Here is a 450,181-nt window from a genome sequence, read left to right on the forward strand (position 1 = left end):
TGAGAGACACCCAAGTAGCACGGGGCCCGAGAAATCCCGTGTGAATCTGGCGGGACCACCCGCTAAGCCTAAATATTCCCTGGTGACCGATAGCGGATAGTACCGTGAGGGAATGGTGAAAAGTACCCCGGGAGGGGAGTGAAATAGTACCTGAAACCGTGTGCCTACAAGCCGTGGGAGCGTCGGATGGAAGCTTGCTTTCATCTCGTGACTGCGTGCCTTTTGAAGAATGAGCCTGCGAGTTTGCGGTGTGTTGCGAGGTTAACCCGTGTGGGGAAGCCGTAGCGAAAGCGAGTCCGAATAGGGCGTTTCAGTAGCACGCTCAAGACCCGAAGCGGAGTGATCTAGCCATGGGCAGGTTGAAGCGGAGGTAAGACTTCGTGGAGGACCGAACCCACCAGGGTTGAAAACCTGGGGGATGACCTGTGGTTAGGGGTGAAAGGCCAATCAAACTCCGTGATAGCTGGTTCTCCCCGAAATGCATTTAGGTGCAGCGTCGTGTGTTTCTTGCCGGAGGTAGAGCACTGGATAGGCGATGGGCCCTACCGGGTTACTGACCTTAGCCAAACTCCGAATGCCGGTAAGTGAGAGCGCGGCAGTGAGACTGTGGGGGATAAGCTCCATGGTCGAGAGGGAAACAGCCCAGAGCATCGACTAAGGCCCCTAAGCGTACGCTAAGTGGGAAAGGATGTGGAGTCGCAGAGACAACCAGGAGGTTGGCTTAGAAGCAGCCACCCTTGAAAGAGTGCGTAATAGCTCACTGGTCTAGTGATTCCGCGCCGACAATGTAGCGGGGCTCAAGCGTACCGCCGAAGTCGTGTCATTCACATAATAGCCCCAACGGGTGTGTGGATGGGTAGGGGAGCGTCGTCTGCCGGGTGAAGCAGCACCGGAAGGTAGTTGTGGACGGTTGACGAGTGAGAATGCAGGCATGAGTAGCGATTCACACGTGAGAAACGTGTGCGCCGATTGACTAAGGGTTCCTGGGTCAAGCTGATCTGCCCAGGGTAAGTCGGGACCTAAGGCGAGGCCGACAGGCGTAGTCGATGGATAACCGGTTGATATTCCGGTACCCGCTGTGAAGCGTCAAACATCGAGCATCGTGATGCTAAGGCCGTGAAGCCGCCCCGGAGCCTTCGGGCAAAGGGGAGTGGTGGAGCCGCTGAACCAAGCGGTTAGTAGGTGAGTGATGGGGTGACGCAGGAAGGTAGTCCATCCCGGGCGGTGGTTGTCCCGGGGTAAGGGTGTAGGCCGTGATCCAGGTAAATCCGGATCACTTGAGGCTGAGACCTGATGCCGAGCCGATTGTGGTGAAGTGGATGATCCTATGCTGTCGAGAAAAGCCTCTAGCGAGTTTCATGGCGGCCCGTACCCTAAACCGACTCAGGTGGTCAGGTAGAGAATACCGAGGCGTTCGGGTGAACTATGGTTAAGGAACTCGGCAAAATGCCCCCGTAACTTCGGGAGAAGGGGGGCCACACCTGGTGATGGACTTTTCGTCCTGAGCTGGGGGTGGCCGCAGAGACCAGCGAGAAGCGACTGTTTACTAAAAACACAGGTCCGTGCGAAGCCGTAAGGCGATGTATACGGACTGACGCCTGCCCGGTGCTGGAACGTTAAGGGGACCGGTTAGCTCAGATTCGTCTGGGCGAAGCTGAGAACTTAAGCGCCAGTAAACGGCGGTGGTAACTATAACCATCCTAAGGTAGCGAAATTCCTTGTCGGGTAAGTTCCGACCTGCACGAATGGCGTAACGACTTCTCGACTGTCTCAACCATAGGCCCGGTGAAATTGCACTACGAGTAAAGATGCTCGTTTCGCGCAGCAGGACGGAAAGACCCCGGGACCTTTACTACAGTTTGATATTGGTGTTCGGTTCGGCTTGTGTAGGATAGCTGGGAGACTGTGAACTCTGGACGCCAGTTCAGGGGGAGTCGTCGTTGAAATACCAGTCTGGTCGTGCTGGATGTCTAACCTGGGTCCGTGATCCGGATCAGGGACAGTGTCTGATGGGTAGTTTAACTGGGGCGGTTGCCTCCTAAAGAGTAACGGAGGCGCCCAAAGGTTCCCTCAGCCTGGTTGGCAATCAGGTGTTGAGTGTAAGTGCACAAGGGAGCTTGACTGTGAGACCGACGGGTCGAGCAGGGACGAAAGTCGGGACTAGTGATCCGGCGGTGGCTTGTGGAAGCGCCGTCGCTCAACGGATAAAAGGTACCCCGGGGATAACAGGCTGATCTTCCCCAAGAGTCCATATCGACGGGATGGTTTGGCACCTCGATGTCGGCTCGTCGCATCCTGGGGCTGGAGTCGGTCCCAAGGGTTGGGCTGTTCGCCCATTAAAGCGGTACGCGAGCTGGGTTTAGAACGTCGTGAGACAGTTCGGTCCCTATCCGCTGTGCGCGTAGGAATATTGAGAAGGGCTGTCCCTAGTACGAGAGGACCGGGACGGACGAACCTCTGGTGTGCCAGTTGTTCTGCCAAGGGCATGGCTGGTTGGCTACGTTCGGGAGGGATAACCGCTGAAAGCATCTAAGCGGGAAGCCTGCTTCGAGATGAGTATTCCCACCTCCTTGAGAGGGTAAGGCTCCCAGTAGACGACTGGGTTGATAGGCCGGATATGGAAGCACGGTAACGTGTGGAGTTGACCGGTACTAATAGGCCGAGGGCTTGTCCTCAGTTGCTCGCGTCCACTGTGTTGGTTCTGAAACCACGAACGGCCCCACGTTTTGCGTGGTGCGGCATTGTTCGACAGTTTCATAGTGTTTCGGTGGTTATAGCGTAGGGGAAACGCCCGGTTACATTCCGAACCCGGAAGCTAAGCCTTACAGCGCCGATGGTACTGCAGGGGGGACCCTGTGGGAGAGTAGGACGCCGCCGAACAATTTTTGGGAAAACCCCGCATCTTCGGATGCGGGGTTTTCTGCGTTTAGGCTCGAGCCATGCGCCACGACCTCGTGATCTTCGACAATGACGGTGTGCTCGTCGACAGCGAGCCCATCTCCAACCGGTTGCTCGCGGCCTACCTGACAGAGCTGGGGCACCCCACCTCCTACGAGGAGTCCATCCGGGACTACATGGGATCCGCGATGCACCGGATTCATGAACTGGTCCTGGAACGGACCGGGCAACGGCTGCCGGAAAACTTCGACGATGTCTTCCACGCACGGGTCTTCACCGCGTTCGAACAGGAACTGGTGGCCGTCGCAGGGGCCTCCCAGGTGCTGGAGAAGCTCACCGCGGACGGGATGCCGTACTGCGTGGCATCCTCCGGGAGCCATGAGCGGATCCGTGTGGCGCACCGGGCGACCGGACTCGACCGGTGGTTCGACGAGAAGCGGATCTTCAGCTCGCAGGACGTCGGACGGGGTAAGCCGGCCCCCGATCTCTTCCTGTACGCGGCCGAGCGGATGGGTGTCGCGCCGGAACGGTGCGTCGTCGTCGAGGACAGTCCACTGGGCGTCCAGGCGGCCCTCGCGGCAGGCATGGACGTCTACGGCTACACCGCGATGACGACGGCGGAGAAGCTGGCCGGGGCAGCCCGGTGCTTCTCCGACCTGGGGGAGCTGCCCGACCTGCTGCTGTGAGCCCGGCCACCGGAGCCCGCAGAAGCTGAACCGAATTCATCTTTGGCTGGATCTACCCACGAGTAAGCCGGGGCCCTACGCTCGCCGCCATGACTGATGTGCTGCGGCGCGGCCGGGCCTCGTTGACTGCCGGTTTCCTGGCGCAGGGCGTCGCGTTCGCCCTGCTCGTGACGAGGATCCCGGCCATCCAGGACCGGTACGGGGTTTCCGACGCGCTGCTGCCCGCCTTCCTGGCCGCCGTGCCGGTCCTCGCCGGGGTCGGGAGCGTGACCACGGAGCGGCTGGTGAAGCGCGTGCGGCCGAGTCGGCTGCTGCGCTGGTCCCAGCCCGTGGTGCTGCTTTCGCTGCTCGGCGTCGGTGCCGGGGACCGGATGCTGGAGCTGGGGGTGTCGCTCGCGGCGTTCGGGCTGGCCGTAGGGGTGCTGGACGCCTCGATGAACATGCTCGGGGTGAGCCTTCAGCGGTCGTACGGGCGCAGCATCATGCTCGGCTTCCACGCGGCGTACAGCCTGGGCGGGATCGTCGGGGCCTCGCTGGCGTGGGCGGGGGCGCACTGGCATCTGGCGTTGTGGGTGTCGTACCTGCCGGTGGTGCTGGTGCTGTTGCCGGCTGTACTGGTGGGGAGCCGGTGGTATGCCGACGACCGGGGCGCGGCCCCGGGGGCGGAGGAGAAGGGCGGGGAGAGCCAGGCGGTCGTCTTCAAGTGGCTGCTGCCGCTGTGTCTGGTGATGACGGTCGCGTACATCGGGGACTCGACGGTCTCCAACTGGAGTGCCAAGTATCTGCAGGACGTGCTGGGGGGCTCGGAGCAGATGGCGACCGTGCCGTACAACGTGTACATGGTCACCACGCTGCTGGGGCGGGCGATCGGGGACCTCGGGGTGCGGCGGTTCGGGGCGGTCGCGGTGGTGCGGGGCGGTGCGCTGGTCGCTGCGGGTGGGTTCGCCGTGGTGGCGGGGGCGCCCGGGGCCTGGGTCGGGATGCTGGGGTTCACCCTGTTGGGGCTCGGGTTGTGCGTGCTCGTGCCACAGACGTTCGCGGCGGCCGGGAGGCTGTTCCCGGGGGCCTCCGACGCGGCCGTGGCACGGCTGAACGTCTTCAACTACGTGGGATTCCTGATCGGTTCGCCGTTGGTCGGGGCGCTCGGGGATCTGTGGAGCTACCGCGGGGCGATGCTGATGCCGATGGTGTTGGTGCTGGTGACGCTGGTGTACGCCCGGTCGTTCGCGCCTCAACCGGACCGATACGGTGGCGGGCATGAGCGGCCGTGCACAGCTGATGTGGGACGAGGCAGTAACGGGCTATGACTTCGGTCCGGGGCATCCGATGGACCCCGTCCGGCTCGCCCTGACCCGGAGACTGGTCGGCGCCTTCGGGCTGGACCGTGAGGTGGATGTGGTCGCCGCGAAGGCGGCCGGGGAGTCGACGCTGCGGCTCGTCCACCGGCAGGACTACATCGGTGCGGTGAAGGCCGCGTCGGCGGATCCGGCGGCGGCGGACCAGTCGTACGGCCTGGGGACGATGGACGATCCGGCGTTCGCGGGGATGCACGAGGTGTCGTCGCTGATCGCAGGGCAGTCGGTGGGGGCTGCGGAGGCGGTGTGGCGGGGTGAGGCGCTGCACGCGGTGAACTTCGCGGGCGGGCTGCACCACGCGATGCCGGGCGGGGCGTCCGGGTTCTGCATCTACAACGACGCGTCGCTGGCGATCGCGCGGCTGCTGGAGCTGGGGGCGGAGCGGGTGGCGTACGTCGATGTCGACGTGCACCACGGGGACGGGGTGCAGGCGGCGTTCTGGGAGGACCCGCGGGTGCTGACGATCTCGCTGCACGAGCATCCCCGGACGTTGTTCCCGCAGACCGGGTGGCCGGAGGAGACCGGGGCGGACTCCGCGGAGGGTTCGGCGGTGAACGTGGCGCTGCCGGCCGGGACCGGGGACGCGGGGTGGCTGCGGGCGTTCCACGCGATCGTGCCGGAGCTGATCGCCGACTTCCGGCCGCAGGTGCTGGTGACGCAGCACGGGGCCGACACGCACTTCGAGGACCCGCTGGCGCACCTGGCGGTGTCGCTGGACGCGCAGCGGGCGGTGCAGGTGGCCTGTCACGACCTGGCGCACGAGTACGCCGACGGGCGGTGGGTGGCGCTGGGCGGGGGCGGCTACGCGGTCGTGGACGTCGTGCCGCGGTCCTGGACGCATCTGGTCGCGATCGCGGCGGGCCGGGCCGTCGAGCCCGAGGCGATGATCCCTGACGGCTGGCGGCAGGAAGTGTTCGCGAAGACGCGGCAGTTGGCGCCGGCGCGGATGACGGACGGGCGTTGGCCCGTCTCCTGGTCCGGCTGGGAAGGGGGCTACGACCCGGCGGACCGGCTGGACCAGGCGGTGCTGGCGGCCCGGCGGGCGGTGTTCCCGCTGCGGGGCCTGCTGGCGTGAGGGGCTGACGCCGGGCGGGGACGTCGGGGTCACGCGTGCGGTCGGGCCGGCGCGAAGGCGGACACGGCCGCACGTCTGCCGCCGACGCCTCCGGGCGGCCGTGGGTCTGCTGCGAGTGGCGCTCCGGGGCGGTGTCAGGTCTGCTGCGAGTGGCGGCCCAGGGGGTCTTACGTCTGCCGCGGGTGGCGCTCCAGGGTGGCCCCGTACGTCTGCCGCCGGCGCCGCTTGCGGGCCATGGGCCGTGCGTGCGGTGTTCGCCGGTTTTCGGGACAGGCCGTGTTCCGGTCACGCACGATCTGACTGTGCTGACCACCGAAGCCCTGCGTGCGCATCTGGTGGGCGCGCGGCTCGCCGGGACCGTGGCCACCTCCCGGGAGCAGAGCCTGCGCCGTTACCGGCTCTTCGCCGCCCGGGACCCGCGGGTGCTGCTCGGGATCGATCCCGAAGGTGCCTGGAGGGAACGGGAGTTGGTCGAGCTGATGGCGGACCGGTGTGGTGTTTCGGCCGATTCCCGGCGGGTTTCCGGCCATGATGTGATCGACCCGGAGCGGACCCTGGCGGCGCTGGACGCCTTCGCGGAACGTCTCGCCGGGGCCGTCCGGCGGGGTGCTCCCGTGCTTCTCGGCACGGGGCACCCGCACCGGCTGCTCGGTTTCTACGGCGCTCTGGCAGACGCCCTGTCGGCGGCGGGATGTGCTGTCCTCACTCCCGCGCAGGGTCGCCGTGTCGACATAACGACCCGGTTCGGCCTACGTACGTACAACCTCGACTACGTACGAGGAGTCGCGCTGGTGCGGACCCCCGGTCCCGAACGCCCCGGTTGTGAGCCCGGCGCACATACGCACTCACCTCTCCCGGTTCGTACCGCGCTTGCCGCTTGCGCGGAGGCCGGCGGGCCTCTGCCCGAGCTGGTGATCGGGGATCACGGGTGGGTCTGCGGTGCAGGTCAGCTGGGGTTCGAGGCCATCGGGCCGGCGGATACGGACGACCCGGCGCTGTTCGTGGGGGAGGCCGAGGGGTCCGTGTCGGTCGTCGTTCCACTTGATGACGGCGTGCGGTCCGATTACTACCTGCCGCTGACCCGCTACGTACTCAATCGGGCGTGTCTGTCACAGTAGGCCGCCGATGGGTGCACCTCTTCCCCACTCGCATCACTGGCACCTACATTGGGGAGTGAGCACGCAGCGACGAAGAGTCACCGGAAGGGGAAGCCGGTGGCCGTCGAGTGCGGAAGGTTCAGGTGTGTCATGGCTGCAGCTGGCGAGAGGCCTCTGAACGAGGTTCAGTTCCTTACCGTGGCGGAAGTCGCCTCGGTGATGCGAGTGTCGAAGATGACCGTGTACCGGCTGGTGCACAGCGGTCATCTGCCCGCGATCCGTGTGGGGCGGTCATTCCGCGTCCCGGAGCAAGCGGTTCACGAGTACCTCCGCGAGAGTTACGTGGGGGTGGAAACCGCCTGACGGCAGGGTCGGGGCGATCCCAACAGGGCACTTCGGGATCCCTCCGGCCTCCTCGATTACGACCTCAGCGCTCGGACGGGTAGGCTGGCCCCTTGTAGGTCGTATGGGCCCATGGCGCCCAAACACCGAGTGATGAGAAGTGAGCGAGGGTAGTCGTGGGCTCTGTTATCAAGAAGCGGCGCAAGCGGATGGCGAAGAAGAAGCACCGCAAGCTGCTCAAGCGCACGCGCGTTCAGCGTCGCAACAAGAAGTAAGTTCGCGACGCGCGAGCCGCGAAAGCGTTGCTGTGGCCCCCCACCCACCGGTGGGGGGCCACACGCATATCCGCCCCCGGGGATCCGCTGCTGCGGCCCCGCGCTCCTGCGTCCGGCTGCTTCGGTCACTTCGCGCATCGGGCGGTCATCACAGCGCAACAACAACCCGCTAAGTTGGCCCCACGGGGGAACGCGGCCGGGAGCAAGAGGTTCTGGAAGGAAGGCGCTGATCTTGGGCAAGGTCGTGCTCGTGACCGGAGTGGCCCGCCAGCTGGGGGGCCGGTTCGTCCGGCGGATCCAGCGGGACCCCGACGTGGACCGGGTCGTCGCCGTGGACGCGGTGCCGCCCGAGCACCATCTGGGCGGTGCGGACTTCGTCCAGGCCGACATCCGGCAGCCCGGGATCGCGCGGGTGCTCGCCGAGACGGGCGCCGACACGATCGTCCACCTGGACGTGACGGGCACCCCGCTGGGCAGCGGCAACCGGGCCTCCCTGAAGGAGACCAACGTCATCGGCACCATGCAGCTGCTCGGTGCCTGCCAGAAGTCCCCGTCCGTGCAGCGGCTGGTGGTGAAGTCCAGCACGAACGTCTACGGCTCCGCGCCCCGCGACCCCGCCGTGTTCACGGAGACCACTCCGCCCAAGTCCCTGCCCAGCGGCGGCTTCGCGAAGGACACCGTCGAGGTCGAGGGCTATGTCCGGGGGTTCGCGCGCCGCCGGCCCGATGTGGCCGTGTGCGTGCTGCGGTTCGCCAACATCCTGGGCCCGACCGCGGACACCCCGCTCGCCTCGTACTTCGCGCTGCCGGTCCTGCCGACCGTGTTCGGCTACGACCCCAGGCTCCAGTTCGTGCACGAGGACGACGTGATCGAGGTGCTGCGGATCGGCTCGCACGAACCCCGGCGGGGCACCCTCAACAGCGGCACCTTCAACATCGCCGGCGACGGTGTGCTGCTGCTCTCCCAGTGCTCCCGGCGCCTCGGCCGCCCCACCGTGCCCCTGCTGCTCCCGGCCGTCACCTGGGCGGGTTCGCTGGTGCGTACGCTGGGGATGACGGACTTCTCGCCCGAGCAGATCCGGCTGCTCACGCACGGCCGGGTGGTGGCCACGGGCCAGATGCGCGAGACGCTGGGATTCCAGCCCAAGTACACGACCGCGGAGACGTTCGCGGACTTCGCCCGCAGCCAGGGCCCCGGACTCCTTCCGCCGGAGGCCCTCGCGGGGGTCGTCGACCGGATCGCCGGCCTGCCCCTCGCGGGCGGCGGACACTCCCCGACGCAGAGCGCCAACTGAGGAGCGCATCAACGATGGCGGACGCCAAGGTCATTCCGTTCGACGACGACCGGTCCCGGGGGAGCGCGGCGCAGCGTCCCCAGCGGCGCCGGGGCGCCGGGAACCGCCGCCCGGGCGCGGAGTCCGTGCCGGTGCGTGAGGTGCAGCCCCTGCCCACCAGGGCCGCTCCGCAGGATGATGTGCCTGTGACTTCTGAGGAACAGCCGCCGGAGCCTTCCGGGGACGGTAGGGGTGGGCTGGAACGGCGGATCGCGGGCGGCCTGGCGTTCCTGCGCCGCCGCCTCACGGGGGACTACGAGGTCGACGACTTCGGCTACGACGAGGAACTCACCGACCAGGTCCTGATGTCGCTGCTGCGCCCGCTGTACGACACGTACTTCCGGGTCGAGGTGAAGGGCATCGAGAACATCCCGTCCGAGGGCGGTGCCCTGATCGTCGCCAACCACTCCGGCACCCTGCCGATGGACGGCCTGATGATGCAGGTCGCCGTGCACGACAACCACCCCGCGGGCCGGCATCTGCGGCTCCTCGCCGCGGACCTGGTGTTCATGCTGCCGGTGGTCAACGAGCTGGCCCGGAAGCTGGGTCACACCCTGGCCTGTGCAGAGGACGCGTCCCGGCTGCTGGAGCAGGGCGAACTGGTCGGGGTGATGCCGGAGGGCTTCAAGGGCCTCGGCAAGCCCTTCGCGGACCGCTACAAGCTACAGCGCTTCGGCCGCGGCGGCTTCGTCTCGACGGCGCTGCGCGCGGGGACGCCGATCGTGCCCTGCTCGATCGTCGGGGCGGAGGAGATCTACCCGATGATCGGCAACGCCAAGACGGTCGCGCGGCTGCTGGGCTTCCCGTACTTCCCGATCACGCCGACGTTCCCCTGGCTCGGGCCGCTCGGGGCGATTCCGCTGCCGACCAAGTGGACGATCCAGTTCGGCGAGCCGATCCCCACGGACGGCTATCCGCCGGAGGCGGCGGAGGACCCGATGCTGATGTTCAACCTGACCGACCAGGTCAGGGAGCAGATCCAGCACACGCTGTACAAACTGCTGGTGCAGCGGCGGTCGGTGTTCTTCTGATCCGTTCCGCTCCGCGTACGGTTCGGGGCGCCCCTTGCAGAAGGGGCGCCCCGAAGCCGTCTTCTAGTCCGCGTGCTCGCTGTCGATGCCCAGGCCGGGGAGCAGGCCGGGCAGGAGAGGCGGGAGCGTCACATCCGGCTCGGGGACGGGTGTGTTGTCCTCCTCGGACGGGGAGGTGCTGGCCTCGCTGTCCTTCGGCGGGTCGAGCAGGCCGCCGGTGCTGCCGCCGAGCAGGCCGTCGCTGTCGCTGCCGGAGCCGGCCGAGCGGCTGGGGCTGCCGCTGTCGGTGCTGCCCTGGTCGCTGTGCCTGTCGGCGCTCTCGCTGGGGCGGGTCGAGCGGCCCGTGCCCGTTGAACCGCTGGGCGCGGACTCGGAGGCACCCTGCCGCTTGCCGTTGCCGCCGTTCGTGGCCGGAGGCTCGGGGAGCAGGGAACGCAGCGGGGCGACGTCCTCCTCTATGGCGTCGAAGACGGACGACACCTCGCGACTGACGTCCCCGAGCTGGACGGGCAGTCGTTCGCGCAGTTCGCCCCAGGCCTCGCGGTGGGAGTGGGAGAACGCGGACAGGGCCTGGATGGGGCCGAGTGAGTCCGGGTCGTGCTCGTACGCCTCGCTCAGCAGCCGGTGGCCCTCCGAGGCGTCGTGCCGCATTCCGGACAGGGCGCGGCGGATCTCGCCCAGGGACTCGTGGTCCAGAGGGCCGCTGCGGCCGCGCTCCATGAGCCGGCGGGCTTCGCTGAGCCGGGTGGAGGCGTGGTCGAGATAGACCCGGCCGCGCTCGTCCGCCCCGTCGGTGAAGCCGAGTTTGACGTCCTCGATGCCGCGCTTGAGGCCGTAGAGCGAGTCGCCGGGCAGGGCGTCCGAGCTGGCGGCGGAGACTCCACCGAGGGCGCCCGCGGCCACCCCGACACTGAGCCCGCCCGCGGTGAGGCCCTTGGCGAGCCGGGAACGCGGCCGGAACTTCGCGCGGTGTGCTCCGCGGGCCCGGGAGCGCTGCCCGGGGACCGCGCCGTCCATCGCCCCGCCGCCGGCGGTGCCCTCCTGCAGCATGGCCTCGAAGGCCGCCACCAGCTGGGCCCGCTGGACGACCTTGACCTCCGGGTCGAGCTCCGGCTTGGGCAACGCGCCGAGGCCCGAGGCGAGCGCCAGATGGCGGACCTGTTCGCTCGATTCCGCGGCGGCCGGGGCCGGGGCCGATCCTTCGGGCTGCTCGGCCGCCGTGCCCTGCCTGGACTGCTCGTCCAGGGCCTGGGCGAAGGCGTTCGCCCGCCGGTGCGCCGATACGTTCGCGATCACTGGCGGCACCTCCTCTCGTCATGACGGTCGACTCCCCAGGGGGTCCTGAGGGTTGCACACCCTGACCACGACCACACGATCGAGTGACCGGAGCCGACCAGGGGGTGACCACAGGGAGCCTGCATCCCGCACAACGAGCGGCGCGGCACTTGGGTTACGGACGTCGGCTGATCGGATGCCGAAGTCAACCGACTTTCACGGAAAGTGAGTTGGATGTCGCCGAGCGTGCCCGGCCGGTCAGCGGGCGTCTTCCGGCAGGAGCCGGGCGAGGGTGCGGACGGCCCGGTACTGAAGCGTCTTGATGGCGCCCTCGTTCTTGCCCATCACCCGGGCGGTCTCGGCGACCGAGAGGCCCTGGAGGAAGCGGAGCGTCACGCACTCCTGCTGCTGGGGGTTGAGCCGTCGTACGGCGTCGAGCAGGGCGGCGTTGGAAAGGGACTCCAGGACGGAGTCCTCGGGGGAGCGCTCGACCTCGTTGGCGTCGAGCATCTCGCCGGTGGTGACCTCGAGGCGGAAGCGGCTGGACTTGAAGTGGTCCGCGACGAGGTTGCGGGCGATGGTGACGAGCCAGGCGCCGAAGTCGCGGCCCTGCCAGGTGAAGGTGCCGATCCTTCTGAGCGCCCGCAGAAAGGTCTCACTCGTGAGGTCCTCGGCGGTCGCCTTTCCCCCGACCCGGTAGTAGATGTACCGGTAGACGGTGTCGCTGTACTGGTCGTAGAGGCGGCCGAAGGCGTCGGACTCGCCGGCCTGGGCACGCTCCACGAGGTCCATCATCCGGGCGCTGTCGCTGTCCGCGGCAGGCCGGCGTGCCGCGGCCGCGCCGGAGGGGCGCCCTCGTCTGCCGACCGCGGCGCTGCCGTCGGCCAGTGCGTAGCAAGGGCCTACGGGCGCGGTGGCGGCGAATGCGGGGACGGCGTACGCGGTGGGGACGAAGCCGCGCAACAGGTCGTGGACCCTTGCGCGCAGCGTAGCCAGGCCCGAGGCGTCAACCCCGACGTGTGGGTACACGGGACTCCCAGAGGCAGAGCTTCCATCACGTGCAGTACGGAACCTTTCACTCGTCGTAGCGACGGAGAGGTACCGGTTTGCGTCTGAGGAGAATAACGCTTCGTGTAGGGCCTGCTACACCGAGTTGCTCAAATCATCGATTACGTCGCTTCCGTAACCGATTGACGCCGGATCAAGTGCCGCAGCGTGAACGGATGTTGATCGGAAACCTTCGGATTGCAGCTGAGTCCAGGGCGTGTTGTGGCCGTGTGCAGCCAAGAGGACTGGACACGAGGTTGTGGGGGTACGCCAGTTGGATTTACGGCGATTGTCAGGCCGTAAACATCGGTGTCCCTGATTGATCGGACGGTCAGCGGCGGCGGCGGTGCAGGGCGATGGCGGCCGCCGTGCCGCCCGCGACCGCGCCGACGCCCGCCGCGGCCGGGATGCCGACCTTGGCCGCCTTGCGGCCGGTGCGGTAGTCGCGCAGGCGCCACTCCAGCTCCCGGGCGTGCTTGCGCAGCTTGCTGTCCGGGTTGATGGCGTAGGGGTGGCCGACCAGCGAGAGCATCGGGATGTCGTTGTGCGAGTCGCTGTAGGCGGCGCAGCGGCCGAGGTCCAGGCCCTCGGCGGCGGCCAGGGCGCGCACGGCCTCGGCCTTCGCCGGGCCGTGCAGTGGTTCGCCGACGAGTTTGCCGGTGTAGACGCCGTCGACGGATTCGGCGACCGTGCCGAGGGCGCCGGTCAGGCCGAGGCGGCGGGCGATGACCGTGGCGATCTCGACGGGGGCGGCCGTCACCAGCCACACCTTCTGGCCGGCGTCCAGGTGGGCCTGGGCGAGGGCGCGGGTGCCGGGCCAGATGCGCTCGGCCATGTACTCGTCGTAGATCTCCTCGCCGATCGACTGCAGTTCGGCGACGCGGTGACCCTGGACGATCGACAGGGCCGAGTCGCGGGCCTCCTGCATGTGCTCGGGGTCCTCGACGCCGGCGAGGCGGAACCACGCCTGCTGCCAGGCGAACTTCGCCAGCTCGCGCGTCTCGAAGAACTTCCGCTTGTACAGGCCTCGTCCGAAGTGGAAGATGGCCGCGCCCTGCATGACCGTGTTGTCCAGGTCGAAGAAGGCGGCGGCCCGGTCGTCGCCGTGTACCGGGAACTGCGGTTCCTCGGTCGTGCCGGCGACTTCCTGGGTGGACTTGCGGGCTGCCTCCGCCGAGGCCTCGCCTGCCAAAACGCTCCGCGCCGTGGCGGAGCGCCTACGGGGTGTGAGCCATCCGAGAGCGGCCATGGCGTGAGCATAGCCAGTTTGTTCGGGGGTTCCGGAGCCGAGAGGTTGGGGGCGTGTGAACTCTCGGCAAGCATGTCGTCAAAAGACACCCTGCGGGACTCGGGCGGCCGGCGCCTCGGCCGGGGACTTCCGGGCGGGTTCCGCTTGTCCGCGGGCGCGCGACAATGGCCGACATGAGTCCCCTCTTTCGCCGCAGACCCTCCGGTGACCGGCTCGTCACGCTGATCCGCAAGCCCGGCTGTCATCTGTGTGATGACGCACAGGTCGTTGTGGAGAAGGTGTGCGGTGATCTCGGAGTCCCCTGGGAGCAGAAGGACATCACCGAGGATCGGGAACTGCACGACCAGTACTGGGAGCAGATCCCGGTCGTACTGGTGGACGGCAGGCAGCACACGTTCTGGCGCGTGAACGAGGACCGCCTGCGCAAGGCGCTGACCGACTGATCCCGCCCGGTGAGCGACTGACCGACCAGTCCAAAGAGCCCACCGGGTCGCTTAGGATCGATGGTGGCTTGGTCTCGGGGGCGGGATTCACTGAGGAGAGTGTGCGGTTTTGCCCCCAGAAGACAAGGAACGGTGGCGCTTCGGCGCCGGTTCCCTGCGTGTGCGCCGGGGGCGCGTGACCCCGGTCACGTTGGCCGGGCAAATCGGACACCATCTTTGTGCACGCGTTCACAAAGACATAGCCTGCATTCGACGGGGCGGTCATGTAGGGACGTATGACCGCCTACAGCCCCGCTCTACCCGCAGGAGCACCGTGGCAACTGGCCGAACTCACCGACCGGCGACCCGCAGCCGAGGCATTCCCGAGGCCACCGTCGCCCGGCTTCCGCTGTACCTCCGCGCTCTGACCGCGCTGTCGGAGCGCTCCGTCCCCACGGTCTCCTCCGAGGAGCTCGCGGCCGCGGCGGGGGTCAACTCCGCGAAGCTGCGCAAGGACTTCTCCTACCTCGGCTCCTACGGGACCAGGGGCGTCGGCTACGACGTCGAGTATCTCGTGTACCAGATCTCCCGCGAACTGGGGCTCACCCAGGACTGGCCGGTTGTGATCGTCGGTATCGGTAACCTCGGCGCCGCCCTCGCCAACTACGGCGGGTTCGCCTCCCGCGGCTTCCGGGTCGCCGCGCTGATCGACGCCGACCCGGCCATGGCCGGCAAGCCCGTCGCCGGGATCCCCGTGCAGCACTCCGACGACCTGGAGAAGATCATCCAGGACAACGGCGTGTCGATCGGTGTCATCGCCACCCCCGCCGGTGCCGCCCAGGCGGTCTGCGACCGGCTCGTGGCCGCCGGTGTCACCTCCATCCTGAACTTCGCGCCGACCGTGCTGTCCGTCCCGGACGGCGTCGACGTGCGCAAGGTCGACCTCTCCATCGAGCTGCAGATCCTCGCCTTCCACGAGCAGCGCAAGGCCGGGGAGGAGGCCGCCTCCTCCGACGGCGGCGTCCCGGCCGCCGCCGCCCGCAGCGACTCCGCCGACCAGGGGCCCGACGGGGACATGCCCGCCGTGATGCCGGCATGAGCCTCCTCGTCGTCGGACTCAGCCACCGCAGCGCCCCGGTCAGCGTCCTGGAGCGGGCCGCGCTGAACGCGGACGCGCAGGTCAAGCTGCTCCAGGACACGGTCGCTGCCGAACCGGCCTCCGAGGCCGCGGTGCTCGCCACCTGCAACCGCATCGAGCTCTACGCCGACGTGGACAAGTTCCACGCCGGTGTCGCCGAGCTGTCCACGCTGCTCGCCCAGCACAGCGGGGTCGGCCTGGAGGAGCTCACCCCCTATCTCTACGTGCACTACGAGGACCGGGCCGTCCACCACCTGTTCTCGGTGGCCTGCGGCCTGGACTCGATGGTCGTCGGCGAGGGGCAGATCCTCGGCCAGATCAAGGACTCCCTGGCCCGGGCGCAGGAGCTGCACTCCGCAGGCCGCCTCCTGAACGACCTGTTCCAGCAGGCCCTGCGGGTGGGCAAGCGCGCGCACTCCGAGACCGGCATCGACCGCGCCGGCCAGTCCCTGGTCACCTTCGGCCTGGAGCAGCTGGCCCGCGGCGGGGACGTACAGCAGTGGGCCCGGGGCAAGAAGGCCCTGGTCATCGGGGCCGGGTCGATGTCCTCCCTGGCCGCGGCCACGCTCGCGCGGGCCGGGGTCGCCGAGGTCGTCGTCGCCAACCGCACCTTCGACCGGGCCGAGCGCCTCGCGCAGATCCTCATGGAGGGCGACGACACGGACGTGGCGGCCCGCGCGGTACCGATGGAGTCGGTGCCGGCCGAGCTGACACGTGCCGACGTCACCGTCTCCTGCACCGGCGCGACGGGCCTGGTCCTGACGGCCGAGTCGGTCGCCGAGGCGATCGAGGGCCGTACGCCCGCGCCGGTCGCCGGGCCCGGCGAGGACGGACCGGGGGCGCCGGGCGGCGAGTCCGGCTCCGCGACCGGTTCCGTGACCGGTTCCGGCGCGCAGCGCGGCGGTGCGTCGGGCACCGGCCTCGGCAGCGAGGACGGCTGCCCCCTTGATCTGTCCGCGGTGCAGGGCACCGCCGGGTTCTCCGTGCTGGGCGAGGCCGCCGTGGCCGGGATGGCCGCCGCCGACCTGGAGCAGCACGCGGCGTGGGTGGACAACGGCACGGTGGGCGGCGACCGGCGTGCGGCGGGCGCTTCGGCCCGGCCCGGACAGACCGGCACGCTCGACCCGGCCGCGGACACCGACGCCATCACCGCGCTCGCCGCGACCGTGGCCACCGTCGGCCGGATCCCCGAGCGGCGCCGGCCCGAGCCGGTCGAGGAGCCGCAGCGGCCCGAGCCCGTGCTCTTCCTGCTCGACCTGGCGATGCCGCGTGACATCGACGCGGCCGTGCACCGGCTGGGCGGGGTGCGCCTGGTGGACATCGAATCGCTGGCGGAGGCCTCCGCGGGCGCTCCGATGGCTGCCGATGTGGACCAGGTCCGGCGTATCGTCTCCGACGAGGTCGCGGCCTTCGGGGCGGCACTGCGGGCCGCGCACATCACGCCGACCGTGGTCGCCCTGCGCACCATGGCCGCCGACGTCGTGGCCGGCGAGATCGCCCGGCTGGACGGGCGGCTGCCCGGACTCGACGACAAACACCGAGCGGAGATCACCCAGACCGTGCGGCGCGTGGTCGACAAGCTGCTCCACGCGCCGACCGTGCGGGTCAAGCAACTCGCGGCCGAACCCGGCGGCGCCGGCTACGCGGACGCGCTGCGGACCCTGTTCGACCTCGACCCCGAGACGGTGGCCGCCGTCTCCCGGGCCGAGGAAAGCACCACCCAGAGAGACCGAGGGCCGGCATGAACGACAAGGCGCTGAGGCTCGGCACCAGGCGGAGCAGGCTCGCCATGGCCCAGTCCGGGCAGGTGGCGGAAGCCGTGAGCCGGGTGACCGGGCGGCCCGTCGAGCTCGTTGAGATCACCACGTACGGCGACGTGTCGCGTGAGGCACTCGCCCAGATCGGCGGCACCGGCGTGTTCGTGACCGCCCTGCGCGACGCGCTGCTCAAGGGCGAGGTCGACTTCGCGGTGCACTCGCTGAAGGACCTGCCGACCACCCAGCCCGACGAGCTGGTCGTGGCCGCCGTTCCGGTACGTGAGGACCCGCGGGACGTGATCGTCGCCCGGGACGGCCTGAAGTTCACGGACCTGCCCTCCGGGGCCCGCATCGGCACGGGTTCGCCGCGCCGTATGGCACAGCTCAACGCGTACGCCCGCAGCCACGGCCTGGACATAGCGACGGTCCCGATCCGAGGCAACGTCGACACCCGCATCGGGTTCGTGCGCAGCGGGGAGCTCGACGCCGTCGTGCTGGCCGCCGCCGGACTGAACCGGATCGGCCGCGGAGACGAGGCGACCGACTTCCTGTCGGTCGACACGGTTTTGCCCGCCCCCGGCCAGGGGGCCCTGGCGATCGAGTGCACCGCAGGCAATGCGGACCTCGCCGCCGAGCTCGCCGAACTCGACGACCCGTTCACACGGATCGCCGTGACGGCCGAGCGATCACTGCTCGCCGCCCTGGAGGCCGGTTGCAGCGCCCCCGTGGGCGCGCTGGCCGACCTTCCCCCGCTCTCGGCACCGCTCGAGCGAGGGGACCGCCAGGCCGACATGCAGATTGTCAAGGAAATGCGCCTGCGCGCGGTCGTCGGGACCACCGACGGCACGCGCATGGTGCAGCTGTCCACCACCGGTCCCGTGCCCGAGAAGCACGACGGGGCAACGGCGCTCGGTCGCGAACTCGCGGCCGAGATGCTCGCCCAGGGCGCGGCCGGTCTGATGGGGGAGCGAGCACATTGAGCCCCACCACCCTTTCCGCCGGTCCTGAACACGGGCACGTCACCTTCCTGGGTGCCGGACCCGGAGATCCGGGACTGCTGACTCTGCGCGCCGTGGAGGCGCTGGCGAACGCGGACGTCCTCGTCGCCGAGCACGAGGTGCTCGACGTCGTACGTCAGCACGCCAGGCAGGGCGTGTCCGAAGTGCACACGGATCCGGATCCTTCCCAGGACCCGGCGCCGGGCACAGGAACGCCCCAGCTGACGGTAGTTGACGGCACGTCAACCACCGCCGCAGTCCCCGCGGTGCGGGATGCCGCACATCTTGTCATGGAGGCCGCGCGGGGCGGCAGGCGGGTCGTGCGTGCGGTGTCCGGGGACCCGGGCCTCGACACGTACGCCGCCGAGGAGATGCTGGCGTGCGCCGCCGCCGGGGTGCCCTTCGAGGTCGTCCCCGGCATCGCGAGCGCCGTCGGTGTGCCGGCCTACGCCGGTGTGCCGCTGCGGGACGCGCAGGGCGCGGACGTGCGGTTCGTCGACGCGCGGACGGCTTCGGACCGGTGCTGGACGGAGGTCGGGGCGTCGGACGGCACGGTCGTCGTCTCCACGACGCTGGACTCCGTCGCGGCGGCGGCCGGCGAGCTCGTCTCCGCCGGGCGCAAGCCGGACACCCCGATGACGGTCACCGTCGCCGGCACGACCACCCGGCAGCGCACCTGGACCGCCACGCTCGGCACGATCGCGCAGACGCTGAAGCAGGCCAAGGTGCTGCCCTCGCCCGACGGCGGCCGGCCGGTCATAGCCGTGGTCGGGGATCGTTCCGCCGCCGCCCAGCGCGACCAGCTCGCGTGGTTCGAGTCCAAGCCGCTGTTCGGCTGGAAGGTGCTCGTGCCGCGGACCAAGGAGCAGGCGGCGTCGCTCTCCGACCAGCTGCGGTCGTACGGAGCCGTGCCGCACGAGGTGCCGACGATCGCCGTCGAGCCGCCGCGCACGCCCCAGCAGATGGAGCGCGCGGTGAAGGGGCTGGTCACGGGCCGCTACGAGTGGATCGCCTTCACCTCGGTGAACGCGGTCAAGGCCGTGCGGGAGAAGTTCGAGGAGTACGGCCTCGACGCGCGTGCCTTCGCGGGCATCAAGGTCGCGGCCGTCGGCGAGCAGACGGCGAAGGCGCTGATCGCGTTCGGCGTGAAGCCCGACCTGGTGCCGAGCGGTGAGCAGTCGGCCGCCGGACTGCTGGAGGACTGGCCGCCCTACGACCCGGTCTTCGACCCGATCGACAGAGTGTTCCTGCCGCGTGCCGACATCGCCACGGAGACGCTGGTCGCCGGGCTGATCGAGCTCGGCTGGGAGGTCGACGACGTCACGGCCTACCGGACCGTGCGGGCCTCGCCGCCGCCGGCGGAGACCCGTGAGGCGATCAAGGGCGGTGGCTTCGACGCCGTTCTCTTCACCTCGTCGTCCACCGTGCGCAACCTGGTCGGCATCGCCGGCAAGCCGCACAACGTCACGGTGATCGCGTGTATCGGCCCGGCCACGGCGAAGACCGCCGAGGAACACGGGCTGCGGGTGGACGTCATGGCTCCCGAGCCGTCCGTCCACAAGCTGGCGGAGGCCCTGGCCGACTTCGGCGCGAAGCGCCGCGCGGCGGCCGTGGAGGCCGGGGACCCGGTGACGCGGCCGAGCGAGCGGCGGCCGGGGGCCCGGCGCCGGCGCTCGACGACCTGAGCGATCCTCACTGGCTGCGGCTACGCGGGCGTCACCGCGTGGCCGTAGCGCAGGAGGTTGTCCGGGTCGTACGTGGCCTTGTCGTGGCACAGGCGGGCGTAGACCTCCGGGGTCCAGGCGCGGGCGCGGTCCTGTTCGTCGCCCGGCGTGCCGTGGATGTTGACCATGGTGCGGCCCGTTCCGTAGGGGGCCATGGCCGTGTAGAGACGGCGTGTGGCCTGTTCGACGGCCTCGGCCACGGGCGGGGCGGGCATGATGCCGACCGACTCCATGAAGTAGCGGGCGTCGCGGGAGCAGACGGCGTCCTCGACGGCGGAGGGACGGGCCAGCGCGCCGCCCATGTGCCGCAGCGAGGCGACGAGCAGTGGGTGATCGGCGCCGGCTCCGGGGCCGACCTGCTCCAGGAACGTGTCGACGGCGTCGGGGGAGAGGTCGCGCAGCAGCATGCAGCACTCGCGTGCCGGCAGCGGGTCCTGGGGTTCCATGTGGATGCGGTCCAGGTCCGCGTAGTCCATTTCCCCGACCAGGTCCACGGCCACGGGGGCGGCCGCCCTCAAGGGTGCGATCAGGGCCTCGCCCTCGGCCGGGTCGCCCGGCCACGCGATCGCCACCCGGGCCCAGAAGCCGCCGCGCAGAGGCTCGGGGATCTGGGGGATCGGTGGCAGGCGCAGCACCGAGAACATGCTGCACATCTCGTCCGGGACCGTGCGGGTCCAGTCCGTCCAGGTCCGCAGCATGGTCTCCGTGTGCTGGGCATGACAGTGGATGCCGCCGCCGTAGAGCCGGGGGACGGGCAGCAGTTCGGTGACGAGCGAGGTGACGATTCCGACGTTGCCCTTGCCGCCGCGCAGCGCCCAGAACAGTTCCGGTTCGTGCTGGGGGTCCGACTCGCGCAGGTGGCCGTCCGGGGTGACGACCTGGAGGGAGCGGACCAGGTCGGCGGCGTAGCCGTAGGCCCGGCCGAGGACCGGGAGTCCGCCGCCGAGGGTGTAGCCGACGACGCCCGCGTCCGTGGAGGTGCCGCACAGGCCCGCCAGGCCGTGAGGGGCGGCCGCGGCCATGACGTGGCTCCACTTGGCGCCGGCGGCGATGGTGGCGGTGCGGGTGGTGGGGTCGACGTGGACGTCCGTCATGCGGGACGTGTTGATCAGCAGGCCGTGCTCGATCGGGTAGTTGGCGCCGTGGCCGGTGGCCTGGACGGCGACCGGGGTGCGGGTGGCGTGTGCCCAGCGCATGGCGGTGACGATGTCGTCGGGGCCGGTGGCGCCTATGGCGACGTCCGGGGTGTGGAGGGAGGCCAGGTTGAAGCCGGTGACCTCGTCGGGGTAGGCGCGTTCGCCGGGCCGCACTACCGGGCCGTGGATCTCTGAGAGGGCGAAGAGGTCGGGGGTGTGGTGGGGGGCGGTCATCGCGTCCTCCGTGGGGGCGGGTACGGAGGGACGGCGGCGGTGGGCGTGGGCCGGCCGGCCGTCGGGGTTCTTGTCCTTGCTGTTTCAGGATGGACCTGGGGGTTTGGGGGCGCATGCGGGGGCTGTGGGCTTCGGAGGTGCTCGGCGTTCGTGCGGCGGGGGGTTTCGCAGCCCGGCTTGGCGGGGTGCCGCTGCGCCCACCCGTGCCGCCCCAGCGGCACGTATGCCCGCAGCTGAGACGGGAAGGGCGGGCGGCGCGTATGCCCGCAGCCGGGTGGGGGCGTGTGCCCGCAGCGGGGGTGGGTGCGTGTGCTGCGGCGGGGGTAGGGGCCGACAAGGCGTCGGTATCGGGGGGTTTGGGGCGGGCGTAGCGTAGGGGCATGACGACGTACGGATCATTCCCCGGTTCTCGGCCGCGGCGGTTGCGGAGCAACGCCGTGATGCGTCGGATGGTCGCCGAGACCCGGCTGCACCCCGCCGATCTCATTCTTCCGGCCTTCGTGCGAGAGGGCGTCAGCGAGCCTGTGCCGATCTCCGCCATGCCGGGAGTCGTGCAGCACACCCGGGACAGTCTGAAGAAGGCCGCCGCCGAGGCGGTCGCGGCGGGGATCTCCGGGATCATGCTGTTCGGCGTGCCGGAGGAGTCGAAGAAGGACGCGCTCGGCACGCCGGGGACCGACCCGGACGGGATCCTCCAGGTCGCCCTGCGGGACGTGCGGGCGGAGGTCGGCGACGATCTGCTCGTCATGTCCGACCTGTGCCTCGACGAGACCACCGACCACGGGCACTGCGGCGTCCTTGACGAGCAGGGCCGGGTCGACAACGACGCGACCCTGGAACGCTACGCCGAGATGGCCCAGGTGCAGGCCGACGCCGGCGCCCATGTCGTCGGGCCCAGCGGGATGATGGACGGGCAGGTCGGGGTCATCCGCGACGCGCTCGACCAGATCGGGCGGGAGGACGTCGCCATCCTCGCGTACACCGTGAAGTACGCCTCCGCGTTCTACGGCCCGTTCCGGGAGGCCGTCGGCTCGTCCCTGAAGGGGGACCGGAAGACGTACCAGCAGGATCCCGCGAATGTGGGTGACGCGATGCGGGAGCTCGCCCTCGATCTCGAGGAGGGCGCCGACATGGTGATGGTCAAGCCCGCCGGGCCCTACCTGGACATCATCGCCCGGGTCGCGGACACCGTGGACGTGCCCGTCGCCGCCTACCAGATCTCCGGCGAGTACTCGATGATCGAGGCCGCCGCCGAGAAGGGCTGGATCGACCGGGACCGGGCGATCATGGAGTCCCTGACCGGCATCCGCCGGGCCGGTGCGCGCAACATCCTCACCTACTGGGCCACCGAAGTGGCCCAGAAGCTCAAGGACCGCCAGGGCGGGGCTCAGTAGGACAGCGCGTCGTCCATGTCGCGCAGCCAGTAGGTGACCTTCAGGGTGCTGTCGTAGTACACGCCCTTGGCCGGCAGGGCCGGGATCGCCGAAGGGCCGCCGTCGCTGTTGGGTGTGCGGCCCTGGAAGCCGACCGTCAGCTTGTGGCCGGTGGTGCCCCACTCGCCGCTGCCGTCGGCCGCCGACAGCGAGACGCCCGCGTAGCCGGACTCGCCGGGGGCCAGGGTCGTCACCGCCTGCGGCTGGGAGTCCTCGATGGCCTGCGGGACCCACTGCATCTCGTCGAAGCGCAGCACCGGGTAGTAGGTCAGGTCGCACATCTTCGAGCCGGTGTTCTTCACCGTGATCAGCATGTGGTTGAGGGGGCGGGGGACCGGCCGGGCGGTGACGGTGGTGTTGGAGCCGTTGCAGGAGACGCGGGTCGCGGTGGCGCCCTTCGCTCCCTTCCCGCCCTGTGCGGCCTTCGAGGCCTGCCGGCTCTTCGTCGCCTGCGTCGCCTGCCGGTCCTTCGCGTTCTTGGTGTCCTTCGCGTCCTTCGCGTCCTTCGTGCCCGCCGGGGCATGAGCGGCCCGCGTGGCCTGCTCGGCCGTGACGGTCGCCGAGGCCGGCTCGGGGGCGGCGCCCTCGTCCTTGGTGCCTGTGCCGTCCTGGCACGCCGTCAGGGCGAGGGCGGCCAGGAGGGCGACGGGGAGGGCGTGGTACGTGCGCATGTCTGCGTTTCCTTTCGGACAAAGGCGGTGGGCAAGCAGGCCCGGGTGGGCCGCCCCGCCGGTGCTCCCGGGGGGCGGCGTGCTTGGATGACCAGAGCTTGCGCGGTGATCCGTCCCGGCTGCCAGACCTGGCGGACGATCAGGGACGTTGGAACGCCGGCACACGCTCTGACCAGGGAGAACGACCATTCCCTGGAACGGGGGAACGGGACACGGGGCATGGAGGAACGGTGTCGGAGGGGACGGCCACGGCGGAATTCGCCGCGATGCTGGGGGAGTTGAAGGAGCGCTCCGGGCTGAGCTACGGGGTGCTCGCCAAGCGGCTCCACATGAGCACGTCGACGCTGCACCGGTACTGCAACGGCGATGCCGTGCCGACCGATTACGCGCCGGTGGAGCGGCTCGCCAGGCTGTGCAAGGCCGCGCCGGAGGAGCTCGTGGAGCTGCACCGGCGGTGGGTCCTGGCGGATGCCGGGCGGGCGCGCAAGGGGAGCGGTGCCACGGGAAGCGGTGCTGCGGGGAGCGGTGCCACGGGCAGTGGCGGCAAGGGGAACAGCGGTGAGGGGAGCCGTGGTACGGGCGGTGGCGCTTCAGAGGCGGCCTCTGCCGCGGCCGACACCCCGGCAGCGGACGCGGTCGAGGCCGGGGACGCCGGCACCCCCGCGCCTGAGACCCCCGTACGCCGACGCCCCCGCCGTGCCCTCCTCGTCGGTGTCGCCGTAGCCGTGGCCCTCGGTGGGGTCGGTCTCGCCGTGGCCGTCCCCCTGGACGGTTCGGACGACGAGGGGCGGCGCGCGACGGCGGTGGCCACCGGCGGTGGTGGCGCGCCGGAAGGGAACGGCCCGGCGGCCTCCGTCCGGCCGTCCGCCGGTTCGTCCTCCACGGACGGCGACGACAAGGACAAGGACCGGGACAAGGGCAACAGCAGCGGCAAGGACGAGGGGAAGAAGAAGCCGGGTGCCTCGGCGCCTGCCCTTTCGGACTCCGCGGCCGGCGGTTCCGACCGTCCCGGCCGTGGCACCGCACCCGCCGCTCCTCTCACCGTGACGGCGGAACCGCACGCCTGGGAGAGCCCCTGCTCGCAGCGCTACCTGGTGAACCTGCCGCCGGGGCAGGTCCGCCCGCCGCCGGCCGAGCCGGACGCGCCCGGCTGGGTGGCGGCCATGGGGGCCGTACCGTCGGGGGAGCAGTTGCTGAAGCTGACGGTTCAGGGGAAGGGCGAGGAGACCGTGGTCGTCAAGGACCTGACGGTCCGGATGGCCGGCAAGCGGGCGCCGCTCGCCTGGAACGACTACGCCATGGGGTACCCGGGCGTCGGCTGCGGCGGCGGTGTGCCGACCCGGTTCTTCACGGTCGCCCTGGACGCCACGCGCCCCGGGGTCGTGCCCGAGGCGGGACACGCGGACTTCCCCTTCAAGGTGAGCGAGTCCGACCCGGAGGTGTACTACGTCCGGGCCGACGCCTCCGCGTACGACGTCAGCTGGTATCTGGAGCTGAGTTGGTCCAGCGGCGGCCGGACCGGCACGCTGACCGTGGACGACCACGGCCGGCCGTTCCGTACGAGCGGCAACAACGGGCGTCCGGCGTACGAGTTCCCGCTGGGAGGCGAGAAGTGGGTCGAGGAGGGGACCACGGAGTAGTCGCGCGGGGCGGGCTCGGTGGAACTCGTGGACCAGCTCGATCCTTCCGACGATGTGGGCGTTGAACTCGTCGAGTTCCTCGGCCGGGACCCACAGTTCCAGGATGGTGCGGCCGCCGGCCTGCTGGACCGGGTGCGGGACGGGAAGCGGTGTCGACCTCGAAGCGCGTGACGTAGCCGGCGCCGTCGTGCTTGACGTTCCAGTCCCGGGCGATCTTGATGGCGTAGTCCTCGTTGCGGACCGGGTGGAAGATCGGCTGCTCGGGGAGACGGGGTGGCCGGGCGCGCCAAGGGTCGTCGTGGCTCGGCTTGCGTTCGGCACGGGCACCATCAAATCAGTTGGGACGTTCAGTTATTGATTGTCCGTTAGGTTGTTGACCGTCGCAGTGGTTGTTGGTTGAACTACACACTCTTCAGGGAGACGTCCATGCCCGGTGACGCCCTCAGCCAGGATCCCGCTGAGCTGCAGAGGAGGATCGACAGCAGCAAGGCACATCCGGCACGGGTCTACGACGTCTTCCTCGGCGGCAAGGACCACTACCCCGCCGACCGGGACGCGGCCGCCGCCGCGCTGGCCGCCAACCCGCGCGGGTACCTCGACGTACGGCACAACCGCGACTTCCTCCGGCGTGCCGTGACCACGCTCGTGGAGCAGGACGGCATGCGGCAGTTCCTCGACATCGGCACCGGGCTTCCGACGGCCGAGAACGTGCACCAGATCGCGCAGCGCGTCACACCCGAGTCGCGGGTCGTGTACGTCGACAACGACCCCGTGGTGCTCGCGCACGCCCGCGCCCTGCTGACCAGCGGCCCCGAGGGACGCACGGACTACATCGACGCCGATCTGCGGGATCCGGACCGCATCCTCGAACAGGCCGCCAAAACACTGGACTTCGACCGGCCGGTCGCGCTCTGCCTGGTCGCGGTCCTGCACTTCGTCGCCGATGAGGAGGCCTATCCGCTGGTGAGCGGACTGCTCGGCGAACTGCCCGCCGGCAGCCGGCTGGTGCTGAGCCACCTCACCGAGGACCTCAACCCCGAGAACATCCGCGCGGTCCAACGGACCTACACCGAACGCGGCTTCACCTTCGTGCTGCGCTCACGGGCCGACGTCGAGCGGTTCTTCACGGACAGCCGGCTGGAGATCGCCGGTCCCGGAGTGGTCCCCGCGCACCGCTGGCGGCCCGACCGCGCCGCGCCCGTCCCCGAGCAGCCGGAGGAGTCCTTCCTCGCCTCGCTCGAGGAGATCGACCAGGTGCGCTACCGCGACATCAACGACGTCACGGACGCGGACATCAACGTGTACGCGGCGATCGGCGCCAAGGCGTGAGCCACATCCCCGCCGGGTGAATGCGGGGCGTCCGGATCCCGGAAACCTCCTTGTAGACGGCACGTACTTCCCTAGGCTGCGGGGCAGCAGGCGTCACCGCAGCCGAAGGAGCCGTGTCATGACCGTCGCCGAGCCCCTGCCCACCCTCACTCCCGTGCCGCCCCTGGCCGCGCGGGCGCAGGCCGTCGGCGGCTCTCCTGTACGCGACATCCTCGCCGTCACCGCCCGCCCCGAGGTGATCAACTTCGCGGGCGGGCTCCCGGCACCGGAGCTGTTCGACGCAAAGGGCATCGCCGCCGCCTACGAGGCCGTGCTCGCCGAGGCGCCCGCGCGCGCCCTGCAGTACTCCACCACCGAGGGCGAACCCGCGCTGCGGGACGCGCTCGCCGCCCGCACCACCGCGCGCGGCCTGCCGGCCGGCCCCGACGACCTGCTCGTCACCACCGGCTCCCAGCAGGCCCTTTCGCTCCTGGCCACCGCGCTCCTCGAACCCGGGGACACCGTCCTCGTCGAGAACCCCTGCTATCTGGCGGCCCTCCAGGCGTTCGGCTTCGCCGGGGCCCGGATCGTGGCCGTGCCCGGCGACGAACACGGCCTCGACCCCGGCGCCCTGGAGGAACTCGTCGTGCGCGAGCGGCCCAAGCTGCTCTACACCGTGCCCACCTTCCAGAACCCCACCGGCCGGACCCTGCCCGCAGCGCGGCGCGCCGCCGTGGCCGCCGTCGCCGCCCGGCGCGGACTGTGGATCGTCGAGGACGACCCCTACGGCGAACTGCGCTACGACGGTGAGCGCGTGCCATGGATCGCCGCCCACCCGGGCGCCGAGGACCGGACCGTGCTGCTCGGCAGCTTCTCCAAGGTCATGGCGCCCGGGCTGCGGCTGGGCTGGCTGCGGGCGCCCGGGGAGCTGCGGCGCGCCTGTGCCGTCGCCAAGCAGGCCGCCGACCTGCACACCCCGACCGTCAACCAGCTCGCCGCGGCCCGCTACCTCGCGGACAACGACCTGGACGCCCATGTCGCCCGCGTCGCCGGCGTGTACCGCGAACGCCGCGACGCGATGCTCTCCGGACTCGCCGAGGCGCTGCCCGACGGGTCGGTCTGGAACCGGCCCGAGGGCGGCATGTTCCTCTGGGCGCGTCTGCCGGAGCCGTACGACACGACGGCCCTGCTGCCCCAGGTGGTCCGGCAGGACGTCGCCTACGTCCCCGGCGCGCCCTTCTACGCCGGCCGGCCCGACCGGACGACCCTGCGGCTGTGCTTCGTGACGCAGACGCCGGACGAGATCGGCGAGGGCCTGCGCCGACTGGGCAAGGGGCTCGACCTCACCGGGAGCGCCACGCCGGCAGGTTGAGGCCGCCGACGACCCTGGCGGACAGCATGCCGTAGCGGACAGCAACCGGCCCACTTGCTCCCTGCCGTGGGGACATGGCGCAGCGCTGACGCCGGAGGGCGGCACCCCCTGGGGGAGTGCCGCCCTCCGGCTGCCGTCCGGGACAGGGTTCAGAGCCGCTCGGGCGTCCGGATGCCCAGCAGGTTCATGCCCTGGTGGAGCGTGCGCGCCGTGACGTCGCAGAGGAACAGGCGGTTCTCGACCTGCTCCGGCGTCTCGGCCTTGAGGACCGGGCACTTGTCGTAGAACGTCGTGTACAGCGACGCCAGCTGGTACAGGTACGCCGCCAGCTTGTGCGGGGCGTACTCCGTCGCCGCCTCCGACACCGTCGCCGCGAAGGAGTCCGCGTGCAGGCCCAGCGCGCGCTCCGCCTCGTGCAGCTCCAGCTCGGGGTGCGCGGCCGGGCGGGAGTCGCCGGCCTTGCGCAGGATCGACTGGATACGGGCGTAGGCGTACTGGAGGTAGACGGAGGTGTCGCCGTTGAGCGAGACCATCTGGTCCAGATCGAACTTGTAGTCGCGGTTGGCCGACGTCGACAGGTCCGCGTACTTCACCGCGCCGACGCCCACCTGGGTGCCGCGCTCGGCGATCTCCTCCTCGGAGAGGTCCTGGGCCTTCTCACGGACGACCGCCGAGGCACGGTCGATCGCCTCGTCGAGGAGGTCGACCAGGCGGACCGTCTCGCCCTCACGGGTCTTGAACGGCTTGCCGTCCTTGCCGAGGACCGTGCCGAACGCCAGCTGGTAGGCGCTCACGTCGTCGTTCAGCCAGCCCGCCTTCCGGGCCGTCTCGAAGACCATCTTGAAGTGCAGGGACTGGCGGGCGTCCACGACGTAGATGAGGCTGTCCGCCTTCAGGTTGAAGACGCGGTCGCGGATGGCCGAGAGGTCGGTCGCCGCGTAGCCGTAGCCGCCGTCCGACTTCTGCACGATCAGCGGGACCGGGTTGCCGTCCGGGCCCTTGATGTCGTCGAAGAACACGCAGAGGGCGCCCTCGGAGCGGACCGCGACGCCCGACTCCTCCAGCAGACGGCAGGTCTCGGCGAGCATGTCGTTGTAGCCCGACTCGCCGACGATGTCCGCGTCGCGGATCTCCATGTCCAGCTTCTCGAAGACGGAGAAGAAGTAGATCTTCGACTCATCGACGAACTTCTGCCACATGGCCAGGGTCTGCGGCTCGCCCGCCTGGAGGTCCACCACCCGGCGCCGGGCGCGGGTCTTGAACTCCTCGTCGGAGTCGAAGACCTTGCGGGCGGCCTTGTAGAGGCGGTCGAGGTTCGACATCGCCTCCTCGCCGGAGACCTCGTCGGCCTTGTGGTCCAGCTCGTGCGGGTGCTCCTCCAGGTACTGGATGAGCATGCCGAACTGGGTGCCCCAGTCGCCGATGTGGTGACGCCGGACCACGTTCTCGCCGGTGAACTCCAGCATCCGCGTCACCGCGTCGCCGATCACCGCGGAGCGCAGGTGACCGACGTGCATCTCCTTGGCCACGTTCGGCTGGGCGTAGTCGATGACCGTGGTGCCCGGCTGCGGGGCCGGCGGCACGCCGAGACGGCCGGTGTCGTCCGCGTAGCGCGCGGCGAGGTTGCCGGTGATCGCGCGGTCGGTGACCGTGATGTTGAGGAAGCCGGGGCCGGAGACCTCGACGTCCGCGATCAGCTCACCCGACTCGACCCCGGAGACGACCTGCGTGGCCAGCTCGCGCGGGTTGGCCTTCTCCTTCTTGGCGAGGGCCAGGATCCCGTTGGCCTGGAAGTCGGCCCGGTCGCTTCGTCGCAGCAGCGGGTCCGCGGAGCCGGCCTGCGGCAGAGCTGCCGACAGGGCCGCCGCGAGGCGCTGGTGGACGGAGTCGCTGAGGGACGTGACCGAGGCCATGGGCGAGGGTGCCGTTCTCCTAGGGGAAATCGATGGACCCGGCCAGTATCCCATGGGGGTAAAGCCGTTTTTCCGGGCGCGAGGCGGTCTGGGACAATGGTGCGGTCAGCCGTGCGACCGTACCGGCTGCCCGATGCAGAAAGAAGGACGTGCCGATCGTGGCTCAGAGCACCGAGACCACCGACTGGGTCTCCCGTTTCGCGGATGAGGTCATCGAGGAGTCGGAGCGCCGGGCCCCGGGCAAACCCGTCGTCGTCGCGTCCGGGCTCTCGCCGTCCGGCCCCATCCACCTCGGGAACCTGCGCGAGGTCATGACCCCGCACCTCGTCGCCGACGAGATCCGCCGCCGGGGCCACCGGGTGCGCCACCTGATCTCCTGGGACGACTACGACCGGTACCGCAAGGTGCCCAAGGGCATCGCCGGGGTCGACGAGGAGAGCTACCAGGAGCACATTGGCAAGCCGCTGACGTCCGTCCCGGCGCCGAAGGGCTCCTCGCACCCGAACTGGGCCGAGCACTTCAAGGCCGCGATGATCGAGTCGCTGGCCGAGCTGGGCGTGGAGTTCGACGGCATCAGCCAGACCGAGCAGTACACCTCCGGGGTGTACCGCGAGCAGATCCTGCACGCCGTCAAGCACCGCGGCGACATCGACGCGATCCTCGACCAGTACCGCACGAAGAAGGCCCCGGCCAAGAAGCAGGGGCAGAAGCCGGTCGACGAGGCCGAGCTGGAGGCCGCCGAGGGCTCCGGCGCGGCCGGTGAGGACGACGGCAGCTCCACCGCCGCCGGGTACTTCCCGTACAAGCCGTACTGCGGCAACTGCGAGAAGGACCTCACCACCGTCACCTCCTACGACGACGACTCCACCGAGCTGACGTACGCCTGCACCGCGTGCGGCTTCTCGGAGACGGTCCGGCTGGAGGAGTTCAACCGCGGCAAGCTGGTCTGGAAGGTCGACTGGCCGATGCGCTGGGCGTACGAGGGGGTCGTGTTCGAGCCCTCCGGTGTCGACCACTCCTCGCCCGGGTCGTCGTTCCAGGTCGGCGGGCAGATCGTCGGCATCTTCGGCGGGAAGCAGCCGATCGGCCCGATGTACGCCTTCGTCGGGATCTCCGGCATGGCCAAGATGTCGTCCTCCAAGGGCGGCGTGCCCACCCCGGCCGACGCGCTGCAGATCATGGAGCCGCAGCTGCTGCGCTGGCTGTACGCGCGCCGCAGGCCCAACCAGTCCTTCAAGGTCGCCTTCGACCAGGAGATCCAGCGGCTCTACGACGAGTGGGACCGGCTGGACGCCAAGGTCGCCGACGGCAGCGCCCTGCCGGCCGACGTGGCCGCGCACGCGCGTGCCGTGGGGACGGCCGCGGGTGAGCTGCCCCGGACGTCCAGGCCGCTGCCGTACCGGACGCTGGCGTCCGTCGCGGACATCACCGCCGGGCACGAGGACCAGGCGCTGCGCATCCTCAGCGAGCTCGACCCCGAGCAGCCGCTGGCCTCGCTCGACGAGGCGCGCCCGCGTTACGACAAGGCCGAGGCCTGGATCAACACGCACGTCCCCGCCGACCAGCGGACCATCGTGCGGGACGAGCCGGACGCGGAGCTGCTGAAGTCGCTCGACGAGCAGGGCCGCGAGTCGCTGCGGCTGCTGCTGGACGGGCTGGCCGACCACTGGTCGCTCGACGGACTGACGCACCTGGTGTACGGCGTGCCGAAGGTGCAGGCCGGGTTCTCCGCCGACGCCACGCCGAAGGAGCTGCCGCCGGAGATCAAGACCGCCCAGCGGTCCTTCTTCGCGCTGCTCTACCACCTGCTGGTGGGCCGCGACACCGGCCCACGCCTGCCCACGCTGCTGCTGGCGGTGGGGCAGGACCGGGTGCGGGCTCTGCTCGCGGTGTAGCGGATCCGTCGCCGTGACGACGCAAGAGGGGCCCTCGGTGAGGGCCCCTCTTCCGTCTGCGCGTGGGTGCGCCGGTGCGGATCAGGCGATGTGCTCGTCCGTCAACTCCGCGTTGAGACGGTTGGAGAAGCGATTCACCATGCGCTTGGACTCGGCCTCGTCCAGCGTGACCCCGTATGTCGCCTCGACGTCGGCGATGAACCCGCGTGGGGTGGGCGCTCCGTTCCCGCTCTTGATCGACTCACGGAAGATCTGGTAGTACGCCTCCTCGTCCGGCTCCGGCGTCGAGGGTGTGCCGCCGCCCTCCCCCAGCTCACGGGTGCGGTTGGGGCCCACCGGGATCGGGAAGCTGCCGGTGTCCTCCGGGGAGAAGCCCTCCTGCGGCCGGTCGGGATACTGCCCGGCCTGCGGGGGCTCGGCGATCCACTGGGCGTACTGGTCGGGGTCGTAGGCCGGGTCGTAACCGCCCTGGTACTCGACCTCGCGCGGGATGTTGAACCAGGGGCTCTCGTCCGCTTCGGGGTCGGGTTCGGGGTCGGGCTGCTGTGCGTAGGGGATGCCGTCGAACTCCGGACGCTGCCCGCCGCGGGGCGCCGCCGCGCGTGCCTGTGCCGCCGCCGTGGCGCGGCTGTCCGCAGCGAGGGCGGCGTCCGCCGTGAGCGCCTTCGGTTCCGCCGCGAGCGTCTTCGGCTCCGCCGCGTCCAGGGCCTGCTGCGGGACCGGGGGCAGCAGGGCCGGCTCGATGCCCGCCGCGGCCAGGCCCGCGGGGGCCGTTTCCGCCAGCGGCACGCCGTACTTCGCCAGCCGCAGCGGCATCAGCGACTCCACCGGCGCCTTCCGGCGCCAGGCCCGCCCGAAGCGGGAGCGCAGCCGGGCCTGGTAGACCAGCCGTTCCTGCTCCAGCTTGATCACCTGGTCGTAGGAGCGCAGCTCCCACAGCTTCATGCGGCGCCACAGGAGGAACGTGGGGACGGGCGACAGCAGCCAGCGCGTCAGGCGCACGCCCTCCATGTGCTTGTCGGCCGTGATGTCGGCGATCCGGCCGATCGCGTGCCGGGCCGCCTCGACCGCCACCACGAACAGCACCGGGATCACCGCGTGCATGCCCACGCCGAGCGGATCCGGCCACGCGGCCGCGCCGTTGAAGGCGATCGTGGCCGCCGTCAGCAGCCAGGCCGTCTGGCGCAGCAGCGGGAACGGGATCCTGATCCAGGTGAGGAGCAGATCCAGGGCCAGCAGGACGCAGATCCCTGCGTCGATGCCGATCGGGAAGACGTAGGAGAAGTTCCCGAAGCCCTTCTTGATGGCCAACTCGCGGACCGCCGCGTACGAACCGGCGAAGCCGATACCGGCGATGATCACGGCGCCGGCCACGACCACGCCGATGAGAACGCGGTGCATCCGAGTCAGCTGCAGTGGCGCGGCCACCCGTACTCCCCTCCCCTTGCGTGTTGTTGCGCGCAACAGGGTGGCACATGTGTACGGGGAACGGGTGGCCGGATCCCGTCGGGACTTCTCAGGGGCTGCTCAGGGGCTTCCCGGGAGCTTCTCGGAGACTTCTCAGCTCTTCGCCGCGGGCTTCTTCGACGGCGAGGCCGAGGAGTCCTTCGACGGCTCGTCGGACGCCTCCTTGGAAGCCGACTTCGAGGGCGACTTCGACGGCTGGGACGGGGCGCCGTCCGCCGTGCCGCCGCCCTTGCTGTTCGCGGCCGACACCGCCTCCACTGCCTCCTTGGCGGCCTTCTTCACGTCCTTCAGCAGGTCGCCGCCCTTCGGCGTCTTGTCACCGGCCAGGCCCGCGCCGTTGTAGTCGAGCGTGACCACGACGTTCTCGACGCGCGCCACGACCGTCTGCTGCTTGAAGGTGCCTTCCTTCTTCTTCAGGTCGTAGTGGACGGCCGTCGCCTGGTCGCCCGTACCGGCCACCGGCTCCGTCTTGACGCTCTTCGCGCCCTCGACGGTCTGCGCTTCCTGGACCTGCTTCTCGAAGTACTCCTGGGCCAGCTTGTCGGCCGGGCCGCGGGTGACGTCCGACTCGAAGCGCAGCATCGACACGTTCAGCCAGCGGAACTGCGAGCCCTTCACGCCGTTGTTGTCGAGGCTGTTCCAGGAGCAGCTGGCGCGCGTCGAGATGTCGTCCGACTTGCCCTCCTTGCCGGACTTGCTCTTCGGTACGAGGTCCGTCAGCGTCTTCTTCGGAAGCGCCTTGCACGCCTCCGGAAGCTTGCCGTACGCCGCCGCCTTCACGGTCGGTGACGGACTCGCCGACCCCGACGCCGCGGCCTCGGCGGCCTTGTCCGTGCTGTCGCCGGAGCCGGAGTCCGAGGAGCAGCCGGCGGCGACCAGCATCACGGGGACGGCGGCCGCGCAGACAAGGACGCGGCTCAGGCGCTTCGCTCGCTGGTCTCGCTCTTCTCGCTGTGCTCGTCGCTGCATGGTTCCTTCACTCATGACGCTCTTGGTTCCCTGCGGTCGGAACGGGTCCGAGTGGTCACCGTACGCGGTGAGGCAGCGGTGTGTTCTTCCTTCGCCCGCTTTGCGCGGAGCCGTGAAGGGGCCGTGAAGGGGCCTCAGTCGCCCAGTGACTCGGCCAGTTGGGAGGCCAGTTTCTGCGCCCTGTCCTGCATTTCCTTGCTGTCCGGCACGACTCCGACGGTCGCCGGCTGCTCCGCGTACTCGATGGTCACGATGACGTTGGACGTGCGGAACGCCACAGTCACCGTCCGTTGCTCGGCCGTCGAACCGGAACGGTTCAGCCCGTCGTCCAGGAACGCCTCGTCGCCGAGGTCCTCCAGTACCCGGGGCTGCAACTCGGTCGGGGTCGCGGAGGGGGACGCCGAGGGCGAGGAGGAGCCGGACGGGGCCGGGGAGCCGCTCGACGGGGCGGCCGAACCGCTCGCCGTGGCGCTGCCGGAGGGCGCCGTCTGCGTGGCGGTCGGCTCGGGCAGGTGGGCGGCGGCCTCCCGCTCCGCGAAGAGCTGCTCGGCCTGGCTGTCGTCGCTGACGGCGTTGTCGTAGGAGACGACCCGCTCGAAGTCGATCACCAGGTGGTCGGTGGCCGCCGGGGAGTCCACCTTCCAGCGGCAGCCGACCTTCCGGTCGGTGTCGAAGGTGGTCGTCGGCTCGCCCTGGTAGGCCTTCTCGCGCTGCTCCTCGTCCCTGATCTGCCGGATGCCCGGGAGTAGTTCGTCGAGGGTGCTGTCGCCGACCTCGACGCAGGGGTCGGGCAGGGTGCGGTAGCGGCCGGGTTCGGCGGCGGGTGAGGCCGTGCCGGTGTCGCCGGAGTTGGAGTCGTCCGTCGGACCGCCGTCGGCCGAGCCGCCGGTGCAGCCGGCCAGGACCGCCGCGAGGAGCACGGCGATACCGGGCACGCACGCCTTTCGTTGCACGTGGTGGCTCCTCTCGACACGGATATTGGCTTGCCGCCGTACAGCGGGCGATGGACACAATGTGTATCGCACGCACTGCCGTGGACGCCGGTCCGATTTCCTTTTCGTCGACCTTGGCTCCGGTATTTGCTGTTGAAGACTTCTGTTCGGTTACGGGGGATTGAGGACGCTATGTCGTATGTAGAGATACCGGGTGCGAAGGTACCGATCCGGATGTGGACCGACCCGGCGTCGGTCGAGGGCTCGGCGCTCCAGCAGCTCCAGAACGTCGCCACGCTGCCGTGGATCAAGGGCCTGGCCGTGATGCCCGACGTGCACTACGGCAAGGGCGCGACGGTCGGTTCGGTCATCGCCATGCAGGGTGCGGTGTGCCCGGCGGCGGTGGGTGTCGACATCGGCTGTGGGATGTCGGCGGTGAAGACGTCCCTGACGGCGAACGACCTGCCCGGCGACCTGTCCCGGCTGCGGTCGAGGATCGAGCAGGTGATTCCGGTGGGGCGGGGGATGCATGACGACCCGGTGGACCCGGGGCGGTTCCACGGGCTGGCCACCGCGGGGTGGGACGACTTCTGGTCGCGGTTCGGCGGGGTGGCGGAAGCGGTCAAGTTCCGTCAGGAACGTGCCACCAAGCAGATGGGAACGCTCGGCGGAGGCAATCACTTTGTCGAGGTGTGCACGGATACGACCGGATCTGTCTGGCTGATGCTGCACTCCGGTTCCCGGAACATCGGCAAGGAACTCGCCGAGCACCACATCGGCGTGGCCCAGAAGCTCCCGCACAACCAGGGGCTGGTCGACCGCGACCTCGCGGTGTTCGTCGCGGACACCCCGCAGATGGCGGCGTACCGCAACGACCTGTTCTGGGCGCAGGAGTACGCCAAGTACAACCGCTCGATCATGATGGCGCTCCTGAAGGACGTGGTCCGCAAGGAGTTCAAGAAGGCCAGGCCCACCTTCGAGCCGGAGATCAGCGCGCACCACAACTACGTGGCCGAGGAGCGTTACGACGGGATGGACCTGCTCGTGACCCGCAAGGGCGCGATCCGGGCCGGCTCCGGCGAGTACGGGATCATCCCGGGCTCCATGGGCACGGGTTCGTACATCGTGAAGGGTCTCGGCAACGCCAAGTCCTTCAACTCGGCCTCGCACGGCGCGGGCCGGCGCATGAGCCGCAACGCGGCCAAGCGCCGGTTCACCACGGCGGACCTGGAGCAGCAGACCCAGGGCGTGGAGTGCCGCAAGGACTCCGGCGTCGTCGACGAGATCCCCGGCGCCTACAAGCCGATCGAGCAGGTCATCGACCAGCAGCGCGACCTGGTGGAGGTCGTGGCGCGGATCAAGCAGGTCGTCTGCGTGAAGGGCTGACCGGACGGCTCTGCGCCGCTCGGTGCACCGGACGGCTCTGCGCCGCTCGGTGCACCGGACGGCTCTGCGCCGCTCGGTGCACCGGACGGCTCTGCGCCTCCCGGCGCCCCTTCCGGCTCTAGGGCTCCCGGTGCACCTTCGTGTTCGACGCCTGGGCTCGGGGGCGCAGGACCAGGAGGTCGACGTTGACGTGGGCGGGGCGGGTGATCGCCCACGTGATCGTTTCGGCGACGTCGTCGGCCGTGAGAGGGTCGGCGACGCCCTGGTAGACCTTGGCCGCCTTCTCCTCGTCGCCGCCGAAGCGGGTCAGGGCGAACTCGTCGGTCTTGACCATGCCGGGGGCGATCTCGATCACGCGGACCGGCTGTCCGACGATCTCCAGGCGCAGGGTCTCGGCGAGGACGTGGGCGCCGTGCTTGGCGGCGACGTAGCCTCCGCCGCCCTCATATGTGCCGTGCCCGGCCGTGGAGGAGACGACCACGACCGTGCCGTCGCCGCTCGCGATCAGCTTGGGCAGCAGGGCCTGGGTGAGGTTGAGGGTGCCGAGGACGTTCGTCTCGTACATCCGGCGCCAGTCCTCCGGGTCGCCGGTGGCGACCGGGTCGGCGCCGAGCGCGCCGCCCGCGTTGTTGACCAGCACGCCGATGGTCTTGAAGGCCGTGGCGAACTCGTCGACGGCCGCGCGGTCCGTGACGTCGAGGGCGTACGCCGTGGCCTGGTGGCCCGCCTTGGTGATCTCCTCGGCCAGGGCCTCTATGCGGTCCTTGCGGCGCGCGGTGAGGACGACGCGGTAGCCCGCCGCGGCGAGTTGCCGGGCCGTGGCGGCGCCGATTCCGCTGCTCGCACCCGTGACGACGGCGATGCGGGAGGCTGCGGGCGGTGCGGCGGTGGCCATGGGAGCTCCTCGGGTGGGTGGCTGGCCGGCGTCTGCGCCGGGCTTGCGGCCAGGATAGAAGGGGGCCTCGGTGGGAGAATGAGGCTGGGTGATTCCCTGTTTCTCCGGGAGGTGGATCATGGGTGAGGCACGTGAGGTCATGGACCGGCTCACCGACGCGGTCACCGGGCACGCCGATCTCAAGGTCGTCGCCGATCTGTACGCCGAGGACGCGGTCGCCTTCACTCCCGACGAGGGCGAGCTGCGCGGGCGCGACGCCATCGTCGACTACTGGCGGACCATGACGGAGGCGGTTCCCGAGGCGACGTTCCAGCCGCTGCACTCCTACGAGGCCGGTGACACGGCCATCGACGAGGGCGTCTACCACGGGCGGAACACCGGGCCGCTGGAGCTGCCCAACGGGGAGACACTGCCGCCGACGCAGAAGGAGATCCGGATCCGCGGGGTGGACATCGCCACCGTCAAGGGCGGGCGGATCGTCGACTACCGGCTGTACTTCGACGAGATGGACTTCCTGGGGCAGCTGGGCCTGCTGCCGCCCGACGAGCCGTTCTGAACGCGCCCGGGGCGGGGGTCAGTGCCCTCGCGGGGCGTACATGATGACGGCCATGCCCGCGAGGCAGACCAGCGCGCCCGTCACGTCCCAGCGGTCCGGGCGGTAGCCGTCGGCGACCACGCCCCACAGGATCGAACCGGCGACGAAGATCCCGCCGTACGCGGCGAGGACACGGCCGAAGTGGGCGTCGGGCTGGAACGTGGCGACGAAGCCGTAGGCGCCGAGGGCGAGGACGCCGCCGGCCGCCCAGAGCCAGCCCTTGTTCTCGCGCATGCCCTGCCAGACGAGCCAGGCGCCGCCGATCTCCAGCAGCGCGGCGAGCACGAAGAGGGCGGCGGAGCGGAGCACGGACATGGCGGCCAGCTTCGCATGCCCGGCCTGCTCCCGTGACGTCGGCGTCAGGCGTCGGCGGCCTCGGCGTCGTAGCGTTCGCGGGCCTCGGCGACCTCGTCGAAGTGGTTCTCCGCCCAGTCCTTCACGGCGGTCAGGAGCCGGGCGAGGTTGTGGCCCAGGGGGGTGAGTTCGTAGTCGACGCGGACCGGGACGGACGGGGTGACGGTGCGGCTGAGGAGGCCGTCGCGTTCCAGTGTGCGCAGGGTCTGGGTGAGCATTTTGGGGCTGACCCCGGCGATCTTGCGACCGAGGTCGCTGTAGCGCAGGGGGCCCTGGGTGAGGGCGGCCACGACCAGGCTGACCCACTTGTCGCTGATGCGGTCCAGGAGCTGGTTGGTGGGGCAGCTCTTGAGGAACGCGTCGTACTCGACGCGGGCCTGTTCGCGCCGCTGGGCCGCCGTCATGGTCGGCATGGCTCACCTCCGGGGTACATACGCACTCGCAGGTAACTACTTACCGATGGATAGTAACTCTTCCTAGTGTTGCTCGCATGGCCGGGAGGACGTCCCGGACGACGGCAATCCAAGGAGCGTCGCTGTGCGTGCTGTAGTGGTCAATTCGTTCGGTGGGCCGGAGGTCGTGGAGGTCGTGGAGACCGCTGTGCCCGAGCCGGGTGAGCGTGAGGTGCGGATCAAGGTGTCGGCCGCATCGCTGAATCCCGTGGACGCGGGGGTGCGGGCCGGTGTGTTCGGGGGTGCGGGCAAGCGGATCGGGCTGGGCTGGGACGTCGCGGGGACGGTGGACGCGGTGGGGCCGGCCGGTTCGTGGAGCGTCGGGGACGAGGTGGTGGCGCTCCACTACGGCATGGTCAAGCCGTTGGGCACCCACGCCGAGTACGTCGTCGTGGACACGGATGCCGTGGCCCCGGCCCCCGCCTCGGTGGACGCGGTGCACGGGGCGACCCTGCCGCTGAACGCGCTGACCGCCGTGCAGGCCCTGGACCTGCTGGAACTGACGCCGGAGCGGTCGCTGCTGGTGACGGGTGCTGCCGGGGCGGTCGGCGGATACGCCGTCCGGCTCGCCGCGCACCGGGGGATACCGGTGGCCGGTCTGGCGCGGGAGGGGGACGAGGCGTTCGTAAGGTCCCTGGGGGCCGGGCGTTTCGTCAGCGGCGACGTGGCGGGCCTCGATTTCGACGCGGTGCTGGACGCCGCCGTGCTCGGTGAGCCGGCCCTGGCGGCGGTGCGTGACGGGGGCCGGTACATCGGTGTCATCCCGCAGGCGGAACCCACCTCGGTCCGCGGGGTGCGGACGGGCGCGGTCGAGGTGAGCGCGGACGGGGCGCAGCTGGCGGAGCTGGTGCGGCTGGTGGACAAGGGGGTGCTGACGACCCGGGTGGCCGAGACGTTCGCCCTGGAGGATGCCGCCAAGGCGCATGCCCGGCTCGACGGGGGCGGCGTGCGGGGGCGGCTGGTGCTGGTGCCCTAGCCGGGTGCGGGCACCTCCCGTACCGCGGCAGGCGACGTCTGCCCGTGAAGGGGCGGCGTCTGCCCGTGAAGGGGCGGCGTCCGGTGCGGTGAGAGGGCGTGCCGGGCGTCGCGGGTGCGGTGAGAGGGTTGGCCGGGCGTCGCGGGTGCGGTGAGAGGGTGGGCCGGGCGTCGCGGCGGGGCGAACGCTGCCTGCCGCGGTATCAGGGCCCGGCGCGTCCGGCCCGGGCCGCCGTCGCGTATGCCGTGGGCGGCACCCCCACCGTCGCTGTGAAGTCCCGTACCAGGTGGGCCTGGTCGGCGTAGCCGAGGTCGGCGGCGAGGGCGGCCCAGTCGATGTCGTCGCGGGTGCCGGCCTGTTCCAGGGCCTCGTGGATGCGGTAGCGGAGGATGACCCACTTGGGACTCACCCCCACCCACGTGGCGAACAGCCGTTGCAGGGCCCGCACCGACAGGCCCCGGTCGCGGGCGAGGTCGCCGACGCGGCGCACGCCGCGATCCGTACGGACGCGCCGGACGAGGTCGATCGCGAGGTCGGCCTGCGGGTCGGGGACGCAGGGCAGGGAGAGCAGAAAGGCGTCCAGGGCGGCCACCCGGTCCCGGTCGCCGGCCGCGGTGACGACCGAGCGGGCGGTGTCGCCGGTGATCAGCGGGAACACCTCCCGGGCGGGCAGCGCGCGGCCCGTCCACCGGGAGACGGGGTCTTCGGGGGCGTACGGCCGGAAGCCGCCGGGGCGGAACTTCGCCCCGCAGACGCGGCCCCGCCCGGTCAGCTTCCTGGTGTAGAGGCCGAGGGCGACGCCGGTGACCTCGGCGTACGGCGGCCCCTCGTCCTCGTCCCACTGGAAGGTGAGGTTGACGCAGGGGTGCGGGACGACGTGGGAGGCGTAGGGCGCGGGCAGGTCCCAGTCGATCAGCCAGTACCACTCGACGTACCGGCGCAGCGGCGCGGCGGGCTCGTGACGGCGGAACCGCACGCGGTCCAGCAGCCCGGACGGGTCGACGATCCCGCGGGTGTCGTGGCGGGGTGCCTCCATGGCCGGATCGTACGTCGCGTTTCTTCAAGATGGGCGGCTCGGGCCCCGCCTACGGTCGGGGTATGGACACGAATGCGGTGAGGACGTACGGCATCGGTGAGCTGCTGGCCCTGGCGAGGGAGCGGGCGGTGCCGGTGGTGCGGGGGATCCCGGACGCGGCGCTCGACGCTCCGACGCCCTGCGCCGAGTACGACGTGCGGGCCCTCGTCGGTCATCTCTTCCAGGTGGTCGTGCAGTTCCAGCGGCTGGCCGCGAAGGAGGCGTCGGCCTTCGGCGAGGCGGCCGACATGGTCGCCGAGAGCCCCGACTGGCGGGAACGACTGGTGCGGGAGACGGACCGGCTCGTGGCGGCCTGGTCCGCGCCCGGTGCCGAGGAGGGCACCACCGGCGCCATGGACATGCCCGCGCGGCTAGTCGGCTCGATGGCGCTGCTGGATCTGACGGTGCACGTGTGGGACCTGGCGAGGGCGACGGGCCAGGATTTCCCGGCCGCCGACGAGGCGGTCGTGGCCGAGCTGGCCGGTGCGGTCGAGGAGCTCGGGCCGATGGCGCGCAGGACGGGCGTGTTCGGGGAACCCGTGCCGGAGGGCGAGGGCGCGTCGGCCTTCGAGCGGCTGCTCGCCAGGACCGGCCGGGCCCCCTCCTGGGAATAGGCGCACGTGGGCCGCGGTTCTCCGGGTATGGTTGAATAGTAAACAACCTGGAGGGTGAGCGACCATGCAGTTCGGGATCTTCAGCGTCGGCGACGTCACGCCCGACCCCACCACCGGCCGGACGCCCACGGAACGCGAGCGCATCAAGGCCATGGTGGCCATCGCGCTGAAGGCCGAGGAGGTGGGCCTCGACGTGTTCGCGACCGGTGAGCACCACAACCCGCCGTTCGTGCCCTCGTCCCCCACCACGATGCTCGGCTACGTCGCGGCCCGCACCGAGCGGCTGATCCTCTCCACGGCCACCACCCTGATCACCACCAACGACCCGGTGAAGATCGCCGAGGACTTCGCGATGCTCCAGCACCTGGCCGACGGCCGGGTCGACCTGATGCTGGGCCGCGGGAACACCGGCCCGGTCTACCCCTGGTTCGGGCAGGACATCCGGCAGGGCATCAACCTCGCCGTCGAGAACTACGCCCTGCTCCACCGCCTGTGGCGCGAGGACGTCGTCGACTGGGAGGGGAAGTTCCGCACGCCCCTCCAGGGCTTCACGGCCACGCCCCGCCCGCTGGACGGCGTACCGCCGTTCGTCTGGCACGGCTCGATCCGCTCCCCGGAGATCGCCGAGCAGGCCGCGTTCTACGGTGACGGCTTCTTCCACAACAACATCTTCTGGCCGGCCGACCACACCAAGCGCATGGTCGAGCTGTACCGCGAGCGGTACGCGCACTACGGGCACGGCACTCCCGAGCAGGCGATCGTCGGACTCGGCGGGCACGTGTTCATGCGGAAGAACGCCCAGGACGCGGTGCGCGAGTTCCGCCCCTACTTCGACGTCGCCCCGGTGTACGGGCACGGCCCGTCGCTGGAGGACTTCACGGAGCGGACGCCGCTGACCGTGGGCTCCCCGCAGCAGGTCATCGAGAAGACCCTGGCCTTCCGCGACTACGCGGGGGACTACCAGCGCCAGCTGTTCCTGATCGACCACGCCGGGCTGCCGCTCAAGACCGTGCTGGAGCAGATCGACCTGCTCGGCGAGGAGGTCGTGCCGGTCCTGCGCAAGGAGTTCGCCGTGGACCGCCCGGCGGACGTCCCGGACGCCCCGACACACACGGCCCGGCTCGCCCGGTCCCGAGGGTGAGGGGACGGCAGGGCCCGGCCGCGAGGCTGCCCGGCCCGGTGAGAGCCGAGTAAGAAGGACGCCCCGGCGCAGCGCATACGGTCCCCGGCGCCGGGCGGCTTGGCACACTGGACGCGTGCCCCACACCGTGCTGCTCGCCGAAGACGACCGAGCCATCCGCAACGCCCTGGAGCGTGCCCTGACCCTGGAGGGCTACCAGGTCATGGCGGTCGCCGACGGAATCGAGGCGCTGGCGCAGGCCCACCGCAACCGTCCGGACGTGCTCCTGCTGGACGTGATGATGCCCGGCATCGACGGGCTCCAGGTGTGCCGGGTGCTGCGCGCCGAGGGGGACCGGACGCCGGTGCTGATGCTGACGGCCCTGGTGGAGACCGCCGACCGGATCGCCGGGCTGGACGCGGGCGCCGACGACTACGTGGTCAAGCCCTTCGACGTGGAGGAGGTCTTCGCCCGGCTGCGCGCCCTGCTGCGCCGCACCAGCCCGGTGGGCACCGGCGGAGCCCCCGCGGCCGAGGCGCCCAGGCCGCTTCCGGAGCGGTTCCTCGAGGCCGCCGGCCTGCGCATGGACCCGCAGGCCCGCAGGGCCTGGCGGGGCGCGCGCGAGTTGGAACTGACCCGCACCGAGTTCGAGCTGCTGGAGCTGCTGGTCCGCAACGCGGGCATCGTCCTCGACCACTCGACGATCTACGACCGCATCTGGGGCTACGACTTCGGGCCCGGCTCGAAGAACCTCGCCGTCTACGTCGGCTACCTGCGCCGCAAGCTCGACGAGCCGGACGCGCCACAGCTGATCCACACGGTGCGCGGCGTGGGTTACGTGCTGCGGGAGGACTGAGTGGGCCGTCTGCGCCTGCCGGCCGGGCGGCGGCCGAAGCTCGTGTCGCTGCGCACCACCTTCGCGGTGTCCTTCGCGGCGGTGACGGCGGCCGTCACGGTCCTCGTCGGCATCCTGTCGTACAGCGCCGCCGCCCGGCTGGTGCGGGTGGACCAGCAGACGGTGTTCGACGAGGTCGTGCAGGACCTGCGCGACGAGGTGCGGCAGAACCACATGACGCCCGGCGACTTCTCGTCCGCCGCGCCGGGCCACGACCTGGTGCGGCCCGCCCGTACGGACGTGCAGGTGCTCGGCCCGGACGGGCACGTCGTCGACGCGGGCAGTCCCGGACTGCCCGTCACCGGCACCGACGTGCGGATCGCCGCCGCGGCCGGCTCCGGGCAGGTGGCCGAGCACAAGGACGTCGACGTGGGCAGCGACGTGTACCGAGTCGCCACCGTCTCCCTCGGCGGCGGCCGGGGCGCGGTGCAGGTCGCGCAGGAGTTCAGCGACGTCGAGGACCTGCTGCGGGCGCTCCAGCAGCGGACGCTGCTGCTGATGGCCGCCGTGGTGGTGGCCGCCGGGCTGTTCGGCTGGTGGCTGGCCCGGCGGATCACGCGCCGCCTGGTCGTGCTGACCGACGCCGCCGAGGACGTCGCCCGCACCCGCCGGCTGGGCATCCAGGTGCCGGTGGCCGGCCACGACGAGGTGGGCCGCCTCGGCCGGGCCTTCGACCGCATGCTGGGCCGGCTCGCGCAGTCCGAGGAGGACCAGCGCCGCCTGGTCCAGGACGCGGGCCACGAACTGCGCACGCCGCTGACCTCGCTGCGCACCAACATCTCCCTGCTGCGCCGGATCGACGAACTCCCGCCGCAGGCCCGCGAGGAACTGGTCGCCGACCTCGGCCAGGAGGCCCGGGAGCTGACCGACCTGGTCAACGAACTGGTGGACCTCGCGGCCGGGCAGTCCGACACCGAGCCGCCGCAGCGGGTGGACGTCGCCGACATCGCCGAGGAGGTGGCGGGTGCGGCCCGGCGCCGCAGCGGCCGGCAGATCCTGCTGCGCACGAGCGGCGACACCACGACCGACGGACGGCCCGGGATGCTGACCCGGGCGCTGTCCAACCTCGTCGAGAACGCCGTCAAGTTCGACCGGGGCGGCAGGGCCCCCGTCGAGATCGTCGTCTCGGGGCCCGCCCGGCCCGGCCGGATCCGCATCGAGGTCCTCGACCGCGGCCCGGGCATCGACGACCGCGACCTCACCCGGGTCTTCGACCGCTTCTACCGGGCCGCCGACGCCCGTTCCCTGCCGGGTTCCGGCCTCGGCCTGTCCATCGTCCGCGAGGTGGCCCTCGCCCACGGGGGAACACCGTTCGCGTTCCGGCGGGAAGGCGGCGGGACGGTCACCGGCTTCACGGTGGGCGGCGGGATCGACTGACCCGCCGGGATCGCCCGACCCGGCGGGTGTTGCGCGGGGCCCGGGCAAGCGGCTCGCGGCGGCTGGGGCGGCCGACCTCGCCGCACGCGACCGGCCGGCTCGGGAGCGCACGGGCGGTGGTGCGCTGGCGGCGGTGTGCGCCGTCAGACCGCCAGCCACACCGCCTGGTCCGGCCCCAGCCGCCCGTTCCTCAGCGGACCGGAGGCCAGCAGCAGCGCGGAGTGCGCCGGCAGTTCGTACGGCTCGGCCGAGAGGTTCACCACGCCGACGAAGCCGGGCTCCCGGCGGAAGGCCAGGACCCCCTCAGGGGCGTCCAGCCATTCCATCGAACCGTCGCCGAGGGCCGGATGCTCGCGCCGGATGCGCAGCGCCGCCCGGTAGAGCTCCAGCATCGAGTCCGCGTCCCCCGACTGGGTTGCCACGCCGTACCGGCCCCAGTCGGCCGGCTGCGGCAGCCAGGGCTCGCCCGTCGCACCCTCGGGACTGAAACCGAACGCCGTGCCGCCCTCGGTCCACGGGATCGGGACACGGCAGCCGTCGCGGCCGCGGTCGGTGTGCCCGGAGCGCTCCCAGGTGGGGTCCTGGAGAACGGATTCCGGCAGGTCCTCGACCTCCGGAAGACCGAGCTCCTCGCCCTGGTAGACGTAGGCGCCGCCGGGCAGGGCGAGCATCAGCAGGGCGGCGGCGCGGGCGCGCCGGGTGCCGAGGTCCAGGTCCAGGGGGCCGTCGGGGCGGTAACTCTCGTTGGCCACCCAACGCCTGGCCGTCCGGCGGCCGTAGCGGCTCGGGTGGCGCACGACGTCGTGGTTGGACAGGACCCAGGTGGCCGGGGCGCCCACCGCCCCGAGCATGCCGAGGGAGCCGTCGATGACCGACCGCAGGTCCTTCGCGTCCCAGCTCGACATCAGGAAGTCGAAGTTGAAGGCCGTGTGCAGGCCGTCCCGGCGGACATACGCCGCCAGCCGCTCGGGGGTGTCCGCCCATGCCTCGGCGACGAAGGAGCGGTCGCCGGGGAACTCGTCGGCGACCTTGCGCCAGGACCGGTAGATCTCGTGCACCTCGTCCCGGTCCCAGTGCGGGTGGTCGACGTGCTGCCGGGGCAGCCCGTCGTCCGGGTCCCGGCGGGGCGGCAGGTCGGGCAGCTCCGGGTGCTTGACCAGCCCGTGGGCGACGTCGATGCGGAAACCGTCGACGCCCCGGCTGAACCAGAACCGCAGGATCGACTCGAACTCCTCCCGCACCTCGGGGTGTTGCCAGTTCAGGTCGGGCTGCTCGGGCGCGAACAGGTGCAGGTACCACTCCCCGTCGGGCAACCGGGTCCAGGCCGGGCCGCCGAAGCAGGACACCCAGTCGTTGGGTGGTTCGCAGCCGTCCGGTCCGCGCCCGGCGCGGAAGACGTAGCGCTCGCGTTCGGCGCTGCCGGGGCCGGCCGCCAGCGCCGCCCGGAACCAGGCGTGCCGGTCGGAGGTGTGGTTGGGCACGATGTCGGGGATCACGCGGATCCCCAGCGCGTGCGCCTCCTCGATGAGCCGCTCGGCGTCGGCCACGGTGCCGAAGACCGGGTCGATCTCCCGGAAGTCGGCGACGTCGTAGCCGTGGTCGGCCATGGGCGACTTGTACCAGGGGTTGATCCAGATGGCGTCCACGCCCAGCGACTTCAGATACGGCAGGCGGGAGCGGATGCCGGCGATGTCGCCGACGCCGTCGCCGTTCCCGTCGGCGAAGCTGCGGATGTAGACCTGGTAGATGACGGCGCTGCGCCACCAGGGTGCGGTGGGGGACACATGGCTCCTTCTGAAGCGGGCGGGACTGTGAGGGGGCGGGACTGTGAGGGCGGGCCTTTGAGCGGGCGGGCGGGGCGGGGGCGGCCGGCTACTTGGCCGCGCCGGCGGTGAGCCCGGCGACGATCCGGCGCTGGAAGAGCAGCACCATGACCACCAGCGGGACGGTGACCAGGACACCGGCGGCCATCTGGCTGCCGAACGGGGTCTCGTACGTCGTCGCGCCGGTGAACTTGGAGATGGCGACCGTTGCGGTCTGCATGCCCGGCTTGTTGGTCATCGACAGGGCGATGAGGAACTCGTTCCAGGCCGCGATGAACGTGATGATCGCGGTGGTGAAGATGCCCGGCGCAGCCAGCGGCACGATGACCTTGCGGAAGGCCTGGCCGCGGGTGCAGCCGTCGACCATCGCGGCGTGCTCCAGCTCGTCCGGCATCTGCCGGAAGAACGTGGTCAGGTTCCACACCGCCAGCGGCAGCGCGAAGGACATGCTCGGCACGATCATCGACTGGTAGGTGTTGATCCAGCCGATGTCCGTGAACAGCTTCAGCAGCGGCACCACGATCGACACCACCGGGAACATCGAGGTGGCGATGATCAGGGTCAGGATCAGCCGCTTGAAGCGGAACTCCAGCCGGGCCATCGCATACGCCGTGAAGGTGGCCAGCACCAGCGCCAGGACGGTCGTGATCCCGGCGACGACGAGGCTGTTGAGCAGGGCGCGCCCGAAGCCCTGGGCCGGGTCGAACACGGCCCGGTAGTTCTCGAAGGACAGCGGGGACGGGACGAGCGAGGTGTCGAAGATGTCGCTCGTGCGGCGCAGGCTGGAGACCAGCATCCAGTAGAAGGGGGCCAGGCAATAGGCCACGACCGCGACGACACCCGCGTACACGAGCCCGCCCCGCCACTTCGCCATGAGGGTCGTCATGCCGTCACCTCTGTACGGCGGCGCCTCCTGCCGCGCCCGCCGCCGACGAGGTCGGCACCGAGCAGCCGCACGAAGGCGAGCGCGATCAGGAAGACGTAGAGGAAGAGGATCACCGCGTACGCCGAGGCCGGTCCGAAGCGGACGTTGGACGCCTCGTTCTGCGCGAGCATGGACAGCGTCTCCACCGAGTGCTTCTGCGCGCCGACGAGCAGGTAGGGCAGGTCGAACATCCGCAGCGCGTCCATGCAGCGGAACAGCACCGCCACCAGCAGGGCCGGCTTCACCAGCGGCAGGGTGATGTGCCAGAACCGGCGCACCGCGCGGGCCCCGTCCATCCGGGCCGCCTCGTAGACCTCCTTGGGGATCACCTGGAGCCCGGCCAGCACCAGCAGCCCGATGAACGGCGCCGTCTTCCACACCTCCGCGACGATGACCGCGACCTTGGCGTGCACGCCCTCGGTGGTCCACAGGATCTGCTGTCCGAGCAGCGCGTTGGCGACACCGTCACTGTTGAAGATCCAGCGCCACAGCAGCCCGGAGATGGCCGTCGGCACGGCCCAGGGCACCAGGATCCCGGCGCGCACCAGGCCCCGGCCCTTGAACGCCTTGTGCATGATCAGCGCCATGCCCACGCCGATCACCGTCTCCAGGCCGACGGTGACCACGGTGAAGAAGGTGGTGTTCCAGAAGGCGTTCCAGAACCGCGCCCCGGCCTCCCCGAAGATCTCGGCGTAGTTCCCGAGACCGACGAACGGCTCGGTGTCGCTGATGAACCCGGTCGCCGGGTCCAGGCCCTTCGCCCCGTACAGCGACTCCTTGAGCGCCATCAGGGTCGGGTAGAGCACGACGACCGCCAGCACCAGCAGCGTGGGGGAGACGAGCAGCGCGGCCAGCCGCCCCGTCCCGGAACTCGCCCGCCCTCGCCGCACCGGCGGCCGGACCCCCGTGGGGGCCTCGGTCCGCGCCGCCGCCTCGGTCATGACCCCGGCCCTCACCGCGCCGTGGTCTTCCGCAGGGTCTTCTGCAGGTCGCGCAGCGCCTGCGCGCTGCTCTTGTCCCCGTTCAGGGCGGCGTACGCCTCCTGCTGGACCGCCGCGGTGACATCGCCGTACGGCACCACCCGGGGACGGGGGACGGCCCGGACGATGGACTCCTTGAGCACCGGCAGGTACGGGTACTGCGCGGTGAGCTCCCGGTCGTCGTAGAGCGCGGCGTACGGCGGGGCGAGGGAGGCGTCCTCCAGCAGGGTCCGGGTGTTCTTCTCGTTCGTCATGAACTCGATGAAGTCCAGGGCCGTCGCCTTGTTCTTCGCCGTCGTGGACACGGCCATGTTGTGACCGCCGAGGCTGGAGGAGCCGGGCCCGTTCAGGCCGGGCAGGGGCGCGACCCCGAGCCTGCCCTTGATGCCGCTCTTCTGGGCCAGTGAGTACACGTACGGCCAGTTGCGCAGGAAGAGCACCTTGCCGGACTGGAAGGCCTGCCGGCCGTCCTCCTCCTGGTAGGTGATGGCCTTCTTCGGGATCGTCCCGTCCTTGAAGGAACGGGCCAGGAAGTCGAGGCCCTTGCGGGCCTCGGGGGTGTCGACGTCAGGCTTGCCGCGCCCGTCGGTGACGGTGCCGCCCGCGGAGTTCACCGCCTCGGCGAAGTTCACCGTCAGGCCCTCGTACTTCTGGAACTGCCCGGCGTAGCAGGACATGTCCTTGGCCTCGGGGAGTTTCCTCACCTCGGCGCACGCGGCGGTCATCTCGTCCCAGGTCCTGGGGGGAGCGGTGACGCCGGCCTTCTTCAGCAGGTCGGTGCGGTAGTAGAGCATGCCGCCGTCCGAACTGGCCGGCACCGCGTACAGCCCGCCCTGGTACCGGGCTGTCTCCACCACCGGCTTCAGCATCTTCCCGAGCGGGAACCGCTTGTCGGGCAGCCGGTCGATCCATCGGTGGGCGGCGAACTCCGAGGTCCACACGACGTCGAGGGACAGCACCGTGTAGGCGTCGGACTTCGTCTCCGCGTTCTGGATCATCTGCTGCCGCTGGGCGTCCGCGTCGGTCGGCAGCTGGATGAAGGTGACCTTCTCCTTCGGGTGCGCCGCGTTCCAGCGGTCGAGCATCGGCTGGACGGTACCCGTGGTGTCCTTGCCCGCCACGTACGAGATGGGGCCGCGCCCCTCGAACGCCGGGGGCCCGGCCTGCCCGGAGCCGCCGTCGGAGGAGCCGCAGGCGCTGAGGAGGAGCCCGGCGGCGGCGATCACGGCCGCCCTGCTGGTGGTTCTGGTCGTCACTGTCTCTCCTGGTCGTACGGAACCGGTTCAGGTGCTGGTGAGACTGCGTTGTCACGAGAAATGGTGAGGAAATTCGCAGGTCAGAAGGATGAGAGCGGATTGCCGGAGAAAGTTCCGGGGCTGTCGGGACAACGCTTGCAAGCTAGGGGTGTGCCCGGGTGAAGTCAATGCGTTACCTGTGGGTAATGGGCTGACCGGTCGCGGTGTCCGCGCATGAAAGCGCTGTCACGAATTGGGGTGACGGAGGGCATCCCTGTGCTAACGTCCGGCGCATGCCTCCAGCCCAGCAACGGCACCCCACGATGGCCGACGTCGCCGAGCGGGCCGGGGTCTCCACCTCCACCGTCTCCCGCACGCTGCGCGGACTGTCCACGGTCTCGCCGGAGGTGCGCGCCCGCGTCGAGAAGGCGGCACGCGAACTCAACTTCGCGGTGTCACGGCAGGCGGCGAGCCTCGTCACGGGCAGGACCGGCACAGTCGCGGTGATGGTCCCCACGCTCAACTCGTGGTTCATGGGATCCGCCCTGTCCAGCCTCGCTCCGCTGCTGCGGGCGGCGGGCCTGCAGCTGAACGTCTACGAGATCCCGGACCTGACCGAGCGCACGGCGTTCTTCGAGCACCTCCCGGCGCGCCGCAACGCCGACGCGCTCCTGGTGTTCTCCTTCGACCTCACCGACGAGGAGACAGCCCGGCTGGACGACCTCGGCATGCCGGTGATCTACGTCAGCCAGCACGTCGAGGGGCGCCCGAGCGTCTACGTCGACGACGTCGCCGGAGCGCTGCACGGCACCCGGCACCTGCTCAACCTCGGTCACCGGCGCATCGCCTTCGTCCCGACCGAGGGGGCGAGCGGCTTCACCTTCAGCTCCAACGAACGCCTGCTGGGCTACCAGCGGGCGCTCGCCGAGGCGGGGGTGCCGCTCGACGACGACCTGGTGGTGTCCACGCGGGTCGGCAGCAAGCGTGCGGCCGCCGAGTCCCTCGGCGCGCTGCTCAGCCTGCGCGAGCCGCCCACCGCCGTCTTCGCCGAGCAGGACGAGGTCGCGGTCGCCCTCATCTGGAACCTCCGCAAGACGCAGATCGCGGTCCCCGAGCGCGTCTCGGTCCTGGGCTTCGACGACCAGCCGCTGGCGGACTGGTTCGACCTGTCGACGGTGGCGCAGTCCCCGTCGCAGATGGGCCGGCTGGCCGGGGAGCTGGCCCTCAAGCTCATCGACGACTCGGACGGCGACCATGAACGCCACATCGTCCTGCCGACCCACGTGATCCCCCGGGGCACGACGGCCCCGGTGGCGGCGAGGACGCCCGCGCCCGCTCCCGCGTCCCGACCGGCGGATCAGTCCCGGATGCCGGAGGGACCGGCGGGACCAGAGGGATCGGCGAGCTCGGCGGGGTCGGCGAGCTCGGTTGGATCGGCGGGGTCGGCGGGGTCGGCGAGCTCGGCGAGCGAGTAGAAACCGATCGGGGAGTTCGGCTCGAACCCGATCCGGGGGTACACGGGCGCGCCGGCGGCGGTCGCGTGCAGGGTCGCCCGGGTCAGCCCGGTCGCGCGGCCCCCTTCGTACAGGGCCTTGCGGGTCACGGCTTCCCCGTAACCCCGCCGCTCCCACGCCGGATCGGTGGCGACGAGCACGACGAACAGCCGCCCGTCCGCCTCCACGGTGGCGGCGCAGGTCACGGGGACCCCGTCGCGCAGCCCCAGGTAGGCGAACACCCCGCTCTTCCACCATGCGGACCCGGCGAGCCCGTCCCGCCCGTCCTCCAGCGGGAAACCGTAGGCGCGCGCGTTGATGTCCGCGTACGCCCGCAGCAGTTCGTCGCTGTCGACGCGCACGAAGGTCAGCTCAGGATGGGCGGGTTCGGCAAGGGGCAGGAGATCCCCCGCCATGCCGGTGCCGGGGAAGACGTACCGCAGGCCCGCCTGCTCGGCGGCCGCTCCGAGCGCGGCACGCGCCCCGTCGTCGAGCAGGGCCTCGAAGACCCACAGGAAGCCGGGGCGGGTCTTCGAACGCATCACCTCGGCGGCTTCGTGCAGCCGCTGCTTCAGCACCCCGGCATCGGCGCCGACCTCCGTCAGGGTGACGCAGTTCCAGAAGGCGAACCGGGAGTCGGCCCACCGCACGGCGATGCCGGGCAGGTCCCGCACGTCGGCTCGGGGGTTCCGGTCGAGCACCATGGCCCGCCAGACCGTTGCGAGCTGTTCCATCGACTCGGTCGCGTCCGCGAGTTCACGCACGGGGTCCCCCTCAGGTCACCGACTGCTGCCGCACCGGTCCTGCCCACCCGAGGTCCGGCTCATCCCTTGCCCGGGCCGGACTGCGAAGGAGCCCGGCATAAAAAGCCCGTAAAGGCTGCCGGAACCCGGCAATGAACTGACCCCTCCCCTCGTGTCAGGATCCCGTCAAGTCGGAGTTCAGCGGCAGGCGGGAGGGGGACGGCGCGCATGGTCTGGTTTCTGGGACTGGGCATCACGGGGGTCGCGTTGCTCGCCCTGTCGCTGGCCTTCGACGGGGTGCTGGAGGGCGTGCTCGACGGCGCCCTGGGCAGCGCCCTGGACGGTTGGCTGTCGCTGCCGGTCGCCGCCGGGTTCCTGGCGACGACCGGATTCGGCGGCGCCATCGCCACCGGTGTGGCGGGTGCCGGTCCCGCCTTCGCCACGATGGCGGGGGCCGTGTGCGGGCTCGGCACGGCCTGGCTGACGTACCGCTTCAGCCGCGCCCTGATGCGCGATCAGACGGCTTCCACACCGACCCGTGACGACCTGGTGGGCACGTCGGGCAACGTGGTCACGGCCATCCCGGCGGACGGCTACGGCGAGGTGCTGCTCCGGCTCGCGGGGCAGACGGCGAAGTTCGCCGCCCGCAGTGCGGGGCCGGTGGCCCGGGGCGCCGAGGTGTGGGTGGAGGCGGTGCCCTCCGCCACGTCCGTCGTGGTCCGCCCGGTGAACCGCTGACCTTCCTTCCTCTCGTTCCTTCTCTTTTCCTCCTTCTCTTCTCTCCCTTTCTCTCCTTCTCTCTTTCGTGTGTGATTCGGGGGCACTGTCATGAGTCCTGTCGTCTTCGCGATCGTAGGGGTCGTCGTACTCCTCGTGCTGCTGGCACTGGTCGTGGTCACCCGCTACAAGGTGGCGGGTCCGAGTGAGGCGTTCATCGTCACCGGCCGGCGGGGCAAGAAGGCCACCGACCCGGAGACCGGGCGGGTCTTCACCGACAACAGCGGACAGAAGGTCGTGGTCGGTGGCGGTGTGTTCGTCGTGCCGTTCGTGCAGCAGAAGTTCACCCTCGACCTGTCCTCCCGGCACATCCCGGTCGCGGTGCGCGGCGCCGTCACGCTGCGCGGCGTGAAGGCCAATCTGGACGGTGTCGCGATCGTCAAGGTCGGCGGCACCGAGGACTCCATCCGGGCCGCCGCGCAGCGGTTCCTGATGCAGCAGGACGGCATCGTCGGCTTCACCCAGGAAGTGCTGTCCGGTGCGCTGCGGGCCATCGTCGGGCGGATGTCGGTGGAGGACGTCATCCGTGACCGGGCGGCGTTCGCCGGGCAGGTCGCGGAGGAGGCCGAGTCCAGCCTGTCCGGGCAGGGGCTGGTGCTGGACGCGTTCCAGATCCAGGACATCACCACCGAGGGCTCCTACCTGGAGGACCTCGGCCGGCCCGAGGCCGCTCGCGCACGGCAGGAGGCCGACATCGCCGAAGCCGTCGCCCGGCGGGCCGCCGAGCAGGCACGTCTGAAGGCCGAGGAGGAGATCGCGATCGCGCAGCGGACCTTCGCCCTCAAGCAGGCCGAGATCAAGGCGGAGACCGACGAGGCAGCGGCCCGCGCGGCGGCTGCCGGACCGCTCGCCGAGGCGGCCCGGCAGCAGGAGATCCTCACCCAGCAGGAGAAGGTCGCCGAGCGGCAGGCCGCGCTGACCGACCGTCAGCTCGACACCCAGGTCCGCAAGCCCGCCGACGCCCAGCGCTACGCCGCCGAACAGGAGGCCGAGGCCAAGCGCGTGGCGCGGGTCAAGCAGGCCGAAGCGGACAAGGCGGCCGGCATCGCGGCCGCGCAGGCGGAGGCCGAGCGTGCCCGGCTGACCGGTGAGGGCGAGAAGCAGCGTCGCTCCGCGCTGGCCGAGGCGGAGGCCGTCGAGGGTCTGAAGCAGGGCGAGGCCGAGCGTGCCCGGCGTGCGGCGATCGCCGAGGCGGTCCGGCTGGAAGGCGAGGCCGAGGCGTCGGCGATCGGTGCCAAGGGCGCGGCGGAGGCCGAGGCGATGCGCAAGAAGGCGGACGCGTTCGGGCAGTACGGGGACGCGGCCGTCCTGCAGATGCTCGTCGAGGTGCTGCCGCAGGTCGTGGCCAAGGCGTCCGAGCCGCTCAGCGCGGTGGACAAGATGACGGTCATCTCCACCGACGGCGCCGGCCGCATTCCCCGGGCCGTCGCGGACAACGTCGCCCAGGGGCTGGAACTTCTCGGCTCCACGACGGGCGTCGACCTCGCCGAGCTGCTGAAGGGCGTCACGCAGCGCACCTCGGCGACGGGCGGGCAGGCGGCGTCGGTCAACGGGAAGGTGGAGATCACCGGCTGACGGGCGGTGACCCGCACGGGCCCGGCCACCGTTCGTCCGGTGGGCGGGCCCCATTACCGTCCCCCTCCCGAACCGTCCCCTTGCTCTTCCTGTTCCTTGTGTTCAGATCTCCCGGGCGGGCCAGTCCAGCAATCGCGCCCCGATGACGGCGGTCTGCAGGGTGTAGCGGTGCACGGGATCGGCCGGGTTGGCGCCGGTCAGCTGGTGGATGCGTTCCAGCCGGTATGTCAGGGCGCGTACGCTCAGCGCAAGCCGGCGGGCGGCCTCGGCCGCCGTACAGCCCGAATCGAAGTACACCCGCAGCGTTTCCAGGAGCGGCTCGGCGCCGCCGCGGGCACGTCGCAGCGGTCCGAGCGCGCTGAGCACGAGGTCGGCCATGGCCTGCCGGTCGCGGGCGAGGACCGGGTAGACCAGCAGGTCGGCGGCGCGCACCACCGGATCGTCCAGGCCCAGCCGACCGGCGAGTTCGAGGGTGTTGAGCGCCTCCTCGTAGGAGTGCACCACACCGCCGGCGCCGGGCCGGGGGCGGCCGATGGCCACGCGGCCGTCCTCCGTGGCCGCGTGCGCCTGCTCGGCGAAGTAGGTGAGCACGTCGTCCTGGTCGCCGGGGGCGATGCAGACCAACTGCTCGTTCTTGGTGGTGAGCAGGATGCGCCGGTGACCGAATCGCGCTGTCAGCGCGGTCTCTATCCGGCGGGTGACCGGTGCGACGTCGTCGTACGCCTCGGGCCCCTCGGCGACCGCGACGGCATGGGCGCCGGACAGCACAAGGCCGAAGCGTTCGGCGCGTTCGGCGAGGCGGCCCAGGTCGCTGCGGCCGTAGAGGAGGTCGTCGATGAACTCCCGGCGCGCGGCCTCCTCTTCGCGCACGGCCTGGCGCTGCGCCCGCTCGTAACCCTCGGCGAAGGCGTCGACCGCCTGCTCCACCGCGGCCAGGACGTGGTCGGCGGAGCCCTGGCCGGACCAGGCGGCCCGGGTGGCTGTGAGGTGCTCCCGGACGAGGCTGCGCAGGCTGTGTCCGCGCTCCGCGGCCTGCTCACCCAGGGCGCGGCGGGCGTCGAGCTCGTCCCGCGTCAGCCGTCGGCCGGTCGCGGAGACCTCGGCCAGGATCTCCGCGTACCGGTCCAGGAACCCCGTCGCCGCGCCCGGCTCGCTCACCCCGCCTGCCCCCTGTCCCAGCCGTCCCAGCTCCCGATGCCGCCGACGGTCTTGCGACGGCCAGCGGCAGGCAGACCCTAATGAACTCTGCCGGGAACCGGCAATGCGGGTACGGCCCGCTCGGCCGGGTTCCGGTGAGCGGCGTCAGGTCCGGGTGGCGCGCGTGTAGGAGACGAAGGCCGCGCCGCTGTCGAGCACGGTGTGGCCGGTGAGCTCCCAGCCGCGCGGATCGAAGGCGGCCTTGTCGGAGAAGACCGGGATCCCGGCGCCGATGGTCAACGGGGCCACCTTGAGGACGAGCTGGTCGATCTCGCCGTACAGGGCACCGGCCAGTTCCGCGCCGCCCAGCAGCCAGATGTCCTTGCCGTCCTCCTGCTTCAACTGCCGCACCTTCTCCACTGGGTCGCCGGAGACCAGTTCGACGGCCGGAGCCGGGGCCTCGGTGAGGGTCCGGGAGAAGACCAGGTGACGCAGGTGGGGGTAGGCGTCGTCAATGCCGGCCTTGAGGCCGATCTCGTAGCTGCGCCGGCCCTCCAGGACGGTGTCGAAGTGCGTGCCCTCCGCCGTGACGGACAGCGCCTCCCGGGCCTGCACGGGCAGGGTCTCCGGGTACTCCGCCACCAGGTACTCGATGTAGTCCGCCGGGATCGGCCAGAAGCCGGCCGGTCCGGTGGGGTCGGCACCGTCCGGGCCCGCGATGAAACCGTCCAGCGTGGTGGCGATGTAGTACACGAGCTTGCGCATGCGGTGCTCCCTCTGAGTCTGTGCGATCGGCCGAACATCAGAGTGGATCAAGCTTGGACCGGGCGTGGGTCAACCCGGCCCGATGTGATCCATTCGACGGCACACGACAAGGGCGGGGTCGGAAAACCCCGCCCGGTACCGCGGAGACCCCGGATCAGGGCCACACAAGGCAGTACGGCTGGTGCCCCGCCTCATGCAGTCGGTGCGAGAAGTCCTGCCACTCGTGCAGCAGCTGGTAGACGTTGAACGCGTCCCGGGGGCCGCCGCGGTCGGGGACCGTCGACCAGATGAAGGCCGCCGCGCCCACCGCCTCCTCGCCGATGCCGCGCAGGGGGTCGACGACCGTCATGGGCAGCTTGACCACCGCGTAGTCGGGGTGCAGGACGACGAGCTCCAGGGGCGGGACCTTGTGCAGGGGGACGCCCTCGATGCCCGTGAGCACCATCGCCGCCATCGTCTCCGGCTTGATCTTCGTGAACATGCCGTTCATGCCGAGTTCGTCGCCGCCGAGTTCCTCGGGGCGCATCGAGATCGGGACGCGGGCCGCAGTCGCGCCGTCCGGCGCGCCGAAGTACTTGTACGTCACCCCCACCCGACCACCATTCCCGCTGCTCCCGGCCCGAAGATCGTCCACCTGACGTTCAGTACGTCCCGCGGCCCGCTCCGGTTCACTCGGTGCACCCTGTGTCCGACGCGGTTCCTGAGCGTCCTCCGCCTCGCGCCGGTGCCGTCCCCGCCGGGCACGTCGAGGACCCAGGTCATCAGTCCCCTCGCCCAGTCCGCCACCGCGATGCATATCTCCACCCGACTGCTTTTTCTAGGACGCGTCGCCCCCGCCGCGCAACCCGATCATCGTGTCAGTGACCTCCCCCACGGCCGCCCGCCGAAACGTGCGCTGAAACAACTGCCCGCGGGATGTCCGCAGCCTCCGACCACCCCGGGCCGTGCGAGCTGTGTGTATCAGGGTCCAGTCTCGCAGACGACGGCGACTCCGGGGCCGGTTGTCCCGTGCCCCGCCCGCCCACGCCCCTGGCCTACCCTGAACAGGTCACTGGCACCCGGAGCCCGACAGCGTCGGAGAAGGTCGGAGAAGTCGCAGGTCATGAGTGAACTGGCATATCCGTATGAAGCACCGGCCTCGCAGGCTCTGTTCGACCGCGCGGCGGCCGTCACACCCGGCGGCGTGAACTCGCCGGTGCGGGCCTTCCGAGCCGTCGGCGGCACACCGCGGTTCATGGTGTCCGGCACCGGCCCTTATCTGACCGACGCGGACGGCAGGGAGTACGTCGACCTCGTGTGTTCCTGGGGGCCCATGATCCTCGGGCACTCCCACCCCGAGGTGATCGCCGCCGTGCAGGACGCCGTCTCCCGCGGTACGTCCTTCGGCACGCCCGGTGAGGGCGAGGTCGCGCTCGCCGAGGAGATGGTGGCCCGCGTCGCGCCGCTGGAGCAGGTGCGGCTCGTCTCCAGCGGGACCGAGGCGACCATGTCCGCGATCCGGCTCGCGCGGGGCTTCACGCAGCGCACCAAGGTGATCAAGTTCGCCGGGTGCTACCACGGGCACGTCGACTCGCTGCTCGCCGCGGCCGGCAGCGGTGTCGCCACCTTCGCGCTGCCCGACACCCCGGGCGTCACCGGCGCCCAGGCCGGCGACACCATCGTCCTGCCGTACAACGACCTCGACGCCGTGCGCGAGGCCTTCCGGGCGCACCCCGGCGAGATCGCCTGCGTGATCACCGAGGCCTCCCCGGGCAACATGGGCGTCGTACCGCCCGCCGAGGGCTTCAACCAGGGGCTGAAGGACATCTGCTCCGACAACGGCGCCCTCTACGTCTCCGACGAGGTCATGACCGGCTTCCGGACCAGCCGCGCCGGGTGGTTCGGGGTCGACGGCGTCGTCCCCGACCTGATGACCTTCGGCAAGGTCATGGGCGGCGGCTTCCCCGCGGCGGCCTTCGGCGGGCGCGCGGACGTGATGGCCCACCTGGCCCCGGCCGGGCCCGTCTACCAGGCCGGCACCCTCTCCGGTAACCCCGTCGCCACCGCGGCCGGGCTCGCCCAGCTGCGGCTGCTCGACGACGCCGCGTACGCCAAGGTCGACGCCGTGTCGAAGGAGATCCAGGGCCTGGTCACCGAGGCGCTCACCAAGGAGGGCGTCGCGCACCGGCTGCAGACCGCCTCCAACATGTTCTCCGTGTTCTTCACCGACCGGCCCGTGCGCAACTACGAGGACGCGAGGACGCAGGAGTCGTTCCGCTTCACCGCGTTCTTCCACTCGCTGCTCGCGAACGGCGTCTACCTGCCGCCGTCCTCCTTCGAGTCCTGGTTCGTGTCCACCGCGCACGACGAGCGGGCCGTGCAGAAGATCGCCGACGCCCTTCCGGCGGCGGCCCGGGCGGCTGCGGAGGCCACGGCATGAGCGACCAGCGGAGCGACAGCGCCGAGGACATCACCGTCGTGCACCTCATGCGGCACGGCGAGGTCGCCAACCCGGACGGCATCCTCTACGGCCGTCTCCCCGGCTACCACCTGTCCGACCTGGGGCGCCGCATGGCGGACCGGGTCGCCGAGCACCTGTCCGGCCGCGATGTGACGCACGTCGTCGCCTCGCCGCTGGAGCGGGCCCAGGAGACGGCGGAGCCGATCGCCAAGGCGCACGGGCTGGACCTGGCGACCGACGAGCGGTTGATCGAGGCCGACAACATCTTCCAGGGCAAGACGTTCGGCGTCGGCGACGGTGCGCTGCGCAAGCCGAACAACTGGAAGCACCTGGTCAACCCGTTCCGGCCGTCGTGGGGCGAGCCGTACGTGGACCAGGTCGTCCGCATGATGAGCGCGCTGAGCGCGGCGAAGGACCAGGCCCGCGGGCACGAGGCGGTCGTGGTCAGCCATCAGCTGCCCATCTGGATCGTCCGGTCCTACGTCGAGCGCCGCCGCCTGTGGCACGACCCGCGCAAGCGCCAGTGCACGCTCGCCTCCCTGACGACCTTCACGTACCAGGGCGACCGCATCGTCTCCGTCGGCTACACCGAGCCGGCCCGCGACCTCGTCCCGGCCCACCTCCTCGCCGGCGCGAAGCCGGCGAAGGGCCAGGCGAAGGCCTTCGGGGCGTAGACACCCGGGGCGTGGACACCCGGGCGTGGACGTCCGGTGCACGGACGTCCGGAGTGTGGACGTCCAGAGTGTGGACGTCCAGGGCGTGGACCTCGGAGCGCGGGGCGTCGGATCGTGGGGCGTCGGATCGTGGGCCTCGGGGGTGCGGCCCACGATCCCCCTGGGCGGCGTTCCACACACGCCGAGCCTCATGCGTTCACCCCCTTCTGATCACTTACGACTACTTCGTTACGGAATCTGCGCATTTCAGCGGAACCTCCCCGTTCGTCACGGCCTCTGACTGGGTGACCAGCACGACGTGACGAATCGGGGATGCCATGCGCGCTCTCTCCCGCAGGGGAATGCTCGGACTCGGCGCGGGAGCCGCCGCCGCCGTCTCGCTCGCCGGATGCGGCGGACTCACGGGCTCCGACGACTCCGGTCACGCCGGCGGTTCCGGCGGCGACTCCGTCCAGGGCGGATCGAAGCCGAAGCCCGCCGCCCGCCCCATCGGCGACGGATCGACCAGTCACACCGGCAAGCAGCCCCATCAGCCGGACAGGCCCCAGCCGCTGGAGCCGGGTCAGACCCCGCCCCAGTTCGTGGTGTTCTCCTGGGACGGTGCCGGCGAGGTCGGCAACGGCCTCTTCCCGCGCTTCCTGGACCTCGCCAAGGAGCACGGCGCGAGCATGACCTTCTTCCTGTCCGGGCTGTACCTGCTGCCCGAGTCGAAGAAGCGTCTCTACAACCCCCCGAACAACCCGCGTGGCGCCTCCGACATCGGCTACCTCACCGACGACCACGTCAAAGCGACCCTGAAGAACGTCCGCCGTGCCTGGCTGGAGGGTCACGAGATCGGCACGCACTTCAACGGGCACTTCTGCGGCGAGTCCCACGGCTCGGTCAGGAACTGGACGCCCGCGCAGTGGCGCAGCGAGATCGACCAGGCGAAGTCGTTCGTCAAGGAGTGGCGCACCAACACCGGCTGGACCGACCTGCCGTCGCTGCCGTTCGACTACGACAAGGAACTCGTCGGCGGCCGCACGCCCTGCCTGCTCGGCCAGGGCAACCTGCTGCCCACCGCCCGCGAGCTGGGCTGGCGCTACGACGCCTCCTCACCCGGCGGCCTCCAGGTCTGGCCCCGCAAGCGCCAGGGCATATGGGACCTGCCCCTGCAGCAGATACCTTTCCCCGGCCGCGGCTTCGAGGTCCTGTCGATGGACTACAACATGCTGGCCAACCAGTCCCTCAATTCCACGAAGGCCCCGGCCCACAACTACCCGGGCTGGCGGCGACAGTCGGCCCAGGCGTACATTCAGGGATTCAAGCGGGCATACGAGACAAACCGGGCACCTCTCTTCATCGGTAACCACTTCGAGCAGTGGAACGGCGGCATCTACATGGACGCCGTCGAGGAGGCCTTCAAGCACATGGCGCGCGAGAAGGAGAAGGGTGCGGATGTGCGCCTCGTCTCCTTCCGGCAGTTCACCGACTGGCTGGACGTGCAGAAGCCCGAGGTGCTCGACAAGCTCCGCACGCTCGGCGTCGGACAACAGCCGGCCGGTGGCTGGCGGGAGTTCACCGCCAAGGCCGCCACGCCGGGCGCCGGCCCCTCGGGGAACGCCGCCTGAAATGCGGTTTTCCACCCGCAAGGGGGGTGGGCGAGACCCCCAGAACGGGCATGCGAAACTTTTCACATGAGTGCCGACAGCGCCCCCCAGCGTTCGAACCGCACGACCCGTGCCGCCGAGCGCACCCGCCGTGTCCGACGTAGCGCCATCCTGACCGCCGGTCTCGCCGTGACCGCGCTGCTCGTCACCGCGTGCGGCTCCGGCGGCACCTCCGGCGGGGGCGGCAACACCAACTTCGTCACCGGCACCGACGGCGTCGCCACGGTCGCGCAGGGCAAGCGCACCCCGGCCCCCGACCTGTCCGGCAAGACCATCGCCGGCAAGACCCTCGACGTCGCCGACTACAAGGGCAAGGTCGTCGTCCTCAACGTGTGGGGTTCCTGGTGCAACCCCTGCCGCGCCGAGGCCAAGTACTTCGCGAAGGTCTCCAAGGCCTACGCGGACAAGGGCGTGCAGTTCGTCGGCATCAACACCCGCGACACCTCCACCGGCGCGGCCCTCGCCTTCGAGAAGGACTGGGGCATCACCTACCCCAGCCTCTACGACCCGACGGGCAAGCTGCTGCTGCGCTTCAAGAAGGGCACGCTCAACCCGCAGGCGATCCCCTCCACGCTGATCCTCGACCGGGACGGCAAGATCGCGGCCCGTTCGCTGTCCGCGCTCAGCGAGGAACGGCTGCTGAAGATGCTCAAGCCGGTCGTCGCGGAGAAGTGAGCGGAGTAGTGACGTGAGCGCAGTCACCACGCTCGCCGCGGTCGCGGACCCCAACGGCACGGTGCTCAAGGGCGCCCTGCTGGCGGCCCTGCCGATCGCGCTGCTGGGCGGACTCGTCTCCTTCTTCTCGCCGTGCGTCCTGCCACTGGTGCCCGGCTACCTGTCCTATGTAACGGGGGTCGCCGGCACCGACCTCGCCGAGGCACGGCGCGGCCGGATGGTCGCGGGCGCCTCCCTGTTCGTGCTCGGCTTCACCGCTGTGTTCGTCTCCTCGGGGGCGCTCTTCGGCTACTTCGGCGCCACGCTCCAAGAGCACAAGGACGTCCTGTCCAAGGTGCTCGGCGTCCTCATGATCCTCATGGGCGTCTTCTTCATGGGCCTTATGCCCTGGTTCACCCAGCGAGAGTTCCGCCTCCACCGGAAGCCGGTGGCCGGACTGGCCGGCGCACCCCTGCTCGGCGCCCTGTTCGGCATCGGCTGGACACCCTGCATCGGCCCCACCCTCGCCTCCGTGCTCGCCCTCTCCTCCGACCAGGGCAGCGCCGGACGCGGTGCCGTCCTGACCATCGCGTACTGTCTGGGCCTGGGCGTGCCGTTCGTGCTCGCCGCGGTCGCCTTCCGCAAGGCCCTCGGAGCCTTCGGCTGGATCAAGCGCCACTACGTCTGGGTGATGCGGATCGGCGGCACCATGATGATCGTGACCGGACTGCTGCTGCTGACCGGCGCGTGGGACCGCATCGTGCAGGAGATGCAGGTCTGGTCCGACGGCTTCACTGTGGGGATCTGATCGATGAGCAAGACCACCGCCTCCGACCCGGCCCCCTCCGCCGCCGAGGACCAGGAGCTGGGTGACGCCGGCTCCCAGCTGTCCACCGCCCCCAGGGAGGAGGCGCCCAACCTGCCCGCCCTGGGCGTCATCGGCTGGGCCCGCTGGTTCTGGCGGCAGCTGACCTCCATGCGGGTCGCCCTGCTGCTGCTCCTGCTGCTCTCCCTCGGCGCGATTCCCGGGTCCCTGATCCCGCAGTCCGGCAGCGACGAGACGAAGGTCGCCGACTTCCGCAAGGCCCACCCGACCCTCGGGGACGTCTACGACAAGATCGGCATGTTCCACGTCTACAGCTCGGTGTGGTTCTCCGCGATCTACATCCTGCTGTTCGTCTCGCTCATCGGCTGCATCGTGCCCCGCACCTGGCAGTTCGTGGGCCAGCTGCGCGGCCTGCCGCCCGGCGCGCCCCGGCGGCTGACCCGGCTGCCCGCCCACACCACCTGGCGCACCACGGCCGAACCCGAGCAGGTCCACCAGGCCGCTCTCACGCTGCTGAAGAAGCGGCGCTTCCGCGCTCACCTCACCGGGGACGCCGTCGCCGCCGAGAAGGGCTATCTGCGCGAGGTCGGCAATCTCGTCTTCCACATCGCCCTCATCGTGATGCTGGTCGCCTTCGCCTGGGGCCAGCTGTACAAGTCCGAGGGCAACAAGCTGGTCGTGGAGGGTGACGGCTTCTCCAACACCCTCACCCAGTACGACGACTTCAAGTCCGGCAACCTCTTCACCTCCGACGACCTGGTGCCGTTCAGCTTCAACCTGAAGAAGTTCACCGGCACCTACGAGCGCACCGGCCCCAACAAGGGCACCCCGCGCGTCTACAAGGCCGACATCACGTACAGCGCGGGCGCCTACGGCAAGGACGAGACCGACACCGTCGAGGTGAACCACCCGCTGGAGATCGGCGACTCCAAGGTCTACCTGGTCAGCCACGGCTACGCGCCCGTCATCACCGTCCGCGACGCCAAGGGCAAGGTCGTCTTCGACGACGCCGTCCCGCTGCTGCCGCTGGACGCCAACGTCACCTCCTCCGGTGTCGTCAAGGTCCTCGACGGCTACCGCAACGCCAAGGGCGTGAAGGAGCAGCTCGGCTTCAACGCGTTCTTCGTGCCGACCTTCGGCGGCCACGCCAGCGGCACGATGCTGTCGCAGTTCCCGGCGCTGGACAATCCGCTGCTCGCGCTGTCCGCCTACCACGGCGACCTCGGGGCCGACTCGGGCATCCCGCAGAGCGTCTACCAGATGGACCGCAGCAACATGAAGGAGTTCAAGAACTCCCAGGGCAAGCTGTTCAAGAAGCTGCTGAAGCCCGGCGAGACCATGAAGCTCCCGAACGGCGCCGGTTCGGTCACCTTCGGCAAGGACATCAAGGAGTGGGCCGGCTTCCAGGTCGTCCAGCAGCCCGGCAGCGGCTGGGCTCTCGCCGGTTCCTTCGCCGCGATCGGCGGCCTCGCCGCCTCCCTGTTCATCCAGCGCCGCCGCGTCTGGGTGCGCGCGGTCAAGGGCGCCGACGGCGTCACCGTCGTGGAGATGGCCGGCCTCGGCCGCAGCGAGTCCGCCAAGGTCCCCGAGGAACTGGGGCACCTCGCCGGCGACCTCTACGAGCGGGCACCGGGCGCTCCCGATCCCGACACCCCCGCAGATTCCCCCGACCCCGATCAGGAGCCGGGTACCGAACCCCCCGTACCTGCCGAAGGGGCTGAGAAGCAGTGACTCTCGCCGCCGCCACGAACGAAAACCTCGCGCAGATCAGCAATGTGCTGATCTACTCCGCGATGGCCGTCTACACCCTGGCCTTCTTCGCGTACATCGCCGAATGGCTCTTCGGCAGCCGCAGCAAGGTCGCCCGGACCGCTGCCGCGCTCACCGCCACGTCGGGCGCCACGTCGGACGCCAAGAAGGCGGCCCCGGCCGTCACCGCGAACCAGGCCGGCGGCACCGCCGTGCTGGAGCGGCCGAAGGTCACCGTGCGGGCCGCGGCCGGCCGGCGCGACGTGCCGGACGGGCCCGGGGCGCACGGCGGGGACGAGCAGGGTGACCTGTACGGCCGGATCGCCATCTCCCTCACCGTGCTCGCCTTCCTGGTCGAGTTCGGCGGTGTCCTCACCCGCGCCCTGTCGGTGGAGCGCGCGCCGTGGGGCAACATGTACGAGTTCAACATCACCTTCTCCACGGTCGCGGTCGGCGTGTACCTCGGGCTGCTGGCGCTGAAGAAGAACGTGCGCTGGCTCGGCCTGTTCCTGATCACCACGGTCCTGCTCGACCTGGGCCTGGCGGTCACGGTCCTCTACACGGCCAGCGACCAGCTGGTCCCGGCGCTGCACTCGTACTGGCTGTACATCCACGTCTCGACTGCGATCTTCTGCGGCGCGGTCTTCTACGTGGGGGCGATGGCCACGGTCCTGTACCTGTTCAAGGACTCCTACGAGAGCAAGCTCGCGAGCGGCGGCACGCCCGGCACCTTCGCGACCTCCGTCCTGGAGCGGCTGCCCTCCTCCGCGTCCCTCGACAAGTTCTCCTACCGCGTCAACGCGGCCGTCTTCCCGCTGTGGACGTTCACGATCATCGCGGGCGCCATCTGGGCGGGCGACGCCTGGGGCCGCTACTGGGGCTGGGACCCCAAGGAGACCTGGTCGTTCATCACCTGGGTCGCCTACGCCGGCTACCTGCACGCCCGCGCGACGGCCGGCTGGAAGGGCCGCAAGGCCGCCTACCTGGCCCTCATCGCCTTCGGCTGCTGGCTGTTCAACTACTACGGCGTGAACATCTTCGTCTCCGGCAAGCACTCCTACGCGGGCGTGTAACGCGCCTGCCGCCTCCCGGCCGGCGGGCGTCAGCCCTGCCGGGCGACGCTCGTGATCACCTCACGCAGCCGGGACGCGTACCGGGACAGGTTCCGGTGCGCGATCTCGGTGTCCGGATAGCGGCAGGCGAACCACAGGCCCTCATGGAGTCTGTTGACCCAGACGCACACCCGGTCGCCGTACGAGACCCTGACCAGTCCGTAGACCTTCTGCCCGGCCCACTGCTCGGAGCCGGGGACGTCGCGGGCGTCGAGGTAGGACACCAGGGAGTACAGGTCGGGAGACGTGGGGCGGAAGTCCGTTCCGATCAGCCGGAGAACCCGCTCGAGGGGGGTGCGGGCCAGCCGCCGGTTGGCGCGCAGCTCGGCGTGTGCCTTCTCCAGGGCTGTCTGGAAGTCACGGACCTCCGCCAGCGGGATCTCGACCGGTGCCCCGCCGACGTACCAGCCCACGGAGTCCGACCACCGGGACGTCACCCGGGTGTGGAACGGCACGACGGTGCGGAAGACGGGCTCCCCTTCGGTCTCGTTGAGGACGAGCGCAGTGGCCGCCAGCACGCCGACCAGACTGCCGCCGTAGGGTCGGCAGTGCGCCTCGAACGCCTCCGCGACGTCGGCGTCCACCAGCGGCTCGCACAGCGCCTTCTGCCGGGGCAGCCCGCCGCCGGTGTCCAGGCCCAGGTCGACGGGGAAGTTCGGCAGTTCCCCGCCGCAGTTCTTGATGAACTCCCGCCAGCGGACCACGATGTCATGGCTCTCGTCGAGCTTGTCCGCGTCCGCCCGCTCGGCCTGGCAGAAGTCGACGTAGCTGGCGACCTGTTCCTGCTCCCGGTAGCGGCCCGCCGCGACCGCCGCATAGAGCTCATTCAGGGCGGCGGGGATGTTCTCGAGCGAGTAGGCGTCGACGTTGCTGTGGTCGAAGGCCATGTACACGCTGGTGCTGTCGTCCCGGAGGACCGCCGCGTAGATGAAGTTGGGCCACCGGAGTGCGTCCGCCACGGTGTCGAACCGCTGGAGAAGATGCTCGGCCAGGGCCGTCTCGTCCGTGAAGTCGCCGATCTGCTCCCGGTGCAGGCGCACGTCCTCGCTGCCGAGAGTGAACCGGGCGATCTCGTCGCCGGGCGGCCCGGACCAGTCGAAGCCGCTGCGCAGCGTCTCGTGCCGCAGGGTCCACGCGTGCAGCGCTTTCTGGAGGACGTCCAGGTCCGCGCGGCAGGGGAGATCGAAGCACACGCCGATCCAGGTCGGTACGAACAACCCGTCCTCACGCACGGACCGGGAGATCCTGATGTGCGACTCCTGGATGTAGGCCGGGGGCCTGGAGTCGTTCGGGAGGCCCTGCGCGGCCGCGGCCGCCGCCGGATCGAGCGTCCATTCCACGAGTCGTCCCGGCCGTACCTCACAGTTCCGGATGTCCGTCATGCGCACGAGGTGTCTCCGTTCGCGGAGGGCGTGTCCTTATCAGGGTGTGCCGTGGGGGCGAAGGCCCCACACCGGATTCCTCGAAAGGTCAGTCGAACGGACGCCGTCCCCGGCGGTGAGTGCCGTGAGCCGTTCGGGTCATCCGTCCCGGTCGCCGATGTCCTCGCGCCACAGCTCCGGGTGCTCCATGACGAAACCGCGCATCAGCTCGATGCTCTCGGGGTCGTCCAGCAGGACGATCTCCACGCCGTGCCGCGCCAGCCAGTCGTGCCCTCCGTGGAAGGTGGTCGCCTCGCCGATCACCACCCGGGAGATGCCGAACTGGCGGACCAGTCCGCAGCAGTACCAGCACGGCGACAGGGTGGTCACCATCGTCGTACCCCGGTACGACCGCTGTCGTCCCGCTGCGCGGAAGGCCGCTGTCTCCGCGTGCATCGTGGGGTCGTCGTCCTGGACACGGCGGTTGTGGCCGCGGCCGAGGAGGGTGCCGTCGGGGCCGTACAGTGCGGCGCCGATGGGGATACCGCCCTCGGCGAGGCCGGTGCGGGCTTCTTCGACGGCGGTGGCGAGCCACGCGTGGGCCTGTGCCTGGTCCATGCCTCATCCATGACCTGCCCGAGCCGCTGTGCAACCTGGCGGGCCGCCGGGACGGCCGCGATACGGAGGAACGTCCCGACGGCTCCCGATCATGGAGCTGACCGGGACGTGACCTGTTCGAGCACGGCGTAGTCGGCGAAACTGCGGCGGTAGCGCAGGTGCCGCGTCTCCTGGGTGTGCCGGCGCTGCCACTCCTCCACGTCGCCGGGTGCCCCGCACGGGCCCGAGCCCGCCCCGCACTCCTCCTCCTCACCGGACACGCAGTACGCCTCGTACTCGGGCAGGGCCGACGCGTCCTGCACGATCGTGTACGGCACGTACCGGAAGATCCTGCGGCCGGGTGACTCCCCACCGTGCTCCGCGCGTTGGTGCTGGCGCAGCAGCACGTTCGCGTCCGTCACCGCACTGCCGTCGAACGCGGCGCGTGCGCGGTCCCGCCGCAGCGCCAGGTCCTCGCAGGTCGCGCATCCGGGCACCGGGGAGGGCGGCCGGGTCGGATCCGCCGACAGGCCTTCCCTGGAACGGTCGTTGAGCGCGCGCACGCCCGCGCTGAGCCGCTCCTCCGGTGTCGCCTCACGGATCCTCGCGGGATCCGCCTGCCACTCCCGGCCGCCGCCGACCGGGCGCAGCATCACATACGGGCCGGTCCTGTCCTGGTACTCGCCGACCTTGCGCGTCTGCGGGTCGTAGACGAGCGTTCCCGGTTCCATTCCGCACACCTCCGTCACTCTGGGTGTGCAGAGCGTTGCGCACGGGAACAGTCCGGTTCAATGCCTGGTGTGTGACACCGGTGCACTGTCACGGAGGGGGAGTGGTGAGCCGAAGGAACGGCGGGGCGAGTACGGCGGCGGTCTTCGGGGAGGTCCTGCGGCACTTCCGCGAGGCCGCGCTGCTCACGCAGGAGGGTCTGGCCAGACAGATCCCGTGCGACCGCTCGCACGTGGCACGGGTCGAGGGCGGCACGAGGGTTCCACAGGACACGTTCGCCAAGACCTGTGACGAACTGTTGGGCACGGGTGGGGTGTTGCAGCGGCTGTGGGCCAGGATCGACTGGTATCCGCAGGTGGAGCATCCGGATTGGTTCCGCCGCCGGGCAGAGATGGACGAGGTGGCCGTCTCCCTGCGGGAGTACCAGGAGCGCTTGATTCCCGGCTTGTTGCAGACGGGTGACTACGTCCGTGCGTTGTTCTCGCGTGTTGCAAGCGGGGACGAGGTGGAGGAGCGGTCCCGTGCCCGACTGAGTAGGCAGCGACGGTTCCTGGCCGAGGGCGGCCCGCTGTACATCGCTGTCCTGGACGAGAGTTGTCTGCGTAACGTGGTCGGTAGCGCGGCGATCATGCGAGATCAGTGCGCGCACCTACTCAGCGTCGGGCAGCGCCCCAATATCCGTATCCAGGTCGCTCCGGCGAGCTTCTCGAACCTCTTGCGGCCCAACGTTTCCATGTCCCTGATCGAGCTGCCGGACGGGCACCGGTGGGTGTACTCGGAGTCGCTGGATCGTGGCCATTTCACGGACGATCCGACCGTCTACACAGGTCATAGCCACACCTATGATGTGCTCAGGGCAGACGCTCTGTCAGTCCGCGAGTCCGTCGCCTTGATCAGCGACGCGATGGAAGGGTACGAGCAGCATGAAGAGGCACGAACTCTGCGCGGCGATCTGGATCAAGAGCAGCTACAGCGGCGAAAACGGCGGCAACTGCATAGAAATAGCCCCCGGCTACCCCGAAACCGTCCCCGTCCGCGACAGCAAGAACCCTGACGGGCCGGTCCTGGTCGTGAGCCGGACCGCCTGGGCTGCGTTCATCGGCTCCGTGCGCTGACCTGCTGTCGCACACCACAGTACGCAAGACGCTGTACCACTGAGGGGCACCCGAGTCAGGGCAGCGCAGCGCTGCGGCTTCTCAGGGCTCGTCCCGCCTCGGGTCGTCGTCCTTGTTCTTGTCCTCGTCGAGCGACTTCAGGAAGTCGGGGTTGTCGTCGGGGGCGACCCACTGCCGGGAGCGGCCGCCGCGGGCCCCGGACCAGCCGTCGGCGGCGAGGCTGCGCTTCTTGCCGGCGATCAGCCAGGAGATCGACCCGACGAGGGGAAACAGCAGGACGAGGATCGCCCACAGCGGCTTGGGCATGTGGCGGATCTCGTCGTCCTTCGTGCTGATGCAGTCGATGAACGCGTACACGCTGAGCGCCAGCGGGACGAGGAACATCAGTACCCGGAGCATGCGGCCTCTCAGCGAAAGCGGGTGGGTGGTTCCAGGCCAGGGTAGCGGCTCGGGGATACTGGACCCCATGGCTTACGACGATCTTCGCTCCCTGCTCAGGGCGCTGGAGCGCGAGGGTGACCTCAAGCGCATCAAGGCCGAGGTCGACCCGTATCTGGAGGTCGGGGAGATCGTCGACCGGGTGCAGAAGTCCGGCGGCCCCGCCCTGCTCTTCGAGAACGTGCGCGGCTCGGCGATGCCGCTCGCGATGAACGTGTTCGGCACGGACCGGCGGTTGCTGAAGGCTCTGGGCCTGAAGTCGTACGCCGAGATCACCGAGCGGATCGGCGGGCTGCTGAAGCCCGAGCTGCCGCACGGCTTCGTCGGCGTCCGGGAGGCCTTCGGCAAGCTCGGCGCGATGACGCACGTACCGCCGAAGAAGGTGAAGGACGGCCCCGTCCAGGAGGTCGTGCTGACCGGGGACGACGTAGACCTCGACCAGCTGCCCGCCCTCTTCACGTGGCCGAAGGACGGCGGGTCGTTCTTCAACCTGGGGCTGACCCACACCAAGGACCCGGAGAGCGGCGTCCGCAACCTCGGGCTGTACCGGCTCCAGCGGCACGACAAGCGCACCATCGGCATGCACTGGCAGATCCACAAGGACAGCCGCAACCACTACCAGGTGGCGGCCCGGCGCGGGGAGCGGCTGCCCGTCGCCATCGCCTTCGGGTGCCCGCCCGCCGTGACCTACGCCTCCACCGCTCCGCTGCCCGGGGACATCGACGAGTACCTGTTCGCCGGGTTCCTCGCGGGCAAGCGCATCGAGATGGTCGACTGCAAGACCGTGCCGCTCCAGGTGCCCGCGCAGGCCGAAGTGGTGATCGAGGGGTGGCTGGAGCCGGGCGAGATGCTGCCCGAGGGGCCGTTCGGCGACCACACGGGCTTCTACACGCCGCAGGAGCCGTTCCCGGCGCTGACCATCGACTGCATCACGATGCGCAAGCGCCCGCTGCTCCAGTCGATCGTGGTGGGCAGGCCGCCGACGGAGGACGGGCCGCTGGGCCGGGCGACGGAACGCTTCTTCCTGCCGCTGCTGAAGATCATCGTGCCGGACATCGTGGACTACCACCTGCCGGAGGCGGGCGGCTTCCACAACTGCGCGATCGTCTCGATCGACAAGAAGTACCCGAAGCACGCGCAGAAGGTCATGCACGCGATCTGGGGCGCGCACATGATGTCGCTGACGAAGCTGATCGTGGTCGTCGACTCCGACTGCGACGTGCACGACCTGCACGAGGTCGCCTGGCGGGCGCTGGGCAACACCGACTACGCCCGGGACCTGAGCATCGTCGAGGGCCCCGTCGACCATCTGGACCACGCCTCCTACCAGCAGTTCTGGGGCGGCAAGGCCGGTATCGACGCGACGAAGAAGTGGCCCGAGGAGGGCTACACGCGCGACGGCGGCTGGCCGGACATGGTGGAGTCCGACCCGGAGACGGCGGCGAAGGTGGACCGCCGCTGGAAGGAGTACGGCCTGTGACCAGCGCCTCCGCCGCCATCCCCCAGCCGGGCCGCACCAAGGCGTTCCTGCGGCTGGTGATGATCGAGCACTCGGTCTTCGCGCTGCCCTTCGCCTACATCGCCGCGCTCACGGCCATGTACCAGCGGGACCAGAACATCCACTGGGGCCGGCTGCTGCTGGTCACCGTCTGCATGGTGGGGCTGCGCACCTTCGCGATGGCCGTCAACCGGATCATTGACCGGGAGATCGACGCGCGGAACCCGCGCACGGCGCAGCGCGAGCTGGTGACCGGTGCGATGTCGGTGAAGCACGCCTGGACGGGCGCGCTGATCGCGCTGGCCGTCTTCCTCGGCGCCGCCGCCCTGCTGAATCCCCTGTGCCTGGCGCTGGCCCCCGTCGCGGTGATCCCGATGGTGGTCTACCCGTACGGCAAGCGGTTCACGAACTTCCCACAGGCCATCCTCGGCCTCGCCCAGGCGATGGGCCCGGTCGGCGGCTGGCTGGCGATCTCGGGGGAGTGGTCCTGGGACGCCGTGATCCTCGGCCTCGCCGTGGGCATCTGGATCGGCGGCTTCGACCTGATCTACGCCTGCCAGGACGTGGAGACCGACCGCGAGATCGGTGTCATGTCCGTCCCGGCCCGCTTCGGCATCCCCGCGGCGATCTGGGGCGCGCGGGTCTGTCACACCCTCACGACGGCCCTGTTCGTCTGGTACGCCCTCGCCACCGGCGCCGGAGCCTTCTTCTGGCTGGGCCTGCTGATCGTCGCCGCCGCGTTCCTCTACGAGCACTCGATCGTCCGCCCCCATGACCTGTCCCGTGTGAACCGTGCCTTCTTCAGCGTCAACGGCTTCATCGGCATCGCCCTGTTCGTGTGCGCGCTGCTCGACCTGCTGGTGCGGGGTCTGACCGTCTGATCACGGGGTGGTGAGCGCGCGGCTCGCCTCCGGGCGGCGGCGGAAGAGGAACGCCGCCGCCACTCCCGACAGCAGGCCTATCAGGTGGCCCTGCCAGCTGACGCCCGTCTGCGTCGGGGCCAGGCCCGTGAGGATCGAGCCGCCCCAGACCGCGGCGATCAGCACGCCCGCCAGGACCCCGAAGGCGCGGCGCTCGACGACGCCGCTGACCAGCAGGAAACCGAAGAGGCCGAAGATCACGCCCGAGGCGCCCGCCGTGTTGGTGCCGGACGGGGCGATGAGCCAGACGCCCAGGCCGTCCACGACGATGATCAGCGCGGCCACCAGCAGGAAGCGCCGCAGACCCGACAGCGCGGCCAGGAAGCCCAGGACCAGCAGCGGCACGGTGTTCGCGGCCAGGTGGGCGAAGCCGAAGTGGGTGAAGGACGAGGGAACGACGTCGACCAGCTCGGACGGGTCGCGCGGGGTGACACCGAAGCCGTCCAGCGCGTGGCCCGTGGCCACGTCGACCACTTCCAGCAGCCACAGCAGCGCCACCCAGGCCAGCATCAGCTTGCCCGCGGCCAGCGCACGATCGCCCTGTGACCACCCCGCTCGCGGATCCGACATGGCGACCCCCAGTGCTCGCTCGTCCCCTCGGTGCAACGGCCCGCACCCCTGGACCGGTTCCCACTCTGTGACGCCCGATAGGCTCGGAGTCGTGAACCCAGTCAAGCCAGGCGAGACGCCACGAACGCCTTGGATCGTAGGGGTGTCCGGCGCCTCCGGCACCCCGTATGCCGCTGCCGTGCTGCGGGCGCTGCTGGATGCCGGTGAAAGCGTCGATCTCGTGGTGTCCCGCGCCTCCCGGCTCACCCTGCTGGACGAGACCGGAATCTCCTTCCGGGACGCCCACTGGCAGGCCGACCTGCGCGAATGGCTCTCCCGGGGCGCCGACGGCAAGCCGGGCACCTACTCCGTCGACATCGACGCCGTACGGCACTGGAGCGCCGGCGACCTGGCCGCCGGGCCCTCTTCGGGGTCGTACCCCACCAAGGGCATGCTCATCGTGCCCGCCTCGACGGCGAGCGTGGCCGGGGTCGCGCTCGGGCTGTCGAAGGACCTGCTGCAACGGGCGGCGAGCGTGACCCTCAAGGAGGGACGCAAGCTGATCGTGGCCGTGCGGGAGACCCCGCTGAACGGCCAGACCCTGCGCCACCTGGTCACCCTCGACGACGCGGGCGCGACGGTCGTGCCCGCCTCACCCGCCTTCTACGCGGGCGCGACGCACATCCAGGACCTGGTGGACTTCGTCGCCGGCCGCGTCCTCGACGCGGCCGGCGTGCCGCACCGGCTCTACCGCCGTTGGCAAGGTGAACTCGGCGGCGGTGCGCACCGCGACGGCTGAGCAGTACCCGAACCTCATCGGACTCAACGACAACTTCAGCGGAAGGCTTCGATCGCAATGGACGCGGTGGACAGGCAGCTCATCCAGGCCCTGAGGGAGAACGGCCGGGCCTCCTACGCGGAGCTGGGACGCCTCGTCGGACTGTCGGGACCCAGTGTCACCGACCGCATCAACCGGCTGGAGGCCGCCGGCGTCATCACCGGCTACCGGGCCACCGTCGACGCCGCCTCGCTCGGCCTGGGCGTGACCGCCCTGATCGGCATCTCACTCTCCGACGCCACCGACCACGAGGACGTGGCGCAGCGGCTGAAGGATCTCTCGGAGATCGAGGACTGCTGGTTCATCGCGGGCGACGACTCGTACATGCTCAAGGTGCGGGCGGCGGACGTCGACGGTCTGGAGAAGATGATCCGGCGGCTCAGCGGGATCGAGGGCGTCTCCCGGACACGTACGACGATCGTGCTCTCCACGAAGTGGGAGAACCGGGTCGGGGAGCTGCCCGAAGAGGAGTAGACCCGTAGTCGTACGGTTGGGACGTCGTCGTAGAAAGGTGTGGGCATGGATCTCGGGCTCAAGCGCGAGCTGGAGGAGAAGGTCAGGGCGGGTGAGCGCCTGACCCGTGAGGACGGCATCGCGCTGTACGAGTCGGACGACCTGGCCTGGCTCGGCGGCCTCGCGCACGAGGTGCGCACCCGCAAGAACGGCGACGTCGTGCACTTCAACGTCAATCGTCATCTCAACATGACGAACGTGTGCACGGCCTCCTGCGCGTACTGCTCCTTCCAGCGCAAGCCGGGGGAGAAGGACGCGTACACGATGCGGATCGAGGAGGCCGTGAAGCTCGCGAAGGCGATGGAGTCGGAGAACCTCACCGAGCTGCACATCGTCAACGGGCTGCACCCGAACCTGCCGTGGCGGTACTACCCGCGGTCGCTGCGCGAGCTGAAGGCGGCGCTGCCGGACGTCTCCCTGAAGGCCTTCACGGCGACGGAGATCCACCACTTCGAGACCATCTCGGGGATGAGCGCCTCGGAGATCCTCGACGAGCTGATCGACGCCGGCCTGGAGTCCCTCACCGGCGGTGGCGCCGAGATCTTCGACTGGGAGGTCCGGCAGCACATCGTGGACCACCGCACCCACTGGGAGGACTGGTCCCGGATCCACCGGCTCGCGCACGAGAAGGGTCTGAAGACCCCGTGCACGATGCTGTACGGGCACATCGAGGAGCCGCGTCACCGGGTGGACCACGTGCTGCGGTTGCGCGAGCTGCAGGACGAGACCGGCGGCTTCCAGGTCTTCATCCCGCTGCGGTACCAGCACGACTTCGTCGACATGCAGGACGGCAAGGTACGCAATCGCCTTCAGGCGCGGACGCAGATGGCGACGGGGGCCGAGGCGCTGAAGACCTTCGCCGTGTCGCGGCTGCTGTTCGACAACGTGCCGCACGTGAAGGTCTTCTGGGTCATGCACGGGGTGCAGACCGCGCAGCTGGCGCTGCAGCACGGTGCGGACGACATGGACGGGTCGGTCGTCGAGTACAAGATCACTCATGACGCGGACAACTACGGGACGCCGAACAAGCTGACGCGTGAGGATCTGCTGGATCTCATTCGTGATGCCGGGTTCCGGCCCGTGGAGCGGAACACGCGGTACGAGATCATTCGGGAGTACGCGGGGCCCGACCCCGAGCGGCGTGAGACGCCGCAGGCCATGCGGGTGTGATTGCGGCCTTCGGGGCGTGGGGGTTCTTCGCGCAGTTCCCCGCGCCCCTGGGGTGGGTACCCGGAGGGCATGGTTGCCATCGAGGCGCCCGAGGACGCCTACACCGCTGAACCGTTCGTTCCCGGGCGCGGCGGTCTTCCCGCCCTGCGGCGGGCCGCTGCCGAGTGCCGGGGGTGTCCGCTGCACCGGGACGCCACGCAGACCGTGTTCGGCGCGGGCGACGCGGATGCCCGGGTCATGCTCGTGGGGGAGCAGCCCGGGGATCAGGAGGACCGGCGGGGGAAGCCGTTCGTGGGGCCCGCCGGGCAGTTGCTGGACCGGGCCCTCGAGGAAGCCGGCATCGATCCCGCCGAGGCCTATGTCACCAACGCCGTGAAGCACTTCAAGTTCACGCAGTCCGAGCCCCGGAAACGGCGTATCCACAAGGCTCCCAGCCTGCGGGAGATGACCGCGTGCGGGCCCTGGCTGGCCGCCGAGCTCGCGGTCGTGGAGCCGGAGCTGATCGTCGTCCTGGGGGCGACCGCCGGGAAGGCGCTGCTCGGGTCCTCCTTCCGGGTCACCCGGGTGCGGGGGACGGTGCTGGAGGAGGAGATCCACGGGCGGCCGGAGCGGCTGGTGCCCACCGTGCACCCGTCGTCGGTGCTGCGGTCCGACGACCGGGAGGCGGCGTACCGGGGGCTGGTGTCGGATCTGAAGGTGGCGTCCGACGCCCTGTCGTAATAGCTACGATTGGTGCATGCCCCTTACCCTCACGCTCGAACCCGCCGTCACCCCCGCGCTGCGTGACGGTCTTCTCGATCTGTGGACCGATGTCTCCAACGCCGGGGGAGCCGTCGGATACGTGCCGCCGGTGACGCGCGAGGAGATTCGTCCCGCGCTCGTGCAGCACTTCGCGGCGATGGCGGACGGGCGGGTCAAGCTCCTCGTCGGGCACGACGAGGAGGGGCGGGTCGCGGCGACCGCGTTCCTGACCTTCAACACGCATCACCTCATGACGCACTGGCTGTGGCTGTACACGGTGATGGTGCACCCGAGGCACCAGGGCAAGGGCTGGGGACGGGACCTGCTGCACGCCGCCGCGGAGACGGCCCGGGCGATGGACGGGATCGAGGCGATCCGGCTGACCTGCCGGGGCGGCCTCGGTCTCGAGCGGTTCTACGCCTCCTGCGGCTACAAGGAGGTCGGGCGGATCCCCGGGGCGATCCGGGTGGCGCCCGGGGAGGACCGCGACGACGTGGTCATGCTGCTGTCCCTGGCCTGACCCCCCTGCAGGACCGGCCGCTCCGCGTGCTTCACTGGACGGTGCCCCTTTGGGTGTGTTCCGGCCGTTCGAAACGGAAGAGTGGATTGAGATGCTCCGCTACACGCTGATGCGCCTCGGAATCTTCGTGGGCTGCCTCGTGGTCGTCTGGGGCGCCGTCTACTCCGGCATCGCCCCGCGCGGGCTCGGCAACAGCAACGGGCTGTGGATCGTGGCCCTCGCCCTGCTCATCTCCGCACCGATCAGCCTGGTCGTGCTGCGCAAGGAGCGGGACCGGGCGTCCGTGCAGGTCGCGCAGCGCGTCGACCGGATGAAGGCGAACATGGAGGCCAGCCGCAGCCAGGAGGACGCCGCCGACGACACGGCCCGCACCCAGGGGCAGACCTCGTAGGGCTCCCTCCCCGGGCCCCGGCGGGGCCCGCGCGTGCTTGCAGCGCCCCGTTTCCGTACATGCTCGGAAACGGGGCGCTTTGTGTTGTATGGGTGTGTGTGCGTCGTCACCTGTCAAAGTCAGGCTTTGGGGTCCTCAAAGCTCTGGTGTTAAGGTCGTGGTATGAAGTCAGCAGTCGCGCCCCATTCGCCGCTGAGCGCTCCGCTCGTGGCGCGGCTGCACGTGGATCTCTGTCGGTGCGCGTCCGCTTTCTGTCGTTCCTGACGTAACGCAACCCCCCGTCGTCTCCCACGTCAGTCCCCCTACGCGTCCCCCCAACGGAGTCAGTCCGTGTCCTCACACACGAAGTCCTTCAAGGTGCCCTTCTGGGCCCAGATACTCGCCGGTCTCGTCCTGGGTGTGCTGCTCGGCTGGCTCGCCCGCAACCAGGACCTGGCCTGGCTGACCACGACACTGGAGAAGGTCGGCGACACCTTCATCGGGCTGCTGAAGCTCGCGGTCGCCCCGCTCGTCTTCTTCGCGATCCTCGTCTCGATCACCAACCTGCGGAAGGTCAACAACGCGGCCCGGCTGGCGTCGCGCACCCTCCTCTGGTTCATGATCACCTCACTGATCGCGGTCAGCATCGGCCTGGTCATCGGCCTGCTGACCAAACCCGGCTCCGGTACCGGCCTCACGCCCAAGGACGGCGGGAAGCCCGAGGAGACCGGCTCCTGGATCGACTTCCTCACGGGCATCGTCCCGACCGACGTCATCACGCCGTTCACCGAGCTGAACGTGCTGCAGATCGTCTTCATGGCCGCCGTCGCCGGTATCGCCGCGCTCCAGCTCGGTGAGAAGGCCCAGCCGATCCTCACCCTGAGCGAGTCCGTCCTCAGCCTGCTCCAGAAGGCGCTGTGGTGGGTCATCCGGCTCGCCCCGATCGGCACGATCGGCCTCATCGGCTACGCCATCGCCACCTACGGCTGGGACCTGATCGGCAAGTACGCGACGTTCACCGCCGACATCTACATCGGCTGCCTCATCGTGCTGTTCGGCGTCTACCCGACGCTGCTCGCCCTCGTCGCCAAGGTCAACCCGGTCCAGTTCTTCAAGGGCGCCTGGCCCGCGATCCAGCTGGCCTTCGTCTCCCGCTCCTCGGTCGGCACCATGCCGCTGACGCAGAAGGTCACCGAGCGGCTCGGCGTGCCGAAGGAGTACGCCTCCTTCGCCGTGCCGTTCGGCGCGACCACCAAGATGGACGGCTGCGCCGCGATCTACCCGGCCATCGCCGCGATCTTCGTCGCCCAGATCTTCGACATCCAGCTGGGCGTCGGCGACTACCTGCTGATCGCGTTCGTCTCGGTGGTCGGCTCCGCCGCCACCGCCGGTCTCACCGGTGCGACGGTCATGCTGACCCTCACCCTGTCCACCCTCGGCCTGCCGATGGAGGGCGTCGGTCTGCTCCTCGCGATCGACCCGATCCTGGACATGATCCGCACCGCGACCAACGTCGCCGGGCAGGCGCTGATCCCGGTCCTGGTCTCCGCCCGGGAGAACCTGCTCGACCGCGACGCGTACGCCACGGCCGACGGCTCCTCCCTGGACGAGCCGCTCGACGCGCCGCGCGACCGGACCGAACCGGTCACCGCGACCGCCTGACGGCGGCACGGGTCGCGCGGCTGCCCGACGTCAGTACGGCCGCACGTCCACGGGCCCCCTGAGCGGTCCTTGCCCGGATTACCGGGAGAGGGCCGTCCAGGGGGCCCGTACGCTAGCGCCATGGGTGCCGTGAAGACCAAGCGGATGCCGCGCGCGGTCCGTGAGCAGCAGATGCTGGACGCCGCCGTGCGGACCTTCGGGCAACGGGGCTACATGGCCGCGTCGATGGACGAGATCGCCGAACTCGCCGGCGTGTCCAAGCCGTTGGTCTACCTGTACCTCAACTCCAAGGAAGACCTCTTCACCGCCTGCATCCGCCGCGAGGCCAAGGCCCTCGTCGACGCGGTGCGGGCCGGGGTCCGCCGCGACCTGCCCGCCGACCGGCAGCTCTGGGAAGGGCTCGGCGCGTTCTTCGCCCACACCGGCGAGAACCCGGACGCGTGGTCGGTCCTGCACCTCCAGGCCCGTACGCACGGCGAACCGTTCGCCGCCGAGGTCACCGCGATGCGCGAGGAGATCGTCGCGTTCGTGACCCAGCTGATCCTCGCCGGTGCCCGCGAAGCCCTCCCCCAGGCTCTCGGCTGCGCTCGAGCAGGGAGGTCCCCCCGTGACCCCGACGTGCCCGAGCGCGAGGTCGCCGGGCTCGCCGAGGCCCTGGTCGGCGCCGCCGAGTCGCTCGCCGCGTGGGCCAACGCCACGCCGGGCGTCACCGCCCGCCAGGCCGCCGCCACGCTGATGAACTTCGCCTGGGCGGGACTCGGCGACCTCGTGGCGGGGCGGCCCTGGACGCCCCCGGAGGAGGAGCCGGGCCCTCACGTCGGGTAGACCTCCCCCGTCACATGGATCCGGTCCTGCGGGCCGCGCAGCTCGAACCGGCCGTCCTGCGCCGCGTACGTCACCGTCCCCGGCAGCAGGACCGGTGCCCGGAACTCCGCGCGCAGATGGCAGTGCTGGGGGGTGCCGTGCGCGGCGAGGCAGCGGGCCACGGTCCACATGCCGTGCGCGATGGCCCCGGGGAAGCCGAACAGCCGGGCCGTGAGCGGGTGCAGATGGATCGGGTTGCGGTCCCCGGAGGCGGCCCCGTAGCGGCGCCCGACGTCCCCGGCGAGCCGCCACTCGCAGACCGGGGGCGGCGGCTTGTGCGCCTCCGGCTCCCGGGGCGCCGAGCCCGGCCGGTCCGTGCGGTGCCGGGCCAAGTACGTGCTCGTCGACTCCCAGACGGCCGCGCCGCCGCGGCGCACCTCGGTGACGACCGTGGCCTGCGTGCCGCGCCGGTGCGGGACCAGCCCCTCGACGTGCACGGAGAGTTCGTACCTGCCGCCGGGCGGCATCCGCTCGTGCCGGGTGACGGTGAACGACGTGTGGACGAGGCCGAGCAGCGGCAGCGGGAAGCCCCGGCCGCTCATCAGCCGTATGGCCAGGGGGAATCCGAGCACGTGCGGATACGTCACCGGCAGCGCGTCCTCCCCGACGGGGAACCCGCAGACCCGCTCGTACGCCGCCAGCCGCGCGAGGTCGACGCGCACACCGGGCAGGACGAGCCGGGTGCGGGGGAACTGCGCGTCGGGTCGGGGGCGTTTGAAGGGGGACAGCAGGGCACCGCGGGCGAGGAGCGGCGCGAGGGAGGGCGGCCGGGTGAGGGTGAGAGCGGTGGGGCCGGTCATCACGCCCCCAGCAGGCTCTGGCCGCAGACGCGGACGACCTGGCCGTTGACCGCGCCCGAGGCCGGGTGCGCCAGCCAGGCGGTGGTCTCGGCGACGTCGGCCGGGAGGCCGCCCTGCGCGAGGGAGTTCATCCGACGGCCCGCCTCCCGGATGAACAGCGGGACGGCCGCCGTCATCTTCGTCTCGATGAAGCCGGGCGCGACCGCGTTGACCGTCACGCCGTGCTCGTCGAGCGCGCGCGGTGCCAGCGAGCGGACCATACCGATGACACCGGCCTTGCTCGCGCCGTAGTTGGTCTGGCCGGCGTTCCCGGCGATCCCCGCGATCGAGGCGGTGGCGACGATGCGGCCGCCGCGCTTCAGCGTCCCGTCCTTCAGCAGGGCGTCGGTGGTGCGCAGCACGCTTGCCAGGTTCACGTCGAGGACGGAGGCCCAGCGTTCGGCGGGCATGTTCACCAGGCGCCGGTCACGGGTGATGCCCGCGTTGTGGATCAGCACGTCCAGCCCGTCGGGCAGGGCCTCGGCGATCCGGGCGCCCGCGTCGGCGGCCGTCATGTCGAGCAGCAGCGCGGTGCCGCCGAGCCGGTCGGCGACGCGCCGGGCGTCCTGCCCGGCCTGCGGCACGTCGAGCACCACGACGTGCGTGCCGTCCCGCGCCAGGGTCTCGGCGACCGCTTCGCCGATGCCCCGGGCGGCGCCGGTGACCAGGGCGGTGCGGCCGGCCAGGGGGCGCTGCGGGTCGTGAGCGGCCGTCTCCCCCGGGGCGGCCGCCACCTCGACGACCTGCCCGCTCACATAGGCCGACCCGGGCGACAGCAGGAAGCGCAGCGTGGACTCCGCGGCGGCGGCGTCCGTGAGCCGGACCAGGTTCACCGTCCTGCCCCGGCCGATCTCCTTGCCGAGGGAACGCGTGAAGCCCTCCAGGGCCTGCTGGGCCGCGGCCTGGTGGTGGTCGGCGGGGTCGAGCGGTGCGCCGAGCACGACCACGCGGCCGCTCGCCGCGACGGACCGCAGGGCGGGGTGCAGGGTGGCGTGCACCTCCGCCAGGGCCTCGACGTCCCGCACCCCGGTCGCGTCCAGGACGACGGCGGCCGTGCGGCCGGAGCCGACGGGGCCTGGCCCGGTCCGGGCCAGGACCGGTGCGAGATCGAGGGCGGACCGGCCGGCGGTGAGGTGCAGCAGACCGCCGTCCAGGCCGGGCCGCTCGGGGGACCAGCGGGTCAGCGCCGCGGGCTGCGGCAGTCCCAGCCGGTGGGTGAGGAAGCGGCCCGGCGCGGTGGCGGTGAAGCGCAGATAGCGGTCGGCCATGGACGACTCCCGGTTTCCGAGGACGGTTCGCTGACGCCCCACTCCTGCTTACTCTGGAGTAAGGTTACCGGTGGTAAGGCTACGTCACGGGCGAGGAGCAGGTCGAGATGGGCCGGTCGAGATGAGCAGGTCGAGTCGAGCAGGTCGAGTCGAGCAGGTCGAGTCGAGCAGGTCGAGTCGAGCGGGTCGAGTCGAGCAGGTCGAGTCGAGTGGGTCGAGATGAGCTGGTCGAGATGAGTCCCCGGCAGCTTTCCCCGGTGGTGCGGCGCGTGGCGGTCATCGGCGGAGCGCGCATCCCCTTCGCCCGTTCCGACGGCCCCTACGCCACCGCCTCCAACCAGCAGATGCTCACCGCCGCCCTCGACGGCCTCGTCGAGCGCTACGGGCTCCAGGGGCCGGGCGCCGTCGGTGAGTTCGTCGCCGGGGCCGTGCTCAAGCACGCCCGCGACTTCAACCTCGCCCGCGAGACCGTCCTAAGCTCGCACCTCCACCCGAGCACCCCCGCCTACGACATCCAGCAGGCCTGCGGCACCGGCCTCCAGGCCGTCGTCGCCGCCGCCAACAAGATCGCCCTCGGCCAGACCGAGTCGGCCGTCGCGGGCGGCGCCGACACCGCCAGCGACGCGCCCCTCGGCGTCAACGACCGCCTGCGCCGCATCCTGCTGGAGGTCCGCCGGGCGAAGTCGCCCGGCGCCCGGCTGAAGGCCCTGGCGAAGGTGCGCCCGGGCCACCTCGTCCCCGACATCCCGCGCAACGCCGAGCCGCGCACCGGCCTGTCCATGGGAGAACACGCGGCCGTCACCGCCCGCGCCCGGGGCATCGCCCGCGAGGCGCAGGACGAACTCGCGGCCACCAGTCACCAGCGGCTGGCGGCGGCGTACGAACGCGGCTTCTTCCAGGACCTGGTGGTGCCCTTCCGCGGCCTGGCCCGCGACCAGAACCTGCGCCCCGGCTCGACGGTGGAAAAACTCGCCTCCCTGAAGCCGGTGTTCGGGCTCGACCACCCCGACCCCACCATGACCGCGGGGAATTCCACCCCGCTGACCGACGGCGCCGCGACCGTGCTGCTGGCGAGCGAGGAGTGGGCCCGCGCGCGCGGGCTGGAGCCGCTGGCGTACCTCACCGCGTACGAGACGGCGGCCGTCGACTTCGTCGGCGGTGACGTGGCCGGCGGCGAGGACGGACTGCTCATGGCGCCCGCGTACGCGGTCCCGCGCATGCTGGAGCGGGCCGGGCTCGCCCTGGACGACTTCGACCTCGTCGAGATCCACGAGGCGTTCGCCTCCCAGGTGCTGGCGACGCTCGCCGCCTGGGAGGAGCGGGGTCTCGGCACCGTGGACCGCGCCCGGCTGAACATCGCCGGCTCGTCCCTCGCCACCGGCCACCCCTTCGCCGCCACCGGCGCCCGCATCGTCGCCACCCTGGCCAAGCTCCTCGCCGAAAGGGACGCCCCCGCCCGCGGGCTGATCTCCGTCTGCGCGGCGGGCGGACAGGGGGTGACGGCCGTCCTGGAGCGCGCCTGAGGCCACCGGCACGCAGTACCTGACAGCCGCTCACGTAATCCCCGAGATTGCACAGGCCTGGCTCCGGACCATCCCCGAACCCGCACAAAGCCGCCACGTCAGCGCCGTACGATCCCGTTCCTACCGTCAGTAACCCCTTGCGGACGTCTCAGGGGGGATCGAGCCGGTTGAGCGCCTCGGCGTGCGAGGCACGTACGTCATGCAGCAAGCAGTCCTTCGCTGCACGCCCCAGGAGCCGCCCGTGTCCACTGCGTATCCCTCCTCCGCCTACGGCGACGCGTACGGGGGACCGAGGCTCGTCGAACCCGAAGTGCGGCGGATGGACGGGGCGGTACGGGAGGCCTCCGTACCGCCGCTGGCACCGCCGTGGGCCCACGGGTCGCTCGCCGACCTGCCGTTCGACAACGCGAGCGCGCACCCGGACTCCGTGGCACTCAGCCGCAAGGACGCCGAGGGCGACTGGGGCGACGTCACGGCGGCGCACTTCGCCGACCAGGTGCGGGCCGTGGCGAAGGGCCTGATCGCCGAGGGCCTCGTGCCGGGCGACCGGATCGCCGTGATGGCCCGCACCATCTACGAGTGGACCGTCCTGGACTTCGCCGCCTGGGCGGCCGGACTCGTCACCGTCCCCGTCTACCCCACCTCCTCCGTCTTCCAGGCCCGCTGGATCCTCCAGGACTCCGGCGCGGTCGCCCTGGTCACCGAGACCGCCTCGCAGGCCGCCGCCCTCGGCCCCGAGCGGGAACGCCTGCCCGACCTCAAGCACATGTGGGTCGTCGAGAAGGGCCACGTGGACCGGCTCGCGGAAGCCGGGGCACACCTGCCCGACCAGGAGGTCGAGGTACGGCGCGGCATGCTCGGCCCCGACACCCTCGCCACCCTCGTCTACACCTCGGGCACCACCGGCCGCCCCAAGGGCTGCGCCCTCACCCACGGCAACTTCTTCGCCGAGGTCGACAACGCCATCGAGCTGCTCTACCCCGTCTTCCGGGCCAGGACCAGTGAAGAGGCCTCGGTCCTGCTGTTCCTGCCGATGTCCCACGTCTTCGGCCGCATGGTGGCCATCGCCTGCATCCGGGCCCGCGTACGGCTCGGCCACGCCCCGAACCTCAAGGCCGACCACCTCCTCCCGGACCTCGCCGGCTTCCGGCCGACCTGCCTGCTGGCCATCCCGTACATGCTGGAGAAGGTCTTCAACTCGGCCCGCGCCAAAGCCGAGGCCGCCGGCCGGGCCTCGTCCTTCGACCGGGCGGTGGCGGTCGCGCAGCGCTACGGGGAGGCCCTGGCGGCGCAGCAGACCGGCACCGGCCCCGGCCCCACCCGCGCCCTGAAGACCGCCCGGGCCTTCTACGACCCCCTGGTCTACCGACGCATCCGCAACGCCATGGGCGGCAGGGTCCGCTACGCCATCTGCGGCGGCTCCCCGCTCGGCCACCGCCTCGCCGCCTTCTACGCCGGCGCCGGCATCGAGATCTTCGAGGGCTACGGCCTGACGGAGACCACCGGCGCGACCACCGTCACCCCGCCCCTGAAACCCCGGCTGGGCACCGTCGGCTGGCCACTGCCCGGCACCCGTGTCCGCATCGCCGCCGACGGGGAGATCCTGCTCGGCGGCGACCACGTGCTGCGCGGCTACTGGGACCCGCAGGCCGGCGGTGTCGTCCCCGCAGCCCCCGACGGCTGGCTCGCCACCGGCGACCTCGGCGAACTGGACGACGAGGGCTACCTGACGATCACCGGCCGCAAGAAGGAACTGCTCATCACCGCCGGCGGCAAGTCCGTCGCCCCCGCCCCGCTGGAGAACTGGCTGCGCTCGCACCCGCTGATCTCCCAGTGCCTCGTCCTGGGCGACGGCCGTCCCTTCGTCTCGGCACTGATCACCCTCGACCCGGACGGCATCACCCACTGGCGCCAGATGAACGGCAAACACCCCGTGCCCGCCACGCTCCTCGTCGACGACGAGGAACTGCGCGCCGTCCTGCAACGCGCGGTCGACGAGGCCAACAAGATGGTCTCCCGCCCGGAGTCCATCCGCCGCTTCGCCGTCCTCCCCGAGGACTTCACGGAGGAGGCCGGCCATCTGACCCCGTCGATGAAGCTCCGCCGGGAGGCCGTGCTGCGCGCGTTCGCCACGGAAGTAGAGGCTCTGTACGTCCGGTGATTCACCTTTGCGATGTCTTCACACGTGGTTCTTGACGACGCACGGCGTCTGCCCGTTGGCTTTCGACCATCTCGTCACGATGCTCCCCCATCGGAAGGCACACCAGTGATACCGCGTAACACCCGCCAGGCCGCCGTGCGGCGCATCTCCATCGCCCTGGCGGTCTCCGTATCGGCCCTGTCCCTCGCCGCCTGTGGCGACGGCGGGAGTGACGACGCCGCCGCCAAGAAGGGCAACGACATCACGGTGGGCCTGCTGCTGCCCGACCGGGAAACGGCACGCTTCGAGAAGTTCGACTACCCGCTGATCAAGAAGGAGGTCGCCGACCTCACGGCGGACAAGGGCACGGTCCGCTACGCCAACGCCGAGTCCAGCGTGACCAGACAGAGCGAGCAGTTCCAGAAGATGATCGCCGACAAGGTGGACGTCATCCTCGTCGACGCCCTGAACTCCAAGGCCGTCGCCAAGGACGTGCAGAAGGCGAAGGACGCGAACATCCCGGTCATCGCCTACGACCGGCTCGCCGAGGGCCCCATCGACGCCTACGTGTCGCACGACAACGAACTCGTCGGCCAGGTCCAGGGCCGCGCCATCATGGGGGAACTCGGCGACAAGGCCCAGAAGAGCAAGGTCGTCATGATGAACGGCGACCCCGGGGACCCCAACACCGCCCGTTTCAAGGACGGCGCTCTCAGCGAACTGCAGGGCCAGGTCGACATCGTCGCGCAGTACGACACCAAGGAGTGGAAGCCCGCGATCGCCAAGGCCAACATGAAGAAGGCGATCCAGAAGACCGGGCTGAACAACATCGCCGCCGTCTACTCGGCAAACGACGGCATGGCGGGCGCCGTCATCGAGGCACTGCAGGAGGCAGGAGCCTCCAAGATGCCGCCGGTCACCGGCCAGGACGCCAACCTCGACGCGGTGCAGCGGGTCGTGTCCGGCGAGCAGTACATGACCGTGTACAAGTCCTTCCTGCTGGAGGCGACCAACGCCGCGAAGATCGCCGTCGCCAAGGTCCAGGGCCGGGCGATCGAGTTCGCCGCGCTGACCCGGGAGACCGTCGACAGCCCGACGCAGAAGAACATCCCGGCGATGCTGGTCCCGGTGGTCGCTCTCACCAAGGACAACATCAAGGAGACGGTCATCACCGACGGCGTGTACACCGTCAAGGACATCTGCACCTCCGCGTACAAGGCGGACTGCGCGGCCATCGGCCTGGAGTAGCGGACACGGCGGTGCGGGTCGCGCGGGCGCCACGGCGCGGTGGCGGATCACGGGGTGCTGCGACAGGCCGGCTGGTTCTCGTCGCGCGGTGGGGGCCGCACGGGTCTTGACTTCGCAAGGGCCGCGCGCGACATTCCCCACCCCTTTCGCGTTCTCGCCGGGCTGGAGCGGCCATGACCACACGCACGGACACCCCGGGCACCGCCGGATCCCCGTCCCGAAGACGACTGCTGGCCGGTGCCGCCGGCGCCGGCCTCGCGGTCGCCACGGGAGTCCACCAGGGCGCCCGGGCGGCCGACTTACCCCCGCTCGGCACGTACGACGTCGTCGTCATCGGCTCCGGCGCCGCCGGCATGACCGCGGCGCTGACGGCGGCCCGCCAGGGACTGAGCTGCGTCGTCGTGGAGAAGGCCCCGACCTTCGGCGGCTCGGCCGCCCGCTCGGGCGCCGGGATCTGGATCCCCGACAACTCGGTGCTCCGCGCCGCCGGGGTCCCGGACACCCCCGAAAAGGCCGCCGCCTACCTCGCCGCGGTCGTCGGCCCGGACGTGCCCGCCGACCGGCAGCGGGCCTTCCTGACCCACGGGCCGCCGATGATCTCCTTCGTCATGGCCAACAGCCCGCTGCGGTTCCGCTGGATGGAGGGTTACAGCGACTACTACCCCGAACTGCCCGGCGGCCTGCCGGGAGGCCGCTCCATCGAACCGGACCAGCTCGACGGCAACCTCCTGGGCGCCGAACTGGCGCACCTCAACCCGCCGTACATGGACGTGCCCGCCGGCATGGTCGTCTTCAGCGCCGACTACAAATGGATCGCCCTGGCCGCCGTGAACGCACGGGGCGCGGCCGTCGCCGCCCAGTGCCTCGCTCGCGGCGTGAAGGCGGCGACGCTCGGCCAGAAGCCCCTGACGATGGGCCAGGCACTGGCGGCGGGCCTGCGCGCCGGCCTGCGCTCGGCGGGGGTACCGGTCTGGCTGAACACGCCCCTGACGGACCTGCACCCCGAGAACGGCACGGTGACCGGCGCGGTCGTCACCCGCGACGGCGCCCCGGGCCTGGTCCGTGCCCGCCGGGGCGTGATCGTCGGCTCGGGCGGCTTCGAGCACAACGCGGCGATGCGGCAGCGCTTCCAGCGGCAGCCCATCGGCACGGAGTGGACCGTCGGCGCGAAGGAGAACACCGGCGACGGCATCCGGGCGGGCGAGCGGCTGGGCGCGGCGCTCGACCTGATGGACGACGCCTGGTGGGGCCCGGCGATCCCCGTCCCCGGACAGCCGTACTTCTGCCTCGCCGAACGCACCTTGCCCGGCGGGCTGCTGGTGAACGGCTCCGGCAGGCGCTTCGTCAACGAGGCCGCCCCCTACAGCGACGTCGTGCACACCATGTACGACGTCCACGACACCGACCCGGCCATCCCGTGCTGGCTCGTCGTCGACCAGAACTACCGCAACCGGTACCTCTTCAAGGACGTCCTGCCGACCCTGCCCTTCCCCGACTCCTGGTACGCCTCGGGGGCCGCGCACAAGGAGTGGACCCTGGACGCGCTCGCGGCCTCGATCGGCGTGCCCGCGGCGGCCCTGCGCACCAGCGTGAACCGCTTCAACGCCCAGGCGCGCCAAGGCGTGGACCCCGACTTCCACCGGGGCGACAGCGCCTACGACCACTACTACACGGACCCGTCCGTCCACCCCAACTCCTGCCTGGCACCCCTCTGGCTCCCCCCGTACCACGCGTTCCGCATCGTCCCCGGCGACCTCGGCACCAAGGGCGGCCTGCGCACGGACGCCCGGGCGCGGGTGCTGCGGGAGGACGGCTCGGTGATCCCGGGCCTGTACGCGGCGGGGAACGCCAGCGCGGCCGTGATGGGCCACAGCTACGCGGGCGCGGGGTCGACGATCGGCCCGGCGATGACGTTCGGGTACATCGCGGCGAGGGATGTGGCGGGGGTGCTGTAGCGCTTCTTGTGTGCTGGATGGGGGAGGTGGGGGAGGGGGGCGGCTCCGGGGCTGTGTGTGAGCCGGCCGTGGAGCGGAGTGGCGGGGGAGGGGTGGCAGGGGCGGAGGGGGTGGAGGTGTGGGAAGGGGTGATCGAGGGCTGGGTGTGAGCCGGTCCCGGTGCGCCTGGGGGCATCCGGGCCGGTCACGGGGCCGCCCGGGGCGTCGCGCGTGGGGCTGCGGCGAGGCGCCGGGCGGCTTGCCCCCGGTCGTTCTCCTCGGGAGACACCCCGCGCCGCTTCACTCCGCAGGCGCACCACCGCGGTTTACTCCGCAGGCCCACCACCGCGGGTCACTCCGCAGGCCCACTGCCCACCTACCTCGCCGCCCTACTCCGCAGGCGTACCCCGCTTGTCCTACGCGGCCCGTCCTACCCCGCCGGTTTGCGGGCGACGAGGCTCGCCTGTGCGACCGGCTCGCCCCGTTCCTCGTCCGGCTCCCGCACCGTCGTGGCGCGCAGGGAGAACCCGGCGGCACGCAGCAGTCCGGCCACCTGCTCCGGCCGGCGCCGCAGGAAGGTCAGGGGGACGGCGTGGCCGAAGGCCTCCTCGTAGCGGCGGGGCTCGTCACCGCACTGGAAACCGAGGAGCAGATGGCCGCCGGGCCGCAGCACGCGGTGGAAACCGGCGAAGAGGGCGGGCAGATGCTCCTCGGGCGTGTGGATGATCGAGTACCAGGACACGACACCGTCGAGCGAGCCGTCCGGCAGGTCCAGCTCCAGCATCGAGCCCCGCACGAACCGCAGCCCCGGATGCTCGCGCCGGGCGATCGCCAGCATCGACTCCGACAGATCGAGGCCGAACACCGACAACCCCCGGGACGCGAGGTACGCCGTGACCCGCCCCGGCCCGCAGCCCAGGTCGGCGACCTCGCCGCCCTCACCCACGAGCTCCGTGAAGCCGTGCAGCACGCCCCGGTCCAGGGGCGGCCCCGGGCGCAGATCACCGAACCGGACGGCGTACTCCTCGGCGACGGTGTCGTAGAAGGTGCGGGTCTCGGTCACGAAGTCGGGGGTCTCGGTCACGGAGTCGGGGGTCTCGGTCATGGCCGGAGACCCTAGCGCGGTGCTTCCCCCGGGGCGGCTCCTCCCGGCGCCGACCGAGACCGTGGAAGACGGTCATGCCGAGTACGGGTGTCCTACGGCCGGAATTCGCCGAGAATTCATCATGCGGAAGGGCCCGGAAAGGGCAGGAGCCCCGTCGCCTTTCGGCGCGGGGCTCCTTGGGTACTACAAATCAGACCGGCGTGACGTTCTCAGCCTGCGGGCCCTTCGGACCCTGCGTGACGTCGAAAGACACCTGCTGGTTCTCCTCGAGCGAGCGGAAGCCGCTCGCGTTGATCGCGGAGTAGTGGACGAAGACGTCGGGGCCGCCGCCCTCCTGGGCGATGAAACCAAAGCCCTTTTCGGCGTTGAACCACTTCACGGTTCCGGTAGCCATAAGCCCTCCTTGGGCTCAAAAAGGGTTGCCCTGCTCCAGAACCAGCAAGTGTGAAGATGAATTCTGCACAAGTGCATATGTCTGAGAATGACGAGAGCCCGCGGTCACATGCTCCGCAGGCTCTGTACTGCAAGGGAAACCAAACTGCAACTTGCGATGAGCCTAGCACGCAGGCCGTGGAATGCAATAGGGGTCAAGATCACGTCACCCGAATGTTTGAACATCCCTCGGCCGACTGGCGGTGCGGGCCTCCATCGGCGGCCACGCCCCGGTCCCGGGGGTGCGCGCAGGCCGATCCCGGGGGTGCGCGCCGATTCGTACGCCATGAGGGCTAGCCTCACGATGTGGACAATCCTCGCACCCGGCCGCGCGTCGGCCACATCCAGTTCCTGAACTGCCTGCCCCTGTACTGGGGGCTCGCGAGAACGGGCACGCTCCTCGACTTCGAGCTCTCCAAGGACACCCCCGAGAAGCTCAGCGAGAAGCTGGTGCAGGGCGAACTCGACATCGGTCCGATCACTCTCGTCGAGTTCCTCAAGCACGCGGACGACCTGGTCGCCTTCCCCGACATCGCCGTCGGCTGCGACGGTCCGGTGATGTCGTGCGTGATCGTCTCGCAGGTCCCCCTCGACCAGCTGGACCGCGCCCGCGTCGCCCTCGGCTCGACCTCCCGCACCTCCGTGCGCCTCGCCCAGCTGCTCCTCGCCGAGCGCTACGGCGTCCAGCCGGACTACTACACCTGCCCGCCCGACCTGAGCCTGATGATGCGGGAGGCCGACGCCGCCGTCCTCATCGGTGACGCGGCGCTGCGCGCCAACATGCTCGACGGGCCGCGCTTCGGCCTGGACGTGCACGACCTCGGCACGCTCTGGAAGGAGTGGACGGGCCTGCCGTTCGTCTTCGCGGTCTGGGCGGCCCGTCGCGACTACCTGGAGCGCGAGCCGGTCATCACCCGCCGGGTGCACGAGGCCTTCCTCGACTCTCGCAACCTCTCCCTGGAGGAGGTGGCCAAGGTCGCCGAGCAGGCCGCCCGCTGGGAAGCCTTCGACGAGGGGACCCTGGCCCGTTACTTCACGACCCTCGACTTCCGCTTCGGCGGCCCGCAGCTGGCGGCGGTCGCCGAGTTCGCGCGGCGGGTCGGCCCGACGACCGGCTTCCCGGCGGACGTGAAGGTGAACCTGCTCCAGCCGTGAGCCGGGCGGCGCCCTCGCACTACTCGGGCGGGCGTTGCCCCGCACTACTCGGGCGGGCGGTGCCCCGCACTACTCGGGCGGGCGGTGCCCCGCACTACTCGGGCGGGCGTGCCCCGCACTACTCGGGCGGGCGGTGCCCCGCACTACTCTGCTGGGAGCGCAGGTGTACCGGGACCGGAGCCGTCCCCGCCTGCCCACGGGGGAGGGGTGACGCCCATGCGGCCGCTCGACGTCGACGAACCCACCGTCGTGGGGCCCTACCGGCTGCTCGGCCGGCTGGGCTCCGGCGGCATGGGCCGGGTCTATCTGGGCCGCAGTGCCGGCGGCCGCACGGTCGCCGTGAAGATCGTGCATCCGCACTTCGCGCTGGACGAGGAGTTCCGGGCGCGTTTCCGGCGTGAGGTCGAGGCCGCGCGCCGGGTGGGCGGTGCCTGGACGGCGCCCGTCCTCGACGCCGACCCGGGGGCGCGGGTGCCGTGGGTGGCGACGGCGTACGCGGCCGGCCCGTCCCTGTCCTCGGCCGTCGCCGACGGCGGCCCCCTGCCGGCCCACACGGTCCGGGCCCTCGGGGCGGGACTCGCCGAGGCGCTGGCCGCGGTGCACGAGCTGGGGCTGGTGCACCGGGACGTGAAGCCGTCGAACGTCCTGCTGACCCTCGACGGCCCCCTGCTGATCGACTTCGGGATCGCCCGGGCCACCGACGGCACGGCGTCCCTCACCTCCACCGGCGTGTCCATCGGCTCACCCGGCTACATGTCACCCGAGCAGATCCTGGGCAAGGGCGTCACGGGTGCGGCCGACGTTTTCTCGCTGGGCGCGGTCCTCGCGTACGCGGCGACCGGAGAGCCGCCCTTCCCCGGCGACTCCTCCGCCGCCCTGCTCTACAAGGTCGTCCACGAGGAACCGGAACTCGGATTGCTCGACGGCGAGTTGCGGAGCCTGACCGCGGCCTGCCTCGCGAAGGACCCGGGCGCCCGCCCCGCCCCCGCGGAACTGGCCCGCCGCCTGGCCCCCGAGGGCGCGGCCCGGCTGGTGACGGGCGGGTGGCTGCCCGGGGCGCTGGTGGAGCAGGTGAGCCGCAGCGCGGTGCAGCTGCTGAACCTGGAGGCGACGGGGGCGGGGGCCGGGGCCGGCCTTTCCGGGCCGGTCGAATTCAGCAGCCCGTCGGTGACGGCCCCGGAAACGACCGGAGGTGAGGGGCTGGGCGTCTTCGGACCACCACCGGTGATGTCCCCGTCCGTGCCAGGGGCGCAGCCCCCTGCCCCCGCCGCCGTACCCGAACCCCGGGACGGCGGCGACCACCCGCAGGACACCGCCCCGGCCTCCGGGCGTCACCCCGGTCGGGTCACCGTCTCCGTCGCGGCGACGTCCACGCCGGACGGCGAGGGCGGGGGGCGGGTACGCAGGCTGAGCTGCTCCGTGGCACTGGCGGTCGCGGGGGCGATGGCGGCCGTGACGATCGGATCGGTGTTCGTGTTCGACCTGCTGCCGGGCCGGGGCGGCGGCCAGGACGACGCGGACTCGAGCAGCGGCTCCGACTCGCCCCCGGCGGCGACCGCGAGCTCGGCCCCCGCCGCGGGTGCGGTGCCCGCCGCGTACCTCGGCATCTGGGAGGGCCAGGGCATCGCCCTCGACGGCAGGCTCCCCCTCGGCACGTTCCGCATCACGGTCGAACGGGCCGCTGTCGGACAGGAGTTGGGCAAGCTCCGCCAGACCGACCCGATCGGCGGCGTCTGCGTGGACGTACTCACCCTGAAGCAGGTGACGAAGCAGGAACTCATCGCGACGTCGGTCGGCGCGAGGACCAACCACAGCGGCTGCAACCCCGCGAAGACGACGGTCCACCTCAAGCCGCTGGGCGACGACCTGCAGTACCGGTCGGAGAGCGAGGAGTCGGGACGGCCTCGGGCTCGGATGTCGAAGGTGGGGTAGCCGGGGCGGCCCGGCGGCTCAGCTTGACCAGCAGGGTGATCAGCAGTGCGGCCGAGGCAAGTGTGGCGACAAGGCCGACGACCCACAGCCACGGGTAGTGCACGTGTACCCAGCAGGGGCCGCCCTCGCTGAAGCAGTCACCGTCCCAGTTACGGCGCCGCTTGGGCCGTACGGCCGTCTCGATCACCCCGACGACCAGGTACCCCGCCGTCAGCCCCGGCAGTGAAGCGGCCGCCCAAGCCAGCGAACGCGCCTTGCTCTTCTTCCAGTTCATCCTGGTCAGCGGCGCCACCCAGGCCAGGAAGACCAGCGGCACCAGGAAGCCGACCGTGCCCGCGAAGGCATACACACCGCCGGGCCATACGGGAGCGAAGTCGCCCCAGAGCCCGTGGCCCCAGTACATGTCGAAGAGGACCAGCGGCATGAGGAGGAGGACGAAGCCAGGGAGCACCATCCAGCCGAACAGGCGCTCACCGGCACTGAGCTTCACCCGGTGAAGAGCAGACGGACGCGAACGCCCCGGTCTGTGCTCGTACTGCAAGGCAGGCCCGACCGCCTTCCTCCGCTTCGGCTTCGCCGAACTTCCGCTCATGGCCCCTACCCTCACGCTGTTTCAGGCGCTCACTACTGTGTCTGCGATAGCGAACACCATCAGACACGATTGACACGCCACATCAGGGCGTAGTGCCGGAAAGGTCCACCATGGAGACCCTGCAGCCTGACGATCCAGTGGAGTTGGGCACCTATCGGTTTCTACGAAGACTTGGGGCCGGCGGCATGGGCCGTGTCTACCTTGCCCGTTCGCCCGGTGGTCGCACCGTGGCAGTGAAGGTCGTACGTCCGGACCTCGCCGCGGACGACGATTTCCGCGACCGCTTCCGGCATGAAGTCGAGATAGCCAAGGCGGTCTCCGGCCGCTTCACCGCCCCGGTCGTGGACGCCGACCCGGACGCGCCCCTGCCCTGGCTGGCGACGTCGTACGTGCTCGGCCCGGACCTGACGGACGTGGTGGCCGCTCACGGCGCGCTGCCGGAGCACACCGTCCGGGCGCTGGCCGCCGGTCTCGCCGCCGCCCTTCAGGAGGTGCACGCGGCAGGGCTGATCCACCGTGACATGAAGCCGTCGAACGTCCTGCTGGCGGCGGACGGTCCGCGCGTCATCGACTTCGGCATCGCGCGGGCAGTGGACGGAAACCGTATGACACAGACGGGAGTCGTGGTCGGCTCTCCCGGCTACATGTCACCGGAGCAGGCGCTGGACGAGAACATCGGTACGGCAAGTGATGTCTTCTCGTTGGGCGCCGTACTCGCGTTCGCCGCGACCGGCCGGGGCACCTTCGGCCATGGAACCGTCTCGCATGCCTCGTTGCTGTATCAGGTCGTGCACGGTGAACCCGACGTCGAGGGCGTACCGCAGCAACTCCTGGGCCTGATCCGCGCATGCCTCGCGAAGGACCCGGCGCAACGGCCGGCACCGGCCGACATCGTGGCGGCGCTCGCCCCCCAAGGGGTCGAGGGCGTCCTCAGCGACTGGCTGCCGTCGGCCGTGGCCTCGACGATCGCCACGCATGCGGCCGGCATCCTGGACCTGGAGGCACCGCAGCAGCCGCAGCCCACGGCCGTCGCGTCCTTCGGGCCCGCACCGGCGATGACGGCTGGGCCACCGCAGCCACCGGGCACACCAACCCCGGGCTACGGGTATCCGCAGGCTCCGGGATACGGCGGTGCTCCCGCGGCTGCCGCCCAGGGAACACCGGTCCCCAGCTTCACCAGTCCGCCGGGTGGCCTTCCCGCCCCCGTATACGGGACGCCCCCGCCGGGCCACGGTGCCCAAGGACACCCCGGCGTCTCGGGGCCGGCCTCCACCATTGCCACCACTTCCACCCCCCACTCCCGCCGCCGTGTCCTCGGTCTCGCGCTCGGCGGTGCCGCCGTGGCACTGGCGGGCGGTGGCGCCGCCTGGTGGCTCGGCCGGAACGACGACTCCACGGATGGGGCGACCGGTACGAACGGCGCCGGCTCCGCCCGGCCCGTCGAGGAGAACTTCACCACCCCGCCGGCGGGAGTCGCCCCCCAACCCCTGTGGCACGAGACAGCGGCGGAAGACAGCACCACCACCGACGTACCGCTCCTCATCCATGACGGCCTGCTCCTGATCAGCGGCGACCCTCTGGTGGCATACGACGTGAAGACCGGTGACGCCCGCTGGTCGAAGCCCGACGTCTGCGCTCCCGGTTCTCCGCTTCTGTTCCATGACGGCAAGGTGTTCCTCACCGACAGCGGCGTCGAGGGAGTCCTCGTCGCGCGTGACGTGAAGACCGGCGACGAGGTGTGGCGCAGCCGTCTCGGCAAGAAACTCGGCATCGAGAGCACCATCGCCATCGACGACAAGAACGTGTACGTCACGGCAACCGACTACGCACAAGCCCGGAGCGCCACCGACTACCGCACCGCCATCGCCGCGATCAGCCACAGCACCGGGAAGAAGGTGTGGGTGCAGCACCGCGACTGGGGCACGAGGGACTACGACGTCCAAGGCGCCGTCTCCGGCAAGTACCTCGTCTACGCGGACTCCAACCACAATCTCACCGTGCGTGACACCGCGACCGGCGACCAGTTGTGGACGCAGAAGATCGGCGACGACTGGGCCTGGCAGCCCACGGTCGCGAACGGCTTCGTATTCCTGCCCGGCGAGAAGCTGACAGCGGTCGACGCGGAGACCGGCCGCACCCGCTGGACTCTCTCCCCAGAGGGCCGCCGCGGCTTCAACAACCCGGCTTTCATCGACGGTGTGCTCTATGTCAGTGACTACGACCGCGGCATCTGGGCCGTAGACGTGAAGACGCACCGGCGGATCTGGCTCTGCGAGGACCAGAACCGTGGCGGGCCGGGGACGTTCGTGAGGGTCGGCACGACGCTGTACTGCGCCGCCGGGCCCCTGTCCGGGGGCGTCATCGCTCTCGAGGCCAAGACCGGCACGGTGCGCTGGACCTGGACGGACGACAAGGACTCCGGCGCCCCCTGGCAGATCGCCCCGGCAGGAAACCGACTGTTGGTGACGAACGGACCCGAGATCTACGCGATGCCGGCGGTGTGAGGCCGGGGCGCCGGGGCGCGAATCCGGGGACTGCCATAGTCTCCGTTAGCTGAAGTTAACGAACGTGGCCACAGGGGCCGACGGGGAGGACGACCATCATGCGGGTGCTGGTCACGGTCGTACGCGAAGGCGGTGAGCCGGAGGACGTCGTCGTCAACACCGACGACACAGCCACGGCAGGAGACGTAGCGGAGGTGTTGGCGCAGGCCGCCGGACAAGGCGTCGACCCGCGGGGTGCCGGGCCGGGGAACGTCGTGGCCATGCCTGGGACCTCACTGGCTTCGCTGCCCGGGTACGGAACAGCGGTGGCCGGGGCACCGGTGCTGTGGGCAGACGGTGAGCTGTGCGATCCCGCGGCACCGGCACCCGGGGTCCTGCGGGACGGCATGCGCATCTCCGTCGACCCCTCGATAGGCCCGCTGCTGCGCAAGGGCGAGCCGGTCGGGCAGTACGAACTCCGTGTGGCGGGCGGTCCCGGCTCGGGGCGCGTGGTCCGGTTGGGCGTCGGCGCGGCAACTGCCGGATCGGCACCGACCTGTTCGCTCCCCCTGCCTGACGCCTCACTGCCGGCGGTCGCCCTCCGCCTGACCATCGACCTCAAGGGCAACGTCACTCTCACCCCGGAGCAGGCCGCCGCCGGTGTCCGGCTGAACGACGACGCGGTGACGGCCGGGACTCCCTGGCCGCTTGGCGGTGTCGTAGGGGTGGGCGACTCGCTGCTGGTCCTCGACAAGGTGGCCGAGCCGGACGCACATCTGTCCCTGATGAGCGAAGGCGGTCTCGCCTACAACCGCCCCCCTCGTCTGTCCCCGCTGCGGCCTCGGCGGCGGCTGGCCGTGCCGGTACCGCCCAGCAAGAGCGAGCGGGCTCGTTTCCAGTTCATCATGGCGTTCATGCCCATGCTGTTCGGGCTGGCCATGTACTTCTTCACCAAGCAGATCTACATGCTGCTGTTCTGCCTGATGAGCCCGCTCATGATGCTGGGCCAGTGGATCAGTGAGAACCGCGAGGGGAAGAAGAAGCACAAGACGTCCCTCAAGCAGTACAAGAAGGACCTCGCGGCCTACGAGTCCGAACTCGTCACCCTCAGCAAGGAAGAACAGCGCGCCCGCCGCGAGGACAACCCCGACCCGGCAGAGGTCCTGCTCTTCGCGACCGGACCCCGCCGCCGCCTCTGGGAGCGCCGGCTCACCGACCCGGACGCGATGCAACTGCGCATCGGGCTCGGCGCACTGCCCTCCGACGTGGAACTCGTCTTCGCGCGTGGCGGCTCGGCCCACGACGAGGAGCCACCGGAGCCCCCGGTCCTTCCCGACGTCCCCGTCACCCTGCCCTTCGCCCGGCTCGGCGTGGTCGGCATCGCGGGCGACCGCGCCCGTGCCCTCGCCACCGCGCGCTGGCTCAGCGTGCAGGCCGCCGTGCTGCACAGCCCCCGCGACCTGTCACTGGTCTCCCTGGCCGCCACGCCTGCTGCCGGCGCCGAATGGCACTGGGCGCACTGGCTGCCGCACACCAACCCCGACGAGGGACAGGACTGCGTCGCCCTGGTCGGTTTCGACTCGGAGGGCATCAGCCGCAGGGTCAACGAACTGCTCAACGAACTGGCTCGACGCAAGGCGGCCCGCGAGCAGCACAACATGACGGGCCAGCTGTATCCGGACGCCAACGTCCTCCTGATCCTGGACGGAGCACGGCTGCTGCGCAGGGTACCGGGCGTCCCCCAACTCCTCACCGAGGGGCCGCAGTACGGCATCTTCGCCCTGTGCATCGACGAGGACGAGCGGCTGCTCCCCGAGGAATGCAAGGCCGTCGTGGCCTGGTCACCGGACGCGGCCCACCACGTCCGGGTGCGCGGCTACGGCCTCGAGGCGGTCGGCGATGTCCTGGCCGACCAGGTGCCGTACGAATGGTGCGAACTCCTGGCCCGCAGCCTCGCCCCCGTCCGCGATGTCAGTCGCGACGACGCCGATTCCGCGCTGCCCACCTCGGCCCGGTTGCTGAACCTGCTGAATATGCCCAACCCGGCGGGCACCGACGTGGAACGCATCTGGCAGGCGGGTGGCTCGACCACGGCCGCACCCATCGGACTCGCCGCCGACGGCGCGTTCGTCCTGGACATCCGCCGTGACGGTCCGCACGCGCTGGTCGCCGGTACAACGGGTGCCGGCAAATCGGAGCTGCTGCAGACGATCATCGCCTCCCTTGCGGTGGCTAACCGCCCCGATGCCCTGAACTACGTTCTCATCGACTACAAGGGAGGCAGTGCGTTCATGGACTGCGCTCGCCTGCCGCACACCGTCGGCATGGTCAGCGACCTCGACGCCCACCTGACCGAGCGGGCCCTCGCCTCTCTCGCGGCCGAGCTGCACCGCCGGGAACGGATCCTCTTCGACGCCGCCGCCAAGGACATCGAGGACTACAACGACACCCGCAAGCTCCGCCCTGAACTGGAGCCAATGCCGCGGCTGGTGCTGGTGATCGACGAGTTCGCGTCCCTGGTCGCCGAGCTGCCCGACTTCATCGCGGGACTGGTCGACATCGCACGCCGGGGCCGTTCGCTCGGCGTGCACCTGATTCTCGCGACCCAGCGCCCGGCGGGTGTGGTGAGCGCGGACATCCGCGCCAACACCAACCTCCGCATCGCCCTGCGTGTGACGGACGCCGCCGAGTCGATGGACGTCATCGACGCTCCGGACTCGGGCGCGATCGCCAAGTCCACGCCAGGTCGTATGTATGTCCGCTCGGGTGCTCAGTCCCTGGTCGGCGTGCAGTCGGCCCGCATCGGTGGCCGCCGCCCCGCCACGGGCCAGACGGGCCCGAAGGCCACGCTGATCCCGTTGCCCTGGAACGCCTACGCCCGCCCGCTGCCCAAGCGGGACGAGGCCGAGGACGACGGCACGATGGTCACGGACCTGGCCGTGCTGGTGGACGCGGTACGCGAAGGAGCGGAGCGGATGGGCTTCGGTGAGCAGCGCAGCCCGTGGCTGCCGCCGCTGGCGGAATCCGTCACGCTCGACGAACTGTCTGCCTACGGCGTTGCACCGGCTGCCCCGGCCGACGACGTGGCTCCGATCCCGTACGGTCTGGTCGACCTGCCGGCGAAGCAGAGCCGCGTGCCCGTGTCCCTGGACCTTGTGCACGGCGAGCACACCCTGCTGCTCGGCGGCGCCCGCTCCGGTCGCTCGACGGCTCTTCGTACCCTCGCCGGCTCCCTGGCCCGCAACACTTCCCCCCTCGACGTGCACGTCTACGGCATCGACTGCGGCTCCAACGCCCTACTGCCGCTGGTGCGTCTGCCTCACGTGGGCGCTGTCGTGACCCGCGACGAGCCGGACCGGGCCCGCCGCCTGATCCAGCGCTTGCAGGTGGAGGTCGCCCGTCGACAGCAGTTGCTGGCCATGGAGGGTGCGTCGAGCGCGGCGGAACAGCGCGCTGGCGCTGGTCCCGAAGATCGCCTGCCCTGGATGGTGCTGTTGCTGGACAGCTGGGAAGGCTTCGCGTCGACCTTCGAGAACTACAATTACGGTCAGCTGCTGGAAGCGGCCCAGAGACTCTTCCGCGAGGGTTCGGCAGCGGGTCTGAAGGTCGTCATGACGGCCGACCGCAGCGGCCTCAGCGGTCACGTCTCCTCGGCCTTCTCCGACCGTCTCGTCATGCGCTTCGCCGACCCGAACGACTACTCCACCGCGGGTCTGCAGGCCCGCGAGATCCCGAAGAACATGCCGCCGGGACGCGCCCTGCGCATCACGGACACAGGCGTGGACGAGACCCAGATCGGGCTGTTGGCGCAGGACCCTGCCGGCCAGGCCCAGGTGCGTGCGCTCCGAGAGATCGCGGAAGAGGCGCGCACCCGCTACGGCCGCGTCCCGGCAGGCCGCCGTCCTCTGCGGGTCGATGCCCTTCCGTCGCGCATCACGGCGTCGGAGGCAATGGCTCTGGACCCGGACTTCGTCCCGCCGTCGCCTCTGTGGGCATTGCTCGCAGTGGGCGGCGACGAACTGCATCCCATCGGTATCGACCTGGAGGAGAACGGCCCCGGCTTCGTCATCGCGGGCCCGCCGAAGTCCGGCCGTTCCACGGCACTGCTGTGCGCTGCCGAGTCGCTTCTGCGAGCAGGTACGCCTCTGGTGGTCGTCACACCTCGCCGGTCTCCACTGCGGGACCTCGAGGGGCGCGAAGGGGTGCTCGGCGTACTCAATGCGGAGAGCTCCAGTGACGACTTGGAGGAACTGCAGGACCAACTCGACCAACGGCCGTACGTCGTTGTGGTCGACGACGCAGAACTCCTCTACGACACGTCGCTGGACGAGCCGCTGGAAGGTGTCATCCGTCAGGGAGCCGACGGTGGCGTGGGCCTGCTCGCCGCCGGCACGACGGACTCGCTGTCCAGCCAGTACAGAGGCTTCGCAGTCGAGGCCCGCAAGTCGCGCAACGGCATGCTCCTGACACCGCAAAGCTCCTCGGACGGCGAACTGTTTGGCCTCCGACTGCCTGCGAACAGCGGCGGCGGGGCAGCGGGCAGTGGGTTGTTCGTGGCCGGGGGGGCGTTTGTGCCTGTGCAGGCTGTGATGAACGGCTGACCGCGAATCAGTGACGAAACTGCGAGGCCTCGCTTTCCGGCGAGGCCCCGCAGTGCTGGTGCCGCCGTTCAGGGCTTGGTGAGACGGACGGATTTGGAGCCGTGCGCCTTCGCTGAACCGGCAGCGGAGACGTCCGAGGGCCATTTTCGTAGAATCCAACGGCGACGGAACACCAGTGCCACTGTTCCCAACAGGAAGAAAGCGGCGATAGCCGCTGTGCCGTACGCCGGCAGGTTCGGCGGCGGGTCCTTCACCCAACCCTGAGTGAGGATGCGGGAGGGATCCTCGGGGTCGTATGTGACGATCATGGAAGCGCCGGTTTGTGTCTCGGGAAACATTCCGGCGTAATCCCAGAGCTCGACCTCGGTGCCCGCCTGGGGGCTGCTCACGAGACGGACCTTCACGTACTTCGGCTTTGAGTCGACACCTACGACCGTAGCAGCGGCGCTCACCCCGCGAGAACGCAGTTCCTGTACCAGGAAATGCGATGGAAGCACCAAGCTGAGGACCATTCCGACGCACAGCAGGAACAGGCCGAACGTGCAGAGTATCAACCGGAGTCGGGGGAGTGGAGGCCGCGGCTTCCACGCCTTTGCCCTGGCGACGTCCTGACGTGCTCTTCTGACGTGAGGCGGAAGCTGATACTGCCCCGCAGGGCGCTTCTTCCTATTCTTAGTCATGCTCTTGCAATCCTATGAGAACCATCCGCTCACGGTGTTCTTTACATTTGATGCGGAGTCGGGCTTCATCGGCACGCTCGGAACCCGCTTATACGGTGAGCATTCATCAGCCGGAAGCCGGAGAAGATGTCGCAGAACGAGGCGCGTATGTATAACAAGGATGCCTGAGCCCAGATGCGTGATCCATTGTCACAGGGTTGAGGCTGCACGCTCATCCGTCCTCGGACGGCGTTCCTTGACGTGACGCATCGTCTGCAGGAGCGCGTCTGTCCTGCTGAAATGCCGCCGGGGGCACTCCGTCTGTGGCTCGGTGGCCTCGAAGGAATGCCCCGGCAGGCTGCGTCCGCGCGATACGGATCAGGTGGCGCGCTCGATGTTGTCGGCGCTGGTGTTGGCCGACTTGCTGGCGTCGTTCAGCGTGTCGACCCACTTGTCGAACGTCGGCTTGATGTCGTGCCAGTCATTCCGGAAGCGGTCGGCCTTGGGGCCCTTCCAGTAGCCAGAGCTGTGGCTCGTGGCCGACTCCAGTGCCTTGATGAGGCCCTGGAGGTCCGTGGCCTTCTTACCGAAGAGCTTGGACAGTTCCCGAAGCTGAGTGAGATCTGCACCGCGATCCATGGCGTTCCTCCCCGTGTCACGTGAGTAAACGGACGATCCGTTTGCAACATGGGACGCTACCGCACCAGGCGTAGTTGCAGTCCAGGGCCTCCAGAGTTGGGGTTCTCGTGTGAACGTGTGGTGTTCACCCTGGTGAGGCGAGCTTGATGGCTATACGTGGAGTGCCGATGCGCTGGGATGCCGTGGGCAGCAGGAGAAGCCGCTTTGGCAAATCGTGACATTCAGGAAATCGGCCGCGAATCAGCCGACTGAGGCCGTGTGCGCAGGGTGGCGCGCACCACTCGTCGTTACCCGACGTGTCGTACACCTGTTGCAGGGGCCGCTAGCCCAGTCGTTCTCCACGGCCGGAGGTGCCTGGCGGAGGAAATTTGAAGAGTGTGAAAATTTGTATAAATTTTCCCGATAAGCCAGTTCGCCCCTGAACCGGTTGATTTCAGGAGGGGGCGTGAGTCATGCCGTGCGCCCGGGCAAAGCCACGCACAGGCCAATGCCGACAGGGCCCCTGATCCACTTGTCCCGACAGGGATCCGCTTGTGTCTGTCCAGGGTGTCTTTGCTACCTTGTCCCGACGTAGCTACGTGTCCTGGAAAGGTGCTCGCGACGCATGGATAGCGTGAAGGTATTCCGACGCGGTGCCCAGGGGGCGCATGATAGCAGGGGGCGCAGATGCTCCGCGTGACGTCAATAATGAACAATGCCAACAGGGGGTTTTTGCGTGACGTTCAGGGGAATGTCCAAGGATAATGCGCGCAAACTGGCTGCCGCGCTGGACGTCGCTGATGGCGCGCTCTCCATTCAGGGCCCCCTGGTGTCCGGCATTCTTGCTAAATGGGAAGGCGACCAGGGAAACCTCAAGCGCTTTCGGCAGGATGCATCATGGGCTCGCGATCAAGCCAAAGATGTGCGTCGTCGGCTCGGAATCCTGGACGCAGACCCGAGCGCCGAACTCATGTTCATGGGGCTCACGGGAGTGCTCAAGACCTGGCAGGAATACCAGGAGCACAAGGGTGAGGTCGGCGAATATGTGGACGAGTTCAAGGAAATAAAGAAAAATGTAACGATGCCCCTGCGACTGACGAAGATCGCCTCGGGTATCGAAGCTTCCCTCCAGCTGTACCAGCGCTGGTCCCAGGGCCAGAACGTGGCCGGGGCTAAGGCGGTCCTTGAACTGAACAAGTACTTCGGCATCACCGGTGATCGGCTGAAGCTGAAGAACATCGAGTACATGCGCGAGCTCCTGAAGCTCCAGAAGATCGAGGGTCTTTACCAGCAGCCCTGGAAGTGGCAACAGGGTCTTCGCAGCTTCCTCACCACCAAACTGAAGATTCCCCTGCCGGCCAAGCTGCTGAATCAGGCCCCCGGACTCAGCATCCTTGACCGCGTCGGGTTGCCGCTGGCGATTGTTCATGGTGTCAAAGAGATGGTCGCGCCTGACCACAACGGCGTTCTGGGCGGGTTCGACCGCGGCATGGGATTTGTGGAGGCGGCCGGCGCAGGGGCGGTTCTGGGCGGATCGGCCGCGGCGACAGCCCTCGGCGCCAGCGCGACCGTCGCGGCGGCAGTCCCTGTGGTCGGCTGGGTGGCTCTCGGTGTGGCCGGTGCCTACTTCCTCGGCACTTGGGCCTGGGACAACAGAGAAGCGATCGCTGATACGACCAAAAAGGCCTGGAATGCGACGACCAAGTGGGCGGGGGACGTGGCGGACAAGGGCCAGGAGATCGTCGACGGCGCCAAGAGTGCGGTGACAAATCTAGTCCCCAATACTATCAAGAAGTACAAGTTCTGGTAGGAGATGGCTCCGGTGGAATCGAAGGACTTGTTCGGTGTGCCGCGGGACCGGCGCCCGGACCAAGGCGGTGCTTTGGCCCCAGAGCCAGCATCCATGGGGCGTCGCTATGGGGCCGCGGCCATCGACGGAACGTTCGCGATTATCTGCGCGGCCATTTCCGGGATGCAGTATGTACTGAGCCTCCCGGCGTCGGATGCGCCTTCGCTCACCAGCGGGAGTCTGTGGCTGCGAGTTTTCGTCGCCGGAATCAGCGTCTCGTTTCTGAATCAAGTGCTACTGGTCCTGCTGTTCCGTTGCAGCATAGGCAAGCTGTTTGTCGGCGCGCGTGTGGTCCGGTTGGTGGACGGCGGCAGGCCACGCCTTTGGCAGCTGCTCGGCCGATGGATCGGGGGCATTGCGTACGGCTTCACGATCCTGCCCCTCGGGTTCTTCCTCGGTGGTAGCGAAGCGCCCCCGCTCGATTTCGCGGGCGTGCGCATTGTGAAGACCGCGGGCATGCGGTCGTCCGGCCAAGCCTGACGGTTTCACCTTACGTCGTTCGTCTCGCGCGGATTTTCTAGTTTTAAAGCCCTCGGGCACTTCTGAATCAACCGCAGAACCTCAAAAGATGCAAGGACTCGGTATGGCAAACCCCGAACTCGACATCGAGTTGGAAAAGTTCCGCGAACTCGTCGGCAAGGCACTCGCAGAAGGGGGAACTCAGCCGCTCATCAAACTGACTGACGAGGAACTTGCTGTGCTGGACCCCAGTAGCCTCGAGGAAGTCGTGGCTCCGGCGCCGCATTTGGCTACGCTTTCCGAAGAGCAGCGTGAGTGGGTTCTGGGAACAGCGCTTCGCTCTCTGGTTTCCCGGGGCGCGGTGGAGGTCGCGAACATCTCCGAACTCGACGCCGTCCTGCGGTCCGAGGGAACCCACTCGAAACTCACTGCAGATGTGGAGATGCGGGTTACGCCGGAGGTCAGCATGGCGCTGACTCTGCGGCGCACGGCTGCACGGGCACTCGCCGTCGAGCAGCAGACGTCCAACGGCAGCGTGACCGCCTTCGTTTTCGTGCATTCCTCTGAGCTCTTGCTGATCGAGCAAGTAACCGGCGGTGGGATGCACATCTTCACGCTCGCCAGTAAGGCGCGCGATGCCGCCCGGATGGTCCAGGCGCTCGTAGACCCCTTCGGTACGGCTGACCGGGATGGAAAGGTGCTGCAGCTCGACCCGTCGGCCCTGACGGCCGAGACGGTGGACCAGAAGCTGGCCTCCGTGATCGATGGAGCTCTGGTGGTGAGCCAGTTGATCGTACTCGCCGATGAACCCGGACCGCTTCTGACGACGTACGCAACAGACCGTGAGGTGTGGGCGGTCAACGTTGACTCACCGCAGGCGCCGACCGGCATCACGGCACAGGCGGTCAGCGAGCGTACCCTTGAGGCGTTCATCATCAAGTTGATCAGGCAGCCGGCCGCACCTGAGAAGTCGTCCACGGGGTGGGGAAAATGAGCGATCGCGTCGAGGAGTGCAGGAAAGATCTCAGCAACTTGAAGAGATTCGCGAATGAGATCGACAAGACCCTGGACGCGGTGGACGCGGCGTCCGGCACCGAGGCCTGGCAAGGTCCTGCTGCCGACAAGTTCCGTTCGGAATGGCGCGGCCGCAGAAAAGCGATTCACGATGCTCTGGACGCGGCACGGGGACAGTACAACAAGATCTTGCAACGCGTGCAGGACGAAGAGCACAAGAAGAAGACTGGTGCCGCGCAGTAGGTTGAGGGATCGAATCTGTCCTGCCCGCTACGGCCTTCATGAGGTTCCCGATGACTGATGCGAACTCACTTGTCTACGAGGCTCACTTCGTCCGAACGCCGTTCCAGTTGCTCGGCGGCTCGAAGTGGAAGAAGCTGGTCGCGTTCCGGGTCGACCGCGAAGGAGTGCTCCTCGGGGGTGCTCCTGCACGTTACGAGGCCCAACTTGCCCACGTCCCGTGGAATGACATCACGTCCATTGTGGTGTGGCATCAGCGCACGGCAGGGAACGGGATCAACTACGTCGGAGTGCAACGCAGGCCCGGAGCGCCTGCTCTTCCCGGGATGAACAGCGGCGTCAGCCGGGAGAGGGCCGAGAAGCTGGCCCCCCACGTGGATTACGAACTGTTTCTGGCAAGCCGGCCCATCAACCTATGGCGCTTGGATCCAGAACGGCTCCAAGTCTCGGTGGATGCGTTTGCGCCTCATGTACCCGTACTTGTGTATTCTCAGCCACACCTCCCATGAATCCGCACGCCTGCCGTCGGCGGTGGATCCGGACGGCTCTGGCTAAGGCGTCCAGAAGGGCCCATTCCGCACTGGGAATCGTCCACTGTCTGTTCGCCGCGCTACTGCTGCATAGGAACACGGACGCCGAGCGCGGCCCGTTTGCGCTGTGCACCGGCAGGTCGTTCCTCCTCGGTAACGGCGAACTCCCAGGCGTTCGTCCACGGGACGAGGGTGACGGAGGGTTCGTCGACGTGTCTGTTCTTGCCCAACACAGTGTGGCTCTCCGTGGCACTTCGGGGCGGGGTCGGGCCACTGCCGCGAGCTACGCGCAGCGGCTAATCGCTCGTCCGGGTGAGGCGTACCGCCTGCTCCGTAAGCCCCGACACCTTGAACAGCACTCCCGCAAATTCGACGGTGTCGCCGATCCTCACGTCTTTGTAGACGGCCACCGGAACCCCGGCACAGTTCGCGCCGAAGCCAACCGTCCCCGCCGCGGTGTCGACGTACGAAACGGTGAGGGACGGACCGGTGGCCAGTTGCTTCACGCCGCCGTTGTCGAGGAGGGCCAAGGGCTGCCCCTTGGCCGGGAAGCTCTTCGACGTGGCGGCCAGGACGGCGCGGTTGGTGGTGAAGCACAAGGTGTTGTCGGCGGCGCCGCCCGCGAACTCCATGGACTCGGGAGCGGCGGCGAGAGCGGCCTTGTCCTTGGCGTCCTTCGGTTCCAGGACGACACGGTAGGAACAGACCTGCCGCACGGTGTAGGCATGGCCCGAGACGGTCAACCGGAATCCCGGCTTCACGGTCCACTGCTGCTGTCCCGCCCCGTAACCGGCCCCGTCGCGCAGTGTCGCAGTACGCGACCTTCCGTCAGCGGTCGCGGCCGAGTACTGCACGCCTCCACCGTCAGGCAGCCGGAAGCCGCCTCCGCGCAGGACGTGCACACCGTCCGCCGGGGCTTCACCGATGCATTGCGGGCCCTTGTCCTTCGCCGCCGCCTGCGTGGTCGTGGGTGCGGTCGTCGGGGTGTCACCGCCGCCGGACGACGTTCCGCAGGCGGTCAATGCCCACAAGGCCAGGGTGGCACCCGCGATGCCGTACCTACTTGCCGGGCTGAACACCGGTGTCCTCCTTGCAACCGTCGATCACGTGCTCCAGCACGATGCGGGTTCGGTAATCGACATCCACCACCCGCCATCTGTCCCCGGTGATGTCCAGAACGTCACCCGGGGTCAACCCGTCGAACTCCCCGACGGGTCGGCCTTCGCAGCCGATCCGGATACGTCCGTGCACCGACGGTTCGGCGAAGACGGACGCCAGGACCTGATAGGTCCGGCCATCGTCTTCGACGGAGTACGGAATCTGGTGACGAAGTGCCCAGCGACCGTTGAATGCGAAGGGGTACTTCACCTTCTGGCCTTCGGACACACTGCTCACCCCCCGAGCGTCATGGGGCATCGAAGGCCTCCGCTCCGCCGAAGTACTTGTTGAACTGCTCTTGCGACACGGTGATCGGCGGATAGCCGGAGACGCCCCAGGGGTTTCCGAGGATGACCTTGCCATCGTCGGTGAATCCCCGGACGTAGTATGCGTGGTTGCTGTGGTAAGTGTTGCCCCATTCGGCCGGGTGGTTCTTGTCCAGTTCCTCGTCGGCCGGGGTGGACACGGTGACGCCCTTCCCGGAGTCGTAGGACTCCTTCAGCGACACCAGGCTCTTGTCCTCGTGTTCGCCGATGCCAAGGAAGCCGCCGGTGGTGAGGTCCTCGCCTTCCTTGCCGGTCAGATACGGAGCTGACTTCTTGGGGTCGTCCCCTTCGATACCGCCGTACCCACGCTCGTCGTCACCGTCGTCGGAGTAGACCGTCGCGAAGGCCTTCTCGTAGTACGCCGGCCAGCTCTCCCCGTTGCCGTACGTACCGATGGGGTCGCCGTTCTGGTCGGACGGCAGGTCGGCCGTCATCGTCACCCAGTGGTAGTTGCCCTCCTTGTCCCAGACGCGGACGCTCACCGTGCCGTTCGGGTTCTGCTTGACGCCCTCCTGCACGAAGGCGGGGTCCTTCTGCGCCAGGCCTGCCAGCGATGCGACGTACCAGCAGTCGCCGAACTGGCGCTGGTTGACGTCATCGGCGGACACTCCGTCTTGGAACAAGGGGTCCGAAGGCGGTGCCCAGTGAATGCCGTTGTTGGTCTGGCCGTTCTGGCTGTTGCCGCCCGCCTCGTACGCGTCGGTGTTGGTGAACGTGGGCTGCACGCCCGGGAAGGCCGCCGTGAACTTGCCTACGCTCTCCGGACTCACCTTGGACAGCATCAGGCTCAGCGTGTCCCGTCGCTTGTCCTCGGGCAGGCCGTTGACGTCGAACGGATTCCAGACGGAGTCGCCGGTGTCGGTGAGCAGCTGGTTGTAGAAGGCCAGGTCCCCGGGCGAGGCCTTCGTTACGAAGGAGTCCAGTTCGCGGCGGTCAGACCGTCGAGCTCGCCGGAGATCTGCTCCAGGTCGTCGCGGTTGCCGTTGGTACCGAAGTCCTTGCCCTTCAGCTCGTGAAGACGGCGCAGGGCATCGTCGATCTTCTTCGCGTCGGGCGCCTTCTCGTCGAGGAAGAGACTGCTGTCGCTCACGGGGTATCCCCGCTGCTCCAGCTCCCGCAGTCCCTCGATCTGCCTGATGCGGCGCTTCATCGACGACTGCATGTCGTCGAGTTCGCCGCCGAGGGAGCCAGGCAGACGCGGGCGACGGAAGAACGACGGCACCGGGATCACATCGCCGACGAGATCCTGGAGGTCGGGGTTGCGGGAGGCGTTCTGCCCCGACGGCAGGTTCTGCTGGGCGGTGGTGAGCACGGCGGCCAGCTGTGAATGGAGCTTTCCGGAGTTCTGAGCGAGGGTGTCCAGGTGGCCGGCGAGAGTCGTCAGCTTGGCGGCGTCGAAGCCTCTGAAGCCCATCAGCCGCCACCCGTTCCGGCCCGGGCCTTGTCCTTCTCCCCAGCCTGGCGCATCAGTTCGTTGGCCTGGCTCTCCCAGCGGGTGGCGTCCGCCAGCAGTGCGGTGCCCATGCTGTTCAGCGTGCGTTGCCGTTGCTGCAGCTTGGCCGTGCATTCATCGGCGAAGGGCCCCTGCCAGAAGGCGCCCTCATCGCCGCCGGTTCGGAAGGCGGCGGCGCGCGGGGTGGCCTTCTTCACCGCGTCGTCGAGGTACGGTCCCAGCCTGCGGGCCAGCGCCCTGGCGTCCCGCGCCGCATCCTGGAGCCGTTCGGCCCGCTTCTTCAACTCGGCTGCATCATCGCCCGGTGTGGGCCCCACGGTTGTTTCCTCCCCGTTTACCGCCGGTGTCTGCCGCCTCGCGTACTGATCCGCGGCATCGCTGGGGAAGCATACGGGGGGCGTGTTCGACCATGCGAAGGAGTGTGAAATCTCCCCGGACCATCACATGGCCGCCACAACCCGTGCGCCAGTGGCCACGTGAGCGTACCTCCTTGATTTCGACGACATCCGATATGTCCTATGGCTTGTCGATGGTCGCCGGGTGACTCGTCCCAGGCGCCGTGATTGCCGGTCCACAACAGCGAATTTGATTGTGCTGCTCCGATCAGCCAGGGTTCGGGAGACAGAGGGAAAGGGGCAGGCGTATGGGTGGACTCACATTTGAGCTGCAGCGGGCGACGCCCACACGAGGTGTCCGTGGTGACGTTCACCTCTGGGTAGGCGAAGTGAACGGCCTCGGCCGTATCGAGCTCGCATTCCCGACAGAGCACAGCGACTATCCGTCGGAGTTCTGCGAGGTGGCGGTGAGTGGTGAGGCATTTCCGCTGGTCACTTACCTCGGGCTGCGGTACCTGCGGCGGCCGCTCCTGGCGAGAGGTGAACTGCGGGTGGATTGGGACCCCGCGGATCTCTCCCGAAACGTGTGGTGGCCCGGAAAGAAGTCTCGGGCTCTTCGCATCGGGGTCAAGGGGCGGACGTACACGTATGCCGAGCGGGGTGGCAAGCGGAGCCATGAGCTGGTCCGCCCGGGGGTCGGCGTACGCATCACGCGTTCGAGTTGGAGGAACCCCAGCACCCTGTCCGGGACGTGGAGGGGTGAGGCGGATGCCCTCGACATCGGCATCGCGCTCGTCCTCGAGGGTGTGTACACACGGAACCTGTCGTTGCCCGGCGCGTTGGTGTCGCTGCCTGGGCGCTTCCTCAACCGCTTCAACGACCTCTGACCCGTTCGGCTGATGTCGGCCGTGGCACATCCGCGCCGAGCGGCGCGTGGGGAAGGAACCATGCAGCAGCACACATACACGCTTTCGGCAGGGTCGAGGTGGTCTACCCAGCGAACCGACGCGGCGACCGCCACGTCACTGAGGTCCGGGGTGACACGGTGGCCCTCACCTCGTTCATGGGTTGGGCCTACGGACGAAAGCCTTCGCTCTACATAGCCGAACTCAGTGTTGGTGAGACCAGAGTGCGGCTCAAGCGCAACCGCTGGGCACAGACCCGAGCCGGGAGGGCGCTGCGGATGCAGGTCGCCGGGCGGGAGTACCGCTTCCTCGCGACCAGCGCACGGCACCGCGACCGGGCCCTGGTCCGAAACGGTGTGGAGATCCGGATCCGCCGCCACGGCAGCGGTTCGCGGAAGAAGGCCGCCTTCATCGTCCTGGGCTCGGCGGATGTCACCGACCTGGCCCTGGCCGCCATGCTGTACGGCCTCAACACCCGCAACCTCAACAGAGGCGGGGCCGTTCGTGCCTTCTTCGGCAGGTCGCTGCAGTGGCTGGACGTATTCCAGTGACCCCCGTGACTCCCTGAGCGATCACGGGCAACGTTTTCCGCTGACTAGAGCGACACACCAGCCCTCGTATGACAGCGCACGAGGTCGGTTCCGGCTTTGCGCGAACCACTTGGCCGTCCCTTGTCAGCGCGACGGGAGGAAGCACCCTCGGAACTGGCGGAGGCAAACGAACTGCGCTGGGTCGGCCTGACCGACCAGGCCGGAAACCTCAACTTCGCACTGAGCCCGCTGGTCAGCACCCTTCGAGATCCCGCCATCGTCCTTTACGTGGAGGCGCTCGGCGAGCACGGCACGCTCCACCACGGCGTGACGGGCTGCCTGCCGCTCGTCCTACAGCGAAGAGGCTGCTCCAGCAGGTCGTTGGGGCGTGGCCGTGGTTCCACACCCCTTTGCTTCCCGTCCGCTCCGTCACCTGTTGACGGCTTGGATCTCCTGGACGGTTACGTTCTGCTCACTTCCGAAGGTCCCATTGGGCAGGTCCCCGCCGGCGCCGCCCGTCCCAGTCCAGGACACCTCCCACGTGATGGTTGCTCGCAGCTTGAACGAGCCGTCACCGGAAGAACGCAGGTACCTGATTCCGCACGGCGGCGTCTGGTCGGCCTTGCCCTTTGCGTATGGTTCGCCGATCGAACCGTCGTCGTTGAAGGTGCACTCCCCTGAGGAGGGGTAGATCTCAGCATCCGACGTTCCTGGCTCCAGCTTGAGCGCGATAGGCCTGGCGGTGGTTGTAGCCTGGAGGTTTACACCGCCGACGTCGAGGGAGGCGGTGACTGAGACGTTCTGGAACTTGGCCCGGTCGAGCCAGGCCCAAGTGGGAAGGTTGACCTTGGTGGTGTTCTCCGGGGCGAGGGTTACCTCGGTGTCGGGCACTTTGATCCGGCTGTAGGCGAGATCGGCGAGAATCTTCGGGGTCACGGCGTTCTCCACCTTAGGTGTCTCGCCGTTCTCCACCCAGAATGTCTTTGTGTCACAGGCAAAGGCGGCCGGGTCTCCCGATTCCTCTCGGCTCTTGTCTCGAACAGCGTCCCACCACAGGCCCTTGCCTGTTTCGGACTTGTTGAAGTCCTTGTATGGTTCCCCGTTGATGTAATAGTCTTTGGACAAGGCGTATGCCTCTCCCACACCACTAGCATGCGGGATGTTCCATTCCCTCTGAAATTCTTTGGAGAATTCGGCGGGAGTCCACTTGGGCTCGTACCAGCAAGCCGGTGGAGTCCAGTCGCCGACGGGCGTGAACTGTCCGGATTCCTTCGCTCCCGAGCCACCGGTAGATCCACGGAAGACGATGCGCGACTCGAGAGTCTGACCGCTGTCCGTCTCGTTGCTCCCCGAGACGTCGAACTGAGATCCGCCGGGATCCTTGGCGAAGGCCGAGCTGGACATCAGAAGTGTGCAGGCGGTTACGAGCGTACCCACTGCGGCAGCGGAACTGACCTTGGTCACTGAACGCATCCCTTGCTCCCGCGCACGGACGTCCCACCGGTCGTCTGCCACACTCCCTGCGTGGTCCTCTCCAGGCGGGTGTTGTACAGCACGTAGGAGTCGTCCGAGGCTGGGGACCTGTCGACCTTTCCTGACTTTCGGTCCTTGTTGTATGCCTTGGTCTCATCGGCGCAGAAGGACACTCCCGCCGACGTGTCGTTGAACAACTCGATCTTGGGGTTGTAGTACCGGGTGGTGCCCGTGTACGTCAGTCCGGCGTCCACCCACTTCTGCACCCACTTCACGGACGTCGTGAGGGCCTCGCCCTGGTAGTAGAAGGTGAGACCAGGGGTGTCCGTCTTGCCCTGGAGGATGGCGTCGTTGATCGCGGTCTGTGCTCGTGCGGCGTCCGCGAGCACCGCATCCTTCGTAGCGTTGCCCGTCTCCCAGCCCTCGAAGGCGTCTTCCACGCCGCTGGTCAGCTTGATGTCGGGCCGCTCGGCGGAGTCCGACGCGCTTGGGCTCGAAGTCGCTTCCTGGGATCCGGTGTCGGACCCCGCGATCTTGTCGTTGTCCTTTGAGCCGGCATCACTGCTTCCGCACGCGGTGAGCAGTAGGGCTGTGGACGCAGTGAGCGCGACAGCAACGGGCAAAGGGCGGCGCTTCACAGTGGCTCCCCGTGAGAGACAGAGGTTCAGTTGCACACTGACGGTACCGGTGAGGTATCCGGTTCACCACCGTGAACTTGCTTGAGAGTGTGGGCAATTCGGCGCATGCCGGACCCTAGCGCGCTGGTCGTGTCCAGATGGTCCCCAGCGGGACGGTGTTGGATAACGCTGTGTCCGGGCGTCCGGCGCCGTGGCGTGAAGGACTTCGATTCTCTTGCGTCGCGGTCTTAAGGCCACCGCAACCGATGTCCCTACCGATCAGAGGAGTCGCCCAGTCGTCGGAGCGAGCCCGTCGCGACTGATCGTCTGGGTGTGGCGTGGCGCGGGCTTGCTGCCCTCTTATGGGGCCCTGAACGCGTTTGCTCGTCCGCGCCGGCGAAGCCGAAACGAAACGTTTGCTGTGTAGGGTGCGCTCGGATGAGGGGGAGGCATGGGAGCCGACGGCGACAACCCAAAGGTGGACAACCCGGACCGCGAGCGGCTGCAGAAGCTCAAGCGAGAGCTTGAGAAGGAGCGGGGCGAACTCGTGAGCTCCTTGAAGAAGGCGGCTGCGGACATCGGAAAGGGCGGCCGGGACTCGGTGAGGTCGTGGGTCGGCAAGAACGCCGACAAGTGGCACGACGACGTGGCCGGCCACCGCAAGACGGTACGAACGCGCATCGACAAGGTACTTGAGGACGTTCAGCGCGAGATCGACCGTATGCCGGAGAAGGTCACCCAAGAGGAAGCCAACTCGATGAACCGCAGCAGACACATGTACTGACGCGGCCTGAGAGCAGCACTGGATCCGATGCGAGTGGAACGGGGAACGGCATGCGCCCGGACGACGGGGGAAGCAGCGGAGGCGTCTTCTCAGGGATCGACCCGGAGAAGCTCAAGGGCACGATCGACTCGGTACGACGTGACCAGGAGACCCTGCGGGACCGGGCCTCCTACTACAAGACCCAGCTCGCCTACTGGGGTGTGGGTGTCCAGGAGCTTGCAGACATCCTGAAGGTGGCGTCCTGGGCCCAGGCTGAACTCCCCATGTTGAAGCGGCGTTACCACTTGGCCCTCAACATGGACAACGGCCCATACCCCGGTTTCGCGGGCATGGTCCAGATCAACGAAGCGCAGGTGAGCAGGGCCGCCAACGCCGCGGCGGCCAAGGCCGCCAAACGTGCCACGGAGCTGGCGAAGAAGGACCCCGAGGACCTCAGTGCCGAGGAGCTCGACGAGTTGGACGCCCTCTTCGCCGAGAACTACGACGAATATCCCTTTGCCGAAAAGGTCGTCGGAGCTCTCGGAGCGAGGAAGACGCTGCAGCTCTGGGAAAAGATGAGCAACCTCGACAGGCCTTCCGGGTACGGTGAAACGTCGGACTTCGAGCGGGCCGATGAGCTCGACGAGATGCAGAAGCACCTGAGTCTCACCGTGGCCGCAGCCACCAACTCCGACTCGCCGGAGATGAGGAAGTGGAAGAAGGACATGGTCGAGATCGGTGACGATCCGATCTCTGATCCGGGTCCGTCCCCGCACGGGGGCTCCGGCGGTCCTGAGGGTTTCATCGTGATGAGTAACCTCATGCGCTACGGCGACTATGACGACAAGTTCCTTGAGGACTATGGAACCGCGCTCGTGAAGGAAGACAAGCGGGTCATGGAGGGTGCCGATGGACTCTACGGATCCGGCTGGGGTACCACGAGCACGGTCAACCACCTGGGCAACGATGAGGGTAACGATCCTCTCACCGGTTACATGAAAGCACTTGCCAACAGCCCTGGAGCGGCGACCAAGTTCTTCACCGCCAAGCAGAAGGGAGACGACGGCAAGGCCGAGACCAACTTCAAGTACCTCTTCGAAGAGCGCAAGTGGCCGGACGACAGCATGGAAGGCAAGGAGAGCGTGACCGGTCGGAACTCGATGGGGCACGCGCTGGAAGCGGCAACCACCGGGCATCGGCCCGGTGAAGCGGCTACGGCCGAGGACGTGAAGCACTCGAAGGAGCAGGCGGGTCTGTTCAGTGCGCTTGTGAAGTCGGTGTCTGGGGACCAGGACCGGCTGCGGCAACACGGGTACATGTCGGACAGTTTTGCGAATATCTCGGCCGAGTATATGCCGGACTTGCATCGGTCGCTCGATTATGACATCGCCAACGGAGACGGGCTCTTTCCAACGCCGGGAGTCACCGCACGGATGGACAAATATGATGCCGCACGGTTCTTGAATGCGGTAGCCCGCAACCCGGAAGGGTACGACAGGCTCAACGTCTCCCAGCACGTGTATGCTGCCGCGCTTATGGAGGCGCAGGCGAAGAACCCCGATGCCTACCCGCTGAACACCAACGACACGATCAACAAGATCGCTTACGAGACGGGCCTCTTCCAGGGCGTCATCGGTGAGGGGCAGCATTTTCAGGCTGACAAGGATGATGCGGATTCTGCTGCACGAAGTGAGGCGTGGAAGGGACACGCGAGTACCTGGGGAGGGTCTCTCGTCGGCAGCGCGACGACCATTGCGACCTCATCCTTCACCGGCCCCGGGGGCGTTGTCGTAGGTGGCCTGGTCGGAACGGCCGCGGGAGAGGTCTTCAAGGGGTTCCTCGATGGCTTCGGAGACGACGGCGAGAAACAGAAGGAGCAGGTCTACCAAAACGTTCAGCGCATGGATCAGATCGAACACTCGGCCATCCTGACCACGCAGCGGTCCGCCAAGGCCGCCACTGGGTCCGAGGTAGCCGAATCCATGGCCGGCGACCAGGCGGGCAAGGGGTTCCGCGATGCCCACGACCTGGTCGATCAGAGCAAAGCTAACCAATAGCCTGCTAGCCATTCGAGAGTATGGGTGACCGACCTTGACGGAATCGAGCGAACGAAAATCTCGCCGGAAGCCCTTCATCTACGCCGCGGTGGCCGTGGCCGCGGCCACCGGTCTCCTCGTCGCCCATCTGGGAGGAGTGTTCGAGGCCGAGCGCGGGACTATCACGGCTGACGACGTGTGCCGCAACCTTCCCGACAGGCAGGCGGCTGCCGACATTCTCAGCTCTAAGTTGCCACGGGCTGCCCGCTACGACTTCGCAACGAGATCGACACCGACACCAGACTGGGACTATATAAGCAATTGCAGCGGAACGGGTGATGGCAAGAACGTCCTCAACCTGCACGCCAAGGCAGGTGTCGCCATGCCTTGGCGGCAGTGGGTCAACCATAACCTGCCACCGACTTCCGGAAAACGCACCTACTTCAACTCTGGAATTAAGGGCGTCTCGACAGTGGATCTGGCTGCCATCTACATCCCTTGCTACCGCACTGAAAGGAAGACCAGGGAGCCGCACAACCTGACTGTTTTCGCTCAGGCCCCGGAAGGCCTTATGGGCTCGGAAAAGGAAGTGCGGCAGACGCTCATCGGTCTGGCCACGGCTGTCGGTCGCTACGCCCACGAGGAAGCGAAGTGCGACCTCCCGTCCAAACTGCCGAATTCATAGCCGTGTCGGATGTCGAATGTTCGGCGCCCTTCGTCGTCCGGTCGCACGTGCGTGCCGTTCGGGAGGGCGCTGCCTGCGCCGCCGTAGCTGGTCCAGTCGAATCCCAAGTGATGGTGGCCCGGAGTATGTACGTGCCGTCGCCGGAGGAGCGGAAGTACCTGATTCCGCATGGCGGGTCTTGGCGGCTTTACCCTAGGCGTAGGTTCGGCCGAAGGTGTTGTCGGCCTTGATGACGCACTCGCCCGAGGCCGAGTAGGCTACAGCGTCCTTGGTGCCCCGGCTCCAGCCTGAGGGACACCGGCCTGGTGGTGGTCAGATGTTCAGCCGGAGTCGTTGAGGGCCGCCGTCGCCTGTATCTCGTCGAGGGCGGCCTGGTCGATCCGGGCCCAGGTCGCCAGGTTCACCTTGGTGTAGGGCAGCTGCTACTGGTAGGCGAGAGTGGCGAGTATCCGGCGAGATGGCCTCCTCGTACTCGGGTGGCGGCGCGTCGCCGTTCTCTGCCCTCCGGGTGCTCGTTGTGCCCATCATTTGCCCTCGTCCTTCTAATCGAGGGTGTAGTTCTTGCACTTTCCGCCCTTTGAGGTGTCGGCGGTCATGCCAATAGTCGCTAGGAGAGCGCTCAGCGTGGTTATGCCACAGGTCAGGCTGCGCACGTCTTGTCCCCTCGCTTCGACAGCACCTCAGTGGTCTGCCAGACCCCCTTGCTGTTCTTCTTGAGCTGCGTGCTGTACGTGACGTACGGGCTCTCGTCGGACGGTGTCCTGTCCACCGTCCCGGTCTTGCGGTTCTTGTTGAAGGCTTTGCTCTCGTCGGCGCAGTAGACGACCGCAGCGGTGTCGCTGTCCGCGACCTCGACCTTCGGGTTGTAGTACCGGGTAACGCCGGTCCACGTGAGGTCCTCGTCCAGCCAGGCCAGGACCCACTTCTGCGCGCTCACGAGTGCCTTGCCCTTGCGGTAGTACGCGAGGGTCGACGAGTTCGTATCGCCGCGGAGGATCGCATCGTCCACCGCGTTGACCGTCTGCGTCACGTCGGACAGTACGGCGTCCTTGGTCGGGTCACCCGTCTTCCAACTCTCGAACTTGTTCTCCACGCCGTCGGGAAACGTGATCTTGGGCCTGTCGGCAGGACCGGATGCGCTGGCGCTGGGTGAAGCCGATGCCGCCGCCTTGCCCGCGTCGGCGCCTTCGATGTCGTCCTTGCTCTTCGCGCTGTCGTCCCCGCTGCCGCAGGCCGTCAATAGGAGTGCTGTCGTTGCTGCGAGTGCGGTAGCAACGGGCAATGGGCGGCGCTTCATAGTGACTCCGCGTGAGACAGAAGAACAGTCCAAAGCACTGACGGTATCGGGGAGGTTCCTGGTCTCACCAGTGCGAATCTCCGTGAGAACTGGGGCAATCCGGAGTGTATGGGGCTGGTCGGAGTGTGGTACGCCGCAGCCTGCCTACTGGCATTTGGCTGCCTTCGTCTCGACGAATACCTTGGACGCCTGCCAGAGGCCCTCGCTGGTCGGGAACTTGACCATGACGATCTTGAAGTAATCGAAGTCCTCGATGCTGGGCTTGGTCTTGAGGACCTTCTCGGTCTTGATTTCCCTGCCGAAGAACTTGCCCGAGTCCGCGCAGAACCCCACCTCCACGGACTTGCCGTTCGGAGCGGAGCGCGTTGTGGCGTCGTAGTGACGCAGGGTTCCGGTGGCGGTCCAACCACCCTTGATCCACTCGTTGATCTGCACCTGCGCATAGTGGAGCCCATCGCCGGTGGAGTAGGCCGTCACGGCCGCGTCCTTGGTGGTGCGCTTGGCGACGCCGCGGTAGATGGCCCGGAGAAAGTTCGCGGCATCATCCATCGCCGCCGCCTCGTTCTTGTCCTTCGGCTTGTCCCAGTCGAAGACCAGGTCCATGTCGCTGGGCAGGGACAGGTCCACGCCGTCCGGCTTGTCCCCTGCCGGTGCTCCTGACGCGGACGCCGACTCCTTCGGCTTCTGTGCCGCCTGGCCGGCGCCCGCGATCTTGTCGTTGTCGCCGGACTTTTCGTCCCCGCTACCGCAGGCCGTCAACATCAGTGCTGCCGTCGCCGTCAACGCGGCAGCAACGGGCAATGAGCGGCGCTTCACAGTGACTCCCCGTGAGAGACAGAAGTTCAGTTTGCGCACTGACGGTACCGGTGAGGTTTCCGGTTTCACCAGTGCGAACTTCCGCGAGAACATGGGCAATGCCGGATGTATGGGTCTCTCGGAAGGTCGCTGGTGTCCTGATCGTGCCCGTGCGCGGATCGGCGCCGAGCGGCGCAGTTGTCGGGCGACTCGGCGTCGGCGGCTCCTAGTCGCTCATGCGGACCAGAGCCCGTCCAGCCTCCGAAGCTCCCCGTTCCGCCCCTGGAACCGGACCTCCGAAACTACACTCGCGCCCCATGCGTAACTCCCGTACCAGCAGCGCGAATACGACGCCCATCTCGGCCGGTTGGTCCGATCGAAGCGCGCTGGGGAGACGCCCTGCGGACGGCGTGGAGCCCGGGGGCGGTGACGTCCCCTGATCCGCCCCCGAGCAGAAACCCGAGGCCGGCGCCCCACAGGCAGCCCCTCCCACCCCACCAAGCGCCATCCCGCCGAACTCCGCCCCACCGCACCCGACTCCACGGAATCCCGGCGCACCAAACCCCACCCCACCAAACCCCGCCGCACCAAACCCCGCCACAAGCAAGCCCGTGCCCCCCGAGCCCACTGGCTCCTGCTCGCCCTCACGCTGCCCCTTCTCTTCGCCCTGCTGCTCTTCGAAGGCTGGACCGAGCACGAGGTCGATGCCGCGAAGACGCGGTCGGCCTGTACGGCACCTGCGCCGGACGCCGTCGTGCGGGGTGGGCCCGTGATCGGGATCAACCGGGGCGGGATCCAGAGCGGATCGATGCCCGCCCGGACCGTCGCGCTCACCTTCGACGGCGGGCCCGACCCCGTCTGGACACCCCGCATCCTCGACCTGCTGCGCAGGAACAACGCGCGGGCGACCTTCTTCGTGCACGGCGCCCAGGCCGCCCGGCACCCGGAGCTGATGCGGCGGATCCGGGACGAAGGGCATGAGATCGGGTCCAACACCTACACCGGAGCCGTCCTCGGGGAGTCCTCCGCCCCCCGTTTCCGGGCCGAACTGGAGCTGACCCAGAGCGCTCTCGTGGGGACCACCGGCCGGCGGACGAATCTGCTGCGGATGCCCCGGACCACCTCACCCGACACCCTGTGCGGCCGTGAGTGGCAGGCCGCTCGGCGGGCCGCCGGGTACGGCTACGTGCTGGTCGCCGCCGACAAGGGAACCCGCAGTCCCGCCCGGGGTATCGTCCGGCAGCTCAGTCAGACGGAGAGCGCGTACCAAGAGGCGCGCAGGCTGCTGAGGAACCAGGGTGTCGACCGGTTCACGACCGTGTCCGACGGGCTCGGGCTCGTCCCGTACGCCTCTCCCTCCCTCCCCGAGCGGTGGCTGGGGCGGGCGCTGATCGGGATCACCGGCCTCGGACAGGTCTTCTCCACCGTCATGATCTGGATCCTCGGTGTCGCCGGCGGGCTCGGCGTGCTGCGGCTGTTGCTGCTCGCCCTGTTCGCGCGGGCGCACGTGCGGCGCCTCGAACGGTTCCGGACCGGCGCGCCCTGGATGCGGGACACGTCCGGACCCGTGACCGTACTGGTCCCGGCGTACAACGAGGAGGCCGGGATCGGGCCGACCCTGCGGTCGCTGCTCGACTCCACTCATGAGCGGCTCCAGATCGTCGTCATCGACGACGGGTCCACCGACCGGACCGCCGACATCGCGGAGCACACCGGTGACGCACGGGTGGAGGTCGTACGGCAGGCCAACGCCGGCAAGGCCGCCGCCCTCAACAACGGTCTCGCACACGCCCGTCACGACATCGTCGTGATGGTCGATGCGGACACCGTCTTCGAGCCCGACGCCGTAGAGCGGATCGTCCAGCCGCTCGCGCACCCCGCCGTCGGCGCCGTCAGCGGGAACACCAAGGTCGGCAACCGGCGCAGTCTGCTCGGCAGATGGCAGCACCTGGAGTACGTCTTCGGCTTCAACCTCGACCGGCGCATGTTCGAGGTGCTGGAGTGCATGCCGACCGTGCCGGGCGCCATCGGGGCGTTCCGCCGGGACGCCGTGATCGGCGTCGGCGGGGTCAGCGAGGACACCCTCGCCGAGGACACCGACCTGACGATGGCCCTGTGGCGGGCGGGCTGGCGGGTGCTGTACGAGGAGTCTGCCGTCGCCTGGACCGAAGTACCCACCGGTTTGCAGCAGTTGTGGCGACAGCGGTACCGCTGGTGCTACGGCACGCTGCAGGCCATGTGGAAGCATCGCGGTGCCGTGCTCGGCACCGGGCCGGCCGGGCGGTTCGGGCGGCGCGGACTCACGTATCTCGCGCTCTTCCAGGTCGCGTTGCCGCTGCTCGCGCCCGTCATCGACGTCTACGCCCTCTACGGCGTGCTGTTCCGCGACCCCTGGGAGTCGGCCGCTGTCTGGTTCGCCTTCCTCGGCGTGCAGATCGTCTGCTCCGGTTATGCCCTGAGACTCGACGGCGAGCCGGTGCGGGCGCTGTGGTCGATGCCTTTCCAGATCGTCGTCTACCGGCAGTTGATGTATCTGGTCGTCATCCAGTCACTGGTCGCGCTGCTGCTCGGCAGCCCGCTGCGGTGGCAGCGGATGAAGCGGTCCGGGAGCGCGGCTGAACAGATAGGCGGGCCCGTCGCGTATAGGAGTGTGCCGATGCGCTGACCCGAGAGCCCCCACAGCACCTTCGAGGCGTCGATGAGCGACTGGACCGACCGGGCGGAAGAGTTCCCGCCGCAGTGGAGCCCCCGCCCGGAGCCACCCGGGCCCTCCTTCGCGCCGCCGCCCTCGACCCGCACGGCCCCGCTGCCCGGTATGCCCTCGCCCGCCGCACCCGGCCGCTATGACAGTGGCCCGCCCACCCGCGGCGGCCGGGGCAGCAGGAACCGGCGCCGGCTCAGCGGGCGCCGCCGGTTCCTGCGGACGACGGCGATGTTGGCGTCCGCCCTGCTGCTCGCCGGCGCCGGCACGTACGTCTGGGCGGACACCCGACTCAACAAGGAGGTCGACCTCGGCGCGCTGGGCGGCCGGGTGCCGCCCGGAGAGGGCACCACCTACCTGGTCGTCGGCTCGGACAGCCGCGAGGGGCTGTCGGAGCAGGACCGCAAGGATCTCAACACCGGCTCGGCCGAGGGCCGCCGCACCGACTCGGTGATCCTGCTGCACACCGGCGCGAGCGGCACCACGATGCTCAGTCTGCCGCGCGACTCCTGGGTGACCCTTCCGTCCTACGTCGATCCCGACACCGGCAGGAGCTACCGGGCCGCACCGAACAAGCTGAACGCCGCGTTCTCCCTGGGCGGCCCGGACCTGCTGGTGCGGACCGTGGAACGCAACACCGGTGTGCGCGTCGACCACTACGCGGAGATCGGCTTCGCCGGTTTCGTGGGGGTGGTGGACGCCGTCGGCGGTGTCGACCTGTGCCTGGGCCGGCCCGTGCGGGACAAGGACTCCGGAGCGGACCTCCCCGCCGGCTGCCAGACCCTCGACGGCGCCGAGGCGCTCGCCTTCGTACGGCAGCGCAAACAGGAGGCCCGCGGTGATCTGGGCCGGACCCGCAACCAGCAGAGGTTCCTCGCCGCCCTCGCCCGCAAGGCGGCCACCCCGTCCACGCTCGCCGACCCGTCGAAGTCCTTCCCGACCCTGGAGGCCGGGCTCGACACGCTCATCGTCGACGAGGGTACGGAACTGCCCGACCTCATGGGCCTGTTCGAGGCGCTGCGCAAGGCCACGGGCGGCGGGGGACGGCAGCTCAACGTGCCGGTGGCCGACCCGGATCTGCGTACGCCCAAGGGCAGTGCGGTGAAGTGGGACGACCGGCGGGCCCGTGCCCTGTTCACGGCCCTGCGACAGGACCGGCCGGTCGGCTGATCAACCGGCCTGCGGAGAAGCGGAGCCCAGGTCCGCCCTGCGACAGGATCGGCCGCCCCGCCGGTCAACCGGCCTTGGCCAGTCGGTCATCGGTCAACCGGCCACCAGCCAACCGGTCATCCGTCAACCGGCCATCGGGCGACGGGAGTCCAGGCCGTCCAGGCCCTCCAGAGGTGACATCAGCGAGCCGTAGCCCGTCGCCGCCCACACGCTCCGGTCTGCGGGGAGCTCGAAGTAGGCAACGGTGCGGCCGTCCCGGGCCGTGTCGGTGAGCACCTCCGGGGCGCGGTGGTCCCGCAGCGCGTCCGCGCAGTCCTGGCACACCGCCACGTCGAGCCGGTCCCGCCGGCCGATCCGGCGCCAGCCGGTGCGGAGGGCGGCGCGGCCGTGCAGGGGGTTGAAGAAGCAGAGCGGCAGGCCCCGGGAGCCGGTGAGGGCGTCGCGGCCCTCCTGCGCCAGCGCCAGGGCGCCCACCAGGTCCGGCAGGCCCCGGGCCCCGTCGAGGACCTTCCCGGCGGCGGCGTAAGCGTCGAGGGCACGCTGGAGTCCGGGTGTCGTGGCCACGTCGGCGGCCTGCGTGGACTCGCCCAGTTCCAGTACCTCCGCCTCCGCCCGGCGCCGCACCCGTGCCTCGTCGGCCGCGCGGGCCGACGCGAACACCAGTTGCGGGACGACCGGGGAGGACGCTCGCGAACGGAGCAGGGCGGCGCGGGCCGCGAGCACGGTCAGCGCCAGGGCCGGTACGGCGATCAGCAGCCACCAGCCGGTCACCGCGGAGCCGGATCCGCCGACTGCGGAACCGGTTCCGGACCGCGCGGGAGGGGCCGACCCGTCCGCGGCCGCGTCCAGATCCCTCGTCGCCTCCTCGTACCGTTGCCTGCCCTTGCCCTCCGCCACCAGGTCCACGGCCTTCGCGGTCAGGTCCGCCAGCCCCGCGTCGCGCGTCTCGGCCAGGAAGCCGGCCGCGGCCACGGCGTCCCGGGCCTGATGGGCGTCGGAGGGCCACTCGTAGCCCTCCAACGAGTGGGAGAAGTCGCCGTCCGTCGTGATGACGATGAGTTCGCGCCGGTCCGGGAACCGGTCGCGGACGATCCCCGCCAGCACCCCGGAGTCGCCGTCGAAGGCGTCGCCCTTGGTGAGGGGCGTGAGGACGACCTTGATGGGCAGACCCGTGCGGCGGATCCGGTCCGCCAGCTGCCGCTGCCGGGACGGCGGCACGGCATCGGCGTAGGCCTCGTCGACGTGCACGGGGGAGGTGCGCAGCGCGTTCGCGATGCGCTGACCGGCGCTCGGGCGGTCGTCACCGTCCCCGTCGGCCGCGTGGGCGGTGTCCGTGCCGAGCGCCGCGAGCAGCAGCGCCGCGAGGACGGTGATCAGGCGCTTGACGTCAGTGGACACCCGCGGTCTCCCTCACCTTGTCGACGAGCCGTGCGATTCCGTGGGGTACGGCGGTCAGCGGACCGTCGGTCGCGTCGTAATAGGGCAGGCTGCCGTCGCCCGAGGCCGGGGCGGGCAGCCTCAGCAGACGGTCCGGGATGCCGCTCGGGTGGGCGATGGCGGTGGTGCGGCAGGCCCCGCAGACCGGGAGCAGACGGCGGGCGGCACCCTCCGCCGAGACACGGACGTGGTGGCGGCCGACGGCGGGCCCGTGCAGGGGGTTCACGCCGCAGCACCGGTCCGTCGTGCCGCCGGAGAGCGCGGCGCGGCCCGCTCGCGCCAGCACGATGACGGCGACCAGGGTCGCCGGGTCGGTACCGGCCTGCCGGGCGCGGTCGAGGTCGCCGTCGAGGAGGAGCATCGCCGCGTCGAGGTGGTCCCAGGCGGGGCCGTGCTCGTCCCGGCTGCGGAACTCGGCGGTCAGTGCGGTGAGTTCGGCGCGCGCGGTACGCCGGAGGTAGGACGCCGACGGCTCCGTCGGGGCCGTGTGGGACAGGCGGTCCGTCGGCTCCGGCGCGGGGGATCGCCACCGCAGCAGGCTGCCGGCACCCCACGTCAGCCCGGCCACCGCACCGGACAGCAGGAGTGCCGCGAAGGCGCCCACGAACAGGCCGGGCCAGAAGTCGGTGGCGAACAGGGGCGGCAGGTCGTTCTCGTGGGCCGCGCTCGGGGCGGCGGGCGGGGTGTAGGCGCTCTGCGGACGGGCCGTGCGCGGAGTCCTGTCGAGGTGGGTCATCAGCGCGTCGAGGCGCTCGCCGAGGAGGTGGTCGTCGGCCTCGTCCGCCTTGCTGTCCCCGAAGGTGAGGGAGTCCGGCAGCCCGAAGGACAGCCGGCCGGAGTCCAGGCGCAGCCCGTGGTTGACGACGTCGATGGTGCCGTCGTCCGGGTCGGCGACGACGTACACCCCGTCCTGGCGCAGCTTGGCGTGCACCGCCGCGACGAACAGCTCGGCGTCGCCGGCCGACTCGCTCTCCGGGGTCTGCGGCACGAGCAGGACGTATACCGGGCCGCCGCCGTCGGAGCGCCGGAAGTCGCGGATCCGCTCGTGCAGCCGGTCCCGCTGCCGGGTGTCGAGGACCCGCGGGCTCTCCGGGTCGGCGTAGACGGGGTCCTGCTTCAGCCCGGCCGCGACCCGCTCCACCCGGGCGGACAGGTCGGCGGGCGTCGGCGGCGGTGCCGCGCTCGACGTGGTCTGGTCGAAGACGACCGGAGCGGTCAGGGCGATCGCCGCGGCGGAGAGGACTGCCGCGCCGGGCACGACCCACCGGGGGACGCGCCGCCGGGCCCCGGAACGCCGACGGCGGCGCCGCACGTACCCGGCCGTCAGCACGATCAGCAGCGGTACGCCGGTCAGCAGGCTCCCCGTGAGGAACGACTGGTTCTTGCGGTCCGACGGGCCGATGTACATCTCGGCCGGTTCGCCGCCGTCCCGGAACCTCGCGCGCGCCGTCTCCGCCCGCGCCGTGGCCTTCGGCGCGCCCTGGGCGATGACCTCGACGAAACACGCGAAGCTGCGCAACGGGCCTGCGTCATAGGGAAGTTCGTAGAGGGCGACGGTCGTGGCCGCCTCGGCGGGCACGCGCACGCCCCAGGCCGTGGCCTGCGCGACGTCCGTTCCCTCGATCAGGACGTACAGCCCGTCGCGCCCGAGCCGGTCGTGCACCGCGCCGAGCAGCTGTCTGCCGTCCGAGCTGCTCAGCATGGGCAGGACCAGGACGTAGGTCGGGACGCCGGTCTTCTTCGCGAGCCGGGCGAAGTCGGGCGCGGTGGAGAGCGGGACCTCGCGGGGGAGTTGGTCGCTGACGTAGACCGGGTTCTCGCGGAGGCGGTCGGCGAGGTACGAGCTCTGGGTGGGGGTGTCCACGGCGCCGGCGGGGGTGGCGGTTGCGAAGAGGGACGCCAGCGAACAGAGGGCGAGGAGCAGCCCGAGCGCACGGGTGCGGTTCATGCGGCGGGCCCATGTCCGCGCTGTCCGGGTGCTGTTGGTCGTGACTGCCCTCACCGGTGAGCCCCCCGCGGTCCGATCGCTGTCCGCGCCGCACTCTACTCGGGGCTTCGCGAGTGCTACAGGTCGCCGGGTTGCGGCTCGGCCGGTTGTCGGGAGGGGACCGCCGGGGTGCCGTGGGTCGTCCGGGGCGGCCCTGTCACGCCAGGCGGCGAAGGCGTCCCCCGAGGGCCTGCCTTTACTCACAAGAGTGTCGATAACGGAACAGTCCCACCTCCGACTTCGTGAGTGAATCGTGCAGGCCTGATGGCCGGCAGGTAACGAACGAGGGCGTCGGCAAAGGGCGTTGGGGTCCTGGGCGATTCGCTCGCGCACAGGTGGCGGCGACATCTGGGGCTGGTCCCGGGCGGGTTGGGAGGGGGCGACGTTGCAGATGGATAACAGGCCGCGCCCTGCGGCCCATGGGGCCGGACGCGCCTTGAGGGGCTTATGTGCGGCTGATACGGTGCGATGGCTTGACACTCACCCCCAGTGCTGGCTATTCGCCCAGGTCGGGCGGGTAAGTCCGGCCCGTCCCGCACTTCTCCGTGCGGGCCGTCGCGGGTGAAGTGTCCGAATTTGAAAGCAGATGACAGACATCTTCTTGGGTGTACGGGGAGCGGTTGCGTGAAGATCCAAGAGCGTACGGGGGCGGGCGCAGGTCGTTCTGCCGCTCCGGCTCAGCCGTCGGTCGGCGACCGGCTTCCCACCCCGCCTCGCGAGCGCAAACCGGCACTGGCCGCGCTCGCGGTGCTGCTCATCCTGGTGGGCGCGCTGGGGGCGACGATGCTCGTGCTCCAGGCCGGGGACCGCATCGAGGTCGTCAAGGTCACGCAGGAGATCCCCGCGGGCGGCTCGGTCAGCAAGTCGAATACGACCTCCGTCATGGTGGCCAAGGACGAGAGCATCCACTACGTCGAGTACGGCCAGCTCGAGCAGCTCAAGAAGCTGAAGGCCGTCAACCCCATCCCCGCCGGGGTCGTCGCTGTCGGCGAGATGTTCGGCGACGCCGCGGGTGTCGCTGCGGGCAAGGCCACCGTGGGTCTGTCCCTCAAGGCCGGCCAGTACCCGACCGGCATCAAGCAGGGCGACACCGTCGCGGCCTACCGTGTCAGCTCCGCCTCCGGTTCGGGCAACGGCAACAGCAACTCCTCGTCGTCCTCGGCGGCCGACAGCTCCGTCATCGTCGACAGCGCCCGCGTCAGCTACGTCCCGGGCCCGAAGGACAGCAGCGACGAACTCGTCGGCAGCACCAACCTCGCGGTCACCCTGACCGTCGACAGCGACAAGGCCGCCGCCCTGGCGCAGGCCGCCTCCAATGGCGAGGTCGCTCTCGTCCAGGTCCCCGGTAACTCCGGCAACTAGAAGGCGGCACCCAACCCATGGCGCTCATCGCTCTCGCCGCCGACAAGGGTTCCCCCGGCGTCACCACCGCGGCCGTCGCCCTCGCGGCGGTCTGGCCGCGGCGTGTCCTGCTCGCCGAGGCGGACCCGGCGGGCGGTGACCTCGTCTACCGCAGTGCCGCCGCGCACGGCGGTCCGCTCAACCCCAACACCGGCATGCTGTCCATCGCGGCCACCGCGCGCCGTGGCCTCGTGCCCGACCAGCTCTGGGACCACGTACAGCCGCTGAGCGGAGGCCTGGAAGTCCTCGTGGGCCTCGGAGTCGCCGAGCAGGCCGCCGGGCTCGCGGGGCTGTGGCCGACCCTCGGGCACGCCTTCGCCTCCCTCGCCGACTCCCCGAACGCCGCCGCCGACGTCATCGCCGACTGCGGACGCGTCAGCGGGGACACCCCGGCCGTCGAGCTGTTCCCGCACGCCTCGCTGGTGCTGCTGCTCTCCCGCACCGAGCCGGAGGCCCTCGCCCGCGTCCGTGACCGCGCCGCCGCCCTGGCCAACAAGCTGCACGGCGGGCCGCGCGGCGCCGCGAGCCTCGCCAACCCGGTGATCGGTGTCGTCCTGATCGCCGACACCGGCACGGCCGGCAAGCTCGCCTCGCAGGTCAACGACATGCTGGTGCACGCCCAGACCGGCGCCCGCGTGGTCGGCACCATCGCCGACGACCCGGCCGGCGCAGACCAGTTGGCCGGCCGCAGGCGCGGACGTCTCGACAAGTCACTGCTGATCCGCTCGGCCCGCAAGGTCGCCGCCGACCTCTACCAGCAGTACGGCGCCGCCTGGGCCGCCTCCGCGCAGGCCAACCAGGCACCGCAGGCCCACCAGGCCCCGGGCCGGATGCAGGGCCACGCGGGGGCCGGAGCATGACCGCTGTCGACCACCAGTTGGTCAAGCGGTTCCGTCAGGACGCCGGCGACCGCATCGCCGAGCAGCGCCGGCAGGACCAGGTCGCGGGCGTCACCCCGATGTCCACGGAGGACGAACGGCAGTACGCCCGTGCCGTCATAGCCCAGATCCTGGAGGAGTACGCCCGCGCCGAGATCAACGCGGGCCGTACACCGCTGGACGCCGAGACCGAGGAGCAGTACGCGGCAGCCGTGCACGCCGCGCTGTTCGGCGTCGGCAGGCTCCAGCCGCTGCTGGACAACCCCGAGGTCGAGAACATCGACATCAACGGCTGCGACCAGGTGTTCATCGGGTACGCCGACGGCCGTGAGGTGCAGGGCGACCCCGTCGCCGAGACCGACGAGGAGCTCATCGAGCTCATCCAGGTGCTCGGCGCGTACTCCGGTCTGTCCTCGCGGCCCTTCGACTCGGCCAACCCGCAGCTCGACCTGCGCCTGCCCGACGGCTCGCGTCTGTCGGCCGTCATGGACGTCACGCGGCGCCCTGCCCTGTCCATCCGCCGCGCGCGCATGGGCAAGGTGTTCATCTCCGACCTCGTCGGCAACGGCACCCTGTCGCCCGAGGTCGCCCACTTCATGGCCTGCGCGGTCCGCGCCCGTAAGAACATCATGATCGCCGGGGCCACCAACGCCGGCAAGACCACGCTCCTGCGCGCCCTCGCCAACGAGATCCCGCCGCACGAGCGCCTCATCACCGTCGAACGGGCCCTGGAGCTCGGCCTCGACACCTTCCCCGACCTGCACCCCAACGTCGTCGCCTTCGAGGAGCGCTTGCCCAACTCCGAGGGCCAGGGCACCATTTCGATGGCGGAACTGGTACGGCGCTCGCTGCGTATGAACCCCTCCCGCGTCATCGTCGGTGAGGTCCTCGGCGACGAGATCGTCACCATGCTCAACGCCATGTCGCAGGGCAACGACGGCTCGCTGTCCACGATCCACGCCAACAGCTCGCACGAGGTCTTCAACCGTATTTCCACCTACGCGCTGCAGGCCACGGAACGGCTGCCCATCGAGGCCAGCCAGATGCTGATCGCGGGCGCGGTCAACTTCGTCGTCTTCATCCAGCGGCGCAACAACTACGGCAGCGGCGGCCGTCTCCAGCGCATGGTCACCTCCGTGCGCGAGGTCAACGGCGTCGACGGACGCGTGTTGTCCAGCGAGGTGTTCGCGGAGGCCCCCGACGGCCGGATCGTGCCGCACGCACCCATAGCCTGCCTGGAGGAACTGATGGCACACGGCTACCGGCCGACCGGGACCTGGGGGTGAGCCGGGAATGACCACGAACCTCGCGGCGCTCGGCTCGCTCGGCTCCATGGGCGGCCTGTTCTCCACCACCGTCCTGTACTCGATAGGAAGCGGCGTCGCCGTCGGCGGCGGCCTCGCCCTCCTGCTCATCGCCCTCCGCGGGCTGCCCGCCAAGCCCGACCACGAGAAGCAGAAGGCCGCCGAGCGGGCGAGCGAACTGATCCGCTTCGCCGGGCAGCGCGGCTCGCTCGCCGCCATCGTCGGCCTGGTCGTCCTCGTCCTCACCCGCTGGGCGGTCGCGGGCATCGCCGCCGGAGTCCTCGTCTTCTTCTGGGACCGCCTGTTCGGCGGGGCCGGTGAGGAACGGGCCGCCATGCGCCGCGTGGAGGCCCTGGCCTCCTGGACGGAGTCGCTGCGCGACACCATCGCCGGTGCCGTCGGCCTGGAGCAGGCCATCCCGGCCTCCGCCCGCGCCGCGGCACCCGTCCTGCGGCCCCACCTCGACGCCCTCGTCGACCGGCTGCGCGCCCGCACCCCGCTGCCCGAGGCGCTCCAGCAGCTCGCCGACGAGATCGACGACGCCTCCGCCGACATCATCGTCGCGGCCCTCATCCTCAACGCCCGCCTGCGCGGCCCGGGTCTGCGCCAAGTCCTCGGCGCCCTGGCCAAGTCGGCCCGCGAGGAGGTCGACATGCGCCAGCGGGTCATGGCCCAGCGCGCCTCGACCCGCAGGTCCGTGCAGATCGTCGTCGCGGTCTCCATCGCCTTCGTCCTCGGTCTGTCGATCTTCAACCGCGACTTCGTGGCGCCCTACGGAACGGCCGTCGGCCAGCTCGTCCTGGCCTGTGTCTGCGGCCTGTTCGCGCTGGGCTTCTGGTGGCTGCGCAAGCTGTCCACCATCGAGACGCCCGAGCGCTTCCTCGTCCGTGACGAGGCCTCCGTCCAGTTCGTCCGCCCGAGGACGCCGTCGGGGGCGCAGTCCCAGCAGCGGCTGCCGCAGGAAGAAGGGGCACGCTGATGGACCTCACGATGCCGCTCGTCGTCGGCGCCGTCATCGGCCTGGGCATCTACGCCCTCGTCCGCGCCCTCATGCCCGGCAAGCGCAGCGCGATCTCGCAGGTCGCGCGGATCGACGCGATGCGGGCCCGCGGCTCGGCCTACGAGTCGGCCCGCGTCGAACGGGAGAAGGGCCGCCTGGGCGCGCTGCGTGCCGAAGTCGGCCTGCGTGTCTCGGAGTTCTACCTCCAGCAGGGCTGGGAGCAGCGCTCGCTGCGCGCGGACCTGGCGGTGCTGGACCGCAGCTGGGAGAAGTTCCTGGCGACGAAGGTGCTGCTCGGTGTGGCGGGCCTGTTCTTCGGCCCGTTCCTGTTCGCCATCGTCTACACGCTCGGCTTCGGCCGGAGCCCGATCATCCCGGTCTGGCTGGCCCTGCTCTTCGCGGTCGTCTTCTTCTTCCTGCCCGACCTGGAGGTACGGCGCGACGCCGCCGAGAAGCGGCGCGACCTACGGCGCGTGATCGGCGCCTACCTCGACCTGGTGTCGATGAGCCTCGCCGGGGGACGCGGTCTGCCCGAGGCCCTGATGGCGGCGGCCGAGGTCTCCGACGGCTGGGCCAACCAGCGCATCCGCAACGCCCTGTCCGACGCCCGCATCACCGGCGTCAGCCAGTGGCAGGCGCTCGGCGCGCTCGGCGAGGAGATCGGTGTGGAGGAGCTCAAGGACCTCTCCGCCTCCCTGGCCCTGGTCGCGGACGACGGTGCCAAGGTCCGTGAGTCCCTCGCCTCCCGCGCCGAGACCATGCGGCACCGCGAACTCGCCGAGATCGAGGGCAGCGCGGGCGAGAAGTCCCAGTCGATGCTCGTCGCCCAGCTGCTGCTGTGCGCCGGGTTCCTGGTGTTCCTGATCTTTCCGGCGGCGATGCGGGTGTTCCAGGTGCAGTGAGCCGTGCATGAGCCTTGCAACGACTGTCACAACTCCAGAACTCCGCGAATCGATTTCGAAAGGACAAGACGTCATGAACGGACGTAACTTCCACACCGGCATTCCCGCGGTGGACTTCCTCGTCACCTTCCTCCAGGCCCGCACGGAGCGGGCCCGCTCCGGTGAGCTGGACCGCGGTGCCTCCGCGGTCGAGTGGGTCATCATCTCCGCGGTCGTCGTCGCGATCGTCGGTGTCGTGGCCGCCATCATCAACGCCGCGCTGAGCGAGGGCGCCAACAAGGTCGGCGACTGCATCAAGGGCGCGGACGCGGGCAAGACCTGCTGACCGCCTCGGGATCACAAGGAGCATCAGGGCAACGGGGATCACGGGGATGCCGGCAGACGTCAGCAGACGGATACGCCGCTGGGTGCGGGCCGCACGGGAACGGGCGGCCACCCGCGGCGACTCGGGTATGACCGCGATCGAGTTCGTGCTGCTCACCCCGGTGCTGTTCTTCATGATCTTCGCGACCGTGCAGTTCGCCCTGTACTTCTTCGCGGACCACGTCGCCCAGGCGGCGGCCCAGGCCGGAGCCCGCAAGGCCCGCGCCACGGCCGACGAACAGCCCGGCGCGTGGCGGGGCGAGGCACGCGACGTCGTGGACAGCTACATCCGCCAGCTCGGTCCGCAGCTGGTCCTCTCCCCGGACGTGACGATGGTGCAGCCGGAGCCGAACACGGTGGGCGTGGAGATCGCGGCACGGGTCCCGACGGTGTTCCCCGGGCTGGACCTCACGGTGCACGCGCAGTCGGCGGGGCCGGTGGAGCGGTTCGTACAGGAAGAGGGCAACTGATGTCCGTCCCTCCGCTGCCCGGAGGCCGCCGGTGCGCGGACGACAGCGGTCTGTCCACCGTGGAAGTCGTCATCCTCGCACCGGTGATGATCCTGTTCATCCTGGTCCTGGTGGCCTTCGGCCAGCTCGTGGACGGCCGCGGCGCGCTCGACGGCGCGGCCAGGGACGCGGCCCGCGCGGGGTCGATCCAGAAGGACCACGCGACGGCCATGGCCGAGGCGAAGAAGGCCGCGGAGGCGAACCTGGCGGACGTCTGCTCGGGCCCGGTGTCCGTCGTGCAGACCAGCCAGGGCTTCGAACCGGACACCATCTTCACGGTCGAGGTGAGCTGCCAGGTGCGAGGCCTGGCCATGCTCGGCCTGGACGTCCCGACGACGCTGACGGCGAGCTTCAGCTCCCCGCTCGACCCGTTCCGGAGGACGGTGTGAGACTCTTCCGGCCCTGCCGGCCGTCGTGGTGGACGGCCCGCGGCCTGCGTCTGGACGACCGCGGTTCCGGTGCCGGCGCGGTCATCATCTTCACGCTCCTCTTCCTCTCCCTCTCCGCGTTCGTCATCGACGGCGGCCTGTCCATCTCCAAGCGGGAACGCGCCGCGGACATCGCCGAGCAGGCCGCCCGCTACGCGGCCCAGGACATCGACCGCGACGCCCTCTACGAGAACGAGGGCGGCCCCGCTCCGATCAACTTCGAGAACTGCGACGCCCGTGTGAAGGCCTTCGCCCGCGAGATGGACATGACGGGCGCGGACATCGGCGCGACCCACTGCGTCGCGGCGGACGCCGAGCAGGTCGAGGTTGAGGTCCAGCTCACCTACTCCCCGGTCTTCACGGGCATGTTCTACGGCGGTGACGTGGTGGTCCACGGGCAGGCCGTCGCGCAGAACGAGGTCGGCTGAGGCGGATTCCGAACATCCCGCGAATCTGCACACCGTTCACCGTGCGGCCGGGACGGCTCGGGTGAAGCGGCCGGCCCGGCCCGTTCCGCGTACCTCGGACCGGACTCAGGTACGGCAGAACGGCGGAAAATGTGAAGGCCCTGAATGCGCCGGTGACCGAATGATCACACCCATGGATCCGCTCCCGGAAATCCGCCCGTTCTCCCATCCACGGACTGGGCACTGACTGGCCGCCCCTTCTTCCGGCGTGCTTTGATCGGTCGCGTTCGAGCACGTCGAATCAGTGAAAATGAAGGGAACCGCCTCCCATGGCCTTCACCCCGCAGATCCAGACCGCCCAGATGTCCGACGCCGAACTGGACACCATCGCCGGCGGCCAGGCGGGCGCGGGTGCCGGCGCCGCAGCCGGTCTCTACGTCGAGACCACGGCCGTGGGACTCACCGCGGGCGTCGGCGGCGGCGTGGGCCTCGCCGTTTCGCCGCAGGGCATCGAGGCGGACCTGCACCTCAACGCGGCTGTCGCTTCCTGACGCACGCGAGGAGAAGGCCCCGGGTCCCGCGGACCCGGGGCCTTCGCGTACCTCAAGCACGGCGTCATCCGCCGTCCTTACCGCCTTGGCCGCCCTTTCCGCCTTGGCCGCCTTTACTGCCCTTACCGCCCCGCTTGTCCTCGGTCTTCATGGCGTCGTTCACCTTCTTGGCGAGTTCGTCGTCCAGCTTCTTGAACTCGCGCACCACGGCATCGGACATGCTCGCCAGCGCGTCCAACTGCTGAGTGATGTCCTCACGCCCGTCTTCCCAGTTGGACTCGAAATCGCCGAGCGCGTCATTGACACTGCCGTCGCCGATGTCGTCCTGGTACGACTCGAAGAGCTTCTTGGTGTGATTCAGACGCGTCTTGATGGACCGCAGTCGACGCCCGTAGCTCTCCAACTCGGTCAGCGGGAGCGCCAGGTCGCTCTTGCCTTTGCCCATGCGGATTCCCCCAGAAGGTCGGACGGTCAGACGAAGCGGAAGGCACTCGTCACAGCGCATACGTCTGGGTCAACACCCTACGCAGCGTCCGGTACAGGGCGTCGAAGTCCACTACACGTGGAGACCGAGGTCGTGTCCGGCGATGTCGATCAGCCTGCTTTCGGGCACTGCGGGTGCCGTGTAGTCCATGTCTCTGATGTGCTTGACGAACTCGTCGGGAAGAGCGACATGGTACGTCGCCACGTAATGGCGGAGATCCTCGCGCCAGAGCCAGGTTCCATCCGTGTACATGGATCCGATGCCGGGCAGGTCGGGTCCGTCGGGATCGAGAACGTCCGGACCCGCGCTCATCTCGCTCCAGATCCCTGTGCCATTTCTGAGGTACTCGAGGATTCTGTTCTCGTCCGGCTCGCCCGAGGGCCTGATGGCATCCCTGATCGAACCGGTCTCCGTCAGGCCCCAGCCAGGAGAGAGTTCGGAGAAGAATCCTGCGGGGCGAATCATCGAAACTCCTTGTGGCGGTGCCGCCTTCAGGCCTTCCCGCCCCTGCCTTTCCTTCAGCGGTTGATCGACTGGATCTCCTGGACGTTCATGTCCTGCGTCGTCTCGAAGGTGCCGTCGGGCAGGTCGCCGCCGGTGCCGTCCGAGCCCTGCCAGGTGATCTTCCAGGTGACACTGGCCGACAGTTGGTAGGGAGTGCCGTCGGTCGCGCGGAGGTAGCGGATGCCGCACGGGGGTGTCTTGTCGGCGGCGCCCTTGCTGTACGGGGTGCCGATGGAGCCGTCGTCGTCGATCCGGCAGTCGCCGGAGGCGGGAAAGACCTCGGCGTCCTCGGTGCCCGGCTCCAGGTGGAGGGCGACCGGCTCGGCCGTCGTCTCGGCCCACAGGCCCGTGCCCGGGAGCTCCGCGCGGACCTTGACGTCCTTGAACGTGCCCTTGTCCAGCCAGACCCACGTCGGCAGGTTCACCGTCGACCTGGCCGCCGGCTTCAACTCCACCTCGGTCGCCGGAACCTTGACCTTGTCGTAGGCGTACTCGGCGAGGACTTCCGGAGTGGGGGCGTTCGGCACGTCGGGTATCTCGCCCGCGTCCTGCCAGAACATCAGCCGGCTGCACAGGGACGTGTCGTCGAGCTCGGTCACCTTCGGCGCGACCCCCCGCCAGAAGTAACCCTTCTTGCCGAGGTTGTAGTTCTTGTAGCCCTTCACGGTCGCCGGCTTCGTGAAGATGGTCGTGGCGTCCTTCTCGTCCCTGAAGTGGTCCGTCCAGAGCTCCGAGCCGTACCAGCCGTCGCGCAGACCGGCGTCGCCGCTGCCGTCGTTCTCCGAGAAGTCCTTCAGCTGCTCAGGAGTGAAGACGGGCTCGTACCAGCATGGCGGCGGCTTCCAGTTGACGTCCGTCGATGCGACGGTGCCCTGTTTGCCGCCGGTGGGGCCGCTCGTTCGGGTGACCTTGATGCGGGAGTGCGAGGCGGAAGCGGATATCTCGTCGTTCTTGGCTCCGCCGCCGTAGCTGCCCTCGCCGCCGAGAGCGACGGCGGGTACGGGTGCGAGCAGGACCCCGGTGAGCGAGAGGACCAGGAAGGGCCGGGAGGTGTGTGAGGGACTCACTGGGGGCAGCCACCCCGCTCCGAGCGGGCCGACACTGCCTGCCACACACCCTGGGGGCTCCTGCCCATGGAGATCACGTAGAAGACCTCGGGGTCCGTGCCCGCCGGGTTGCCCTTGACCTCGCCGGTCTTGCGGTTCCTCGTGGAGGCCTTGCTCTCGTCGGTGCAGTAGGAGAGGGACGCTGCCGCCTTGTCCTTGGAGAGGACGACCTTGGGGTCGAACACGGGCAGCTTGCCGATGACGGTCAGGTTCTTGTCCGTGTAGGTCCTGATCCACTGTCGGCTCTGCAGGAAACCGTTCTTCGTGTCGTAGAAGGCACGGTTCTTGCTCTCGGGATCGTTCTCGATGATCGCTTCGTACCCGGCCCGCAGCTGTTCCTTGCCGTCGTTCAGCACCGCCTGCTCCACCGGATCGCTGCTCGTCCAGTTCTCGAACGTCAACTGGAAGCTGCTGGGGAGCTTGATGACGGGGCGCTTGACGTCGGGGGCCGCGGGAGACTTCGGCGCCGTCGGGCCGGGTGAGCTGTCGCCCGCGCCCTTGATGTCGTCCGACGGCGCGTCATCGCCCCCGCCGCAGGCGGTCAGAAGCAGCGCTGCCGCCGTGGCGAACGCTGCGGCAGTGGTGGTCAGTGCGCGGCGGGCCACAGTTGATCTCCCCGTGAGTTTCGGTGTACGCGACAGGGAACGAAGCTATCAGGGGTGGGACGTGGTGCTTTGAGGGCCAGTGGTGGATTGCGTGGGGATCGTGAGGGGCCTGCGTGGCACTTGCGAAGGCGGTGCTCCAGGGTGCCCGGCCCAGGCGTGAACACCCGTGGCTTCGGGGGCAAATGGGACGGCAGTGACGCTCCTTGCGGATGCCCTTCGACGACCCCGAGGAGAGTCCATAAGATCTCTGTAGGCTCAGCACACCCCTCACTCACAGCTCGGCCTCACCTCACTCCACACACGACCCCAGGACACCCGCCATGCCGCGACGCCGCACCTCAAGCTCGTCAAGCTCGACGGGAAGTACGTCGGGAAGTACGACGGGAGCGGCGGGAGCCACGGCCGCGCCCAGGAACCGGACCCCGCAGCCGGTGACGATCCGGCGGCGGTCGTTCGGGGACTTCGTCAAGGCGTTCCTCGCTTTCGTCGCCCTTGCCGTGCTGCTCGTCGGCGTGCCGGGCGCGCTGGCCACCCAGATCGGTTGGCCGCTGCCGGACGGGGTGCCCGGCCTCGACTGGCTCCAGCAAGAGATCACCGTCCACACGTTCCTGAACATCCTCACCGTCATCGTGTGGCTGGCCTGGGCACAGTTCACCGCGTGCGTGCTCGTGGAGATGAAGGCCGCGCTGTCGGGTGTCGGCGTGCCGGGGCGGGTGCCCGGCGCCGGGCCGAGCCAGTTGCTCGCCCGTCAGCTCGTCGCCGCGCTGCTGCTCGTCGGCGCCACCGCCGCCAGCTTCACGCCCGGCCTGTCGCAGCTCGGACACAGCTACGACGGCAACCAGAAGCCGACCGTCGCGGCCGCCCAGGCCACCCCGGGCATCTTCGCCCAGCAGCAGGAGCAGGCCTCCGGCGCCGCGGCCGCCCTCGCCGAGCAGGCCTCGCACGCCGCCGCCCACGCCGACGCCGGCGGCAGCACCGCCAAGCAGGGCGACACGAAGTACTACCGGATCCAGCCACCCGAGGGGCGTCACCACGACTCCCTGTGGGAGATAGCCCAACGGCACCTCGGTGACGGGCGTCGTTACAAGGAGATCTTCGAGCTCAACAAGGACCGCGTGCAGCCCGACGGGTCCAGGCTCTCCGAGGCCAGTCTCATCCGGCCCGGATGGATCATGGAAATGCCCGGCGACGCCCGCGGCGGCGACCTCGTCGAGATGCCCGACGAGGCGCCCGACGTGTCGCCGGACGTGCAGCAGCAGATCAGCGACTACGCCCAGAGCGGCGACCACGCCCAGGGCGGGGGCGGCTCCGGCGCCCGGGGCGGCGGTCACGAGCACGCCGGTGGCGGCGCCGCCCAGGTGTCCGTCCCCGACCAGCAGCGGCCCGCCCACGACACCGGGCAACAGCAGGCCACCGCCGTCGGCGCCGAGTCCGACAGCTCCTTCGGTCTCCCCGAGGCTCTCCTCACCGCCCCCCTCCTCGCCGCCGGTCTCCTCGGCGCCCTGGGCCGGCGTCGCCGGCAGGCGCTGTGGCAGTCGGCCTTCGGATCCGTCGGCGGCCGGCGCGGCATGGAGCCGCCCACGCCGACCGGCGACGCCCAGGACGTACAGGACGCGCTGCTCGTCGGCGCCGACCCCGAGGGCGTGCGGCTGCTCGACCGGTCCCTGCGGGGTCTCGCCGCCTCCCTCGCCGAGGAGTCGCGCGCCCTGCCGGTCGTCTACGCGGCCTGGCTCAGCAACGGCGACCTGCACCTCCAGCTCGCCCAGCCCGCCGGGAAACCCCCGACCCCCTGGCAGCAGGGGCAGGACCAGACGTTCTGGATGCTGGCCCGCACCGACGCCGAGCGCTACGAGGACGTCGACACGGCCGCGCCCTACCCCGGCCTCGTCAGCCTCGGCACCATGGACGACTCGCGGCTGCTGCTCAACCTGGAAGCGGTGCCCGGGATCGTGTCGCTGAGCGGCCGGGAGGCCGACCGGGCCGCCGTCTTCGCGTCCGTGGCGGCCGAGTTGGCGACCAACGGCTGGTCGGACCGCATGACCATCACGCTCGTCGGATTCGGGGCGGACCTCACGCCCCTCGCCCCGAACCGCATCCGGCACCTGGAGGACGTCGAGGCTCTCCTCGAGACCATGGAGGCCGAGACCCGGCAGCGGCGCGGAGCACTGGGCGCCGCCGGGCACGACTCCGTCCTCACCGGGCGCACCGGGCCCGCCCAGCACACCCGCTGGGCCCCGCACCTCGTGCTGCTCGCCGCCCAGCCGTCCGCCGAGGACGCCGTCAAGCTCGCCGAGCTGGCCGCCGACGCGAGCCGTCTCGGCATCGGTTACCTCGTCGGCACCGAGACCGGTGATCTGCCGGGCGCCGCCTGGGAGATGGAGATCACCGGCCAGGGCAAGCTGCTCGCGCCGCTCCTCGGCCTCGAACTCGACGCGCAGCTGCTGCCCGCGACCCAGCAGCGGGCCGTGGTCGAGCTGTTCGTGGAGGCCGACCCGGAGCGCGAGACGGACGGACCCGCGACCACCCCGCCGTTCCTCGTCGACATCAGCGAGCAGGGCCGTCCGGCCGTGTACGCCAGGCTCGTCGGGCCGTACGAGATCATCGGCCTGGACAACCCGGACGGGGAGCGCAGCGCGCTGCTGCACGAGGCGCTCGCCCTGCTGCTCCTGCACCGCGAGGGCGTGCACCCGCGGGTGCTGTCCTCGGCGCTGTGGCCGCGCGGTGTCACCGACGACGTGCGAAGCGCGCTGCTCGATCGGCTGCGCGAGTGGCTCGGCACCGACCCCGACGGCACGCCCCGCCTCGCCACTGACGGCTCCGGCCGGCTCACGCTCGCCAAGACGGTCGTCTCCGACCTGGACGTGCTGCGGTCCCTGTACCACGAGGCCACGCAGGGCAGGGGCGTCGGCAGCCGGGCCGTGCGCGGGCGGCTGCTCACCGACGCGCTCGTGCTGGTGCGCGGGCCGCTGCTCGCCGACCGGCCCGAGGGTCGCTACCGGTGGCTCACCCACGAGATCGTGGACGCCCAGTTGCCGCTGCTCGTCGCGGACACGGGGCTTGCGCTGTGCGAGTTCCACATGGAGAAGGACCGTGCGGAGAAGGCCATCGAGGCGCTGAACGCGGCGCTGCGCACCGCCCCGGCCGACGAGCGCCTGTGGCACGAGCTGCTGCGCGCCACGCACGCCACGGGCGACTCGGAGCGGCTGACCGCCCTCGCCACCGACCTCATCGGCCGCAGCGGGGCCCGCGGGCTGCCGCCGCGCACCGAGGCGCTGCTCGACGAGCTGTTGCCGACGTGGCGTGACGCGATCGCCGCGGCGGGATGAGCACCGGGTTGCCGGCCCTCGCCGCCGCGCTGTGGGGTGCGGCGGCGGGAGCGTTGCTGCCGCGCGCGGCCTACCGGTTCTCGGCGCCGTCGGGTGAGGCGTGGCGGAAGGAGTGCCCCGGCGGGCACGCCGTCAAGGGCTGGCTGGGGCGGGCGGTGTGCCCGGAGTGCGCCGAGTCCGGATACGGGCCGCGTACGGCGCCGCTGGTGATCGCCACCGCCCTGGTCTGCGCCGCCCTGGCCGCCGCGACGGGCACCCGCCCCGAGCTCGGCGTCTGGCTGGTGCTGGCCCCGGCCGGGGTGCTGCTCACGGTCGTCGACTTCCGCGTACGGCGCCTGCCCGACCCGCTCACCCTCCCGTTCGCTGCGGTCGCACTGGCCCTGCTCGGCCTCACCGCCCTCGTCCCCGAGCACGCGGGTCACTGGACGACCGCCCTGCTGGGCTCCCTCGCCCTGGGCGGCGGCTACTTCGTCCTGTTTCTCATCAACCCCGCCGGCATGGGCTTCGGCGACGTCAAGCTGGCCCTGGGCACCGGGGCCGCTCTGGGCTGGTACGGCTGGCCGACGGTCATGCTCGGCACCTTCGCCGGTTTCCTGCTGGGCGCCCTGTACGGCGCCGCCCTGGTGCTCACCCGCCGCGCCACCCGCAAGACAGCCATCCCCTTCGGCCCGTTCCTCATCACGGGCGCGTTCCTGGGCCTACTGGTGGGCGCGTACACGGCCTGACCCGAGCGGGCGGCGCCTCATGGGGGTCATCCCGTGAGGCCGTGGAGGACGCGATACGTGACGTACAGGCCGTAGGCGCCGAGGAAGACGCCGAGTAAGCGTGTCCAGCCGGGCAGGGCGCGGAGCCGGTGTGCCGCCCGCATCCGCCGCAGACACACGGAGGCGCTCACCACGCCGAGCACGGCCATGGCCACGAACAGCCCGAACAGCACGGGGCGGTCGCCGACCGACGTCCTCGCGGTCCCGGCGTCGGCCACGACGAGCAGCAGATAGGGGGCGATGTACCGCGCGGGGCCGAAGTCCCGGGGCTCAGTGGGGCGGGCGGAGTCGATCATCGGGGGTGCCTCCTGGAAGCGGGGTGGGTGTGCGCTCGAATGCGTGTGATCCACGCAATCGGCGCTGTCATGATGCTGATCATGACAAACGCATCGCCTTATCCCGCCTACCCGGCCGCTCATCCCGTCGGCCCGTTCCCCGACCCTGTGCCTCAGCCCTATCACCGCCTGGACCGCACCACCGGTCGTCACCGGTGGTGGCGGCCGCTGGTCGGGACGGTGCTGTTGGCCGTCGGCTACTTCGTGGTGCTGCTCGTGCTGCTGGCCGTCTCCTTCGTGCTCGGTGCGGCGCTCGGTGCCCCCGAACTGCCCGACGGCGGTGCGGACTTAGGGCCGCTCGGGAACACCGCGATGGATCTCGTGTCGCTCGCGACAGCCCTGCCCCTGGTGCTGCTGGCCACGCTTTGGCCGGCGAGGCGGCCCGCCGGCACCGTCACGTCGGTCACCGGGCGGCTGCGGGCCGGCTGGCTGGGGTGGTGTCTGCTGGCCGGGCTGCCGCCCGTCCTCCTGCTCACGGGGACGGCCTTCCTCCTGCCGGACGACACGGGTGACTCCGGCACATGGGTGGGCTGGGGTTCCTTCCTCGCGGCGCTGGCCGTCCTGGTCCTGCTCGTCCCACTGCAGGCCGCGGCCGAGGAGTACGTCTTCCGGGGCTGGCTGACCCAGGCGGTCGGGGCGTTCGTGCGCTCCCCGTGGATCGCCGTGCTCCCGCAGGCCGTGCTGTTCGCCGCGGCGCACGGCTGGGGCACCCGCTGGGGCTTCCTCGGGCTGATGGTGAACGGCCTGGTGGCGGGCCTGCTCACGATCCGCACCGGCGGCCTGGAAGCGGCCATCGCCCTGCACGTCCTGAACAACCTGCTGGCCTTCGGCGCCTCCGCCGCGGTCGTCGGCGGACTGGCCTCCGACGAGACGGCGGCCGACGCGCCCTGGCAGCTGGCCCTCGCCGCGGTGGTCACCGACCTGCTCTACGCCGCGATCGTGCTGTGGCTGGCCCGGCGGCGCAAGCCCCAGCGCCTCTCGGCCCCGGCGCCGTACGACGCCGCCCGCACGCCCTGACGTATGCCCCGGCGTCGTACGACGCCGCCGTGCGGCCTGGCGTCCGGCCGGCGGAACCCCTGGCGTACGCTGGGCTGGTCCGTCCACAACCCTTACGAAAGGGACGCCCGGTGACCGAGAAGGCCGACCTTCAGCCCATCCTCGACCGTGCAGCCGCCGGTGGGCGGATCACCCCGGACGAGGCGCTCGTGCTGTACCGGGACGCCCCGCTGCACGCCCTCGGAGCCGCCGCCGACGCGGTACGCCGCCGCCGGTACGCCGGGACCGAGCACATCGCGACGTACATCATCGAGCGCAACATCAACTACACGAACGTGTGCGTCACGGCGTGCAAGTTCTGCGCGTTCTACGCCCCGCCGAAGGCCACGGACAAGGGCTGGACGCGTGACCTGGACGACATCCTGCGCCGCTGCGCGGAGACCGTCGAGCTCGGCGGCACGCAGATCATGTTCCAGGGCGGGCACCACCCGGACTACGGCGTCGAGTACTACGAGAAGCACTTCGCGGCGATCAAGAAGGAATTCCCGCAGCTGGTCATCCACAGCCTGGGGGCGTCCGAGGTCGAGCACATGGCCCGGATCTCGAAGGTGTCCGTCGAGGAGGCCATCCAGCGCATCCACGCCGCCGGGCTGGACTCCTTCGCCGGTGCCGGCGCCGAGCTGCTGCCCGAGCGGCCCCGGAAGGCCATCGCCCCGCTGAAGGAGTCCGGCGAGCGCTGGCTGGAGATCATGGAGATCGCCCACAACCTGGGCGTGGAGTCCACCTCCACCATGCTCATGGGCACCGGCGAGACCAACGCCGAGCGCATCGAGCACCTGCGCATGATCCGGGACGTCCAGGACCGCACGGGCGGCTTCCGCGCCTTCATCCCGTACACCTACCAGCCCGAGAACAACCACCTGAAGGGCCGCACGCAGGCGACGCTGTTCGAGTACCTGCGGATGATCGCCATCGCGCGGCTGTTCATGGACAACATCGCCCACATCCAGGGCTCCTGGCTGACCACGGGCAAGGAGGTCGGCCAGCTCTCCCTGCACTACGGCGCCGACGACCTGGGCTCGATCATGCTGGAGGAGAACGTGGTGTCGTCGGCCGGTGCCAAGCACCGGTCCAACCGGATGGAGATCATCGATCTGATCCGGAAGGCGGGCCGGGTGCCCGCCCAGCGCGCCACCACGTACGAGCACCTCGTCGTCCACGACGACCCGGCGAACGACCCCGTCGACGACCGCGTGGTCTCGCACATCTCCTCCACGGCCATCGAGGGCGGCACGGCTCACCCCGAGCTGAAGCTGCTGGCCCCCAACTGACCCCACCGTGCTGACGATCCACGCCGCCCCGCTGGTCCTGCCTGCGGGCGCGGCACCCGGCATGGACGCACCCGTCGTGGACGGCGCCGTCGTGGTGGACGGCGACCGGATCACCGCCGTGGGGCCGTTCGAGGAGGCCGTCGAGGACGCGCCGGGCGCGCGCGTGCGGCGCTGGCCCGGCGTCCTCACCCCCGGGCTGCGCCAGTGGCACGCGCTGTGGCTGCTGCGCCGGTGCTACCACCCCGACCCGCGCGAAGCCGACGAGCTGGGCGAACAGCCTTTGTGGGGCGAGCGGTTGGCCGCCCTGGGGGACCTCACAGAGACCCGCTGGTCGGGCAGCGTACGGCGCGGAGTGCAGCGGATGCTGCGCTACGGCACGACCGCGGTCGCCTCGCCCGGCGCCCGTTTCCGCGATTCCCTGGTGGCCACGGCCGTCGCACGGTCCGGGCTGCTGGTCGTGGGGACCACCGGGGCTCCCGGAACGCTCCTCGGTGAGCGGCCCGACCTCGATCCGTTCGCGGAGGGGTACGACCTCCCCGGCACGGTCCACGGCCCGCTGTCCGTCGGTGGCCGGGCCGACCTGGCCGTGTTCGACGTACCCGACGAGGCGGCCCTGCGCGAGCGCGGCGCGGCCACCTGCGTGGCGACCGTGCTGGCCGGCCGGCTGGTGTACCGGGCCCGCTGACGGGGCCGGTCAGCCCGCGAACGCCTTCCCGAACGCCCCCGCGCCCTGCGCCACACCGCTGCAATCGGTCGCCGCCTTCGCCGAGTCGGAGCCGTCCGCGCACTGCCGGTCCCGGGCCGCCGACCACATCGACACCCAGGCGATGCCCTTCTCCTCGGCGAACGCCCGCACCTCGGCGGCGTCCGCGAGCGTGAACGTCTCGTTCGCGACGTCGTTGACGCCGATCATCGAGGTGAGCGCCATGCCCCGCCAGGCGGTCGCGTCCGAGGTGCCGAAGGTCTTCTTCAGCTGGGTGTGCGCGGCCTTGGCAGCCGTGAGGGCGTAACCGCCCATGTCACCGTCGTACGACGAGCCGTAGTTCATCGTCATGAGGTTGACGGTGGAGACCTGTACGCCCTTGTCGTTGGCGGAGGCGAGCAGCGCGAGGCCGTCCTCGTCGAGCCCGGACGGCATCACCGGGAGTGTGAACGACACCTCCAGGTCGGCCCGTTTCTCCTGCAACCGGGCGATCGCCTCCGAACGCAGGGCGATGGAGGCGGAGTCGGAGATCTCGTCGCCCTCGATGTCGAAGTCGGCCAGGGCGGCGCCCGCCGCGTCGAGGGCCTCGCCGTACGCCGCCGCCAGCTTCGCGGCGCTGTCGCAGTTCACCGCGAGTTCCCTGCCGGACGCGCCGCCGAAGGAGACCCGGACCCGGGCGCCGTCCGCCTTGAGCTTCGCGATCCGGGAGGCGACCTTCGCGTCGTCGATGGCGTGCGTGCCGTTCCAGCGCGGGGTGCAGCCGTCGCCGTCGGCTATGACGAACGCGAGGTTGTACGTGGTGGGGGAGCCGGCGGTGTCGGTGCCGGCGGCCTCGGTGGCGCTGAGGTACGGGGCGTACGAGGTGCCGGCCGCGGCCGTCGCCGTGGCGGACGCGGCGGACGCGGGGGCCTCGGATGCCGCCGGCGCCGCGTCGCCCTGCCCGGAGCACGCGGCGGTGGCGAGGGCGAAGAGACAGCCCAGCCCGGCCGCCACCGGTTTCCGGTAACTCCTCATGACGTGCGCTCCCGTTCTCGTGAGGGGGGTGGTCGTACAGGAAGTACGTTTCCCCGCAGCAAACGTCTCACGAGGCCGGTTGCGCGCGGCGAGTTCCGCTGGGTTTCCCGAGAACTCTCAGAGAAGGGACAGGTTTTGTCGTATCTCACGGGTCCCTCACAAGAAAACCCGAGTTTAGAGCACATAAAGGCGCCCTGCCGTCCGGGGAATGCATTCCGAGCCCGCCGCCGAAATCCACGCCCCTCGTGGTCGCCGCCGCAAACGCGGCAACGGGTCCGCGGAAGGTCCCGTGTTCGTTGACAACCCCGGTCGCCCGGCCCGGCTGCTGCGCCGGTTCGGCCTCCTGCTGGGGGCGGTCTGCCTCGGGTACGCGGCCGTCCTCGGCGCTGCCTTCATGGGGTGGGGGACGTCCCTGACGCCGTCGCAGTTGCCGCCGTTCGCGGGTGCGGGGCCCGGGCCGGAGGGCTTCCCGGTGCTCCTGCTCGCGCTGACCTGCGTGATGCGTCGACCTGTCGTACCAGAGCGGCACCCGGGTCCGGCGCGAGATGGAGCAGACGCAGCTCGCGCCGGCGGGCGCGGCCGGCATCACGACCACCCTGTTCCGCGCGCCGTACTCCTCGCAGACCGGCGCCATCGGCGACTACAGCCGGCCCGTGTACAAGAAGCTCGGCCGGGACGGCTGCACCAGCGTCTTCGTCGACACCGACAGTGACGACTGGAAACAGCCGGGCGCCTCGAAGATCGTCCGGTGGGCCGCGCCGAAGAAGGACAAGGGCGCCTCGGTGCTCTTCCACGACGCGGGCGGCGACCGCTCACAGACGATCGAGGGGCTGCCCGCCACGGCGGCGCACCTGCCGCTGGGCAGTCAGTGGTTCCTGTCCGTTGTGGGCCGGGTGCTGATCGCGGTGTTCGTGCTGCTGTGCGGCTGGGTGGAGGACGCGGCGGCACGGAAGAAGCCGAGGCTCATGCCCGGAGGGGGTCCTGCAAGAATGGGCCCGTGACCCGCGCATCCCTGGACAAGCAGCCGCACGAAGTCGCCTCGATGTTCGACGACGTGGCGGAACGGTACGACCTGACCAACGACGTGCTGTCCCTCGGCCAGGACCGGCGATGGCGCAAGGAGGTCGCCAAGGCAGTCGACGCGCGCCCCGCGCAGAAGATCCTCGACCTCGCGGCGGGCACCGGCACGTCCTCGCTGCCCTTCGCCCGCACCGGCGCCTACGTCGTCCCCTGCGACTTCTCGCAGGGCATGCTCCAGGTCGGCAAGCAGCGGCAGCCCTGGCTGCCGTACACCGCCGGCGACGCCACGCGGCTCCCCTTCAAGGACGGCACCTTCGACGCCGTCACCATCTCCTTCGGGCTGCGCAACGTGCAGGACACGGACGCCGCCCTGCGCGAGATGCTCCGGGTGACCCGGCCCGGCGGGCGCATCGTGATCTGCGAGTTCTCGCACCCGACGTGGGCGCCGTTCCGTACGGTCTACACCGAGTACCTGATGCGCGCCCTGCCGCCGGTCGCCCGGGCGGTGTCCTCCAGCCCCGACGCCTACGTCTACCTCGCCGAGTCCATCCGCGCCTGGCCGGACCAGCCTGCGCTGGCCGAGCGGCTGGGCAAGGCCGGCTGGTCCCGGGTGGCCTGGCGCAACCTGAGCGGCGGGATCGTCGCCCTGCACCGGGGCTTCAAGGCGAGCTGAGCGCCATGGACGGGTCGCCCGGCTCGTCCAGCTCGCGCTGCAGTCCGCCCCGGGGCGGACGGGGGATCCGCGGTTCGTGCACGCCCCCGCCGCCCTCACCGGGCCCGAAGTCGAACCACACGTAGACCATCGAGTCCCGCGGCACCTCGGCTCCGGGCTGCGGGTACTGGCGTACGACGTAGTCGACGACGGCGAGCGGGGGCTCCGGCCGGTCCGGCGTGGTGAGGAGGAGACCCCGCGCCCGGGCCGTCTCCCGCGCGTCCACGGCCATCAGCCCGACCAGACGCGGTACGCACACTTCGGGTGTCTTGTGGGATATGTGCACAGATGTCACCCCCAGCGGTACGGGAAGGGTAACTCCCGCCCCGTACCGACCGGAAGTGACAGATGTCTTTCTGTGGCAGACGACTACTGTCCGTCAACGCCTTGGAGATCGAGCCGGTAGCAGTGGCCCGTGCGCTGCGAGGCCGGGGTCGTGAACGTCTCCGCGAGGCGCATCCCCAGCCGCTGCGTCACCGCGATGGACCGGCTGTTGCGGGCGTCGACCATCGCGACGACGCCCGGGACGCCGACGGCCCGCATCCGCTCCAGGGTCCGCCGCGCGGCAGCCGTCACATAACCCTTGCCCCAGTGCTCCCGGCCCAGCCGCCAGCCGATCTCGATCTCCCCGGCCGGGCCCCAGGGCCGCTCCCACGGCTGGGCACCGGTGAAGCCGACGACCTGCCCCGACTCGTCGAGTACGGTCCACAGGCAGAAGCCGAGCTCGGCGTCGTGCCGGCGCTGGCGGGCGGTGAGCTCCTCGTAGACCGAGACCTCCGCGGCCCTGCCGCCCTGGAACTCCATGACGTCCGGGTCGTCGAAGATCCGGTGCCAGGCGAACGCGTCCTCGTGCGTGGGGACTCGCAGCCGTACGGCGGGGAGAGCTCGATTCACGGGGCAGCCCTTCAGCCGGGTGATGAATACCGCTGCATAGACTGCCCATGTCGGGTGCCGCTCGGCACTTCAATTCCGAACCTTGGGGAGATCCCGCCGTGAGTGTCGTGACCGAGCCCCTCTCGGAGAACACCGCCGATGTGATCGTCGTGGGCGCGGGGCCGGCGGGCTCCACCACCGCCTACCACCTCGCCAAGGCGGGGCTCGACGTCCTCCTGCTGGAGAAGACCGAGTTCCCCCGCGAGAAGGTCTGCGGCGACGGGCTCACCCCGCGTGCCGTCAAGCAGCTGGTGGCCATGGGCATCGACATCTCGGAGGAGGCCGGCTGGCTGCGCAACAAGGGACTGCGCATCATCGGCGGCGGGGTGCGCCTCCAGCTCGACTGGCCGGATCTCGCCTCCTTCCCCGACTACGGCCTCGTCCGCAAGCGCGACGACTTCGACGAGCAGCTCGCCCGGCAGGCCCAGAAGGCCGGTGCCCGGCTCTTCGAGCGGTGCAACGTGGGTGCGCCGATCATCGACGACCGCACCGGCCGCATCACGGGCGTGCACGCCAAGCTCGGTGAGGAGAAGCGCGAGGTCACCTTCCACGCGCCGCTCGTCGTCGCCGCCGACGGCAACTCCACCCGGCTGTCCCTGGCGATGGGCCTGCACCGCCGTGAGGACCGGCCGATGGGCGTGGCGGTGCGCACGTACTTCACCAGCCCGCGCCACGAGGACGACTACCTGGAGTCCTGGCTGGAGCTGTGGGACCGCCGCGGCGCCGAGGACCGCCTGCTGCCCGGCTACGGCTGGATCTTCGGCATGGGCGACGGCACCTCGAACGTCGGCCTGGGCGTGCTCAACACCTCCGACTCCTTCAAGGAGCTGGACTGGCGCGAGGTCCTCAAGGCCTGGTGCGCGTCGATGCCGGAGGACTGGGGCTACACGCCGGACAACATGACCGGCCCGATCCGCGGCGCCGCCCTGCCGATGGCCTTCAACCGCCAACCGCACTACACCAAGGGCCTGCTGCTCGTCGGTGACGCGGGCGGCCTGGTGAACCCCTTCAACGGCGAGGGCATCGCCTACGCCATGGAGTCCGGACAGATCGCCGCCGACGTCATCGTCCAGGCTCACGCCCGGCCGACGCCCGCGGGCCGGGAACTGGCCCTCCAGCGCTATCCGCGCGTCCTGAAGGACACCTACGGCGGCTACTACACGCTCGGACGCGCTTTCGTGAAGCTCATCGGCAACCCGAAGGTCATGCAGATCGCCGCCCAGCGCGGTCTCACGCACCCGATGCTGATGAAGTTCACGCTGAAGCTGCTCGCGAACCTCACCGACCCCACGGGCGGCGACGCGATGGACCGCATCATCAACGGCCTGAGCCGGGTGGCCCCGAAGGCCTGAACGAACGAACAGCCGTCGCGCGCCCGTCCCGGGGGTGCGGGCGCCGGTGGCTGCTCGGGCGCGGGTGATCGTGGGGGTCCCCGGCCCGCCGTCAGACGTTGGACGCCGCGATGCCGACAAGGGGCGTTTCGGGCGTGCGGGGCTACCGACCCGTCGACGGAGTGGGGCTTTTCGGGCGTACGGGACTACCGGCCCGTCAACGGTCCTGCGCGGGCGGCGTACTCGTGCTGCGTGCCCTCAACGCTCGGTCACGTCGTGACAATTCGGGCGCAAGATGCGGGAGTGACGGAAACGCCGGGTCGGGTCGCCGAACCGTGGGGCCTCCAGGACGGCTTCTGAGGGCCGCTGGAGCGCCTCGGGAGGCACGGTGGGGATCGGGGGACCCGGCGGGCCCCGGACAGGCCGGGAGGGCCGTTGCCGTGGTGCGGCAGCGGCCCCCGAGCCCGTATGTGCGCAAAGGGTCAGACGGTGTGCGACGTCAGAGGACGCGCACCGCGCCCGACGCCGGGTAGCCCGACAGGTCCTGGATGACGACGCCCTTGGAGGGGTTGGCCGCGTCGAGGTACTGGCCGTTCCCGATGTAGACACCCACGTGGTACGCGGAGCCCTTGCCGCCCCAGTACAGGATGTCGCCGACCTGGACGCTGGACAGCGGGACGTCCGTGCCGGCCATCGACTGGTCCTGCGAGACGCGCGGCAGATCCACACCGACCTGCTTGTACGCGGCCTGCACCAGGGAGGAGCAGTCCCAGGCGTTGGGGCCGGTGGCGCCCATGACGTAGGCGTCGCCCACCTGGGCCTTGAGGAACGCGATGACCGTCGCGACGCTGCCGCTGGAGGGCGCCGAGACGGACGTGGACGTGGAGGCGGACGCGGAGAGGGTGGCGCGCTCGGTGCTGCGGTTGGCGCGCTCGGCGGCGGCCTTGCGGGCGGCCTCGGCGGCCTTCTTCTTGGCCTCCGCCTTCTTCTTCGCCTCGGCGAGGTCCTTCTTGGCCTCCGCGGCGGCCTTCGCGGCGGCGGCGTCACGCTCGGCGCGCAGCTCGTAGTTCGCGGCCGCCTGCTGGGTGGCGGCAGCGGACTGGGCGACCTGAGCGGACATGTCGGCCGTCAGGGTGGGCAGTTCGATGGTCTGCGTCACCGGCTCGGCGGCGTTCGCCGAGGCCGACGCACCCGCCGCTGCCATGCTGAGAACGCCACCGGCCACTCCGGCGCGCAGGGCGATCGATGAGGTCGCGCTGCGGCGGGGTTTCCGGTGGCTGCGTATGTGAGCGGTGTGGGACATGGGAATAACCGGTACCAGGGGCTCCTTCATATCTTCAAGAAACGTGTGCTGCGCCACAGTTACTCAATCGGGCCCCCAAAACCCCCGAACGAGGCTCTTTATTGACGCCGTAACGGACATTGCGGGCGCACCGTGATCGGCCTGTGATCACGGTGTTTGATCAATACGCCCGAATTGCCCCGCGCCTACCATCGGTTGGGTTGATTGGCCAAGCCCCGTTCTCATGGACCTCTCATCAATGTGGCGGAGGTCACGGAACGGCCGCCCTCCCGTCCGCGTCCAGGTGCGTAGATCACGACAGGATCACGGGCTCGCGAAGATCGTGAACGCGTGCACGCGTCCACACCCCGCCCGGCGCACCCCCGCACGTGTGAACGCGCCTCTATCAAGAGATCAAGTCCACCGCCAATTTGCATGCAAGAGAACCCTCTTGATATTGAGACGCCCCCTCCGGCCTGCGCTGACGAGCCAAAATGTCACCTCTCGTGATCACTCGGACGCTTCGCGTGTGAAGATCACCGCTCATCCGACTTCATGATCGATCGTCAGGTGGTGGAGATCACAAAGCTTGTGCAATACCCCGTGTCGCAGATCACAGAGCGTCGGGCATAAGATGCACGCGGTTGGGCTTGTGACCTGCTTCACATGTTCCCGATCTTCGCCGGGGCGGGCGGGGTTCGAGGGACGGGTGGGGCGGATGTGAGCCCGATGCAAACCGCCAGCAGTCAGTGCCGACTGAGAGGAGCGAGGAGCGGTGAACGCTTATGCGCCCATCCTCGTACTGGGAGCCCTCGGGGCAGGCTTTGCGATCTTTTCCGTGGTCATGGCCACGTTGATCGGGCCCAAGCGGTACAACCGGGCCAAGCTCGAGGCCTACGAGTGCGGTATCGAGCCGACCCCCACGCCGGCCGGCGGCGGGCGCTTCCCCATCAAGTACTACCTGACGGCGATGCTCTTCATCGTCTTCGACATCGAGATCGTCTTCCTCTACCCCTGGGCCGTCACCTTCGACGCCCTGGGGATCTTCGGGCTCGTGGAGATGCTGCTCTTCGTGCTCACCGTCTTCGTCGCGTACGCGTACGTATGGCGGCGCGGCGGCCTGGAATGGGACTGAGGGGCCACACGTCATGGGACTCGAAGAAAAGCTGCCGAGCGGCTTCCTGCTGACCACCGTCGAGCAGGCCGCGGGCTGGGTGCGCAAGGCCTCGGTCTTCCCCGCCACCTTCGGCCTCGCCTGCTGTGCCATCGAGATGATGACCACCGGCGCCGGCCGCTACGACCTCGCGCGCTTCGGCATGGAGGTCTTCCGGGGGTCGCCGCGCCAGGCGGACCTGATGATCGTCGCGGGCCGGGTGAGCCAGAAGATGGCGCCGGTGCTCCGGCAGGTCTACGACCAGATGCCGAACCCCAAGTGGGTGATCTCCATGGGGGTCTGCGCCTCGTCCGGCGGCATGTTCAACAACTACGCCATCGTCCAGGGCGTCGACCACATCGTGCCGGTCGACATCTACCTCCCCGGCTGTCCGCCCCGGCCGGAGATGCTCATGGACGCGATCCTCAAGCTCCACCAGAAGATCCAGAGCTCCAAGCTCGGCGTGAACGCCGAGGAGGCGGCCCGCGAGGCGGAGGAAGCGGCGCTCAAGGCGCTGCCCACCATCGAGATGAAGGGGCTGCTGCGGTGAGCGACGCGAACGGCAACGGTGTCAATCCCGAGAAGGACCTCTCCGCGGAGAACCTCCCTGGGCAACGCGGCCAGGGCGGCGAGGAGATCCGCGTCCAGCGCGGGATGTTCGGCGCCAACAACGGCGGAGACACCTCCGGCTACGGCGGCCTGGTCCGCTCGGTCCGGCTCCCGGGACCGGCGACCCGCCCCTACGGCGGGTGGTTCGACGAGGTCGCCGACGAGCTCGAGGGCGCCCTGGAGGAACAGGGCCTGCTCCCGGACAACGCCATCGAGAAGACGGTCGTCGACCGGGACGAGCTGACCTTCCACATCGAGCGCGAGCACCTCGTCCGCGTCGCCCGTACCCTGCGCGACGATCCGGCGCTGCGCTTCGAGCTGTGCACCGGCGTCAGCGGCGTGCACTACCCGAACGACAAGGGGCGCGAGCTGCACGCCGTCTACCACCTGCGCTCGATCACCCACAACCGGGTGATCCGCCTGGAGGTCAGCGCCCCAGACAGCGACCCGCACATCCCGTCGCTGTTCTCGGTCTATCCGACGAACGACTGGCACGAGCGCGAGACGTACGACTTCTTCGGAATCGTCTTCGACGGCCACCCCGCCCTGACGCGGATCATGATGCCGGACGACTGGCAGGGCTTCCCGCAGCGCAAGGACTACCCCCTCGGCGGCATCCCCGTCGAGTACAAGGGCGCCCAGATCCCGGCTCCGGACCAGCGGAGGTCGTACTCATGAGCACCTCGCACGCTTCCCCTCGCGAGACCACCGAAGGCACCGTCTACACGGTGACCGGCGGCGACTGGGACGAGGTCGTCGAGACCGCGGCCCGGGCCGACGACGAGCGCATCGTCGTCAACATGGGCCCCCAGCACCCGTCCACCCACGGTGTGCTCCGCCTGATCCTGGAGATCGACGGCGAGACCGTCACCGAGGCCCGCTGCGGAATCGGTTACCTGCACACCGGCATCGAGAAGAACCTCGAGTACCGGACGTGGACGCAGGGCACCACGTTCGTGACGCGCATGGACTACCTGACGCCGTTCTTCAACGAGACGGCGTACTGCCTCGGCGTGGAGAAGCTCCTCGGCATCGAGGACCAGATCCCGGACCGGGCCTCGATCATCCGCGTCCTCCTGATGGAGCTGAACCGGCTCTCCTCGCACCTGGTGTGCATCGCCACCGGCGGCATGGAGCTCGGCGCGACCACGATCATGATCTACGGCTTTCGTGATCGTGAACTCATTCTCGATATCTACGAGCTGATCACCGGCCTGCGGATGAACCACGCGTACATCCGCCCCGGCGGACTGGCCCAGGACCTGCCGCCCGGCGCGGTGGACCAGATCCGCGAGTTCGTGAAGAAGATGAAGAAGAACCTCCCGGAGTACGACAAGCTCGCCACCGGGAACCCCATCTTCAAGGCCCGCATGCAGGACGTCGGTTACCTGGACCTGGCCGGCTGCATGGCCCTCGGCGCGACCGGTCCGATCCTGCGCTCCACCGGCCTGCCGCACGACCTGCGCAAGGCCCAGCCGTACTGCGGCTACGAGACGTACGACTTCGAGATCCCGACCGCCGACACCTGCGACTCCTACGGCCGCTTCCTCATCCGGCTGGAGGAGATGCGCCAGTCGCTGAGGATCGTCGAGCAGTGCCTGGACCGGCTCCAGCCCGGCCCGGTCATGGTCGCCGACAAGAAGATCGCCTGGCCGGCCCAGCTCGCCCTGGGCCCCGACGGCCTCGGCAACTCCCTCGACCACATCAAGAAGATCATGGGCACCTCCATGGAGGCCCTGATCCACCACTTCAAGCTGGTCACCGAGGGCTTCCGCGTCCCGCCGGGACAGGCCTACGCGGCGGTCGAGTCGCCCAAGGGAGAACTCGGGGTGCACGTCGTGTCCGACGGCGGCACCCGCCCCTACCGGGTCCACTTCCGCGACCCGTCCTTCACCAACCTGCAAGCCATGGCGGCGATGTGCGAGGGCGGCCAGGTCGCCGACGTCATCGTCGCGGTGGCGTCCATCGACCCCGTGATGGGAGGCGTCGACCGGTGACCACATCGTCTTCCGAGCGGGGCGTCAGCCTGGGCATGCCCGAACTGCCCGCACCCGCCTACCCGGACGACGTCCGGGCCCGTCTGGAGACGGACGCGCGCGAGGTCGTCGCCCGCTACCCGGACTCCCGGTCCGCCCTGCTGCCGCTGCTGCACCTGGTGCAGGCCGAGGAGGGGCACGTCACCCGCACCGGGATGCAGTTCTGCGCGGACGTGCTCGGCCTGACCACGGCCGAGGTCACCGCGGTCGCCACCTTCTACACCATGTACCGCCGCCGGCCGAGCGGTGACTACCAGGTCGGGGTGTGCACCAACACCCTGTGCGCCGTGATGGGCGGGGACGCCATCTTCGAGGAGCTCCAGGAGCACCTCGGCGTCGGCAACGGCGAGACCACCGGCGACGGCAAGGTCACCCTGGAGCACATCGAGTGCAACGCGGCCTGCGACTTCGCGCCGGTCGTGATGGTCAACTGGGAGTTCTTCGACAACCAGACCCCCGCCAGCGCCAAGAGCCTCGTCGACGACCTGCGCGCGGGACGGCCGGTCACCCCCACCCGCGGGGCGCGCATGTGCACCTTCAAGGAAACCGCCCGGATCCTGGCCGGCTTCCCCGACGAGCGGGACGGGGCCGTGGAGTCCGGCGGAAGCGCGGGACCCGCCTCCCTGGTCGGCCTGAAGCTCGCCAAGGGCGAGGCCTCTCCCGCACGCGTGGTGCACCCGCGCGGTGAGGCGGCCCGGACCGGGGCACCGCACGAGCCGTCACCGACGGAGCACTTGAGCTCGCACGACGCGCCGCAGGACACGTCGGCCTCCGACCCGGCCCACCCGGCCGGGCCCACCGCCGAGGAGGGGGAGTGATGACCTTGGCACCCGAGCTGAAAGACATGAGCCCCGAGAAGCTGCTCGCACCGGTGCTGTCGGCCTTCTGGGACGAGGACAGGTCCTGGACGCTGGACGTGTACCGGCGGCACGACGGCTACGAAGGGCTTCGCAAGGCGCTCGCCATGTCGCCGGACGACCTGATCGCGTACGTCAAGGACTCCGGCCTGCGCGGGCGCGGCGGCGCGGGATTCCCCACCGGGATGAAGTGGCAGTTCATTCCCCAGGGGGATGGAAAGCCGCACTATCTTGTTGTCAACGCCGACGAGTCGGAGCCCGGGACGTGCAAGGACATCCCGCTCCTCTTCGCGAACCCGCACAGCCTCATCGAGGGCATGATCATCGCGTGTTACGCCATCAGGTCGTCGCACGCCTTCATCTATCTGCGGGGTGAAGTCGTCCCCGTACTGCGGCGGTTGCACTCCGCCGTGCGCGAGGCCTACGAGGCGGGCTTCCTCGGCGAGGACATCCTGGGCAGCGGACTCGACCTCGACATCACCGTGCACGCGGGCGCGGGCGCGTACATCTGCGGTGAGGAGACCGCACTGCTGGACTCGCTCGAAGGCCGCCGGGGCCAACCGCGGCTTCGTCCCCCCTTCCCTGCCGTCGCGGGCCTCTATGCGTGCCCGACTGTGGTGAACAACGTCGAATCGATCGCGTCGGTTCCCGCGATCCTGCAACGGGGCAAGGAATGGTTCCGGTCGATGGGGAGCGAGAAGTCGCCCGGCTTCACGCTCTACTCCCTCTCCGGCCACGTCGCCAGCCCCGGCCAGTACGAGGCGCCGCTCGGGATCACGCTCCGCCAACTGCTCGACATGAGCGGCGGGATGCGGCCCGGGCACCGCCTGAAGTTCTGGACGCCGGGCGGCTCCTCGACCCCGATGTTCACCGACGAGCACCTCGACGTCCCCCTTGACTACGAAGGAGTGGGCGCCGCGGGTTCCATGCTCGGCACGAAAGCACTCCAGTGCTTCGACGAGACGACCTGCGTGGTCCGTGCCGTCACCCGCTGGACGGAGTTCTACGCCCACGAGTCCTGCGGCAAGTGCACGCCCTGCCGCGAAGGGACCTACTGGCTCGTGCAGCTGCTGCGCGACATCGAGGCCGGCAAGGGACAGATGTCCGACCTCGACAAGCTGAACGACATCGCCGACAACATCAACGGCAAGTCCTTCTGCGCCCTCGGCGACGGCGCCGCCTCGCCGATCTTCTCCTCGCTCAAGTACTTCCGCGAGGAGTACGAGCAGCACATCACGGGCCGGGGCTGCCCCTTCGACCCGGCCAAGTCGACGGCCTGGGCCGACCGCACGGAGGTGAACGCATGACCGTGACCACCAGCTCTCCCTCCGGCGGGGGAGAGGCGGCGGTCCCGCCGGAGGACCTCGTGTCGCTGACGATCGACGGCGCCGAGATCAGCGTGCCCAAGGGCACCCTGGTCATCCGGGCCGCCGAGCAGCTCGGCATCGAGATCCCCCGGTTCTGCGACCACCCCCTGCTCGACCCGGCCGGTGCCTGCCGGCAGTGCATCGTCGAGGTCGAGGGCCAGCGCAAGCCCATGGCGTCCTGCACCATCACCTGCACCGACGGGATGGTGGTCAAGACCCACCTCACCTCGCCGGTCGCGGAGAAGGCCCAGAAGGGTGTGATGGAGCTCCTGCTCATCAACCACCCGCTGGACTGCCCGGTCTGCGACAAGGGCGGCGAGTGCCCGCTGCAGAACCAGGCCATGTCGCACGGCGACGCCGACTCCCGCTTCGAGGGCCGCAAGCGGACCTACGAGAAGCCCGTCGCGATCTCCACGCAGGTGCTGCTCGACCGCGAGCGGTGCGTGCTGTGCGCCCGCTGCACCCGGTTCTCCAACCAGGTCGCGGGCGACCCGATGATCGAGCTGATCGAGCGGGGCGCGCTCCAGCAGGTCGGCACCGGCGAGGGCGACCCGTTCGAGTCGTACTTCTCCGGCAACACCATCCAGATCTGCCCGGTCGGCGCGCTGACCTCGGCGGCGTACCGATTCCGCTCCCGCCCCTTCGACCTGGTGTCCTCCCCGTCGGTGTGCGAGCACTGCTCCGGCGGCTGCGCCACCCGCACCGACCACCGGCGCGGCAAGGTCATGCGGCGCCTCGCGGCGAACGACCCCGAGGTCAACGAGGAGTGGATCTGCGACAAGGGGCGGTTCGGCTTCCGGTACGCGCAGCAGCGCGACCGGCTCGAGACGCCGCTGGTGCGCAACGCCGAGGGCGAGCTGGAGGCGGCCTCCTGGCCGGAGGCGCTCCAGATCGCGGCCCAGGGGCTGCTGGCCTCCCGGGGCCGCACCGGAGTCCTGACCGGTGGCCGCCTCACCGTCGAGGACGCCTACACGTACAGCAAGTTCGCGCGCGTGGCGCTCGACACCAACGACATCGACTTCCGCGCGCGCGTGCACAGCAGCGAGGAGGCCGACTTCCTCGCCGCCCAGGTCGCCGGGCGGGGCCGGGACCTCGACGGCACGGGCGTCACGTACACCGTGCTGGAACAGGCCCCCGCCGTACTGCTGGTCGGGTTCGAGGCGGAGGAGGAAGCGCCCGGAGTCTTCCTGCGGCTGCGCAAGGCCTGGCGCAAGCACGGGCAGCGGACCTTCTCGCTCGCCACGCACGCCACCCGGGGTCTGGAGAAAGCCGGCGGCACCCTGCTCCCGGCGGCTCCCGGCACCGAGACCGAGTGGCTGGACGCGCTCGCGAGCGGCACCGGCCTGGAGGACGGCGGTGCGCTCGCCGCCGAGGCGCTGCGGGCCGAGGGCGCGGTGATCGTCGTCGGCGAGCGGCTGGCGTCGGTGGCCGGCGGGCTCACCGCCGCCGTCCGCACCGCCGCCGCGACCGGCGCCCGGCTGGCGTGGATCCCGCGCCGGGCCGGGGAGCGCGGCGCGATCGAGGCGGGCGCGCTGCCGTCGCTGCTGCCGGGCGGCCGTCCGGCCACCGACCCGCGCGCGCGGGACGAGGTCGCCGCCCTCTGGGGCGTCGCCGCTCTCCCGCACCGCTACGGCCGTGAAACGGGCCAGATCGTGGAGGCCGCCGCGACCGGAGAGCTCCAGGCCCTGCTGGTGGCGGGTGTGGAGGTCGCCGACCTGCCCGACCCGGCACGCGCGCGTGCGGCGCTCGACGAAGTGGGCTTCCTGGTCTCGCTGGAGCTGAGGCCGAGCGAGATCACGCGCAAGGCCGATGTCGTCCTGCCCGTCGCAGCGGTCGCCGAGAAGGCCGGCACCTTCCTCAACTGGGAAGGCCGGATCCGCTTCTTCGAGGCCGCGCTCAAGCCGGACCAGATGACCCGCCGCTCCGCGCCCACCGACGCGCGCGTGCTGCAGATGCTCGCCGACGCCATGGACGTCCACCTCGGGCTGCCGGACCTGCGCACCGTGCGCGGCGAGATCGACCGGCTCGGCGCCTGGGACGGCCCGCGCGCCGGTGAGCCCCTGGAGACGGCGGCCGCACTGCCGAGGCCGGCCACCGGGGAAGCCGTGCTCGCCGGGCACCGGCTGCTGCTCGACCGGGGTCTCCTCCAGCAGGGTGACGAGGCACTCGCCGGGACGCGGCACGCGGCCCGCGCGCGCGTGTCGTCCGCGACGGCAGCCGAGGCGGGCGTCAAGGACGGCGACCTGCTCGCGGTGACCGGCCCGCGGGGCGTGGTGGAACTCCCGCTCCAGATCAGCGACATGCCCGACCGGGTGGTGTGGCTGCCGCTGAACTCCACCGGCGGCGGCGTCGCCTCCGACACCGGGGCGCGGCCCGGCTCCCTCGTCCGCATCGGCCCGGCGACGCTCGCCGGCGAGGCCCCCAAGGAGGTGGAGGCATGAGCCCGTACCTCGCCGCAGAAGACCTCTCGTTGTTCGGTACCGACCCGTGGTGGCTGGTCGTCATCAAGGCGGTGTTCTGCTTCGCCTTCCTGATGGTGACCGTGCTGGTCTCCATCGTCATGGAGCGCAAGGTCGTTGCCTGGATGCAGCTGCGCATCGGCCCGAACCGGCACGGCCCCTGGGGCATGCTCCAGTCGCTCGCCGATGGCATCAAGCTGATGCTCAAGGAGGACGTCGTCGTCAAGCGCGCGGACAAGGTGGTGTACGTCCTCGCGCCGATCGTCGCGGCCATCCCGGCCTTCATGGCGATCGCGGTGATCCCCTTCGGCCCGGCCGGCAACGAGATCTCGATCTTCGGCCAGCGCACCACGATGCAGCTCACCGACCTGCCGATCGCGATGCTCTACATCCTCGCGGTCGCCTCGGTCGGCATCTACGGCATCGTGCTGGCGGGCTGGAGCTCCGGCTCGACGTACCCGCTGCTGGGCGGCCTGCGCTCCTGCGCGCAGATGATCTCCTACGAGATCGCGATGGGCGCCGCCTTCGCCTCGGTCTTCCTCTACTCGGGGTCGATGTCGACCTCGACGATCGTCGAGCAGCAGGCCGACCGCTGGTACATCGTGCTGCTGCCGGTCTCCTTCGTCCTCTACATCGTGACGATGGTCGGCGAGACCAACCGCGCCCCCTTCGACATGCCCGAGTCCGAGGGCGACCTGGTGGGCGGTTTCAACACCGAGTACTCGTCGATCAAGTTCGCGATGTTCATGCTCGCCGAGTACGTCAACATGGTGACCGTCTCGGCCGTCGCCACCACCCTGTTCCTCGGCGGCTGGCGGGCCCCCTGGCCGATCAGCACCTTCTGGGAGGGCGCCAACCACGGCTGGTGGCCGCTGCTGTGGTTCACCGTCAAGGTCCAGTTGCTGCTGTTCATGTTCATCTGGATCCGCGGCACCCTCCCGCGCGTGCGCTACGACCAGCTGATGAAGCTCGGCTGGAAGGTCCTCATCCCGGTCTCCCTGGTGTGGCTGATGCTCGTCGCGAGCGTCCGGGCCTTCCGCAACGAGGGCTACGACTTCGCCGACATCGCCCTCTACGTGGGCGGCGGCGTGCTCGCGCTGCTGCTGCTCTCCTTCGTCGCCGACATGTTCCGCGAGAAGGCCAAGAAGGCCGAACAGCCGGCCGACACCCCGGCCGCCTTCGACCCGATGGCGGGCGGATTCCCCGTACCGCCCCTGCCCGGACAGGAGCTTCCGCCGGTCCCGCGCCGTTCGCGCCGGGAGCGGGAGCTGATTGTCAGTGGTGGGCCCGATACTCAGAGTGACGGATCTCTGGGCGGATCTACGGATGGAAAGGAGGCGTCCGATGGCTGAGGAACTCGAGCGTTCGAAGGCTGAGGAACCCAAGGACACCAAGCCCGGTTTCCAGAACCCCGTGGCCGGCTTCGGCGTGACCTTCAAGGCCATGTTCAAGAAGCGGCTGACCGAGCAGTACCCGGAGCAGCAGAAGACCACGGCTCCGCGCTTCCACGGCCGGCACCAGCTCAACCGCCATCCGGACGGCCTGGAGAAGTGCGTCGGCTGTGAACTGTGCGCCTGGGCCTGCCCCGCCGACGCCATCTACGTGGAGGGCGCGGACAACACCGAAGAGGAGCGCTACTCCCCGGGCGAGCGGTACGGCCGCGTCTACCAGATCAACTACGCCCGCTGCATCCTGTGCGGCCTGTGCATCGAGGCCTGCCCCACCCGGGCGCTCACGATGACCAACGAGTTCGAGCTGGCCGACTCCAGCCGGGCCAACCTCATCTACACCAAGGAGCAGCTGCTCGCCGGTCTGGAGGAGGGCATGGTCGACACGCCCCACGCCATCTACCCCGGCACCGACGAACAGGACTACTACCGGGGCCTGGTGACGGAGGCCGCGCCCGGCACCGAGCGGCAGGTTGCCCACTCCAAGGGCGAGGTCGTCCAGGAGGCCGACTCGACCTTCGGCGGGACGGAACCGGCGTCGGAGGGAGTGATCGGCCGATGACCACCCAGCTCGCCGCCTACTCCACCTCCACCGGAGAGGCCGTCCAGTTCTGGATCCTCGGCACCGTCGCGGTGATCGGTGCCCTGGGCACCATCCTCATGAAGAGGGCCGTGCACAGCGCCCTCTGCCTCGCCGGCACCATGATCATCCTGGCGGTGTTCTACCTCGCCAACGGCGCCTACTTCCTGGGCGTCGTCCAGATCATCGTCTACACCGGCGCGATCATGATGCTGTTCCTGTTCGTGGTGATGCTCGTCGGCGTCACCGCGGCGGACTCCCTGAAGGAGACCATCAAGGGCCAGCGCTGGCTGGCCCTGCTGTGCGGTCTCGGCTTCGGCGTCCTGCTGATCGGCGGGATCGGCAACGCGTCCCTGACGGACTTCAACGGCATCGGCCAGGCCAACGCCGGTGGCAACGTGGAGGGGCTGGCCGCCCTCATCTTCACCAAGTACGTCTTCGCGTTCGAGATCACCGGAGCCCTGCTCATCACCGCGGCCGTCGGCGCCATGGTGCTCACGCACCGCGAGCGCACCGAGCGCGCCAAGACGCAGCGGGAGCTCGCCGAGCAGCGCGTCCGCGAGGGCAGGTACCTGCCGCCGCTGCCGGCGCCCGGTGTGTACGCCCGGCACAACGCGGTCGACATCGCGGGCCTGCTGCCCGACGGCACCCCGTCCGACCTCACCGTCAGCAAGACCCTGCGCGAACGCGGCCAGATCCGTGACGTGTCGCAGGAGGCGCTCAACGACCTCAAGGCCTTGGAGCAGCGGTCCGAGGAGCGTCTGGAGCGCAGGGCGGTCGGGCCGGCGAAGTTCCAGCGGCCCGAGGAGGCGTCCAAGTGAACCCCGTCAACTACCTCTATCTCGCGGCCCTGTTGTTCACGATCGGCGCCACCGGCGTGCTGATCAGGCGCAACGCGATCGTCGTGTTCATGTGCATCGAGCTCATGCTCAACGCCTGCAACCTCGCGTTCGTCGCCTTCTCCCGGATGCACGGCAACCTCGACGGCCAGATCATCGCCTTCTTCACGATGGTCGTCGCCGCCGCCGAGGTCGTGGTCGGGCTCGCGATCATCGTGTCCCTGTTCCGTGCCCGCCACTCGGCCTCGGTCGACGACGCCAGCCTGATGAAGCTGTAAGGGGTCGGAAGAATCGTGGAGAACCTCATTGCGCTGCTGGTGGCGGCGCCCCTGCTCGGAGCGGCGGTCCTGCTGTGCGGCGGCCGGCGGCTGGACGCCGTCGGCCACTGGCTCGGCACCCTGCTCGCGGCCGTCTCCTTCGTGCTCGGCCTGGTGCTGTTCACCGACATGCTGGGGCAGAGCGCCCAACACCGCGAGATGTCCCAGCACTTGTTCAGCTGGATCCCGGTCGAGGGCTTCCAGGCGGACGTCGCCTTCCAGCTCGACCAGCTGTCCATGACGTTCGTGCTGCTGATCACGGGCGTCGGATCGCTGATCCACCTGTACTCCGTCGGGTACATGGAGCACGACGAGCGGCGCCGCCGCTTCTTCGGCTATCTGAACCTGTTCCTCGCGGCGATGCTGCTCCTCGTCCTCGCCGACAACTACCTGCTGCTGTACGTCGGCTGGGAGGGCGTCGGTCTCGCCTCCTACCTGCTGATCGGCTTCTGGCAGCACAAGCCCAGCGCCGCCACGGCCGCGAAGAAGGCCTTCCTGGTCAACCGCGTCGGCGACATGGGTCTGTCCATCGCGATCATGCTGATGTTCCTGTGGTTCGGCACCTTCGCCTTCGGGCCCGTGCTCGGCACCCACACGGAGGCGGGGCTCGCCGGTGCCGCCGGTGAGGACAAGCTGACCGCGATCGCGCTGATGCTGCTCCTCGCCGCCTGCGGCAAGTCCGCCCAGGTGCCGCTGCAGTCCTGGCTCGGGGACGCGATGGAGGGCCCGACCCCGGTCTCGGCCCTCATCCACGCCGCGACCATGGTGACGGCGGGCGTCTACCTGATCGTCCGCTCCGCGGCCGTCTTCAACGGCGCCCCGGACGCGCAACTGGTCGTCACCATCGTCGGTGCGGTCACGCTGCTCTTCGGTGCGATCGTCGGTTGCGCGAAGGACGACATCAAGAAAGCCCTGGCCGGTTCGACCATGTCGCAGATCGGCTACATGATCCTCGCCGCGGGCCTCGGCCCCATCGGCTACGTCTTCGCGATCATGCACCTGGTGACGCACGGCTTCTTCAAGGCCGGCCTGTTCCTCGGCGCCGGTTCGGTCATGCACGGCATGAACGACGAGGTCGACATGCGCCGCTACGGCGGCCTGCGGAAGTACATGCCGGTCACGTTCATCACCTTCGGCCTCGGCTACCTGGCCATCATCGGCTTCCCGGGGCTGTCCGGGTTCTTCTCCAAGGACAAGATCATCGAGGCGGCGTTCGCCAAGGGCGGCACCGAGGGCTGGATCCTCGGCGCCTGCGCCCTGCTCGGCGCGGCCATCACCGCGTTCTACATGACGCGGGTGATGCTGATGACGTTCTTCGGGGAGGAGCGCTGGCGCAACGCCCCGACGCCGTCCCCGGCCCGGCCCGACGTGGAGCCCGCCGCCGAGACGCGCGGCGAGTACACCCCGCCGCACCCGCACGAGTCGCCGAAGATCATGACGATCCCGATGATCGTGCTGGCCGTCGGTTCGGTGGCCGGCGGTGCGTTCTTCAGCATCGGCGACCGGTTCATGCACTGGCTGGAGCCGGTCACCGGCCACAGCCACGGCAACCCGCCGATCAGCGCGGGCGTGGTCACCTCCGCGACCGTCGCCTGCATGGTCATCGGTGTCGCCCTCGCCTGGGCCCAGTACGGCCGCCGCCCGGTCCCGGCCGTCGCCCCGCGCGGTTCGCTGCTCACCCGGGCCGCCCGGCGCGACCTGTTCCAGGACGACTTCAACCACGTCGTCCTGGTCCGCGGCGGCGAGCACCTCACGCGGTCCCTGGTCTACGTCGACCACACCCTGGTCGACGGCGTCGTCAACGGCACGGCGGCCTCGGTCGGCGGCCTCTCCGGGCGGATGCGCAGGCTGCAGAACGGCTTCGCCCGCTCCTACGCGGTCTCGATGTTCGGCGGCGCGGCGGTCATCGTCGCCGCGACCCTGCTGATGAGGGCGGTCTGATACCGATGTCCTTTCCTCTGCTGACAGTGACAGCGGCGCTCCCGGCCGTCGGGGCGATCGCCACGGCCGCCGTACCGGCCGCGAAGCGCACCGCCGCCAAGTGGCTGGCGCTGCTCTTCTCCCTCGCCACGCTCGTCCTGGCGATCGTCGTCCTGGTGCGTTTCGACCCGGACGGCGACCGCTACCAGCTCACCGAGTCCCATGCCTGGATCGCCGACTTCGGAGTCCGCTACGAACTGGGCGTGGACGGCATCGGGGTGGCGCTCATCGCGCTCACGGCGCTGCTCATCCCGTTCATCATCCTGGCGGGCTGGCACGACGCCGACCCTCTGGAGACCGGCAGCAGCCGGTGGCGGCCGACGCAGGGCTTCTTCGCCCTGATCCTCGCCGTCGAAGCGATGGTGATCCTCTCCTTCGAGGCCACCGACGTCTTCCTCTTCTACATCTTCTTCGAAGCCATGCTGATCCCGATGTACTTCCTCATCGGCGGCTTCGGGGACCGTGCCCACGAGCACGGCGAGAAGGCGGCCGCGACGCAACGGTCGTACGCGGCCGTGAAGTTCCTCCTCTACAACCTGGTCGGCGGTCTGATCATGCTGGCCGCGGTGATCGGCCTGTACGTGGTCGCCGGGAACTTCTCGCTCCAGGAGATCGCCGAGGCCCGTGCCAACGGCACGCTCGACATGGCGACCAACACCGAACGCTGGCTGTTCCTCGGCTTCTTCTTCGCCTTCGCGGTGAAGGCGCCGCTGTGGCCGCTGCACACCTGGCTGCCCAACGCCATGCAGGAGTCGACGGCCCCGGTCGCCGTACTCATCACGGCGGTGGTCGACAAGGTCGGCACCTTCGCGATGCTCCGCTTCTGCCTCCAGCTGTTCCCGGAGGCCAGCAAGTGGGCGACGCCCGCGATCCTCGTCCTCGCCCTGATCAGCATCATCTACGGGGCGCTGCTCGCGGTCGGCCAGCGGGACATCAAGCGGCTGGTGGCGTACGCGTCGATCTCCCACTTCGGCTTCATCATCATGGGCATCTTCGCGATGACCAGCCAGGGCCAGTCCGGCGCGACGCTCTACATGATCAACCACGGCATCTCGACGGCCGCGCTGATGCTGGTGGCGGGCTTCCTGATCTCCCGGCGCGGCTCGCGGCTCATCGCCGACTACGGCGGGGTGCAGAAGGTCGCCCCGGTGCTCGCCGGCACGTTCCTGATCGGCAGCCTCGCGACGCTGTCGCTGCCGGGGCTGGCGCCGTTCGTCAGTGAGTTCCTGGTCCTGGTCGGCACGTTCACGCGCTACCCGGTGATCGGCATCATCGCCACCTTCGGCATCGTCCTCGCCGCGCTCTACACCCTCGTCCTCTACCAGCGGACGATGACGGGCCCGGTGAAACCGGCGGTCTCCGCGATGCCGGACCTGCGGGTCCGTGAGCTCGTGGTCGTCGCCCCGCTGGTCGTCCTGCTGATCTTCCTGGGCGTCTACCCGAAGCCCGTCACGCAGATCATCGATCCGGCGGTCCAGCAGACCATGTCCGACGTCCAGAAGAAGGACCCCCAGCCCGAGGTGGAGGCGGCCAAGTGAGCGCAACAGCCGTCCACAGCCTGTGGACAACCGCGGCCGATCCGATCACCAAGATCGACGCACCGAAGTTCGAGTACGGACAGCTGGCGCCGACCCTGATCGTCGTCGGCGCGGCCATCGTGGGGATCCTGATCGAGGCGTTCGTCCCACGGAAGTCCCGCTACTACGTCCAGATGTTCGTGTCGGTCGTCGCCCTCGCAGCGGCCTTCGCCGCGGTCGTGGCGCTCGCCGCCGACGGGTACGGCACGACCAAGGCGCGCATCGCGGCGATGGGCGCGATCGCCGTCGACGGGCCCGCCCTGTTCCTGCAGGGCACGATCCTGCTGGCGGCCCTCGTGGGCCTGTTCACCTTCGCCGAGCGGCGCCTCGACCCGGAAGCGCACGGCAACCGCGTCGACTCCTTCGCCGCCCAGGCCGCGTCCGTGCCCGGCAGCGAGAGCGAGAAGGCCGCGGTCAAGGCCGGGTTCACCACCACCGAGGTGTTCCCGCTGCTGATGTTCGCCGTCGCCGGCATGCTGATCTTCCCGGCGGCCAACGACCTGCTGACGCTGTTCGTGGCGCTGGAGGTCCTCTCCCTGCCGCTGTACCTGCTGTGCGCGCTGGCCCGCCGCAAGCGGCTCATGTCACAGGAGGCCGCGGTCAAGTACTTCCTGCTGGGCGCCTTCGCCTCCGCGTTCACCCTGTTCGGCATCGCCATGCTGTACGGCTACGCGGGCTCGATGTCGTACGCCACGATCGCGCAGGTCGTCGACGGCACCGTGCAGGACGTCAACCCGGCGCTCGCCGACACCATGGGCAACGACGCGCTGCTGCTGATCGGCGCCGCGCTGCTGGTCATGGGGCTGCTGTTCAAGGTGGGCGCGGTGCCGTTCCACATGTGGACGCCGGACGTGTACCAGGGCGCTCCGACGCCGGTGACCGGCTTCATGGCGGCGGCGACGAAGGTGGCGGCGTTCGGCGCCCTGCTGCGGCTGCTGTACGTCGTGCTGCCGGGCCTGCGCTGGGACTGGCGGCCGGTGATGTGGGCCGTGGCCATCGTCACGATGCTGGGCGGTGCGATCGTCGCCATCACGCAGACCGACATCAAGCGGCTGCTGGCGTACTCGTCGATCGCACACGCCGGGTTCATCCTCGCGGGTGTCATCGCGACCACGCCCGACGGTGTCTCGTCGGTGCTGTTCTACCTGGCGGCGTACTCGTTCGTGACGATCGGCGCCTTCGCGGTGGTCACTCTCGTCCGCGACGCGGGCGGTGAGGCGACGCACCTGTCCAAGTGGGCCGGGCTCGGCCGCAGGTCCCCGCTGGTGGCGGCGGTGTTCGCGGTGTTCCTGCTGGCCTTCGCCGGCATTCCGCTGACGTCCGGCTTCGCCGGGAAGTTCGCCGTGTTCAAGGCGGCGGCGGAGGGCGGGGCGGCACCGCTCGTCGTGATCGGTGTGATCTCGTCGGCGATCGCCGCGTTCTTCTACATCCGCGTCATCGTGCTGATGTTCTTCAGCGAGCCGCGGCCGGAGGGCCCGACGGTGGCCGTACCGTCACCGCTGACGATGACGGCGATCGGGGTGGGCGTGGCGGTCACGGTGGTGCTCGGTGTGGCGCCGCAGTACTTCCTGGACCTTGCGGGGCAGGCGGGGGTTTTCGTGCGCTGACAGCCCGACGCCCTGGGTGGGGCCCGGTCTCCTCGGAGCCGGGCCCCACGGCGTTTTCCGGTGGACAGCAGGGCCCTGGTCGAACATACGTGTGGAACGGTCTCCGTCGGGCGGGACCTGTGGATAACTCCGGGGCTGTCGGTGTGGACGCCTATGGTGGACGCAGTGGTCGAGGCACGACGCACGGGGGACGCAACGATGGGCGCGACGGGCGGGACGGGTGTGATGACGGAACGGGACGCGGTGACCGGGGCCGGGGCGACCGGGGCCGGAGCGGGAAGCGGTCCCGGAGGGCCCCTCGGCGCCGACGTGAGCGAGGCGCTGGCCGCACTGCACCGGGTCTTCGGCTACGACGCCTTCCGCGGCGAGCAGGAAGCCGTCATCGATCACGTGGTGGCGGGCGGTGACGCCGTCGTGCTCATGCCGACCGGTGGCGGCAAGTCGCTGTGTTACCAGATTCCGTCCCTGGTCAGGCCCGGTACAGGTGTGGTCGTCTCCCCGCTCATCGCCCTGATGCAGGACCAGGTGGACGCGCTGCGGGCGCTGGGCGTACGGGCCGGGTTCATGAACTCCACACAGGACTTCGACGAGCGGCGGATGGTCGAGGCCGAGTTCCTCGCCGGCGAGCTGGACCTGCTGTACCTGGCCCCGGAGCGACTGCGTCTGCAGAGCACGCTCGATCTACTCTCCCGCGGCAAGATCTCCCTCTTCGCGATCGACGAGGCGCACTGCGTCTCGCAGTGGGGCCACGACTTCCGGCCCGACTACCTGGCGCTGTCGCTGCTCGGCGAGCGCTGGCCGGACGTGCCGCGGATCGCGCTCACGGCGACGGCCACGCGCGCCACCCACCAGGAGATCACCCAGCGGCTGAACATGCCGACGGCCCGCCACTTCGTGGCGAGCTTCGACCGGCCCAACATCCAGTACCGGATCGTGCCCAAGGCCGACCCCAAGAAGCAGTTGCTGAGCTTCCTGCGCGAGGAGCACGCGGGCGACGCGGGCATCGTCTACTGCCTGTCGCGCAACTCGGTGGAGAAGACCGCCGAGTTCCTCAGCCGCAACGGCGTCGAGGCGGTGCCGTACCACGCGGGCCTGGACGCGGGCACGCGCGCGGCCCACCAGTCCCGCTTCCTGCGCGAGGACGGCCTGGTCGTGGTGGCGACCATCGCCTTCGGCATGGGCATCGACAAGCCGGACGTCCGCTTCGTCGCCCACCTCGACCTGCCCAAGTCGGTCGAGGGCTACTACCAGGAGACGGGCCGGGCCGGCCGGGACGGGCTGCCGTCGACGGCCTGGATGGCCTACGGGCTGAACGACGTCATACAGCAGCGCAAGCTGATCCAGTCCGGTGAGGGCGACGAGGCCTTCCGGCGCCGGGCCCAGTCCCACCTGGACTCGATGCTGGCGCTGTGCGAGACGGCCCAGTGCCGCCGTGGCCAGCTCCTGGCCTACTTCGGCCAGGACCCGGACCCGTCCGGCTGCGGCAACTGCGACACCTGCCTGACCCCGCCGGAGACCTGGGACGGCACCGTCGCGGCACAGAAGGCGCTGTCGACGGTCGTCCGGCTGCAGCGGGAGCGCGGACAGAAGTTCGGCGCGGTACAGATCATCGACATCCTGCTGGGGAAGCGCACCGGCAAGGTCATCCAGTTCGACCACGACCAGCTGTCCGTGTTCGGCATCGGCGAGGAGCTCACCGAGGGCGAATGGCGGGGCGTCATCAGGCAGTTGCTCGCCCAGGGTCTGCTCGCGGTGGAGGGCGAGTACGGCACGCTGGTGCTGACCGAGGCCAGCGGGGCGGTGCTGCGGCGGGAGCGGGAGGTGCCGCTGCGCAAGGAGCCGAAGAAGCCGGTGTCCTCCCGGTCGGGGTCCTCCTCCGCCGGCTCCGGGCGCGGCGAGCGCAAGGGCAAGGCCGTCGCCGCCGAGCTGCCCGAGGAGCTGCTGCCGGCGTTCGAGGCGCTGCGCGCCTGGCGCGCCGAGCAGGCCCGTGAGCAGGGCGTCCCGGCGTACGTGATCTTCCACGACGCCACGCTGCGGGAGATCGCCACGGTGTGGCCGACATCGGTGCGGGAGCTCGGCGGGATCAGCGGGGTCGGTGAGAAGAAGCTCACCACGTACGGGGAGGGCGTGCTGGAGGTGCTCGCGTCGCTGAGCGGTCCGGCGGGCTCCGCTTCCGCGGGCGACGCGTCCTCGGCCCCGACAGCGTCCGGCGAGGGCCCGGCTCACGCCGCCGGTCATGACGCGGGCGAGCCGGACCACTGGCCGGAGCTGGACGAGGAGCCGGAGCCCGACGACTGGATATAGGGCCGGGGTCCGGCGGCGTCACAGGCGGCGACGAGCCGCCCGGCCGGTCACAACGCGTCCCGCGTACGCCCTGACCGCCCGGCCGGTCACAACGCCCGTCCCGCGTACGCCCTGACATCCGCATCGGAGTCGGTCGTCGCCGTGGCGAGGGCCGCCCGCGCCTCCTCGGTGGCGCGGTGCCGGGTCAGCGCCAGGACGGCGGCCTTGCGGACATCGGCGTTGGCGTCCGCCAGGGTCTTGGCGAGAGCCGGGACGGCCACGTCGGGGTCGGCGACGGACAGGGCCGTGGCGGCTCCGGCCCGTACCTGCCAGGCCGGCTCGGACAGGGCGGCGACCGCGCGTGCGGTGAGGGGCGCCGGGCAGCCGGTGGTGCCGAGCGCTCCGTAGGCCGCGGCCCGCACCAGGGCGTCGGGGTCGTCGAGGAGTCCGGTGAGGGCCTCTTCGATGGCAGTGGCGCTGGCGGTGGCGGTCGGATCGGTGGCGGCCGGGGCCGTGGCGGCCGGGGTGTCATCCGCCGCCCGCTCCGCATCCACCCTGGCCGGGGCCTTTGCGGTCGACTGCCCGGCACCCACCGTGGCCAGACCCTTGGCGAGCGCGACCCGGACCTCGCGGGAGGGGTCGGAGAGTGCCGCGCGGGCCAGTTCGCCGGTGGCGTCGACCGACACCAGGGCGCGGACGGCCTCGATGCGGACGGTGATGTCGGAATCGGCGAGGAGGGCCGCGAACAGGGCTGCGTCGCCGAGGCGCAGGGCGCGCAGGACGTCCAGTGCCGCAGCACGGACCACGGGGTCCGGCTCGGCGAGGGCGGCGACGAGGCCGTCGCGCAGGTCGGGCTCGGCCGGGAGCGTCTCGACGAGCTCACGCAGGGACGCGGCAGCGGCGGCACGCACCTCGGCGGCGGTGTCGCACAGGGCGGCGGCGAGAGCGGTGCCCGTCCCGGGCGGCAGGGTCTCGGTGAGCACGGCGACGGCCTCGCGACGGACGGCGGGCGCGGGGTCGGTCAGGTACGGCCGCAGGGCGCCGAGTTCGGGCTCCTCATCGGCGAGGGCGACGAGTTCGAGCAGGCGGGTGGAGGACTGCTCGCCGGACGGCGCGGTGGCCGAGGCCCGTGCTGCCGGAGCCGGCTCCGGCACCGGCGTTCCCACGGCTGAGGCGACCGGCGCCACATCCCGTGAGCCCGCCGTGGCCACGTCCTCGGCATGCACCTCGCCGAGGACACGGGAGGGGCCGCCGACGGGGCCGAAACCGTCGACGGGAACGAGATAGGGGGCCACGGGACGTGCCGTGAACTCCATCGCACCAGAGGGGGACTTGTGCAGATCGAGGTGGTGGAACCAGGACGCGTCGTCCCGCCGGGGGTGGTCGAGGCGGTCGTGGTAGAGGCCCCAGCGGGATTCCGTGCGGGCCAGGGAGGAGCGCGCGGCCATCTCCGCGCAGTCCCGGATGAAGGTGACCTCGGCGCAGCGCATCAGCTCGTGCGCGGTGCGAGCACCCATCCCGGCGATGTCGGTGTGCATCCGCTCGAAGGCCTCCAGGGCCAGCGACAGCCGGGCGCCGGACTTGGGCGGGGCCACGTAGTCGTTCACGAAGCGGCGCAGCTTGTACTCGACCTGGGGCTGCGGCGGGCCGTCGGGGTTGCGCAGCGGACGGTAGATCAGCTCGTGTGCCTCGCGCAGCTGCTCGCCCGGCAACTCCCCCTCGAACGCGGAGTACTGGGACGCGTCCGCTCCCGCGAGGTCGCCGAAGACGAAGGCGCCGATCATGTAGTTGTGCGGCACACAGGCCAGGTCACCGGCCGCGTACAGGCGGGGCACGGTGGTGCGGGCGTGCTCGTCGACGCGGACGCCGGAGGCGGAGTGGCCGCCGCACAGGCCGATCTCGGAGATGTGCATCTCGATGTCGTGGGTGCGGTAGTCGTGGCCGCGGCCGGAGTGGAAGGTGCCGCGGGTGGGTCGCTCGGTGGAGTGCAGGATCGTCTCCAGGGCCGAGACGGACTCTTCGGGGAGGTGGCTCAGTTTCAGGTAGACGGGGCCCCGGTCGGACGCCACCTCGGCGGCGAACTCGGCCATCATCTGGCCCGACCAGTAGTCGGAGTCGACGAAGCGCTCGCCGTGCCGGTTGACCTGGTAGCCGCCGAAGGGATTGGCGACGTAGGCGCAGGCCGGGCCGTTGTAGTCCTTGATCAGCGGGTTGATCTGGAAGCACTCGATGCCGGTGAGCTCGGCGCCCGCGTGGTAGGCCATGGCATAGCCGTCGCCGGCATTGGTGGGGTTCTCGTAGGTGCCGTAGAGGTAGCCGGAGGCGGGCAGGCCGAGGCGGCCGCAGGCGCCGGTCGCGAGGATCACCGCGCCCGCGCGGACCTGGACGAACTGCCCGGTGCGGGTGTTGAAGCCGGCCGCCCCCACGGCCCGCCCCCCGGCGGTGAGGACCCGCACCGGCATGACCCGGTTCTCGATGCGGATCCTCTCCCGCATCTCGCGCCGCCGCAGCTGCCGGTACAGGACCTTCTTGACGTCCTTGCCCTCCGGCATCGGCAGCACGTAGGAGCCGGAGCGGTGCACCTGGCGGACGGCGTAGTCGCCGTGTTCGTCCTTCTCGAACTTCACGCCGTAGGACTCCAGCCGCTGCACCATGCCGAAGCCGCGGGTGGCGGTCTGGCGGACGGTGGACTGGTCGACGATGCCGTCGTTGGCGCGGGTGATCTCGGCGACGTAGTCGTCCGGTTCGGCGCGGCCCGGGACGACCGCGTTGTTGACGCCGTCCATGCCCATGGCGAGCGCGCCGGAGTGGCGGACGTGGGCCTTCTCCAGCAGCAGTACGTTCGCGCCGTGCTCGGCGGCGGTCAGGGCGGCCATGGTGCCGGCGGTGCCGCCGCCGATGACGAGGACGTCGCAGGTCAGTTCCTCGGCGTCGGCGAGGGGCGGGACGGCCAGGGGGGTGTCCGCAGGGGGGTTCACGGAGGTGGTCACCGGGGTGCCTTTCACGTACCGAGCGAGGTGAGGATGTCGCGCCGCAGGGCCTTGCGGGCCGGATCGGCGTGCGCGGAGCGATCGCGCGGGCGGGGGATGTCCCGGACGGCGACGAGGGCGCCCGCGCCGAGCAGGGCCACCCGGTCGCCGAGGAACAGTGCCTCGTCCACGTCGTGGGTGACGAATACGACGGTGGCGCCCGTGCCCTGGAGCACCTCCACCAGCAGGTCCTGCATGCCCGCCCGGGTCTGTGCGTCGAGCGCGCCGAACGGCTCGTCCATGAGGACGGCGCGCGGGCGTGCGGCCAGGGCGCGGGCCAGCTGGGCGCGCTGGCGCTGCCCTCCGGAGACCCGGTGCGGCAACTGCCGTGCCTGCTGGCCGAGTCCGACCCGATCCAGCCAGGTCCGTGCCTGTTCCCGGCGCTCGGATCGCCCCACGCCGCGGATGGCGAGGGGCAGTTCGACGTTGGCCCGCAGGGTGCGCCAGGGGAGCAGGGCGTCCTCCTGGAACACCAGGGCCCGGTCCGCCGAGGGGCCGGTCAGCGGCCGCCCGTCCTGGGCGATCCCGCCGGCGAGCGGCGGCAGCAGACCTGCCAGGGTGCGCAGCAGGGTCGACTTGCCGCAGCCGGAAGGGCCGACGACGGTGAGGATCTCGCCGGGGGCGACGTCCAGGTCGACCTTCTCCAGGGCGGTCGCGCCGGGACGGCCGAGCAGGGCGCCGGTGAGGGTGAGCCGGGTGCCGCGGACGGGGGTGTCCGTGGCGGCGGTCCCGGACGTGGTGCCCCGTGCGGCGCCTGATGGGGTGTTCGGGGCAGCCGCCGGCGGGGTGTCCGGGACGGTCTCAGACGAGGTGCTCATCGCGCGTCTCCTCGGATCGGGCCCCGCCGGGGGCGGTGGCGGGAGCGGCCGGAGCCGGTGTCACGGGCCGGGGCGGCCGGGCACCGGGCACGGACGCGGTGCGGGGCAGCCAGCGGGTGAGGCGGCGGCCCAGGAGCTCCACGGCGGTGGAGGTGAGCCAGCCGAGCACGCCGATGGTGACCATGCCGACGAACACCCCGGGGTAGTCGACGACGGTGTAGTCCTGCCAGGTGCGGTAACCGACGCCGTACTGGCCGGAGATCATCTCGGCGGAGATCACACAGATCCACGAGACGCCGATGCCGACGGACAGTCCGCCGAACACACCGGGCAGCGCGCCCGGCAGGACGACCGAGCCGAGGGTCCGCCACCGGCCGCCGCCCATGGTGCGTACGGCTTCCTCCCACACGGGGGTCAGGGCACGCACCGCGTGCCGGGTGGAGACCAGGACGGGGAAGAAGGCGGCGGTGCAGGTGATGAAGACGATGCCCTGCTCGTTGGAGGGGAACAGCAGGATCGCGACGGGCACCAGGGCGATGGCCGGGATCGGCCGGATCACCTCCAGCACCGGGCCGAGCAGGTCCTCGGCGAGACGCGAGCGCGCCACGAGCACGCCCGTGGCCACACCGAGGACGGCGGCCAGCAGGAAGCCGGTGAGGATCCGGGTGAGGCTGTCGGTGAGGTCCGTCCAGTAGTCCGGCCCGGACACCCGGGCGGCGAAGGCCCGGGCCACGTCGGTGACCGTCGGGAACTGCGAGAAGCGCAGCCACAGGTCGATGTTCAGGCTGGTCAGCGTCTGCCACAGGCCGAGCGCGGCGGCGAGCGACAGCACGCGGAGCGCGTACCGCCTCACGACGCCCGCTCCAGGGCGTCGGCGTACGGGACGACTCGCGCCCCGCCGTGCCCGGCGATGTACGCCTGCGCCGTGTCGGGGGCGACGAAGGGCAGCAGCTTGTCGCCGTCGGACACCCACACGGCCTTGTCGGCGAACCAGAGGGTGCCGGTGGTGGTGTCGGGGACGTAGGCGGCGCGCAGGGTGTCGCGGTGCCCGGCGACGTAACGCAACAGTTTGGAGGGGGAGTCGAACGTGACGGTCTTCGAGGCGCCCTTGGGCCAGGCCTCGCTCGCGGCCGGTGCGGGCCTGGTGGCGAGGTGCTTCGCGTACGCCGCCGGCCCGAGGGCCTTCTTCACGTACCGGTCGTCCACGAAGGAGTCGACGTCCACGTCACCGGTGAGCTTCGCCGACTTGAGGATCGACACGTCCTGCTTCAGCGCGGAGACGAGCCGGGGCTTGATGGCCGGGTCGAAGGTGGCGATGCCGTGATCGCCGTTGTAGAGGTAGACGACCTCGGCGGGCAGGCCCGTCGCCTTCGCGACCTTCTCGGCGGCGTCCACCGGATGGTCGTTCAGGTAGTCGGTCGCCTTCGCCTGGGCCTTCAGGAACGCCTCCAGCACGGCCGGGCGCCGCTTGGCGAAGTCCTCGCGGGTGGTGACGCCGTGGAAGGTGGGCAGGTTCAGCCGGGCGCCGTCGTAGACCGCCTTCGCCTTGCCCTGGAAGGCGAGCAGGCCGGGCCAGGCGACGAACTGGGAGAGCGCGTCCGTGCTGCCCGCCGTGAGGGCGGAGGCGCCGACGGAGGGCTGCTGGTTGAGCTTCTCGATGCCGTTGTCCGGGTCGATGCCGGCACGCTGCAGGGCCCGTACGAGGGTGCCGTCGGCGGCCGAGCCGACACTAGTGGAGACCTTCTTGCCCTTCAGGTCCTTCAGGGAGGTCAGCTCGGATCCGGGCGCGGTGACGATGGTGTTGAGGCCGCCGCGGAGGTTGTAGCCGGTGACCGAGACCAGGCGGGTGGGGCTGTTGAGCTGCTTGCCGCGGGCCGCGTTGATGAGCAGCGGGAAGTCGCCCATCGAGCCGATGTCGATCTTCCCGGCGGTCATCTGGGCGGTGATGGGGGCGCCGGTGGCGTAGTCCTGCCAGTCCACCTTGTAGTGGACGCCGTCGTGCAGGGAGTTCAGCTGCGTCTCGAAGGCGCCGAGCGAGCGGAGCAGGGTGCCCGCGGTGACGGTGTTGATCGTCCTGGACTGGTAGCCGACGGTGACGGTGACCGTGGAGCCGCTGCCCGCTTCGGCGTCACCGCCGCAGGCGCTCAGCGGGAGCAGCAGGACGATGGCGGAGATCGCGACTGCCGTGCGTTTCACGGCGGTTCGGGACGTGGCGGTTCGGGACGTGAGGGTTCGGGACATGACGGTTCGGGCCTCTCACCGGAGCAGATAGGGCATGTTGACCGTGACGGCTCCGGTGGGGCAGCGAGCCGCGCACGGGCCGCAGTACCAGCACTCGTCGACATGCATGTAGGCCTTGCCGTTGCGCTCGTCGATGGCGAGGGAGTCCAGCGGGCACATGTCCACGCAGAGCGTGCAGCCGTCGATGCACTTCGACTCGTCGATGGTCACGGGCACGTCGGCCCGCTGGGGCGCCAAGGGCATGGCTGTCTCCAGGGATGTGCGCGAGCGGGTTGGTCACCGGTTCCGGTGCAGCAGGCCGCTCATGGTGATGCGGTCGCCGCGGAAGCGGATGAACTCCAGGTCGACCGGGCGGCCGTCCGCGAGGTGGGTGAGGCGTTCCAGCATGAGGACGGCGGCACCGCGCGGAGCCTCGAGCACGGAGGCCGAGTGGCCGTCCGCGCTCACCGCTTCCAGGGTGATCTCGGCATGGCCGAGGCGCCGGCCGGTGACGGCTTCCAGGAGGCGGAAGACGTCGGTGTTCTCCAGGTCGGCGCCGAGCAGCTCGGTGCCGATGTCGAGGGGGATGTAGGTGAGGTCGAGCGACAGGGGCAGTCCGCCGAGCCTGCGCAGGCGTTCGATGTAGAGGACGTCGGTGCCGGGCGCCAGCCGGAGGCGGTCGGCGACCGGCGCGGGTGCCGGGGTGGGGCCCATGGTGCGGACCTCGTTGGTGACGCGGCCGTGTTCGCGGAGGGTCTCCGCGAGGCCCATCAGGCGGTCGAGGCCGTGGGGGTACTTGTGGGCCACGACCACCGTGCCGACACCTGGCTGACGCTCCACGAGACCCTCGGCCCGCAGCAGGTCGAGAGCCTCGCGGACCGTGTTGCGGCTGGCGCCGTACTCGGTGGCGAGGGCCGACTCGTGGGGGAGGATCCCGTTCGGGAAGGCGCCGGTCAGCAGCAACCGCCTGAGCAAGTCGGCCAGTTGCCGTGCCCGGTCGGCGCGCAGCCGTCGCCGCGCGCGGTGGGCGGCGACGGTGGTCGCGGCTCCCTGTCCGGCGTGGTCTCGGATGCGGTCACTGGGCATGGCTCGGACCATACCTATCCGATAGGAAAAGTGGTGTTGCAGGAATGTTGCGCCACCGGCAATGTGACCTGTTCGACGAGTGAGCTGGTCTTTTGGCCGGTCCAGGACCAGATCCGCCACCGGCCGCCCGAACCCTGCCGCGCCGACAGCGGACCGCCTTCGAGCCGGTACGCGCCGACCATCGACCGTCTCCTGGCCGGTGCCGCGCCGACAACCGGCCGCCTTCGTGCCGGTGCCCCGCCGACGACCGGCCGGCTCTCGGCCGACGCCGCTCCGACAACTCGTCGCCCCTCGGCCGGGCCCCTCGGCCCGTGCTCTACGACAGTGCCGACAGGCCCGGCGCGAAGACGATCAGCAGGGGCAGCAGCGGTACGAGCGCGGCCGTCGTGGTGGTCAGGGCCCGGTGCCGGCGTCCCAGCCGGGGCGGCGGTTCCAGGAGCCGGTCGACCCGCTCGCCCAGCAGGCGGTTGCTGGAGGCGCAGGACAACACGCCCCGGTGCTGGTTGAGCTCGATCAGGGCCAGGGCCGTGGTCAGGTGGCCGCAGCGACGGGAGGCCGTGTCGTCGGCGGCGAGTTCGACCAGGCGCTGGGTCTGGTCGCAGAAGTGGGTGAACAGCGGGACGCGGGGGAAGCCGGTGGCCAGGGCGGTGGACAGGTGCAGCAGCCAGTCGTGGCGGGCCCGGGCGTGGCCCCGCTCATGGGTGAGGACCGCGTCGAGCTGGTGGCCGGTGAGGCGGTGCAGGGCGCCCGTGGTGACGATCAGCTGGGACGGGTGGCCGGGCATCCACCAGGCGTCCGGGTACTCGTCCTCCAGGACCAGCAGCGGACCCCGCGCCGCGGGCAGGCCGGCCGGCAGGTCGGGGGCGCGCTCACGCAGATGGGCCCGGGCCTGGGCCCGGCGCCGGCGCGCCTCGACGAGTTCCCGTGCGAGCATCGCGGTCGTCCAGGCGGCGCCGCAGGCCAGCAGCAGGGTGAGGGCGGTGGCCCACGGCGGGGCGGCGGACAGGTCGTACGCGGCGGTCACCGCGGCCGGCGCCGGGGCGAAGAGCTGCGCGCGGACCGTGCCGAAGACGGCGGCGGCGCCCAGGGACAAGGCCGTCACGCACGCCAGCAGGACGGTGGCGACCAGGCATTGCCACACCCACAGCGCGACCACCGGTTCCCGCTCGGGCCAGGACGCCCTGGTCAGCGCACGGGGAACGGGTACGGCGGCCGTCACGGCGACGACGCTCAGCAGGAGCAGGCAGACGGTCATGGCCACGGGCTCCGGTTCCTCGTCACATGAGGGGCGGCTACGGGTCGTGCGGGGAGGGCGGCCGCCGTGCGCACCGGTGGCCACGACGAGCGTGGCGGACGTGCGGGCACACCGCCCCGCGCCCAGTATGACGGGCCGGGCGGTGTGCGTCAGGGGTCCGGACGGCAACACAGGGGATCAGGGTCCGGACGGCAACACAGGGGATCAGGGTCCGGACGGCAACACGGGAGATCACGGTCCGGACGGCAACACAGCAGATCGGGGACCGGACGGCGGCACCGGAGACGGGAGGGGAGGCCGTCGGCCGGCTCCCGGCCGGCCCGCGTCAGCCCTGGACCACCCGCCCCGTCACCTCACCGAGCCCCACCCGCACCCCGTCGGGTCCCGGGGCCCAGGCCGTAAGGGTCACCTCGTCGCCGTCCTCCAGGAACGTCCGCTTGCCGTCCGGGAGTTCGAGCGGGTCGCGGCCGTTCCAGGTCAGTTCCAGCAGGGAACCCCGCTCCCGTTCCGCGGGGCCGCTGACCGTGCCGGAGCCGTAGAGGTCGCCGGTGCGCAGGGAAGCGCCGTTGACGGTCATGTGGGCCAGCTGCTGGGCGGCCGTCCAGTACATGGTGGAGAAGGGCGGCTCGGAGATCACGTGGCCGTTGACGGCGACGCTGATCCGCAGGTCGTAGCCGCCGGGCTCCTCGTTGCTGTCGTCCAGGTACGGCAGCAGCTCGTGCGTCCGGGCCGGGGGCGCCACGAGGGCCTCCTCCAGGGCGTCCAGCGGAGTGATCCACGCCGACACCGACGTGGCGAAGGACTTGCCGAGGAACGGGCCGAGGGGCACGTACTCCCAGGCCTGGATGTCGCGCGCGGACCAGTCGTTGAGGAGGCACAGCCCGAACACGTGCTCGCGGAAGTCCCCGAGGGCCACCGGCGCGCCCATCCGGGAGGGCACGCCGACGACGAAGCCGACCTCGGCCTCGATGTCCAGGCGGACGGACGGGCCGAAGACGGGGGCGGCGTCGGTGGGGGCCTTGCGCTGCCCGGACGGCCGCGGGACCTCGGTGCCGGAGACGACGACCGTGCCGGAGCGGCCGTGGTAGCCGATGGGCAGGTGCTTCCAGTTGGGGGTGAGGGAGTCCTCGGCGTCGGGGCGGAAGATCTGCCCGACGTTGCGGGCGTGGTTCTCCGAGGCGTAGAAGTCCACGTAGTCCGCTACCTCGAACGGCAGGTGCAGGGTCACCGACGACAGCGGGTGCAGCAGCGGTGCGACGGTCTCCCGGTGGGACGGCACGGTCACCCAGGCCGTCAGCGCCCGGCGCACGTCGGACCAGGCCGTGCGGCCGGCGGCCAGCAGCGGGTTGAGGGTGGGCTGCGCGAGCAGGGAGGCGTAGGGCGAGCCGAGCGCGTGGGCCGCCGCGCCCGCGTCCAGCACGTGGTCCCCGAGCCGGACGCCCACGGTCCGGTGGGACGAGCCGGGCAGGGAGAACACGCCGTACGGCAGGTTGTGCGGGCCGAAGGGGTCGCCCTCGGGGACGTCGAAGGGGGGCATCGGGTGCTGCCTCGCTTTCGGGTGGGCCATGTCGTCGCCACGTATTCGTGGTCGTGCCACACGTTACGGGTGACACACCCGTCCTGGGCAGAGTCCGAGGAGCGGGATAGGGACGAACGGGGCAGGTGGGCCCGGGTGGGACCGGCCTGGGCGACTCCGGCGCGCCGGACGGGACGCCGCATTCGTACGTGCCGGAAGTTATCCACAGGACGCGACGCAATCTTGACGGAGCGGTGCGAACGGGGCGACTCTGGGCGGGTGCCGGAAGGCCTCGGGGAGGGGGCTTTCCCACGGCACCACTGGGGGGCGGATGGCCATAGGGGAGGCCGGTCCGGGTTCGGTGCGGCGTGGTGCACAGCCGAAGCGGCTGGAAGAGACCATGGGCACCCGGCTCGGCCGGGAATGTGTGTACGTACCGTCGTGCCGTTTCGGGCTGTATGTGGCGCTGCGCCACTGGTGCCCGCCCGGCGGACGCGTGCTGATGTCGCCGGTCAACGACGACGTGATCTTCTTCGTCGTGCTCGCGGCCGGACTGCGCCCGGTGCAGGCGCCGTTGAACCCGCTCGACGCCTCCATCGACATCGACGCCGTGCCGGACGAGGTGTGGAGCTCGGTGTCGGCCGTGCTCACGACGAACCTGTACGGGAACCCGGACCCGGCGCCGAGCCTGAGACAGAAGTGCGACGCTCTGGGCATCCCGCTGTTCGAGGACGGGGCGCACGCGATCGGCAGCCGAGTCGGGGACCGGCCGGTGGGGGCGTGGGGCGAGGCCTCCGTGTTCAGCCTGTCCAAGCACGTCGGGGCGAAGGCCGGAGGCATGCTCTCGCTCGCCGACCCCGGCCTGCGGGAGGCGGTCGAGAAGACCTGCGAGGGACTGCTCGCGCCACGCCGGGCCAGTGCCGAACTCGCCTACCTGGTCCGGCCGTACGCGGAAGCGGCGGTGCGCGGGCTGCGGCTGCGGCGTGCCGCCTGGGCGGCGGTACGGCTGCTCGGGCTGGCGGACCGCGAGGAGATCCGCATGCCGCTGCGCCCGGACGAACTCGCCCGCGCCGCAGGCGAGGCACCCGGCCTCGACGCCCACCACCCGTGGGTGCGCGTCGACATGCACGACTACCGCCTGGAGTCCGGCCGGCTTCGGCTGCGCCGCATCGGGCACAGGCTCGACCGACTGGACGAGGTCCTGGGCGCCTGCCGTGCGGGCACGGAACTGCTGCTGTCCACGCCCTGGGCCAAGCCGCGCGACGGCCACGGGACGCAGCCGCTGTTCCGGGTCCCCTTGTTCGTGGCCGACCGGGACGCGGCGATCGCGGCGCTGGCACGGCAGGGCGTCGTCGTCGGCTACCTCTACGACCCGCCGCTGGACGACTACGCCGGTGCGCGGTTCACCGACCCCTCACCGGCCCCCGAGACGGCGCGCTGGTTCGCGCGGCACGCCCTGCCCGTGGACCCGCTGCGGGCACGGACCGTCGTCGAGGTGCTGGAGCGGTCCGGGGCGCAACCCGTCAGCGCGCCCGGAGAACTGCCCGGGAACGAAACGGCACCGGGAGGGCTGGGACGGTCCCGTGGCTGAGATCCAGGTGCACGAGCCCACCGCCGCGCGCACCGACGGCGGCGGGCCGAAGCCCGCCGACGGCGACCACACCCACGACTCGCTGTTCAAGAACGCCTACTTCCTCATGCTCAGCACCGGCGTCTCCGCCGTACTGGGCCTGGGGTTCTGGCTGGTGGCCGCCCGCTACTACACGGAGGAGGCCGTCGGCCAGGGCTCCGCCGCGATCGCCGCGATGCGGCTGCTCGCCAGCATCACGGCGACGACGATGATCGGCGCCGTCGTCCGCTTCGTCCCGCGCGCGGGACGGGAGACCGGCCGGCTGGTGTGGGGCACGTACGTGGCCAGTTCGCTGGTCGTGGCGCTCGCCGCCGCCGTCTTCCTGCTCACGCTCGACGCCTGGGGAGCGTCCTACGCCCCCCTGGGAACGCCTTTGGCGGGGGCGGTGTTCGTCGCGGCGTGCGTGGCCTGGGCGCTGCTCACCCTCCAGGACGGGGTGCTCACCGGGCTGCGCAAGGCGGAGTGGGTGCCCGCCGGCAACGCGGTGTTCTCGGTCGGCAAGCTGGTCCTCCTGGGCGTCTTCGCCGGCACGCTGCCCGTCCTCGGCATCTTCGTCTCCTGGGCGGTGGCGATCGCCTTCTCCACCCTGCCGCTGGGCTGGCTGATCTTCCGCCGGCTCATCCCGCGCCAGGCGGAGGACGACCGCGACAAAGAGCCCCCGAAGATCCGGGACATGGGCCGCTTCCTCGCCGGGGACTCGCTGGGCGCGCTGTTCAGCCTGGCGATGATCAACCTGCTGCCGGTGATGGTCGCGGTCCGCTTCAGCGCCGCCGAGAACGGCTATTTCTACGTGGCCTACACCGTCGGCGGCACGATGGAGTTCATGGCCATCAACATGGCCTCGTCGCTCACCGCGCACGCCTCGCACGACCCGCGCAGGCTCGCCGACGGCGTCCGGGGCGCCCTGCGGCGCATGACGCTGCTGCTGGTCCCGGTCGTGGCGGTGCTGGTCGTCTTCGCCCCGCAGATCCTCACGCCGTTCAGCCCCGACTACGCCGAGCACGGCTCGACCGTGCTGCGGCTGCTGGCGCTCGGCGCCCTGCCACGGGTCGTGGTGGAGCTGTACATCGGCGTGCTGCGCGTCCAGGGGCGCACCGGTGTGCTGGCCGCGCTCCAAGGGGCCATGTGCGCCCTGGTCCTGGGGAGCGCTGCCGTGCTGTTCACCCCGTCGGGGATCGCGGGCGCCGGCTGGGCGGTGCTGCTGAGCATGACGCTGATCGCCGTGGTCTCCATGGCCGGACTGCGCGCGGCCCTGCGCCCCGGGGAGAGCACTCCCGCCGTCCGTACGGCCGCCACCGACACCGCCTACGGCACCCGCTGGGCGAAACTCAACGCCACCGCCGGATACGGCACGACCTGGGCCCGCCGGGCCGCCTACCAGCCCAAGGACGGCGACCAGGACACTGTCACGCTGTTCATCGGACGCCCCGGCTACGAGCGCGAGGCACTGCAGGCGGACACCCTGGCGCTGATCGTGCGGCCGGACGGACCGGCCGGGGAGCCATCGCCCCGTGAGCCCGGGGAACCGGACCCGCAGCCGTGGGAGCGCCGGCTGAGGGGCGCCCTGTGGAGCCTGCTCGGGGTCGCCGTCGTCTTCTTCTGCGCTCCGCTGCGGGACCTGCCGTGGCTCGGCCGGGCATCCGAAGCTGCCCTGAGCGGGCGTCAGCTGCTGGCGGGCCTGCCCCTGCCGTCCCTCACCGCGGGCGGCCTGCTGCTCGTGGTGTTCGTCGCCGCCGTCACGCTGAGCACCCGGCGCGACCCGTGGTTGCCCGGCACGGCACTGGGCGCCGTCCTGTGCGCCCTGTACGCCGCCCCGGTCGCCCTCGGACGGGAACCGCGGCCAGTGGAAGGGGCGTTGTACGAGAAGACGGCCGGCTTCCTGGCGGACGCGGTGGGGCTCGAGGGGCCCGAGCCGTTGCTGCGCTGGGTGCCGCCGGTCTGCCAGTTGCTCTGCCTCGTCCCACTGGGACTGCTGCTCGCGAGCGCGGGCCGCAATCTGACGTGGCCGGGGCGCTGGGGGGTTCTGTATCTCGTCGCGGTCGGCGGCTGGGTGTGGCGCGATGCGCTCGCACCCCTCGCGCCACCCCTGCTCGTCGCCCTCCTGCTGCTCCTGCCCCTGCACCGCGCCGCATCGGCGTGGGCTCGCTCCCGCACCACAGCCCCGACAGGTCCGACAGCCAACCGAACGGCCGGCGCATTACCGAACGGCCGGCCCCGCCACTGATCACACCCGAAGCCGAGACCGACCCGGGCCCGGGCCCGGACAGAGCCGACAGAGCCGAGCACAGCCGAAGAGAGCAACCGCCAGGGGGGAACCACCGTGCGTCCGCCAGCCACACCGAAGGAGAGATCCACGCCGGAACCGACACCCCCACGGGACGGCTCGAACACCCATGGCAGCGGCCCGGAGACGGCCAGCCAGTCCTCCAGTCCCTCCACTTCGGACTCGTCGAGCCCCGCCCATGAGCCCGTGACGGATCTGTCCGACCTGACCCCCGCCTGGTCCGGGCGCAGCGCACTGACCGGGCGCCGCGCTCTGGCCGGGCCCGCCGCTTTCCTGCTCGTCGCGCTCGCGCTCTGGGCGTACGCCGTGCGGCACACCGACGTCTCGCGGCTCGACGACTACGGGCTGCTCAGCGCGCTGCACCCGGCCTTCTGGGCGGGGCTGGCGGTGCTCACCACCGGCTTCTGGTTCACCGTCCGCGACCCGCGCCGCCCGGGCGCCTGGCCGGCGGCGTACGTGCTGGGCCTGCTGGTGATGGAGCGGGCCACGCAGGCCGTGCTCTACCCGACCCCGCTGTACGCCTGGGCATGGAAGCACGAAGCGGTCATCGACCACCTGCTGACGGCCGGCGGACTTCAGACGGCCGACCAGGTCGGCGACATGGCGGTGTACGACCAGTGGCCGGGCTTCTTCGCCGCCCAGGCCGCCCTGCAACGGCTGCTGGGCGTGGACTCGGCGGCGATGTTCATGGCCTGGTGGCCCCTGGTCTCCAGTCTGATGCTGCTGCTCCCGCTGCTGCTGATCTACCGCACCTTCACCGAGGACCGGCGGCTGATCTGGACCGCTGTCTGGCTCTTCTACGTCGCCAACTGGGTGGGGCAGGACTACTTCTCCCCCCAGTCCGTGGCGTACGCCCTGCACGTGGGGGTGCTCGCGGTGGTCCTGCGCCGCTTCGGCCGGTCCGCCGTGCGGCGCGGACAGCCTCGGCAGGCGGTGTGGACGGTGGTGCTCACCGTCATGGTCGTGGCGATCGTCATCTCCCACCAGCTCACGCCGGGCATGCTGGTCGTCTGCCTGCTCGCCCTGTGCCTGGGCCGCCGCTACCGCGACTGGGTCCCGGTGGTGACGACCGTCGTGATCTTCCTGGCGTGGTGCCTCACGGCCGCGCTGCCCTTCCTGTCCGCGGCGATGCCGGACATGATCCGCTCCATCGGAGACGTCGGCGCCAACGTCGAGACGGGGTACGGAGCAACCCCGACCGGCACCGGAGCCGTCGCGACCTCCTGGGCGGCCCGGCTGCTGTCCGGATCCGTGCTGCTGCTCGCGGCCGTCGGCGTGTGGCGCCAGCGCGTGCTGCGCCACCGCGCACGGCCCTTGCTGCTGATCGCGGCGGCCCCGCTGCCGATGTTCGCGGCGAGCAGCTACGGCAGCGAGATGATCTTCCGGGTGCTGCTGTTCATGCTGCCCGGCGCCGCCTTCTTCGCAGCGGCGGCGCTGCTGCCCGAGGTCCGCACCCTGGCCGCCGACGCCGCCGCGCAGGAAGCCGGCAGACGGCAGCCCGCCGACCCCGCCGAGCGCCGCCGGTGGGGCATCGGCACCTGGGTGCCGCTGGCCGCGCTGCTCGGCACCACCCTGGCGTTCGTCCCCGCCTACTCGGGCAAGGACCGGATCAACTACTTCCCACCGCAGGAAGTGGCCCTCGTACGGCAGCTCTTCGACCAGGCGCCCGACGGCTCACTGGTCGTGGCCGCCAACCGCAACTACCCGGACGCGTACGCCTCCTACTGGCGAGTCGACCACTACTGGTTCCTTGACGACGGCCGCAGCCACGTCGACCGGATCGTCAGGAGCCCCGCCGCCACCCTCGCGCGCGACATGGCCGGAGTGGAGCGGCCCGGCCGGGCCTACTTCCTGCTCACCCAGGGGCAGTTGGCCAACTCGGAGATGAACGGACAGCTCGACAGGGCCCAACTGAGCCGCATTCAGAAGTCCGTCGCGGCATCGCCGCGGTTCCGGCTCGTGGCGGAGAACGGCGCCGGATGGCTCTACGTGCTGAAGCAGTCAGGGGGAGCGGAGCGATGACACCACAGGAACTCGTGGTCCGGATGCTGCCCCCGTTCGGCGGCTGGCTGGCGCTCGCCACGCTCGCCCTGCCCGGCGGGTCGCCGCTGCGGGGCACCGCGGTCGTGCTGTTCCTGGCGGCGGGACCGGGCGCCGCCATGGTCAGAGTCTGCGCCCCCGCCCTGGGGGCGCGGCCCGCCGAGGGGCCCGTGGAGCGCCGGGACCCGGACTTCGCGCGCCACTCCGACCTGCTGGAGCGGCTCATGCTGACGCTGTTCCTGAGCATCGGCGCCGTGATGCTCGTCGCGACCGTGCTGATCGCCACGCACACCTTCAGCGCGCAGCGGGTGCTGCTGACGCTGACGCTGCTGACCACACTCGCCGCGTTCTGTCCGCCGCTGCGCGCCTCCCCGCGGCCGAGGACGACACCCAGGACACCGAAGGGTTCCACTCAGTGAGGTTCAACCGTCCCCACCGTCCCTCTCGTCGCACGCCGCACGAAACCGGAGGCCGGCACCGCACGAAGCCGCACGAGGAGGATCCGCGCCAGGTCCGCGCGGCCGCCGGCCCGTTGGCATCGAGCCGGCGCCGACTGCTGTTCACGTCGGCCACGGTCGTCAGCGCGGTCCTGGTCGCCGTACTCGCCCTGAGGAACGCCTCCGGACCGCAGGAGCAGGGAGCGGCCGGTGCCGGGGCGGACTGCCGCCCGACGGCTCTTCTGGAGCCGCCCTGCGGCGCCTGGTTCGGGGCGTTCGTGCCGCACGAGCGCGACGACCTGCCGGAGAAGGTGCGCGCCTACGAGGAGCGGGTGGGCCGCGAGCTGGACATCGTGTACACGTACCACGACATGTCCCTGCCCTCGGGCGCCCGCCGGGAGGGGCAGCTGCTCACCCCGGAGGAGCGGCGCGTCGGCGAGGATCACCTGCTGCTGCTCTCCTGGGAGAGCAAGTGGTGGGGCGGCACCGAGCGGCAGCAGCCGACCTGGAAGCAGATAGCGGCCGGCGAGCTGGACGACCGGGTGATCGACGTCCAGGCCCGGCGCGTCAAGGACTACGGCAAGAAGGTGTTCCTCTCCTTCGACCTGGAGATGGACACCCGCACCCCCCAGAGCGGCACGCCCGCCGACTACGTGAAGGCCTACCGGCACATCCACGACCGGTTCCGCGCCCTGGGCGTGGACAACGTGGTGTGGACGTGGATCACCACCGGCTACCTCGACCACGCCGACGAGATCAGGGAGATGTACCCGGGCGACGACTACGTCGACTGGATCGGCTACAACCAGTACAACTACTACCGCTGTCACGACGCGGGCTGGCTCTCCTTTGCGCAGACGCAGCACGCCACACACGACTGGATCCGCGCGAACATCTCCGACGGCAAGCCGCTGATGCTCTCCGAGTTCGGCACCGCCGCGGACGGGAACCGCCCCGAGCGGCAGGCCGAGTGGTACGCGCAGGTGCCCGGCGTGCTGAAGGGCTTGGACGGCGTCAAGGCCGCCCTCCAGTGGAACTACCGCGACCCCGGGCCGCACTGCAACCTGGCACTCGCGAACGACGCGGCCTGGGACAGCCTCCGCAAGGCCGTCTCCGACCCCTACCTCAACCAGCCGCTGCGGTAGCCCCGGCCAGGGGTCACCCCGCGAACTCGGGCCCGTGCACGACCGCGCGGGCCCGCCGGTACCACCGCCACGCGATCGTCTTCGGCCCGTCGCGGTACGGCGCCACCCGCGCGCCCGTCCCGGCCAGCCAGTTCTCCACGTCGGCGACGGTGTGGGTGCGACGCACGATGAGCCGGGCGATGCGGTACCGCTCGTCGCGGTCGGAGCTGAGCGCGTGCCGCACGGCGGTCGCCGTCTCGTAGCCGGCCCGCGCGGACATGGCCCGTACCCGGGGGCTGTTGTAGCCGTGCGGGTAGGCGAGATGCCGGATCTCGTGCCCGAGGGCGTCCTCCAGCACGGCCTTGGACGTGCGCAGTTCGTACGCCAGGGCCTTGGCGGACAGGGTGTCGAGCTGCGCGTGCGTCACGGTGTGGCTGCCGATCTCCATGCCGGAACGTTCCAGCTCCGCCGCGCCGGCCAGGCTCATCATCGGCGCGGGCGGCAGCAGACTGCGGCCGCCCGGGGCGATGGCGCCGGTGGTCAGATAGGCGGTGGCGGGCAGCGCGCGTTCGGCCAGGGCCTCGGCGGTGGGGCCGGGCAGATCGGCGAAACCGTCGTCGAAGGTGAGCAGCACGGGCCGGGGCGGCAGCGCTGCCCGCCCGGCCAGGTGATCGGCGATCGCGCTGATCGTGACGGGCGTGCGCCCGCTGCGGACCACGGCGTCGAGATGCGCGGCGAACTGCTTCGGCGTGACCGTGAACTCGGCGATCCAGTCCGGCGGATCGTCCATCACACAGTGGTAGAGGAAGACGGGGACGGCGGGAGAGTCACCGGCCCGCGGCGGGGACGCCGGCACCTCGCCCTCCTGCGCACCCCGCTCCGCCCGGCCTTCGCCGTCCGTCCTCATCTCGCCCCCCGGGCCGTCTGCTCACGGGCGTTCGCGCGCAGTACCCGCCGCGCCTTCAGATAGCCGACCGGCCCGTACAGCATCCCCCTGCGCTGCAACCGTGACAGCCGCCGCGGCCACGGGTGCGTGCGCGCGTCGTGATCGCCGGGCGTGCCGGTGCCGGCCGCCCCGTCCGTCGCGCGCACCGCCGTCAGCGTGCGGGCGTGGGCGAGCCCGCGGGGCAGCCGCGCGAGGAACGCGGGCAGCAGCGCGGGCCGGTTCACGAGCACCGCGGTGAGGTAGGCGGTCAGCCCGGCGCCGTAGCCGTAGGCCTGGGTCTCCAGGTCCCGCCAGGTCTCCCGGTGGTGGTGCCACACCAGCGCGTACGGCGTGTAGCGCAGCCGGTGGCCCTGCGCCAGGGTCCGCACGAAGCCGTAGAGGTCGTCACCGCCCCGGGCCGCCGTCCCGGCCCCGGTGGCCGGGTCGAAACCGCCGACGGAACGCAGCACCGCCGTACGGAACGCCATGTTCGCGCCCGAGCCGAACCGCCCGGCCGTGAAGGGGAACAGCGGCTCGTCGCCCGGAGGGTGCGCCGGGTCGTACGTCCTTGGAGTGAAGCCCTTGGCGAAGCCGCCGTGGCTCTCCAGCAGCACCTGGGCCGGGGTGGTCAGCCGCGCGGGCAGGATCAGCCCGGTGCTGCACCCGAGTCCGGGGTCGGCGGCGAAGGGCGCGGTCAGCTCGGTCAGCCAGTGCGGATCGGCGACCACGTCGTCGTCGGTGAAGGCGACGACCTCGCCGCCGACGGCGTCCAGTCCGGCGTTGTGGGCGGCTGCGAGCCCCGGAACGGGCTCACAGACGTACCGCACGTGCTCGGCGTACTTCCGCTCGACGAGCTCGCGCGTCTCATCCGTGACGGGCGCGTTGTCGACGACGACTATCTCGAACCGCGGATGGTCCTGCGCCAGCAGCGAGTCCAGCGCCCGGGCCAGCTGCCCGGCCCGCTCCCGGGTCGCGACGACGACGGTCGTGAACGGCGGCTCCCCGGGTCCGCCGAAGACGGCCGGCCCGCACTCCGCCCGCGCCCGCTCCGCCAGCACGGCCTTCGGATCCGCCCCCTCCGGCACCCGCCCAAGCAGTGTGCCTACGGGCCGGCCGCCTCTCCTGACCAGCACGAACACCTCTCCGTGCGTCACGGGCGGACTCCCCGGCCCGGGTCTGAGCACCGCCTCGTCACCGTCGAGGTCCAGCTCGGCGACCTGCACCGCCCCGATGTCCCTGAACCGCCGGATCTCCTCCTGCGCACGCACCGAACGGGCCATGCGCCCACCCCCCTCGTGTGTCAGGTACGGCGCAGCCGAGCCGCGCCCTTCAGCGTCCGCGCGGCCAGCGACGCGAGCTGCGGCCTGCTGCGGACGAAACTGTGCGCACGGCGCGCCGGTTCGCGGCTGAGCCAGTGCAGTGCCGCGCCCACCCCCGGCCGGGTCACCGCACCCTCGTACACGGGCAGTTCGCCCGTCTTCAGCGCGTCCTTGTACTCGGCGGCGCCCCGCCCCAGGTCGAGCGTGCCGATGCCGGCGGCGGCCGCCGCCTCGGCCATCCGCAGGTGCAGCACCAGCCCCGGTGAGAACTTCGCGAACTCCGGGTCGTACGCGGGGAACCAGCAGGCCAGCACGGAGGCCGAACGCAACCCGAAGTGCGCGGCGACGGGCCGCTCACCGGCGTACAGCACGGACAGCGTGCCGCTGCACTCCGCGGCCCGGGTCCGGGCCAGCCGCCCGACGAGCCGGGTGATCCACTCCTGGGCGAACCGGTCCCGGCGGCCGGTCCTGCGGTACTGCGCGGACTTCCACTCCATGAGCGTGCGCAGCGCGGCCGGGTCGCGTTCGTCGAACACGAACCGCAGCTCACCGGCCTGCCGGCCCAGCCTGCGCTCCTTGGCCAGCGTGGTCTTAAGGAACTTGGGCGACTGCGCGCGCAGCACCGACTCGTACGTCTCGTAGCCCTTCTCCACGTCGATGACGTAGGTGGCGTACTCCTCGGCCGCGTACCGGACGAACAGCCGCTGCTCGGCCTCCAGATTGTCGAAGGCGAAGCTCGACAGCGAGCAGGCCTTCAGCAGTTCACCCGTCCCGACGTCCAGGCCCGGCCGCAGGATCGCGCCCTGCGCGTCCGAGACGCCCAGTCCGATCGCCCGGCCCTGCCCCAACGGGCCCCGCTCATACGGCAGGAAACCGGCCGGTTCCGTCCCCTCGTACACCACCGCGATCCGGGCCCCCGGCCTGACCAGGCCGACGGCTTCGGTGAACTCCGGCTCCATGAAGGGGTTGCGCGGTGCCTCCGAGGCGGCGCGCAGTGCCCGCCAGCGCTCCCTCTCCCCTTCGCCGAGCTCCCCGGGCCCGGCCACGCGAATGCGCCCACTGCTCAACCCGACCCCCCGATCAAGTCCCCCCTGGACACATGGAAGGTACCGCTCGATGCGGCCCCACGGGTAGGTAGCGGAGCATGTTGTTGCCAATCGGTGCAGAGGCCTTCAACCGGGCAATCGGCGTCCACCGAGCGATGAAACGAAGGCCCGCACTGTCCGTATTCTCTGATCATGGCCGCACCCATCGCATATTCACTCATCGCCACCGACCTGGACGGGACGCTGCTGCGCGGCGACGACACCCTGTCCGACCGGTCCCTAGCCGTGCTCGCGCGGGTGGCGGACGCCGGTGCCCAGCACCTCGTGGTGACGGGCCGGCCGGCGCCGAGAGTGCGGCCGCTCCTGGACGACCTCGGCTGCACGGGGCTCGCGGTGTGCGGGCAGGGCGCGCAGGTGTACGACGCCGGCGCGGACCGGCTGCTGTGGTCCATCACCCTGGACCGGGAGCTGGCGGAGACCGCCCTCGGCAAGATCGAGGCCGAGGTGGGGCAGGTGTACGCGGCGGTCGACCAGGACGGGGTCGACGGGCTCACGCTGATCGAGCCGGGCTATCTGATGCCGCACCCGACGCTGCCCGCGGTCCGGGTCGACCGGCGCGCGGATCTGTGGGGCGAGCCCATCAGCAAGGTGCTGCTGCGGCACCCCTACCTGACGGACGACGAGTTGGCGGCGACCGCGCGCTCGGTGGTCGGCTCACTGGCCACGGTGACGATGTCGGGGCCCGGCACGGTCGAGCTCCAGCCGTGCGGGATCACCAAGGCGACCGGCCTGGCGCTGGCCGCCGAGCATCTGGGGCTGCGGCCGGCCGACACCATCGCCTTCGGTGACATGCCCAACGACATCCCGATGTTCGACTGGGCCGGCCACGGCGTCGCGATGGCCAACGCCCATCCCGAACTCAAGGCCGTGGCCGACGAGGTCACCCTGTCGAACGAGGACGACGGCATCGCCGTCGTCCTCGAGCGACTGCTGGGCGGGGCGGCTCAGTACGGGCCGTTGACGTTGTCGATCGAGCCGTAGCGGTCGGCCGCGTAGTTGCAGGCCGCCGTGATGTTGGCGACCGGGTCGTACGGGTCGAAGGAGGTGCCGGGCACGTGGTAGGCGGCGAACGTCGGGTCGATCACCTGGAGCAGGCCCTTGGACGGGGTGCCCGCGGCGGCGTTGGAGTCCCAGTTGTTGATCGCCTGGGGGTTGCCGGACGACTCGCGCATGATGTTGCGGTGGATGCCGTCGTAGGAGCCCGGGATCCCCTGCTGCGCCATGATGTCCAGCGACTCGCGGATCCACCCGTCGAGGCTGTTCGCGTAGGTCTTCGCGGACGCCTGGGTGGCCTGGGCGACACCGCCGGCGGGCTTCGCGGCCGGCTTGGCGGCGGACGACTTGGTCGCCGTCTCCTTCGGGGCGTCCACCGCCTTCGCGGTCTTCACCTTCAGCTTCAGACCCGGGTGGATCAGCTTCGGGTTGTCGCCGACGGCGGTGCGGTTGTCCTCGTAGAGCCGCTTCCAGCCGCCCGAGATGTCGTACTTGTCGGCGATGCGGGCGAGCGAGTCGCCCTTGACCACGGTGTACGTGCGGGACTTGGCGGGCTGGGCCGCCTGCTTCACGGACTGCGCGGCGGGGGCGCTCTGGGGCTCGGCGGCGCTCGCGTGCGCGGCCCCGAGGAGCGGGAGGGTGAGGGCGGCTCCACCGGTACCGACGGCGACGATGCCTCGGGTCAGCGGGTTGGTTCTGGGGCGACGGTGCTTGCCTCGTCCGGCCATGGCGATGTTCCTCTCCGGCGCCTGCGAGGTGAGCTGTCGGGTTCGGGCCGGGAGGTGCCCGGCCGTGTACGGCGCTGTGTGCCGTACACGGCTTCACCCCGAGCCGTGCCGCTGTGCGGACCGGCGACTTACCTGGGTCCCCCGCTCCTGCCACGCGTGAGTGAGTCGGTTCCTGTGGGGAGTCCGGGCGGCGGCAGGATTAGGCGTCCGCCGGACAGGGCCGGAACGTATGCGAGAGCACATGTCGGGAACAAGCACCTCAATCACATATCGCGTGGTTGACCTTGGTCGGGGGAGTTTGGGGCGCTTGATCCTTTGCGGGAGCCAAGGCTCAACTGGCTTTCGCGGAACGGCGGTACGGGTCGGCGCCGAGAAGGGAGGGAGTGGGGGGAGAAGTGATTGACCTCACTGATCACAAGCCGGAAGGGCAATTTCCACCAAGGGGAATTCACCGACTCATCACGGCAAATCGTGCATAGTTCACTACCCCTGGGTAAGTCGATAAATATCTGTTCTTATAGGTTGATCGAAAACATAGCGGTCGTGATCGGATACCACCCGGCCTGTAACCCTGGGCGCTGGCGGTGATCGAAACGTGACCGGATACGCTGACTGGAGTGAGAGCGGCGACCTATCGACAACCCGCGTAATCACCGGCAGACACAGCAGACAGGAGACCCCTCGTGACCGACGTCGGGCCGTTCGGGCTGAGCGTGCGGGACCAGGATCTGGAAGCCGACGTCCAGGCCGGGTTGGCGGCTGTCGAGGAAGGCTTGCTCGAGGCCACCAAGAGTGAGGTGCCCTTCATCACGGAGGCCGCCCAGCACCTGGTGCGGGCCGGCGGCAAGCGGTTCCGCCCGCTGCTCGTGATGCTCTCCGCCCAGTTCGGCGACCGCCACGCGCCCGGGATCGTGCCGTCGGCCGTCGTCGTGGAGCTGACCCACCTCGCCACGCTGTACCACGACGACGTCATGGACGAGGCCGCCGTGCGCCGCGGCGTCCCGAGCGCCAACACCCGCTGGGGCAACTCCGTCGCGGTCCTCACCGGCGACTTCCTCTTCGCCCGCGCCTCGCACATCCTGGCCGACCTCGGCCCGGAGGCCGTGCGGGTGCAGGCCGAGGCGTTCGAGCGCCTGGTGACCGGCCAGATCCTGGAGACGGCCGGACCGCAGGACGGCCGGGACCCCGTCGAGCACTACCTGGACGTGCTGGGCGGCAAGACCGGTTCGCTGATCGCCGTGGCGTGCCGGTTCGGCGCGATGATGTCCGGCGCCGACGACACCGTCGTGGACGTGCTGACCCAGTACGGCGAGCGGCTCGGCGTCGCCTTCCAGCTCGCGGACGACGTCCTCGACATCGCGTCCGACTCCCACGAGTCCGGCAAGACCCCCGGCACCGACCTGCGCGAGGGCATCCCCACCCTGCCGGTGCTCCTGCTGCGGGAGCGCGCGGCCCGGCTCGGGCTCGCCGAGGACATCGCCCTGTGCGAGTTGCTCGACTCCGACCTCACCGACGACGACCGGCACACCGAGGCCCTGCGTCTGCTGCGTGCCCACCCGGCCCTGGAACAGGCCCGGCGGGACACCGTCCGCTATGCCCAGGACGCCCGTTCGGCGCTGGCACCGCTGCCGGAGTGCACCGCGAAGACGGCCCTCCAGGAGCTGTGCGACGCGGTGGTGCACCGGGCCGGCTAGCACGTCGTTCCCGTACGACCCCTACGGGTCGGGGGAGAAGTCGCCCCTCCGTGTCATACCCCAGCAGTACGCGCAGTTGAGTCCGGGGTCTGACGTATCTCCCTGGCCGATTTGGTCAGATGGATGCACGGAACAACACCACTCCTCACCTGTTCGGGTGAGAATGGCGGCTCAGGGACGAGTGCGTGGACGACACGGACAGCCGCCGCCGACCACGGAGGTAGGGCTCACATGGCACCGTACGCATCCGACGACAGCACGACCGCCGGGGAGGTCGACGAGCAGCGCTCCGGGCGGCGCAAGGCCGCGCGCTACATCGTCCCGGTCACGGTGGTGGGGGTGGCGGCCGCGACGATCGGGCTGGTGCCCGCCCTCGCCGACTCCGGCGACCCCGACCTCCCGAAGATCACCGCACAGCAGCTCGTCGAGAAGATCGCGAAGTCGGACGTCCAGCAGCTGTCCGGCACGGTGAAGATCAGCACGGACCTCGGCCTGCCGAACCTCGGCGGCCTGGAGTCCGGCCTGCTGGCCGGCGCCGCGGGCCAGGGCGGGGACGGCTCCTCCGCCGACCCGTCGGCCAAGCTCACCGAACTGGCCTCCGGCACGCACACCCTGCGCGTCGCCGTGGACGGCCCGGACAGGCAGAAGCTGTCGCTGCTGGAGAACGCCGCCGAGTACAGCGTCATCCACAACGGCAAGGACGTCTGGGGTTACGACAGCAAGTCCAACGAGGTCTACCACGGCACCTCCGCGGAGAGCCCGGAGCACGGCAGGGACCAGCAGCCGCCGGCCACGCCGAAGGACTTCGCCGAGGAGGCCCTGAAGGCGGTCGACGACACGACCTCCGTGACCGTGGACGGCACCGCCCAGGTCGCCGGCCGGGACGCCTACAAGCTGGTCGTCCAGCCGAAGCAGTCCGGCTCGACGGTCGGCGCGATCACCGTGGCCGTCGACGCGAAGACCGGCATGCCGCTGAAGTTCACGCTGACCCCGGCCAGTGGCGGCGCCGCCGTCGTCGACGTCGGTTTCACGAAGGTCGACTTCGCCCGGCCGGCCGCCTCGACCTTCGACTTCACCCCGCCCAAGGGGGCGAAGGTCACCGAGGAGGAGGACGCCCGCAAGGACGCCTTCAACGGCGCGAACAAGGGCGAAAGCAAGGGCCTCGGCGAGGACTTCGGCAAGGGCGGGGCGAAGGACCACTCCCCCAGGGCCGGCGAGGACATGGGCAAGGGCCTCGGCGGCCCCGACGGGATGAAGACCATCGGTGAGGGGTGGAACGCCATCGCCACCTTCGACACCGGCGGCGAGGGCGTGCCCTCGGGCGAGGCCCAAGGCCAGTTCGGCGGCTTCCTCGATTCGCTCGGCGACAAGGTCCACGGCAAGTTCGGCTCGGGCACGGTCTTCTCGACCCGCCTGGTCAACGCCCTCGTCACCGACGACGGCAAGGTCTACGCGGGCCTGGTCACCAAGGACGCGCTCGTGAAGGCGGCCGACGCCGGCAAGTGAGCCCCGTAGGCGTACGGGAGTTCAAGAGGACGAGGAAGCCGATGGGCGAGGTGCCCGCCACGGAACCGGAACAGGGTGGGGCCCGGGCCGGGACCGGTGACGAACCGGTCATCGCCACCCGCGCGCTCACCAAGCGCTACCGCGGCGGACAGCTCGCCGTCGACGGTCTCGACCTGACCGTCTCGGCGGGCAGCGTCTTCGGCTTCCTCGGGCCCAACGGCTCCGGCAAGACCACCACCATCCGCATGCTGATGGGTCTCATCGAACCCACCTCCGGCACGGCCCGGGTCCTGGGACAGCCCATGCCCCGGGCCACCCGCGCGGTGCTGCCGCACGTCGGCGCCCTCATCGAGGGCCCGGCCCTCTACGGCTTCCTCTCCGGCCGCGACAACCTCGCCCGCTACGACAGCGCCGACCCGGCCGCCGATCCGCGCACCCGGCGCGCCCGGGTCGCCGCCGCCCTGGACCGGGTGGGCCTGACGGCCGCCGCGGGCAAGAAGGCCAGGGCCTACTCGCTGGGCATGAAACAGCGGCTGGGACTCGCGGCCGCGCTGCTCCAGCCGCGTCGGCTGCTCGTCCTCGACGAGCCGACCAACGGCCTCGACCCGCAGGGCATGCGGGAGATCCGCACCCTCGTACGGGAACTGGCCTCGGACGGCACGACCGTCTTCCTCTCCTCCCACCTCCTCGACGAGATCGAGCAGGTCTGCACGCACGCGGCCGTGATGACGCAAGGCCGGTTGATCACGCAGGGCCCGGTCGCCGAGCTGTCCGCCGGGGTGCGCGGCCGGCTGGCCGTGACCACGCCGGACGCGGCGGAGGCGGCCCGGGTGCTGAAGGAGCAGGGCGTGGGTGACGTCGTCGTCACCGGTGACCGGGTGACCGGCGAACCACCGGACCGCGACCTCGCCGAGGTGAACGCGGCGCTGGTGACGGCCGGGGTCCGGGTGCGCGGGTTCACGGTCGAACGGGCCTCGCTGGAGGACGCGTTCGTGGCACTGACGGGGGAGGGCTTCGATGTCGCGGGCTGAGCCGAGCGCCCCTCAGGGGCGCGGGGAACCGCGCGACCGGCCACCTGCGGCCGGCACTCGCCGGACGGCCTTCCGTGCCACCCTGCTCCGCAACGAGCTGCTCACCACGTTCCGCCGCTGGCGCACCCTGGCCCTGCTCGCGGTGTTGGCGGCCGTCCCCGTCCTCGTGGGCATCGCGGTGAGGATCGAGACCGGCGACGGCTCCCCGGCGGGCCCCGGAGGCGGGGGCGGGGGACCGGCCTTCATCTCGCAGATCACCAACAACGGCCTGTTCCTCGTCTTCACCGCCCTGGCCGCCACCCTGCCGTTCTTCCTGCCCATGGCGGTCGGGGTCGTCGCGGGCGACGCGATCGCCGGGGAGGCCGGTTCCGGCACGCTCCGTTACCTCCTGGTCGCCCCGGCCGGCCGCAGCCGCCTGCTGCTCACCAAGTACGCGACGGTCGTCGTCTTCTGCCTGGCCGCCACGCTCGTGGTGGCCGTGTCCGCGCTGACGGTGGGCGCGCTGCTCTTCCCGCTCGGGGACCTGACGACCATCTCCGGCACGCGGATCGGATTCGCCGAGGGCCTGGGCAGGGCCCTGCTGATCGCCCTGGCCGTCGCCGCCTCCCTGGTCGGTGTCGCCGCGCTCGGCCTGTTCGTCTCGACGCTGACGGGCAGCGGCATCGCGGCGATGGCGACGACGGTCGGCCTGCTGATCACGGTCCAGATCCTCGACCAGATCCCGCAGCTGTACGCCCTCCAGCCCTACCTCTTCTCCCACTACTGGCTGTCCTTCGCCGACCTCATGCGCGAGCCGGTCTGCTGGGACGACCTGACGAGGAACCTCGGCCTGCAGGCCCTGTACGCGGCGGTGTTCGGGTCGGCGGCGTGGGCGCGCTTCACGTCGAAGGACATCACCGCCTAGATGTGCTGTCCAGGCGCTCAGTCCTCGTACAGGAACCTGGCCGGGGGTGCCTCCTGCGCGAAGAAGGTCTTGGCGCGGGTCAGGGCCGCGTCGTCGGTCAGCACGTCACCGGGCTTGCTGCCGTTGCCGAGCAGCACCCCGCCGAAGCGCATCCCCATGTACGCCGCCGAGTTGTGCAGCGTCCCGACGAGCGGGCCGGCGACCACCTCCTGCGGGTGCGCGAGGGCGGTGACGCCCCACAGGGTGCGGCCGGCCAGGGTCGCCTTGAAGTCCAGGCCCGGCGTGCGCAGCCAGCCCGACCAGTAGTCGAGGTAGCGCTTGGTCTGCGCGGAGACCGAGTACCAGTACAGGGGCGAGACGATCACGATGTCCGTCGCCGCGAGCGTGGCGTCGAGCAGCCGGGCCACGTTGCCCTCGGTCGGGCGGACGTGGTCGCTGTCGTGGCGCAGGTCCTCGAAGTCCGGCACCGGAACCGCCGTGAGATCGAGCCACTCCTGCTCGACGTCCGGGGGCAGTTGTTCGGCGGCCCGGCGGGCCAGCAACTCGGAGTTGCCCTCGGCGCGAGCGCTGCCCAGGACGAAAAGGAAACGGCGGGTCATGGGTGCCCCTCAAAATCGGCGTACGTCAATTACACGCGTGTGCATCATATGCGCACGCAAGTAAATGCGCCAGGGGTGCCCGCAGGCGCCGGGGACGCCCGTCGTCGCAAGGGGTGCCCGTCAGCTCCGGACTGTTCCGTCAGTGCCCGTCAGCTGCGCTCCGCCCTCCGTGCCACCGCCAGCAGCAGTGCCTCCCGCCCGTGCGCCGCGACCATCTGCAGTCCGGCCGGGCAGCCATCCGCGCCGAAACCCGCCGGCAGGCTCACCGCGGGGTGACCGCTGAGGTTGAACGCCCAGGTGAGAGAGGTGGAGTAACGGTCCCCGGGCCCCTCGTGCCCGTGCGGGGCGGTCGGTGCCGTCGGGGTCAGCAACAGCTCTGCTTCGCCGAAGACCGCGGCGAGGTGCCGGTCGTTCTCCGCCCGGAGACGCTCGGCCCCGGCCGGATCGGCGCCGGGGGTCCGCAGGGCGAGCCAAGCCGGCCCGGGGTCCGCCGGCCGCAACGGCACCCGCGGCCGTACGAGCCGTACGATCCCGGCCGCCACCAGCCGCTGAACGGCCGCCCACGCCAGCGCGACGGGCTCCGGGTCGGGTTCGGCGAATCCGAGGTCGGGGGACCAGACGGCGGTGACGGGCAGGGTGGCGTCCGGCTGCACCGGCTCCCCGGACACCACGGCCCACCACAGCCCGGCGTCCCCCGCCGAGCGGGCGAGCACCCCCGGAACGGCCAGCCCCGTACGGTCGCCCGACGGCAGCCGCCCACCGGACGGCTTCAGACCCAGCACCCCGCACCACGCCGCCGGGATCCGCACCGAACCGGCTCCGTCGCTGCCCGTCGCCAGCGGCACCAGCCCGGCCGCCACGGCTGCCGCCGCCCCGGCCGACGAACCGCCCGGCGTACGGTCGGACCGCCACGGATTGACGGTCCGTCCCCGGGCCCCGAGCCCCCACGTCTGCCAGGGCGTTCCCGGCCCGGGCACGGACGTGGCCCCCACGGCCACACAGCCGGCCGCGAGCAGCGGCTGCGCCGCGCGCAGCCCGTGCCGCCCCTTCACCGCGATCGGCACACCCGCCAGCGGCAGGGACGGATCCGCGCCCCGCCGGTCGAGCCGCGTGTCGAGCTCACCCGCCCGCCGCAACGCCTCCTCGCCCCACACCTCGACGAACGCGCACAGGTGCGGATCGGCCCGCTCGACGCGGGCCAGGGCCGCCGCCACCGCGTCCGTCGCGCGCAGTTCCCGGGCGCGGACGGCCGCCGCGATCTCCCCCGCCGACATGGGCACGGCCGGCAGGGTCAGAGCCGTCAGCGTGCCGCTCCCGTCAACCTGGCCAGATGCTCCGTCTCACGCGGCGGCCGGCCCGGCTCCCCGAGCCGCCAGGACGGCACCCACGGCACGCGGTACACGTCGATCACCGACTCCAGGGCTCTGACCCGCTGGGCGAGCGGGCGCGGCAGCCGGCCCGGGGCGTCCGCCACGAGGACGACGGCGTCCAGGTCGAGCCCCGGCGGGGCCTGGCCGCGCCGGAAGAGCTCCACCGCACCGGCGACCGTGTCGAGCCCCGCCGCGTGGGTGCGCGCGACCAGCAGCACCGACGGGGGATGGCCGGGCCCGGGCCAGGAACGGCCGCTGTCATGGCCGCCGTAGACCGCGGCGAGGGTGGAGACGCCCGCGCCGCCGTGCGTGCCGACCCAGGAGAAGCGCCGCGCCGCGGCATGGGCGTGCGCGGGCTCCGGTGGCCCCGGCTCCGGGGTGGCCACCGGGCCGCGCAGCCAGATCTCGGGTCCCTGTCGCATGCCTGTGTGCATGCCCCTCTCCTCCCTCGTACGCCTGCTCCTCATGCCCTTCCCGGCGACCGTGCCGGGGCCGACGGCCCTTGGGACGAGCCTGTGACACCGTGGTGACGTGAGAAACGGCGGCGAGCGGACACACTCGACAGTAGGTGTACGACGCCCAGTGAGGGGACGATGTCGCGACTCAGCCGCGAGAAGAAGCGGGAACAGAAGCAGGCCGCGCACGCGGCGACCCCGGCGGCGCCGATCGACGTCCATGTCCCCGGGGCCGGCACGGACGTCGGCGGGGGAGCGGGCGGGGTGTCCGACGGGGCCTCCGTCGGAGGGGTCCCGGTCTTCGCCGCCCCCGGTGAGGAGATCCAGCGGGCCGTCCTGAACCGCCTCCACCACATCGCCCTCGCCACCGGCCATCCCGTCCTCGCGACGATCCGCGACGAGCGCATCGGCTACGTCGTCCCGCTCCAGGTCGACCCGGACGGCTCCAGCCACTTCACGTCCGAGCCGATCGCCACGCCCCCACTCCGGCAGCAGCACCCCCGGGACCGCGAGGCCGCGTCCGCGCAGGGGCCGCAGCAGGCCCGACTGACCGACACGGCGACCGCGCAAGGCCCGCAGCAGCCCCGAGTAGTAGCCGAGGTCGCGTCCGCCCAGGGGCCGCGGCAGGCCCGAGTGACCGACACGGCGAGTGCGCAGGGGCCGCAGCAGGTTCACGGCGCCGACATCGCGGCGCCGCCGTCCGAGCCGCCTCACCCGGCGGGCGACCGGGCCACGCACGTGCTGCGTCCCGTGCCCGAGCCCGGCCACGGCTCCGCCCCGACGTTCCGGTTGCGGCCCGTGCCCGAGCCGCAGCCGGCCGCCGAACCCGTACCGACCTTCGAACTGCGGGCCGTACCGGAGTCGGCGCAACCGGCGCCGCAGGACGCGCCTCCGGCCCCGGACGCGGCGACGCCGCCCGGCACGGTCGCTCCGCCCACCGGCGCCTTCGGTCCGCCCCCGCCCATGGACGCCAAGCCGCTCCCGGTCCCCGAGGCCCGGTCGGCGCCGCGTCCCGCGCCGGTCCCGGAAGACGTCCTGATCGCCGCCGACCCCGACCCCAAGCCCACCCCGCCCCGGGGCTTCGACGCCGTCGCGGAGGCCGTGCTCGGGGACGAACCCCTCACCGCCCCGGGCGGGTCCGACGCGCCCGCGCTCCTCGCGGAGCCGGTCGGACGGATCAACGAGGCGGTGAAGGAGGGCAGGATCGAAGCGGCCGCCACTCTGGCGGAGCAGACCCTCGCGCAGGCGTCGGGGACGCTGGGACCGGAGCACCCTGAGGTGCTCCGGCTGGGCGAACTCACCGCGTACATCGCCTACTTGGCCGGTGACCCGCTCCGTGCCTTCCGGCTGTCGCTCGACCTGGCCGGTGCCCACCGGCGCGCAGGTGACGCGGAGGCCGCCTACGGAAACGTGGAGAGCGCGGCCACCGCCTGGCGCGCCGTACGCGAACCGGCGCTCGGGCTGGAGCTCGGGCGCGACCTGATCGGCCTGTGGACGGAACTCGCCGCCGAGGACGGCCCGGCCGCCGAGGAGGTCGAGCAACTGGAGTCGGCCCGGGCCCGCATGGGCCGACTCACCGAACGCGCCCGCAAGCAGTAGCCGCGGGGCGGGGGGCTACTCCGACAGCCCCCACACCGCGTACGCGAGGGCGTCGCTGTTGCGGTTCAGGGCGGTGTCGTTGATGTTGGCCGTCGTGTCGCAGGAGGAGTGGTAGCAGCGGTCGAACGACTGCCCGGCCGTACCGCCCCACTTGGTCGCCTGCGCCGCCGTCTTCGTCCGGCTCGCCCCGGTGAACAGTCCGCCCACCGGCACACCCGCGCTCTTGAAGGGCGCGTGGTCGGAGCGGCCGTCGCCCTCGGTCTCGATCTCGGTCGGGACACCGATGCCGGCGAAGTAGTCCTTGAAGGTCTTCTCGATCGCCGGGTCGTCGTCGTAGACGAAGTAGCCGGGGTTCGGGGAGCCGATCATGTCGAAGTTCAGATAGGCGCTGATCCTCGAACGGTCGCCGGTGGCCAGCCGGTTGACGTAGTAGCGGGAACCGACCATGCCCAGCTCCTCCGCTCCCCACCAGGCGAACCGCAGGTGCTTGGTGGGCTTGTACTGCGCCCGGGACACGGCCAGGGCGGTCTCCAGGACGGCGGCGGAGCCCGAGCCGTTGTCGTTGATGCCCGGCCCGGAGGTGACGCTGTCGAGGTGCGAGCCGGCCATCACGACCCGGTTCGCGTCGCCGCCCGGCCAGTCGGCGACGAGGTTGTAGCCGGTGCGGCTGGAGGCGGTGAACTGCTGGATCGTGGTGGTGTATCCGGCCGCGTCCAGCTTGGCCTTGATGTAGTCGAGGGAGGCCTTGTAGCCGGCCCGCCCGTGTGCCCGGTTGCCGCCGTTGGCGGTGGCTATGGACTGCAGCTGGGACAGGTGGGTCTTGACGTTCGCCACGGGAATGTCCGGGGCGGCGGCGGATCTCGAAGGAGCGGATGATGCGGCGTCCGCCACGGCACCGCCGGTCAGGAGCATGGCGGTTGCCATGCCGCCCGCGGCGACGGCGCGCGCGGAAACGGAGAGCTTCATGTGGGGGCTCCGGATTCCGTCGGGAGGCCCGTGGGGTGTCCACGGGCCGCCCACAGTGAATGGGGTGCCTGGATGGTGAAGCTGGTACTGACTCTCCGTCAAGGTACGTATTCGGCCAGGGCGTTACGAAGCAGGAACCTGTGCCGCCCGGGTCACTGCACGCAGAACTCGTTGCCCTCCGGGTCCGCCATCACGACCCACTCGCCGCCCTGTTCCTTCACCCGCCGCAGCGCACTGGCCCCGAGCGCCTCCAGCCGCGCGACCTCCTCGTCGCGCAGGCCCGCGCCCGGGTGCAGATCGAGATGCAGCCGGTTCTTGCCCGACTTGGCCTCGGGTACCCGCTGGAACAGCAGCCGCCGCCCCAGACCCGTTCCGCTCTCCTCCTCGAAGGGGTCCTCGGGGTGCCGTACGGCGACCAGGTCCCGGAAGGCGCGGCGGCCGTGGAAGTCGACCGTGGCCTCCTCGGGCAGCGCGCCGAAGCCGAGCAGCTTCCCGATGAGGGCGCTGTTGTCCTCGACCTCGTACCGCAGGGCGGCGGCCCAGAAGTCGGCCTGGGCGTGCGGGTCGTTCGCGTCGATGACGAGTTTCCAGTGCACGGGCGTGGGCGATGCGGGTGTCTGCGTCATGCCACCACTTATAAGCCCTGCCGCCTCGGCCCCGGCGCCTCGTGCCCGCCGCGCACCTACGGAGCCGTGGCCTTTGGGGCCTCGGCCGCACGGGTGTCGTACGCGGTCCGGGCCGCCGCGATCTCCTCCTGGTGCTGCTCCGTCCAGGTCACCAGGGACTGGATCGTTGCGTGCAGCGTCCTGCCGAGGGAGGTCAGCTCGTAGTCGACCCGCGGTGGCACCACCGGGTGCACCGTCCGTTTCACCAGGCCGTCCCGCTCCAGCGAGCGCAGCGTCACGGTCAGCATCCGCTGGCTGACGCCGTCGATCTCCCGGCGCAGCTCCGTGAAGCGCAGCCGCCGGTTCTCCAGCAGCGCGATGACCAGCAGTGACCACTTGTCGGCGATCCGGTCGAGGATCTGCCGGACCTGGCAGTCCTCGCGAGTGTCCCACTGGAAGGGGTCGGCGTCGCCGTGGTCCACGGTGCCCTGGCAGTGACTCGGTGACTTCGAAGTGCCTTCTTCCATGTCTGTCGATGCTGCCGCAGGGTGGGCCCTGGTTACAAGAAGGAACCGACCTTCAGTTGCGTAACCGTCCCCGACCGGAGGAGTGTTGACTCATGGGCACCCGTGCCTGGGCGCTGCTGCTGGTTCTGTGCGGCACGATCTTTCTCGAAGGCATCGACGTCGCGATGATGGCGGTGGCGATCCCGGCCGTCCGCGCCGACCTGGGCCTGGCCACCGGCATCGCGGCCTGGGTGATGAGCGGCTACGTGCTCGGTTACGCCGGCTTCACCCTGCTGGGCGGGCGCGCCGCCGACCTGCTCGGACGGCGGCGCATGTTCCTGCTCTGGCTGACCGTCTTCCTCGCCTTCTCGGGGCTCGGCGGTCTCGCCACGGACGGCTGGATGCTGATCGTCGCCCGGTTCGTCACGGGTGTCGCCGCCGCCTTCATGACCCCGGCGGCACTGTCCCTGATCACCACCACCTACGAGGAGGGCCCGCAGCGCAACAAGGCCCTGCTGGTCTTCGCCGGGACGGGCGCGGCCGGCTTCTCCCTCGGCCTGGTGATCGGTGGTCTGCTCACCGAGATCGGCTGGCGCTGGGTGTTCTTCGCCCCGGTGCTGCTGGCCGCCGCCCTGCTCGCCGTCGCCGTACGCCTGATCCCCCGGCAGGACGCGCCGGCGAGGCTCCGGCGCACCTTCGACCTCCCCGGTGCGATCACCGCAGCAGGGGCCATGCTGCTGGCCGCCTACACCGTCGTACGCCTGGAGCACGGCCTGCACCACTGGCCGCTCACCCTGGCCTCCGGTCTCGCGGCCGTCCTGCTGGCCGGCGCCTTCGTCGTGGTCGAACGCCGCTGCCCCGACCCGCTCGTCCGGCTCGGCATGCTGCGCTGGAGCCCGGCCGTGCGCGCCGATCTCGGGGCGCTGCTCTTCCTCGGCGCCTTCTTCGGCTTCCAGTTCGTCGTCACGCTCTACTTGCAGGAACTGCGTGGCTGGTCGTCCCTGCAGACGGCGGTGGCCCTGGTCGTCACGGGCATCGACGCCGTCCTCGCGCCGACGCTCACGCCCCGGCTGGTCGCCCGCTTCGGCCACGCCCGGGTGATCACCGGCGGTTTCCTGCTGGCTGTTGCCTCGTACGCGCTGTTCCTGCCGGTCGGCATGGAGTGGTCCTACGCCATGATGTTCCCGACTTTGCTGCTCAGCGGCCTCGCCTTCGCCCTGGCCTTCGGGCCGCTGACGATCGCGGCGACGGACGGGGTGGCGGAGTCGGAGCAGGGCCTGGCCGGCGGGCTGCTGACCACGGCGACGCAGTTCGGCTCCGCCATCGGCATCTCGGCGGTGACCGCGGTCTACGGCCTGGCGTCCACCGGGTCGGGCCCGGAGGCCACGCTCTCGGCGTTCCGCGCGGCGCTGACCGTGCCGCTCGCCCTGGTGGTGCTGGGCACGCTGATCTCACTGGTGAGCGTCCGGGAGGCCCGGCGCGCGGCGCGCAAGGCGTCCCAGGTGAGCAGCGTCAACGCCAGCCACACCAGCGCGAACCCGGCCCAGCGCTCCGGCGGCATCTCCTCGTGGAAGTAGAGGATGCCGAGCAGGAACTGGAAGACCGGCGTCAGGTACTGCAGCAGGCCGATGGTGGACAGGGGCACGCGGATGGCGGCAGCGCCGAAGCAGACCAGGGGGAGTGCGGTGACGATGCCGGCCGAGGCGAGCAGCGCCGCGTGCCCCGCGCCCTCGGTCGCGAAGGTGGAGTCGCCCCGCGCGGAGAGCCACACCAGGAAGCCGAGCGCGGGCAGGAACTGGATCGCGGTCTCGGCGGCCAGCGACTCGATGCCGCCGAGGCCCACCTTCTTCTTCACCAGCCCGTAGGTGGCGAAGGAGAACGCGAGGCAGAGCGAGATCCACGGGGGCCGGCCGTACCCGACGGTCAGCACGACGACCGCCGCGCAGCCGGTCCCGACCGCCGCCCACTGCACCGGCCGCAGCCGTTCCTTGAGGAGCAGCACGCCCATCGCGATGGTCACCAGCGGGTTGATGAAGTACCCGAGCGAGGCCTCGACGACGTGCCCGGAGTTCACGGACCAGATGTACAGCCCCCAGTTGACGGTGATGACCGCCGCGGCGACCGTGATCAGCGCCAGCTTGCGGGGCTGCCGCAGCAGCTCACCGGCCCAGGCCCAGCGGCGCAGCACCAGCAGGGCGGCGCCGACGAAGACCAGCGACCACACCATCCGGTGGGCCAGGATCTCCACCGCTCCGGCGGGCTTCAGCAGGGGCCAGAACAGGGGGACGAGCCCCCACATCCCGTAGGCCGCGAAGCCGTTCAGCAGTCCTATGTGCCGCTCACCCCTCGGCTTGCCGCTCACGTGCCCCTCCTTCGCGCCTGGCGTGCGTCCGCGTTCACGACGGTAACGCCGAGCGCCCCCGAATGTCATGCCCGTATCGGCATACGGTCATGACATCCGGGGGCGGACGCGGGGGCGGGGGTGTCAGCCCTTGAGGGCGGCGGCGATGGCCTCGGAGAAGGGCGTGGTCGGGCGGCCGATCAGGCGGGACAGGTCACCGGAGGAGACCACCAGCTCACCCTTCTCGATGGAGACGTCCACACCCGCGAGGATCCGGGCGAACGGCTCGGGCAGGCCCGCGCCGGTGAGGATGCCCACGAGGGCCTCGGGGGAGACGGCGTTGTAGGCGATCTCCCTGCCGGTCTGCCGGCTCAGCTCGGCCGCGTACTCGGCGAAGCTCCAGGGCGTGTCGCCGCCCAGCTCGTACGTCTGGTTCTCGTGCCCCTCGCCCGTCAGCACGGCCACGGCGGCGGCGGCGTAGTCGGCGCGGGCGGCGGAGGAGACCTTGCCCTCGCCGGCCGCGGCGACGACCGCGTGGTGCTCCAGCACCGGGGCGAGGTTCTCGGTGTAGTTCTCGTGGTACCAGCCGTTGCGCAGCAGGGCGTGGGGCACGCGGGAGGCCAGCAGGATCTCCTCGGTGCCGCGGTGGTCGTCGGCGAGCGCGGCGGTCAGGGTGCCCGGGGCGCTGGTGTAGGCGAGCAGGGCGACACCGGCGGCCTCGGCGGCGTCGATGACGACCTTGTGCTGCTGAACGCGGCCCTTGTCGAACTCGTTGCCGGAGATCAGCAGCACCTTGTCGCCGGCGGAGAACAGGCCGTCGTACGAGGCGGGGTCGTTGTAGTCGGCGAGAGCGATCCGCACGCCGCGGTCCGCGAAGCCGGCGGCCTTCTCCGCGTCGCGCACGACCGCGGTGATCTGCTCGGCCGGGACCTTCTCCAGCAGCTGCTCCACGACGTGACGGCCGAGGTGTCCGGTGGCTCCGGTGACGACGATGCTCATGGTGGGGTCTCTCCTTGTGGGGTGCGTTGCCACTAACGCTAAAACATGCGCTAACTTCTGGAAAGTACCCACTTTGAAGTAAGGTACTGGCATGGCAGTAAGTGACAACGAGGCCCTGTGCCCGTACCGGCTGGTCCTGGAGCACGTCACCAGCCGCTGGGGCGTGCTCGTCCTGACCGAGCTCCTGGACCGCCCCTACCGCTTCAGCGAACTGCGCCGCGCGATCAGCACCTACGGAAGCCGGGGCGTCAGCGAGAAGATGCTGACCCAGACCCTCCAGACCCTGGAACGGGACGGCCTCGTCCACCGCGACGCCCACCCCGTCATCCCGCCGCGTGTCGACTACTCCCTCACCGAACTGGGCCGCGAGGCCGCCGAACAGGTCCGGGCCCTCGCGGCATGGACACACCGGCGCATGGACGACGTGGAGCAGGCACGGCGGACATACGACGAGGCCCGGGCCGCCTCCTAGCGGTCCCGGGCCCCGTGGGCGGACGGAAGGTCAGCCCACGACCGTCCAGGTGTCGCCGCCCGCCAGCAGCGCGCCCAGATCACCCTTGCCGTGCTGCTCGATCGCGGTGTCCAGCTGGTCGGCCATCTGCGTGTCGTAGACGGGCCGCTCGACGGAGCGCAGGACACCGATCGGCGTGTGGTGCAGCGTGTCCGGGTCGGCGAGGCGGGACAGCGCGAACGCCGTGGTCGGGGACGGGGAGTGCGCGTCGTGGACGAGCACCCGGTCCTCGTTCTCCGGCGTCACCGCCACCACCTTCAGATCGCCGGTCAACGGGTCCCTCACGACACCCTTGGCCAGGTCGGCGCCGAAGCGGATCGGCTTGCCGTGCTCCAGCCGGATCACGGCATCCTCGGCCTGCTGCTTGTCCTTCAGGGCGTCGAAGGCGCCGTCGTTGAAGATGTTGCAGTTCTGGTAGATCTCGATCAGCGCCGTGCCCTGGTGGGCGGAGGCCTGGCGCAGCACCTCCGTCAGGTGCTTGCGGTCGGAGTCCACCGTCCGGGCCACGAAGGACGCCTCCGCGCCGAGCGCCAGCGACACCGGGTTGAACGGCGCGTCCAGCGAGCCCATCGGCGTCGACTTCGTGATCTTCCCGACCTCCGAGGTCGGCGAGTACTGGCCCTTGGTCAGACCGTAGATCCGGTTGTTGAACAGCAGGATCTTGAGGTTGACGTTGCGGCGCAGCGCGTGGATCAGATGGTTGCCGCCGATCGACAGCGCGTCGCCGTCACCGGTGACGACCCACACCGACAGGTCCCGGCGGGAGCTCGCCAGACCCGTGGCGATGGCCGGGGCGCGGCCGTGGATGGAGTGCATCCCGTACGTGTTCATGTAGTACGGGAAGCGCGAGGAGCAGCCGATGCCCGAGACGAAGACGATGTTCTCCTTCGCCAGCCCCAGCTCCGGCATGAAGCCCTGCACCGCGGCGAGGATGGCGTAGTCACCGCAGCCGGGGCACCAGCGCACTTCCTGGTCGGACTTGAAGTCCTTCATCGACTGCCTGCCCTCGGCCTTGGGGACGAGGGAAAGCGACTCGATGGTGCCCGTGCCGTGCGTGGACGTCTCAGCCATCGATGGCCTCCTTCAGCGCCGCGGCGAGCTGCTCCGCCTTGAACGGCATGCCGTTGACCTGGTTGTACGAGTGGGCGTCGACCAGGTACTTCGCCCGGATGAGCGTGGCGAGCTGCCCGAGGTTCATCTCGGGGATCACCACCTTGTCGTAACGCTCCAGCACCGAAGCCAGATTCCGCGGGAAGGGGTTGAGATGGCGCAGGTGCGCCTGCGCGACGGACTCCCCGGCTCTGCGCAGCCGCCGCACCGCCGCCGTGATCGGCCCGTACGTCGAGCCCCAGCCCAGCACCAGCGTCCTGGCCTCGTGCGGGTCGTCCACCTCGACGTCCGGGACGTCGATGCCGTCGATCTTCGCCTGCCGGGTGCGCACCATGAGGTCGTGGTTGGCCGGGTCGTAGGAGATGTTCCCCGTGCCGTCCTGCTTCTCGATGCCGCCGATCCGGTGCTCCAGACCTGGCGTGCCCGGGATCGCCCAGGGGCGGGCCAGCGTCTGCGGGTCCCGCTTGTACGGCCAGAACACCTCGGAGCCGTCGTCGAGCGTGTGGTTCGGCCCCTGGGCGAACTGCACCCGCAGGTCCGGCAGCTCCTCGATGTCGGGGATCCGCCACGGCTCGGAGCCGTTGGCCAGGTAGCCGTCGGACAGCAGGAACACCGGCGTGCGGTACGTCAGCGCGATCCGCGCCGCCTCCAGCGCCGCGTCGAAACAGTCCGCCGGCGTGCGCGGCGCGACCACCGGCACCGGCGCCTCGCCGTTGCGCCCGTACATCGCCTGGAGCAGATCCGCCTGCTCGGTCTTGGTGGGCAGACCCGTCGACGGGCCACCGCGCTGGATGTCCACGACCAGCAGCGGCAGCTCCAGGGAGACCGCGAGCCCGATGGTCTCCGACTTCAGCGCCACACCGGGACCGCTCGTCGTGGTCACGGCGAGCGAACCACCGAAGGCCGCGCCCAGCGCGGCCCCGATGCCTGCGATCTCGTCCTCCGCCTGGAAGGTCCGCACGCCGAAGTTCTTGTGTTTGCTCAGCTCGTGCAGGATGTCCGACGCCGGAGTGATCGGGTACGACCCCAGATACAGCGGCAGATCCGCCTGCCGGCTCGCCGCGACCAAGCCGTACGACAGGGCGAGGTTGCCGGAGATGTTGCGGTACACACCCGGCGGGAACGCCGTGGCCGCCGGGGCGACCTCGTAGGAGACGGCGAAGTCCTCCGTCGTCTCACCGAAGTTCCAGCCGGCCCGGAACGCCGCGATGTTGGCCGCCGCGATGTCGGGCTTCTTCGCGAACTTCGACTTCAGGAACTTCTCCGTGCCCTCGGTGGGCCGGTGGTACATCCAGCTCAGCAGGCCCAGCGCGAACATGTTCTTGCTGCGCTCGGCCTCCTTGCGGCTGAGGTCGAACTCCTTCAGCGCCTCGACCGTGAGCGTGGTCAGCGGCACGGGGTGCAGGTGGTAGCCGTCCAGCGACCCGTCCTCCAGCGGGGACGTCTCGTAGCCGACCTTCTGCATCGCCCGCTTGGTGAACTCGTCCGTGTTGACGATCACCTCGGCGCCGCGCGGCAGGTCGCCGATGTTCGCCTTCAACGCGGCCGGGTTCATCGCCACCAGCACGTTCGGTGCGTCACCGGGCGTGAGGATGTCGTGGTCGGCGAAGTGCAGCTGGAAGGACGACACACCCGGCAGGGTTCCGGCGGGCGCCCTGATCTCGGCCGGGAAGTTCGGCAGCGTCGACAGGTCGTTGCCGAACGACGCGGTCTCCGAGGTGAAACGGTCACCGGTGAGCTGCATACCGTCACCCGAGTCCCCCGCGAACCTGATGATCACCCGGTCGAGACGGCGGACATCCTTCGCGCCCGCCGCTTTGCGCTGCTCTCCTACGACTGCTTCGTCGGCCTGCTCCGCTGGGCTACTGACCTGGCTGGTCACTGAACTGGACCTCCCTCGAGGACGCTGTCCGGGACAGGCCTTCCCGCAGGCCCTCCCGGGATCAACACTACGACCGCAAGGGTCGCCTTCTGCGGGTCATTCGCATCTTGGACACGACTTCGGTATGACCATGCGTCCGTCTTTGTCCGGGTTTCCGCGGTCTGCGATCGTGAACGTCAAGAGTTGAGATACGTCAGGACGGCCAGAACCCTTCGGTGATCGCCCTCGCTCGGGGACAGCCCCAGCTTCAGGAAGATGTTGCTGACGTGCTTCTCGACCGCCCCGTCGCTGACCACCAGCTGCCGCGCGATCGCCGAGTTCGTCCGCCCCTCGGCCATCAGCCCCAGCACCTCCCGCTCCCGCGGGGTCAGCCCCGCCAGCACGTCCTGCTTGCGGCTGCGGCCCAGCAGCTGCGCGACCACCTCCGGGTCGAGCGCCGTACCGCCCTCCGCCACCCGGACCACCGCGTCCACGAACTCCCGCACCTCGGCGACCCGGTCCTTCAGCAGATAACCCACACCCCGGCTGGACCCCGCGAGCAGCTCCGTGGCGTAACGCTCCTCCACGTACTGCGACAGCACCAGCACCCCGAGGCCCGGGTGCGCCTTGCGCAGCTGCACCGCCGCCCGCACCCCCTCGTCGGTGTGCGTCGGCGGCATCCGCACGTCCGCCACGACCACGTCCGGCAGCTCGCCCTGCGCGTCGAACTCCGTGATGGTCTTGATCAGCGCCTCGCCGTCACCCACACCGGCGACCACGTCGTGCCCGCGGTCGGTCAGCAGCCGGGTCAGGCCCTCCCTGAGCAGCACTGAATCCTCGGCGATGACCACCCGCACCCTGTCCTCCACGATGTCCGGCCCCCCACAGCCCGATGCCGCCCGTCCGCGGCCCACAACGGCCCCGCGCCCACCCGTGCGACGGGTCCAGCATTTCAGGGTCGGGGGGCGGATGGGGGGAGGAGCGTCTTCTTGCCCTACCGAATCGGGGGGGGAGGCCTTGCACTCTGTCTCACCGTGTCGGGTGGTGGGTGGGCGAAGGCCGGGGGTCCAGGGGGCGGAGCCCCCCTGGCGGGATCACGGGGGCGAAGCCCCCGGACGGGGCATCGGGGCGGAGCCCGGCAGCACACCTCGGCCGGAGGTCACCGCACATGCGCTCCCCGCCACGGCAACTCCGCCGTCACCCGCGTCGGCCCGCCCGCCGGCGAGTCCACCACCAGGATCCCGTCCACCGCGTCGAGCCGATCCGCCAGCCCCGCAAGACCCGACCCACGCGACACATCGGCCCCGCCCACGCCGTTGTCCACGACCTGCAGCATCAGCCGGTTCTCCGTACGCCACACCTCCACGCCCGCCCACGTGGCCCGCGCGTGCTTGCTGACGTTCTGCAACAGCTCCGACACCGTGAAGTACGCGATCCCCTCGATCGCCGGCGCCGGCCGCTCCGCCAGGTCCACCTCGAGCTGCACCGGCACCGTGCACCGCGACGCCACCGCCGACAGCGCCGCGTCCAGCCCGCGGTCCGTCAGCACCGCCGGATGAATCCCCCGGGCGAGGTCCCGCAGCTCCTGCAACGCCGTCTTCACCTCGCCGTGCGCCTCGTCCACCATCCGCGCGGCCGCCCGCGGATCCTCCTGCAGCTTCTCCTTCGCCAGCCCCAGATCCATCGCCAGCGCCACCAGCCGGGCCTGCGCCCCGTCGTGCAGATCCCGCTCGATGCGCCGCAGATCGGCCGCCGCCGTGTCGACCACGACCCCCCGGTCCGACTCCAGCTCCACCACCCGCGACGCCAGCCGCGACGGCCCGAGCAGCCCGTGCACCATCACCCGGTCCACCATGGTCAGCGCCCGCACGATCCACGGTGTGGCGATCGTGAACAGCAGACCCACCAGCGCGGTCACCGTGATCTCGAAGGGGTTGTCGAGGTAGATCAGATGCGCCTCGTCGCCGTACAGCTGGATCCCGTCCTGACCGGCGTACACCGGGAACACCCAGAACCACAGCGGATACGTCAGCAGCCCCCAGCCCAGCGCCCACACATTCACGGAGACGACGAACGAGAACACCGCCCACGGCAGATGCAGCACCGCGTACAGCAGGGCCCGCCACGAGGCGCCGCTCTTGAGGACGGCACCCACCCACGCCATCACGCCCGGCTTCTTCGTCCGCAGCGGCTCCGGCTCCGCCACCTCCAGACCCAGCAGTCCCCGCGCCCGCATCCGCTCCAGCGCCCCCAGACCGCGGCACCCGGCGAGCCCCGCCGCCAGCACCGGTATGCCGAGGAACGTCACCAGCAGCCCCACCCCCAGCGACACCATCGTGACCGCGTAGGTGAACAGCAGGATGCCGACCGGCAGGCCCAGCAGCACATGGGCGAGTTCCTTCCAGGTGCGGAGCTCGACCGGCGCCCGCAGCGCGGCCGGCAGCCGGTGCCGCCGTTCGGTGCTCCCCGGGAACCCGGACCCGCTGTCGAGCCCGTACCCCTGTCCGTACTCCGTGGCCATCGGCGTCGTCCTTCTCCTCGTCCCGCGGCTGTGCTCCGTACCTCCACCCTGCTCCGCCGCAGGCCGGCGGACCATGGAGTCCGTCGGCGTCTGGCACGGGGGGTTTTCCCTACCCCGCGGACCCCGACCGGTCACGCCACGGCAGCTCCGCCGTGACCGTCGTCGGACCACCCTCGGGCGACTCCAGGACGAACAGGCCGTCGACGGCGTCCAGCCGCTCCGCCAGACCCTTCATCCCCGTACCGCCGTCGAGGCTCGCACCCCCACTCCCGTCGTCCCACACCTGAATGAGCAGCCGGGTGCTGGTCCGCCACACATCCACCGAGGCCGATCTCGCCCCGCTGTGCTTGCTGACGTTCTGCAGCAGCTCCGAGACGGTGAAATACGCGATGCCCTCGATGGCCGCGGCCGGCCGCTCCGGGAGATCGACCGTCACCTTCACCGGGACCGTGCAGCGCGTGGCGACCGACGACAGGGCCGCGTCCAGGCCGCGGTCGGTCAGGACCGCCGGATGGATGCCGCGCGCCAGATCCCGCAACTCCTGGAGTGCCAGCTTCACCTCACCGTGCGCCTCCTCGACCATCGCGGCCGCCGCGTCGGGGTCCTCCAGCACCTTCTCCTTGGCCAGGCCCAGCCCCATCGCCAGATTGACCAGCCGCGCCTGCGCCCCGTCGTGCAGATCCCGCTCGATGCGCCGCAGGTCGGCCGCCGCCGTGTCGACCACGACCCCCCGGTCCGACTCCAGCTCCGCGATCCGCCGCTCCAGCTCGTCGGAAGGCGACAGCAGCGCCCGCACCATGGCCCGGTCGGCGTTGGTCAGCCCCCGCGCGATGAACGGCAGCACCGGCCACAGCACGAACAGCGAGACCAGCGTGACCGTGAAGGTGAGCACACCCCAGGGCAGCCGGATGAACTCGTACAGCACCGTGCGCCAGCCCACCGGATCCTTCAGCTGCATCCACAGCCGCTGGAAGAACCCGCCCCCACCGCGCAGCCGCAGCCGGCTCGGCTCCTCGATCCGCACCCCGAGCAGAGCCCGGGCCCGGGCCCGCTCCAGCCTGCCCAACTGCCGCGCCCCCACGAGTCCGGCCGCGAGGAGCGGGAACCCGACCACCGTGACGGTCAGCCCGAACCCGGTGGACAGCATCGTCACGACATAGGTGAAACCGAGCAGCGCGACCGGAAGGTTCGCCAGCAGGTGTGCGATCTCCTTCCAGGTGTGCCGGTCGTAGGCGAGCCGGGCCGGCGGCGGCCGGTCGTCCGGCCCGGCGGCCGGCCGGGCCGCCGTCGTGCCCGGGGACGGGATGCGTTGAATCATGTGGGTCAGCGTGCCCGGCGGCGGGCCTCCGCGCCATGAGGGGGACCGCCACGATCGACTGAGGAAAACCCCACCCCCCTGTCCCGGGCGGTGACGGGCTGCTTACCCTGCCCTTATCAGGGCCTAGACTCCCGTGCGTACAGATCGTCGAACGGCTGCGTCCCCGTGAGCCGCAGCATCGTCGCAGGATCCAGTCCGAATTTTGAGGGAGCGAGGGACGGACGTGCCGGAACCGACCGTCGTCACCACGACCGTCGTCGCGGCGGACTACTTCCAGTCCTACTCGGTCGTCGGACTGCTCGCCGTGATCGGCGTGCTGTTCGTCGCCGTCGCCTTCGGGGCCGGCCGCCTGCTGCGGCCCGTGGTCCCCACCCCCGAGAAACTCCTGACCTACGAGTGCGGCGTCGACCCCGTCGGCGAGGGCTGGGCCCACACCCAGGTCCGCTACTACGTGTACGCCTTCCTCTACGTGATCTTCGCCGTCGACTCGATCTTCCTGTTCCCCTGGGCGACCGTCTTCGCCGCCCCCGGCTACGGCGCGACGACCCTGGCCGAGATGTTCATCTTCCTCGGCTTCCTGGCGGTCGGCCTGCTCTACGCCTACAAGAAGGGCGTCCTGGCATGGACGTGAACCCCTCGGTGTCCGAGCCTGTACTGCTGCCCGAGCCCAAGCGGCTGGGCGCCCTGGCCCGCCTCGCCCCCGAGCCGATGAAGGTCGTCCTCAACTGGGGCCGCCGCTACTCGCTCTGGGTCTTCAACTTCGGCCTCGCCTGCTGCGCGATCGAGTTCATCGCCGCGTCGATGGCCCGCCACGACTTCATCCGCCTCGGCGTCATCCCGTTCGCCCCGGGGCCCCGCCAGGCCGACCTGATGGTCGTCTCCGGCACGGTCACCGACAAGATGGCCCCGGCCGTGAAGCGCCTCTACGAGCAGATGCCGGAACCGAAGTACGTCATCTCCTTCGGCGCCTGCAGCAACTGCGGCGGCCCCTACTGGGACTCCTACTCCGTCACCAAGGGCGTCGACCAGATCATCCCCGTCGACGTCTACGTCCCCGGCTGCCCGCCCCGCCCCGAGGCGCTGCTCCAGGGCATCCTCAAGCTCCAGGAGAAGATCGCCCGCGAGTCGCTGGGGGAGCGCTACGGCAGCGGTGCGGAGCGTCCCTCGGCCGCGGCGCTGCAGAGCGGACTGGTGCAGCCGCCCGCGGCGGGCCCGGCCACGGGGGAGGACCGATGACCGCCGTCGGCTGGCTGCCCGCCACCGCCGAGGAACTCTTCGGCCCGGACGCCACGGCCGAGCTCTCTTACGAGGTCCTGACGGTCGACGTACCTCCGGCGGCCTGGATCACCGCCCTGGAGACCGCCCGCGACCGCCTCGGCTGCACCTACTTCGACTGGCTGAGCGCAGTCGACGAACCCGGCACCGGCTTCCGCGTCGCCGCTCACGTCGCCGCGCTCGCCCCCGTACGACGCCTCCTGCTGCGCACGACCGTCCCGCACGAGGCCCCCACGCTGCCCTCGGCGATCGACGTCTACGCGGGTGCCGCCTGGCACGAACGCGAGACGCACGAGATGTTCGGCATCACCTTCGAAGGCCACCCGGCGCTGGACCACCTGCTCCTGCCCGAGAACTTCGAAGGCCACCCCCTGCGCAAGGACTTCGTCCTGGCCGCCCGCGTCGCCAAGGCCTGGCCCGGCGCGAAGGAACCGGGCGAGTCGGAACACGGCGGCCCCAAGCGACGCCAGATGCTCCCGCCCGGCGTCCCCGACCCCAACGAATGGGGTCCCCTCAAGGGCCAACTCCCCCCGGCCCCCGCCCGAGGCGCAGGCCGCGCAGCAGGCGAACGCCCGGCCCGAGGCGCCGCACGGTCGGCGGGAGAGCGCCCCGTACGACGCACCCGCTCGGCGTCGGAGGGGTCGGCGAGCCAGTCCGCTGCCGGTGCGCAGACCCCGGAAGCCGGAGCGGACGGTCCGGCTGCCCCGCGCCGGGCCCGTTCGGCGTCGGAGGGTTCGGCGAGCCAGTCCACCCCCGCCGGTGAGACCCGGCCGGCCGCCCGGCGTACGCGTACGGCCGCTGAGGGCTCCGCGAGCCAGTCCACCTCCGGCGAGCCGGTTGCTCCGGCCCGGAAGACCGAACCCGACCGGACCGAGCCCGACCGGACCGACGCCAGGCCGGACACGGCCCCTAGCGCCCCACGCAGCTCGGACGCGCCCTGGCACCACGCCCGCCCGGCCTTCAACGAACCGGCACCCGAACCGTCGCCCGAAGCAGCGCAGACCCCGGCCCCTCCGGACACCGCACCCACGCCGGACCCGGCCGACACCCCGAGTCCCGCGGACCACGACCCGAAGCCGACGGACGGCGACGCCAAGTCCACGGACGCCGACGCCAAGTCCACGGACGGCGACGCCAAGTCCACGGACGACGTGAAGACCACGGACGACGACGCCAAGTCCACGGACGACGCGAAGACCACGAACGGCGACGCGAAGCCCACCGGCAAACCCGACAGCGCTGACAGGCCCGACAAGCCCGAGGACCCTTCAGGAGGCCCGCAGTGAACGACGTGCTCGACGTCGCCCTGCGACTCCTGGTCGTCTTCGTCGTCTTCCTCACCCTCCCCCTGGTCATCGGCCAGACCGAGCACAAGGTCATGGCCCATATGCAGGGCCGCCTCGGCCCCATGTACGCAGGCGGCTTCCACGGCTGGGCCCAGCTGATCGCCGACGGCGTGAAGTTCGCGCAGAAGGAGGACGTCGTCCCCGCGGGCGCCGACCGCCGCATCTTCCAACTGGCTCCCGCCGTCGCCCTGCTGCCGTACCTCCTCGTCCTGCTCGCCATCCCCATCGGCCCCGGCGAGGGAGCCGTCGGCCAGGTCATCGACGCGGGCGTCTTCTTCGTCCTGGCCGTCATGGGCGTCGGCGTCCTCGGCTCGCTCATGGCCGGCTGGGCGTCCGCGAACAAGTTCTCCCTGCTCGGGGGCCTGCGCACCGCCGCCCAGCTCCTCGCCTACGAACTGCCGATGCTGCTGACCGCCGCCTCGGTGGCGATGGCGGCCGGCACCGTCTCCCTCCCCGGCATCCTCGACGCCTTCGAGTGGTGGTGGCTGCCCTGGCAGATCGTCGGCGCGATCGTCTTCTTCGTGGCCGGCCTCGCCGAACTCCAGCGCCCTCCCTTCGACATGCCCGTCGCCGACTCGGAGATCATCTTCGGCGCGTACACCGAGTACACCGGCCTCCGCTTCGCTCTCTTCCTCCTCGCCGAGTACGCCGGAATCGTCGTCCTGTGCGGTCTGACCACCGTCCTCTTCCTCGGCGGCTGGCACGGCCCCTGGGGCGCCGACGGTCTCGGCTGGGTCTGGACCCTGCTGAAGACCGCCGTCCTCGCCTTCCTCGTGATCTGGCTGCGCGTCACCTATCCCCGCCTGCGCGAGGACCAGCTCCAGAAGCTGGCCTGGACCCTCCTCGTCCCCCTCTCCCTCGCCCAGATCGCCCTCACCGGCATCGTCAAGGTGGTGATCCAGTAACCATGGCCCCCCTTCCCGGCAGTGGCCTCGCCAAGGGCCTGGCCGTCACCCTCCGCACGATGACGAGGAAGTCCGTCACCGCGCAGTACCCGGACGCCCAGCCCGGCCTCCCGCCCCGCACCCGCGGCGTGATCGGCCTGTTCGAGGAGAACTGCACGGTCTGCATGCTGTGCGCCCGCGAGTGCCCGGACTGGTGCATCTACATCGACTCCCACAAGGAGACGGTCCCCCCGGCGGCCCCCGGCGGTCGCGAGCGCAGCCGCAACGTCCTCGACCGCTTCGCCATCGACTTCTCCCTGTGCATGTACTGCGGTATCTGCATCGAGGTCTGTCCTTTCGACGCCCTGTTCTGGTCTCCCGAGTTCGAGTACGCCGAGACCGACATCCGCGACCTCACCCACGAGCGCGACAAGCTCCGCGAGTGGATGTGGACCGTCCCGGCCCCGCCGGCCCTCGACCCCGCCGCTGAGGAGCCGAAGGAACTCGCCGCCGCCCGCAAGGCCGCCGACAAGCTGGCCGCGCAGCAGACCCCGCCTGCCACCGGCCTCCACGCCGACGAGCAGGCCCGCGCCGCCGAACAGCCCACCCGGCCCCAGGGCGACTCGAAGCAGCAGACCGACCAGCCGGAGCCGGATCGCCCGGAGTCGGATCGCCCGGGGCCGGATCGTCCGGAGCCGGATCGCCCGAAGACGGATCGTCCGAAGACGGATCGTCCTGAGCAAGGTCGTCCGATGCCCGGTCACCCCAAGCCGGGGCAGGAGGGGACGGAATGACCCTCGCCGCAAGCAGTGCCGCCTATCTCGCAACCGGTCACACCGCCGGGGCTGCCGCGGAAACCCACGGTTTCCTCTCCCCGACCGGCGTCGAGATCGCCTTCCTCCTCGTCGGTCTGCTGACCTTCGGCGCGGCCCTCGTCACCGTCACCACCAAGCAGCTGGTGCACGCCGCCCTGTGGCTGGTGGTCACCCTCGGCGGCCTCGCCGTCGAGTACCTCCTGCTCACCGCCGAGTTCATCGCCTGGGTACAGGTCCTCATCTACGTCGGTTCCGTCGTCGTCCTCCTCCTGTTCGGTCTCATGCTCACCAGAGCCCCCATCGGCCGCTCTCCGGACGCCGACTCCGGCAACCGGTGGGCCGCCCTCACCGTGGCCGTCGCCGCTGCCGCCGCCCTGGTCTGGGTCGTCGTCGACGCCTTCCGCACGACCTGGATCGACCTGGACGGCCCCGCCGCCGGCTCCACCGAGGCCACCGGCGCGAGCCTCTTCCAGAACTGGGTGCTCCCCTTCGAGGCTCTCTCCGTCCTCCTCCTCGCCGCCCTGGTCGGCGCCATCGTCCTGTCCCGCAAGGCGAAGGCGGAGTCGAGCTCTCCCCCCGTGAACGCCCCGGCCGCCACCAAGAGTTCCCGAGCGGTCACGGAGAGTTCAGGGAGTTCCGAGCAGGAAGGGACCCGCTGATGCACCTCGCCTACCCCGCCGTCCTCTCCGCCCTCCTCTTCTGCACGGGCCTGTACGGCGTCCTCGCCCGCCGCAACGCGATCCTGGTCCTGATGTCGGTCGAGCTGATGCTCAACGCCGTCAACCTCAACCTGGTCGCCTTCGACGTCTGGCTCAGCAGGGCCGCCGAGGAGACCCTGCACTCCGGCCAGGCCCTGACCCTGTTCACCATCGCCATCGCCGCCGCGGAGATCGGCATCGGCCTGGCGATCGTCCTCGCCGTCCACCGCAACCGCGGCACCGCGGACATCGACAAGCTCCGCGACACCGCCGAACGGCACGACCCCGACGGCCCCGACCACGACGCCCTCACGGCCGAGCGGTCCGACGAGGCCCAGAAGGCTGAGGCCACCGCGTGACCACGACCACCCTCGCCGTCCTCGTCCCCCTCCTTCCGTTCCTCGGCGCGGCCGCCGGCCTGCTGCTGGGGCGCACGGCACCCGGCTTCGTCCGCCCGCTCGCCGTCCTCCCGACGCTCGCCTCCCTGGTGCTCGCCGCGCTGGTCGCCGTTCGCCAGGGCGGCGGCGCCGCCGTCGACTCGGCCACGGAACTCACCCCCACCGGCTCGGTCCCGATCGAACTCGCCCTGCACGTCGACGGCTTCGCCGCCCTCGTCGCCGTGCTGGTCGGCCTGGTCGCCTCCTGCGTGCAGATCTACTCGACGGGCTACCTGCGCAACGACCCGCGCTACCCCTCCTACGCCGCGCTCGTCTCGCTGTTCACCTCCGCGATGTTCCTGGTCGTCTACTCCGGCGACCTGATCGTGCTGCTGGTCGGCTGGGAGGTCATGGGCATCTGCTCCTACTTCCTGGTCGGCCACTACTGGGAGACCCCGGAGGCCCGCGGCGCCTCCCTCAAGGCCTTCCTGGTCACCAAGCTCGGCGACGTCCCCTTCCTCATCGGCCTGTTCGCCCTGGCCACCGACGCCGGATCGTTCCGCGTCACCCGGATCCTGGGCACCGTCGCGAGCGGTGGGCTCGACCACCCGACGCTGATCGCCCTGCTGCTCCTGGCGGGCGTGGCGGGCAAGTCGGCCCAGTTCCCGCTGCACACGTGGCTCCCCGACGCGATGGCGGGCCCGACCCCCGTCTCCGCGCTGATCCACGCCGCCACGATGGTCGCCGCCGGTGTCTACTTCATCGCCCGTCTCCTCCCGGTCTTCGAGGCCTCGCAGGCCGCGATGGTCGTCCTCGCCGTCATGGCCGCCGTCACGATGACCGGCTCGGCGCTCGCCGCGCTCGCCCAGGACGACATCAAGCGCGTCCTCGCCTACTCGACGATCGGCCAGCTCGGCTACATGACCGGTGCCCTCGCCGTCGGCGACCGCGGTGCCGCCGTCTTCCACCTCCTGTCCCACGGCGCCTTCAAGGCGCTGCTGTTCCTCGCGGCCGGCGTGATCATCCACGCCGCCGGCACCAACTCGCTCGCCGCCATGTCCCGCATGCGCAACCTGCGCGACCGCATCCCCGACGCCTACTGGACGATGACCATGGCGTTGCTCGCGCTCGCCGCGATCCCGCCGTTCAGCGGCTTCTTCTCCAAGGAGGCCGTCCTCGGCGTCGCCGAGCACGTCGTCACCGGACACACCGAGCGCGCCCCCGCCGCCGCGGGCTGGCTCGTCCTCGTCGCCGGTCTGCTCACGGCCGTGCTCACCGCCGCCTACGCGATGCGCCTGTGGCTGCTCGCCTTCCGGGGCCGGGGCACCGAAGCCCCCGACCACGGCAGGCAGCCGCTGACGATGACCGTCGTGCTGTGGGTCCTCGCCGTCCCGTCCCTGGCCCTCGGCGGATTCGCGTTCCGCCTGCTGCCCGACTGGTTCGACGGCCGCGACCTCGGCCCCACCCTGACCACATCCGTGCTCGGCACGGGCCTGGTGCTGGTCGGCGGCATCGTCACCTACGCGGCCTGGCGGCACACCACCGCCCTCGCGGCCCGCGTCCCCCTGGGTGCCGTCGCGGCCCACCCCGAGGGCGACGCCGCCCAGGTCGAGGCGGAAGCCATCACCAGCCACGAGCCGGCCTACGGCGACATCGCCTACGCCCCCGACCCCGCCGACCCGGGACGGCTGCTGCTCGGCCCCCTGCACCGCCACGCGGCCGCCGGCTTCCACCTGGACGCCGTGTACACGGTCCTGTTCGTCCGACCGGTCCAGGCCGGCGCGAGCCTCGTCCGGTTCCTCGACCGCGAGGTCGTCGAGACCTACGTCCGCGGTGCGGGTGCGCTGCCCCGCTGGCTCGGCGCCGCCGTACGGCGTGCCCAGACCGGCAACGTCCAGACCTATGTGAGCGCGCTGCTCGCCGGCACCGTGGTCCTCGCGGTCGCCGCCGTCCTCGTCGCCACGGGAGCGTGAGCAGACGTGATCGATATCAACGAGTCCGTGATGCAGTTCCTTCTGGCGTTCGTCGTCGTCGGTCCGCTCCTCGGCGCCGTCGCGGCTCTCCTGCCCGCCCCGCCCGGACTGAAGGGGAAGTCACCCGAGCAGGCCGTGCTCCGGCACGGTGTCACCGTCACCGGCGCGGTTCTCGCCGCGGCGATCGTCCTCACGCTCGGCTTCGACCACGACCGGCCGTCGAAGATGCAGGCCGGCACGGACATCAGCTGGATCCCCGCGCTCGACGTGCGCATCCACCTCGGCGTCGACGGCATCTCTCTCCCCCTTCTGGTCCTGACCGCGCTGCTGACCTTTCTCTGCGCGCTCTACTCGTACTTCAAGATGCCCGAAGGCCCGAGCCCGAAGGCCTTCGTCGCCCTGCTGCTCGTCCTCGAGGGCGGCACGCTCGCGACCTTCGCCGTCCTCGACCTGCTGCTGTTCTTCCTCGCCTTCGAGATGGTCCTCATCCCGATGTACTTCCTCATCGCCCGCTGGGGCGGCGAGGACCGGAGCCGGGCCGCCTGGCGATTCATCCTCTACACGCTGCTCGGCTCCGTGGTCATGCTGCTCGGCCTGCTCCTGATCGGAATCAAGGCGGGCACGTTCGACATGGTGGCACTCGCCACTGACAACGGCCGGTCGCTGACCGCATCCGTGCAGGTCATCGCCGTTCTGGCGATCGGGATCGGGCTCGCGGTGAAAACGCCGATGTGGCCGCTGCACAGCTGGCTGCCCGACGCCCACACCGCCGCGCCCACCGTCGGTTCGGTCCTCCTGGCCGGCGTGCTGCTCAAGATGGGTACGTACGGATTCGTCCGGATCCTGCTCCCCGTCGCGCCGGACGGCTTCCGTACCTTCGCGCCCTACCTCGCCGCCCTGGCCGTCGTCGGCATCATCTACGGATCGCTGGCCTGCCTGGCCCTCGCCAAGCAGGGCGCGAAGGGCGACCTCAAGCGCCTCATCGCCTACTCGTCCGTCGGCCACATGGGCTTCGTCCTGCTCGGCATCGCCACGATGACCCCGACCGGCGTGAACGGCGCCCTGTTCGCCAACATCGCCCACGGCCTCATCACCGGCCTGCTCTTCTTCCTGGTCGGCGCCCTGAAGGACCGCACCGGCACCACCGACCTCGACACCCTCGCCGAGGAGACCGGCGCCGCCCTCTACGGCAAGGCCCCGCGCCTCGGCGGTCTGCTCGCGTTCGCCGCCGTCGCCTCGCTCGGCCTGCCGGGCCTCGCCGGCTTCTGGGGCGAGATGCTGGCCCTGTTCGGCGCGTTCCAGCCGGCGGAGGGCCTCAGCCGCCCCGCCTTCCTCACGTTCATGGCGATCGGCGCGTTCGGCACCCTGCTGACCGCCGCGTACCTGCTGATCGTGGTCCGCCGGGTCTGTATGGGCGCCCTGCCCCAGGACGCCCCGAAACTCGCCGACGTCCGCTCCTACGAGTTCGCGGCGTGGACCCCGCTCGTGGCCCTCACCGTCGTCGCGGGCCTGTGGCCCAGAGCCCTCCTCGGCCTGAGTGACCCGGCCGTCCAGCAGCTGCTCGCAGGAGGCACCCGATGAGCTCCCCGGCCCAGCCCCTGGCGGCGTCGCTGGTCCAGTCCGTCGACTGGCTCGCCATCGCTCCGCCCACCATCGCGGCGGTCGTCGCACTCGTCGTCCTGGTCGCCGACCTGTTCGTCGCCGAGCACCGCAAGGCCCTGCTCGGCTGGACGTCGGTGGCGGGCCTGGCAGCCGCCACGGCGATGCTGCTGCCCCTCCTCGACGGTGACCGCAGCACCTTCTGCCTGACCGGCGACGCCACCGTGTGCAGCTACACGGCCGACCGCTTCACCCTGGTCATCCAGTTCCTGGTCCTCGGCGGCGCCCTGCTCGCCGCCCTCCTGTCGGTCACCGCCCTGAAGGACGCCCGCAAGGACCTGCCCGAGGGCGAGTACTGGTTCCTGCTGCTGTCCTCCGCAGCCGGCGCCGCCCTGCTGCCCGCCTCCCGCGACCTCGCGACCCTGATCGTCGCCCTGGAGGTCGCCTCGCTGCCCGCCTTCGCGCTGGTCGGCCTCAGGTACGGCGACCGGAAGTCCTCGGAAGCGGCCCTGAAGTTCTTCCTGTCCTCGGTCACGGCCACCGCGGTCAGCCTGATGGGCATCAGCTTCGTGTACGCCACCACGGGCACCCTCTACCTCACCCAGGTCGCCGACCGCATCCAGGACGTCGACGCGCAGTTCCACACCCTCGCCCAGACCGGCGTGGTCCTCACCCTGGTCGGCTTCGCCTTCAAGACGGCCGCCGTGCCCTTCCACTTCTGGGTGCCCGACACCTACGTCGGGGCGCCCCTGCCGATCGCGGCCTACCTGTCGGTCATCGGCAAGGCGGTCGGCTTCAGCGGCCTCATCCTCGTGACGGTCGTGGCCCTCCCCTCGTACGCCGACGTCTGGGGCCCCGCCCTGGCAGCCCTGGCCGCGCTCACCATGACCGTGGGCAACGCCGGAGCCCTCCGCCAGCAGGCCACGCGCGCGTACAGCGCGGTACGCCTGCTCGCCTGGTCCTCCGTCGGCCAGGCCGGCTACCTCCTGGTGCCGATCGCCGCCGCCGCGTACTCCGGGGACGCCGAGAAGTCGATCGGCTCGACCGTCGCCTACGCGCTCATGTACGGCGCCGTGAACCTCGGCGCCTTCGCCGTCGCCGCGCTCGTCGGCCGTACGAAGGTCCTCAACCGGGTGGCCGACTACCGCGGTCTGTACGCCTCCAGCCCCCTGTCCGCACTGCTCCTGGCGTTCTTCCTCTTGTGCCTCGCAGGGCTGCCACCGGGCATCATCGGTCTGTTCGCCAAGGTCACCGTGTTCTCCGCGGCTGTCGACGCCGGTCTCGGCTGGCTCGCCGTGGTCATGGCCGTCAACGTCGTCATCGCGCTCTTCTACTACCTCCAGTGGACGGCCCTGCTGTTCCGCGCACCCGAGGGGGAACCCGAGAAGCACCGCGTCCCCGGCCCGGTCACCGCCGCGATCGCTCTGACCGGTGTCCTCGGCATCGCCCTGTCCGGCGCACCCCAGCTGGTCCTGCGCTTCACCGACACCGGACTCTTCTGAAACCCGTTCCGGGCAAGGCCGGCCCTCGAAAGATCCGGCCGTTCACCCCGGGCCGCCTACACCGCGCGCGTGCGGGCACTCGCCCCCCACGCGCGCGTGCCGTCTCCCGGTGCCGTCACCCGGACGGCCCACACCGGCCGCCGCACGCACCAGGGAACTCGAGCCTCTCGCCTGGCGTTGACCAGTACGGGAGGGTCCACTGGACGTGACGACGCGGCACCAGTGGCACCGCAGACACAGCAAGCAAGGGTCCCCTGCCGCACCACTAGGAGGGCGTACCGTGCACCGCCGGCACAACGGGCTCAGGACAGCGATCCTCCTGGGAGGACTGTCCGCACTCATCATCGTCATCGGCAGTTTCTTCGGCCGCATGGGGCTCGTCATCGCCGTCCTGGTAGCACTGGCCACCAACGCGTACGCGTACTGGAACAGCGACAAACTGGCACTGCGCGCGATGCGCGCCCGCCCGGTCAGCGAGTTCGAGGCTCCGGCGCTCTACCGCATGGTCCGTGAGCTCTCCACCCAGGCCCGCCAGCCCATGCCGCGCCTGTACATCTCCCCGACGGAGGCACCCAACGCCTTCGCCACGGGCCGCAACCCACGCAATGCCGCCGTGTGCTGCACCGACGGCATCCTGCGCCTGCTGAACGAGCGGGAGCTGCGCGGCGTCATCGGTCACGAACTGAGCCACGTCTACAACCGCGACATCCTCATCTCGTCGGTCGCGGGTGCCCTCGCCTCCGTCATCATGTTCCTGGTCAACTTCGCCTGGCTGATCCCCATCGGACGCTCGGACGACGACGACGGACCCGGTCTGCTCGGCATGCTGCTGATCATGATCTTGGGTCCGCTCGCAGCCTCACTCATCCAACTCGCCATCAGCCGCTCCCGCGAGTACCAGGCGGACGCCTCGGGCTCCCAGCTCACCGGAGACCCGCTCGCCCTGGCCAGCGCCCTGCGCAAGCTCGAACTCGGCACGAAGCAGCTCCCGCTGCCGCCCGAACCGCGGATCGAGACCGCCAGCCACATGATGATCGCGAACCCGTTCCGGCCCGGCCAGGGACTCTCGAAGATGTTCTCCACACACCCGCCGATGGCGGAACGGATCGCCCGGCTCGAGAAGATGGCAGGTGGGAACCAGTGAGGACCATACTCAACGTCATATGGCTCATCCTGAGCGGCTTCTGGCTGTTCCTCGCCTACATGCTCGCGGGCCTGCTGCTCTGCATCACCATCATCGGCATCCCGTTCGGCATCGCGGCCTTCCGGATCGGGGTCTACGCCCTCTGGCCCTTCGGGTACACGACGATCGAGCGCCACGACGCGGGTGCGCCGTCCTGCGTGGGGAACGTGCTGTGGCTGGTGCTCGCGGGCTGGTGGCTCGCCCTCGGCCACATCACCACCGGCATCGCCCTGTGCCTCACGATCATCGGTATCCCGTTGGGCATCGCCAACTTCAAGCTCATCCCGGTCTCGTTGTTCCCGCTCGGCCGCGACATCGTGCGGACGAACGAGCCGTTCGCGGTGCGCTGACGGAGGGGCGCCGACCCGCCGTCAGTCCACAGGACAAGGGTTATCCACAGGCCGGCCCGGCTGTCGGCGGCGGCCTGCATCATGAACCCATGACCGAGATCGAGCAGTTGCCGCCCCGAGTGACGGACACGCCCTGCAACAAGCTCACGAGGAACCGCACTTCGCGCCCCTGGCCACCGGCCCAGTCAGCAGTCCGCCCGCCCTAGCCCTTCCCCGCCCGGGCCTGCATCCACCGCCGCACCGCGTACGCGACCACCCCGGCCGCCAGTACCCCCGCGCCCACCACCACCGACACCCCGGGCAGCGAGAACGCCAGGACCACGCACCCGGCAAGCCCCACCGCGGGCACCACCCGTGCCGCCGGGGCCGGAGACAGCGTCCAGGCCGACGCATTGGCCACTGCGTAATACGCCAGCACACCGAAGGAGGAGAACCCGATCGCGCCCCGGACGTCCACCGTGGCGGCCAGGACCGCGACCACCGCGCCCACGGCCAGCTCAGCCCGGTGCGGCACCTGGAACCGCGGATGCACGGCGGCCAGCGCCACCGGGAGATGCCGGTCCCGTGCCATGGCGAGCGTCGTCCGTGACACGCCGAGGATCAGCGCAAGCAGCGAGCCCAGCGCGGCCACCGCCGCACCGATCCGCACCACCGGCACCAGCCAGGGCGCCCCCGCCCCACGCACCGCCTCGGCCAGCGGCGCCGACGCGTCCCCGAGACCATCCGGCCCCAGTACGGAGAGGACAGCCACGGCCACACACACGTAGACCACCAGCGAGATCCCCAGCGCCAGTGGAATCGCGCGCGGAATGGTGCGTGCCGGATCCCGCACCTCCTCGCCGAGCGTCGCGATCCGGGCGTACCCGGCGAAGGCGAAGAACAGCAGACCGGCCGCCTGCAAGACCCCGTCCGCCCCGCCCGAGGCCCCGATGTCCAGCCGCCCGGCATCGGCCTCACCCGACGTCAGACACACCACCACCACGGAAGCGAGGACAGCGAGGACCAGCGCCACGATCAACCGCGTCAGCCACGCGGACTTCTGGACACCGCCGTAGTTCACAGCCGTCAGCGCCACCACGGCCGCCACCGCCACCGCGTACGCCTGATCCGGCCAGACGTACGTCCCCACGGTGAGCGCCATCGCCGCACAGGAGGCCGTCTTCCCGACCACGAACGACCATCCGGCGAGGTACCCCCAGAACCGCCCGAGCCGCTCCCTCCCGTACACGTACGTGCCGCCCGAGGCCGGGTACAGGGCCGCGAGGCGCGCCGACGACATGGCGTTGCAGTACGCGACCACGGCTGCGACGGCGAGCCCGAGGAGCAGCCCGGTGCCGGCGGCGTGCGCGGCCGGCGCGAGAGCGGCGAAGATCCCCGCTCCCACCATCGAGCCGAGTCCGATGACGACGGCGTCGCCCACGCCGAGGGTGCGGCGAAGGCTGGGACCGGAGGCTGTCATGCGTCGCACCCTACTGATCGGTGCAACCGGCGGATGCGGGCGGAACGTCCTTCCCACCAACACGGCGTGAACGCGCGTGGCGAGGAGGCCACGCCCGGAACACCGGACGTACGACGCACGGCCCCGGCCCGCCGAAAGCAAGATCACACGGCCGGGACAGTGCGGGCACAGCGTGAAAGGGCAGGTTCACGGCATGACCATCATCAGCTGGATCATCCTGGGACTGTTGGCCGGGGCCATCGCGAAGTTCCTGCTGCCGGGGCGCGACCCGGGCGGTCTCATCGGCACGACCCTGATCGGCATCGCGGGCGCGTTCATCGGCGGCTGGATATCGGCCCGCTGGATGGACCACCCGATCAGCAAGAGCTTCTACGACGGTGCGACGTGGGCGGCGGCGATCGGCGGATCGCTCGTCCTCCTGATCGCCTACCGCCTCCTGTTCGGCAACTCGCGCGACTGACCGCGCGTCCCCGACGCGGTCGGCAGACGGGACGAAGGCCACCGCCGGCAGACGGGACGAAGGGCGGGCACCCGTGGTGCCCACCCTTCTCGTAACCGTGCGTGCGGCAGCCCGGGTGACCGGACCTACCGGTAGTTCACGAACTGCATCGCGAAGTCGAAGTCCTTGCCCTTCAGCAGGGTGATGACGGCCTGCAGATCGTCACGGCTCTTGGAACTGACCCGCAGCTCCTCGCCCTGCACCTGCGCCTTCACGCCCTTGGGGCCCTCGTCACGGATGGTCTTCGCCACCTTCTTCGCGTTCTCCTGGGAGATGCCCTCCTTGATCGACGAGAAGATCTTGTACTCCTTGCCGGAGAGCTGGGGCTCGCCCGCATCCAGGGCCTTCAGCGAGATGCCCCGCTTGATCAGCTTGGACTGGAAGACGTCGAGGATGGCCTTCACCCGGTCCTCGGAGTTCGCCTCCATGAGGATCTGCTCACCGGACCACGAGATCGAGGCACCCACGCCCTTGAAGTCGTAGCGCTGCGAGATCTCCTTGGCGGCCTGATTGAGTGCGTTGTCGACCTCCTGCCGCTCGACCTTCGAGACGATGTCGAAACTGGAGTCGGCCATGTCCTGTGGCTCCTTGTATCGGGGTGCGTATCGTGCGTACCGGCGTATGCGGGCGGCCGCAGGGCCCGTTCGGGTCATGGGCCGCATCCGGACCAGCCTAGCCACCCCCGGCCGCCGGAGCGCCGATCAATCGGGTGGCGAAGCACCCCTCGGCATCAGGTATTGTTTACGTCGTTGCCACGGAGCACCGCGGAGAAGCGGTTCAAAGGGCAGCAACCCCGGCGGTGTGCCCGAGCGGCCAAAGGGAGCAGACTGTAAATCTGCCGGCTCAGCCTTCCCAGGTTCGAATCCTGGCGCCGCCACACTGGGGAAGACCCCCTCTGATCAGGTAGTCACTTGATCAGAGGGGGTTTTTCGTTGCCTCGTACTGGTCCTCCCAGGAGGGAACGGCCGTGGACGCATCCCCACGCATCCCACCCCCTGCTGCCCCCACGCCGCCCCCGAGCGGCGCACGCCCCCCCGGGTGAGCATGATCACTCCAGTCGGCCAGGTAGAGGGCATGAACGCGTCAGCTAGGCTGCCGCCTCTCGTAACGCCATCCTCCTGAAGAGGTGCAATGAAGACAGGCAGACGAACCGTCGCGGTGGCCACGCTCGTGGGGGCGCTGGGGCTCTCGGTGCTCAACGCGCCGACGGCTCAAGCGGCGGACACCGGTATCACCGTGTCGGACATCGTCATCAACAACGGCAAGCCGATCGTCGTCGGCACGTCGAAGGTCGTGGAGCCGTCGATCAGCTTCGCCATCGCACTGCCCTCCGGCTACAGCACCGCAGACCCCTCCCGCTACGATGCGTACCCCTTCCTCTACCGGGGCAGCATCAAGACCGCGGCCGACACCGGTGAGAACTTCATCCAGCCGGGCAGCTACACCTGCTACGAGACCGACTCCAAGCACGCTCGCTGCGAGGGCACCCTCTACATCGACCCGCACCCGAGCCAGGAGCACGTCGACTCCAACAGCGACGCCACGACCTGGAAGGTCGGCGTCTCACTGAAGCTGTGGAAGGCCGACGGCGGCCTCAAGACCGGCGAACTGGAGACGCGGTCCACCACCACCCAGCTCAAGCGCGCGGCCAAAGCCACCACCAATGCCTCGCCCGAACCGGTCACCAAAGGCAAGACGATCACCGTCACGGGCAAGCTGACCCGGGCGAACTGGAGCACCAAGAAGTACGACGGTTACAGCGGCCGTACGGTGAGCCTCCAATTCCGCGCCAAGGGCGGCGACACGTTCAAGACAGTGAAGAAGTCCACCACCAGCAGCACCGGGGGTCTGAAGACCACGGTCACCGCCTCGGTCGACGGCTCGTACCGCTGGGTCTATTACGGCAATTCCACAACCGGCGTCGCCACCAGTGCGGCCGACTACGTCGACGTGCGCTGACGCAATAAGTGGCGGGTCGGGATCCCGCGCACCGTCTTCCAGGCCCATGGACGTCCTGACCTGCCATTACCTCCACCGCGAGGCTCGGCGTCACGAAGAGGGACCAAAGCCTGGCGGACAGGGATCCCGACCCGATGCGCAGTGGGAAAGAGGCGTCGGCCGCGCGAGAAAGACGCCGGAGAAAAGGTGGCGTCGGGCCAATGGGAAAGGCAAGGGCTCGTCAGCTCCTTGCCACTCTCAACGTATAGCGCAAGGGGGACCTTGCGGCAAGACCCCCGCAGTGCCGCAGAATCCTCGCTCCGAACCCGGAAAGGGCGAAAGCGGGGTCTGCCTTGATCGATGTGGTCATTACCGGCGGCGGTCCGACGGGCATGATGCTGGCCGGGGAGCTGCGGCTGCACGGCGTGCGTCATGTGCTCGTACTGGAGAGGGAGGCCCAACCGGCCGCGTACGTGCGCGCGCTCGGCCTCCACGTGCGCAGTATCGAGGTGCTCGACCAGCGTGGTCTGCTGGAGCGTTTCCTCGCCGAGGGCCGCAAGCATCCGCTCGGCGGCTTCTTCGCCGGCCTCAGCAAGCCGCCTCCCGACCGGCTGGACACCGCGCACGGGTACGTCCTCGGCATCCCGCAGCCCGTCACCGACCGTCTGCTCGCCGAGCACGCGGTCGAACTCGGCGCCGAGGTGCGGCGCGGCTGCGAACTGGCCGGGCTGAGCCAGGACGAGGACGGCGTGACGGCCCAACTGGCGGACGGCACACGGTTGCGCGCCCGCTACCTCGTGGGGTGCGACGGCGGCCGCAGCACGGTGCGCAAGCTGCTCGACGTCGGATTCCCAGGCGAGCCCTCCAGGGTCGAGACGCTGATGGGCGAGATGGCGGTGAACGCGTCGCCGGAAGAACTGGCGGCCGTGACGGCGGAGGTCCGCAAGACCCACTTCCGGTTCGGCGCCATGCCGGTGGGGGAGGGGGTGCACCGCGTCATCGTGCCCGCCGAGGGAGTGGCCGAGGACCGGACGATCCCGCCGACCCTCGACGAGTTCAGGCGGCAGCTGCGGAAGTACGCCGGCACCGACTTCGGTGTGCACTCCCCGCGCTGGCTCTCCCGCTTCGGGGACGCCACTCGGCAGGCCGAGCGCTACCGCACGGGCCGTGTCCTGCTGGCCGGCGACGCCGCGCACATCCACCCGCCGACCGGCGGGCAGGGGCTCAACCTCGGCATCCAGGACGCGTTCAATCTCGGCTGGAAGCTGGCCGCCGAACTGCGCGGCGGGGCACCGGAGGGCCTGCTGGACAGTTACCACTCCGAACGCCACCCGGTGGCCGCCGCCGTACTGGACAACACCCGGGCGCAGATGCACCTGTTGGCGCCCGAACCGGGACCGCAGGCCGTGCGCCGGCTGCTGGCGGAGCTGATGGACTTCGAGGAGGTGAGCCGGTACCTCATCGAGAAGGTCACCGCGATCGACGTCCGCTACGACTGCGGTGAGGGTCACGAACTCCTCGGCCGGCGACTGCGGGACGTGCGCTTGAAGCGGGGCCGCCTCTACGAGCGGATGCGCGACGGGCGCGGACTGCTGCTCGACCGGACCGGCGGCCGGCTGTCGGTGGCGGGCTGGTCGGACCGGGTCGGCCATGTCGTCGACATCGGCGGGAAACCCGACGTCAGCGGGAAACCCGACGTCAGCGGGAAACCCGGCGTCAGCGGGGAACTCAACGCCAGTGGAGTTCCCGACACCAGCGAGGAACCCGACGTCAGCGAGGAACTCGACGTGCCGGCGGTGCTGTTGCGACCTGATGGGCACGTCGTCTGGGTCGGTGACGACCAGCGGGATCTGCTCGACCATCTGCAGAGGTGGTTCGGAGCGGCAACCGGCTGAACGGGCCGCGTACGGCCGCTGGGTCGGGGCACGCGAGCAGCCCGACCCCGCGTGCCTCACCCCACCGGGCCGTCCACTCGCCGCAGGCGTGAGCCAGTTCGATGTCGTGGTCGTCCACGCCGGTCCCCGGGAGGGTCAGCGGTGGCGCCCGGGCGGGTAGCCGGTCGCGATGACCGTCTACGCGCCGGTGTCCAGGTCGGAGAAGGCGTAGGGACCATCGAGACCGGTGTGTGTCGTGGCGGCCACGTTGCCCGCCGCGTCCACCGGCGTCACCCGCGCGTCTGCCAGCGGGGCGCCCCCTGCGCGCACCGCGCCCGGCACTGGCGTGCCCCGCACCTGTGCGCCGGGGCGCAGTTCGAGCTCGACCCGGGTGGTCCCGGCCATGCCGACCGCGACGACACGGGCCGGCGGCCGGTACTTGGGGGAGTTGACCGCGAGGGTCACCGTCCCCGGCACCAGGTCGGTGACCGCGAACTCGCCCAGCACGTCCGTCCGACCCGCGGCCAGCACCTCTCCGCGTACGTCCGTCACGATGACGGCGGCCTCGGCGACCGGCGTCCCGCCGTCCGCGGAACGCACCGCACCGGTCAGGCCGCTGGTGCCGCTCAGCAGCACGTCGTACGCCACCGGCTCCCCGGCCGCGACGGTCGTGGAGGCCTGCGGCTGACAGCCCTCCGACGCGGCGATCAGGACGTACGAACCGGCGCCCGGTGCGTCGACGGCGTACGAACCGCCCCTCGCGGGACCGACCGCCCGAGCTGCTTCCCGCGCTGCGACACGAGCGTCACGGCGGCCCCGCCGACCGCCGTACGGTCAGCCCTCAGCACCCGGACGCTCCCTGCACGCTACAGCTACGCGAGGACACTCTCTGTGCGGTGGCCCCGCGCGGGCGCCCCCCGTACGGGGCTGCCCCGCGAGGCGCGTCCGTGAATACGGGACAGCCCCGCAGGGGAGGGGCATGGCCGGCCCGTCCACGCGGCACACTGGCCTCATGTCCTCCCGCCGCAGACTCTGCCCCGAGTGCCGCCGCGAGATCGCCGTCGTCGCCGGGCGGTACGCGCGCCACGACCCGCCCGGCGCCCGCGAGCACGGCGAACTCACCTCGTGCCCGGGTTCCCGCCGCCAGGCGCTCCCCGGACCGGAACAACCGTCCCTGGACGGCTACGCGGTCCCGGAGTTCCCCGGCCAACTGTCCCTGTTCTAAGGCACGCTCGAGGGGCCGGCAACGAACCTCAGTTGCCTGCGACCGACTTGACCGCCACGGACACCGGCGCCGACCCGCTGATCAGCTCCAGCGTGAGTCCGGCCGTGGCCGGGGTGTCCACCAGCTCCGCCAGTACGGCGGCGACGTCGTCGCGCGGGATCGGGCCGCGGCCGGTGCGGGCCTCCAGCCGTACGAGGCCGGTGCCGGCGTCGTCGGTGAGCTGCCCGGGGCGCAGGATCGTCCAGTCCAGGGCGTCCAGCCCGCGCACATACGCGTCCGCCTCGCCCTTGGCGCGCAGATACACGTCGAAGATCTCGTCACCCTGGTGGCGCGGGTCGGCGCCCATGGACGACACGACCACGAAGCGCCGCACCCCCGCGCTCACCGCCGCGTCCGCGAAGAGAACCGCCGCGGCCTTGTCCACCGTGTCCTTGCGGGCCGCCCCGCTGCCCGGGCCCGCGCCCGCCGCGAAGACCGCCGCGTCGGCACCCCTGAGCTGCTCCGCGACCTCCTCCACGGACGCCGACTCCAGGTCGAGCACGACCGGTTCGGCACCGGCCTGCCGCAGGTCGGCGGCCTGTTCTGCCTTCCGGATGATCCCCGCAACCTCGTCCCCGCGCGCGGCGAGCAGCCGCTCCAGCCGCAACGCGATCTGACCATGACCACCAGCGATGACAATGCGCATGTCTTCGACCGTACGCCTCGACGGCACCGCCCGCCGCACGACTCGGCCCGCCCCGCAGCCACCCTCAACGCCCCGCTCCACCCTCTCCGCAGGCCCCGACGCACCTCCCCCGCACGCAGCAGTCCATACGACGCCCGGCTCCACCCCCGCCGCAGGCCCTACGGCACTTCCCCCGGTTCCTGCCGCAGGCCCTACGGCACGTCCCCCCGACCCTGCCTCGGCAGCCCCAGCTCGACCGACGCCGCCGAACTGCAGTACTCCCGTACCGCGCTGGTCCGCGCCACCACGCGCCCCTGGTGCACCACGATCCGGCTGTACGCCAGGGACAGCACCCCCGCGAGCCGTTCCCCGCGCACCGCGAGCAACTCGGCCGGGAAGCCCGCCTCCACCCGCACCTCCGGCAGCCCCAGCACCGCCCGCGCCGAAGAGCTCACCGCGTCGTACGCCTCCTCGGGAGGCAGTCCGTAGCGCGAGGCCAGCAGGAACGCCGCCTCCAGCGGGTCGCCGCGCCCCACCGGGTTGGACACGTCCCGCAGTGCCCCGCTCCCGGCGGCCACCCGCACCCCGGCCGCGCGCAGCAGCCGTACCGGAGCCGCCCCGCGCCGGTCCACGCCGCCGCAGCCGCCCTGCGGCAGACACGCCACGGCCACCCCGGCCGCCGCGAGTTGGTCCGCCGTCCGCGAGGCCACCTCGGAGGGCAGCCGGCCGAGGTCGCCGCACGGCCCGAGGGTCACCCCGGGACGCAGCCCGCCCGCCATGGCCGCGAGCCGGGCCAGCCGGGCCGGGTCCCCGGCGTCCGTGTGCAGGTCGACGGGGCAGCCGTGCTCGGAGGCCGTCTCCAGGACCGCCTCCACGTACCCCGTCGGATCCGGGTCGAGGTCCGGCCGGCCGCCCACCACCGTGGCGCCCATCTTCACCGCGTCCCGCAGCATCGCCAGCCCGTCCGCGCCCGCCACCCCGGTCAGCACCCGGGGCATCGCCACCGTCGTCAGCTCCACCAGCCCGCGCAGCGCTCGCCGCGCCTGAAGCACGGCCGCCAGCGCGCCCAGGCCCTGGACGTCCCCGACGCGCACATGTGCCCGCAGCGCCGTCGCCCCGTGACCGAGCTGGAGCAGCGCGGCCTCCGTCGCGCGGCGCTGCACGTCCTGCGGCTCGTAGGAGACCGGCCCCTCGGTGTCGGCCGACAGGGCCGTGTCGGCGTGGGCGTGCGGCTCGACCGGAGCCGGCAGCAGCAGATAGCCGCTGAGGTCCACGCGCGCCCCGCACGCGCGCGTGCCGCCCGCTCGCAGGCTTCCGGCCGTGCCGACCGCCTCGATGCGCCCGCCGCCCAGCCGCACGTCCACGGTCCTGCCGTCGGTGAGCCGCGCCCCGCACAGCAGCAGCGACGACGGCTCCGCCGGACCCGGCGAGGACGACGGGGGCGGTGGTGGCTGCGGCCGGCTGTCGGGCATCGCACTCCAGGGGCTCGGGCTGCGCACGGGAGGACGCGTGATCACGCAGAGTGAGACGAGCCTAGGACGGCCTCACGCCCCTCGCCGGGAGGAGCGCAATAGTCGTACCGGCGTGGTCCGCCCGGATCCGCCGCCGGCTCCCGCAAGGGACGGGAGGTGGTCCCCGCGACAGATGGAGGCGGTCCCCTCGCGGGGCTGACGGCGGTGTCCCCTCGAGGCAGGCGGCGGTCCCCGTCATGGGGCAGGAGGCGTGCACGAGGCTGTCGGGAGGACGGTCCGGGCGTCCGGGGCGGGGGCCTCGAAACGGATTTGGGCGAACGGCGGGCGAGCGTGTAATGTCTTCATCGCTCGCCCCAATAGCTCAGTCGGCAGAGCGTCTCCATGGTAAGGAGAAGGTCAACGGTTCGATTCCGTTTTGGGGCTCTGGTGTGACTGGTTCCGTCGCAAGGCGGACCCGGACCACATCAAAGCGGTGTAGCTCAGTCGGTAGAGCAAGCGGCTCATAATCGCTGTGTCACCGGTTCAAGTCCGGTCACCGCTACTGACAGTAGCCGATTGCGGGGTCGGTCCTTCGATCGGCTACTCTTTCTTGCGTTAAATAGTCCATCCGTTCGTCTTAGGAGCACTCACGTGGCTGCCACCGACGTCCGCCCGAAGATCACGCTGGCCTGCGTGGAGTGCAAGGAGCGGAACTACATCACCAAGAAGAACCGGCGTAACAACCCGGACCGTCTTGAGATGAAGAAGCACTGCCCGCGTTGCAACGCGCACACCGCGCACCGCGAGACGCGATAAATCAGGCTCGTATGCGAGGCCGTTCCCGAGAGATCGGGGGCGGCCTCGCGTCGTTGAGGTACCCGTACCGATCAGTAGAGCTACCAGGAGGTGCCGGGCCATGGCGCTCGACCAGTCCTTCGTGGGGCGGACGTACCCGCCCACCGCGCCGTACGAGGTGGGCCGGGAGAAGATCCGTGAGTTCGCCGAGGCGGTCGGGGACACCAATCCGGCCTACACGGACGCGGAGGCCGCCAAGGCACTCGGTCACCCCGACGTGATCGCCCCGCCGACCTTCGTCTTCGCGATCACCTTCAAGGCCGCGGGCGAGGTCGTCCAGGACCCCCAGCTCGGCCTGGACTACAGCCGCGTCGTGCACGGCGACCAGAAGTTCGCCTACCGCCGCCCGGTCCGCGCCGGCGACCGGCTCTCGGTGACCTCGACCATCGAGGCGATCAAGTCCCTCGCGGGCAACGACATCGTGGACATCCGCGGCGAGGTGCACGACGAGGCCGGCGAGCACGTCGTGACCGCCTGGACCAAGCTCGTGGCCCGCGCGGCCGAGGAGGCGTGAGCGACCCCATGACCGCGAAGATCTCCTACGCCGACGTCGAGGTCGGCACCGAACTGCCCGCGCATACCTTCCCCGTGACCCGCGCGACCCTCGTGCAGTACGCGGGCGCCTCCGGCGACTTCAACCCGATCCACTGGAACGAGAAGTTCGCCAAGGAGGTCGGCCTGCCGGACGTGATCGCGCACGGCATGTTCACCATGGCCGAGGCGATCCGGGTGGTCACCGACTGGACCGGCGACCCGGGTGCGGTCGTCGAGTACGGCGTCCGCTTCACCAAGCCGGTCGTCGTCCCGAACGACGACCAGGGCGCCGTGATCGAGGTGGCCGGCAAGGTCGCCGCCAAGCTCGACGACAACACGGTCCGCGTGGACCTGACGGCGACCAGCGCCGGACAGAAGGTGCTGGGCATGTCCAGGGCGGTCGTACGACTGGCCTGAGCCGGCCACGACCGACCGGCCGGCCTGCCCAGGCCACGACCGACCGGCCGGCCTGCCCAGGCAGCGACCGAATGGCCTGCCCAGGCCACAGCAGTCCGGCGTCAGCCCGCCGCGACACGACGTAAGGGGCGTCCACCCATTGTGTGGCGCCCCTTACGCATGACCTGGCCGGACCACCGCTTGACATAGTTAGTGATTGAGCACTAACTTCGTTCGCATGGCAAGGATGAGTGCGGAAGAGCGGCGCGAGAGCGTCATCCGGGCCGCGACGACCGAGTTCGCCCGCGGTGGCTACCACGGCACCTCGACCGAGGCGATCGCCCGCCGGGTCGGCGTCTCGCAGCCCTATCTCTTTCGGCTCTTCCCCGGCAAGAAGGCGATCTTCCTGGCGGCGGCCGAGCGGTGCGTCGAGGACACCATCCGGATGTTCGCGGAGGCGGCCGAGGGGCTGGAGGGCGAAGAGGCCCGCCACGCCATGGGCGCCGCATACGTCGAGGCCATCTTCGAGCAGCCCGAGCGGCTGATGATGCAGATGCAGATGTATCTCGCCGTCGCGGCCGCCGAGGAGGAGGGCGACCGCGAGTTCGGCGAAGCCGTACGCACGGGATGGATGCGGCTGTGGGACACCATTCACCTGCCGCTGGGCGCCGACGCCCACGAGACGACGACCTTTCTGGCCCAGGGCATGCTCATCAACTGCCTGGTGGCCATGGGCTTCCCGGCCGATCACCGCGTCTGGGCGGGACTGGGTGTACCGAAGGCCGACGGCTGACACGGCAGGGCCAGGAGACGGGCCCTTTCATGACCTTCAAAGTTAGTAAGCAATAACTAATCGATCACGGCACACACTCCATGGGGGAGCGATGTCACAGCAGACCGCACGTCGCGGGGGAGCCGCCTGGGCCCTCGTCATCACCAGCGTCGCCGGATTCATGGCGGCCCTCGACAACCTCGTCGTCACCACCGCCCTGCCCTCCATCCGCGAGGACCTCGGCGGCGGCCTGCACGACCTGGAATGGACCGTGAGCGCGTACACGCTCACCTTCGCCGTCCTGCTGATGTTCGGCGCGGCCCTCGGCGACCGCTTCGGCCGCCGCCGGCTCTTCATCGCGGGCATCACCGTCTTCACCGGCGCCTCCGCCGCCGCCGCGATGGCGCCGGGCATCGACTCCCTCATCGCCGCCCGCGCCGTCCAGGGCGTCGGCGCGGCGGTGATGATGCCGCTGACGCTCACCCTGCTGACCGCCGCCGTGCCCGCCGCCAAGCGCGGTATGGCGTACGGCATCTGGGGCGCCGTCAACGGACTCGCCGTCGCCTCCGGACCGCTCGTCGGCGGCAGCCTCACCGAACACATCTCCTGGCAGTGGATCTTCTGGCTGAACGTCCCGCTCGGCCTGGTCCTGCTGCCGCTCGCCCGCCTCCGCCTCGCCGAGTCACACGGCACGGGAGCCCCGCTCGACGTCCCCGGCACCCTGCTCGCCAGCGGCGGCCTCTTCGGCATCGTCTACGGCCTGGTCCGCGGCCCCGCGGACGGCTGGACCTCGTCCCTCGTGCTGACCGGCCTGTTCGCGGGCGGGGCACTGCTCCTCGGCTTCGTCCTCTACAGCACCCGCGCCAAGAACCCCATGCTCCCGATGCGCCTGTTCCGCTCCCGTGCCTTCGCCGGCATCAACGCGGCGAGCCTGCTGATGTTCCTCGGCATGTTCGGTTCGATCTTCCTGCTCAGCCAGTACATGCAGGGCGTCCTCGGCTACTCGCCCACCGAGGCGGGCCTGCGGATGCTGCCCTGGACCGGCATGCCGATGCTGGTCGCGCCGATCGCCGGCATCCTGGCCGACCGCATCGGTGGCCGCCCGGTCGTCGCGGCGGGCCTCTTCCTGCAAGCCCTGGGCCTCGGCTACATGGCGGCGGTGGCCACCGTCGACGCCTCCTACACGGTCCAGCTGCCCGCGCTGATCATCAGCGGCATCGGCATGGCACTGTTCTTCGCCCCCGCATCACACCTGGTGATGTCCAGCGTCCGCCCCACTGAGCAGGGCATCGCCTCCGGCGCCAACAACGCCCTCCGCGAGGTCGGCGGGGCCCTCGGCATCGCGGTCATGGCCTCGATCTTCGCCGCCCAGGGCGGTTACGAGACCGGCCAGACCTTCGTCGACGGCATGCGGCCCGCGCTGGTCACCGGCTCGGCGGTGGTCGCCCTCGCCGGCATCGCCGCCCTGCTGATACCGACCCGGCGGCACACCGCACAGCAGCCCGCCCCGGCCGAACCGGCACCGGTCCTGGAGACGGCCGCCCACTGACCCCGCCGGACCCGAACAAGGAGACGTGGCATGCCCACCCTTCCCTGGACCGTCCCGAACACCCCGCCCCACGGCACCGAGGTGTACGTCTTCGCCTCCCGCTTCGAGACCCGCACACTGTGGGGAGCGCTGAAGTTCCTCGCCGGTACGCCCGCCGTCTGGCGTCAGATCCGCCGCAGCCCCGGCGCCTACGGAGCCACCCTGAAGGCCGCGCCCCTGAAGCGAACCTTCTGGACCCTGTCGGCCTGGGAGTCGAAGGACGCCCTCCACGCCTTCGCCCGCGCGGGCACACACGGCCCGACCTCCAAGGGCCTGGCCCCGCAGATGAAGGACTCGGCCTACACCACCTGGCAGGCGAGCAGCGACGACCTCCCCCTCTCCTGGTCCGAGGCGCTCCGCCGCCTGCCTTGACCACGACCACGCGCGTGCGGCCCCTTCCCCCGCGGAACGGGGCCGCACGCACGTGCGCCCGACCCCGTCAGTGCCGTCTCGTACGCTTGGGCCCGTGCAGGAACTCCACGACGCCCCCCTCGCCCCGCTGACGACCTTCCGCCTGGGCGGCCCCGCGACCCGGCTGATCACCGCCACGACTGACGACGAAGTGATCGCCGCCGTCCGCGAAGCCGACGAGACGGGCACCCCGCTGCTGCTCATCGGCGGCGGCTCGAACCTGGTCATCGGCGACAAGGGCTTCGACGGCACCGCCCTCGTCATCGCCACCCGGGGCTTCTCCCTCGACGGCACGACGCTGGAGCTGGCCGCCGGCGAGGTATGGACCGACGCCGTCGCCCGCACCGTCGAGGCGGGCCTGGCCGGCATCGAGTGCCTGGCCGGCATCCCCGGCTCGGCGGGCGCGACGCCCATCCAGAACGTCGGGGCGTACGGCCAGGAGGTCTCCGCCACGATCACCGAGGTCGTGGCCTACGACCGCCGTACCGGCGAGACGGTCACCCTCGCCAACGAGGACTGCGCCTTCTCCTACCGCCACAGCCGCTTCAAGTCCCACCCCGAGCGCTACGTCGTCCTGCGCGTCCGCTTCTCCCTGGAGGACGCCCAGGGCCTCTCCGCCCCCCTCCGCTACGCCGAGACGGCTCGCGCCCTCGGTGTGCAACCGGGCGAGCGCGTTCCCCTCGCGCAGGCCCGCGAGACGGTGCTCAAGCTGCGCGCCGGGAAGGGCATGGTCCTGGACCCCGAGGACCACGACACCTGGTCGGCAGGCTCCTTCTTCACCAACCCGATCCTCACGGACACGGACTTCGAGACGTTCCGCGCACGGGTCCGCGACCGGCTCGGAGACGAGGCGGAGCCCCCGGCCTACCCCGCCGGCGAGGGCCGCACCAAGACCTCCGCGGCCTGGCTGATCGACAAGGCGGGCTTCACGAAGGGCTACGGCGACGGTCCGGCCCGCATCTCGACGAAGCACACGCTGGCGCTCACGAACCGGGGGAGTGCGACGACCGAGGATCTCCTCGCCCTGGCCCGAGAGGTCGTGGCCGGCGTCCACGAGGCCTTCGGAATCACCCTGGTCAACGAGCCGGTGACGGTCGGAGTCAGCCTGTAGGCCCCTGGCGCCTGCCCTGAGGCCGGGTGGGTCCGCGACCGGGCATCACGGGGTGCTCGGCGTTGATGCTGGGGGCGGGGCGTTTCGCAGCCCGGCGTAGCGGGGTGCCGCTGCGCCCACCCGTGCCGCCCCCAGCGGCACGCACGCCCGCAGCTGGGCCGGCCCGCTCCCCGACACGGCCCCGGCCCCCCCAGCCGCGGAAGGCGCAGCGGCAGTCAGCCGGCCAGCCAGTCGTCCACCCCCGCCAGCAGCCTCGTCTTCAGATCCTCCGGTGCCGCCGACCCCCGTACCGACTGCCGCGCCACCTCCGCCAGCTCCGCGTCCGTGAAACCGTGATGCCGTCGCGCGATCTCGTACTGCGCCGCCAGCCGCGACCCGAACAGCAACGGGTCGTCCGCGCCCAGCGCCAACGGCACCCCCGCCTCGAACAACGTCCGCAGCGGCACGTCCTCCGGCTTCTCGTACACCCCCAGCGCCACGTTCGACGCCGGACACACCTCGCACGTCACCTGCCGGTCCGCCAGCCGCTTCATCAGCCGCGGATCCTCCGCCGCCCGCACCCCGTGCCCCACCCGGTTCGCCCCGAGGTCGTCCAGACAGTCCCGCACCGACGACGGCCCGGCCAGCTCACCGCCGTGCGGCGCCGACAACAGCCCGGCCTCGCGCGCGATCCCGAACGCCCGGTCGAAGTCCCGCGCCATGCCCCGCCGCTCGTCGTTCGACAGCCCGAACCCGACGACGCCCCGGTCCGCGTACCGCGCCGCCAGCCGCGCCAGCGTCCGCGCGTCCAGGGGGTGCTTCATCCGGTTCGCCGCGACCAGCACCCGCATCCCGAGCCCGGTCTCCCGCGACGTCGTCTCCACCGCGTCCAGGATGATCTCCAGGGCCGGGATCAGCCCGCCCAGCCGCGGCGCGTACGACGTGGGGTCGACCTGGATCTCCAGCCATCCCGAGCCGTCCCGCAGATCCTCCTCAGCGGCCTCCCGCACCAGCCGCCGGATGTCGTCCGGCTCCCGCAGGCAGGAGCGTGCCGCGTCGTACAGCCGCTGGAAGCGGAACCAGCCCCGTTCGTCCGTCGCCCGCAGTCTCGGCGGCTCCCCGCCGACCAGCGCCTCGGTCAGCGCGTCGGGCAGCCGCACCCCGTACTTGTCGGCCAGTTCCAGCACGGTCGAGGGCCGCATCGACCCGGTGAAGTGCAGGTGCAGATGGGCTTTCGGCAGCTCAGAGACATCACGTTCACGCTCCATCCCAGGATCCTGCCGCATGCCTCAGCCGTCCCGACAGCGTTTTCCCCGAACGTGGTCTTGCTCGCACGCGCACACGACAGAGCGGGCCGCTCCCCACAAGGGGAACGGCCCGCCCACCACCTCACGTGAGGTGCAGGTCAGTCCCGCGCCTCCGCCAGCAGCTTCTGGATCCGGCTCACACCCTCGACCAGGTCCTCGTCGCCCAGCGCGTAGGACAGCCGCAGGTAACCGGGCGTGCCGAACGCCTCACCCGGCACCACCGCGACCTCGGACTCCTCCAGGATCAGCGCGGCCAGCTCGACCGTGTCCTTGGGCCGCCGGCCCCGGATCTCCTTGCCGACCAGGGCCTTCACGGACGGGTAGGCGTAGAACGCACCCTCCGGCTCCGGGCACACCACGCCGTCGATCTCGTTCAGCATCCGCACGATGGTCTTGCGGCGCCGGTCGAAGGCCTCGCGCATCTTCGCCACGGCGTCCAGGTTCCCGGACACGGCGGCCAGCGCGGCGGCCTGGGCGACGTTGGACACGTTGGACGTGGCGTGCGACTGGAGGTTCGTCGCGGCCTTGACGACGTCCTTCGGGCCGATGATCCACCCGACGCGCCAGCCGGTCATCGCGTACGTCTTCGCGACACCGTTCACCACGACGCACTTGTCGCGCAGCTCGGGCAGCACCGCCGGCAGCGACACGGCGGAGGCGTCACCGTAGACGAGGTGCTCGTAGATCTCGTCGGTCATCACCCACAGGCCGTGCTCGACGGCCCAGCGGCCGATCGCCTCGGTCTCGGTCTCGCTGTAGACCGCGCCGGTCGGGTTCGAGGGGGAGACGAACAGGACGACCTTCGTCTTCTCCGTGCGGGCCGCCTCCAGCTGCTCGACGGTCACCCGGTAGCCGGTCGTCTCGTCGGCGACGACCTCCACCGGGACACCCCCGGCCAGCCGGATCGACTCCGGGTAGGTCGTCCAGTACGGCGCGGGGACGATGACCTCGTCGCCCGGGTCGAGGATCGCGGCGAAGGCCTCGTAGATGGCCTGCTTGCCGCCGTTGGTGACGAGGATCTCCGAGACGTCCGGCTCGTAGCCCGAGTCGCGGAGCGTCTTCGCGGCGATCGCGGCCTTCAGCTCGGGGAGGCCGCCGGCCGGCGTGTAGCGGTGGAACTTCGGGTTCTTGCAGGCCTCGATCGCGGCCTCGACGATGTAGTCCGGAGTCGGGAAGTCGGGCTCACCGGCGCCGAAGCCGATCACCGGCCGCCCGGCGGCCTTGAGGGCCTTGGCCTTGGCGTCCACGGCGAGGGTGGCGGACTCGGAGATCGCGCCGACTCGGGCGGAGACCCGGCGCTCGGTGGGAGGGGTTGCAGCGCTCATGGGCCCCATCGTTCCAGACCGGAAACGCGCGCGGCACGGGGGTTTCACAGACTGAACAACCTCGGGCAAACCCTTGAACAACCGTGCGGATCGCCCGCTCGGCCTGCGCGATCTTCAGCGGATTCGCGTCAGTCCGGCCCCCGCCCGCGAGGCGATCTTCCGCCAACGGGCCCTCCCGCGGGCCCTTTCTGTTCGACGACCGGCCGCGGAGCACGTACACTCTCACCTCGTTGGCCTCTCGCAGGCCGCGCCCGTTCGGTGCACACCAAGCATCCGGATGGATGCGGTACGTTGGGGGACACACAAAGGGTCGTAGCTCAATTGGTAGAGCACTGGTCTCCAAAACCAGCGGTTGGGGGTTCAAGTCCCTCCGGCCCTGCTACACACACCTTCGCCAGGATGTGTGCGCATGTACGTACAGCAATGCACCGCCGTGCGGCTCAGACCGGGCGCGGCACGGCCACGACCCGGAATCAGGTGAGGACGAGTGACGGACGCCGTGGGCTCCATCGACATGCCTGATGCCCAGGACGAGGCGCCGGAGTCCAAGAAGGCCCGCAAGGGCGGCAAGCGCGGCAAGAAGGGCCCGCTGAAGCGGCTCGCCCTCTTCTACCGCCAGATCGTCGCGGAACTGCGCAAGGTCGTCTGGCCGACGCGCAACCAGCTGACGACCTACACGACCGTGGTGATCATCTTTGTCGTCATCATGATCGGCCTGGTCACCGTGATTGACTATGGGCTCAGCAACGCCGCGAAGTACGTGTTCGGCTGAGCAGTCCGCGAAGAGCGCCGAGGTACCCGGCGCTCCTTTCGCATGTTCCACCCCTATGTATCCAGGAAGAAGCAGCCACCGTGTCTGACCCGAACGTGAACGACGCCATCGAGCCGGTCGAGTCCGTCGAGGACGAGCTCGACATCGTCGAGGGCGCGGACAGCGAGGACACCGAGGCCTCCGCCGAGGTCGAGGCTGCCGACGCCGTCGCGGACGACGCCGCCGAGGCGGAGACCGAGGACGGCGAAGAGGCCGCGGAAGAACTCGAGGAAGAGCCCGAGGACGACCGCGACCCGATCGAGAAGCTCCGCGAGGAACTGCGGCTCCTGCCCGGTGAGTGGTACGTCATCCACACCTACGCCGGCTACGAGAACCGCGTGAAGACCAACCTCGAGCAGCGTGCCGTCTCGCTGAACGTCGAGGACTACATCTTCCAGGCCGAGGTGCCGCAGGAAGAGGTCGTCCAGATCAAGAACGGCGACCGCAAGACGATCAAGCAGAACAAGCTTCCGGGCTACGTCCTGGTCCGCATGGACCTGACGAACGAGTCCTGGGGCGTCGTCCGCAACACCCCCGGCGTCACCGGCTTCGTGGGCAACGCCTACGACCCGTACCCGCTGACCCTGGACGAGATCGTCAAGATGCTCGCCCCCGAGGCCGAGGAGAAGGCGGCCCGCGATGCCGCCGAGGCCGAGGGCAAGCCGGCTCCGCAGCGCAAGGTCGAGGTCCAGGTGCTGGACTTCGAGGTCGGCGACTCGGTCACCGTCACCGACGGCCCGTTCGCCACGCTGCAGGCGACCATCAACGAGATCAACCCGGACTCGAAGAAGGTCAAGGGCCTCGTCGAGATCTTCGGCCGCGAGACGCCGGTCGAGCTCTCCTTCGACCAGATCCAGAAGAACTGACTTCCGGACTCACCGCTTCCGCGCAGGTCAGGCGATCGCTCCGGCGCTTGCCTGACCTGCTCGGTTTTCAGCCGCGCATCTATACCCGTTATCGTTGTGCGGTATGCCTGCATCCGGGTGGTCCCCGGGCGTGGGCAGGACCCGAATCGAAAGGACCCGGAGAGCTATGCCTCCCAAGAAGAAGAAGGTCACGGGGCTCATCAAGCTCCAGATCCAGGCCGGTGCCGCCAACCCGGCCCCGCCGGTCGGCCCCGCGCTGGGTCAGCACGGCGTGAACATCATGGAGTTCTGCAAGGCCTACAACGCCGCGACCGAGTCGCAGCGTGGCTGGGTGATCCCGGTGGAGATCACGGTCTACGAGGACCGTTCCTTCACCTTCATCACCAAGACGCCGCCGGCCGCGAAGATGATCCTGAAGGCCGCGGGCATCGAGAAGGGCTCCGGCGAGCCGCACAAGACCAAGGTCGCGAAGATCACGCGCGACCAGGTCCGTGAGATCGCCACGACCAAGATGCCCGACCTCAACGCCAACGACCTGGACGCCGCCGAGAAGATCATCGCCGGCACCGCCCGTTCCATGGGCGTCACGGTCGAGGGCTGAGCCCCAACCTCCATCAGCAGAAGTGGCAGGGCCTGCTCGGCCCGGACCACGACTCCTAAGAATCCACAGGAGCAGTAGTGAGCAAGCGCAGCAAGTCCCTTCGCGCTGCGGACGCCAAGGTCGACCGGGAGAAGCTCTACGCCCCGCTCGAGGCCGTCCGTCTCGCCAAGGACACCTCCACGACCAAGTTCGACGGCACCGTCGAGGTCGCCTTCCGCCTGGGTGTCGACCCGCGCAAGGCCGACCAGATGGTCCGTGGCACCGTGAACCTTCCGCACGGCACCGGCAAGACCGCCCGGGTCCTGGTCTTCGCGACCGGTGACCGTGCTGCGGCCGCGGAGGCCGCGGGCGCCGACATCGTCGGCTCCGACGAACTGATCGACGAGGTGTCGAAGGGCCGTCTGGACTTCGACGCCGTCGTCGCCACCCCGGACCTCATGGGCAAGGTCGGTCGTCTCGGCCGTGTCCTCGGTCCGCGTGGTCTGATGCCGAACCCGAAGACCGGCACCGTCACCCCCGACGTGGCCAAGGCCGTCACCGAGATCAAGGGCGGCAAGATCGAGTTCCGCGTCGACAAGCACTCGAACCTGCACTTCATCATCGGCAAGTCGTCCTTCGACGACACCAAGCTGGTGGAGAACTACGGCGCCGCGCTGGAGGAGATCCTCCGTCTGAAGCCGTCGGCCGCCAAGGGTCGCTACATCAAGAAGGCCGCCATCAGCACCACGATGGGCCCCGGCATTCCGGTCGACCCGAACCGCACCCGCAACCTCCTCGTCGAGGAGGACCCGGCTGCGGTCTGAGCCTGAGGCTCACCCAACCGGTCACGGGCCCCGCACCTCTTACAGGTGCGGGGCCCGTTCCCTTTTCCGGTACGTACGCCGGTGGCCTGGGTTAACGTGCGGGAACCGGATGCGAACGGGGGGACGTATGCAGGGCACGACCGTGCGCCGCGTGGGCCTGGTGCTCGTGGCGACCACATTGACGGGGGTGACCGCCTGCACGTCCCAGGACTCCTCCGACGGCCCCGGCCGGGAGAACCGCGCCGCGCACGGCCCGGCCCTCGCCGCCCTGCGCTCCGCCGAGCGCGCCACCGAGTCCGCCCGCTCCGCCCGGGTGGAGTCGACGACGACCATGGGCTCGCTGATGTCCATGACGGCCGACGGCAGCCTCGGCTGGAGCGACGGCATCACCGGCACCCTCACCATCAGATACACCGGCGGCACCGTCGCCGACACCATGCGCCGGCTCGGCACCACCTCGATGGAGGCCCGCTACCGGCCCGAGGCGTACTACGCGCGGCTTGGCGAGAAGTTCGCCGAGCAGACCGGCGGCAAACGCTGGATCCGGTACGCGTACGAGGACCTCGACGCCCTCGCCGGAGGCTCCGGCGCCCACCTCGGCGACCAGATGCGCAGCACCACCCCCAACCAGTCCGTGAAGCTGCTGCTGTCCTCCGGGGACGTCAGGAAGGTCGGCGAGGAGACCGTCCGCGGCCGGTCCGCGACGCACTGGTCCGGCACGGTGGCGGCGGCCGACGTCACCGACGCCGCCCTGCGTAAGCAGCTCACCGAGGCCGGTGTCACCACCGAGACCGTCGACATCTGGATCGACCGGCGGAACCTGCTGGTCAAGAAGGTCGAGAAGGCGCGGACGGCCACCGGCCGGATGACCCAGACCGCGCACTACGCCGACTACGGTGCGCCGGTCCGGGCCGCGCGGCCCCCGGCGTCCGACACCGGCGACTTCGAGGATCTGGTGCGCAAGCAGTCCGGTACGCCCTGACTCCTGCGTCCCCAATTCGGATAGATCACGTGTGCCCCTCTGGGATAGGCTCGCCGCCTTGCTGTGAAGCGAGTTTGTATTCCTTGGGGGGAATCGATGAGGACATCCATACCTGCCGCGGGCGCGTGCGCCCTGCTTCTCGCCGCCGGTGCCGTCGGCTGTGGATCCGAGCAGTCGCCGGAGATGACACCCGCTGCGGCCGTCGCCAAGGCGGCGAAGAACACGGAGGACATCACGTCCCTCCAGTACCGGATGAAGGGCACGGTCCCGGAGTCGGGTCGCGTCGAGGGTGAGGCGTCCATGCGCCTCAAGCCCACGATCGCCATGAGCATGAAGATGGAGGCGCCGGATCAGGCCGCCGGTGAGTCCGTCGAGATCCGTCTCGTCGACAAGGCCATGTATCTCGGTGGGGGAGCCGAGATGGCCAAGGAGATGGACGGCAAGAAGTGGCTGAAGTTCGATCTGTCCGGCTCCGACGCGGCCAAGGAGATCGACAAGATGGGGTCGCCGGCCCAGGCCGAACAGAACCCGGCGGCCGAGTCCACCTTCCTCACGGGTGCCAAGGACGTGAAGAAGGTCGGCAGCGAGAAGGTCGAGGGCGTCGAGACCACCCACTACTCGGGCACGGTCACCCTGGACGACCTGCGCGCCTCGCTCAAGGACGAGAAGGCGGAGACCCGCAAGCAGCGCGAGAAGAGCATCAAGCAGTACGAGAAGCTCGGCATCGACAAGTTCACGATGGACATGTGGGTCGACGGCGAGGACCACACCAAGCAGTTCCGCATGAAGGGCCAGGCCGACAAGGGCCCGATGGACATGACCATCACCTTCCTCGACTACAACAAGCCGGTCACCGTCACGGCCCCGCCGGCCAAGGACGTCGCGGACCTGAGCGAGATGTTCAAGGAGCTGGATCAGGGCTGAACCGCCCCGCACTGATCAGCCGTACGGGCGGATTTGCTTGACGGCGATCCGTTCCCGTACTCTCCTACAGAAGCCAAAGACCGCTGGTCGTTACCGCGCGCTCATCAGAGGGCGCGGTGGCCGAAGGATCCGCTGAAACGGCGGACGGCCCGCGCAGGTGACACAGGAAAAGCTCCCGGAGACCCGCCGCCTCGTGCGTGCGTGAAGCCGGTCGAGCTACGCCCCGTGCGCTTGCGCCGGGGCGTTTCGTTTTCCCCAGTCCTCCTTCGGGTCCGCGCGGTCCGAATCACCCGGAAGGAGGCCGAGGCTCATGGCGAGGCCTGACAAGGTCGATGCCGTCGAGGAGATGCGGGACAAGTTCCGCAACTCCAACGCTGCTGTCGTTACCGCGTACACCGGTCTCACCGTCGCGCAGCTCCAGCAGCTGCGTCGTTCACTCGGTGAGAACGCTCAGTACCGTGTGGCGAAGAACACGCTGACCAAGATTGCGGCCAACGAGGCCGGGATCACGACGCTGGACGACCTCTTTGCGGGTTCGTCGGCCGTCGCCTTCGTGACCGGTGACCCGGTCGAGGCGGCGAAGGGTCTCCGTGACTTCGCCAAGGACAACCCCAACCTCGTCATCAAGGGCGGCGTCCTTGACGGCAAGGCGTTGTCCGCCGATGAGATCAAGAAGCTTGCGGACCTCGAGTCCCGCGAGGTTCTGCTCTCCAAGCTGGCCGGTGCCTTCAAGGCGAAGCAGTCCCAGGCTGCCTCCGTCTTCCAGGCGCTGCCGTCGAAGCTCGTCCGCACCGTGGACGCGCTCCGTGCCAAGCAGGACGAGCAGGGCGGTGCCGAGTAACTCGGCTCGCATCCCGGCCGCCGCTGCCTGAACGCGGCGACCGTCGCGGGCCAGTAGTACGCCCGCCTCACATGTACATCCGGCACCTGCCGAATTAGTGGAAGGACCGCCATCATGGCGAAGCTCAGCCAGGAAGACCTGCTCGCGCAGTTCGAGGAGATGACCCTCATCGAGCTCTCCGAGTTCGTGAAGGCGTTCGAGGAGAAGTTCGACGTCACCGCCGCCGCTGCCGCGCCGGTCGTCGTCGCCGGTGGTGCCGCTGGTGGCGCCGCCGCCGAGGCCGCTGAGGAGCAGGACGAGTTCGACGTCATCCTCACCGGTGCCGGCGACAAGAAGATCCAGGTCATCAAGGTCGTGCGTGAGCTGACCTCCCTGGGTCTGAAGGAGGCCAAGGACCTCGTGGACGGCGCCCCGAAGCCCGTTCTCGAGAAGGTCGCCAAGGACGCCGCCGAGAAGGCCAAGGAGTCCCTCGAGGGCGCCGGCGCCTCCGTCGAGGTCAAGTAAGACCTTTCGGATCCGTCAGGATCCACGACACGTCCCGCCGGACGTGTAACGCGTAAGCGCGGAAGAGCGATCATCCATCCGGGTGGTCGCTCTTCGGCGTTCTCGGGGGCGGGCCACGGTTACCTTGAAGCCCCGGTGACGGGGGGTATGGTGATCTTCGTCGTGTCTCCGGGCGGCCCCGGATCGGGCAGAGGGGCCTTGACGAACCGCACGCAGCGCGCAATTCTCAGGACGCGTCGTCACAGGATCCGAATCCGAGGCATGGATCGGCGGCGAAGAGGGCAGTATCAACGTGCGTTGAGGGCAGCGCGCCTTGTCGCAGGAGTGGAACAACGAGGGTGAACACGGGTTCCAGAACCCGCACTGGACATCAGTGTGCCAAGTGGCTACACTGACCCTTTGCGCTGCCTGTTAGCTGTCCCCTGCCCGTCACCAGGGGTCTGCCCTCGCCCGAGCATCGATGACAAGACATGCCTGACCTGGCCTTTCGGCCCTCATGGCACAGCTTGTCTCCGTGTACGGGAGAGGGGCCGGTACGCGCGTAGTGAGTCCGAGCCCTCGGAAGGACCCCCTCTTGGCCGCCTCGCGCAACGCCTCGACCGCGAATACGAACAACGCCGCCAGCACTGCCCCGCTGCGCATCTCTTTTGCAAAGATCAAGGAGCCTCTTGAGGTTCCGAACCTGCTCGCGCTGCAGACCGAGAGCTTCGACTGGCTCCTCGGCAACACCGCCTGGCAGAGTCGGGTCGAGGAGGCTCTCGAGAACGGTCAGGACGTCCCCACCAAGTCCGGGCTCGAGGAGATCTTCGAGGAGATCTCCCCGATCGAGGACTTCAGCGGGTCGATGTCGCTGACCTTCCGCGACCACCGCTTCGAGCCGCCGAAGAACTCCATCGACGAGTGCAAGGAGCGCGACTTCACGTACGCGGCCCCGCTCTTCGTCACCGCCGAGTTCACGAACAACGAGACCGGCGAGATCAAGTCCCAGACCGTCTTCATGGGCGACTTCCCGCTCATGACGAACAAGGGCACCTTCGTCATCAACGGCACCGAGCGTGTCGTGGTGTCGCAGCTCGTCCGTTCGCCCGGTGTCTACTTCGACTCCTCCATCGACAAGACGTCCGACAAGGACATCTTCTCCGCCAAGATCATCCCGTCCCGGGGTGCCTGGCTGGAGATGGAGATCGACAAGCGCGACATGGTCGGTGTGCGCATCGACCGCAAGCGCAAGCAGTCCGTCACCGTCCTGCTCAAGGCGCTCGGCTGGACCACCGAGCAGATCCTCGAGGAGTTCGGCGAGTACGAGTCCATGCGCGCCACCCTGGAGAAGGACCACACCCAGGGCCAGGACGACGCGCTGCTCGACATCTACCGCAAGCTGCGTCCGGGCGAGCCCCCCACGCGTGAGGCCGCGCAGACGCTGCTCGAGAACCTCTACTTCAACCCCAAGCGCTACGACCTGGCCAAGGTCGGCCGCTACAAGGTCAACAAGAAGCTGGGTGCGGACGCTCCGCTCGACGCGGGCATCCTGACCGTCGAGGACATCATCTCGACGATCAAGTACCTGGTGAAGCTGCACGCGGGCGAGACCGAGACGGTCGGCGACAGCGGTACGAACATCGTCGTCGAGACCGACGACATCGACCACTTCGGCAACCGCCGCCTGCGCAGCGTCGGCGAGCTCATCCAGAACCAGGTCCGTACGGGTCTGGCGCGTATGGAGCGAGTCGTCCGCGAGCGGATGACGACCCAGGACGTCGAGGCGATCACGCCGCAGACCCTGATCAACATCCGGCCGGTCGTCGCCTCCATCAAGGAGTTCTTCGGCACCAGCCAGCTGTCGCAGTTCATGGACCAGAACAACCCGCTGTCGGGTCTCACCCACAAGCGCCGTCTGTCGGCTCTTGGCCCGGGTGGTCTCTCCCGTGAGCGGGCCGGCTTCGAGGTCCGTGACGTGCACCCCTCGCACTACGGCCGCATGTGCCCGATCGAGACGCCCGAAGGCCCGAACATCGGTCTGATCGGCTCGCTCGCCTCCTACGGCCGGGTCAACGCGTTCGGTTTCGTCGAGACCCCCTACCGCAAGGTGTTCGAGGGCCAGGTCACCGACGAGGTCGACTACCTGACCGCCGACGAGGAAGACCGCTTCGTCATCGCGCAGGCCAACGCGCCGCTCACCGACGACCTCCGGTTCGCCGAGGCGCGCGTGCTCGTCCGCCGCAAGGGCGGCGAGGTCGACTACGTCGGTGGCGAGGACGTGGACTACATGGACGTCTCGCCGCGCCAGATGGTGTCGGTCGCGACCGCCATGATCCCCTTCCTCGAGCACGACGACGCCAACCGTGCCCTCATGGGCGCGAACATGATGCGTCAGGCCGTGCCGCTGATTAAGTCCGAGGCCCCGCTCGTCGGCACCGGCATGGAGTACCGCTCCGCGGTCGACGCCGGCGACGTGGTCAAGGCCGAGAAGCCCGGTGTGGTCCAGGAGGTCTCCGCGGACTACATCACCACCGCCAACGACGACGGCACGTACATCACGTACCGCCTGGCCAAGTTCGCCCGCTCCAACCAGGGCACCTCGGTCAACCAGAAGGTCATCGTCAACGAGGGCGACCGGATCATCGAGGGCCAGGTCCTGGCCGACGGTCCGGCCACCCAGAACGGCGAGATGGCGCTGGGCAAGAACCTGCTCGTGGCGTTCATGCCGTGGGAGGGTCACAACTACGAGGACGCGATCATCCTGTCGCAGCGCCTCGTGCAGGACGACGTCCTCTCCTCGATCCACATCGAGGAGCACGAGGTCGACGCCCGTGACACCAAGCTCGGCCCCGAGGAGATCACCCGGGACATCCCGAACGTCTCCGAGGAGGTCCTCGCCGACCTCGACGAGCGCGGCATCATCCGTATCGGTGCCGAGGTCATCGCCGGCGACATCCTCGTCGGCAAGGTGACCCCCAAGGGTGAGACCGAGCTGACCCCCGAGGAGCGCCTGCTGCGCGCGATCTTCGGCGAGAAGGCCCGTGAGGTCCGTGACACCTCGCTGAAGGTGCCGCACGGCGAGACCGGCAAGGTCATCGGCGTCCGCGTCTTCGACCGCGAGGAGGGCGACGAGCTTCCCCCCGGTGTGAACCAGCTGGTGCGCGTCTACGTCGCGCAGAAGCGCAAGATCACCGACGGTGACAAGCTCGCCGGCCGTCACGGCAACAAGGGCGTCATCTCGAAGATCCTGCCGATCGAGGACATGCCGTTCCTGGAGGACGGCACCCCGGTCGACATCATCCTCAACCCGCTGGGTGTGCCGTCCCGAATGAACCCGGGACAGGTCCTGGAGATCCACCTCGGCTGGCTCGCCAGCCGCGGCTGGGACGTCTCCGGCCTCGCGGACGACTGGGCGCAGCGCCTGCAGGCCATCGAGGCCGACCAGGTCGCCCCGGGCACGAACGTCGCCACCCCCGTCTTCGACGGTGCGCGTGAGGACGAGCTGGCCGGTCTGCTGAACCACACCATCCCGAACCGCGACGGCGAGCGCATGGTGCTCCCGACCGGTAAGGCGCCGCTGTTCGACGGCCGCTCCGGCGAGCCGTTCCCGGAGCCGATCTCCGTCGGCTACATGTACATCCTCAAGCTGCACCACCTGGTCGACGACAAGCTGCACGCCCGGTCGACCGGTCCGTACTCGATGATCACCCAGCAGCCGCTGGGTGGTAAGGCCCAGTTCGGTGGCCAGCGCTTCGGTGAGATGGAGGTGTGGGCGCTGGAGGCTTACGGCGCCGCGTACGCCCTCCAGGAGCTGCTGACCATCAAGTCCGACGACGTCACCGGCCGCGTGAAGGTCTACGAGGCCATCGTCAAGGGCGAGAACATCCCCGAGCCCGGCATCCCCGAGTCCTTCAAGGTGCTCATCAAGGAGATGCAGTCCCTGTGCCTCAACGTGGAGGTGCTGTCCTCGGACGGCATGTCCATCGAGATGCGCGACACCGACGAGGACGTCTTCCGCGCTGCGGAGGAGCTTGGCATCGACCTGTCCCGGCGTGAGCCGAGCAGCGTCGAAGAGGTCTGACGGGAGTTCGGCGGCCTTCGTCATGAAGGCCGCCGGCCCCAGGACCCCCGTATCAGACCCCATGACTTACAACCCTGAGAGGGATTGACGCATAGTGCTCGACGTCAACTTCTTCGACGAGCTCCGGATCGGTCTGGCCACCGCTGACGACATCCGTCAGTGGAGCCACGGCGAGGTCAAGAAGCCCGAGACCATCAACTACCGCACCCTCAAGCCCGAAAAGGACGGACTCTTCTGCGAGAAGATCTTCGGTCCGACCCGGGACTGGGAGTGCTACTGCGGCAAGTACAAGCGCGTCCGCTTCAAGGGCATCATCTGTGAGCGCTGTGGCGTCGAGGTCACGCGCGCCAAGGTGCGCCGTGAGCGGATGGGCCACATCGAGCTGGCCGCGCCCGTCACGCACATCTGGTACTTCAAGGGTGTTCCGTCGCGCCTGGGCTACCTGCTCGACCTGGCGCCGAAGGACCTCGAGAAGGTCATCTACTTCGCGGCGTACATGATCACGTACGTCGACGAGGAGCGCCGTACGCGCGACCTGCCCTCGCTGGAGGCCCACGTCTCCGTCGAGCGCCAGCAGATCGAGCAGCGCCGCGACGCCGACCTGGAGGCCCGCGCCAAGAAGCTCGAGACCGACCTGGCCGAGCTGGAGGCCGAGGGCGCCAAGGCCGACGTGCGCCGCAAGGTGCGCGAGGGTGCCGAGCGCGAGATGAAGCAGCTGCGCGACCGCGCGCAGCGCGAGATCGACCGCCTCGACGAGGTGTGGAACCGCTTCAAGAACCTCAAGGTCCAGGACCTCGAGGGCGACGAGCTGCTCTACCGCGAGCTGCGTGACCGCTTCGGCACGTACTTCGACGGCTCGATGGGTGCCGCGGCGCTGCAGAAGCGCCTGGAGTCCTTCGACCTCGACGAGGAGGCCGAGAAGCTCCGCGAGATCATCCGCACCGGCAAGGGCCAGAAGAAGACCCGTGCGCTCAAGCGCCTGAAGGTCGTCTCCGCGTTCCTGCAGACCAGCAACAGCCCCAAGGGCATGGTGCTCGACTGCGTGCCGGTCATCCCGCCGGACCTCCGCCCGATGGTGCAGCTGGACGGTGGCCGCTTCGCGACCTCCGACCTGAACGACCTGTACCGCCGTGTGATCAACCGGAACAACCGCCTGAAGCGCCTTCTCGACCTCGGTGCGCCCGAGATCATCGTGAACAACGAGAAGCGCATGCTTCAGGAGGCCGTCGACGCGCTGTTCGACAACGGCCGTCGTGGCCGTCCGGTCACCGGTCCCGGTAACCGCCCGCTGAAGTCCCTCAGCGACATGCTGAAGGGTAAGCAGGGCCGCTTCCGTCAGAACCTGCTCGGTAAGCGTGTGGACTACTCCGCGCGTTCCGTGATCGTCGTCGGTCCGCAGCTGAAGCTGCACCAGTGCGGTCTGCCGAAGGCGATGGCGCTGGAGCTCTTCAAGCCGTTCGTGATGAAGCGACTGGTCGACCTGAACCACGCGCAGAACATCAAGAGCGCCAAGCGCATGGTCGAGCGCGGCCGCACGGTCGTGTACGACGTGCTGGAAGAGGTCATCGCGGAGCACCCGGTTCTGCTGAACCGTGCGCCCACGCTGCACCGCCTCGGCATCCAGGCCTTCGAGCCGCAGCTGGTCGAGGGCAAGGCCATCCAGATCCACCCGCTCGTCTGCACCGCGTTCAACGCGGACTTCGACGGTGACCAGATGGCCGTGCACCTGCCGCTGTCCGCGGAGGCGCAGGCCGAGGCCCGCATCCTGATGCTGTCCTCGAACAACATCCTCAAGCCCGCCGACGGCCGTCCGGTGACGATGCCGACCCAGGACATGGTCCTCGGTCTGTTCTTCCTCACCACCGACGGCGAGATGCGCGACCTCAAGGGCGAGGGCCGTTCCTTCGCCTCGGTCGCCGAGGCGATCATGGCCTTCGACGCGGGCGAGCTGTCGCTCCAGTCGAAGATCGACGTCCGCTTCCCGGTCGGCACCATCCCGCCGCGCGGCTGGACCCCGCCGGCGCGCGAGGAGGGCGAGCCCGAGTGGCAGCAGGGTGACAGCTTCCGGCTGAACACCACCCTGGGCCGCGCGCTCTTCAACGAGCTGCTGCCCGAGGACTACCCGTTCGTCGACTACGAGGTCGGCAAGAAGCAGCTCTCCGAGATCGTCAACGACCTCGCCGAGCGCTACCCCAAGGTCATCGTGGCGGCGACGCTCGACAACCTGAAGGCGGCCGGCTTCTACTGGGCGACCCGTTCCGGCGTCACCGTGGCCATCTCCGACGTCGTCGTCCCCGAGGCGAAGAAGGAGATCGTCCGCGGGTACGAGGCGCAGGACGAGAAGGTCCAGAAGCAGTACGAGCGCGGTCTGATCACCAAGGACGAGCGCACGCAGGAACTCATCGCGATCTGGACCAAGGCGACCAACGAGGTCGCCGAGGCGATGAACGACAACTTCCCGAAGACCAACCCGATCTTCATGATGGTGAACTCGGGTGCACGAGGCAACATGATGCAGATGCGTCAGATCGCCGGTATGCGTGGTCTGGTGTCGAACGCGAAGAACGAGACGATCCCGCGTCCGATCAAGGCGTCCTTCCGTGAGGGCCTGTCCGTGCTGGAGTACTTCATCTCCACGCACGGTGCCCGTAAGGGTCTGGCGGACACCGCTCTGCGTACCGCCGACTCGGGTTACCTCACCCGTCGTCTGGTCGACGTCTCCCAGGACGTCATCATTCGCGAGGAGGACTGCGGCACCGAGCGCGGTCTGCGCCTCAAGATCGCGGACCGGAACGCCGAGGGTGGTCTGGTCAAGACCGAGGACGTCGAGACGTCCGTGTACGCGCGCTGCCTCGCCGAGGACATCGTGGTCGACGGTCAGGTGCTGGCCCCGGCCGGCACCGACCTGGGCGACGTCCTCATCGAGGAGCTCGTGCAGCGCGGCGTCGAGGAGGTCAAGACCCGCTCGGTCCTGACCTGCGAGTCCGCCGTCGGCACCTGCGCGATGTGCTACGGCCGTTCGCTGGCCACCGGCAAGCTGGTCGACATCGGTGAGGCGGTCGGCATCATCGCCGCCCAGTCCATCGGTGAGCCCGGTACCCAGCTGACGATGCGTACCTTCCACACCGGTGGTGTGGCCGGTGACGACATCACCCAGGGTCTGCCGCGTGTCGTCGAGCTCTTCGAGGCCCGTACCCCGAAGGGTGTCGCCCCGATCTCCGAGGCCCAGGGCCGCGTGCGGATCGAGGAGACCGAGAAGACCAAGAAGATCGTCGTCACCCCGGACGACGGCAGCGACGAGACGGCGTTCCCGATCTCGAAGCGTGCCCGTCTCCTGGTCAGCGAGGGCGAGCACGTCGAGGTGGGCCAGAAGCTCACCGTGGGTGCCACCAACCCGCACGACGTGCTGCGCATTCTGGGTCAGCGTGCCGTCCAGGTCCACCTGGTCGGCGAGGTCCAGAAGGTCTACAACTCGCAGGGTGTGTCGATCCACGACAAGCACATCGAGATCATCATCCGGCAGATGCTGCGCCGCGTGACGATCATCGAGTCCGGCGACGCCGAGCTGCTGCCCGGTGAGCTGGTCGAGCGCTCGAAGTTCGAGCACGAGAACCGTCGTGTGGTCCAGGAGGGCGGTCACCCGGCTTCGGGTCGTCCGCAGCTCATGGGTATCACCAAGGCCTCGCTGGCGACGGAGTCCTGGCTGTCGGCCGCCTCCTTCCAGGAGACGACCCGAGTCCTGACGGATGCGGCGATCAACGCCAAGTCCGACAGCCTCATCGGCCTCAAGGAGAACGTCATCATCGGTAAGCTCATCCCGGCCGGTACGGGTCTGTCCCGCTACCGCAACATCCGGGTCGAGCCGACCGAGGAGGCCAAGGCCGCGATGTACTCGGCCGTCGGCTACGACGACATCGACTACTCGCCGTTCGGCACGGGCTCCGGCCAGGCCGTTCCGCTGGAGGACTACGACTACGGTCCGTACAACCAGTAAGCGAGTCGCTTGAGTCGAGGGCGGTCACCCCGAGGGGTGGCCGCCCTTCGGCGTTCCCGGGCCCGGGGACTCCTCGGCGTTCCTGGGCCGAGGGGATCCTCGATGTTTCCGGGACGCGACTCCTCGGCGTCCCCGGGCCGGGAGTCCTCGATGCTCCCGGCCCCGGGGCCGGTCGGGAGGTGCCCCGGGGCGCCGCTTCAGCGGGGCGTCGGCGGGCGGGCGGCGGTGCCGCGAGGTGGGGCGCCTCCGCGTCGCGGAGGGCGTCTGTCGGCTGTCTGGCCGACATGCGGCGCCCCGCCCCCGACGCACCGGTGCCGGAACGCCCGCATCGGCGCATCATGGAAGGACTCCGGCCCCGGGGAGGCGCTCCGTGTCGCAGCCGCACTACCCGTCCTGGCAGCCCTGGCAGGGCTCCGGCGCTCCCTCGATGCTCGCGTCGCACGCCGACCGGGAGCGGGCCGTGGACGTGCTCAGAGCCGGATACGGCGAGGGGCGGATGGAGCAGGGCGAGTTCGAGAAGCGGGTCGGGCGGGCGTACGCGGCGCGGACGGTGGGGGAGCTGGCGCTGCTCGTCGCGGACCTGCCGCAGGGGCCGCTGCCGCAGCCGGCCTCGGTCCTGCCCGTGCCGGGGACGTTCCTGCCGGTGCCGCGGCCGCGGACCAACGGGAAGGCCGTCGCGGCCGGGGTGTGCGGGCTGCTGTGCGTGCCGACCATGGGGCTGACCGGGATCCCGGCCGTCGTGCTGGGGCATGTGGCCCGGGCAGAGATCCGCAGCCGGGGCGAACTGGGGGACGGTCTCGCGCTGACCGGTCTGGTGCTCGGGTGGTTGTCCACGGCGGGTTGGGCACTCGTTCTGGTGTTGCTCACGGTGGTGTCCGTCGTAGCATCGTGAAAGTATGCAAAACGGACAGTCGCCGTCGAATTGAAGATCGGCAACGGCCGGGGGGCTTGACATGTCCCGCATGGCGATGCGGGCGGTGCCCATTTGTTTTGACCGCAGCGAATGCGGTAGGTACGCTCAGACCTTGTGCCTGGGGTGTGCCCTGGCTCGCGTGTGTGCCATGAACCGCACGGCGAGCTGACACCGGCCACCGTAATCTGCGCTGTTTCTGCCTCGCGGCGGGAGTCCGCGGGTTCGACACACCCGACCGCGTGGGTCGGCGACGTTCCAGGTTAGCTTCACCATTCGGCACACAGAAACCGGAGAAGTAGTGCCTACGATCCAGCAGCTGGTCCGTAAGGGCCGGCAGGACAAGGTCGAGAAGAACAAGACGCCCGCACTCGAGGGTTCTCCTCAGCGTCGGGGCGTCTGCACGCGTGTGTTCACGACCACCCCGAAGAAGCCGAACTCGGCCCTGCGTAAGGTCGCGCGTGTGCGTCTGACCAGCGGGATCGAGGTCACCGCTTACATTCCGGGTGAGGGACACAACCTGCAGGAGCACTCCATCGTGCTCGTGCGCGGCGGCCGTGTGAAGGACCTGCCGGGTGTTCGCTACAAGATCATCCGTGGCTCCCTCGACACCCAGGGTGTCAAGAACCGCAAGCAGGCCCGTTCCCGCTACGGCGCCAAGAAGGAGAAGTAAGAATGCCTCGTAAGGGCCCCGCCCCGAAGCGCCCGGTCATCATCGACCCGGTCTACGGTTCTCCTCTGGTCACGTCGCTCATCAACAAGGTGCTGCTGAACGGCAAGCGCTCCACCGCCGAGCGCATCGTCTACGGCGCCATGGAGGGCCTGCGCGAGAAGACCGGCAACGACCCGGTCATCACGCTGAAGCGCGCTCTTGAGAACATCAAGCCGACCCTCGAGGTCAAGTCCCGCCGTGTCGGTGGCGCCACCTACCAGGTGCCGGTCGAGGTCAAGCCCGGCCGCGCCAATACCCTGGCGCTGCGCTGGCTGGTCGGTTACTCCCGCGCCCGTCGCGAGAAGACCATGACCGAGCGTCTCCTCAACGAGCTTCTCGACGCCTCCAACGGCCTCGGTGCGGCCGTGAAGAAGCGCGAGGACACCCACAAGATGGCCGAGTCCAACAAGGCCTTCGCGCACTACCGCTGGTAGTCGCTACCCACATCGAGACCGAGAGAAGACTGAAGCCTTATGGCTACCACTTCACTTGACCTGGCCAAGGTCCGCAACATCGGGATCATGGCCCACATCGACGCGGGCAAGACGACCACCACCGAGCGGATCCTGTTCTACACCGGCGTGTCGTACAAGATCGGTGAGGTCCACGACGGCGCCGCCACCATGGACTGGATGGAGCAGGAGCAGGAGCGTGGCATCACGATCACGTCTGCTGCGACCACCTGTCACTGGCCGCTCGAGGGCGACGACTACACCATCAACATCATCGACACCCCGGGTCACGTCGACTTCACCGTCGAGGTGGAGCGCTCCCTGCGCGTGCTCGACGGTGCCGTGACGGTGTTCGACGGTGTCGCCGGTGTCGAGCCGCAGTCCGAGACGGTGTGGCGTCAGGCCGACCGCTACGGCGTGCCGCGCATCTGCTTCGTCAACAAGCTGGACCGTACCGGCGCCGAGTTCCACCGCTGCGTGGACATGATCTCGGACCGCCTGGGCGCGCAGCCGCTGGTCATGCAGCTGCCGATCGGTGCCGAGGCGGACTTCAAGGGCGTCATCGACCTCGTGACGATGAAGGCCCTGGTCTGGTCGGCCGAGGCGACCAAGGGCGAGATGTACGACACCGTCGACATCCCGGACACCCACGCCGAGGCTGCCGAGGAGTACCGCGGCAAGCTGCTCGAGGCCGTCGCCGAGAACGACGAAGAGCTGATGGAGCTGTACCTGGAGGGCACCGAGCCCACCGTGGAGCAGCTCTACGCCGCGATCCGTCGTATCACCATCGCGTCCGGCAAGGGCGGCGGCACCACCGTCACCCCCGTGTTCTGCGGCACCGCGTTCAAGAACAAGGGTGTTCAGCCCCTGCTCGACGCGGTCGTGCGCTACCTGCCCACCCCCCTGGACGTCGAGGCCATCGAGGGCCACGACGTCAAGGACCCGGAGCAGGTCATCGCGCGCAAGCCGTCGGAGGACGAGCCCCTCGCCGCGCTGGCGTTCAAGATCATGAGCGACCCGCACCTCGGCAAGCTCACCTTCGTCCGCGTGTACTCCGGCCGTCTGCAGTCCGGCACCGCCGTGCTGAACTCGGTCAAGGGCCGCAAGGAGCGCATCGGCAAGATCTACCGCATGCACGCCAACAAGCGTGAGGAGATCGAGTCGGTGGGCGCCGGCGACATCGTCGCCGTCATGGGCCTGAAGCAGACCACCACCGGTGAGACGCTGGCGGACGAGAAGAACCCGGTCATCCTGGAGTCCATGGACTTCCCGGCGCCGGTCATCGAGGTCGCCATCGAGCCCAAGTCGAAGGGCGACCAGGAGAAGCTCGGCGTCGCGATCCAGCGCCTGGCCGAGGAGGACCCCTCCTTCCAGGTGCACACCAACGAGGAGACCGGCCAGACCGTCATCGGCGGTATGGGCGAGCTTCACCTCGAGGTGCTCGTGGACCGCATGAAGCGCGAGTTCAAGGTCGAGGCCAACGTCGGCAAGCCGCAGGTCGCGTACCGCGAGACGATCCGCAAGGCCGTCGAGAAGGTCGAGTTCACCCACAAGAAGCAGACGGGTGGTACCGGCCAGTTCGCTCGCGTCATCATCGCGATCGAGCCCATCGAGGGTGGCGACGCCTCGTACGAGTTCATCAACAAGGTGACCGGTGGCCGTGTGCCGAAGGAGTACATCCCTTCGGTGGACGCCGGTGCGCAGGAGGCCATGCAGTTCGGCATCCTCGCCGGTTACGAGATGACCGGTGTGCGCGTGACGCTGCTCGACGGTGCCTACCACGAGGTGGACTCCTCCGAGCTCGCGTTCAAGATCGCCGGTTCGCAGGCCTTCAAGGAGGCCGCGCGCAAGGCCAGCCCCGTGCTGCTCGAGCCGATGATGGCCGTCGAGGTCACCACGCCCGAGGACTACATGGGTGAGGTCATCGGCGACATCAACTCCCGCCGTGGTCAGATCCAGGCCATGGAGGAGCGGGCCGGTGCCCGCGTCGTGAAGGGCCTCGTGCCCCTCTCGGAGATGTTCGGTTACGTCGGCGACCTGCGCAGCAAGACGTCCGGCCGTGCGAGCTACTCCATGCAGTTCGACTCCTACGCCGAGGTTCCGCGGAACGTCGCCGAGGAGATCATCGCGAAGGCCAAGGGCGAGTAACGCACCGCGTCTACACGCCGTAGGCTTGACTCCGGAGCCTTGAGGGGCATTCCGCCGCAATCGCGGTGAGAGTGCCCCGGGGCCCGGGCTTTCCAGCAAAGATCACCTGGCGCCGATGAGTAAGGCGTACCAGAACCACTCCACAGGAGGACCCCAGTGGCGAAGGCGAAGTTCGAGCGGACTAAGCCGCACGTCAACATCGGCACCATCGGTCACATCGACCACGGTAAGACGACCCTCACGGCCGCCATTACCAAGGTGCTGCACGACGCGTACCCGGACCTGAACGAGGCCTCGGCCTTCGACCAGATCGACAAGGCTCCTGAGGAGCGCCAGCGCGGTATCACCATCTCCATCGCGCACGTCGAGTACCAGACCGAGACGCGTCACTACGCCCACGTCGACTGCCCCGGTCACGCGGACTACATCAAGAACATGATCACGGGTGCGGCGCAGATGGACGGCGCCATCCTCGTGGTCGCCGCCACCGACGGCCCGATGCCGCAGACCAAGGAGCACGTGCTCCTGGCCCGCCAGGTCGGCGTTCCGTACATCGTCGTCGCCCTGAACAAGGCCGACATGGTGGACGACGAGGAGATCCTGGAGCTCGTCGAGCTCGAGGTCCGTGAGCTCCTCTCCGAGTACGAGTTCCCGGGCGACGACGTTCCGGTCGTCAAGGTCTCCGCTCTGAAGGCCCTCGAGGGCGACAAGGAGTGGGGCAACTCGGTTCTCGAGCTCATGAACGCCGTCGACACGGCGATCCCGGAGCCCGAGCGTGACGTCGACAAGCCGTTCCTCATGCCGATCGAGGACGTCTTCACGATCACCGGCCGCGGTACGGTCGTCACCGGCCGTATCGAGCGTGGTGTCCTGAAGGTCAACGAGACCGTCGACATCATCGGCATCAAGCAGGAGAAGACCACCACCACGGTCACCGGCATCGAGATGTTCCGGAAGCTCCTCGACGAGGGCCAGGCCGGTGAGAACGTCGGTCTGCTCCTCCGTGGCATCAAGCGCGAGGACGTCGAGCGCGGCCAGGTCATCATCAAGCCGGGCTCGGTCACCCCGCACACCGAGTTCGAGGCGCAGGCCTACATCCTGTCCAAGGACGAGGGTGGCCGCCACACGCCGTTCTTCAACAACTACCGCCCGCAGTTCTACTTCCGTACGACGGACGTGACCGGCGTGGTGACCCTCCCCGAGGGCACCGAGATGGTCATGCCGGGTGACAACACCGAGATGAAGGTGGAGCTCATCCAGCCCGTCGCCATGGAAGAGGGCCTGAAGTTCGCCATCCGTGAGGGTGGCCGGACCGTGGGCGCCGGCCAGGTCACCAAGATCAACAAGTGAGTCTTCGGACTGGCTTGAGGGTCCACTGACCTGAGTGGCTCGAAGGGGCCCGTACGACTTCGGTCGTACGGGCCCCTTTGCTGTTTCCCCCGACGGCAGGGGAGCGGGGAGACCTGGGCGGCAGTTGTTCCGTTCATGCGGAGTCCAGCAGATTGGCATGGTCGGAGCGGCAGTCGCGGCAGTGACCGGGGGCCGGTGCGCGGAACGCGCGGTCGCAGCCGTCGCAGGTCTGGAGGGGGTGCCGGGTGGGCGGCGGGGGCGCCTGCGGTGAGGCGAAGGGCGGTGGGGGTGGCAGCTGGGCCGTGAGGCGGTGAGCCAGGAGGGCGCCCGGGCGGTGCAGGGGCTCCGGCGGGAGGTCCGCCGTCAGGGCGTGCCGTACGGCGGCCGGCGAGACGTCGCGCTCCAGCCAGGCGGCGACGCCCGGGGCGAGATGGGCGGTGTCGGACCCGGAGAGGAGCAGGCGGGTGTCCTGGCGGCGGAGGCCGGTGAGGAGGTCCGTGGCCTGCTGGAGGAGGGCGGGGGCCGGGTGTGCCGGGCGCGGTACCGCGGGCAGGGGTTTGCCGCCGGGCTGCCTCGTCCGCTTCCTCGGGGCGGGGTGCGGGGTGTCCGTACGGCTGTGACCCGGCTGGTTGCAGGAGGTCGTGCGGGTGATGATCCGGCCGTCCGGGACGCGCTCGCGGGTGCGGCGCAGGTAGCCGTGCGCCTCCAGCTCGCGAAGGGCCGCGGCGATGCGGGTCGTGCCCTCCGGGAAGCGGGCGGCAAGGGACTTGATGTCGATGCGGGCGCCCGCCGGGAGCGACTGGATGTGTACCGACAGCCCGATCGCGAGCAGGGAGAGCTCCGGGTGCTGGGCCAGGTGGTTGCCGATCACCGTGAAGCGGGTGGTGTGGCGGGCGTTGTCGTGGACCAGTCCGGAGTGGGGGTGCCGCCGGTTCGGGCGCTTCTTTCCGGCAACCCGGGTGTGGGCGTGCGCGGGCACGTTAGGGTTCTGCGTATCCATCGGGAAGCTCCTACTTCCTCGGTGGTCAGGCCCTCGCACTGGGATTGCCGTCCCGGCGGGGGCCGTCGCATGTCTGCGGTTGTGTCGTGACGTGTTGCGCTGAGCGTAGGGCAGGCAAGGACCCCCGAATCCAGTTGAGTTGGCGATGTTCACTCGCGAGGGTGAGGCGGCCCTGCGGCTGGGAGGAGGGGTGGGGTTGGGTCGGGTTCTTTCACCCTTGTGGTCCTTGGAGGAGGGCGCCTGTACCGCCGGAGCACGCACTTTCGGGTTTCGGTGCGAGGTCGAGTTCGGCCCAGACTGTCTTACGGGGCGGCAGCCCTCGGGTGACGCCCCAGCGGTCGGCGAGTGCGTCGACCAGGAGGAGGCCCAGGCCGGGTCGGGCCGCCGGCAGCCGGTCGGCGCGGGTGTCCGTCACCTCGACGCGGAGGGTGCCGGCGACGACGTAGAGGAGCAGGCGGAAGTCGCGGCCGGGGGCGCGGCCGTGCGTCGCGGCGTTGTTCGACAACTCGGCGATGACCTGCCGCGCCGGGTCCAGCGGCAGTCCCCAGGAGCGCAGTTGCTCGGTGGCGAGGAGACGCGCCAGGCGGGCCCCGCGCGGGGTGGGGGAGAGCTGGAGGCTGAAGTGGCGTACGGCGGTGGCGAGTTCGGGGGAGTTCTGCTTCACGTCACTCAGCGTGGCTGTCCACGCTTACCGTGAACAGTGACTCAGCGGGTGCGTACGGTGACTGTCCGGAGCTTGTCCGGCGTTGTCCGGGCTGTCGGGGCCGGGCGTACGGGTAGGGCGCCGGGCACGGTCGTACGACGGCGGAAGGGTGCGGGATGACGGCGGTCGAGGCGGACTCGGGGCGGATCAAGGGCGAGGCGGGCGAGCCGGGTTGGGAGGTCGATCCCGACGACGAGTGGGGTGTCGCGGTCATCACGACCGTCGGGCGGCAGCTGAAGCTGCGGCGTGAGGCGGTGGGGATGCGGGCCGCCGAGTTCGGGGCGGCGGTCGGGTACGGCGAGGACATGGTCTACAAGATCGAGGGCGGGAAGCGGATCCCCCGGCAGGACTATCTGGTCAGGGCTGACGAGGTGCTGGGGGCGGGTGGGCTGCTCGCGGCGGCCTGGGAGGACGTGAAGAAGGTCCGGTACCCCAGGAAGGTGCGGGAGCTTGCCAAGTTGGAGGGGCAGGCGGTGGAGATCGGGGTGTATGAGTGCAACAGCGTCCATGGGCTGTTGCAGACGCCGGAGCACGCGCGGGCTTTGTTCGAGTCGTGGCAGCCGTCCTACTCGCCGGACGACGTCGATCGAATGGTGGCCGCTCGTCTGGCCCGGCAGGCGGTATTCGAACGCGACCCCGCTCCCTCAGTCCATTTCGTCCTGGAAGAGGCACCGCTACGCCGACAAGTCGGGGGCACAATGGTGTGGCGGCAGCAGCTCGAACGTCTGCTGGAGGTGGGGCGCTTGAGCAACGTCACGCTTCAGGTCATGCCGACGAACAGCGACGCTCATCCAGGGCTGGATGGCCGGATTGAGTTGCTGAAGTTCCCGGACGGTACGGCAGCGGGCCGCGCTGACGGCTTGTACAGCGGCCGACCTGTCTCTGATCCGAGGCAACTCCGCATCCTGGAGCTGCAATATGGGACCCTCCGGGCGCAGGCTCTCCCACCCCGGGAGTCGCTGGCCTTTGTCGAGACACTGCTGGGAGAGACATGATCCGCAACGCTGAACCGGCGTGGTTCAAGAGCAGCTACAGCAGCGGTACCAACGGCGAGTCCTGCGTCGAGATCGCCATAGCCCCCCACACCGTCCACGTCCGGGACTCCAAGCATGCCGAAGGCCCCCGGCTCGCGCTCGCGCCGGAGGCCTGGTCGGAGTTCCTGGCCTCCGTCTAGTCGTCGTTCCGCAGGACGCGCACCGCGCGGTCGAACGCCGAGTCCCGCTTCTCGGCGAACTCCCCCTTCGTGAAGACCGGTTCGGTCAGGTGGGGCGGTATGCCCGTGCCGTCGTAGGTCCGGCCCGACCGGTCGAGGAACTCCTCGTTCGGGAGGATCGCCGTCATGCCGTTGGGGAGGCCGCGTTCCATGACGTCGGAGAAGACACCCTGGGTCGGCTGCCCGATACGAACCGTGCCGCCCGGCCGATCGAACAGGGCCTGCGTGAAGGTCTCCCCGGCGCTGACGGTCGTGCCCGAGGTCAGTACGGCGATGGGCCCGGTGTAGCGGGGCCCGGCCGCCGGTACGACCCGGATGGGCTCGGGGCGGGTGTGCCGGCCCGGGTCGGTCGGGTGATTCCGGGCGCGCTTGGCGTAGGCGACGTAAGGCCTGTCCGTGAGGCGCTCGGCGATGCGGATGCCAAGGGCGTCGGAGCCGCCGCCGTTGATGCGCAGGTCGATGATCAGGCCCTTGAGGCGCCGGGTGCGCTCGGTGGTGAGGATCGTGTCCAGGGCCTTGTCGAGTTCGGCGAGATGGGCCGGGTAGGGGGCGTCCTCGGCGGTGTAGCCGGCGAAGCCGGAGATGCGGAGGTAGCCCTGATCCGCGCGACCGGGGAGGTCGGCGTAGGTGATACGACCGTTGGCGAAGTCCTGGCGGTAGGGGGCGCCCCCGAGGTCACGCTCGCCGATGAACTGCTTGACCTTGGCGTCCAGTTGGGGGCTGGGCATCTCGGTGCCGGGGCGCACTTGGGCGAAGACCTGGTCCCCGTCCAGGACGGCGACATGGGCGTCGTAGAGAGGCCGCACCATGGCGCTGAAGATGCCGAAGAGTTCCTTGCGGGTGGTGTCCGCATGCACCTCGGGCCGGTAGCGGTCCCTCATGGCCTGCCAGTCGACGCCCTTCGCGGCGAAGAAGGGGTAGTTCTCGGCGAAGGAGTGCCAGAAGACGTCGAAGGCAGTGCGGGGGTCCTTGGGGGTGGGGCGGGTGCAGTCGGCCGGCAGTTCCTGGATCCGCCGTAGCGAGCGGTGTCCGACCGAGGTGTCGTAGCCGAGGGTGGCGCGGTTCCCGCCGGGGCCGGGTCGGACGGTCAGGGTGGTGCCGTCGGCGGTCGTGTACGTGCCGGGGCCGGTCCGCCGAGCACGGTCACCCTTGAGGCAGCTGACGGACGTCGTCTGGAACTCCTGGAGGGTGTCGCCGTCGAGGGACAGGACGGTGCCGTAGCCGTCCATGCGCCAGACGCCGTCGGTGCCCGGCTTGCCGGGGGCGGATGCGGCCGTGGCGGGCGCCGTGGCGGCTGCGGCGAGGGTCAGGGTGAGGGCGATGGCTGTGGCGGCGGTGGTGGTGCGCACGGACGGGTTCCCCCTGCTGTGTGGTCGGTGCCCTTACCGTGCCTGACAGTGTGGGGATGAGCCATCCGGTGGGCCGGAGAGCGGAGGTGGGGACAGCCCCCCGGCCGGTTCGTCACTGCCGGGCCGTGACACTGGAGCATGACTTCAGATGCGCCGCGCGACGAACTCGACCTGGACGCGATCGAGGAACTGTGCAGGTCCGCCACCCCAGGGCCGTGGCACGTCAGGAACCTCGACGATGATCAGAACGCCGCGTTCATCGCCATGGCCAGGCAGGCGATACCGCAGCTGGTGGCAGAGGTCAGGCGCCTGCGGTGGCTCGTGGAATTCGGGGCGTGCCCCACGGCCGGCACGACAGGCACGGAGTTCGTGATGCCCCTAGAGGACGAGATGCTCGTGTGTTTCCGGGAGATGGTGGACGTACTGGCTTTAAAGCCAGAGGAGAGTAATGGACACGGAAATCGAATCGCGCTTCCGATCTGCAGGCCTGGAAGTGATCGGGTATCCGGAAGTAGACGGCGACCCTTCGGTCGAGCAGGCCTTTCGCAGGGTGGTGCACATCGACGCCGAGCCTGTGGAGCGCATCGAGCGGAATGCCGCGGACGCACCGCGCCGCCTCGACGCGGCGTGGAGGGCCCGGGCTCGCGCGGGCGGTGTCCTGTCCGAGGACGGCACCTGCCTGCTAGCCGCCGGCATGAAGGACGGCTGGGTGCACGTACGGTTGACCGAGGACTCGGACGTCTCGGCCCTACGGTCCCCGGACGGAGACCTGCTTCTCATCGCCCGCTCCCCGCGTGGCCACCGGGTCTGCGCGGCGAGCACCGAAGGGAGCGACTACTGGATCCTGGAGGAGGACTTCCCGGGTCCCGCGTGATCTGCTGCTCGCCCGGCCCTCCGGTGAGCCCGGGCCTCCCGGCGATCACCAGCGTGCGCCGGGAGCGCCCCTGGTTTGACCTGCGTCACCCCCGGGGTATTCTCTCCGGCTCGATTGGCGTCGCCCCTGCCCCATATGGCAGACTGTCGGAGTTGCTCGGTCGAGTGTTGATGCTGCGCGCCTCCCGCCGGGGGGACCGGAAGCGAGTCCCACAGTACTCGTCGCCCTAACTGCCGTAAGGCAGCGCTGGGGCGGACGTACGGGAATCTTTCGGGAAGTGCGGTGCGGCACTGGCCAGGCACCCGGTGGGCCTTCGCCCCCGGCCTGCGGTTCCGGAAGGGCCGTGCGCAATCCCGCAGGGATGTTCGAACAAGGGACATCTGTGTCAGCGAGAGTGCGACACGCCCGACCGCGTGGGTCGGAGAAACGAAGGCAGCAGAAGGAATCCGCCGGGTTCCAGAGCGTTAGAGAGACAGGACTACTGAGTAGCCATGGCGGGACAGAAGATCCGCATCCGGCTCAAGGCCTACGACCACGAGGTCATCGACTCCTCGGCGAAGAAGATCGTCGAGACGGTGACCCGCACTGGTGCGTCGGTCGCGGGCCCGGTGCCGCTGCCCACTGAGAAGAACGTGTACTGCGTCATCAAGTCGCCGCACAAGTACAAGGACTCGCGCGAGCACTTCGAGATGCGCACGCACAAGCGCCTGATCGACATCCTCGACCCGACCCCCAAGACCGTTGACTCTCTGATGCGACTCGACCTCCCGGCCGGTGTCGACATCGAGATCAAGCTCTGAGGCCGGTGATCTGAACGATGGCTAAGCAGATCAAGGGCATCCTGGGCGAGAAGCTCGGCATGACGCAGGTGTGGGACGCGAACAACCGTGTTGTTCCGGTCACCGTCGTCAAGGCCGGCCCCAACGTCGTCACCCAGGTCCGTACGAACGACGTCGACGGCTACGAGTCCGTCCAGATCGCGTTCGGCGAGATCGACCCGCGCAAGGTGAACAAGCCCCTCAAGGGCCACTTCGCCAAGGCCGACGTCACTCCCCGCCGCCACCTCGTCGAGATCCGTACCGCTGACGCCAGCGAGTACACCCTCGGCCAGGAGATCACCGCCGAGGTGTTCGAGGCCGGCATCAAGGTCGACGTGACCGGCAAGAGCAAGGGCAAGGGCTTCGCCGGTGTCATGAAGCGTCACAACTTCAAGGGCCTCGGCGCCGGACACGGCACCCAGCGCAAGCACCGCTCCCCCGGTTCCATCGGTGGCTGCGCCACCCCGGGCCGTGTGTTCAAGGGCCTCCGCATGGCGGGTCGCATGGGCAACGAGCGGGTCACCACCCAGAACCTGACCGTCCACGCCGTTGACGCGGAGAAGGGTCTGCTGCTCATCAAGGGCGCGGTTCCCGGTCCGAACGGCGGCCTCGTCCTGGTCCGCACCGCGGCCAAGGGGGCCTGAGGTAACCGATGAGCACTGTTGACATCCTTTCGCCGGCGGGCGACAAGGCCGGTTCCGTCGAGCTCCCCGCGGAGATCTTCGACGTCGAGAAGGTCAGCATCCCGCTGATCCACCAGGTCGTCGTCGCGCAGCTGGCCGCGGCCCGTCAGGGCACGCACAAGACCAAGACCCGTGGCGAGGTCCGCGGCGGTGGCAAGAAGCCGTACCGCCAGAAGGGCACCGGTCGCGCCCGTCAGGGTTCGACCCGCGCGCCGCAGTTCGCCGGTGGTGGCGTCGTGCACGGTCCCGTGCCGCGTGACTACTCGCAGCGGACCCCGAAGAAGATGAAGGCTGCCGCCCTGCGTCACGCCCTCACCGACCGGGCCCGCCACAACCGCATCCACGTCGTCTCCGGCGTCGTCGAGGGTGAGACCCCCTCCACGAAGGCCGCCAAGACGCTGTTCGGCAAGATCTCGGAGCGCAAGAACCTGCTCCTGGTCGTCGACCGCGCCGACGAGGCCGCGTGGCTGTCCGCCCGCAACCTGCCCCAGATCCACATCCTGGAGCCGGGCCAGCTGAACACGTACGACGTTCTCGTCTCGGACGACGTGGTCTTCACTCAGGCCGCCTTCGAGTCCTTCGTGTCCGGCCCGAAGGCCAATGACACCGAAGGGAGCGAGGTCTGATGGCTATCCGTCACCCCGCTATCGCCTCCAAGGCGGCGAAGAAGGCCAAGGCCGCGCGCGTCGCCAAGGCGCGCCGCCACGCCGCCGAGGGCAAGAACACCGTCGAGACCCCGCTGAGCAAGTCCTTCACGGACCCCCGTGACGTGCTGCTCAAGCCGGTCGTCTCCGAGAAGAGCTACGCGCTCCTCGACGAGGGCAAGTACACGTTCATCGTGGACCCGAGCGCCAACAAGACCCAGATCAAGCAGGCCGTCCAGGCGGTCTTCTCGGTCAAGGTCACCGGGGTCAACACGATCAACCGCCAGGGCAAGCGCAAGCGGACCCGCACCGGCTTCGGCCAGCGCGCGTCCACCAAGCGCGCGATCGTGACCCTCGCTGAGGGCGACCGTATCGACATCTTCGGCGGTCCGACCGCCTAAGGGCGGTCCGGATCGTCCGATATCGGACGAGGACTGAGAAATGGGAATCCGCAAGTACAAGCCGACTACGCCGGGCCGTCGCGGCTCCAGCGTCGCCGACTTCGTCGAGGTCACGCGGTCCACGCCGGAGAAGTCGTTGGTCCGCCCCCTGCACAGCAAGGGTGGCCGTAACAACTCCGGTCGTGTGACCGTCCGCCACCAGGGCGGTGGCCACAAGCGCGCCTACCGCGTGATCGACTTCCGTCGTCACGACAAGGACGGCGTGCCGGCGAAGGTCGCGCACATCGAGTACGACCCCAACCGCACCGCGCGCATCGCGCTCCTGCACTACGCGGACGGCGAGAAGCGCTACATCCTCGCGCCGCGTGGCCTGAACCAGGGCGACCGCGTCGAGAACGGTCCCGGGGCCGACATCAAGCCGGGCAACAACCTTGCCCTGCGCAACATCCCGGTCGGTACCACGCTGCACGCCATCGAGCTGCGTCCGGGCGGCGGCGCCAAGTTCGCCCGCTCCGCCGGCGCCTCGGTGCAGCTGCTCGCAAAGGAGGGCCAGATGGCCCACCTGCGCATGCCGTCCGGTGAGATCCGCCTGGTCGACGTCCGCTGCCGCGCCACCGTCGGCGAGGTCGGCAACGCCGAGCAGAGCAACATCAACTGGGGTAAGGCGGGCCGTAAGCGCTGGCTGGGCGTCCGCCCGACCGTGCGTGGTGTGGTCATGAACCCGGTGGACCACCCGCACGGTGGTGGTGAGGGCCGTACCTCCGGTGGTCGCCACCCGGTGTCCCCGTGGGGCAAGAAGGAAGGCCGTACTCGTTCGCCCAAGAAGGCGTCGAACAAGTACATCGTCCGCCGCCGCAAGACGAACAAGAAGCGCTAAGGACGGGTTGAGATGCCTCGTAGCTTGAAGAAGGGGCCCTTCGTCGACGACCACCTGATGAAGAAGGTGGACGCCCAGAACGAAGCCGGCACCAAGAACGTCATCAAGACCTGGTCCCGTCGCTCGATGATCGTGCCGGCCATGCTCGGCCACACGCTCGCGGTGCACAACGGCAAGACCCACATTCCGGTGTTCGTCACCGAGTCGATGGTCGGCCACAAGCTCGGCGAGTTCTCGCCGACGCGCACCTTCCGGGGTCACGTCAAGGACGACCGGAAGTCGAAGCGCCGCTAAGCGCGGGGTGGAATGACCATGACAGACACTGGAAGGACAACCATGGAAGCCAGGGCCCAGGCGCGGTACATCCGCGTCACGCCCATGAAGGCCCGCCGCGTGGTGGACCTCATCCGTGGCATGAACGCCACGGAGGCTCAGGCGGTCCTGCGTTTCGCCCCGCAGGCCGCGAGCCAGCCGGTCGGCAAGGTGCTTGACAGCGCCATCGCCAACGCCGCGCACAACTACGACCACACCGATGTCGACAGCCTCTTCGTCTCCGAGGCCTACGTCGACGAGGGCCCGACCCTGAAGCGGTTCCGTCCGCGCGCCCAGGGCCGTGCCTACCGGATCCGCAAGCGGACCAGCCACATCACCGTGGTCGTCAGCAGCAAGGAAGGAACCCGGTAATGGGCCAGAAGGTAAACCCGCACGGGTTCCGGCTCGGTGTCACGACCGACTTCAAGTCGCGTTGGTACGCCGACAAGCTGTACAAGGACTACGTCAAGGAAGACGTCGCCATCCGTCGGATGATGACGTCCGGCATGGAGCGCGCCGGCATCTCCAAGGTCGAGATCGAGCGCACCCGTGACCGCGTGCGTGTGGACATCCACACCGCTCGTCCGGGCATCGTCATCGGCCGCCGTGGCGCCGAGGCCGACCGCATCCGCGGTGACCTCGAGAAGCTCACGGGCAAGCAGGTCCAGCTGAACATCCTCGAGGTCAAGAACCCCGAGACCGACGCTCAGCTGGTTGCCCAGGCCGTCGCCGAGCAGCTCTCCTCCCGCGTCTCCTTCCGCCGCGCCATGCGTAAGAGCATGCAGTCGGCGATGAAGGCCGGCGCCAAGGGCATCAAGATCCAGTGCGGTGGCCGCCTCGGTGGCGCCGAGATGTCCCGCTCGGAGTTCTACCGCGAGGGCCGTGTGCCCCTGCACACGCTCCGCGCGAACGTGGACTACGGCTTCTTCGAGGCCAAGACGACCTTCGGCCGCATCGGCGTGAAGGTCTGGATCTACAAGGGCGACGTCAAGAACATCGCCGAGGTCCGCGCCGAGAACGCCGCTGCCCGTGCGGGTAACCGCCCGGCCCGCGGTGGTGCCGACCGCCCGGCCCGTGGTGGCCGCGGTGGCGAGCGGCGCGGTCGCAAGCCGCAGCAGGCTGCCGGCGCCGAGGCCCCCAAGGCCGAGGCTCCCGCGTCCGCCGCTCCGGCTGAGAGCACCGGAACGGAGGCCTGACCGTCATGCTGATCCCCCGTAGGGTCAAGCACCGCAAGCAGCACCACCCCAAGCGCAACGGCATGTCCAAGGGTGGCACGCAGGTCGCGTTCGGCGAGTACGGCATCCAGGCGCTGACCCCGGCGTACGTGACGAACCGCCAGATCGAGGCCGCCCGTATCGCCATGACCCGCCACATCAAGCGTGGCGGCAAGGTCTGGATCAACATCTACCCGGACCGCCCCCTCACCAAGAAGCCCGCCGAGACCCGCATGGGTTCCGGTAAGGGTTCTCCTGAGTGGTGGATCGCCAACGTCAAGCCCGGACGCGTGATGTTCGAGCTGTCGTACCCCAACGAGAAGATCGCGCGCGAGGCCCTGACCCGTGCGGCTCACAAGCTGCCGATGAAGTGCAAGATCGTCAAGCGCGAGGCAGGTGAAGCGTGATGTCGGCCGGTACCAAGGCGTCCGAGCTGCGCGAGCTGGGCAACGAGGAGCTCCTCAACAAGCTCCGCGAGGCCAAGGAAGAGCTGTTCAACCTCCGCTTCCAGGCGGCGACGGGCCAGCTCGAGAACCACGGTCGGCTCAAGGCCGTCCGTAAGGACATCGCGCGGATCTACACCCTGATGCGTGAGCGCGAGCTGGGCATCGAGACGGTGGAGAGCGCCTGATGAGCGAGAGCAACGTGACTGAAGAGACCAAGACGGACCGCGGTTTCCGCAAGACCCGCGAGGGCCTGGTCGTCAGCGACAAGATGGACAAGACCGTCGTCGTCGCCGTCGAGGACCGCGTCAAGCACGCGCTGTACGGCAAGGTCATCCGCCGTACGAACAAGCTCAAGGCCCACGACGAGCAGAACGCCGCGGGTGTCGGCGACCGCGTCCTCCTCATGGAGACCCGGCCGCTGTCCGCGACGAAGCGCTGGCGCGTCGTCGAGATCCTCGAGAAGGCCAAGTAATCCCACCTAGGGGGACCCCCTAGGAATCGTTCCGCCAGGCTCGGGGCGGTTGTGCGTGCGCGCGGCCGCCCCGGGAACCGGCAGACAATCAGGAGATAGACGTGATCCAGCAGGAGTCGCGACTGCGTGTCGCCGACAACACTGGTGCGAAGGAGATCCTTTGCATCCGTGTGCTCGGTGGCTCCGGTCGCCGCTACGCGGGTATCGGTGACGTCATCGTCGCCACCGTCAAGGACGCGATCCCCGGTGGCAACGTGAAGAAGGGTGACGTCGTCAAGGCGGTCATCGTTCGCACCGTCAAGGAGCGCCGCCGTCCGGACGGCTCGTACATCCGCTTCGACGAGAACGCCGCTGTCATTCTCAAGAACGACGGCGACCCTCGTGGCACCCGTATCTTCGGCCCGGTGGGTCGTGAGCTGCGCGAGAAGAAGTTCATGAAGATCATCTCCCTCGCGCCGGAGGTGCTGTGAGCATGAAGATCAAGAAGGGCGACCTGGTCCAGGTCATCACCGGTAAGGACAAGGGCAAGCAGGGCAAGGTCATCGCGGCCTTCCCCCGTGAGGACCGCGTCCTGGTCGAGGGTGTCAACCGGGTCAAGAAGCACACCAAGGCCGGTCCGACGGCTCGCGGTTCGCAGGCCGGCGGCATCGTCACCACCGAGGCGCCGATCCACGTCTCCAACGTCCAGCTGGTCGTGGAGAAGGACGGCAACAAGGTCGTGACCCGCGTCGGTTACCGCTTCGACGACGAAGGCAACAAGATCCGCGTTGCCAAGCGGACGGGTGAGGACATCTGATGGCTACCACCACCACTCCGCGTCTGAAGCAGAAGTACCGTGAGGAGATCACGGGCAAGCTGCGTGACGAGTTCAAGTACGAGAACGTCATGCAGATCCCCGGTCTCGTCAAGATCGTGGTCAACATGGGTGTGGGCGACGCCGCCCGCGACTCCAAGCTGATCGAGGGCGCCATCCGCGACCTCACCACGATCACCGGTCAGAAGCCGGCCGTCACCAAGGCTCGCAAGTCCATCGCGCAGTTCAAGCTGCGTGAGGGCCAGCCGATCGGTGCCCACGTCACGCTTCGTGGCGACCGCATGTGGGAGTTCCTGGACCGCACCCTGTCGCTCGCGCTGCCGCGCATCCGCGACTTCCGCGGCCTGTCCCCCAAGCAGTTCGACGGCCGTGGCAACTACACCTTCGGTCTCACGGAGCAGGTCATGTTCCACGAGATCGACCAGGACAAGATCGACCGCACCCGGGGTATGGACATCACCGTGGTGACCACGGCGACCAACGACGCTGAGGGCCGCGCGCTCCTTCGTCACCTCGGCTTCCCCTTCAAGGAGGCGTGAGCGAGATGGCGAAGAAGGCTCTGATCGCTAAGGCTGCTCGCAAGCCCAAGTTCGGTGTGCGTGGCTACACCCGCTGCCAGCGCTGCGGCCGCCCGCACTCCGTGTACCGCAAGTTCGGCCTGTGCCGCGTGTGCCTTCGTGAGATGGCTCACCGTGGCGAGCTGCCGGGCGTGACCAAGAGCTCCTGGTAATCCCCCTAATAAGGGATTCGCAGGGCTCTCGGTAAGCACGTAAGGGTGGCAGGACGCCCGGCCCACATGCCTTAGGCTTGTGGGGTTGGGCGTCTGCCGCCGCCCTTACGCCCGCGGACAGCTGTCCGCTCATTGCATGCTTACTACGCCGTAGGTCCACCGCGCCGCACCCGTCCCGTCTCGGATCGGGGAGAGGGATGGCGCACCAGGAAACCCCGGCGAGAGAGGCCGAAGGCCAATTCATGACCATGACTGATCCGATCGCAGACATGCTGACGCGTCTGCGGAACGCGAACTCGGCATACCACGACTCCGTGACGATGCCGGCGTCCAAGATCAAGTCGCACATCGCGGAGATCCTCCAGCAGGAGGGCTTCATCACGGGCTGGAAGGTCGAGGACGCCGAGGTCGGCAAGAACCTCGTCCTGGAGCTGAAGTTCGGCCCCAACCGTGAGCGCTCCATCGCGGGCATCAAGCGGATCTCGAAGCCCGGTCTCCGGGTGTACGCGAAGTCCACCAACCTGCCGAAGGTCCTGGGCGGCCTGGGCGTGGCGATCATCTCCACGTCCCACGGGCTCCTGACCGACAAGCAGGCGCAGAAGAAGGGCGTGGGTGGGGAAGTCCTCGCCTACGTCTGGTAATTCGGGAACGGAGGAGAGACAGCAATGTCGCGTATCGGCAAGCTCCCCATCCCGGTTCCCGCCGGCGTGGACGTCACCATCGACGGCCGTACGGTCGCGGTCAAGGGCCCCAAGGGCGAACTGACCCACACCGTCATCGCGCCGATCGACATCGCGAAGGCCGAGGACGGCACCCTTCAGGTGCTCCGGCCGAACGACGAGCGGCAGAGCAAGGCCCTGCACGGCCTGTCCCGCACGCTGGTGGCGAACATGATCACCGGTGTGACCCAGGGATACGTCAAGAAGCTCGAAATCAGCGGTGTCGGTTACCGTGTCGTGGCCAAGGGCTCCAACCTGGAGTTCTCCCTGGGCTACAGCCACCCGATCCTGGTCGAGGCCCCCGAGGGCATCACCTTCAAGGTGGAGTCCCCGACCCGCTTCTCGGTCGAGGGCATCGACAAGCAGAAGGTCGGCGAGGTTGCGGCCAACATCCGCAAGCTGCGCAAGCCCGACCCGTACAAGGCCAAGGGCGTCAAGTACGAGGGCGAAGTCATCCGCCGCAAGGTCGGAAAGGCGGGTAAGTAAGCCATGGCATACGGGCAGAAGATCCTTAAGGGCGACGCCTACAAGCGCGCCGCGATCAAGCGCCGCCACATCCGTATCCGTAAGCACATCAACGGTACGGCGGAGCGTCCGCGTCTGGTCGTTACCCGCTCGAACCGCCACATCGTGGCCCAGGTGATCGACGACATCAAGGGTCACACCCTTGCGTCGGCGTCCACCCTGGACAGCTCGATCCGCGGTGGCGAGGGCGACAAGTCCGCGCAGGCCAAGCAGGTCGGCGCCCTGGTCGCCGAGCGCGCCAAGGCCGCCGGTGTCGAGGCCGTCGTGTTCGACCGTGGTGGTAACCAGTACGCGGGGCGCATCGCCGCCCTGGCGGACGCCGCCCGCGAGGCCGGACTCAAGTTCTGAGTCGGTTCCGTAGCTAGCGGAAACAGAGAGAGGTAATTCCAATGGCTGGACCCCAGCGCCGCGGTGGCGGTGCCGGTGGCGGCGAGCGGCGGGACCGGAAGGGCCGTGACGGCGGCGCTGCTGCCGCCGAGAAGACCGCGTACGTTGAGCGCGTTGTCGCGATCAACCGCGTCGCCAAGGTTGTGAAGGGTGGTCGTCGCTTCAGCTTCACCGCGCTGGTCGTGGTGGGCGACGGTGACGGCACCGTGGGTGTCGGATACGGCAAGGCCAAGGAGGTGCCGGCCGCCATCGCCAAGGGCGTTGAGGAGGCCAAGAAGCACTTCTTCAAGGTCCCCCGCATCCAGGGCACCATCCCGCACCCCATCCAGGGTGAGAAGGCTGCCGGCGTCGTGCTCCTGAAGCCCGCGTCGCCCGGTACCGGTGTTATCGCCGGTGGTCCGGTGCGTGCCGTGCTCGAGTGCGCCGGTATCCACGACGTGCTGTCGAAGTCGCTCGGCTCCGACAACGCGATCAACATCGTGCACGCGACCGTGGAGGCCCTGAAGGGTCTGCAGCGTCCCGAGGAGATCGCGGCCCGCCGTGGTCTGCCCCTCGAGGACGTCGCCCCCGCGGCTCTTCTCCGTGCGCGTGCCGGGGCGGGTGCGTAATCATGGCGCAGCTCAAGATTACGCAGGTCAAGTCCTACATCGGCAGCAAGCAGAACCACCGTGACACCCTGCGTTCCCTTGGTCTCAAGGGCATCAACACGCAGGTCGTCAAGGAGGACCGCCCCGAGTTCCGCGGCATGGTGCACACCGTCCGCCACCTCGTGACGGTCGAGGAGGTCGACTGATCATGGCGGAGCAGAACCCGCTCAAGATCCACAACCTCCGTCCCGCCCCGGGCGCCAAGACCGCCAAGACCCGTGTCGGTCGTGGTGAGGCGTCGAAGGGTAAGACGGCCGGTCGTGGTACCAAGGGCACGAAGGCCCGTTACCAGGTTCCGGAGCGCTTCGAGGGTGGCCAGATGCCCCTCCACATGCGTCTCCCGAAGCTGAAGGGCTTCAAGAACCCGTTCAAGACCGAGTTCCAGGTCGTGAACCTCGACAAGCTGGCCGCGCTCTACCCCGAGGGTGGCGAGGTCACCGTCGAGGGTCTGGTGGCCAAGGGGGCCGTTCGCAAGAACAGCCTCGTCAAGGTCCTCGGCCAGGGCGAGATCTCCGTGGCGCTGCAGGTGACGGTCGACGCCGTCTCCGGCTCCGCCAAGGAGAAGATCACCGCCGCCGGCGGTTCTGTCACCGAGCTCGTCTGAACACCACAGGCGTCTCGATGACCTGAGCGATCCCGACCGGGGATACCCCACAAATGGGGTATCCCCGGTTGGTCGTTCCTAGGGCGGCAGTCTCGCCGGTAAGGTGGCCTGCACTGCCCACTTTTCACAGGGTGCTTCACTTCGGGCACTCTCAGCGGCAGTTGACCGTTACCCATGTCGTTGTTCTATTGGACTCTCAAGACGTCACCCTTGACGCAGTTGCGCGGGGGTCGCAGGAGGCACCGTGCTCACCGCGTTCGCCCGGGCGTTCAAGACGCCCGACCTGCGCAAGAAGCTGCTCTTCACACTCGGCATCATCGTGGTCTACCGGGTCGGTACGCACATCCCGATCCCAGGCGTCGACTACCGGAACGTCCAGACCTGTATCGATCAGGCCCAGGCCAACCAGGGTCTCTTCGGCCTGGTCAACATGTTCAGTGGCGGCGCGCTGCTGCAGATCACGATCTTCGCGCTGGGCATCATGCCGTACATCACGGCGAGCATCATCCTGCAGCTGCTGACCGTGGTGATCCCGCGCCTGGAAGCCCTGAAGAAGGAGGGCCAGGCCGGTACGGCGAAGATCACGCAGTACACCCGCTACCTGACGATCGCCCTCGCCATCCTTCAGGGCACCGGCCTCGTCGCCACCGCCCGCAGCGGCGCCCTGTTCCAGAACTGCCCGGTGGCCAGCCAGATCGTTCCTGACCAGTCGATCTTCGTCACCATCACCATGGTCATCACGATGACCGCCGGCACGGCGGCCGTGATGTGGCTCGGCGAGCTCATCACCGACCGCGGTATCGGCAACGGCATGTCGATCCTGATGTTCATCTCGATCGCCGCCACCTTCCCGTCCGCGCTGTGGGCCATCAAGAAGCAGGGCTCCCTGGCCGGCGGCTGGATCGAGTTCGGCACCGTGATCCTGGTCGGCCTCGTCATGGTCGGCCTGGTGGTCTTCGTCGAGCAGGCCCAGCGCCGTATCCCGGTGCAGTACGCCAAGCGCATGATCGGCCGCCGTTCCTACGGCGGTACGTCCACCTACATCCCGCTCAAGGTGAACCAGGCGGGTGTGATCCCCGTCATCTTCGCCTCGTCGCTGCTGTACATCCCGGCGTTGATCGCCCAGTTCGCCGGTGGCAAGTCCGAGTGGAAGACCTGGATCGAGCAACACTTCGTCAAGGGCGACCACCCGTACTACATCATTTCGTACTTCCTGCTGATCGTTTTCTTCGCGTTCTTCTATGTGGCGATCTCCTTCAACCCCGAGGAAGTCGCCGACAACATGAAGAAGTATGGTGGCTTCATCCCGGGCATCCGGGCTGGCCGACCGACCGCTGAGTACCTGTCGTACGTGCTCAACCGGATCACCTGGCCGGGTTCGCTGTACTTGGGCCTGATCGCTCTCGTGCCGACGATGGCGTTGGTTGGTTTTGGGGCGAACCAGAACTTCCCGTTCGGCGGGACCAGCATCCTGATCATCGTGGGTGTCGGTCTCGAGACCGTGAAGCAGATCGAGAGCCAGCTCCAGCAGCGCAATTACGAAGGGTTCCTCCGCTGATGCGTATCGTCCTCGTCGGGCCGCCGGGTGCCGGTAAGGGAACGCAGGCCGCGTTCCTGGCCAAGAACCTGTCGATCCCGCACATCTCCACGGGCGACCTGTTCCGGGCCAACATCAGCCGGCAGACGGAACTCGGCAAGCTGGCGAAGTCCTACATGGACGCGGGCAATCTCGTGCCCGACGAGGTCACCATCGCGATGGCGAAGGACCGCATGGAGCAGCCGGACGCCGAGAACGGTTTCCTGCTGGACGGCTTCCCCCGCAACGTCTCCCAGGCCGAGGCGCTCGACGAGCTCCTCGAGACCGAGAGCATGCAGCTGGACGCGGTGCTGGACCTGGAGGTCCCGGAGGACGAGGTCGTCAAGCGGATCGCCGGCCGGCGCATCTGCCGCAACGACTCCTCGCACGTCTTCCACGTGACGTACAAGCAGCCGGCCAAGGAAGGCGTCTGCGACGTCTGCGGCGGCGAGCTGTACCAGCGGGACGACGACTCCGAGGAGACGGTCCGCACGCGGCTGGAGGTCTACCACACCCAGACCGAGCCGATCATCGACTACTACAAGGCCCAGGGCCTGGTGGTCACGATCTCGGCGCTCGGCAAGGTGGAGGACGTCACGACCCGCGCCATGGAGGCGCTGAAGCGTGGCGAGGACGACAAGTAGTCGTCCGTACGCAGCTACGGCCGCGGTTCCCCTCGGGGAGCCGCGGCCGCTGTGCGGGTGGGCCGGCCGCTCGGCCCCGTATCGTTGAAGGCGTTCGTCGTCGTCGAAGGTCCAGAAAGGCCGTAGCTCCCATGGTGCAGATCAAGAGCCCCGAGCAGATCGCCAAGATGCGCGAGGCGGGGCTGGTCGTCGCGGCCATCCACGCGGCGACCGGCGAGGCAGCCGTGCCCGGGGCCACGACGAGGGATCTGGACCAGGTCGCGCGCAAGGTGCTCGCCGAGCACAACGCCAAGCCGAACTTCCTCGGCTACGGCGGCTTCCCCGCGACGATCTGCACGTCCGTGAACGAGGTCGTCGTCCACGGCATCCCGTCCGACGACGTCGTCCTCAAGGACGGGGACGTCATCTCCATCGACTGCGGCGCGATCATCGACGGCTGGCACGGCGACGCGGCCTTCACGGCCTTCGTGGGCTCCGGTCACGCCCCGGAGCTCGTCGAGCTCTCCCGGGTGACGGAGGAGTCGATGTGGGCCGGCATCGCCGCGATGAAGCAGGGCAACCGGCTCGTCGACGTCTCCCGGGCTATCGAGACGTACATCCGCCGCCAGCCCAAGCCGGGCGGCGGCAAGTACGGGATCATCGAGGACTACGGCGGCCACGGCATCGGTACCGAGATGCACATGGACCCGCACCTGCTGAACTACGTCGACCGGCGTCGGGGCAAGGGGCCGAAGCTGGTGCCCGGTTTCTGCCTGGCGATCGAGCCGATGGTCTCCCTGGGGACGCCGAAGACGGAGGTCCTCGAGGACGACTGGACGGTCATCACGACGGACGGTACGTGGTCGTCGCACTGGGAGCACTCGGTGGCTCTGACGGAGGAAGGGCCGCTGGTGCTCACGTCTCCCGACGGGGGGAAGGCGAAGCTCGCCGAGCTGGGGATCGTGGCTGCGCCGGATCCGCTGGGCTGAGCGCCGCGCCCGCCGGGGTGGACGGCCGAGTCGTCCGGCGGCTGCGGGTTCGTTGGGGTTGTTCGCGCAGTTCCCAGCGCCCCTGAAGGGGCGCTTAAAGATCTGCCCGCTGGGGCAGACTCTCTCGATTCGTGTTTCTGAGGGGCCTGACGTAGACTGACTCGTCGGCTCTTGTGTACCCGCATGTCTGCATGCGCCCGCACAGAGTCGATCAAGGTAGTCGATTCGAAGGGCGAAGCGTGGCCAAGAAGCAAGGTGCCATCGAGATCGAGGGCACTGTCGTCGAGTCTCTTCCGAACGCCATGTTCAAGGTCGAGCTCCAGAACGGCCACCAGGTCCTGGCACACATCAGCGGCAAGATGCGCATGCACTACATCCGCATCCTCCCTGACGACCGGGTCGTGGTGGAGCTGTCTCCGTACGACCTGACCCGTGGCCGGATCGTCTACCGCTACAAGTAGATCTTGCCTGTGCCCCGCCGCCCTGGGTGGTGGGGCTGCCGGCACTGACCCGGAGAACCTCACACCCATGAAGGTCAAGCCGAGCGTCAAGAAGATCTGCGACAAGTGCAGGGTGATCCGCCGTCACGGTCGGGTCATGGTCATCTGCGACAACCCGCGCCACAAGCAGCGCCAGGGCTGACGCACGACCGATCCCTCTGCATCCATCGCAGAGATTCGCGCGACGCAAGCTGAATATGTTCATACGCAGGATCCAGGCGGACCCCGTTCGTCTGACACCCCCGGTTCGGAGGCTGGGGACCCAGTTCGTACCTGGTACGGCGGCTGGGAGTCGGTTCTGCGGAAGACCTCCGACAAGTAACTGGAGCCATTGAATGGCACGCGTTTCCGGTGTTGACATCCCGCGCGAAAAGCGCGTGGAGATCGCCCTCACCTACGTGTTCGGCATCGGCCGGACCCTCTCCCAGCAGACGCTGGCCGCCACCGGCGTGGACCCGAACACCCGTGTTCGGGACCTCTCCGAGGAGCAGCTGGTCGCGATCCGCGAGTACGTCGACAACAACATCAAGACCGAGGGTGACCTCCGTCGCGAGATCCAGGCCGACATCCGCCGCAAGGTCGAGATCGGTACCTACCAGGGTCTGCGTCACCGTCGTGGTCTGCCCGTCCGCGGTCAGCGCACCAGCACCAACGCTCGTACCCGCAAGGGTCCGCGTCGCGCCATCGCCGGCAAGAAGAAGCCGGGCAAGAAGTAGTCCACAGCGGACGCCTGTCCACGGTCTTCGCTGTAGGACCGACCACCTCCCGTAGGAGTTATAGATGCCCCCCAAGGGTCGTCAGGGCGCTGCCAAGAAGGTGCGCCGCAAGGAAAAGAAGAACGTCGCTCACGGCCACGCGCACATCAAGAGCACGTTCAACAACACGATCGTCTCGATCACGGACCCGTCCGGCAACGTGATCTCCTGGGCCTCCGCCGGCCACGTCGGCTTCAAGGGCTCCCGGAAGTCCACGCCGTTCGCCGCGCAGATGGCCGCCGAGTCGGCTGCCCGCCGCGCCCAGGAGCACGGCATGCGCAAGGTCGACGTGTTCGTGAAGGGCCCGGGTTCCGGTCGTGAGACCGCGATCCGCTCCCTGCAGGCCACGGGCCTCGAGGTCGGCTCCATCCAGGACGTCACCCCGACCCCGCACAACGGCTGCCGTCCGCCGAAGCGCCGCCGCGTCTGACGCATCGGCTCAGGCGGTCGGCATCCTGCTGGGGGTGCGGGGGTCGTCCCCCGCAATGTCGCAGCACGGCTGCCGTCCGCCGAAGCGCCGCCGCGTCTGACGCGAGGCTGCTGCACGAAGAGCGTGGTTCCGGGCGGTACGGCTCCGAAAAGGGCCGTATCGCCCGTACCCTTGCAGTACCCGCACTTTTCCCGGTGCGGTTTCCGTCGGACGTCAAATAGCGGGCGTCCACGAAAGAAGGATCTGATCCACACATGCTGATCGCTCAGCGTCCCTCGTTGACCGAAGAGGTCGTCGACGAGTTCCGCTCCCGGTTCGTGATCGAGCCGCTGGAGCCGGGCTTCGGTTACACCCTCGGCAACTCCCTGCGCCGGACCCTCCTCTCCTCGATCCCGGGTGCGGCGGTCACGTCCATCCGCATCGACGGCGTGCTGCACGAGTTCACCACCGTGCCGGGCGTCAAGGAGGACGTCACCGACCTGATCCTCAACATCAAGCAGCTGGTCGTCTCCTCGGAGCACGACGAGCCGGTCGTGATGTACCTGCGCAAGCAGGGCCCGGGTCTGGTCACCGCCGCCGACATCGCGCCCCCGGCCGGTGTCGAGGTGCACAACCCCGACCTCGTCCTCGCCACGCTCAACGGCAAGGGCAAGCTGGAGATGGAGCTGACGGTCGAGCGCGGCCGCGGTTACGTCTCCGCCGTGCAGAACAAGCAGGTCGGCCAGGAGATCGGCCGTATCCCGGTCGACTCCATCTACTCGCCGGTGCTCAAGGTCACGTACAAGGTCGAGGCCACGCGTGTCGAGCAGCGGACCGACTTCGACAAGCTGATCGTCGACGTCGAGACCAAGCAGGCCATGCGCCCGCGTGACGCCATGGCGTCCGCCGGTAAGACCCTGGTCGAGCTGTTCGGTCTGGCCCGCGAGCTCAACATCGACGCCGAGGGCATCGACATGGGCCCGTCCCCCACGGACGCCGCCCTGGCCGCCGACCTGGCGCTGCCGATCGAGGAGCTGGAGCTCACCGTTCGGTCGTACAACTGCCTCAAGCGCGAGGGCATCCACTCCGTGGGTGAGCTCGTCGCCCGTTCCGAGGCGGACCTGCTCGACATCCGCAACTTCGGTGCGAAGTCGATCGACGAGGTCAAGGCGAAGCTGGCGGGTATGGGCCTGGCGCTCAAGGACTCGCCTCCCGGGTTCGACCCCACCGCCGCGGCGGACGCCTTCGGCGCGGACGACGACGCGGACGCGGGCTTCGTGGAGACCGAGCAGTACTGAGAGCTCGGGCCGCACGGCTCGTTCTCGGGTGCGGGTGCGCTGTGCCTGGTCGCGCAGTTCCCCGCGCCCCTTCCGGGAGCACCCCTTCGGGGCGGCTCCCGGATCTCTGACAGGCAACCGTCTGCTCAGATACTGACCCCGGTACCTGATACGGCCGGGGCAGACACCTAGGAGAAACACCATGCCGAAGCCCACCAAGGGTGCCCGTCTGGGCGGCAGCGCCGCGCACGAGAAGCTGATGCTCGCGAACCTCGCGAAGTCGCTCTTCGAGCACGGTCGCATCACCACCACCGAGGCGAAGGCCCGCCGTCTGCGGCCGTACGCCGAGCGTCTGGTCACCAAGGCGAAGAAGGGCGACCTTCACAACCGCCGTCAGGTTCTCCAGGTCATCACGGACAAGAGCATCGTGCACACGCTCTTCACCGAGATCGGCCCGCGCTACGAGAACCGTCCGGGTGGCTACACCCGCATCACCAAGATCGGTAACCGCCGTGGCGACAACGCGCCCATGGCTGTCATCGAGCTGGTCGAGGCGCTGACGGTGGCGCAGGAGGCGACGGGCGAGGCCGAGGCCGCGACCAAGCGCGCGGTCAAGGAAGACGCCCTGAAGAAGGACGAGGCCGTCGAGGCCAAGTCCGACGAGGCCGCCGAGGAGTCGAAGGACGCGTAAGCGTCTGCCGGGGGCTGTGCGTCGGCGGCTGCGGCGTCGTCGTGGTTGTTCGCGCAGTTCCCCGCGCCCCTGAAGGGCGTTGTTGGCGGGTCCGTTCCCTTTGCGGGGGGCGGGCCCGCTTTCGTGTTGGTGAGAGGATCCTGGAGTGAGTGAGGAAGTAGAGGCCGGCCACGTGCGGGTCCGGCTCGATCTGTCGTACGACGGGAGTGAGTTCTCCGGGTGGGCCAAGCAGGCCGGGGGGCGGCGGACCGTGCAGGGCGAGATCGAGGACGCCCTGCGGACCGTGACACGGTCGCGGGAGACGTACGAACTGACCGTCGCGGGACGCACTGACGCCGGGGTGCACGCACGGGGGCAGGTCGCTCACGTCGATCTGCCGCGTGAGGTGTGGGCCGAGCATCACCAGAAGCTGCTGAAGCGGCTCGCCGGCCGGCTGCCCCGGGACGTACGCGTCTGGGCCCTCAGGGAGGCGCCCAGCGGCTTCAACGCCCGCTTCTCGGCGGTGTGGCGGCGCTACGCGTACCGGGTCACCGACAACCCGGGCGGCGTCGACCCGCTGCTGCGCAACCACGTGCTGTGGCACGACTGGCCCCTGGACGTCGACGCCATGAACGAGGCCGCGCGGCAGCTGCTGGGCGAGCACGACTTCGCGGCCTACTGCAAGAAGCGGGAGGGGGCGACCACCATCCGCACGCTCCAGGAGCTGAGCCTGGTCCGTGGTGAGGACGGCATCGTCACCGCGACCGTGCGGGCCGACGCCTTCTGCCACAACATGGTGCGCTCGCTCATCGGGGCGCTGCTGTTCGTCGGGGACGGGCACCGGCCCGCCGACTGGCCGGGCAAGGTGCTCGCGGCCGGTGTGCGCGACTCGGCCGTGCACGTCGTACGGCCGCACGGGCTGACGCTGGAGGAGGTCGGCTACCCGGCCGACGAACTGCTCGCCGCGCGCAGCAGGGAAGCGCGGAACAAGCGGTCGCTGCCGTCGGCCGGCTGCTGCTGACGTCCGGTCACTCGTCGGCCGCGGCCGAGGCCTGGGCCTCGCCGCGGCGTCGGATCTGGTTGAACGTGAACTGCTGGAGGTTGTCGCCCGTTGCGAACACCTCGGTGTCCTTCGTCGTCACGTCCTTGCCGCTGGTGAAGCCGGCGTTGGTGAAGTAGGCGTAGCGGCCGTAGGAGTTGCTGGTCGTGCGGCAGAAGCCGGATTCGCAGAAGGCCTTCACGCCGCCGCCGGAGAGCGACTTGACGAAGCTCTTCTTGGTGGTCTGGCCCTTGGCCTTGGCGGCCTGGGCCTCGGTGTCGAAGACGGCCACGCCGACCGTCACCGCGATGCCGTCCTTGACGTAGGTCACCCGGATCAGGCGGGTGCAGTCGTTGCCGGTGAGGATCTTGGGGAGGGTGCCGCCGGCGGCCGAGGCGCAGTTCCTCGTGTCCGCGGTGGGGCCCTTCTTGTAGACCGTCTCGCCGACGGTGAGCTGGGTGCCCGGGAAGAGCGTGTCCGGGCTGAGCGGGGCCTTGTCCTTCTTCGCGCTGGCGATGAAGTCCTTAGGGTCCAGCGGCGGGGGAGCGCTGGTCGGGGCGAAGGAGGGCGCCGACGCGGACTGGCTCGGGATCTCGGACGAGGGCAGCGCGGTCGGGTTGCCCTGCTTGTCGCTGCCGGCCGACACGACGGCCACCGCGACGGCGGTGCCGATCGCGACGGTGGCGAGCGCGCCGCCGCCGATCAGCAGCACACGGCGTCGTTTGTTGCGGGCCTCGGAGGCTTCAGCGAGCGCTGCCCAGTCCGGAGACTGGCCGCCCCCGCTGTTCCAGGGCTGCTGCGACTGCGGTTTCCAGGGATCCCACTGGGACTGAGGTCCCCCCTGCCCAAAGCTCATGGGGCGCATCTTAGACGGGACAAGGGGCGTGCTGGTCCGCCCGGTTGGGCACCGGAGCCCCTAGCGTTCCTCCCATGCGCACGGGCAAAGGCGACATCTGCGGGTGGTTGGGGCGACTGCTGCCGACCGTGGTGCTGCTGGGGTGTCTGCTGTCCTGGCCGGTCCTCACGGCCGGGGTGTGGCCGTCGGTCGTGGTGGGGGCGCTCGGGGCGTTCCGCCGTCCGCGCGCGGGCCGGTCCCTGCTGCGGTGGTGCGCCGCGGTCACCGTGGACGTGGTCGTCTCGTCGGTGTTCCCGTATGCAAGACCGCCGCGGCGAAGGACACTGCGGCGGGTGGTCACGCTCTGTGCCGCCCTGTACGTGTCGGTGACCGAGCGGCTCCGGTGATACCGCGTTTTGACCCTTGTGGTGAGCCCCGGTATTCTGCTTGTTCGTTGTGTATTGGCTTGCTCATTCTCACGGGACGGGCCCTTACACCGGTCCACCGGGCCGATGACCAGCGACCCCACGTACGCGGTATGCGTCGCCGCAGTGCGGTCCAGGCTGTCGTGATCGTTTCGGTGACCAGTTATGGACCATTCACTCGAAGCGAAGGCTACGAACCGTGCGTACGTACAGCCCCAAGCCCGGCGATGTGACGCGCCAGTGGCACGTCATCGACGCTCAGGACGTTGTCCTGGGTCGTCTCGCCACCACTGCCGCGACGCTCCTCCGCGGCAAGCACAAGCCGATCTACGCCCCCCACGTCGACGCTGGTGACTTCGTCATCATCATCAACGCGGACAAGGTGCACCTGTCCGGCAACAAGCGGATCCAGAAGATGGCGTACCGCCACTCCGGCTACCCGGGTGGTCTGCGCTCCGTCCGCTACGACGAGCTGCTCGACAAGAACCCCGAGAAGGCCATCGAGAAGGCCGTCAAGGGCATGCTCCCCAAGAACACGCTGGGCCGTCAGATGCTCTCGAAGCTGAAGGTCTACAAGGGTGACCAGCACCCGCACGGCGCGCAGCAGCCGCAGCCGTACGAGATCACCCAGGTCGCGCAGTAAGTCCGGCCACCCCCTAAGACTGAACAGAATCTGAGGAGAATCGTGGCCGAGACCACTGCCGAGCAGCCGCTCGAAGAGCTTGACATCGACAGCTACACCACCGAGTCCGAGGTCCCCGTCGAGGGTGAGTACACCTCGGAGTCCATGGCCTCCCGCTTCGGTGAGCCCCAGCCGGCCGCCGGCCTGGGCCGTCGCAAGAACGCCATCGCCCGCGTCCGGATCGTCCCGGGCACCGGCAAGTGGAAGATCAACGGTCGCACCCTCGAGGACTACTTCCCGAACAAGGTGCACCAGCAGGAAGTCAACGAGCCGTTCAAGGTTCTCGAGCTCGAGGGCCGCTACGACGTCATCGCCCGCATCGCCGGTGGCGGCGTCTCCGGCCAGGCCGGTGCGCTGCGTCTCGGTGTCGCCCGTGCGCTGAACGAGGCGGACGTCGACAACAACCGCGGCCCGCTGAAGAAGGCCGGCTTCCTCAAGCGCGACGACCGTGCGGTCGAGCGCAAGAAGGCCGGTCTGAAGAAGGCCCGCAAGGCGCCGCAGTACAGCAAGCGCTAAACGCGACGCCCGTCCTCGCGACTGGCTTCGCCTCGATCGCCCCGGCGGCACGGTTGTGCTGCCGGGGCGGTTCGTTTACACAACCCCTACCGGCCCCGGACAGTCTCAGGGAAGGTACGCGGGAATGTGAGCCGCATTCTCTTCAGCAATACGGAGGACACCACTGTGGGACGACTCTTCGGCACGGACGGCGTGCGCGGTGTCGCCAACGCGGATCTGACGGCGGAGATGGCCCTGGGCCTCTCCGTGGCCGCGGCACACGTACTGGCCGAGGCGGGCACGTTCGAGGGACACCGGCCGAAGGCCGTGGTCGGGCGTGACCCCCGTGCGTCCGGGGAGTTCCTGGAAGCCGCCGTGGTGGCGGGTCTCGCCAGCGCCGGCGTGGACGTCCTGCGGGTCGGTGTGCTGCCGACGCCCGCCGTGGCGTACCTGACCGGGGAGCTCGGCGCCGACCTCGGCGTGATGCTCTCCGCGAGCCACAACGCCATGCCCGACAACGGCATCAAGTTCTTCGCCCGCGGCGGGCACAAGCTCGCCGACGAGCTGGAGGACCGGATCGAGTCCGTCTACGAGGAGCACCGCACCGGTGCCCCGTGGGACCGTCCGACCGGGTCCGGCGTGGGCCGCGTACGCGAGTACGAGGAGGGCGCCGACCGGTACGTCGCGCATCTGCTGGGTGTCCTGCCGAACCGGCTCGACGGGCTGAAGGTCGTCCTGGACGAGGCGCACGGCGCCGCCGCCCGGGTCTCGCCGGAGGCGTTCCGGCAGGCCGGTGCGCAGGTCTTCACGATCGGAGCCGAGCCCGACGGGCTCAACATCAACGACGGGTACGGCTCGACGCACCTGGACAAGATCAAGGCCGCCGTCGTGGAGCACGGGGCCGACCTCGGCATCGCGCACGACGGTGACGCCGACCGGTGCCTCGCCGTCGACCACACCGGTGCGGAGGTGGACGGGGACCAGATCCTCGCGGTGCTCGCGCTGGCGATGCGGGAGCGCTCCGCGCTGAGGTCCGACACCGTCGTCGCGACGGTGATGTCGAACCTCGGGTTCAAGCTCGCCATGGAGCGCGAGGGCATCCGGCTGGTGCAGACCGCCGTCGGCGACCGGTACGTGCTGGAGGAGATGAAGGAGCACGGGTTCGCCCTCGGGGGCGAGCAGTCCGGGCACGTGATCATCCTCGACCACGCGACGACCGGGGACGGGACGCTGACCGGGCTGCTGCTGGCGGCGCGGGTGGCGCAGAGCGGGCGCACGCTGGCGGAACTCGCCGCCGTCATGGAGCGGCTGCCGCAGGTGCTGATCAACGTCCCGGACGTGGACAGGTCCCGGGTGAAGACCTCCTCGGAGCTGGCCGCGGCCGTCGCGGACGCGGAGCGGGAGCTCGGCGAGACCGGGCGGGTGCTGCTGCGGTCCTCCGGGACCGAGCCGTTGGTCCGGGTGATGGTGGAGGCCGCCGACATCGAGCAGGCCCGGTCCGTTGCGGGGCGGCTGGCCGATGCGGTGAAGTCCGCGCTCGGGTAGTGAACCGGGTGAGGGTGGGGGCTGCGGTTGACCGCGGGCTGCGGGTTCTTCGTGGCTTGTCGCGCAGTTCCCCGCGCACCCTGGGGCGTTGCCCTACCGGGCGTTGGCACGCTTGCGTTGCTCGGCCCAGAACCACTTCTGGGCCAGCAGGGTCGCCGTGCCGGCGACGATGATGCCCAGCAGGTTCAGCAGGAGCTGTTCCGTGGAGCCCCACGTCTGCTTCGTGTCGCCGTAGCTCAGGGCCACGGCCGCGTTCGCGGCGGCCGGGATCGTGGTGACCGAGATGGCCACGCCGACCAGGGCGCCCGACTTGGCCGAGGTCAGGGAGAGGGTGCCCGCGATGCCGGCCAGGACCGCCACGATGAAGGAGAACTTGTCGGGCGCGTAGATGAAGCCCGTGTTGGGCCGGTCCGCCTCCAGACGGCTCTCCGTGAACTGACCGGCGGCGTCCATGAGGAGGCTGAAGCCGACCGTCACCGCCATCGCCACCGCGAAACCCACCAGCAGCGCGATCAGCGAGCGCAGGGCGAGCCTCGGCCGGCGCCGGACGATCGCGGTGCAGATGCCGGTGAGGGGACCGAACTCGGGGCCCACCGCCATGGCGCCCACGATCAGGATCGCGTTGTCCAGGACCACACCGCAGGCGGCGATCATGGTGGCGAGCGTGATGAACGCGAGGTAGGTGACGGAGAGGGTCGACTCCTCGTGTGTGGCCTCGGTCAGTTGCTCCCACAGCACCGCGTCCGCGCCCTCGCCGGGTGCGTCGGCCTCGGCCTGGTCGGCCCGCTCGGACAGGGACAGGTCGATGGACTCGACGGCGATGGAACCGGTGGTGTCTATGCCCAGTTCCCGCAGGCCGCCGAGCAGCTCGTCGCCCGCCTCGCGCGCCACGTCGCACATCACCACGTCGCCGGAGGGGTCTCGGGCGGCGCCCGGCAGCACGACTAGGTGGGTGGTGCCGACCGTCTTCTCGATCAGCAGGACCACTTCGTCGGTCCGGTCGGACGGTGTGATCACGCGCAGATGAAGCATGGCGCCCATCTAACCCGCCTTTCCCCGGCCGTCACAGCTTGCGCAGACTCAGCCGCTGCACCTTGTGGTCCGGGCCCTTGCGCAGCACGAGGGTGGCGCGGCCGCGGGTCGGGGCGATGTTCTCCACCAGGTTGGGACGGTTGATCGTGCGCCACATCGTCCGGGCGTAGTCCAGGGCCTCATCCTCCGAGACCTGGGTGTACTTGCGGAAGTACGAGGACGGGTTCTGGAAGGCGGTCGCGCGCAGCTTGCGGAAGCGGTTGAGGTACCAGGTCTCGATGTCCTCGACGCGGGCGTCGACGTACACGCTGAAGTCGAAGTAGTCGGCGAGGCCGACGCGGGTGCGGCCGTCCTTGCCGGGCAGGGCCGGCTGGAGGACGTTCAGGCCCTCGACGATCAGGATGTCGGGGCGGCGGACCGTGAGCCTCTTGTCGGGGACGATGTCGTAGATCAGGTGGGAGTAGACGGGCGCGGTGACCTCGTTCTTGCCGGCCTTGATGTCGGCGACGAAGCGGGTCAGGGCCCTGCGGTCGTAGGACTCCGGGAAGCCCTTGCGGGACATCAGGCCGCGGGCCTGGAGGTCCTTCGTCGGCAGCAGGAAGCCGTCGGTGGTGACCAGCTCGACCCGCGGGTGCTCGGGCCAGCGCGACAGCAGGGCCTGGAGGAGGCGGGCGACCGTCGACTTGCCCACGGCGACCGAACCGGCGACCCCTATGACGAACGGGGTGCCCGACTGGGAGCCCTGTTCGCCCAGGAACGTGTTCAGGGCGCCTCTGAGGCCGTCGGTGGCGCCGACGTAGAGGTTGAGAAGTCTGGACAGCGGGAGGTAGATGTCCCGCACCTCGTCGAGGTCGATCACGTCGCCGAGACCGCGCAGCTTCTCGACCTCCTCGGCCGTCAGTGGCAGCGGCGTCTTGTCGCGCAGCGCGCTCCACTCGGCTCGGGTGAGGTCGACGTAGGGAGTCGCCTCCGGGCGGGGCCGGTGGGCGCTCCGGGGCATCGAGGAGACCGGAGAGATCACAGTCCATTGTTACGGGCGTACGAACGGACCGTGAGGTGGGATCCGTCACGCGAGCCGTTCGCCCCGCTTACGCCGGAGAAAAACTGATCCGCGAGGAATGTCAGTGGCGTGCGTCACAGTTGTGGAAAGGGTGGGCCCGGTCCGGGGTCCACGGACGCCCGGGAGTACCCATGACGTACGCGATAGAGGCGGAAGGCCTGGTCAAGCGGTTCCGGGAGACCGAGGCGCTGGCCGGCGTCGATCTGGCGGCCCGCAAGGGCACGGTGCTCGGGCTGCTGGGCCCCAACGGCGCCGGGAAGACGACGGCGGTGCGGATCTTCGCGACACTGCTGCGGCCGGACCGGGGACGGGCCCGGGTGGCCGGACACGACGTGATCCGGGAGGCGGGGGTCGTCCGCTCGCTCGTCGGGCTGACCGGGCAGTACGCGGCGGTCGACGAGAACCTCACCGGGACGGAGAACCTGCTGCTCATCGGCCGGCTGCTGGGTCTGCCGAGGCGGGAGGCGAAGGCGCGGGCCGGTGAACTGCTGGAGCGGTTCCAGCTGACCCACGCGGCCGGACGGGCCGCGAAGACCTTCTCGGGTGGCATGCGCAGACGCCTGGACCTCGCGGCCAGTCTCGTCGGCCGGCCCAGCATCCTCTTCCTCGACGAGCCGACCACGGGTCTTGATCCGCACAGCCGTGGTGAGCTGTGGGACCTGCTGCGCGGCCTGGTCGCGGACGGTGCGACCGCGCTGCTGACCACGCAGTATCTGAACGAGGCCGATGTACTCGCCGACGACATCGTGGTGATCGACAAGGGCCGTGTGATCGCCGAGGGCACTCCGGACCAGTTGAAGGCGCAGGTCGGCGGCCAGGTGCTGGAGCTCAGGCCGATCGCCGGGCAGGACCTGGCGCGGGCGCACGCCCTGGTGGCCGGGGCCGCCGGCCCCGCGGCCCGGATCGAGGGCGAGACGGTCACCGCCCCGGTGAAGGACCCCGAGCTGATGCCGGCCGTGGTGCGCGCGCTGGACAGGGAGGGCATCGCGGTCGGGGAGCTGGCGCTGCGCCGCTCCTCGCTCGACGAGGTCTTCCTGTCCCTGACCGGCCACCGCGCCGAGCCGGGCCAGGCCGAGGAGGACGGCGGTGCGGCCGTGCGGGAGGACGAGGAACTGGCGAAGGCGGTGAGCGGGTCATGACCACCACCGCCGGCACCCTCGGCGCGCCGGTCACCGCGTCGGGCCGGGTGCCGCCCCTCGCCGGACTGCGGCAGACCTTCACGATGGCCTGGCGGAGCCTGGTCGCCGTCAAGCACAACCCGCTGGAACTGGTCGACTACAGCATCACGCCGATCATGTTCGTGTTCCTGTTCACCTATGTCCTGGGCGGGCAGATGGCCGGTTCGCCCGAGGCGTATCTGAAGTACGCGCTGCCCGGGATCATCGTGCAGAACACGCTGTTCATGACGATGTACACGGCCATGGCGCTCAACACCGACCTCACCAAGGGCGTCTTCGACCGGCTGCGCAGCCTGCCCATCGCCCGCTCCGCGCCGCTGATCGGCCGGATCACCGCCGACCTCGCGAAGCACCTGTGGGCGCTGCTGCTGATGATCGGCCTCGGCCTCGCACTCGGCTTCCGCGTCACCGGCGGCTTCGGTGGCTTCCTGCTCGGCGCCCTGCTGGTGATCGTGTTCGCCGCGGCGGTGTCCTGGAGCGCGGTGCTGATCGGGATGCTGGCGGGCGACGCCGAGAAGGTCCAGGCGTTCGCCTTCACGCTCATCTTCCCGATCACCTTCACCAGCAGCGCGTTCGTCGTCGTCGACACGATGCCGGGCTGGCTGCAGGCCTGGAGCGACGTCAATCCGGTGACGCACCTGTCGGATGCGTTCCGGGGACTGCTGCTGGGCGGGGCGGTGGCGGAGCCGGTGATGTGGTCGCTGGTGTGGGCGGCGGGCATCGCCCTGGTGTTCTATCCGCTGGCGATGCGGGCCTACCGGGCGAAGGTCTGAGGCCCTGTCCGTTTGCCGCCGGTCATCCCCGCGCCGGCGTATGAGGAGGCGTCAGGGCGGAAAGTCGCCGTCGCCGGGGTCGTGGAAGGCGGGATTATTTCCGATTCCGGGCACGCTTCAGGGGTTTTTCGGGAGCATCGGACCGTAGGCTGCGGCTCATGTGTGGAATCGTGGGTTACGTGGGGCCGCAGTCCGCGCTCGAGGTCGTCATGGCCGGGCTGAAACGGCTGGAGTACCGGGGGTACGACTCGGCGGGCGTCGCCGTCCTGGCCGACGGGGGGCTGGCGACGGCCAAGAAGGCCGGCAAACTGCTCAACCTGGAGAAGGAGCTGGACGGCAGACCGCTGCCGACCGGTGTGACGGGCATCGGGCACACCCGCTGGGCGACGCACGGCGCGCCGACCGACACCAACGCCCACCCGCACATCGACAACGCGGGCCGGGTCGCCGTGGTGCACAACGGCATCATCGAGAACTTCGCCCCGCTGCGCGCCGAGCTGGCGGAGCGCGGCCACGAGCTGTCCTCCGAGACGGACACCGAGGTCGTGGCGCATCTGCTCGCCGAGGAGTTCTCCGCCTGCGCGGATCTCGCCGAGGCGATGCGGCTGGTGTGCCGGCGGCTGGAGGGCGCGTTCACGCTGGTCGCGGTGCACGCCGACGAGCCGGACGTGGTGGTCGGCGCGCGGCGGAACTCCCCGCTGGTGGTCGGTGTGGGGGAGGGCGAGGCATTCCTCGCGTCGGATGTCGCCGCGTTCATCGCCCACACCCGCTCGGCGGTCGAGCTCGGGCAGGACCAGGTGGTGGAGCTGCGCCGGGACGGCGTGCGGGTGACCGGCTTCGACGGCCGCCCCGCCGACGTGCGGTCGTACCACGTCGACTGGGACGCGTCGGCCGCCGAGAAGGGCGGCTACGACTACTTCATGCTCAAGGAGATCGCCGAGCAGCCCAAGGCGGTCGCGGACACGCTCCTCGGCCGGATCGACGGTTCCGGTTCGCTGACGCTGGACGAGGTGCGGATCCCCCCGCGGGTGCTGCGGGAGATCGACAAGGTCGTCATCGTCGCCTGCGGGACGGCCTTCCACGCCGGGCTGATCGCCAAGTACGCGATCGAGCACTGGACGCGGCTGCCCTGCGAGGTGGAGCTGGCCAGCGAGTTCCGCTACCGGGACCCGATCCTGGACGCACGAACGCTGGTCATCGCCATCTCCCAGTCGGGCGAGACCATGGACACGCTGATGGCGCTGCGGCACGCCCGTGAGCAGGGCTCCAAGGTGCTGGCGATCTGCAACACCAACGGCTCGACGATTCCGCGCGAGTCGGACGCGGTGCTGTACACGCACGCCGGGCCCGAGGTGGCCGTCGCCTCGACGAAGGCGTTCCTCACGCAGCTCGTGGCGTGCTACCTGGTCGCCCTGTACCTGGGCCAGGTGCGCGGCACCAAGTGGGGCGACGAGATCCGGGCGGTGGTCCGCGACCTGTCCTCCATCGCCGGTGCGGTGGAGGAGGTGCTGGGCACGATGGAGCCGGTGCGGGAGCTGGCCCGCACGCTGGCCTCGAAGAAGACGGTGCTCTTCCTCGGGCGGCACGTGGGGTATCCGGTGGCGCTGGAAGGTGCGCTGAAGCTGAAGGAACTCGCCTACATGCACGCGGAGGGGTTCGCGGCCGGGGAGCTGAAGCACGGTCCGATCGCGCTGATCGAGGAGGACCTGCCGGTGGTCGTGGTGGTGCCCTCGCCGCGCGGACGGTCGGTGCTGCACGACAAGATCGTGTCCAACATCCAGGAGATCCGGGCGCGGGGCGCGCGGACGATCGTGATCGCGGAGGAGGGCGACGAGGCGGTCGTGCCGTACGCGGACCACCTGATCCGGGTGCCGGCCACCCCGACGCTGCTGCAACCGCTCGTGGCCACGGTGCCGTTGCAGGTGTTCGCCTGTGAGCTGGCGACGGCCCGCGGCAACGAGGTGGACCAGCCACGCAACCTGGCGAAGTCGGTGACGGTGGAGTGAGCACGAGGGGCGAGCGGCCCTTCGCCGCCCGCCCCTGCCGCCCGCTCGGCGACTACCAGTTGATGCAGGTCTTCGGGACCCAGCCGTTCACCTTGTCGCCGCCGTAGTACCACTGGTTGCTCGTCTTGCCGCAGGCCGTGTACGAGCCGCCCTTGAAGGACTTGCCGTCGTTGCAGATGCCGCCCTTCTTGCCCTTGCCCCAGATGCCGAGGGCCGTGGCGGACGTCTTGGGCGTGCTGCGGACGTTGACCGTCTCCTTGGCCTTGACGTTGACGATCGCCTTGCTGCAGTCCTTCGGCGGGGCCGCGGCGGCGGTGCCCGCGGCGGCGACGGTGCCGGTGAGGGCCGTGGCGAAGAGAGCCAGGGCACTGGCCGCGGTTCCCAGCGACGCGAACTTCATGGTCGGTGTCCTCCCGTTTGGTGCGATGCCGTTTGCTCATCGCGGTCAGCGCGAACTCTATAGGGAGGGACGGGAGTTGAAGATCACGGGGTCGTCCGGGCGGTGCTCCGGGCGCTGTCCGGGCCGGATCCGGCGCGTCACCGTAGGGTGCTGCCCATGAGCATCATCGGGGTCGGTATCGACGTTGCCGAGATCGAACGGTTCGCGGCTTCACTGGAGCGTACGCCTGCGCTGGCCGAACGGCTTTTCCTGGAGCGGGAGTTGCTGCTGCCCGGCGGCGAGCGGCGGGGGGTCGCCTCGCTGGCCGCGCGGTTCGCGGCCAAGGAGGCTTTGGCCAAGGCGCTCGGCGCGCCGGCCGGGCTCCTCTGGACCGATGCCGAGGTGTGCGTCGAGGACAGCGGACGCCCCTGGCTGCGGGTGACCGGGACGGTGGCGGCCCGGGCCGCCGAACTCGGCGTGCGGAGCTGGCATGTGTCACTGAGTCACGACGCGGGCGTCGCCTCCGCGGTGGTCATCGCCGAGGGGTGAGGAACGCCCCGGACCCGGCCGGTGCGGGGCCCGGTTAGTACAGGCCCCAGATCAGCGTGGCGGTGCCGATGAAGCCGATCGCGCCCAGGGCTGTACCGGCCGCGGCCGGCCACATGCGGCCCGTGCCCTTGCGGGCGTAGTGGAGGCCCATCGCCCCGAACGTCACCGCGAGTGCTCCGGCCAGGACCGTCCACGGGAACAGGAAGGCCCAGGTGCCCACGGCCGAGAAGGCGCCGAGGACGAGGGCCGTCGGGCCGAGGGCGGTGGCCGGGCTGTCGGTGTCGCCGGGTGCTGTCGAGCTGGTCATGTCTCGCCGATCCCCCTTTTGAACAAGTTCAAAACGTAGCTCGATGGTACCGGCCCGGCGGGGGTGAGGGAACAGCGGGCGGCGCAGGGGGTGATCCCGTCGGTCCCGGTGCGCGAGTCGGGCTGTCCCGAAGGACCCGCTCGCGGTGTCGCGGCGGGTCGGCGAGCGCGTCGGTCAGGAGCCGGAATGCGGGGAGCCGTGCGGCAGTGCGCCGAGAACGGCCGCGAGACCGTGCGGGTCCCTGCGGGCGATGTTGTGACCGACGGGAAACTCGTGGACCTGCCACCCCGGGTCGTCGCGCAGCCTTTCGGTCAGCCTCACGAACGGGCTGTCCACCCACGCGCCACCGCTGATGAAGTCGTCGTGGGCCGGACGAAACCGGCACGGCTGTGACACGGTCCGCCGAAGGACAGGGCGCGCGAGGTGCGGGTGAGGGGAGTGGCCCGGGGGTCCTGCGGGAAACTCGACCGCATGCGTACTGCCTACAGCGTGGAGACGGTCCGGAACGCCGAACGGGAGCTGATGGCGCGGCTGCCGGAGGGGGCGCTGATGCAACGCGCCGCCGCCGGGCTCGCCGCGGCCTGCGCCGACCTGCTGGGGCGGGTGTACGGGAGCAGGGTCGTGCTGCTGGTCGGCAGTGGCGACAACGGCGGTGACGCCCTGTACGCCGGGGCCCGGCTGGCCCGCCGGGGGGCCGGGGTCACGGCGGTGCTGCTCGCGCCGGAACGGGCGCACGCCGCGGGGCTAGCGGCACTGCGGCGGGCCGGGGGCCGGGTCGCGGGTGCCGGCGAGGGTGAGGCGCTCGTCGAGGGCGCGGACCTCGTCGTCGACGGGATCGTCGGGATCGGCGGGAAAGGCGGGCTGCGGCCGGAAGCGGTGCCGCTGGCGGCCGCCGCCGAGCGGTCACGGGCCGGCGTGGTCGCCGTCGACCTGCCGAGCGGGGTCGACGCCGACACCGGGGAGGTGCACGGGGACGCCGTGCGGGCCGACCTGACCGTCACGTTCGGCACGCACAAACCGGGGCTCCTGATCGACCCCGCCCGGGAGTACGCGGGATCGGTGCGCCTGGTCGACATCGGGCTGGAGCTGCCTCCCGAGCCGGAAGTGGAGGCGTTGCAGCACGCGGACGCGGCCCGGTCGCTGCCGGTGCCGGGGGCGGAGAGCGACAAGTACCGGCGGGGCGTGGTCGGGATCGCCGCCGGGTCCGCGCGCTATCCGGGGGCAGCCGTGCTCGCCGTCGCCGGGGCGCTGCGCGGCGGTGCCGGGGCCGTGCGGTACGTCGGGCCGGCCGGGCACGCGGTCATCGCGCGGTTTCCCGAGACGCTCGTGTCGGACCGGGGACCGAAGCACGCCGGGCGGGTGCAGGCATGGGTCGTCGGACCGGGGGCCGGGGACGACGCCGTGACGGTGGCGGAGGTGCTGGCGGCGGACGTGCCGGTGCTGATCGACGCCGACGGGTTGCGGCTGGCGGACCCGGAGGTCGTACGGGGGCGGCGGGCACCGACGCTGATGACACCCCACGCGGGGGAGGCGGCGGCGCTGCTGGGTGTGGAACGGGGCGAGGTCGAGGGCGGCCGGCTGTCCGCGGTCCGGGAGCTGGCGCGGCGCTACGGCGCGACCGTGCTGCTGAAGGGCTCCACGACGCTCGTGGCCGACTCGGGAGGCGGCGCGGTACGCGTGAACCCGACCGGGACGGGGTGGCTGGCCACGGCCGGGAGCGGGGACGTGCTGTCGGGGCTGTGCGGGTCCCTGCTGGCGGCGGGGCTGTCCGCGGTGGACGCGGGGAGTGCGGGGGCGTATCTGCACGGGCTGGCCGGACGGCTGGCGGCGGACGGGGCTCCGGTGGGGGCGCACGATGTCGCCGAGGCGATCCCGGTGGCCTGGCGCAACGTCCTGGGGTGAGCCGGGGTGAGCCGGGGGGCCGGGGCCGCTGAGGCGACCTGGCCGGGCCGGGCCCGCCGGGGAAGACCTGGCCACCGGCTGGACCACTCCGATGGCGGCACCGGGACGAACGACAGACCAGGTGACACGCCCCCGCGCGGCAGACGGGCATCGGCCCCGGCCTCACGCGCGCTCTGAGGACCGTACTCCCGGTAAGCCTCCGCGCCCCGTCCGCTCGACGCCTCGTACTCCCGGTAAGCCCCTCCGCTCCCCCGTCCGCTCGACGCCCCGCCCCGAACTCGCCCCAGCGACGCACAGAGGTACGTAGGCGGCCCGGCGTCGGAGGCCTCTGAGACACTGGGCGCGATGAGCGAGAGAACAGCCCCGACCGCCCCCCTGCGGGCCCGGGCCGAGATCGACCTGGCGGCCCTGCGGGCCAATGTGCGGGCCCTGCGCGCCCATGCGCCGGGCGCGGCCGTGATGGCCGTGGTGAAGTCCGAGGCGTACGGCCACGGGGCTGTGCCGTGCGCCCGCGCGGCCGTCGCCGCGGGAGCGGCCTGGCTGGGCACGGCCACGCCGGAGGAGGCCCTCGCCCTGCGGGCCGCCGGGCTGCCGGGCCGCATCATGTGCTGGCTGTGGACGCCCGGAGGTCCGTGGCGCGAGGCGATCGACGCCGACCTCGACGTGTCCGTCAGCGGCATGTGGGCCCTGGAGGAGGTCGTCGAGGCGGCCAGGGGAGCCGACCGGCCCGCGCGGGTGCAGCTGAAGGCCGACACCGGGCTCGGACGCAACGGGTGCCAGCCCGGGGACGACTGGGCCACCCTCGTCTCCGCGGCGCTGCGCGCCGAGGCCGAGGGGCTGCTGCGCGTCACGGGACTGTGGTCGCACTTCGCCTGCGCCGACGAACCCGGGCACCCCTCCATCGCCGCCCAGCTCGACGTGTTCCGGGACATGGTCGCGTACGCCGAGGAGCGAGGCGTGCGTCCCGAGGTCCGGCACATCGCCAACTCCCCGGCCACCCTCACGCTCCCCGAGAGCCACTTCGACCTGGTCCGCACCGGCATCGCCACCTACGGCATCTCGCCCAGCCCCGAACTCGGCACCCCGGCCGACTTCGGCCTGCGTCCGGTGATGACCCTGTCCGCCTCGCTGGCCCTGGTCAAACACGTACCGGGCGGGCACGGCGTCAGCTACGGCCACCGGTACGTGACACCCGGCCCGACGACTCTCGGCCTGGTCCCGCTGGGCTACGCGGACGGCATCCCGCGGCACGCCTCCTCGGCCGGTCCGGTCCTGGTCGAGGGCAAGTGGCGCACGATCGCCGGGCGGGTCGCCATGGACCAGTTCGTGGTCGACCTGGGGGGCGACGAGCCGGCGGCGGGGGCCCGGGCAGTCCTCTTCGGGCCGGGGGACCGGGGCGAGCCCACCGCGGAGGACTGGGCGCAGGCGGCCGGAACCATCGCCTACGAAATCGTGACCCGGATCGGAACGCGCGTTCCTCGCGTCTATGTGAATGAGGAACAGGACGGGTAACTCGCACAGAGAAGCGGTCACGCGAGAAACGACAGTCACCACAGCAACATCGGCATCACTCGACCGGCGAGTCACCCGATCGGCGCCCCGGCGAAGAGGAGCGGTACGTGAGCGAGAGCAGTGCGGAGGTCGTCGCGGACGTCGCCTCCGCGGCCGTCGCGGCCTCTGCCGCGGGGGCGGCGGGAGGCTGGCGCCGGGCGACCGGCATCGCCGGCGTGGCGATAGGCGTCGTGGCCGCGGGCGCGGCCGCCGGTGTCGCCCTGGAGCGGATGACGGTCGGCCGCGGCATGCGGCAGAAGGCCCGGCTCGCCCTGGACTCGGCGGGACCCTACGGCTCGCTGCGGGGCATGCCCGGCAAGGCGTTCGCCGACGACGGCACGGAGCTCTACTACGAGGTCGACGACCTCGACGCGGAGGCCGCCCCCGCAGCCATCGGCCCGCGCCGCCGGCGGCTGTTCGGCCGCAAGTCACCCGCTCCCGTCACCGTCGTCTTCAGCCACGGCTACTGCCTCAGCCAGGACTCCTGGCACTTCCAGCGGGCGGCCCTGCGGGGCGTCGTACGGACCGTGCACTGGGACCAGCGCAGCCACGGCCGGTCCGGGCGGGGCGTGGCCCAGACGCGGGACGACGAGCCGATCACGATCGAGCAGCTCGGCCGGGACCTGAAGGCCGTCATCGACGCGGCGGCACCCGAGGGGCCGCTGGTGCTCGTCGGGCACTCCATGGGCGGCATGACGGTGATGGCGCTGGCCGACCAGTACCCGGAACTGATCCGCGAGCGGGTCGTCGGCGTCGCGTTCGTGGGCACGTCGTCCGGGCGGCTCGGCGAGGTCAACTACGGCCTGCCCGTCGCCGGGGTCAACGCGGTGCGGCGGGTGCTGCCCGGGGTGCTGAAGGCGCTGGGGCAGCGGGCGGAGCTGGTGGAGAAGGGGCGCCGGGCGACCGCGGACCTGTTCGCCGGGATCATCAAGCGGTACTCCTTCGCCTCCCGGGACGTCGATCCGGCGATCGCCCGGTTCGCCGAGCGGATGATCGAGAGCACCCCGATCGACGTGGTCGCCGAGTACTACCCGGCGTTCAACGACCACGACAAGACCGAGGCGCTCGCCCACCTCGCGGACCTGCCGGTGCTCGTGCTGGCCGGGGTGCAGGACCTGGTCACGCCGAGTGAACACAGCGAGGCCATCGCCGATCTGCTGCCGGACGCGGAGCTGGTGCTGGTGCCGGACGCGGGGCACCTGGTGATGCTGGAACACCCGGAAGTGGTCACCGACCGCCTCGCCGACCTGCTCACCCGCACGGGTGCCGTGCCCGCAGGGGCTACCGTGAAGGGCTATGGAAGCACCAGCACCGCACAGCCCGGCTGAGCCCGGCTCCGTCCAGATCGTCGTCACGTCCCCCGAGCAGATGCGGGAGCTGGGCCGCCGGCTCGCGAAACTGCTGCGCGCCGGTGACCTGGTGATGCTCAGCGGGGAGCTCGGCGCGGGCAAGACGACGCTGACCCGCGGCCTGGGCGAAGGGCTCGGCGTGCGCGGGGCCGTCACCTCGCCGACGTTCGTGATCGCCCGGGTGCACCCCGCGCTGGGCGACGGGCCGCCACTGGTCCACGTCGACGCCTACCGGCTCTCCGGCGGGCTCGACGAGATGGAGGACCTCGACCTCGACGTCTCGCTGCCCGACTCCGTGGTCGTCGTGGAGTGGGGCGAGGGCAAGGTCGAGGAGCTGACCGAGGACCGGCTCCAGGTCGTGATCCACCGCGCGGTGGGCGACACGACCGACGAGGTCCGGCAGATGACGCTCACCGGTGTGGGGGAACGCTGGGCCGAGGCGGATCTGAGCGTGCTCGCCGCCTGAAGCCCCCGGTGACTCCCGGTGTGCGGCCTTTTGATGAACGTTCCGACAAGACGTCGGCAAGATGTTGCGTCCGGCGTCCTGTGCGTGGTCACATGGTATCCAGTCAGTGGTTAGGTGTACCTAACCACGTGTGCCCCGGTCCTTCGGGAGGCGTCCATGTCGGCTACAGAGAGCAAGGGGCAGCCGCAGCGGTTCGCGGTCGCCGGGGTGTCCATGCGCGACCTGCTGGCGGCCGGTGAGGCGGCGGCGCTGCTCTCCACACCGCCGCGCGCCCCCGATCCGGAAGTCGCCGAGCGGGCCTGCGCACACCGCGAAGCCGCCTGAAGGATCCTCTGCTCCCTCGCAGAAGCCCCCTAGCGGACCACCACGACCGTGCGGCCGATCGTGGCGAACGCCCACATCGCGTCGCCGTCCGCGCGCGACTCGCGGATGCCGCCCGTGCGGACCTTCGGGTCGGGGGCCGGGCCGGCCGGCTCCTTCACGGCCGCACTGAAGCCGACGACCACGCCGTCCACAGTGGCGAAGCGCACCACGTGCTCGACCGGGACACCGTCGGACCCGGTGACCGCGTTCGAGCGGGACGTCACCGAGTAACTGCCCGGGGCCGGGTCCACCGCGCTCGGGACGACCGCGAACGTACGGCTGACCGCCTCGCCCCCCGCGACCAGCCACACCCGGTCGCGGCGCAGCGAGTACACGACCCGCGCGCCCTTCCCCGAGTCGGCGGGCAGTGCCGTGGGGCCCCTCTTGACCCGGGGCGCCTTCGACGTACCGGGCGCCGGGGCGACGCCCGCGTGCGCCGCCTTGCCCAGGCCGGCCGGGAGAGTCTCGGCGGCCTCGTGGGCGAGGTAGCCGACCGTCGCGAGGGCCGCGGCGGTGAGCCCGGCCACGATTCCCGAGCTGCTGGCTGTCACCGGCGTCCACCTCACGTCGTACGTCCCTGTCGTGACGGAAGGTGACGGTAGCAGCAGGTGACGACCCGACAGGTGCGACCGTGCCGGGCCCCGGGGAGCCGTAGGCTGTTTGCGTGCTCTTGCTCGCTCTGGATACCGCCACGCCCGCCGTCACCGTCGCCCTGCACGACGGACGCGACGTCATCGCCTCGTCGAGTCAGGTCGACGCACGGCGGCACGGGGAACTGCTGCTGCCGGCGATCGACCGGGTGTTCGCCGAGGCCGGTCTGCGGCTCGACGCCGTCACCGGGATCGTCGCCGGGATCGGCCCGGGACCGTACACCGGGCTGCGCGTCGGCCTGATGACCGCCGACACCTTCGGACTCGCCCTCGGCGTCCCCGTGCACGGCGTGTGCACCCTGGACGGCCTCGCCTACGCCGCCGACCTCCAGGGGCCGTTCGTCGTCGCCACCGACGCCCGCCGCAAGGAGGTGTACTGGGCCCGCTACGCCGACTCCCGCACCCGGGTCACCGACCCGGCCGTGGACCGGCCCGCCGACATCGCCGAGCGGGTCGAGGGGCTGCCCGCGGTCGGCGCGGGCGCGCTGCTGTACCCCGACACCTTCCCCAAGGCGCACGAGCCGGAGCACGTGTCCGCCGCCGCCCTCGCCCGGCTGGCAGCGGAGAAGCTGGCCGCCGGCGAGGAACTGCCCGCGCCCCGGCCGCTGTACCTGCGCCGCCCCGACGCCCAGGTCCCCAAGAACTACAAGGTGGTCACCCCCAAGTGACCGAACCCGTGACGTGCGCGCTGCGCGAGATGCGCTGGTGGGACATCGACCCCGTACTGGAGCTGGAACGGGAGCTGTTCCCCGAGGACGCCTGGTCCCGGGGCATGTTCTGGTCCGAGCTCGCCCATGCGCGCGGGCCCGACGCCAACCGGCGGTACGTGGTCGCCGAGGCCGGCTCCCGGATCGTCGGGTACGCGGGTCTGGTCGCCACCGGCGAGCAGGCCGACGTGCAGACCATCGCGGTCTCCCGCGACCTGTGGGGCACCGGCCTCGGCGGACGGCTGCTGACCGAACTGCTGCGGGCGGCCACCACCTTCGAGTGCGCCGAGGTGATGCTGGAGTGCCGGGTCGACAACGTCCGCGCACAGAAGCTGTACGAGCGCTTCGGCTTTGAACCCATCGGTTTCCGGCGCGGCTACTACCAGCCCGGAAACGTGGACGCCCTGGTGATGCGCCTGACCGCCCCCGAGAACTCCGTGCAAGGAACCGAGATCAATGGCTGACGAACCCCTCGTACTGGGAATCGAGACCTCCTGCGACGAGACCGGCGTCGGCATCGTCCGGGGCACCACCCTGCTGGCCGACGCCGTCGCCTCCAGCGTCGACGAGCACGCCCGCTTCGGCGGTGTCGTCCCGGAGGTCGCGAGCCGCGCCCACCTGGAGGCGATGGTCCCCACCATCGACCGTGCCCTGAAGGAGGCGGGCGTCACCGCCCGTGACCTCGACGGCATCGCCGTCACCGCCGGTCCCGGCCTCGCCGGTGCCCTGCTGGTCGGCGTCTCCGCGGCGAAGGCCTACGCGTACGCGCTCGGCAAGCCGCTCTACGGCGTCAACCACCTCGCCTCGCACATCTGCGTGGACCAGCTGGAGCACGGCGCGCTGCCCGAGCCGACCATGGCCCTGCTGGTCTCCGGCGGGCACTCCTCGCTGCTGCTCTCCTCGGACATCACCTCCGACGTCCGCCCGATGGGCGCCACCATCGACGACGCGGCCGGCGAGGCCTTCGACAAGATCGCCCGGGTGCTGAACCTCGGCTTCCCGGGCGGCCCGGTCATCGACCGGTACGCGAAGGAGGGCGACCCGGCCGCGATCGCCTTCCCCCGGGGTCTGACCGGCCCGCGCGACCCGGCCTACGACTTCTCCTTCTCGGGGCTGAAGACCGCCGTGGCGCGCTGGATCGAGGCCAAGCGGGCGGCGGGGGAGGAGGTGCCGGTGCGGGACGTGGCGGCGTCCTTCCAGGAGGCGGTCGTGGACGTGCTGACCCGAAAGGCCGTCCGGGCCTGCAAGGACGAGGGCGTCGACCACCTGATGATCGGCGGTGGCGTGGCCGCCAACTCCCGGCTGCGCGTCCTCGCCCAGGAGCGCTGTGAGGCCGCGGGCATCCGGCTGCGCGTGCCGCGGCCGAAGCTGTGCACGGACAACGGCGCGATGGTCGCCGCCCTGGGCGCCGAGATGGTCGCCCGGAACCGGGCGGCGTCCGCCTGGGACCTGTCGGCGGACTCGTCCCTGCCGGTGACCGAGCCGCACGTGCCCGGGCACGACCACGACCATGTGCACGAGGTCAGCAAGGAGAACCTCTACTCGTGACGGTCGCGTTGATGTGGGAGGCCCGGGCGGCCGAGGGCCGGGGCGAGGAACTGCTGGCCTGGGCACGCGCACAGGACCTCCCCCGCGCACCCCTGCGCCGGGAAACCTTCCGGGCGCCCCAGGACCGTGTCCTCGTCCTCACCTGGTGGGACGCCTCCTACGACGCCGAACTCCCCGAACTGCCCGAGCCCGCCCCGGAGTTGATCACGCGGGCGGTGCACCGCTGGCGGTTCGAGTCGGTGGGGCTCGGCTGACCGGCCCGGTCAGCCGGCCTCCCGGGACACCTCCGTCTCGCACCGCAGCAGCCGGTCGTGCCCCAGCACCCGCAGGGGACCGGTGAGGTTCAGGCGGGTCGTGTGGCGCACGTCCGTGCTGGACGTCGCCAGGCGTAGTTCCAGGGTGCCCGGTTCGACGACTCTGCGGCCCGAGCGGTCGGTGAAGGCCGAGAGGTCCGGGTGGAAGCGGAACGTGACCCGGGCCGCCTCGCCCGGGGCCAGCTCCAGCCGCCGGTAGCCGATCAGACGGACGTCGGGCCGGGTCACCGAGGCCACCGGGTCGTGCAGGTACAGCTGCACGACCTCGGCGCCCGCGCGGCCGCCGGTGTTGCGGACGGTCACCGACACGTCGTGGGAGCCGTCCGTGCCGATCTCGACCGGTTCGGCCGGGGCGTCGTCCTCCCAGGTGAACGCCGTGTACGAGCCGCCGTGGCCGAAGGCGTACAGCGGGGTCGGGTCGAGGTTGCTGACCTCGCCCGCCAGGCCAAGGGGTGGCTGGAGGTAGGTCCAGGGCTGCCCGCCGGGAACCCTTGGGACGCTGACGGGCAGCCGGCCCGAGGGGTTCACGCGGCCCGAGAGGACGCCCGCCACCGCCGGGCCGCCCTCCTCGCCCGGGAAGAACGCCTGGACGACCGCGCCGAGGCGGCCGTGCCAGCGGCCCAGCGCGTAGGGGCGGCCGGTCAGCAGCACCAGCACCACGGGGACGCCGGTGGCGACCAGAGCGTCCAGCAGCTCCCCCTGGACGCCCGGCAGGCCGAGGTCCGTCGCGTCGCAGCCCTCGCCCGAGGTGCCGCGGCCGAACAGACCCGCCCGGTCGCCGAGCACCGCCACGCACACGTCCGCCTCGGCGGTGCGGGCGATCGCCTCCTCGAATCCCCCGGTGCCCGGGTCCGTCACGTCACAGCCCTGCGCGAACGTCACCTTGGCGTCGGGGAGTTCGGTGCGCAGGGCGTCCAGCACGGTCGGGATCTCGATGCCGGCCGGCACCCCGGGGTGCTGGGTGAGGACGTGGGAGGGGAACGAGTAACAGCCCAGCATGGCCAGGGCGTCGGCCGCCCTGGGCCCGACCACCGCGATGCGGGTGTCGGGGGGCAGCGGGAGCAGGCCGTCGGGGTTGTCGAGCAGGACCACCGACTGCTCGGCCATGCGGCGCGCGAGCATGCGGTTGCCCGTGGAATCGAGGTCGATCCCGGCGGGCGGCTCCGGGGCCCAGTCCTCGTCCAGCAGGCCCAGCTCGCACTTCTGGATCAGCACGCGGCGGGCCGCGCGGTCCACCAGCTCCTCGGGGATCCCGCCCGCGCGGACCGCCTCCAGGAGCGGCCGGCCGTAGCACTTGACGGTGGGCAGTTCGACGTCGATGCCGGCGGTGAGGGCCGCGTGAGCCGCCTCGGCGGGGGTGGCGGCGACCCGGTGGAGGCTCTGGAGGAAGCCGACGCCGAAGTAGTCGGCGACGACCGTGCCGGTGAAGCCCCACTCCTCGCGCAGGAGATGAGTCAGCAGCCCGGGGTCCGCGGAGGCCGGGACGCCGTCCGTCTCGGTGTAGGCGGCCATCACCGAACGGGCGCCGCCCTCGCGCAGGGCCATCTCGAAGGGCGGCAGGGTGACGTCGGCGAACTCGCGGACACCGGCCCGCACCGGCGCGAGATTGCGGGCGCCGGCCGAGGAGGCGTACCCGGCGAAGTGCTTGAGCGTGGCGACGATCCCCGCCGACTCCAGGCCCCGCACGTACGCGGTGCCGAGCGTGCCGACCAGGTACGGGTCCTCGCCGATCGTCTCCTCCACACGGCCCCAGCGCGGATCGCGTACGACGTCCAGCACGGGCGCGAGGCCCTGGTGGACACCGGCCGAGCGCAGGTCGTCGCCGATGCGGCGGGCCATCTCCTCGACCAGCGGCGGATCCCAGGTGGCGCCCCAGGCCAGCGGGACCGGGTAGGCCGTGGCCTGCCAGGCGGTGAAGCCGGCCAGGCACTCCTCGTGCGCGATGGCCGGGATGCCGAACCGTCCGGCCCCGGCGATCCGGCGCTGGGCGCTCGCCAGGGCCTGCGCGCCGAGCGCCGGGGCCACCGGGGCGGTGCCGAAGGAGCGCGTGAGCTGACCCAGGCCGTGGGTGATCAGCTCGGCCCACTCCTCGTCGGAGGACTCGGCGGTCATGTCGTGCTGATGCGGGGCGACCCCGTCGCCGTCCGTCGCGGCGCCCACCCACACTCCGTACAGCTGGGCGGTCTTCTCCTCCAGGGTCATCCGGGAGAGCAGGTCGTCGACGCGGGCGGCGGCGGGCAACGCGGGGTCACGCCAGGGCGCGGTGGTCATGAAGCTCCTGTCGGGTGGACGGACGGCCCTCTCACGAACGAATCGGCGAATGTTTCGTTATGAACTTCGAATGTTCCGGGAACCTATGGCGGTGCGAGGACTTCGTCAAGGGGGCCCGCAGGGTTACGATCGCCGCCATGACATCCCCGGAGCCCGTTGAAAGCCGGACGCAGACCCGGACGGAGGGGCGCACCGCGCAGACCGCGACGCTCGCCGAGATCGCCCGTGAGGCGGGCGTCTCCGCGCCGACTGTTTCGAAGGTCCTCAACGGCCGGGCCGACGTCGCCCCGGCCACCCGGTCCCGCGTCGAGGGCCTGCTGCGCGCGCACGGCTACCGGCGCCGCCGCGCCGAGGCGACCCGCTCGCCCCTGATCGACCTCGTCTTCCACGAGCTGGAGAGCGCCTGGGCGATGGAGGTCATCCGGGGCGTGGAGAACGTGGCCCGGGACGCCGGCCTCAGTGTGGTGCTGTCCGAGAGCGCGGGCCGGCTCACCCCCGGGCGGACCTGGGCCGACCAGGTCGCCGCACGCCGGCCGCACGGCGTGATCCTGGTCCTGTCCGGACTCGACGAGTCGCAGCGGGCGCTGCTGACCAGCCGCTCCATCCCGTTCGTGGTGATGGACCCGGCCGGTGACCCGGGCGTCGACGTGCCGTCGATCGGTGCGACCAACTGGCAGGGCGGCCTCGCCGCCACCCGGCACCTGGTCGAGCTGGGACACCGCAGGATCGGCGCGATCAGCGGACCCTCGCAGATGATGTGCAGCCGGGCCCGGATCGACGGCTACCGGGCCGCGCTGGAGACGGCCGGACTGCCGGTGGATCCCACCCTGATCGCCACCGGCGACTTCCACCACGAGGCCGGCTACCGGCTCGGCCTGGAGCTGCTGCGCCGCCCGGACCGGCCGACCGCGGTCTTCGCCGGGAACGACCTTCAGGCGCTCGGGCTGTACGAGGCGGCGCGCGAGCTGGGGCTGCGCATCCCCGAGGACCTGAGCGTGGTCGGGTTCGACGATCTGCCGGTGGCGCCCCTGGTCGGGCCGCCGCTGACGACCGTACGGCAGCCGCTGACCGAGATGGCCGAGGCGGCGGCCAGGCTGGTCCTCGATCTCGGGCGGGACGAGGGGACCCCGGCGGCGACCCGGGTGGAGCTGGCGACCAGCCTGGTGGTGCGCAGCAGCACGACGGGGCCCGCGCAACGGTAAGGGGCGCGTCGACGGGCTTCCCGGACGTCCCCGCATCGAATCTCTCGGACGCACCGCTTTCTCGGGCGCCCCGCATCGAACCGAAGTCAATCGCCTGCGCTGTCGAAACTTTCGAATGGCTCGCGTCCTGAAATCTGAGAACTTCCGAAGAAAGGACGCCCTGAGCTCCCTGCCCGTCAAAATTCGGACTTATGTTCCTGCCCGTGACGGGACACCACGGGGACGAGTGCTCGGAAGCCGGCCGGCGGTCGCGAGCGCTGAGAGCGGCCGGCCTGATCCTGGCGGGGACGCTGGTGCTGGCTGCCGGGGCGGCCGGCTGGGCCTACTGGCATCTCAGCGACAACATCACCGGCGTCGACATCGACGGCGCACCGGGCGACAACCGGCCGGCGAAGCCGGTGACCACACCCTCGCCCTCGGCATCGGCCCCGCCGAGCGAGGCCCTCAACATCCTGGTCCTCGGCTCGGACTCGCGCAGCGGCAAGGAGAACCGCAGGCTCGGCGGCGGCGACAGCGCGGGCGCCCGTTCCGACACGGCGATGGTCGTCCATCTGGACGCCGGGCGGACCACCGCGACGGTGGTGAGCATCCCGCGCGACACCCTGGTCACCCGCCCGTCCTGCCCGCGCCGCTCCGGTGGCTCGACACGAGTCGCCCGCCTCGCGATGTTCAACAGCGCGTACGAGGTGGGCGGCCCGGTCTGCGCGGTGAAGACGGTCGAGGCGATGACGAACGTCCGCATGGACCACTACCTCGAAATCGACTTCTCGGGTTTCGCCCGGCTCGTCGACGCGCTCGGCGGTGTCACCGTCACCACGGACGAGGACATCACCGACGAGGACAGCCACCTGCGCCTGAAGGCGGGCACCCACCACCTGGACGGCACCCGGGCCCCCGCGTTCGCCCGCACCCGGCACGGCATGGGCGACGGCAGCGACCTGGGCCGCATAGGCCTCCAGCAGCAGCTGGTGAGGGCCCTGCTGGAGCAGATCGCCTCCCAGGGCCTGCTCACCGACCCGGCCGAGCTGTACCGCGTGGCCGACACGGTCACCGCCGGCCTCACCGCCGACACCGGCCTGGACTCCCTCGCCGAACTGACCCGTCTCGGGCAGAGCCTGAAGGGCCTCCCGGCGAGCGGGGTGCGGACGGTGACGATGCCGGTGGTGCAGGCGCCGTCGGATCCCAACCGGGTGGTGGCCGACGAGCCGCAGGCCGGGAAGCTGTGGGAGTCGCTGCGCTGACCTGCGGCAACGCGCCCCGGAGAAAAAACGTCGAAGAAAATCCGGCGAGCGTGTCGATCCGGCGGCCCCCCGATCGACGCAGGGGTGAGAGCGGGGAGGAGCCCCGCCTCCCGAGACCCCGAGGAGTCACCATGCCGCGCTTTCTCACCCTGATCCGCGTCGACGAGAAGAACGCCCCCGCCGAGGGGCCGAGCCCCGAGCTCATGGAGCGCATGAGCAAGCTGCTGGAGGAGATCACCAAGGCCGGGGTCATGCTCGACACGGCCGGGCTGACGCCGACCTCGGACGGCACCCGGGTGACCTGGGAGGGCGGTCGGCTGTCCGTCACCGACGGGCCGTTCACCGAGTCCAAGGAGGTCATCGGCGGCTACTCGATCAGCCAGTGCAAGGACAAGGCCGAGGCGATCGAGTGGACCAAGCGGTTCCTCTCCCTGCACGAGGACTACTGGACGATCACCGCCGAGGTCCGGCAGATCGCCGAGGACTGACCGGTCCGCGCTGCCGGTTCCGCTTGGCGGGGCGGCACCACGGGTGTCTGATGGTGGGCTGTGACCCCGCAGCCCACCCCGGCCTCCGAACCGGCTCCGGAGCCGCCTCCGGCCTCAGAGCCGCCTCCGGCCTCAGAGCCGCCTCCGGCCTCAGAGCCGCCCGGAGAGCCGTTTCCGACCTCGCAGGCCGCCCCGGTCGCCGAGCCGCCTCCCGCTTCTCAGCCCACCCCGGCCCCGGAGCCGGCCCATTCGCCGGGGTTCCGGTCCGAGCGTGCCGTCGAGGCCATCGAAACCGTCTTCCGTATGGAGTCGCCCCGGATCATCGCCGGTGTCGCCCGGGTCGTCCGGGACGTCGGTATCGCCGAGGAGCTCGCGCAGGACGCGCTGGTCGCCGCGCTGGAGCAGTGGCCGCGGGACGGGGTGCCCGACAACCCGGGGGCCTGGCTCATGGCCACCGCCCGCCACCGCGCCGTCGACCTGGTCCGGCGCCGGGAGAACTACGCCCGCAAGCTGGCGGAGATCGGCCGCGACCTGTCGGCCGTATCGCTACCGGAGGAGCCCGCCGACCCCGACGGCATCGACGACGACCTGCTTCGTCTGGTCTTCACCGCCTGCCACCCGGTCCTGTCCACCGAGGCCCGAACCGCCCTCACCCTGCGCCTGCTGGGCGGTCTGACCACGGCCGAGATCGCCCGCGCCTTCCTCGTCCCCGAGCCGACGATCGCCCAGCGCGTCGTCCGTGCCAAACGCACCCTGGCGACGAAGAACGTCGCCTTCGAAGTGCCCCGCGGCCCCGACTGCGAGGCCCGGCTGGGTTCGGTCCTGGACGTCATCTACCTCATCTTCAACGAGGGGTACGCCGCCACGGCGGGCGACGACTGGCTGCGCCCGTCCCTGTGCGAGGACGCCCTGCGCCTGGCCCGGGTGCTCTCGGCCCTGATGCCGAAGGAGCCCGAGGTGCACGGCCTCACCGCGCTGCTGGAGCTCCAGGCCTCCCGGACCGCGGCCCGTACCGGCCCCTCCGGCGAGCCGGTGCTGCTGAAGGACCAGAACCGCTCCCGCTGGAACCGCATGCTCATCGCCCGCGGTTTCGCCGCGCTGGGCCGGGCCGAGGCCACCTCCTCCGGCGGCCCGGGCCCGTACACCCTGCAAGCGGCCATCGCCGCCTGCCACGCGCACGCGTACACCTACGAGGAGACCGACTGGGCCCGCATCGCCACCCTCTACGGCCTGCTGGCCGCCCGCTCCCCGTCGCCGGTCGTGGAGCTGAACCGTGCGGTGGCCGTCTCGATGTCCGAGGGCCCGGCCCCGGCCCTCGCCCTCGTCGACGCCCTGGCCGGCCACCGGGCCCTGCGGGACTACCACCTGCTGCCCAGCGTCCGCGGCGATCTCCTGGCCCGTCTCGGCCGCCCGGCGGAGGCCCGGGCAGAGTTCGAACGGGCGGCGTCGCTCACCCGGAACGAGAGGGAGCGGGCCCTGCTGCTGCGGAGGGCGGCCGAGCCGTCCTGAAGGTCAGGCGGCGAGCCCGATGAGCATCGCCGGGGTCAGACGGGGTGCCCGATGAGCATCGCCGGGGCCCCCGCGACCCGGGTCAGGAACACCGTCGCCGCGTGCGGGCCCTGCGGCTTGACCTTCCTGCGGAGCTCCTCCGGCTCGACCGCCGAGCCCCGCTTCTTCACGGTCAGCGTGCCGACCTGCCGCTCCCGCAGGAGGGCCTTGAGCCTCTTGACGCTGAACGGCAGGTGGTCGGTGATCTCGTAGGCCGTGGCGTACGGGGTCGGGCGCAGGGTGTCGGCCGTGACGTACGCGATGGTCGCGTCGAGCAGGCCGCCGTCGACCCGGTCGGCCACCTCGGCGACCAGGTGGGCCCGGATGACGGCGCCGTCGGGCTCGTAGAGGTAGCGGCCGGGCGGGCGGACGCCGGGGTCGGGCAGGCCGCGGGAGAGCAGGCTGCGGGGGCCGGGCAGGAGGGTCGCCCGGACCGCCCCCGGCTCGGTGCCGAACCAGAGCACGGCCTCCTTGACGTCCCCGTGGTCGGAGATCCACTCGGCCTCGGCGTCCTCGGGGACCGCCTCGTGCGGGACGCCGGGGGCGATCTTCAGCGCGGCGCGGGGCGCCCGGCGGGCGGCGGAGACCGCCCAGGACAGCGGCGGCGAGTACGCCTCGGGGTCGAAGATCCGGCCGCGGCCGCCGCGCCGGGCGGGGTCGACGAACACGGCGTCGAAACCGGCCGTGTCCACCTCCGTGACGTCCGCCTCGCGCACCTCGACGAGGCCGGCCAGGCCCAGCGCCTCGGCGTTGGCCCGGGCCGTGGCGGCCGTCTGCGGGTCCCGGTCCACGGCCAGGACGCGGATTCCCGCACGGGCCAGCGCAATCGCGTCACCGCCGATGCCGCAGCACAGGTCGGCGACCGAGGTGATGCCCGACTCGGCCATCCGCCGGGCCCGGTAGGCCGCCACGCTCGCCCGCGTCGACTGCTCGACCCCGTTCGGCGTGAAGAACATCCGGCCCGCGTCCTCGGCCCCGAACTTGGCCACCGCCCGCTGCCGCAGCCGCGCCTGGCCGAGCGCGGCCGACACGAGTTCGGCGGGGTGCTCGCGGCGCAGCCGGGTCGCGACGGCCAGCTCCCGCGCCGGGTCGGTGTCCCGCACCTCGTCGAGGAGGGCGCTGCCTTCGGGGGTGAGGAGGAGGTCGAGGTCGTTCACCGGATCATTGTCGGCCACGGCTCAAGGGGAGGTGCCGCCGGTCGGGTCCTGGAGGGCCGCAGTCCGACGTGCTGTGAACGGGCAGGGAGACCGCGGCCGGTGGGCTGCCGCCGGAGGGGGCCGCGGCCGCTCCCGGTGCCCGGCCGGTGTGTGGGCCAGGTCCCGGTACCCGGCCGGTGTGGGCCAGTCGGTGGATGGTGGGGTGCCGGTCGCGGTGTCGGGCGGGATCGCCGTGAGGGGGCTGCGAGGATCCGGCACCATGCGAGCAGTCGTACAAAACGATAAAAGGCGGGCATGGGGGCGGGTGCCCGTCGGTACACGGATCGTCCTCGCCGTGCTCGTCCTCGCCGCCATTGCCTCCGGCTGCGCGCAGGACGGCGGCGACCAGGTCACCCCGGCCGGCGGCCAGCAGCCCCTCGACGCGCCCCCGGCCCGCGCGCTCGACTCCTACGCCACCAAGCTGCGCGCCGCGCACGACGCCCGGGTCGCCGCCGCACGCCGCTGGGACCTGCGCAGGACCCCCTCGGCCGCCCCGCCCGCCCCCGTGAGCAAGCCGAGGATCAGGACCCGCAAGGGCTTCGAGGTGGACGGCCACCGGGAGCTGGACCTCCCGCCCGTCTTCACGAGGATCCCCACCCGCGACAAGGTCGTCTTCCTCACGATCGACGACGGAGCCGAGAAGGACCCCGCGTTCCTGCGGATGATGAGCGACCTCGACGTGCCGTACAGCGCGTTCCTCAGCGGCTACCTGGTCAAGGACCACCCCGGCTACTTCCGGCGGATGCAGTCCGGGGGCGTGGCGCTGCACAACCACACCCTCTACCACCCCAATCTGCGGGGCCTGTCCTACCGGGCGCAGATGCGCGAGATCTGCGGCATGCAGCGCTACATGGAGAGGCGCTTCGGCACCCGCCCCACGCTCTTCCGCCCGCCCTACGGCAGCTACGACCGGGCGACCCTGCGCGCCGCCAAGGCCTGCGGGATCGCCTACGTGCCGCTGTGGAACGAGGAGGTCTTCGCCGACCACTGGGAGTACCGCGACGGGGGCCGGAAGCTGCACCCGGGCGACATCGTCCTCACGCACTTCCGGGGCCGCGACCAGTGGAAGGGCACGATGGCCGACATGGTCCGCCGCTTCCTGAACAAGGTCACGGCCCAGGGGTACACGGTCGCGCGACTGGAGGACTACCTGTGAGGCGGCCCGCCGCCGCCCTGCTGTGCGCGGCCCTGCTGACCGGCTGCGCCGGGGCTCCGGGGGAGCGGCCGGGCACCGCCGACGGCCGCGCCCGGGATCCGGCGCCCGGGGTGAGCGACCCGCGCCGGCTGCCGCCCGTCGTGGACCACGTCCCCACCCGCGAGCCCGTCGTCTTCCTCACCTACGACGACGGCGCCGAACGCGACCCCCGCTTCATCGACCTCGTCCGCGAACGGCGGCTCCCGGTCAGCATGTTCCTCACGGACAGCGTCGTAGGGCCCGGCTACGGCCACTTCGCCCGGCTGCGCGCGGTCGGCGCGTCCCTCCAGAACCACACCCTCGACCACCCCGCCCTGCGCGGCCTGCCCTACGCCGGACAGCGCGCCGAGATCTGCGGCCAGCAGCACAAACTCCGCTCCCGCTTCGGCGTCACCCCCCGGCTCCTCCGCCCGCCCTACGGCTCTTACGACACCACGACCCTGCGCGCCGCCGACGACTGCGGCATCACCGCCGTCGTCCTGTGGCGCGCGTCCCTGGGCGGCGACGGCGCACTGACGTACACCCGGGGCGCGCACGGTCTGCGGGCAGGCGACATCGTCTCGGTGCCGTCCGGCGACACCGGGTCCCCGACCCTCACGGAACGGACCGAACGCCTGCTGCGGGAGATCGGGGCACGGGGACTGCGGGTGGGGCGGCTCGAGGACCACCTGGAGGGGACGCCTGCCCGACGCGCCGTCGGCAATTAGCAGTCCGCTTGACCGAGTGCTAATCGCAGTCATAGTCTCGGCTCTGGCACTCCCCCTAGGAGAGTGCCAACACAGCGACGGGCAGGTCCGGCACCCGCGACGACGGATCCACCTGGTCGCCACCTCAGACAGTTAACCCCGTGAGATCTCCGAAGGGGGAGGTCGGATCGTGACGACCACCAGCTCCAAGGTTGCCATCAAGCCGCTCGAGGACCGCATCGTGGTCCAGCCGCTCGACGCCGAGCAGACCACCGCCTCTGGCCTGGTCATCCCGGACACCGCCAAGGAGAAGCCCCAGGAGGGCGTCGTCCTGGCCGTGGGCCCGGGCCGCTTCGAGGACGGCAACCGTCTTCCGCTCGACGTCTCCGTCGGCGACGTCGTGCTCTACAGCAAGTACGGCGGCACCGAGGTGAAGTACAACGGCGAGGAGTACCTCGTCCTCTCGGCCCGCGACGTGCTCGCGATCGTCGAGAAGTAATTCACCCAAGCACATTGCTTTGAACTGCGCCCCTGGCTCCCGCGATCGCCAATAAGCCGGGCGCCCGGGGCGCAGTGCCGTATATCCCAGATTCCGGAAGAGGGCTCACGCTCCCATGGCGAAGATCCTGAAGTTCGACGAGGACGCCCGTCGCGCCCTCGAGCGCGGCGTCAACAAGCTTGCCGACACGGTCAAGGTGACGATCGGCCCCAAGGGCCGCAACGTCGTCATCGACAAGAAGTTCGGCGCTCCCACCATCACCAACGACGGTGTGACCATCGCCCGTGAGGTCGAGGTCGAGGACCCGTACGAGAACCTCGGTGCCCAGCTGGTCAAGGAGGTGGCGACCAAGACCAACGACATCGCGGGTGACGGTACGACCACCGCGACCGTGCTCGCCCAGGCGCTCGTGCGCGAGGGCCTGAAGAACGTCGCCGCCGGTGCCTCCCCGGCCGCCCTGAAGAAGGGCATCGACGCCGCCGTCGCCGCCGTTTCCGAGGACCTGCTCGCCACGGCCCGCCCGATCGACGAGAAGTCCGACATCGCCGCCGTCGCCGCGCTGTCCGCCCAGGACCAGCAGGTCGGCGAGCTCATCGCCGAGGCGATGGACAAGGTCGGCAAGGACGGTGTCATCACCGTCGAGGAGTCCAACACCTTCGGTCTGGAGCTGGACTTCACCGAGGGCATGGCCTTCGACAAGGGCTACCTGTCGCCGTACTTCGTGACGGACCAGGAGCGCATGGAAGCCGTCCTGGACGACCCGTACATCCTCATCACGCAGGGCAAGATCTCCGCCATCGCGGACCTGCTGCCGCTGCTGGAGAAGGTCATCCAGGCCAACGCCTCCAAGCCGCTGCTGATCATCGCCGAGGACGTGGAGGGCGAGGCCCTCTCCACCCTCGTCGTGAACAAGATCCGCGGCACCTTCAACGCCGTCGCGGTGAAGGCCCCCGGCTTCGGCGACCGCCGCAAGGCGATGCTGCAGGACATGGCCGTCCTCACCGGCGCCACGGTCGTCTCCGAGGAGGTCGGCCTCAAGCTCGACCAGGTCGGCCTGGACGTCCTCGGCTCCGCCCGCCGCGTCACCGTCACCAAGGACGACACCACCGTCGTCGACGGCGCCGGCAAGAAGGACGACGTGCACGGCCGCGTCGCCCAGATCAAGGCCGAGATCGAGACCACCGACTCCGACTGGGACCGCGAGAAGCTCCAGGAGCGCCTCGCGAAGCTGGCCGGCGGCGTGTGCGTCATCCGCGTGGGTGCCGCCACCGAGGTCGAGCTCAAGGAGCGCAAGCACCGTCTGGAGGACGCCATCTCCGCGACCCGCGCCGCGGTCGAGGAGGGCATCGTCTCCGGTGGTGGCTCCGCGCTGGTCCACGCCGTCAAGGTCCTCGAGGGCAACCTCGGCAAGACCGGCGACGAGGCCACGGGTGTCGCGGTCGTCCGCCGCGCCGCCGTCGAGCCGCTGCGCTGGATCGCCGAGAACGCCGGCCTCGAGGGCTACGTCATCACCTCGAAGGTGGCCGAGCTCGACAAGGGCCAGGGTTTCAACGCCGCCACCGGCGAGTACGGCGACCTGGTGAAGGCCGGCGTCATCGACCCGGTCAAGGTCACCCGCTCCGCCCTGGAGAACGCCGCCTCCATCGCCTCCCTCCTCCTCACGACCGAGACCCTGGTCGTCGAGAAGAAGGAAGAGGAGGAGCCGGCCGCCGCGGGCCACGGCCACGGCCACGCCCACTGAGGCCCACGCCTCACGCCTGACGACGTAAGGTCGCCGGAGCCCGAGTGAAGGCCCGGCACCCCTGACACGGGGTGCCGGGCCTTCGCCGTCGCGTCCGCCCGTGACGGGAACCGTCGGGACCGTGTTCGGCCTCCTGAATACGGGAGCAGAAGGGGGTTGCGATGAGTCAGGTGCTCTACGAGGAGCGATCCAGGAATCCACTGGCGCGCACCGCGGAACTCACCGAGGACCGGCTGCGCCGGGGCGGCCGGACCACACCGCTGGACGAGCTGAACCTCGGTGCCATGGCCGAGGCGTATCTGCGCGGACACTGGCTCGGCGGTGGCGGTGCCGAACGCCCCCTCGCGTCGCTCGTGCAGGGCCCGGGCATCGTCCCGGTCACCCGCGTCACCGGCACCACCACGCCCTTGAAGGTGCGCAGGACCGCCGACTTCGCCCGGGCGCTCGGCGAACTCGCGGTGCGCAGGTGCGGCGGGGCGGACCAGGTGGCCGCACTCGCCGAGCGGGCCCGTGCGGAGGACGTGCCGCTGTGGATCGCACGGCGGTACGCGCCGGGGCCCGCCGGGCCGGTCGCCGTCGCGGTGGACCGGCGCCTGGTCCGCGTGGACGTCTGGGGCCCGGGCGCTCCCGCCGTGCGCCTGCGGGCCCCTTACGGCTTCCGCGGTGACTCGACGGTTCCGGGCAGCGGCCTGGTCATGACCGTCGGAGACGTCGGCGCCCGGCTGATCCTGCAGAAGAAGTTCCGCAAGTCCAAGAGCAGCGTGGACATAGTCCTGCCCGACCGGCGCTGGACCCTGCGCCGTGAGACCGCGCAGAGCTCGTGGCTGTCGCGCGACGGCCGGGGGGTCGCGCTGCTGACCCGCCCCGGGCGGCGGCCCGGCCCGCAGCCCGGCTCGGTGCTGCTGCCGCTGGCCGACGTGCGCCACGAGAGCCCCGACCCGCTGGACGCCGTCATGGCCCACGCGGTCGCCGTGTCCTTCGGCCTCGGCGACACGACGGGCCTGGCCAGATTCCGTGCCGTGCACTCCCGCCGGAACACGGACGACGACACCTGGGGCCTCCCCTGGTTCAGCAACCTCGGCAGCGGCAGTGACGACAACGAACCCGGCGGCGGCGACGGCTGGGGCAGCGACGGCGGAGAGGGCGGAGACGGGGGCGGGGGCGGCGGTGACGGCGGCGGCGGTGGAGACGGAGGAGGCGGCGGAGGCGGCGACTAGCCGGCCGCCGGCCGGTCACCGCCTCGTGACTCCCGCGCTCGGCGACTGCGGAGTCAGAGCTCCGTGGGCTCCAACGCTCCCAGCTGCTGCATCAGCCCCAGCCGGTCGTACTGCCACCAGCCCTCGGCGATCTTCCCGTCCGGGGTGCAGCGGTGGACGGTCGTCCCGGTCATGGTGACCTCCTGCCCGGTCGGCGGGATCCCGAGGAACTCGCCGGTGTGCCGCCCGTGGAAGGTCCACCGGGTGCACACCCGGTCCCCTTGCGCCATCTGGTCCTCGATGGTGAACGAGAAGTCGAACCCGCCCCGCCACACCTCCACCTCGCGCCGGACCGCGTCCAGCCCGATGACGTCCTGCACATTGGCGGGATCGTGGTCGTGGTAGTCCTCGATGAACACGTCGTTGAGCGGCGGCGCGGCCCCCTGGCCCGGCGCGATCTCGAAGAACCTGCGCGCGGTGGCCGCGTAGAGCTGCTCATCCCGCACCACGTCCAGGTCCGTGAAGGTCGGCGCCTCCTCGCAGAGCGCCACCATGTCCTGGAAGATCCGGTCGGTCTCCGGCAGCCCGGAGTTGCGCATCGCCTCCTCGTACGACGGGAACTCCACGATCTCCACGATGTGCGAGGCGTCGGCCCGGTCCTTGGCCACCACACTGTGCGACGCGGTCCGTTTCCCCTTGGTCTGTTCGACCCACCGGTCCATCAGCCGGTTCATCTCGTCGAGCCGGCTGGTCCTGCATTCGATGAGCTGTACGAAGGTCATGGCATCGCCTTCCGGCCCCCCTGGGTCCGGCTGAAACAGCTTCATTGTCCCAAGGGGGCGGCCCTGCTGCCTCCCGGTGCGCGGTGGCCGACGGGGAGGGGAGCAGCCGGCCGGGCCGGGTCGTCCGCGGCTACTGCGGCCCGTACTTCCGGCCCGTCCTGGAGGAAACGGCCCCGAGCATCCCGCGCGGCACCAGCTTCGCCACTCCCATCAGCGCCTTGTAGCGCGGGTCCGGGATAGACAGCGTCTTGCCGCGCGCCAGATCGTGCAGCGCCGCCGCCACCAGCTTGTCCGCGTCGAGCCACATCCAGCCCGGGATGTTGTCGGTGCCCATCCCGGCCCGCTCGTGGAACTCGGTGCGCACGAACCCCGGGCAGAGCGCCATCAGCCGTACGCCGCTGCCGCCCAGGTCGCGGGCCGCGCCCTGCGTGAACTGCACGACCCAGGCCTTGGAGGCACCGTAGGTGCCGCGCGGGACGAAGGCGGCCACCGACGCGACGTTGACGACGCCGCCGCGGCCGCGCTCGCGCATCGCCGCGGTAGCCGCCGACGTCAGCCGCAGCACCGCCTCGCAGTGCACCTTCAGCATCCGCAGCTCGTCGGCCATGGAGACGTCCAGATAGCGGCCCTTGTTGCCGAACCCGGCGTTGTTGATCAGCAGGTCGACGGAGTTCTTGCGGTCGCCGAGACGTCCGGCCACCGCCTCGATGCCCTCGTCCTCGGCCAGGTCGGCCGTCAGCACCTCCGCCTCGATGCCGTGCCGGTCGTGCAGTTCGGTCGCCTGTTCGCGCAGCCGCTTGGTGTCGCGGGCCACCAGCACCAGGTTGTGCCCGTCCGCAGCCAGTCGCCGCGCGAACGCGGCCCCGATGCCTGCCGTCGATCCCGTAATCAGAGCCGTTGTCATGGCAGAAGGTTAGTGACACGGACCGCGTGCATCCGCTTCCCCAGGGGGCCGTCCGTGGTGAAGGGTCCGTGGAGACGGGCGTGGTGAGCGGCGATCAGGCCCCGTACTTCTCCTCGTACTCCCGGGCCGTTCGCAGCACCTCCGGGTGCAGGGCCCCGCCCGCCGCCAGGACCCTCGGCAGCAGCGTCCGCTCGGTCGTCACCGCGCGGAACTGAAGGGCCACGGTCACCTCGTGACCCGGCCGGTGCACGATCTCGACGGCATCGCCCGCCCGGACCTCCCCGGGCACGACCACCCGCAGATACGCCCCCGGCGCCCCGCGCTGCGTGAACCGCTTCACCCAGCCCTTCTCGCCCATGTGGCCCTGGAACGTACGGCACGGGATCCGCCCGGAGGTGACCTCCAGCACCACCTCGGGCCCGATCCGCCAGCGCTCACCGATCAGGGCACCGGACACGTCCAGGCCACGAGTCGTGAGGTTCTCGCCGAACGCGCCGTCGGGCAGCGCCCGGCCCAGCTCGCGCTCCCACTCGTCGAGGTCCTCACGGGCCATGGCGTACACCGCCTGGTCATCGCCTCCGTGGTGCTTCAGCGTGCACACGGTGTCCCCGGCCAGTCCGCTCCCGCCGATGCCCTTGGGGCCGGGCGCGGACACCCGCACCGGGCCGTCCACCGGCCGCTTGTCGATCCCGGTCACGCCCTCCGGGTGGTCCGTCCAGGGCACGGCCACGGCGTGGCCCAGATTCACTGACAGAAGCTTCATGCCCGCACGGTAGGCGACCGGCGCCCAAAGCGTCGACGCATTATCAGGCGCGACATCAAAGAGTGACTTATCCTCTGAGGGTGATCGAAGCTCGTCATCTCCGTGTCCTGCGCGCTGTCGCGACCACCGGCTCCTTCTCCGCCGCAGGCCGCGAGCTGGGCTGTACCCAGCCCGCCGTCAGCCAGCAGATGAAGGCCCTGGAGACCTCCGTCGGCACACCGCTGCTGATCCGCACCGGACGCGAGATGCGTCTGACCCAGGCAGGCGAGGTCCTGGTGCGGCACGCCGCCGGGATTCTCTCGGGTCTCACGGCCGCGGAGGAGGAGGTCGCCGCCATCGCCGGGCTGCGCGCGGGCCGGGTCCGGCTCGTCTCCTTCCCCAGTGGCAGCTCCACGCTCGTCCCCACGGCCCTCGCCGCGCTGCGCGAGGCGCACCCCGGTACCCGGGTCTCCCTCGAGGAGGCCGAGCCGCCCGCGTCCGTCGGGCTGCTGCGCGAGGGCGACTGCGACGTGGCGCTCGCGTTCCGCTACGAGGGGGCGGCGGGTGCGGAGGAGTGGGACGACCTGGTCGTACGGCCGCTGCTGTCGGACCGGCTGGTCGCGCTCGTGCCGGAGCGTCACCGGCTCGCGGGCGCGGAGTCCGTCGCGATCGGCGAACTCACCGATGAGCCGTGGATCGCGGGCTGCCCGCGCTGCCGCGGACAGCTGGTAGAGGTGTGCGCGGCGGCCGGCTTCACCCCGCGCATCGACTTCGCGACCGACGACTACCCGGCGGTGGTCGGCCTCGTCGGCGCCGGCCTGGGCGTGGCCGTCCTTCCCCAGCTGGCCGTCGAGTCGGTCCGGCCCCGGGGGGTGCGCGCCGTACGGCTCGAACCGGCGGTGCGGCGGGAGATCGTCGCGCTCACCCTGCCCGACCTCGCACAGGTCCCGGCCGTGGCGGCGACACTCGACCAGCTGGCCCGGGCCGCCCGCCGCCCGTAGCGGCCCACTCGCGTCAAAAACCAACGGCACGCGTGTGCGTGCCCTTCGCAGAAACGTTCCTTCAGTCGTGCGAGGCGGTGTGCCCGCCCGATGCCGACGCCGACACCAGCCGGTTGCGCGCCCGCCCCATGAGCTCTTCGCGCTCGTCCTCGGTCAGCCCGCCCCACACGCCGTACGGCTCACGCACCGCCAAGGCGTGAGCGGCGCACTCCGCGCGTACCGGGCACCTCATGCAGACCTCTTTGGCCGAGTTCTCACGAGCGCTCCTCGCCGCACCGCGCTCACCCTCCGGGTGGAAGAAGAGCGAGCTGTCCACCCCGCGACAGGCAGCCAGCAGCTGCCAGTCCCACAGGTCCGCGTTCGGTCCGGGAAGGCGGGAGAAATCTGCCATTACGTGACCCCTTGTTGCCGTTCTGAGCGGATCCGGTGTCTATGACCGTACAACTACGATCTAAGGAGATGAAAATATGACTCATTGCGAATCTAGCTCCAGACACTGGCAAAGCGGAAGAAATAGGTCTGAATGGGGCATGGCTTGTGGTGAAAGTTCGAGGGTCCGCTGCGCATGCGTCCACCGTGTCCGCCCCCTCACGTAGAGTGCCGAAGAGGGCAGCCGCCCCCGTAACTCTTTCGAGTGACCGTCGTTGAGAGTGCGAGGCGGTTGAAGGAACAAGTGCTCGGGCCCGCGTCCGAGACGGTCGACCGCACAGGTGACGATTTCGTACCAGCCTGGAGGCTCAAGGTGACGCGCATCAGCTGCGGAGGGCGGTCATGACATCCGTCCTCGTCTGCGACGACTCCCCGCTTGCCCGAGAGGCGCTCCGTCGTGCGGTGGCGACCGTGCCCGGCGTAGAGCGCGTGACGACGGCGGCCAACGGCGAGGAAGTCCTCCGCCGCTGGGGGGCCGACCGCTCGGACCTGATTCTGATGGACGTACGCATGCCCGGACTGGGCGGCGTCGAGACGGTCCGGCGGTTGCTGTCGGCCGACCCCGGTGCGCGCATCATCATGCTCACCGTCGCCGAGGACCTGGACGGCGTGGCCCTCGCGGTCGCCGCCGGTGCCCGCGGCTATCTGCACAAGGACGCCTCCCGCGCGGAACTGCGCGCGACGGTGACGCAGGCCCTGGCCGACCCGACCTGGCGGCTCGCCCCGCGGCGGCTGCGCTCGGCCGAGATGGGCGCCGCGCCCACGCTCACCGCGCGTGAGATCCAGGTACTCGAGGGCATGAGTCACGGCCGCTCGAACGCCGAGATCGGCCGCGAGCTGTTCCTCTCCGAGGACACCGTCAAGACGCACGCCCGGCGCCTGTTCAAGAAGCTCGGCGCCTCGGACAGGGCCCACGCCGTGGCGCTCGGTTTCCGGTGGGGTCTGGTGCGCTAGGACCTGTTGTTCGGATCACGCCCGTCCCTCGGATCACGCCCGTCCCCCGGACCGGGCCGGTTCCGAGGCGGGGGCTCCGGTCCCGGCGGAGGAGCGGGGGCACCTGGATGCCCCCGCGGGAGCCGCACCCGCACGCGTCGGAGCCGGTGGCCGACGGCGGTGCCGGGGATCCGTGCCCGGCCGGGCGGGGTCGAGGGCCCGGCAGGGTGCGCGCGAGGGCCCACGTCCCCGGGACGATCCGAACGACAGGTCCCAGCGATCCCGGTGCGGGCGCGGAAAGCCAGGTGGGCGCGGGTGGGCCCGGAGCCCACAGGGTGCCCGCTGCTCGTTTCGCCGCGGATGCCGCATCCTTGAGGGTGTGGAGTTCCTCGGGGACGAGTCGGTCGAGCGGAAGGGGAGGGCGCAGGGGATGAGTGCCGGCGCACCTGCTCATAACGCTTCAGTGCACAACAACGGGCGCGGTGCCGCGGACCCGGCGGCCGCAAGGCACCATGGACCGATGCGCGACGACGAGGCGGCCCATGCCCAGGGCGCGATCGGTGCGCTCGTCCACCGCGCCGTCGACGGGGACGAGCAGGCCACGCACGACCTGCTCGCCCATGTCCACCCCCTGGCCCTGCGCTACTGCCGCACCCGTCTGTCCCGTCTGCCGGGCGACGCGCGGCACTTCGTGGAGGACCTCGCCCAGGAGGTCTGCGTGGCGGTGCTCCTCGCGCTGCCCCGCTACCGGGACACCGGACGCCCCTTCGAGGCGTTCGTCTTCGCCATCGCCGCCCACAAGGTCGCCGACCTGCAGCGCGCGGCGATGCGCCACCCCGGCTCGACGGCCGTCCCGTCCGACGAGATGCCCGAGCGTCCGGACGACTCCCTCGGTCCGGAGGAGCGCGCCCTGCTCAGCAGCGACGCGGAATGGGCCAAGAAACTGCTGGCCAACCTCCCCGAGAACCAGCGGGAGCTGCTGCTGCTGCGGATCGCGGTGGGCCTCACGGCCGAGGAGACCGGCCAGATGTTGGGAATGTCACCCGGCGCGGTCCGGGTGGCTCAGCACAGGGCGCTGAGCCGACTGCGGGCGCTGGCCGAGCAGTAGGCCCTCGGCGGCCCTTCGTTGAACAGGCGGTGCGCCGCTTCCGTACGAACATACGAAGCCCGGTGCGGGCCGGAACCGTGGAATGAGACAGCCCTGCTTCCCGTTAGCATGGACATCCGCACCGATCAAGGCCATTTGGGGAAGGTGTCATGACTGCCAACGTCGACGGAGTGCCCGGAAAATTCGCGACACTCGGGCTGACCTACGACGACGTGCTGCTGCTGCCGGGTGCATCCGAGGTGCTCCCCAACGCGGTCGACACCTCGTCCCGCATCTCCCGCAACGTCCGGGTCAACATCCCGCTGCTCTCGGCGGCGATGGACAAGGTGACCGAGTCCCGCATGGCGATCGCGATGGCCCGCCAGGGCGGCGTCGGCGTGCTGCACCGCAACCTGTCCGTCGAGGACCAGGTGAACCAGGTCGACCTGGTCAAGCGCTCCGAGTCCGGCATGGTGACCGACCCGATCACGGTGCACCCCGACGCCACGCTCGCCGAGGCCGACGCCCTGTGCGCCAAGTTCCGCATCAGCGGCGTCCCCGTCACCGACGGCAACAAGAAGCTGCTCGGCATCGTCACCAACCGCGACATGGCCTTCGAGTCGGACCGCACGCGTCAGGTGCGCGAGGTCATGACCCCGATGCCGCTGGTCACCGGCAAGGTCGGCATCTCCGGAGCGGACGCCATGGAGCTGCTGCGCCGCCACAAGATCGAGAAGCTTCCGCTGGTCGACGACGCGGGCGTCCTCAAGGGCCTCATCACGGTCAAGGACTTCGTCAAGGCCGAGCAGTACCCCAACGCGGCGAAGGACGCCGAGGGCCGGCTGCTCGTCGGTGCGGCCGTGGGCGCCAGCCCCGAGGCGCTGGAGCGCGCCCAGGCGCTCGCCGGTGCCGGTGTGGACTTCCTGGTGGTCGACACCTCGCACGGCCACAACAGCAACGCCCTCAGCTGGATGGCGAAGATCAAGTCGAGTGTGGGTGTCGACGTGATCGGCGGCAACGTCGCCACGCGTGACGGCGCCCAGGCTCTGATCGACGCCGGTGTCGACGGCATCAAGGTGGGTGTGGGCCCCGGCTCGATCTGCACCACCCGCGTCGTGGCCGGTATCGGCGTCCCGCAGGTCACCGCCATCTACGAGGCGTCCCTCGCGGCCCGTCCGGCGGGCATCCCGCTGATCGGCGACGGCGGCCTGCAGTACTCCGGCGACATCGGCAAGGCCCTGGCGGCCGGCGCCGACACGGTGATGCTGGGCAGCCTCCTCGCCGGCTGTGAGGAGTCCCCGGGCGAGCTGCAGTTCATCAACGGCAAGCAGTTCAAGTCGTACCGCGGCATGGGCTCGCTCGGCGCGATGCAGTCCCGCGGCCAGGCCAGGTCGTACTCCAAGGACCGCTACTTCCAGGCCGAGGTCGGCTCCGACGACAAGCTCGTCCCCGAGGGCATCGAGGGCCAGGTGCCCTACCGCGGCCCGCTGGCCAACGTGCTGCACCAGCTCGTCGGCGGCCTGCGCCAGACGATGGGCTACGTGGGCGCCGCCTCCATCGACGAGATGGAGACCAAGGGCCGCTTCGTCCGGATCACGTCCGCGGGCCTCAAGGAGAGCCACCCGCACGACATCCAGATGACGGTCGAGGCGCCGAACTACAGCCGCAGCAAGTAGCGGCCCGGCCTTCCGAGGGCGGCTCCGGGGCATCCGGGGCCGCCCTCGTCGTGCCCGTCGGCGATACTGGAAGACGCTGCAACGCATCAGGGAAAGGCCACAGACGTGACTGAGATCGAGATCGGGCGCGGCAAGCGCGGCCGCCGGGCGTACGCCTTCGACGACATCGCCGTCGTCCCCAGCCGCCGTACCCGGGACCCGAAGGAGGTCTCGATCGCCTGGCAGATCGACGCCTACCGTTTCGAGCTGCCCTTCCTGGCCGCCCCCATGGACTCGGTCGTCTCCCCGGCCACCGCGATCCGCATCGGCGAGCTCGGCGGACTCGGCGTGCTGAACCTCGAGGGCCTGTGGACGCGCTACGAGGACCCCCAGCCGCTGCTCGACGAGATCACCGGCCTCGACGCGGAGACCGCGACCCGCCGTCTGCAGGAGATCTACGCGGCTCCCATCAAGGAGGAGCTGATCGGGCAGCGCATCAAGGAGGTGCGCGACTCCGGCGTCGTCACCGCCGCCGCGCTCTCCCCGCAGCGCACCGCCCAGTTCTCCAAGGCGGTCGTGGACGCGGGCGTGGACATCTTCGTCATCCGCGGTACGACGGTCTCCGCCGAGCACGTCTCCGGCGCGCACGAGCCGCTGAACCTCAAGCAGTTCATCTACGAGCTGGACGTGCCGGTGATCGTCGGCGGTTGCGCCACGTACACGGCGGCCCTGCACCTGATGCGCACCGGCGCGGCGGGTGTCCTCGTCGGCTTCGGTGGCGGCGCGGCACACACCACGCGCAACGTGCTCGGCATCCAGGTCCCCATGGCGACGGCGGTCGCAGACGTGGCCGCGGCGCGCCGTGACTACATGGACGAGTCGGGCGGCCGGTACGTGCACGTGATCGCCGACGGCGGTGTCGGCTGGTCCGGCGACCTGCCCAAGGCGATCGCCTGCGGTGCGGACTCGGTGATGATGGGCTCCCCGCTGGCCCGCGCCACCGACGCGCCGGGCAAGGGCCACCACTGGGGCATGGAGGCGGTGAACGAGGAGCTGCCGCGCGGCAAGAAGGTCGCCCTCGGCACGGTCGGCACCCTGGAGGAGATCCTCACGGGCCCGTCCCACACCCCCGACGGCTCGATGAACCTCTTCGGTGCCCTGCGCCGCGCCATGTCCACGACCGGTTACAGCGAGCTGAAGGAGTTCCAGCGCGTCGAGGTGACGGTGGCGGACTCGCAGCACCGGCGGTAATCCGTTTCGACGCTGAGCAGGGCCTGGTCACTCGGGTGAGTGGCCGGGCCCTTCTGCGATCCATCCATCCCACGCGCCCCGTTCACAACCGATGCGCCGCCCCCGTGGGCGCCGCCCCTCGCGTGTCCAGCAGGAGCTGGGCCTTCACCGACAGGCCCTGGAGGTCGTACGTGCGGTGCTGCTGGAGGAGGATGGTCAGGTCCGCGCCGGCTGCGGCCTCGTAGAGGGAGTCCGCACGGGGGACCGGGTGGTCGAGGACGCTCCAGGACGGGACATAGGGGTCGTGGTAGCTGACCGCGGCGCCCAGTTCCCGCAGGCGCAGGGCGATCTCGCGGGCCGGGGTGCCCTGGAGGTCGGCGAGGTCGGGCTTGTAGGTGACGCCGAGGAGGAGCACCCGGGCTCCCCGCGCCGACTTGCCGTGTTCGTTGAGGAGTGCGGCGGCGCGCTGGACGACGTAGCCCGGCATGCGGTTGTTGACCTCCCGGGCCAGTTCCACCATGCGCAGCCCGCGTCCGCCGCCGGCCGTCAGGTCCTGGGGGACGGAGTGGCCGCCGACGCCGGGGCCGGGGCGGAAGGCCTGGAAGCCGTACGGCTTGGTCTCCGCGCAGCGGACGACGTCCCACAGGTCGACGCCCAGGTCGTTGCAGAGGACGGCCATCTCGTTCACGAGGGCGATGTTCACGTGCCGGTAGTTGGTCTCCAGCAGTTGCACGGTCTCCGCCTCGCGCAGCCCACGCGCGCGTACCACCTTGTCGGTCAGCCGCCCGTAGAACGCGGCGGCCGACTCGGTGCAGGCCGGGGTGAGGCCGCCGATGACCTTGGGCGTGGTGGCCGGCGTGACGTCGCGGTTGCCCGGGTCGACCCGGTTGGGGGAGTACGCGAGGTGGAAGTCACGGCCCGCCCGCAGCCCGGAGCCCTCTTCGAGGAGCGGACGCAGGAGTCGCTCCGTCGTCCCCGGGTACACCGGTGACTCCAGGATCACCGTGGTGTGCGGACGCAGGTGGCCGGCGAGGGTACGGGCGGCCGTCTCCAGCTGGCTCAGGTCGAGCCCGCCGTCCGCTCCCGGCGGAGTCGGCGCGCAGACCACCGCGGTGCGTACCCGGCCGAGCTCGGCGGGGTCGGTGGTCGGCCGGAAGCCCCCCGCCAGCATCCGGCGCAGTTCGGCGGGGCTGAGCGAGCCCGCCTCGGGGCCGGTCCGGTAGCCGAGGGTGGGGATGCCTGCGGCGACGGCGGCCTGGGCCAGGGGCAGGCCGTACGGGCCGAGTCCGATGACGGCGAGATCTGCGGGCATGGCGTGGCCGTCCTTCCCGATAGCCGAAGGGGAACAGAGGCGCAAGCCCTGTGGACAGGACGGGCGAGCGCAATGTCAGACTAGGAGTAAATATGACCGATATGCGGGATTGCCTGGCCGAGTTTCGGTGAGCGTTCCGTGAGCGTTGTCCACAGGCTGCGAAGCCGTGGTGGCTGAAGTCGGGCAACCCGGTCAGAATCTGGGCAGGGGGATACGGACGGGGCCGCACCCGACGGGTGCGGTCGGCGCGACCGACGAGCGGGAGGCAGCGGTGAGGACAGCGACACTCGGACCGGCGCAGCGCGTCGAGTCCCTCGCATCCATGGCCGAGCGCGAGCTGGACGTGCTGGTGGTGGGTGCAGGCGTGGTGGGTGCGGGCACCGCGCTCGACGCGGTGACCCGGGGCCTGTCCACAGGTCTGGTCGAGGCGCGTGACTGGGCGTCCGGCACCTCCAGCCGGTCCAGCAAGCTCATCCACGGTGGCCTGCGCTATCTGGAGATGCTCGACTTCGCACTCGTCCGCGAGGCCCTGAAGGAACGCGGCCTGCTGCTGGAGCGGCTCGCCCCGCACCTGGTGAAGCCGGTGCCGTTCCTGTACCCCTTGCAGCACAAGGGCTGGGAGCGGCTGTACGCCGGGTCGGGCGTCGCCATGTACGACGCGATGTCCATGGCCAAGGGCCACGGCAGGGGACTCCCGATGCACCGCCACCTGACCCGCTCTCACGCCCTGCGCGTGGCGCCCTGCTTGAAGAAGGACGCGCTGGTGGGCGCGTTGCAGTACTACGACGCCCAGATGGACGACGCCCGCTATGTGACGAACCTCGTGCGCACGGCGGTGGCGTACGGCGCCAACGCCGCGAACCGCGCGCGGGTGACGGGCTTCCTGCGGGAGGGCGAGCGGGTCGTCGGCGCGAAGGTGCAGGACGTAGAGGGGGGCGGCGAGTACGAGATCCGCGCCAAGCAGGTCGTCAACGCCACCGGCGTGTGGACGGACGACACCCAGGCGATGGTCGGGGAGCGCGGGCAGTTCCACGTCCGGGCGTCCAAGGGCATCCACCTTGTCGTGCCGCGCGACCGGATCCACTCCACGACCGGGCTGATCCTGCGCACGGAGAAGTCCGTGCTGTTCGTCATCCCCTGGGGCCGGCACTGGATCGTCGGCACCACGGACACCGACTGGGACCTCGACAAGGCCCACCCGGCGGCCTCCAGCGCGGACATCGACTACCTGCTGGAACATGTGAACTCGGTGCTGGCGGTGCCCCTGACCAGGGACGACGTCCAGGGCGTGTACGCGGGCCTGCGGCCGCTGCTCGCCGGTGAGTCGGATGCCACCAGCAAGCTGTCGCGTGAGCACACCGTGGCACACCCGGTGCCCGGGCTGGTCGTCGTGGCGGGCGGCAAGTACACGACGTACCGGGTCATGGCCAAGGACGCGGTGGACGCGGCGGTGCACGGGCTCGACATGCGCGTCGCCGAGTGCGTCACCGAGGACGTGCCGCTGCTGGGCGCCGAGGGCTACCGGGCCCTGTGGAACGCGCGGGCACGGATCGCCGCCCGGACCGGCCTGCATGTGGTGCGGGTCGAGCACCTGCTGAACCGCTACGGGACGATGACCGAGGAACTTCTCCAGCTCATCGCCGAGGACCCGTCGCTGGGCGAGCCCCTGGCCGCGGCGGACGACTATCTGCGTGCCGAGATCGTGTACGCGGCCTCCCACGAGGGGGCGCGGCATTTGGACGACGTCCTGACCCGGCGGACGCGCATCTCGATCGAGACCTTCGACCGGGGCACCCGCAGCGCAAGGGACGCCGCCGGGCTGATGGCGCCCGTGCTCGGCTGGGACAAGGACCAGATCGAGCGCGAGGTCGAGCACTACCAGAAGCGGGTGGAGGCCGAGCGGGAGTCGCAGCGGCAGCCTGACGACCTGACGGCGGACGCGGCGCGCCTGGGAGCGCCTGACATCGTGCCGCTGTGAACCTGACGGTGTGGCCGGCCTTGTCCGTCAGTGGGGACAGGGCCGTCCGTCAGTGAGGACCGGGCAGGCCGTCTGCCAGCGGGGACCGGGTCGTCCGCCAGCGGGACAGGGGCCGGGGCCACCACGCATCACTCGAACGGGTGTAGGGAACCGGGATCTTCGTTCGGAACCCGGTCGTTCTACGAGGTGCGGGGGCAGAACTCGGCCGCGAGCACCGCGGGTTCGAGGCCGGGATCGGCTATCGCGTCCGTGTTCACGCGGAAGGTGAGGACACGCCGTCCGTCGACGGTTGCCGCGGTGCGCACATAGCTGCCGGATATGTGCCCGTTGTGCCCCCACACCGTCGTGCCGCACGGAAGTTTCTCAGGGAAGAGCCCCATGCCGTACGCGCCGTGTGCGGCACGGGTGTCGAGCATCTCGCGCAGCCGGCGTGGGGGCAGCAGCCGACCGCCGAGCAGGGCTCCGTAGAACCGGTCGAGGTCGGCGAGGGTCGTCACCAACTCGCCCGCCGCTCCGGCCACCCGCGGGTCGACTTCGGTGACGTCGGTTCCGTCGGCCGTGTAGGAGCGGCCGTGGGGGGAGGGCAGCGTGGAGCGCGAGCCGGGGAAGGAGGTGCCCGTCAGACGCAGGGGAGTGAGGATGCGGCGTTCGGCCTCGGTGGCGTACGAGTGGCCGGTCACCTGCCGCACGACCAGGCCGAGCAGGACGTAATTGGTGTTCGAGTAGGAGAAGCGGCCGTGTTCGGCCGGAGGGTGGGTGAGAGCGATGTTCAAGGCCTGACGGGGGGTGACGGGTGCGGTCCCGTCGGTGTCCGTGGTGAAGTCGTGCAGGCCGCTGGTGTGGGTGAGCAGGGAGCGCAGGGTCAGCGCGCGACCGTCGTTGCCGGCCCCCCGCACCAGGCCGGGCAGGTGCTGCTCGACCGTGTCGGACAATGACAACCGGTGCTCGGCGGCCAGCTGCAGCACGACCGTCGCGATGAACGTCTTCGTGAGGCTGCCGGCGCGGAAGTGGTCCGACCGGGCGATGCCCGAACCGGCCGTGGCGTAGCGGAGGGTGGCTCCCTCCCGGGCCAGCAGGGCGGCGGCCGGGGCTCCGCCCTGCGTCACCAGCAGCGGCAGCACCGCGTCCGTGGGCGGCATCGACAGGGCCGACGAGTCGGCCGGCGGCAGACCGAACAGGGCGGCGGCCACCGGCAGGGCCAGCAATGTCCGGATCGGCGGCATACGGGCTCCTCCCTGGTCGGGGCCCATCATGCAAGGTGGTGCGGGGCGTGCCGCACCCGGGTTCCGGGAGGGTGCGGCCGCAGGTGCCCGGGAGGGGGCCCCTGGGCGCCGGGCACTTGTCGGGTGAGAGACAATGGAGGCTCTGTCAGGGCGGGTTGTATGAGGGGACGCATGTCGGAGGCGGAGCGGGCGGGCACATCTCGTCAGGACACTCGTCAGGACAACAGGGAGCGTCTCCTCGCGGGGCGCTACCGGCTGGGCAAGGTGCTCGGCCGGGGCGGCATGGGCACGGTGTGGCGGGCCGAGGACGAGACCCTCGGCCGGACGGTCGCCGTCAAGGAGCTGCGCTTCCCGTCGAACATCGACGAGGAGGAGAAGCGGCGGCTGATCACGCGGACGCTGCGCGAGGCCAAGGCCATCGCGCGGATCCGCAACAACAGCGCCGTGACGGTCTTCGACGTGGTGCAGGAGGACGACCGGCCCTGGATCGTGATGGAGCTCGTCGAGGGCAAGTCGCTCGCCGAGGTCATCCGGGAGGACGGCCTCCTGGAGCCGAAGCGGGCCGCGGAGGTCGGGCTCGCGGTCCTCGACGTGCTGCGCTCCGCCCACCGCGAGGGCATCCTGCACCGTGACGTGAAGCCGTCGAACGTGCTGATCGCCGAGGACGGCCGGGTCGTGCTCACCGACTTCGGCATCGCCCAGGTCGAGGGCGACCCGTCCATCACCTCGACCGGCATGCTCGTCGGCGCGCCGTCCTACATCTCCCCGGAGCGGGCGCGCGGGCACAAGCCGGGCCCGGCGGCCGACCTGTGGTCGCTCGGCGGCCTGCTGTACGCGTCGGTGGAGGGCGCACCGCCGTACGACAAGGGGTCGGCCATAGCGACTCTCACGGCCGTGATGACCGAGCCGCTGGAGGAGCCGAAGAACGCGGGTCCGCTGAAGGACGTCATCCACGGGCTGCTCACCAAGGACCCCGCCCAGCGGCTCGACGACAAGGGCGCCCGGGCCATGCTGAACTCGGTGCTGTACGCGCCCGAGAAGGACGAGCCCGAGCCGATGGACGCGACGAAGGTCGTGCCGCTGCCCGCACAGCCGGACAGGTCCTCGCGCAAGGGGGGTTCGGCCGGGAAGGCGAGCAAGCGCGGCGAGGAGGCCGGGGAGCGGTTGCGCGGCGCGCTGCGTTCCGTGCGCAAGGCCGCGGCGGGATCAGCCGCAGCGGGATCGACGGCGGCTGCCGCCAAGTCCGCGTCCAATGGCTCCGCTTCCGTGGAGACCGGTGCCGACGAGGCCGCCGCCGGTTCGGCGGGCACGGCCTCCTCCGCTTCGGGCAGTGGCGCGGGCCGGTCCGGGGCCACGGGGGGCTCCGTGGCGCAGTCGGGTCCGGGGGCGTCCGCGCGCGGCGGCGAGCCGAGTGGGCCGGAGACGAAGACGGCCTCCGGCGGGCGCAGTTCCGGATGGCCCGTGGTGCCGCCGCCGGACCTGCCGCCGCGGCCGGTGCCCCGGGCGCCGCTCACCGACGTGGTGCCGCGGCGGACCCTGATGATCATCGCGGTGGTCGTGGTGCTCGCCGTGCTCGGCACGGTGCTCGCCATCGTGCTCAGCGGCGGCGACAAGGGCTCGAAGGGGGCCTCCGGCGAGGGCGGCGGGAAGACCGTCGCCTCGGCGTCGAGCAGCTCCGAGACCAAGGGCGACAAGAGCGACGCCGCGCGCACGGACGGCACGGAGAAGCAGCCGGCACCGTCCGGGCCGTCCACGGACGGCGACTCGGGCGGCCGGGCGAGCGGTTCCTCCGGCGAGGGCGGCTCCGGCGGCAAGGGGACCGCCGCGGAGTCGACCCACCAGGGCGACCAGGGGTACTCGATCGGTCTGCCGAAGGGCTGGAAGTACCAGTCCACGGGTGCGGCGGGCGACCGCTTCACCGGGCCCGGCGGCCAGAAGTTGCTCATCGCCTGGACGTCCACGCCCAAGGGCGATCCCGTGGCGGACTGGAAGAACCAGGAACGCTTCATGGTGCGCGCGCAGTACAAGAAGATCCGCATCGAGAAGGTGGACTACCGCGGCTGGAACACGGCGGACTGGGAGTTCACCTACGCCGACGGCGGCACCAAGTACCGGACCATCGACCGGGGTTTCGTGGTCGACGACCGGCAGGGGTACGCGCTGATGTACACGGCGAAGGCGTCCACGTGGGGCGATGCGCTGCGCAAGGAGACGTGGCGGACCCTCACGAAGACCTTCGAACCCAAGTCCTGAGCATGAGGCCCCCAGGGTTTGGGGAGGGAGATCTCGCATCCCCGCATGCGGGTTGCCTGTGGCACGTATCGTAAATGTTTGCGGACCGTGCGCAGCCGAAACGGACCGTGGGGCGAACGGATGTGACCGACCGGGCTGCCGGGGGAGGCAACGTGGACGACTACGCGGGTCGGGTGCTGGCCGACCGCTACCGCCTGCCGCTGCCGCCGTCCGACGAGTACGAACTCACCGAGACCCGGGCCTTCGACACCTACAGCGGACAGGAAGTCCTGGTCCGGCAGGTCCCGTTGCCCGAGGTGGTCGAGGCCGAGGTCCTCGACGCGGAAGGGCTGCCCGACGGTTTCACGGCACGTGACGTCGGCGGTCGGCGGCCCGGCGGCGCGCGGGGAGGCGTCCGGCGGCCCGCGGACCCGGTGGTGCGGCGCGCGGTGGAGGCGGCGCAGGCCGCTGCGGCCATTCCCGACCACCCCCGGCTCGACCAGGTCTTCGACGTGTTCGCCGAGGGCGGTTCCCTGTGGATCGTCAGTGAACTGGTGGCCGCGCGCCCGCTGGCGGCGCTGCTCGCCGAGAAGCCGCTGACGCCCTACCGGGCGGCCGAGGTGGCCTCCGACGTCCTGATGGCCCTTCGGGTGCTGCACGCGCACGGCTGGGTGCACCGGAACATCACCGCGCGGACGGTGCTGGTCTGCGACGACGGCCGGGTGATGCTCACCGGGCTGGCGGTGGGCGCGGCGGAGGAGGCCCTGTGCGGCTACGACCCCGTTCCGGAACCGGCGTCCGAGGAGCCCGGGCGGGGGCCTGGGCCTCAGAGCGCGGGGCCGGTTCCCGGCGCCGACGCGCCGGGAGCCCCTGGGCCGGGCGGTGGCACGAGTGACCCCGAGGCCGCGCGGCGCGCTGCCATAGAGGCCCGGGAGGCCGGAGGGCTGCCCTCGGCAGGCAGCGAGAGCACGGGCGGGGGCCGTGTCGTGCCGGCGCGCGGGCCGGCGGAGGACGGCCGGGACCCGCGAGCGGCGCGGGCCGGTGCCATCGCGGCCTACCGGGCGGGTGCCCGGGCCGCCGCACGGGTGCAGGAGGTGCGGCAGAGCGGGCGGGCGGCCCTGCCCGGAGCCCGCCCCGCCCCGGACGGCGGCGTCGCGCCCTATGGAGACGGACCGGCGCCGTACATCCCCGGACAGGGCACGGCCCCCGGAGCCGTACCGCCGGGGCGGATCGCGGACCCCTACGGGGTGGGTGGCGGTCCGACGTCGACCTCTTGGCACGGCGCCGCGCCGCGCGGCACGAACGGTGGTGCACCGGCGCGGCGGGGCGGGGAGCGGGCAGCGTTCCCGCCCGCCCCGGACACCGCGTCCCAGGGCGAGCCCACCCGGTGGGACGATCTGGTCGCCGACACCCACGCGCCCCGGCGCGGTCCGGCCACGGCGCTGGCGGCCGAGCGGGCGCGGCAGGCGCGCATGGCCGTCGTCGGGCCGGTGACCGAGCGCTGGGCACCGGAGCAGGCCGGACCCGTCCACGAGAACTGGCAGTTGGCCGCGCCGATCGGTCCCGCCACCGACCTGTGGGCGCTCGGCGCGCTGCTCTTCAGGGCCGTGCAGGGGCACGCGCCCTACCCGGAGGAGTCGACGGCCGAGCTGGTGCAGATGGTGTGCGCCGAACCGCCCGCGTACGCCGAGGAGTGCGGGCCGCTGCGGCCGGTCGTGGAGTCGCTGCTGCGTCAGGACCCGACCGAGCGCCTCGACTTCGAGGAGGTGCGCGGCTGGCTGCGCTCGCTGGTGCGCTCGGCGCCCGAGCCGGAGGCCGGCGTGCACGTCGTCCCGGCGCCGCCCGTGGACGCCAGCCGGCTGCCCGTCGTACGGCGCCGGGGGGAGCTGGTGCGGCGGCGTAAGGCGGGGCTGCCCGCGCACCACGGTCGGCACAAGCGGGCCAGGAGCGCCTCCGGTTCCCCGCACCGCCTCGGCCGCACCCTGCTCGTGCTGGTGCTGCTCGCGATGGCCGCGGCGATCGCCTACGCGATGCTTTTCATGCCCAAGCCGGACGGCGAGCGCACGGACGGCGCGGACCGCACCGGTGCGGCCGGCGAGGTGAGCAGGGCGCCCGAGCCCGAGGCCAGCAGCGAGCCACGACCCGAGCAGACCTCGCCCGGGCCGGCCAAGAGCCCGTCGTCGTCGGCGGGCACCACCGAGACGCAGACCACCGGCCCCGACGTCGCCGACGGTTTCACCCTGCGCAAGGACGCGGCGGGCTTCCAGGTCGCCGTCGCCAAGGGCTGGGACCGCACCACGCGTGGCGGCGGCCAGGTCGTCTACGCCAAGGGCGACTTCGAGCTCATCGTCGTCGCGGGCCGGGACAGCGCCTCGGAGTACGGCCGTGATCCGATGGCCTACCAGCGGGAGAGGGAGCGCGAGCTGCAGCCGTACCGAGACTCCAGCTGGGCCACCTCCACCGGTCTGAAGACGATCGAGGTGGGCGGACGGGCCATGGCCGAGGGACAGTTCACCTGGACCGGCGCGGACGGGGGCGAGCTGTACGTCCGCAACCTGGCGATGCTGGTCGCGGGGCGCTATCACGTGGTCCAGGTGCGCGGCCCGGAGTCCGATCGGGACGAGGTGACCAGGCTGTACGAGCAGGCGGCGGCGACGTACAAGGCGACGAAGTGAGCGCCCGGCGCGCCGCCTGTACGCCGCAGTTCACACTCTGGTTGCCTCACGTCCCGGCAGGCGACAACCGTCACAGTGCGGTCACCGTGGTACCCCGCTTGTTCCCTGGGTGAGGGCGGGTCCTTACGCTGACCCTGTCAAGACCATTGCGGGGCAACGTGAATCAGATGCAGGGCCTGCTCGTCGCGGGCCGCTACCGGCTGGCCGAATCGATCGGCAGTGGCGGCATGGGCCGGGTTTGGCGTGCACATGACGAGGTGCTGCACCGGTCGGTCGCCATCAAGGAGTTGACCGCCGCCCTCTACGTCTCCGAGAGCGAGCAGGCGATCCTGCTCGCGCGCACCCGGGCCGAGGCCAGGGCGGCCGCGCGGATCAACCACTCCGCGGTCGTCACCGTGCACGACGTACTGGAGCACGACGGCCGTCCATGGATCGTGATGGAGCTGGTCGAGGGCCGTTCCCTGGCCGACGAGGTCAAGGAGGAGGGGCGCGTCGAGCCGCGCGAGGCGGCGCGCATCGGCCTGTGGGTGCTGCGGGCCCTGCGGGCCGCGCACACCGCCGGCGTCCTGCACCGCGACATCAAGCCGGGCAACGTCCTGCTCGCCAGTGACCGGCGGGTGCTGCTGACGGACTTCGGCATCGCGCAGATCGAGGGCGACACGACCATCACGCGCACCGGCGAGGTCGTCGGCTCGGTCGACTACCTCGCGCCCGAGCGCGTCCGTGGCCACGACCCCGGCCCTTCCTCGGACCTGTGGGCGCTCGGCGCGACGCTCTACACGGCGGTGGAGGGCCGATCGCCGTTCCGCCGCACCACCCCGCTGACCACCATGCAGGCCGTGGTCGAGGAGGAGGCCGCCGAGCTCCGGCACGCCGGTCCGCTCGAACCCGTCATCACCGCCCTGCTGCGCAAGGACCCGGCCGCCCGGCCCGGCGCGTCCGAGGCCGAGCACATGCTCGCCGAGGCGGCGGAGGGCCGACGGCCCAACGGGGCGCAGGCGTACGTGCCGACGCAGTACGGGGGGACGGCACCGTACCGGGACCATCACAGCGGGACGGGCACCGGGACGGCCGCCACCGGCACCGGTACGACCGGCACCGGAGCGACCGTCTCCGGCCCGTTCGGCAGCGGCTCGGGGTCGCACCCCGGGACGCCGCTCCCGCCGCCGGCCGGCACCGTGGCCACCGGGCCGGCCACGGCCGGTACCCGGCCGTACGGCCCCGACGGAGCCGGACGGGGCGCGACGGTCCCGCAGCCGACCGGCTCGGGCCGGCGCCGCCGGTTGCGCACCCTCGCCCTGGTGGTCGCGCTCGCGGCCATCATCGGCGGGGGCACGGCCGTGGTGCTCCAGCAGTGGAACAAGGGCCCGTCGCAGGGCGACGGCTCCGGCTCGACGACGCCCAGGAACACGCACGCGGCCGGAGGAGCGGTTCCGGACAGCTGGGTCCGCTACGAGGACCCCGTCGGATTCAGCCTCTACCTGCCGAAGGGCTGGAAGCGAAAGCCCTTCGGCCCGCAGGGCGAGCTCAAGCAGATCGACTACTCGCCCGACGGCGGCCGGCACTTCGTCCGCATCGCCATCGACACCTCACCCGACTTCGCCGACGCCAAGTCCCACCAGGAGGATCTGGAGCAGCAGGTCCAGAGGCTGGTCGACTACAAGCGGGTGACCATGGAGGAGAACACCTACCGGGACCGCAAGGGCTCGCTGTGGGAGTACACCTGGACGGCCCTGGCCAAGGATCCGCCCTATGTCGCCGGGCCGCGCCACGCCATCGAGGAGACGTACTTCTCGCGGGACGGCGTCGAGTACGCGATCTACATCTCCTCGCCGGAGAAGGACTGGGCGCAGACGAGCAAGCAGTTCAAGTGGGTACTGCAGGGCTGGCAACAGCCGCGGCAGGCAGGGTAGTTGACGCCTGCTAATCTGCCCCCGGCATGATGTGAACATGTCGTGACCACGTGTGTGACCGCACGTGAGCGACCATGACGGGGAGCAGAATTGAAGAAGATCATCAGCCAGCTTCTGGCGATCGCCGCGGCCACCGTGGCGATTCCCGCACTGCTGGTCACGCCCGCAGCGGCGGCCGACAGGTGCGGGGAAGGCTACGCGGACAAGGACAGCAGCGCCTGGCGCGCCACGGGGAGCGGCGGCAACATCCGGTCGGGCCCCAGCACGTCCTGCTCCATCGTCGGCAAGGCGAGCAGCGGCCACAGGCTCGACTACCACTGCTACCTGTACCTGGACGAGGCGTACTTCTGGACGTACCTGCGGGACGACAGCACCGGCAAGTACGGCTGGGTCCGCGGTGACCTTCTCTCGGACCACGGCAGCCTGAAGCACTGCTGAGCGACCCGCCGCCCGGCCGGTGCCGGGCGGCGACCGGATTTCGTGGGCGTTGACGCCGTCTGCGGCATGATGGGGCTCATGGGGACCGAGGGAGCGAACTTCCGTGTGGTCGCGGGGCGGTACCGCCTGGAGGAGAAGCTCGGTCGCGGCGGCATGGGAGTGGTCTGGCGGGCGACCGACCAGCTCCTCGGCCGGAGCGTGGCCGTCAAGGAACTCCCTTACGACGAGACACTCTCCGTGGCGCAGGCGCGCCGGCAGCGGGACCGCACGCTGCGCGAGGCCCGGGCCGTCGCCCAGCTGAGCCATCCGCACATCATAGTCGTCCACGATGTCGTCGAGGACGGCGAACGCCCCTACATCGTCATGGAGTTGGTCGAGGGCGGCTCGCTCGCCGACCGGCTCGCCCAGCAGGGGCCGGTCGACGCCGCCGAAGCGGCGCGCATCGGCATCGCCCTGCTCGGCGCGCTGGGCGCCGCGCACGCGGCCGGAGTGCTGCACCGCGACCTCAAGCCGGACAACGTGCTGCTGGAGGCCGGCACCGACCGGGTCGTCCTCACCGACTTCGGCATCGCCCAGGTCGCGGGCGCCCCCACGCTCACCGAGAACGGAGCCTTCGTCGGTTCGCCGGAGTACACCGCGCCCGAGCGGATGTCCGGGGTCAGGACCGGGCCCGAGTCCGACCTGTGGTCGTTGGGTGCCTTGCTGTGTGCGGCCCTCAGCGGCGAGTCACCGTTCCACCGCGACTCGCTGGGCGGCATCCTGCACGCGGTCGTCGTGGGTGACATCCAGCCGCCCGCACAGGCCGGGCCGATCCTGCCCGTCGTACGGGGGCTGTTGGAGCGCGATCCGGACCGGCGACTGGACGCGGGCCGGGCGGAGCGCATGCTGCGGGCCTTCCACGGCACGGGGCGCACGCCGCCGGTGCCGCCGCCCGCCTATGCGCCGACGGTGGGTGCCGTATCGGGCAAACGGCCGGCGGTCCCCGCCCTCCGGCAACTGTCCGTGCCGCAGGCGGACCCGCCGGGTCCGGCCCCGCCGGAGGAGCCCTTCCTCCGGCAGCCCGCGCGGCGCGCCCTCATCGCGGCGCTGCTGGTCGTGGCGATGGCCGGAGCCGGGGTGTCCGCGGCGGCGCTGCTCAGGGACGGCGGCAAGGGGGACGGAGGCCCCACCCCGACGAGCTCCGCATCGCCGACACCGAAGTTCTCGTCACCCCGTCAGACCTCGCCGAGCACACCGTCGTCACGGCCGTGACCGCCGAGCACGCCGTCGTCGAGCCCGTGACCGGGCGCGTGCGCGCCCGGTCGTGACCGCCGAAGCCCGTCGAAGACCCCGTCCACCGCGCAGGCCCCGCCGAGCACGCCCGCGCCCGGCCCGTGACCGGCGACCGGGCCCGATGCCCAGCGCGTGATCGCCCGAGCCGTACCGCCACATAGGCGGAGAAGAGCCGCGGATCGACGTCACGGGTCTGTGACCGGCTCGCGTCCTTTGTGGATCCGCGGGCGGTTGGCGCGGTATGGATGAGCCCATGAGCAACAGCGGGGGAGCCCGGTCCGGGGCCGACGAGCCGACGAGTTTTGTCCTGCAACCACCGAACCGGCAGGCGCCGGTGCCGGGCAACCCCTACGCCGTGTCGCCCCCGTCGCCCACCCAGGCCGTGCCGGCCGGGTCGGCCCAGGCGCCCGAGGGCCCCGGTGCCGGGCGGCTCATCGCCGGGCGCTACCGCCTGCTGGCCAAGCTCGGGCACGGCGGCATGGGCACGGTCTGGCGGGCCGAGGACGAGACGGTCGGCCGGGAGGTCGCCGTCAAGGAGCCCCGCGTCCCCGACCACCTTCCCGAACGCGAACGCGCCAACGCCTTCGAGCGGATGCGCCGCGAGGCCCGGGCCGCGGCCCGGCTCGACCACCCGGCCGTCGTGAACGTCCACGATGTCGCGGTCGTGGACGACCAGCCCTGGATCGTGATGGAGCTCGTGCGGGGCCGCTCGCTGGGCGACGCCCTCCAGGAGGGAACGCTGTCCGCGCGCGAGGCCGCCCGGATCGGCCTGGAGGTGCTCGGCGCGCTGGAGGCCGCCCACGCGGCGGGCATCCTGCACCGCGACGTGAAACCCGACAACGTGCTGCTCGGCCGCTACGACCGGGTCGTCCTCACGGACTTCGGGATCGCCCAGATCGAGGGCGAGACCAGCCTCACCGACACCGGCGGCTTCGTCGGCTCGCCGGAGTACATCGCGCCCGAGCGCGTGCTGGGGCAGCGACCCGGCCCCGCGAGCGACCTGTGGTCCCTCGGCGTGGTGCTGTACGCGGCGACGGAGGGCGTCTCACCGTTCCGCCGCAGCAACACCCCCGCCACGCTCCAGTCCGTCCTCAACGCCACGCCCGCGCCCCCCGCCTCCGCCCAGGGCCCGCTCGCCGAGGCCATCCGCGGCCTGCTGGACAAGGACCCGGCCCGCCGCCCGGACGCCGCACGGGTGCGGGCCCTGCTGGAGGTGGCCGCGCACCCGCCCGCAACGCAGCCCACCCGGGCCGTGCGGGTCACGGGCCAGGGCGAGGGGAGCCGCGGCGTTCGGCTCGGCCGCAGGGCCTGGCTCGGACTGGGCGCCGCGGCCGTCGCGGCGGCCGTGACGGCGTACCTGGTGCTCGCGGACCCGTTCGCCGGGCCACTGCCCGGGGGCTGGGAGACCAAGCAGGAGAAGGACCTCGCCGCGTCGCTCGCCGTACCCGAGTCATACCAGCGCACCGTGCCCGACCGGGAATCCGACCAGAGCCACTGGGTCAGGTACACCGACTGGAGCGGCAGCATCTGGATCGCCCTGTCCCTTGAGAAGAAGGCCGAGGACACCGGCGGCAACATCGCGGGCTCCGCGGCCGCCGAGATGTACGACGACGACGCCCGGTTCAAGGAGAGCGGCAGCTACGACCTGGACATGGACGAGGGTCCGAAGAAGACGGATCCCCAGGAGACCACCTACCGGGACAAGAAGGCCGCCCGGAACACCGTCCCCTTCAAGACCGACGACAGCGAGAACCCCCGCCCCCGGGAGGTCCAGATCCTCTACTACCGGACCCCCGGCGGAGACATGTACAAACTCACCGTCAGCTACCCGGACAAGAGCGACTTCACCGCCCGCGGACGCGAGGTGGCGAGCACGGCGATCGCGAACCTGGACATCGACGGGACCTGATCCCGTAGGCCCAACACCGTTGAAAACGGCCCGCGTCGACAATCTGCCGCCCCGCGGGGTACTGATGGGGCATGAGCAACGACGGGGGCGGGACGGACGCCGCGCTGGGCCGGCTGGTCGGGGGGCGCTACCGGCTGGTCGAACGCATCGGTACCGGGGGCACGGGCACCGTCTGGCGGGCCCTCGACGAGCACGCGCGGCGTGAGGTCGCCGTCAGACAGCCCCGGTTGCCGGGCGACCCGGACACCGAGAGCCACCGGCGCGCGGCCCACCGGCTGCACCGCGAGGCCCGGGCCGCAGCCCGCGTCGACCATCCCGCCGCCGTCACCATCCACGACGTGGTCGTCGAGGCGGAGCAGCGGGACGAGCGACCGGGCCCCATAGGCCCCGACGAACTCGACGCGGCCGAGGCGCTGGACGGACTCCCCTGGATCGTCATGGAGTTGGTGCCCGGCGAGTCCCTGCGCGAGACGCTCGGCCGGGGCCCGGTCGCCGTGCCCGAAGCCGCCCGGATCGGACTCGCCGTCCTCGGTGCCCTGCGCGCCGCGCACTCCGTCGGCATCGTGCACCGGGACGTGAAACCGGCCAACGTGCTGCTCGCTCCGCACGGGCGCGTCGTCGTCACCGACTTCGGCACAACCCAGGTGCAGGGGGACGACCTGACCACGGTGAGCGGGGAGTTCGCATCCGGCCCCTCGGAACTCGCAAGCCGCCCCTCGGAACTCGCAAGCCGCACCTCGGAACTCGCAAGCCGCCCCTCGGGACTCGTAAACGCCCCGTCCGAGCAGGCAAGCGGCCCACCGGAACCCGCATCCGGCCCGTCGGAACCCGCATCCGGCCCCTCGGAACCCGCAAGCGGTGCACCGGAGTCCGCAAGCCGTGCATCGGAGTCCGCCGCCCGCCCACCGGGGTCCGCCACCGCACCGTCGAAGTCCGCCGCAGCCTCGGAGTTCGTCGCCCCGGAGCGGATCTCAGGCCGCACTGTGGGGCCCGCCTCCGACCTGTGGTCCCTGGGCGCCCTGCTGTACGCGGCCGTCGAGGGCTCCTCACCGTTCCTGCGGACCACACCGGAGGCCACGCTCGCCGCTGTCCTCGCCGCCGAGCCGCCCGAACCGACGCGGGCCGGCCCCCTCGGACCGCTGATAGCCCGGCTGCTGGTCCCGGACCCCGACCAAAGGCCGGACGCGGACGAGGTCGCGAAGGAACTGGAAGCGGTGGCGGGCCCCCTGACGACTCGGTCACCGCGGGTGGCCGAACACCCGGGGAGCTCCGCCGGCCGAACCGCGCCACCCTCCGACCCGGCCCCCGCCGCCCAGGCCGCCCAGCCTGACGCCGTCCCCGACGCCCTGCCCGACCCCGTGCTCGCCGGGGCACTCGCGCAACCCGACCCCACCCCGGCGCAACCCGACCCCGCCCTCACCTCACCCGACCCCGCCCCAGCGGAGCACCACCGGCACGACCACCCCGACCACCCCGGCCCCGTACCCGCCAAGCGCCAGAGCCTCCTTCGCCCCGGCCCCCTGGCTCTCCTCTCCGCCCTGCTCGCCGGGGGCATGGGGGCCGTCACCCAACTCGCCGGCACCAGCGGTGCGGAGAGCGCCGGACAGGCCACCGACGCGGTCGGCGCGGCCGATGCCTGGACCCCGCATCCCGAGCCGGACATGGCAGCCGTCCTCCACCTCCCCGGTCACTACCGGCCCCTCGGCCGTACCGGCGGAGCGACCGGCCGGCCCCGCACCGTGCTCTACGGCAACGCGCCCGCCGGCACCGTCCAGGTCCGCCTCCTCACCTGGGACGAGGCCCCGGCCGCGCCGATGGAACAGGCCAGGGCGCACGACGCCGGGGGAGGAACCCGGTACGCCCGCACCCGCGTACAGGGCCACGAGGCCGCACTCGCCGACACCGCGTACCGGCGGGGCGGGATGCCCAGGCGGCTCCTGCGGGCTGTCGTGCGCACCGACGACGACCGTATGTACGAACTCCGCGTCGACATGCCCCGGGGTACACCGGAGGAGGAAGAGGGCACCTCGGTGTTCGAGGGGGCCCGGGAGCGACTCGGGATCGTAAAGGGCTGAATCACACACCCGTTACCGCACAACGTCCTGATCAGCGCGTTTGTTGCCAGCAGTCACTGGCGTCGTGTGTGCGGTCGGTGAAGCCGTATTACCGACGGGTACCCAAAGCCTCCGTCGCGGCATACCCTGCGCCTCATGACGGACGCGCAGGCCGCTGAGAAGACGGCAGAGACCGGCACGGCACAGACCGGCACGAACCCCCTCGCCCCCGCCCCGGAGGGCGCCCGCACCGCCGCGGACGTGGTCACGCCCGAGCTGGTCGCCCAGCTCACCAAGGGTGTGGCCGGCTCGGGCCGGACCGCCAACCACACGCCGTTCACCGGTGAGAAGCTGGCCGACCTCCCCGAGTCGACGCCCGAGGACGTGGCGAGGGCCTTCGAACTGGCCCGTGCCGCCCAGGCCGTGTGGGCGCAGACCCCCGTACGGCAGCGCGCCGCCGTCCTGCTCCGCTTCCACGACCTGGTGCTGGAGCGCCAGGCCGATGTGCTCGACCTGATCCAGCTGGAGACCGGCAAGGCCCGCCTGCACGCCCACGAGGAGGTCCAGGCCGTCGCGGTCGCCGCCCGGCACTACGGCCGCAAGGCCCCCTCCTACCTGCGCCCCAAGCGGCACGCCGGCGCCGTGCCGACCCTCACCAAGGTGACCGAACTGCGCCATCCGCGCGGGGTCGTGGGCCAGATCGCCCCCTGGAACTACCCGCTGGAGCTGTCGGTGGGCGACGCGCTCCCGGCGTTCGTCGCGGGCAACGCGGTCGTCATGAAGCCGGACACCGAGACCTGCCTGACCGCCCTGTGGGCCCGTGACCTGCTCATCGAGGCCGGCCTGCCCGCCGACGTCTTCCAGGTCGTCCTCGGTGACGGCCCGGTCGTCGGCCCCGAGGTCGTCCGGCACGCCGACTACGTCTCCTTCACCGGCTCCACCCGCACCGGCCGCGAGGTCGCCCAGGGCGCCGCCGCCCGGCTCGTCGGCGTCTCCCTCGAACTCGGCGGCAAGAACGCCATGCTGGTCCTCGAGGACGCCGACATCGAGAAGGCCGCGGCCGGAGCCGTCCGCGCCTGCTTCTCCTCCGCCGGCCAGCTGTGCATATCCATCGAGCGGCTCTTCGTCCACGAGTCGATCGCGGACGCCTTCCTGGAGCGCTTCGCCGCCCGGACGAAGGCGATGCGCCTCGGCACGTCCCTGGCGTACGGCGCCGACATGGGCTCCCTGGTGGGCGAGCGGCAGCTCGAGACGGTCACCCGGCACGTGGAGGAGGCCGTGGCCAAGGGCGCGAAGCTCGTCGCGGGCGGTGTCGCACGCCCCGACATCGGCCCGTACTTCTTCGAGCCCACGATCCTCGACGGAGTCGTCACGGACATGTCCGTCTGCGACGAGGAGACCTTCGGCCCGGTCGTCTCGGTCTACCGCTTCAAGGACGAGGACGAGGTGATCGAGCGCGCCAACGCCACGGCGTACGGCCTGAACTCCTCGGTGTGGACGAAGAACGGCCGCCGCGGCCAGGAGGTCGCCGCCCGCCTGCGCACCGGCACGGTCAACATCAACGAGGGTTACGCCCCCGCGTACGGCAGCGTCCAGTCCCCCATGGGCGGCATGAAGGACTCCGGCCTCGGCCGTCGCCACGGCTCCGAGGGCATCCTCAAGTACACCGAGGCGCAGACGGTCGCCCACCAGCGGGTGCTCCCGATGGCCCCGTCGCTGGGCATGGACGACGAGAAGTACGCCCAGTTCATGAGCAGGAGCCTGCGCCTGATGAAGGCTTTCCGGTTCCGGTAGACGACCCTCGCTTCAGCCACTCGAAGGGGAGACGGCACGTGCCTCAGGACGCTTACGACTACGACGTCATCGTCGTGGGTTCCGGCTTCGGCGGCTCGGTGACCGCCCTGCGCCTCACAGAGAAGGGCTACCGGGTGGGCGTACTCGAAGCCGGTCGCCGCTTCACCCGTGAGTCCCTCCCGAAGAACTCCTGGGACCTGAAGAACTACCTGTGGGCGCCGAAGCTGGGCATGTACGGCATCCAGCGCATCCATCTGCTCGGCAACGTCATGGTCCTGGCGGGCGCGGGCGTGGGCGGCGGCTCCCTGAACTACGCCAACACCCTCTACGTCCCGCCGAAGCCGTTCTTCGAGGATCCGCAGTGGCGCGGCATCACCGACTGGCAGGACGAGCTGGCGCCGTACTACGACCAGGCCCGGCGCATGCTGGGCGTGCGGCTCAACCCGACCATGACCCCCTCCGACGTGCACCTGAAGGCCGCCGCGGAGCGCATGGGCTGCGGCGACTCCTTCCACATGGCCCCGGTCGGCGTCTTCTTCGGCGACGGCGAGGACGCCGACGGCTCGGCGAAGGCGAAGCCGGGCCAGGAGGTGCCCGACCCGTACTTCGGCGGCGTGGGCCCGTCCCGCAAGGCCTGCGCGGAGTGCGGCGAGTGCATGACCGGCTGCCGCCACGGCGCCAAGAACACCCTCAACGAGAACTACCTGCACCTCGCCGAGAAGGCCGGCGCGGTCGTCCACCCCATGACCACGGTCGTGTCGGTCACCGACGACTCGCGCGGCGGCTACGCGGTCGCCACCCTGCCGACCGACCGCGGCCGCAAGGCGAAGGGCCGCACCTACACCGCCCGCAAGGTCGTCCTCGCCGCCGGCACCTACGGCACCCAGACCCTGCTGCACCGCATGAAGTCGGGCGGCCAACTGCCCTACCTCTCGGACCGGCTGGGCGAACTGACCCGCACCAATTCCGAGGCACTGGTCGGCGCCCAGACCGACGACCGGCGCTACCGCAAGGCGCACGGCGCGCCGAAGGCCGACTTCACGCGAGGCGTGGCCATCACGTCCTCCATCCACCCCGACGCCAGCACCCACATCGAGCCGGTCCGCTACGGCAGGGGCTCCAACTCGATGGGCGGCCTGTCCATCCTCCAGGTCCCCTATGCCGGGACGGACTCGGGCACCTCGCGGGTCCTGGGCTTCCTCGCGAACGCGGCGAGGCACCCCTTGCTGGTGCTGCGTTCCCTGTCCAACCGCCGCTGGTCGGAGCGGACCATCATCGGCCTGGTGATGCAGTCGCTGGACAACTCCCTGACGACGTACCTGAAGCCGTCGGGCATCGGCCGCGGCCTGCTCACCGCCCGGCAGGGCCACGGCGCCCCCAATCCCAAGCAGATCAAGGCCGCGACGGAGGGCGCCTCGGCACTGGCCGCCGAGATCAACGGTTTCGCCGGCTCCAACGTCGGCGAACTGATGGGCACCCCACTCACCGCCCACTTCCTCGGCGGCTGCCCCATCGGCGACTCCCGCGACTCCGGCGTGATCGACCCGTACCACCGCCTCTACGGCCACCCGGGCATCTCCGTCGTCGACGGCGCCGCGGTCTCCGCCAACCTGGGCGTCAACCCGTCCCTCACCATCACCGCCCAGGCCGAACGGGCGATGTCGTACTGGCCCAACAAGGGCGAGCCCGACCAGCGTCCCGACCAGGGCACGGCCTATGTGCGGCTCCAGCCGGTCGAGCCGAAGTCCCCGGCCGTCCCGGCGGAGGCGTTCGGCGCGCTGCGGCTGCCGTTCCTCGGCATGCCGGCCGTACCGCCGAAGAAGTAGACGGGACCCTCACCAGGAAGACGACACAGAAGAGGGACCTGCGCCCCCCTCCGAGCGCAGGTCCCTCTTCTGCTGGTGCAACGGCCTGTCGGCCGCTACGGCTTACGCCTGCACGCCGGCCTTGCGGCGACGGACGACGAAGATCGCACCGGCACCGGCGACGACCGCGGCGCCGCCGACCAGGCTGATCATCGGCAGGGCGGAGCTGGAGCCGGTCTCGGCGAGGCTGCCGGTCACCTCCGGCGTGTCACCGCTCGGCTTCTCGTCGGTGACGGGCGCCTTGCCGCCTTCCTGGGGCTTGGTGCCGTCGGTGTCCGTACCGGCGGAGACGATCTGGAACTTGTACGACACGTCGCCGAAGCCCGTGCACTCGGCGTCGTTGTCGCCGTAGATCGTCGCGCCGAGCGAGAAGCCGGCGCCGACGGGGGCGGACTTGCTCACGTTGAGGCGCAGCGGGATGTCGACCTCGTAGTCGGGCTTCAGCTCGTCGGTGTAGCCGACGTAACCGACCGCGTAGCCGCCCTCGTTGAGGTCGACCCAGGTCTTGTCCTGCGGGTCCCAGGCCTGGAGCTGGACCTGCTTGCTGGTGAACAGCTCCTCACCGTTCTTGTCGGGGGAGGCCCCGGCGAAGAAGTCGAGGTCGTTCAGGGTGGAGTCGGAGTTGTTGAGCACGTTCAGCGAGAACTTGTGCCAGCCGCTGCCCGCCGCGATCTTGCCGGGCAGACCGGTGATGCCGACGTCGACCTTGGTGTCCTCGCAGACCGAGGGCTCGGGGTCGGGGGACTCCGACTCCTCCGGCTCGGAGGCGCTCGGCGACGGGGAGGAGGACTCGCTCGCGGACGCGCTCGGCGAGCTGGACGTCTCGGGAGCGGACTCGCTCGCGGACGTGCTCGGAGCCGGCGTGTTGCTCGCGGCGGGCGTGGACTCGGAAGCGGAAGGCGAAGCCGACGTCTCCGGAGCGGACTCGCTCACGGACGCGCTCGGCGTAGGCGTGGTTTCTTCGGTCGCGTACGCGGCCGGTGCCGCGAGCAGTGCCACCGGGGCTATGACCGCCGTTGCGGCCGCTGCTGCCATGGCGCGGCGAAGCTTCATGAAGACCTCGGAGAGTCCGGCGTACCGCGGGATGCGGCACGAACGTTGGGGGAGGCCTCCGCGTGTGGGGCGCGGGAGTGGCCCTTGGTTCGGCAGGTTTGATCCGTGAAACCTGTGAATGGTTGTGCTGCCATTCACAGAATTTTTATGTGTGCTGGGTCACATCCAAGACCTTCTTGTGAAGGCGCTTGCCACGCGCTTAGATCTTGGGTTCGTGTCTGACAAACCGTCCGACGATTCATCGTCGGCCTCCGGGCTCCCCGACGACGTCTGGGAGCAGTTCATCCGCGACACCGAGCGGGACATCCGCTCCTCCGCCCCGAAGGAGCCGTCCGCGCGGGCCCGCATGGTGACCGAGCGGCTGCGTGACCAGGACGCCCGGGGCGAGCAGCCGCCCGGGTGGCGTACCGGCCCGGCGGGGCAGGGGGCGAACCGCCGGGCGGCCCGGCGCCGCAAGGTGTGGGCGGTGCTCGGTGTGACCGTCGCGGCGGCCCTGGTGGTGGTCGCACTGAAGCCGTCGCTGCTGCCCGGCGACCCCTTCGGCAACGGGTCGCAGGCGGCCGAGGCCTCACCGCTGCCCGACGAGACGGCGAAGCCCACCGCCGCGCCCGGCGCGTCGGACCCGGAAACCCCCACCCTGGACCGGCCGTTCGCCGGCTCCCCGGCTCTGCGCTGGGCCGACGGCGAGGACGGCATCGTCCTGCCGGAGGCGAAGGCCGTCGGCGCGGTCTCCGCCGACCGGGTGGAAGAGGCCCTGAAGCTGACGAAGAAACTGCTGGTGGGCGCCAACCTCGACCCGAAGACCGTACGCGGGGCGCGCCCCGCCGCCGCCCTTTCCGTGCTGGACCCCAAGCAGCCCGAACTCCTCGACGACCTCGACACCGGGCTGGGTTCCCCCAGCAGGGAGCACGACCCGGTGACGCTGTTCAGCCGCTTCGACCCCGACGAGGTGCGGCCGGCCGGCGACGTGATCAAGACCCGCGGACGCATGACGTTCAAGAAGGGGACGCAGGGGGGCGTCGCGGTGCGCGCCGACTACACCTTCGTCTACCCCGTCGTGCGCGCGGACGGGCCTCCCGAGGTCGCCCGCACCATCGTGCGCAGGGTCCTCGACGTCGAACTCGCCGACCCCGCCCGGTACAAGGTCACCCCGGGCCGGCTGCTGCTGGTCGAGTACGACCAGGAGATAGGCAACTCCGCCTGTGACGTCTACGACGGATACCTGCATCCGGGGTTCCCGTCGAGCCGGTCCGAGGGCCCGGACCCGAGCGGCCCGGCGACGGACCCGTACGACCGGAGCAAGGAACTCGACCACGGTGACGGCGGCAACTGCGGGACGGTGACCCGCACCTGACCCGACGGTGCCTCGCGCCTGGCCGGACGGTGCCTCGCGCCTGACCGAACGGGTGCCTCGTGGCTGGCCCGAGGCGGACGGTGACCGGCATCCGGGTGGAGCGAAGGGCCCCGCGGGGTGGAGCCGCGGGGCCCTTCCTCTCGTCAGCACCGACGTCAGGGCAGCGCCGGTGCTCGGAAGCGGCGCCGGGGGGTTGCGCCGCTGGTCTGTACCTCTGGCAATACGGCAGTGCGGGTGTCCGCCGGGGACTTGGACTGAGTACGCATCGTGCTGGATGAACGCGGCGCCCGCAACCGTTTGACCCAGACTTGTGCATTTATGCAGGGTCCGCCGGTCGGCCCCGGGCGTCCCCGGAGCCGACCGTTCTCTTGGTGACCGGGCTGCTGTCCCCTGCCGTCCGGCCACTTCCCTGGAGCGAGGTCCCACGACGCACGGCACGATCCGTGCGTCTCATCGCCCCAGTGAGCCACGCGTGGTTCTTTCGGGCCCGCCCCTGGCTGGCACGGACACCGGGACCAACGAGGCGGGGCGGGGGCGGTCACGCGCCGGACGGGTGAGAGCGATGCGTACGTCTGTCCCGGGAACAGGAAGCCGGACCCGCAGGCCTCGGATCCAGTGGCTTCAGATCTTGCCGCGGCACAGCTCCAGCAGGGTCATCGCGAGCGCGGTCCCCGGCTTGCCCAGTGCCTCCCTGTAGTGGCCGAGGACGTCCATCTCGCGGGAGAGGTTCACGCGCCGTCCGCCGGAGGCGATCCGCGCCTCCTGGATGACGGCGGAGACGGCCACCCGTTCCTGGATCAGGCCGATGATCCGATCGTCGAGCGCGTCGATCCGCTCGCGCGCGCCGGTGATCACGTCGGCGGCCTCGGCAGTGCGGGCGCCGGTCACGTCGATGGCGGTCATAGGGGGCTCCTCGTCGTCGGGGGCCGCCCCGGGGCGACACGGCCCGGACGACGACAGACGCCCCGGGCCTTGTCGGCCCGGGGCGCCTGGGAAGTCGCTTGTCAGTTGCTCAAGCAGCACGACCATGGCGTCCGGCGGGCCGGATGCCATAGGTAAAGACGAACGTCTGCTGCTGGAACATGGGGGCAAGTATGCACCCCGGCCCGGGGCCTTCCAAGCCGGTTCGCATCCTGAGACGGGGCGGTCGTCCGGCTCACGGAAGGAGCCCGGCGGCCCCCCGGTAGAATCGGGTGGCACAAGACCCCCGCCCCACCGCCGGAAGGCACCCCGTGTCATCAGCGACTCCCGCTGCCAACGCCGCCGACACCGTCCTGGTCGTCGATTTCGGCGCGCAGTACGCCCAGCTCATCGCCCGTCGTGTCCGCGAGGCGCGGGTCTACAGCGAGATCGTGCCGAGCACCATGCCGGTCCAGGAGATGCTCGCCAAGAACCCCGCGGCGATCATCCTCTCCGGCGGTCCCTCGTCGGTCTACGCGGAGGGCGCGCCCAGCCTGGACCGCGAGATCTTCGAGGCCGGCGTCCCCGTCTTCGGCATGTGCTACGGCTTCCAGCTGATGGCGAGCGCCCTCGGCGGCACCGTCGACAACACCGGCGCCCGCGAGTACGGCCGCACCGACCTGCACGTCTCCAAGGTCTCCTCCACTCTCTTCGAGGGCACCCCCGCCGAGCAGTCCGTCTGGATGTCGCACGGCGACGCCTGCTCCGCCGCCCCCGAGGGCTTCACCGTCACGGCCTCCACGGACGTCGTACCGGTCGCCGCCTTCGAGAACGACGAGAAGAAGCTGTACGGCGTCCAGTACCACCCCGAGGTGATGCACTCCACGCACGGGCAGCAGGTGCTGGAGCACTTCCTCTACCGGGGCGCGGGGCTCACGCCGAACTGGACGACCGGCAACGTCATCGAGGAGCAGGTCGCCGCCATCCGCGAGCAGGTCGGCGACCGGCGCGCCATCTGCGGCCTGTCCGGCGGCGTGGACTCCGCGGTCGCCGCGGCCCTCGTGCAGAAGGCCATCGGCTCCCAGCTGACCTGCGTGTACGTCGACCACGGCCTGATGCGCAAGGGCGAGACCGAGCAGGTCGAGAAGGACTTCGTGGCAGCGACCGGCGTGCAGCTGAAGGTCGTGGACGCCGAGGAACGGTTCCTCAAGGCGCTCGCAGGGGTCTCCGACCCCGAGCAGAAGCGGAAGATCATCGGCCGCGAGTTCATCCGCGTCTTCGAGCAGGCGCAGCTGGAGATCCTCCAGGAGGAGGGTCCCGAGGTCGCCTTCCTCGTGCAGGGCACCCTCTACCCGGACATCGTCGAGTCCGGCGGCGGCACCGGCACCGCCAACATCAAGTCCCACCACAACGTGGGCGGCCTCCCCGACGACATCGAGTTCGAACTCGTCGAGCCGCTGCGCCAGCTGTTCAAGGACGAGGTCCGCATGGTCGGCCAGGAGCTCGGCCTGCCGGAGGAGATCGTCCAGCGCCAGCCGTTCCCCGGCCCCGGCCTCGGTATCCGCATCGTCGGCGAGGTCACCAAGGAGCGCCTGGACCTGCTGCGCGAGGCCGACGCCATCGCCCGCGAGGAGCTCACGGCGGCCGGCCTCGACCGCGACATCTGGCAGTGCCCGGTGGTCCTGCTCGCCGACGTCCGCAGCGTCGGCGTCCAGGGCGACGGCCGCACCTACGGCCACCCCATCGTCCTGCGCCCCGTCTCGTCCGAGGACGCCATGACGGCCGACTGGTCGCGCCTGCCGTACGAGGTCCTCGCCCGGATCTCCACGCGCATCACCAACGAGGTCAAGGACGTCAACCGCGTGGTCCTCGACGTGACCTCGAAGCCGCCGGGCACGATCGAGTGGGAGTGATCTCCCGATCGGGTGGGAGTGATCTCCTGTCCGGGTGGAAGTGATCTCCCGGTCGGCCCCTAGGTGCGCTTGATCGTGCGCAGGGGAGCGCCGGGCGCCCAGACCTGGACGACGAGGTATGTGTCGTCCTCGACGCAGGTCCGCACGACCTCCGTCAGCTCGGCCCGGAAGAGGTGGAACGGCTCCGGCGGTTCCACCTCTTCGACGTATCCGGCCTTGGTCTCCATGTCGTCGACCTCGATCGCCCGGCCGCTGATCCGCACGTCGCCGCCGCCCATGCCGGTGCCCGCTCCGGGGTTCGCCTGGAGCGCGAAGCGCGGGTCGCGGCGCAGGTCGAGGGCCTTGAGCGAGTCGGGCATCATGCCGAGCCACAGTTCGCCGCTCAGGAACCGCACCTCCAAGCCGCTGGTGCGGGGCGAGCCGTCCTTGCGGAGGGTGGCGAGGATGTGATGCGTGAAGGCACCGAAACGCTTCTCCACGGTGCCGGCCAGATCCGGTTCGGCCGCGGCGAAAGCCGCCCAGTTCGCTGTCATGGGAAGAGTGTCGCGCCGAATTCCGACATCTTCTGTCGGCTATTCGTGGGGTGCGGGAGCCAGGGGGCACTCGCAGGGGCACAGGGTGCTCGCAGGGGCGCTCGTGGCATCTTCACGAACCGCTCCTGTTCTTCCCGGCCTCACGGACGGTAATTTCCGCCCGTAAGCAGAACCAGTGCTGGAGGACCTATGCACGGGCCCACGCCGCCCCTGCCGCTGCCCACCGACCGGCTGCGATTCGCCATGCCGCCGATGCACGAGTCGGTCGAGGACGAGCGCCGGCACCGCAAGGAACGGCTCGCCGGTGCCCTGAGGATCTTCGGGCGGCTCGGCTACGAGGACGGTGTCTCCGGGCACATCACCGCCCGCGATCCGGAATTCACCGACTGCTTCTGGGTCAACCCGTTCGGGATGCCCTTCCGGCACGTCACCGTGAGCGACCTGGTCCTCGCCAACCAGGACGGCCAGGTCGTCGAGGGCGCCTACCACGTCAACCAGGCCGCCTTCACCGTGCACGCCCAGGTGCACGCCGCCCGGCCGGACGTGGTCGCCGTCGCCCACTGCCACTCGGTGCACGGCAGGGCGCTCGCGGCCCTCGGCGAACTGCTGGAGCCGATCACCCAGGAGAGCTGCGCCTTCTACGAGGACCACGCCCTCTACGACACGTACACCGGCGTCGCCGTCGACGCCGAGGAGGGGCGGCGCATCGCGGAGGTGCTCGGCTCCCGCAAGGCGCTCGTGCTGCGCAACCACGGGCTGCTGACCGTCGGCGACTCGGTGGACGCGGCGGCCTGGTGGTTCGTGTCGATGGAGCGCTCCTGCCAGGTGCAGCTGACGGCGCACGCGGCCGGGCGGCCGGTCCGGATCGAGCACCGGATGGCGGTGGCGACGCGGGAGCAGCTGGGCGGCGACCTGGTGGCGTGGATCAACTACCAGCCGATGTGGGAGGACGTCAGCCGGAGCGAGCCGGGGCTGCTCGGCTAGGCCGTCGGGCCGGGTCCCAGTGTCTGCCCGAACAGCGGCACGGCGCGGTTCGGGCAGGGTGTGATCCGGATGGTGTCGCCGTCGAAGGCCCAGCTCCCGTCACGCTGGATGATCTCGGCCATAGGGGAATTCTCCCGGCCGGGTCAACAGGGCGCGCCGAAGTTCACCCGTGTTGACCAGTCCATGCGGACGCGAACCGGGTGATGTAGGGCACAATTCGCTGTCGTCGCAGGGGAGTTGCACAGCGGTGTTTCCGGGGTCCGGAAGGCCGGCGGTGGTTGGGTCGCGGGAAGGCGGGCGTCGGGCGTGGCGATGCAGGAGACGGGGCAGGGCGGCGCGGACCCGGGCGGGTACGTGGCCGCGCGTGCGGGTGTCCGCGTGGAGGGGCACGCGAGCGGCTACGCCGGCATGTCCACCGGTGGACACGGCATGTACGCCGGAGGACACCCGGGCGGATCCGGGGGTGATCACGAGGGCGGGTGTGCCTGCGGGGACTGCCCGCACGGGGCGCGTGAAGGGCACCGGCGGGCCGTCGCCGCCTTTCTGCGCCGCCGGGACGAGTTCGCCGCCGGGCGCGGACTGCCGGCCGCCTTGGCCCACTCCGACTTCGCCTCCCGCCAGTGGGTCTCCGAAGAACTGGCGCAGTCCGCCGAGGAGGTCGCCGAGCGAGGCCGCGCCGAGGGGCAGGCCTGGCTGACGGGCCTGTGGCGGCGCACCGCTGCCGTGGTCTGGGCGGCCGTCGTGCTGTTGCTGCTCGGACAGGCCCTCACGGCGGTCGGCGCCGGCTGGTCGGCGGCGCGTTCGGCCGGACTGGCCGCGGCGCTGGTGACGGCCCTGGCGCTGACCGCCGCGTCCTGGTTCCACCGGGCGAGGGGCGGGGTGCTGGCGCCTGTGATCGGTGAGGACAACCGGCTGTCCACGTCCCGTACGGTCGCCGCGGCCTGGGTGCTCTTCGTGGTGTACTCGGTGCTCGTCCTCGCGTGGCGGCTGGCCTCTGCCCCCGGACAGCGGGAGCGGGACGCGCTGATCTCAGGGCTGGGCCTCGCCCGGGGCGCCGGCATCGTGACCGTGCTCGCCGTGCTGTGCGGGATCGCCGTGCTCGTGCGGCGGGTGGTCGGACTGCGGGTGCGGGGCCAACGGCTGCAGAAGGTGCGCGCCGACCGGCCACGGGCCGCGGACCTGCTGACCGACGACGCGGGACGGGGCACCTTCGCCGACATCCAGTACGTCGTGATCAGCGGTGTCGCCCTGGTCTTCGCGGCGGTGCGGCTCGCCGGGCACCCGGAGCAACTGCCGGATCTGCCCTGGGGACTGGCGGTGGTGGTGCTGGTGTCGGGCGCCACGTATCTGGCGGGAAAGTACGCCGAGGGCGGCCGGCCGGTCATCCTCTCCGTGGTCCGGGCCCGGGAGGCGGGTGACCTGGACGGGCCGATCCGCACCGGCGACGACATCGAGATCCGCGGTGCGGGGTTCGTGCCGCCGGGGGCGCAGGGGGCCGACCGGCTGTCCCGGATGGTGGTGCGCGTGGGCGCGGTGCACGTCCACGTGCCGCTGGTGCCGGTGCCCGGCGGGTTCCGCAACCCCACGGACACGCTGCTGACCGTGCCGGTACCGGCCGACGTGGAACCGGGCAGGGTGGAGGTGCAGGTCGTCACCGCCGCGGGGGCCGAGACGAATCGGTACGCGGTCGACGTGACGGAGTGAGGGGCGGCGACCCTGAAGGCGCCATCCCCCGGGTGCACCCTGTTGGGCCATCCCACGAGGTCCACCCTGCTGGACCATCCACGGGGTGCATCTTGCTGGGCCATCCCGCGGGGTGCACCCTGTTGGGCCACCCCGTCGGGCCACCCTGCGGGAGTCGGCGACCCCGGTGGGCTCCCGGCGGGACGCTCCGCGTCGCCGGAAGGCCGACCCGAGCCGTTCGCGCAGGATTGAGCGCGGTCCGTTCGGCATACGTATCGTCTGTTGAGGGGGTCTCGGCACCGGCGGGCGAGAGGCGGCTAGCAGCGATGACTCACGGTATGCGAACGGACACACACGCCCCCCATTTCGGCGACGGGGGAGGCCTGCGCGACAGCGCAGCCCGCTACGCCCTCCTGCCTCTGCGCATCTTCCTCGGCGTCACCTTCATCTACGCCGGCCTGGACAAACTCACCGACAGCGCCTTCATGAAGGCCTCCGGTTCCGGGTCGATCGGCGACATGATGCGTGCCGTACGCGACTCCTCCGCCATTCCCGCCCTGGTCGACCTCTCCCTCAAGAGCCCCGTCGGGTTCGGCTACGCCATCGCCTTCGGGGAACTCGCCGTCGGCATCGGCACCCTGCTCGGTCTGCTCGCCCGTCTGGCCGCACTCGGAGGCGCGCTGATCTCCCTCAGCCTGTGGCTGACCGTGAGCTGGTCCTCCGACCCGTACTACTACGGCAACGACCTCGCCTACCTCATGGCCTGGACCCCCCTGATCCTCGCGGGCGCGCCCCTGCTGTCCGTCGACTCCGCGCTACGGTCGCGACGACGGCAGCGAACCGGCGGGTACCGCTAGCGGAGGCCGTACCGGCGACGGACTGACACCCGCCGTACCGGCGTCAGCCCGCGTCCGCGCCCATACGGCCGTCCCGGCGGCGCCGACGCACCATGCCCGTCAGGAGCGCCGCCGCGCCCGCCAGGCACAGCCCGCCCGTGACGAGGGGGATCGCGACGAACCACGGGGTGTGCCAGGCGCCGCCCGCGTCACCGGCGTAGAGGACACCCGCCAGCACGAGGACGGTGCCGGCGACCAGCTTCCCGGGCTGGAGTTCATGACGCAGCACGGCTGACCTCCGCCTGTCCCACGCCGACCTGGAGGTCCAGGTCGATGGTTCCGGACTTCTCGACGCCCCGGGCGGGGGAGAGGGTGATCTGCTTGTGCCGTCCCGGCTGCACGTCCACGTCCTTCGGGTCGTCGCCCGGCAGCCGGAGATCGCCGACGCCCACCTCGACGTCCAGGCGCACGGTCACGTCTTCGGGCACCAGCACCCTCACCTTGCCCATGCCGATCTCCGCCCGTGTCGTGACCGTCTGCTTCCCGGACACGTCCAGTCTGCTCAGGTCCAGGGTGCCGACGCCGGTGCCCAGGTCGTACTGCCGCCGTACGTCCGCCACGGTGGCGGGCTGCCAGGTGGTGCGCGCCCAGTGCGTGTCGATCTCCTTCGGCAGAGCCGCCGCGCCGACCAGCAGGCCGGCCGTGATGATCGCCAGGAATATGGATCCCGCCCCGGTCCGGCCCAGGAAGGCGCTGACGGCTATGCCCAGGCCCAGAACGGCGAGCGCACAGGACAGGCCCGTCTGCAGGCTGGTCCCGAGCGGGTGCCCGTCCCAGGTGAGGCTCGTGCCCAGAGCGCCGGCGAGCAGCGCCAGCAGGAAGACCCAGCCGCCGATCCAGCGGGGGCCGCGCGGACGGGGCGGCCGGGTGCGCTGGGCGGGTATGTCCTCGCCGGTGCCCGGGCGGGTACCGGGCCGGGTGCCGAGGCCGATGTTGACGGCCGCGGCGATGTCCAGATCGCGGGTGTCGCGCGGGCCCCACAGGTAGCCCGTGCCGCCGATGTGGGTGCCGTCCTTGACGATCGGGTCGCGCCACCAGGACGGGGTGGTGAGGAAGACGGGCGGCGCCTGGGGCTCCGGCGGCGCGTCGGCGGCGGCCTGGGCGGCCAGCGGATCGGGGCTGGGGGCGCCGCGCTGGCGTGACCAGTAACCGGCGCCCGCGAGGACCAGGGAGAGGACGACGGCGAAGGTCAGCACCCCGCCGTTGTTCAGCATGGTCAGGAAGACGCCGCAGCCGACCAGCGCGAACAGCACGGCCACCAGGGCCTGGCCGTCGACCCGGCCGGTGAGCAGCTTGCGGACCTCGTTCTCGTCCTCGTCGTCGTAGGGGACGAAGAGCCAGGCGAAGCCGTAGAAGAGCAGGCCGATGCCGCCGGTTGCGGAGAGCACGGCGAGCGTGATGCGGAAGATCACCGGGTCCATGTCGCACTGCCGGCCGAGTCCGGCGCAGACGCCGGCCAGGGTCTTGTGGCGGCGGTCGCGACGGAACGCGTGCGGCGGCCCGGGCGGCACGGCCTCCTCGCCGGGGGTGGCCGTACCGGGTGCTCCTCCCTGTTCTCCCGCGTCCGCGCGCCCGGGCGCGGGCCCCGCGGCGGGCGCGGCATCCTGCGGCCCGGCACCCTGGGGGCGCGGGCCGGAGCCGGGTCCCGGACCCGTCGCGGCGTGCTCGTGATCGGTCATGGGTCCATGGTGACGGGCGCGGCGCCCCGGCGGGAGTCGGAACGACCCTGGCCGGACCCTGATATCGGCCCTGAGAAGCGGCTCGGGAAGCGTTCGAGGGGCGGACCGCGGAGATCAGGGGAGCCTCAGGGGCCGACCCTGATGCTCCGGACTCCCGCACGTGTGACCATCAATGGCATGTCGGAAGCCGCAGCAGCGCCACTCGCCGAACCGCGGCCGCCGCGCAAGCTCTACCGCAGCAGTGACGGACGCTGGCTCGGGGGCGTGGCGCGCGGCCTCGCCGGGCATCTCGGGCTGCCCGTGATCTGGGTGCGGCTCGTCTTCGTCGGCCTGTTCATGGCCGACGGCCTCGGCGCGCTGCTGTACGCCGCGTTCTGGTTCTTCGTCCCGCTCGGCGTCGGTGGTGTCGAGGCCCAGCGCCCGCCGTCGCCGCTGACCGAGGAGACATCGCCCGACGGCCGCCGCAGACGCGTCGCGCGCAGACCCGACAGGGGCCAGATCGTCGCCCTGCTCCTCATGGTCGTGGTTGCCATGGTCTTCGTGGGCAACGTGAACCTCAGCGGCGGAGCCCGGGCCTACCTCTGGCCGGCCGTCCTCGTCGGCGCAGGCGTCGCCCTGGTCTGGCGGCAGGCGGACAACGCCCGGCGGGCCCGCTGGGCAGAGGTCGGCCGCCGCCGGCGCACGGTCACGCTGCTGCGCTCGGTGGGCGGTGTGCTGCTGGTGACGGCCGGCGTCTCCGGCATCTTCGTCCTCCAGGGCTCCGCGGCCCACCTCGGTTCCGTCCTCCAGGCGGCCCTGGCGGTCCTCGTCGGCATAACGCTGCTCGCCGGGCCGTACCTGGTGCGCATGACGCAGGACCTCTCCGAGGAGCGCCTGATGCGCATCCGTGCCCAGGAACGCGCGGAGGTCGCCGCCCATGTGCACGACTCGGTGCTGCACACCCTCACCCTGATACAGCGCAACGCGGACAACGCCAACGAGGTCCGCCGCCTGGCCCGCGCCCAGGAACGCGACCTGCGCACCTGGCTCTACAAGCCCGAGGGCACCGGCAAGGACGAGGCCGACGAACCCACCACCCTCGCCGACGCCGTCCGGCGCAACGCCGCCGAGGTGGAGGACAAGCACGGTGTCCCCATCGAGGTCGTCGTCGTGGGCGACTGCCCCCTCGACGACGGGATCGCCGCACAGATGCAGGCCGCGCGGGAAGCAATGGTCAACGCCGCCAAGTACGGTGGCGAGGGCGGCGCCGTGCAGGTCTTCGCCGAGGTCGAGGGGAAGACGGTCTTCGTGTCCGTCCGGGACCGTGGCCCCGGCTTCGACCTCGATTCGATACCCGCCGACCGGATGGGTGTCAGAGAATCGATCATCGGCCGTATGGAGCGCAACGGCGGCACGGCGCGGCTGCGCGCGGTGCCGGACGGCGGCACGGAGGTCGAGCTGGAGATGGAGAGGGCGGAGAAGACGTCATGAGCGACCCGACCGAGGCGAACGGTACGGCGGGATCGGCGGAGGGGGCCGGGCCCGCGGAGCAGGGCGGCGGCCCGGGGCGTCATGTCCGCGTGGTCCTGGTGGACGACCACCGCATGTTCCGCACGGGGGTCCAGGCCGAGATCGGGCAGACCGCGCAGACCGGCGTCGAGGTCGTCGGTGAGGCCGCGGACGTCGACCAGGCCGTCACGGTCATCACCGCGACCCGTCCCGAGGTGGTCCTCCTCGACGTCCACCTGCCGGGTGGGGGCGGCGTCGAAGTGCTGCGCCGCTGCGCCCCGTTGATGGCGGACGCCGAGCAGCCGGTCCGCTTCCTGGCCCTGTCCGTGTCGGACGCCGCGGAGGACGTGATCGGCGTGATCCGCGGAGGTGCCCGGGGCTACGTCACCAAGACGATCACCGGCACGGACCTCGTGGACTCCATCTTCCGCGTCCAGGAGGGCGACGCGGTCTTCTCCCCCCGGCTTGCCGGGTTCGTGCTGGACGCCTTCGCCTCCACGGACGCGCCGCCGGTCGACGAGGACCTGGACCGTTTGACCCAGCGCGAGCGCGAGGTGCTGCGGCTCATCGCGCGGGGCTACGCCTACAAGGAGATCGCCAAGCAGTTGTACATCTCCGTGAAGACGGTCGAGTCGCATGTCTCGGCGGTGCTGCGCAAGCTCCAGCTCTCCAACCGTCACGAGCTGACCCGCTGGGCCACGGCGCGGCGCCTGGTCTGACACCGGCAGCGCCTGGTCTGGCACCGGCGGGGCTCGGTCTGGCACCGGCGGGGCGGCACGGGGTGGGACCCGTCCGCCCGCAAGCCTCTCAGACCACCCGCGTCGCTCCCGCGAACGGCATTTCGTCCAGCGGCGCGACGCGGACCGGTGCCGACGGGTTCGGGGCGTGGATCATCCGGCCGTTGCCCACGTAGATGCCGACGTGGCTGATGCCGGCGTAGAAGAAGACCAGGTCGCCGGGGCGCAGTTCGGAGCGCTCGACGCGGCGGCCGGCGGCGATCTGGGAGTACGTCGTGCGGGGGAGGGAGACGCCCGCCGCGCGGTACGCGGCCTGGACGAGCCCCGAGCAGTCGAAGGCGTTCGGGCCGGTGGCGCCCCAGACGTAGGGGCTGCCGAGCTTCTGGTAGGCGTAGGAGACGGCGGCGCCCGCGCGGGAGTCGGGCGCCTCGGACGAGGCGGAGCCCGGGGCGGCGGGAGTCTCCCGGCCGCCCGCCGACCGCGAGGCCCGGTCCTGGGAGACGCCCAGCGGGGAACGTTCCTGCGCGTCGAGCCGGGACAGCAGCCGCCGTGCGGATCCCAGCCTGCCGTTGATCGTCTTCTTGTGCCGCTTCAGCTCGCCCTGCCGTGACTTCAGGGACGTCAGCTCGATGCGGGCGGCCCCGCGCAACTGCTCGATCTCCCGGAGCTGCTTGCGCACCCGCGCCACGGCGGCGTTCTCCCGGGTGCCGGCCCGCTCGACGAACTCGGCGTTCTCGAGGTACCGGTCGGGATCGTCGGAGAGGGCGAGCTGCACCGCGGGGTCTACACCGCCGGCGCGGTACTGCGCGGCGGCGACCGATCCCAGGGCGTCACGGGCGGAGTTGAGACGCTCCTCCTTGCGCGCCGCTTGGTCCTGGAGGTTCCTCAGCCGCCGCCCGGCCGCCGTGGCCTTCTCCTTCGCGCCGTTGTACTTCTCGGTGGCGACCTCCGCCTCCTGGTACAGCCGGTCCACCCTGGCCTTGACCTGGCCCGGGGTGAGCTGTGGTTCGGCGTGTCCGGTCCCGTCGAAGCCCGTCGCCGTCGCCGCGCCCGCGAGGGCGATCGTGGCGGCCGTACGGGCCTTGCCGCCACCCAATGCGCGCTGTCGGGGCTTGCGGTGCGCTGCCAACTGGAGGCCACGTCCTTTCCTCGACCGCCGGCGGGTGCGGCCGCCGGCGGGGAGCGGACGGGCGGCCTGCGCGTCCGGCGACGGCCCGCACAGGGGAAGCGGACCGCCGCCGGACTGTTTCGGCGGTGGTGTCCGACTGCCGCCCCTGGCCCGGGCGGCGGTGGGGAGCCGGGCACCTGGTGGGGACGGTAAGCGTCACCGTGGCGGACCGGTGGCGGGTGTGCGGAAGTGTCTCGAGAGGACCGACGGTGACCGTATGCGACCGCGAGCCCGCCGCGACGCCGTCCACTTCACTCAGCGTGATGACCGATGCGTCGAATCGTCAGCGAGTGACCGTGATCGGCTGCTATGGGGTGCATTCGGGTACCCGTGGGCCGGTGTCGGGTGGCCCTGGAGGCCCTGATTAGGCTCCGGCCTCATGGACGTACTCATCCACCTCTTCGTCGGCCTCCACATCATCGGCATCGCCTCGCTCCTGGGCGGCTTCCTCACCCAGATGAAGGCGATGGGGGAGGGGACCGCCCGCTTCACCCCCGCGATGCTGCACGGTGCGTTCACGATGCTGGTCACGGGTGTGATCCTGGTCGGCCTCAACCAGGCCGACGACCAGACCGTGAACAACATCAAGATCGGCGTGAAGCTGGCCCTGCTGATCGTGATCCTCGGCCTGGTCTACGTGAAGCGGGACGAAGAGAAGGTCGACAAGGGCCTCTTCGGCCTGGTGGGTCTGCTGACCACGGCGAACGTCTTCATCGCCGTGCTCTGGACCTGATCCCGGAGCGCCGCGCGGAGGTGAGGGCCCAGGCGGTGCACCCGAGCCAGGCGGCCACCGCGATCCACAGCAGCACCTCCCCTGCGACGTCGAGCCAGGGGACGCCGAGGGCGGCGGCGACCGCGAGGACGGCCGCGGCCGTCACGGCGGCGGCGAACACCGTCGCCCAGCGCCGTACGTCGTAGCGGTGCCTTGGCCAGAAGAGCTCGGCGAGGAGCAGGGCGACGCAGGCGATCAGCGCGAGTACGAGCAGCGTGACCGTCGTCGTGCGCAGGACGTCGGCGTTCTCCTCGTTCCACAGGTACAGGCGCGGGCCGTCGGCTGCGAAGAGACGCGCCCCGGCGAGTGCCGAGAGGGCGAGGGCGCCGGCCGCCAGCCAGTGGTCCCCGCGCCCCTCCTCCACCTGCCGGGGCTGGAACCGGAACAGGGCGAAGCCGTAGAGCGCGAGTCCGAGCCAGAACAGCACGAGGGCCGCGTGGGCGAGCCAGGCCGCCGCGTCGGCCGCGGCGAGCGTCGCGCCGAGCACGGCGAGCCCCTCGGTGGCCACGCAGCGCAGGAACACCGTTCCGCGGCGCCCCTGGGCCTCCTCGGTGAGCAGCACCGCCCAGAGCACCATGGCGAGCGCCAGCAGCGCCGCAGCCAGGGTCTGCTGTCCGGCCGCGGAGAAGCCGGTGCCGAGGACGGCGGTCGCCGCCACCAGGGTGAGCGCGGCAGGCGTCTCCGTCCGCCACTCGCCGTGCGCCCGCTGGACCAGGCCCGCGGCCGCCGCCGCCCAGGCCGCGCAGGCCAGGGCGAGGGTGATGCGGGCGAGGACCGCGTACCCCGCCGAGTCCAGGCCGACCGACACGATGCCGGTCGCCAGCGCATACGTCGACCACCAGGTGGCGAACGGGGAGGGACCGGACATAGCGCCGATGCTAGAGAGCGGCGCGCGCAAGGGGAGAGGGGCACGCGCGCGTACCCCTCAAAAACGTGCGCCCGTGCCCCACAGGAACGTGCGCCCGTGCCCCTCGAAGACGTGACGGGGCCGGTCAGGCCGGGCGCACCACGCTGTGGATCGCCGACTCGCCGTCGTAGTAGATCGACTCCTCGCGAACGTACGTGCCGGGCTTCGGGGCGTGGATCATCATGCCGTTCCCGATGTAGATCCCGACGTGGGTGACGTCGTCGTAGAAGAAGACCAGGTCACCGGGCTGGGCCTGGGAGAGCGGAACCGTGGTTCCGGCGTTCACCTGGTCGTAGGTCGTGCGCGGCAGGGTGACGCCCGCGGCCTTCCACGCGGCCTGGGTCAGGCCCGAGCAGTCGTACGAGCCGGGCCCGACGGCGCCCCACACGTACGGCTTGCCGATCTGGGCGCGGGCGAAGGCCAGCGCCTTGTCGGCCTTGGTGGCGTACGAGGAGTCGGCCGGGGCCGTCGAGGAGGACGAGCCGGAGCCCGTGGATCCCGTGGAGCCCGACGAGGCCGTCCCGCCGTCCTGCTGCCGGGCGGCCTCCTCCTGCTCCTGCTGCCGCGCGGCCTGCTGCCGGGCCAGCTCGTCGGCCTTGCGGGCGGCCTCCTCCCGCTTCTCCTTCTCGATCGCCGCGAGCCGGGCCTTCTCCTCGGCGGTGAGCTTCGACATCAGCTCGCGCGCGTCGGCGAGCTTGCGCTGGACGGTGGCCTTGGCCGTCTTCAGGTCGCCTTGCGACTCCGTGAGCGTCTCGAGGCTCTCGGTGGCCTCCTGGCGCTTCTTCATCGTCTCGGACTGCTGGGTGACGTACTCGTCGACCGCGACCTTCTGGCGGCCCGTCATCCGGTCCATCAGCTGCGTCTGGTCGAAGTAGTCCTGCGGGGTGTCCGCCAGCAGGAACGTCGCCGTGTCCGGGGCGGCGGCGCCGGTGCGGTACTGGGCGGAGGCGAAGGAACCCAGCTCCTCGCGCGCCTCGTTGAGCTTCTGGGTGCGCTGGGCGACGTCGTCGAGGAGAGTGTCGACGCGCTTGCGCTGCTTCGCGGTCTTCTCCTTGGCCGCGTTGTACTTGTCGGTCGCCGACTCGGCCTGGCGGTACAGGTCGTCGACCTTCTTCTCGACTTCCTCCAGGCTGGGCTTGTCGTCGGCCGCGGGGGCGGCGTTGGCCGACTGGGAGAGCAGGGCCACGGAGGTGAGGGCCGCCGTTGCCAGGGCGGGGGTCCGTATGCCTGCCACGCGCGTACCCGTAGGACGCGACTTGCGGTGCGACGCCAAGGGAGGCGACTCCTTCCATGTTCCGCCTACCGGGTTAGCTGTCGGGTTCGGGCGGGTGGTTCGGAAGGTTTGCCCTACGGCCGCTCCGCACAGGGAGTCGGGCCGATTCACCCCAGGTTCACGGTTGGGTCCCCGGCTCCGGCTGCCGCTGCGGCACACCGGACTCGGCGGAGGCCGCGCGGCCCGGCGACGTTCGCCGGTGGGGGTCATGCGGCCCGGTCGCACGGTAGCCAACTCGTGTGGCCCCTGTGAAGGTTGATGGGTGATATGCCCGATACATTTTCGTGACCTTATCCCCGGGCGTAGCCGAGAGTGAGCGATCAAGGGGGATTGATGATTAAAGATCCGCATATGGGGTGGGTGTAGCGGGGCGTGATCATGCGGTCATGGAGGGCGACAACGCGCCGCCGGGTGTTCGGCGGGCCGCCGGTCGCGCGGGATGTTCTCAGGGCGGCGGCGGGCTGTCAGTGGGGCGCCCTAGACTCGGAGAGCGATGAGCAGCCTCTTTGACGACAACTTCCTGGCGAACCTCCAGGCCCAGCGGGGCCCGGCCGACGAGCCCCCGCCGCCGCCCGAGGACGACCACGTTCCGGAGTCGATCCCGGACGATCTGTTCGGCGGGAAGTTCGACACGCCCCCGGACCGGGACGCCTACTACCGGGACGGAGCCCCCCGCCCCTTGGTGGACGCCGCCGCCCTCCTGGAGGGGCTGAACGACAACCAGCGCGCCGCCGTCGTCCACTCCGGCTCCCCGCTGCTCATCGTGGCCGGAGCCGGCTCGGGCAAGACCCGGGTGCTCACGCACCGCATCGCCCACCTGCTCGCCGAGCGGGACGTGCACCCGGGCCAGATCCTCGCGATCACGTTCACCAACAAGGCCGCCGGCGAGATGAAGGAGCGTGTCGAGCAGCTCGTCGGCCCGCGCGCGAACGCCATGTGGGTCATGACCTTCCACAGCGCGTGCGTGCGCATCCTGCGGCGGGAGAGCAAGAAGCTCGGCTTCACCTCCTCCTTCTCGATCTACGACGCCGCCGACTCCAAGCGTCTGATGGCCCTGGTCTGCCGCGACCTGGACCTCGACCCCAAGCGTTTCCCGCCGAAGTCCTTCAGCGCCAAGATCAGCAATCTGAAGAACGAGCTGATCGACGAGGAGGACTTCGCCGCCCAGGCCACCGACGGCTTCGAGAAGACCCTCGCCCAGGCCTACGCCATGTACCAGTCGCGGCTGCGCGAGGCGAACGCCCTCGACTTCGACGACCTGATCATGACGACGGTCAACCTGCTGCGCGCCTTCCCGGATGTCGCCGAGCACTACCGCCGCCGCTTCCGGCACGTCCTGGTCGACGAGTACCAGGACACCAACCACGCGCAGTACGCCCTGGTCCGCGAGCTGGTCGGCACCTCCGAGCACCCGGTCGACGTGCCGCCCGAGGCCGAGATCCCGCCCGCCGAACTGTGCGTGGTGGGTGACGCCGACCAGTCGATCTACGCCTTCCGCGGCGCGACGATCCGCAACATCCTCCAGTTCGAGGAGGACTACCCGGACGCGACGACGATCCTGCTGGAGCAGAACTACCGCTCCACACAGACGATCCTCAGCGCCGCCAACGCCGTCATCGAGCGCAACGAGTCCCGCCGCCCCAAGAACCTGTGGACCAACGCGGGCACCGGCGCGCAGATCACCGGCTACGTCGCCGACACCGAGCACGACGAGGCGCAGTTCGTAGCCGACGAGATAGACCGCCTCACCGACGCGGGCGAGGCCAAGGCGGGCGACGTCGCCGTCTTCTACCGCACGAACGCCCAGTCCCGTGTCTTCGAAGAGGTCTTCATCCGCGTCGGCCTGCCCTACAAGGTCGTCGGCGGTGTCCGCTTCTACGAGCGTAAGGAGGTCCGGGACGTCCTGGCCTACCTGCGCGTGCTGTCCAACCCCGAGGACTCGGTGCCGCTGCGCCGGATCCTCAACGTCCCCAAGCGGGGCATCGGCGACCGCGCCGAGGCCATGATCGACGCCCTGTCCCAGCGGGAGAAGATCAGTTTCCCGCAGGCGCTCAAGCGCGTCGACGAGGCGTACGGCATGGCCGCGCGCTCCACCAACGCCGTCAAGCGGTTCAACACGCTGATGGAGGACCTCCGCACCGTCGTCGAATCCGGCGCCGGACCCGCCACGGTGCTGGAAGCCGTCCTGGAACGCACCGGCTACCTCGCCGAACTCCAGGCCTCCACCGACCCCCAGGACGAGACCCGGATCGAGAACCTCCAGGAACTCGCCGCCGTCGCGATGGAGTTCGAACAGGAGCGCGGCGAGGACGAGCCGCCCTCCCTGTCCGACTTCCTCGAGCAGGTCGCGCTGGTCGCCGACTCCGACCAGATCCCCGACGAGGAGGACGGCGACGGCGTCATCACGCTGATGACCCTGCACACCGCCAAGGGCCTGGAGTTCCCGGTCGTCTTCCTGACCGGCATGGAGGACGGCGTCTTCCCGCACATGCGCGCCCTCGGCCAGGCCAAGGAGCTGGAGGAGGAGCGGCGCCTGGCCTACGTCGGCATCACGCGCGCGCGGGAGCGGCTGTATCTGACGAGGTCCACCCTGCGCAGCGCCTGGGGCCAGCCCTCGTACAACCCGCCCTCCCGGTTCCTGGAGGAGATCCCTCCGGCCCACGTGGAGTGGAAGCGGACGGGAGCGACCGCGCCCGCATCCTCCGGGCCGGTCTCGGCGGTGGCGGCCTCGCTGTCGTCGTCCCGCTCGCGCTCGTCGGCGTCGGGCGCCTCCGGTTTCGCCACGCGCCGCACCTCCGAGAAGCCGGTGGTGTCACTGGCGGTCGGGGACCGGGTCACACACGACCAGTTCGGACTCGGGACCGTCGTCGCGGTCAAGGGCACGGGAGGCAACGCCGAGGCGACGATCGACTTCGGCGACACCAAGCCGAAGCGGCTGCTGCTGCGGTACGCGCCGGTGGAGAAGCTGTAGCACCGTGAGGTGAACCGGTGGGCCCCTGCGCGCTCGACGCGGGCGGGGGCTGCCGGAACGTCACTCGGCGCAGGCGAGTGCCGAGGCTGCGGTACGTCACTCGACGCGGACGAGTGCCGCGGCTGCCGGGATGTTACGCCGGGTCGATGCCGTGGCTGCGCAGCCACGGGAGGGGGTCGATCGCCGAGCCGCCGCCCGGCCGCACTTCGAAGTGCAGGTGCGGACCGGTGGAGTTGCCGGAGTTGCCGGAGCGCGCGATCGGATCGCCGGCCTTCACGGTCGTACCCGAGGGGACCGTGTAGGTGGAGAGGTGGCAGTACCACGTCTCCGTGCCGTCCTTCGCGGTCAGGATCAGCATGTTGCCGTACGCGCTGTTCCACTGTGTGCGCACGGTGCCGTCGGTCGCGGCCATGACGGTCGTGCCGTACGAGACGGGGAAGTCGATACCGGTGTGCAGGGACATCCAGTTGATTCCGGACTGGCCGTAGGTGGCGCTGAGTCCGTGCCGGGCGACCGGCAGCGCGAACTTGGGCCGCAGCCGCTCCTTGCGGGCCGCCTCTTCCGCCGCCCGCTTCTTCTCGGCCACCTGCTGGGCCTTGAGGTCGATGCGCTCCTGCGTGCGGCTGGCCCGGTCGGCGAAGTCGTCGGCGCCGGCGGAGAGGCTCTGCAGCTGCGTGTCCAGCTTGTTGTTGGCCGCGGCCGGCTTGACCGGCGGCGCGTCCGCCGCGGTCGTCTGCGCCTCGGCGGCACTGTCGTCGGAGAAGGTACCGACGGAGGCCGCGGCGATCCCGGCGACACCCATCACGCATGCCGACGGCACCGCGATGGTCATCAGCGCCGAGCGCCGGGGAGGGGTACGGCGGCGGGAGCGGGAGCCGGCGCGCGCGGCGGCCCGCGCGGACGGGGCCGGGGCGACGTCCTCCTGGCCGTCCAGGAGCGGTGCGACGACGGGCAGTTCACCGGTGGTGGCCGGCTCGCCGCCGTCCGCGTCGGGGTCGTGATAGCCGGCCTCGGCGGATTCGTCGTACGTGGCCTGGTCGAAGGCCGCCGTCTCGTGCTGGTCGAAGGTTTCGGCAGGGTGCTCGTACGCGTCGGGAGCCGGTGCGGCGGGGGTGCCGTCGGAGTTCCACTGCGTCGCGTCGTAGGCGCCCGTGTCGAAGGTCTGCGTGCCCCACTCCCACTGCTGGGTGTGGTCGGCCGGGTTGCCGGACTGGTCGGGCTGGAGCCAGGCGCCGGCTTCCCACTGCCCGGTGGCGTCGGGGGACGGGCTCTGGGACGGGATGGCCGACATCGGCTGCTGCTCGGCCGTCCACGACGTCGTGTCGTACACACCGGTGTCGTAAGCGGCGTGGTGCTGGGCCGCGTACGCGTCGTAGTGCACGTTCTCGTGCGTTCCGGTGGGCCAGTGGCCGGTCTCGTACGTCCCCGGGGCGTGGCCGCCGCCCGTCATGTCGCCGAAGAGGGGGTCGGCCGCGAAGCTCGCGGTGGTGTGCCCGGTGGCGTCGAAGCCGACGCCGTGGGTACCCGTGGCGTCAAAACCGGTGGCGGTGTGGTCGCCGTACGTGGTGAAGTCGCCGTACTGGGCTTCCTGGGTGTTGTACGACGCGTAGTGCGCGGAGGCGGCGTCGGAAGCCGGAGCCGGGGTCATGGTCCCCGACGGGTGACGGTCGTTCACCAACTTCTCTTTCGCCTCGACAACAGGGGCTGCCAGAGCAGTGCGGCGACTGTACCCGGCGGTACGCGGGCACGACAATCTTCGGCAGGTTTCGCGCCCGCAGGAAACGGGCATTCGGCCGTGTTTTGGCGGACGGCGGGCATGGGTTTGGCCCTGTGTTCGAAGTTTGTTCGAGGTTGATCGTTACTGTGCCGCCGAGTGTCCGCTGTATGACGAGTCTCAGGCGACTGTCAGATCGTCGTTGTGTTCGGCGGACGGTTCACCCGGTCGTGCCGTGTCGAGGACCTGCCGTACGCCGTTGGCGACGGCGGGGTGCACGGGCAGGGCGAGGTGGCCGATGCCGGTCACGCGCACGTTCTCCGCCATCAGGTCCGGGTGGTCGATGCAGGCCGTCTCCAGCGGATCCATCACATGGTCGAGGTCGCTCCAGAAGCTGACGAAGTGCGTACGGCAGTCAGGGGCGGGCGCCGTGAGCTCCTCGAGCACCGGTGAGCCGGGGCGCATCTGGCGCACTATGGGGTGCGCGTCGGCGAAGGGCACCACTCGGGTTCCCGAGTGCGGCGTGCCGAGCGTGACAAGGGTCCGCACATGCGTGTCGCCGCCGAGGCGCTGCACGTAGTAACGCGCTATCAGGCCGCCCAGGCTGTGCCCGACGATGTCGATCCGCTCGGCCCCCGTGCGCTCGCAGAGCTCCTCCACACGCCGCCCGAGGAGTTCGGCGGCGGCGCGTATGTCGCGGGTCAGCGGCGAGTAGTTGAGGGACTCGATCCGCTGCCTGCCGTGCTGCGCGAGGCTGCGGCGCAGCAGGACGAAGACCGAGCGGTTGTCGATGAAGCCGTGCAGCAGGAGAACCGGTGGCTTGGCCTGCGCGGGCAGTTGGGCGGCGCCGTCAGCGGGCGGCGCCGGGGCGGGGACGCGCCGCTCCTGGGTGATGCCGGACGGGTAGAGGAGGAGATGCCCGGCCAGGATCGCGATCTCCAGGGCCGTGGCCTTCAGGAGGGCCACGGAGAGTCCCGCGAGCCGGCCCGGCAGCAGACGCTCACAGAGCGGAAGAAAGGGCAGTGCAGCCCTGGTGACCTTCATGGCCGACCTCCTGTCGGCACGCGACAGGACGGCTCCGCCCCCCGTGTGCCCTCGTGGAAAGCAGCTGCGAAGACGGGCGGCGACGACCGCGAGAGCGGCGTGAACCGCGTGAGCAGCGTGAACCGCGTGAGCTTCGAGGGTGGAGCGCGGCGTGTGGCGTGTGTGACGCCGGTGGTGCGACGGGGGTCCCCGATCTGTGGGGTGACGAGGCTCCCCGCCGGTGCGCCGTGTCTGCCCTGCGTGCGGTGCGTGCCCTGTGTGCGGTACGTGCGGTACGTGCGGTACGTGCCTTGTGTGCCCTGTTCGCCTTCGCCGGGACGCCCTGCCGCCGCGATGTGTGGGTGGTGCGGCGGTACGGCAGTCTCGATGCGGCTCCCCTTGCGCTTGTCCCATCGTGTGATTTCCCCCTCGGTATCCACCGCGAAACTGCCGGTTACCGGATCCTGGAGATAACGTTCGTTCACTTCCCCGGCCGGTTCGGGGCGGGGTGTCCGTGCGGTGCGGCGTGTACGGCTTGCCCGATGTGTGCGGTACTTGTCGGTACGGATGGATGTAGTCGCTTCATGGAGGCAGTGATGGGTGTGGCAGCCGGTCCGATCCGCGTGGTGGTGGCCAAGCCGGGGCTCGACGGCCACGATCGCGGGGCCAAGGTGATCGCGCGGGCCCTGCGCGACGCCGGTATGGAGGTCATCTACACCGGCCTCCACCAGACTCCCGAGCAGATCGTCGACACGGCGATCCAGGAGGACGCCGACGCGATCGGCCTGTCCATCCTCTCCGGAGCGCACAACACGCTCTTCGCGGCGGTGATCGACCTGCTCAGGGAGCGGGACGCGGAGGACATCCTGGTCTTCGGCGGCGGGATCATCCCCGAGGCGGACATCCCCCTGCTCAAGGAGAAGGGCGTAGCGGAGATCTTCACTCCCGGGGCGACGACGGCTTCGATCGTGGACTGGGTCCGGACGAACGCGCGCCAGCCCGCGCAGGCGTAGGCCTCCGGGGCTCCGGCCCGGGGGCGTTGACGGTCGCGGGGGGCCACGTGCGATGCGGTGTGGCGGTCGTCGGCCGGTGTGCTGTCGTGTCCATCGGCCGGTTTGGCGTCGTGTCCGGCGCCGCGATCGCGGGCCGGATTCAGGCCGCTTCCAGTTCCTCGGCCATCGCCGCGCGCAGACGCAGAGTCGTGACCAGGCGCTGGAAGGCCTCCGCCCAGTAGCCGCCGGCTCCCGGGGAGGCGTTCTCCGGGTCGTCGGGTACGGCCAGCAGCGCGTCGAGCCGTGAGGCCTCGGACGGGTCCAGGCAACGCTCGGCCATACCCATCACGCCGCTGAAACTCCATGGATAACTCCCCGCGTCCCGAGCGATGTTGAGTGCGTCCACCACCGCCCGGCCGAGCGGCGCCGCCCAGGGCACCGCGCACACCCCGAGCAACTGGAAGGCCTCGGACAGGCCGTGCGTGCCTATGAAGCCGGCCACCCACTCGGCCCGTTCGGCGGCGCCCAGCGTGCCGAGCAGCTTGGCGCGCTCGGCCAGGGACACGGCTCCCGGACCGCCCGCCTCCGGTGCCGACGGGTCGCCGAGCAGCGCGCGTGACCACTCGGCATCCCGCTGACGCACCGCCGCCCGGCACCACGCCGCGTGCAGTTCTCCCTGCCAGTCGTCCGCGACCGGCAGCGCCACGATCTCCCGGGGGGTGCGACCGCCGAGCCGCCGCGACCACGTCCCGAGCGGTGCCGCCTCCACCAACTGGCCGAGCCACCAGGAGCGTTCACCGCGCCCTGCGGGGGCCTTCGCCACGACGCCGTCGCGTTCCATGCCGGGATCGCACTCGTGCGGCGCCTCGACGGCGATCGTCGGGACGGCTTCGCCGGCTGCCGTTGCCCCCACGGTCGCCGTGGCCGCCGCGGAGGTGACTCCTGTGACTGCGGTGGCTGCCTCGGCCGATGTGCTCCCCGCGGTCCCGCCGGGGCCCCCGTCCCCGGTGCCGGGGTTTCGAGGCCGGGCCGTGCGCAGGTGGTCGATGGCCACACAGGCCGCAGCCCTGGCCGCCATCCGCGCGGCGAGCGCCGACCCCGGCAGCGCCGACAGCAGCTCCGCCGCCGTCGCCCGGACGTTGCGACTGCGGTCGGCCAGGGCTTGTTCCAGGAACGGCTCGTCGTCCGGGCCCAGGCCCGCACGCAGAGAGTCGAGGAACATCAGCCGGTCCTCGGCCCGTTCCGTCGCCCACGTCGTCGCGAGCAGGTCGCGGGCGGCGGCCGGTTCACGGGAGCGCAGGGCGGACAACAGGGCGACGCGTTCGGCGAACAGGCCCTCCTGCCACAGCCGCTGGACCCTGTCGTCGTCCTCGGGGCGCGGCAGTGCGGCGCTCCCGCCCGGGGCCGCGCGCAGGGCGAACCGCCAGTCCTGGTTGAGCCGCGCCAGCCACAGGGCCCGGGGCCCCGCGAACTCCAGGGCGGCCGGACGCAGGTCGGTACGCCCCCGGGCCGCGTCCAGCAACGCCGGAAGCAGGTGCGGGGGCGGCGCGAATCCGCGGGAGTTCGCCGTGGCGAGCCACTGCGGCAGCAGTTCCGTCAGGTCGGGTGCGGTGCCCCGCCGGCCTCCGCCGGAGGGGCCGGGGCGGTCGGCCAGCAGCATCGCGAGTCTGCGCGCGGCCGCCGACGGCAGCGGCGGACGCGTGTCCCTGGGAGCCGGCTGTGGCCGCTCGGCAGCCCGCGCGGGGCGCAGACCGGCCCGTCGTCGCACGGTCTCCACGGCCGCCGCGTCCAGCAGAGCCGCGGGTGCGTCCGGGCCCGGCGCGGCGCCGGGCGGGGTGCGCCGGTCGGTGCCGAGGAGCGCGGTGGTGACGAGCCCCTCCCACGCGTCCGCGCCGGGCGCGGCCACAGGAGCAGAGGTCCTGATCATGAGCTTCCTTTCCGTGGGGCGCCCGGTGGTTGAAGGCTCGTCCTCACCGGTTGTCCCGTGATGCCTGCAAGATGCGTGGGTATGGGGGTGGGTGGGGCGCGGACGGCCTTCGGCCGGGTCGGGGGCGGGCGGAGGGTCGCGAGCTGAGCCGTCGTCACGGGATCAGCAGAGCGCGACCGCGTCACCCGCGCCCTCCGGCCAGGCCGTCAGCGGGGTGAAGCCCTGGTGGCCGCATTCACCGAAAACCCTGACCGGGGCCCCGCCCGACAGGGCGACGAGCCGCCACAGGCCCGGCCGGGAACGCGCCACGGGACTGAGCGGCAACGCCGTGTCCTCGTCGGCGTCCGCGAGTTGCCAGGACTCGCCGTCCGGTACCGGAACGACCCGGTCCAGCGTCACCGGGACGGACTCCAGCCACGGGTCGTCGCGCAGGGCGTCGCCGTAACGGGCCGCGGCCCGGGACGTCGTCATCCCCGGGGGGCGTATCGCAGCGGGGCCGGGCGGCGCGAACTGTTCGCCCAGGGCCACCCGCGGTTGCCCGGCGCCCGGGTACGCGGACATCTCGGCGTCCAGGGCCAGCCCCACCGGCAGCGCCAGCTCCGGGGCACGACCCGCGGCGCCGTAGGAGAGGAGCAGCACGGTGCGCTGCGTGTCGGTGCCGTAAAGCCAGATCCTGCGGGTCGTCAGGCGCGCGTCCGTCGTGTCGTACTGGGCGAGGACCAGCCAGCGGTCGCGCACCGGCGGGCCGTCGGCCGAGGCCGGCAGACCCATGCGGGAGCGGACCGTGGCCGCCAGGCCGTCCGGGAGCCGCTCACGGCGCAGCCAGCCCTGCCCGAGGAGATGCAGCAGTGCGCACTCCTCCAGCAGCCGCACCGGCCAGCCCGGACCCGTGGACGGTATAGCCCCCAGCTCCCGCACCCGGCCCGCCAGGCCCTGGGCCTGGGCGTCGACCATGCGGGCCGCCGTCTCCTCCCACAGGCCGTACCCCGACTGCTCCGCGGTCGCCAGGCCGCCGCGCAGCAGATCGCTCAGGCGCTGCTCCAGCTCCACCGCGCCCGCCGTGACCCGCTCCGCACGGCGCTCCGCCCGGCGCCGCGCGGCTTCCGGATCAGCGGGCCCTGACGCGGTGTCGGAGCGGTCGCCGGCCTCCTTCGCCGCGGTGCGCCTGCGCCGCCCCGCCATCCACTCTCCGGCCCACGGAGGAGCCTGTCCCGGTGGCACCGCCGCATCGTCGGCGGCCCAGAGCAACAACAGCCCGAGCGCGTGCTTGCACGGGAACTTGCGGCTCGGACACGTGCACTTGTAGGCCGGGCCGGCGGCGTCCGCGAGGTCGACGACCGTCTGATACGGCTTGCTTCCGCTGCCCTTGCACAGCCCCCACACCGTCCTCTCGTCGGAACACCCCGCCTCGGACCACGGCCCGGCCGCGCCGAGTTTGCTGCCCGCTTTGCGTGATGCGGCGTCAGGTGCCAGTGCCAGCACCTGGTCCGCCGTCCAGCGCACCCCCTGCTGAGTCATGTCACCGAAGGTAGATCCCGCCACTGACAATCGGGTCCGCGAGCGGCTCCGGCAGGGCGTTTTCCCAGGTCGGAACGGATTGTCAGTGGTGTGGTGCAACGTTGGTGCCAGATCCGAACCGGCCGAGCTGGAGGGGGACTTTGCCATGACTGTGTCCGTGGAGCCGACGTCCGTCGAAGCGGGAGAGACGGCATCGACCCAGGCGTTGCGACCGCACGCCGAGGACGCCTTCGCCCATGAACTCGCCGCGCTGGCCGCGCAGGACGACCGCCCGCGCCCGGCCCGCTGGAAGCTGTCGCCGTGGGCCGTAGCGACGTACCTGCTCGGCGGCACGCTGCCGGACGGCACGGTGATCAGTCCCAAGTACGTCGGACCGCGCCGCATCGTCGAGGTCGCCGTCACCACGCTCGCCACCGACCGCGCCCTGCTGCTGCTCGGTGTGCCGGGCACGGCGAAGACGTGGGTGTCCGAGCACCTGGCCGCGGCCGTCAGTGGTGACTCCACCCTCCTGGTGCAGGGCACCGCCGGCACCCCGGAGGAGGCCATCCGCTACGGCTGGAACTACGCGCAGCTGCTCGCCCACGGCCCGAGCCGCGACGCCCTCGTGCCCAGCCCGGTCATGCGGGCCATGGCGGAAGGCATGACGGCCCGCGTCGAGGAGCTGACGCGCATCCCCGCCGACGTGCAGGACACGCTCATCACCATCCTGTCGGAGAAGACGCTGCCCATACCGGAGCTGGGCCAGGAGGTGCAGGCGGTCCGCGGCTTCAACCTCATCGCCACGGCCAACGACCGCGACCGCGGGGTCAACGACCTGTCCAGCGCCCTGCGCCGCCGGTTCAACACGGTGGTGCTGCCGCTGCCGGAGAGTGCCGAAGCGGAGGTCGACATCGTCTCCCGGCGCGTCGACCAGATCGGCCGCTCCCTCGACCTGCCGGCCGCGCCCGACGGACTCGCCGAGATCCGCCGGGTCGTCACGGTCTTCCGCGAGTTGCGCGCCGGAGTCACGACCGACGGCCGGACGAAGCTGAAGTCGCCCAGCGGCACGCTGTCCACGGCCGAGGCGATCTCCGTCGTCACCAACGGACTCGCCTTGGCCGCCCACTTCGGAGACGGAGTGCTGCGCCCGGGCGACGTCGCCGCGGGCATCCTCGGCGCGGTGGTCCGCGACCCGGCTGCGGACCGGGTCATCTGGCAGGAATACCTGGAGACGGTGGTCCGCGAGCGTGACGGCTGGAAGGACTTCTACCGGGCCTGCCGCGAGGTGAGCGGGTGAGGGACGCCGCCTGGGGGCGGCCGGATGGTCGGCCCGGCGCTCGTCGGCCGGCCGGGGACGGGGGAGACGGGAGGCGGCGTGCGGGACGGGAGGGGGTTGAGGTGACCGGTGTGGCAGGGGCCGCGGACGAGCGGGACGGGAGAGAGCGTGACATGACGGTGGTGGAGAGGCCCGTGGGCCGGGGCGCCGGGTCCGGGCCGGTGCTGCTCGGGGTGCGGCATCACGGGCCGGGGTCCGCGCGGGCGGTCCGGGCGGCTCTGGAGGAGGTCCGGCCGGGGATCGTGCTGATCGAAGGCCCGCCCGAGGCCGACGCGCTGATCCCGCTCGCCGCCGACGAGGAGATGCGACCGCCGGTCGCCCTGCTCGCCCACGCCGTGGACGAACCCGGCCGCTCGGCGTTCTGGCCGCTGGCCGCGTTCTCCCCGGAGTGGGTCGCCCTCCGCTGGGCCCTGGAACACGACGTCCCGGCCCGCTTCATCGACCTGCCGGCCACACACACGCTGGCCTGGGGACGGCAGGAGGACGAGGCGGCGACGGGCGCCGAACGGCCTCTCGACGCCGGGGAGACCGCAGCGCAGGACACCGGCACCGGTCCCGCAGACTCGGCGGATCCCGCCGACTCGACCGGTCCCGCAGACTCGGCGGATCCCGCCGACTCGACCGGCCCCGCTGATGCGGCCGACTCCGCGGATCTGCGGATCGATCCCCTGGGAGTCCTCGCCGAAGCCGCCGGTTACGACGACCCGGAGCGGTGGTGGGAGGACGTCGTGGAGCACCGGGGTGCGGGGGAGGGCGACGCGCTCGCACCGTTCACCGCGCTCGAGGAGGCCATGGGCGCCCTCCGGGAGACCTACGGCAGCGGGGGGCACGACCGAGACCTGGTGCGGGAGGCGTACATGCGGCTCCAGGTGCGGTCCGCGCAGCGGGAGTTCGAGGGCGGCGTCGCCGTCGTCTGCGGAGCCTGGCACGTGCCCGCGCTGCGGCAGAAGACGACCGTCGCCGCCGACAAGGCGCTGCTGAAGGGGCTGCCGAGGGTCAAGACCGACATGACCTGGGTGCCGTGGACCCACCGCCGGCTGTCCCGGACGAGCGGGTACGGGGCGGGGATCGACTCGCCGGGCTGGTACGGGCACTTGTTCAGCGCCCCGGACCGGCCGGTGGAGCGGTGGCTCACCAAGGTGGCGGGGCTGCTGCGCGCCGAGGACCGGATCGTCTCCTCCGCCCACGTCATCGAGGCGGTGCGGCTGGCCGAGACGCTCGCCGCGATGCGCGGCCGTCCGCTGCCGGGTCTGAGCGAGACGACCGACGCGGTGCGGGCGGTGATGTGCGAGGGATCCGACGTGCCGCTGGCGCTGGTGCGGGACCGGCTGGTCGTGGGGGACGTACTGGGGGAGGTGCCCTCGTCGGCACCTGCGGTGCCCTTGCAACGGGACCTGACCGGGCTGCAACGCCGGCTGCGGCTGAAGCCGGAGGCGCTGGAGCGGGAGCTGGAGCTCGACCTGCGCAAGGACAACGACGCCGCCCGCAGCAGACTGCTGCACCGGCTGCGGCTGCTCGGCATCGCATGGGGCGAACCGGCCGCCTCGCGCGGGAGCACCGGCACGTTCCGGGAGACGTGGCGGCTGCGCTGGGAGCCCGAGCTGTCCGTGCGGGTCGCCGAGGCCGGGGTGTGGGGGACGACCGTCCTGTCCGCCGCGACCGCGAAGGCCGAGGCGGACGCCGTCACCGCCGAGTCCCTCGCCGACGTCACCGCGCTCGCCGAGCGCTGCCTGCTGGCCGAACTGCCCGACGCGCTGCCGACGGTGATGCGGGTCCTCGCCGACCGGGCGGCCCTCGACACCGACGCCGGCCACCTCGCCCAGGCGCTTCCGGCCCTGGTCCGCTCCCTGCGCTACGGCGACGTGCGCGGCACGGACACCGGCGCGCTGGCCGAGGTCGCCGCGGGACTGGCCGAGCGGGTCTTCGTCGGCCTTCCCCCGGCCTGCGCCGCGCTCGACGCGGACGCCGCCGAGGAGATGCGGCGCCATGTGGACGCGGTGCACGGAGCCGTCGGTCTTCTGGGAGACACCCCCGCCACCGGACACGGCCGGCTGAAAAGCCGCTGGCAGTCGGTGCTTCGGGTGCTGTCCGGGCGGGACACCGTGCCCGGGGTGATCCGGGGGCGGGCCGTGCGGCTCCTGCTCGACGACGGGGAACTGGCCCAGGACGAGGCGGCCGTGCTGATGGGACTCGTCCTGTCGCCGGGCACACCACCGGCGGACGCGGCCGCCTGGATCGAGGGCTTCGTCGGCGGGGGCTCCGGCGGCGGGATGCTCCTGGTGCACGACGAACGGCTGCTCGGCCTGGTCGACGCGTGGCTGACCGGGGTGCCGGCCGAGGCCTTCACGGACGTACTGCCCCTGCTGCGGCGGACGTTCTCGGCTTACGAGCCCGGGGTGCGCCGGACCCTCGGCGAACTGGTCCGGCGCGGACCAGGAGCCGAAGGTCGCGCCACCGTCGCAGGCTCGGGCGTACCCGGCTTCGCCGCCGACCTCGACCGGGCGCGCGCGGACGCCGTGCTGCCGGTCGTGCGGCTGCTGCTCGGGCTGGACGAAGAGAACGAGAACACGGACAACCATCTGGCGGGGGTGACGGGATGACGACCGAGGCACTGCGGAAGCGAACGACGGCTCCGGAAGCGGGAGATGCCCGGACGGGCGGGCTCCGGGCGGAAAGGCGGTCCACGACGACCGTGCCGGTGATCCCGTTGTGGGAACGGCCGCACAAGGGAGGACGGGGATGACGTCCGGTTCGACGGACCCGGCGCAGGAGCGGCTGCGGCGGTGGCGGCTCGTACTCGGGGGCGACACGGCGGACGGTACCGGCTGCGCGCTGTCGGGCCGGGACGCCGCGATGGACACTGCGCTCACCGCGCTCTACGGCAAGAAGGACGGCAGGTCACAGGGGGGCCGGGACCGTTCGGCGGGGCTCGGGGCGTCGGCGCCGTCGGTTGCGCGCTGGCTCGGGGACATCCGGACCTACTTCCCCTCCTCCGTCGTGCAGGTCATGCAGCGAGACGCAATCGACCGGCTCGGTCTCGCCACGTTGCTGCTGGAGCCGGAGATGCTGGAGGCGGTGGAGGCCGACGTGCACCTCGTCGGCACGCTGCTGTCACTGAACAAGGCGATGCCGGAGACCACGAAGGAGACGGCCCGGGCCGTCGTGCGCAAGGTCGTCGAGGACCTGGAGAAGCGGCTCGCCACCCGCACCAGGGCCACTCTCACCGGTGCGCTCGACCGCAGCGCCCGGATCAACCGGCCCCGCCACCACGACATCGACTGGAACCGCACCATCGCGGCCAACCTCAAGCACTACCTGCCCGAATACCGGACGATCGTGCCGGAGCGGCTCATCGGCTTCGGGCGGGCGACCCGGTCCACGAAGAAGGAGGTCATCCTCTGTATCGACCAGTCGGGATCCATGGCTGCATCGGTGGTGTACGCATCGGTGTTCGGGGCGGTCCTCGCCTCGATGCGGACGATCTCCACGCGACTCGTCGTCTTCGACACGGCGGTCGTCGACCTCACGGACCAGTTGGACGACCCGGTCGACGTGCTGTTCGGCACGCAGCTCGGCGGTGGCACGGACATCAACCGGGCGCTCGCGTACTGCCAGTCGCAGATCACCCGGCCCGCGGAGACGATCGTCGTGCTGATCAGCGACCTCTATGAAGGCGGCATCCGCAACGAGATGCTCAAGCGGGTCTCCGCGATGAAGGCGTCGGGCGTGCAGTTCGTGACGCTGCTGGCGCTCTCGGACGAGGGGGCACCCGCGTACGACCGGGAACACGCCGCCGCGCTCGCGGCGCTGGGGGCACCGGCGTTCGCGTGTACGCCCGATCTGTTCCCGGAGGTGATGGCGGCGGCGATCGAGAAGCGGCCGCTGCCGATACCGGACGCGGCTTGAGGGGGATGGTTCCGAGGGAGCCGGATATGAAGGGGTCGGCTGCGGAGGAGGCGGTTACCGGAGAGGCGGCTCCCCAGGGGCAGAATGACGACTTGTCGATGCATCGTCGTCCGACGCACCGCGGTGAAAACGGACATGACGACCCATCGGGGACGGACCTGACGATCCACGGGTAGCAAGGGCTTGCGCGACCTGCGCACTCCCCTGCGAGGATCGGCGCCTGCCTGACCGCGCGTGTGCCGGCCGGGCGGTGCCGCTTCCGTCGCACGGGAGGAAGCCTTCCCCTCTTGACCTGGTCAGCAGCCCTGTCTGACGCCGCGTTGCGCGTCACGCGCACAGCGGCCGGACGGCGTGCCGTCCAACGGGCCTTGCTGGTCGCCGGGTTGCCGGAGGTTGGACTGCTCTGGGGCGAGCGTGCGCATGCCGCGAGTGGCGTGGGGGTGCTGCCGGCGTGGTCATCCCGCCGGTTGCCGTCGCAGCCGCAGCCGCAGCCGCAGCCGCCCGAGTGGTGGCCGCGCATGGAACCGTCCAGCCACGCCCTCCCCGCCCCGGACACCTCCGGCCCGCGGCCGGGCACCTCGGGCCCGCGGCCGGACGCGACGACGGTGGCGGCGGCGGACGCGGTGGCTCACGGCTGCGGGCCACCCCTCACCGAGGCAAGCCCGGCGGCCGGTCCCGACACCACCGCGCACCACCTCAGACGCGCGGGCCACCGCACCAGCCACGTCATTCACACCAGCGACACCAGCGACAGAGGCGGCCTCAGTCGCAGCAGCCACCGCAGCCATCCCGAACCAGCCACTCACACCGGACCTGCCCCTGCCGAGCACCCGTCCGGAGGGCAACCGGACGGTGTGTTCGGCAACCGGTTCGTGGTGGACGGCGGCTCGTCGTGGCACGGTGACGCACCCGCCCTCACGGTGGGCCTGCCGGCGCCGCTCGGGCTCGTGCCCGGTGTTCTGGCGCGAACGGACGCCGCCGGTGCCTCGGACGCCCACCGGGACCTCTCGCTCTTCCCCGCTTAGCGCGCACCGGCCCCACCGAGAGGCGGCGCCGTGAGCCCGTCCTCGAGGGGTGGAGCGTCTCATCGGCCGGGGCCCAGGGGTGTCCACGGCGCCCCTTCCCTCCCCTGCTTCACGAGGCAGCACGTCCGGACGGCCGAAAGCCGTCGGCGGTCCGCGGCCGAAACCTCGTGGATGGGCCGGGTGGTCCCCAAAGGGGTGGGGAGTACCCGGCCCGCGCCTCCGGGCGCGGGGCCCTGAACAGGGCCTTGTGATCCTCCGGGGGTGTCCGGCGGGCCTCACCGGGTCAACCCCAGCCCGGTGAGGCCCCTCGCCCACCCGTCACCCGTCTCTCACACCAGGCACGCCGTGCCAGAGAGGGCGGCATCATGTGACAGGTATCACCGCTCAGGTGTGACCCTCGATTTAGAGGCCTCCCGGAAGCAGCGATAACCTGCGAGACGGACATGCCGCGCGCTCGGACACCGTGTGCGCCTCCCTTGTGACAGACAGCGGACGTCACGTTGCCCTCGCGGCACGCCCACGCAGACAACGAACCGCGAGATCACTGATAGGGACGGAAGCGCGTGGACCTGTTCGAGTACCAGGCGAGGGACCTCTTCGCCAAGCACGATGTACCGGTGCTGGCCGGTGAAGTCATCGACACGCCTGAGGCGGCCCGCGCAGCCACCGAGCGCCTCGGTGGCAAGTCCGTCGTCAAGGCCCAGGTGAAGGTCGGCGGCCGTGGCAAGGCGGGCGGCGTGAAGCTCGCCGGCACCGCCGACGAGGCGGTCGAGCACGCGACCAACATCCTCGGCATGGACATCAAGGGCCACACGGTCCACAAGGTGATGATCGCCGAGACGGCCCCGGAGATCGTGGAGGAGTACTACGTCTCCTTCCTCCTGGACCGTGCCAACCGCACCTTCCTCTCCATCGCGTCCGTCGAGGGCGGCATGGAGATCGAGGAGGTGGCGGCCACCCGTCCGGAGGCCGTCGCCAAGACGCCGATCGACGCCAACGAGGGCGTGACCGAGGCCAAGGCCCGCGAGATCGTCGCGGCCGCCAAGTTCCCGGCCGAGGTCGCCGACAAGGTCGTGAACGTCCTGGTCAAGCTGTGGGACACCTTCATCAAGGAGGACGCCCTCCTGGTCGAGGTCAACCCGCTGGCCAAGGTCGCCTCCGGTGACGTCATCGCCCTGGACGGCAAGGTCTCCCTGGACGAGAACGCCGAGTTCCGTCAGCCGGAGCACGAGGCCCTCCAGGACAAGGCCGCGGCCAACCCGCTCGAGGCCGCCGCCAAGGAGAAGAACCTCAACTACGTCAAGCTCGACGGCGAGGTCGGCATCATCGGCAACGGCGCGGGTCTCGTCATGAGCACCCTGGACGTCGTCGCGTACGCCGGTGAGGCGCACGGCGGCGTGAAGCCGGCGAACTTCCTCGACATCGGTGGTGGCGCCTCCGCCGCCGTCATGGCGAACGGCCTGGAGATCATCCTCGGCGACCCGGACGTCAAGTCCGTCTTCGTCAACGTCTTCGGTGGCATCACCGCCTGTGACGAGGTCGCCAACGGCATCGTCCAGGCGCTGCAGCTGCTCAAGGACAAGGGCGAGGAAGTCAACAAGCCGCTCGTCGTCCGTCTGGACGGCAACAACGCCGAACTGGGTCGCAAGATCCTCTCCGACGCCAACCACCCGCTGGTCCAGCGCGTGGACACCATGGACGGCGCGGCCGACAAGGCCGCCGAGCTCGCGGCTGCGAAGTAAGGGACGAGGACACACAGCCATGGCTATCTTCCTCAACAAGGACAGCAAGGTCATCGTCCAGGGCATGACCGGTGCCACGGGCATGAAGCACACCAAGCTCATGCTGGCCGACGGCACGAACATCGTCGGTGGCGTGAACCCCCGCAAGGCGGGCACGTCCGTCGACATCGACGGCAACGACATCCCGGTCTTCGGCACGGTCGCCGAGGCGATCGAGAAGACGGGCGCGAACGTGTCCGTCCTCTTCGTGCCGCCGGCCTTCGCCAAGGCCGCCGTCGTCGAGGCCATCGACGCCGAGATCCCGCTCGCGGTCGTCATCACCGAGGGCATCGCCGTCCACGACTCGGCCGCGTTCTACGCCTACGCCGTGTCCAAGGGCAACAAGACCCGGATCATCGGCCCGAACTGCCCCGGTCTCATCACCCCGGGCCAGTCCAACGCCGGCATCATCCCGGGCGACATCACCAAGCCGGGCCGTATCGGCCTGGTCTCGAAGTCGGGCACGCTGACGTACCAGATGATGTACGAGCTGCGCGACATCGGCTTCTCGTCGGCCGTGGGCATCGGTGGCGACCCCGTCATCGGCACCACCCACATCGACGCCCTGGCCGCGTTCGAGGCCGACCCCGACACCGACCTGATCGTCATGATCGGTGAGATCGGCGGCGACGCCGAGGAGCGGGCCGCGGCGTACATCAAGGAGAACGTGAAGAAGCCGGTCGTCGGCTACGTCGCGGGCTTCACCGCTCCCGAGGGCAAGACCATGGGCCACGCCGGCGCCATCGTCTCCGGCTCCTCCGGCACGGCCGCCGCGAAGAAGGAGGCCCTCGAGGCCGCGGGCGTCAAGGTCGGCAAGACCCCGACCGAGACGGCCAAGCTGGCGCGCGCCATCCTCGCGGGCTGAACCAGCCGACGCGCCGCACCGGCCGACGTGCTGAGTCACCCGTCGTGCTGAACCAGCCGTCGTGCTGAGTCACCCGACCTGCTGAATCAGCCGACGTGCTGAACCAGCCGTAGGGCTGAGCCTCCGAGCTCATCGATGGGCCCGTTCCCCGTACAGGGGGGCGGGCCCATCGGCATGTGCCCATTCCCTGCACGGGGGGCGAACCCATCGTCGTGTGCGCTCCCTGTACGGGTGTGGGCCCATCGTCGTGTGCCGCTCCCCGTACGGGTGTGGGCCCATCGTCGTGTGCCGCTCCCCGTACGGGTGTGGGCCCATCGTCGTGTGCCGCTCCCTGTACGGGGCGGGTCATCGCCGTGTGCCGGCCGGGTTCGCACAGGGGCCCTCGCGCCGCTCGCCCGCAGCCGGTCAACGCGGTTGCGGGAGCAGCCTGTCCGGCCCCTTCGGCTCCTCCTTGCGCAGCTTCGCGCGCAGTTTCCGCTCCGACTCCGACAGCGGTCCGGGCGCGACCGGCGGCGGTACGCCCTGCACCGTCTCTCCCGCGGGCACCGGTGGTTCGTAGCGGGTGGGGGCCGTGTGGACGGTGAGGGCCGTCGTGCCGATCAGGGTCACCGTGAAGGCGATGGCGGCCCGGGTCCAGAATCGGGCCCGGCGCTCCCCTCGCTGGCGTACCACCGGCGGTTTGGCCGCCCGCAGCCGGTCGGTGGAGGCCAGCTCGACCAGCCGCCAGTGCAGCGTCTCCGGGTCCGCGAGCTCCGGCAGCCGCTCCGCCAGCGCCTCGCGCGCGTGCGCCAGCCGGTTCACGGCCGCGCGGGTGCTCGCCTCCGTCTCCGCCGCCGTCTCCGGCAGGCCGAGCCCGACCCCGTCGTAGAGCACGAGTGTGCGGCGGCAGGACGGCGGGAGTTGCAGCAGGGTGTCCATCAGGGCCCGGTCGAACGCGTCGGACGGTGGTGGCTCGGGATGCCGGTAGCGCGGGCGGAGCCGGTGCCAGGGGGACAGTGCGCACTCGTACGCCACCGCGCGCACCCAGCCCGCCGGGTCGCGGTCGCGGGCCACTTCGGGCCAGCGTTGCCAGGCGATCTGGAAGGCCCGCTCCACCGACTCCCGGGCCAGCTCGCGGCGGCCGGTCAGCAGATAGGTCTGCCGGACCAGCGCGGGGGCGCAGAAGGCATAGAGCGCGTCGAAGGCCTGATCGGGGGTCAGCGCGGCGACGGCGTCGTCCGGCCGGCGCGGCGTCGTGGTGCGCGGGCGCTCGGTGAGGATGAGGCGGGGTCCGTGCGGGGCGGGGGTGTGGCTCCGGTCGGTGACGGTGACGGGGCCCCGCCCCCGGTCCTTCACGGCGGGCCTTTTCCGGTCGGTTGCCGCGGTCTCGCGCCGGGCTCGGGCGGACCGCCGCGCAGACGTGGTCGTGGGTGCCGGCTCCGGGTCGTCGTCGGCGTCGGCGGCATGCTCCTGAGGGGTGGACATTTCCGTCTCGTCCAGCGAATGGAGCAGTTTCACGTACTTCTCGCCCTTGCGGCCGCGCGGCGTGGAGCGGCCGGTCTCCCACCCGCGCACGGTCTCGCTGGTGACGCCCACCCGGGAGGCCAGCTGAGCCCGCGTCAGCGAGGCGGCCTCGCGCAGGCGTCGGCGTTCCTTGGGGGCGGGGAGCGGGCGGGCAGGGCTCTGCGTCACAGGGCACGCCTCCGTCCGAAAAAGCACATAAACATATTTTGGGCGACACAGCGAGGGTTCGCCTGTTACGCCGGTAAAGCGCGTGTCGTTGGGAGCATGGCGGTCGTGAACGAGATGACCGCTCGCCGACGTTCGCCGTCACCCCTGCTCACCCGGATGCGCGACGGTTCGCCCGGACTGATCGGTTGCTTCCTGGGGGGCGCTTTCGCGGCGGGCCTCGGACTGGCGTCGTTCGCCGTGCTCGTGACACTGCTGTGGATCAGCTCGCCCTACCCGGACAGCGGGCCCGGCGGGGCCATGCATGTGGCGGCGGCGCTGTGGCTGCTGGCCCATGGTGCCGAGTTGGTCCGTACCGACACGCTCTCCGGCGTCCCCGCCCCCCTCGGCCTGCCGCCCCTGCTGCTGCTGGCGCTGCCGGTGTGGCTGCTGCACCGCACGTCGCGGGACGCCACAGAGGGCGGAGGGGAGGGGGGCGACGACGGTGGCGAGGAGGACACCGGGACGGCCGCGAGCCCGCCCCTGGTCCCCGCCCGCACCGCGTGGACGGGCGTCGTCGTCGGCTACGTCGCCGTCGCCGTGCCCGCCGCCCTCTACGCCGCCGGCGGTGTGCTGCGGCCGTCGTGGGTGTGGGCCGGGGTGTGCGTTCCCTTCGTGGCTGTCGTGGCGGCGGGGGCGGGCGTGTGGTCCGCGTACGGCCGTCCGGGCCGGCCGCTGCGGCGGCTGCTGGGCGTGCTGCCCGAGGGCGTACGCCCGCTGGTGCTCGGCGCGGACGGGCGCCCGGGCGTCGCCGCGCGGGGGGCGGCCGCCGGGGTGACGGTGCTCCTCGGGGGCGGGGCGTTGCTGGTGGCGGTGTCGCTGTTGGGGCACGGCGCGGCGACCCGGGCGGCGTGGCTCGGGCTGACCGAGGGGTGGTCGGGGCGGTTCACCGTGCTGCTGCTGTGCGTGGCGCTGGTCCCGAACGCGGCGGTGTGGGGCGCCGCTTACGCCCTCGGGCCGGGTTTCACACTCGGGGCGGGTCACGTGGTGGGCCCGCTGTCCTCGGCGCCGGCCCCCCTCCTGCCGCCGTTCCCGCTGCTGGCGGCGGTGCCGGAGGCGGGGGAGGGGACCCCGGTGCACTGGTCGGCCGGGGCGGTGCCGTTGGTCGCCGGGGTGCTCGTGGGCTGGACGGTGACCAAGGGGGCGGCCTCCGCGGAACGCGACGGGACGGGACCGGGTGGTGACCCGGCGGTGACCTGGTCGGCCGGCCGCACCGTCCGTGCCGCCGCCCTGGCGTCGCTCCTGGGCGCGGCCGCGCTCGCGGCGCTGGCAGCACTGTCGGGCGGCCCCCTCGGCTCTGCCGTGCTGTCCCGCTTCGGCCCGGTGTGGTGGCAGGTCGGCGCCGCGACGCTGGTTTGGCTGGGCCTGCCGGCGATCCTGACGGCGCTTGGAGCATGGGCCTGGCGGCGGCGGACGCCCCGGGCGGAGGTGCCGAGGATCGGCGAACAGCGCAAGGAAGCCACCCCGGGCCCCCGAGGGCGGGGAGGGTCCCGGTGGACCGGCCGCGGTTGGTTCACACGCACCGGGGTCGCCGGGATCGCGGGGGTGGCCGGCGGAACCGGAGGGGCCGAGCCCGGCGACGCGGACGCCGGCCGTCTCGGCGACCGCTTGGATTCCGGAGCTCTGTGGGAGGCGGAGGCCGAGGACGACGGAGCCGTCTGGAGCACCGACCGAGGTCAGCGATGGGATCAGGACCGGGACCTGAGCGGAAGCCGGGAGCAGGGCCCGGGCCGGGACCGGAGCCGAGACGACGAGTGGGCCCCGGACAGGAGATGGAGCCGAGGCCGGAAGACCGGTTCGGGCCGGGGCCGCAGCCGGGGCCGCACAGAGAACCCGGAGACGGACTTCGGGCTCTACGACTTCCTGCCCTTCGAGCCGAACCCGAACCAGAACCCGACCGCGAACCCGAACCCGACCGCGAACCAGAACCCGACCCCGGGCCCGGCCGACCCGGCCCTCCGCGCCACAGAGCCTGAAGCACACGAGAACACCTGAGGTCCCCAAGAACACCTGAGGCGCCCAAGAATCCCTGAGGTCCCCAAGAATCCCTGGCGCCCAAGAACCCTAAGGCGCCCAAGAACCCGTGAAGCGCCCGAGTCCCCTGAAGCCTCAGCTCTCCGTGCCCAGCAGTCCCCGGAGCTCCTCCGGCAGCAGCTTGGAGCAGGACTGCTTCGCCTCGTTGGTGAGGGCGTCGTTGGTGCACGTGTAGTAGTCGCGGTAGACCAGCTGCGCCGTGAAGGACGCGGCGACCAGAGCGATCGCCAGGGACGCCGTGACCAGGCCGGTCACCGCCGCCGTCGTCTGGGGGCGGCCGCCGCCCTGCTGCTCCGGTGCGGGGGCGTCCGGGGCCGCCCGGCGCGGCCCCGCGCGCAGCGCGCTGATCGCCCAGTAGAGGGCCAGTGCGCCGAGCAGCAGCGCCACGTACGGCCAGCTGAACAGGGCGAAGAAGAAGGCCCACATGCCCGACAGCAGGGCGTAGCGCGCCCGGCGCTGCGCGGGGTCCGTGGGATCCCAGCGCATCGTGGGGCCGCCGCCCTGGGGGCCGCCGCCCTGGCCCTCGGGGCCGCTGCGGGGACGCTCACCGAAACCGCCGGAAGAGCGGCCGGGCTGCTGGTCGCTCCACTGGCTGCCCCAGGGCGAGCGGTCACGCCCGCCACCGTCCTGGCCGTCATGCGGGCCCCGGGAGTCCTCACCCGACGGGCGCCGCGGCTGCCAGGGCCGGTCCGGCGTGCCCTCGGGCGGTGGGGCGAAAGGGTTGTCCTCCTGGGAGCCGCGGCCCTTGCGGTCCTCGCCGTCGCTGTCCGAGGGCGCGTCGGGCGGCGAGCCGGGGCGCTCCCGCAGCAGCACGGCGCCGCGCTCCCCTCCCTGCATCGACAGCTGGGGGAACGTGAGGAGTCGCAGGCTGCGGTCCGGCATCAAGTGAGCGTCTTCCCGTTGGTGAGGAGGAATGAGTGGACAGAACGGAACGGCGTCGGACCCGGGTCCGTCACCTCCTGAACGCACCACGTCCGGACGTCGTTCCCGAACCGGCTCCGTCCAGACGCTACCTCCCGGCCCCGCCCCCGTCCCGTGGGGGCCGTCCGGTGTGCCGGTATCGTTGCTGACGGCCGGCCGGTTCGTAGGCTTCCCCGTATCCGGGGACGCAAAGCATTTGTATGAATGCACAAAGCGTCGGGTGTCGGCCGCCCTGGACAGACACTCCCCCGAGAAAGGCCTCCACCGTGGCCGCCAAGCCCGTGGCCCCGCGCGCCAAGCGCCTCGTCGTGCTGGTCTCCGGATCAGGCACCAACCTCCAGGCGCTGCTCGACGGGATCGCCGCCGTCGGCGCGCGGGAGTACGGGGCCGAGATCGTGGCCGTCGGAGCGGACCGCGAGGGCATCGAGGGGCTCGCGCGCGCCGAGCGCGCGGGGCTGCCGACCTTCGTGTGCAAGGTCAAGGACCACGGCAGCCGCGAGGAGTGGGACGCCGCCCTCGCCGAGGCCGTCGCCGCGCACGAGCCCGACCTCGTCGTCTCCGCCGGGTTCATGAAGATCGTCGGCAAGGAGTTCCTCGCGCGGTTCGGGGGGCGGTTCGTCAACACCCACCCCGCCCTGCTGCCCAGTTTCCCGGGAGCCCACGGTGTGCGGGACGCGCTCGCGTACGGCGCCAAGGTCACCGGCTGCACCGTCCACTTCGTCGACGACGGCGTCGACACCGGGCCGATCATCGCGCAGGGCGTGGTGGAGATCCGGGACGAGGACGACGAAGGCGCTCTGCACGAGCGCATCAAGGAAGTCGAGCGAAGGCTGCTCGTCGAGGTCGTGGGGCGCCTCGCCCGCAACGGCTATCGCATTGAGGGACGAAAGGTAGTTATCCAGTGACCGCCGAGAGCAACAAGCGGCCCCTTCGCCGGGCGCTCGTCAGCGTCTACGACAAGACCGGGCTCGAGGACCTCGCCCGCGGGCTCCACGAGGCCGGGGTCGAGCTCGTCTCCACCGGCTCGACCGCCGCGAAGATCGCCGCTGCCGGCGTCCCCGTCACCAAGGTCGAGGAGCTCACCGGCTTCCCCGAGTGCCTGGACGGCCGCGTGAAGACGCTGCACCCGCGCGTGCACGCGGGCATCCTCGCCGACCTGCGCCTGGACAGCCACCGCGAGCAGCTCGCCGAGCTCGGTGTCGAACCGTTCGACCTCGTCGTCGTGAACCTCTACCCGTTCCGTGAGACCGTCGCCTCCGGCGCCTCGCCCGACGAGTGCGTCGAGCAGATCGACATCGGCGGCCCCTCGATGGTCCGCGCCGCAGCCAAGAACCACCCCTCGGTCGCGGTCGTCACCAGCCCGGCCCGCTACGCCGACGTGCTCAAGGCCGTCCAGGGCGGCGGCTTCGACCTCGCCACCCGCAAGCGGCTCGCCGCCGAGGCCTTCCAGCACACGGCCGCCTACGACGTGGCCGTCGCCTCCTGGTTCGCCTCCTCCTACGCGCCCGTGGACGAGTCGCAGTTCCCCGACTTCCTCGGCGCCACCTGGGAGCGAGAGCACACCCTGCGCTACGGCGAGAACCCGCACCAGCCCGCGGCCCTCTACGTCTCCACAGCATCGATGAGCGGTTCCGCCGCGGGCGGCGGCCTCGCCCAGGCCGAGCAGCTGCACGGCAAGGAGATGTCGTACAACAACTACACGGACACGGACGCCGCCCGCCGTGCCGCGTACGACCACACCGAGCCCTGCGTCGCGATCATCAAGCACGCCAACCCCTGCGGCATCGCGATCGGCGCGGACGTCGCCGAGGCGCACCGCAAGGCGCACGCCTGTGACCCGCTGTCGGCGTTCGGTGGCGTGATCGCGGTCAACCGCCCGGTCAGCAAGGAGATGGCGGAGCAGGTCGCGGAGATCTTCACCGAGGTCATCGTCGCGCCCGGCTACGAGGACGGCGCCCTGGAAGCCCTCACCAAGAAGAAGAACATCCGCGTACTGCGCTGCGCGGACGGGCCCGCCGCGCCCGTCGAGGTCAAGCCGATCGACGGCGGTGTGCTGCTCCAGGTCACCGATCGCCTTCAGGCCGACGGCGACGACCCGGCCAACTGGACCCTGGCGACCGGCGAGGCGCTGAGCGCGGCCGAGCTGGCCGAGCTGGCGTTCGCCTGGAAGGCCTGCCGCGCGGTGAAGTCCAACGCGATCCTGCTCGCCAAGGACGGCGCCTCGGTCGGCGTCGGCATGGGGCAGGTCAACCGGGTGGACTCCGCGAAGCTGGCCGTGGAGCGGGCCGGTGCCGAGCGTGCCGAGGGCGCGTATGCCGCCTCGGACGCGTTCTTCCCGTTCCCGGACGGTCTGGAGATCCTCACCGCCGCCGGAGTGAAGGCCGTGGTCCAGCCCGGCGGTTCCGTCCGCGACGAGCTGGTCGTGGAGGCCGCGCAGAAGGCCGGCGTCACGATGTACTTCACGGGGACGCGGCACTTCTTCCACTGAGCCGTAGGTGACGGAGCGGGCCGGCGACCACGCCGGCCCGTTCCGTATGTGTCAGCCGTCGGCGCTGGGGCAGCCGTCGATCTCGTGGTCGTCCACCGGCGTGCCTCCGACGCGTCAACGACCCTGACGGCGCGGTCACTTCCGGCTCTCGGGCGTGTACCGCTCCAGGAAGTGGGCGACGCGGGCGGCGTAGGCGCGTACGTCCGGGGGCACGCCGTCCGTCGCGTTCACCGTCCGGTACGACGTGCGGTACGCGGCGGCGATCAGGACGCGCCGGTCGCCCGGCAGGTTCTCGTCCAGGCGCGGGGCGATCCAGCACAGGTAGCGGCCCATCGCCGGGATGGACTCGGCGGGTGGGAAGGGCGGCTGGGGGACCGTCTCGCCGGGAGTGCCGTCCTCGTTCATCCACCAGCGCAGGACGCGCGGGGTCCAGCGGGCGATGCCGTACTCGTCGTTGCCGGGGTCCGAGAGGTCCGGGTCGAAGTCGCTCTCCACTTTCAGCATGGCGGCGATCAGGACCGGGCTGACCTCCTTCCGGTCGCAGTCGTGCGCCGTCTCCACGATCAGCAGCCGATAGGCGGGTGGAACGCCCCGGTCGGTGCGCAGTTCCGAGGCGCCGTACGCGGCCGCCGAGACGTTCGCGCTCGCGCCGGAGCCTGTGCCGCCGCCCTCGGCACCGGGCCAGGCACCGGTTCCGTAGGCGAGGGCGGTCACGGCCGCGACCGCCCCGGCCAGGACGGCCGCCACGGACCAGCGGCGCACACGGCGGGCGCGGTGCAGCCGGAGGGCGGGGCGCGGACGGCGGGCAGTGCGCAGGCGGGGCAGGCGGATGGTGCTCCCGCCCGGGCCCGCGGCCGATGTCACACGGCGCAGCAGCGTCGCGCCGCCGATGCGCTGCCGGTGCGTCCGGGTCAGACAGTCGCGCACGATCTCCCGCCAGTCGTCGGGCAGTTCCGGCGACAGACGCAACTCGTCGGCGCCGCGGGCGTACGCCGCCGCCGCGTCCCTGCGGGCGGCCGGGGTGGCGCCGGGCAGCGGGAAGGAGCCGGTGAGCACGAGGTGCGCGAGGACCCCGAAGGCCCAGATGTCGGCGGAGGGGCGGATACGGCGGCCACGCTCGCCGATCTCGGTCCACAGGAGTTCCGGCGGGGTGTAGTCGGGCGTGGAGAAGGCCGGGGTGTAGGCGTGGGTGCCCTCCAGTTCGGCGGCCATGTTGAAGTCGGCGAGGCGGACCGAACCGTCCGCCATGAGCAGCACGTTGGCCGGCTTCAGGTCGCCGTGCACCCAGCCGGCGCCGTGCAGCTGGGCGAGGCCCTCGGCGATCTGCCCGAGCAGCCCGGGGCCGGCGGCCGGCCGGGGCGAGGCGGCGAGCAGGGCGGACAGAGAGCCCTCGGCCCGCTCCAGGACGAGGACGGTGGCGCCGTCCAGGTCCGGACGGCCCGGGTCGTCGACCGTCAGCGTCTGGTACATCCGCACCAGCCGCGGATGCCTCAGCCGCCGGTACAGCTCGACCTCCCGCTCGATCAGTTCGCGCAGGTGGGTCAGCCGGCGGGGCGTGGCCGTCCCGGTCGGCAGGAACTTCAGCGCGGCCGTGCGCGGCAGCCCGGTGCCGTCACCGACGCGCCGGGCCGCGTACACGCTGCCGAAGGCGCCGGTCGCGATGGGCTCGCGCACCTCCCAGACGCCGACCCGGTAACCCTTGGGCACGGGCACGGCGTACGCCTCGGTCACCGGACCGAACCGGACCGGCCGAGGCGGCCGAGGATCCGGGAGGCCCGGTGCGCGGAACCGCGCGCGAGGCGTTCACCTGGCGTGATGCGGAGGGGGGTGGGGTTTCGCTCGTCCTCCGTGGTCGGCGGAGGTACCACGATGATGCTGTACAAGGTGCTCTCCCCGTGCCTGAACAGCTACCACCGTCAGACTAGGGCGACGCACCAGGGCCGTGCCCCCCTCGTACGGGTGAGACACGGCCCTTGGATGTTGATCGGCGTGAACCGGTCCAGCCGACCGGGTCCGTTCAGTAGCGGGGGCGGTTGAACCAGGCCTTGCCTGCCGAGTTGCCGACGAACACCGCGACCAGGACGGCCAGGATGGTGTGCACCAGACCGACGATGACGAACGGGTAGATGCCGAGGACCGCCGTGATGATGGCGAAGACCAGGATGGTCACCCGGGCGCCGTTGCCGCCGTTCTTGAACTTCGTCGCCAGAACGGCCGCGAACACCAGCCAGGCCAGGCCGAACACCACGTAACCCCAGATCAGGCCGGTCGAGTCACCGACCAGGTCCTGGAAGGCGGCGTTGTCCTTGACGGACTCGTCGTCCTTCGCGGCGTTCAGGGCCATCGCGCCGAAGGCGAAGAGGGCCACACCGACGACCTGCAGACCGACGATGACCCACATCATCACGCGGGCCGCGCTCACCGAGCCGGGCATCGTGGTCGGTGCGGCGGGGCCGCCGTAGGGGGAGACCGGAGGGGCCTGCGGGTAGCCGTAACCGGGAGCCTGCCCCTGGTCCTGCGGGTAACCGTAGCCCGGCTGCTGCGGCTGCTGCCCCTGGGGAGCGCCGTAGGGGTTGTTCGGGTCGCCGTAGCTCATGGGGGACTTTCCTCCGTTGGTCCTTGTGCGGAAACGACGCGCGACATCCGCACGGAGGAAAACCTTCAGTATTGCGACCGTCCCCCCGTTGAGCTGCCCGCGGCACTTGTCATGTCATCGTTCTGCACCACTGACCGGCTTGTCCAGCCGCATTCCCGATGTGTTGTGCAAGTGCAACATCGCCGATCATGGGCGGATACGGGACGGGGGAGCCCCCGGTGCCCGGATTGCGGGCGGATTGGAACCGTGGCGGGGTCATCCGCGAGGATGGGGGCATGACCGCCCAGATTCTCGATGGCAAGGCCACCGCAGCCGCGATCAAGTCCGATCTGACCGCCCGCGTGGCGGCGCTGAAGGAGAAGGGCGTCACGCCCGGCCTCGGCACGATCCTGGTCGGGGACGACCCCGGCAGCCAGAAGTACGTCGCCGGCAAGCACCGCGACTGCGCGCAGGTGGGTATCGCCTCCATCCAGCGTGAACTGCCCGCCACGGCCACCCAGGAGGAGATCGAGGCGGCCGTCCGCGAGCTGAACGAGGACCCCGCCTGCACCGGGTACATCGTGCAACTGCCGCTTCCCAAGGGCATCGACGAGAACCGCATCCTCGAACTGATGGATCCGGACAAGGACGCGGACGGTCTGCACCCGATGAATCTGGGTCGCCTCGTCCTCAACGAGCCCGCCCCGCTGCCCTGCACCCCGAACGGCGTGCTGACGCTGCTCCGCCGCTACGGCGTGGAGATCAAGGGCGCCGAGGTCGTGGTCGTCGGACGCGGTGTGACCATCGGCCGGCCGATGCCGCTGCTGCTCACCCGCCGCAGCGAGAACGCGACCGTGACGCAGTGCCACACCGGCACGCGTGACCTGTCGGCGCACCTCAAGCGCGCGGACATCATCGTGGCCGCCGCAGGCTCCGCCCATCTGATCCGTGCCGAGGACGTGAAGCCCGGAGCTGCCGTCCTCGACGTCGGCGTCTCGCGCAGCGCCGAGGGCAAGATCGTGGGTGACGTGCACCCCGACGTCGCCGAGGTCGCCGGCTGGATCTCCCCGAACCCCGGCGGAGTCGGACCGATGACCCGTGCCCAGCTGCTCGTCAACGTGGTCGAGGCGGCGGAGCGCAGTGCCGGCTGAGCACCAGGCCCCCAGCGGGCAGCAGGCCGCCGACGGGCACGAGGCTCCCACCGGGCACGGTTCGCATGGCGGGCACGGTTCGCATGGCGGGCACGAGTCGCCGGAGGACCTCACCGTCCGGGACCCCGTCAGCGCGCCCGACGCCGAGGGTCGGCCGCGGCGGGTCACCCGGCGCTTCCCGCTTTTCACCAAGGACACCGCGCGGCCCGAGGGCGGTGGCCGGGCCGCACCCGGGGACGCTCCCGCGCCGGCCCGGCAGTGGCCGGTGCTCGCCGTGCTGGGACTGACCGGACTCGGACTGCTGGTGACCGCCTTCGGACAGTTCCGGTTCGGGACGCTGCTGATCGGCGTCGCCCTGCTGGGCGGCGGGGCGATGCGCTGGCTGCTGCCGGGCGTCGGCATGCTCGCCGTCCGCTCCCGGTTCACGGACATCGTCACCTACGGCCTGCTGGGCACCGTGATCGTCCTGCTGGCGCTGATGGCCCAGCCGAATCCGCTGCTGCAGATCCCGTTCCTGAAGGACACACTGCATTTCACGGTCACCAACGAGTGACGGGACGGCGGCCCGTCCTCTCCCCCGAGGAAGGACGGACCGCCTTCACACACCACCCTCCTGCACGGCGAACGGCCTGTTCAACGGCTGTCAGTGCGCTGTGGCACGGAGGTGACGGTTCCGGTACGTCTCGCTTCCGATACCACACAAAGTGGTGCGACGGCGGGGTTGGCATGGACAATCGGGACGGTCCAGGGTGTATCGCGCGCGGTCACCATGCTCCTGTGCGCCCCTCGTCAGGGAACTGAGATCCTGACTGGGCGCATCCCTGTGGGTATCCAGAACGGGGACTCGGCCAAGGCCGCCACGCGCGGGGCGAACAGCGCGAGAAATATCAGCACGTACCGGGGGGAAGAGGGGGAGCAATGCCTCGTTGGAAGGCCTTGCCGGATGAGCTCGATCCGCAGATCAGGGAGTTCACCAGTCAGCTGCGCAGGCTCGTGGACCGCGGTGGTCTGAGCATCGCGTCGGTCGCGGACCGCACGGGCTACAGCAAGACGTCGTGGGAGCGTTATCTGAACGGGCGTTTGCTCGCCCCGAAGGGCGCGATCGTGGCCCTGGCCGAGGTCACCGGCACCAACCCGGTGCACCTGACCACCATGTGGGAGCTGGCCGAGCGTGCCTGGAGCCGCTCGGAGATGCGGCACGACATGACGATGGAGGCCATCCGGATATCCCAGGCGCGTGCCGCGCTCGGGGAGTTCGGCGGGCAGGACTTCAGCGACCCCGCGGCCGGCGGCAAGGCGGCCTCGGCGGGCGAGGGCCGAGCGGCCTCCGCGGGCGAGGGCAGAGCGGCCTCCGCGGGCGGCGGCAGGCCCGCCCGCCGCAGCGGCGGCACCACGGTCACGCCGGGCATCGCGGGGCCGGCCGGTGTGGCGCCGTCCGTGCCGTCCCAGCCGACGGCCCCGGAGGTCCAGGACTCCACCGGCTCCGGTCTGCGGGAGGAGAGCGGCCGGGCCGCCGAGCCCGAGGTCAACTCGTGGGGCCTGGCCGGGTACCAGGGCCCGTCGCCGTCGGGCGGGCGCTCCGCCGGCACCGGTGCGGGCAGGGGGGGCCGGCCCGGCTCGGCTTCCGGGACCTCCGCGGGGTCGCCCGGTGGCCCGGGCCGGAGCTCCGGTGCCGGAGCGGGCTCGTACGGCGAACCGCCGCAGGACGCCGTCCCGGCCCGGGCCGGAGGGCCTGGCGCCGCCGGCGGGTCCGGTCGCGCCGGGGGGAGCCGTCGCGCTGCCTCCGCCTCCGCTGCCGCGGGCAAGAAGCGGACCATGACGTTCCTCGCGGGTGTCGTGGGCGTGCTCGTGGTGATCGCGGGTGCCTTCTACCTCATGGGCGGCGGTGGCGACGACGAGACCAAGGGCGGCAGCACGTCTCCCAAGCCGACCGTCAGCAGCGACCCGAAGCTGCCGCCCGGCGTGAAGTGCAGCGGTGACGGCTGCACCGGCAAGGACGCGGAGGCCATGGGGTGCAGCGGTGACAAGGTGACCACGGCCCGGACCGCGACCGTCGGCACCACCGTCGTCGAGGTCCGCTACAGCGAGACCTGCAAGGCGGCCTGGGGGCGCATCACTCAGGCGGCACAGGGCGACGAGGTGCAGATCAGCTCGGGCAAGGCGAAGCAGACCGGCAGCATCACCGAGGCCGGCGACGCCATCGCCTACACCCCGATGGTGGCCGTGAAGAGCGCCACGGACGCCAAGGCCTGCGCCACGCTGACGGCCGGACAGAAGGGGTGCACCGACTGACAGGGTGCTGACGTGCGGTCCGCCCGTGCCCGGCCGGTAAGGCCTGTGCGGCCGTCCGGTTCGCCCGTGCCCGGCCGGTAAGGCCTGTGCGGCCGTCCGGTTCGCCCGTGCCCGGCCGGTAAGGCCTGTGCGGACATGCGGTCCGCCCGCGCCCGGCCGGGAAATTCCGAAGGGCAGGAATGCCCGCCGGAATCGTGGGCAGGCGAACCGTACCCCCACGGGAGTCCGGCACGGTCGGTATCCCCCAGGCGGCCGCCATCGTCCTCCTCTCCCGGACGGGCGGCCGCCTCTCGCGTTCGGCACGCACGCGTGTGCGGGCCGGACGGGGTTGTGGGCCGGGCCACACCGACCCGGACGTACGGGATCCCGGATGCGCGATAGCCTGACCGCTGGTCGGATCTCTTGACGCCAAGAGATCGATCAAACGTCCGGGGCAGGGACGCCCCACCGCCAGCTGTCATACGGAGAACGCCATGACCCGCACTCCCGTGAACGTCACCGTCACCGGCGCGGCCGGCCAGATCGGTTACGCCCTGCTCTTCCGCATCGCCTCCGGTCAGCTGCTCGGCGCGGACGTGCCGGTGAAGCTGCGCCTCCTGGAGATCACGCCGGCGCTGAAGGCGGCCGAGGGCACGGCCATGGAGCTGGACGACTGCGCGTTCCCGCTCCTCCAGGGCATCGACATCACCGACGACCCGAACGTCGCCTTCGACGGCGCCAACGTCGGTCTGCTCGTCGGCGCCCGCCCCCGCACCAAGGGCATGGAGCGCGGCGACCTGCTGGAGGCCAACGGCGGCATCTTCAAGCCGCAGGGCAAGGCCATCAACGACCACGCCGCGGACGACATCAAGGTGCTGGTCGTCGGCAACCCGGCCAACACCAACGCCCTCATCGCCCAGGCCGCCGCGCCGGACGTACCCGCCGAGCGGTTCACCGCGATGACCCGCCTCGACCACAACCGCGCGCTGACGCAGCTCGCGAAGAAGACGGGCTCGACGGTCGCCGACATCAAGCGCCTGACGATCTGGGGCAACCACTCCGCCACCCAGTACCCCGACATCTTCCACGCCACCGTCGCTGGCAAGAACGCCGCCGAGGTCGTCAACGACGAGAAGTGGCTGGCCGAGGACTTCATCCCGACCGTCGCCAAGCGCGGCGCCGCCATCATCGAGGCCCGCGGCGCCTCGTCGGCCGCCTCCGCCGCGAACGCCGCCATCGACCACGTCTACAGCTGGGTCAACGGCACCGACGAGGGCGACTGGGTCTCCATGGGTATCCCGTCCGACGGTTCGTACGGCGTGCCGGAGGGCCTCATCTCCTCCTTCCCCGTCACCACCAAGGACGGCAAGTACGAGATCGTCCAGGGCCTGGAGATCAACGAGTTCTCCCGCGCCCGGATCGACGCCTCCGTCAAGGAGCTCGAGGAGGAGCGCGAGGCGGTCCGCGGCCTCGGTCTCATCTGACCGGAGTCCTCAGGGCTTCATCCGGCCCGAGTCCCTCAGGGTTCGCACGTGGGCCCCGCACCGGTTCTCCGGTGCGGGGCCCACGGGCTTTCCAGGAGGCGACGGCCCCGCTCCGGGCGTAACGGCACTCGCCTCGCCGGACCCGGCCCCTGCTCTTCCGCGTGAGGCGCTCGCCGGGGGCGACGCCGGCCGGGCCGCCGCGTACACGAGCCGTGACGGGCAGTCCCCGAACGTGCGGCGCATGCTCGTCGATCTCATCGAGGAGTACGCCCGGCAGGTCGGGCACGCCGATCTGCTGCGCGAGTCGGTGGACGAGCGTGTGGGGGAGGGCCCGCCGGAGGACGTCCGGCCCTGGTGAGCCGACGTCCGGTGAGTCGGCGCCCACGGCCGGCCCGCCGCGCCTTTCGTCCGGTTTGTCCACATCTCCCGTGATGCAGCGCACTTTCGGCCACAGGTGCGCATGCAATTGCGGGAGTCGGGCAGGCGAACTCGGTCTCTTAGTGACACGACTGTGACACAGGGGCGCTGATCAGGAACGGAAGGCGAACAGCGATCATGGCGGAAAGTACCGAACTTCAGGCGCGTGAAACCATCCATGCGGGAGGAGAGTGGCGGGCGGCCACCTCCGGGGCCACCCGCGAGATCCTCGACCCCGCGGACGCGCTGCCCTTCGCCGTGGTCGCGGAGGGCGACGAGAAGGACACCGATCTGGCGATCGCCGCCGCCCGGCGCGCGTTCGACGAAGGCCCCTGGCCGCACACCCCGGTCCCCGAGCGGGCCGCGCTGCTGCGCCGGGTCGCCGATCTCCTGGTCCGGGACCGCGACGAGCTCGGCCGGCTGGAGGCCCAGGACGCGGGCAAGACCGTCGAGGAGGGTCGCGTCGACATCGACTGCGTCGCCGACGCCTTCCGCTATTTCGCCGACCTGGTCGCCGGTGAGGCGCCCGGCCGGGTCGTGGACGCCGGTTCGACCGACATCCACAGCGTCGTCGTGCACGAGCCCATCGGTGTCTGCGCGATGATCACGCCCTGGAACTACCCCCTGCTCCAGGCCAGCTGGAAGATCGCCCCCGCCCTCGCCGCCGGCAACACCTTCGTCATCAAGCCCAGCGAGATCACCCCGATGACGACGATCGCGCTCATCGAACTGCTCGTCGAGGCCGGGCTGCCCGAGGGCGTCGCCAACATCGTCACCGGCCCGGGGCATTCGGTCGGCGCGCGCCTGTCCGAGCACCCCGACGTGGACCTGGTCTCCTTCACCGGCGGCCTGATCAGTGGCACCAAGGTCGCCCAGGCCGCCGCCCCGACCGTCAAGAAGGTCGCCCTCGAACTCGGCGGCAAGAACCCCAACGTGGTCTTCGCCGACGCCTGCGCCACCGAGGAGGGCTTCGACACCGCCGTCGACCAGGCCCTCAACGCCGCCTTCATCCACAGTGGCCAGGTCTGCTCGGCCGGCGCCCGCCTCATCATCGAGGAGTCCGTCCGGGACCGCTTCGTCACCGAACTCGCCCGCCGCGCCGAGAAGATCCGCCTCGGCCGCGGCACCGAGGACGGCGTGGAGTGCGGCCCGCTCGTCTCCGAGCAGCAGCGCGCCAAGGTCGAGATGTACGTCGAGTCCGCCCTCAAGGAGGGCGCGGTGCTGCGCTCCGGAGGCAAGCGCCCCGAGCCGTCCCCGCAGCGCCCCGAGAGCGGCTACTTCTACGAGCCGACCGTCCTCGATCACTGCCACCGCGAGATGCGCGTGGTGCGCGAAGAGGTGTTCGGGCCGGTCCTCACCGTCGAGACCTTCCGCACCGAGGACGAGGCCGTCGCCCTCGCCAATGACACCGAGTACGGACTCGCGGGCGGCGTCTGGACCGCCGACCCGGGCCGGGCCCGGCGCGTGGCCGGCCGGCTGCGCCACGGCACCATCTGGATCAACGACTTCCACCCCTACCTGCCGCAGGCGGAGTGGGGTGGCTTCGGCAAGAGCGGAGTGGGCCGGGAACTCGGCCCGGCCGGACTCGCCGAGTACCGGGAAACCAAGCACGTCTACCAGAACCTCGCTCCGAAGCCGGTGCGCTGGTTCGCGGGCTGATCCCCGTCCCCCAGCGGGGCTGCCGACCCCCATCCCGGGCTGACCCCCACACCCCGGGCTGACGTCCCCGCCCTCCGCGCCCGTTCACTTCATCCCCACTGGAGCAAGTACGCCATGTCCCACACCAGCCATGAGTACGACTATGTCGTGATAGGCGGCGGAACCGCAGGTTCCGTGATCGCCTCCCGCCTGACCGAGAACCCGGACGTCACCGTCGCCGTCATCGAGGGCGGCCCCAGCGACGTCGGCCGAGACGACGTGCTGACCCTGCGCCGCTGGATGGGTCTGCTCGGCGGCGAACTCGACTACGACTACCCCACCACCGAACAGCCACGCGGAAACTCGCACATCCGGCACAGCCGGGCCCGTGTGCTGGGCGGCTGCTCCTCGCACAACACGCTGATCGCCTTCAAGCCGCTGCCCGCCGACTGGGACGAGTGGGAGGCCGCCGGCGCCAAGGGCTGGGGCGCGGTGCAGATGGAGGCGTACTTCGCCCGGCTCAACAACAACATCGTCGCGGTCGACGAGAAGGACCGGAACGCCATCGCCCGCGACTTCGTCGACGCGGCCCAGGAGGCGCTCGGCGTGCCGCGCGTGGAGGGCTTCAACAAGAAGCCGTTCACGGAGGGCGTCGGTTTCTTCGACCTCGCCTACCACCCCGAGAACAACAAGCGGTCCTCCGCGTCGGTGGCCTACCTCCACCCCGTGATGGACGAGCGGCCCAACCTGACGATCCTGCTGGAGACCTGGGCGTACAAGCTCCAGCTCGACGGGGACCGCGCCGAGGGCGTGCACGTGCGCACCAAGGACGGCGAGGAGATCCTCGTCAAGGCCCGGAGCGAGGTGCTGCTCTGCGCCGGCGCCGTCGACTCGCCCCGGCTGCTGATGCACTCCGGCATCGGCCCCAAGGCCGACCTGGAGAAGCTCGGCATCCCCGTCACCCACGACCTGCCGGGCGTCGGCGAGAACCTGCTCGACCACCCCGAGTCGGTCATCGTCTGGGAGACCAACGGCCCCATCCCGGAGAACTCCGCGATGGACTCCGACGCGGGCCTGTTCGTGCGGCGCGATCCCGAACTGACGCACCCCGACCTGATGTTCCACTTCTACCAGATTCCCTTCACGGACAACCCGGAGCGACTGGGCTACCGGCGGCCGGAGTTCGGCGTCTCCATGACCCCGAACATCCCCAAGCCGAAGAGCCGCGGCCGGCTCTACCTGACCAGCGCCGACCCCGAGGTCAAGCCCGCCCTGGACTTCCGCTACTTCACCGACGAGGACGACTACGACGGCAGGACCCTCGTCGACGGCATCAGGATCGCCCGCGAGATCGCCAAGACCGAGCCCTTGGCCGGCTGGCTCAAGCGCGAGGTGGCCCCCGGCCCGGACGTCACCGGCGACGAGGAGCTCAGCGAGTACGCCCGCAAGGTCGCGCACACCGTCTACCACCCCGCCGGGACCTGCAAGATGGGCGCCGCGGACGACCAGTCGGCCGTCGTCGACCCGGAGCTGCGCATCCGCGGCCTGGAGGGCATCCGCATCGCCGACGCCTCCGTGTTCCCCACGATGACCACCGTCAACCCGATGATCGGAGTCCTCATGGTCGGTGAGAAGGCCGCCGAGCTGATCGGTGGTGGTTCCAAGTGACCGCGACCCTCGAACCCCCCACGGAGCAGACCATGGACACCGCACCCGTCTTCTCGGTGGAGGGCCTGTGGAAGGTGTTCGGCCCCAAGGCCGAGCGCGTTCCCGGCGACCCCGAGCTCACCGCCCTCGACCCGGCCGAGCTGCGCTCCCGCACCGGCTGCACGGCCGCCGTCCGCGACGTCACCTTCGACGTGCGCAAGGGCGAGGTCTTCGTCGTCATGGGCCTGTCCGGCTCCGGCAAGTCCACGCTGGTGCGCTGTCTGACCCGGCTGATCGAGCCGACCGCGGGCACCATAGCCATCGACGGCGAGGACGTCCGCGCCATGGACCGCGCCCGGCTGCGCGAACTGCGCCGCCACCGCGCCGCCATGGTCTTCCAGCACTTCGGCCTGCTGCCGCACCGCACGGTCCTCGACAACGTCGCCTACGGCCTGGAGATCCAGGGCATGGGCAAGGCCGAGCGGCGCGAGCGGGCCGCGGAGGTCGTCGCCAAGGTCGGCCTCGAGGGCATGGAGCACCGCCGCCCCACCCAGCTCTCCGGTGGCCAGCAGCAGCGCGTCGGCCTCGCCCGCGCGCTCGCCGCCGACCCCGAAGTACTGCTCTTCGACGAGCCGTTCAGCGCGCTCGACCCGCTGATCCGGCGCGACATGCAGGACGAGGTCGTCCGGCTGCACCGCGAGGAGGGCCGCACGATGGTCTTCATCACCCACGACCTCCAGGAGGCCCTCAAGCTGGGTGACCGCATCGCCCTGATGCGCGACGGCCGGGTCGTGCAGCTCGGCACACCCGAGGAGATCGTCGGCTCGCCCGCCGACGACTACGTCCGCGAGTTCGTCCGCGACGTCCCGCGCGAGCAGGTCCTCACCGTCCGCACGGCCATGCGCCGCCCCTCGGCCGACCAGGACGGCAGCGGACCGGCGGTGCGCCCCGACGCCACGGTGTCCGAGGCGATCGAGGCGGTCGCCCGCGCCGGCGCTCCGGCCCGGGTCGTGGACCAGGGCCGCTGCGTGGGCGTGGTCGACTCCGACGCGCTCCTCGGCGTCGTCGCCGGCACGGAGCAGCCTGCTCCGCCCGGCACGGCGCAGCCCAAGGAGGTGGTCTGATGGCCACCATCACCGCGAACCCGCCCCGCGTCGGGCTGCCCGGTCTCCTCAAGCACCGGGCCGTGCACAAGCTGCTGCTGCTCGCCCTCGCCGCCGCGATCCTGGTACCGCTGGCCAACGCCCGCTGGGCCAGCGGCACCTGGCCGAGCGCGCTGACCGTCGACTTCTCCGAGCCGCTCGCCAAGGCCAGTGACTGGATCATCGACAACCGCGACAGCCACCCGCTGTTCCTCTACTTCTTCGGCCACGTCAGCAACGTCGTCGTCATCGCCGTACGGGCCGTCTACCTCACCCTCCTGGCCGTCGGCTGGGCGGGCGTCACGGCCCTCGGCGCACTCGTCGCCTGGCGTGTGGCGGGCGTGAAGCTGGCCCTCGGCACCGGCGCCGCGTTCCTCGCGTGCGGGCTGCTCGGCATGTGGGTGCCCACCATGCAGACGCTCGCCCTGATGGTCGTCGCGGTCCTCGCGTCGGTCGTCGTCGGCGCGCTGCTCGGGCTCGCCGCCGGGCTGTCCGACCGGATGGACCGCATGCTGCGCCCGGTCCTGGACACCATGCAGGTGCTGCCCGCCTTCGCCTACCTGCTGCCGGTCGTCCTGGTCTTCGGCATCGGCGTCCCGGCGGCCGTCCTGGCCACCGTCATCTACGCCGCCCCGCCCATGGCCCGCCTGACCTCGCTCGGGCTCCGCGGCGCCGACAAGGAGGTGCTGGAGGCCGTCGAGTCGCTCGGCTCCACGGCACGCCAGCGCCTGCTGACGGCCCGGATCCCGCTGGCCCGCAAGGAACTCCTCCTCGGGCTCAACCAGACGATCATGATGGCGCTGTCCATGGCCGTCATCGCGGCCGTCATCGGCGCGGGCGGTCTCGGCGACCGCGTCTACCAGGCCCTGGCCTCGGTCGACGTCGGTGCCGCGCTCGCGGCCGGCATCCCGATCGTGCTGCTGGCCGTCGTCCTGGACCGCGTCACCGGCGCGGCGGGCGAGAAGCTCGGCGCCGAACCCGAGCCGCACAGCCGACGCGGCTGGCTCTACGCCCTGGCCGGTGTCGTCGTCGTGGCGGTCGCCGGGCGACTCGCGGGCCGCCTCGACTGGCCCGACTCCTGGGTCGTCGGCATCGCCGAGCCGGTCAACCGCGCCGTCGACTGGATGACCGCGCACCTGTACTCGGGCGTCCCGGTCGTCGGCGGCACCGCCGACTGGGCGGGCCACTTCACCACCTGGGTCCTCGACCCGATGCGCGACGGCCTGCAGGCGCTGCCCTGGTGGGGTGTGCTGCTGATCGTCGCCGCCCTGGCCTGGGTCATCGGCACCTGGCGCACCGCGCTCACCGCCGTCCTCGCCATGGCCGCGATCGGCGTCCTCGGCGTCTGGAAGCCGTCCCTGGACACCCTGTCCCAGGTCCTGGCGGCCGTCGCCGTCACCCTGGTCGTCGGCTTCGCCGTCGGCATCGCCGCGGCCCGCAGCGACCGGCTGGAGCGGGCCCTGCGCCCGGTCCTCGACGTGTTCCAGACGATGCCGCAGTTCGTGTACCTGATCCCGGTCGTCGCCCTGTTCGGCGTCGGCCGCGCCCCGGCCGTCGCCGCGGCGATCGTCTACGCGCTGCCGGCCGTCGTCCGCATCACCACCCAGGGCCTGCGCCAGGTCGACCCGGCCGCGCTGGAGGCGTCCGGCTCGCTCGGCGCGACCAGCTGGCAGCAGCTGCGGCAGGTGCAGCTCCCGCTGGCCCGCCCGGCGCTGCTGCTCGCCGTCAACCAGGGCCTGGTCCTGGTCCTCGCCGTCGTCGTCATCGGCGGCCTGGTCGGCGGTGGCGCCCTCGGCTACGACGTCGTCTTCGGCCTCGCCCAGGGCGACCTGGCGACCGGCCTGGTGGCCGGCGGGGCGATCGTCTGCCTCGGCCTGATGCTCGACCGGGTGACCCAGCCCACCGAACGCCGCGCGAAGAAGGGAGCGTGACATGCGAGTCCGCAAGACTGCCGTGATCGCCGCGGCGAGCTCCCTGGCGCTGCTCACCGGCTGCGGCGCGGCCGACATGACCAAGCAGGCCTCGCCCTTCGCCAATGCGCAGGGCGCCAAGACCGTGACCCTGTCCGTGCAGTCCTGGGTCGGTGCCCAGTCCAACGTGGCCGTCGCCCAGTACATCCTGGAGCACGAGCTGGGCTACCGCGTCGACACCGTCCAGGTCGACGAGGTGCCGGCCTGGGACGCCCTCAGCCAGGGCCGCGTCGACGCGCTCCTGGAGGACTGGGGCCACCCCGAGCAGGAACAGCGCTACGTCAAGGACAAGAAGACGATCGCGCCCGGCGGCGAACTCGGCGTCACCGGCCACATCGGCTGGTTCGTCCCGACGTACTTCGCCAAGAAGCACCCGGACATCACGAACTGGAAGAACCTCAACAAGTACGCCGACCAGTTCCGCACCCCGGAGAGCGGCAGCAAGGGCCAGCTGATGGACGGTTCGCCGTCCTACGTCACCAACGACAAGGCGCTGGTGAAGAACCTGAAGCTGGACTACCAGGTGGTGTTCGCCGGGTCCGAGGCGGCGCAGATCACGCAGATGAGGCAGTTCGCCAAGGAGAAGAAGCCCTTCCTCACCTACTGGTACTCCCCGCAGTGGCTCTTCAAGAAGGTCCCGATGACCGAGGTGAAGCTGCCGCCGTACAAGGAGGGCTGCGACGCCGACCCGGAGAAGGTCGCCTGCGCCTATCCGCACACCCCGCTGCAGAAGTACCTCAACGCGGACTTCGCGAAGAAGGGCGGCGAGGCGGCGGCCTTCCTGAAGAAGTTCAAGTGGACGACCGAGGACCAGAACGAGGTCTCCCTGATGATCGCCGACAAGAAGATGACGCCTGAGGACGCGGCGAAGAAGTGGGTGGACAGCCACAAGTCCACGTGGAAGAAGTGGCTGTCCTGACGTTCACCGCGTCAACAGGCCGGCGATCTCCCGCAGGGCCCGGGTGGCCCGTCGCTGGAGTCCCGGCCCGAAGGTGATACGGGTGGCCCCGAGCGCGCCGAGTTCGGCGGGCGAGGGGCCACCGTCGGCCGGGGCCCATGCGTTGACCGGCCCCTGGATCCCGGCCCGCAGCAGCGGCAGCACCTCCGGCGGGGCCTCGATCGGGTACACGCAGTCGGCCCCCGCGGCGACGTACAGCGCCGCCCGCTCGATGGCCGCGCCGGGATCGTCCACCCCGCGGGCGAAGGTGTCGACGCGGGCGTTGACGAACAGCCGGTCACCGGCCGCCTCCCGCACCCGGGCGAGCCAGTCGGCGTGTGCGCGCGGGTCCTTGAGCACCCCGTCCTCGGAGTCCTCCAGGTTGCACCCGACCGCCCCCACCTCCAGCAGCCGGGCCACGAGGTCCTTGGGGGCGAGCCCGTAACCGCCCTCCACGTCCGCCGACACGGGCACGTCGACGGCCCGGACGATCCGGGCGACCGCCGCGAACATCTCGTCGGCCGGGACCTGCCCGTCCTCGTACCCGAGCGAGGCGGCGACCCCGGCGCTGGGCGTGGCGAGCGCGGGGAACCCGGCCTCGGCGAACACCCGCGCACTGGCCGCGTCCCACGGCCCGGGCAGGACCAACGGGTCCCCGGGCGCCCGGTGATGATGCAGTGCGCGGAAAGCCTCCACCTTGCTCATGGCGTGTACCCCCCAGGCGGGATCCGGCGGCCGACCATCACCCGGTTCCAGTTGTTGATGGCGACGACCAGCCCGATCAGATGGGCGAGCCCGGCCTCGTCGAAGTACGTGGCGGCCCGCTCGTACACCTTGTCCGGCACGAAGCCCTCGGTCAGCACGGCCACCGCCTCCGTCAGGGCCAGCGCGGCCCGCTCCCGCTCGTCGAAGACGTCCTCGGCCTCCTGCCACGCGGCCAGCAGACCGAGTTGCTCCTCGCTCACCCCGTACTCGCGGGCGATCGCGAGGTGCATGTCGAGGCAGAAGGCGCAGTGGTTGAGCTGCGAGGCGCGGATCATCACGAGCTCGGCGAGGGCCGGATCGCCGAGGCCCTTCTTGGCCGTGGCGCTCAGGGCGGACAGGGCCCGCCCGACCGCCGGATCCAGCAGCCGGGTCCGGCCGTTCACTTGAACTGGCCGGGCCGGTAGTGGCCCGGCGCCATCCGGCAGGTCACCCCGAACCGGTTCCAGGCGTTGATCACCGTGATCGCGGCGATGACCTGCGACAGCTCGGCCTCCTCGAAGTGCTTCGCGGCGTTGTCGTAGACCTCGTCCGGCACGAAACCGTCCGTCAGGACCGTCACCGCCTCCGTCAGCTCCAGCGCCGCGATCTCCTTCGCGGTGTAGAAGTGCCGCGACTCGTCCCAGGCGCTGAGCTGCACGATCCGCTCGACGCTCTCACCCGCCGCCAGGGCGTCCTTGGTGTGCATGTCGATGCAGAACGCGCAGTGGTTGATCTGGGAGGCCCGGATCTTCACCAGCTCGTACAGCGTGTGGTCGAGGCCCCTGCGGGCGGCGGTCTCCAGCCGGACCATCGCCTTGTAGACCTCGGGTGCGTGCCTGGCCCACTCCAGGCGTGCGGGCCGCTCGGGCGCGTACTCCGCGCTTTCCGGGGGCGTCGTCTCGTCGGTGTGCGTCGTCATGCTCTCGACCCTAGGAAGCAGGCAGCCCAGGAGTATGGTCCATTTCCATGGCGAATTCCTGGGCCACTCTGGGGCTCGACCTGCATGTGGAGCCGACCGGGCCGGGCCTGAGACGGGGGCTGACCGACGCCCTGCGCGAGGCCGTGCGCTCCGGCCGGCTGACCCCCGGCACCCGGCTGCCGTCCTCCCGGGCACTCGCCGCCGACCTGGGCATCGCCCGCAACACCGTCGCCGACGCCTACGCCGACCTGGTCGCCGAGGGCTGGCTCACCGCCCGGCAGGGCTCGGGCACCCGGGTCGCCGAGCGGCGGGTCGTCCCGCCGGCCGGCACCGCGCCCCACCCCCGCGCTCCCGGCCGCCCGGCCTACGACCTGCGCCCCGGCAGCCCCGACCTCGCCTCCTTCCCACGCGCGGAGTGGCTCAGGGCCACCCGCCGCGCCCTCACGGCCGCCCCGTACCAGGCCCTGGACTACGGCGACCCACGAGGCCGCCCCGAGCTGCGGGCCGCGCTCGCCGGGTACCTCTCCCGGGCCCGGGGCGTGCGCGCCGACCCCGAACGGATCGTGGTGTGCGCCGGGATCTCGCACGGCCTGAGACTGCTCGGCACGGTCCTGCGGGCGCGCGGGACGGGGACGGTCGCGGTCGAGTCGTACGGCCTCGACGTGCACTGGAAGATCCTGGCCGCGTCCGGGCTGCACACCACCCCGCTGCCGTTCGACCGACTCGGCACCGACCCGGGCGAGTGGGCGGCCGCCGAAGCGGTTCTCCTCACCCCCGCCCACCAGTTCCCCATGGGCGTGCCCCTGCACCGCGACCGCCGCCGGGCCGTCGTGGACTGGGCGCGGCACACCGGCGGTCTGGTGCTGGAGGACGACTACGACGGCGAGTTCCGTTACGACCGGCAGCCCATCGGCGCTCTCCAGGGCCTGGACCCCGACCGGGTGGTCTACCTGGGCACGGCGAGCAAGTCCCTGGCACCGGGGCTGCGGCTGGCCTGGATGGTGCTGCCGCCGGGCCTCGCGGAGGAGGTCGCGGCGGCCAAGGGCGGCGTCGACATGTGCGGGGCGCTGGACCAGCTGACCCTGGCCGAGTTCCTCACGTCCGGTGCCTACGACCGGCACGTCCGCGCGACCCGCCTGCGCTACCGGCGCCGCCGGGACGCCCTGGTCGCCGCCGTCACCGCCCGGGCCCCCGAGGCCCGTGTCAGCGGCATCGCGGCGGGTCTGCACGTCCTGCTGCGGCTGGCGCCGGGCACCGAGCAGGCGGTGGTGCAGGCGGCGCACTGGCGGGGTCTCGCGCTCCACGGACTCGCCCGTTACACCCACCCCGGCGCACGGGCCGAGCCCCTCGACGCCCTGGTCGTCGGCTACGGCACGCCGCCGGACCACGCCTGGTCGGGAGCGCTGGACGGCCTGTGCGCGGTACTGCCGGAATAATCACCCGAATTCCCTTCTGAAAAGCCGGACGAAGAATATGGTCACCGTGTGAGTGGACGTTCTCCCATATCCCGGGTCGCTCTGAAGGAAATCACGCCAAATGTCTCCGCGGCCATGGGCTCCCTGCACGCCGCCGCCGTTTCGGCGGCCCAGGACGCCAAGCTCGAACCGGAACTTCTGGAATTGGTCAGGATCCGCGCCTCGCAGATCAACGGCTACAAACAATTTTCCGGCTGTTCGCGGATCACCCCCGAAGTGCGGGCTTTTCGGCAACCGGAAAGCGCCTGCTCTCACGGCCGTGCGGCAGCGCCCTCCTCGGCCTCCACCGGCGCCTCCCCGAACCGCGACAACGCCAGCGCCCCCGCCACCGCCACCGCGAAGCCGACGATCGCCAGCCACCCCAGCCCCGGCCGCGTACGGTCCCCGAGCCACACCACCCCGATCAGCGCCGGCGCCACGGTCTCCCCGAGCACCAGCCCGGCCGTCGCCGTGGTCACCGACCCGCGCTGCAGGGCCGTGGTCAGCAGCAGGAACGCCGCCCCGCCGCCGAGCAGCAGCGCGTACGTCGCCGGATTCGGGAACAGCTCACCGGCCGAGAACCCGTCGATCAGCCGCACCGACACCTCCACCACCCCGAACCCCAGTCCCGCGCCCAGCCCGAGCGTCAGCGCCCGCCCCCGCTCCGGCAGCCGCCCGCCGAGCACCCCGAGCAGCAGCACCCCGGCCGCCGCCCCGAGCATCGCCCACGGCAGCCAGCCCGGCCCGGGCTCGTCGCCCTCCGCCCCCGACGCCAGCCCCAGCAGCGCGAGCCCGGCGCACACCACCGCCACCGCGGCCCACTCGACGCGGCTCAACCGCACGTCGAGCAGCCGCGCCGCGACCACCGCCGTCACCGCGAGGCTCGCGGCCAGTGCCGCCCCCACGGCGTAGATCGGCACCGACCGCAGCGCCAGGATCTGCAGCACGAAGCCGAGCCCGTCCAGCGCCAGACCGGCCAGATACCGCCACTGCCGCAGGGCCCGCCACAGCAGCGCCACGTCCCCGCCCGGCCCGGACGCCGCCGCCGACCGCGCGGCGATCGCCTGCAGCACCGTCGCCGTACCGAAGCAGACCGCCGCACCAAGGGCGCACACCATTCCAAAGATCACAAAACGACAGTAGGGGAGCGGCCCCGGCCGGGGGGCCATGCGCGCCCGTCCTCACCCCTCTCTAGGCTGACCGCCTGTCAGTGCACGGAGCGGGGAGACACGGGGAGACACGCACATGGCTGAAACACGGCGACGGCTGCGCTCGAGCACGGTGGTGCTGGGCGGCATGGGCGTCCTCGCGGCGGCGCTGTCCGCCTGCGGCTCCGACCCGGACCGCCGCTGTGTGGACCGGGACAGCTACGACTACATCAACGGCTACAAGATCGTCGCCGACAAGAACTGCTCGTCCGGCGCGTCCTCCTCCGGCAAGGGCCGCAAGGCCGGCAAGACCAGGACCGCCGACGCCGACTGGTACTACGACGCCGACGTCAGCGGCGGCTACGCCGACCACGGCACCTTCAGCCGCAGCGAGGCCGTCGACCGGGGCGGCTTCGGCTGCTCCGGCTCCGGCAGCGGCGGCGGCTGACGGGCGGGTACGGCAGATGGAACGCAGAACCGCCGAGCCCCGCCGCGGCTGGCAGCAGACCGTCGAGGAACAGGGTCTGATCTATCCCCTGACCCGCTACCCCGACGACTCCCTGCGCCCCTACTGGGACGAGAGCGCGTACTACGTCTTCTCGCTGGAGGAGGTCGAGGCGCTGGAAGAGGTGGTCGAGGACCTCCACCGCATGTGCCTGGCCGCGGCCGACCACATCGTCACCCGGGACCGCTTCGCCGACCTGAGCATCACCGACCCCCGCGTGGCCCGCACAGTCGCCGAGGCCTGGCACCGCCGGGCCGAACTCCCCTCCGTCTACGGCCGCTTCGACCTCCGCTACGACGGCACCGGCCCGGCCAAGCTCCTGGAGTACAACGCGGACACCCCCACCTCACTGGTCGAGGCCGCGTCACCCCAGTGGTTCTGGATGGAGGACCGCTTCCCCGGCGCCGACCAGTGGAACTCCCTCCACGAGCGCCTCGTCGACGCCTGGCGGAAGCAGGCCGCCCTCCTGCCGCCGGGCAGCCCCCTGTACTTCGCGTACTCCTCCGCCGACGAGCTCGGCGAGGACATGATGACGGTCGCCTACCTGAAGGAGACCGCCGAGCAGGCGGGCCTGGCGACCGACTGGATCGCCATGGAGGAGATCGGCTGGGACCGCCTCTCCGGCCGCTTCGTCGACAACCGCCTGCGCTTCATCCGCAGCGTCTTCAAGCTCTACCCGTGGGAGTGGCTGACCACCGACCGCTTCGCGGACCACGTCCTGGACACCCTGGACAACGGCGGCGGTACGGGCTCCACCCTGTGGATCGAGCCGGCCTGGAAGATGCTCCTCAGCAACAAGGCGCTCCTGGCGATCCTCTGGGAGCTGTATCCCGGCCACCCGAACCTCCTCCCCGCCTACCTGGACGGTCCGAGGGACCTGCCGGGCTGGGTGGCGAAGCCCCTCCTGGGCCGGGAGGGCGCGGGCGTCACGATCCACGACCCCGGATCCGCTCCCACCGTCCGCGACGAACCCTGCGTCTACCAGCAACTGGCCCCCCTCCCCGACTTCGACGGCAACCGGGTGGTCCTGGGCGCCTGGATGGTGGAGAACGAGTCGGCGGGCCTGGGCATCAGAGAGTCGTCCGGCTTGATCACGGACGAGTACGCAAGGTTCCTGCCTCACGTGATCCTTTAGTCGGGGCCGGGGCGGATGCCCTGAAAGGGGCGCGGGGAACTGCGCGACAAGCCCCCACGCACCCGCACCCGGCACCGAAGAGCAACCCGGCAGACGCTCCCCGCCCACCCCACCCGGTAGGCTGACCGAGGGCCGTGACTGGCGCGCTGGGATGGGACCAACCATCGGGGAGCGGTCCGAGCAGACAGAGCCGTGCGCCTGGGCCGTACCGTGAACGCTGAACGCAACGTCCGGAGGTCCACACATGTCAGCCGAGCCCCTTTCCCCCGCTTCCACCGCCTACCGCGCCGCCCTCGACGTGATCCGCGCCGTGGAACCCCGCGTGGCGGACGCCATCGGCCAGGAGGTCGCCGACCAGCGCGAGATGCTCAAGCTGATCGCCTCCGAGAACTACGCCTCCCCGGCCACCCTCCTCGCGATGGGCAACTGGTTCAGCGACAAGTACGCCGAGGGCACCATCGGCCGCCGCTTCTACGCCGGCTGCCGCAACGTCGACACCGTCGAGTCCCTCGCCGCCGAGCACGCCAAGGAGCTCTTCGGCGCCCGCCACGCCTACGTCCAGCCGCACTCCGGCATCGACGCCAACCTCGTCGCCTTCTGGTCGGTCCTCGCCCAGCGCGTCGAGGTCCCCGCCCTGGAGAAGGCCGGCGCCCGCCAGGTCAACGACCTCTCCGAGGCCGACTGGGCCGAGCTGCGCCGCGCCTTCGGCAACCAGCGCATGCTCGGCATGTCCCTGGACGCCGGTGGCCACCTCACCCACGGCTTCCGCCCGAACATCTCCGGCAAGATGTTCGACCAGCGCTCCTACGGCACGGACCCCGCAACGGGCCTCATCGACTACGAGGCGCTGCGCACCTCCGCCCGCGAGTTCAAGCCGCTGATCATCGTCGCCGGCTACTCCGCCTACCCCCGTCTGGTGAACTTCCGGATCATGCGGGAGATCGCCGACGAGGTCGGCGCGACGCTCATGGTCGACATGGCGCACTTCGCCGGCCTGGTCGCGGGCAAGGTCCTCACCGGCGACTTCGACCCGGTCCCGCACGCCCAGATCGTGACGACCACCACCCACAAGTCGCTGCGCGGCCCCCGCGGCGGCATGGTGCTGTGCGACGACTCCCTGAAGGACCAGGTCGACCGCGGCTGCCCGATGGTCCTCGGCGGTCCCCTCCCGCACGTCATGGCCGCCAAGGCCGTGGCCCTCGCCGAGGCCCGCCAGGAGTCCTTCCGCGACTACGCCCAGCGCATCGTCGACAACTCCCGCGCGCTGGCCGAGGGTCTGATGCGCCGCGGCGCGACCCTGGTGACCGGCGGCACGGACAACCACCTGAACCTGATCGACGTCGCCTCCTCCTACGGCCTCACCGGCCGCCAGGCCGAGGCCGCCCTGCTCGACTCGGGCATCGTCACCAACCGCAACGCCATCCCCGCCGACCCGAACGGCGCCTGGTACACCTCCGGCATCCGCATCGGCACCCCCGCCCTGACCACCCGTGGTCTCGGCACGGCGGAGATGGACGAGGTGGCCGGCCTGATCGACCGTGTCCTCACCACCGCGGAGCCGGGCACGACCAAGTCGGGCGCCCCCTCCAAGGCGTCCCACGTCCTCGACGCGAAGGTGGCGGACGAGATCTCCCAGCGCGCCACCGACCTCGTGGCCGGCTTCCCGCTGTACCCGGAGATCGACCTCGGCTGACACCTGCGGCCCGTCAGCCGCCCAGGGCGCGGGCCGATGTACCCGGCCCGTCACTCGCCCAGGGCCCGGGCCGACGTGCACGGCCCGTCAGCCGCCCAGGGCCCGGGCCGACGTACCCGGCCCGTCACTCGCCCAGGTCGATCAGCACCTGACGCGGCTCCTCCCGCGGCGGTCCGGCTTCCCGCCGGGCCGCCGCTCGGCCGGCCGCCGACCCCGGACAGCCCCCAGAGCACCGTGAGCCGCACCTGCGGGAAATCCCCTTCCGCCCAGTCGCCGGCACCCGCTCCGTCTCCGTGTGCGTGGGCTGCAGCAGCTGCCACAGCCGGGCGAAGTCGCGCTACCCCGAGCGCACCGCCGCAGTCCGCCCGGCGGCACCCCTGCCGTGCCTCACCCTTGCTGCACCGCCTGAGCCGAACGGGAGCCCGTCTGTTTCCGGCCGGTTCCGGATCGGCCGCCGGGACCTGAGAGAATGGTGAGCATGGCCTCTGACCGACCTCGCGTGCTCTCCGGGATCCAGCCCACCGCCGGCTCGTTCCACCTCGGCAACTACCTCGGCGCCGTCCGCCAGTGGGTGGCCCTGCAGGAGACCCACGACGCGTTCTACATGGTCGTCGACCTGCACGCGATCACCATCCCGCAGGACCCGAAGGACCTGCGCGCGAACACGCGCCTGGCCGCTGCCCAGCTCCTCGCGGCGGGCCTCGACCCGGACCGCTGCACGCTCTTCGTGCAGAGCCACGTCCCCGAGCACGCCCAGCTCGCCTGGATCATGAACTGCCTCACCGGCTTCGGCGAGGCCGGCCGGATGACCCAGTTCAAGGACAAGTCCGCCAAGCAGGGCGCCGAGCGCGCCTCGGTCGGCCTGTTCACGTACCCGATCCTCCAGGTCGCGGACATCCTGCTCTACCAGGCCCACGAGGTCCCGGTCGGCGAGGACCAGCGCCAGCACATCGAGCTCACCCGTGACCTCGCCACGCGCTTCAACGGCCGGTTCGGCGAGACCTTCACGCTGCCGAAGCCGTACATCCTCAAGGAGACGGCGAAGATCTACGACCTCCAGGACCCGTCGATCAAGATGAGCAAGTCGGCGTCCACGCCGAAGGGCCTCATCAACCTCCTCGACGAGCCGAAGGCCACGGCCAAGAAGGTCAAGAGCGCCGTCACCGACACGGACACGGTGATCCGCTACGACGCCGAGAACAAGCCGGGCGTCAGCAACCTGCTCACGATCTACTCGACCCTCACCGGCGAGAGCATCACCGAGCTGGAGGAGAAGTACACCGGCAAGATGTACGGCGCGCTCAAGACGGACCTCGCCGAAATCATGGTCGAGTTCGTCACGCCCTTCCGGGAGCGCACCCAGCAGTACCTGGACGACCCCGAGACGCTCGACTCGATCCTCGCCAAGGGCGCCGAGAAGGCCCGCGCGGTCGCCGCGGAGACCCTCGCCCAGGCGTACGACCGGGTCGGCTTCCTGCCCGCCAAGCACTGAACGCGGCCCCCGCGCCCAGCCGTACCACCGAACAGCGCTGTACATCACTCCGGTTGCGCCTGCCCGTAACCCGGCCGTGGCCTTACAGTCGATAACCGGGTGGTCGTATCAGCGGCCACACTGACACGACAGGAGACGACGTGGGGACCGTAACGATCGGTGTCTCGATCGCGGTCCCGGAGCCTTACGGCAGCGAGCTCCAGCAGCTGCGCGCGGGCTTCGGCGACGCCGCTGCTCACGGCATCCCCACGCATGTCACCCTGCTGCCGCCGACGGAGGTCGACGAGGCCTCCCTGCCGGCGGTCGAGGCGCACCTGGCCGAGGTCGCGGCGGCCGGCCGCGCATTCCCCATGCGGCTGGCCGGCACGGGCACCTTCCGGCCCCTGTCGCCGGTGGTGTACGTCCGGGTCGTCGACGGCACGGAGGCCTGCACGCTGCTCCAGCAGCAGGTCCGCGACCCCGCCGGACCGGCCGCACGCGAACTGCAGTTCCCGTACCACCCGCACGTCACCGTGGCCCACGGCATCGACGACGCGGCCATGGACCGGGCCTTCGAGGAACTCGCCGGGTACGAGGCCGAGTGGCCCTGCACCGGCTTCGCCCTCTACGAGCAGGGCGCCGACGGCGTCTGGCGCAAGCTCCGCGAGTTCCCCTTCGGCGGCTCGGTGGTCCCCCCGCAGGCCGGCCGGGCGGAACGCGGTTCGGTCCCCACCCGCTAGACCCCCGCCGCTCAGCCCGGCACCCGCCGAACCCCTGCTGGTCACACCGGCAGCCCCCGAACCCCCTGCCGCTCAGCCCGGCACCCGCCGGATCCCTGCCGGTCAGACCGGCAGTCGCCAAAGTTCCCTCGCCGCTCGGAGCGGCACCCGCGGATCCCCCTGCCGGTCAGACCGGCAGCCGCCGGAACACCGCGCGTGGCAGGTGCCGCAGCGCCGCCATCACCACGCGCAGCGTCCCCGGCACCCACACCGTCTCCGTACGGCGCCGCAGCCCCAGCTCCACGGCCGTCGCGACCGCCTCCGGCGTGGTCGCCAGCGGCGCCTCGGGCAGCCCGGCGGTCATCCGCGTCCGCACGAAGCCGGGGCGTACGACCATGACGTGCACGCCCGTGCCGTGCAGCGCGTCGCCCAGGCCCTGCGCGAAGGCATCGAGGCCGGCCTTGCTGGAGCCGTAGATGAAGTTCGCCCGGCGGGCCCGCTCGCCCGCCACCGACGACATCACGACCAGCGAGCCGTGCCCCTGGGACTGGAGCGAGCGGGCGCACACGAGGCCCGCCGAGACCGCGCCGGTGTAGTTGGTCTGCGCGACCCGCACCGCCGCCTCGGGATCGCGCTCGTCACGGGCCTGGTCACCCAGCAGCCCGAAGGCGAGCAGCACCATGTCGACGTCGCCCTCGGCGAAGACCTTGCCGAGCACGGCCTCGTGGGAGGCCGGGTCGAGCGCGTCGAAGGCCACGGTGTGCACGTCGGCGCCGAGCCCGCGCAGCTGCCCGGCGGCCTCCTCCAGGGCGGGCGAGGGGCGGCCCGCAAGCCAGACCGTGCGGGTGCGGCGGGCGATCAGCCGACGTGCGGTCGCCAGCGCGATCTCCGACGTGCCGCCGAGGACGAGCAGGGACTGGGGGAGGCCGAAGGCGTCCTTCATGACAGCTCCTAGGGGAAGGCTCAGAGACTGAGGCGGCGGGCCAGGTCGGACACGAACACCCCGCTCGGATCCAGCCGCGCGCGCAGCTCGCGGAAGTCGCCGAGACGCGGATACATGGCAGCGAGCAGCTCGGGACGCAGCCGGGCGTCCTTCGCGAGGTAGACGCGGCCCCCGGCGGCGGCGACCTCCTCGTCCAGCTCGTCGAGGAACGCGCCCAGGCCGGGCAGGCCCGCCGGGATGTCCAGGGCCAGCGTCCAGCCCGGCACGGGGAAGGACAGCCAGCCCGGGTCGGAGTCCCCGAAGCGCTTGAGGACGGCCAGGAAGGACGGGCAGCGGCGTTCGGAGATGCGGCGCACGATCCGGCGCAGCGCGTCCTCCCGGCCGTAGCCGACGACGAACTGGTACTGCACGAAGCCGCCGCGGCCGTAGACCCGGTTCCAGTGGGGCACGCCGTCCAGGGGGTGGAAGAAGCCGGAGATCCGCTGGAGTCGGCCGGTCCGGGCGCGCGGGGCCTTGCGGTACCACAGCTCGTTGAACAGGCCCACGGTCGTCCGGCTGAGCAGGCCCTCGGGGAGGATCGCGGGGGTCGCCGGGAGGCGGGAGGTGCGGAAGGCGAGCGGGTCGCGGCGCAGGCGTGCCGGGAGCGCGTCCAGGGGTGCGTGGTCGCCGCGGGTGAGGACCGCGCGCCCGGTGGCGGCGCCCCGGGCCAGCAGGTCGATCCAGGCGACCGAGTAGCGGTAGCGGTGGTCGGTGGCCGCCAGCCGGGCCATCAGGTCGTCGAGGTCCGACGCCCGCTCGGTGTCGACGGACATCAGCGACGTCTCGACCGGCTGGAGCCGGATCGTCGCGGTGAGGATCACGCCGGTCAGGCCCATGCCGCCGGCCGTCGCGTCGAACAGCGGCGTGCCGGGGATCACCGTGCGGATCTCGCCGTCGGCGGTGAGCAGTTCGAGCGCGAGGACGTGCCGCGCGAAGGAGCCCGAGACGTGGTGGTTCTTGCCGTGGATGTCGGCACCGATCGCCCCGCCGACGGTGACGTAGCGGGTGCCGGGGGTGACCGGCACGAACCAGCCGAGCGGCAGCAGCACCTCCATCAGCCGGTGCAGTGAGACGCCCGCGTCGCACAGCACGGTCCCGCCGTCGGCGTCGATCGCGTGCACCCGGTCCAGGGCCGTCATGTCGAGCACGGAGCCGCCCGCGTTCTGCGCCGCGTCCCCGTACGCCCGTCCCAGGCCCCGGGGGATCCCGCCGCGCGCCCCGCAGTCCCGGACGGCCGCCGCGGCCTCCTCGTACGTCCGCGGACGGATGACCCAGGCACCCGTGGGTGCGGTGCGGCCCCAACCGGTGACGGTGGTGTGGTCCAGGCCCATGACGTCCGGGTCGGAATCGGTGTCGGCAGACATGTTCGTGACCGTATCGCCCTACTGTGAACGATCAGTTCGAGAACATGGCATCCCTCCCCGAAATGGGTGATTAATGGGATGTCGCTCAATATTGCCGGAGTTCAGACCTGACGGGCGTGAACAGTGAGTCCACATGGACGACCTCGACGACCTGCACGACATGGACCACCGGATCGCTTCGGCGCTCAGGGAGTGCGGCACCGACCCGCGCGTCGCCGGCGCCGCCCGTGCCCTGTCCTGGGCGGGGGAGCACGCGGCGCTGTGGCTCGCGGCGGGGCTCGCCGGAGCCGCCGTCGACAGCGGGCGACGCGGCGCCTGGCTGCGCGGCACCGCCCTCACCGCCGGGGCGCACCTGGTCAGCATGGGGGTGAAACGGGTCGTGCGCCGGCCGCGCCCCGCACACGTCGAGCCCCTGGTGCGCACCGCCGGCCGGCACTCCTTCCCCAGCTCGCACGCCACCTCCGCCGCGGCCGCCGCCGTCGCCTTCGGCGCGCTGGGCGCACCCGCGGTCCCGCCGCTCGCCGGCCTGGTGTGCGTCTCACGGCTGGTGGCCGGCGTCCACTTCCCCACGGACGTCGCGGCGGGTGCGGCCCTGGGGGCGCTCACGGCCCGGCTCGGTGCCCGCTGGATGCGGGGAGGTGCCCACCATGGCTGAGACGGCCGTCCTGCGGCAGCGCACCCACGAGGAGCGGCCCGCACCACCCCGCAAAGGCGGGCTTCTGGCCGGTCTCCTCAGGACCGCGCGCCCGAAGCAGTGGGTCAAGAACGTCCTCGTGGTGGCCGCCCCGGCCGCCGCCGGCGAACTCTTCTCCCGCCACGCCCTGATCCAACTCGCCCTGGTCTTCCTCCTCTTCACCGCCTGCGCCGCCGCCGTCTACCTCGTCAACGACGCCCGCGACGCCGACGCCGACCGAGCCCACCCCGTCAAACGGCACCGCCCGGTCGCCGCCGGACAGGTTCCCGTACCCGTCGCCTACGCCGTCGGCGGCTGCCTCGGTGTCCTCGCGCCCGCCGCCGCGGCCTGGCTGTGCGGCCCGGCCGTCGCCGCGCTGCTGACCGCCTACCTCGCTATGCAACTGGCCTACTGCATCAGCCTCAAGCACGTCCTGGTCGTCGACCTCGCTGTCGTCACCACCGGCTTCCTGATGCGGGCCATGATCGGCGGACTCGCCCTCGGCATCCCGCTGTCCCGCTGGTTTTTGATCACCACCGGATTCGGCGCGCTGTTCATGGTGTCGGCCAAGCGCTACTCGGAAGCCGTCCAGATGGCCGGAAAGGCGGGCGCGACCCGGGCGTTGCTCACCGAGTACACCACCGGATACCTGCGCTTCGTCTGGCAGCTCGCGGCCGGTGTCGCCGTCCTCGGCTACTGCCTGTGGGCCATGGAGGAGGGCGGCGTCCCGCACACCAGCGTGCTGCCGTGGCGCCAACTGTCCATGGTGGCCTTCATCCTGGCGATCCTCAGGTACGCCGTCTTCGCCGACCGCGGCACGGCCGGCGAACCCGAGGACGTCGTCCTGCGCGACCGCGCCCTCGCCCTCATCGGCGTGGCCTGGGTGGCGATGTACGGCCTGGCCGTGGCGAATTGGTGACCACGCGAGCACGGCGCGGCCCGGACATCCCCGGCCACCGGGCCCGGGCGTGGCGCGGCCCGGGCGCCCCCCGCCGTCGGGCCCGGGGGTGGCGCGGCCCCGGCACCCCCCGCCGTCGGGAACTGCTCGGCTTCGCCACCGTCGGTCTCCTCGCCTACGCCGTCGACCTCGCCCTGTTCACCGCGCTGCGCGGCCCCGCCGGACTCGACCCGCTCACCGCCAAGTCCGTTTCCTTCCTGGCCGCCTGCACGGTCGCCTACGCGGGCAACGCCCTGGGCACCTACCGCACCGTCCGCACCCCCGGCCTGCGGGCCTACGGCGCGTTCTTCGCGGTGAACCTCGCCGGAGCCGCCGTCCAGCTGCTGTGCCTGGCCGTCAGCCACTACGCCCTCGGCCTCACCTCGCAGCGCGCGGACACCGTCTCCGGCACGGTCGTCGGTATGGCGCTGGCCACAGTCCTGCGGTTCTGGGGTACCCGTACATGGGTGTTCCGGGCGGAGGGCAGAGTCGGATCATGGACTGGCTGAAAAGATTCCCGGTGATCGGGCCGTGGGCGGAGCGGCTGATGATCACCCACGCGTGGCGGTCGTACGAGCGGCTCGACCGCGTGAAGTGGACGCGGCTGGCCGCCGCGATGACCTTCACCAGTTTCGTCGCGCTGTTCCCGCTGCTGACGGTGTCCGCCACCATCGCCGCCGCCACGCTCAGCACGGAGCAGGAGCACAAGCTTCAGGACAAGCTCGCCGAGCAGGTCCCCGGCATCTCCGACCAGCTCGACGTCGCCGGCCTGGTCGACAACGCCGGCACCATCGGGCTCATCGCGGGCGGCCTGCTGTTCTTCACCGGCGTCAGCTGGGCCGGCTCGATGCGCGAGTGCCTGCGGGCTGTGTGGGAGCTGCCCGACGAGGAGGAGAACCCCGCCGTGCGCTACGGCAAGGACGCGGGCGTCCTGATCGGCCTCGGCGGCGCGCTCCTCGTCACCATCGCCGCCTCCGCCGTCGCCTCCGCGATGATCGGCTGGATCACCCGGGAACTCGGCATCGACGAGGGCGGCTGGGGCGGGGTCCTGCTGCACCTCGCCGCGTTCCTGATCGCCGTGCTGGCGAACTTCCTGCTGCTGCTCTACGTGCTGACGCTGCTGCCCGGCGTCGAGCCGACGCGCCACCGCCTGTTCGTCGCGGCGCTGACCGGCGCGATCGGCTTCGAACTGCTGAAGCTGCTGCTCAGCGGTTATCTGCAGGGGGTGGCGGCGAAAAGCATGTACGGCGCGTTCGGGGTGCCCGTCGCGCTGCTGCTGTGGATCAACTTCACCTCGAAGCTGGTGCTGTTCTGCGCCGCATGGACCGCGACGCAGAGCAAGACGGACGAAGTCCCGCAGGTCACGGACGGGGCCGGCGGCGCACCAGATCCGGCAGCGGCCACCGGCGGTTGACCAGGAACGCGGCGCCCGCGAGCAGCACCAGCGCCCCGCCCGTGATGCCGAGCGCGGTCCCGATGCCGCTGGAACCGTCCGCGGCCGTGGCGCTCGCCGCCGGCTTCGAACCGGCCCCGGTCCTGCCGCTGCCGCCGTCCCCGGAGCCGCCGGCCTCGCCGGAGGGGTTCGCACCGGGCTGGGCACCGCCCTGCGCGGCACCCTTGGGCGGCACCAGCTCACCCACCGGCTGCACCTTCCCGGCTGCCTTGAAGCCCCAGTCGAACAGCCGGGCCGTCTCCTTGTAGACCTCGTTGTGCTCGGGCTTCTCGGGATTCATCACCGTCACCAGCAGCACCTTGCCGCCGCGCTCGGCGACGCCGGTGAAGGTGGCGCCGGCGTTGGTGGTGTTGCCGTTCTTGACGCCCGCGATGCCCTGGTAGACGGGCACGTCCGAGTCGCCGGCCAGCAGCCGGTTGGTGTTCTGGATCTCGAAGGACTCGCGGACCTTCTTGCCCTTCTTGCCCTTCCTGGTCTCCCCGGGGAACTTGGCCCGCACCGTCGAGGCGTACTCACGGAAGTCCTTCTTCTGCATCCCGGACCGCGCGAACAGCGTCAGGTCGTACGCGGAGGAGACCTGCCCCTCGGCGTCGTAGCCGTCCGGGCTGACGACGTGCGTGTCGAGGGCCTGGAGCTCCTCGGCGTGCTCGTTCATCTCCTTGACGGTGTTGTCGACACCCTTGTTCATGGCGGACAGCACGTGCACGGCATCGTTCCCGGAGCGAAGGAAGACGCCCAGCCACAGGTCGTGGACCGTGTACGTCTCCTCCTCCTTTATGCCGACCATGCTGGAGCCCGAGCCGATCCCGGCCAGGTCGGAGGGGACGACCTTGTGCTTGGTGTCCCCCGGGAACTTCGGCAGCAGCGTGTCCGCGAACAGCATCTTCAGCGTGCTGGCGGGGGCGAGGCGCCAATGCGCGTTGTGCGCGGCCAGGACGTCCCCGGACTCGGCGTCGGCGACGATCCAGGAGCGGGCGGTGACGTCCTTCGGCAGCACCGGCACGCCGCTCGCCAGGTTCACCTGCGTGCCGGGCCTGCCGAGCCGGGCACCGCCCACGCCCGACATCGACGCCGGGGGCGTGGCCGAGGGGCTCGCCGACGGGCTGCCCGAGGGCTTCGGGGCGGCGACGGCGGCGGGTGCGGCCAGGGCGAGGGACGACAGGAGGGCGGAGGTGACCAGCAGGGATCGCCGGACGGTCAGTTTCTGAGCGGACACGGTCGGAAACGTACATGCCGTACGGGGGGAAGTCCCGCCCCCCGCCCCACCCCGCGAACGGAACCGGACAGGTCCTGGCGATACTGGGTGCATGAAGCTCAGCCGCCCCGTCTCCTGGTTCCTGCTCGCCTTCGGGGTGTGGAGCTGGGTCATCTGGATCACTTTCGTCAAGAACCTGGTCAAGGACGGCAGCGGGCTCGCCTTCGACGACGGCCGTCCCACGGCCTACTTCTGGGTGCACCTGCTGCTCGCCGTCGTTTCCTTCGTATTGGGGACGGTCATCGGGGCCATCGGGTTGCGTGGTCTGCGCGCACTGCGCCGGACGTCATAGCGGCGATCGGGAGACACGACACCGTGGTCATCGTTTTCGTACTCGTGGCCGTACTGGTCCTGGCCGTCGTCGTGACGGCCAACTGGTACGTGTGGCGGCGCCTGTTCCGCGACACCACCAGCGGCCCGGGCCTCGTCCGCCGCGCGGGTGCGGTCCTGATCGCCGGTGGCTGGGTGCTGGCGATCGGAGCCCTGGTCGCCGAGCGCTCCGGCGCCCCCTTCCCGCTCCAGCAGACCCTCGCCTGGCCGGGCTTCCTCTGGCTGGCCCTGTCGATATACCTGCTGCTGGCGGTGGTGGCCGGGGAGATCGTCCGGCCGCTCCTGCGGCGCTTCCTCGAACACCGGGCGAGACGGACGGACCAGGCCCGGCAGCCGAACGGCACCACCGCGCCGCAGGCGAACGGCAGCGGGACGGCCCCCGTCTCCGCGGGCGCCTCGCAGCCCGGCGGCGGTGCGGGCGCGGCCTCCACCACGACCGCCGTGCCCGCGGCCGGCTCGCGGGCGGGCGGCGGCGGAAGGACTGCTTCCGCGTCCGAGGCCGCGACCGGCGACGAGGGCGCGCCCGCCTCCGCCGCGGCCCCGGACGCTCCGCCCGAGGGCGCTCCGGAGCCCCGTGCCACCCCGGACCCGGCCGGCACCGCCCTCCCCGCCGGCCCCTCCCGCCGTCTGTTCGTCTCCCGGGTCGTCGCCGGAGCCGCGGCGGCCGCCGCCGTCGGGACCGTGGGGTACGGGACCTACGGTGTGCTGCGCGGGCCGAAGGTCAAGCGGGTCACCGTGCCCCTGGCCAAGCTGCCGCGCGCCGCGCACGGGTACCGGATCGCGGTCGTCAGCGACGTGCACCTCGGCCCGGTCCTGGGACGCGGCTTCGCACAGAAGGTCGTCGACACGATCAACGGCACCCAGCCCGACCTGATCGCGGTCGTCGGCGACCTGGTCGACGGCAGCGTGAAGGACCTCGGGCCCGCGGCGGCCCCGCTCGCGCAGCTGAGGGCACGTCACGGGTCCTACTTCGTCACCGGCAACCACGAGTACTTCTCCGGCGCCGAGCAGTGGGTGGAGGAGGTCCGCCGCCTGGGCATCGACCCCCTGGAGAACGCCCGCCGGGAGATGCCGTACTTCGACCTGGCCGGGGTCAACGACATCGCGGGCGAGGACGAGGGCCGGGGCCCCGACTTCGCGAAGGCGCTCGGCGACCGGGACACCGCCCGCGCTTGCGTGCTGCTCGCCCACCAGCCCGTCCAGATCCACGACGCCGTCGAGCACGGCGTCGACCTCCAGCTCTCCGGCCACACCCACGGCGGCCAGCTCTGGCCCGGCAACCTCGTCGCCGCCGGCGCCAACCCCACCCTCGCGGGCCTGGACCGCTACGGCGACACCCAGCTCTACGTCTCACGCGGCGCCGGTGCCTGGGGCCCGCCCACCCGGGTCGGCGCACCCTCGGACATCACCGTCATCGAACTCGCGTCGAAGCAGGCCTGACCGCCACGACCCTGTGAGAACGCTGTGAAACGGGCCGAACAGCCCATCGGTAAGTTCTTTCCCAACTCGTCAGTTTTCCCTTCCCCCTGCTCAAAATCCTGTGATGGGGTGAGCCCGCCGCAAAGGGGTGCGGCATACGCACAAGGCCCTTCAGGGGTCTGGGGAGGGCAAAGCCGATGCGATCGGTTCGCATACGGATACTCGCGGTGCTGCTGGTCCTGGCCGCCGCGGGCGCGAGCGCCTGGCAGTTCCTGCCGTCGAGGGGCGGCGGGAAGACCATCACGGTCGGCACGACCGACGGCGTCACCTCGCTCGACCCCGCCGGCGCCTACGACGCGGGCTCCTGGGCGCTGTTCAGCAACGTCTTCCAGTCCCTGCTGACCTTCGCGCCGGGCGGCACCGCCCCCGTACCGGACGCGGCGAAGAACTGCGCCTTCGCCCACGGCGACCTCACCACCTACCGCTGCGAGCTGCGCGAGGGCCTCACCTTCCCCAGTGGCCGGGCGATGAACGCCGAGGACGTGAAGTTCTCCTTCGACCGGATCCTGAAGATCAAGGCCCCGCTCGGCCCGGCGTCCCTGTTCGGCACGCTCCGGTCCGTGGACGCCGCCGGCATGACCGTCACGTTCCATCTGACCTCGCCGGACGCGACGTTCCCCTTCAAGGTGGCCACCGGCGCCGGCTCGATCGTCGACCGCACCGCGTACCCGGCCGGCAAGCTCCGCACCGATACCGGCGTCGACGGCACGGGCCCGTACACCCTCACCTCCTACTCGAAGGACCGCGAGGCGGTCCTCGCGCCCGACCCGCACTACCGGGGCGCCGTCGGCGGCGGCGCGGGCCGACCCGTCGAGCTGCGCTACTACGCGAGCCCTCAGGCCCTGGACACCGCCTGGAAGGACCACCGGATCGACGTCGTGACCGACCAGCTGCCGCCCCGCGTCCTCGCCGCACTCAACCCGAGCGACCCCGGGCGGCGCGTCTACGAGGCGGACGGCTCGGAGACCCGCAACCTGTACTTCGACACCCGCCCGGGCAAGCCGCTGCACGACCCGGAGGTCCGGCAGGCCATGGCCTGGCTGATCGACCGCGAGGAGCTTGCCGCCACCGTCTACGACGGCACCGTCGACCCGCTCTACTCCCTGATCCCTGCGGGCCTGACCGGCCACACCGCCTCGTTCTTCGACGACTACCCGAAGCCGGACCCGAAGAAGGCCCGGCAGCTCCTCACCAAGGCCGGAGTCAGCCTGCCCGTGCACTTCACCTACGGCTACGCCGAGGGCCGCGGCGCCGGTGAGCAGGAGGCGGCCGAGATCAAGAAGGAACTGGAGGCGAGCGGCCTGTTCAAGGTCACCCTCAAGGGCTACGAGTGGACCGCCTTCCAGAAGCAGTGGGCGAGCGGCGGGCTCGACGCGTACGCCGTCGGCTGGGTCGCCGACTTCCCCGACCCGGACACCTTCGGCGCCGCGCTCGTCGGCACCGGCAGCGCCATGAACACCGGCTACAGCAACAAGTCCGTCGACCGGCTGATCAAGGACAGCCGGCGCTACGCCGAGCGGACCGAGGCCGAGCGGGACTTCCGCTCGGTGCAGCGGACGGTCGCCCGGGACGTGCCGGTGCTGCCGCTGTGGCAGGCCAAGGAGTACGTCGTCACCTCCGAGGACGTCGGCGGCGGCCAGTACCTGTCGGACGGCACGGGCGTGTTCCGACTGTGGAGCCTCACCGCGCTCTGACGGCCGGGCCCGCCCTCAGGACTCGGTACGCCGCCGGGCCGCCGGATCGGGGATGGCGTTCGTCATCCCCGGCAGGAACTCCGTGAACAGCTCGTGCACCTCGCGCACGAGCGGCCGGAGCACCCGGAAGCGGGCCAGGGCGACACCCCGCGCGGTGAGCCGGGCACCGCGCTCGGCCAGCCGGTAACTGCGCTCGCGCCCCTCGGTGCGGTCGAAGATCCAGTACAGGACGAGCCCCATCTGGGACAGCCACATCAACTCGGGAAGGATGTCCCGCAGTTCCTCGGGGACCTTGGTCTTCGTGGCCCCGGCGAGCACCTCCCGGTGGACGCTGATGGCCTCCTCGCGCGCGTGCTCCGACTCGGGGGAGAACGGGCTGAGCGGGCTGTCCGGGTCGGCGGCGTTCTTGAAGAACTGCACCGCGAACTCGTGGTACGGCGCGGCGATGTCGAGCCAGGCCCGCAGCACCCCCGCGAGGCGGGTCTCCAGGTCGCGCTCCCGGTCCAGGATCTCCCGGACCGCCACCTGGTGCTCGGCGGCGATCCGGTCGTAGAAGCCCTGGATCAGGTGCTCCTTGCCCGCGAAGTAGTAGTACGCGTTGCCGACGGAGACCCCGGCCTCCTTGGCGATGGCCCGCATCGTCGTCTTGTCGTAGCCGCGCTCCTGGAACAGCCGCATGGCCGTCTCCAGGATCAGGGCGCGGGTCTGCTCGGACTTGGTGGGGAGGGCGCCGTCGTCGGGGCCGTCGTTCTTCGCGGACACGGGAAGAGAGCCTAACGTCAGCGGGGGCCCGGCTACCGGGGGGCGCAGGTGCCGTCGGCGCAGCCCGGCGCGGTGTGGCTCCAGCCGCTGACGGGGTCGTACGACCAGCCGTCCGCACGCCGGTACACCTGGCCGCCCCACTGCGCTCCGCCGCCCTGTCCCCGGTGCCACTGCGCACCGCGCCACTTGGCGGCGGCGAGCACCGCGCCCTTGGCGAGCCGGGCGCCGGCCGGGGTGCTCAACCGGTGGGCGAGCGGCCGGTGCTCGCGCAGCGCCCACAGGGTGACGACCCAGGCGGCGGGACCCCGGTAGACCTGCCCGGCGTCGCCGAGGACGGTGATCTCGTCGAGGGTGGCGCCGTGGTCGAGGCCGGGGAAGCGCCGCCTGGCCTCCTCGGAGGCGGCCGGGACCAGCTCCAGCGGCACCAGCTTCGGCTGCCGCTGGAGCCAGTCGCGCAGGAACGCGCACAGGGAGCACTCGGCGTCGTACAGGACGGTGAGCCGGCGGACCGGTGCGGCCGCCTGGAGGCCGCCGGCGTTCGTGCCGTTCGCGTTCACCTGGGTCTCCGCTCAGGCCTGGGGCTGCGGGGCGACCCAGCCCTGCGGCGGCACGGGCGGCACCTGCTCGCGCTCCATGGCGCCCCGGCGCCGGATCCGGTTGAGCACGTAGACGTTGCCGAGGTGCATCACGCCGAGGACCAGCAGCACCACGCCGAGCTTGGTCGACAGGGCCTCGAAGACGCCGCGTGCGTCGGTGATGGTCCCGTCGCCGCTGAGGTACAGCGCGACGAACCCGAGGTTGACGAGGTAGAAGCCGACCACCAGGAGGTGGTTGACGGCGTCGGCGAGTTTCTCGTTGCCGTGCAGCACGTCGGCCAGGAAGACCTTGCCGTTCCGGCTGAGCGTGCGGGCCACCCAGACGGTCAGGCCGATGCTGACCAGCAGGTAGATGACGTAGGCGATGACCGTGCGGTCCATTGCCCCACCCTTCTTGAACACGTTCAAAACGCTGTCGGGGATGACTCTAGACCTACTTTTGAACATGTTCAACACAAGGCCAGGGGGAGATTGTCAGTGGTGCCTCGTACTGTCGTCCGCATGGGAATCGTGACGTTCGTCGACGAGACGACGGCGGGGGAGCGGCGCACGGCCTGGGGGCTGGAGATCGCCGAAGAACGGCTGACCGTACGGGAACTGATCCGGCGCCGGGTGTTCCAGGAGGTCGCGGAGTACAACGCCCGTACGCCGGAGGTCTTCCAGGGGCTCGTGCAGCCCGAGGACACCGAGCGCGTGCTGAACGGCTACGCGGTGCGCACGCCCCGCCGGATCGACCCCGAGCGGCAGACGGCCCTGGCCGAGCGGGCCTTCGCGGGCAACGGCTTCCTGGTGCTGGTGGGGGACCGTCAGGTCACCGACCCGGACGAGGAGATCGACCTCGCCCTCGGCACCGAAGTCACGTTCCTGAAGCTCGTCCCCCTGGTAGGTGGCTGATGAACTCCTTCCGCACACCCCGGTCGCACGCCGACCGGCTGCGCACCAGGATCGCCGACGGCGACATCGACCGGGTCGCCGACGAGGCGCTGCGCGTCATGGACTCCAGCCGCGGCGCCTGGGGCGCGGGCTGGGAGAAGGTGCTGGACCAGCTCCGCTCCCTGTCGGCCGAGTACCGCCGCGCGCTGCTGCACGCCCTGGCCGACCGCTTCCACCAGGCCGGTGACGACACCGAGGCCCGCTGCCGCCATCTCGCCCTGTGCACCCTGATCGCCGAGGGCCTCGACGGCTCGGAGCGGCTCGCCGACGATCCGCTGGCCGCCGAGCGCCGCAAGGCCCTGGACGACCTCGCCCGCCACCACTCCTTCTGGTACGTGGCCCGTTTCGAGGTCCTGTGCCGGGCCGAACTGGCCGCGGGCCGGCCCCTCCCGGCCCCCGTCGTGGCCGTCGTGCGCCGCGCGGCCCTGGACGCCTACCGCGCGGCCGACCTCGTCGCGCTGGCCCGGCAGCTCACCGACCCCGTCCTCAACGTCGGCGAGGCCTGGGCGGAACAGGCCCTGAGCGACGCCACCGGCCCCGACTGGCAGGCCCTGCTGGCCCACGTCCTCACCGCCACCGCCTCGAAGCCCACGGCCAAGTGGGACAAGGGGGCGCGCGCCCTGCTGGACACCCTCGGCGCCGACCGCGTCCGCGAAACCGTCCTGTCCTGGCTCGCCCTCGTCGGCCGCCCCCGCACGCTTCCGCTGGAACGCCGGGAGTGGGAGCCGGATGTCGACAACGCCTACGACCCGTACAACGCCACGGCCCTGCGCGGCCTGGCCTGGCTTCTCTCCCTGCTGCCGCCCCACCCCGGCACGGCCCGGGCTCTGGGCGCTCTGGTCGAGACGTCACTGAAGAAGGTCGCGGGCCTCGGCCCCCGCAACCCGAAGGTCGCCAACGCCGGTGTCGTCGCACTGGCCCGCATCGACTCCGAGGCGGCCCTCGCCGAACTCGCCCGGCTGGCCACCCGGGTGACGTACAAGAGCACGGCCAAGCTCCTCGACACAGCCCTGGAGAATCGCGCCACCGCGCTCGGCCTCGCCCGCGACGAGATCGAGGAACTGGCGGTGCCTGCGTACGGCCTGACGGACGTCGGCACCGCCGAACACCGCCTGGGCGAGTCGACGGCACTCCTCGAAGTCCGCGGCCCCCGAGCCGTGCTGAGCTGGCGCAACGCAGCGGGCAAGCCGGTCAGGACCGTGCCGGCGGCCGTGAAGCGCGACCACCCGGAGGAACTGAAGGACCTCAAGACGGCGGTCAAGGACATCGACAAGATGCTCTCGGCGCAGAGCGAGCGCCTGGACCGCCAGTTCCTGGCCCGCCGCAGCTGGCCGTACGCCGTGTGGCGCGAGCGCTACCTCGACCACCCGCTGGTCGGCACCCTGGCCCGCCGCCTGCTGTGGACGATCGACGGCAGGACGGCCGGATTCGCGGGCGGCGAGCTGCGCACGCTGGCCGACGAACCCCTGACGAAGGGAGACCGGGTCGAACTCTGGCATCCGGTCGGCCACGAACCCGCCGAGATCGTCGCCTGGCGCGACTGGCTGGAGCGGCACGGCGTCACCCAGCCGTTCAAGCAGGCCCACCGCGAGGTCTACCTGCTCACGGACGCCGAGCGGGCCACCGGCACCTACTCCAACCGCTTCGCGGCCCACGTCCTGCGCCAGCACCAGTTCCACTCCCTGGCGGCGCTCCGCGGCTGGCACAACAAACTCCGCCTGTGCGTCGACGACTCGGCTCCGCCCGCCACGCGCGAACTGCCCCGGTGGGGCCTGCGCGCGGAGTACTGGATCGAGGGCGACGGCGAGGAGTACGGCGTCGACACCACCGAATCCGGCAGCTATCTGCGCCTGCGCACCGACCAGGTCCGCTTCTACCCGCTCGACGCCCCGCAGAACTCGGCACACTGCTCCGGCGGCGCGTACACCATGTGGCTCGCCCCCGGCCAGGACACCGTCGCCCCGGTGCCCCTGGAGGACGTCCCGCCCCTGGTTCTCTCCGAAGTCCTGCGCGACGTCGACCTGTTCGTCGGCGTGGCCAGCGTCGGCAACGACCCGACCTGGCAGGACGGCGGCCCCGGCGGCCGCTTCCGGGAGTACTGGACGTCGTACGGCTTCGGCGAGCTGAACGCGAGCGCCGAGACCCGCAGGCTCCTGCTCGAACGCCTGGTCCCGCGCCTGGCGATAGCCGACCGCTGCACGCTGGAGGGCCGCTTCCTCCACGTCAAGGGCGACCGCCACACGTACAAGATCCACCTGGGCTCGGGCAACATCCTCATGACCCCGAACGACCAGTACCTCTGCATCGTCCCGAAGTCCGCCCCGACGAACCCCGGGACGGGCTACCTCCCCTACGAGGGCGACCGCATGCTGTCGGTCATCCTCAGCAAGGCGATGATGCTGGCGGCGGACACGAAGATCACGGATCCGTCGATCCTGAGCCAGTTGTGAGTGTCAGTCGCTCGTCTTCGGCCGGCCCGCCCTGAGGACCTCGGCCACATCGAGAGTCACCTTCGCCCCGATGGAGTCCGGGAGGGTGACGAGCTCGCCGGGGGCGTGCGGGCGGTGGTTCTCGTAGCCGCTTCCCACCGGGTCGGTGAGGACATGCAGGCGCTGGTGCTTGCGGTCGACGACGACGTAGACGGGCACCTTGGCCTCGGCGTAGGCGGCGACCTTGGTCTGGAGGTCGTCCTTCCAGTTGCCGGAGGTGACCTCGAGGACGAGTCGGAAACACGCCGGGTCGTACGCGTTGTTCTCGACGAAGTGGTCGTCGATGTCGGCGTCCACCACCACGAGGTCGGGGATGGCGTAGTCCTCGGTGCCGGTGGGGAGCCAGAGGCCGACGTTCTGGAGGACTTCGGTCTCGCCGTCGTCCAACCCGGCCGCGATGAACGGCCGCATGAGTTTGGTCAGGGCGCGAGCATGAGGTGCATCCGGGGACGGGGTCACGAGGAGATGGCCTCCGATGATCTCGACGCGGTAGCCCGGATGGCGCTCCATGATCTCGTCGGCGATGGTCGTGAGGGTGACCGGCTCTTCTTCGTGGAAGGGCTGCTCGACGGAAGCTGCGGACATCAGGTGCCTCCTGGGAACTGGTGTCGAGAGCATCATCGTAGGCCGGACGACGTCCGTGCGGGCCGCTCCGCTGCGTTCACCCGATGGTGTGGCATATGCCAGAGGGCCCCGTTTCCAGCGGAAACAGGGCCCTCGTCAGCAACCGGCGAGCCTCAGTAGCGGCGCGTGATCAGCGCACGCTTCACCTCGGCGATCGCCTTCGTCACCTCGATGCCGCGCGGGCAGGCGTCCGTGCAGTTGAACGTCGTGCGGCAGCGCCACACGCCGTCGCGGTCGTTCAGGATCTCCAGGCGCTGCTCGCCCGCCTCGTCACGCGAGTCGAAGATGAAGCGGTGCGCGTTGACGATGGCGGCCGGGCCGAAGTACTGGCCGTCGTTCCAGAAGACCGGGCACGAGCTGGTGCAGGCGGCGCAGAGGATGCACTTCGTCGTGTCGTCGAAGCGCTCGCGGTCCTCGGCCGTCTGGAAACGCTCACGCGTCGGCTCGTTCGTGTCCTTCGTGATGAGGAAGGGCATGACGTCGCGGTACGCCTGGAAGAACGGCTCCATGTCGACCACGAGGTCCTTCAGGACCGTGAGGCCCTTGATGGGCTCCACCGTGATCGGCTTCTCGGGGTTGATGTCCTTGATCAGCGTCTTGCAGGCGAGACGGTTCTTGCCGTTGATCCGCATCGCGTCCGAGCCGCAGATGCCGTGCGCGCAGGAGCGGCGGAACGTCAGCGTGCCGTCGAGGTCCCACTTGATCTTGTGGAGACCGTCGAGGACACGCTCCTTGGGGTCGATCTCCAGCTGGAAGTCTTCCCAGACCGCCTCGGCCGCGACCTCCGGGTTGAAGCGGCGGATGCGGAAGGTGACCGTGATGTAGGGGGAGTCGGCGAAACCGGGCTCGGGCTTGCCGGCTGCGTCTTCCTTGTCCAGAACGGGGGTAGCCATCAGTACTTACGCTCCATCGGCTGGTAGCGGGTCTGGACGACCGGCTTGTAGTCGAGACGGACGGTTTCGGAGCCGTCGGCGCCGACCTCGCGGTACGCCATGGTGTGCCGCATGAAGTTGACGTCGTCGCGGTTCGGGTAGTCCTCGCGGTAGTGACCGCCGCGGGACTCCTTGCGGGCGAGCGCGGAGACCGCCATGACCTCGGCGAGGTCGAGCAGGTTGCCCAGCTCGATGGCCTCCAGCAGGTCCGTGTTGAACCGCTTGCCCTTGTCCTGGATCGCCACGTTCTTGTAGCGCTCGCGCAGCTCCGCGATCTTCTCGACCGCCGTCTTGATGGTCTGCTCGGTGCGGAACACCATGACGTTGGCGTCCATGGTCTCCTGCAGCTCGCGCCGCAGCTCCGCCACCCGCTCGTTGCCGGTGGCGTCGCGCAGCCGCTCCACCTGCTCGATCACGAGCTCGGCCGGGTTCTCCGGCAGCTCGACGAACTCCGCCTTCTGCGCGTACTCGGCGGCGGCGATGCCCGCGCGCTTGCCGAAGACGTTGATGTCCAGCAGCGAGTTCGTGCCGAGGCGGTTGGCGCCGTGCACGGAGACGCAGGCGACCTCGCCCGCGGCGTACAGACCGGGAACGACCGTGGTGTTGTCCGCCAGGACCTCACCCTCGACGTTCGTCGGGATGCCGCCCATCGCGTAGTGCGCCGTCGGCTGGATCGGGATCGGGTCCGTGTAGGGCTCGATGCCGAGGTAGGTGCGCGCGAACTCCGTGATGTCCGGGAGCTTGGCGTCCAGCTGCTCCGGCGGGAGGTGCGTGAGGTCGAGGTAGACGTGGTCGCCCTCGGGACCGCAGCCGCGGCCCTCACGGATCTCCGTGTAGATGGAGCGGGAGACGACGTCACGGGACGCGAGGTCCTTCATGACCGGCGCGTACTTCTCCATGAAGCGCTCGCCGTCCTTGTTGCGGAGGATGCCGCCCTCACCGCGGGCGCCCTCCGTCAGCAGGATGCCCATGCGCCAGATGCCGGTCGGGTGGAACTGGAAGAACTCCATGTCCTCCAGCGGCAGCCCGCGACGGTAGACGGCCGCCTGGCCGTCACCGGTCAGCGTGTGCGCGTTGGACGTCACCTTGAAGAACTTGCCGCAACCGCCGGACGCGTAGACCACGGACTTCGCCTGGAAGACGTGGATCTCACCGGTCGCCAGCTCGTAGGCGACGACACCGGCCGACTTCTTGACGCCGTCGACCTCGGTGATCAGCTGGTCCAGGACGTAGAACTCGTTGAAGAACTCCACGCCCTCCTTGACACAGTTCTGGTACAGCGTCTGGAGGATCATGTGGCCGGTGCGGTCGGCCGCGTAGCAGGAGCGGCGGACCGGGGCCTCGCCGTGGTTCCGGCTGTGACCGCCGAAGCGGCGCTGGTCGATCGTGCCGTTGGGCGTCCGGTTGAACGGCAGGCCCATCTTCTCCAGGTCGAGGACCGAGTCGATGGCCTCCTTCGCCAGGATCTCGGCGGCGTCCTGGTCGACCAGGTAGTCACCGCCCTTGACCGTGTCGAAGGTGTGCCACTCCCAGTTGTCCTCCTCCACGTTCGCCAGCGCGGCGGCCATGCCGCCCTGCGCGGCGCCCGTGTGGGAGCGGGTGGGGTACAGCTTGGTCAGCACGGCGGTGCGGCTGCGCTTCGTGGACTCGATGGCCGCGCGCATGCCCGCGCCACCGGCGCCGACGATGACGGTGTCGTACTTGTGGATCTTCATGATTCTCGCAGCCCCGTGCCTAGCGGATGTTCGGGTCGAAGGTGAAGATCACCAGCGTGCCCAGCAGGATGGTGAACACCGTGGCGGTGTAGAGCAGGCCCTTGAGCCACAGCCGGGTGTTCGCGCGCTCCGCGTAGTCGTTGATGACCGTGCGCAGGCCGTTGGCGCCGTGCAGCATGGCGAGCCACAGCATCAGCAGGTCCCAGACCTGCCAGAACGGGGACGCCCAGCGGCCGGCCACGAAGGCGAAGCCGATCTTGGAGACGCCGCCGTCCAGCACGAGCTGGATCAGCAGGTGGCCGAGGACGAGGACGACCAGCACGACGCCGGACAGACGCATGAAGAGCCAGGCGGCCAGCTCGAAGTTGCCCCGGGTGCTCTTCGGGGTCTTCTTGGTGCGCTTGCGCGGGGCCTCGATGAAGGGCGCCGGGTTGTCGACGGTGTAGACGGCGCCGCCCTCGACGGGGCCGACGCCGGCGGCGGACTTCTCAGTCGTGGACATTGGCGTCAGCTCCCGAAGAGTTCACGAGCGGCGTGGCCGAGGACGGGGTAGATCGCCCCGAGCATCAGCACGACCCACAGGGCTACGACGGTCCAGAGCATCTGCTTCTGGTACCGGGCGCCCTTGATCCAGAAGTCGACGGCGATGACGCGCAGGCCGTTGAGCGCGTGGAAGAGGATGGCGGCGACGAGGCCGTACTCCAGCAGCGCGACGATCGGCGTCTTGTACGTGGCCACGACGTTGTCGTAGGCCTCAGGGGACACGCGGACGAGGGCGGTGTCCAGCACGTGAACGAACAGGAAGAAGAAGATGAGGACGCCGGTGACTCGGTGAGCCACCCAGGACCACATTCCTTCCCGGCCGCGGTACAGCGTTCCAGCCGGCACGGAAGTTTCCTCCGGGAGCGGGGATTGGGGCCGCGCCGGCTTGGTGTGTCGGTCGGGCCCGGCCGGGTACGGTCCACCGGCCCCCAGCATCGTAGCGAGGCGCTGCGGCCGGGCTGCGCCGGGGTCCCGGGGTGTGATCAAACTGGCACGCAAAGGGGTACTGGTGGGCTAGTGCGGCCAAGGGGGGGGGTGGGAGTGCCCGGGGCCGCCGGGGCGCGGGCCGTCAGTGGTTGATCGCGCAGTTCCCCGCGCCCCTCAAGGCGCTGATCAGCCGTTCCCTCGCGAGCCGCCGGAGTTCGTCCGCCGTCACGGCCCGCTCCTCCTCCGGATCGTTCGTCAATCGTGACCGGATGGCTTCCAGGAGCCGGTCCAGGGTCTCCGCGGGGGACACGCCGTCCAGGCAGATGACGAACACGTGCCCGAAGCGGGCCTCGTAGGCGGCGTGGGCCGCGCTCAGGGCGGTATGGGCCGCGGAGTAGGTGTCGGGCGGGAGCGTGGGCAGGTGCTCGGCCGCCAGCGCATCCGTGAGCTCCGGCCAGGTCAGGTCGTAGGCCGCCTCGTCCGCCGCGGCCAGCAGGGAGTCCAGGTCCGGGTAGGGGCGGTGCGCCGCGACGCGCCGGGACCAGCGGAGGCTGCGCAGGCAGGAGAGGAGGGCCTGTTCCAGGTCCTCCTCGGGGGCTGCATTGAAGTCCTCCACCGGTATGACGAGTCGGCCGGGGAGATCTGGGAGACGGTGCGCGGGCAGCGTGGATCCTCGTGGGCGTCACGTGTGTCGGCAGGGCAGGTTGTGAGAGATGTGACGTCACGCTACCGAGTACGACCATGACGTGTCCGAAGGATGCCGCAATTTCACCCGGGAGGGAGAGTTTCGGCGCGCGTGGTGGACGCGCGCCATTCCGCGCCGGGTTTTAGGTTGGCTGGGTGAGTCAGCACAGGCGCCGGACTTCGGCGAAGCAGGGGAAACAGCGGCAGGTGCTGGTCGTGGCCATGGCGGTAGCCCTGGTCGTGGTCGCGGCCGGGGTGAGTCTCGGGCTCTGGGCGGCCTCGGGTGGCGACGGCGGGTCCACCGGCTCGCAGGCCAGATCCTCGCGGGGGGCCAGCGCGGCGGCGCCACCGGACGGGACCCCGGAAGCGGCCCCCACCCCCAGCCCGACCCGCTCCTACCCCCTGTCCGAGGCGCCCCGGACCATCCCCGCCGTGCGGGACCACGAGCCGGCCCGCGGCCCGGGCTGGAAGCCCGAGAAGGGCAACCGGGTGGTCGTGGACGACCCGGCACTGGCCGACGAGGGACGGCTGGTCGCCGGCGAGCTGGGGATGACGTACGCGGGCGAGAAGGGTGACAAGAAGGCCGGTGATCTGCGGCTGGCGCTGAACGGCGACAAGGGCGCGAACCCGGAGTCGTACACGATGACCGTGCGCGACGGGCGGGTGGAGATCGACGGGCCCACCGACGCGGGGGTGTTCTACGGCACCCGCACGCTCAAGCAGGAGACCCACGACGGCGGCACGGCGCCCGAGGGCGTCGTGAAGGACGCACCGGCCAAGGCGCAGCGCGGGTTCATGCTGGACATCGCCCGCAAGTACTTCACGGCCGACTGGATCGAGGACCGGGTCCGGGAGCTGGGCGACCTGAAGTACAACCAGCTGGGGCTGCACTTCTCCGACGACCAGGGCTTCCGGATCGAGTCCGACACGCAGCCGGACATCGTGTCCCAGCCGCATCTGACCAAGGCGCAGGTGCGGAAGATCATCGACCTCGCGGAGAGCCGGCACATCACCGTCGTGCCCGAGATCGACTCACCCGGGCACCTGGGCGCGGTCCTCCGCGCCCACCCCGACCTGCAGCTGCGCACCGCGCAGGGGTCGGCGGTGCAGGGCGCCATCGACATCTCCAAGCCCGAGAGCGCCGAGATCGTCGACGAGCTGCTGAACGAGTACGCGGATCTCTTCCCCGGCAAGCCCTGGCACCTCGGGGCCGACGAGTACCAGGCGCTGGTCCGCTCCGACCCGGAGGCGACGTTCCCGCAGCTGGCGGCGGCCGCGCAGCAGAAGTACGGTTCCGGCGCCACGGTCGCCGACCTCACCACCGGATGGCTCAACGACCGGGCCGCCACCGTCCGCGAGAACGGGCGCACCCCGCGCGCGTGGAACGACGGTTTCTTCCGCGGCACGTCCGTCGAGCCGGCCAAGGACATCCAGGTCGCCTACTGGACCGGCAAGGAGATCGGCGCCCGGGAGCCCCTGGAGTACCTCCAGGCCGGCCGCAAGGTGATCAACTACAACGACGAGTTCCTGTACTACGTCCTCGGCGAGCCGCAGACCTTTGTCTACCCGACGGGGGAGCGGATCTACGAGCAGTGGACGCCACGGGTGCTGCGCGGCACCACGGCCGTGCCCGCGCGCTACGACGGCCAGATCCTCGGCGGGTCCTTCGCGGTGTGGTGCGACCTCGCGGACTCCCAGACGCAGGAGCAGGTGGCGGCCGGGATCCGGATGCCGCTGCGGGCGACCGTCCAGAAGCTGTGGGACCCGGGTGAGCCCGAGCTGTCCTGGGCGCAGTTCCGGGCGCTGGCGGACAGGCTCGGCTGACCGGCACGAATTGGCCCATACGCCTGCGAACTCCCGTACGACTGTGGTGGTCTTCTCGCGAGCAGCATCGAATATGCCGGGGGGAACCGGGACATGGGCTACTGGGGATATTTCGTCGTGGGCCGCGGGGAGCGGCCGCTGGCGGAGCTGGACGCGCTGGCGGGGGCCGGGGAGGGCCTCACGCAGCGCGCTTCGGCGCCGGGCGGATGGCAGGTGTGGGAGTACCCGAGCAGTGACGGCGACATCGGCAACATGAACGCCCTCGCCCGGGAGACCGGGGCGCCCGCGCTCTTCGGTTACGTCATGAACAGCGAGTGTGTGGTGCTGGAGGCCGCGGCCCCGCGGAGCGGGGCGTGGACGACCTGTCTCGCCCGCTCCGCGATGGCCGGGTACCTGGGTTCGGACCGGGAGGGCCTCGCGCTGGAGGACTACTTCCTGGAGCCTGGCGACGCCGCCGAGCGGGCGGTGCGCTGGGCCGCGGAGGCCGGGTGCGAGGTGAACGCCAACGCACTGGTGGACGTACTGACTTCAGACCCTGATCCCCTGGCCGAAAACCTCTTGTTCCGCTTCCTCGACAGGCTGGGCGTGGTGCCCCTGTGACACTCCGGGGCCGTTGCGCGCAGTAAGGGGAAGTGCGGGTTCCGTGAGGGCTTACGGCTGGCAGCGGCCTGGCCGGGCCCCGGAGAAGACCCGCGGAGGGAGACGTGGATGAGCCTGGTGGAGTTGATCGCACAGGCCGACGAGCGCGGGCTGGCCGCGAGCGGGCTGGCTTGTCTGGATCGGTGCGTGCCCCTGCTGGGCGGCGACGACGAGATCCTCAGGCCGGTGTGGGCGAGTCTCAGCGACGGCGCCGGTGCCGAGGAGTGGGGCGAGCGGCTGGAGCAGGCGCGCGGCAAGCTTGACGCGGCCGGCACCGGGGACGAGGCGGTCGCGCTCGCCCACCGGATGCTCGAGGCCGCCCCCGCCGAGCGGTCCGCCGCCGCGGTCCGGGTGTGGGCCGACGCCTGCTCCGTGGCCTCCCTCCAGATCCACCGGCTCCTCGACACCGCCGAGGACGAGGCCGCGTCCGTGGACTCCCGCCGCGAAGGGCGTACGGACGGCATGTCGCCCCTCGTCGCCGCCGAACTGCGCCGCCAGGTCACCGTGCTGGAGGTCCTGGCCGGACACGGTCCGGCCGGGCTGCGCCGGGCCCTGGAGGTGTCGGTCGAGGGGCGACGGGTCCTGCGCGCGGTGGTCTCCCGCCGCAGTCGGCAACAGGGCTGAGGGAAGCGGGCCCCAGGAGCCCCGACCGGCCTAAACCCGGTTCCTGGGCAAGTCCTGTGACTGTCCCTTGGGCGAGGTGGGGCGGTCCTGCGCCGCTTCGGGGAAGTCGCCGATTCCGGGTGACGAAACGCATCGCCCCAGCGCTTTCACGGGTGTGACGACTCAAGCGGAGACCAGGCCATCGGCGGCTGCGAAGCCGCTGCGATGGGCGGCGGACACGGTGGCGACGATGCGCGAGGGAGCACGGCTGCACCTCGACTACTCGGCGCAGAGCCTGTGGAGTGTCGACCGGATGATCGAGGGGATACGGCGGGAGGGGGCGCCCGACGCCGCCGTCCAGCAGGTACTGCGCGGCTTCGGCGCGTACGCCGGTGAGGTGATGGCGCGTCAGACCGGTGCCGAGTGGTGGGCGACCGGCGGAGACCACTGGATCCGCACCCCCGACGGGCGCCTGTGGGACCCCATCGACGAGGCCCGTCGCTGCTACGGCGGCCATGGCTCGCTGCGGCTGCTGTGCCGGGACGCGATGAGCACCGCGCCCCGGCGTTAGCGTCAGCGCGGCAGGACCTCCTCGTCGCGGTCCTCGGCCAGGCCCTCGTACCAGGGCCCGGGTGGCTCGGTGCCGGTCGGGTCGCTCGTACCGGTCGTGCCGGTCGTGTCGCTCGTGCCGGTCGTGCCGGCGTTCGCGGCCAGGGCGCGGATCGCGGGCAGGTCGTTGTAGAGGTTCTGCCCGGGGCACTCGGTCGGGTAGCCGTCGCGGTGGCCCGAGATGCGGCGGAACGTCACCTTCTGGCCCAGCTTGTACTTGCCGTTGTCGGCACCCGAGGTCAGCACGACCGTCCCGGTCGGGTCGATGCCGTAGAGGCCGAGCTTCCACGCGGCGACCTTCGCGACCGACGCGCGCACCGCCGCGTTGGTGGCCGCCGTGGAGTAGTCGCCGAGCACGGAGACACTGCTGGTGGCGGTGTTGAACCCGTAGGTGTGCGCGCCGAGGACGGGCTTGTCGATGCCGCCCGCACGCCCCTCGAAGACGGTGCCGCACTTGTCGACGAGGAAGTGGTAGCCGATGTCGTTCCAGCCGTTGCTCTGCACGTGGTAGAGGAACACGCCGCGCACGATCGACGCCGACTGGGAGCAGGCGTAGGCGTTGGTGCCCGCCGTGTGGTGGACGAACATGGCCTTGGTGGCGCCCGTGTAGGTGGGCGGGTCCTCCACCAGGGACTCGTCGGCACCCCAGGCGGAGCGCGACGTCACGGTGGGACGCGGGGCCGCGAGCGGCCCGGCTGCCGGCCCGGCCGCGCCCGGTCCGACGGCGGCGGTGTGCACCCCGTCCGATCCGGCCGCGGGATCGACCAGTTCGACGCGCAGCCCCTCCGGAAGGCGCCAGCCCGTCACGCGTACCTGGACACCGTCCGAGGGCCCGGTCCACAGCGGCTGGGTGCTGCCGCGCACGCCGGTCCGGTCGCGGTCGGGTCCGGTCTCGGGCGCACGGCCGTCGGTCTCCAGGGGGCGCCAGGCGGTCCACGCCCCGCTCTCCAGGGAGCGGGTGCGCACCTGCGCGATGCCGTACAGGGTCGCGTGCGGGTCGTCCCAGGTGATGCCGATCATGCTGAACTGCTCGGTGGTGCGCGGGGCGAGGGACCGGTCGTGGGGGTCGTCGTCCGGCACCCGGACGGTGTGCACACCGTCCGGGGGAGTGGCCCGGGCGGTGTGCACACCGCCCGAGGGAGTGGCCCCGGCGGGCTGGGTCAGGCCCAGGGCACCGAGCGCGAGGGCGGTGGCGACGGTGGTGCGCAGGAGGCGGGATGTCATACGGCGCTCGCCTTTCGTGGGCGGTGGCATCGCCGGCAGAGGTCCCCGGTACGTCACTTGACCGAAACGTCCACGGGGGCGGGGTCCCGAGGACGGCGGGCCGGGATGACCCGAACGGTCGTCGGTCCGGGAGGACCCGAAGGGCGTCGGGCCGGGGCGACCCGAACGGTCGTCGGGCCCCGGCGTCTGACGCGCTGTGACACTTCCGAGCGGATCGGCGCTGATCACCGTGGCAGGGCGCGCACGCGACACGGACGAGGACGGTACTTGGGTCAGGGAGCGGCACCCCGGCGCGGGCAGGCGTACGACGGGGAACTGGGCACGGCCGTCGCGCGGGCCCAGCAGGGCGACGAGGCTGCCTTCGCGGTCGCCTACCGGTTCGTACAGCCCGGACTGCTCGGCTACCTGCGCGGCCTGGTCGGGGACGACGCGGAGGACGTGGCGTCCGACGCCTGGCTGGAGATCGCCCGGGACCTCGGCAGGTTCCGGGGCGACGGGGCCGGCTTCCGCGGCTGGACGGCGACCATCGCCCGGCACCGGGCGCTGGACCACCTGCGCCGGCAGCGGGTACGGCCCCGGTCGTCCGCGCTGGAGCAGGACGTACTGGAACTGCCCGGACCGCACAGCACGCACGACCAGGCGCTGGAGGCCATCTCCACCGCGCACGCCCTGGAACTGGTCCGGGGCCTGCCGCGGGACCAGGCCGAGGCCGTGCTGCTGCGGGTGGTGGTCGGCCTCGACGGCCCGGCCGCCGCGCGGGTCCTGGGCAAGCGGCCGGGCGCCGTACGCACGGCCGCCCACCGGGGTCTGAAGCGCCTCGCCACGCGGCTGGGCGCGGAGAGTGTGACGGATGAGGCTCCCCGGACGCTGGGTGAGTCGACGTAGCGGAACCGATGGTTTCGCGGACGGGCCCGCAGGCACGGCGTGGGCCGGGCGCCCTGAACAGGGCGGACCGGCGGGACGTACTGGGGCCCGGCGAGCCGGCCGGCGCCGGTGTGGCAGAAGGATCGATCGGATCGAGCAGGGACGGAAACAGACATGGGTGAACGGCCGAACGACGGCGGGCTCTCCGGCCGTGGTTCCCGTCATGCCCTCCTCGACTCCGACGTGGAGGCGCTGATCGTCGCGTCCCTCGTCCGGGACGGTGTCGACGCCGGGGCCGAACAGCGGGCCGTGGCCGCCTTCCTGGCCGCCCGGGACGCCGGGGCCGTGCGCACGCGCACCCGCCGCCGGGACGACTGGCGGGCCCGCGAGCGGCGGTACGTGGGGCGGTCCCTGAGGACGACGCTCTCCGTGCTGCTCGCCAGTCTCACGCTGGGCGGTGTCGCCGTGGCGGCGATCGGCGTCGCGGGATCGCCGGAGGAGGGCACCGGCGACGCCCCCGAGCGCCGGCCCGCCCCGAGCAGCGCCCCGCGCGACCCGGCGGGACAGCCTGCCCCCGGCAGCCACAGCCCGAGCCCGGGCCCGGACACCGGCTCGGCCCCGGCGCACCCGGAACGCCCGGCTCCCGCTCAGGACACCGAAGCCCACTGCCGCGCCTTCGAGGGGGCCCGGCAGCACGGCAAGGCGATGGAGGCGACGGCCTGGCGGCGTCTCGTGGCCGTCGCGGGCGGTGAGAGCAACGTCACGGCGTACTGCGCCAAGCGGCTGGAAGACCCGAACGGCGACAGCGCCGGCTCCGGGAACGGCGACTCCGCGCAGAACGACGCCACACCCGGCGCGGACCCGGGCGGGGGCAACGAGCCGGGTGACGACTCGGGCAGGAACGCGGACAACGGCGCGGGCGAGAACAGCAGCGAGGGCAAGCGCTCCCAGCCCAACGGCCGTCACCCGTAAGGGATTCCACGAGCGCCCGCTGTCACCGCGGGGCGACTGCGCGCACCCGCCGGTCCTCGCCTTGGCAACGGCCGAGGCCGCCACCCCCCACAGGAGAGGCCCCGGCCGTCGCGCGGCACGGGCCGCGCGGCGGCCCGTACTCTCTACAGCGCCCGGTCTGCGTTTTCTGTCACACCCCACGGCGTCACGGCTTAGTTGCATCCTGGACGGACATGGACGGGGAGTGGTTTCAGGTCGTAACGTGCCATTCGCGCCAAGGCGAAGGCGGTACGACCACCGCAACCACCTGCGGTCTTGTTACCGCAACCACCAATTGGGCAACCACGACGGCGATAACCCGGTCCGCGAGAGCGGCGCCGGTTCAGGCGCAGAAGGGCGCGCGGTGCTGGGGGACGACGCGGAGCTGACCGCCGCGGTGCGCGCGGCACAGTCCGGGGACGAGGACGCGTTCCGGACCGTGTACCGCACCGTGCACCCGCGGCTGCTCGGGTACGTACGGACGCTGGTCGGCGACCCCGACGCCGAGGACGTGACGTCCGAGGCCTGGCTCCAGATAGCCCGCGACATGGAGCGGTTCACCGGAGACGCGGACCGGTTCCGCGGCTGGGCCGCCCGGATCGCTCGCAACCGTGCGCTGGACCACATACGCATGCGCGGGCGACGCCCCGCGATCGGCGGTGACGAGACCGAGCTGACCGGCCGGGCCGCCGAGTCGGACACCGCGGGTGAGGCCATCGAGGCGCTGGCCACCGACGGCGCGTTCTCCCTGATATCCCGGCTGCCGCAGGACCAGGCCGAAGCGGTCGTGCTGCGCGTGGTGGTGGGGCTCGACGCGAAGACGGCAGCCGAGACGCTCGGCAAGCGACCGGGCGCCGTCCGTACGGCGGCGCACCGGGGCCTGAAGCGGCTCGCCGAACTGCTCGGCGACGACCCGCAGGCCGATCCGGAATCGGCCGGAGTGCTCGATGCCCTGCCGCCCCAGCGAGAACCGCGCGGCGGTGCCGTGACGTCCGCAGGTGTGACGCGTAGCGTTGCGCGGACGCAGAAGGATGTGTGATGGCCGACGAGCAGTACAGGTGGCTGGACCGCGAAACAGCGGAGCGTTTGCTGAGCGGAGAGCCACTCGGAGCTGTCGAAGGCGCCGGCCGGGAACAGGCCGAACACCTCGCCGAGACCCTCGGCGCGCTGTCCGCCACACCCCCGCTGACCAGCGATGAACTCCCCGGCGAGGCCGCCGCGGTGGCCGCTTTCCGCAAGGCCCGGGCGGAACGCGCCGACGCGGCCGCGGCCCGTGCGGACCTGGGCGGCCACGGCGCGGCCGAGGTCGCCGACGCCGGGCTGGTCCGCATCGGAACCCCCGGTGACCGCGGCACCCGTACCGTCCGGCCGCCGCGCCGGGCCCGTCCGGTACGCCTCGTCCTGGCCGCCGCGCTGGCTGTCGGCATGGCCGGCGGGGTCGCCCTCGCGGCCGGAACCGGAGCGCTGAGGGCGCCCTTCGGCGAGGACGAGCCCCACCCCGGTGCCTCCGTCTCGGCCTCCGTGACGCATCCGGAACGCCCGCTGGCGTCGCCGTCGCCGAGCGACGCCGTCCAGGGCGGTTCCACCCCGGACGACGGCCCCGGGCGGGGCCGGGACGAGCAGCGCGACGACGCCGCCGCGGGGCAGGACGGTCCCAAGGCACGCTCCGGCGGCGACCGCGACGAGATCGTCTCCGCATGCCGCGACCTCCGTGACGGACGACGGCCGGATCCCGACCGCAGACGTGCCCTGCGGGACGCGGCGGGCGGCCCGCGGGTGTGGAAGTACTGCAAGGGCGTCCTGTCCTCCGCAGGCCTCCGTGCGGGCGAGCGCGGGCAGGACAAGCGCGCGGACCAGGGGCGACACCAGGGGAAGGGCGCGGACCGGCACCACGAGCAGGACCGCGACCACGGCCGGAAGCACGACGGGAAGCACGACGGGAAGCACGACCGGAAGCAGGACGGCGGCCAGGACGGACAGCAGGACAAGGCCGACCGGAAGGGCGAGCGGAAGACCGACCGGAAGGCGGAGCGGAAGGCCGGGAAGCAGGCCGCGCAGCAGGACGAGGACAGGGACGGGGCTGGCGCGGACCGTGGCCGGTTCCGGACCTCGCTCGCACCGCTGCGACCTGCGGTTTCGTACTCCGTGAAAAGAGACGGGCCGAGGGTGTGACGTTTTCGGCCGCCCCGGCGCAGTAATGAGTGAGCCGACTGGTCATCGGCCGTCGCACAGAGCCGGGGTTCCCCCCGTACCTACGGCTCGTGCACCTGAGCGCGGGCGGGACACGTTCCCCCGGTCCCGCCCGCGCCCCAACTTCCTCTCCGCGCCGTCACCAGGACACGACGACCTTGTCGCCGTTGCGGACCTGCGCGTAGAGCTCCGCGATCGCCGCCTCGTCCCGGACGTTGACGCAGCCGTGCGATGCGCCCGCGTAGCCCCGGGCGGCGAAGTCCGCCGAGAAGTGCACGGCCTGGCCGCCGCTGAAGAACATCGCGTAGGGCATGGGCGAGTCGTAGAGCGTCGAGACGTGGTCGCGTGACTTCCAGTAGACGGAGAAGACGCCCTCCCGGGTCGGCGTGCCCTGCGAGCCGAAGCGGACCGCCGTCGTCGACACGGTCCGCCCGTCGATCATCCAGCGCAGTGTCCTGCTGGTCTTGTCGATGCACAGCACCCGGCCGCTGCGGCAGCGCGGGTCCGGCGGGTCGGCCGGCTGGCCGCCCATCAGGTACAGGTCCCAGCGGCCCGGCTCGCGCGTCATGCCCAGCAGCCGCTGCCAGGTGACGGCGTCGGTCCTCCCGGTGCGCGGCAGCCCGCGCTTGCCCTGGAAGCCGCTGACCGCCCGCTGCGTCGGTTCGTCGTAGGTCCCGGTCGGCCCCTCGAAGAGCCAGGCGACCTGGCGCAGCCGGGCCTGGAGCTCCCGGACGTCCCGGCCGGTGTCGCCGCGGGACCACAGCACGCGGGACGGGGTGGGAGCGGTACGGCGCCGGTCGTCGGCGGTGGGAGCGGTACGGGGCCGGTCGTCGGCGGAGGGTGGCGCGGAGCGCGGCCCGTCGCCGCCACCGGCGGGCGTGCGGCCCGGGGACGGGGTGTCGCCGGGCAGCTCGATGTGCACCGGCGAGCGGCGCTTGCCCTCACCGTCGGGGGCCTGCACCGTGCAGCCGGCCAGCGCGGCCACCACGGCGAGTCCCGCCACGAACGCTCTCCCCATGCCCGTAGTACGCACACGGCCCCCCGCTCGTCTCACCGGCACCCCCGGATGTCACCTGAGATGTTCCCCGGGCGTGACCCGCGGCGAACCAGGGGGCATGGTGGTGAGCGAGGTCACTGCTCTGCGGGAGGCACCCACCATGGCGCGTGAGTCGGAGTCCGGACTGCCCATCGAGCCGCTCTACGGGCCGCAGGACCTCCAGGGCTGGGATCCGGTGCAGAAGCTGGGGGAGCCGGGGGCGTTCCCCTACACCCGGGGTGTGTACCCGTCGATGTACACGGGCCGCCCCTGGACCATGCGCCAGTACGCCGGTTTCGGCACGGCCGCGGAGTCCAACGCCCGCTACCGGCAGCTGATCGCCCACGGCACGACCGGGCTGTCGGTCGCCTTCGACCTGCCCACCCAGATGGGCCACGACTCCGACGCGCCGATCGCCCACGGCGAGGTCGGCAAGGTCGGGGTGGCCGTCGACTCGATCGAGGACATGCGGGTGCTGTTCGACGGGATCCCGCTCGACCAGGTCTCGACGTCGATGACGATCAACGCCCCGGCGGCCCTGCTGCTGCTCCTGTACCAGCTGGTGGCCGAGGAGCAGGGGATCCCGGCGGACCGGCTGACGGGCACGATCCAGAACGACGTGCTGAAGGAGTACATCGCCCGGGGCACCTACATCTTCCCGCCCAAGCCGTCCCTGCGGCTGACCGCCGACATCTTCCGGTACTGCCGGGCCGAGATCCCGAGGTGGAACACCATCTCGATCTCCGGCTACCACATGGCCGAGGCGGGTGCCTCGCCCGTGCAGGAGATCGCCTTCACCCTGGCCGACGGCATCGAGTACGTGCGCACCGCGGTCGCGGCCGGGATGGACGTCGACGACTTCGCCCCCCGTCTGTCGTTCTTCTTCGTGGCCCGCACCACGCTCCTGGAGGAGGTCGCCAAGTTCCGTGCCGCGCGCCGGATCTGGGCCCGGGTCATGCGCGAGGAGTTCGGCGCGCGCGACCCCAAGTCCATGATGCTGCGCTTCCACACCCAGACGGCCGGGGTGCAGCTGACGGCCCAGCAGCCCGAGGTCAACCTGGTCCGGGTCGCCGTGCAGGCGCTGGCCGCGGTGCTGGGCGGAACGCAGTCGCTGCACACCAACTCCTTCGACGAGGCCATCGCCCTGCCCACCGACAAGTCCGCCCGCCTCGCCCTGCGCACCCAGCAGGTCCTCGCCCACGAGACCGACGTGACCGCGACCGTCGACCCCTTCGCCGGGTCCTACGTCATCGAGAGGATGACCGACGACGTCGAGGCCGCCGCCGTGGGGCTGATGGCAAGGGTCGAGGAGCTGGGCGGCGCCGTCGGCGCCATCGAACACGGCTTCCAGAAGAACGAGATCGAGCGCAACGCCTACCGCATCGCCCAGGAGACCGACTCCGGCGAGCGGGTCGTGGTCGGCGTCAACCGTTTCCAGCTCGACGAGGAGGAGCCCTACGAGCCGCTGCGCGTCGACCCGGCCATCGAGGCGCGGCAGGCCCGGCGGCTGGCGGAACTGCGGGCCCGGCGGGACCAGCCCGCCGTCGACGCGGCCCTGGCCGCGCTGAAGAAGGCCGCCGGGGGCGAGGACAACGTCCTCTACCCGATGAAGGACGCACTCAGGGCGAGGGCCACCGTCGGCGAGGTGTGCGACACCCTGCGCGAGGTGTGGGGGGCGTACGTCCCGACCGACGCCTTCTGAGCGTCTCTGACCGCATCTTGCCGTATCTGACCGAGGTCCGGGGCAGGGGTGTCGGACCCGCGTGCGAGACTCATGCGCATGTTCGGTGTCGTCGATCTGCCCACCTATCTGGCGGGCCTCGTCCTGATCGTCCTGCTGCCAGGTCCCAACTCGCTGTACGTGCTGTCCGTGGCCGCCCGCCGTGGTGTGCGCGCCGGATACACCGCCTCGGCCGGGGTCTGGTGCGGGGACGCGGTGCTGATGACGCTGTCCGCCGCCGGCGTCGCCTCGCTGCTCCAGGCGAACCCCGTGCTGTTCGCCGTCGTCAAGTACGCGGGAGCCGGATATCTGACGTGGCTGGCCGTCGGCATGCTGCGGGCCGCGTGGGGCATGTGGCGGACGCGGGCGAGCCGGTCCGCCGGTGACGGGGCGCCCGCGCCCGCCGGGGAGCGGCCCTTCCGCCGCGCCTTCGTCGTCAGCCTGTTCAACCCCAAGGCGATCCTCTTCTTCGTCGCCTTCTTCGTGCAGTTCGTGGACCCGGGGTACGCGTATCCGGCCCTGTCCTTCGTCGTCCTCGGGTCTCTCGCCCAGCTCGCCAGTGTGCTCTATCTCAGCGCGCTGATCTTCGGCGGCACCCGGCTGGCCGCCGCCTTCCGCCGCCGCAGGCGCCTGTCGGCGGGGGCGACCTCGGCGGCGGGTGCGCTGTTCCTCGGGTTCGCGGTGAAGCTGTCCGTGACGAGCTCGTAGGGCACTCCTGGCCCTGGCCGAACCGGGCACTCCTGGCCCTGGCCGAACCGGGCGCTCCTAGCCCTGGCCGAAGCGGGTCAGGTGGTCGGCGAGTCCGGCCGCAGTGTCCCCTGCCCAGCCGACATGGCCGTCGGGGCGGACGAGGAACAGCCCGGGCCCGTACAACCCGGGTGCGGGACCTCGTACGACCGGGATCCGCGGGCCGAGGTCCGGCGCCTGGGCGTCCCCGAGGGCCAGCAGGGTCCAGTGCGGGCCGCGGAACGCGTCGAAGAGCCGGACGCCGGCCACGGACCCGTCGGGTGCGCGGTCACCCGCCCGCAGGGGGCCGGGAGCGGTCCGGGTCTCGACGGTGAGCGGTGACCGCCGGTAGCCGATGCCGAGTTGACGGGTCGCCCCGCCGCGCCTGGTCTCGCCGCGGTGCACACGGGTGGACAGCCCGAGCACCTCGGCGGCTATGGGCCGGCGCTCCTGTTCGTAGGAGTCGAGCAGGGCCGCGTCCGCGCCGTCGCGCAGCACCGCACCCAGCTTCCAGCCCAGGTTGTAGGCGTCCTGGACGCTGGTGTTGAGGCCCTGGCCGCCGGCGGGGGAGTGGACGTGCGCCGCGTCACCGGCGAGGAAGACCCGCGCGGAGCGGAAGCGGTCCGCGAGCGCCGCCCGGGGGCGGAAGTCCGAGGCCCACCGCAGCTCCGTCACGGACTCCGGCGCGAGGTGCGACCGTGCGGCGACGACCTTGCGGACGCCTTCCAGGGAGAGGTCCGGTGCCGTGCCCTCCGGGAACTGCGCCACCAGCTGGAAGTCCTCGGTGCCGGCCAGCGGGCAGACCGCCAGGAAGCCGTCGCCCGCACCGGGCGGGAAGACGTGCCAGTTGTCCCGGTCCAGGCCGTCGATCCGGACGTCCGCGACCAGGGTCGGGTGCGGGTCGACGGTCTCGCCCGTCATGCCGATGCCGAGCAGTCTGCGCACGGTCGAGCGGCCACCGTCCGCCGCCACGGCGTACCGGGCGGTGACGGCCTCGCCGGAGGTGAACTCCGCGCGCACCCCCTCCTCGTCCTGGCTCAGCCCGACGACCTCCCGGCCGAAGG

General features: G+C 70.8%; 416 protein-coding genes, 4 tRNA genes, 2 rRNA genes, 8 pseudogenes and 3 riboswitches (1 of these 433 cut by a window edge). Of the genes and pseudogenes, 288 read left to right on the forward strand and 142 right to left on the reverse strand.

Going from position 1 to position 450,181, the window contains the following annotated elements:
• The 10 genes from ACIQU3_RS00005 to ACIQU3_RS00050 form a co-directional block, all read left to right on the forward strand.
• Positions 1–2,675 (forward strand): 23S ribosomal RNA (locus ACIQU3_RS00005); the annotation flags it as partial.
• Between the two features lie 88 nt (positions 2,676–2,763).
• Positions 2,764–2,880 (forward strand): 5S ribosomal RNA (gene rrf / locus ACIQU3_RS00010).
• Between the two features lie 59 nt (positions 2,881–2,939).
• Positions 2,940–3,584 carry an HAD family hydrolase gene (locus ACIQU3_RS00015; RefSeq protein ID WP_403922847.1) on the forward strand — a complete coding sequence of 215 codons (645 nt, stop codon included), beginning with the start codon at positions 2,940–2,942 and terminating at the stop codon, positions 3,582–3,584.
• 89 nt (positions 3,585–3,673) lie between these two features.
• Positions 3,674–4,891: an MFS transporter gene (locus ACIQU3_RS00020; protein ID WP_403723751.1), complete on the forward strand. Its 1,218-nt coding sequence runs from the start codon at positions 3,674–3,676 to the stop codon at positions 4,889–4,891.
• Complete coding sequence (locus tag ACIQU3_RS00025; protein ID WP_403723753.1) at positions 4,842–6,014, forward strand: acetoin utilization protein AcuC; 1,173 nt, start codon at positions 4,842–4,844, stop codon at positions 6,012–6,014. The genes ACIQU3_RS00020 and ACIQU3_RS00025 overlap by 50 nt, the downstream gene beginning before the upstream one ends.
• Positions 6,015–6,316: 302 nt before the next feature.
• A complete protein-coding gene (locus tag ACIQU3_RS00030) occupies positions 6,317–7,132 on the forward strand; it encodes a phosphatase (RefSeq protein ID WP_403723754.1) in 816 nt (271 codons plus the stop codon).
• Between the two features lie 129 nt (positions 7,133–7,261).
• Positions 7,262–7,474 carry a helix-turn-helix domain-containing protein gene (locus ACIQU3_RS00035; RefSeq protein WP_004984898.1) on the forward strand — a complete coding sequence of 71 codons (213 nt, stop codon included), beginning with the start codon at positions 7,262–7,264 and terminating at the stop codon, positions 7,472–7,474.
• Positions 7,475–7,629: 155 nt separating this feature from the next.
• Positions 7,630–7,728, forward strand: coding sequence for a 30S ribosomal protein bS22 (locus ACIQU3_RS00040; protein ID WP_003948845.1), 99 nt, complete (start codon positions 7,630–7,632; stop codon positions 7,726–7,728).
• A 232-nt stretch (positions 7,729–7,960) separates the two neighbouring features.
• A complete protein-coding gene (locus ACIQU3_RS00045; protein WP_403723756.1) occupies positions 7,961–9,022 on the forward strand; it encodes an NAD-dependent epimerase/dehydratase family protein in 1,062 nt (353 codons plus the stop codon).
• A 14-nt stretch (positions 9,023–9,036) separates the two neighbouring features.
• On the forward strand, positions 9,037–10,092 hold the full coding sequence (locus tag ACIQU3_RS00050; RefSeq protein ID WP_403723758.1) for a lysophospholipid acyltransferase family protein: 1,056 nt from the start codon (positions 9,037–9,039) through the stop codon (positions 10,090–10,092).
• A gap of 63 nt (positions 10,093–10,155) precedes the next feature.
• Here the strand turns inward: ACIQU3_RS00050 and ACIQU3_RS00055 are convergent, their stop codons facing one another.
• The 3 genes from ACIQU3_RS00055 to ACIQU3_RS00065 form a co-directional block, all read right to left on the reverse strand.
• On the reverse strand, positions 10,156–11,388 hold the full coding sequence (locus tag ACIQU3_RS00055; protein WP_403723760.1) for a DUF5667 domain-containing protein: 1,233 nt from the start codon (positions 11,386–11,388) through the stop codon (positions 10,156–10,158).
• 237 nt (positions 11,389–11,625) lie between these two features.
• Complete coding sequence (locus tag ACIQU3_RS00060) at positions 11,626–12,396, reverse strand: ECF subfamily RNA polymerase sigma factor, BldN family (RefSeq protein WP_403723762.1); 771 nt, start codon at positions 12,394–12,396, stop codon at positions 11,626–11,628.
• Positions 12,397–12,745: 349 nt separating this feature from the next.
• Positions 12,746–13,663, reverse strand: a complete 918-nt coding sequence (locus tag ACIQU3_RS00065) for an HAD family hydrolase (protein ID WP_403723764.1) — start codon at positions 13,661–13,663, stop codon at positions 12,746–12,748.
• Positions 13,664–13,836: 173 nt separating this feature from the next.
• On the opposite strand from ACIQU3_RS00065, the gene ACIQU3_RS00070 reads away from it, so the two are divergent.
• From ACIQU3_RS00070 to ACIQU3_RS00090, 5 genes are all read left to right on the forward strand, one after another.
• Positions 13,837–14,106: a glutaredoxin family protein gene (locus ACIQU3_RS00070; RefSeq protein ID WP_167526753.1), complete on the forward strand. Its 270-nt coding sequence runs from the start codon at positions 13,837–13,839 to the stop codon at positions 14,104–14,106.
• 313 nt (positions 14,107–14,419) lie between these two features.
• Entirely contained in the window at positions 14,420–15,184 is a 765-nt protein-coding gene (locus ACIQU3_RS00075; RefSeq protein WP_234850060.1) for a redox-sensing transcriptional repressor Rex, read from the forward strand.
• Positions 15,181–16,968, forward strand: a complete 1,788-nt coding sequence (locus ACIQU3_RS00080; RefSeq protein ID WP_403723768.1) for a glutamyl-tRNA reductase — start codon at positions 15,181–15,183, stop codon at positions 16,966–16,968. Before ACIQU3_RS00075 ends, ACIQU3_RS00080 begins: the two co-directional genes overlap by 4 nt.
• Positions 16,965–17,960, forward strand: coding sequence for a hydroxymethylbilane synthase (gene hemC, locus ACIQU3_RS00085; protein WP_403723770.1), 996 nt, complete (start codon positions 16,965–16,967; stop codon positions 17,958–17,960). The genes ACIQU3_RS00080 and hemC overlap by 4 nt, the downstream gene beginning before the upstream one ends.
• Positions 17,957–19,663 carry a uroporphyrinogen-III synthase gene (locus ACIQU3_RS00090; RefSeq protein ID WP_403723772.1) on the forward strand — a complete coding sequence of 569 codons (1,707 nt, stop codon included), beginning with the start codon at positions 17,957–17,959 and terminating at the stop codon, positions 19,661–19,663. Before hemC ends, ACIQU3_RS00090 begins: the two co-directional genes overlap by 4 nt.
• Positions 19,664–19,683: 20 nt before the next feature.
• Here ACIQU3_RS00090 and ACIQU3_RS00095 read toward each other — a convergent pair whose 3' ends face one another.
• The gene (locus tag ACIQU3_RS00095; protein ID WP_403723774.1) at positions 19,684–21,072 is read right to left on the reverse strand and encodes an FAD-binding oxidoreductase; all 1,389 of its coding nucleotides are present in this window, start codon (positions 21,070–21,072) and stop codon (positions 19,684–19,686) included.
• Positions 21,073–21,452: 380 nt separating this feature from the next.
• Here ACIQU3_RS00095 and hemB point away from each other — a divergent pair, with 380 nt between their 5' ends.
• Complete coding sequence (gene hemB, locus ACIQU3_RS00100; protein ID WP_403723778.1) at positions 21,453–22,466, forward strand: porphobilinogen synthase; 1,014 nt, start codon at positions 21,453–21,455, stop codon at positions 22,464–22,466.
• On the opposite strand, the gene ACIQU3_RS00105 is transcribed toward hemB, so the two are convergent.
• On the reverse strand, positions 22,460–23,176 hold the full coding sequence (locus ACIQU3_RS00105; protein ID WP_403922850.1) for a DUF4232 domain-containing protein: 717 nt from the start codon (positions 23,174–23,176) through the stop codon (positions 22,460–22,462). The genes hemB and ACIQU3_RS00105 overlap by 7 nt on opposite strands.
• Positions 23,177–23,406: 230 nt before the next feature.
• Here ACIQU3_RS00105 and ACIQU3_RS00110 point away from each other — a divergent pair, with 230 nt between their 5' ends.
• Positions 23,407–24,816 carry a helix-turn-helix domain-containing protein gene (locus ACIQU3_RS00110; protein WP_403922851.1) on the forward strand — a complete coding sequence of 470 codons (1,410 nt, stop codon included), beginning with the start codon at positions 23,407–23,409 and terminating at the stop codon, positions 24,814–24,816.
• 21 nt (positions 24,817–24,837) lie between these two features.
• Here ACIQU3_RS00110 and ACIQU3_RS00115 read toward each other — a convergent pair.
• A pseudogene (locus tag ACIQU3_RS00115) lies at positions 24,838–25,105 on the reverse strand (hypothetical protein); the annotation flags it as partial.
• 137 nt (positions 25,106–25,242) lie between these two features.
• On the opposite strand from ACIQU3_RS00115, the gene ACIQU3_RS00120 reads away from it, so the two are divergent.
• On the forward strand, positions 25,243–26,145 hold the full coding sequence (locus tag ACIQU3_RS00120) for an SAM-dependent methyltransferase (RefSeq protein WP_403922853.1): 903 nt from the start codon (positions 25,243–25,245) through the stop codon (positions 26,143–26,145).
• A gap of 118 nt (positions 26,146–26,263) precedes the next feature.
• Positions 26,264–27,496 carry a PLP-dependent aminotransferase family protein gene (locus tag ACIQU3_RS00125; protein ID WP_403922855.1) on the forward strand — a complete coding sequence of 411 codons (1,233 nt, stop codon included), beginning with the start codon at positions 26,264–26,266 and terminating at the stop codon, positions 27,494–27,496.
• Positions 27,497–27,645: 149 nt separating this feature from the next.
• On the opposite strand, the gene argS is transcribed toward ACIQU3_RS00125, so the two are convergent.
• Complete coding sequence (argS, locus tag ACIQU3_RS00130) at positions 27,646–29,409, reverse strand: arginine--tRNA ligase (protein ID WP_403723793.1); 1,764 nt, start codon at positions 29,407–29,409, stop codon at positions 27,646–27,648.
• Positions 29,410–29,558: 149 nt separating this feature from the next.
• On the opposite strand from argS, the gene lysS reads away from it, so the two are divergent.
• Positions 29,559–31,304 carry a lysine--tRNA ligase gene (gene lysS, locus ACIQU3_RS00135; RefSeq protein WP_403723796.1) on the forward strand — a complete coding sequence of 582 codons (1,746 nt, stop codon included), beginning with the start codon at positions 29,559–29,561 and terminating at the stop codon, positions 31,302–31,304.
• Positions 31,305–31,385: 81 nt separating this feature from the next.
• Here lysS and ACIQU3_RS00140 read toward each other — a convergent pair whose 3' ends face one another.
• The 3 genes from ACIQU3_RS00140 to ACIQU3_RS00150 all read right to left on the reverse strand — a co-directional run bounded on the left by ACIQU3_RS00140 (position 31,386) and on the right by ACIQU3_RS00150 (position 34,693).
• Positions 31,386–32,732, reverse strand: coding sequence for a DUF2637 domain-containing protein (locus tag ACIQU3_RS00140; protein ID WP_403723800.1), 1,347 nt, complete (start codon positions 32,730–32,732; stop codon positions 31,386–31,388).
• Positions 32,733–32,864: 132 nt separating this feature from the next.
• Entirely contained in the window at positions 32,865–33,755 is an 891-nt protein-coding gene (locus ACIQU3_RS00145; protein ID WP_403922856.1) for a DUF3558 family protein, read from the reverse strand.
• A 119-nt stretch (positions 33,756–33,874) separates the two neighbouring features.
• Positions 33,875–34,693 carry a DUF3558 domain-containing protein gene (locus ACIQU3_RS00150; protein WP_403922857.1) on the reverse strand — a complete coding sequence of 273 codons (819 nt, stop codon included), beginning with the start codon at positions 34,691–34,693 and terminating at the stop codon, positions 33,875–33,877.
• A gap of 171 nt (positions 34,694–34,864) precedes the next feature.
• Between ACIQU3_RS00150 and ACIQU3_RS00155 the strand changes: the two genes are divergently transcribed.
• Positions 34,865–36,058 carry an RtcB family protein gene (locus ACIQU3_RS00155; RefSeq protein WP_403723809.1) on the forward strand — a complete coding sequence of 398 codons (1,194 nt, stop codon included), beginning with the start codon at positions 34,865–34,867 and terminating at the stop codon, positions 36,056–36,058.
• Positions 36,059–36,176: 118 nt separating this feature from the next.
• Here the strand turns inward: ACIQU3_RS00155 and ACIQU3_RS00160 are convergent, their stop codons facing one another.
• Positions 36,177–36,953, reverse strand: a complete 777-nt coding sequence (locus ACIQU3_RS00160) for an SDR family NAD(P)-dependent oxidoreductase (RefSeq protein ID WP_403723812.1) — start codon at positions 36,951–36,953, stop codon at positions 36,177–36,179.
• A gap of 118 nt (positions 36,954–37,071) precedes the next feature.
• Between ACIQU3_RS00160 and ACIQU3_RS00165 the strand changes: the two genes are divergently transcribed.
• Positions 37,072–37,509 carry an ester cyclase gene (locus ACIQU3_RS00165; protein ID WP_403723815.1) on the forward strand — a complete coding sequence of 146 codons (438 nt, stop codon included), beginning with the start codon at positions 37,072–37,074 and terminating at the stop codon, positions 37,507–37,509.
• Between the two features lie 18 nt (positions 37,510–37,527).
• On the opposite strand, the gene ACIQU3_RS00170 is transcribed toward ACIQU3_RS00165, so the two are convergent.
• Positions 37,528–37,863, reverse strand: a complete 336-nt coding sequence (locus ACIQU3_RS00170; RefSeq protein ID WP_403723818.1) for a YnfA family protein — start codon at positions 37,861–37,863, stop codon at positions 37,528–37,530.
• A 44-nt stretch (positions 37,864–37,907) separates the two neighbouring features.
• Positions 37,908–38,315 carry a winged helix-turn-helix transcriptional regulator gene (locus ACIQU3_RS00175; RefSeq protein ID WP_403723821.1) on the reverse strand — a complete coding sequence of 136 codons (408 nt, stop codon included), beginning with the start codon at positions 38,313–38,315 and terminating at the stop codon, positions 37,908–37,910.
• A gap of 124 nt (positions 38,316–38,439) precedes the next feature.
• On the opposite strand from ACIQU3_RS00175, the gene ACIQU3_RS00180 reads away from it, so the two are divergent.
• Positions 38,440–39,330 carry an NADP-dependent oxidoreductase gene (locus ACIQU3_RS00180; RefSeq protein ID WP_403723824.1) on the forward strand — a complete coding sequence of 297 codons (891 nt, stop codon included), beginning with the start codon at positions 38,440–38,442 and terminating at the stop codon, positions 39,328–39,330.
• A gap of 202 nt (positions 39,331–39,532) precedes the next feature.
• Here ACIQU3_RS00180 and ACIQU3_RS00185 read toward each other — a convergent pair whose 3' ends face one another.
• Positions 39,533–40,366, reverse strand: coding sequence for a DUF6597 domain-containing transcriptional factor (locus tag ACIQU3_RS00185; RefSeq protein ID WP_403723827.1), 834 nt, complete (start codon positions 40,364–40,366; stop codon positions 39,533–39,535).
• A gap of 62 nt (positions 40,367–40,428) precedes the next feature.
• Between ACIQU3_RS00185 and ACIQU3_RS00190 the strand changes: the two genes are divergently transcribed.
• From ACIQU3_RS00190 to ACIQU3_RS00205, 4 genes are all read left to right on the forward strand, one after another.
• Positions 40,429–41,019: a TIGR03086 family metal-binding protein gene (locus ACIQU3_RS00190; protein ID WP_403922858.1), complete on the forward strand. Its 591-nt coding sequence runs from the start codon at positions 40,429–40,431 to the stop codon at positions 41,017–41,019.
• Positions 41,020–41,083: 64 nt separating this feature from the next.
• Positions 41,084–42,160 (forward strand): LLM class flavin-dependent oxidoreductase, encoded by a 1,077-nt coding sequence (locus ACIQU3_RS00195; protein WP_403922859.1) that lies wholly within the window; start codon positions 41,084–41,086, stop codon positions 42,158–42,160.
• A gap of 115 nt (positions 42,161–42,275) precedes the next feature.
• On the forward strand, positions 42,276–42,995 hold the full coding sequence (locus ACIQU3_RS00200) for a response regulator transcription factor (protein ID WP_403723837.1): 720 nt from the start codon (positions 42,276–42,278) through the stop codon (positions 42,993–42,995).
• On the forward strand, positions 42,996–44,411 hold the full coding sequence (locus ACIQU3_RS00205; protein WP_403922860.1) for an ATP-binding protein: 1,416 nt from the start codon (positions 42,996–42,998) through the stop codon (positions 44,409–44,411). It abuts the gene before it with no gap.
• 143 nt (positions 44,412–44,554) lie between these two features.
• Here the strand turns inward: ACIQU3_RS00205 and ACIQU3_RS00210 are convergent, their stop codons facing one another.
• The 4 genes from ACIQU3_RS00210 to ACIQU3_RS00225 all read right to left on the reverse strand — a co-directional run bounded on the left by ACIQU3_RS00210 (position 44,555) and on the right by ACIQU3_RS00225 (position 49,395).
• Entirely contained in the window at positions 44,555–46,195 is a 1,641-nt protein-coding gene (locus ACIQU3_RS00210; RefSeq protein WP_403922862.1) for a glycoside hydrolase family 13 protein, read from the reverse strand.
• Between the two features lie 88 nt (positions 46,196–46,283).
• Positions 46,284–47,120, reverse strand: coding sequence for a carbohydrate ABC transporter permease (locus tag ACIQU3_RS00215; protein ID WP_403723847.1), 837 nt, complete (start codon positions 47,118–47,120; stop codon positions 46,284–46,286).
• Positions 47,117–48,100 carry a carbohydrate ABC transporter permease gene (locus tag ACIQU3_RS00220; protein ID WP_403723850.1) on the reverse strand — a complete coding sequence of 328 codons (984 nt, stop codon included), beginning with the start codon at positions 48,098–48,100 and terminating at the stop codon, positions 47,117–47,119. Before ACIQU3_RS00220 ends, ACIQU3_RS00215 begins: the two co-directional genes overlap by 4 nt.
• A gap of 11 nt (positions 48,101–48,111) precedes the next feature.
• Positions 48,112–49,395, reverse strand: a complete 1,284-nt coding sequence (locus ACIQU3_RS00225; RefSeq protein ID WP_403922864.1) for an ABC transporter substrate-binding protein — start codon at positions 49,393–49,395, stop codon at positions 48,112–48,114.
• A gap of 302 nt (positions 49,396–49,697) precedes the next feature.
• On the opposite strand from ACIQU3_RS00225, the gene ACIQU3_RS00230 reads away from it, so the two are divergent.
• The gene (locus ACIQU3_RS00230) at positions 49,698–50,849 is read left to right on the forward strand and encodes a LacI family DNA-binding transcriptional regulator (RefSeq protein WP_403923200.1); all 1,152 of its coding nucleotides are present in this window, start codon (positions 49,698–49,700) and stop codon (positions 50,847–50,849) included.
• Here the strand turns inward: ACIQU3_RS00230 and ACIQU3_RS00235 are convergent.
• The gene (locus ACIQU3_RS00235; protein ID WP_403922866.1) at positions 50,732–51,631 is read right to left on the reverse strand and encodes a GNAT family N-acetyltransferase; all 900 of its coding nucleotides are present in this window, start codon (positions 51,629–51,631) and stop codon (positions 50,732–50,734) included. The two genes, ACIQU3_RS00230 and ACIQU3_RS00235, sit on opposite strands and share 118 nt — an antisense overlap.
• Before the next feature lie 207 nt (positions 51,632–51,838).
• On the opposite strand from ACIQU3_RS00235, the gene ACIQU3_RS00240 reads away from it, so the two are divergent.
• On the forward strand, positions 51,839–52,348 hold the full coding sequence (locus tag ACIQU3_RS00240; protein ID WP_403723855.1) for an NfeD family protein: 510 nt from the start codon (positions 51,839–51,841) through the stop codon (positions 52,346–52,348).
• Between the two features lie 90 nt (positions 52,349–52,438).
• Positions 52,439–53,962, forward strand: a complete 1,524-nt coding sequence (locus ACIQU3_RS00245) for an SPFH domain-containing protein (RefSeq protein WP_403922867.1) — start codon at positions 52,439–52,441, stop codon at positions 53,960–53,962.
• Positions 53,963–54,064: 102 nt separating this feature from the next.
• On the opposite strand, the gene ACIQU3_RS00250 is transcribed toward ACIQU3_RS00245, so the two are convergent.
• From ACIQU3_RS00250 to ACIQU3_RS00260, 3 genes are all read right to left on the reverse strand, one after another.
• Positions 54,065–55,120 (reverse strand): PucR family transcriptional regulator, encoded by a 1,056-nt coding sequence (locus tag ACIQU3_RS00250; RefSeq protein WP_403922869.1) that lies wholly within the window; start codon positions 55,118–55,120, stop codon positions 54,065–54,067.
• Positions 55,121–55,264: 144 nt separating this feature from the next.
• Entirely contained in the window at positions 55,265–55,864 is a 600-nt protein-coding gene (locus ACIQU3_RS00255) for a dihydrofolate reductase family protein (protein WP_403922870.1), read from the reverse strand.
• Positions 55,865–56,018: 154 nt separating this feature from the next.
• A complete protein-coding gene (locus ACIQU3_RS00260) occupies positions 56,019–56,660 on the reverse strand; it encodes a hypothetical protein (RefSeq protein ID WP_366710595.1) in 642 nt (213 codons plus the stop codon).
• 306 nt (positions 56,661–56,966) lie between these two features.
• Between ACIQU3_RS00260 and hemL the strand changes: the two genes are divergently transcribed.
• The 7 genes from hemL to ccsB all read left to right on the forward strand — a co-directional run bounded on the left by hemL (position 56,967) and on the right by ccsB (position 64,929).
• On the forward strand, positions 56,967–58,283 hold the full coding sequence (gene hemL / locus ACIQU3_RS00265) for a glutamate-1-semialdehyde 2,1-aminomutase (RefSeq protein ID WP_403723867.1): 1,317 nt from the start codon (positions 56,967–56,969) through the stop codon (positions 58,281–58,283).
• A complete protein-coding gene (locus ACIQU3_RS00270) occupies positions 58,280–58,978 on the forward strand; it encodes a histidine phosphatase family protein (protein WP_403723870.1) in 699 nt (232 codons plus the stop codon). Before hemL ends, ACIQU3_RS00270 begins: the two co-directional genes overlap by 4 nt.
• Before the next feature lie 317 nt (positions 58,979–59,295).
• Positions 59,296–60,588, forward strand: a complete 1,293-nt coding sequence (locus ACIQU3_RS00275; RefSeq protein ID WP_403922872.1) for a polysaccharide deacetylase family protein — start codon at positions 59,296–59,298, stop codon at positions 60,586–60,588.
• 66 nt (positions 60,589–60,654) lie between these two features.
• On the forward strand, positions 60,655–61,302 hold the full coding sequence (locus ACIQU3_RS00280) for a TlpA family protein disulfide reductase (RefSeq protein ID WP_403723878.1): 648 nt from the start codon (positions 60,655–60,657) through the stop codon (positions 61,300–61,302).
• A 13-nt stretch (positions 61,303–61,315) separates the two neighbouring features.
• A complete protein-coding gene (locus ACIQU3_RS00285) occupies positions 61,316–62,089 on the forward strand; it encodes a cytochrome c biogenesis protein CcdA (protein WP_391247922.1) in 774 nt (257 codons plus the stop codon).
• Positions 62,090–62,092: 3 nt separating this feature from the next.
• On the forward strand, positions 62,093–63,838 hold the full coding sequence (locus tag ACIQU3_RS00290) for a cytochrome c biogenesis protein ResB (RefSeq protein WP_403723882.1): 1,746 nt from the start codon (positions 62,093–62,095) through the stop codon (positions 63,836–63,838).
• On the forward strand, positions 63,835–64,929 hold the full coding sequence (gene ccsB / locus ACIQU3_RS00295) for a c-type cytochrome biogenesis protein CcsB (RefSeq protein ID WP_403723885.1): 1,095 nt from the start codon (positions 63,835–63,837) through the stop codon (positions 64,927–64,929). The genes ACIQU3_RS00290 and ccsB overlap by 4 nt, the downstream gene beginning before the upstream one ends.
• A 29-nt stretch (positions 64,930–64,958) precedes the next feature.
• Here the strand turns inward: ccsB and ACIQU3_RS00300 are convergent, their stop codons facing one another.
• The 3 genes from ACIQU3_RS00300 to ACIQU3_RS00310 all read right to left on the reverse strand — a co-directional run bounded on the left by ACIQU3_RS00300 (position 64,959) and on the right by ACIQU3_RS00310 (position 67,657).
• Positions 64,959–66,356 carry a condensation domain-containing protein gene (locus tag ACIQU3_RS00300; RefSeq protein WP_403723888.1) on the reverse strand — a complete coding sequence of 466 codons (1,398 nt, stop codon included), beginning with the start codon at positions 66,354–66,356 and terminating at the stop codon, positions 64,959–64,961.
• Between the two features lie 132 nt (positions 66,357–66,488).
• Positions 66,489–66,947, reverse strand: coding sequence for a nucleoside deaminase (locus ACIQU3_RS00305; RefSeq protein ID WP_403723891.1), 459 nt, complete (start codon positions 66,945–66,947; stop codon positions 66,489–66,491).
• An 89-nt stretch (positions 66,948–67,036) separates the two neighbouring features.
• Positions 67,037–67,657 carry a hypothetical protein gene (locus ACIQU3_RS00310; RefSeq protein ID WP_403723894.1) on the reverse strand — a complete coding sequence of 207 codons (621 nt, stop codon included), beginning with the start codon at positions 67,655–67,657 and terminating at the stop codon, positions 67,037–67,039.
• A 104-nt stretch (positions 67,658–67,761) separates the two neighbouring features.
• Here ACIQU3_RS00310 and ACIQU3_RS00315 point away from each other — a divergent pair, with 104 nt between their 5' ends.
• Both ACIQU3_RS00315 and ACIQU3_RS00320 read left to right on the forward strand, forming a co-directional pair.
• Entirely contained in the window at positions 67,762–68,709 is a 948-nt protein-coding gene (locus ACIQU3_RS00315) for a Scr1 family TA system antitoxin-like transcriptional regulator (RefSeq protein WP_403723898.1), read from the forward strand.
• On the forward strand, positions 68,657–68,770 hold the full coding sequence (locus ACIQU3_RS00320; protein WP_403725547.1) for a DUF397 domain-containing protein: 114 nt from the start codon (positions 68,657–68,659) through the stop codon (positions 68,768–68,770). Before ACIQU3_RS00315 ends, ACIQU3_RS00320 begins: the two co-directional genes overlap by 53 nt.
• Positions 68,771–68,851: 81 nt before the next feature.
• Here the strand turns inward: ACIQU3_RS00320 and ACIQU3_RS00325 are convergent, their stop codons facing one another.
• On the reverse strand, positions 68,852–69,169 hold the full coding sequence (locus tag ACIQU3_RS00325) for a PLD nuclease N-terminal domain-containing protein (RefSeq protein ID WP_403723902.1): 318 nt from the start codon (positions 69,167–69,169) through the stop codon (positions 68,852–68,854).
• 67 nt (positions 69,170–69,236) lie between these two features.
• Between ACIQU3_RS00325 and ACIQU3_RS00330 the strand changes: the two genes are divergently transcribed.
• Entirely contained in the window at positions 69,237–70,688 is a 1,452-nt protein-coding gene (locus ACIQU3_RS00330; RefSeq protein WP_403723907.1) for a menaquinone biosynthesis decarboxylase, read from the forward strand.
• Complete coding sequence (gene mqnP / locus ACIQU3_RS00335; protein ID WP_403723911.1) at positions 70,685–71,587, forward strand: menaquinone biosynthesis prenyltransferase MqnP; 903 nt, start codon at positions 70,685–70,687, stop codon at positions 71,585–71,587. The genes ACIQU3_RS00330 and mqnP overlap by 4 nt, the downstream gene beginning before the upstream one ends.
• Here mqnP and ACIQU3_RS00340 read toward each other — a convergent pair whose 3' ends face one another.
• Entirely contained in the window at positions 71,588–72,196 is a 609-nt protein-coding gene (locus tag ACIQU3_RS00340) for a rhomboid family intramembrane serine protease (RefSeq protein ID WP_403723913.1), read from the reverse strand. It abuts the gene before it with no gap.
• Positions 72,197–72,287: 91 nt separating this feature from the next.
• Here ACIQU3_RS00340 and ACIQU3_RS00345 point away from each other — a divergent pair, with 91 nt between their 5' ends.
• From ACIQU3_RS00345 to ACIQU3_RS00385, 9 genes and pseudogenes are all read left to right on the forward strand, one after another.
• Positions 72,288–72,974, forward strand: coding sequence for a UbiX family flavin prenyltransferase (locus tag ACIQU3_RS00345; RefSeq protein WP_403723916.1), 687 nt, complete (start codon positions 72,288–72,290; stop codon positions 72,972–72,974).
• 57 nt (positions 72,975–73,031) lie between these two features.
• Entirely contained in the window at positions 73,032–73,487 is a 456-nt protein-coding gene (locus ACIQU3_RS00350; protein ID WP_033314055.1) for an Lrp/AsnC family transcriptional regulator, read from the forward strand.
• A 45-nt stretch (positions 73,488–73,532) separates the two neighbouring features.
• A complete protein-coding gene (gene mqnE / locus ACIQU3_RS00355) occupies positions 73,533–74,696 on the forward strand; it encodes an aminofutalosine synthase MqnE (protein WP_403723919.1) in 1,164 nt (387 codons plus the stop codon).
• Between the two features lie 69 nt (positions 74,697–74,765).
• On the forward strand, positions 74,766–75,416 hold the full coding sequence (locus ACIQU3_RS00360) for a UdgX family uracil-DNA binding protein (protein WP_403922874.1): 651 nt from the start codon (positions 74,766–74,768) through the stop codon (positions 75,414–75,416).
• Positions 75,417–75,432: 16 nt separating this feature from the next.
• Entirely contained in the window at positions 75,433–75,957 is a 525-nt protein-coding gene (locus ACIQU3_RS00365; protein WP_403723926.1) for a GNAT family N-acetyltransferase, read from the forward strand.
• A gap of 91 nt (positions 75,958–76,048) precedes the next feature.
• Positions 76,049–76,348 carry a DUF4229 domain-containing protein gene (locus ACIQU3_RS00370; protein WP_403723929.1) on the forward strand — a complete coding sequence of 100 codons (300 nt, stop codon included), beginning with the start codon at positions 76,049–76,051 and terminating at the stop codon, positions 76,346–76,348.
• A gap of 204 nt (positions 76,349–76,552) precedes the next feature.
• Positions 76,553–76,612, forward strand: a pseudogene (locus ACIQU3_RS00375) (putative leader peptide); the annotation flags it as partial.
• 66 nt (positions 76,613–76,678) lie between these two features.
• Positions 76,679–77,989, forward strand: coding sequence for a dicarboxylate/amino acid:cation symporter (locus ACIQU3_RS00380; RefSeq protein ID WP_403922875.1), 1,311 nt, complete (start codon positions 76,679–76,681; stop codon positions 77,987–77,989).
• A gap of 120 nt (positions 77,990–78,109) precedes the next feature.
• Positions 78,110–78,814 (forward strand): TetR/AcrR family transcriptional regulator, encoded by a 705-nt coding sequence (locus tag ACIQU3_RS00385; protein WP_403922877.1) that lies wholly within the window; start codon positions 78,110–78,112, stop codon positions 78,812–78,814.
• Here ACIQU3_RS00385 and ACIQU3_RS00390 read toward each other — a convergent pair.
• Positions 78,802–79,653 carry a MaoC family dehydratase gene (locus ACIQU3_RS00390; protein ID WP_403922878.1) on the reverse strand — a complete coding sequence of 284 codons (852 nt, stop codon included), beginning with the start codon at positions 79,651–79,653 and terminating at the stop codon, positions 78,802–78,804. The two genes, ACIQU3_RS00385 and ACIQU3_RS00390, sit on opposite strands and share 13 nt — an antisense overlap.
• The gene (locus ACIQU3_RS00395; RefSeq protein WP_403922880.1) at positions 79,653–80,960 is read right to left on the reverse strand and encodes a 3-oxoacyl-ACP reductase; all 1,308 of its coding nucleotides are present in this window, start codon (positions 80,958–80,960) and stop codon (positions 79,653–79,655) included. Before ACIQU3_RS00395 ends, ACIQU3_RS00390 begins: the two co-directional genes overlap by 1 nt.
• A gap of 233 nt (positions 80,961–81,193) precedes the next feature.
• Here ACIQU3_RS00395 and ACIQU3_RS00400 point away from each other — a divergent pair, with 233 nt between their 5' ends.
• The 4 genes from ACIQU3_RS00400 (at position 81,194) to kstD (ending at position 87,826) form a co-directional block, all read left to right on the forward strand.
• The gene (locus ACIQU3_RS00400) at positions 81,194–82,483 is read left to right on the forward strand and encodes an acetyl-CoA C-acetyltransferase (protein WP_403922882.1); all 1,290 of its coding nucleotides are present in this window, start codon (positions 81,194–81,196) and stop codon (positions 82,481–82,483) included.
• 241 nt (positions 82,484–82,724) lie between these two features.
• Positions 82,725–84,644: an AMP-dependent synthetase/ligase gene (locus tag ACIQU3_RS00405; protein ID WP_403922884.1), complete on the forward strand. Its 1,920-nt coding sequence runs from the start codon at positions 82,725–82,727 to the stop codon at positions 84,642–84,644.
• Positions 84,645–84,749: 105 nt separating this feature from the next.
• The gene (locus ACIQU3_RS00410) at positions 84,750–85,871 is read left to right on the forward strand and encodes a sugar ABC transporter substrate-binding protein (RefSeq protein WP_403723950.1); all 1,122 of its coding nucleotides are present in this window, start codon (positions 84,750–84,752) and stop codon (positions 85,869–85,871) included.
• A gap of 173 nt (positions 85,872–86,044) precedes the next feature.
• Positions 86,045–87,826, forward strand: a complete 1,782-nt coding sequence (gene kstD / locus ACIQU3_RS00415) for a 3-oxosteroid 1-dehydrogenase (protein ID WP_403723953.1) — start codon at positions 86,045–86,047, stop codon at positions 87,824–87,826.
• 409 nt (positions 87,827–88,235) lie between these two features.
• Here kstD and ACIQU3_RS00420 read toward each other — a convergent pair whose 3' ends face one another.
• Both ACIQU3_RS00420 and ACIQU3_RS00425 read right to left on the reverse strand, forming a co-directional pair.
• Positions 88,236–88,910, reverse strand: a complete 675-nt coding sequence (locus ACIQU3_RS00420; protein ID WP_403723956.1) for a class I SAM-dependent methyltransferase — start codon at positions 88,908–88,910, stop codon at positions 88,236–88,238.
• Between the two features lie 190 nt (positions 88,911–89,100).
• Complete coding sequence (locus tag ACIQU3_RS00425; RefSeq protein ID WP_003992177.1) at positions 89,101–89,304, reverse strand: cold-shock protein; 204 nt, start codon at positions 89,302–89,304, stop codon at positions 89,101–89,103.
• Positions 89,305–89,648: 344 nt separating this feature from the next.
• Between ACIQU3_RS00425 and ACIQU3_RS00430 the strand changes: the two genes are divergently transcribed.
• Together ACIQU3_RS00430 and ACIQU3_RS00435 are read left to right on the forward strand one after the other, a co-directional pair.
• Positions 89,649–90,497 (forward strand): menaquinone biosynthetic enzyme MqnA/MqnD family protein, encoded by an 849-nt coding sequence (locus ACIQU3_RS00430; RefSeq protein ID WP_403922886.1) that lies wholly within the window; start codon positions 89,649–89,651, stop codon positions 90,495–90,497.
• Positions 90,498–90,713: 216 nt separating this feature from the next.
• Positions 90,714–92,429: a serine/threonine-protein kinase gene (locus ACIQU3_RS00435; RefSeq protein WP_403723961.1), complete on the forward strand. Its 1,716-nt coding sequence runs from the start codon at positions 90,714–90,716 to the stop codon at positions 92,427–92,429.
• Here the strand turns inward: ACIQU3_RS00435 and ACIQU3_RS00440 are convergent.
• Positions 92,344–92,919, reverse strand: a complete 576-nt coding sequence (locus ACIQU3_RS00440) for a hypothetical protein (RefSeq protein ID WP_403922888.1) — start codon at positions 92,917–92,919, stop codon at positions 92,344–92,346. The two genes, ACIQU3_RS00435 and ACIQU3_RS00440, sit on opposite strands and share 86 nt — an antisense overlap.
• A gap of 212 nt (positions 92,920–93,131) precedes the next feature.
• On the opposite strand from ACIQU3_RS00440, the gene ACIQU3_RS00445 reads away from it, so the two are divergent.
• Together ACIQU3_RS00445 and ACIQU3_RS00450 are read left to right on the forward strand one after the other, a co-directional pair.
• On the forward strand, positions 93,132–95,525 hold the full coding sequence (locus ACIQU3_RS00445) for a serine/threonine-protein kinase (RefSeq protein WP_403922889.1): 2,394 nt from the start codon (positions 93,132–93,134) through the stop codon (positions 95,523–95,525).
• A gap of 98 nt (positions 95,526–95,623) precedes the next feature.
• Positions 95,624–100,105 carry an FtsK/SpoIIIE domain-containing protein gene (locus ACIQU3_RS00450; RefSeq protein ID WP_403922891.1) on the forward strand — a complete coding sequence of 1,494 codons (4,482 nt, stop codon included), beginning with the start codon at positions 95,624–95,626 and terminating at the stop codon, positions 100,103–100,105.
• A gap of 68 nt (positions 100,106–100,173) precedes the next feature.
• On the opposite strand, the gene ACIQU3_RS00455 is transcribed toward ACIQU3_RS00450, so the two are convergent.
• Both ACIQU3_RS00455 and ACIQU3_RS00460 read right to left on the reverse strand, forming a co-directional pair.
• Positions 100,174–100,785 carry a DUF3592 domain-containing protein gene (locus ACIQU3_RS00455; protein WP_403922893.1) on the reverse strand — a complete coding sequence of 204 codons (612 nt, stop codon included), beginning with the start codon at positions 100,783–100,785 and terminating at the stop codon, positions 100,174–100,176.
• 357 nt (positions 100,786–101,142) lie between these two features.
• Positions 101,143–101,403, reverse strand: coding sequence for a WXG100 family type VII secretion target (locus ACIQU3_RS00460; protein ID WP_097218954.1), 261 nt, complete (start codon positions 101,401–101,403; stop codon positions 101,143–101,145).
• Between the two features lie 730 nt (positions 101,404–102,133).
• Here ACIQU3_RS00460 and ACIQU3_RS00465 point away from each other — a divergent pair.
• The 5 genes from ACIQU3_RS00465 (at position 102,134) to ACIQU3_RS00485 (ending at position 105,453) form a co-directional block, all read left to right on the forward strand.
• On the forward strand, positions 102,134–103,192 hold the full coding sequence (locus tag ACIQU3_RS00465) for a hypothetical protein (RefSeq protein WP_403922895.1): 1,059 nt from the start codon (positions 102,134–102,136) through the stop codon (positions 103,190–103,192).
• 12 nt (positions 103,193–103,204) lie between these two features.
• The gene (locus tag ACIQU3_RS00470) at positions 103,205–103,711 is read left to right on the forward strand and encodes an RDD family protein (RefSeq protein WP_403922897.1); all 507 of its coding nucleotides are present in this window, start codon (positions 103,205–103,207) and stop codon (positions 103,709–103,711) included.
• A 103-nt stretch (positions 103,712–103,814) separates the two neighbouring features.
• Positions 103,815–104,684 (forward strand): hypothetical protein, encoded by an 870-nt coding sequence (locus tag ACIQU3_RS00475; RefSeq protein ID WP_403922899.1) that lies wholly within the window; start codon positions 103,815–103,817, stop codon positions 104,682–104,684.
• Positions 104,681–104,947 carry a hypothetical protein gene (locus ACIQU3_RS00480; RefSeq protein ID WP_403922901.1) on the forward strand — a complete coding sequence of 89 codons (267 nt, stop codon included), beginning with the start codon at positions 104,681–104,683 and terminating at the stop codon, positions 104,945–104,947. Before ACIQU3_RS00475 ends, ACIQU3_RS00480 begins: the two co-directional genes overlap by 4 nt.
• A gap of 50 nt (positions 104,948–104,997) precedes the next feature.
• Entirely contained in the window at positions 104,998–105,453 is a 456-nt protein-coding gene (locus ACIQU3_RS00485) for a hypothetical protein (RefSeq protein ID WP_403922903.1), read from the forward strand.
• A gap of 101 nt (positions 105,454–105,554) precedes the next feature.
• Here the strand turns inward: ACIQU3_RS00485 and ACIQU3_RS00490 are convergent, their stop codons facing one another.
• The 6 genes from ACIQU3_RS00490 to ACIQU3_RS00515 form a co-directional block, all read right to left on the reverse strand.
• Complete coding sequence (locus tag ACIQU3_RS00490) at positions 105,555–105,704, reverse strand: hypothetical protein (RefSeq protein WP_403922904.1); 150 nt, start codon at positions 105,702–105,704, stop codon at positions 105,555–105,557.
• A 66-nt stretch (positions 105,705–105,770) separates the two neighbouring features.
• Positions 105,771–106,553 carry a hypothetical protein gene (locus ACIQU3_RS00495; protein WP_403922905.1) on the reverse strand — a complete coding sequence of 261 codons (783 nt, stop codon included), beginning with the start codon at positions 106,551–106,553 and terminating at the stop codon, positions 105,771–105,773.
• Positions 106,534–106,869, reverse strand: coding sequence for a hypothetical protein (locus ACIQU3_RS00500; protein WP_403922907.1), 336 nt, complete (start codon positions 106,867–106,869; stop codon positions 106,534–106,536). The genes ACIQU3_RS00495 and ACIQU3_RS00500 overlap by 20 nt, the downstream gene beginning before the upstream one ends.
• A gap of 10 nt (positions 106,870–106,879) precedes the next feature.
• A complete protein-coding gene (locus ACIQU3_RS00505) occupies positions 106,880–107,740 on the reverse strand; it encodes a C2 family cysteine protease (protein ID WP_403922909.1) in 861 nt (286 codons plus the stop codon).
• 125 nt (positions 107,741–107,865) lie between these two features.
• On the reverse strand, positions 107,866–108,372 hold the full coding sequence (locus tag ACIQU3_RS00510) for a hypothetical protein (RefSeq protein WP_403922910.1): 507 nt from the start codon (positions 108,370–108,372) through the stop codon (positions 107,866–107,868).
• Entirely contained in the window at positions 108,372–108,728 is a 357-nt protein-coding gene (locus ACIQU3_RS00515; protein ID WP_403922912.1) for a hypothetical protein, read from the reverse strand. The genes ACIQU3_RS00510 and ACIQU3_RS00515 overlap by 1 nt, the downstream gene beginning before the upstream one ends.
• Positions 108,729–109,054: 326 nt before the next feature.
• On the opposite strand from ACIQU3_RS00515, the gene ACIQU3_RS00520 reads away from it, so the two are divergent.
• Entirely contained in the window at positions 109,055–109,633 is a 579-nt protein-coding gene (locus ACIQU3_RS00520; RefSeq protein ID WP_403922913.1) for a hypothetical protein, read from the forward strand.
• A 158-nt stretch (positions 109,634–109,791) separates the two neighbouring features.
• A complete protein-coding gene (locus tag ACIQU3_RS00525) occupies positions 109,792–110,202 on the forward strand; it encodes a hypothetical protein (RefSeq protein WP_403922915.1) in 411 nt (136 codons plus the stop codon).
• Positions 110,203–110,610: 408 nt separating this feature from the next.
• On the opposite strand, the gene ACIQU3_RS00530 is transcribed toward ACIQU3_RS00525, so the two are convergent.
• Positions 110,611–111,645 (reverse strand): hypothetical protein, encoded by a 1,035-nt coding sequence (locus tag ACIQU3_RS00530; RefSeq protein WP_403922917.1) that lies wholly within the window; start codon positions 111,643–111,645, stop codon positions 110,611–110,613.
• Positions 111,642–112,094 (reverse strand): hypothetical protein, encoded by a 453-nt coding sequence (locus ACIQU3_RS00535; RefSeq protein WP_403922919.1) that lies wholly within the window; start codon positions 112,092–112,094, stop codon positions 111,642–111,644. The genes ACIQU3_RS00530 and ACIQU3_RS00535 overlap by 4 nt, the downstream gene beginning before the upstream one ends.
• A 628-nt stretch (positions 112,095–112,722) precedes the next feature.
• Here ACIQU3_RS00535 and ACIQU3_RS00540 point away from each other — a divergent pair.
• Genes ACIQU3_RS00540 through ACIQU3_RS00550 form a run of 3 tightly spaced genes read left to right on the forward strand, consistent with a single transcriptional unit; the run spans position 112,723 to position 115,755 of the window.
• Positions 112,723–113,055, forward strand: coding sequence for a hypothetical protein (locus ACIQU3_RS00540; RefSeq protein WP_403922921.1), 333 nt, complete (start codon positions 112,723–112,725; stop codon positions 113,053–113,055).
• Positions 113,056–113,105: 50 nt separating this feature from the next.
• The gene (locus ACIQU3_RS00545; RefSeq protein ID WP_403922923.1) at positions 113,106–115,091 is read left to right on the forward strand and encodes a hypothetical protein; all 1,986 of its coding nucleotides are present in this window, start codon (positions 113,106–113,108) and stop codon (positions 115,089–115,091) included.
• Positions 115,092–115,125: 34 nt separating this feature from the next.
• The gene (locus ACIQU3_RS00550; protein WP_403922925.1) at positions 115,126–115,755 is read left to right on the forward strand and encodes a hypothetical protein; all 630 of its coding nucleotides are present in this window, start codon (positions 115,126–115,128) and stop codon (positions 115,753–115,755) included.
• Positions 115,756–116,395: 640 nt separating this feature from the next.
• On the opposite strand, the gene ACIQU3_RS00555 is transcribed toward ACIQU3_RS00550, so the two are convergent.
• The gene (locus tag ACIQU3_RS00555; RefSeq protein WP_403922926.1) at positions 116,396–117,052 is read right to left on the reverse strand and encodes a hypothetical protein; all 657 of its coding nucleotides are present in this window, start codon (positions 117,050–117,052) and stop codon (positions 116,396–116,398) included.
• Between the two features lie 144 nt (positions 117,053–117,196).
• Positions 117,197–117,868, reverse strand: a complete 672-nt coding sequence (locus ACIQU3_RS00560; protein ID WP_403922928.1) for a hypothetical protein — start codon at positions 117,866–117,868, stop codon at positions 117,197–117,199.
• Positions 117,869–118,616: 748 nt separating this feature from the next.
• Here ACIQU3_RS00560 and ACIQU3_RS00565 point away from each other — a divergent pair.
• Both ACIQU3_RS00565 and ACIQU3_RS00570 read left to right on the forward strand, forming a co-directional pair.
• On the forward strand, positions 118,617–120,512 hold the full coding sequence (locus ACIQU3_RS00565) for a glycosyltransferase (protein WP_403724017.1): 1,896 nt from the start codon (positions 118,617–118,619) through the stop codon (positions 120,510–120,512).
• 33 nt (positions 120,513–120,545) lie between these two features.
• The gene (locus ACIQU3_RS00570) at positions 120,546–121,718 is read left to right on the forward strand and encodes an LCP family protein (RefSeq protein WP_403922930.1); all 1,173 of its coding nucleotides are present in this window, start codon (positions 120,546–120,548) and stop codon (positions 121,716–121,718) included.
• Positions 121,719–121,841: 123 nt separating this feature from the next.
• Here the strand turns inward: ACIQU3_RS00570 and ACIQU3_RS00575 are convergent, their stop codons facing one another.
• Positions 121,842–123,116, reverse strand: coding sequence for a hypothetical protein (locus tag ACIQU3_RS00575; RefSeq protein WP_403922932.1), 1,275 nt, complete (start codon positions 123,114–123,116; stop codon positions 121,842–121,844).
• The gene (locus ACIQU3_RS00580) at positions 123,106–125,103 is read right to left on the reverse strand and encodes a hypothetical protein (protein WP_403922934.1); all 1,998 of its coding nucleotides are present in this window, start codon (positions 125,101–125,103) and stop codon (positions 123,106–123,108) included. Before ACIQU3_RS00580 ends, ACIQU3_RS00575 begins: the two co-directional genes overlap by 11 nt.
• A gap of 663 nt (positions 125,104–125,766) precedes the next feature.
• Between ACIQU3_RS00580 and ACIQU3_RS00585 the strand changes: the two genes are divergently transcribed.
• From ACIQU3_RS00585 to ACIQU3_RS00630, 10 genes are all read left to right on the forward strand, one after another.
• A complete protein-coding gene (locus tag ACIQU3_RS00585) occupies positions 125,767–126,504 on the forward strand; it encodes a hypothetical protein (RefSeq protein ID WP_403724029.1) in 738 nt (245 codons plus the stop codon).
• Positions 126,505–126,521: 17 nt separating this feature from the next.
• Complete coding sequence (locus ACIQU3_RS00590; RefSeq protein ID WP_403724032.1) at positions 126,522–127,403, forward strand: hypothetical protein; 882 nt, start codon at positions 126,522–126,524, stop codon at positions 127,401–127,403.
• Complete coding sequence (locus ACIQU3_RS00595) at positions 127,400–128,707, forward strand: CpaF family protein (RefSeq protein WP_104787415.1); 1,308 nt, start codon at positions 127,400–127,402, stop codon at positions 128,705–128,707. The genes ACIQU3_RS00590 and ACIQU3_RS00595 overlap by 4 nt, the downstream gene beginning before the upstream one ends.
• A gap of 46 nt (positions 128,708–128,753) precedes the next feature.
• Complete coding sequence (locus ACIQU3_RS00600; protein WP_403725551.1) at positions 128,754–129,704, forward strand: type II secretion system F family protein; 951 nt, start codon at positions 128,754–128,756, stop codon at positions 129,702–129,704.
• Positions 129,704–130,627 (forward strand): type II secretion system F family protein, encoded by a 924-nt coding sequence (locus ACIQU3_RS00605; RefSeq protein WP_403724035.1) that lies wholly within the window; start codon positions 129,704–129,706, stop codon positions 130,625–130,627. The genes ACIQU3_RS00600 and ACIQU3_RS00605 overlap by 1 nt, the downstream gene beginning before the upstream one ends.
• Positions 130,628–130,700: 73 nt before the next feature.
• Positions 130,701–130,952: a hypothetical protein gene (locus ACIQU3_RS00610; RefSeq protein ID WP_010041603.1), complete on the forward strand. Its 252-nt coding sequence runs from the start codon at positions 130,701–130,703 to the stop codon at positions 130,950–130,952.
• Between the two features lie 46 nt (positions 130,953–130,998).
• Positions 130,999–131,460: a TadE family protein gene (locus ACIQU3_RS00615; RefSeq protein ID WP_366710521.1), complete on the forward strand. Its 462-nt coding sequence runs from the start codon at positions 130,999–131,001 to the stop codon at positions 131,458–131,460.
• Positions 131,460–131,888: a TadE/TadG family type IV pilus assembly protein gene (locus ACIQU3_RS00620; protein ID WP_403724039.1), complete on the forward strand. Its 429-nt coding sequence runs from the start codon at positions 131,460–131,462 to the stop codon at positions 131,886–131,888. The genes ACIQU3_RS00615 and ACIQU3_RS00620 overlap by 1 nt, the downstream gene beginning before the upstream one ends.
• On the forward strand, positions 131,885–132,355 hold the full coding sequence (locus ACIQU3_RS00625) for a pilus assembly protein TadG-related protein (RefSeq protein ID WP_403724041.1): 471 nt from the start codon (positions 131,885–131,887) through the stop codon (positions 132,353–132,355). Before ACIQU3_RS00620 ends, ACIQU3_RS00625 begins: the two co-directional genes overlap by 4 nt.
• A gap of 308 nt (positions 132,356–132,663) precedes the next feature.
• Positions 132,664–132,885 carry a hypothetical protein gene (locus ACIQU3_RS00630; protein ID WP_403724044.1) on the forward strand — a complete coding sequence of 74 codons (222 nt, stop codon included), beginning with the start codon at positions 132,664–132,666 and terminating at the stop codon, positions 132,883–132,885.
• 64 nt (positions 132,886–132,949) lie between these two features.
• Here the strand turns inward: ACIQU3_RS00630 and ACIQU3_RS00635 are convergent, their stop codons facing one another.
• The 4 genes from ACIQU3_RS00635 to ACIQU3_RS00650 form a co-directional block, all read right to left on the reverse strand.
• Positions 132,950–133,330 carry a hypothetical protein gene (locus ACIQU3_RS00635; RefSeq protein ID WP_403724047.1) on the reverse strand — a complete coding sequence of 127 codons (381 nt, stop codon included), beginning with the start codon at positions 133,328–133,330 and terminating at the stop codon, positions 132,950–132,952.
• A gap of 111 nt (positions 133,331–133,441) precedes the next feature.
• Positions 133,442–133,834, reverse strand: coding sequence for a hypothetical protein (locus ACIQU3_RS00640; RefSeq protein ID WP_403724050.1), 393 nt, complete (start codon positions 133,832–133,834; stop codon positions 133,442–133,444).
• Between the two features lie 53 nt (positions 133,835–133,887).
• Positions 133,888–134,940, reverse strand: coding sequence for a hypothetical protein (locus ACIQU3_RS00645; protein WP_403724054.1), 1,053 nt, complete (start codon positions 134,938–134,940; stop codon positions 133,888–133,890).
• Positions 134,937–135,584: a hypothetical protein gene (locus ACIQU3_RS00650; RefSeq protein ID WP_403724057.1), complete on the reverse strand. Its 648-nt coding sequence runs from the start codon at positions 135,582–135,584 to the stop codon at positions 134,937–134,939. The genes ACIQU3_RS00645 and ACIQU3_RS00650 overlap by 4 nt, the downstream gene beginning before the upstream one ends.
• Before the next feature lie 320 nt (positions 135,585–135,904).
• Here ACIQU3_RS00650 and ACIQU3_RS00655 point away from each other — a divergent pair, with 320 nt between their 5' ends.
• Together ACIQU3_RS00655 and ACIQU3_RS00660 are read left to right on the forward strand one after the other, a co-directional pair.
• The gene (locus ACIQU3_RS00655; protein ID WP_403724061.1) at positions 135,905–138,910 is read left to right on the forward strand and encodes a BTAD domain-containing putative transcriptional regulator; all 3,006 of its coding nucleotides are present in this window, start codon (positions 135,905–135,907) and stop codon (positions 138,908–138,910) included.
• Positions 138,907–139,635 (forward strand): prepilin peptidase, encoded by a 729-nt coding sequence (locus ACIQU3_RS00660; RefSeq protein ID WP_403724064.1) that lies wholly within the window; start codon positions 138,907–138,909, stop codon positions 139,633–139,635. Before ACIQU3_RS00655 ends, ACIQU3_RS00660 begins: the two co-directional genes overlap by 4 nt.
• A gap of 26 nt (positions 139,636–139,661) precedes the next feature.
• Here the strand turns inward: ACIQU3_RS00660 and ACIQU3_RS00665 are convergent, their stop codons facing one another.
• On the reverse strand, positions 139,662–139,970 hold the full coding sequence (locus ACIQU3_RS00665) for a hypothetical protein (RefSeq protein ID WP_403724067.1): 309 nt from the start codon (positions 139,968–139,970) through the stop codon (positions 139,662–139,664).
• Positions 139,971–140,051: 81 nt separating this feature from the next.
• Between ACIQU3_RS00665 and ACIQU3_RS00670 the strand changes: the two genes are divergently transcribed.
• The 3 genes from ACIQU3_RS00670 (at position 140,052) to ACIQU3_RS00680 (ending at position 143,021) form a co-directional block, all read left to right on the forward strand.
• Positions 140,052–141,026 carry a lysostaphin resistance A-like protein gene (locus tag ACIQU3_RS00670; RefSeq protein ID WP_403724070.1) on the forward strand — a complete coding sequence of 325 codons (975 nt, stop codon included), beginning with the start codon at positions 140,052–140,054 and terminating at the stop codon, positions 141,024–141,026.
• 110 nt (positions 141,027–141,136) lie between these two features.
• Positions 141,137–142,336 carry a cyclic dehypoxanthinyl futalosine synthase gene (gene mqnC, locus ACIQU3_RS00675; RefSeq protein ID WP_030839983.1) on the forward strand — a complete coding sequence of 400 codons (1,200 nt, stop codon included), beginning with the start codon at positions 141,137–141,139 and terminating at the stop codon, positions 142,334–142,336.
• A gap of 7 nt (positions 142,337–142,343) precedes the next feature.
• Positions 142,344–143,021 carry an imidazolonepropionase-like domain-containing protein gene (locus ACIQU3_RS00680; RefSeq protein ID WP_403724075.1) on the forward strand — a complete coding sequence of 226 codons (678 nt, stop codon included), beginning with the start codon at positions 142,344–142,346 and terminating at the stop codon, positions 143,019–143,021.
• A 9-nt stretch (positions 143,022–143,030) separates the two neighbouring features.
• On the opposite strand, the gene ACIQU3_RS00685 is transcribed toward ACIQU3_RS00680, so the two are convergent.
• The gene (locus ACIQU3_RS00685) at positions 143,031–144,053 is read right to left on the reverse strand and encodes a chitinase (protein WP_403724078.1); all 1,023 of its coding nucleotides are present in this window, start codon (positions 144,051–144,053) and stop codon (positions 143,031–143,033) included.
• Between the two features lie 503 nt (positions 144,054–144,556).
• Between ACIQU3_RS00685 and ACIQU3_RS00690 the strand changes: the two are divergent.
• Both ACIQU3_RS00690 and ACIQU3_RS00695 read left to right on the forward strand, forming a co-directional pair.
• A pseudogene (locus ACIQU3_RS00690) lies at positions 144,557–144,943 on the forward strand (bi-functional transferase/deacetylase); the annotation flags it as partial.
• A 107-nt stretch (positions 144,944–145,050) separates the two neighbouring features.
• Positions 145,051–145,746, forward strand: coding sequence for a demethylmenaquinone methyltransferase (locus ACIQU3_RS00695; protein ID WP_403724083.1), 696 nt, complete (start codon positions 145,051–145,053; stop codon positions 145,744–145,746).
• On the opposite strand, the gene ACIQU3_RS00700 is transcribed toward ACIQU3_RS00695, so the two are convergent.
• A complete protein-coding gene (locus ACIQU3_RS00700; RefSeq protein WP_403724086.1) occupies positions 145,733–146,071 on the reverse strand; it encodes a PASTA domain-containing protein in 339 nt (112 codons plus the stop codon). The two genes, ACIQU3_RS00695 and ACIQU3_RS00700, sit on opposite strands and share 14 nt — an antisense overlap.
• Before the next feature lie 83 nt (positions 146,072–146,154).
• Positions 146,155–146,679, reverse strand: a complete 525-nt coding sequence (locus tag ACIQU3_RS00705) for a GNAT family N-acetyltransferase (RefSeq protein ID WP_403724089.1) — start codon at positions 146,677–146,679, stop codon at positions 146,155–146,157.
• Positions 146,680–146,777: 98 nt separating this feature from the next.
• On the opposite strand from ACIQU3_RS00705, the gene ACIQU3_RS00710 reads away from it, so the two are divergent.
• On the forward strand, positions 146,778–148,070 hold the full coding sequence (locus ACIQU3_RS00710) for a geranylgeranyl reductase family protein (protein WP_403724092.1): 1,293 nt from the start codon (positions 146,778–146,780) through the stop codon (positions 148,068–148,070).
• A gap of 478 nt (positions 148,071–148,548) precedes the next feature.
• Here the strand turns inward: ACIQU3_RS00710 and ACIQU3_RS00715 are convergent, their stop codons facing one another.
• Complete coding sequence (locus ACIQU3_RS00715) at positions 148,549–149,382, reverse strand: C40 family peptidase (protein WP_403724095.1); 834 nt, start codon at positions 149,380–149,382, stop codon at positions 148,549–148,551.
• A 724-nt stretch (positions 149,383–150,106) separates the two neighbouring features.
• Here ACIQU3_RS00715 and ACIQU3_RS00720 point away from each other — a divergent pair.
• From ACIQU3_RS00720 to recQ, 15 genes are all read left to right on the forward strand, one after another.
• Positions 150,107–150,466, forward strand: a complete 360-nt coding sequence (locus ACIQU3_RS00720; protein WP_003992243.1) for an NADH-quinone oxidoreductase subunit A — start codon at positions 150,107–150,109, stop codon at positions 150,464–150,466.
• 13 nt (positions 150,467–150,479) lie between these two features.
• A complete protein-coding gene (locus tag ACIQU3_RS00725; protein ID WP_007383964.1) occupies positions 150,480–151,034 on the forward strand; it encodes an NADH-quinone oxidoreductase subunit B family protein in 555 nt (184 codons plus the stop codon).
• Positions 151,031–151,771 carry an NADH-quinone oxidoreductase subunit C gene (locus ACIQU3_RS00730; RefSeq protein WP_403724097.1) on the forward strand — a complete coding sequence of 247 codons (741 nt, stop codon included), beginning with the start codon at positions 151,031–151,033 and terminating at the stop codon, positions 151,769–151,771. Before ACIQU3_RS00725 ends, ACIQU3_RS00730 begins: the two co-directional genes overlap by 4 nt.
• On the forward strand, positions 151,768–153,090 hold the full coding sequence (locus tag ACIQU3_RS00735; RefSeq protein ID WP_053669589.1) for an NADH-quinone oxidoreductase subunit D: 1,323 nt from the start codon (positions 151,768–151,770) through the stop codon (positions 153,088–153,090). The genes ACIQU3_RS00730 and ACIQU3_RS00735 overlap by 4 nt, the downstream gene beginning before the upstream one ends.
• Positions 153,087–153,947 carry an NADH-quinone oxidoreductase subunit NuoE gene (nuoE, locus tag ACIQU3_RS00740; RefSeq protein ID WP_403724101.1) on the forward strand — a complete coding sequence of 287 codons (861 nt, stop codon included), beginning with the start codon at positions 153,087–153,089 and terminating at the stop codon, positions 153,945–153,947. Before ACIQU3_RS00735 ends, nuoE begins: the two co-directional genes overlap by 4 nt.
• Entirely contained in the window at positions 153,947–155,293 is a 1,347-nt protein-coding gene (gene nuoF / locus ACIQU3_RS00745) for an NADH-quinone oxidoreductase subunit NuoF (RefSeq protein ID WP_403724104.1), read from the forward strand. The genes nuoE and nuoF overlap by 1 nt, the downstream gene beginning before the upstream one ends.
• Positions 155,290–157,794: an NADH-quinone oxidoreductase subunit G gene (locus ACIQU3_RS00750; protein WP_403922936.1), complete on the forward strand. Its 2,505-nt coding sequence runs from the start codon at positions 155,290–155,292 to the stop codon at positions 157,792–157,794. The genes nuoF and ACIQU3_RS00750 overlap by 4 nt, the downstream gene beginning before the upstream one ends.
• The gene (nuoH, locus tag ACIQU3_RS00755) at positions 157,791–159,164 is read left to right on the forward strand and encodes an NADH-quinone oxidoreductase subunit NuoH (RefSeq protein ID WP_403724109.1); all 1,374 of its coding nucleotides are present in this window, start codon (positions 157,791–157,793) and stop codon (positions 159,162–159,164) included. Before ACIQU3_RS00750 ends, nuoH begins: the two co-directional genes overlap by 4 nt.
• Positions 159,157–159,822, forward strand: a complete 666-nt coding sequence (gene nuoI, locus ACIQU3_RS00760) for an NADH-quinone oxidoreductase subunit NuoI (protein WP_403724112.1) — start codon at positions 159,157–159,159, stop codon at positions 159,820–159,822. The genes nuoH and nuoI overlap by 8 nt, the downstream gene beginning before the upstream one ends.
• Positions 159,819–160,661, forward strand: a complete 843-nt coding sequence (locus ACIQU3_RS00765; protein WP_403724114.1) for an NADH-quinone oxidoreductase subunit J — start codon at positions 159,819–159,821, stop codon at positions 160,659–160,661. Before nuoI ends, ACIQU3_RS00765 begins: the two co-directional genes overlap by 4 nt.
• Positions 160,658–160,957 carry an NADH-quinone oxidoreductase subunit NuoK gene (gene nuoK / locus ACIQU3_RS00770; protein ID WP_003992252.1) on the forward strand — a complete coding sequence of 100 codons (300 nt, stop codon included), beginning with the start codon at positions 160,658–160,660 and terminating at the stop codon, positions 160,955–160,957. The genes ACIQU3_RS00765 and nuoK (ACIQU3_RS00770) overlap by 4 nt, the downstream gene beginning before the upstream one ends.
• A 15-nt stretch (positions 160,958–160,972) precedes the next feature.
• Complete coding sequence (gene nuoL, locus ACIQU3_RS00775; protein WP_403724119.1) at positions 160,973–162,937, forward strand: NADH-quinone oxidoreductase subunit L; 1,965 nt, start codon at positions 160,973–160,975, stop codon at positions 162,935–162,937.
• 5 nt (positions 162,938–162,942) lie between these two features.
• Complete coding sequence (locus ACIQU3_RS00780; protein WP_403724123.1) at positions 162,943–164,514, forward strand: NADH-quinone oxidoreductase subunit M; 1,572 nt, start codon at positions 162,943–162,945, stop codon at positions 164,512–164,514.
• The gene (gene nuoN / locus ACIQU3_RS00785) at positions 164,511–166,160 is read left to right on the forward strand and encodes an NADH-quinone oxidoreductase subunit NuoN (protein WP_403724126.1); all 1,650 of its coding nucleotides are present in this window, start codon (positions 164,511–164,513) and stop codon (positions 166,158–166,160) included. The genes ACIQU3_RS00780 and nuoN overlap by 4 nt, the downstream gene beginning before the upstream one ends.
• A gap of 198 nt (positions 166,161–166,358) precedes the next feature.
• On the forward strand, positions 166,359–168,464 hold the full coding sequence (gene recQ / locus ACIQU3_RS00790; protein ID WP_403923202.1) for a DNA helicase RecQ: 2,106 nt from the start codon (positions 166,359–166,361) through the stop codon (positions 168,462–168,464).
• A gap of 86 nt (positions 168,465–168,550) precedes the next feature.
• Here the strand turns inward: recQ and ACIQU3_RS00795 are convergent, their stop codons facing one another.
• The 8 genes from ACIQU3_RS00795 to fahA all read right to left on the reverse strand — a co-directional run bounded on the left by ACIQU3_RS00795 (position 168,551) and on the right by fahA (position 178,388).
• Positions 168,551–171,433 carry a fumarate reductase/succinate dehydrogenase flavoprotein subunit gene (locus ACIQU3_RS00795; protein WP_403922938.1) on the reverse strand — a complete coding sequence of 961 codons (2,883 nt, stop codon included), beginning with the start codon at positions 171,431–171,433 and terminating at the stop codon, positions 168,551–168,553.
• An 11-nt stretch (positions 171,434–171,444) separates the two neighbouring features.
• The gene (locus ACIQU3_RS00800; protein ID WP_403922940.1) at positions 171,445–172,290 is read right to left on the reverse strand and encodes an ABC transporter ATP-binding protein; all 846 of its coding nucleotides are present in this window, start codon (positions 172,288–172,290) and stop codon (positions 171,445–171,447) included.
• A complete protein-coding gene (locus ACIQU3_RS00805; RefSeq protein WP_403922942.1) occupies positions 172,274–173,143 on the reverse strand; it encodes an ABC transporter permease in 870 nt (289 codons plus the stop codon). Before ACIQU3_RS00805 ends, ACIQU3_RS00800 begins: the two co-directional genes overlap by 17 nt.
• Complete coding sequence (locus ACIQU3_RS00810; RefSeq protein ID WP_403922944.1) at positions 173,140–174,486, reverse strand: ABC transporter substrate-binding protein; 1,347 nt, start codon at positions 174,484–174,486, stop codon at positions 173,140–173,142. The genes ACIQU3_RS00805 and ACIQU3_RS00810 overlap by 4 nt, the downstream gene beginning before the upstream one ends.
• A gap of 60 nt (positions 174,487–174,546) precedes the next feature.
• Positions 174,547–174,774, reverse strand: a complete 228-nt coding sequence (locus ACIQU3_RS00815; protein WP_003992261.1) for a ferredoxin family protein — start codon at positions 174,772–174,774, stop codon at positions 174,547–174,549.
• A gap of 33 nt (positions 174,775–174,807) precedes the next feature.
• Positions 174,808–175,596, reverse strand: coding sequence for a GntR family transcriptional regulator (locus ACIQU3_RS00820; protein ID WP_403724140.1), 789 nt, complete (start codon positions 175,594–175,596; stop codon positions 174,808–174,810).
• Between the two features lie 316 nt (positions 175,597–175,912).
• Positions 175,913–176,851, reverse strand: coding sequence for a M56 family metallopeptidase (locus ACIQU3_RS00825; RefSeq protein ID WP_403725557.1), 939 nt, complete (start codon positions 176,849–176,851; stop codon positions 175,913–175,915).
• A 325-nt stretch (positions 176,852–177,176) separates the two neighbouring features.
• The gene (gene fahA, locus ACIQU3_RS00830) at positions 177,177–178,388 is read right to left on the reverse strand and encodes a fumarylacetoacetase (RefSeq protein ID WP_403724143.1); all 1,212 of its coding nucleotides are present in this window, start codon (positions 178,386–178,388) and stop codon (positions 177,177–177,179) included.
• A 310-nt stretch (positions 178,389–178,698) separates the two neighbouring features.
• Here fahA and ACIQU3_RS00835 point away from each other — a divergent pair, with 310 nt between their 5' ends.
• The 5 genes from ACIQU3_RS00835 to ACIQU3_RS00855 all read left to right on the forward strand — a co-directional run bounded on the left by ACIQU3_RS00835 (position 178,699) and on the right by ACIQU3_RS00855 (position 185,903).
• Entirely contained in the window at positions 178,699–179,958 is a 1,260-nt protein-coding gene (locus tag ACIQU3_RS00835) for a DegT/DnrJ/EryC1/StrS family aminotransferase (RefSeq protein ID WP_403724147.1), read from the forward strand.
• Complete coding sequence (locus ACIQU3_RS00840; RefSeq protein WP_403724150.1) at positions 179,951–182,221, forward strand: lipopolysaccharide biosynthesis protein; 2,271 nt, start codon at positions 179,951–179,953, stop codon at positions 182,219–182,221. Before ACIQU3_RS00835 ends, ACIQU3_RS00840 begins: the two co-directional genes overlap by 8 nt.
• Before the next feature lie 246 nt (positions 182,222–182,467).
• Positions 182,468–184,303, forward strand: a complete 1,836-nt coding sequence (locus tag ACIQU3_RS00845) for a glycosyltransferase (RefSeq protein WP_403922946.1) — start codon at positions 182,468–182,470, stop codon at positions 184,301–184,303.
• Positions 184,300–184,740 carry a hypothetical protein gene (locus tag ACIQU3_RS00850; protein ID WP_403724154.1) on the forward strand — a complete coding sequence of 147 codons (441 nt, stop codon included), beginning with the start codon at positions 184,300–184,302 and terminating at the stop codon, positions 184,738–184,740. Before ACIQU3_RS00845 ends, ACIQU3_RS00850 begins: the two co-directional genes overlap by 4 nt.
• A complete protein-coding gene (locus ACIQU3_RS00855) occupies positions 184,737–185,903 on the forward strand; it encodes a glycoside hydrolase family 26 protein (RefSeq protein WP_403922948.1) in 1,167 nt (388 codons plus the stop codon). The genes ACIQU3_RS00850 and ACIQU3_RS00855 overlap by 4 nt, the downstream gene beginning before the upstream one ends.
• 13 nt (positions 185,904–185,916) lie before the next feature.
• Here the strand turns inward: ACIQU3_RS00855 and ACIQU3_RS00860 are convergent, their stop codons facing one another.
• From ACIQU3_RS00860 to ACIQU3_RS00870, 3 genes are all read right to left on the reverse strand, one after another.
• Positions 185,917–186,672, reverse strand: coding sequence for a polysaccharide deacetylase family protein (locus ACIQU3_RS00860; protein WP_403725560.1), 756 nt, complete (start codon positions 186,670–186,672; stop codon positions 185,917–185,919).
• Positions 186,673–186,785: 113 nt separating this feature from the next.
• Positions 186,786–188,087 carry a glycosyltransferase gene (locus tag ACIQU3_RS00865; protein ID WP_403922950.1) on the reverse strand — a complete coding sequence of 434 codons (1,302 nt, stop codon included), beginning with the start codon at positions 188,085–188,087 and terminating at the stop codon, positions 186,786–186,788.
• A 20-nt stretch (positions 188,088–188,107) separates the two neighbouring features.
• Positions 188,108–189,193: a GNAT family N-acetyltransferase gene (locus ACIQU3_RS00870; protein ID WP_403724163.1), complete on the reverse strand. Its 1,086-nt coding sequence runs from the start codon at positions 189,191–189,193 to the stop codon at positions 188,108–188,110.
• A 171-nt stretch (positions 189,194–189,364) separates the two neighbouring features.
• Here ACIQU3_RS00870 and ACIQU3_RS00875 point away from each other — a divergent pair, with 171 nt between their 5' ends.
• Positions 189,365–190,213: an HAD family hydrolase gene (locus tag ACIQU3_RS00875; protein WP_403724166.1), complete on the forward strand. Its 849-nt coding sequence runs from the start codon at positions 189,365–189,367 to the stop codon at positions 190,211–190,213.
• Here the strand turns inward: ACIQU3_RS00875 and ACIQU3_RS00880 are convergent.
• Entirely contained in the window at positions 190,177–190,953 is a 777-nt protein-coding gene (locus ACIQU3_RS00880; protein WP_403724169.1) for a transglycosylase SLT domain-containing protein, read from the reverse strand. The genes ACIQU3_RS00875 and ACIQU3_RS00880 overlap by 37 nt on opposite strands.
• 5 nt (positions 190,954–190,958) lie before the next feature.
• A riboswitch (cyclic di-AMP (ydaO/yuaA leader) is annotated at positions 190,959–191,134 on the reverse strand.
• Between the two features lie 502 nt (positions 191,135–191,636).
• Here ACIQU3_RS00880 and ACIQU3_RS00885 point away from each other — a divergent pair.
• The 4 genes from ACIQU3_RS00885 to ACIQU3_RS00900 all read left to right on the forward strand — a co-directional run bounded on the left by ACIQU3_RS00885 (position 191,637) and on the right by ACIQU3_RS00900 (position 196,088).
• On the forward strand, positions 191,637–192,647 hold the full coding sequence (locus tag ACIQU3_RS00885) for a polyprenyl synthetase family protein (RefSeq protein ID WP_403724172.1): 1,011 nt from the start codon (positions 191,637–191,639) through the stop codon (positions 192,645–192,647).
• A gap of 231 nt (positions 192,648–192,878) precedes the next feature.
• Entirely contained in the window at positions 192,879–194,153 is a 1,275-nt protein-coding gene (locus tag ACIQU3_RS00890; RefSeq protein ID WP_403724174.1) for an outer membrane lipoprotein carrier protein LolA, read from the forward strand.
• Between the two features lie 41 nt (positions 194,154–194,194).
• Positions 194,195–195,184 (forward strand): ATP-binding cassette domain-containing protein, encoded by a 990-nt coding sequence (locus ACIQU3_RS00895; protein ID WP_403922952.1) that lies wholly within the window; start codon positions 194,195–194,197, stop codon positions 195,182–195,184.
• The gene (locus ACIQU3_RS00900) at positions 195,171–196,088 is read left to right on the forward strand and encodes an ABC transporter permease (protein WP_403922954.1); all 918 of its coding nucleotides are present in this window, start codon (positions 195,171–195,173) and stop codon (positions 196,086–196,088) included. The genes ACIQU3_RS00895 and ACIQU3_RS00900 overlap by 14 nt, the downstream gene beginning before the upstream one ends.
• A 17-nt stretch (positions 196,089–196,105) precedes the next feature.
• Here ACIQU3_RS00900 and ACIQU3_RS00905 read toward each other — a convergent pair whose 3' ends face one another.
• The 3 genes from ACIQU3_RS00905 to ACIQU3_RS00915 form a co-directional block, all read right to left on the reverse strand.
• Positions 196,106–196,687 (reverse strand): flavodoxin family protein, encoded by a 582-nt coding sequence (locus ACIQU3_RS00905; protein WP_403922956.1) that lies wholly within the window; start codon positions 196,685–196,687, stop codon positions 196,106–196,108.
• A 149-nt stretch (positions 196,688–196,836) separates the two neighbouring features.
• Positions 196,837–197,961, reverse strand: a complete 1,125-nt coding sequence (locus ACIQU3_RS00910; protein WP_403725562.1) for an amidase — start codon at positions 197,959–197,961, stop codon at positions 196,837–196,839.
• 26 nt (positions 197,962–197,987) lie between these two features.
• A complete protein-coding gene (locus ACIQU3_RS00915; RefSeq protein WP_403724185.1) occupies positions 197,988–198,491 on the reverse strand; it encodes a DUF6668 family protein in 504 nt (167 codons plus the stop codon).
• Positions 198,492–198,650: 159 nt separating this feature from the next.
• Between ACIQU3_RS00915 and ACIQU3_RS00920 the strand changes: the two genes are divergently transcribed.
• Entirely contained in the window at positions 198,651–200,111 is a 1,461-nt protein-coding gene (locus tag ACIQU3_RS00920) for a tetratricopeptide repeat protein (RefSeq protein ID WP_403922958.1), read from the forward strand.
• 15 nt (positions 200,112–200,126) lie between these two features.
• Here ACIQU3_RS00920 and ACIQU3_RS00925 read toward each other — a convergent pair whose 3' ends face one another.
• From ACIQU3_RS00925 to ACIQU3_RS00935, 3 genes are all read right to left on the reverse strand, one after another.
• Positions 200,127–201,077 carry a M28 family metallopeptidase gene (locus ACIQU3_RS00925; protein ID WP_403724192.1) on the reverse strand — a complete coding sequence of 317 codons (951 nt, stop codon included), beginning with the start codon at positions 201,075–201,077 and terminating at the stop codon, positions 200,127–200,129.
• Between the two features lie 152 nt (positions 201,078–201,229).
• The gene (locus ACIQU3_RS00930) at positions 201,230–201,703 is read right to left on the reverse strand and encodes a VOC family protein (protein WP_403724194.1); all 474 of its coding nucleotides are present in this window, start codon (positions 201,701–201,703) and stop codon (positions 201,230–201,232) included.
• Positions 201,704–201,759: 56 nt separating this feature from the next.
• Positions 201,760–202,209 carry a winged helix-turn-helix transcriptional regulator gene (locus ACIQU3_RS00935; protein ID WP_403724196.1) on the reverse strand — a complete coding sequence of 150 codons (450 nt, stop codon included), beginning with the start codon at positions 202,207–202,209 and terminating at the stop codon, positions 201,760–201,762.
• Positions 202,210–202,376: 167 nt separating this feature from the next.
• On the opposite strand from ACIQU3_RS00935, the pseudogene ACIQU3_RS00940 reads away from it, so the two are divergent.
• Positions 202,377–203,456, forward strand: a pseudogene (locus ACIQU3_RS00940) (MFS transporter); the annotation flags it as partial.
• 80 nt (positions 203,457–203,536) lie between these two features.
• Here ACIQU3_RS00940 and rarD read toward each other — a convergent pair.
• Both rarD and ACIQU3_RS00950 read right to left on the reverse strand, forming a co-directional pair.
• Complete coding sequence (gene rarD, locus ACIQU3_RS00945; protein ID WP_403923204.1) at positions 203,537–204,487, reverse strand: EamA family transporter RarD; 951 nt, start codon at positions 204,485–204,487, stop codon at positions 203,537–203,539.
• 186 nt (positions 204,488–204,673) lie between these two features.
• Positions 204,674–205,528, reverse strand: coding sequence for an SDR family oxidoreductase (locus ACIQU3_RS00950; protein WP_403724200.1), 855 nt, complete (start codon positions 205,526–205,528; stop codon positions 204,674–204,676).
• Between the two features lie 91 nt (positions 205,529–205,619).
• On the opposite strand from ACIQU3_RS00950, the gene ACIQU3_RS00955 reads away from it, so the two are divergent.
• Positions 205,620–206,000, forward strand: coding sequence for a winged helix-turn-helix transcriptional regulator (locus tag ACIQU3_RS00955; RefSeq protein WP_403724202.1), 381 nt, complete (start codon positions 205,620–205,622; stop codon positions 205,998–206,000).
• Positions 206,001–206,030: 30 nt separating this feature from the next.
• On the opposite strand, the gene ACIQU3_RS00960 is transcribed toward ACIQU3_RS00955, so the two are convergent.
• The 5 genes from ACIQU3_RS00960 to ACIQU3_RS00980 form a co-directional block, all read right to left on the reverse strand.
• The gene (locus ACIQU3_RS00960) at positions 206,031–207,110 is read right to left on the reverse strand and encodes a 2-oxoacid:ferredoxin oxidoreductase subunit beta (protein ID WP_403724204.1); all 1,080 of its coding nucleotides are present in this window, start codon (positions 207,108–207,110) and stop codon (positions 206,031–206,033) included.
• Positions 207,103–209,031 carry a 2-oxoacid:acceptor oxidoreductase subunit alpha gene (locus tag ACIQU3_RS00965; protein WP_403724207.1) on the reverse strand — a complete coding sequence of 643 codons (1,929 nt, stop codon included), beginning with the start codon at positions 209,029–209,031 and terminating at the stop codon, positions 207,103–207,105. The genes ACIQU3_RS00960 and ACIQU3_RS00965 overlap by 8 nt, the downstream gene beginning before the upstream one ends.
• Before the next feature lie 176 nt (positions 209,032–209,207).
• Positions 209,208–209,867, reverse strand: coding sequence for a response regulator transcription factor (locus tag ACIQU3_RS00970; protein ID WP_308287393.1), 660 nt, complete (start codon positions 209,865–209,867; stop codon positions 209,208–209,210).
• Positions 209,868–210,169: 302 nt separating this feature from the next.
• Positions 210,170–211,531: a sensor histidine kinase gene (locus tag ACIQU3_RS00975; protein ID WP_403724210.1), complete on the reverse strand. Its 1,362-nt coding sequence runs from the start codon at positions 211,529–211,531 to the stop codon at positions 210,170–210,172.
• Positions 211,532–211,640: 109 nt separating this feature from the next.
• On the reverse strand, positions 211,641–212,849 hold the full coding sequence (locus ACIQU3_RS00980; protein ID WP_403724214.1) for a sensor histidine kinase: 1,209 nt from the start codon (positions 212,847–212,849) through the stop codon (positions 211,641–211,643).
• A gap of 223 nt (positions 212,850–213,072) precedes the next feature.
• Here ACIQU3_RS00980 and ACIQU3_RS00985 point away from each other — a divergent pair, with 223 nt between their 5' ends.
• From ACIQU3_RS00985 to ACIQU3_RS01040, 12 genes are all read left to right on the forward strand, one after another.
• Complete coding sequence (locus ACIQU3_RS00985) at positions 213,073–213,480, forward strand: NADH-quinone oxidoreductase subunit A (RefSeq protein WP_104785621.1); 408 nt, start codon at positions 213,073–213,075, stop codon at positions 213,478–213,480.
• Complete coding sequence (locus tag ACIQU3_RS00990; protein WP_403724217.1) at positions 213,471–214,085, forward strand: NADH-quinone oxidoreductase subunit B; 615 nt, start codon at positions 213,471–213,473, stop codon at positions 214,083–214,085. The genes ACIQU3_RS00985 and ACIQU3_RS00990 overlap by 10 nt, the downstream gene beginning before the upstream one ends.
• Positions 214,082–215,410 carry an NADH-quinone oxidoreductase subunit C gene (locus ACIQU3_RS00995; RefSeq protein WP_403922960.1) on the forward strand — a complete coding sequence of 443 codons (1,329 nt, stop codon included), beginning with the start codon at positions 214,082–214,084 and terminating at the stop codon, positions 215,408–215,410. Before ACIQU3_RS00990 ends, ACIQU3_RS00995 begins: the two co-directional genes overlap by 4 nt.
• Positions 215,407–216,375: a complex I subunit 1 family protein gene (locus ACIQU3_RS01000; RefSeq protein ID WP_030839798.1), complete on the forward strand. Its 969-nt coding sequence runs from the start codon at positions 215,407–215,409 to the stop codon at positions 216,373–216,375. Before ACIQU3_RS00995 ends, ACIQU3_RS01000 begins: the two co-directional genes overlap by 4 nt.
• A gap of 2 nt (positions 216,376–216,377) precedes the next feature.
• The gene (locus tag ACIQU3_RS01005; RefSeq protein ID WP_403724226.1) at positions 216,378–217,148 is read left to right on the forward strand and encodes a 4Fe-4S binding protein; all 771 of its coding nucleotides are present in this window, start codon (positions 216,378–216,380) and stop codon (positions 217,146–217,148) included.
• Positions 217,145–217,828, forward strand: a complete 684-nt coding sequence (locus ACIQU3_RS01010) for an NADH-quinone oxidoreductase subunit J (RefSeq protein WP_403724229.1) — start codon at positions 217,145–217,147, stop codon at positions 217,826–217,828. The genes ACIQU3_RS01005 and ACIQU3_RS01010 overlap by 4 nt, the downstream gene beginning before the upstream one ends.
• On the forward strand, positions 217,828–218,226 hold the full coding sequence (gene nuoK / locus ACIQU3_RS01015; protein WP_361109515.1) for an NADH-quinone oxidoreductase subunit NuoK: 399 nt from the start codon (positions 217,828–217,830) through the stop codon (positions 218,224–218,226). The genes ACIQU3_RS01010 and nuoK (ACIQU3_RS01015) overlap by 1 nt, the downstream gene beginning before the upstream one ends.
• Positions 218,223–220,217, forward strand: coding sequence for an NADH-quinone oxidoreductase subunit L (locus ACIQU3_RS01020; RefSeq protein ID WP_403922962.1), 1,995 nt, complete (start codon positions 218,223–218,225; stop codon positions 220,215–220,217). The genes nuoK (ACIQU3_RS01015) and ACIQU3_RS01020 overlap by 4 nt, the downstream gene beginning before the upstream one ends.
• Positions 220,218–220,223: 6 nt before the next feature.
• The gene (locus tag ACIQU3_RS01025; RefSeq protein ID WP_403724234.1) at positions 220,224–221,798 is read left to right on the forward strand and encodes an NADH-quinone oxidoreductase subunit M; all 1,575 of its coding nucleotides are present in this window, start codon (positions 220,224–220,226) and stop codon (positions 221,796–221,798) included.
• Positions 221,795–223,318 (forward strand): NADH-quinone oxidoreductase subunit N, encoded by a 1,524-nt coding sequence (locus ACIQU3_RS01030; RefSeq protein WP_403724236.1) that lies wholly within the window; start codon positions 221,795–221,797, stop codon positions 223,316–223,318. Before ACIQU3_RS01025 ends, ACIQU3_RS01030 begins: the two co-directional genes overlap by 4 nt.
• Before the next feature lie 280 nt (positions 223,319–223,598).
• Positions 223,599–224,462, forward strand: coding sequence for a zinc metalloprotease HtpX (htpX, locus tag ACIQU3_RS01035; protein ID WP_403724239.1), 864 nt, complete (start codon positions 223,599–223,601; stop codon positions 224,460–224,462).
• Complete coding sequence (locus ACIQU3_RS01040; RefSeq protein WP_403922964.1) at positions 224,459–224,851, forward strand: YccF domain-containing protein; 393 nt, start codon at positions 224,459–224,461, stop codon at positions 224,849–224,851. The genes htpX and ACIQU3_RS01040 overlap by 4 nt, the downstream gene beginning before the upstream one ends.
• A 202-nt stretch (positions 224,852–225,053) precedes the next feature.
• Here ACIQU3_RS01040 and ACIQU3_RS01045 read toward each other — a convergent pair whose 3' ends face one another.
• Entirely contained in the window at positions 225,054–226,310 is a 1,257-nt protein-coding gene (locus ACIQU3_RS01045) for an APC family permease (RefSeq protein WP_403922966.1), read from the reverse strand.
• 193 nt (positions 226,311–226,503) lie between these two features.
• Here ACIQU3_RS01045 and ACIQU3_RS01050 point away from each other — a divergent pair, with 193 nt between their 5' ends.
• The gene (locus ACIQU3_RS01050) at positions 226,504–226,770 is read left to right on the forward strand and encodes a GlsB/YeaQ/YmgE family stress response membrane protein (protein ID WP_366710424.1); all 267 of its coding nucleotides are present in this window, start codon (positions 226,504–226,506) and stop codon (positions 226,768–226,770) included.
• Positions 226,771–226,895: 125 nt separating this feature from the next.
• On the opposite strand, the gene ACIQU3_RS01055 is transcribed toward ACIQU3_RS01050, so the two are convergent.
• Positions 226,896–227,384: a YajQ family cyclic di-GMP-binding protein gene (locus ACIQU3_RS01055; RefSeq protein ID WP_033309004.1), complete on the reverse strand. Its 489-nt coding sequence runs from the start codon at positions 227,382–227,384 to the stop codon at positions 226,896–226,898.
• Positions 227,385–227,604: 220 nt separating this feature from the next.
• Between ACIQU3_RS01055 and ACIQU3_RS01060 the strand changes: the two genes are divergently transcribed.
• The 3 genes from ACIQU3_RS01060 to rox all read left to right on the forward strand — a co-directional run bounded on the left by ACIQU3_RS01060 (position 227,605) and on the right by rox (position 230,642).
• A tRNA-Tyr gene (locus ACIQU3_RS01060) sits at positions 227,605–227,686 on the forward strand.
• Positions 227,687–227,940: 254 nt separating this feature from the next.
• The gene (locus ACIQU3_RS01065) at positions 227,941–228,768 is read left to right on the forward strand and encodes a hypothetical protein (protein ID WP_403724250.1); all 828 of its coding nucleotides are present in this window, start codon (positions 227,941–227,943) and stop codon (positions 228,766–228,768) included.
• Between the two features lie 332 nt (positions 228,769–229,100).
• A complete protein-coding gene (gene rox / locus ACIQU3_RS01070) occupies positions 229,101–230,642 on the forward strand; it encodes a rifampin monooxygenase (protein ID WP_403724252.1) in 1,542 nt (513 codons plus the stop codon).
• Positions 230,643–230,727: 85 nt separating this feature from the next.
• On the opposite strand, the pseudogene ACIQU3_RS01075 reads toward rox, so the two are convergent.
• A pseudogene (locus ACIQU3_RS01075) lies at positions 230,728–231,466 on the reverse strand (collagen binding domain-containing protein); the annotation flags it as partial.
• Between the two features lie 167 nt (positions 231,467–231,633).
• On the opposite strand from ACIQU3_RS01075, the gene ACIQU3_RS01080 reads away from it, so the two are divergent.
• Positions 231,634–231,846: a hypothetical protein gene (locus ACIQU3_RS01080; protein ID WP_403724254.1), complete on the forward strand. Its 213-nt coding sequence runs from the start codon at positions 231,634–231,636 to the stop codon at positions 231,844–231,846.
• 28 nt (positions 231,847–231,874) lie between these two features.
• Here the strand turns inward: ACIQU3_RS01080 and ACIQU3_RS01085 are convergent, their stop codons facing one another.
• Positions 231,875–232,531 carry an NAD(P)H-binding protein gene (locus ACIQU3_RS01085; RefSeq protein ID WP_403724257.1) on the reverse strand — a complete coding sequence of 219 codons (657 nt, stop codon included), beginning with the start codon at positions 232,529–232,531 and terminating at the stop codon, positions 231,875–231,877.
• 191 nt (positions 232,532–232,722) lie between these two features.
• Complete coding sequence (locus ACIQU3_RS01090) at positions 232,723–233,982, reverse strand: amidohydrolase family protein (RefSeq protein ID WP_403724260.1); 1,260 nt, start codon at positions 233,980–233,982, stop codon at positions 232,723–232,725.
• A gap of 350 nt (positions 233,983–234,332) precedes the next feature.
• Between ACIQU3_RS01090 and ACIQU3_RS01095 the strand changes: the two genes are divergently transcribed.
• From ACIQU3_RS01095 to ACIQU3_RS01135, 9 genes are all read left to right on the forward strand, one after another.
• A tRNA-Thr gene (locus ACIQU3_RS01095) sits at positions 234,333–234,405 on the forward strand.
• 45 nt (positions 234,406–234,450) lie between these two features.
• Positions 234,451–234,523, forward strand: a tRNA-Met gene (locus ACIQU3_RS01100).
• Between the two features lie 89 nt (positions 234,524–234,612).
• A complete protein-coding gene (gene rpmG, locus ACIQU3_RS01105) occupies positions 234,613–234,777 on the forward strand; it encodes a 50S ribosomal protein L33 (protein ID WP_003948671.1) in 165 nt (54 codons plus the stop codon).
• A gap of 100 nt (positions 234,778–234,877) precedes the next feature.
• On the forward strand, positions 234,878–235,330 hold the full coding sequence (locus ACIQU3_RS01110) for a MaoC family dehydratase N-terminal domain-containing protein (protein ID WP_366710392.1): 453 nt from the start codon (positions 234,878–234,880) through the stop codon (positions 235,328–235,330).
• Positions 235,331–235,338: 8 nt separating this feature from the next.
• Positions 235,339–235,767, forward strand: coding sequence for a MaoC family dehydratase (locus ACIQU3_RS01115; RefSeq protein ID WP_403725568.1), 429 nt, complete (start codon positions 235,339–235,341; stop codon positions 235,765–235,767).
• A gap of 217 nt (positions 235,768–235,984) precedes the next feature.
• Complete coding sequence (locus ACIQU3_RS01120; RefSeq protein ID WP_403724264.1) at positions 235,985–236,539, forward strand: TetR/AcrR family transcriptional regulator; 555 nt, start codon at positions 235,985–235,987, stop codon at positions 236,537–236,539.
• A 91-nt stretch (positions 236,540–236,630) separates the two neighbouring features.
• Complete coding sequence (locus ACIQU3_RS01125; protein WP_403724268.1) at positions 236,631–238,067, forward strand: MFS transporter; 1,437 nt, start codon at positions 236,631–236,633, stop codon at positions 238,065–238,067.
• A gap of 30 nt (positions 238,068–238,097) precedes the next feature.
• On the forward strand, positions 238,098–238,478 hold the full coding sequence (locus ACIQU3_RS01130; protein WP_403724271.1) for a DUF3291 domain-containing protein: 381 nt from the start codon (positions 238,098–238,100) through the stop codon (positions 238,476–238,478).
• A gap of 94 nt (positions 238,479–238,572) precedes the next feature.
• Positions 238,573–239,628 (forward strand): UDP-N-acetylmuramate dehydrogenase, encoded by a 1,056-nt coding sequence (locus ACIQU3_RS01135; RefSeq protein ID WP_403724274.1) that lies wholly within the window; start codon positions 238,573–238,575, stop codon positions 239,626–239,628.
• A gap of 215 nt (positions 239,629–239,843) precedes the next feature.
• Here the strand turns inward: ACIQU3_RS01135 and ACIQU3_RS01140 are convergent, their stop codons facing one another.
• Positions 239,844–240,875 carry an adenosine deaminase gene (locus ACIQU3_RS01140; protein WP_403724277.1) on the reverse strand — a complete coding sequence of 344 codons (1,032 nt, stop codon included), beginning with the start codon at positions 240,873–240,875 and terminating at the stop codon, positions 239,844–239,846.
• Between the two features lie 137 nt (positions 240,876–241,012).
• Positions 241,013–242,239, reverse strand: coding sequence for a pyridoxal phosphate-dependent aminotransferase (locus ACIQU3_RS01145; protein ID WP_366710382.1), 1,227 nt, complete (start codon positions 242,237–242,239; stop codon positions 241,013–241,015).
• Between the two features lie 306 nt (positions 242,240–242,545).
• Here ACIQU3_RS01145 and ACIQU3_RS01150 point away from each other — a divergent pair.
• The 16 genes from ACIQU3_RS01150 to tuf all read left to right on the forward strand — a co-directional run bounded on the left by ACIQU3_RS01150 (position 242,546) and on the right by tuf (position 262,197).
• Positions 242,546–242,618 (forward strand) — tRNA-Trp (locus ACIQU3_RS01150).
• A 108-nt stretch (positions 242,619–242,726) separates the two neighbouring features.
• On the forward strand, positions 242,727–243,011 hold the full coding sequence (gene secE / locus ACIQU3_RS01155) for a preprotein translocase subunit SecE (RefSeq protein ID WP_104785540.1): 285 nt from the start codon (positions 242,727–242,729) through the stop codon (positions 243,009–243,011).
• Positions 243,012–243,091: 80 nt separating this feature from the next.
• A complete protein-coding gene (gene nusG / locus ACIQU3_RS01160) occupies positions 243,092–243,916 on the forward strand; it encodes a transcription termination/antitermination protein NusG (protein ID WP_403724281.1) in 825 nt (274 codons plus the stop codon).
• Positions 243,917–244,082: 166 nt separating this feature from the next.
• Complete coding sequence (gene rplK, locus ACIQU3_RS01165) at positions 244,083–244,517, forward strand: 50S ribosomal protein L11 (protein ID WP_003992325.1); 435 nt, start codon at positions 244,083–244,085, stop codon at positions 244,515–244,517.
• A gap of 77 nt (positions 244,518–244,594) precedes the next feature.
• Entirely contained in the window at positions 244,595–245,320 is a 726-nt protein-coding gene (rplA, locus tag ACIQU3_RS01170; RefSeq protein WP_033308987.1) for a 50S ribosomal protein L1, read from the forward strand.
• A gap of 127 nt (positions 245,321–245,447) precedes the next feature.
• Positions 245,448–246,302 (forward strand): hypothetical protein, encoded by an 855-nt coding sequence (locus tag ACIQU3_RS01175; protein WP_403922969.1) that lies wholly within the window; start codon positions 245,448–245,450, stop codon positions 246,300–246,302.
• 96 nt (positions 246,303–246,398) lie between these two features.
• Positions 246,399–247,226: an LppX_LprAFG lipoprotein gene (locus ACIQU3_RS01180; protein WP_403724289.1), complete on the forward strand. Its 828-nt coding sequence runs from the start codon at positions 246,399–246,401 to the stop codon at positions 247,224–247,226.
• Positions 247,227–247,536: 310 nt separating this feature from the next.
• Positions 247,537–248,067, forward strand: a complete 531-nt coding sequence (gene rplJ, locus ACIQU3_RS01185) for a 50S ribosomal protein L10 (RefSeq protein WP_234849661.1) — start codon at positions 247,537–247,539, stop codon at positions 248,065–248,067.
• A gap of 114 nt (positions 248,068–248,181) precedes the next feature.
• Positions 248,182–248,571 carry a 50S ribosomal protein L7/L12 gene (rplL, locus tag ACIQU3_RS01190; RefSeq protein WP_053674509.1) on the forward strand — a complete coding sequence of 130 codons (390 nt, stop codon included), beginning with the start codon at positions 248,182–248,184 and terminating at the stop codon, positions 248,569–248,571.
• A gap of 574 nt (positions 248,572–249,145) precedes the next feature.
• Positions 249,146–252,631 carry a DNA-directed RNA polymerase subunit beta gene (rpoB, locus tag ACIQU3_RS01195; RefSeq protein ID WP_234849660.1) on the forward strand — a complete coding sequence of 1,162 codons (3,486 nt, stop codon included), beginning with the start codon at positions 249,146–249,148 and terminating at the stop codon, positions 252,629–252,631.
• 94 nt (positions 252,632–252,725) lie between these two features.
• Positions 252,726–256,625, forward strand: a complete 3,900-nt coding sequence (locus ACIQU3_RS01200; RefSeq protein ID WP_234849659.1) for a DNA-directed RNA polymerase subunit beta' — start codon at positions 252,726–252,728, stop codon at positions 256,623–256,625.
• Between the two features lie 370 nt (positions 256,626–256,995).
• Positions 256,996–257,517, forward strand: coding sequence for a DUF1707 and DUF4190 domain-containing protein (locus ACIQU3_RS01205; protein ID WP_403724295.1), 522 nt, complete (start codon positions 256,996–256,998; stop codon positions 257,515–257,517).
• A 319-nt stretch (positions 257,518–257,836) separates the two neighbouring features.
• On the forward strand, positions 257,837–258,208 hold the full coding sequence (rpsL, locus tag ACIQU3_RS01210; RefSeq protein WP_003948652.1) for a 30S ribosomal protein S12: 372 nt from the start codon (positions 257,837–257,839) through the stop codon (positions 258,206–258,208).
• Positions 258,209–258,210: 2 nt separating this feature from the next.
• A complete protein-coding gene (gene rpsG, locus ACIQU3_RS01215; protein ID WP_003998848.1) occupies positions 258,211–258,681 on the forward strand; it encodes a 30S ribosomal protein S7 in 471 nt (156 codons plus the stop codon).
• A 39-nt stretch (positions 258,682–258,720) separates the two neighbouring features.
• Entirely contained in the window at positions 258,721–260,847 is a 2,127-nt protein-coding gene (gene fusA, locus ACIQU3_RS01220; protein ID WP_366710353.1) for an elongation factor G, read from the forward strand.
• Positions 260,848–261,003: 156 nt separating this feature from the next.
• Positions 261,004–262,197 (forward strand): elongation factor Tu, encoded by a 1,194-nt coding sequence (gene tuf / locus ACIQU3_RS01225; RefSeq protein ID WP_030233924.1) that lies wholly within the window; start codon positions 261,004–261,006, stop codon positions 262,195–262,197.
• Between the two features lie 133 nt (positions 262,198–262,330).
• On the opposite strand, the gene ACIQU3_RS01230 is transcribed toward tuf, so the two are convergent.
• Positions 262,331–263,197, reverse strand: a complete 867-nt coding sequence (locus ACIQU3_RS01230; RefSeq protein WP_403724299.1) for a helix-turn-helix domain-containing protein — start codon at positions 263,195–263,197, stop codon at positions 262,331–262,333.
• A gap of 211 nt (positions 263,198–263,408) precedes the next feature.
• Entirely contained in the window at positions 263,409–263,861 is a 453-nt protein-coding gene (locus tag ACIQU3_RS01235; RefSeq protein WP_403724303.1) for an ATP-binding protein, read from the reverse strand.
• Between the two features lie 155 nt (positions 263,862–264,016).
• Here ACIQU3_RS01235 and ACIQU3_RS01240 point away from each other — a divergent pair, with 155 nt between their 5' ends.
• Together ACIQU3_RS01240 and ACIQU3_RS01245 are read left to right on the forward strand one after the other, a co-directional pair.
• Positions 264,017–264,895: a helix-turn-helix domain-containing protein gene (locus tag ACIQU3_RS01240; protein WP_403922971.1), complete on the forward strand. Its 879-nt coding sequence runs from the start codon at positions 264,017–264,019 to the stop codon at positions 264,893–264,895.
• Positions 264,892–265,074 (forward strand): DUF397 domain-containing protein, encoded by a 183-nt coding sequence (locus ACIQU3_RS01245; protein ID WP_403922973.1) that lies wholly within the window; start codon positions 264,892–264,894, stop codon positions 265,072–265,074. The genes ACIQU3_RS01240 and ACIQU3_RS01245 overlap by 4 nt, the downstream gene beginning before the upstream one ends.
• On the opposite strand, the gene ACIQU3_RS01250 is transcribed toward ACIQU3_RS01245, so the two are convergent.
• Positions 265,071–266,462 carry a S41 family peptidase gene (locus tag ACIQU3_RS01250; protein WP_403724312.1) on the reverse strand — a complete coding sequence of 464 codons (1,392 nt, stop codon included), beginning with the start codon at positions 266,460–266,462 and terminating at the stop codon, positions 265,071–265,073. The two genes, ACIQU3_RS01245 and ACIQU3_RS01250, sit on opposite strands and share 4 nt — an antisense overlap.
• A 448-nt stretch (positions 266,463–266,910) precedes the next feature.
• Here ACIQU3_RS01250 and ACIQU3_RS01255 point away from each other — a divergent pair, with 448 nt between their 5' ends.
• The 32 genes from ACIQU3_RS01255 to truA all read left to right on the forward strand — a co-directional run bounded on the left by ACIQU3_RS01255 (position 266,911) and on the right by truA (position 285,449).
• Positions 266,911–267,336 (forward strand): hypothetical protein, encoded by a 426-nt coding sequence (locus ACIQU3_RS01255; RefSeq protein ID WP_403922975.1) that lies wholly within the window; start codon positions 266,911–266,913, stop codon positions 267,334–267,336.
• A gap of 491 nt (positions 267,337–267,827) precedes the next feature.
• The gene (rpsJ, locus tag ACIQU3_RS01260; protein WP_003948644.1) at positions 267,828–268,136 is read left to right on the forward strand and encodes a 30S ribosomal protein S10; all 309 of its coding nucleotides are present in this window, start codon (positions 267,828–267,830) and stop codon (positions 268,134–268,136) included.
• Positions 268,137–268,153: 17 nt separating this feature from the next.
• Entirely contained in the window at positions 268,154–268,798 is a 645-nt protein-coding gene (rplC, locus tag ACIQU3_RS01265) for a 50S ribosomal protein L3 (RefSeq protein ID WP_033308969.1), read from the forward strand.
• An 8-nt stretch (positions 268,799–268,806) separates the two neighbouring features.
• Positions 268,807–269,463 carry a 50S ribosomal protein L4 gene (gene rplD, locus ACIQU3_RS01270; protein ID WP_033308968.1) on the forward strand — a complete coding sequence of 219 codons (657 nt, stop codon included), beginning with the start codon at positions 268,807–268,809 and terminating at the stop codon, positions 269,461–269,463.
• On the forward strand, positions 269,463–269,882 hold the full coding sequence (gene rplW / locus ACIQU3_RS01275; RefSeq protein WP_010036733.1) for a 50S ribosomal protein L23: 420 nt from the start codon (positions 269,463–269,465) through the stop codon (positions 269,880–269,882). The genes rplD and rplW overlap by 1 nt, the downstream gene beginning before the upstream one ends.
• A 40-nt stretch (positions 269,883–269,922) precedes the next feature.
• Entirely contained in the window at positions 269,923–270,759 is an 837-nt protein-coding gene (rplB, locus tag ACIQU3_RS01280) for a 50S ribosomal protein L2 (RefSeq protein WP_142193687.1), read from the forward strand.
• Positions 270,760–270,771: 12 nt separating this feature from the next.
• Positions 270,772–271,053, forward strand: coding sequence for a 30S ribosomal protein S19 (gene rpsS, locus ACIQU3_RS01285; RefSeq protein ID WP_053759516.1), 282 nt, complete (start codon positions 270,772–270,774; stop codon positions 271,051–271,053).
• Between the two features lie 42 nt (positions 271,054–271,095).
• Positions 271,096–271,443, forward strand: a complete 348-nt coding sequence (gene rplV, locus ACIQU3_RS01290; protein WP_031141295.1) for a 50S ribosomal protein L22 — start codon at positions 271,096–271,098, stop codon at positions 271,441–271,443.
• Positions 271,443–272,267, forward strand: a complete 825-nt coding sequence (rpsC, locus tag ACIQU3_RS01295; protein ID WP_086560684.1) for a 30S ribosomal protein S3 — start codon at positions 271,443–271,445, stop codon at positions 272,265–272,267. The genes rplV and rpsC overlap by 1 nt, the downstream gene beginning before the upstream one ends.
• A 5-nt stretch (positions 272,268–272,272) precedes the next feature.
• Entirely contained in the window at positions 272,273–272,692 is a 420-nt protein-coding gene (gene rplP / locus ACIQU3_RS01300) for a 50S ribosomal protein L16 (protein ID WP_003992362.1), read from the forward strand.
• Positions 272,692–272,916 carry a 50S ribosomal protein L29 gene (gene rpmC, locus ACIQU3_RS01305; protein ID WP_010036720.1) on the forward strand — a complete coding sequence of 75 codons (225 nt, stop codon included), beginning with the start codon at positions 272,692–272,694 and terminating at the stop codon, positions 272,914–272,916. Before rplP ends, rpmC begins: the two co-directional genes overlap by 1 nt.
• A complete protein-coding gene (rpsQ, locus tag ACIQU3_RS01310; protein ID WP_010036717.1) occupies positions 272,916–273,203 on the forward strand; it encodes a 30S ribosomal protein S17 in 288 nt (95 codons plus the stop codon). The genes rpmC and rpsQ overlap by 1 nt, the downstream gene beginning before the upstream one ends.
• Positions 273,204–273,304: 101 nt before the next feature.
• A complete protein-coding gene (gene rplN, locus ACIQU3_RS01315; protein WP_003998823.1) occupies positions 273,305–273,673 on the forward strand; it encodes a 50S ribosomal protein L14 in 369 nt (122 codons plus the stop codon).
• Positions 273,674–273,675: 2 nt separating this feature from the next.
• Positions 273,676–273,999, forward strand: coding sequence for a 50S ribosomal protein L24 (gene rplX / locus ACIQU3_RS01320; RefSeq protein WP_003992365.1), 324 nt, complete (start codon positions 273,676–273,678; stop codon positions 273,997–273,999).
• On the forward strand, positions 273,999–274,556 hold the full coding sequence (gene rplE / locus ACIQU3_RS01325; protein WP_033308965.1) for a 50S ribosomal protein L5: 558 nt from the start codon (positions 273,999–274,001) through the stop codon (positions 274,554–274,556). The genes rplX and rplE overlap by 1 nt, the downstream gene beginning before the upstream one ends.
• 5 nt (positions 274,557–274,561) lie before the next feature.
• The gene (locus tag ACIQU3_RS01330) at positions 274,562–274,747 is read left to right on the forward strand and encodes a type Z 30S ribosomal protein S14 (RefSeq protein WP_003948630.1); all 186 of its coding nucleotides are present in this window, start codon (positions 274,562–274,564) and stop codon (positions 274,745–274,747) included.
• A 242-nt stretch (positions 274,748–274,989) separates the two neighbouring features.
• Positions 274,990–275,388, forward strand: coding sequence for a 30S ribosomal protein S8 (gene rpsH / locus ACIQU3_RS01335; RefSeq protein WP_030839654.1), 399 nt, complete (start codon positions 274,990–274,992; stop codon positions 275,386–275,388).
• A 24-nt stretch (positions 275,389–275,412) separates the two neighbouring features.
• Positions 275,413–275,952: a 50S ribosomal protein L6 gene (gene rplF, locus ACIQU3_RS01340; RefSeq protein ID WP_003992368.1), complete on the forward strand. Its 540-nt coding sequence runs from the start codon at positions 275,413–275,415 to the stop codon at positions 275,950–275,952.
• 3 nt (positions 275,953–275,955) lie between these two features.
• Positions 275,956–276,339, forward strand: a complete 384-nt coding sequence (rplR, locus tag ACIQU3_RS01345) for a 50S ribosomal protein L18 (protein WP_003992369.1) — start codon at positions 275,956–275,958, stop codon at positions 276,337–276,339.
• A gap of 41 nt (positions 276,340–276,380) precedes the next feature.
• The gene (gene rpsE, locus ACIQU3_RS01350) at positions 276,381–276,986 is read left to right on the forward strand and encodes a 30S ribosomal protein S5 (RefSeq protein ID WP_009190144.1); all 606 of its coding nucleotides are present in this window, start codon (positions 276,381–276,383) and stop codon (positions 276,984–276,986) included.
• Positions 276,987–276,988: 2 nt separating this feature from the next.
• Positions 276,989–277,171, forward strand: a complete 183-nt coding sequence (rpmD, locus tag ACIQU3_RS01355; protein WP_003974250.1) for a 50S ribosomal protein L30 — start codon at positions 276,989–276,991, stop codon at positions 277,169–277,171.
• A gap of 2 nt (positions 277,172–277,173) precedes the next feature.
• Positions 277,174–277,629, forward strand: a complete 456-nt coding sequence (rplO, locus tag ACIQU3_RS01360; protein WP_030839644.1) for a 50S ribosomal protein L15 — start codon at positions 277,174–277,176, stop codon at positions 277,627–277,629.
• Between the two features lie 244 nt (positions 277,630–277,873).
• A complete protein-coding gene (gene secY, locus ACIQU3_RS01365; RefSeq protein ID WP_403922977.1) occupies positions 277,874–279,187 on the forward strand; it encodes a preprotein translocase subunit SecY in 1,314 nt (437 codons plus the stop codon).
• Entirely contained in the window at positions 279,187–279,849 is a 663-nt protein-coding gene (locus ACIQU3_RS01370; RefSeq protein ID WP_184909145.1) for an adenylate kinase, read from the forward strand. Before secY ends, ACIQU3_RS01370 begins: the two co-directional genes overlap by 1 nt.
• 131 nt (positions 279,850–279,980) lie before the next feature.
• Positions 279,981–280,817: a type I methionyl aminopeptidase gene (gene map, locus ACIQU3_RS01375; protein ID WP_403724351.1), complete on the forward strand. Its 837-nt coding sequence runs from the start codon at positions 279,981–279,983 to the stop codon at positions 280,815–280,817.
• Positions 280,818–281,056: 239 nt separating this feature from the next.
• On the forward strand, positions 281,057–281,278 hold the full coding sequence (gene infA, locus ACIQU3_RS01380) for a translation initiation factor IF-1 (RefSeq protein WP_003948620.1): 222 nt from the start codon (positions 281,057–281,059) through the stop codon (positions 281,276–281,278).
• A gap of 67 nt (positions 281,279–281,345) precedes the next feature.
• Complete coding sequence (gene rpmJ, locus ACIQU3_RS01385) at positions 281,346–281,459, forward strand: 50S ribosomal protein L36 (protein WP_003974245.1); 114 nt, start codon at positions 281,346–281,348, stop codon at positions 281,457–281,459.
• Positions 281,460–281,652: 193 nt separating this feature from the next.
• Positions 281,653–282,033: a 30S ribosomal protein S13 gene (gene rpsM, locus ACIQU3_RS01390; protein WP_004984507.1), complete on the forward strand. Its 381-nt coding sequence runs from the start codon at positions 281,653–281,655 to the stop codon at positions 282,031–282,033.
• A gap of 64 nt (positions 282,034–282,097) precedes the next feature.
• Positions 282,098–282,502 carry a 30S ribosomal protein S11 gene (gene rpsK / locus ACIQU3_RS01395; protein ID WP_003956432.1) on the forward strand — a complete coding sequence of 135 codons (405 nt, stop codon included), beginning with the start codon at positions 282,098–282,100 and terminating at the stop codon, positions 282,500–282,502.
• Between the two features lie 254 nt (positions 282,503–282,756).
• Entirely contained in the window at positions 282,757–283,779 is a 1,023-nt protein-coding gene (locus ACIQU3_RS01400; protein WP_003966937.1) for a DNA-directed RNA polymerase subunit alpha, read from the forward strand.
• Positions 283,780–283,960: 181 nt separating this feature from the next.
• Complete coding sequence (rplQ, locus tag ACIQU3_RS01405; protein ID WP_403724356.1) at positions 283,961–284,449, forward strand: 50S ribosomal protein L17; 489 nt, start codon at positions 283,961–283,963, stop codon at positions 284,447–284,449.
• Between the two features lie 145 nt (positions 284,450–284,594).
• Entirely contained in the window at positions 284,595–285,449 is an 855-nt protein-coding gene (gene truA / locus ACIQU3_RS01410; protein ID WP_403724359.1) for a tRNA pseudouridine(38-40) synthase TruA, read from the forward strand.
• A gap of 7 nt (positions 285,450–285,456) precedes the next feature.
• On the opposite strand, the gene ACIQU3_RS01415 is transcribed toward truA, so the two are convergent.
• The gene (locus tag ACIQU3_RS01415) at positions 285,457–286,323 is read right to left on the reverse strand and encodes a hypothetical protein (protein WP_403922979.1); all 867 of its coding nucleotides are present in this window, start codon (positions 286,321–286,323) and stop codon (positions 285,457–285,459) included.
• A gap of 74 nt (positions 286,324–286,397) precedes the next feature.
• Between ACIQU3_RS01415 and ACIQU3_RS01420 the strand changes: the two genes are divergently transcribed.
• From ACIQU3_RS01420 to glmM, 4 genes are all read left to right on the forward strand, one after another.
• Positions 286,398–286,709: a hypothetical protein gene (locus tag ACIQU3_RS01420; protein WP_403922981.1), complete on the forward strand. Its 312-nt coding sequence runs from the start codon at positions 286,398–286,400 to the stop codon at positions 286,707–286,709.
• A 217-nt stretch (positions 286,710–286,926) separates the two neighbouring features.
• Positions 286,927–287,370, forward strand: coding sequence for a 50S ribosomal protein L13 (gene rplM, locus ACIQU3_RS01425; RefSeq protein WP_366710321.1), 444 nt, complete (start codon positions 286,927–286,929; stop codon positions 287,368–287,370).
• 42 nt (positions 287,371–287,412) lie between these two features.
• Positions 287,413–287,925 (forward strand): 30S ribosomal protein S9, encoded by a 513-nt coding sequence (gene rpsI, locus ACIQU3_RS01430; protein ID WP_004927169.1) that lies wholly within the window; start codon positions 287,413–287,415, stop codon positions 287,923–287,925.
• A 165-nt stretch (positions 287,926–288,090) separates the two neighbouring features.
• On the forward strand, positions 288,091–289,449 hold the full coding sequence (glmM, locus tag ACIQU3_RS01435; RefSeq protein ID WP_403923206.1) for a phosphoglucosamine mutase: 1,359 nt from the start codon (positions 288,091–288,093) through the stop codon (positions 289,447–289,449).
• 93 nt (positions 289,450–289,542) lie between these two features.
• Here glmM and ACIQU3_RS01440 read toward each other — a convergent pair whose 3' ends face one another.
• Entirely contained in the window at positions 289,543–290,481 is a 939-nt protein-coding gene (locus tag ACIQU3_RS01440; RefSeq protein WP_403725575.1) for a DUF389 domain-containing protein, read from the reverse strand.
• A 31-nt stretch (positions 290,482–290,512) separates the two neighbouring features.
• The gene (gene coaA, locus ACIQU3_RS01445; protein ID WP_403725578.1) at positions 290,513–291,481 is read right to left on the reverse strand and encodes a type I pantothenate kinase; all 969 of its coding nucleotides are present in this window, start codon (positions 291,479–291,481) and stop codon (positions 290,513–290,515) included.
• A 191-nt stretch (positions 291,482–291,672) separates the two neighbouring features.
• Between coaA and ACIQU3_RS01450 the strand changes: the two genes are divergently transcribed.
• The 3 genes from ACIQU3_RS01450 (at position 291,673) to glmS (ending at position 295,498) form a co-directional block, all read left to right on the forward strand.
• Positions 291,673–292,680, forward strand: a complete 1,008-nt coding sequence (locus tag ACIQU3_RS01450) for an ATP-binding cassette domain-containing protein (protein WP_403724370.1) — start codon at positions 291,673–291,675, stop codon at positions 292,678–292,680.
• Positions 292,677–293,492 (forward strand): ABC transporter permease, encoded by an 816-nt coding sequence (locus ACIQU3_RS01455; protein ID WP_403724373.1) that lies wholly within the window; start codon positions 292,677–292,679, stop codon positions 293,490–293,492. The genes ACIQU3_RS01450 and ACIQU3_RS01455 overlap by 4 nt, the downstream gene beginning before the upstream one ends.
• Positions 293,493–293,650: 158 nt before the next feature.
• Positions 293,651–295,498 carry a glutamine--fructose-6-phosphate transaminase (isomerizing) gene (glmS, locus tag ACIQU3_RS01460; protein ID WP_403724376.1) on the forward strand — a complete coding sequence of 616 codons (1,848 nt, stop codon included), beginning with the start codon at positions 293,651–293,653 and terminating at the stop codon, positions 295,496–295,498.
• 52 nt (positions 295,499–295,550) lie between these two features.
• Here glmS and ACIQU3_RS01465 read toward each other — a convergent pair whose 3' ends face one another.
• A complete protein-coding gene (locus ACIQU3_RS01465) occupies positions 295,551–295,898 on the reverse strand; it encodes a hypothetical protein (protein WP_403724379.1) in 348 nt (115 codons plus the stop codon).
• 156 nt (positions 295,899–296,054) lie between these two features.
• Between ACIQU3_RS01465 and ACIQU3_RS01470 the strand changes: the two genes are divergently transcribed.
• Positions 296,055–296,426, forward strand: coding sequence for a holo-ACP synthase (locus ACIQU3_RS01470; RefSeq protein ID WP_403724383.1), 372 nt, complete (start codon positions 296,055–296,057; stop codon positions 296,424–296,426).
• A 34-nt stretch (positions 296,427–296,460) separates the two neighbouring features.
• Here ACIQU3_RS01470 and ACIQU3_RS01475 read toward each other — a convergent pair whose 3' ends face one another.
• Both ACIQU3_RS01475 and ACIQU3_RS01480 read right to left on the reverse strand, forming a co-directional pair.
• Positions 296,461–296,733 (reverse strand): hypothetical protein, encoded by a 273-nt coding sequence (locus ACIQU3_RS01475; protein ID WP_403724386.1) that lies wholly within the window; start codon positions 296,731–296,733, stop codon positions 296,461–296,463.
• Between the two features lie 174 nt (positions 296,734–296,907).
• Positions 296,908–297,054, reverse strand: a complete 147-nt coding sequence (locus ACIQU3_RS01480; protein ID WP_403724389.1) for a hypothetical protein — start codon at positions 297,052–297,054, stop codon at positions 296,908–296,910.
• Between the two features lie 150 nt (positions 297,055–297,204).
• On the opposite strand from ACIQU3_RS01480, the gene ACIQU3_RS01485 reads away from it, so the two are divergent.
• From ACIQU3_RS01485 to ACIQU3_RS01505, 5 genes are all read left to right on the forward strand, one after another.
• A complete protein-coding gene (locus ACIQU3_RS01485; RefSeq protein WP_403724393.1) occupies positions 297,205–298,635 on the forward strand; it encodes an NAD(P)H-hydrate dehydratase in 1,431 nt (476 codons plus the stop codon).
• A 345-nt stretch (positions 298,636–298,980) separates the two neighbouring features.
• Positions 298,981–300,147 carry an alanine racemase gene (gene alr / locus ACIQU3_RS01490; protein ID WP_403724396.1) on the forward strand — a complete coding sequence of 389 codons (1,167 nt, stop codon included), beginning with the start codon at positions 298,981–298,983 and terminating at the stop codon, positions 300,145–300,147.
• Between the two features lie 107 nt (positions 300,148–300,254).
• Positions 300,255–301,514 carry an alpha/beta fold hydrolase gene (locus ACIQU3_RS01495; protein WP_403724399.1) on the forward strand — a complete coding sequence of 420 codons (1,260 nt, stop codon included), beginning with the start codon at positions 300,255–300,257 and terminating at the stop codon, positions 301,512–301,514.
• A complete protein-coding gene (gene tsaE / locus ACIQU3_RS01500; RefSeq protein WP_234850811.1) occupies positions 301,483–302,001 on the forward strand; it encodes a tRNA (adenosine(37)-N6)-threonylcarbamoyltransferase complex ATPase subunit type 1 TsaE in 519 nt (172 codons plus the stop codon). The genes ACIQU3_RS01495 and tsaE overlap by 32 nt, the downstream gene beginning before the upstream one ends.
• 156 nt (positions 302,002–302,157) lie before the next feature.
• Positions 302,158–302,325, forward strand: coding sequence for a hypothetical protein (locus ACIQU3_RS01505; protein ID WP_403724403.1), 168 nt, complete (start codon positions 302,158–302,160; stop codon positions 302,323–302,325).
• Between the two features lie 29 nt (positions 302,326–302,354).
• Here the strand turns inward: ACIQU3_RS01505 and ACIQU3_RS01510 are convergent, their stop codons facing one another.
• Positions 302,355–302,915 (reverse strand): hypothetical protein, encoded by a 561-nt coding sequence (locus tag ACIQU3_RS01510; RefSeq protein WP_403724406.1) that lies wholly within the window; start codon positions 302,913–302,915, stop codon positions 302,355–302,357.
• Between the two features lie 113 nt (positions 302,916–303,028).
• On the opposite strand from ACIQU3_RS01510, the gene tsaB reads away from it, so the two are divergent.
• The 4 genes from tsaB to ACIQU3_RS01530 are packed head-to-tail and all read left to right on the forward strand — an operon-like array spanning position 303,029 to position 305,523.
• Positions 303,029–303,682 (forward strand): tRNA (adenosine(37)-N6)-threonylcarbamoyltransferase complex dimerization subunit type 1 TsaB, encoded by a 654-nt coding sequence (gene tsaB / locus ACIQU3_RS01515; RefSeq protein WP_403724409.1) that lies wholly within the window; start codon positions 303,029–303,031, stop codon positions 303,680–303,682.
• Complete coding sequence (gene rimI / locus ACIQU3_RS01520; RefSeq protein WP_403724412.1) at positions 303,679–304,185, forward strand: ribosomal protein S18-alanine N-acetyltransferase; 507 nt, start codon at positions 303,679–303,681, stop codon at positions 304,183–304,185. Before tsaB ends, rimI begins: the two co-directional genes overlap by 4 nt.
• On the forward strand, positions 304,178–305,269 hold the full coding sequence (gene tsaD, locus ACIQU3_RS01525) for a tRNA (adenosine(37)-N6)-threonylcarbamoyltransferase complex transferase subunit TsaD (RefSeq protein ID WP_403724416.1): 1,092 nt from the start codon (positions 304,178–304,180) through the stop codon (positions 305,267–305,269). The genes rimI and tsaD overlap by 8 nt, the downstream gene beginning before the upstream one ends.
• Positions 305,266–305,523: a hypothetical protein gene (locus tag ACIQU3_RS01530; RefSeq protein WP_403724419.1), complete on the forward strand. Its 258-nt coding sequence runs from the start codon at positions 305,266–305,268 to the stop codon at positions 305,521–305,523. The genes tsaD and ACIQU3_RS01530 overlap by 4 nt, the downstream gene beginning before the upstream one ends.
• 9 nt (positions 305,524–305,532) lie before the next feature.
• Here ACIQU3_RS01530 and ACIQU3_RS01535 read toward each other — a convergent pair whose 3' ends face one another.
• Positions 305,533–307,854: a glycoside hydrolase family 3 N-terminal domain-containing protein gene (locus ACIQU3_RS01535; protein WP_403724422.1), complete on the reverse strand. Its 2,322-nt coding sequence runs from the start codon at positions 307,852–307,854 to the stop codon at positions 305,533–305,535.
• Positions 307,855–307,991: 137 nt separating this feature from the next.
• Between ACIQU3_RS01535 and ACIQU3_RS01540 the strand changes: the two genes are divergently transcribed.
• The 4 genes from ACIQU3_RS01540 to ACIQU3_RS01555 all read left to right on the forward strand — a co-directional run bounded on the left by ACIQU3_RS01540 (position 307,992) and on the right by ACIQU3_RS01555 (position 312,294).
• A complete protein-coding gene (locus tag ACIQU3_RS01540) occupies positions 307,992–309,056 on the forward strand; it encodes a LacI family DNA-binding transcriptional regulator (protein WP_403724425.1) in 1,065 nt (354 codons plus the stop codon).
• Between the two features lie 191 nt (positions 309,057–309,247).
• A complete protein-coding gene (locus tag ACIQU3_RS01545) occupies positions 309,248–310,297 on the forward strand; it encodes an LCP family protein (RefSeq protein ID WP_403724428.1) in 1,050 nt (349 codons plus the stop codon).
• Positions 310,298–310,428: 131 nt separating this feature from the next.
• Positions 310,429–310,785 carry a YciI family protein gene (locus ACIQU3_RS01550; RefSeq protein ID WP_403724432.1) on the forward strand — a complete coding sequence of 119 codons (357 nt, stop codon included), beginning with the start codon at positions 310,429–310,431 and terminating at the stop codon, positions 310,783–310,785.
• 303 nt (positions 310,786–311,088) lie between these two features.
• Positions 311,089–312,294 (forward strand): RNA polymerase sigma factor, encoded by a 1,206-nt coding sequence (locus ACIQU3_RS01555; RefSeq protein ID WP_403922983.1) that lies wholly within the window; start codon positions 311,089–311,091, stop codon positions 312,292–312,294.
• Positions 312,295–312,329: 35 nt separating this feature from the next.
• Here the strand turns inward: ACIQU3_RS01555 and ACIQU3_RS01560 are convergent, their stop codons facing one another.
• Positions 312,330–313,490: a methyltransferase domain-containing protein gene (locus tag ACIQU3_RS01560; protein ID WP_403922985.1), complete on the reverse strand. Its 1,161-nt coding sequence runs from the start codon at positions 313,488–313,490 to the stop codon at positions 312,330–312,332.
• Positions 313,491–313,749: 259 nt separating this feature from the next.
• Between ACIQU3_RS01560 and ACIQU3_RS01565 the strand changes: the two genes are divergently transcribed.
• From ACIQU3_RS01565 to ACIQU3_RS01585, 5 genes are all read left to right on the forward strand, one after another.
• Complete coding sequence (locus ACIQU3_RS01565) at positions 313,750–314,685, forward strand: polysaccharide deacetylase family protein (RefSeq protein WP_403724442.1); 936 nt, start codon at positions 313,750–313,752, stop codon at positions 314,683–314,685.
• The gene (locus ACIQU3_RS01570) at positions 314,682–315,431 is read left to right on the forward strand and encodes a polysaccharide deacetylase family protein (RefSeq protein ID WP_403724445.1); all 750 of its coding nucleotides are present in this window, start codon (positions 314,682–314,684) and stop codon (positions 315,429–315,431) included. The genes ACIQU3_RS01565 and ACIQU3_RS01570 overlap by 4 nt, the downstream gene beginning before the upstream one ends.
• Positions 315,432–315,600: 169 nt before the next feature.
• Entirely contained in the window at positions 315,601–315,909 is a 309-nt protein-coding gene (groES, locus tag ACIQU3_RS01575; protein WP_003974211.1) for a co-chaperone GroES, read from the forward strand.
• Positions 315,910–316,024: 115 nt separating this feature from the next.
• Positions 316,025–317,650: a chaperonin GroEL gene (groL, locus tag ACIQU3_RS01580; protein WP_403724448.1), complete on the forward strand. Its 1,626-nt coding sequence runs from the start codon at positions 316,025–316,027 to the stop codon at positions 317,648–317,650.
• 161 nt (positions 317,651–317,811) lie between these two features.
• Positions 317,812–318,867 carry a hypothetical protein gene (locus ACIQU3_RS01585; protein WP_403724451.1) on the forward strand — a complete coding sequence of 352 codons (1,056 nt, stop codon included), beginning with the start codon at positions 317,812–317,814 and terminating at the stop codon, positions 318,865–318,867.
• Positions 318,868–318,920: 53 nt separating this feature from the next.
• Here the strand turns inward: ACIQU3_RS01585 and ACIQU3_RS01590 are convergent, their stop codons facing one another.
• The 3 genes from ACIQU3_RS01590 to ACIQU3_RS01600 all read right to left on the reverse strand — a co-directional run bounded on the left by ACIQU3_RS01590 (position 318,921) and on the right by ACIQU3_RS01600 (position 321,295).
• Positions 318,921–319,628 carry an ester cyclase gene (locus ACIQU3_RS01590; RefSeq protein WP_403724453.1) on the reverse strand — a complete coding sequence of 236 codons (708 nt, stop codon included), beginning with the start codon at positions 319,626–319,628 and terminating at the stop codon, positions 318,921–318,923.
• 130 nt (positions 319,629–319,758) lie between these two features.
• Positions 319,759–320,532, reverse strand: a complete 774-nt coding sequence (locus tag ACIQU3_RS01595; protein ID WP_403724455.1) for an SDR family NAD(P)-dependent oxidoreductase — start codon at positions 320,530–320,532, stop codon at positions 319,759–319,761.
• 94 nt (positions 320,533–320,626) lie between these two features.
• Positions 320,627–321,295 (reverse strand): MOSC domain-containing protein, encoded by a 669-nt coding sequence (locus ACIQU3_RS01600; RefSeq protein ID WP_403724458.1) that lies wholly within the window; start codon positions 321,293–321,295, stop codon positions 320,627–320,629.
• 80 nt (positions 321,296–321,375) lie between these two features.
• Here ACIQU3_RS01600 and ACIQU3_RS01605 point away from each other — a divergent pair, with 80 nt between their 5' ends.
• Entirely contained in the window at positions 321,376–322,275 is a 900-nt protein-coding gene (locus ACIQU3_RS01605; RefSeq protein WP_403724461.1) for a LysR family transcriptional regulator, read from the forward strand.
• A gap of 61 nt (positions 322,276–322,336) precedes the next feature.
• Here the strand turns inward: ACIQU3_RS01605 and ACIQU3_RS01610 are convergent, their stop codons facing one another.
• Positions 322,337–322,666, reverse strand: a complete 330-nt coding sequence (locus tag ACIQU3_RS01610) for a WhiB family transcriptional regulator (RefSeq protein WP_333932799.1) — start codon at positions 322,664–322,666, stop codon at positions 322,337–322,339.
• A gap of 380 nt (positions 322,667–323,046) precedes the next feature.
• Between ACIQU3_RS01610 and ACIQU3_RS01615 the strand changes: the two genes are divergently transcribed.
• The 4 genes from ACIQU3_RS01615 to ACIQU3_RS01630 all read left to right on the forward strand — a co-directional run bounded on the left by ACIQU3_RS01615 (position 323,047) and on the right by ACIQU3_RS01630 (position 327,630).
• Positions 323,047–323,658 carry a response regulator transcription factor gene (locus tag ACIQU3_RS01615; RefSeq protein WP_003948568.1) on the forward strand — a complete coding sequence of 204 codons (612 nt, stop codon included), beginning with the start codon at positions 323,047–323,049 and terminating at the stop codon, positions 323,656–323,658.
• Between the two features lie 499 nt (positions 323,659–324,157).
• Positions 324,158–324,745, forward strand: coding sequence for a sigma-70 family RNA polymerase sigma factor (locus tag ACIQU3_RS01620; protein WP_033311556.1), 588 nt, complete (start codon positions 324,158–324,160; stop codon positions 324,743–324,745).
• Positions 324,746–324,894: 149 nt separating this feature from the next.
• Positions 324,895–326,400 carry an IMP dehydrogenase gene (gene guaB / locus ACIQU3_RS01625; RefSeq protein ID WP_403724465.1) on the forward strand — a complete coding sequence of 502 codons (1,506 nt, stop codon included), beginning with the start codon at positions 324,895–324,897 and terminating at the stop codon, positions 326,398–326,400.
• Positions 326,401–326,505: 105 nt separating this feature from the next.
• A complete protein-coding gene (locus ACIQU3_RS01630; RefSeq protein WP_234848305.1) occupies positions 326,506–327,630 on the forward strand; it encodes a GuaB3 family IMP dehydrogenase-related protein in 1,125 nt (374 codons plus the stop codon).
• Between the two features lie 82 nt (positions 327,631–327,712).
• On the opposite strand, the gene ACIQU3_RS01635 is transcribed toward ACIQU3_RS01630, so the two are convergent.
• Positions 327,713–328,921 (reverse strand): nucleotide sugar dehydrogenase, encoded by a 1,209-nt coding sequence (locus ACIQU3_RS01635; RefSeq protein WP_403724469.1) that lies wholly within the window; start codon positions 328,919–328,921, stop codon positions 327,713–327,715.
• A 271-nt stretch (positions 328,922–329,192) separates the two neighbouring features.
• Here ACIQU3_RS01635 and ACIQU3_RS01640 point away from each other — a divergent pair, with 271 nt between their 5' ends.
• On the forward strand, positions 329,193–330,899 hold the full coding sequence (locus ACIQU3_RS01640) for a glycerol-3-phosphate dehydrogenase/oxidase (protein WP_403724471.1): 1,707 nt from the start codon (positions 329,193–329,195) through the stop codon (positions 330,897–330,899).
• A gap of 179 nt (positions 330,900–331,078) precedes the next feature.
• On the opposite strand, the gene ACIQU3_RS01645 is transcribed toward ACIQU3_RS01640, so the two are convergent.
• Positions 331,079–332,122 carry a serine hydrolase domain-containing protein gene (locus ACIQU3_RS01645; RefSeq protein ID WP_403724474.1) on the reverse strand — a complete coding sequence of 348 codons (1,044 nt, stop codon included), beginning with the start codon at positions 332,120–332,122 and terminating at the stop codon, positions 331,079–331,081.
• A gap of 171 nt (positions 332,123–332,293) precedes the next feature.
• Between ACIQU3_RS01645 and ACIQU3_RS01650 the strand changes: the two genes are divergently transcribed.
• From ACIQU3_RS01650 to ACIQU3_RS01690, 9 genes are all read left to right on the forward strand, one after another.
• The gene (locus ACIQU3_RS01650; protein WP_403922987.1) at positions 332,294–334,375 is read left to right on the forward strand and encodes a serine/threonine-protein kinase; all 2,082 of its coding nucleotides are present in this window, start codon (positions 332,294–332,296) and stop codon (positions 334,373–334,375) included.
• A 152-nt stretch (positions 334,376–334,527) separates the two neighbouring features.
• Positions 334,528–337,029, forward strand: coding sequence for a protein kinase (locus ACIQU3_RS01655; RefSeq protein WP_403922989.1), 2,502 nt, complete (start codon positions 334,528–334,530; stop codon positions 337,027–337,029).
• A 167-nt stretch (positions 337,030–337,196) separates the two neighbouring features.
• The gene (locus tag ACIQU3_RS01660; protein ID WP_403923207.1) at positions 337,197–338,942 is read left to right on the forward strand and encodes a serine/threonine-protein kinase; all 1,746 of its coding nucleotides are present in this window, start codon (positions 337,197–337,199) and stop codon (positions 338,940–338,942) included.
• Between the two features lie 90 nt (positions 338,943–339,032).
• On the forward strand, positions 339,033–339,380 hold the full coding sequence (locus tag ACIQU3_RS01665) for an SH3 domain-containing protein (protein WP_366710266.1): 348 nt from the start codon (positions 339,033–339,035) through the stop codon (positions 339,378–339,380).
• Between the two features lie 78 nt (positions 339,381–339,458).
• Positions 339,459–340,631, forward strand: coding sequence for a serine/threonine-protein kinase (locus ACIQU3_RS01670; RefSeq protein ID WP_403724489.1), 1,173 nt, complete (start codon positions 339,459–339,461; stop codon positions 340,629–340,631).
• A gap of 274 nt (positions 340,632–340,905) precedes the next feature.
• Positions 340,906–342,561: a serine/threonine-protein kinase gene (locus tag ACIQU3_RS01675; protein WP_403724497.1), complete on the forward strand. Its 1,656-nt coding sequence runs from the start codon at positions 340,906–340,908 to the stop codon at positions 342,559–342,561.
• 71 nt (positions 342,562–342,632) lie between these two features.
• Complete coding sequence (locus ACIQU3_RS01680) at positions 342,633–344,636, forward strand: protein kinase (protein WP_403922991.1); 2,004 nt, start codon at positions 342,633–342,635, stop codon at positions 344,634–344,636.
• Between the two features lie 135 nt (positions 344,637–344,771).
• Entirely contained in the window at positions 344,772–346,409 is a 1,638-nt protein-coding gene (locus ACIQU3_RS01685; protein WP_403922993.1) for a succinic semialdehyde dehydrogenase, read from the forward strand.
• 38 nt (positions 346,410–346,447) lie between these two features.
• The gene (locus tag ACIQU3_RS01690; RefSeq protein ID WP_403922995.1) at positions 346,448–348,235 is read left to right on the forward strand and encodes a GMC family oxidoreductase N-terminal domain-containing protein; all 1,788 of its coding nucleotides are present in this window, start codon (positions 346,448–346,450) and stop codon (positions 348,233–348,235) included.
• A gap of 102 nt (positions 348,236–348,337) precedes the next feature.
• On the opposite strand, the gene ACIQU3_RS01695 is transcribed toward ACIQU3_RS01690, so the two are convergent.
• Complete coding sequence (locus ACIQU3_RS01695; RefSeq protein WP_403724514.1) at positions 348,338–349,327, reverse strand: LAETG motif-containing sortase-dependent surface protein; 990 nt, start codon at positions 349,325–349,327, stop codon at positions 348,338–348,340.
• A 214-nt stretch (positions 349,328–349,541) separates the two neighbouring features.
• On the opposite strand from ACIQU3_RS01695, the gene ACIQU3_RS01700 reads away from it, so the two are divergent.
• Positions 349,542–350,681: a hypothetical protein gene (locus ACIQU3_RS01700; protein WP_403922997.1), complete on the forward strand. Its 1,140-nt coding sequence runs from the start codon at positions 349,542–349,544 to the stop codon at positions 350,679–350,681.
• 621 nt (positions 350,682–351,302) lie between these two features.
• On the opposite strand, the gene ACIQU3_RS01705 is transcribed toward ACIQU3_RS01700, so the two are convergent.
• Positions 351,303–351,920 carry a chorismate mutase gene (locus ACIQU3_RS01705; RefSeq protein ID WP_403724520.1) on the reverse strand — a complete coding sequence of 206 codons (618 nt, stop codon included), beginning with the start codon at positions 351,918–351,920 and terminating at the stop codon, positions 351,303–351,305.
• On the opposite strand from ACIQU3_RS01705, the gene guaA reads away from it, so the two are divergent.
• Complete coding sequence (gene guaA / locus ACIQU3_RS01710) at positions 351,914–353,494, forward strand: glutamine-hydrolyzing GMP synthase (protein ID WP_403724523.1); 1,581 nt, start codon at positions 351,914–351,916, stop codon at positions 353,492–353,494. The genes ACIQU3_RS01705 and guaA overlap by 7 nt on opposite strands.
• 59 nt (positions 353,495–353,553) lie before the next feature.
• On the opposite strand, the gene ACIQU3_RS01715 is transcribed toward guaA, so the two are convergent.
• The gene (locus ACIQU3_RS01715) at positions 353,554–354,027 is read right to left on the reverse strand and encodes a pyridoxamine 5'-phosphate oxidase family protein (protein ID WP_403724527.1); all 474 of its coding nucleotides are present in this window, start codon (positions 354,025–354,027) and stop codon (positions 353,554–353,556) included.
• A 189-nt stretch (positions 354,028–354,216) separates the two neighbouring features.
• On the opposite strand from ACIQU3_RS01715, the gene ACIQU3_RS01720 reads away from it, so the two are divergent.
• Positions 354,217–355,011, forward strand: coding sequence for a class II aldolase/adducin family protein (locus tag ACIQU3_RS01720; protein WP_403724530.1), 795 nt, complete (start codon positions 354,217–354,219; stop codon positions 355,009–355,011).
• A gap of 14 nt (positions 355,012–355,025) precedes the next feature.
• On the opposite strand, the pseudogene ACIQU3_RS01725 reads toward ACIQU3_RS01720, so the two are convergent.
• Positions 355,026–355,133: pseudogene (locus tag ACIQU3_RS01725) on the reverse strand (Tat pathway signal sequence domain protein); the annotation flags it as partial.
• A 307-nt stretch (positions 355,134–355,440) separates the two neighbouring features.
• Here ACIQU3_RS01725 and ACIQU3_RS01730 point away from each other — a divergent pair.
• A complete protein-coding gene (locus tag ACIQU3_RS01730) occupies positions 355,441–356,715 on the forward strand; it encodes a hypothetical protein (protein WP_403923209.1) in 1,275 nt (424 codons plus the stop codon).
• A 305-nt stretch (positions 356,716–357,020) separates the two neighbouring features.
• Positions 357,021–357,551: a DoxX family membrane protein gene (locus tag ACIQU3_RS01735; RefSeq protein WP_403724532.1), complete on the forward strand. Its 531-nt coding sequence runs from the start codon at positions 357,021–357,023 to the stop codon at positions 357,549–357,551.
• Positions 357,552–357,594: 43 nt separating this feature from the next.
• Here the strand turns inward: ACIQU3_RS01735 and ACIQU3_RS01740 are convergent, their stop codons facing one another.
• Together ACIQU3_RS01740 and ACIQU3_RS01745 are read right to left on the reverse strand one after the other, a co-directional pair.
• Positions 357,595–357,819 carry a hypothetical protein gene (locus ACIQU3_RS01740; protein WP_403922999.1) on the reverse strand — a complete coding sequence of 75 codons (225 nt, stop codon included), beginning with the start codon at positions 357,817–357,819 and terminating at the stop codon, positions 357,595–357,597.
• Positions 357,806–359,269, reverse strand: a complete 1,464-nt coding sequence (locus tag ACIQU3_RS01745) for a PspC domain-containing protein (RefSeq protein ID WP_403724537.1) — start codon at positions 359,267–359,269, stop codon at positions 357,806–357,808. The genes ACIQU3_RS01740 and ACIQU3_RS01745 overlap by 14 nt, the downstream gene beginning before the upstream one ends.
• Positions 359,270–359,446: 177 nt before the next feature.
• On the opposite strand from ACIQU3_RS01745, the gene ACIQU3_RS01750 reads away from it, so the two are divergent.
• Entirely contained in the window at positions 359,447–360,739 is a 1,293-nt protein-coding gene (locus tag ACIQU3_RS01750) for a PspC domain-containing protein (RefSeq protein ID WP_403724542.1), read from the forward strand.
• Positions 360,736–361,476, forward strand: a complete 741-nt coding sequence (locus tag ACIQU3_RS01755) for a LuxR C-terminal-related transcriptional regulator (RefSeq protein ID WP_403724545.1) — start codon at positions 360,736–360,738, stop codon at positions 361,474–361,476. Before ACIQU3_RS01750 ends, ACIQU3_RS01755 begins: the two co-directional genes overlap by 4 nt.
• A gap of 88 nt (positions 361,477–361,564) precedes the next feature.
• Here ACIQU3_RS01755 and ACIQU3_RS01760 read toward each other — a convergent pair whose 3' ends face one another.
• The gene (locus tag ACIQU3_RS01760; RefSeq protein WP_403724548.1) at positions 361,565–362,623 is read right to left on the reverse strand and encodes an NlpC/P60 family protein; all 1,059 of its coding nucleotides are present in this window, start codon (positions 362,621–362,623) and stop codon (positions 361,565–361,567) included.
• A 418-nt stretch (positions 362,624–363,041) separates the two neighbouring features.
• On the opposite strand from ACIQU3_RS01760, the gene ACIQU3_RS01765 reads away from it, so the two are divergent.
• Positions 363,042–363,395, forward strand: coding sequence for a hypothetical protein (locus tag ACIQU3_RS01765; RefSeq protein WP_403724552.1), 354 nt, complete (start codon positions 363,042–363,044; stop codon positions 363,393–363,395).
• Here the strand turns inward: ACIQU3_RS01765 and ACIQU3_RS01770 are convergent.
• Together ACIQU3_RS01770 and ACIQU3_RS01775 are read right to left on the reverse strand one after the other, a co-directional pair.
• Entirely contained in the window at positions 363,373–364,302 is a 930-nt protein-coding gene (locus tag ACIQU3_RS01770) for a hypothetical protein (protein ID WP_403724555.1), read from the reverse strand. The two genes, ACIQU3_RS01765 and ACIQU3_RS01770, sit on opposite strands and share 23 nt — an antisense overlap.
• Positions 364,303–364,426: 124 nt before the next feature.
• Positions 364,427–365,614, reverse strand: coding sequence for an NlpC/P60 family protein (locus tag ACIQU3_RS01775; RefSeq protein WP_403923001.1), 1,188 nt, complete (start codon positions 365,612–365,614; stop codon positions 364,427–364,429).
• An 8-nt stretch (positions 365,615–365,622) separates the two neighbouring features.
• A riboswitch (cyclic di-AMP (ydaO/yuaA leader) is annotated at positions 365,623–365,794 on the reverse strand.
• Positions 365,795–366,107: 313 nt separating this feature from the next.
• Here ACIQU3_RS01775 and pcrA point away from each other — a divergent pair.
• Entirely contained in the window at positions 366,108–368,585 is a 2,478-nt protein-coding gene (gene pcrA, locus ACIQU3_RS01780; protein ID WP_403724561.1) for a DNA helicase PcrA, read from the forward strand.
• Between the two features lie 133 nt (positions 368,586–368,718).
• On the opposite strand, the gene ACIQU3_RS01785 is transcribed toward pcrA, so the two are convergent.
• Together ACIQU3_RS01785 and ACIQU3_RS01790 are read right to left on the reverse strand one after the other, a co-directional pair.
• The gene (locus ACIQU3_RS01785) at positions 368,719–370,260 is read right to left on the reverse strand and encodes a M23 family metallopeptidase (protein WP_403923003.1); all 1,542 of its coding nucleotides are present in this window, start codon (positions 370,258–370,260) and stop codon (positions 368,719–368,721) included.
• A gap of 219 nt (positions 370,261–370,479) precedes the next feature.
• The gene (locus ACIQU3_RS01790; RefSeq protein ID WP_403923005.1) at positions 370,480–371,343 is read right to left on the reverse strand and encodes a lipase family alpha/beta hydrolase; all 864 of its coding nucleotides are present in this window, start codon (positions 371,341–371,343) and stop codon (positions 370,480–370,482) included.
• A gap of 575 nt (positions 371,344–371,918) precedes the next feature.
• Here ACIQU3_RS01790 and ACIQU3_RS01795 point away from each other — a divergent pair.
• The gene (locus ACIQU3_RS01795) at positions 371,919–372,335 is read left to right on the forward strand and encodes a cobalamin B12-binding domain-containing protein (RefSeq protein ID WP_234848750.1); all 417 of its coding nucleotides are present in this window, start codon (positions 371,919–371,921) and stop codon (positions 372,333–372,335) included.
• A 139-nt stretch (positions 372,336–372,474) separates the two neighbouring features.
• On the opposite strand, the gene ACIQU3_RS01800 is transcribed toward ACIQU3_RS01795, so the two are convergent.
• Both ACIQU3_RS01800 and ACIQU3_RS01805 read right to left on the reverse strand, forming a co-directional pair.
• A complete protein-coding gene (locus ACIQU3_RS01800) occupies positions 372,475–374,241 on the reverse strand; it encodes a DUF5691 domain-containing protein (protein ID WP_403923007.1) in 1,767 nt (588 codons plus the stop codon).
• Positions 374,242–374,403: 162 nt separating this feature from the next.
• Positions 374,404–375,759: an SWIM zinc finger family protein gene (locus ACIQU3_RS01805; RefSeq protein ID WP_403724576.1), complete on the reverse strand. Its 1,356-nt coding sequence runs from the start codon at positions 375,757–375,759 to the stop codon at positions 374,404–374,406.
• A gap of 145 nt (positions 375,760–375,904) precedes the next feature.
• Here ACIQU3_RS01805 and ACIQU3_RS01810 point away from each other — a divergent pair, with 145 nt between their 5' ends.
• The 6 genes from ACIQU3_RS01810 to sucD all read left to right on the forward strand — a co-directional run bounded on the left by ACIQU3_RS01810 (position 375,905) and on the right by sucD (position 384,651).
• Complete coding sequence (locus tag ACIQU3_RS01810; RefSeq protein WP_403724579.1) at positions 375,905–377,035, forward strand: AAA family ATPase; 1,131 nt, start codon at positions 375,905–375,907, stop codon at positions 377,033–377,035.
• Positions 377,014–379,674: a DUF5682 family protein gene (locus ACIQU3_RS01815; RefSeq protein ID WP_403923211.1), complete on the forward strand. Its 2,661-nt coding sequence runs from the start codon at positions 377,014–377,016 to the stop codon at positions 379,672–379,674. Before ACIQU3_RS01810 ends, ACIQU3_RS01815 begins: the two co-directional genes overlap by 22 nt.
• 139 nt (positions 379,675–379,813) lie before the next feature.
• Positions 379,814–380,980, forward strand: coding sequence for a VWA domain-containing protein (locus tag ACIQU3_RS01820; RefSeq protein ID WP_403923009.1), 1,167 nt, complete (start codon positions 379,814–379,816; stop codon positions 380,978–380,980).
• 518 nt (positions 380,981–381,498) lie between these two features.
• Positions 381,499–382,005 (forward strand): hypothetical protein, encoded by a 507-nt coding sequence (locus tag ACIQU3_RS01825; RefSeq protein ID WP_403923011.1) that lies wholly within the window; start codon positions 381,499–381,501, stop codon positions 382,003–382,005.
• Positions 382,006–382,568: 563 nt separating this feature from the next.
• On the forward strand, positions 382,569–383,747 hold the full coding sequence (sucC, locus tag ACIQU3_RS01830) for an ADP-forming succinate--CoA ligase subunit beta (protein ID WP_403724588.1): 1,179 nt from the start codon (positions 382,569–382,571) through the stop codon (positions 383,745–383,747).
• 19 nt (positions 383,748–383,766) lie between these two features.
• Positions 383,767–384,651 carry a succinate--CoA ligase subunit alpha gene (gene sucD, locus ACIQU3_RS01835; RefSeq protein ID WP_403724591.1) on the forward strand — a complete coding sequence of 295 codons (885 nt, stop codon included), beginning with the start codon at positions 383,767–383,769 and terminating at the stop codon, positions 384,649–384,651.
• 405 nt (positions 384,652–385,056) lie between these two features.
• On the opposite strand, the gene ACIQU3_RS01840 is transcribed toward sucD, so the two are convergent.
• On the reverse strand, positions 385,057–386,322 hold the full coding sequence (locus tag ACIQU3_RS01840) for a helix-turn-helix domain-containing protein (protein ID WP_403923013.1): 1,266 nt from the start codon (positions 386,320–386,322) through the stop codon (positions 385,057–385,059).
• Between the two features lie 96 nt (positions 386,323–386,418).
• Here ACIQU3_RS01840 and ACIQU3_RS01845 point away from each other — a divergent pair, with 96 nt between their 5' ends.
• Complete coding sequence (locus tag ACIQU3_RS01845) at positions 386,419–388,353, forward strand: DUF6350 family protein (RefSeq protein WP_403724597.1); 1,935 nt, start codon at positions 386,419–386,421, stop codon at positions 388,351–388,353.
• 114 nt (positions 388,354–388,467) lie between these two features.
• On the opposite strand, the gene ACIQU3_RS01850 is transcribed toward ACIQU3_RS01845, so the two are convergent.
• Positions 388,468–389,274: a hypothetical protein gene (locus ACIQU3_RS01850; RefSeq protein ID WP_403724600.1), complete on the reverse strand. Its 807-nt coding sequence runs from the start codon at positions 389,272–389,274 to the stop codon at positions 388,468–388,470.
• Between the two features lie 305 nt (positions 389,275–389,579).
• On the opposite strand from ACIQU3_RS01850, the gene purN reads away from it, so the two are divergent.
• Both purN and purH read left to right on the forward strand, forming a co-directional pair.
• Complete coding sequence (gene purN / locus ACIQU3_RS01855) at positions 389,580–390,218, forward strand: phosphoribosylglycinamide formyltransferase (RefSeq protein ID WP_403724603.1); 639 nt, start codon at positions 389,580–389,582, stop codon at positions 390,216–390,218.
• Complete coding sequence (purH, locus tag ACIQU3_RS01860) at positions 390,215–391,801, forward strand: bifunctional phosphoribosylaminoimidazolecarboxamide formyltransferase/IMP cyclohydrolase (protein ID WP_403724607.1); 1,587 nt, start codon at positions 390,215–390,217, stop codon at positions 391,799–391,801. The genes purN and purH overlap by 4 nt, the downstream gene beginning before the upstream one ends.
• A 135-nt stretch (positions 391,802–391,936) precedes the next feature.
• On the opposite strand, the gene ACIQU3_RS01865 is transcribed toward purH, so the two are convergent.
• The 3 genes and pseudogenes from ACIQU3_RS01865 to ACIQU3_RS01875 all read right to left on the reverse strand — a co-directional run bounded on the left by ACIQU3_RS01865 (position 391,937) and on the right by ACIQU3_RS01875 (position 394,397).
• Positions 391,937–393,532 carry a protein kinase gene (locus ACIQU3_RS01865; protein WP_403724610.1) on the reverse strand — a complete coding sequence of 532 codons (1,596 nt, stop codon included), beginning with the start codon at positions 393,530–393,532 and terminating at the stop codon, positions 391,937–391,939.
• A gap of 47 nt (positions 393,533–393,579) precedes the next feature.
• Positions 393,580–393,684 (reverse strand): annotated as a pseudogene (locus ACIQU3_RS01870) (FHA domain-containing protein); the annotation flags it as partial.
• 134 nt (positions 393,685–393,818) lie between these two features.
• Positions 393,819–394,397: a hypothetical protein gene (locus tag ACIQU3_RS01875; RefSeq protein WP_403724615.1), complete on the reverse strand. Its 579-nt coding sequence runs from the start codon at positions 394,395–394,397 to the stop codon at positions 393,819–393,821.
• Positions 394,398–394,672: 275 nt separating this feature from the next.
• Here ACIQU3_RS01875 and ACIQU3_RS01880 point away from each other — a divergent pair, with 275 nt between their 5' ends.
• The 10 genes from ACIQU3_RS01880 (at position 394,673) to ACIQU3_RS01925 (ending at position 407,015) form a co-directional block, all read left to right on the forward strand.
• Positions 394,673–395,527 (forward strand): bifunctional methylenetetrahydrofolate dehydrogenase/methenyltetrahydrofolate cyclohydrolase, encoded by an 855-nt coding sequence (locus tag ACIQU3_RS01880; RefSeq protein ID WP_104777804.1) that lies wholly within the window; start codon positions 394,673–394,675, stop codon positions 395,525–395,527.
• Positions 395,517–396,080, forward strand: coding sequence for a DUF3017 domain-containing protein (locus ACIQU3_RS01885; RefSeq protein WP_403724621.1), 564 nt, complete (start codon positions 395,517–395,519; stop codon positions 396,078–396,080). The genes ACIQU3_RS01880 and ACIQU3_RS01885 overlap by 11 nt, the downstream gene beginning before the upstream one ends.
• 383 nt (positions 396,081–396,463) lie before the next feature.
• The gene (locus ACIQU3_RS01890) at positions 396,464–397,819 is read left to right on the forward strand and encodes a DUF2690 domain-containing protein (RefSeq protein ID WP_403724624.1); all 1,356 of its coding nucleotides are present in this window, start codon (positions 396,464–396,466) and stop codon (positions 397,817–397,819) included.
• Between the two features lie 473 nt (positions 397,820–398,292).
• Complete coding sequence (locus ACIQU3_RS01895) at positions 398,293–399,282, forward strand: malate dehydrogenase (protein ID WP_403724627.1); 990 nt, start codon at positions 398,293–398,295, stop codon at positions 399,280–399,282.
• A 19-nt stretch (positions 399,283–399,301) separates the two neighbouring features.
• Positions 399,302–399,640, forward strand: coding sequence for a DUF664 domain-containing protein (locus tag ACIQU3_RS01900; protein WP_403725590.1), 339 nt, complete (start codon positions 399,302–399,304; stop codon positions 399,638–399,640).
• Between the two features lie 197 nt (positions 399,641–399,837).
• Complete coding sequence (locus tag ACIQU3_RS01905; protein ID WP_403724630.1) at positions 399,838–401,358, forward strand: aldehyde dehydrogenase family protein; 1,521 nt, start codon at positions 399,838–399,840, stop codon at positions 401,356–401,358.
• A 114-nt stretch (positions 401,359–401,472) separates the two neighbouring features.
• Complete coding sequence (locus ACIQU3_RS01910; protein ID WP_403724633.1) at positions 401,473–403,005, forward strand: GMC family oxidoreductase; 1,533 nt, start codon at positions 401,473–401,475, stop codon at positions 403,003–403,005.
• Positions 403,006–403,037: 32 nt separating this feature from the next.
• On the forward strand, positions 403,038–404,108 hold the full coding sequence (locus ACIQU3_RS01915; RefSeq protein ID WP_403724636.1) for a glycine betaine/L-proline ABC transporter ATP-binding protein: 1,071 nt from the start codon (positions 403,038–403,040) through the stop codon (positions 404,106–404,108).
• On the forward strand, positions 404,108–406,057 hold the full coding sequence (locus ACIQU3_RS01920) for an ABC transporter permease (RefSeq protein ID WP_403724639.1): 1,950 nt from the start codon (positions 404,108–404,110) through the stop codon (positions 406,055–406,057). The genes ACIQU3_RS01915 and ACIQU3_RS01920 overlap by 1 nt, the downstream gene beginning before the upstream one ends.
• A gap of 1 nt (position 406,058) precedes the next feature.
• Entirely contained in the window at positions 406,059–407,015 is a 957-nt protein-coding gene (locus ACIQU3_RS01925) for an ABC transporter substrate-binding protein (RefSeq protein ID WP_403923015.1), read from the forward strand.
• Between the two features lie 3 nt (positions 407,016–407,018).
• Here the strand turns inward: ACIQU3_RS01925 and ACIQU3_RS01930 are convergent, their stop codons facing one another.
• The 3 genes from ACIQU3_RS01930 to ACIQU3_RS01940 are packed head-to-tail and all read right to left on the reverse strand — an operon-like array spanning position 407,019 to position 408,696.
• Entirely contained in the window at positions 407,019–407,738 is a 720-nt protein-coding gene (locus tag ACIQU3_RS01930) for an isocitrate lyase/phosphoenolpyruvate mutase family protein (protein WP_403724645.1), read from the reverse strand.
• Positions 407,735–408,181, reverse strand: coding sequence for a carboxymuconolactone decarboxylase family protein (locus ACIQU3_RS01935; RefSeq protein WP_403724649.1), 447 nt, complete (start codon positions 408,179–408,181; stop codon positions 407,735–407,737). Before ACIQU3_RS01935 ends, ACIQU3_RS01930 begins: the two co-directional genes overlap by 4 nt.
• The gene (locus tag ACIQU3_RS01940; protein WP_403724652.1) at positions 408,178–408,696 is read right to left on the reverse strand and encodes a carboxymuconolactone decarboxylase family protein; all 519 of its coding nucleotides are present in this window, start codon (positions 408,694–408,696) and stop codon (positions 408,178–408,180) included. The genes ACIQU3_RS01935 and ACIQU3_RS01940 overlap by 4 nt, the downstream gene beginning before the upstream one ends.
• A gap of 47 nt (positions 408,697–408,743) precedes the next feature.
• Here ACIQU3_RS01940 and ACIQU3_RS01945 point away from each other — a divergent pair, with 47 nt between their 5' ends.
• A complete protein-coding gene (locus tag ACIQU3_RS01945; protein ID WP_403724655.1) occupies positions 408,744–410,132 on the forward strand; it encodes a PLP-dependent aminotransferase family protein in 1,389 nt (462 codons plus the stop codon).
• A gap of 48 nt (positions 410,133–410,180) precedes the next feature.
• Positions 410,181–410,348: pseudogene (locus ACIQU3_RS01950) on the forward strand (carboxymuconolactone decarboxylase family protein); the annotation flags it as partial.
• Positions 410,349–410,422: 74 nt separating this feature from the next.
• Here the strand turns inward: ACIQU3_RS01950 and ACIQU3_RS01955 are convergent.
• Positions 410,423–411,268 (reverse strand): hypothetical protein, encoded by an 846-nt coding sequence (locus tag ACIQU3_RS01955; RefSeq protein WP_403725593.1) that lies wholly within the window; start codon positions 411,266–411,268, stop codon positions 410,423–410,425.
• A 127-nt stretch (positions 411,269–411,395) separates the two neighbouring features.
• On the opposite strand from ACIQU3_RS01955, the gene ACIQU3_RS01960 reads away from it, so the two are divergent.
• The 5 genes from ACIQU3_RS01960 to ACIQU3_RS01980 all read left to right on the forward strand — a co-directional run bounded on the left by ACIQU3_RS01960 (position 411,396) and on the right by ACIQU3_RS01980 (position 416,842).
• On the forward strand, positions 411,396–411,746 hold the full coding sequence (locus ACIQU3_RS01960; RefSeq protein WP_403724658.1) for a hypothetical protein: 351 nt from the start codon (positions 411,396–411,398) through the stop codon (positions 411,744–411,746).
• A gap of 16 nt (positions 411,747–411,762) precedes the next feature.
• Positions 411,763–412,938, forward strand: a complete 1,176-nt coding sequence (locus ACIQU3_RS01965) for a glutathionylspermidine synthase family protein (protein ID WP_403923017.1) — start codon at positions 411,763–411,765, stop codon at positions 412,936–412,938.
• A 124-nt stretch (positions 412,939–413,062) separates the two neighbouring features.
• Positions 413,063–413,149, forward strand: a riboswitch (ZMP/ZTP riboswitch).
• A 33-nt stretch (positions 413,150–413,182) separates the two neighbouring features.
• On the forward strand, positions 413,183–414,631 hold the full coding sequence (locus tag ACIQU3_RS01970) for a glycine hydroxymethyltransferase (protein ID WP_403724664.1): 1,449 nt from the start codon (positions 413,183–413,185) through the stop codon (positions 414,629–414,631).
• A gap of 478 nt (positions 414,632–415,109) precedes the next feature.
• Positions 415,110–416,123 (forward strand): tryptophan--tRNA ligase, encoded by a 1,014-nt coding sequence (gene trpS / locus ACIQU3_RS01975; RefSeq protein WP_403923019.1) that lies wholly within the window; start codon positions 415,110–415,112, stop codon positions 416,121–416,123.
• Positions 416,124–416,263: 140 nt separating this feature from the next.
• A complete protein-coding gene (locus ACIQU3_RS01980) occupies positions 416,264–416,842 on the forward strand; it encodes a 2'-5' RNA ligase family protein (RefSeq protein ID WP_403724672.1) in 579 nt (192 codons plus the stop codon).
• 166 nt (positions 416,843–417,008) lie between these two features.
• Here ACIQU3_RS01980 and ACIQU3_RS01985 read toward each other — a convergent pair whose 3' ends face one another.
• Together ACIQU3_RS01985 and ACIQU3_RS01990 are read right to left on the reverse strand one after the other, a co-directional pair.
• Positions 417,009–417,764, reverse strand: a complete 756-nt coding sequence (locus ACIQU3_RS01985) for a decaprenylphospho-beta-D-erythro-pentofuranosid-2-ulose 2-reductase (RefSeq protein ID WP_403724679.1) — start codon at positions 417,762–417,764, stop codon at positions 417,009–417,011.
• A gap of 20 nt (positions 417,765–417,784) precedes the next feature.
• The gene (locus ACIQU3_RS01990; protein ID WP_403923020.1) at positions 417,785–419,167 is read right to left on the reverse strand and encodes an FAD-binding protein; all 1,383 of its coding nucleotides are present in this window, start codon (positions 419,165–419,167) and stop codon (positions 417,785–417,787) included.
• A 133-nt stretch (positions 419,168–419,300) separates the two neighbouring features.
• On the opposite strand from ACIQU3_RS01990, the gene ACIQU3_RS01995 reads away from it, so the two are divergent.
• From ACIQU3_RS01995 to ACIQU3_RS02010, 4 genes are all read left to right on the forward strand, one after another.
• Complete coding sequence (locus ACIQU3_RS01995) at positions 419,301–419,822, forward strand: phosphatase PAP2 family protein (RefSeq protein ID WP_403724685.1); 522 nt, start codon at positions 419,301–419,303, stop codon at positions 419,820–419,822.
• On the forward strand, positions 419,815–420,759 hold the full coding sequence (locus tag ACIQU3_RS02000; RefSeq protein WP_403724688.1) for a decaprenyl-phosphate phosphoribosyltransferase: 945 nt from the start codon (positions 419,815–419,817) through the stop codon (positions 420,757–420,759). Before ACIQU3_RS01995 ends, ACIQU3_RS02000 begins: the two co-directional genes overlap by 8 nt.
• A gap of 122 nt (positions 420,760–420,881) precedes the next feature.
• The gene (locus ACIQU3_RS02005) at positions 420,882–421,286 is read left to right on the forward strand and encodes a GtrA family protein (protein ID WP_403923213.1); all 405 of its coding nucleotides are present in this window, start codon (positions 420,882–420,884) and stop codon (positions 421,284–421,286) included.
• Positions 421,274–422,191: a YihY/virulence factor BrkB family protein gene (locus tag ACIQU3_RS02010; RefSeq protein ID WP_403923022.1), complete on the forward strand. Its 918-nt coding sequence runs from the start codon at positions 421,274–421,276 to the stop codon at positions 422,189–422,191. Before ACIQU3_RS02005 ends, ACIQU3_RS02010 begins: the two co-directional genes overlap by 13 nt.
• Here the strand turns inward: ACIQU3_RS02010 and ACIQU3_RS02015 are convergent.
• Positions 422,139–423,446: a D-alanyl-D-alanine carboxypeptidase family protein gene (locus ACIQU3_RS02015; RefSeq protein WP_403724694.1), complete on the reverse strand. Its 1,308-nt coding sequence runs from the start codon at positions 423,444–423,446 to the stop codon at positions 422,139–422,141. The two genes, ACIQU3_RS02010 and ACIQU3_RS02015, sit on opposite strands and share 53 nt — an antisense overlap.
• Positions 423,447–423,537: 91 nt before the next feature.
• Between ACIQU3_RS02015 and ACIQU3_RS02020 the strand changes: the two genes are divergently transcribed.
• The 3 genes from ACIQU3_RS02020 (at position 423,538) to ACIQU3_RS02030 (ending at position 426,988) form a co-directional block, all read left to right on the forward strand.
• Positions 423,538–423,777: an SCO4848 family membrane protein gene (locus ACIQU3_RS02020; RefSeq protein WP_003992504.1), complete on the forward strand. Its 240-nt coding sequence runs from the start codon at positions 423,538–423,540 to the stop codon at positions 423,775–423,777.
• Between the two features lie 23 nt (positions 423,778–423,800).
• On the forward strand, positions 423,801–425,255 hold the full coding sequence (locus ACIQU3_RS02025) for a metallophosphoesterase (protein WP_403923024.1): 1,455 nt from the start codon (positions 423,801–423,803) through the stop codon (positions 425,253–425,255).
• 176 nt (positions 425,256–425,431) lie between these two features.
• Positions 425,432–426,988, forward strand: a complete 1,557-nt coding sequence (locus ACIQU3_RS02030; protein WP_403724701.1) for an ABC transporter substrate-binding protein — start codon at positions 425,432–425,434, stop codon at positions 426,986–426,988.
• A gap of 15 nt (positions 426,989–427,003) precedes the next feature.
• On the opposite strand, the gene ACIQU3_RS02035 is transcribed toward ACIQU3_RS02030, so the two are convergent.
• From ACIQU3_RS02035 to ACIQU3_RS02045, 3 genes are read right to left on the reverse strand one after another with little or no spacing between them, the layout of a single operon-like run.
• Positions 427,004–427,750, reverse strand: a complete 747-nt coding sequence (locus ACIQU3_RS02035; protein WP_366714188.1) for a TetR family transcriptional regulator — start codon at positions 427,748–427,750, stop codon at positions 427,004–427,006.
• Between the two features lie 32 nt (positions 427,751–427,782).
• Positions 427,783–428,307 (reverse strand): thiol-disulfide oxidoreductase DCC family protein, encoded by a 525-nt coding sequence (locus ACIQU3_RS02040; protein WP_403923025.1) that lies wholly within the window; start codon positions 428,305–428,307, stop codon positions 427,783–427,785.
• A gap of 12 nt (positions 428,308–428,319) precedes the next feature.
• On the reverse strand, positions 428,320–428,727 hold the full coding sequence (locus tag ACIQU3_RS02045; protein WP_403724707.1) for a hypothetical protein: 408 nt from the start codon (positions 428,725–428,727) through the stop codon (positions 428,320–428,322).
• Between the two features lie 120 nt (positions 428,728–428,847).
• Between ACIQU3_RS02045 and ACIQU3_RS02050 the strand changes: the two genes are divergently transcribed.
• Positions 428,848–429,240 (forward strand): hypothetical protein, encoded by a 393-nt coding sequence (locus tag ACIQU3_RS02050; protein ID WP_361109188.1) that lies wholly within the window; start codon positions 428,848–428,850, stop codon positions 429,238–429,240.
• A complete protein-coding gene (locus ACIQU3_RS02055) occupies positions 429,240–431,729 on the forward strand; it encodes a DUF4132 domain-containing protein (protein ID WP_403923027.1) in 2,490 nt (829 codons plus the stop codon). Before ACIQU3_RS02050 ends, ACIQU3_RS02055 begins: the two co-directional genes overlap by 1 nt.
• A 3-nt stretch (positions 431,730–431,732) precedes the next feature.
• Here ACIQU3_RS02055 and ACIQU3_RS02060 read toward each other — a convergent pair whose 3' ends face one another.
• From ACIQU3_RS02060 to ACIQU3_RS02085, 6 genes are all read right to left on the reverse strand, one after another.
• A complete protein-coding gene (locus ACIQU3_RS02060; RefSeq protein WP_403724716.1) occupies positions 431,733–432,353 on the reverse strand; it encodes a Uma2 family endonuclease in 621 nt (206 codons plus the stop codon).
• Positions 432,354–432,505: 152 nt separating this feature from the next.
• Positions 432,506–433,285: a succinate dehydrogenase iron-sulfur subunit gene (locus tag ACIQU3_RS02065; RefSeq protein ID WP_403724719.1), complete on the reverse strand. Its 780-nt coding sequence runs from the start codon at positions 433,283–433,285 to the stop codon at positions 432,506–432,508.
• Positions 433,285–435,039, reverse strand: coding sequence for a succinate dehydrogenase flavoprotein subunit (sdhA, locus tag ACIQU3_RS02070; protein WP_403724722.1), 1,755 nt, complete (start codon positions 435,037–435,039; stop codon positions 433,285–433,287). The genes ACIQU3_RS02065 and sdhA overlap by 1 nt, the downstream gene beginning before the upstream one ends.
• A gap of 19 nt (positions 435,040–435,058) precedes the next feature.
• Positions 435,059–435,541 carry a succinate dehydrogenase hydrophobic membrane anchor subunit gene (locus ACIQU3_RS02075; RefSeq protein ID WP_094057666.1) on the reverse strand — a complete coding sequence of 161 codons (483 nt, stop codon included), beginning with the start codon at positions 435,539–435,541 and terminating at the stop codon, positions 435,059–435,061.
• A 5-nt stretch (positions 435,542–435,546) separates the two neighbouring features.
• Positions 435,547–435,927, reverse strand: coding sequence for a succinate dehydrogenase, cytochrome b556 subunit (gene sdhC, locus ACIQU3_RS02080; RefSeq protein WP_010047075.1), 381 nt, complete (start codon positions 435,925–435,927; stop codon positions 435,547–435,549).
• 223 nt (positions 435,928–436,150) lie between these two features.
• Positions 436,151–436,624, reverse strand: a complete 474-nt coding sequence (locus tag ACIQU3_RS02085; RefSeq protein ID WP_403724727.1) for a 2-oxo-4-hydroxy-4-carboxy-5-ureidoimidazoline decarboxylase — start codon at positions 436,622–436,624, stop codon at positions 436,151–436,153.
• Between the two features lie 224 nt (positions 436,625–436,848).
• Between ACIQU3_RS02085 and ACIQU3_RS02090 the strand changes: the two genes are divergently transcribed.
• The 4 genes from ACIQU3_RS02090 (at position 436,849) to ACIQU3_RS02105 (ending at position 440,329) form a co-directional block, all read left to right on the forward strand.
• Positions 436,849–438,516, forward strand: coding sequence for a glycoside hydrolase family 20 protein (locus tag ACIQU3_RS02090; RefSeq protein ID WP_403923028.1), 1,668 nt, complete (start codon positions 436,849–436,851; stop codon positions 438,514–438,516).
• 93 nt (positions 438,517–438,609) lie between these two features.
• Positions 438,610–439,116 carry a hypothetical protein gene (locus ACIQU3_RS02095; RefSeq protein ID WP_403923030.1) on the forward strand — a complete coding sequence of 169 codons (507 nt, stop codon included), beginning with the start codon at positions 438,610–438,612 and terminating at the stop codon, positions 439,114–439,116.
• A 108-nt stretch (positions 439,117–439,224) separates the two neighbouring features.
• A complete protein-coding gene (locus ACIQU3_RS02100; protein ID WP_403724736.1) occupies positions 439,225–439,779 on the forward strand; it encodes a hypothetical protein in 555 nt (184 codons plus the stop codon).
• 154 nt (positions 439,780–439,933) lie between these two features.
• The gene (locus tag ACIQU3_RS02105; protein ID WP_403724739.1) at positions 439,934–440,329 is read left to right on the forward strand and encodes a hypothetical protein; all 396 of its coding nucleotides are present in this window, start codon (positions 439,934–439,936) and stop codon (positions 440,327–440,329) included.
• Between the two features lie 2 nt (positions 440,330–440,331).
• Here ACIQU3_RS02105 and ACIQU3_RS02110 read toward each other — a convergent pair whose 3' ends face one another.
• Positions 440,332–441,591: an N-acetylmuramoyl-L-alanine amidase gene (locus ACIQU3_RS02110; protein WP_403923031.1), complete on the reverse strand. Its 1,260-nt coding sequence runs from the start codon at positions 441,589–441,591 to the stop codon at positions 440,332–440,334.
• A gap of 267 nt (positions 441,592–441,858) precedes the next feature.
• On the opposite strand from ACIQU3_RS02110, the gene ACIQU3_RS02115 reads away from it, so the two are divergent.
• The 4 genes from ACIQU3_RS02115 (at position 441,859) to ACIQU3_RS02130 (ending at position 445,617) form a co-directional block, all read left to right on the forward strand.
• On the forward strand, positions 441,859–442,476 hold the full coding sequence (locus ACIQU3_RS02115; RefSeq protein WP_403724746.1) for an RNA polymerase sigma factor: 618 nt from the start codon (positions 441,859–441,861) through the stop codon (positions 442,474–442,476).
• Positions 442,477–442,629: 153 nt separating this feature from the next.
• Entirely contained in the window at positions 442,630–443,427 is a 798-nt protein-coding gene (locus tag ACIQU3_RS02120) for a hypothetical protein (protein WP_403724749.1), read from the forward strand.
• Between the two features lie 382 nt (positions 443,428–443,809).
• On the forward strand, positions 443,810–444,484 hold the full coding sequence (locus ACIQU3_RS02125; protein ID WP_403724752.1) for an RNA polymerase sigma factor: 675 nt from the start codon (positions 443,810–443,812) through the stop codon (positions 444,482–444,484).
• Positions 444,484–445,617: a hypothetical protein gene (locus tag ACIQU3_RS02130; RefSeq protein WP_403923033.1), complete on the forward strand. Its 1,134-nt coding sequence runs from the start codon at positions 444,484–444,486 to the stop codon at positions 445,615–445,617. The genes ACIQU3_RS02125 and ACIQU3_RS02130 overlap by 1 nt, the downstream gene beginning before the upstream one ends.
• Positions 445,618–445,774: 157 nt before the next feature.
• Here the strand turns inward: ACIQU3_RS02130 and ACIQU3_RS02135 are convergent, their stop codons facing one another.
• Positions 445,775–446,653: a L,D-transpeptidase family protein gene (locus ACIQU3_RS02135; protein ID WP_403923035.1), complete on the reverse strand. Its 879-nt coding sequence runs from the start codon at positions 446,651–446,653 to the stop codon at positions 445,775–445,777.
• A 139-nt stretch (positions 446,654–446,792) separates the two neighbouring features.
• Between ACIQU3_RS02135 and ACIQU3_RS02140 the strand changes: the two genes are divergently transcribed.
• The gene (locus ACIQU3_RS02140) at positions 446,793–448,373 is read left to right on the forward strand and encodes a methylmalonyl-CoA mutase (RefSeq protein ID WP_403923214.1); all 1,581 of its coding nucleotides are present in this window, start codon (positions 446,793–446,795) and stop codon (positions 448,371–448,373) included.
• Between the two features lie 78 nt (positions 448,374–448,451).
• Complete coding sequence (gene leuE / locus ACIQU3_RS02145) at positions 448,452–449,099, forward strand: leucine efflux protein LeuE (RefSeq protein WP_403724761.1); 648 nt, start codon at positions 448,452–448,454, stop codon at positions 449,097–449,099.
• A 57-nt stretch (positions 449,100–449,156) separates the two neighbouring features.
• Here the strand turns inward: leuE and ACIQU3_RS02150 are convergent, their stop codons facing one another.
• On the reverse strand, positions 449,157–450,181 hold the 3' portion of the coding sequence (locus ACIQU3_RS02150) for an FAD-dependent oxidoreductase (protein ID WP_403923216.1). 376 nt of this gene lie beyond the right edge of the window; the window shows 1,025 of its 1,401 coding nt (coding positions 377–1,401); its start codon lies beyond the right edge, outside the window; its stop codon occupies positions 449,157–449,159.

It is taken from the genome of Streptomyces sp. NPDC101110 (genome assembly GCF_044759525.1).
Lineage (GTDB): Bacteria > Actinomycetota > Actinomycetes > Streptomycetales > Streptomycetaceae > Streptomyces.

Coding starts and splice junctions, on each gene's coding strand:
- ACIQU3_RS01475 (WP_403724386.1), bottom strand. CDS start 296,733: ATGACCAGCTCGACAGCACCCGGCGACACCGACAGCCCGGCCACCGCC.
- ACIQU3_RS00270 (WP_403723870.1), top strand. CDS start 58,280: ATGAGCGACCAGCGGAGCGACAGCGCCGAGGACATCACCGTCGTGCAC.
- ACIQU3_RS01140 (WP_403724277.1), bottom strand. CDS start 240,875: ATGGAGCGTGAACGTGATGTCTCTGAGCTGCCGAAAGCCCATCTGCAC.
- ACIQU3_RS00070 (WP_167526753.1), top strand. CDS start 13,837: ATGAGTCCCCTCTTTCGCCGCAGACCCTCCGGTGACCGGCTCGTCACG.
- rplD (WP_033308968.1), top strand. CDS start 268,807: ATGAGCACTGTTGACATCCTTTCGCCGGCGGGCGACAAGGCCGGTTCC.
- ACIQU3_RS00820 (WP_403724140.1), bottom strand. CDS start 175,596: ATGCCCAGTGACCGCATCCGAGACCACGCCGGACAGGGAGCCGCGACC.
- ACIQU3_RS01600 (WP_403724458.1), bottom strand. CDS start 321,295: ATGAAGCTTCTGTCAGTGAATCTGGGCCACGCCGTGGCCGTGCCCTGG.
- ACIQU3_RS00145 (WP_403922856.1), bottom strand. CDS start 33,755: ATGAGTGAAGGAACCATGCAGCGACGAGCACAGCGAGAAGAGCGAGAC.
- hemL (WP_403723867.1), top strand. CDS start 56,967: ATGAGTGAACTGGCATATCCGTATGAAGCACCGGCCTCGCAGGCTCTG.
- ACIQU3_RS02050 (WP_361109188.1), top strand. CDS start 428,848: ATGGGAATCGTGACGTTCGTCGACGAGACGACGGCGGGGGAGCGGCGC.
- ACIQU3_RS00230 (WP_403923200.1), top strand. CDS start 49,698: ATGGCCGACGTCGCCGAGCGGGCCGGGGTCTCCACCTCCACCGTCTCC.
- ACIQU3_RS00800 (WP_403922940.1), bottom strand. CDS start 172,290: ATGAGCACCTCGTCTGAGACCGTCCCGGACACCCCGCCGGCGGCTGCC.
- ACIQU3_RS01065 (WP_403724250.1), top strand. CDS start 227,941: ATGAAGACAGGCAGACGAACCGTCGCGGTGGCCACGCTCGTGGGGGCG.
- ACIQU3_RS01825 (WP_403923011.1), top strand. CDS start 381,499: ATGGAACCGTCCAGCCACGCCCTCCCCGCCCCGGACACCTCCGGCCCG.
- ACIQU3_RS00595 (WP_104787415.1), top strand. CDS start 127,400: ATGACCGCTGTCGACCACCAGTTGGTCAAGCGGTTCCGTCAGGACGCC.
- ACIQU3_RS01875 (WP_403724615.1), bottom strand. CDS start 394,397: ATGAGCTACGGCGACCCGAACAACCCCTACGGCGCTCCCCAGGGGCAG.
- ACIQU3_RS01930 (WP_403724645.1), bottom strand. CDS start 407,738: ATGAGCAAGGTGGAGGCTTTCCGCGCACTGCATCATCACCGGGCGCCC.
- rplL (WP_053674509.1), top strand. CDS start 248,182: ATGGCGAAGCTCAGCCAGGAAGACCTGCTCGCGCAGTTCGAGGAGATG.
- ACIQU3_RS00125 (WP_403922855.1), top strand. CDS start 26,264: ATGACCGTCGCCGAGCCCCTGCCCACCCTCACTCCCGTGCCGCCCCTG.
- ACIQU3_RS01585 (WP_403724451.1), top strand. CDS start 317,812: ATGAGTCAGGTGCTCTACGAGGAGCGATCCAGGAATCCACTGGCGCGC.
- ACIQU3_RS01945 (WP_403724655.1), top strand. CDS start 408,744: ATGGCGAATTCCTGGGCCACTCTGGGGCTCGACCTGCATGTGGAGCCG.
- rplX (WP_003992365.1), top strand. CDS start 273,676: ATGAAGATCAAGAAGGGCGACCTGGTCCAGGTCATCACCGGTAAGGAC.
- rplP (WP_003992362.1), top strand. CDS start 272,273: ATGCTGATCCCCCGTAGGGTCAAGCACCGCAAGCAGCACCACCCCAAG.
- ACIQU3_RS01590 (WP_403724453.1), bottom strand. CDS start 319,628: ATGACCTTCGTACAGCTCATCGAATGCAGGACCAGCCGGCTCGACGAG.
- ACIQU3_RS00825 (WP_403725557.1), bottom strand. CDS start 176,851: ATGACCGTCTGCCTGCTCCTGCTGAGCGTCGTCGCCGTGACGGCCGCC.
- ACIQU3_RS00245 (WP_403922867.1), top strand. CDS start 52,439: ATGAGTCCTGTCGTCTTCGCGATCGTAGGGGTCGTCGTACTCCTCGTG.
- sdhA (WP_403724722.1), bottom strand. CDS start 435,039: ATGAAGATCCACAAGTACGACACCGTCATCGTCGGCGCCGGTGGCGCG.
- ACIQU3_RS00980 (WP_403724214.1), bottom strand. CDS start 212,849: ATGATTCAACGCATCCCGTCCCCGGGCACGACGGCGGCCCGGCCGGCC.
- ACIQU3_RS00750 (WP_403922936.1), top strand. CDS start 155,290: ATGACCGTGACCACCAGCTCTCCCTCCGGCGGGGGAGAGGCGGCGGTC.
- ACIQU3_RS01555 (WP_403922983.1), top strand. CDS start 311,089: ATGGAGTCGCCCCGGATCATCGCCGGTGTCGCCCGGGTCGTCCGGGAC.
- ACIQU3_RS01450 (WP_403724370.1), top strand. CDS start 291,673: ATGACGTACGCGATAGAGGCGGAAGGCCTGGTCAAGCGGTTCCGGGAG.
- ACIQU3_RS01615 (WP_003948568.1), top strand. CDS start 323,047: ATGACATCCGTCCTCGTCTGCGACGACTCCCCGCTTGCCCGAGAGGCG.
- fusA (WP_366710353.1), top strand. CDS start 258,721: ATGGCTACCACTTCACTTGACCTGGCCAAGGTCCGCAACATCGGGATC.
- ACIQU3_RS01370 (WP_184909145.1), top strand. CDS start 279,187: ATGCGTATCGTCCTCGTCGGGCCGCCGGGTGCCGGTAAGGGAACGCAG.
- ACIQU3_RS01120 (WP_403724264.1), top strand. CDS start 235,985: ATGGCAAGGATGAGTGCGGAAGAGCGGCGCGAGAGCGTCATCCGGGCC.
- ACIQU3_RS01910 (WP_403724633.1), top strand. CDS start 401,473: ATGTCCCACACCAGCCATGAGTACGACTATGTCGTGATAGGCGGCGGA.
- ACIQU3_RS00325 (WP_403723902.1), bottom strand. CDS start 69,169: ATGCTCCGGGTACTGATGTTCCTCGTCCCGCTGGCGCTCAGCGTGTAC.
- ACIQU3_RS01610 (WP_333932799.1), bottom strand. CDS start 322,666: ATGGCAGATTTCTCCCGCCTTCCCGGACCGAACGCGGACCTGTGGGAC.
- ACIQU3_RS02135 (WP_403923035.1), bottom strand. CDS start 446,653: ATGGGGAGAGCGTTCGTGGCGGGACTCGCCGTGGTGGCCGCGCTGGCC.
- ACIQU3_RS02020 (WP_003992504.1), top strand. CDS start 423,538: ATGAAGCTCAGCCGCCCCGTCTCCTGGTTCCTGCTCGCCTTCGGGGTG.
- ACIQU3_RS00170 (WP_403723818.1), bottom strand. CDS start 37,863: ATGTCCGTGCTCCGCTCCGCCGCCCTCTTCGTGCTCGCCGCGCTGCTG.
- tsaD (WP_403724416.1), top strand. CDS start 304,178: ATGGCTGACGAACCCCTCGTACTGGGAATCGAGACCTCCTGCGACGAG.
- ACIQU3_RS01465 (WP_403724379.1), bottom strand. CDS start 295,898: ATGAAGTTCGCGTCGCTGGGAACCGCGGCCAGTGCCCTGGCTCTCTTC.
- leuE (WP_403724761.1), top strand. CDS start 448,452: ATGTTCGGTGTCGTCGATCTGCCCACCTATCTGGCGGGCCTCGTCCTG.
- ACIQU3_RS00310 (WP_403723894.1), bottom strand. CDS start 67,657: ATGGAACCGGGAACGCTCGTCTACGACCCGCAGACGCGCAAGGTCGGC.
- ACIQU3_RS01595 (WP_403724455.1), bottom strand. CDS start 320,532: ATGACAACGGCTCTGATTACGGGATCGACGGCAGGCATCGGGGCCGCG.
- nuoI (WP_403724112.1), top strand. CDS start 159,157: ATGGCTGAGGAACTCGAGCGTTCGAAGGCTGAGGAACCCAAGGACACC.
- ACIQU3_RS01845 (WP_403724597.1), top strand. CDS start 386,419: ATGGCGGTCGTGAACGAGATGACCGCTCGCCGACGTTCGCCGTCACCC.
- rpsQ (WP_010036717.1), top strand. CDS start 272,916: ATGAGCGAGAGCAACGTGACTGAAGAGACCAAGACGGACCGCGGTTTC.
- ACIQU3_RS00020 (WP_403723751.1), top strand. CDS start 3,674: ATGACTGATGTGCTGCGGCGCGGCCGGGCCTCGTTGACTGCCGGTTTC.
- ACIQU3_RS00670 (WP_403724070.1), top strand. CDS start 140,052: ATGACAAACGCATCGCCTTATCCCGCCTACCCGGCCGCTCATCCCGTC.
- ACIQU3_RS00370 (WP_403723929.1), top strand. CDS start 76,049: ATGCTCCGCTACACGCTGATGCGCCTCGGAATCTTCGTGGGCTGCCTC.
- ACIQU3_RS01970 (WP_403724664.1), top strand. CDS start 413,183: ATGTCAGCCGAGCCCCTTTCCCCCGCTTCCACCGCCTACCGCGCCGCC.
- ACIQU3_RS02045 (WP_403724707.1), bottom strand. CDS start 428,727: ATGGACCGCACGGTCATCGCCTACGTCATCTACCTGCTGGTCAGCATC.
- ACIQU3_RS01675 (WP_403724497.1), top strand. CDS start 340,906: ATGAGCAACAGCGGGGGAGCCCGGTCCGGGGCCGACGAGCCGACGAGT.
- rpmD (WP_003974250.1), top strand. CDS start 276,989: ATGGCGCAGCTCAAGATTACGCAGGTCAAGTCCTACATCGGCAGCAAG.
- ACIQU3_RS01080 (WP_403724254.1), top strand. CDS start 231,634: ATGTCCTCCCGCCGCAGACTCTGCCCCGAGTGCCGCCGCGAGATCGCC.
- ACIQU3_RS00780 (WP_403724123.1), top strand. CDS start 162,943: ATGTCCTTTCCTCTGCTGACAGTGACAGCGGCGCTCCCGGCCGTCGGG.
- ACIQU3_RS00240 (WP_403723855.1), top strand. CDS start 51,839: ATGGTCTGGTTTCTGGGACTGGGCATCACGGGGGTCGCGTTGCTCGCC.
- ACIQU3_RS01685 (WP_403922993.1), top strand. CDS start 344,772: ATGACGGACGCGCAGGCCGCTGAGAAGACGGCAGAGACCGGCACGGCA.
- ACIQU3_RS01485 (WP_403724393.1), top strand. CDS start 297,205: ATGCGTACTGCCTACAGCGTGGAGACGGTCCGGAACGCCGAACGGGAG.
- ACIQU3_RS01955 (WP_403725593.1), bottom strand. CDS start 411,268: ATGGTGTGCGCCCTTGGTGCGGCGGTCTGCTTCGGTACGGCGACGGTG.
- ACIQU3_RS00920 (WP_403922958.1), top strand. CDS start 198,651: ATGTCGCGACTCAGCCGCGAGAAGAAGCGGGAACAGAAGCAGGCCGCG.
- recQ (WP_403923202.1), top strand. CDS start 166,359: ATGGGCGCGACGGGCGGGACGGGTGTGATGACGGAACGGGACGCGGTG.
- rpsG (WP_003998848.1), top strand. CDS start 258,211: ATGCCTCGTAAGGGCCCCGCCCCGAAGCGCCCGGTCATCATCGACCCG.
- ACIQU3_RS00350 (WP_033314055.1), top strand. CDS start 73,032: ATGGACGCGGTGGACAGGCAGCTCATCCAGGCCCTGAGGGAGAACGGC.
- ACIQU3_RS01905 (WP_403724630.1), top strand. CDS start 399,838: ATGGCGGAAAGTACCGAACTTCAGGCGCGTGAAACCATCCATGCGGGA.
- ACIQU3_RS00635 (WP_403724047.1), bottom strand. CDS start 133,330: ATGGGCAAAGGCAAGAGCGACCTGGCGCTCCCGCTGACCGAGTTGGAG.
- ACIQU3_RS01940 (WP_403724652.1), bottom strand. CDS start 408,696: ATGACGACGCACACCGACGAGACGACGCCCCCGGAAAGCGCGGAGTAC.
- ACIQU3_RS00465 (WP_403922895.1), top strand. CDS start 102,134: ATGTCCAAGGATAATGCGCGCAAACTGGCTGCCGCGCTGGACGTCGCT.
- ACIQU3_RS01535 (WP_403724422.1), bottom strand. CDS start 307,854: ATGACCACCGCGCCCTGGCGTGACCCCGCGTTGCCCGCCGCCGCCCGC.
- rplC (WP_033308969.1), top strand. CDS start 268,154: ATGGCTAAGCAGATCAAGGGCATCCTGGGCGAGAAGCTCGGCATGACG.
- ACIQU3_RS01230 (WP_403724299.1), bottom strand. CDS start 263,197: ATGGATACGCAGAACCCTAACGTGCCCGCGCACGCCCACACCCGGGTT.
- rpsM (WP_004984507.1), top strand. CDS start 281,653: ATGGCACGCGTTTCCGGTGTTGACATCCCGCGCGAAAAGCGCGTGGAG.
- ACIQU3_RS01090 (WP_403724260.1), bottom strand. CDS start 233,982: ATGCCCGACAGCCGGCCGCAGCCACCACCGCCCCCGTCGTCCTCGCCG.
- guaB (WP_403724465.1), top strand. CDS start 324,895: ATGACTGCCAACGTCGACGGAGTGCCCGGAAAATTCGCGACACTCGGG.
- ACIQU3_RS00155 (WP_403723809.1), top strand. CDS start 34,865: ATGTCGTATGTAGAGATACCGGGTGCGAAGGTACCGATCCGGATGTGG.
- ACIQU3_RS02055 (WP_403923027.1), top strand. CDS start 429,240: ATGAACTCCTTCCGCACACCCCGGTCGCACGCCGACCGGCTGCGCACC.
- ACIQU3_RS02095 (WP_403923030.1), top strand. CDS start 438,610: ATGGGCTACTGGGGATATTTCGTCGTGGGCCGCGGGGAGCGGCCGCTG.
- ACIQU3_RS00895 (WP_403922952.1), top strand. CDS start 194,195: ATGGGCGAGGTGCCCGCCACGGAACCGGAACAGGGTGGGGCCCGGGCC.
- ACIQU3_RS02100 (WP_403724736.1), top strand. CDS start 439,225: ATGAGCCTGGTGGAGTTGATCGCACAGGCCGACGAGCGCGGGCTGGCC.
- ACIQU3_RS00450 (WP_403922891.1), top strand. CDS start 95,624: ATGCGGGTGCTGGTCACGGTCGTACGCGAAGGCGGTGAGCCGGAGGAC.
- ACIQU3_RS00395 (WP_403922880.1), bottom strand. CDS start 80,960: ATGGCCGACCGCTATCTGCGCTTCACCGCCACCGCGCCGGGCCGCTTC.
- ACIQU3_RS01470 (WP_403724383.1), top strand. CDS start 296,055: ATGAGCATCATCGGGGTCGGTATCGACGTTGCCGAGATCGAACGGTTC.
- ACIQU3_RS00275 (WP_403922872.1), top strand. CDS start 59,296: ATGCGCGCTCTCTCCCGCAGGGGAATGCTCGGACTCGGCGCGGGAGCC.
- ACIQU3_RS00520 (WP_403922913.1), top strand. CDS start 109,055: ATGGGTGGACTCACATTTGAGCTGCAGCGGGCGACGCCCACACGAGGT.
- glmS (WP_403724376.1), top strand. CDS start 293,651: ATGTGTGGAATCGTGGGTTACGTGGGGCCGCAGTCCGCGCTCGAGGTC.
- ACIQU3_RS01810 (WP_403724579.1), top strand. CDS start 375,905: ATGACTGTGTCCGTGGAGCCGACGTCCGTCGAAGCGGGAGAGACGGCA.
- ACIQU3_RS01550 (WP_403724432.1), top strand. CDS start 310,429: ATGCCGCGCTTTCTCACCCTGATCCGCGTCGACGAGAAGAACGCCCCC.
- ACIQU3_RS01330 (WP_003948630.1), top strand. CDS start 274,562: ATGGCGAAGAAGGCTCTGATCGCTAAGGCTGCTCGCAAGCCCAAGTTC.
- tsaE (WP_234850811.1), top strand. CDS start 301,483: ATGGAAGCACCAGCACCGCACAGCCCGGCTGAGCCCGGCTCCGTCCAG.
- ACIQU3_RS02120 (WP_403724749.1), top strand. CDS start 442,630: ATGGGTGAACGGCCGAACGACGGCGGGCTCTCCGGCCGTGGTTCCCGT.
- ACIQU3_RS02030 (WP_403724701.1), top strand. CDS start 425,432: ATGCGATCGGTTCGCATACGGATACTCGCGGTGCTGCTGGTCCTGGCC.
- rplQ (WP_403724356.1), top strand. CDS start 283,961: ATGCCGAAGCCCACCAAGGGTGCCCGTCTGGGCGGCAGCGCCGCGCAC.
- ACIQU3_RS00305 (WP_403723891.1), bottom strand. CDS start 66,947: ATGGACCAGGCACAGGCCCACGCGTGGCTCGCCACCGCCGTCGAAGAA.
- ACIQU3_RS00685 (WP_403724078.1), bottom strand. CDS start 144,053: ATGAGGAGTTACCGGAAACCGGTGGCGGCCGGGCTGGGCTGTCTCTTC.
- ACIQU3_RS01505 (WP_403724403.1), top strand. CDS start 302,158: ATGTCGGCTACAGAGAGCAAGGGGCAGCCGCAGCGGTTCGCGGTCGCC.
- rpsJ (WP_003948644.1), top strand. CDS start 267,828: ATGGCGGGACAGAAGATCCGCATCCGGCTCAAGGCCTACGACCACGAG.
- ACIQU3_RS00485 (WP_403922903.1), top strand. CDS start 104,998: ATGACTGATGCGAACTCACTTGTCTACGAGGCTCACTTCGTCCGAACG.
- ACIQU3_RS01765 (WP_403724552.1), top strand. CDS start 363,042: ATGGACGTACTCATCCACCTCTTCGTCGGCCTCCACATCATCGGCATC.
- ACIQU3_RS00330 (WP_403723907.1), top strand. CDS start 69,237: ATGGCTTACGACGATCTTCGCTCCCTGCTCAGGGCGCTGGAGCGCGAG.
- ACIQU3_RS01660 (WP_403923207.1), top strand. CDS start 337,197: ATGCAGGGCCTGCTCGTCGCGGGCCGCTACCGGCTGGCCGAATCGATC.
- argS (WP_403723793.1), bottom strand. CDS start 29,409: ATGGCCTCGGTCACGTCCCTCAGCGACTCCGTCCACCAGCGCCTCGCG.
- ACIQU3_RS00570 (WP_403922930.1), top strand. CDS start 120,546: ATGAGCGACTGGACCGACCGGGCGGAAGAGTTCCCGCCGCAGTGGAGC.
- ACIQU3_RS00505 (WP_403922909.1), bottom strand. CDS start 107,740: ATGCTGTCCAAGGTGAGTCCGGAGAGCGTAGGCAAGTTCACGGCGGCC.
- ACIQU3_RS00580 (WP_403922934.1), bottom strand. CDS start 125,103: ATGAACCGCACCCGTGCGCTCGGGCTGCTCCTCGCCCTCTGTTCGCTG.
- ACIQU3_RS00905 (WP_403922956.1), bottom strand. CDS start 196,687: ATGACCCGCCGTTTCCTTTTCGTCCTGGGCAGCGCTCGCGCCGAGGGC.
- ACIQU3_RS00160 (WP_403723812.1), bottom strand. CDS start 36,953: ATGGCCACCGCCGCACCGCCCGCAGCCTCCCGCATCGCCGTCGTCACG.
- ACIQU3_RS01400 (WP_003966937.1), top strand. CDS start 282,757: ATGCTGATCGCTCAGCGTCCCTCGTTGACCGAAGAGGTCGTCGACGAG.
- ACIQU3_RS02075 (WP_094057666.1), bottom strand. CDS start 435,541: ATGTCCACGACTGAGAAGTCCGCCGCCGGCGTCGGCCCCGTCGAGGGC.
- ACIQU3_RS01125 (WP_403724268.1), top strand. CDS start 236,631: ATGTCACAGCAGACCGCACGTCGCGGGGGAGCCGCCTGGGCCCTCGTC.
- ACIQU3_RS00815 (WP_003992261.1), bottom strand. CDS start 174,774: ATGCCCTTGGCGCCCCAGCGGGCCGACGTGCCCGTGACCATCGACGAG.
- ACIQU3_RS01715 (WP_403724527.1), bottom strand. CDS start 354,027: ATGACAGCGAACTGGGCGGCTTTCGCCGCGGCCGAACCGGATCTGGCC.
- ACIQU3_RS00880 (WP_403724169.1), bottom strand. CDS start 190,953: ATGGCCGGACGAGGCAAGCACCGTCGCCCCAGAACCAACCCGCTGACC.
- ACIQU3_RS00590 (WP_403724032.1), top strand. CDS start 126,522: ATGGCGCTCATCGCTCTCGCCGCCGACAAGGGTTCCCCCGGCGTCACC.
- rarD (WP_403923204.1), bottom strand. CDS start 204,487: ATGTGGGGGCTCGTCCCCCTGTTCTGGCCCCTGCTGAAGCCCGCCGGA.
- ACIQU3_RS01990 (WP_403923020.1), bottom strand. CDS start 419,167: ATGTCTGCCGACACCGATTCCGACCCGGACGTCATGGGCCTGGACCAC.
- ACIQU3_RS01705 (WP_403724520.1), bottom strand. CDS start 351,920: ATGACACGGGGTGCCTTCCGGCGGTGGGGCGGGGGTCTTGTGCCACCC.
- ACIQU3_RS00425 (WP_003992177.1), bottom strand. CDS start 89,304: ATGGCTACCGGAACCGTGAAGTGGTTCAACGCCGAAAAGGGCTTTGGT.
- ACIQU3_RS00360 (WP_403922874.1), top strand. CDS start 74,766: ATGGTTGCCATCGAGGCGCCCGAGGACGCCTACACCGCTGAACCGTTC.
- ACIQU3_RS00640 (WP_403724050.1), bottom strand. CDS start 133,834: ATGATTCGCCCCGCAGGATTCTTCTCCGAACTCTCTCCTGGCTGGGGC.
- rplR (WP_003992369.1), top strand. CDS start 275,956: ATGGCATACGGGCAGAAGATCCTTAAGGGCGACGCCTACAAGCGCGCC.
- ACIQU3_RS01925 (WP_403923015.1), top strand. CDS start 406,059: ATGCGAGTCCGCAAGACTGCCGTGATCGCCGCGGCGAGCTCCCTGGCG.
- ACIQU3_RS00975 (WP_403724210.1), bottom strand. CDS start 211,531: ATGGCCACGGAGTACGGACAGGGGTACGGGCTCGACAGCGGGTCCGGG.
- ACIQU3_RS01720 (WP_403724530.1), top strand. CDS start 354,217: ATGCACGGGCCCACGCCGCCCCTGCCGCTGCCCACCGACCGGCTGCGA.
- ACIQU3_RS01680 (WP_403922991.1), top strand. CDS start 342,633: ATGAGCAACGACGGGGGCGGGACGGACGCCGCGCTGGGCCGGCTGGTC.
- ACIQU3_RS01545 (WP_403724428.1), top strand. CDS start 309,248: ATGTTCCTGCCCGTGACGGGACACCACGGGGACGAGTGCTCGGAAGCC.
- rplB (WP_142193687.1), top strand. CDS start 269,923: ATGGGAATCCGCAAGTACAAGCCGACTACGCCGGGCCGTCGCGGCTCC.
- rpsK (WP_003956432.1), top strand. CDS start 282,098: ATGCCCCCCAAGGGTCGTCAGGGCGCTGCCAAGAAGGTGCGCCGCAAG.
- rplJ (WP_234849661.1), top strand. CDS start 247,537: ATGGCGAGGCCTGACAAGGTCGATGCCGTCGAGGAGATGCGGGACAAG.
- ACIQU3_RS02010 (WP_403923022.1), top strand. CDS start 421,274: ATGGACTGGCTGAAAAGATTCCCGGTGATCGGGCCGTGGGCGGAGCGG.
- ACIQU3_RS01650 (WP_403922987.1), top strand. CDS start 332,294: ATGTCGGAGGCGGAGCGGGCGGGCACATCTCGTCAGGACACTCGTCAG.
- ACIQU3_RS02000 (WP_403724688.1), top strand. CDS start 419,815: ATGGCTGAGACGGCCGTCCTGCGGCAGCGCACCCACGAGGAGCGGCCC.
- ACIQU3_RS01850 (WP_403724600.1), bottom strand. CDS start 389,274: ATGCCGGACCGCAGCCTGCGACTCCTCACGTTCCCCCAGCTGTCGATG.
- ACIQU3_RS00280 (WP_403723878.1), top strand. CDS start 60,655: ATGAGTGCCGACAGCGCCCCCCAGCGTTCGAACCGCACGACCCGTGCC.
- ACIQU3_RS01055 (WP_033309004.1), bottom strand. CDS start 227,384: ATGGCCGACTCCAGTTTCGACATCGTCTCGAAGGTCGAGCGGCAGGAG.
- ACIQU3_RS00165 (WP_403723815.1), top strand. CDS start 37,072: ATGGGTGAGGCACGTGAGGTCATGGACCGGCTCACCGACGCGGTCACC.
- ACIQU3_RS01790 (WP_403923005.1), bottom strand. CDS start 371,343: ATGAAGGTCACCAGGGCTGCACTGCCCTTTCTTCCGCTCTGTGAGCGT.
- ACIQU3_RS00255 (WP_403922870.1), bottom strand. CDS start 55,864: ATGCGCAAGCTCGTGTACTACATCGCCACCACGCTGGACGGTTTCATC.
- ACIQU3_RS00835 (WP_403724147.1), top strand. CDS start 178,699: ATGGCCATAGGGGAGGCCGGTCCGGGTTCGGTGCGGCGTGGTGCACAG.
- ACIQU3_RS00195 (WP_403922859.1), top strand. CDS start 41,084: ATGCAGTTCGGGATCTTCAGCGTCGGCGACGTCACGCCCGACCCCACC.
- ACIQU3_RS00435 (WP_403723961.1), top strand. CDS start 90,714: ATGCGGCCGCTCGACGTCGACGAACCCACCGTCGTGGGGCCCTACCGG.
- hemB (WP_403723778.1), top strand. CDS start 21,453: ATGACGACGTACGGATCATTCCCCGGTTCTCGGCCGCGGCGGTTGCGG.
- ACIQU3_RS01130 (WP_403724271.1), top strand. CDS start 238,098: ATGCCCACCCTTCCCTGGACCGTCCCGAACACCCCGCCCCACGGCACC.
- ACIQU3_RS00875 (WP_403724166.1), top strand. CDS start 189,365: ATGGCCGCACCCATCGCATATTCACTCATCGCCACCGACCTGGACGGG.
- ACIQU3_RS00420 (WP_403723956.1), bottom strand. CDS start 88,910: ATGACCGAGACCCCCGACTCCGTGACCGAGACCCCCGACTTCGTGACC.
- ACIQU3_RS01050 (WP_366710424.1), top strand. CDS start 226,504: ATGACCATCATCAGCTGGATCATCCTGGGACTGTTGGCCGGGGCCATC.
- ACIQU3_RS01415 (WP_403922979.1), bottom strand. CDS start 286,323: ATGAGCTTTGGGCAGGGGGGACCTCAGTCCCAGTGGGATCCCTGGAAA.
- ACIQU3_RS01245 (WP_403922973.1), top strand. CDS start 264,892: ATGATCCGCAACGCTGAACCGGCGTGGTTCAAGAGCAGCTACAGCAGC.
- ACIQU3_RS01880 (WP_104777804.1), top strand. CDS start 394,673: ATGACCGCCCAGATTCTCGATGGCAAGGCCACCGCAGCCGCGATCAAG.
- ACIQU3_RS00050 (WP_403723758.1), top strand. CDS start 9,037: ATGGCGGACGCCAAGGTCATTCCGTTCGACGACGACCGGTCCCGGGGG.
- ACIQU3_RS01915 (WP_403724636.1), top strand. CDS start 403,038: ATGGACACCGCACCCGTCTTCTCGGTGGAGGGCCTGTGGAAGGTGTTC.
- ACIQU3_RS01960 (WP_403724658.1), top strand. CDS start 411,396: ATGGCTGAAACACGGCGACGGCTGCGCTCGAGCACGGTGGTGCTGGGC.
- rpsS (WP_053759516.1), top strand. CDS start 270,772: ATGCCTCGTAGCTTGAAGAAGGGGCCCTTCGTCGACGACCACCTGATG.
- ACIQU3_RS00105 (WP_403922850.1), bottom strand. CDS start 23,176: ATGCGCACGTACCACGCCCTCCCCGTCGCCCTCCTGGCCGCCCTCGCC.
- rpmJ (WP_003974245.1), top strand. CDS start 281,346: ATGAAGGTCAAGCCGAGCGTCAAGAAGATCTGCGACAAGTGCAGGGTG.
- ACIQU3_RS00025 (WP_403723753.1), top strand. CDS start 4,842: ATGAGCGGCCGTGCACAGCTGATGTGGGACGAGGCAGTAACGGGCTAT.
- ACIQU3_RS00385 (WP_403922877.1), top strand. CDS start 78,110: ATGGGTGCCGTGAAGACCAAGCGGATGCCGCGCGCGGTCCGTGAGCAG.
- ACIQU3_RS01895 (WP_403724627.1), top strand. CDS start 398,293: ATGACCCGCACTCCCGTGAACGTCACCGTCACCGGCGCGGCCGGCCAG.
- ACIQU3_RS00190 (WP_403922858.1), top strand. CDS start 40,429: ATGGACACGAATGCGGTGAGGACGTACGGCATCGGTGAGCTGCTGGCC.
- ACIQU3_RS01750 (WP_403724542.1), top strand. CDS start 359,447: ATGTCGGAAGCCGCAGCAGCGCCACTCGCCGAACCGCGGCCGCCGCGC.
- ACIQU3_RS01045 (WP_403922966.1), bottom strand. CDS start 226,310: ATGACAGCCTCCGGTCCCAGCCTTCGCCGCACCCTCGGCGTGGGCGAC.
- ACIQU3_RS01005 (WP_403724226.1), top strand. CDS start 216,378: ATGGCCCCCCTTCCCGGCAGTGGCCTCGCCAAGGGCCTGGCCGTCACC.
- ACIQU3_RS01420 (WP_403922981.1), top strand. CDS start 286,398: ATGCGCACGGGCAAAGGCGACATCTGCGGGTGGTTGGGGCGACTGCTG.
- mqnE (WP_403723919.1), top strand. CDS start 73,533: ATGGATCTCGGGCTCAAGCGCGAGCTGGAGGAGAAGGTCAGGGCGGGT.
- alr (WP_403724396.1), top strand. CDS start 298,981: ATGAGCGAGAGAACAGCCCCGACCGCCCCCCTGCGGGCCCGGGCCGAG.
- ACIQU3_RS00215 (WP_403723847.1), bottom strand. CDS start 47,120: ATGACGACCCTCATGGCGAAGTGGCGGGGCGGGCTCGTGTACGCGGGT.
- ACIQU3_RS00960 (WP_403724204.1), bottom strand. CDS start 207,110: ATGGCTGAGACGTCCACGCACGGCACGGGCACCATCGAGTCGCTTTCC.
- ACIQU3_RS00735 (WP_053669589.1), top strand. CDS start 151,768: ATGAGCACCTCGCACGCTTCCCCTCGCGAGACCACCGAAGGCACCGTC.
- ACIQU3_RS00620 (WP_403724039.1), top strand. CDS start 131,460: ATGTCCGTCCCTCCGCTGCCCGGAGGCCGCCGGTGCGCGGACGACAGC.
- ACIQU3_RS01770 (WP_403724555.1), bottom strand. CDS start 364,302: ATGTCCGGTCCCTCCCCGTTCGCCACCTGGTGGTCGACGTATGCGCTG.
- ACIQU3_RS01110 (WP_366710392.1), top strand. CDS start 234,878: ATGGCGCTCGACCAGTCCTTCGTGGGGCGGACGTACCCGCCCACCGCG.
- ACIQU3_RS00935 (WP_403724196.1), bottom strand. CDS start 202,209: ATGGAAGAAGGCACTTCGAAGTCACCGAGTCACTGCCAGGGCACCGTG.
- fahA (WP_403724143.1), bottom strand. CDS start 178,388: ATGCCCCCCTTCGACGTCCCCGAGGGCGACCCCTTCGGCCCGCACAAC.
- ACIQU3_RS01995 (WP_403724685.1), top strand. CDS start 419,301: ATGGACGACCTCGACGACCTGCACGACATGGACCACCGGATCGCTTCG.
- ACIQU3_RS00185 (WP_403723827.1), bottom strand. CDS start 40,366: ATGGAGGCACCCCGCCACGACACCCGCGGGATCGTCGACCCGTCCGGG.
- ACIQU3_RS00540 (WP_403922921.1), top strand. CDS start 112,723: ATGGGAGCCGACGGCGACAACCCAAAGGTGGACAACCCGGACCGCGAG.
- ACIQU3_RS00555 (WP_403922926.1), bottom strand. CDS start 117,052: ATGAAGCGCCGCCCATTGCCCGTTGCTACCGCACTCGCAGCAACGACA.
- ACIQU3_RS01240 (WP_403922971.1), top strand. CDS start 264,017: ATGACGGCGGTCGAGGCGGACTCGGGGCGGATCAAGGGCGAGGCGGGC.
- ACIQU3_RS00445 (WP_403922889.1), top strand. CDS start 93,132: ATGGAGACCCTGCAGCCTGACGATCCAGTGGAGTTGGGCACCTATCGG.
- ACIQU3_RS00615 (WP_366710521.1), top strand. CDS start 130,999: ATGCCGGCAGACGTCAGCAGACGGATACGCCGCTGGGTGCGGGCCGCA.
- rpsH (WP_030839654.1), top strand. CDS start 274,990: ATGACCATGACTGATCCGATCGCAGACATGCTGACGCGTCTGCGGAAC.
- ACIQU3_RS00260 (WP_366710595.1), bottom strand. CDS start 56,660: ATGCATCGCGGTGGCGGACTGGGCGAGGGGACTGATGACCTGGGTCCT.
- ACIQU3_RS02110 (WP_403923031.1), bottom strand. CDS start 441,591: ATGACATCCCGCCTCCTGCGCACCACCGTCGCCACCGCCCTCGCGCTC.
- ACIQU3_RS01820 (WP_403923009.1), top strand. CDS start 379,814: ATGACGTCCGGTTCGACGGACCCGGCGCAGGAGCGGCTGCGGCGGTGG.
- ACIQU3_RS01985 (WP_403724679.1), bottom strand. CDS start 417,764: ATGAAGGACGCCTTCGGCCTCCCCCAGTCCCTGCTCGTCCTCGGCGGC.
- ACIQU3_RS01540 (WP_403724425.1), top strand. CDS start 307,992: ATGACATCCCCGGAGCCCGTTGAAAGCCGGACGCAGACCCGGACGGAG.
- ACIQU3_RS00095 (WP_403723774.1), bottom strand. CDS start 21,072: ATGACCGCCCCCCACCACACCCCCGACCTCTTCGCCCTCTCAGAGATC.
- ACIQU3_RS00390 (WP_403922878.1), bottom strand. CDS start 79,653: ATGACCGGCCCCACCGCTCTCACCCTCACCCGGCCGCCCTCCCTCGCG.
- rplK (WP_003992325.1), top strand. CDS start 244,083: ATGCCTCCCAAGAAGAAGAAGGTCACGGGGCTCATCAAGCTCCAGATC.
- ACIQU3_RS00915 (WP_403724185.1), bottom strand. CDS start 198,491: ATGCACACAGGCATGCGACAGGGACCCGAGATCTGGCTGCGCGGCCCG.
- map (WP_403724351.1), top strand. CDS start 279,981: ATGGTGCAGATCAAGAGCCCCGAGCAGATCGCCAAGATGCGCGAGGCG.
- rplO (WP_030839644.1), top strand. CDS start 277,174: ATGGCGGAGCAGAACCCGCTCAAGATCCACAACCTCCGTCCCGCCCCG.
- ACIQU3_RS01645 (WP_403724474.1), bottom strand. CDS start 332,122: ATGCCGCCGATCCGGACATTGCTGGCCCTGCCGGTGGCCGCCGCCCTG.
- rplW (WP_010036733.1), top strand. CDS start 269,463: ATGGCTATCCGTCACCCCGCTATCGCCTCCAAGGCGGCGAAGAAGGCC.
- nuoF (WP_403724104.1), top strand. CDS start 153,947: ATGACCTTGGCACCCGAGCTGAAAGACATGAGCCCCGAGAAGCTGCTC.
- rplE (WP_033308965.1), top strand. CDS start 273,999: ATGGCTACCACCACCACTCCGCGTCTGAAGCAGAAGTACCGTGAGGAG.
- ACIQU3_RS00340 (WP_403723913.1), bottom strand. CDS start 72,196: ATGTCGGATCCGCGAGCGGGGTGGTCACAGGGCGATCGTGCGCTGGCC.
- ACIQU3_RS01145 (WP_366710382.1), bottom strand. CDS start 242,239: ATGAGCGCTGCAACCCCTCCCACCGAGCGCCGGGTCTCCGCCCGAGTC.
- ACIQU3_RS01175 (WP_403922969.1), top strand. CDS start 245,448: ATGCAGGGCACGACCGTGCGCCGCGTGGGCCTGGTGCTCGTGGCGACC.
- ACIQU3_RS00290 (WP_403723882.1), top strand. CDS start 62,093: ATGAGCAAGACCACCGCCTCCGACCCGGCCCCCTCCGCCGCCGAGGAC.
- ACIQU3_RS01030 (WP_403724236.1), top strand. CDS start 221,795: ATGAGCTCCCCGGCCCAGCCCCTGGCGGCGTCGCTGGTCCAGTCCGTC.
- nuoK (WP_361109515.1), top strand. CDS start 217,828: ATGCACCTCGCCTACCCCGCCGTCCTCTCCGCCCTCCTCTTCTGCACG.
- ACIQU3_RS00220 (WP_403723850.1), bottom strand. CDS start 48,100: ATGACCGAGGCGGCGGCGCGGACCGAGGCCCCCACGGGGGTCCGGCCG.
- ACIQU3_RS00455 (WP_403922893.1), bottom strand. CDS start 100,785: ATGACTAAGAATAGGAAGAAGCGCCCTGCGGGGCAGTATCAGCTTCCG.
- ACIQU3_RS00725 (WP_007383964.1), top strand. CDS start 150,480: ATGGGACTCGAAGAAAAGCTGCCGAGCGGCTTCCTGCTGACCACCGTC.
- ACIQU3_RS00655 (WP_403724061.1), top strand. CDS start 135,905: ATGCCGCGACGCCGCACCTCAAGCTCGTCAAGCTCGACGGGAAGTACG.
- ACIQU3_RS00630 (WP_403724044.1), top strand. CDS start 132,664: ATGGCCTTCACCCCGCAGATCCAGACCGCCCAGATGTCCGACGCCGAA.
- ACIQU3_RS00950 (WP_403724200.1), bottom strand. CDS start 205,528: ATGAGCATCGTCGTCACCGGAGCCACCGGACACCTCGGCCGTCACGTC.
- ACIQU3_RS01180 (WP_403724289.1), top strand. CDS start 246,399: ATGAGGACATCCATACCTGCCGCGGGCGCGTGCGCCCTGCTTCTCGCC.
- ACIQU3_RS01085 (WP_403724257.1), bottom strand. CDS start 232,531: ATGCGCATTGTCATCGCTGGTGGTCATGGTCAGATCGCGTTGCGGCTG.
- trpS (WP_403923019.1), top strand. CDS start 415,110: ATGGCCTCTGACCGACCTCGCGTGCTCTCCGGGATCCAGCCCACCGCC.
- ACIQU3_RS00510 (WP_403922910.1), bottom strand. CDS start 108,372: ATGGGCTTCAGAGGCTTCGACGCCGCCAAGCTGACGACTCTCGCCGGC.
- rpsE (WP_009190144.1), top strand. CDS start 276,381: ATGGCTGGACCCCAGCGCCGCGGTGGCGGTGCCGGTGGCGGCGAGCGG.
- ACIQU3_RS01805 (WP_403724576.1), bottom strand. CDS start 375,759: ATGACTCAGCAGGGGGTGCGCTGGACGGCGGACCAGGTGCTGGCACTG.
- ACIQU3_RS01735 (WP_403724532.1), top strand. CDS start 357,021: ATGACTCACGGTATGCGAACGGACACACACGCCCCCCATTTCGGCGAC.
- ACIQU3_RS00545 (WP_403922923.1), top strand. CDS start 113,106: ATGCGCCCGGACGACGGGGGAAGCAGCGGAGGCGTCTTCTCAGGGATC.
- rpmC (WP_010036720.1), top strand. CDS start 272,692: ATGTCGGCCGGTACCAAGGCGTCCGAGCTGCGCGAGCTGGGCAACGAG.
- ACIQU3_RS02065 (WP_403724719.1), bottom strand. CDS start 433,285: ATGGCTACCCCCGTTCTGGACAAGGAAGACGCAGCCGGCAAGCCCGAG.
- ACIQU3_RS00460 (WP_097218954.1), bottom strand. CDS start 101,403: ATGGATCGCGGTGCAGATCTCACTCAGCTTCGGGAACTGTCCAAGCTC.
- ACIQU3_RS01565 (WP_403724442.1), top strand. CDS start 313,750: ATGCGAGCAGTCGTACAAAACGATAAAAGGCGGGCATGGGGGCGGGTG.
- hemC (WP_403723770.1), top strand. CDS start 16,965: ATGAACGACAAGGCGCTGAGGCTCGGCACCAGGCGGAGCAGGCTCGCC.
- rplF (WP_003992368.1), top strand. CDS start 275,413: ATGTCGCGTATCGGCAAGCTCCCCATCCCGGTTCCCGCCGGCGTGGAC.
- ACIQU3_RS00990 (WP_403724217.1), top strand. CDS start 213,471: ATGGACGTGAACCCCTCGGTGTCCGAGCCTGTACTGCTGCCCGAGCCC.
- groL (WP_403724448.1), top strand. CDS start 316,025: ATGGCGAAGATCCTGAAGTTCGACGAGGACGCCCGTCGCGCCCTCGAG.
- ACIQU3_RS01440 (WP_403725575.1), bottom strand. CDS start 290,481: ATGCTTCATCTGCGCGTGATCACACCGTCCGACCGGACCGACGAAGTG.
- ACIQU3_RS00600 (WP_403725551.1), top strand. CDS start 128,754: ATGGGCGGCCTGTTCTCCACCACCGTCCTGTACTCGATAGGAAGCGGC.
- ACIQU3_RS00930 (WP_403724194.1), bottom strand. CDS start 201,703: ATGACGCAGACACCCGCATCGCCCACGCCCGTGCACTGGAAACTCGTC.
- ACIQU3_RS00365 (WP_403723926.1), top strand. CDS start 75,433: ATGCCCCTTACCCTCACGCTCGAACCCGCCGTCACCCCCGCGCTGCGT.
- ACIQU3_RS01455 (WP_403724373.1), top strand. CDS start 292,677: ATGACCACCACCGCCGGCACCCTCGGCGCGCCGGTCACCGCGTCGGGC.
- ACIQU3_RS00660 (WP_403724064.1), top strand. CDS start 138,907: ATGAGCACCGGGTTGCCGGCCCTCGCCGCCGCGCTGTGGGGTGCGGCG.
- ACIQU3_RS01010 (WP_403724229.1), top strand. CDS start 217,145: ATGACCCTCGCCGCAAGCAGTGCCGCCTATCTCGCAACCGGTCACACC.
- ACIQU3_RS00065 (WP_403723764.1), bottom strand. CDS start 13,663: ATGGCCGCTCTCGGATGGCTCACACCCCGTAGGCGCTCCGCCACGGCG.
- ACIQU3_RS01620 (WP_033311556.1), top strand. CDS start 324,158: ATGCGCGACGACGAGGCGGCCCATGCCCAGGGCGCGATCGGTGCGCTC.
- ACIQU3_RS01745 (WP_403724537.1), bottom strand. CDS start 359,269: ATGACCGATCACGAGCACGCCGCGACGGGTCCGGGACCCGGCTCCGGC.
- rplV (WP_031141295.1), top strand. CDS start 271,096: ATGGAAGCCAGGGCCCAGGCGCGGTACATCCGCGTCACGCCCATGAAG.
- ACIQU3_RS00610 (WP_010041603.1), top strand. CDS start 130,701: ATGAACGGACGTAACTTCCACACCGGCATTCCCGCGGTGGACTTCCTC.
- ACIQU3_RS00015 (WP_403922847.1), top strand. CDS start 2,940: ATGCGCCACGACCTCGTGATCTTCGACAATGACGGTGTGCTCGTCGAC.
- kstD (WP_403723953.1), top strand. CDS start 86,045: ATGACCACACGCACGGACACCCCGGGCACCGCCGGATCCCCGTCCCGA.
- rpsC (WP_086560684.1), top strand. CDS start 271,443: ATGGGCCAGAAGGTAAACCCGCACGGGTTCCGGCTCGGTGTCACGACC.
- ACIQU3_RS00400 (WP_403922882.1), top strand. CDS start 81,194: ATGAGTCCCCGGCAGCTTTCCCCGGTGGTGCGGCGCGTGGCGGTCATC.
- ACIQU3_RS01965 (WP_403923017.1), top strand. CDS start 411,763: ATGGAACGCAGAACCGCCGAGCCCCGCCGCGGCTGGCAGCAGACCGTC.
- ACIQU3_RS00860 (WP_403725560.1), bottom strand. CDS start 186,672: ATGGACGATCCGCCGGACTGGATCGCCGAGTTCACGGTCACGCCGAAG.
- ACIQU3_RS01800 (WP_403923007.1), bottom strand. CDS start 374,241: ATGATCAGGACCTCTGCTCCTGTGGCCGCGCCCGGCGCGGACGCGTGG.
- ACIQU3_RS00715 (WP_403724095.1), bottom strand. CDS start 149,382: ATGAAGGAGCCCCTGGTACCGGTTATTCCCATGTCCCACACCGCTCAC.
- ACIQU3_RS01635 (WP_403724469.1), bottom strand. CDS start 328,921: ATGCCCGCAGATCTCGCCGTCATCGGACTCGGCCCGTACGGCCTGCCC.
- nuoH (WP_403724109.1), top strand. CDS start 157,791: ATGAGCCCGTACCTCGCCGCAGAAGACCTCTCGTTGTTCGGTACCGAC.
- pcrA (WP_403724561.1), top strand. CDS start 366,108: ATGAGCAGCCTCTTTGACGACAACTTCCTGGCGAACCTCCAGGCCCAG.
- ACIQU3_RS01755 (WP_403724545.1), top strand. CDS start 360,736: ATGAGCGACCCGACCGAGGCGAACGGTACGGCGGGATCGGCGGAGGGG.
- ACIQU3_RS00035 (WP_004984898.1), top strand. CDS start 7,262: ATGGCTGCAGCTGGCGAGAGGCCTCTGAACGAGGTTCAGTTCCTTACC.
- sucD (WP_403724591.1), top strand. CDS start 383,767: ATGGCTATCTTCCTCAACAAGGACAGCAAGGTCATCGTCCAGGGCATG.
- ACIQU3_RS00900 (WP_403922954.1), top strand. CDS start 195,171: ATGTCGCGGGCTGAGCCGAGCGCCCCTCAGGGGCGCGGGGAACCGCGC.
- coaA (WP_403725578.1), bottom strand. CDS start 291,481: ATGCCCCGGAGCGCCCACCGGCCCCGCCCGGAGGCGACTCCCTACGTC.
- ACIQU3_RS00120 (WP_403922853.1), top strand. CDS start 25,243: ATGCCCGGTGACGCCCTCAGCCAGGATCCCGCTGAGCTGCAGAGGAGG.
- ACIQU3_RS00605 (WP_403724035.1), top strand. CDS start 129,704: ATGGACCTCACGATGCCGCTCGTCGTCGGCGCCGTCATCGGCCTGGGC.
- ACIQU3_RS01795 (WP_234848750.1), top strand. CDS start 371,919: ATGGGTGTGGCAGCCGGTCCGATCCGCGTGGTGGTGGCCAAGCCGGGG.
- ACIQU3_RS00865 (WP_403922950.1), bottom strand. CDS start 188,087: ATGGCCCGTTCGGTGCGTGCGCAGGAGGAGATCCGGCGGTTCAGGGAC.
- ACIQU3_RS01115 (WP_403725568.1), top strand. CDS start 235,339: ATGACCGCGAAGATCTCCTACGCCGACGTCGAGGTCGGCACCGAACTG.
- ACIQU3_RS00665 (WP_403724067.1), bottom strand. CDS start 139,970: ATGATCGACTCCGCCCGCCCCACTGAGCCCCGGGACTTCGGCCCCGCG.
- ACIQU3_RS00175 (WP_403723821.1), bottom strand. CDS start 38,315: ATGCCGACCATGACGGCGGCCCAGCGGCGCGAACAGGCCCGCGTCGAG.
- ACIQU3_RS01730 (WP_403923209.1), top strand. CDS start 355,441: ATGTACGCCGGAGGACACCCGGGCGGATCCGGGGGTGATCACGAGGGC.
- ACIQU3_RS00080 (WP_403723768.1), top strand. CDS start 15,181: ATGAGCCTCCTCGTCGTCGGACTCAGCCACCGCAGCGCCCCGGTCAGC.
- ACIQU3_RS00955 (WP_403724202.1), top strand. CDS start 205,620: ATGGCAGTAAGTGACAACGAGGCCCTGTGCCCGTACCGGCTGGTCCTG.
- ACIQU3_RS02140 (WP_403923214.1), top strand. CDS start 446,793: ATGGCGCGTGAGTCGGAGTCCGGACTGCCCATCGAGCCGCTCTACGGG.
- ACIQU3_RS02060 (WP_403724716.1), bottom strand. CDS start 432,353: ATGTCCGCAGCTTCCGTCGAGCAGCCCTTCCACGAAGAAGAGCCGGTC.
- ACIQU3_RS00890 (WP_403724174.1), top strand. CDS start 192,879: ATGGCACCGTACGCATCCGACGACAGCACGACCGCCGGGGAGGTCGAC.
- ACIQU3_RS01920 (WP_403724639.1), top strand. CDS start 404,108: ATGGCCACCATCACCGCGAACCCGCCCCGCGTCGGGCTGCCCGGTCTC.
- ACIQU3_RS01670 (WP_403724489.1), top strand. CDS start 339,459: ATGGGGACCGAGGGAGCGAACTTCCGTGTGGTCGCGGGGCGGTACCGC.
- ACIQU3_RS00765 (WP_403724114.1), top strand. CDS start 159,819: ATGACCACCCAGCTCGCCGCCTACTCCACCTCCACCGGAGAGGCCGTC.
- ACIQU3_RS00910 (WP_403725562.1), bottom strand. CDS start 197,961: ATGTCGGCGGGGGAGATCGCGGCGGCCGTCCGCGCCCGGGAACTGCGC.
- ACIQU3_RS01255 (WP_403922975.1), top strand. CDS start 266,911: ATGGACACGGAAATCGAATCGCGCTTCCGATCTGCAGGCCTGGAAGTG.
- ACIQU3_RS00480 (WP_403922901.1), top strand. CDS start 104,681: ATGAGCGATCGCGTCGAGGAGTGCAGGAAAGATCTCAGCAACTTGAAG.
- ACIQU3_RS01695 (WP_403724514.1), bottom strand. CDS start 349,327: ATGAAGCTTCGCCGCGCCATGGCAGCAGCGGCCGCAACGGCGGTCATA.
- ACIQU3_RS00995 (WP_403922960.1), top strand. CDS start 214,082: ATGACCGCCGTCGGCTGGCTGCCCGCCACCGCCGAGGAACTCTTCGGC.
- ACIQU3_RS02130 (WP_403923033.1), top strand. CDS start 444,484: ATGGCCGACGAGCAGTACAGGTGGCTGGACCGCGAAACAGCGGAGCGT.
- ACIQU3_RS00925 (WP_403724192.1), bottom strand. CDS start 201,077: ATGAAGCTCTCCGTTTCCGCGCGCGCCGTCGCCGCGGGCGGCATGGCA.
- ACIQU3_RS00475 (WP_403922899.1), top strand. CDS start 103,815: ATGGCAAACCCCGAACTCGACATCGAGTTGGAAAAGTTCCGCGAACTC.
- ACIQU3_RS00850 (WP_403724154.1), top strand. CDS start 184,300: ATGACACCACAGGAACTCGTGGTCCGGATGCTGCCCCCGTTCGGCGGC.